The 395,506-nt window shown below is 67.6% G+C and carries 358 protein-coding genes, 1 tRNA gene and 2 riboswitches (1 of these 361 cut by a window edge); of the genes, 154 read left to right on the forward strand and 205 right to left on the reverse strand.

What is annotated here, in order from left to right; genetic code table 11:
- Positions 1-707, reverse strand: the 5' portion of a protein-coding gene (locus tag IB228_RS08990; protein ID WP_183640232.1) for an acetyl-CoA C-acetyltransferase. 574 nt of this gene lie to the left of the window's left edge; 707 of the gene's 1,281 nt are visible here — the first part of the coding sequence; its start codon is at positions 705-707; its stop codon lies beyond the left edge, outside the window.
- Positions 708-804: 97 nt separating this feature from the next.
- Between IB228_RS08990 and IB228_RS08995 the strand changes: the two genes are divergently transcribed.
- On the forward strand, positions 805-1,692 hold the full coding sequence (locus IB228_RS08995) for a hypothetical protein (protein WP_192198156.1): 888 nt from the start codon (positions 805-807) through the stop codon (positions 1,690-1,692).
- 47 nt (positions 1,693-1,739) lie between these two features.
- On the opposite strand, the gene IB228_RS09000 is transcribed toward IB228_RS08995, so the two are convergent.
- The 6 genes from IB228_RS09000 to glnA all read right to left on the reverse strand — a co-directional run bounded on the left by IB228_RS09000 (position 1,740) and on the right by glnA (position 8,485).
- Positions 1,740-2,300, reverse strand: coding sequence for a superoxide dismutase family protein (locus tag IB228_RS09000; protein WP_183640224.1), 561 nt, complete (start codon positions 2,298-2,300; stop codon positions 1,740-1,742).
- Positions 2,301-2,362: 62 nt separating this feature from the next.
- Positions 2,363-3,802 (reverse strand): nitrogen regulation protein NR(I), encoded by a 1,440-nt coding sequence (ntrC, locus tag IB228_RS09005; RefSeq protein ID WP_183640222.1) that lies wholly within the window; start codon positions 3,800-3,802, stop codon positions 2,363-2,365.
- Positions 3,792-4,844 (reverse strand): ATP-binding protein, encoded by a 1,053-nt coding sequence (locus IB228_RS09010; RefSeq protein ID WP_183640219.1) that lies wholly within the window; start codon positions 4,842-4,844, stop codon positions 3,792-3,794. The genes ntrC and IB228_RS09010 overlap by 11 nt, the downstream gene beginning before the upstream one ends.
- Before the next feature lie 62 nt (positions 4,845-4,906).
- On the reverse strand, positions 4,907-6,385 hold the full coding sequence (locus tag IB228_RS09015) for an ammonium transporter (RefSeq protein ID WP_192198157.1): 1,479 nt from the start codon (positions 6,383-6,385) through the stop codon (positions 4,907-4,909).
- A 15-nt stretch (positions 6,386-6,400) separates the two neighbouring features.
- The gene (locus IB228_RS09020) at positions 6,401-6,739 is read right to left on the reverse strand and encodes a P-II family nitrogen regulator (protein ID WP_055941078.1); all 339 of its coding nucleotides are present in this window, start codon (positions 6,737-6,739) and stop codon (positions 6,401-6,403) included.
- 336 nt (positions 6,740-7,075) lie between these two features.
- Positions 7,076-8,485, reverse strand: coding sequence for a type I glutamate--ammonia ligase (glnA, locus tag IB228_RS09025; protein WP_141454571.1), 1,410 nt, complete (start codon positions 8,483-8,485; stop codon positions 7,076-7,078).
- A 212-nt stretch (positions 8,486-8,697) separates the two neighbouring features.
- Here glnA and IB228_RS09030 point away from each other — a divergent pair, with 212 nt between their 5' ends.
- Complete coding sequence (locus tag IB228_RS09030; protein ID WP_183640214.1) at positions 8,698-9,492, forward strand: undecaprenyl-diphosphate phosphatase; 795 nt, start codon at positions 8,698-8,700, stop codon at positions 9,490-9,492.
- 140 nt (positions 9,493-9,632) lie between these two features.
- Positions 9,633-10,460 (forward strand): META and DUF4377 domain-containing protein, encoded by an 828-nt coding sequence (locus tag IB228_RS09035; RefSeq protein WP_192198158.1) that lies wholly within the window; start codon positions 9,633-9,635, stop codon positions 10,458-10,460.
- A 63-nt stretch (positions 10,461-10,523) separates the two neighbouring features.
- Here the strand turns inward: IB228_RS09035 and IB228_RS09040 are convergent, their stop codons facing one another.
- From IB228_RS09040 to IB228_RS09090, 11 genes are all read right to left on the reverse strand, one after another.
- Positions 10,524-11,048 (reverse strand): RDD family protein, encoded by a 525-nt coding sequence (locus IB228_RS09040; RefSeq protein ID WP_192198159.1) that lies wholly within the window; start codon positions 11,046-11,048, stop codon positions 10,524-10,526.
- Between the two features lie 12 nt (positions 11,049-11,060).
- The gene (locus IB228_RS09045; protein WP_183640206.1) at positions 11,061-11,672 is read right to left on the reverse strand and encodes a YbhB/YbcL family Raf kinase inhibitor-like protein; all 612 of its coding nucleotides are present in this window, start codon (positions 11,670-11,672) and stop codon (positions 11,061-11,063) included.
- 55 nt (positions 11,673-11,727) lie between these two features.
- A complete protein-coding gene (locus IB228_RS09050) occupies positions 11,728-12,720 on the reverse strand; it encodes an alpha/beta fold hydrolase (RefSeq protein ID WP_192198381.1) in 993 nt (330 codons plus the stop codon).
- Positions 12,721-12,816: 96 nt separating this feature from the next.
- The gene (locus IB228_RS09055) at positions 12,817-13,707 is read right to left on the reverse strand and encodes a hypothetical protein (protein WP_192198160.1); all 891 of its coding nucleotides are present in this window, start codon (positions 13,705-13,707) and stop codon (positions 12,817-12,819) included.
- Positions 13,704-15,923 carry a M1 family metallopeptidase gene (locus IB228_RS09060; protein WP_225562364.1) on the reverse strand — a complete coding sequence of 740 codons (2,220 nt, stop codon included), beginning with the start codon at positions 15,921-15,923 and terminating at the stop codon, positions 13,704-13,706. Before IB228_RS09060 ends, IB228_RS09055 begins: the two co-directional genes overlap by 4 nt.
- Positions 15,924-15,980: 57 nt before the next feature.
- Positions 15,981-16,772, reverse strand: coding sequence for a lysophospholipid acyltransferase family protein (locus IB228_RS09065; RefSeq protein WP_183640201.1), 792 nt, complete (start codon positions 16,770-16,772; stop codon positions 15,981-15,983).
- Positions 16,773-16,845: 73 nt separating this feature from the next.
- Positions 16,846-17,280, reverse strand: coding sequence for a hotdog fold thioesterase (locus IB228_RS09070; RefSeq protein ID WP_192198161.1), 435 nt, complete (start codon positions 17,278-17,280; stop codon positions 16,846-16,848).
- Between the two features lie 100 nt (positions 17,281-17,380).
- Positions 17,381-19,345: a phospholipase D family protein gene (locus IB228_RS09075; protein ID WP_225562381.1), complete on the reverse strand. Its 1,965-nt coding sequence runs from the start codon at positions 19,343-19,345 to the stop codon at positions 17,381-17,383.
- A 2-nt stretch (positions 19,346-19,347) separates the two neighbouring features.
- A complete protein-coding gene (locus tag IB228_RS09080) occupies positions 19,348-19,929 on the reverse strand; it encodes a YceI family protein (protein ID WP_183640196.1) in 582 nt (193 codons plus the stop codon).
- Complete coding sequence (locus IB228_RS09085) at positions 19,926-20,402, reverse strand: histidine phosphatase family protein (protein WP_141454659.1); 477 nt, start codon at positions 20,400-20,402, stop codon at positions 19,926-19,928. Before IB228_RS09085 ends, IB228_RS09080 begins: the two co-directional genes overlap by 4 nt.
- Before the next feature lie 21 nt (positions 20,403-20,423).
- Entirely contained in the window at positions 20,424-21,056 is a 633-nt protein-coding gene (locus tag IB228_RS09090; protein WP_183640194.1) for a ParA family protein, read from the reverse strand.
- 126 nt (positions 21,057-21,182) lie between these two features.
- Between IB228_RS09090 and IB228_RS09095 the strand changes: the two genes are divergently transcribed.
- Complete coding sequence (locus IB228_RS09095) at positions 21,183-22,661, forward strand: AAA family ATPase (RefSeq protein ID WP_192198162.1); 1,479 nt, start codon at positions 21,183-21,185, stop codon at positions 22,659-22,661.
- A 51-nt stretch (positions 22,662-22,712) separates the two neighbouring features.
- Here the strand turns inward: IB228_RS09095 and IB228_RS09100 are convergent, their stop codons facing one another.
- On the reverse strand, positions 22,713-23,903 hold the full coding sequence (locus tag IB228_RS09100) for an MFS transporter (protein ID WP_141454665.1): 1,191 nt from the start codon (positions 23,901-23,903) through the stop codon (positions 22,713-22,715).
- Positions 23,904-24,063: 160 nt separating this feature from the next.
- On the opposite strand from IB228_RS09100, the gene IB228_RS09105 reads away from it, so the two are divergent.
- Positions 24,064-24,726, forward strand: a complete 663-nt coding sequence (locus tag IB228_RS09105) for an alpha/beta fold hydrolase (protein ID WP_192198163.1) — start codon at positions 24,064-24,066, stop codon at positions 24,724-24,726.
- Positions 24,726-25,871 carry a cell division protein ZapE gene (gene zapE / locus IB228_RS09110; RefSeq protein WP_192198164.1) on the forward strand — a complete coding sequence of 382 codons (1,146 nt, stop codon included), beginning with the start codon at positions 24,726-24,728 and terminating at the stop codon, positions 25,869-25,871. The genes IB228_RS09105 and zapE overlap by 1 nt, the downstream gene beginning before the upstream one ends.
- 19 nt (positions 25,872-25,890) lie before the next feature.
- Here zapE and IB228_RS09115 read toward each other — a convergent pair whose 3' ends face one another.
- Positions 25,891-26,781, reverse strand: coding sequence for a BPSS1780 family membrane protein (locus tag IB228_RS09115; RefSeq protein WP_192198165.1), 891 nt, complete (start codon positions 26,779-26,781; stop codon positions 25,891-25,893).
- A 22-nt stretch (positions 26,782-26,803) separates the two neighbouring features.
- Positions 26,804-27,529, reverse strand: coding sequence for a glutamine amidotransferase (locus IB228_RS09120; protein WP_192198387.1), 726 nt, complete (start codon positions 27,527-27,529; stop codon positions 26,804-26,806).
- 84 nt (positions 27,530-27,613) lie between these two features.
- Between IB228_RS09120 and glyQ the strand changes: the two genes are divergently transcribed.
- The 7 genes from glyQ to IB228_RS09155 all read left to right on the forward strand — a co-directional run bounded on the left by glyQ (position 27,614) and on the right by IB228_RS09155 (position 40,598).
- Positions 27,614-28,528, forward strand: a complete 915-nt coding sequence (gene glyQ, locus IB228_RS09125; protein ID WP_192198166.1) for a glycine--tRNA ligase subunit alpha — start codon at positions 27,614-27,616, stop codon at positions 28,526-28,528.
- Positions 28,529-28,644: 116 nt separating this feature from the next.
- On the forward strand, positions 28,645-30,720 hold the full coding sequence (glyS, locus tag IB228_RS09130) for a glycine--tRNA ligase subunit beta (protein ID WP_192198167.1): 2,076 nt from the start codon (positions 28,645-28,647) through the stop codon (positions 30,718-30,720).
- Between the two features lie 220 nt (positions 30,721-30,940).
- Positions 30,941-32,725, forward strand: coding sequence for an autotransporter assembly complex family protein (locus tag IB228_RS09135; RefSeq protein WP_192198168.1), 1,785 nt, complete (start codon positions 30,941-30,943; stop codon positions 32,723-32,725).
- Positions 32,722-36,525, forward strand: a complete 3,804-nt coding sequence (locus IB228_RS09140) for a translocation/assembly module TamB domain-containing protein (protein ID WP_343227064.1) — start codon at positions 32,722-32,724, stop codon at positions 36,523-36,525. Before IB228_RS09135 ends, IB228_RS09140 begins: the two co-directional genes overlap by 4 nt.
- Positions 36,526-36,561: 36 nt before the next feature.
- Complete coding sequence (locus IB228_RS09145; RefSeq protein ID WP_192198169.1) at positions 36,562-37,266, forward strand: SIMPL domain-containing protein; 705 nt, start codon at positions 36,562-36,564, stop codon at positions 37,264-37,266.
- A 1-nt stretch (position 37,267) separates the two neighbouring features.
- A complete protein-coding gene (locus IB228_RS09150; RefSeq protein WP_192198170.1) occupies positions 37,268-38,353 on the forward strand; it encodes a winged helix DNA-binding domain-containing protein in 1,086 nt (361 codons plus the stop codon).
- An 82-nt stretch (positions 38,354-38,435) separates the two neighbouring features.
- Positions 38,436-40,598, forward strand: coding sequence for a S46 family peptidase (locus IB228_RS09155; protein ID WP_192198171.1), 2,163 nt, complete (start codon positions 38,436-38,438; stop codon positions 40,596-40,598).
- 67 nt (positions 40,599-40,665) lie between these two features.
- Here IB228_RS09155 and mnmG read toward each other — a convergent pair whose 3' ends face one another.
- Together mnmG and IB228_RS09165 are read right to left on the reverse strand one after the other, a co-directional pair.
- On the reverse strand, positions 40,666-42,555 hold the full coding sequence (gene mnmG / locus IB228_RS09160; protein ID WP_183640161.1) for a tRNA uridine-5-carboxymethylaminomethyl(34) synthesis enzyme MnmG: 1,890 nt from the start codon (positions 42,553-42,555) through the stop codon (positions 40,666-40,668).
- Between the two features lie 415 nt (positions 42,556-42,970).
- Positions 42,971-43,546, reverse strand: a complete 576-nt coding sequence (locus IB228_RS09165; RefSeq protein WP_181444180.1) for a hypothetical protein — start codon at positions 43,544-43,546, stop codon at positions 42,971-42,973.
- Positions 43,547-43,695: 149 nt separating this feature from the next.
- Here IB228_RS09165 and IB228_RS09170 point away from each other — a divergent pair, with 149 nt between their 5' ends.
- Genes IB228_RS09170 through IB228_RS09180 form a run of 3 tightly spaced genes read left to right on the forward strand, consistent with a single transcriptional unit; the run spans position 43,696 to position 45,759 of the window.
- Positions 43,696-44,655 carry a pyridoxal-phosphate dependent enzyme gene (locus IB228_RS09170; protein WP_183640158.1) on the forward strand — a complete coding sequence of 320 codons (960 nt, stop codon included), beginning with the start codon at positions 43,696-43,698 and terminating at the stop codon, positions 44,653-44,655.
- Entirely contained in the window at positions 44,640-45,272 is a 633-nt protein-coding gene (locus tag IB228_RS09175; protein WP_183641350.1) for a YdcF family protein, read from the forward strand. The genes IB228_RS09170 and IB228_RS09175 overlap by 16 nt, the downstream gene beginning before the upstream one ends.
- 58 nt (positions 45,273-45,330) lie before the next feature.
- Complete coding sequence (locus IB228_RS09180; RefSeq protein ID WP_183640155.1) at positions 45,331-45,759, forward strand: ketosteroid isomerase-related protein; 429 nt, start codon at positions 45,331-45,333, stop codon at positions 45,757-45,759.
- Positions 45,760-46,031: 272 nt separating this feature from the next.
- On the opposite strand, the gene bioC is transcribed toward IB228_RS09180, so the two are convergent.
- From bioC to bioB, 4 genes are all read right to left on the reverse strand, one after another.
- Entirely contained in the window at positions 46,032-46,916 is an 885-nt protein-coding gene (gene bioC / locus IB228_RS09185; RefSeq protein WP_183640153.1) for a malonyl-ACP O-methyltransferase BioC, read from the reverse strand.
- Positions 46,917-46,956: 40 nt separating this feature from the next.
- Complete coding sequence (gene bioH, locus IB228_RS09190; protein WP_192198172.1) at positions 46,957-47,742, reverse strand: pimeloyl-ACP methyl ester esterase BioH; 786 nt, start codon at positions 47,740-47,742, stop codon at positions 46,957-46,959.
- Between the two features lie 100 nt (positions 47,743-47,842).
- Positions 47,843-49,042, reverse strand: a complete 1,200-nt coding sequence (gene bioF / locus IB228_RS09195; RefSeq protein ID WP_183640147.1) for an 8-amino-7-oxononanoate synthase — start codon at positions 49,040-49,042, stop codon at positions 47,843-47,845.
- 134 nt (positions 49,043-49,176) lie between these two features.
- Complete coding sequence (gene bioB / locus IB228_RS09200) at positions 49,177-50,247, reverse strand: biotin synthase BioB (protein ID WP_192198173.1); 1,071 nt, start codon at positions 50,245-50,247, stop codon at positions 49,177-49,179.
- 69 nt (positions 50,248-50,316) lie between these two features.
- Here bioB and IB228_RS09205 point away from each other — a divergent pair, with 69 nt between their 5' ends.
- From IB228_RS09205 to IB228_RS09215, 3 genes are all read left to right on the forward strand, one after another.
- Positions 50,317-51,012 (forward strand): ComF family protein, encoded by a 696-nt coding sequence (locus tag IB228_RS09205; protein ID WP_183640142.1) that lies wholly within the window; start codon positions 50,317-50,319, stop codon positions 51,010-51,012.
- A 73-nt stretch (positions 51,013-51,085) separates the two neighbouring features.
- Positions 51,086-51,550 (forward strand): nuclear transport factor 2 family protein, encoded by a 465-nt coding sequence (locus IB228_RS09210; RefSeq protein ID WP_192198174.1) that lies wholly within the window; start codon positions 51,086-51,088, stop codon positions 51,548-51,550.
- Positions 51,551-51,656: 106 nt separating this feature from the next.
- A complete protein-coding gene (locus IB228_RS09215) occupies positions 51,657-52,208 on the forward strand; it encodes an HdeD family acid-resistance protein (RefSeq protein WP_192198175.1) in 552 nt (183 codons plus the stop codon).
- 49 nt (positions 52,209-52,257) lie between these two features.
- Here IB228_RS09215 and ubiA read toward each other — a convergent pair whose 3' ends face one another.
- Positions 52,258-53,160, reverse strand: a complete 903-nt coding sequence (gene ubiA, locus IB228_RS09220) for a 4-hydroxybenzoate octaprenyltransferase (RefSeq protein WP_192198176.1) — start codon at positions 53,158-53,160, stop codon at positions 52,258-52,260.
- Between the two features lie 185 nt (positions 53,161-53,345).
- Between ubiA and IB228_RS09225 the strand changes: the two genes are divergently transcribed.
- Together IB228_RS09225 and IB228_RS09230 are read left to right on the forward strand one after the other, a co-directional pair.
- Positions 53,346-53,422 (forward strand) — tRNA-Arg (locus IB228_RS09225).
- 192 nt (positions 53,423-53,614) lie between these two features.
- Positions 53,615-55,291, forward strand: coding sequence for a tetratricopeptide repeat protein (locus tag IB228_RS09230; RefSeq protein ID WP_192198177.1), 1,677 nt, complete (start codon positions 53,615-53,617; stop codon positions 55,289-55,291).
- A gap of 55 nt (positions 55,292-55,346) precedes the next feature.
- Here the strand turns inward: IB228_RS09230 and IB228_RS09235 are convergent, their stop codons facing one another.
- From IB228_RS09235 to smeD, 3 genes are read right to left on the reverse strand one after another with little or no spacing between them, the layout of a single operon-like run.
- On the reverse strand, positions 55,347-56,771 hold the full coding sequence (locus tag IB228_RS09235; RefSeq protein WP_192198178.1) for an efflux transporter outer membrane subunit: 1,425 nt from the start codon (positions 56,769-56,771) through the stop codon (positions 55,347-55,349).
- Complete coding sequence (gene smeE, locus IB228_RS09240; protein ID WP_192198179.1) at positions 56,764-59,928, reverse strand: multidrug efflux RND transporter permease subunit SmeE; 3,165 nt, start codon at positions 59,926-59,928, stop codon at positions 56,764-56,766. The genes IB228_RS09235 and smeE overlap by 8 nt, the downstream gene beginning before the upstream one ends.
- Before the next feature lie 12 nt (positions 59,929-59,940).
- A complete protein-coding gene (gene smeD / locus IB228_RS09245; protein ID WP_192198180.1) occupies positions 59,941-61,125 on the reverse strand; it encodes a multidrug efflux RND transporter periplasmic adaptor subunit SmeD in 1,185 nt (394 codons plus the stop codon).
- A gap of 225 nt (positions 61,126-61,350) precedes the next feature.
- Here smeD and IB228_RS09250 point away from each other — a divergent pair, with 225 nt between their 5' ends.
- Entirely contained in the window at positions 61,351-62,019 is a 669-nt protein-coding gene (locus IB228_RS09250; RefSeq protein WP_141454746.1) for a TetR family transcriptional regulator, read from the forward strand.
- 77 nt (positions 62,020-62,096) lie between these two features.
- Positions 62,097-62,891: a transporter gene (locus IB228_RS09255; protein WP_192198181.1), complete on the forward strand. Its 795-nt coding sequence runs from the start codon at positions 62,097-62,099 to the stop codon at positions 62,889-62,891.
- 119 nt (positions 62,892-63,010) lie between these two features.
- Here IB228_RS09255 and IB228_RS09260 read toward each other — a convergent pair whose 3' ends face one another.
- The 3 genes from IB228_RS09260 to IB228_RS09270 all read right to left on the reverse strand — a co-directional run bounded on the left by IB228_RS09260 (position 63,011) and on the right by IB228_RS09270 (position 70,850).
- Positions 63,011-64,366, reverse strand: a complete 1,356-nt coding sequence (locus tag IB228_RS09260; RefSeq protein WP_192198182.1) for a Gfo/Idh/MocA family oxidoreductase — start codon at positions 64,364-64,366, stop codon at positions 63,011-63,013.
- A 53-nt stretch (positions 64,367-64,419) separates the two neighbouring features.
- The gene (locus IB228_RS09265; protein ID WP_183640115.1) at positions 64,420-67,398 is read right to left on the reverse strand and encodes a TonB-dependent receptor; all 2,979 of its coding nucleotides are present in this window, start codon (positions 67,396-67,398) and stop codon (positions 64,420-64,422) included.
- Positions 67,399-67,544: 146 nt separating this feature from the next.
- Complete coding sequence (locus tag IB228_RS09270; RefSeq protein WP_192198391.1) at positions 67,545-70,850, reverse strand: TIM-barrel domain-containing protein; 3,306 nt, start codon at positions 70,848-70,850, stop codon at positions 67,545-67,547.
- Between the two features lie 381 nt (positions 70,851-71,231).
- Between IB228_RS09270 and IB228_RS09275 the strand changes: the two genes are divergently transcribed.
- From IB228_RS09275 to IB228_RS09300, 6 genes are all read left to right on the forward strand, one after another.
- Entirely contained in the window at positions 71,232-72,392 is a 1,161-nt protein-coding gene (locus IB228_RS09275; RefSeq protein WP_192198183.1) for an SIS domain-containing protein, read from the forward strand.
- Between the two features lie 13 nt (positions 72,393-72,405).
- Entirely contained in the window at positions 72,406-73,329 is a 924-nt protein-coding gene (locus IB228_RS09280; RefSeq protein WP_192198184.1) for an ROK family protein, read from the forward strand.
- A 20-nt stretch (positions 73,330-73,349) separates the two neighbouring features.
- Entirely contained in the window at positions 73,350-74,684 is a 1,335-nt protein-coding gene (locus IB228_RS09285) for a D-tagatose-bisphosphate aldolase, class II, non-catalytic subunit (RefSeq protein WP_192198185.1), read from the forward strand.
- Between the two features lie 37 nt (positions 74,685-74,721).
- Positions 74,722-75,501, forward strand: a complete 780-nt coding sequence (locus IB228_RS09290; protein ID WP_183640106.1) for a DeoR family transcriptional regulator — start codon at positions 74,722-74,724, stop codon at positions 75,499-75,501.
- On the forward strand, positions 75,498-76,613 hold the full coding sequence (gene nagA, locus IB228_RS09295; protein ID WP_183640104.1) for an N-acetylglucosamine-6-phosphate deacetylase: 1,116 nt from the start codon (positions 75,498-75,500) through the stop codon (positions 76,611-76,613). Before IB228_RS09290 ends, nagA begins: the two co-directional genes overlap by 4 nt.
- An 83-nt stretch (positions 76,614-76,696) precedes the next feature.
- A complete protein-coding gene (locus IB228_RS09300) occupies positions 76,697-78,532 on the forward strand; it encodes an MFS transporter (protein WP_192198186.1) in 1,836 nt (611 codons plus the stop codon).
- 218 nt (positions 78,533-78,750) lie between these two features.
- Here the strand turns inward: IB228_RS09300 and IB228_RS09305 are convergent, their stop codons facing one another.
- Entirely contained in the window at positions 78,751-81,309 is a 2,559-nt protein-coding gene (locus IB228_RS09305; protein ID WP_343227065.1) for a glycoside hydrolase family 3 N-terminal domain-containing protein, read from the reverse strand.
- Between the two features lie 106 nt (positions 81,310-81,415).
- On the reverse strand, positions 81,416-84,253 hold the full coding sequence (locus IB228_RS09310) for a TonB-dependent receptor (protein ID WP_192198187.1): 2,838 nt from the start codon (positions 84,251-84,253) through the stop codon (positions 81,416-81,418).
- A 204-nt stretch (positions 84,254-84,457) separates the two neighbouring features.
- Here IB228_RS09310 and IB228_RS09315 point away from each other — a divergent pair, with 204 nt between their 5' ends.
- Entirely contained in the window at positions 84,458-85,906 is a 1,449-nt protein-coding gene (locus IB228_RS09315; protein WP_225562365.1) for a glycoside hydrolase family 30 beta sandwich domain-containing protein, read from the forward strand.
- Positions 85,907-85,979: 73 nt separating this feature from the next.
- Positions 85,980-86,993, forward strand: coding sequence for a LacI family DNA-binding transcriptional regulator (locus tag IB228_RS09320; RefSeq protein ID WP_192198188.1), 1,014 nt, complete (start codon positions 85,980-85,982; stop codon positions 86,991-86,993).
- A 258-nt stretch (positions 86,994-87,251) separates the two neighbouring features.
- Here IB228_RS09320 and IB228_RS09325 read toward each other — a convergent pair whose 3' ends face one another.
- The 7 genes from IB228_RS09325 to IB228_RS09355 form a co-directional block, all read right to left on the reverse strand.
- Complete coding sequence (locus IB228_RS09325; RefSeq protein WP_183640096.1) at positions 87,252-88,826, reverse strand: sodium/sugar symporter; 1,575 nt, start codon at positions 88,824-88,826, stop codon at positions 87,252-87,254.
- Between the two features lie 414 nt (positions 88,827-89,240).
- Complete coding sequence (locus tag IB228_RS09330) at positions 89,241-89,624, reverse strand: hypothetical protein (protein WP_192198189.1); 384 nt, start codon at positions 89,622-89,624, stop codon at positions 89,241-89,243.
- Between the two features lie 43 nt (positions 89,625-89,667).
- On the reverse strand, positions 89,668-91,785 hold the full coding sequence (locus IB228_RS09335) for a prolyl oligopeptidase family serine peptidase (protein ID WP_192198190.1): 2,118 nt from the start codon (positions 91,783-91,785) through the stop codon (positions 89,668-89,670).
- A gap of 49 nt (positions 91,786-91,834) precedes the next feature.
- Positions 91,835-93,652, reverse strand: a complete 1,818-nt coding sequence (locus tag IB228_RS09340; protein WP_192198191.1) for a hypothetical protein — start codon at positions 93,650-93,652, stop codon at positions 91,835-91,837.
- 21 nt (positions 93,653-93,673) lie between these two features.
- Positions 93,674-94,603: an ATP-binding cassette domain-containing protein gene (locus IB228_RS09345; RefSeq protein ID WP_192198192.1), complete on the reverse strand. Its 930-nt coding sequence runs from the start codon at positions 94,601-94,603 to the stop codon at positions 93,674-93,676.
- Between the two features lie 53 nt (positions 94,604-94,656).
- Entirely contained in the window at positions 94,657-95,070 is a 414-nt protein-coding gene (locus tag IB228_RS09350) for a GntR family transcriptional regulator (RefSeq protein ID WP_183640086.1), read from the reverse strand.
- Positions 95,071-95,967: 897 nt separating this feature from the next.
- Entirely contained in the window at positions 95,968-96,717 is a 750-nt protein-coding gene (locus tag IB228_RS09355; RefSeq protein WP_183640084.1) for a GntR family transcriptional regulator, read from the reverse strand.
- Between the two features lie 136 nt (positions 96,718-96,853).
- Here IB228_RS09355 and zwf point away from each other — a divergent pair, with 136 nt between their 5' ends.
- The 9 genes from zwf to IB228_RS09400 all read left to right on the forward strand — a co-directional run bounded on the left by zwf (position 96,854) and on the right by IB228_RS09400 (position 110,964).
- The gene (gene zwf / locus IB228_RS09360; RefSeq protein WP_183640082.1) at positions 96,854-98,332 is read left to right on the forward strand and encodes a glucose-6-phosphate dehydrogenase; all 1,479 of its coding nucleotides are present in this window, start codon (positions 96,854-96,856) and stop codon (positions 98,330-98,332) included.
- Between the two features lie 4 nt (positions 98,333-98,336).
- Positions 98,337-99,062: a 6-phosphogluconolactonase gene (gene pgl / locus IB228_RS09365; protein ID WP_328805074.1), complete on the forward strand. Its 726-nt coding sequence runs from the start codon at positions 98,337-98,339 to the stop codon at positions 99,060-99,062.
- Positions 99,063-99,139: 77 nt separating this feature from the next.
- Entirely contained in the window at positions 99,140-99,907 is a 768-nt protein-coding gene (locus tag IB228_RS09370) for a PspA/IM30 family protein (protein WP_183640080.1), read from the forward strand.
- Positions 99,908-99,958: 51 nt separating this feature from the next.
- On the forward strand, positions 99,959-101,617 hold the full coding sequence (locus tag IB228_RS09375) for an ATP-binding protein (protein ID WP_192198193.1): 1,659 nt from the start codon (positions 99,959-99,961) through the stop codon (positions 101,615-101,617).
- Positions 101,614-102,471 carry a hypothetical protein gene (locus IB228_RS09380; protein ID WP_192198194.1) on the forward strand — a complete coding sequence of 286 codons (858 nt, stop codon included), beginning with the start codon at positions 101,614-101,616 and terminating at the stop codon, positions 102,469-102,471. Before IB228_RS09375 ends, IB228_RS09380 begins: the two co-directional genes overlap by 4 nt.
- Entirely contained in the window at positions 102,468-104,162 is a 1,695-nt protein-coding gene (locus IB228_RS09385) for an OmpA family protein (RefSeq protein ID WP_183640075.1), read from the forward strand. The genes IB228_RS09380 and IB228_RS09385 overlap by 4 nt, the downstream gene beginning before the upstream one ends.
- Positions 104,163-104,340: 178 nt before the next feature.
- Positions 104,341-104,859 (forward strand): c-type cytochrome, encoded by a 519-nt coding sequence (locus IB228_RS09390; RefSeq protein ID WP_183640072.1) that lies wholly within the window; start codon positions 104,341-104,343, stop codon positions 104,857-104,859.
- A 362-nt stretch (positions 104,860-105,221) separates the two neighbouring features.
- Positions 105,222-106,901 (forward strand): ExeM/NucH family extracellular endonuclease, encoded by a 1,680-nt coding sequence (locus IB228_RS09395; RefSeq protein ID WP_225562386.1) that lies wholly within the window; start codon positions 105,222-105,224, stop codon positions 106,899-106,901.
- A 355-nt stretch (positions 106,902-107,256) separates the two neighbouring features.
- Positions 107,257-110,964: an indolepyruvate ferredoxin oxidoreductase family protein gene (locus IB228_RS09400; RefSeq protein WP_192198196.1), complete on the forward strand. Its 3,708-nt coding sequence runs from the start codon at positions 107,257-107,259 to the stop codon at positions 110,962-110,964.
- Positions 110,965-111,016: 52 nt separating this feature from the next.
- On the opposite strand, the gene IB228_RS09405 is transcribed toward IB228_RS09400, so the two are convergent.
- Complete coding sequence (locus tag IB228_RS09405; RefSeq protein ID WP_183640066.1) at positions 111,017-111,835, reverse strand: hypothetical protein; 819 nt, start codon at positions 111,833-111,835, stop codon at positions 111,017-111,019.
- 403 nt (positions 111,836-112,238) lie between these two features.
- Between IB228_RS09405 and IB228_RS09410 the strand changes: the two genes are divergently transcribed.
- Entirely contained in the window at positions 112,239-112,961 is a 723-nt protein-coding gene (locus tag IB228_RS09410; protein WP_192198197.1) for an iron-containing redox enzyme family protein, read from the forward strand.
- Entirely contained in the window at positions 112,958-113,377 is a 420-nt protein-coding gene (locus IB228_RS09415; protein ID WP_183640062.1) for a VOC family protein, read from the forward strand. Before IB228_RS09410 ends, IB228_RS09415 begins: the two co-directional genes overlap by 4 nt.
- 110 nt (positions 113,378-113,487) lie before the next feature.
- Here the strand turns inward: IB228_RS09415 and IB228_RS09420 are convergent, their stop codons facing one another.
- The 5 genes from IB228_RS09420 to IB228_RS09440 all read right to left on the reverse strand — a co-directional run bounded on the left by IB228_RS09420 (position 113,488) and on the right by IB228_RS09440 (position 120,468).
- On the reverse strand, positions 113,488-115,302 hold the full coding sequence (locus IB228_RS09420) for a peptidase M61 (protein WP_225562366.1): 1,815 nt from the start codon (positions 115,300-115,302) through the stop codon (positions 113,488-113,490).
- A 181-nt stretch (positions 115,303-115,483) separates the two neighbouring features.
- The gene (locus IB228_RS09425) at positions 115,484-116,077 is read right to left on the reverse strand and encodes a DUF938 domain-containing protein (protein WP_192198199.1); all 594 of its coding nucleotides are present in this window, start codon (positions 116,075-116,077) and stop codon (positions 115,484-115,486) included.
- Between the two features lie 19 nt (positions 116,078-116,096).
- Positions 116,097-116,936, reverse strand: coding sequence for an NYN domain-containing protein (locus IB228_RS09430; RefSeq protein WP_183640056.1), 840 nt, complete (start codon positions 116,934-116,936; stop codon positions 116,097-116,099).
- A gap of 848 nt (positions 116,937-117,784) precedes the next feature.
- Complete coding sequence (locus tag IB228_RS09435) at positions 117,785-119,881, reverse strand: M13 family metallopeptidase (protein WP_192198200.1); 2,097 nt, start codon at positions 119,879-119,881, stop codon at positions 117,785-117,787.
- 107 nt (positions 119,882-119,988) lie between these two features.
- Complete coding sequence (locus tag IB228_RS09440; protein WP_141454834.1) at positions 119,989-120,468, reverse strand: winged helix-turn-helix transcriptional regulator; 480 nt, start codon at positions 120,466-120,468, stop codon at positions 119,989-119,991.
- 157 nt (positions 120,469-120,625) lie between these two features.
- On the opposite strand from IB228_RS09440, the gene IB228_RS09445 reads away from it, so the two are divergent.
- From IB228_RS09445 to IB228_RS09455, 3 genes are all read left to right on the forward strand, one after another.
- The gene (locus IB228_RS09445) at positions 120,626-121,933 is read left to right on the forward strand and encodes a D-amino acid dehydrogenase (RefSeq protein WP_183640052.1); all 1,308 of its coding nucleotides are present in this window, start codon (positions 120,626-120,628) and stop codon (positions 121,931-121,933) included.
- Positions 121,912-122,985, forward strand: a complete 1,074-nt coding sequence (gene alr, locus IB228_RS09450; protein ID WP_192198201.1) for an alanine racemase — start codon at positions 121,912-121,914, stop codon at positions 122,983-122,985. Before IB228_RS09445 ends, alr begins: the two co-directional genes overlap by 22 nt.
- A 461-nt stretch (positions 122,986-123,446) precedes the next feature.
- Positions 123,447-123,767 (forward strand): I78 family peptidase inhibitor, encoded by a 321-nt coding sequence (locus IB228_RS09455; RefSeq protein ID WP_183640048.1) that lies wholly within the window; start codon positions 123,447-123,449, stop codon positions 123,765-123,767.
- Here IB228_RS09455 and IB228_RS09460 read toward each other — a convergent pair whose 3' ends face one another.
- On the reverse strand, positions 123,768-124,874 hold the full coding sequence (locus IB228_RS09460; protein WP_192198202.1) for a DNA topoisomerase IB: 1,107 nt from the start codon (positions 124,872-124,874) through the stop codon (positions 123,768-123,770).
- An 89-nt stretch (positions 124,875-124,963) separates the two neighbouring features.
- Between IB228_RS09460 and IB228_RS09465 the strand changes: the two genes are divergently transcribed.
- The 7 genes from IB228_RS09465 to IB228_RS09495 all read left to right on the forward strand — a co-directional run bounded on the left by IB228_RS09465 (position 124,964) and on the right by IB228_RS09495 (position 135,373).
- A complete protein-coding gene (locus tag IB228_RS09465; RefSeq protein ID WP_183640044.1) occupies positions 124,964-125,341 on the forward strand; it encodes an I78 family peptidase inhibitor in 378 nt (125 codons plus the stop codon).
- A 341-nt stretch (positions 125,342-125,682) separates the two neighbouring features.
- Positions 125,683-126,003, forward strand: a complete 321-nt coding sequence (locus tag IB228_RS09470) for an I78 family peptidase inhibitor (RefSeq protein ID WP_183640042.1) — start codon at positions 125,683-125,685, stop codon at positions 126,001-126,003.
- Between the two features lie 194 nt (positions 126,004-126,197).
- Positions 126,198-130,655, forward strand: coding sequence for a glutamate synthase large subunit (gene gltB, locus IB228_RS09475; RefSeq protein ID WP_192198203.1), 4,458 nt, complete (start codon positions 126,198-126,200; stop codon positions 130,653-130,655).
- Positions 130,656-130,779: 124 nt separating this feature from the next.
- On the forward strand, positions 130,780-132,225 hold the full coding sequence (locus IB228_RS09480) for an FAD-dependent oxidoreductase (RefSeq protein ID WP_192198204.1): 1,446 nt from the start codon (positions 130,780-130,782) through the stop codon (positions 132,223-132,225).
- 129 nt (positions 132,226-132,354) lie between these two features.
- Entirely contained in the window at positions 132,355-133,230 is an 876-nt protein-coding gene (locus IB228_RS09485) for a methylglyoxal synthase (RefSeq protein WP_192198205.1), read from the forward strand.
- Positions 133,231-133,598: 368 nt separating this feature from the next.
- A complete protein-coding gene (locus tag IB228_RS09490; protein WP_192198206.1) occupies positions 133,599-134,780 on the forward strand; it encodes a benzoate/H(+) symporter BenE family transporter in 1,182 nt (393 codons plus the stop codon).
- 119 nt (positions 134,781-134,899) lie between these two features.
- Positions 134,900-135,373, forward strand: a complete 474-nt coding sequence (locus IB228_RS09495; RefSeq protein WP_192198207.1) for a PepSY domain-containing protein — start codon at positions 134,900-134,902, stop codon at positions 135,371-135,373.
- Between the two features lie 138 nt (positions 135,374-135,511).
- Here IB228_RS09495 and IB228_RS09500 read toward each other — a convergent pair whose 3' ends face one another.
- From IB228_RS09500 to folE, 8 genes are all read right to left on the reverse strand, one after another.
- Positions 135,512-135,748 (reverse strand): hypothetical protein, encoded by a 237-nt coding sequence (locus IB228_RS09500; protein ID WP_183640030.1) that lies wholly within the window; start codon positions 135,746-135,748, stop codon positions 135,512-135,514.
- Between the two features lie 94 nt (positions 135,749-135,842).
- Positions 135,843-137,084 (reverse strand): TCR/Tet family MFS transporter, encoded by a 1,242-nt coding sequence (locus IB228_RS09505; protein WP_343205554.1) that lies wholly within the window; start codon positions 137,082-137,084, stop codon positions 135,843-135,845.
- 49 nt (positions 137,085-137,133) lie between these two features.
- Positions 137,134-137,997, reverse strand: a complete 864-nt coding sequence (locus IB228_RS09510; RefSeq protein WP_192198208.1) for a D-hexose-6-phosphate mutarotase — start codon at positions 137,995-137,997, stop codon at positions 137,134-137,136.
- Positions 137,994-139,295 (reverse strand): lytic murein transglycosylase, encoded by a 1,302-nt coding sequence (locus tag IB228_RS09515; protein WP_192198209.1) that lies wholly within the window; start codon positions 139,293-139,295, stop codon positions 137,994-137,996. The genes IB228_RS09510 and IB228_RS09515 overlap by 4 nt, the downstream gene beginning before the upstream one ends.
- A gap of 104 nt (positions 139,296-139,399) precedes the next feature.
- Positions 139,400-139,819, reverse strand: a complete 420-nt coding sequence (locus IB228_RS09520; protein ID WP_183640021.1) for a YchJ family metal-binding protein — start codon at positions 139,817-139,819, stop codon at positions 139,400-139,402.
- A gap of 48 nt (positions 139,820-139,867) precedes the next feature.
- Positions 139,868-140,776, reverse strand: coding sequence for a hypothetical protein (locus tag IB228_RS09525; RefSeq protein ID WP_192198210.1), 909 nt, complete (start codon positions 140,774-140,776; stop codon positions 139,868-139,870).
- A gap of 199 nt (positions 140,777-140,975) precedes the next feature.
- Positions 140,976-141,542: a hypothetical protein gene (locus IB228_RS09530; RefSeq protein WP_192198211.1), complete on the reverse strand. Its 567-nt coding sequence runs from the start codon at positions 141,540-141,542 to the stop codon at positions 140,976-140,978.
- Positions 141,543-141,661: 119 nt separating this feature from the next.
- Positions 141,662-142,264 carry a GTP cyclohydrolase I FolE gene (folE, locus tag IB228_RS09535; protein WP_141454851.1) on the reverse strand — a complete coding sequence of 201 codons (603 nt, stop codon included), beginning with the start codon at positions 142,262-142,264 and terminating at the stop codon, positions 141,662-141,664.
- A 256-nt stretch (positions 142,265-142,520) separates the two neighbouring features.
- Here folE and IB228_RS09540 point away from each other — a divergent pair, with 256 nt between their 5' ends.
- On the forward strand, positions 142,521-144,080 hold the full coding sequence (locus IB228_RS09540; RefSeq protein WP_192198212.1) for a hypothetical protein: 1,560 nt from the start codon (positions 142,521-142,523) through the stop codon (positions 144,078-144,080).
- 45 nt (positions 144,081-144,125) lie between these two features.
- On the opposite strand, the gene IB228_RS09545 is transcribed toward IB228_RS09540, so the two are convergent.
- From IB228_RS09545 to IB228_RS09555, 3 genes are all read right to left on the reverse strand, one after another.
- Positions 144,126-145,466 (reverse strand): HAMP domain-containing sensor histidine kinase, encoded by a 1,341-nt coding sequence (locus IB228_RS09545; protein WP_192198213.1) that lies wholly within the window; start codon positions 145,464-145,466, stop codon positions 144,126-144,128.
- Positions 145,463-146,206: a response regulator gene (locus IB228_RS09550; protein ID WP_141454854.1), complete on the reverse strand. Its 744-nt coding sequence runs from the start codon at positions 146,204-146,206 to the stop codon at positions 145,463-145,465. The genes IB228_RS09545 and IB228_RS09550 overlap by 4 nt, the downstream gene beginning before the upstream one ends.
- Positions 146,207-146,328: 122 nt before the next feature.
- Complete coding sequence (locus IB228_RS09555) at positions 146,329-147,120, reverse strand: alpha/beta hydrolase (protein WP_183640010.1); 792 nt, start codon at positions 147,118-147,120, stop codon at positions 146,329-146,331.
- Between the two features lie 218 nt (positions 147,121-147,338).
- On the opposite strand from IB228_RS09555, the gene IB228_RS09560 reads away from it, so the two are divergent.
- The 7 genes from IB228_RS09560 (at position 147,339) to IB228_RS09590 (ending at position 152,913) form a co-directional block, all read left to right on the forward strand.
- Positions 147,339-148,079 carry an SDR family oxidoreductase gene (locus IB228_RS09560; RefSeq protein WP_192198214.1) on the forward strand — a complete coding sequence of 247 codons (741 nt, stop codon included), beginning with the start codon at positions 147,339-147,341 and terminating at the stop codon, positions 148,077-148,079.
- Between the two features lie 50 nt (positions 148,080-148,129).
- Positions 148,130-149,458, forward strand: a complete 1,329-nt coding sequence (locus IB228_RS09565; protein ID WP_192198215.1) for an epoxide hydrolase — start codon at positions 148,130-148,132, stop codon at positions 149,456-149,458.
- 27 nt (positions 149,459-149,485) lie between these two features.
- Complete coding sequence (locus IB228_RS09570) at positions 149,486-150,541, forward strand: alpha/beta hydrolase (RefSeq protein ID WP_192198216.1); 1,056 nt, start codon at positions 149,486-149,488, stop codon at positions 150,539-150,541.
- Entirely contained in the window at positions 150,538-151,050 is a 513-nt protein-coding gene (locus IB228_RS09575; protein ID WP_141454858.1) for a cytochrome P460 family protein, read from the forward strand. Before IB228_RS09570 ends, IB228_RS09575 begins: the two co-directional genes overlap by 4 nt.
- A gap of 59 nt (positions 151,051-151,109) precedes the next feature.
- Complete coding sequence (locus IB228_RS09580) at positions 151,110-151,526, forward strand: organic hydroperoxide resistance protein (protein ID WP_192198217.1); 417 nt, start codon at positions 151,110-151,112, stop codon at positions 151,524-151,526.
- Between the two features lie 131 nt (positions 151,527-151,657).
- Positions 151,658-152,362 carry a cytochrome c biogenesis CcdA family protein gene (locus IB228_RS09585; RefSeq protein WP_192198218.1) on the forward strand — a complete coding sequence of 235 codons (705 nt, stop codon included), beginning with the start codon at positions 151,658-151,660 and terminating at the stop codon, positions 152,360-152,362.
- A 2-nt stretch (positions 152,363-152,364) separates the two neighbouring features.
- A complete protein-coding gene (locus tag IB228_RS09590; RefSeq protein WP_192198219.1) occupies positions 152,365-152,913 on the forward strand; it encodes a thioredoxin family protein in 549 nt (182 codons plus the stop codon).
- Between the two features lie 432 nt (positions 152,914-153,345).
- Here the strand turns inward: IB228_RS09590 and IB228_RS09595 are convergent, their stop codons facing one another.
- The 7 genes from IB228_RS09595 to IB228_RS09625 all read right to left on the reverse strand — a co-directional run bounded on the left by IB228_RS09595 (position 153,346) and on the right by IB228_RS09625 (position 157,741).
- Positions 153,346-153,894, reverse strand: a complete 549-nt coding sequence (locus IB228_RS09595) for a YdeI/OmpD-associated family protein (RefSeq protein WP_192198220.1) — start codon at positions 153,892-153,894, stop codon at positions 153,346-153,348.
- Positions 153,895-153,921: 27 nt separating this feature from the next.
- A complete protein-coding gene (locus tag IB228_RS09600; protein WP_192198221.1) occupies positions 153,922-154,311 on the reverse strand; it encodes a hypothetical protein in 390 nt (129 codons plus the stop codon).
- A 19-nt stretch (positions 154,312-154,330) separates the two neighbouring features.
- Positions 154,331-154,807, reverse strand: a complete 477-nt coding sequence (locus IB228_RS09605; protein WP_192198222.1) for a VOC family protein — start codon at positions 154,805-154,807, stop codon at positions 154,331-154,333.
- A gap of 90 nt (positions 154,808-154,897) precedes the next feature.
- A complete protein-coding gene (locus IB228_RS09610) occupies positions 154,898-155,116 on the reverse strand; it encodes a hypothetical protein (RefSeq protein ID WP_183639987.1) in 219 nt (72 codons plus the stop codon).
- Positions 155,117-155,224: 108 nt separating this feature from the next.
- Positions 155,225-155,857, reverse strand: a complete 633-nt coding sequence (locus IB228_RS09615) for a hypothetical protein (RefSeq protein ID WP_192198223.1) — start codon at positions 155,855-155,857, stop codon at positions 155,225-155,227.
- Between the two features lie 63 nt (positions 155,858-155,920).
- Positions 155,921-156,811: a hypothetical protein gene (locus tag IB228_RS09620; protein WP_192198224.1), complete on the reverse strand. Its 891-nt coding sequence runs from the start codon at positions 156,809-156,811 to the stop codon at positions 155,921-155,923.
- A 102-nt stretch (positions 156,812-156,913) separates the two neighbouring features.
- A complete protein-coding gene (locus tag IB228_RS09625) occupies positions 156,914-157,741 on the reverse strand; it encodes an AraC family transcriptional regulator (RefSeq protein WP_192198225.1) in 828 nt (275 codons plus the stop codon).
- Between the two features lie 128 nt (positions 157,742-157,869).
- Between IB228_RS09625 and IB228_RS09630 the strand changes: the two genes are divergently transcribed.
- Positions 157,870-158,820, forward strand: a complete 951-nt coding sequence (locus IB228_RS09630) for an alpha/beta hydrolase (protein ID WP_192198226.1) — start codon at positions 157,870-157,872, stop codon at positions 158,818-158,820.
- Positions 158,821-158,927: 107 nt separating this feature from the next.
- Here the strand turns inward: IB228_RS09630 and IB228_RS19785 are convergent, their stop codons facing one another.
- The 5 genes from IB228_RS19785 to IB228_RS09655 form a co-directional block, all read right to left on the reverse strand.
- Complete coding sequence (locus IB228_RS19785) at positions 158,928-159,290, reverse strand: SymE family type I addiction module toxin (protein WP_225562367.1); 363 nt, start codon at positions 159,288-159,290, stop codon at positions 158,928-158,930.
- 424 nt (positions 159,291-159,714) lie between these two features.
- On the reverse strand, positions 159,715-160,905 hold the full coding sequence (locus tag IB228_RS09640) for a hypothetical protein (RefSeq protein ID WP_192198227.1): 1,191 nt from the start codon (positions 160,903-160,905) through the stop codon (positions 159,715-159,717).
- 4 nt (positions 160,906-160,909) lie between these two features.
- A complete protein-coding gene (locus IB228_RS09645; RefSeq protein WP_192198228.1) occupies positions 160,910-161,923 on the reverse strand; it encodes a nucleoid-associated protein in 1,014 nt (337 codons plus the stop codon).
- 183 nt (positions 161,924-162,106) lie between these two features.
- A complete protein-coding gene (locus IB228_RS09650) occupies positions 162,107-162,649 on the reverse strand; it encodes an NYN domain-containing protein (protein ID WP_192198229.1) in 543 nt (180 codons plus the stop codon).
- The gene (locus IB228_RS09655) at positions 162,646-162,912 is read right to left on the reverse strand and encodes a hypothetical protein (RefSeq protein WP_192198230.1); all 267 of its coding nucleotides are present in this window, start codon (positions 162,910-162,912) and stop codon (positions 162,646-162,648) included. Before IB228_RS09655 ends, IB228_RS09650 begins: the two co-directional genes overlap by 4 nt.
- 248 nt (positions 162,913-163,160) lie before the next feature.
- Between IB228_RS09655 and IB228_RS09660 the strand changes: the two genes are divergently transcribed.
- The 3 genes from IB228_RS09660 to IB228_RS09670 are packed head-to-tail and all read left to right on the forward strand — an operon-like array spanning position 163,161 to position 165,701.
- Positions 163,161-164,183 (forward strand): radical SAM protein, encoded by a 1,023-nt coding sequence (locus IB228_RS09660; protein ID WP_343227066.1) that lies wholly within the window; start codon positions 163,161-163,163, stop codon positions 164,181-164,183.
- On the forward strand, positions 164,180-165,199 hold the full coding sequence (locus IB228_RS09665) for a hypothetical protein (RefSeq protein WP_192198231.1): 1,020 nt from the start codon (positions 164,180-164,182) through the stop codon (positions 165,197-165,199). The genes IB228_RS09660 and IB228_RS09665 overlap by 4 nt, the downstream gene beginning before the upstream one ends.
- A 19-nt stretch (positions 165,200-165,218) precedes the next feature.
- Positions 165,219-165,701, forward strand: coding sequence for a PH domain-containing protein (locus tag IB228_RS09670; protein WP_192198232.1), 483 nt, complete (start codon positions 165,219-165,221; stop codon positions 165,699-165,701).
- 60 nt (positions 165,702-165,761) lie between these two features.
- On the opposite strand, the gene bla is transcribed toward IB228_RS09670, so the two are convergent.
- The 6 genes from bla to IB228_RS09700 form a co-directional block, all read right to left on the reverse strand.
- Positions 165,762-166,580 carry a subclass B3 metallo-beta-lactamase gene (gene bla / locus IB228_RS09675; protein ID WP_192198233.1) on the reverse strand — a complete coding sequence of 273 codons (819 nt, stop codon included), beginning with the start codon at positions 166,578-166,580 and terminating at the stop codon, positions 165,762-165,764.
- Positions 166,581-166,799: 219 nt separating this feature from the next.
- Positions 166,800-167,558, reverse strand: coding sequence for a DUF2225 domain-containing protein (locus IB228_RS09680; protein WP_192198234.1), 759 nt, complete (start codon positions 167,556-167,558; stop codon positions 166,800-166,802).
- Positions 167,559-167,724: 166 nt separating this feature from the next.
- A complete protein-coding gene (locus tag IB228_RS09685) occupies positions 167,725-168,492 on the reverse strand; it encodes a DUF4440 domain-containing protein (protein WP_192198235.1) in 768 nt (255 codons plus the stop codon).
- Between the two features lie 224 nt (positions 168,493-168,716).
- Positions 168,717-169,127, reverse strand: coding sequence for a hypothetical protein (locus tag IB228_RS09690; RefSeq protein ID WP_192198236.1), 411 nt, complete (start codon positions 169,125-169,127; stop codon positions 168,717-168,719).
- A 231-nt stretch (positions 169,128-169,358) separates the two neighbouring features.
- On the reverse strand, positions 169,359-169,925 hold the full coding sequence (locus IB228_RS09695; RefSeq protein ID WP_192198237.1) for a cytochrome b/b6 domain-containing protein: 567 nt from the start codon (positions 169,923-169,925) through the stop codon (positions 169,359-169,361).
- A complete protein-coding gene (locus IB228_RS09700; protein WP_183639959.1) occupies positions 169,922-170,557 on the reverse strand; it encodes a hypothetical protein in 636 nt (211 codons plus the stop codon). The genes IB228_RS09695 and IB228_RS09700 overlap by 4 nt, the downstream gene beginning before the upstream one ends.
- Before the next feature lie 162 nt (positions 170,558-170,719).
- Between IB228_RS09700 and IB228_RS09705 the strand changes: the two genes are divergently transcribed.
- The gene (locus IB228_RS09705; protein WP_192198238.1) at positions 170,720-171,271 is read left to right on the forward strand and encodes a sigma-70 family RNA polymerase sigma factor; all 552 of its coding nucleotides are present in this window, start codon (positions 170,720-170,722) and stop codon (positions 171,269-171,271) included.
- A complete protein-coding gene (locus IB228_RS09710) occupies positions 171,264-172,268 on the forward strand; it encodes a hypothetical protein (RefSeq protein ID WP_192198239.1) in 1,005 nt (334 codons plus the stop codon). The genes IB228_RS09705 and IB228_RS09710 overlap by 8 nt, the downstream gene beginning before the upstream one ends.
- On the opposite strand, the gene IB228_RS09715 is transcribed toward IB228_RS09710, so the two are convergent.
- Positions 172,243-172,707, reverse strand: a complete 465-nt coding sequence (locus tag IB228_RS09715; protein WP_192198240.1) for a hypothetical protein — start codon at positions 172,705-172,707, stop codon at positions 172,243-172,245. The two genes, IB228_RS09710 and IB228_RS09715, sit on opposite strands and share 26 nt — an antisense overlap.
- A complete protein-coding gene (locus IB228_RS09720; RefSeq protein ID WP_192198241.1) occupies positions 172,707-172,994 on the reverse strand; it encodes a hypothetical protein in 288 nt (95 codons plus the stop codon). The genes IB228_RS09715 and IB228_RS09720 overlap by 1 nt, the downstream gene beginning before the upstream one ends.
- A gap of 165 nt (positions 172,995-173,159) precedes the next feature.
- Here IB228_RS09720 and IB228_RS09725 point away from each other — a divergent pair, with 165 nt between their 5' ends.
- Complete coding sequence (locus tag IB228_RS09725) at positions 173,160-173,810, forward strand: glutathione S-transferase family protein (protein ID WP_192198242.1); 651 nt, start codon at positions 173,160-173,162, stop codon at positions 173,808-173,810.
- 104 nt (positions 173,811-173,914) lie between these two features.
- Here the strand turns inward: IB228_RS09725 and IB228_RS09730 are convergent, their stop codons facing one another.
- From IB228_RS09730 to IB228_RS09740, 3 genes are all read right to left on the reverse strand, one after another.
- Positions 173,915-174,151: a hypothetical protein gene (locus tag IB228_RS09730; RefSeq protein WP_183639947.1), complete on the reverse strand. Its 237-nt coding sequence runs from the start codon at positions 174,149-174,151 to the stop codon at positions 173,915-173,917.
- 169 nt (positions 174,152-174,320) lie between these two features.
- Positions 174,321-175,100: a type I methionyl aminopeptidase gene (map, locus tag IB228_RS09735; RefSeq protein WP_192198243.1), complete on the reverse strand. Its 780-nt coding sequence runs from the start codon at positions 175,098-175,100 to the stop codon at positions 174,321-174,323.
- A complete protein-coding gene (locus IB228_RS09740) occupies positions 175,097-175,309 on the reverse strand; it encodes a ParD-like family protein (RefSeq protein ID WP_141454886.1) in 213 nt (70 codons plus the stop codon). The genes map and IB228_RS09740 overlap by 4 nt, the downstream gene beginning before the upstream one ends.
- Positions 175,310-175,566: 257 nt before the next feature.
- On the opposite strand from IB228_RS09740, the gene IB228_RS09745 reads away from it, so the two are divergent.
- Positions 175,567-177,078, forward strand: coding sequence for a serine hydrolase domain-containing protein (locus IB228_RS09745; RefSeq protein WP_192198244.1), 1,512 nt, complete (start codon positions 175,567-175,569; stop codon positions 177,076-177,078).
- A gap of 16 nt (positions 177,079-177,094) precedes the next feature.
- Here the strand turns inward: IB228_RS09745 and IB228_RS09750 are convergent, their stop codons facing one another.
- The 4 genes from IB228_RS09750 to recC form a co-directional block, all read right to left on the reverse strand.
- Positions 177,095-177,445: a DUF2200 domain-containing protein gene (locus IB228_RS09750; RefSeq protein ID WP_192198245.1), complete on the reverse strand. Its 351-nt coding sequence runs from the start codon at positions 177,443-177,445 to the stop codon at positions 177,095-177,097.
- An 85-nt stretch (positions 177,446-177,530) separates the two neighbouring features.
- Positions 177,531-179,594, reverse strand: coding sequence for an exodeoxyribonuclease V subunit alpha (recD, locus tag IB228_RS09755; RefSeq protein WP_192198246.1), 2,064 nt, complete (start codon positions 179,592-179,594; stop codon positions 177,531-177,533).
- Positions 179,591-183,292 carry an exodeoxyribonuclease V subunit beta gene (gene recB / locus IB228_RS09760; protein ID WP_225562370.1) on the reverse strand — a complete coding sequence of 1,234 codons (3,702 nt, stop codon included), beginning with the start codon at positions 183,290-183,292 and terminating at the stop codon, positions 179,591-179,593. The genes recD and recB overlap by 4 nt, the downstream gene beginning before the upstream one ends.
- Positions 183,289-186,624, reverse strand: a complete 3,336-nt coding sequence (gene recC, locus IB228_RS09765) for an exodeoxyribonuclease V subunit gamma (RefSeq protein WP_192198247.1) — start codon at positions 186,622-186,624, stop codon at positions 183,289-183,291. Before recC ends, recB begins: the two co-directional genes overlap by 4 nt.
- Positions 186,625-186,835: 211 nt before the next feature.
- Between recC and IB228_RS09770 the strand changes: the two genes are divergently transcribed.
- The 6 genes from IB228_RS09770 to IB228_RS09795 all read left to right on the forward strand — a co-directional run bounded on the left by IB228_RS09770 (position 186,836) and on the right by IB228_RS09795 (position 191,158).
- Positions 186,836-187,627, forward strand: a complete 792-nt coding sequence (locus IB228_RS09770) for an ATP-binding cassette domain-containing protein (protein ID WP_183639934.1) — start codon at positions 186,836-186,838, stop codon at positions 187,625-187,627.
- Between the two features lie 220 nt (positions 187,628-187,847).
- Positions 187,848-188,600 (forward strand): MlaE family lipid ABC transporter permease subunit, encoded by a 753-nt coding sequence (locus IB228_RS09775; protein ID WP_183639932.1) that lies wholly within the window; start codon positions 187,848-187,850, stop codon positions 188,598-188,600.
- Between the two features lie 4 nt (positions 188,601-188,604).
- A complete protein-coding gene (mlaD, locus tag IB228_RS09780) occupies positions 188,605-189,138 on the forward strand; it encodes an outer membrane lipid asymmetry maintenance protein MlaD (protein ID WP_183639930.1) in 534 nt (177 codons plus the stop codon).
- An 8-nt stretch (positions 189,139-189,146) separates the two neighbouring features.
- Positions 189,147-189,806, forward strand: coding sequence for an ABC transporter substrate-binding protein (locus IB228_RS09785; RefSeq protein ID WP_192198248.1), 660 nt, complete (start codon positions 189,147-189,149; stop codon positions 189,804-189,806).
- Positions 189,781-190,089, forward strand: coding sequence for an STAS domain-containing protein (locus tag IB228_RS09790; RefSeq protein ID WP_192198249.1), 309 nt, complete (start codon positions 189,781-189,783; stop codon positions 190,087-190,089). Before IB228_RS09785 ends, IB228_RS09790 begins: the two co-directional genes overlap by 26 nt.
- 31 nt (positions 190,090-190,120) lie before the next feature.
- Positions 190,121-191,158 carry a VacJ family lipoprotein gene (locus tag IB228_RS09795; RefSeq protein WP_192198250.1) on the forward strand — a complete coding sequence of 346 codons (1,038 nt, stop codon included), beginning with the start codon at positions 190,121-190,123 and terminating at the stop codon, positions 191,156-191,158.
- Positions 191,159-191,355: 197 nt separating this feature from the next.
- On the opposite strand, the gene rmuC is transcribed toward IB228_RS09795, so the two are convergent.
- Complete coding sequence (gene rmuC / locus IB228_RS09800) at positions 191,356-192,705, reverse strand: DNA recombination protein RmuC (RefSeq protein ID WP_192198251.1); 1,350 nt, start codon at positions 192,703-192,705, stop codon at positions 191,356-191,358.
- Positions 192,706-192,818: 113 nt separating this feature from the next.
- Here rmuC and leuE point away from each other — a divergent pair, with 113 nt between their 5' ends.
- The 4 genes from leuE to fabV all read left to right on the forward strand — a co-directional run bounded on the left by leuE (position 192,819) and on the right by fabV (position 196,975).
- The gene (leuE, locus tag IB228_RS09805; protein WP_225562371.1) at positions 192,819-193,454 is read left to right on the forward strand and encodes a leucine efflux protein LeuE; all 636 of its coding nucleotides are present in this window, start codon (positions 192,819-192,821) and stop codon (positions 193,452-193,454) included.
- Between the two features lie 8 nt (positions 193,455-193,462).
- Complete coding sequence (locus IB228_RS09810) at positions 193,463-193,816, forward strand: DUF488 domain-containing protein (RefSeq protein WP_192198252.1); 354 nt, start codon at positions 193,463-193,465, stop codon at positions 193,814-193,816.
- 349 nt (positions 193,817-194,165) lie between these two features.
- Complete coding sequence (locus IB228_RS09815) at positions 194,166-195,587, forward strand: amino acid permease (protein WP_183639919.1); 1,422 nt, start codon at positions 194,166-194,168, stop codon at positions 195,585-195,587.
- Positions 195,588-195,757: 170 nt separating this feature from the next.
- Positions 195,758-196,975, forward strand: a complete 1,218-nt coding sequence (gene fabV / locus IB228_RS09820) for an enoyl-ACP reductase FabV (protein WP_183639917.1) — start codon at positions 195,758-195,760, stop codon at positions 196,973-196,975.
- A 346-nt stretch (positions 196,976-197,321) separates the two neighbouring features.
- On the opposite strand, the gene IB228_RS09825 is transcribed toward fabV, so the two are convergent.
- The gene (locus IB228_RS09825) at positions 197,322-198,491 is read right to left on the reverse strand and encodes a class I SAM-dependent rRNA methyltransferase (protein ID WP_192198253.1); all 1,170 of its coding nucleotides are present in this window, start codon (positions 198,489-198,491) and stop codon (positions 197,322-197,324) included.
- Between the two features lie 249 nt (positions 198,492-198,740).
- Between IB228_RS09825 and IB228_RS09830 the strand changes: the two genes are divergently transcribed.
- The 3 genes from IB228_RS09830 (at position 198,741) to IB228_RS09840 (ending at position 202,184) form a co-directional block, all read left to right on the forward strand.
- On the forward strand, positions 198,741-199,700 hold the full coding sequence (locus tag IB228_RS09830) for a TerC family protein (protein ID WP_192198254.1): 960 nt from the start codon (positions 198,741-198,743) through the stop codon (positions 199,698-199,700).
- Positions 199,701-199,793: 93 nt separating this feature from the next.
- Entirely contained in the window at positions 199,794-200,573 is a 780-nt protein-coding gene (locus IB228_RS09835) for a rhomboid family intramembrane serine protease (protein WP_192198255.1), read from the forward strand.
- A 459-nt stretch (positions 200,574-201,032) separates the two neighbouring features.
- Entirely contained in the window at positions 201,033-202,184 is a 1,152-nt protein-coding gene (locus tag IB228_RS09840; RefSeq protein ID WP_192198256.1) for a glycoside hydrolase family 18 protein, read from the forward strand.
- 398 nt (positions 202,185-202,582) lie between these two features.
- Here the strand turns inward: IB228_RS09840 and IB228_RS09845 are convergent, their stop codons facing one another.
- Entirely contained in the window at positions 202,583-204,859 is a 2,277-nt protein-coding gene (locus IB228_RS09845) for a TonB-dependent receptor (RefSeq protein ID WP_183639907.1), read from the reverse strand.
- A gap of 237 nt (positions 204,860-205,096) precedes the next feature.
- Here IB228_RS09845 and IB228_RS09850 point away from each other — a divergent pair, with 237 nt between their 5' ends.
- A complete protein-coding gene (locus IB228_RS09850; RefSeq protein ID WP_192198257.1) occupies positions 205,097-206,116 on the forward strand; it encodes a TIGR00266 family protein in 1,020 nt (339 codons plus the stop codon).
- A gap of 152 nt (positions 206,117-206,268) precedes the next feature.
- Positions 206,269-207,288: a patatin-like phospholipase family protein gene (locus IB228_RS09855; RefSeq protein WP_192198258.1), complete on the forward strand. Its 1,020-nt coding sequence runs from the start codon at positions 206,269-206,271 to the stop codon at positions 207,286-207,288.
- Positions 207,289-207,372: 84 nt separating this feature from the next.
- Here the strand turns inward: IB228_RS09855 and IB228_RS09860 are convergent, their stop codons facing one another.
- Positions 207,373-207,987, reverse strand: a complete 615-nt coding sequence (locus IB228_RS09860; protein WP_192198259.1) for an N-methyl-D-aspartate receptor NMDAR2C subunit — start codon at positions 207,985-207,987, stop codon at positions 207,373-207,375.
- A gap of 80 nt (positions 207,988-208,067) precedes the next feature.
- On the opposite strand from IB228_RS09860, the gene IB228_RS09865 reads away from it, so the two are divergent.
- The gene (locus tag IB228_RS09865; protein WP_183639899.1) at positions 208,068-208,403 is read left to right on the forward strand and encodes a hypothetical protein; all 336 of its coding nucleotides are present in this window, start codon (positions 208,068-208,070) and stop codon (positions 208,401-208,403) included.
- 22 nt (positions 208,404-208,425) lie between these two features.
- Here the strand turns inward: IB228_RS09865 and IB228_RS09870 are convergent, their stop codons facing one another.
- Together IB228_RS09870 and IB228_RS09875 are read right to left on the reverse strand one after the other, a co-directional pair.
- Entirely contained in the window at positions 208,426-208,821 is a 396-nt protein-coding gene (locus IB228_RS09870) for a DUF1801 domain-containing protein (RefSeq protein WP_192198260.1), read from the reverse strand.
- Positions 208,822-208,860: 39 nt separating this feature from the next.
- Complete coding sequence (locus IB228_RS09875; protein WP_328805077.1) at positions 208,861-209,256, reverse strand: helix-turn-helix domain-containing protein; 396 nt, start codon at positions 209,254-209,256, stop codon at positions 208,861-208,863.
- Between the two features lie 79 nt (positions 209,257-209,335).
- Between IB228_RS09875 and IB228_RS09880 the strand changes: the two genes are divergently transcribed.
- Entirely contained in the window at positions 209,336-209,653 is a 318-nt protein-coding gene (locus IB228_RS09880; protein WP_183639895.1) for an SMR family transporter, read from the forward strand.
- A 9-nt stretch (positions 209,654-209,662) separates the two neighbouring features.
- Here the strand turns inward: IB228_RS09880 and IB228_RS09885 are convergent, their stop codons facing one another.
- From IB228_RS09885 to IB228_RS09925, 9 genes are all read right to left on the reverse strand, one after another.
- Complete coding sequence (locus IB228_RS09885) at positions 209,663-210,322, reverse strand: glutathione S-transferase family protein (protein ID WP_192198261.1); 660 nt, start codon at positions 210,320-210,322, stop codon at positions 209,663-209,665.
- Entirely contained in the window at positions 210,319-210,705 is a 387-nt protein-coding gene (locus IB228_RS09890; RefSeq protein WP_183639891.1) for a VOC family protein, read from the reverse strand. Before IB228_RS09890 ends, IB228_RS09885 begins: the two co-directional genes overlap by 4 nt.
- Entirely contained in the window at positions 210,702-211,097 is a 396-nt protein-coding gene (locus IB228_RS09895; protein WP_225562372.1) for a putative quinol monooxygenase, read from the reverse strand. The genes IB228_RS09890 and IB228_RS09895 overlap by 4 nt, the downstream gene beginning before the upstream one ends.
- 1 nt (position 211,098) lies before the next feature.
- Entirely contained in the window at positions 211,099-211,509 is a 411-nt protein-coding gene (locus tag IB228_RS09900) for a GFA family protein (RefSeq protein WP_192198262.1), read from the reverse strand.
- 82 nt (positions 211,510-211,591) lie between these two features.
- Complete coding sequence (locus tag IB228_RS09905) at positions 211,592-211,798, reverse strand: hypothetical protein (RefSeq protein WP_192198263.1); 207 nt, start codon at positions 211,796-211,798, stop codon at positions 211,592-211,594.
- Positions 211,779-211,979: a VOC family protein gene (locus IB228_RS09910; protein ID WP_192198264.1), complete on the reverse strand. Its 201-nt coding sequence runs from the start codon at positions 211,977-211,979 to the stop codon at positions 211,779-211,781. The genes IB228_RS09905 and IB228_RS09910 overlap by 20 nt, the downstream gene beginning before the upstream one ends.
- Before the next feature lie 27 nt (positions 211,980-212,006).
- The gene (locus IB228_RS09915; protein WP_192198265.1) at positions 212,007-212,261 is read right to left on the reverse strand and encodes a DUF2164 domain-containing protein; all 255 of its coding nucleotides are present in this window, start codon (positions 212,259-212,261) and stop codon (positions 212,007-212,009) included.
- 162 nt (positions 212,262-212,423) lie between these two features.
- A complete protein-coding gene (locus IB228_RS09920) occupies positions 212,424-212,939 on the reverse strand; it encodes an N-acetyltransferase (RefSeq protein ID WP_225562373.1) in 516 nt (171 codons plus the stop codon).
- Between the two features lie 20 nt (positions 212,940-212,959).
- On the reverse strand, positions 212,960-213,439 hold the full coding sequence (locus tag IB228_RS09925; RefSeq protein ID WP_192198266.1) for an Lrp/AsnC family transcriptional regulator: 480 nt from the start codon (positions 213,437-213,439) through the stop codon (positions 212,960-212,962).
- Positions 213,440-213,570: 131 nt separating this feature from the next.
- Here IB228_RS09925 and phhA point away from each other — a divergent pair, with 131 nt between their 5' ends.
- Together phhA and IB228_RS09935 are read left to right on the forward strand one after the other, a co-directional pair.
- A complete protein-coding gene (gene phhA, locus IB228_RS09930) occupies positions 213,571-214,455 on the forward strand; it encodes a phenylalanine 4-monooxygenase (protein WP_192198267.1) in 885 nt (294 codons plus the stop codon).
- A gap of 177 nt (positions 214,456-214,632) precedes the next feature.
- On the forward strand, positions 214,633-216,744 hold the full coding sequence (locus IB228_RS09935) for a TonB-dependent receptor (protein WP_192198268.1): 2,112 nt from the start codon (positions 214,633-214,635) through the stop codon (positions 216,742-216,744).
- A 6-nt stretch (positions 216,745-216,750) separates the two neighbouring features.
- On the opposite strand, the gene IB228_RS09940 is transcribed toward IB228_RS09935, so the two are convergent.
- From IB228_RS09940 to IB228_RS09955, 4 genes are read right to left on the reverse strand one after another with little or no spacing between them, the layout of a single operon-like run.
- Entirely contained in the window at positions 216,751-217,446 is a 696-nt protein-coding gene (locus tag IB228_RS09940) for a YafY family protein (protein WP_183639877.1), read from the reverse strand.
- A 51-nt stretch (positions 217,447-217,497) separates the two neighbouring features.
- Positions 217,498-218,289, reverse strand: a complete 792-nt coding sequence (locus tag IB228_RS09945; protein ID WP_192198269.1) for an NIPSNAP family protein — start codon at positions 218,287-218,289, stop codon at positions 217,498-217,500.
- Positions 218,290-218,293: 4 nt separating this feature from the next.
- Complete coding sequence (locus tag IB228_RS09950; protein ID WP_192198270.1) at positions 218,294-218,641, reverse strand: NIPSNAP family protein; 348 nt, start codon at positions 218,639-218,641, stop codon at positions 218,294-218,296.
- On the reverse strand, positions 218,638-219,243 hold the full coding sequence (locus IB228_RS09955; RefSeq protein WP_203322049.1) for a hypothetical protein: 606 nt from the start codon (positions 219,241-219,243) through the stop codon (positions 218,638-218,640). The genes IB228_RS09950 and IB228_RS09955 overlap by 4 nt, the downstream gene beginning before the upstream one ends.
- Positions 219,244-219,386: 143 nt before the next feature.
- On the opposite strand from IB228_RS09955, the gene IB228_RS09960 reads away from it, so the two are divergent.
- Positions 219,387-220,493, forward strand: a complete 1,107-nt coding sequence (locus IB228_RS09960; protein WP_192198408.1) for a histidine kinase — start codon at positions 219,387-219,389, stop codon at positions 220,491-220,493.
- 1 nt (position 220,494) lies between these two features.
- The gene (locus IB228_RS09965; RefSeq protein WP_183641321.1) at positions 220,495-221,139 is read left to right on the forward strand and encodes a response regulator transcription factor; all 645 of its coding nucleotides are present in this window, start codon (positions 220,495-220,497) and stop codon (positions 221,137-221,139) included.
- A gap of 101 nt (positions 221,140-221,240) precedes the next feature.
- On the opposite strand, the gene IB228_RS09970 is transcribed toward IB228_RS09965, so the two are convergent.
- Positions 221,241-222,476, reverse strand: coding sequence for a DUF4010 domain-containing protein (locus tag IB228_RS09970; RefSeq protein ID WP_192198271.1), 1,236 nt, complete (start codon positions 222,474-222,476; stop codon positions 221,241-221,243).
- 85 nt (positions 222,477-222,561) lie between these two features.
- On the opposite strand from IB228_RS09970, the gene IB228_RS09975 reads away from it, so the two are divergent.
- Entirely contained in the window at positions 222,562-223,581 is a 1,020-nt protein-coding gene (locus IB228_RS09975) for a class 1 fructose-bisphosphatase (RefSeq protein WP_192198272.1), read from the forward strand.
- A 101-nt stretch (positions 223,582-223,682) separates the two neighbouring features.
- Here IB228_RS09975 and IB228_RS09980 read toward each other — a convergent pair whose 3' ends face one another.
- Positions 223,683-224,759, reverse strand: coding sequence for a PA0069 family radical SAM protein (locus IB228_RS09980; RefSeq protein WP_183639869.1), 1,077 nt, complete (start codon positions 224,757-224,759; stop codon positions 223,683-223,685).
- A gap of 71 nt (positions 224,760-224,830) precedes the next feature.
- Between IB228_RS09980 and cls (IB228_RS09985) the strand changes: the two genes are divergently transcribed.
- From cls (IB228_RS09985) to IB228_RS09995, 3 genes are all read left to right on the forward strand, one after another.
- On the forward strand, positions 224,831-226,285 hold the full coding sequence (gene cls, locus IB228_RS09985; protein ID WP_183639867.1) for a cardiolipin synthase: 1,455 nt from the start codon (positions 224,831-224,833) through the stop codon (positions 226,283-226,285).
- 63 nt (positions 226,286-226,348) lie between these two features.
- Positions 226,349-226,612, forward strand: coding sequence for a hypothetical protein (locus IB228_RS09990; RefSeq protein ID WP_183639865.1), 264 nt, complete (start codon positions 226,349-226,351; stop codon positions 226,610-226,612).
- Between the two features lie 31 nt (positions 226,613-226,643).
- Positions 226,644-227,417, forward strand: a complete 774-nt coding sequence (locus IB228_RS09995; RefSeq protein WP_192198273.1) for a pyridoxine 5'-phosphate synthase — start codon at positions 226,644-226,646, stop codon at positions 227,415-227,417.
- Between the two features lie 36 nt (positions 227,418-227,453).
- Here the strand turns inward: IB228_RS09995 and IB228_RS10000 are convergent, their stop codons facing one another.
- The 13 genes from IB228_RS10000 to dnaA all read right to left on the reverse strand — a co-directional run bounded on the left by IB228_RS10000 (position 227,454) and on the right by dnaA (position 240,697).
- On the reverse strand, positions 227,454-227,855 hold the full coding sequence (locus IB228_RS10000) for a biopolymer transporter ExbD (protein WP_192198274.1): 402 nt from the start codon (positions 227,853-227,855) through the stop codon (positions 227,454-227,456).
- A 272-nt stretch (positions 227,856-228,127) separates the two neighbouring features.
- Positions 228,128-228,538: a biopolymer transporter ExbD gene (locus tag IB228_RS10005; protein ID WP_183639859.1), complete on the reverse strand. Its 411-nt coding sequence runs from the start codon at positions 228,536-228,538 to the stop codon at positions 228,128-228,130.
- A 3-nt stretch (positions 228,539-228,541) separates the two neighbouring features.
- Positions 228,542-228,970 (reverse strand): biopolymer transporter ExbD, encoded by a 429-nt coding sequence (locus IB228_RS10010; protein ID WP_183639857.1) that lies wholly within the window; start codon positions 228,968-228,970, stop codon positions 228,542-228,544.
- A 54-nt stretch (positions 228,971-229,024) separates the two neighbouring features.
- Positions 229,025-229,786, reverse strand: coding sequence for a TonB-system energizer ExbB (gene exbB / locus IB228_RS10015; RefSeq protein ID WP_141454935.1), 762 nt, complete (start codon positions 229,784-229,786; stop codon positions 229,025-229,027).
- A gap of 82 nt (positions 229,787-229,868) precedes the next feature.
- Complete coding sequence (locus tag IB228_RS10020) at positions 229,869-230,543, reverse strand: energy transducer TonB (protein ID WP_183639854.1); 675 nt, start codon at positions 230,541-230,543, stop codon at positions 229,869-229,871.
- 163 nt (positions 230,544-230,706) lie between these two features.
- A complete protein-coding gene (locus IB228_RS10025) occupies positions 230,707-231,900 on the reverse strand; it encodes a tetratricopeptide repeat protein (protein ID WP_183639852.1) in 1,194 nt (397 codons plus the stop codon).
- 134 nt (positions 231,901-232,034) lie between these two features.
- Positions 232,035-232,841 carry a M48 family metallopeptidase gene (locus tag IB228_RS10030; protein WP_192198275.1) on the reverse strand — a complete coding sequence of 269 codons (807 nt, stop codon included), beginning with the start codon at positions 232,839-232,841 and terminating at the stop codon, positions 232,035-232,037.
- A gap of 76 nt (positions 232,842-232,917) precedes the next feature.
- A complete protein-coding gene (locus IB228_RS10035) occupies positions 232,918-233,727 on the reverse strand; it encodes a CPBP family intramembrane glutamic endopeptidase (RefSeq protein WP_192198276.1) in 810 nt (269 codons plus the stop codon).
- A 4-nt stretch (positions 233,728-233,731) separates the two neighbouring features.
- Entirely contained in the window at positions 233,732-236,170 is a 2,439-nt protein-coding gene (gyrB, locus tag IB228_RS10040) for a DNA topoisomerase (ATP-hydrolyzing) subunit B (protein ID WP_183639846.1), read from the reverse strand.
- A gap of 125 nt (positions 236,171-236,295) precedes the next feature.
- Positions 236,296-237,381 (reverse strand): DNA replication/repair protein RecF, encoded by a 1,086-nt coding sequence (gene recF / locus IB228_RS10045; protein WP_192198277.1) that lies wholly within the window; start codon positions 237,379-237,381, stop codon positions 236,296-236,298.
- 154 nt (positions 237,382-237,535) lie between these two features.
- Positions 237,536-237,907 carry a VOC family protein gene (locus IB228_RS10050; protein WP_192198278.1) on the reverse strand — a complete coding sequence of 124 codons (372 nt, stop codon included), beginning with the start codon at positions 237,905-237,907 and terminating at the stop codon, positions 237,536-237,538.
- A gap of 130 nt (positions 237,908-238,037) precedes the next feature.
- Positions 238,038-239,138, reverse strand: a complete 1,101-nt coding sequence (gene dnaN / locus IB228_RS10055; RefSeq protein ID WP_141454943.1) for a DNA polymerase III subunit beta — start codon at positions 239,136-239,138, stop codon at positions 238,038-238,040.
- Between the two features lie 230 nt (positions 239,139-239,368).
- The gene (gene dnaA, locus IB228_RS10060) at positions 239,369-240,697 is read right to left on the reverse strand and encodes a chromosomal replication initiator protein DnaA (RefSeq protein WP_192198279.1); all 1,329 of its coding nucleotides are present in this window, start codon (positions 240,695-240,697) and stop codon (positions 239,369-239,371) included.
- A 286-nt stretch (positions 240,698-240,983) separates the two neighbouring features.
- Here dnaA and rpmH point away from each other — a divergent pair, with 286 nt between their 5' ends.
- The 6 genes from rpmH to IB228_RS10090 all read left to right on the forward strand — a co-directional run bounded on the left by rpmH (position 240,984) and on the right by IB228_RS10090 (position 246,134).
- The gene (gene rpmH / locus IB228_RS10065; RefSeq protein ID WP_097123437.1) at positions 240,984-241,124 is read left to right on the forward strand and encodes a 50S ribosomal protein L34; all 141 of its coding nucleotides are present in this window, start codon (positions 240,984-240,986) and stop codon (positions 241,122-241,124) included.
- Between the two features lie 88 nt (positions 241,125-241,212).
- Positions 241,213-241,638 (forward strand): ribonuclease P protein component, encoded by a 426-nt coding sequence (rnpA, locus tag IB228_RS10070; RefSeq protein WP_183639838.1) that lies wholly within the window; start codon positions 241,213-241,215, stop codon positions 241,636-241,638.
- Between the two features lie 13 nt (positions 241,639-241,651).
- The gene (gene yidC / locus IB228_RS10075) at positions 241,652-243,370 is read left to right on the forward strand and encodes a membrane protein insertase YidC (RefSeq protein ID WP_192198280.1); all 1,719 of its coding nucleotides are present in this window, start codon (positions 241,652-241,654) and stop codon (positions 243,368-243,370) included.
- 98 nt (positions 243,371-243,468) lie between these two features.
- A complete protein-coding gene (locus tag IB228_RS10080; protein WP_192198281.1) occupies positions 243,469-243,678 on the forward strand; it encodes a hypothetical protein in 210 nt (69 codons plus the stop codon).
- Positions 243,675-245,024 (forward strand): tRNA uridine-5-carboxymethylaminomethyl(34) synthesis GTPase MnmE, encoded by a 1,350-nt coding sequence (gene mnmE, locus IB228_RS10085; protein ID WP_192198282.1) that lies wholly within the window; start codon positions 243,675-243,677, stop codon positions 245,022-245,024. Before IB228_RS10080 ends, mnmE begins: the two co-directional genes overlap by 4 nt.
- 90 nt (positions 245,025-245,114) lie before the next feature.
- Positions 245,115-246,134 (forward strand): energy transducer TonB, encoded by a 1,020-nt coding sequence (locus IB228_RS10090; RefSeq protein ID WP_183639830.1) that lies wholly within the window; start codon positions 245,115-245,117, stop codon positions 246,132-246,134.
- 70 nt (positions 246,135-246,204) lie between these two features.
- Here the strand turns inward: IB228_RS10090 and IB228_RS10095 are convergent, their stop codons facing one another.
- The 4 genes from IB228_RS10095 to IB228_RS10110 form a co-directional block, all read right to left on the reverse strand.
- On the reverse strand, positions 246,205-247,386 hold the full coding sequence (locus IB228_RS10095) for an ABC transporter permease (protein WP_192198283.1): 1,182 nt from the start codon (positions 247,384-247,386) through the stop codon (positions 246,205-246,207).
- Positions 247,383-248,129, reverse strand: coding sequence for an ATP-binding cassette domain-containing protein (locus IB228_RS10100; protein WP_141454960.1), 747 nt, complete (start codon positions 248,127-248,129; stop codon positions 247,383-247,385). Before IB228_RS10100 ends, IB228_RS10095 begins: the two co-directional genes overlap by 4 nt.
- A 52-nt stretch (positions 248,130-248,181) precedes the next feature.
- Positions 248,182-249,693, reverse strand: a complete 1,512-nt coding sequence (locus IB228_RS10105) for an alpha/beta hydrolase (protein ID WP_192198284.1) — start codon at positions 249,691-249,693, stop codon at positions 248,182-248,184.
- Between the two features lie 317 nt (positions 249,694-250,010).
- Entirely contained in the window at positions 250,011-250,820 is an 810-nt protein-coding gene (locus tag IB228_RS10110; protein ID WP_183641317.1) for a ferredoxin--NADP reductase, read from the reverse strand.
- 63 nt (positions 250,821-250,883) lie between these two features.
- On the opposite strand from IB228_RS10110, the gene IB228_RS10115 reads away from it, so the two are divergent.
- The 4 genes from IB228_RS10115 to IB228_RS10130 are packed head-to-tail and all read left to right on the forward strand — an operon-like array spanning position 250,884 to position 254,118.
- Positions 250,884-251,828 carry an ABC transporter ATP-binding protein gene (locus tag IB228_RS10115; protein WP_318289411.1) on the forward strand — a complete coding sequence of 315 codons (945 nt, stop codon included), beginning with the start codon at positions 250,884-250,886 and terminating at the stop codon, positions 251,826-251,828.
- Positions 251,825-252,595, forward strand: coding sequence for an ABC transporter permease (locus IB228_RS10120; protein WP_141454962.1), 771 nt, complete (start codon positions 251,825-251,827; stop codon positions 252,593-252,595). The genes IB228_RS10115 and IB228_RS10120 overlap by 4 nt, the downstream gene beginning before the upstream one ends.
- Positions 252,596-252,638: 43 nt before the next feature.
- Positions 252,639-253,580 (forward strand): 2-dehydropantoate 2-reductase, encoded by a 942-nt coding sequence (gene panE / locus IB228_RS10125; protein WP_192198285.1) that lies wholly within the window; start codon positions 252,639-252,641, stop codon positions 253,578-253,580.
- A gap of 40 nt (positions 253,581-253,620) precedes the next feature.
- Complete coding sequence (locus IB228_RS10130; protein ID WP_192198286.1) at positions 253,621-254,118, forward strand: carboxypeptidase-like regulatory domain-containing protein; 498 nt, start codon at positions 253,621-253,623, stop codon at positions 254,116-254,118.
- 27 nt (positions 254,119-254,145) lie between these two features.
- Here IB228_RS10130 and IB228_RS10135 read toward each other — a convergent pair whose 3' ends face one another.
- A complete protein-coding gene (locus tag IB228_RS10135; RefSeq protein WP_192198287.1) occupies positions 254,146-256,068 on the reverse strand; it encodes a winged helix-turn-helix domain-containing protein in 1,923 nt (640 codons plus the stop codon).
- Between the two features lie 188 nt (positions 256,069-256,256).
- Between IB228_RS10135 and IB228_RS10140 the strand changes: the two genes are divergently transcribed.
- The gene (locus IB228_RS10140) at positions 256,257-256,565 is read left to right on the forward strand and encodes a hypothetical protein (RefSeq protein ID WP_183639813.1); all 309 of its coding nucleotides are present in this window, start codon (positions 256,257-256,259) and stop codon (positions 256,563-256,565) included.
- Positions 256,566-256,572: 7 nt separating this feature from the next.
- On the opposite strand, the gene IB228_RS10145 is transcribed toward IB228_RS10140, so the two are convergent.
- The gene (locus IB228_RS10145) at positions 256,573-257,379 is read right to left on the reverse strand and encodes a TatD family hydrolase (RefSeq protein ID WP_183639811.1); all 807 of its coding nucleotides are present in this window, start codon (positions 257,377-257,379) and stop codon (positions 256,573-256,575) included.
- A gap of 86 nt (positions 257,380-257,465) precedes the next feature.
- Here IB228_RS10145 and hrpB point away from each other — a divergent pair, with 86 nt between their 5' ends.
- Together hrpB and IB228_RS10155 are read left to right on the forward strand one after the other, a co-directional pair.
- Complete coding sequence (gene hrpB, locus IB228_RS10150; protein WP_183641315.1) at positions 257,466-259,949, forward strand: ATP-dependent helicase HrpB; 2,484 nt, start codon at positions 257,466-257,468, stop codon at positions 259,947-259,949.
- Between the two features lie 206 nt (positions 259,950-260,155).
- Positions 260,156-260,518 (forward strand): hypothetical protein, encoded by a 363-nt coding sequence (locus IB228_RS10155; protein WP_225562375.1) that lies wholly within the window; start codon positions 260,156-260,158, stop codon positions 260,516-260,518.
- Positions 260,519-260,837: 319 nt separating this feature from the next.
- Here IB228_RS10155 and IB228_RS10160 read toward each other — a convergent pair whose 3' ends face one another.
- On the reverse strand, positions 260,838-261,380 hold the full coding sequence (locus IB228_RS10160) for a pseudouridine synthase (RefSeq protein ID WP_183639809.1): 543 nt from the start codon (positions 261,378-261,380) through the stop codon (positions 260,838-260,840).
- A 16-nt stretch (positions 261,381-261,396) separates the two neighbouring features.
- Positions 261,397-262,275, reverse strand: a complete 879-nt coding sequence (locus tag IB228_RS10165; protein WP_183641314.1) for a class I SAM-dependent methyltransferase — start codon at positions 262,273-262,275, stop codon at positions 261,397-261,399.
- A 151-nt stretch (positions 262,276-262,426) separates the two neighbouring features.
- On the opposite strand from IB228_RS10165, the gene IB228_RS10170 reads away from it, so the two are divergent.
- From IB228_RS10170 to IB228_RS10180, 3 genes are read left to right on the forward strand one after another with little or no spacing between them, the layout of a single operon-like run.
- Complete coding sequence (locus tag IB228_RS10170) at positions 262,427-262,867, forward strand: hypothetical protein (protein ID WP_183639807.1); 441 nt, start codon at positions 262,427-262,429, stop codon at positions 262,865-262,867.
- A 36-nt stretch (positions 262,868-262,903) separates the two neighbouring features.
- Positions 262,904-263,350 (forward strand): type II 3-dehydroquinate dehydratase, encoded by a 447-nt coding sequence (locus IB228_RS10175; protein ID WP_183639805.1) that lies wholly within the window; start codon positions 262,904-262,906, stop codon positions 263,348-263,350.
- On the forward strand, positions 263,337-263,561 hold the full coding sequence (locus IB228_RS10180) for a hypothetical protein (RefSeq protein WP_183639803.1): 225 nt from the start codon (positions 263,337-263,339) through the stop codon (positions 263,559-263,561). Before IB228_RS10175 ends, IB228_RS10180 begins: the two co-directional genes overlap by 14 nt.
- Here IB228_RS10180 and IB228_RS10185 read toward each other — a convergent pair.
- The 4 genes from IB228_RS10185 to IB228_RS10200 all read right to left on the reverse strand — a co-directional run bounded on the left by IB228_RS10185 (position 263,558) and on the right by IB228_RS10200 (position 270,089).
- Positions 263,558-266,281 (reverse strand): bifunctional acetate--CoA ligase family protein/GNAT family N-acetyltransferase, encoded by a 2,724-nt coding sequence (locus IB228_RS10185; protein ID WP_192198288.1) that lies wholly within the window; start codon positions 266,279-266,281, stop codon positions 263,558-263,560. The genes IB228_RS10180 and IB228_RS10185 overlap by 4 nt on opposite strands.
- A 148-nt stretch (positions 266,282-266,429) precedes the next feature.
- Positions 266,430-267,368 (reverse strand): hypothetical protein, encoded by a 939-nt coding sequence (locus IB228_RS10190; RefSeq protein WP_192198289.1) that lies wholly within the window; start codon positions 267,366-267,368, stop codon positions 266,430-266,432.
- A 142-nt stretch (positions 267,369-267,510) separates the two neighbouring features.
- Entirely contained in the window at positions 267,511-269,220 is a 1,710-nt protein-coding gene (gene aceK / locus IB228_RS10195; protein WP_192198290.1) for a bifunctional isocitrate dehydrogenase kinase/phosphatase, read from the reverse strand.
- Positions 269,217-270,089, reverse strand: coding sequence for a LysR substrate-binding domain-containing protein (locus IB228_RS10200; RefSeq protein WP_183639795.1), 873 nt, complete (start codon positions 270,087-270,089; stop codon positions 269,217-269,219). Before IB228_RS10200 ends, aceK begins: the two co-directional genes overlap by 4 nt.
- 123 nt (positions 270,090-270,212) lie before the next feature.
- On the opposite strand from IB228_RS10200, the gene IB228_RS10205 reads away from it, so the two are divergent.
- Complete coding sequence (locus IB228_RS10205) at positions 270,213-270,437, forward strand: hypothetical protein (protein ID WP_192198291.1); 225 nt, start codon at positions 270,213-270,215, stop codon at positions 270,435-270,437.
- 722 nt (positions 270,438-271,159) lie between these two features.
- On the opposite strand, the gene icd is transcribed toward IB228_RS10205, so the two are convergent.
- From icd to queF, 4 genes are all read right to left on the reverse strand, one after another.
- Positions 271,160-272,488 (reverse strand): isocitrate dehydrogenase (NADP(+)), encoded by a 1,329-nt coding sequence (gene icd / locus IB228_RS10210; protein WP_183639791.1) that lies wholly within the window; start codon positions 272,486-272,488, stop codon positions 271,160-271,162.
- Positions 272,489-272,736: 248 nt separating this feature from the next.
- Positions 272,737-273,225, reverse strand: coding sequence for a hypothetical protein (locus IB228_RS10215; protein WP_183639790.1), 489 nt, complete (start codon positions 273,223-273,225; stop codon positions 272,737-272,739).
- Between the two features lie 51 nt (positions 273,226-273,276).
- On the reverse strand, positions 273,277-273,582 hold the full coding sequence (locus tag IB228_RS10220; protein ID WP_183639788.1) for a LysM peptidoglycan-binding domain-containing protein: 306 nt from the start codon (positions 273,580-273,582) through the stop codon (positions 273,277-273,279).
- Positions 273,583-273,689: 107 nt separating this feature from the next.
- On the reverse strand, positions 273,690-274,505 hold the full coding sequence (queF, locus tag IB228_RS10225; RefSeq protein WP_183639786.1) for an NADPH-dependent 7-cyano-7-deazaguanine reductase QueF: 816 nt from the start codon (positions 274,503-274,505) through the stop codon (positions 273,690-273,692).
- Positions 274,506-274,557: 52 nt separating this feature from the next.
- Between queF and IB228_RS10230 the strand changes: the two genes are divergently transcribed.
- Positions 274,558-275,025 (forward strand): protease inhibitor I42 family protein, encoded by a 468-nt coding sequence (locus IB228_RS10230; RefSeq protein ID WP_183639783.1) that lies wholly within the window; start codon positions 274,558-274,560, stop codon positions 275,023-275,025.
- A gap of 21 nt (positions 275,026-275,046) precedes the next feature.
- Here the strand turns inward: IB228_RS10230 and IB228_RS10235 are convergent, their stop codons facing one another.
- Positions 275,047-276,390 (reverse strand): M20 family metallopeptidase, encoded by a 1,344-nt coding sequence (locus IB228_RS10235; RefSeq protein ID WP_183639781.1) that lies wholly within the window; start codon positions 276,388-276,390, stop codon positions 275,047-275,049.
- A 141-nt stretch (positions 276,391-276,531) separates the two neighbouring features.
- Here IB228_RS10235 and IB228_RS10240 point away from each other — a divergent pair, with 141 nt between their 5' ends.
- Positions 276,532-277,317 (forward strand): TSUP family transporter, encoded by a 786-nt coding sequence (locus IB228_RS10240; RefSeq protein WP_183639779.1) that lies wholly within the window; start codon positions 276,532-276,534, stop codon positions 277,315-277,317.
- Positions 277,318-277,389: 72 nt separating this feature from the next.
- Here the strand turns inward: IB228_RS10240 and IB228_RS10245 are convergent, their stop codons facing one another.
- Positions 277,390-278,385 (reverse strand): aldo/keto reductase, encoded by a 996-nt coding sequence (locus IB228_RS10245; protein WP_183639777.1) that lies wholly within the window; start codon positions 278,383-278,385, stop codon positions 277,390-277,392.
- Between the two features lie 134 nt (positions 278,386-278,519).
- Between IB228_RS10245 and IB228_RS10250 the strand changes: the two genes are divergently transcribed.
- Positions 278,520-279,419, forward strand: coding sequence for a LysR family transcriptional regulator (locus tag IB228_RS10250; RefSeq protein WP_183639776.1), 900 nt, complete (start codon positions 278,520-278,522; stop codon positions 279,417-279,419).
- 24 nt (positions 279,420-279,443) lie between these two features.
- Here IB228_RS10250 and purU read toward each other — a convergent pair whose 3' ends face one another.
- Positions 279,444-280,295, reverse strand: coding sequence for a formyltetrahydrofolate deformylase (gene purU / locus IB228_RS10255; RefSeq protein WP_183639773.1), 852 nt, complete (start codon positions 280,293-280,295; stop codon positions 279,444-279,446).
- 79 nt (positions 280,296-280,374) lie between these two features.
- Positions 280,375-280,902 carry a MarR family transcriptional regulator gene (locus IB228_RS10260; RefSeq protein ID WP_183639771.1) on the reverse strand — a complete coding sequence of 176 codons (528 nt, stop codon included), beginning with the start codon at positions 280,900-280,902 and terminating at the stop codon, positions 280,375-280,377.
- Between the two features lie 69 nt (positions 280,903-280,971).
- Here IB228_RS10260 and IB228_RS10265 point away from each other — a divergent pair, with 69 nt between their 5' ends.
- On the forward strand, positions 280,972-282,516 hold the full coding sequence (locus IB228_RS10265; RefSeq protein WP_183639769.1) for an alpha/beta hydrolase: 1,545 nt from the start codon (positions 280,972-280,974) through the stop codon (positions 282,514-282,516).
- A riboswitch (cobalamin riboswitch) is annotated at positions 282,513-282,755 on the forward strand. Its footprint overlaps the gene before it by 4 nt.
- Positions 282,756-282,962: 207 nt before the next feature.
- Positions 282,963-285,242, forward strand: coding sequence for a 5-methyltetrahydropteroyltriglutamate--homocysteine S-methyltransferase (gene metE / locus IB228_RS10270; protein WP_192198292.1), 2,280 nt, complete (start codon positions 282,963-282,965; stop codon positions 285,240-285,242).
- Positions 285,243-285,313: 71 nt separating this feature from the next.
- On the opposite strand, the gene IB228_RS10275 is transcribed toward metE, so the two are convergent.
- The 8 genes from IB228_RS10275 to IB228_RS10310 all read right to left on the reverse strand — a co-directional run bounded on the left by IB228_RS10275 (position 285,314) and on the right by IB228_RS10310 (position 293,623).
- Positions 285,314-285,730, reverse strand: coding sequence for an acyl-CoA thioesterase (locus IB228_RS10275; protein WP_183639765.1), 417 nt, complete (start codon positions 285,728-285,730; stop codon positions 285,314-285,316).
- A 162-nt stretch (positions 285,731-285,892) separates the two neighbouring features.
- A complete protein-coding gene (locus tag IB228_RS10280; protein WP_183639763.1) occupies positions 285,893-286,912 on the reverse strand; it encodes a ribonucleotide-diphosphate reductase subunit beta in 1,020 nt (339 codons plus the stop codon).
- Positions 286,913-287,518: 606 nt separating this feature from the next.
- The gene (locus IB228_RS10285; RefSeq protein WP_225562391.1) at positions 287,519-289,855 is read right to left on the reverse strand and encodes a ribonucleoside-diphosphate reductase subunit alpha; all 2,337 of its coding nucleotides are present in this window, start codon (positions 289,853-289,855) and stop codon (positions 287,519-287,521) included.
- A gap of 269 nt (positions 289,856-290,124) precedes the next feature.
- Positions 290,125-290,332, reverse strand: a riboswitch (cobalamin riboswitch).
- Positions 290,333-290,420: 88 nt separating this feature from the next.
- The gene (locus IB228_RS10290; protein ID WP_192198294.1) at positions 290,421-291,095 is read right to left on the reverse strand and encodes a hypothetical protein; all 675 of its coding nucleotides are present in this window, start codon (positions 291,093-291,095) and stop codon (positions 290,421-290,423) included.
- Positions 291,096-291,254: 159 nt separating this feature from the next.
- Positions 291,255-292,031, reverse strand: a complete 777-nt coding sequence (tatC, locus tag IB228_RS10295) for a twin-arginine translocase subunit TatC (protein WP_192198295.1) — start codon at positions 292,029-292,031, stop codon at positions 291,255-291,257.
- On the reverse strand, positions 292,012-292,404 hold the full coding sequence (gene tatB, locus IB228_RS10300) for a Sec-independent protein translocase protein TatB (RefSeq protein WP_192198296.1): 393 nt from the start codon (positions 292,402-292,404) through the stop codon (positions 292,012-292,014). The genes tatC and tatB overlap by 20 nt, the downstream gene beginning before the upstream one ends.
- Positions 292,405-292,425: 21 nt before the next feature.
- A complete protein-coding gene (gene tatA / locus IB228_RS10305) occupies positions 292,426-292,656 on the reverse strand; it encodes a Sec-independent protein translocase subunit TatA (RefSeq protein ID WP_141454997.1) in 231 nt (76 codons plus the stop codon).
- A 94-nt stretch (positions 292,657-292,750) separates the two neighbouring features.
- Positions 292,751-293,623, reverse strand: coding sequence for a lipid-binding SYLF domain-containing protein (locus tag IB228_RS10310; protein WP_183641312.1), 873 nt, complete (start codon positions 293,621-293,623; stop codon positions 292,751-292,753).
- Positions 293,624-293,824: 201 nt separating this feature from the next.
- Between IB228_RS10310 and hemH the strand changes: the two genes are divergently transcribed.
- Together hemH and IB228_RS10320 are read left to right on the forward strand one after the other, a co-directional pair.
- On the forward strand, positions 293,825-294,787 hold the full coding sequence (gene hemH / locus IB228_RS10315; RefSeq protein ID WP_183639754.1) for a ferrochelatase: 963 nt from the start codon (positions 293,825-293,827) through the stop codon (positions 294,785-294,787).
- Positions 294,784-295,635, forward strand: a complete 852-nt coding sequence (locus IB228_RS10320; RefSeq protein ID WP_183639752.1) for an alpha/beta hydrolase — start codon at positions 294,784-294,786, stop codon at positions 295,633-295,635. The genes hemH and IB228_RS10320 overlap by 4 nt, the downstream gene beginning before the upstream one ends.
- Before the next feature lie 375 nt (positions 295,636-296,010).
- On the opposite strand, the gene IB228_RS10325 is transcribed toward IB228_RS10320, so the two are convergent.
- The 4 genes from IB228_RS10325 to ttcA all read right to left on the reverse strand — a co-directional run bounded on the left by IB228_RS10325 (position 296,011) and on the right by ttcA (position 299,726).
- Entirely contained in the window at positions 296,011-296,520 is a 510-nt protein-coding gene (locus tag IB228_RS10325) for a hypothetical protein (RefSeq protein WP_183639750.1), read from the reverse strand.
- Between the two features lie 82 nt (positions 296,521-296,602).
- On the reverse strand, positions 296,603-297,388 hold the full coding sequence (locus IB228_RS10330) for a SprT family zinc-dependent metalloprotease (protein WP_192198297.1): 786 nt from the start codon (positions 297,386-297,388) through the stop codon (positions 296,603-296,605).
- Between the two features lie 444 nt (positions 297,389-297,832).
- A complete protein-coding gene (locus IB228_RS10335; protein ID WP_192198298.1) occupies positions 297,833-298,738 on the reverse strand; it encodes a recombination-associated protein RdgC in 906 nt (301 codons plus the stop codon).
- A 64-nt stretch (positions 298,739-298,802) separates the two neighbouring features.
- Positions 298,803-299,726: a tRNA 2-thiocytidine(32) synthetase TtcA gene (gene ttcA, locus IB228_RS10340; RefSeq protein ID WP_192198299.1), complete on the reverse strand. Its 924-nt coding sequence runs from the start codon at positions 299,724-299,726 to the stop codon at positions 298,803-298,805.
- A gap of 65 nt (positions 299,727-299,791) precedes the next feature.
- Here ttcA and IB228_RS10345 point away from each other — a divergent pair, with 65 nt between their 5' ends.
- On the forward strand, positions 299,792-300,001 hold the full coding sequence (locus IB228_RS10345) for a YdcH family protein (RefSeq protein WP_183639742.1): 210 nt from the start codon (positions 299,792-299,794) through the stop codon (positions 299,999-300,001).
- Positions 300,002-300,218: 217 nt separating this feature from the next.
- Positions 300,219-300,908 carry a hypothetical protein gene (locus IB228_RS10350; protein WP_192198300.1) on the forward strand — a complete coding sequence of 230 codons (690 nt, stop codon included), beginning with the start codon at positions 300,219-300,221 and terminating at the stop codon, positions 300,906-300,908.
- Between the two features lie 44 nt (positions 300,909-300,952).
- On the opposite strand, the gene plsB is transcribed toward IB228_RS10350, so the two are convergent.
- From plsB to IB228_RS10370, 4 genes are all read right to left on the reverse strand, one after another.
- Complete coding sequence (gene plsB, locus IB228_RS10355; protein WP_192198301.1) at positions 300,953-303,607, reverse strand: glycerol-3-phosphate 1-O-acyltransferase PlsB; 2,655 nt, start codon at positions 303,605-303,607, stop codon at positions 300,953-300,955.
- A 285-nt stretch (positions 303,608-303,892) separates the two neighbouring features.
- Entirely contained in the window at positions 303,893-304,828 is a 936-nt protein-coding gene (locus IB228_RS10360) for a hypothetical protein (protein WP_192198302.1), read from the reverse strand.
- Between the two features lie 399 nt (positions 304,829-305,227).
- Positions 305,228-305,947 carry an orotidine-5'-phosphate decarboxylase gene (pyrF, locus tag IB228_RS10365; RefSeq protein ID WP_192198303.1) on the reverse strand — a complete coding sequence of 240 codons (720 nt, stop codon included), beginning with the start codon at positions 305,945-305,947 and terminating at the stop codon, positions 305,228-305,230.
- Positions 305,944-306,852, reverse strand: coding sequence for a 5'-nucleotidase, lipoprotein e(P4) family (locus IB228_RS10370; RefSeq protein ID WP_183639731.1), 909 nt, complete (start codon positions 306,850-306,852; stop codon positions 305,944-305,946). Before IB228_RS10370 ends, pyrF begins: the two co-directional genes overlap by 4 nt.
- A 118-nt stretch (positions 306,853-306,970) precedes the next feature.
- Between IB228_RS10370 and IB228_RS10375 the strand changes: the two genes are divergently transcribed.
- The gene (locus tag IB228_RS10375) at positions 306,971-307,645 is read left to right on the forward strand and encodes a DUF480 domain-containing protein (RefSeq protein ID WP_192198304.1); all 675 of its coding nucleotides are present in this window, start codon (positions 306,971-306,973) and stop codon (positions 307,643-307,645) included.
- Between the two features lie 176 nt (positions 307,646-307,821).
- Here IB228_RS10375 and IB228_RS10380 read toward each other — a convergent pair whose 3' ends face one another.
- The 3 genes from IB228_RS10380 to IB228_RS10390 form a co-directional block, all read right to left on the reverse strand.
- Positions 307,822-308,415: a DinB family protein gene (locus IB228_RS10380; RefSeq protein ID WP_192198305.1), complete on the reverse strand. Its 594-nt coding sequence runs from the start codon at positions 308,413-308,415 to the stop codon at positions 307,822-307,824.
- Positions 308,412-308,789, reverse strand: a complete 378-nt coding sequence (locus tag IB228_RS10385) for a hypothetical protein (RefSeq protein ID WP_192198306.1) — start codon at positions 308,787-308,789, stop codon at positions 308,412-308,414. The genes IB228_RS10380 and IB228_RS10385 overlap by 4 nt, the downstream gene beginning before the upstream one ends.
- A 260-nt stretch (positions 308,790-309,049) precedes the next feature.
- On the reverse strand, positions 309,050-311,029 hold the full coding sequence (locus IB228_RS10390; RefSeq protein WP_183639724.1) for a UvrD-helicase domain-containing protein: 1,980 nt from the start codon (positions 311,027-311,029) through the stop codon (positions 309,050-309,052).
- A 289-nt stretch (positions 311,030-311,318) separates the two neighbouring features.
- Here IB228_RS10390 and IB228_RS10395 point away from each other — a divergent pair, with 289 nt between their 5' ends.
- The 8 genes from IB228_RS10395 (at position 311,319) to IB228_RS10430 (ending at position 319,869) form a co-directional block, all read left to right on the forward strand.
- A complete protein-coding gene (locus tag IB228_RS10395; protein WP_192198307.1) occupies positions 311,319-311,885 on the forward strand; it encodes a GspH/FimT family pseudopilin in 567 nt (188 codons plus the stop codon).
- A 282-nt stretch (positions 311,886-312,167) separates the two neighbouring features.
- Entirely contained in the window at positions 312,168-312,779 is a 612-nt protein-coding gene (locus IB228_RS10400; RefSeq protein WP_192198308.1) for a GspH/FimT family pseudopilin, read from the forward strand.
- Positions 312,780-312,840: 61 nt separating this feature from the next.
- Entirely contained in the window at positions 312,841-313,296 is a 456-nt protein-coding gene (gene pilV / locus IB228_RS10405; protein ID WP_192198309.1) for a type IV pilus modification protein PilV, read from the forward strand.
- Positions 313,293-314,303, forward strand: coding sequence for a hypothetical protein (locus IB228_RS10410; protein WP_192198310.1), 1,011 nt, complete (start codon positions 313,293-313,295; stop codon positions 314,301-314,303). The genes pilV and IB228_RS10410 overlap by 4 nt, the downstream gene beginning before the upstream one ends.
- Positions 314,300-314,890 carry a PilX N-terminal domain-containing pilus assembly protein gene (locus IB228_RS10415; RefSeq protein ID WP_192198311.1) on the forward strand — a complete coding sequence of 197 codons (591 nt, stop codon included), beginning with the start codon at positions 314,300-314,302 and terminating at the stop codon, positions 314,888-314,890. The genes IB228_RS10410 and IB228_RS10415 overlap by 4 nt, the downstream gene beginning before the upstream one ends.
- Positions 314,891-315,181: 291 nt before the next feature.
- A complete protein-coding gene (locus IB228_RS10420; protein ID WP_192198312.1) occupies positions 315,182-318,316 on the forward strand; it encodes a PilC/PilY family type IV pilus protein in 3,135 nt (1,044 codons plus the stop codon).
- Between the two features lie 104 nt (positions 318,317-318,420).
- Positions 318,421-319,215, forward strand: a complete 795-nt coding sequence (locus IB228_RS10425; RefSeq protein WP_183639715.1) for a sel1 repeat family protein — start codon at positions 318,421-318,423, stop codon at positions 319,213-319,215.
- A gap of 33 nt (positions 319,216-319,248) precedes the next feature.
- A complete protein-coding gene (locus IB228_RS10430; RefSeq protein ID WP_183639713.1) occupies positions 319,249-319,869 on the forward strand; it encodes a thymidine kinase in 621 nt (206 codons plus the stop codon).
- Positions 319,870-320,637: 768 nt separating this feature from the next.
- Here IB228_RS10430 and IB228_RS10435 read toward each other — a convergent pair.
- The 4 genes from IB228_RS10435 to IB228_RS10450 all read right to left on the reverse strand — a co-directional run bounded on the left by IB228_RS10435 (position 320,638) and on the right by IB228_RS10450 (position 325,816).
- The gene (locus tag IB228_RS10435; protein WP_192198313.1) at positions 320,638-323,439 is read right to left on the reverse strand and encodes a serine/threonine-protein kinase; all 2,802 of its coding nucleotides are present in this window, start codon (positions 323,437-323,439) and stop codon (positions 320,638-320,640) included.
- Positions 323,440-323,454: 15 nt separating this feature from the next.
- Entirely contained in the window at positions 323,455-324,021 is a 567-nt protein-coding gene (locus IB228_RS10440; protein WP_183639709.1) for an ECF-type sigma factor, read from the reverse strand.
- 72 nt (positions 324,022-324,093) lie between these two features.
- Complete coding sequence (gene mutM / locus IB228_RS10445) at positions 324,094-324,918, reverse strand: bifunctional DNA-formamidopyrimidine glycosylase/DNA-(apurinic or apyrimidinic site) lyase (protein ID WP_192198314.1); 825 nt, start codon at positions 324,916-324,918, stop codon at positions 324,094-324,096.
- Between the two features lie 76 nt (positions 324,919-324,994).
- Complete coding sequence (locus tag IB228_RS10450; RefSeq protein ID WP_183639694.1) at positions 324,995-325,816, reverse strand: ATP-binding cassette domain-containing protein; 822 nt, start codon at positions 325,814-325,816, stop codon at positions 324,995-324,997.
- Between the two features lie 66 nt (positions 325,817-325,882).
- On the opposite strand from IB228_RS10450, the gene IB228_RS10455 reads away from it, so the two are divergent.
- The 3 genes from IB228_RS10455 (at position 325,883) to IB228_RS10465 (ending at position 328,388) form a co-directional block, all read left to right on the forward strand.
- Positions 325,883-326,431 (forward strand): TlpA disulfide reductase family protein, encoded by a 549-nt coding sequence (locus tag IB228_RS10455; protein WP_192198315.1) that lies wholly within the window; start codon positions 325,883-325,885, stop codon positions 326,429-326,431.
- Between the two features lie 101 nt (positions 326,432-326,532).
- Positions 326,533-327,732 (forward strand): fatty acid desaturase, encoded by a 1,200-nt coding sequence (locus IB228_RS10460; RefSeq protein ID WP_192198316.1) that lies wholly within the window; start codon positions 326,533-326,535, stop codon positions 327,730-327,732.
- Between the two features lie 323 nt (positions 327,733-328,055).
- The gene (locus IB228_RS10465) at positions 328,056-328,388 is read left to right on the forward strand and encodes an EF-hand domain-containing protein (RefSeq protein ID WP_192198317.1); all 333 of its coding nucleotides are present in this window, start codon (positions 328,056-328,058) and stop codon (positions 328,386-328,388) included.
- Positions 328,389-328,419: 31 nt separating this feature from the next.
- Here IB228_RS10465 and IB228_RS10470 read toward each other — a convergent pair whose 3' ends face one another.
- The 6 genes from IB228_RS10470 to IB228_RS10495 form a co-directional block, all read right to left on the reverse strand.
- Positions 328,420-328,956 carry a protoglobin domain-containing protein gene (locus IB228_RS10470; protein ID WP_183639687.1) on the reverse strand — a complete coding sequence of 179 codons (537 nt, stop codon included), beginning with the start codon at positions 328,954-328,956 and terminating at the stop codon, positions 328,420-328,422.
- 12 nt (positions 328,957-328,968) lie between these two features.
- Positions 328,969-329,337 (reverse strand): roadblock/LC7 domain-containing protein, encoded by a 369-nt coding sequence (locus IB228_RS10475; RefSeq protein WP_183639685.1) that lies wholly within the window; start codon positions 329,335-329,337, stop codon positions 328,969-328,971.
- Between the two features lie 44 nt (positions 329,338-329,381).
- Positions 329,382-329,885, reverse strand: a complete 504-nt coding sequence (locus IB228_RS10480; RefSeq protein ID WP_192198318.1) for an ATP/GTP-binding protein — start codon at positions 329,883-329,885, stop codon at positions 329,382-329,384.
- Entirely contained in the window at positions 329,882-330,496 is a 615-nt protein-coding gene (locus IB228_RS10485) for a DUF4388 domain-containing protein (protein ID WP_192198319.1), read from the reverse strand. Before IB228_RS10485 ends, IB228_RS10480 begins: the two co-directional genes overlap by 4 nt.
- Before the next feature lie 216 nt (positions 330,497-330,712).
- Positions 330,713-332,374: an MFS transporter gene (locus tag IB228_RS10490; protein ID WP_192198321.1), complete on the reverse strand. Its 1,662-nt coding sequence runs from the start codon at positions 332,372-332,374 to the stop codon at positions 330,713-330,715.
- 10 nt (positions 332,375-332,384) lie between these two features.
- Positions 332,385-333,767, reverse strand: a complete 1,383-nt coding sequence (locus IB228_RS10495; protein ID WP_183639678.1) for a DcaP family trimeric outer membrane transporter — start codon at positions 333,765-333,767, stop codon at positions 332,385-332,387.
- Positions 333,768-334,101: 334 nt separating this feature from the next.
- On the opposite strand from IB228_RS10495, the gene acs reads away from it, so the two are divergent.
- A complete protein-coding gene (gene acs / locus IB228_RS10500) occupies positions 334,102-336,045 on the forward strand; it encodes an acetate--CoA ligase (protein ID WP_192198323.1) in 1,944 nt (647 codons plus the stop codon).
- A 191-nt stretch (positions 336,046-336,236) separates the two neighbouring features.
- On the opposite strand, the gene IB228_RS10505 is transcribed toward acs, so the two are convergent.
- On the reverse strand, positions 336,237-336,593 hold the full coding sequence (locus tag IB228_RS10505; RefSeq protein WP_183639676.1) for a DUF559 domain-containing protein: 357 nt from the start codon (positions 336,591-336,593) through the stop codon (positions 336,237-336,239).
- Between the two features lie 191 nt (positions 336,594-336,784).
- On the opposite strand from IB228_RS10505, the gene IB228_RS10510 reads away from it, so the two are divergent.
- Positions 336,785-337,450 (forward strand): response regulator transcription factor, encoded by a 666-nt coding sequence (locus IB228_RS10510; protein WP_183639675.1) that lies wholly within the window; start codon positions 336,785-336,787, stop codon positions 337,448-337,450.
- Positions 337,451-337,619: 169 nt separating this feature from the next.
- Here the strand turns inward: IB228_RS10510 and IB228_RS10515 are convergent, their stop codons facing one another.
- Positions 337,620-339,281 (reverse strand): phosphoethanolamine--lipid A transferase, encoded by a 1,662-nt coding sequence (locus IB228_RS10515; protein ID WP_192198324.1) that lies wholly within the window; start codon positions 339,279-339,281, stop codon positions 337,620-337,622.
- A complete protein-coding gene (locus IB228_RS10520) occupies positions 339,278-340,081 on the reverse strand; it encodes a phosphatase PAP2 family protein (RefSeq protein WP_225562376.1) in 804 nt (267 codons plus the stop codon). Before IB228_RS10520 ends, IB228_RS10515 begins: the two co-directional genes overlap by 4 nt.
- 272 nt (positions 340,082-340,353) lie before the next feature.
- Between IB228_RS10520 and IB228_RS10525 the strand changes: the two genes are divergently transcribed.
- The 3 genes from IB228_RS10525 to IB228_RS10535 all read left to right on the forward strand — a co-directional run bounded on the left by IB228_RS10525 (position 340,354) and on the right by IB228_RS10535 (position 343,067).
- The gene (locus tag IB228_RS10525; protein WP_183639673.1) at positions 340,354-341,049 is read left to right on the forward strand and encodes a response regulator transcription factor; all 696 of its coding nucleotides are present in this window, start codon (positions 340,354-340,356) and stop codon (positions 341,047-341,049) included.
- On the forward strand, positions 341,039-342,310 hold the full coding sequence (locus tag IB228_RS10530; protein ID WP_192198325.1) for a HAMP domain-containing sensor histidine kinase: 1,272 nt from the start codon (positions 341,039-341,041) through the stop codon (positions 342,308-342,310). The genes IB228_RS10525 and IB228_RS10530 overlap by 11 nt, the downstream gene beginning before the upstream one ends.
- Positions 342,311-342,584: 274 nt before the next feature.
- Positions 342,585-343,067 carry a type IV pilin protein gene (locus tag IB228_RS10535; protein WP_192198326.1) on the forward strand — a complete coding sequence of 161 codons (483 nt, stop codon included), beginning with the start codon at positions 342,585-342,587 and terminating at the stop codon, positions 343,065-343,067.
- Positions 343,068-343,099: 32 nt separating this feature from the next.
- Here the strand turns inward: IB228_RS10535 and IB228_RS10540 are convergent, their stop codons facing one another.
- The 15 genes from IB228_RS10540 to IB228_RS10610 form a co-directional block, all read right to left on the reverse strand.
- Positions 343,100-346,552, reverse strand: coding sequence for a PAS domain-containing hybrid sensor histidine kinase/response regulator (locus IB228_RS10540; protein WP_192198327.1), 3,453 nt, complete (start codon positions 346,550-346,552; stop codon positions 343,100-343,102).
- Positions 346,553-346,675: 123 nt separating this feature from the next.
- Positions 346,676-348,046: an FAD/NAD(P)-binding protein gene (locus IB228_RS10545; RefSeq protein ID WP_192198328.1), complete on the reverse strand. Its 1,371-nt coding sequence runs from the start codon at positions 348,044-348,046 to the stop codon at positions 346,676-346,678.
- Positions 348,047-348,179: 133 nt separating this feature from the next.
- Entirely contained in the window at positions 348,180-349,589 is a 1,410-nt protein-coding gene (cls, locus tag IB228_RS10550; protein WP_192198329.1) for a cardiolipin synthase, read from the reverse strand.
- A 310-nt stretch (positions 349,590-349,899) separates the two neighbouring features.
- A complete protein-coding gene (gene rpmG / locus IB228_RS10555) occupies positions 349,900-350,064 on the reverse strand; it encodes a 50S ribosomal protein L33 (protein ID WP_141455049.1) in 165 nt (54 codons plus the stop codon).
- A 13-nt stretch (positions 350,065-350,077) separates the two neighbouring features.
- A complete protein-coding gene (gene rpmB / locus IB228_RS10560; RefSeq protein WP_056881579.1) occupies positions 350,078-350,314 on the reverse strand; it encodes a 50S ribosomal protein L28 in 237 nt (78 codons plus the stop codon).
- 259 nt (positions 350,315-350,573) lie between these two features.
- Positions 350,574-353,765 carry a CusA/CzcA family heavy metal efflux RND transporter gene (locus IB228_RS10565; protein ID WP_192198330.1) on the reverse strand — a complete coding sequence of 1,064 codons (3,192 nt, stop codon included), beginning with the start codon at positions 353,763-353,765 and terminating at the stop codon, positions 350,574-350,576.
- 10 nt (positions 353,766-353,775) lie between these two features.
- Complete coding sequence (locus IB228_RS10570) at positions 353,776-355,050, reverse strand: efflux RND transporter periplasmic adaptor subunit (protein ID WP_192198331.1); 1,275 nt, start codon at positions 355,048-355,050, stop codon at positions 353,776-353,778.
- The gene (locus IB228_RS10575; RefSeq protein WP_192198333.1) at positions 355,047-356,318 is read right to left on the reverse strand and encodes a TolC family protein; all 1,272 of its coding nucleotides are present in this window, start codon (positions 356,316-356,318) and stop codon (positions 355,047-355,049) included. The genes IB228_RS10570 and IB228_RS10575 overlap by 4 nt, the downstream gene beginning before the upstream one ends.
- A gap of 55 nt (positions 356,319-356,373) precedes the next feature.
- Positions 356,374-356,766 carry a hypothetical protein gene (locus IB228_RS10580; protein WP_192198335.1) on the reverse strand — a complete coding sequence of 131 codons (393 nt, stop codon included), beginning with the start codon at positions 356,764-356,766 and terminating at the stop codon, positions 356,374-356,376.
- A 145-nt stretch (positions 356,767-356,911) separates the two neighbouring features.
- Positions 356,912-357,253: a lipid-A-disaccharide synthase N-terminal domain-containing protein gene (locus tag IB228_RS10585; RefSeq protein WP_141455054.1), complete on the reverse strand. Its 342-nt coding sequence runs from the start codon at positions 357,251-357,253 to the stop codon at positions 356,912-356,914.
- A 1-nt stretch (position 357,254) separates the two neighbouring features.
- Positions 357,255-357,980, reverse strand: a complete 726-nt coding sequence (locus IB228_RS10590; protein ID WP_183639663.1) for a glycosyltransferase family 2 protein — start codon at positions 357,978-357,980, stop codon at positions 357,255-357,257.
- 80 nt (positions 357,981-358,060) lie between these two features.
- A complete protein-coding gene (locus IB228_RS10595; RefSeq protein ID WP_192198337.1) occupies positions 358,061-358,960 on the reverse strand; it encodes a ParB/RepB/Spo0J family partition protein in 900 nt (299 codons plus the stop codon).
- Complete coding sequence (locus IB228_RS10600; RefSeq protein ID WP_183639662.1) at positions 358,960-359,757, reverse strand: AAA family ATPase; 798 nt, start codon at positions 359,755-359,757, stop codon at positions 358,960-358,962. The genes IB228_RS10595 and IB228_RS10600 overlap by 1 nt, the downstream gene beginning before the upstream one ends.
- A gap of 167 nt (positions 359,758-359,924) precedes the next feature.
- The gene (gene rsmG, locus IB228_RS10605; protein WP_192198339.1) at positions 359,925-360,572 is read right to left on the reverse strand and encodes a 16S rRNA (guanine(527)-N(7))-methyltransferase RsmG; all 648 of its coding nucleotides are present in this window, start codon (positions 360,570-360,572) and stop codon (positions 359,925-359,927) included.
- Between the two features lie 28 nt (positions 360,573-360,600).
- Positions 360,601-361,116 (reverse strand): 4'-phosphopantetheinyl transferase superfamily protein, encoded by a 516-nt coding sequence (locus IB228_RS10610; protein WP_225562393.1) that lies wholly within the window; start codon positions 361,114-361,116, stop codon positions 360,601-360,603.
- Between the two features lie 269 nt (positions 361,117-361,385).
- Here IB228_RS10610 and IB228_RS10615 point away from each other — a divergent pair, with 269 nt between their 5' ends.
- Complete coding sequence (locus IB228_RS10615; protein WP_183639660.1) at positions 361,386-361,643, forward strand: GlsB/YeaQ/YmgE family stress response membrane protein; 258 nt, start codon at positions 361,386-361,388, stop codon at positions 361,641-361,643.
- A 123-nt stretch (positions 361,644-361,766) separates the two neighbouring features.
- Here IB228_RS10615 and xth read toward each other — a convergent pair whose 3' ends face one another.
- From xth to IB228_RS10635, 4 genes are all read right to left on the reverse strand, one after another.
- A complete protein-coding gene (gene xth, locus IB228_RS10620) occupies positions 361,767-362,537 on the reverse strand; it encodes an exodeoxyribonuclease III (RefSeq protein WP_192198341.1) in 771 nt (256 codons plus the stop codon).
- A 109-nt stretch (positions 362,538-362,646) separates the two neighbouring features.
- Positions 362,647-364,203 carry an MFS transporter gene (locus IB228_RS10625; protein WP_192198343.1) on the reverse strand — a complete coding sequence of 519 codons (1,557 nt, stop codon included), beginning with the start codon at positions 364,201-364,203 and terminating at the stop codon, positions 362,647-362,649.
- A 213-nt stretch (positions 364,204-364,416) separates the two neighbouring features.
- Positions 364,417-365,400, reverse strand: coding sequence for a prolyl aminopeptidase (pip, locus tag IB228_RS10630; RefSeq protein WP_192198345.1), 984 nt, complete (start codon positions 365,398-365,400; stop codon positions 364,417-364,419).
- A gap of 3 nt (positions 365,401-365,403) precedes the next feature.
- Positions 365,404-366,276 (reverse strand): EamA family transporter, encoded by an 873-nt coding sequence (locus IB228_RS10635; protein WP_192198347.1) that lies wholly within the window; start codon positions 366,274-366,276, stop codon positions 365,404-365,406.
- A 116-nt stretch (positions 366,277-366,392) separates the two neighbouring features.
- Here IB228_RS10635 and IB228_RS10640 point away from each other — a divergent pair, with 116 nt between their 5' ends.
- Entirely contained in the window at positions 366,393-366,866 is a 474-nt protein-coding gene (locus IB228_RS10640) for an Lrp/AsnC family transcriptional regulator (RefSeq protein ID WP_183639655.1), read from the forward strand.
- A 268-nt stretch (positions 366,867-367,134) separates the two neighbouring features.
- On the opposite strand, the gene IB228_RS10645 is transcribed toward IB228_RS10640, so the two are convergent.
- Positions 367,135-368,544 (reverse strand): coniferyl aldehyde dehydrogenase, encoded by a 1,410-nt coding sequence (locus tag IB228_RS10645; RefSeq protein WP_183639654.1) that lies wholly within the window; start codon positions 368,542-368,544, stop codon positions 367,135-367,137.
- A 50-nt stretch (positions 368,545-368,594) separates the two neighbouring features.
- Here IB228_RS10645 and IB228_RS10650 point away from each other — a divergent pair, with 50 nt between their 5' ends.
- Positions 368,595-369,137: a gamma carbonic anhydrase family protein gene (locus IB228_RS10650; RefSeq protein ID WP_192198349.1), complete on the forward strand. Its 543-nt coding sequence runs from the start codon at positions 368,595-368,597 to the stop codon at positions 369,135-369,137.
- Positions 369,138-369,367: 230 nt separating this feature from the next.
- The gene (locus tag IB228_RS10655) at positions 369,368-370,210 is read left to right on the forward strand and encodes a DUF2167 domain-containing protein (protein ID WP_225562394.1); all 843 of its coding nucleotides are present in this window, start codon (positions 369,368-369,370) and stop codon (positions 370,208-370,210) included.
- A 16-nt stretch (positions 370,211-370,226) separates the two neighbouring features.
- Here the strand turns inward: IB228_RS10655 and IB228_RS10660 are convergent, their stop codons facing one another.
- The gene (locus IB228_RS10660; RefSeq protein WP_192198411.1) at positions 370,227-370,493 is read right to left on the reverse strand and encodes a YkgJ family cysteine cluster protein; all 267 of its coding nucleotides are present in this window, start codon (positions 370,491-370,493) and stop codon (positions 370,227-370,229) included.
- Positions 370,494-370,655: 162 nt separating this feature from the next.
- On the opposite strand from IB228_RS10660, the gene IB228_RS10665 reads away from it, so the two are divergent.
- The 6 genes from IB228_RS10665 to IB228_RS10690 are packed head-to-tail and all read left to right on the forward strand — an operon-like array spanning position 370,656 to position 377,360.
- Complete coding sequence (locus IB228_RS10665; protein ID WP_183639651.1) at positions 370,656-371,339, forward strand: RDD family protein; 684 nt, start codon at positions 370,656-370,658, stop codon at positions 371,337-371,339.
- A complete protein-coding gene (locus IB228_RS10670; protein WP_183639650.1) occupies positions 371,336-372,331 on the forward strand; it encodes a stage II sporulation protein M in 996 nt (331 codons plus the stop codon). Before IB228_RS10665 ends, IB228_RS10670 begins: the two co-directional genes overlap by 4 nt.
- A complete protein-coding gene (locus tag IB228_RS10675) occupies positions 372,321-373,901 on the forward strand; it encodes a DUF4129 domain-containing protein (protein WP_192198351.1) in 1,581 nt (526 codons plus the stop codon). Before IB228_RS10670 ends, IB228_RS10675 begins: the two co-directional genes overlap by 11 nt.
- Positions 373,898-375,076 carry a DUF4350 domain-containing protein gene (locus IB228_RS10680; protein ID WP_192198353.1) on the forward strand — a complete coding sequence of 393 codons (1,179 nt, stop codon included), beginning with the start codon at positions 373,898-373,900 and terminating at the stop codon, positions 375,074-375,076. The genes IB228_RS10675 and IB228_RS10680 overlap by 4 nt, the downstream gene beginning before the upstream one ends.
- Positions 375,077-375,105: 29 nt before the next feature.
- The gene (locus IB228_RS10685; RefSeq protein WP_225562395.1) at positions 375,106-376,065 is read left to right on the forward strand and encodes a MoxR family ATPase; all 960 of its coding nucleotides are present in this window, start codon (positions 375,106-375,108) and stop codon (positions 376,063-376,065) included.
- The gene (locus IB228_RS10690) at positions 376,062-377,360 is read left to right on the forward strand and encodes a DUF58 domain-containing protein (RefSeq protein WP_183639646.1); all 1,299 of its coding nucleotides are present in this window, start codon (positions 376,062-376,064) and stop codon (positions 377,358-377,360) included. The genes IB228_RS10685 and IB228_RS10690 overlap by 4 nt, the downstream gene beginning before the upstream one ends.
- 166 nt (positions 377,361-377,526) lie before the next feature.
- On the opposite strand, the gene IB228_RS10695 is transcribed toward IB228_RS10690, so the two are convergent.
- Together IB228_RS10695 and aroE are read right to left on the reverse strand one after the other, a co-directional pair.
- Entirely contained in the window at positions 377,527-377,874 is a 348-nt protein-coding gene (locus IB228_RS10695) for a hypothetical protein (RefSeq protein ID WP_183639645.1), read from the reverse strand.
- A gap of 21 nt (positions 377,875-377,895) precedes the next feature.
- Positions 377,896-378,744 (reverse strand): shikimate dehydrogenase, encoded by an 849-nt coding sequence (gene aroE, locus IB228_RS10700; protein WP_192198357.1) that lies wholly within the window; start codon positions 378,742-378,744, stop codon positions 377,896-377,898.
- A gap of 48 nt (positions 378,745-378,792) precedes the next feature.
- On the opposite strand from aroE, the gene IB228_RS10705 reads away from it, so the two are divergent.
- Positions 378,793-379,689 (forward strand): PD40 domain-containing protein, encoded by an 897-nt coding sequence (locus IB228_RS10705; RefSeq protein ID WP_192198359.1) that lies wholly within the window; start codon positions 378,793-378,795, stop codon positions 379,687-379,689.
- Between the two features lie 233 nt (positions 379,690-379,922).
- Here the strand turns inward: IB228_RS10705 and hemB are convergent, their stop codons facing one another.
- The 5 genes from hemB to IB228_RS10730 form a co-directional block, all read right to left on the reverse strand.
- Positions 379,923-380,912 carry a porphobilinogen synthase gene (gene hemB / locus IB228_RS10710; protein WP_192198361.1) on the reverse strand — a complete coding sequence of 330 codons (990 nt, stop codon included), beginning with the start codon at positions 380,910-380,912 and terminating at the stop codon, positions 379,923-379,925.
- Positions 380,913-381,045: 133 nt separating this feature from the next.
- Positions 381,046-382,662, reverse strand: a complete 1,617-nt coding sequence (locus IB228_RS10715; RefSeq protein ID WP_183639641.1) for a PA domain-containing protein — start codon at positions 382,660-382,662, stop codon at positions 381,046-381,048.
- A complete protein-coding gene (locus tag IB228_RS10720) occupies positions 382,655-383,110 on the reverse strand; it encodes a hypothetical protein (protein WP_183639640.1) in 456 nt (151 codons plus the stop codon). Before IB228_RS10720 ends, IB228_RS10715 begins: the two co-directional genes overlap by 8 nt.
- A gap of 179 nt (positions 383,111-383,289) precedes the next feature.
- Positions 383,290-383,538, reverse strand: coding sequence for a hypothetical protein (locus tag IB228_RS10725; protein ID WP_183639639.1), 249 nt, complete (start codon positions 383,536-383,538; stop codon positions 383,290-383,292).
- Positions 383,539-383,602: 64 nt separating this feature from the next.
- Positions 383,603-384,625, reverse strand: a complete 1,023-nt coding sequence (locus IB228_RS10730) for a pteridine-dependent deoxygenase (RefSeq protein WP_318288003.1) — start codon at positions 384,623-384,625, stop codon at positions 383,603-383,605.
- Positions 384,626-384,756: 131 nt separating this feature from the next.
- Here IB228_RS10730 and IB228_RS10735 point away from each other — a divergent pair, with 131 nt between their 5' ends.
- The 4 genes from IB228_RS10735 to IB228_RS10750 all read left to right on the forward strand — a co-directional run bounded on the left by IB228_RS10735 (position 384,757) and on the right by IB228_RS10750 (position 388,249).
- Entirely contained in the window at positions 384,757-385,218 is a 462-nt protein-coding gene (locus tag IB228_RS10735) for a hypothetical protein (protein ID WP_183639638.1), read from the forward strand.
- 7 nt (positions 385,219-385,225) lie between these two features.
- Positions 385,226-385,927: a penicillin-insensitive murein endopeptidase gene (locus IB228_RS10740; RefSeq protein ID WP_192198363.1), complete on the forward strand. Its 702-nt coding sequence runs from the start codon at positions 385,226-385,228 to the stop codon at positions 385,925-385,927.
- A 145-nt stretch (positions 385,928-386,072) separates the two neighbouring features.
- Positions 386,073-386,495 (forward strand): hypothetical protein, encoded by a 423-nt coding sequence (locus IB228_RS10745; RefSeq protein ID WP_183639637.1) that lies wholly within the window; start codon positions 386,073-386,075, stop codon positions 386,493-386,495.
- 53 nt (positions 386,496-386,548) lie between these two features.
- Complete coding sequence (locus IB228_RS10750; RefSeq protein WP_192198364.1) at positions 386,549-388,249, forward strand: hypothetical protein; 1,701 nt, start codon at positions 386,549-386,551, stop codon at positions 388,247-388,249.
- A 19-nt stretch (positions 388,250-388,268) separates the two neighbouring features.
- On the opposite strand, the gene IB228_RS10755 is transcribed toward IB228_RS10750, so the two are convergent.
- The 3 genes from IB228_RS10755 to IB228_RS10765 form a co-directional block, all read right to left on the reverse strand.
- Positions 388,269-388,712, reverse strand: a complete 444-nt coding sequence (locus IB228_RS10755) for a cytochrome c oxidase assembly factor Coa1 family protein (RefSeq protein WP_192198366.1) — start codon at positions 388,710-388,712, stop codon at positions 388,269-388,271.
- A gap of 4 nt (positions 388,713-388,716) precedes the next feature.
- On the reverse strand, positions 388,717-390,894 hold the full coding sequence (locus tag IB228_RS10760) for a S9 family peptidase (RefSeq protein ID WP_225562396.1): 2,178 nt from the start codon (positions 390,892-390,894) through the stop codon (positions 388,717-388,719).
- 74 nt (positions 390,895-390,968) lie between these two features.
- A complete protein-coding gene (locus IB228_RS10765) occupies positions 390,969-391,670 on the reverse strand; it encodes a glutathione binding-like protein (RefSeq protein ID WP_192198369.1) in 702 nt (233 codons plus the stop codon).
- A 110-nt stretch (positions 391,671-391,780) separates the two neighbouring features.
- Here IB228_RS10765 and IB228_RS10770 point away from each other — a divergent pair, with 110 nt between their 5' ends.
- From IB228_RS10770 to IB228_RS10780, 3 genes are all read left to right on the forward strand, one after another.
- On the forward strand, positions 391,781-392,428 hold the full coding sequence (locus tag IB228_RS10770; protein ID WP_183639632.1) for a TIGR00645 family protein: 648 nt from the start codon (positions 391,781-391,783) through the stop codon (positions 392,426-392,428).
- 45 nt (positions 392,429-392,473) lie between these two features.
- Positions 392,474-394,651, forward strand: coding sequence for a DNA helicase II (uvrD, locus tag IB228_RS10775; protein WP_192198371.1), 2,178 nt, complete (start codon positions 392,474-392,476; stop codon positions 394,649-394,651).
- A gap of 83 nt (positions 394,652-394,734) precedes the next feature.
- The gene (locus IB228_RS10780) at positions 394,735-395,181 is read left to right on the forward strand and encodes a universal stress protein (RefSeq protein ID WP_183639630.1); all 447 of its coding nucleotides are present in this window, start codon (positions 394,735-394,737) and stop codon (positions 395,179-395,181) included.
- Positions 395,182-395,506: the final 325 nt, after the last annotated feature.

Consider the following 395,506-nt stretch of genomic DNA (forward strand, 5'->3'; position numbering starts at 1 on the left):
GAGGTGTCCGGACGCAGGATGTTGTCGCGCTCCAGTCCGCGGAACGGCGCGATCAGATCACTGAAGAAACCGCGCTCGTAGGCCGCCGCCAGCTTCTTGTGCGAGGCCACCGCCAGTTCGTCCTGCGAATCGCGGGAAATGTTCCATTCCTTGGCCATGTCCTCGCAATGATCGCCCATGCTCTTGCCGGTGCGCGGCTCGGCCACGCCGGGGAACTCGGGCTTGAGCTCGCTGAACTTGAAGCCCTTCACCAGCGTCTTGATCTTGTCCTGCGTGGTCTTGGCGCGATTGGCGGCGAGGATGCGCGCGCGCAGCTTCCTGCCGTAGACGATCGGCACGTCGGAGGTTGTGTCCGAACCGCCGCCGATGCCCGATTCGATCTGTCCCAGCGAAATCTTGTTGGCGACGGTGATGATGCTGTCCAGGCTGGTACCGCAGGCGCGCTGCAGGGTGATGCCCGGCGTCAGCGGCGAAAGCCCGGAGGACAGTGTGGCTTCACGGCCCAGGTTCCAGTCGCTGGAATGCTTGATCACCGCGCCCATGGCGACTTCGCCGAGCTGCTGGCCATGCAGGCCGAAGCGTTCGACCAGCGCGCCGAGCGTACGCACCGACATGCCCAGGTTGCCCACATCCGCGTAGGCGGTGTTCTGCCGGCAGAACGGAATGCGGACGCCACCGAGGATGGCGACGGGACGGGCGGCTGGCATGGAGGACCTCATCACGGTGCGGTGGTTCGGAAGCCGCGGCGGCGGCAGGCATAATGCGAGAGTGTAATGCCCCCCTCCATCGCCGCCAAACCTTGATATGACCGCATCCGCAACGACCGCCGACGTGAAGGGATTCCTGGCGCTGGAACTCTCCGCCGGAAACGCCCCTGCGCAGGCCGCGCTGCGGCCTGCCGACGCCGCCATGCTGGTGGAGCGGATTGGCCGCGACCTGGCTGCGCTGGTGCCCGCCATCCGCGATCTGGATCTGACCCTGGCCGCGGCGCATTTCGACCCCGCCGAGGCGCTGCGCCCGGGCTGGCCGCTGCATCGTCGCCTGCAGGAGCTGCAGCAGCGCGTGCCCGGCCGCAACAGCGGTCCGCGGATGATCGCCTTCGGCGCGGATGAGCACGGGGAAGTCCCGCTGCCATTCGCCGCCGAGAACGATCTGGCGGGCGGGCCGCTGCGCGTGCTGCCGTTCCTGCTCAGCGGCGAGAACCATACGGTTTCCGAAGTTGCCGAACGGTTGGAAGCGATCCTGCTGGAGACCGGCATGGCCCAGGCCGATACCGCGCTGCTCGCGCAGCAGGCCTTCGGCGCGCAGATCGAACACGCGCGCTACCTGACCCTGCATGATCTCGCCGCCATGACCGCGATGCAGTATGGCCACGGCGGTCTCGATTCGCTCTGGCCGATCATCGAGACCGCGCTGCTCGCGCCGGAGCGGGAAGAATGGCTGGACGCATCGCCGGAGCCGCTGCTGCGCTACCTGGACGGCGAAGTACGCATCGCGCTGTTCGAGCCTTCCGCCTGGCGTGCGCGCTACGCGCCGCAGGAAGCCACCGAAGAACGGCTGGAGCGCGCCTACAACCATTTCCTCGCCCGCCAGCAGCAATTCGCCGCGGTACTGGAAGCGCACGGCATTCCGGTGCTGTTCGCGCACTGCGCCGGCTATGCGGATCCGCGCGACGCCCTGGGCCAACCCTGAGCCGGGCGATAGCGGGAACGACGCGTTGCGCCGTTCCCGCGTGACCGTCACTGGGTGACGGTGATGATCCCGCAGGCCACGCGCGCGCCGGCGTTGCCGGCGGGCTGGCTGGTGTAGTCGTCCGGCGAGCCGTGCACGATCAGCGCCCGCCCGGCGATGTCGTTGGGCGCGCCGCCGCCGAGAGTCACGCCGGTCAGGTGCACGTTGATGCGGGCCACGCCTTCAGCGTTGGCGGTGACATTGTCCATGTCGCCGGCATGATGCGCGCCACCGCCGGCCTTGCCGTGGGTGGTCGCGGTCGGATTGAAGTGCGGGCCGGCGCTGCTGGCATCCACCGCGCTGCAATCGCCTTTCTCGTGCACGTGGAATCCATGCGCGCTGTTGGCCGGCAGTCCGCCGACTTCGCCGGTCAGGTGCACGCCATCGGCCATCGGCACCAGCGTGATCTTGCCGCTGACCAGGCTTCCCGACGCCGAGGCGAGGTTCGCGATGCCCTGCTTGGCGGTGCTGGTGGCGGCCGGGGCGGCGGGCTGTTCCGCCGGCTTCGGGTTGCTGCCGCAGGCGGCAAGCGCGACGGCGGTGACGGTGGCGAGCAGTGCGGTACGCATGGCGATCTCCTGGAAGCGTGAGCACGCAAACGTAACCTCAGCTTCATTCAGGTGCAATGAATTCAGCGCCGCTTGCGTCCCGGGCCCAGCTTGCGCGTCACCGTGTTGCGCCCCACGCCCAGCCGCGACGCGGCCTCGGCGCGTCGGCCCTGGGTGAATTCAAGGGCCACTTCCAGCAGGGTCCGATCGAAGCGTTCGCGCGCCTCGGCGTGCAGGCCATCGGCGCCTTCGACCAGGCGCGCGCGGGCCCAGCCGGCCAAGGCTTCGTCCCATTCGCCCGCGGAGGTGGCCGGCGGATTGCGGATTCCACCACGCGGCAACACCGCTTCCAGATCGGCGCCGCTGATGACATCGCCCGGCGCGAGCGCCGCCAATCGCCAGCACACGTTTTCCAGTTCGCGGACGTTGCCGGGCCAGGCATACGACTGCAACTGCACCTGCGCCGCGTGCGAGAAGCGCTTGGGCGCGATGTCCAGCTTGCGGGTGGCGGCGGCCAGGAAGTTGTCGGCCAGCTGCGGCACGTCGGCCAGGCGTTCGCGCAATGGTGGCAACTGCAGGCGCACCACGTCGAGGCGGTGCAGCAGGTCGGCGCGGAAACGGCCTTCGGCGACCAGCGTTTCCAGATGCTGATGGGTCGCGGCGATCACCCGCACATCGACCCGGATGAGCTCACGCCCGCCCACGCGGAAGAATTCACCCTCGGCGAGCACGCGCAGCAAGCGGGTCTGCAGGGGCAGCGGCATGTCGCCGATTTCGTCCAGGAACAAGGTGCCGCCGTCGGCCTGCTCGAAGCGGCCGATGTGGCGTTTCTGCGCGCCGGTGAAGGCGCCGGCCTCGTGGCCGAACAATTCGCTCTCCAGCAGTTCAGCGGGAATCGCGGCGGTGTTGAGCGCGACGAACGGCTTGCGCGCACGCGGCGATTCCTGGTGCAGCGCGCGCGCGACCAGTTCCTTGCCGGTACCGGTTTCGCCATTGATCAGCACCGACAGCGGCGCCTGCGCCAGCCGCCCGATCGCGCGGAACAGCGCGCGCATCGCCGGTGTGTCGCCAATCAGGCGGGGCGGGCCCGGCACGGAACCGGCCGGTTCCATGGCCGCGGAGACATCCTGCTCGGCATCCGGGAGCGCGCGCGCAGCCAGGGCGACGGCATCGTCGAGATCGAAGGGCTTGGACAGGAACTCGTGCGCGCCGCCGCGGAACGCGCCGGCAGTGCTGGCGACGTCGGTGTAGGCCGACATCACGATGACCGGCAATTGCGGATGCGTGGCCTTGAGCTTGTCCAGCAGCACCAGCCCATCGTCGCCGGGCATGCGCACATCGGTGAACAGCAGGTCCGGCGCGCCACGCGCGCCCAATGCCTGCAACGCCGCGGCGGCGCTGTCGAAACCATCCACGTCGTAGCCCGCGTCGCGTAGCGCGGTGGCAAGGACGAAGCGCACCGAGCGGTCGTCGTCGACCACCCAGATGCGTTGCAGATGGGGCGTGGCGCTGTCAGTGGACATGGCGTTCCTCTTCCTCGTCGCTCCCCGGCGGCAACAGCAGGGTGAAAACGGTATGGCCGGGACGCGAACGGTAGGTCAGGGTGCCGCGATGTTCGCGCGCCACCTGCTGGGCCAGCGCCAGGCCCAGCCCGCTGCCTTCGGCGCGCCCGCTGACCAGCGGCAGGAACAGGTGTTCGGCCAGTTCCTCGGGCACGCCACGACCGTCATCGATGATTTCCACGCGCAGCGCCATCGTGTGCAGGTGATCGTGGATGCGCAGGCCATGTTCCACCCGCGTGCGCAGCACGACGCTGGCGGCGCCGGCCTGGATCGCGTTGCGCACCAGGTTCCAGACCGCCTGGGTCAGCCGGTCCGCATCGCCGGGCAGTTCCGGCAGGCTGGGGTCGTAGTCGCGTTGCAGGCGCACCGACCAGCCGCCCTCGGTTTCGGCCAGGCGCAACACGCGCTCCAGCACCGCATGGATGTTCAGCGGCGCATGCGGCCGCTGCGGCGCCGGCGACAGCAACTGATCCAGCAGGGTGTTGAGGCGACCGATTTCCGATTCGATCAGGTCGATCAGTTCGCGCTCGTCCTCATTGTCGGTGCGCTGCCCGGCCCGCCGCGCCAGCAGTTGCGCGGCGCCCTTCAGGCCGGCGAGCGGGTTGCGCAGTTCATGTGCCAGCCCCTTAAGCGCGGCGCCCAGGGCACTCGGCAGCACCTGGGTCGGATCCGGGGCCGGGAATTCGTCCACCGGGTGCGCCTCCAGCAGCCAGCCGCCGCCGTCCAGCCGCGACAGCCAGCCCTCGGCGAAGCGCGGCGCCTCGCCGCCCGGCATGCCCAGCGCCATGCGGTGCAGGCGGAGCACGTCATGATCGGTGTTTTCCAGGAAACGCGCCATCGCGTCACCCTCCATTTCCAGTGCCGCCAGTGGCTGTCCCTGCAGGCGCCGGGCGCTGACGCCCAGCCAGCGGGCGAACGCCGCGTTGACCCCGGCGATGTGGCCGCCGGCATCGGCCCAGGCCACCGGCGTGCTGAGCGCATCGGGAGCGGGTGCGGGAAACATGGGGAAAGTCACCGGGGCCGGCATTGCACCAGTTTAGTGCAAAGCCGGCCCGGTGGCGGGAATCAGGCCTCGTAGGCCGATTCGCCGTGGGACGTGATGTCCAGGCCCTCGCGCTCGGCTTCCTCGGCCACCCGCAGGCCGAACACCAGCTTGGCGATCAGGAACGAGACCACCGACACCACGCCAATCCAGACGATGGTGATGCCGACGCCCAACGCCTGGATGCCGACCTGGCTGGCGATGTCGTAACCCTCGCCCTTCACTCCGCCCAGCGAGGCGGCGCTGAACATGCCGGTGAGGATCGCGCCGACGATGCCGCCCAGGCCATGCACGCCAAACACGTCCAGGCTGTCGTCCGCGCCCAGCAGGCGCTTGAGGCCATTCACGCCCCACACGCAGATCACGCCGGCGGCCAGGCCGATGACGATCGCGCCGAACGGTCCGACCGTGCCGCACGCCGGGGTAATACCGACCAGGCCGGCGACCGCGCCGGACGCCACGCCCAGCGCCGAGGACTTGCCCTTGGTGAACTTCTCGGTCGCCGCCCAGCCCAGAATCGCCGCGGCGGTGGCTAGCAGGGTGTTGAGGAAGGCCAGCGCCGCGCCGGCATTGGCTTCCAGGTTGGAACCGGCGTTGAAGCCGAACCAGCCCACCCACAGCAGCGAGGCGCCGACGAAGGTGAAGGTCACATTGTGTGGCTTCAGCGCCTCACGCCCGAAGCCCACGCGACGGCCGACGAAGTAGGCACCGACCAGGCCGGCGATGCCCGCATTGATGTGCACCACGGTGCCGCCGGCGAAATCCAGCGCGCCCTTCTCGAACAGGAATCCGCCCGCGGCCCACACCATGTGCGCCAGCGGCAGGTAGCCGAAGGTGAACCACAGCACCGAGAACAGCACGACCGCGGCGAACTTGGCCCGTTCGGCAAACGCACCGACGATCAGCGCGCCGGTGATGCCGGCGAAGGTCGCCTGGAACGCGACGAACACGTACTCCGGCAGGCTCACGCCGGCACTGAAGGTCGCCGCCAGCGATTCCAGCGTCACGCCTTTCAGCAGCGCCTTGTCGAGATTGCCGATCCACGGTCCCTCGCCCGAGAACGCCAGGCTGTAACCGTAGAACACCCACAGGATTACCAGCAGCGAGAACACGGTGGCGACCTGGATCAGCACCGACAGCACGTTCTTCGAACGCACCATGCCGCCGTAGAACAGCGCCAGGCCCGGCACCACCATCAGCAGCACCAGCAGGGTGGAGGTGAGCATCCAGGCGACGTCGCCCTTTTCCACCACCGGGGCGGCTTCGGCGGCCGGAGCGGCTTCGGCGGACGCGGTGGCTGCGGGCGTGGTTTCGGCGACCGGCGCCACAACTTCGGTGGCGGCCGGTGCCGCGGTTTCCTGCGCCGATGCAGATGCCGGCGCGGGCGCCGGATCCTGGGCCGAAACGCCGGCCGCGAACCCCATCGTCATCACGCCGCATACGGCGGCCAGGCACAACGCTTGCGCACGGGCTTTCCACCCGTCGAACAGTCGAGTCTTCATGTGGGGCTCCGAGTGTTAGAGCGCGTCCGCGCCGACTTCGCCGGTGCGGATGCGGATGACCTGGTCGATGGTGGTCACGAAGATCTTGCCGTCGCCGATCTTGCCGGTGCCGGCAGCCTGCTGGATGGCCTCGATGACCGCTTCCAGGCGTTCGTCGGTGACGACGGTTTCGATCTTGATCTTGGGCAGGAAATCGACGACGTACTCGGCGCCGCGATACAGCTCGGTGTGGCCCTTCTGCCGGCCGAAGCCTTTCACTTCGGTGACGGTGATGCCGGACACGCCCGCCTGCGACAAGGACTCTCGGACCTCGTCGAGTTTGAACGGCCGGATGATGGCGGTGATCAGTTTCATGCGCATACCCCGATGGTGGATGGAACCGGCCGGCCGCAGCCGGCCGGTGGTTTCAGGACACCCGTGCGCGCAGCCCCCTGGCGGCGGACACGTTCTCGGTGCGGAACAACCCATGAGCCGCACAAACCGTCGCCGCGATGCATCGCGGTGACGGTAGGTGACGTGGGAGGGAGTGGCGGCTCATGGTTCTCTCCTGTGTTGCTCTGTGTTGCGTTCCCCTGTGTTGCCGGTGTTGCGATCTCCTTGAAGCGGTGCGGCTCCCCAGCTCCCCAGCCGGGTCGAGGTGCGGCGATGGCGACGGGTGGGAGGGGATTCCGTCGCCATCGCCGCGGTTGCTCAGTTGCCGTAGTACAGCTGGTATTCCAGCGGGTGCGTGGCCGCGCGGAACTTGGTCACTTCCTGCATCTTCAGCGCGATGTAGCCATCGATGAAGTCGTCGCTGAACACGCCGCCGGCCTTGAGGAAGTCGCGGTCCTTGTCCAGCGCTTCCAGCGCCTGGTCGAGGCTGGAGCAGACCTGCGGGATGTTCTTCTCTTCTTCCGGCGGCAGGTCGTACAGGTCCTTGTCGCTGGGCGCGCCCGGATCGATCTGGTTCCTGATGCCGTCCAGGCCGGCCATCATCAGCGCGGCGAAGGTCAGGTAGCCGGTCTGCAGCGGATCCGGGAAACGGATCTCGATGCGGCGCGCCTTCGGGTTGGACACCCACGGAATGCGGCAGGAAGCCGAACGGTTGCGGGCCGAATAAGCCAGCATCACCGGCGCCTCGAAGCCCGGCACCAGGCGCTTGTAGCTGTTGGTGCCCGAGTTGGTGAAGGCGTTGATCGCGCGGGCGTGCTTGAAGATGCCGCCGATGTACCACAGTGCCATCTGCGACAGGCCGCCGTAGCCGTCGCCGGAGAACAGGTTGGTGCCGCCCTTGGCCAGCGACTGGTGCACGTGCATGCCGCTGCCGTTGTCGCCGACGATCGGCTTGGGCATGAAGGTCGCGGTCTTGCCGTTGCGGAAGGCCACGTTCTTGATGATGTACTTCATCGTCAGCAGCTCGTCGGCCTTCTTGACCAGCGAGTTGAACTTGGTGCCGATTTCGCACTGGCCGGCGGTGGCGACTTCGTGGTGGTGCACTTCGACTTCGATGCCGACCTGCTCCAGGGTCTTGCACATTTCGGCGCGGATGTCGTGCAGGGTGTCGGCCGGGGCGACCGGGAAGTAGCCACCCTTCACGCCCGGACGATAGCCACTGTTGCCGCCCTCGTACTTGGTGCCGCTGTTCCAGGCCGCTTCCTCGGAATCGATCTTGAAGAAGGTGTGGCCCATTTCATTGGCGTAGCGCACGGAGTCGAAGATGAAGAATTCCGGTTCCGGGCCGAAGAACGCCTGGTCGGCGATGCCGCTGGACTTCAGGTAGGCCTCGGCGCGCTTGGCGACGCCGCGCGGGCAGCGCGAATAACCCTGCATGGTGGCCGGATCCAGCACGTCGCAGGTCAGCACGATGGTCGGATCGGCGGTGAACGGGTCCAGGAAGGCGGTGCTGGCGTCGGGCAGCAGCACCATGTCGGATTCGTTGATGCCCTTCCAGCCGGCGATCGAGCTGCCGTCGAACATCTTGCCGTCCTCGAACAGCGAGGGCTCCACGATGTTGACCGGGAAGGTGACGTGATGCTGCACGCCGCGGACGTCCGCGAAACGCAGGTCGACGAACTCGACCTTGTTGTCCTTGATCAGCTTTTCAACATTGTCCGCAGACATCTTGGAACCTCGGGTTGGTAGGAACGTGCCTTCTCTTCAGCAAACAGTGTGCCAACCCAAGGAATCCGATAAGCGATTGTTTTTAAAGGACTGAAATTCACCTCGCATTGGCGGAATGCACCTTTGTGGTGCCAACTTAGCAAGCAACGCACCAATATGTGACATCGGGAATCCTCTATCCTTGTCGCTTCCCGCCCACCTGTCCGCGTCCCATGACCGACCTGCTCGCCGCGCTCCTGCTCGGCATCATCGAAGGCATCACCGAATTCCTGCCCATCTCCAGCACCGGTCACCTGCTCATCGCCGAGCGCTGGCTCGGCCATCGCTCCGACTTCTTCAACATCGTCATCCAGGCCGGCGCCATCCTCGCCATAACCCTGGTGTTCCGCGATCGCCTGTGGGAACTGGCCCGCGGCTGGCGCGAACCGGCCAACCGCGACTACATCGCCAAGATCATCACCGCCTTCCTGGTCACCGCCCTGGTCGGCCTGCCGGTGCGGCTGGCCGGCTGGGAACTGCCCGAAACCCTGACCCCGATCGCCTGGGCGCTGATCATCGGCGGCGTGTGGATGCTGGTGGCCGAGCATTTCGCCGGCAAGCGCGGCGACCAGCCCAACATCACCTGGAAGGTGGCGGTGCTGGTGGGCCTGGCGCAGGTCGTGGCGGGCGTGTTTCCCGGCACCTCGCGTTCGGCCGCGGCCATTTTCATGGCGATGCTGGCCGGCACCAGCCGGCGTTCGTCGGCCACCGAGTTCGTGTTCCTGGTTGGCATCCCCACCATGTTCGCGGCCAGCAGCTACGCCTTCCTGGAACTGGTCAAGGACGGCGCCATCGGCAGCGAGAACTGGGGCGAGGTCGGCCTGGCCTTCGCCGCCGCCACGATGACCGGTTTCATCGTCGTCAAATGGTTGCTGGGCTATATCAAGTCCCACCGCTACACCGGCTTCGCTTTCTACCGCATCGTTTTCGGCGCGCTCCTGCTGCTGTTGATGCCCGCCGGAAGCTGAGCCATACCAGCGCCCTGCGGTGACCCGGGGATCGGCGCTTCCCCGAACGGTGCCTGAGCGGTACGGCCCGGCGTCGCGCCGGTTTCACCCCGTTCCAGGCGTCCACGCGTTTGCACTGGTCACCCTTCAAGGAGAACCCCATGAAACGACTCATCCTGCTCGCCCTGCCGATCGCCCTGGCCGCCTGCGCCAAGCCGACCCCGGATGCGGCGCCGCCGGCCGGCACCGAACCGCCCGCCGCGACCACTCCGGTCGCCGCCACGCCGGCCGCTCCCACCGGCGCCGCCGCGCTCGGTGCGTACCACTGGCGCCTGCAGGACGCCAAGGACGCGCAGGGCAAGCGCATCGATGCGCTGTTCGCCCGCGCCGATCACCCGCTCACCCTCGACTTCGCCGAGGGACGCCTGGGCGTCAGCAATACCTGCAACCGGATGGGCGGTGGCTACACCCTGGAAGGCGACAAGCTGACGGTGTCGCCGATGGTAGCGACCCAGATGGCCTGCGCCGACAGCAAGCTGATGGCGCTGGACGGTGAAGCCGGCAAGCGTCTGGAAGGCAGTTCCACCCTCGCGGTGCAGGGCGGCGACGAAGCCCACCTGACCCTGACCAACGCGGCCGGCGACGTGCTGACCTTCGCCGGCGAAGCCACCGCCGAAACCCGCTACGGCGGCCCGGGCGAACAGGCGTTCCTTGAAGTCGCGGCCGAAACCAAGCCGTGCAGCCACCCGCTGATCCCGAACAAGCAGTGCCTGCAGGTGCGCGAGATCCGCTACGACGACAAGGGCGTGAAATCGTCCGAAGGCGAATGGCAGAACTTCTACGAGGACATCGAGGGCTATACCCACGAAGCCGGCATCCGCAACGTGCTGCGGGTGAAGCGCTTCAAGCGCAACCCGGTGCCGGCCGACGCGTCCGACACCGCCTACGTGCTGGACATGGTGGTCGAGTCGGAGAACGTGAAGAAGTAAGCCGCGCGGCAAAGCGTGGAAGACAAAAGGCCGGATCCGTCGGGATCCGGCCTTTTTGTTGCCTCATTCGGCGACGGCCACCGGCGGCAATGGTGGCCGCGATCGGCGCATCACCACCCGCGTGCGCGGGAGCGAGTCGTGCCAGCCGCGCGGATTGGCGTCGTCACTGACCAGCAGCGAGAAGATCTCGAAGGGAATCAGCCGGCACAGGCTGCGCAGCAACGCGCGCAGGAACGCCACGCGCTGGCCATGTTCGTCGACCACCCGGGTGCCGGTGATCAGCTTGCCGACGGTGACGCCGAACAGGCCTTCCATCAGCGTGTAGTAGATCAGGACCAGTACACAACCAAACACATAATCCACCCACCAGGGTGCGGTCATCAACCACGCCATCCACGTGTCATCCACGAAAGTGGCATTGAGGATGCCCACGAGCATGGCCAGGCCCCAGATCATCACCTTGTCGATGAGCCAGTTGAAAAACCGCCGTACCTTCGCCGCCGGTTCACCCAGGGCCTCCGGGGAAATCACAACTTCGGTGGCAGCGATGGGCGCGCGATAGGGATCCTGCGTGTCGTGACCTTCCATGGCCCGCCTCCTTCAGCGCAGTCGCGGGTTGAGTGTGTAGGTTCCTTGCACCGCGGCCTCGGCCAGCGCATGCCCCTGCACCGCGCGTTGCACATCCGCGGCGGTGAAGCGATCCGGCAGGTCCAGCGAAGCCACGTCCAGCGCGTAAAGGCGGAAGAAATAGCGGTGCACGCGCGCATCGTTGAACGGCGGATACGGACCGTCGTAGCCCAGGTAGTCGCCACCCATCTGCGCGTCACCGGCGAACCAGCCGGTATAGTCGTTCAAGCCCTGGCGTGCTCCGGCAGGCCCTTGTGGCGACACCTTTCCATGCGCGGTGACGCCGTCGCTGCAACTGCCGGCGGCGATTTCGCGCACATCCGCCGGGATGTCGATCATTGTCCAGTGGACGAAATCGGCGCGCGGCTGGTCGTGCGGAATCTCCATGTCCTCGCGGCCCACCGTCTCGGCGACCGTCGGCGCGTCGGGATCGATGCACAGCAGCGCGAACGAGCGCGCGCCGGCCGGCACGTCATCCCAGGCCAGGTGCGGATTGCGGTTGCCGGCGAATCCATCCGGCTGGCCCATGGCGAATTCGGCGGGAATGGCTTGCCCGGGTTCGAAACTCCGGCTCCAGATGCGCATGCGCGGGACTCCTTGGATGACGTTGGATTCAGCCGCCATGGTAACCGCGCGGCACTCAGGCGTCGGCCAGCGCGGCTTCCAGCCGATCGGCGACCCAGCGCTCGGCGAACCCGTCGCAGGCGGCGTTTTCGATGAACCCGCAATGCCCGCCCCAAGGCGCGATTTCCAGATGCGCGGTGGCCGGCAGGTGCCAGTGCTCGAAGTCCTCGAACGGGATGACCGGATCGTCCTGCGCCATCAGGATGTCCGACGGCACCTGCAGGCCGGCCAGGCGTTCGCCGGCGATCGAGTAGCCATCGAAATAGGCTTCCAGGGTGCCGAAACCGGTGTGGCGCTCGGCCACCCAGCGCATCAGCCCGCGCATGTCCTGCGCCAGCACGGCGTCATCGTAGGCGTGGCGTTCCGGAAACAACTGGCGCTTGCGCAGCAGCGAGCTGCGCCACTTGCGACGGAAGTACCAGTCGTAGATCTGCAGCCCGTTCTCGATGTAGTCCATGGTCCGGTGCGGATCCAGCAACGGGCAGACCGCGGCCACGCGTCGCAGCGGCAGGCCGGCCTGCTGCGCGCGCAGGGCCACCCGCAGGGCGAAGTTCCCGCCCAGCGAATAGCCCGCCAGCACCATCGGCCGGGTCGGGAAGCGGGCCGCGACATCGCCGACCGCATGGACGACCTCGTCGATGCGGTTGGAATGGAACAGTTCCTCGTTGAGGTGATGGGTATCGCCGTGATCGCGGAAGTTCAGCCGGAACACGTCGAAACCGCGCAGCAGCAGTTCGGCCGCGGTCATCCGCATGTAGCTGGAGTCGGCGCTGCCTTCCCAGCCATGCAGGAGCACCGCCAGCGCGCGCGGCGCGCGTCCCGGCACTTGGCTGTGGAAACCCTGCAGGCGCACCCCGTCGCCGCCATCGACGATGACCTCGGCGTTCGTCGCGCCGACGCGCTGCAGCGCGTGCACGCCACGCCTGCGGCGGATCAGGCTGGAACCCAGCACCGATTGCAGGTGCGGATTGCGCAGCCAGCGGGGAGGTCGGTAGTCAGCAGCGGTCAACATCGACGGCAAGCCATGCCCGTGGGAGGGGATGGCGGCATTGTCGCTCCAAAACCGCCGCCGCGCGGCCCCCGCGCGGCGGCATGCAGCGTTCCGTCAGGCGGCCCGGCGCGCCGCATCGTCCTCGACCACGGCGGCCAGCGCGCGCAGGCGCGCCAGCCGGACCCAGGCCAGCGCCGCGACCACCAGCTGCGCGCAGAACACCGCCAGCACGAACGCGCCCCAGCCAATGCCGGCCACGCGGCTGCGCAGCCACGCCAGCGCCAGCGCCACCGCCAAGCCGATCACGCAGACCAGCAGGTACAGGCCCAGTACGGCGAAGGGGCGGCGCAGGAACAGCTTGAAGCTGCGCCACCATGCCCGGATCACCGAGCGGGTGTCGTCCAGCACCGCGATGCGCGCCCGGGTCAGTTCGATACCCGCGTGTGCGAGGATGAACACCAGCACCGCGCCGACCAGCGCCAACCGGTCGCCATTGCGGGCGCTGGAAGCCAGCACCGCTTCCTCGGCATGGGTGGCGGCGATGTCCATCCACCACGACCCCAGGCCGATCGCGATGCCCAGCGGCAGCAGCGACCAGATCATCAGGCGCAACTGGCGTCCATACTCGCGCATGCCTTCGCCGGCGAGCACGCCCAACCGTCCCGCGCGACCGTAGCGGATGCCGGCGAGCATCACCCCGGTCAGCCAGGGCGACAGCAGCAGGCTCAACACCAGGCTGACCAGCACGCCGAAGCCCACGCTGGTGTCCTTGTCGAAGACCCGGGTGAGATCCGCCAGTGCCAGCGCATCCAGACCGACCGCGTGACGGGCGGCGTCGATGGTGTGGCCGAGCGCGCCGTCCAGCGCGCGCCAGACCGGGAACGCCGCGATCAACGCGACCACGCCGAGCGCGATCATCCACAGCACCAGCACGCGCCACTGCAGGGCGCCGCCGAACGCGCCGAACAACTGGCGCCAGAAACCGAAACGGGAATGGGTGCTCATAGGCTCACCAGGAAGGTCTGCAGGGCTTGGAACAACGCCGCGAAATCGGCGCTCCAGCGGCGGGCGGCGCTGCCATCGCTTTCCAGCGTGCGGCTGTCGTCCAGCTTGTTGGCGTCGAGGTAATGCAGCTTCTGCGGATCCAGTTGCACCGACACCGCCTTGCTCGGCCCCTCCCACACGAACCGCTTCCAGGCCGCGTCGTCATCCCATTGCACCGTCTTGCGACTGCCGTCGGCGAAGGTGACCACCAGTGTCTGCGGCACCGCCGCGCCGTCGCGGCGCACCAGCACCGTGGTCCGCCACGGGAACGGCCCGCTGCCGGGCCTGGCCTTGGGATTGGCCTTGTCCCACGCCTCGCGCTGCCGGCTGATCCGCTTGTCGCGTTCGGCCTCGCTCACGTCCACGCGCTTGCCCTTTTCCATCTGGAACCCGGCCAGCGGCAACACCTCGGTGCTGGTGAAACGCTCGATGCGATCATCGACCTTGCGGGTGGCATACACCTGCTGGGCGAACACCCGCTCGACGACGTCGCGGCGGCCGGTCGAGACCGCCAGCGATTCGCGCAGATCCGCGATGCTGGGATGCCTGAACTTCCAGGTGGCGTAATAATCCTTGAACGCCTTTTCGATGGCCGGCGTGCCCAGTTGCGCTTCCAGGTCCCGCATCACCGTGGCCGTGCGCGAATACACCGCGCCATAGCTGCTGCTCGACAGCCGGCCCCAGGAATTGGCGCCGGTGCCGTCGGCCGGATCATCCAGCCGCGCGCCCAGCCGCTCCAGCTCGAACTCGCCCAGGTGCGGCCGCACGCCCAGCCGGCGCAGCCACTCGGGCGCGACGATGTAGCGGTTGCCGGCCTCGCGCAGCATGCGCTGGTCCCAGTATTCGTTGAGGCCTTCGTCCAGCATCGGCTCCTCGAATTCGTTGGAAGCGAGGATGCCGTAGAAATAGCCGTGGCCGAACTCGTGGATGGTGACGAAATCCAGCGCCAGCGCGTTCAGGCCCAGCGCCGGCACCTGTTCGAACGAATCGGCGGTGAAGAAGGTCGGGTACTCCATGCCACCGGCTTCAGTCGCGTTGTGGGCCGGAATCACCACCGTCACGGTGCGGTACGGATACGGCCCCAGCGTGCGCGAGAAATAGGTCAGCGAATCCTGCGTCGCCTTCAGCGCGGGCGCGGCGCTGGCCTTGAATTCCGGCGGATACAGCACGCGGATCTTGACCGGAGGGCTGCCCGGACCCGTCCAGTCGCCCAGCAGCGGTTCGGCATAGTTCTTGTCCGCCGTCCAGGCGAAGTCGTGCACATCATGCTGGACGTAGCGATGCCGGGTGCGTCCGTCGGCGGTCGTGGGCGTGCCCTGCAGCTCGCCGGTCGCGCCCACGCGATATTCGCTGGGCACGTCCAGGGTCACGTCGTAGCTGCCGAAGTCGGCGTAGAACTCGCTGTGCAGGTGGAACTCGTGCACGTTCCAGCGTGGCGCAGTGGCGCCCCGCTCGCCCGGCAGCTCCAGCACGCCGATCTTCGGGAACCACTGCGCGATCAGGTGGAAACTGCCGAAGTAGCCGGTGCGCGCGATCACGCGCGGCAACTGCGCGTCGAAATCGATGTCCAGCGTGGTGCTGCCGCCGGGCGCGACGGCCTGCGGCAGATCCAGCCGCACCACCGTCATGTCGGTGGACGGACCGTTGTCCGGCTGCACGAAGGTCTGCGGCACCGGGGCGCCGGCCTGCATGACCCGGGTCATGTCGATCCAGCCCCACTCGCCATCCTTCATCGGCACGTCGGAACGGAAATCGAAACCCAGGTTGCGCTTCTCGCTGAAGAAGGTGCTGCCCTCGTTGCGGAACGCATTGAGGTAGAGGTGCAGGTAAACCGAACGCACCGGTCGATCGCTGCGGTTGCGCCAGGTCAGCTGCTGCTTGCCCTTGAGCGTGTGCTTGTCGGGATCCAGGCTGACCTGGATCCTGTAGTCGACCACGCGATCGGAAAGCGTCGGTTCCTGCCCGGTGCGCGGCCCGCCCCAGGCCTGCGGCGAACTCGGCACGCTGACCGCCGCCGCATCGGCGGCGGCGAATGGAATGTCGTCCTCGGGAGCGCTGGCGGCGGCAAGCGGTGGAGACGCGGGCATTGCCCTGGGTGGTCCGTCCGCCATCGCGAGCGCGGTCATCGCCGCGCCGACAAGCACCAGACCCGTTGCCTTCCACCAACGTGCTGCCATGGTCTCCCCTTCGAGTTGTCGTGGGCGGGCCCCTCACCCGCGCCGAAGCGACCGAGCTTACCGCATCGCCGCGATGATGCGCTCGCGGGCAAGATCGGCGATGCGCCGGCGTCCTTCGACGTCGCTCACCCGAATCGGCTCGAGGAAACAGATCGCCGCTTCGCGCGACGGTTCGCCCAGCAGGCGCAGGAAATTGGCGAAGAAGCTCTCGCGGGGGGCGAACGCCACCACCGTCTGCGCGCTCGCGTGCGGGCCATAGCGCAACGCCACCGGCTGCACCGGCACCTCGGCTTCGACCGCGGCCAGGAAAATGCGCGCATGGAACGGACCGACTTCCTGCCCGTCGCGCGTGCGTCCCTCGGGAAACACGCCCACCGAACGCCCGGCGCGCAGTCGCAGCAGCATTTCGTGCAGCACGCCGCCGAGTGATTCCTGGCTGCCGCGCTGATGGAAGATGGTCTCGCCACGCTCGGCCAGCCAACCCACCACCGGCCAGCCGCGGATTTCGCGCTTGGCGACGAAACCCATCATCCGCTGGCTGTGCAGCATCTCGATGTCCACCCAACTGACGTGGTTGGCGACGAACAGGGTCGCGCCCGCCAGCGGCGCGCCTTCGCGGTGCAGGCGGAAACCGAAGATCCACATCAGCCCGGCCGACCAGGCGCGAACGACGCGATGCTCCAGCCGCTCGCCGCCCACGTCCAGGCCGGCCCAGAGCGGCACCATCGACAGCAGGGTCAGCGGCAGGAGGACCAGCAGGTGGATCAGCAGCAGCGGCACGCGGTACAGGTAGCGGAACGCACGCGCCACACCGCCGCGTCCCGCGGCAGGAGTGGGGGTCAGGCTCATCCGCCCACGATACCGGATGCCCGCGTTCAGCGAAACGGAGACGGCGCGCGGCGACGCCGGAACCGGGGCGAGGTCAGGCGCCCGGCCCGCCCGCCGGCACCACCGCCAGGGTGATGCGGGAGACGCAGACCAGCTTGCCGGCCTCGTTCTCGATGCGGATTTCCCACACCTGGGTGCTGCGGCCGACATGCAGCGCGCGCGCGGTGCCGGTCACCGTGCCCTCGCGTACGGCGCGCACGTGGTTGGCGTTGATCTCCAGCCCGACCACCATTTCCCGGCTGGTATCCACGGTGAGGTTGCCGGCCATGCTGCCCAGGGTCTCGGCCAGCGCGACCGAAGCGCCGCCATGCAGGATGCCGAACGGCTGGTGGGTGCGCGCATCCACCGGCATGGTGCCGCGCAGCCAGTCCTCGCCGGCCTCGGTCAGCACGATGCCCAGATGGCCGACCAGGCTGTTGCGGGCGTGGGCGTTGATGGCGTCGAGATCGACGGGCTGGCGAAAGGCCATGGGCGAAGTCCTGTTGATTGGGGGAGCGCGAGAAGGCCAGTTTAGGCCAGCGTCGCCGTCGTGGCCTTGCGCGGATGCGATCGCCGCTGGAAGGGCGCCGCTACAGGATCGGCACCAGGCCGGCGCCGAAGGCGGTCAGGATGCGCGTGTACAGCCACTTCGGACCGATGTTCACTTCCGGAAAATCGCCCACCGAGCGATAGCACTGGTGGAAGCGTGGATCTCCCGGCGGCAACGGTTCCGGGCAATCGGGCCCCGGCACGTATTCGTAGCTGGTGGCATAGCGCCAGGGCCACAGGTCGAACAGCGGCAAGGCTTCCGACACCTTGCCCAGGCTGTAGTCCAGCCCGGAGAACACCGGCGGCTTGACCTTGCGCGCCACCAGCCAGGAATTCTCCGGCTTCATGTCGCGGCGGATGCTGTCGGCAAGCGCCTGTGCGAACGCCTCGTCCTCGATGATCACCACGCTCTCGGTGTTGTAGGTCTCCGAGCGCGGATCGAAGTTGTGCGTGCCGATCACGCCGATGCGCCCGTCGATGACCATCGATTTGGCATGCAGGCCCATGCGCACGCCGGCGCGCTTGAGCGGCACCGGCCCGGTCGCCGCGCCGCTGCTGAGGAACGACGGCCGCGCCTCGGTGCGCTGCAGCTTGCGGGTGGTCTCGCCCGCCGATTCGCGCCGCTCCCCGGACGACGACGACGGTCCGATCGAGCCCGACGGTCCGCGCGGACGACTGCGCGAGGAAGGATCGGCGGGCGCCACCGGCGGCCCCTCCGGCATCAGCGTGGCGTAGTCGACCGGCGCGTCCTCGGGAAACGGCTTGTACTCGTGGATCTCGAAGCCGAACTCGCGCAGGTAGCGGCGCTTGTACTTGAACGACATCGAGTAGACGACCGGGTTGTCGGTCGCCGCCAGGCTGTTGGTGGACACGATCACCTTCGGCGGCGCCTGGCGCTTGCGCATGTCGCGGAAGATCTCCTGCGCCTGCTTGGACATCACCAGGTAGGGCGTCTGCAGCAGCACTTCCTGGCTGGCATTGCCGATCAGGGTTTCCAGCTCCGGTGCGGAAGGCGCCGCATCGCTGCCATGCTCGCGGCGATGCTTCTGCGGCAGATCGGCCACGTACTTGACCTCGCCGACCGGCAGCACCGATTCCACCAGCCGCTCCTGGATCACCGCCGGATCGGCGGCGTCCTGCGCCATCGCCGCCACCCGTTCCGGTCGCAGGAAGCGCGCCGGCGGCATCTCCGGCACGCCTCCGCGCAGCAGGGTCCGGCCAACGTCGTTCAGCCGCTCGGCCGGGATGCTCCTGCGCGCATCCCAGAACGCCTGGAAATTGACCGCCATGTCGCGTGCGGCCGGCCCGGCCACCAGCACGTCGCGATCGCGGAAGTTGTACTCCGCGTCCCAGTCGTAATAATCGTCCTGGTAGTTGCGCCCGCCGGTGATGCCGATTTCCCCGTCCACCAGCAGCAGCTTGGTGTGCATGCGCTGGTTGAAGCGGCGGAAGCAGCAGAGCACGCTGCCGGCGTAGTCGAAGTAGTTGAGCTTGGCCTTGCCGAAACTGGGGTTGTAGATGCGGATGGCGAAGTTCTGGTGCGCGCCGGCCAGGGCGCCGAGGATCTGCAGATCGGCAATCGCCGAGAGCTGATCGATCAGCAGCCGCACCTTGACCCCGCGCCGGGCCGCGGCCAGCAGTTCGTCGATGACCAGCCGCGCGCTGTCGTCCTTGTCGAAGATGTAGGTCTGCAAGTCGATGTTGCGGCGGGCGCTGCGGATCAGGTTGAGCCGCGCCAGCAGCGAGTCCTCGCCGCGATCCAGGATCAGCGCGTAGTGCCGCGGCGACTGCGGTGTGGACGCCGACAGCGCGCGCGGTCCCAGATCATGCAGCGGCGAAAGCAGCGCGCAGGCATCGGGCTGGCGGCAGTCCACGATCTCCGATCGCGCGGCGGCGGCGATTCCCGCCGCGCGATCGCGCTGGGCATCGCTCAGGCCGGCGCAGGCGGTGCACGCCAGCGACAGCAGAATCGCCGCGCAGCGCGCGGCGTCGCGTAGCAGGGACAGGTTCACTGCGGGGCCCCGTCCCTGACCCGGGCGCGCAGCACGAACACCACGCGGTCATTCACGGCCAGCTTCCAGTCGTCCATGTCGTAGTCGCTGCGACGCACCGCGCCAGTGGCGACCACGTCGCAGTCCACCGCCGGGCGCGCACAGGTGGCTGGTTCCACCGTCAGGCTGCGCGGGCGGCTGATGCCGCGGATGCTCAGGTCGCCTTCCAGCAGGCCGCCGTCGCGTAGCAGTTGCGGCACATAGGGCTTGGAGATGAAGGTCACCACGGGATAACGGTCGGCCTCGAAGAACTTCTCGCTGCGCGCCCACTGGGTATAGCGCGGGTAGCCGACAATCTCGACGTTGCGGGTATACATGCGCAGGTGGACCTGCTGGCGACCATCCGCCAGCACCCGCACCTGTCCTTCGTATTGCGGAAACAGTCCGTCCAGCCGCTGTCCCCAGCGCGTGCGCAGTTCGAAACCCAGCCGCGTGTGCGCCGGGTCGAAATTCTTGTCTCCGCCCGCCCAGACCGGCCAGGCGCACAACAGGCCGAGTCCACAGACACCCAGCCAACTCTTTCCGGACAGCAGCGTCATGGCCACCAGAACGAGGACAGGGTGGCGACACCGGGTTCGATGGTGGCGTCGACGGGCAGGCTCAGCACCACCACCGCCGAGGTGGGCATGCCGCGATAGTCGCCGGACTGGCCGCTGTGCATCAGCGCCGCCAGCCGCTCGAAGCCGGGGTTGTGCCCGACCAGCATCAGGCGCTCGACCTCGCGGTGGCCGTCGGCCACTTCGGCCAGCGTGCCGGCGGTCGCCTCGTAGATGGCGTCCTCAAGACGCTGCTCGACGTAGCCGATGGCCTCCAGCACCGCTTCGAGGGTTTCGCGTGCGCGGCGCGCGGGCGAGCACAGCACCCGGTCCGGCACCAGCCCGTGCTCGGCCAGCCAGCGACCGGCGGCCTCCGCCTCGGCCAGGCCTTGCGGGGACAACGGCCGATCGAAGTCGGACTGCCCGGCGATGGCGGGCTCGGCATGCGCGTGGCGCAGCAGGATCAGTTGACGCATCGGGCAGGGACTCCTTCCTGGTCAGGCTTTCTTGATCCACTTCAGCAGCGGATCCCAATCGGACTGATGATCGCGGACCTGTGCCGAACGGTAGTCGAACAGGCTGCGCCCCAGTCCCGCCAGCACCACATAGGCCTGGGTGTCGCGCAGCTGCGCCACCACCGGATAGGGCCAGGTGGACAGCATTTCGACCGCCTGCTGCGAGGCGTTGGTCCAGGGTTTGCTGCGGTTGACCACCAGTCCCACCGGCAGTTTGCGCTTGTGCACGCGCGGCACCTTGGCCAAGGTGTTGAGGAAGCCGACCGTGGCCTCGATGTCCATCGCCGACGGCAGCACCGGCACCACCACCGCGTCGGCCTTGTCCAGGAACGATTCCAGATCCGCCGCCATCGCGCCGGCGGCCGCGTCGATGACCACCCGGTCGGCGTCGTCGGGCACCGCGTCGCGCCATGCGCGCCGCCCGGTGCCGTCCACCGGCAGCACCGCGCTCTCCAGCTCCGCGCGGCGTTCGGCCCAGCGGGTCGAGGACCCCTGCGGGTCGGCGTCCACCAGCACCGTGCGCTTGCCGTCGAGGGCGAAGGTCGCCGCCAGGTTCGTGGCGATGGTGCTCTTGCCTGCGCCGCCCTTGGAGCTGGCGACCAGAATCGTCTTCATGCGCTCACCTCGTTGCCCGGGAAGCCGCAGGGTACACCGGCGGCCGGCGGGCGGGAATCGCCGGGCTTGTCCACGCGGCGTGAATCGCTTTGTTATCTTTCGTCCCCCGAGGGAACGACCGCTTTCATGAACGAACTCCAGGATTTGACCGCGCTGATCCGGGCCAACACCCCGCTGATCGTGATCGAGACCCAGGACGAAGCCCGCGCGGTCGACCTGTTCCGGCAGACCCTCTCCCAGGTCTGGCGGGCCCTGTACCGGTGGACGATCACCGAGGGCCTGCGCCGCATCGACATGGACCGCGAGGACGAGCCGGAAGGGCCGCCCGACGCCAGCGCCGCGTTGCAGGCCATGCGCCAGGCCAGCCAGCGCGGCGTCTACCTGCTGCTGGATTTCCATCCCTACCTGGGCTACGCCAGCAGCCAGCGCGCGCTGCGCGACCTGATCCAGCGCCGCCACTGCCTGCCGCACGTGATCGTGCTGATCGGCCACAAGGTCGAGCTGCCGCCGGAACTGGAATCGATGGCGGTGCGGTTCAGCCCGCGCCTGCCCGATGCCACCGCCCTGCAGAAGATGCTGGGCGAGGAAGCCGATGGATACGCCCGCGAGAACGGCGGCCGCCGGGTCGAGGTGGACGGCGACGCGGCCCGCCAGGTCCTGCGCAACCTGCAGGGACTGAGCCTGTCCGACGCCCACCGCATCGTCCGCCAGCTGATTCATGCCGACGGCGCCCTCAACGCCGACGACCTGCCGCAGCTGACCCGGCTCAAGTTCGAACTGCTCAACCGCAGCGGCCACCTGCACTACGAATACGACACCGCGCGCTTCGCCGACGTGGCCGGGGCACGCCGGCTCAAGCGCTGGATCGAGCAGCGCCGGGCCGCCTTCACCGGCAACGTCCCGCCCGGGCTGGATCCGCCGCGCGGCGTGCTGCTGCTGGGCGTGCAGGGCTGCGGCAAGTCGATGCTGGCCAAGGCCACCGCCGCCGGCTTCGGCGTGCCGCTGCTGCGGCTGGATTTCGGCACCCTGTACGACAAGTACCACGGCGAGACCGAGAAGAACCTGCGCGCCGCGCTCGCCTCGGCCGAGCAATTGGCGCCCTGCGTGCTGTGGATCGACGAGGTCGAGAAGGGCCTGGCCAGCGGCGGCGAGGACGGCGGCGTCTCGCGGCGGGTGCTGGGCTACCTGCTGACCTGGATGGCCGAACGCAAGGCGCCGGTGTTCCTGGTCGCCACCGCCAACCAGGTCCAGGATTTGCCGGCAGAACTGCTGCGCAAGGGCCGCTTCGACGAAATCTTCTTCGTCGACCTGCCCGACGCCGATACCCGCGTGGAGATCCTGCGCGTGCACCTGCAGCGCCGCCAGCTGCCGCTGGACGAGTTGCAATTGCCGGCGCTGGCGGCGGCAGCGAACGGCTTCTCCGGCGCCGAACTGGAGCAGGTCATCGTCTCCGCGCTGTATACGGCGCACGGCGACCAGCGCATGCTGGACACCGAACTGCTGATGGACGAGATCCGCAACACCCGCCCGCTGTCGGTGCTGATGGCCGAACAGGTCGGCGCGCTGCGCGAGTGGGCGCGCGAGCGGACCGTGCCGGCCGATTGACGCCTCGGACAGGCGACCGCCAGGCGCCCCGCGGCGCCCGGCGCCATCGCCTCACATGCCGCTGTCGCCGCACTCGCAGGCCGCCAGCGCCGGACGCAAGGCACGCTGTTCCAGCGCCGCGCTGAGCGCGGTCAGGCCCAGCCCCACCGCGGTCACCATCGCCGCGGCCACGCCCAGCCACGGATAGGCGGCGCCGTTCGCCAGCAGGCTGGCGCCAATCCAGGCGCCGCCGGCGTTGCCGAGGTTGAAGGCGCTCTGGTTGAGGGTGGATGCCAGCAACGGCGCGTCCTTCGCCTGTTGCACCGAGCGCGCCTGCAGGCCGGGACCGCCAATGAAGCCGATGAAGCCGATCAGGAACACCCCGGCGATCGCGAACGGCTTGAGGTGCATGGTCGCCGCGAACAGCAGGAAGAACACGCACAGCGTCGACAGGGCAATCATCAGCGCGCGCATCAGTTTCCAGTCGGCCAGGCGCCCGCCCAGCAGCGTGCCCAGGGTCGCGCCCAGGCCGAACAGCACCAGCACCGCGCCCACCGAATGGCTGGCGACGCCGGCTTCGTCGGTGAGGATCGGCACGATGTAGGTGAACACCGCGAACACGCCGCCGAAACCGAACACCGTCATGCCCAGCGCCAGCAGCACCTGCGGCTCGCGCAGCACCCGCAGTTCGCGGCCCAGCCGCGGTGGCGCCAGATCATGCAGCACGGGAACGTAGCGGGCGATGGCGATCAGGGCCGCCGCGCCCAGCGCCACCACCGCCCAGAAGGTGGCCCGCCAGCCCAGCGCCTGCCCCAGCCAGGTCCCCGCGGGCACGCCGAGGATGTTGGCGACGGTCAGGCCGGTGAACATCAGCGCGATGGCCTGCGCGCGCTTGCCCGGCGGGGCGATGTGGCCGGCCACCACCGCGCCGGCGCCGAAGAAGGAGCCATGCGCGAGCGCGGCGATCACCCGCGCCGCCATCAGGGTCGGATAGTTGGGCGCCAGCGCGCACAGCAGGTTGCCGAGCACGAACACGCCCATCAGCACCAGCAGCACCGCCTTGCGCGGCAGCCGCGCGGTCGCCATCGCCAGCAACGGTCCGCCGAACACCACGCCCAGCGCGTAGCCGGACACCAGCATGCCGGCGGAGGGAATCGAGACATCGAGGTCCTGCGCCATCTGCGGCAGCAGGCCCATCACCACGAATTCGGTGGTGCCGATGGCGAAGGCGCTCACGGCGAGCGCGACGAGGGGAAGGCGCATGCGGGCGGAAATCCCGGCAAAACCGGGCATCGCGGGCGGGAGGGACCAGTGATTGTGCGCCGCAACAATGACGGCCGCAAGACGGAATCATCGAACGCAGCGTCGCACGCGCGCCCGCATGCGGACCGGCGCGGACGGGGCGAAGCCTTATCATGTAGCCATGTCGACACCCGATTTCCCCCGCCAGACCGCCAATCTCGAACTGCCCGGCCCGGTCGGTCCGCTGGAGGTCGCCGTCGAGTGGCCGGACGACGACGTCACCGCGCTGCCGCTGACCGCGATCGTCTGCCACCCGCTGCCCACCGAGGGCGGCACCATGCACAACAAGGTGGTGGTGATGACCGCTCGCAGCCTGCGCGAGCTGGGCGCGGTGACGGTGCGTTTCAACTTCCGCGGCACCGGCGGCTCGGCCGGCAACTTCGACCATGGCGACGGCGAGTCCGAGGATCTGCAGGCGGTGGTCGAATGGGTGCGCGCGCATCGACCGGGGACGCGGCTGTGGCTGGCCGGTTTCAGCTTTGGCGCGTACGTCTCGCTGCGCAGCGCGGAAGCGCTCAAGGCCGACGCGCTGATTTCGATCGCGCCACCGGCGGGCCGCTGGGATTTCGCCGCCATCGAACCACCATCCTGTCCGTGGCTGGTGATCCAGGGCGAGCAGGACGAGATCGTCGAGCCGCAAGCGGTCTACGACTGGATCGACAAGCTCAGGAATCCGCCGGAGCTTATCCGCATGCCCGAAACCAGCCATTTCTTCCACCGCAAGCTGATGGACCTGCGCGGGGCGATCAAGCACGCGATGAAGGCCTGGCTGCCGGAGGCGTGATGGCGGACGGCGATACCCCGGTGCCCCCGACGCCGTCGCAGGCCTATGCGCGCGGCGTCGCCGAAGGCCGCTGGCGCGACGATCCGGCGCAGTACGACGCGTTGCGCGAACTGGATCGGATCCACCTGGCCCTGCTCGAAGATGCGCAGGATGGCTGGCTGGATCGCCTGTCCTCGTTCTGGAAGAAACCCGAGCCGGTGCGCGGCCTGTACCTGTGGGGCGGCGTCGGCCGCGGCAAGACCTTCCTGATCGACCTGTTCTACGATGGCCTGCCGCTGGAACCGTTCCATCCGGATTCGACGCGCGCGGAAGGCGGCAAGTACCGCACCCACTTCCACCGCTTCATGCGCGGCGTGCACGAACGCCTGCGCGAACACGCCGGACAGAGCGATCCGCTGGCGAAGATCGCGCAGGAATGGCGGGATCGCCTGCGCGTGCTGGTGCTGGACGAGTTCTTCGTCACCGACATCGGCGACGCGATGCTGCTGGGACGCCTGCTGGAACGCCTGATCGCCGAGGGCGTGACCCTGGTGACCAGTTCCAACACCGCACCCGCGAATCTCTACAAGGATGGCCTGCAGCGCGACAGCTTCCTGCCGGCGATCGCCCTCCTGCAGAAGTACTGCGTGGAAGTGCACGCCATCGGCGCGGAGGACTATCGCCTGCGCGCGCTGACCCGCTCGCCGGTCTACCGCGCCCCGCTGGACGCGCAGTCGGATGCCTGGCTGTGCGAACGCTGGAAGGAACTGAGCGCCGGCAGCGCGACCCGCGACGGCAACATCGTCATCGACGATCGCCGGATTCCGGTGCGCGGACGCGGCAAGGGCATCGTCTGGTTCGACTTCGCCGCGATCTGCGAAGGCCCGCGCGGCACCACCGACTACATCGAGGTGGCGCGCGAGTTCCACACCGTGCTGCTGGGCGGGATCCCGCGCTTTGATCGGCTCAACGAGGACGCCGCGCGCCGTTTCGTCAACCTGGTCGACGAACTCTACGACCGCCAGGTCAACCTGGTCTGCACCGCCGACGCCGTGCCGACCGATCTGTATACGGGCGAGCGCCTGCAGGGCGCATTCGAGCGCACCGCCTCGCGCCTGATCGAAATGCAGAGCGCCGAATACCTGGGAACCGGGCACCGCGCCTGATGGCGCGGTCTACCCGGAATCAGACTTCGATGTGCGTGGTGGCGGGGGCCGTGGAGGGTGCGGCCGAACCCGCCGTCATCATCATCTGCCGCCATGCCGTATACATGGCGCCAGCCAGCACCGGGGTCAGCACCGCCAGCAGTACCAGTTGCCACAGCAGCACCGCGATGACCGGACCGGTGATCAGTTGCAGGATCGCCACCAGCAGCAGCGATCCGAAGGTGATGGCGAAAATCGCGATGCCCGCCAGCAGGTAGAACACCAGCATCGCGGTCCAGTTGTGCAGGCAGGCGCGCAGGCTGTTGCGCATCGCGCCGATCGCGTCGGTGCCGGTGAACAGGATCTGCGGCGCGGCGATGAAGGTCATCCACTTGATGACCACGAAGGTGATGGCCACCAGCAGCAGCCACAGCAGCAGGCGGCCGGCCGGCAGATCCTTGACCAACGATGGATCCGGCTGCCCGCCCTCGGCGGCGACGGTCTGCATCTGCACCCACACCTCGCCCAGGTGCTTGAGCTGATCCGGGCCGATCATCGCCAGCAGCAGCAGGCCCAGCGCGAACGAGGCGATTACCTGCGGCAGCAGGGTGGCGAGCAGCGCGGGGCCGTGGCCGTCGCGGATCGGCTGCAGCAGATGGGCGGGCTGGGCCGGGCGGCCCTGGTCCACTTCCCGCGCCGCCCAGATCATCGCGCCGAAGAACAACGGACCGGCGAGGATCAACAGGAACTGCGCGGCGTACAGCAACACGGTCAGGCCGGTCGCGCCCGCCAGCGCCATCAGCACCGTGGAGCCCAGGCCCCACAGGATCGCGAGGGTGCCCAGCGCGACCGGCGCGCGGCGCAGCAGCGCGAATCCACCCAGCAGCCATTCCGCGCCGGCGCTGGCCGGCACCTTGTTGATCGTGCTCATCGGTAATCCGTGGAAGGGAAGCTCAGCGGGCGTGCAGCCCGCGCGCGTGCGCGACGAAGCGCCGCAATAGTTTGCGGGCTTGCGGCGCCGCCGTCACGCCGCGGGCGATGCTGCCGGGGCAGCGACCCTCGTTGCGCAGGTGTTCGGCGCGCGCGTGGACGTAGCCGCGCATGTGGTGGGTGGCGAATTCGGGGTGGAACTGCACGCCCCAGGCCCGGTCCCGCCAGCGAAAGGCATGGCATTGGTCCTGCTCGGAGCGAGCCAGCACGGTGGCGCCGTCCGGCGCCCGCAACACCGTCTGCACATGGGTCGCGTGGGCGGCGAAGCTGGCCGGCAGCCCGGCGAACAGCGGATCGGCGTCGGCGTGCGGATGCAGATCGATGGTCACCGTGCCGGACTCGCGCCCGGCCGGGTTGTAGGCGACCTCGCCGCCCAGCGCGTGCGCCAGCAACTGGTGGCCGTAGCAGATCCCCAGCACCGGCACGCCTTCGTGGGCGGCCTCGCGCAGCCAGTCGGCGCTGCGCTCGCTCCAGTCGGCGCGGTCGGTGACCATCGCCGCCGAGCCACTGACGATGACCCCGGCGAAACCCTCGCGGCGCGGCAGCGCATCGCCACGCTCGACGTTGCTCACCACCGCCTCGTCCGCCTCCAGTCCGGCCGCCACCCGGATCCAGTGCGGAAAGCCGCCATAGCGCCGCATCGACGGCACCGGCTGGCCGGTTTCGACGATGAGGAAAGGCGCTTTCAGGGGAACGTCCACGGCGGGCAAACGAAGGTGGGGCGGGGGTTCCCCCGTATACTAGCCCGCTTTTCCGCAGTGCACGATAAGCCGATGGCCGCCACTTCACCCCCCGCCGTCACCTTCCAGGGCCTCATCCAGACCCTGAACCAGTACTGGGCCGCGCAGGGCTGCGTGCTGATCCAGCCGCTGGACCTGGAGGTCGGCGCCGGCACCTTCCATCCCGCCACTTTCCTGCGCGCGCTCGGCCCGGAGCCGTGGAACGCCGCCTACGTGCAGCCCAGCCGCCGTCCCACCGACGGCCGCTACGGCGAGAACCCCAACCGCCTGCAGCGTTACTACCAGTACCAGGTGGTGATGAAGCCCAATCCGGACAACATCCAGGAGTTGTACCTGGAGTCGCTGAAGGCGCTGGGCATCGATCCGCGCGTGCACGATCTGCGCTTCGTCGAGGACAACTGGGAGTCGCCGACCCTCGGCGCCTGGGGTCTGGGCTGGGAAGTCTGGCTCAACGGCATGGAGGTCACCCAGTTCACCTACTTCCAGCAGGCCGGCGGCCTGGAATGCCGGCCGGTGCTGGGCGAGATCACCTACGGCCTGGAGCGGTTGTGCATGTACCTGCAGAACTGCGACAACGTGTACGACCTGGTGTGGACCGAGGGACCGCAGGGCATCGTCACCTACGGCGACGTCTACCACCAGAACGAAGTCGAGCAGAGCACCTACAACTTCGAGTACGCCGACGTCGCCGAGCTGTTCCACCGCTTCGACGCCTGCGAGGCCGAGGCGATGAAGCTGGTCGAGGCGGGCCTGCCGCTGCCAGCCTACGAACAGGTCTGCAAGGCCTCGCACAGCTTCAATCTGCTGGACGCGCGCCGCGCGATCTCGGTGACCGAACGCCAGCGTTACATCCTGCGCGTGCGCAAGCTGGCCCAGGCGGTCGCCGAGGCCTACCACGCGCAACGCGAGAAACTGGGCTTTCCCGGACTGAAAAACCGGACTCCATGACACACGTCCTTCCCCCGCCCGCGGGGGAAGGTGCCCGAAGGGCGGATGGGGGCAAGCCCGCACGCTCCACCACAATCCCCACGCGGGGAGCGGCACAGAAAACCAGGTTGCACAACATGAGCGAACAAAAATCCCTGCTGATCGAACTCGGTACCGAGGAACTACCGGTCAAGGCGCTGCCCGGACTGGCGCAGGCCTTCTTCGACGGCGTGCTCGGCGCGCTGGAAAAGCGCGGCATCGACTTCCAGCGCGGCGACGCCAAGCCGCTGTACACGCCGCGCCGCCTGGCCGTGCTGCTGCCGGGCGTGGCGGTGGAGCAGCCGGAACAGAAATCGGAAGTGCTGGGGCCGTATCTCAACATCGCGCTGGACGCCAACGGCGAACCCACCAAGGCGCTGCAGGGCTTCGCCGCCAAGGCCGGGCTCGACTGGACCCAACTGGAACGCATCACCGACGGCAAGGGCGAGCGCTTCGTCCATCGCGCGATCAACCCGGGCGTGAAGACCGCCGGCCTGCTGCCGGACATCGTGCGCGAAGCCATCGCCGCCATGCCCATCCCCAAGCCGATGCGCTGGGGCGATCACGACTACGCCTTCGCCCGCCCGGTGCACTGGCTGGTGCTGCTGCTCGGGGGCGACGTGGTCGACGCCGAAGTGCTGGGCGTGAAGGCCGACCGCATGAGCCGCGGCCACCGCTTCGAGCATGACAAGCCGGTCTGGATCGGCCAGCCGGGCGACTACGTGGACGCGCTGCGCGCGGCGCGGGTGCTGGTCGACGCCGGCGAGCGCCGCCAGCGCATCGTCGCCGAGGTGGAAGCGGCGGCGCACCAGGCCGGTGGCGTGGCCCGCGTCACCGACGACAACCTGGAACAGGTGGTCTGCCTGACCGAATGGCCGACCGCGGTGCTGTGCAGCTTCGAACCGGCGTTCCTGGCGGTGCCGCAGGAAGCGCTGATCGAAACCATGGAGATCAACCAGAAGTTCTTCCCGGTGCTCGGCGAGACCGGCAAGCTGACCGAACACTTCATCGGCATCGCCAACATCGAATCGCGCAATCCCGCCGAAGTCCGCAAGGGCTACGAACGCGTGATCCGTCCGCGCTTCTCCGATGCCAGGTTCTTCTTCGACGAGGATCTCAAGCAGGGCCTGGCGTCGATGGGCGAGGGCCTGAAGACGGTCACCTACCAGGCCAAGCTGGGCAGCGTGGCGGACAAGGCCGCGCGCGTGGCGGCGCTGGCCGAGGCGATTGCCCCGCAGGTGGGCGCCGATCCGGCCGAAGCGCGTCGCGCCGCCGGACTGTGCAAGAACGATCTGCAGTCGCGCATGGTCAACGAATTCCCGGAACTGCAGGGCATCGCCGGCCGCCACTATGCGCTGGCGGCGGGTGAACCGAAGGAGATCGCGCTGGCGATCGACGAGGCCTACCAGCCGCGCTTCGCCGGCGACGACATCGCGCTCTCGCCGCAGGGCAAGGTGCTGGCCATCGCCGAGCGCCTGGACACCCTGGCCGGCGGTTTCGCCGCGGGCCTGAAGCCGACCGGCAACAAGGATCCGTTCGCCCTGCGGCGCAATGCGCTGGGCCTGGCGCGCACGGTGATCGAATCCGGCTTCAATCTGGATCTGCCCAGACTGCTCACCCATGCCAACCAGGCATTGGCCGCGCGCGGCGTGCAGGCCGACACGTCCGAACTCTATGACTTCATCCTCGATCGCCTGCGCGGCTACTACGCCGACAAGGGCGTGCCGGCCGCGCACTTCAACGCGGTCGTCGAACTGAAGCCTGCCTCGCTGTACGACTTCGACACCCGCCTGGATGCGATCGGCACCTTCGCCAGCCTGCCGGAAGCCGAAGCGCTGGCCGCCGCCAACAAGCGCATCAACAACATCCTGAAGAAGGCCGACATCGCGATTCCGGCGATGGAGGATCGCGCGCTGTTGAAGGAGCCGGCGGAAAGCGCGCTGGCCGAAGCGGTGGAGGCCGCGCTGGGCGACACGGACGACGCCCTGCACCATCACGACTACGTCAGCGTGCTGAACCGGCTGGCGCGCCTGCGTCCGCAGGTGGACGCATTCTTCGACAACGTGATGGTCAATGCGGACGATCCGGCCATCCGCGCCAATCGCCTGGCCCTGCTCAAGCGCCTGGCCGATCGTTTCCGCGCGGTCGCCGCGATCGAACATCTCTCGGTCTGATCCGACGGCCTCCCCGCGCCCGCGGGGAGGCCTGGCATCGCCGCCATGCACGCGCGGCCCTCGATGCAACCGCCGGTGGCGAAGCTTCCCTGATCCACGGCCATCGCCCTTCGCGACGGGCTCCATCATTCAGCATCGGCCCGGACCATCGCATCGAGGTCCGAACGAGCCCCTCATGTTCCTTTAACCCGAAAATCCCTTCGCCGGTTATCCTGCCCGCATGCGACGAATCGTCCCCCTCGCCACCCTGATCGCCTTGCTTGCCGCCAGTGGCTCCGCCTGGGCCGCGGCCACCATCGACAAGGTCCGCATCGAAGGGGTCGAGGACGAGGCGATGGTCGAGAACATCAACGTCGCCCTGTCGCTGAACGACACGGTCGGCAAACGCCTGGGCGAATCGCGGCTGGAGTACCTGCTGAACGAAGCCGTGGCGCAGACGCGCGAGGCGCTGGAACCCTTCGGCTACTACTCGCCCGACATCCAGGTGCAGGCCAACCGTACCGGCGATGGAGAAAACGAACGGGTCGAGGTGGTCATCCGCGTATCCAAGGGCGAGCCGGTGCGGGTCCGGCGTTCGAGCCTGAGCATCGACGGCGAAGGCGGCGACGATCGCTACCTGAAGGAGGATCTGGCCGCGTTCGCGCCGCGCACGGGCGAGATTTTCGATCACACCACCTACGAAGCCAGCAAGCTCAAGATCGTGCGGCGCCTGGCCGATCGCGGCTATTTCGACGCCGACTTCACCCAGCGCCGGGTGGAAGTCACCCGCGCCGAGCATGCGGCCGACATCGATCTTGCCTGGGTCAGCGGCATCCGCTACGACATGGGCCCGACCACCTTCCACCAGAGCAAGTTCGAACCCGGACTGCTGGACAAGCTGGTGTACTGGGAGGAAGGCAGCTATTTCCACCAGGGCAAGCTGGATCGCCTGCGCGAGTCGCTGGTGGGGCTCGACTACTTCAGCAACATCGATATCCAGGCCAATCCGGACAAGGCGGAAAACGGCCGCGTGCCGATCGACGTCAACCTCAGCCTGGCCAAGCGCACCATCTACACCGCCGGCGTGAGCTATGGTTCGGAGAGCGGCGCCGGTATCCGCATGGGCGTGGATCGGCGCTACCTCAACTCGCGCGGACACAAGCTGTCCACCCAGCTGGACTACGCGCAGAACCGCAAGACCCTGCTCACCCAGTACCGCATTCCCGCCTTCAAGTGGCTCGACGGCTGGTACACCCTCGCGGTGCAGGCCAGCGACGAGCAGACCGACTACATCGATCTGCGCCACATCGAATTCATCGGCAGCCGCAGCGGCCAGATCAACGAGGACTGGACCGCCGTCGCCTCGATCCACGCGCTGCGCGAGCGCTGGGCGTATTACGAGGACGAGGACGGCAACGATCTTGAATCGCCGGAATACCGCTACGCCACCTTCACCTACCCCTCGCTGCAGGCCGACTACCTCAACGCGCCGGTGGGTTCCAACCGCCCCGACCGTCTGGCCGGCTCGGTCCTGCTGCGCGGCGGCGTGGAAGGCGCCGGCTCCGATGCCAGCTTCCTGCAGGCGCACATCCGCGCGCGCTGGTCGCGCGAGTTCGGCCGCAACAGCGCGCTGATTTTCCGTGGCGAGTATGGCCACACCTTCACCAGCAGCCTGGTCGGGATGCCGCCCTCGCTGCGCTTCTTCGCCGGTGGCGACCGCAGCATCCGCGGCTATGCCTGGCGCGAAGTCGGCCCGCGCATCGGCAAGTACGCGCTGGGCGCCAAGAACGTGGTCACCGCCAGCGCCGAGTACGAGTACTACCCCGGCGGCGGTCCGTGGGGCGGCGCGGTGTTCGTCGATACCGGCAGCGCCTTCGACGGCGGCATGCCGGACCTGAGCACCGGCATGGGCGTCGGCTTCCGCTGGCGTTCGCCGATCGGCCCGGTGCGGCTGGATCTGGCGCACGGCCTGAACGACCCGGATTCGCAATTCCAGATCTACCTCAACATCGGAACCGACCTGTGAGCCGGCCCGCCGACGACATCACCCCGGAAGAGCGCGAAGCCCGCATCGCCGAACTGCGGGCGCGACGCCGGGCGCGCATGCGCGTGCTCGCCATCCGCAGCGCGATCGGCACCGGCGTGCTGGTCCTGCTGCTGTGCTTCGGCCTGTACTGGTTGCTGCAGACCGTGGCCGGCCGCGATGTGCTGCTGGCGCAGGTGGTGGCGCGGCTGCCGGCCAACTCCTCGCTGACCTGGAAGAAGGTCGAAGGTCCGCTGGCCGGACCGCTGACCCTGCACGGTGTCGACTTCCGCTGGGACAAGATCCATTTCACCGCCGAGCGCGTGTACCTGGATCCGGATCTGCGTCCGCTGCTGGGCAAGCGCCTGCGGCTGGACGCGCTGGAGATCCGCAATGCGACCCTGGACGTGCCGGAAAGCGACGAACCGTTCGAACTGCCACGCTGGCCCGAATCGCTGCCGCAGATCCAGATGCCGCTGGCGATCCAGGCCGACACCCTGGTCATCGACGGGTTCAGGATTTCCCAGGCCGGCGAACCGGTGATCGACATCCGTCGCGGGCGTGGCGGCATCGATATCGGCAACGGCTACTTCACCGCCGAGAAGCTCGCGCTCGACACCGACCGCGGCCGCTTCAACGCGAACGGCAGCTATGCACCGGGCAAGGGCTACCGCACCGACCTGATCGCGACCGGCGTGTTCCCCGCACCGGCCGGCAAGGCCCCGGCTCGATTGGGCCTGGTCGCGCGCGGCGACATCAACAAGATGGAGATGGCACTCGCCGGCAACGCACCCGCGCCGGTGCGGGTGCTGCTCACCCTGCAGGGCGCCGAGAATCCGACCTGGCATTTCACCGGCAAGACCGATCTGCTGGACTTGGCAGCGCTGGCCGTCACCGAGGACAGCCTGCCGCTGGCCTTCGATCTGAAGGCCGACGGCGCCGGTGGCAAGGCGACCCTGCAAGGGCGCGTTGTCCAGGATCAGATCACGCTGGTGATCGATCCTTCCCAGGTCGCCATCGCCGACGAGGTACTGACGGTGGAACCGCTGGTCGTGCGCGCGTTCGAAGGCATCACCACCCTGCGCGGGCGCGCCGACTTCAAGGATCCGGCCAATCCGCAGTTCCGGTTCGCGGTCAACGCGCGCGGCCTGCGCTGGGGCGACAGCGCCGAGACCGCCATCGGCGCCAACGCCGATCTGGGCGTGGCCGGCCAACTGGAGAATTGGGCGGCGGTCGGCAAGGCCGGCTTCACCCGCGCCGGCGAGAAGGCGCAGGTCGAATTCGATGCGGCCGGCAACGGCGAGCGCGCCACGGTGAAGACGCTGCGCGCGAAGATGCCGACCGGCCAATTGGATGCCGATGGCGAAGTGGCGTGGACGCCGGTCCTGAAGTGGGACATGAAAGCGAAGCTGGCCGGCTTCGATCCCGGCTATTTCCTGGCCGACTGGGACGGCAACCTGTCCGGTGAATTCAGCAGCCAGGGCCAGGCGCGCGAGGCCGGCGGCTTCGACGCCACCCTGGATCTGCCCAAACTGGCGGGCCGGCTGCGTGGGCGGCCGCTGGATGCGCGTGGCAAGTTCGCGCTGCACGGCGAGGACGGCGAGGGCCAGTTGGCGATGACGCTCGGCGGCAGCCGCGTGCAGGCCAAGGGCAAGGTCGGCGATCGGCTCGCGGTGGATGCTTCGCTGTCGCCGCTGCACCTGGCCGATCTGCTGCCCACCGGCAGCGGCACCCTGCAGGGCACGGTCAAGCTGACCGGCGCGCGCACGGCGCCGGACATCGAGGCCGATCTGTCCGGCAACCAGCTGCGCTGGAACGACTGGAGCGCCGATACCGTCAGCCTGCGCGGACGTCTGCCCTGGCGCAGCGGCAACGGCGAACTGGCGGTGCGCGCGAACGCGGTGAACGTCGGCATGGTGCTGGACGAGCTGCGCCTGGATGCGCGCGGCGCGGTGGAGGACCTGCGGGTGGACGCCGATGCCCGCAATCCGATGGGCGCGATCGCCCTGACCGGCAGCACGCAGCGGCGCGGCGAAAACTGGCAGGGCGGACTGGATGCCTTGCGCATCGCACCGTCCAAGGGCAGCGCATGGCAGTTGCAGCAGCCGGCCCGGTTCGCCCAGCGCGGCGCCAACTGGACGCTGGGCAGTACCTGCCTGGTTTCGAACGACGGTGGCGCGCTGTGCGCCGAGGCCGACTGGCCGCGCCAGGGATTGAGCCTGCATTCGGATTCGCTGCCGCTCACGCTGGTGCATCCGTGGCTGCCGCAGAACAGCGGCCGCCCGCTGGTCCTGCGCGGCAACCTGGCCCTCGACGCCAGCCTGCGGCCACGCGGCAACGCCTGGGAAGGCAAGGTCCACCTGGCTTCGCTGGAAGGCGGCATGAAGCTGGGCAACAACGCGCGCGGCGAGCTGATCAGCTACGACAACTTCACCTTCGACGCCGACTTCAACCCGCAGCGCATCCAGGCGCGGCTGGGCAGCGGCTTCAAGGGCAACGGTTACGTCGACGCGACCGTCAACACCGGCTGGGACGAGTTCTCGCCGCTGCGTGGCGATCTGTATTTCCACAACTCGCGGCTGTTCTGGCTGGAACTGTTCTCGCCGGACCTGGTACGCCCGCGCGGCAAGCTGGCCGGCCACATCGGCCTGGCCGGCACCCGTGGCCGCCCGGCGCTCACCGGCGAAGCGGATTTGACCGAGTTCACCGGCGAACTGCCCGCGCTGGGCATCACCCTCACCGACGGCACCGCCCGCCTGGTCGCGCTGGCCGACGGCAGCGCGCGCATCGACGGCAGCGTGAAGTCCGGCGAAGGCGTGCTGCGGGTCGACGGCAGCCTGGGCTGGAACAACGACACCACGCCGCTGCAATTCAACGTGCGTGGCGACAACGTGCTGGTGTCCGACACCACCGATCTGCGCGCCATCGCCTCGCCCGATATCCAGGTCGGCTTCGCCGACAACACCATCCAGGTACGCGGTGACGTCACCGTGCCGTCGGCAAGCATCGACGTCGAAAAACTCGACGATGGCGTTTCCGCATCCGAGGACGTGGTGGTGCTGGATCCGGCGGATCCGGAACGCACGCCGAGTTCGCGGCTGGATCTGGACCTGGGCATCACCCTCGGCGACAAGGTCGCGCTGAAGGGCTACGGGCTGGAAGGCACGCTGGGCGGCAACATGCGGGTGCGCTCGCGCCTGGGCCGCGAGATGGTCGCGACGGGCCGGCTGGACGTGGACGGACGCTACGAGGCCTACGGACAGAAGCTGCAGATCACCCGCGGCGAGCTGACCTGGAGCAACAATGCGGTGAGTGATCCGCGCATCAACATCCGCGCCCAGCGCGAGGTGATCAGCGCGGGTGTCACCGCCGGTATCGACGTCACCGGCCGCGCCAGCCAACCGCGTGCGAAGGTGTGGTCGGATCCGGCCAGCTCCGAATCCGAGGCACTGTCTTACCTGGTGCTGGGTCGCTCGCTCAACAGCGCCAGCAGCGACGAAAGCCAGCGCATCAACGCCGCCTCCTCGGCGCTGTCGGCGGGCGCCGGCCTGCTGGCCTCGCAGCTGGGCGCCAAGATTGGCCTGGACGACGCCGGCGTGCTGGAATCGCGCACGCTGGGCGGTTCGGTGTTCGGCGTCGGCAAGTACCTTTCGCCGCGGCTGTATGTCAGCTACGGCGTTTCGATGGTCGGCTCGGGTTCCGCGGTGACACTGAAGTACCTGCTGCGCAAGGGCTTCGACATCGAAATCGAGTCCAGCACGATCGAGAGCCGCGGCTCGATCAACTGGCGCAAGGAAAAATAGAACGGGTTCATCCACTTCGCTGGAAAGGGAGATTTCATGCGTCAGGTTTTTCTTGCCCTGTTGTTCATCCTCGCCGCTCCCACCTTCGCCGGTACTCCGCTTCCCGACACACCGCACATCGTGGTGTCGGGCGCAGGCGAGGTCACCGCCAAACCCGACAGTGCTCGCCTGAGTTTCCAATTCGAATCCCGTGCCGCGCAGCCGCTCCCCGCCAAAAAGGCCGTGGACCAGGGGGTCAACCGGTTGCTTGAAGCGCTTTCCCGCTTCGGCATCGCGGACGGGGACATCGAGGCGGGAAGCCTGCAGGCTTCCGAGGATGTGGACTACACCGACTCCGGAAAGCGGGTTTCCAATGGTTACGAGGCCAGCCGGACCGTCACCGTGCTGCTGACGCGGATCGACCAGCTCAATGATCTGATTGACACGGGACTCGCTGCGGGTGCCACGAATTTCCGCAACCTTCAGTTCGAGTCCTCGCGTGCGGCCGAGTTTCGCGCCGAGGCCAAGCGCAAGGCCATCCAGAATGCGCATGCGCAGGCACGTGACACTTCCGTAGCGTTCGGTGCTGCACTCGGCCCCATCTACAGCATCGACAGTGTCACCTCGCAGGTGGAGTTCGGATACCGGGGTCGAATGCTGGACGCAGTCACCGTCACCGGAAGCAGCGCATCCGGGCGCTACGTCCAGCCCACCGTGGAATACCGCGAGAACGTCCGGGCGGTCTTCGAGCTCAAGCGCTGAGATGGAACACCTTCCCTCGGTAGCCGGATGGCGGCTTCACCGGCAAGGCATCAGCACGCCGCTGGGCGACGACCCAGCCGACACTGTCCGCCACCTGCTGGCGGTACAGGCACAGGACTACTACGGGTCACTGTGGGCAGTCGGCCTGCGGACGGCAGGTGCGCGCGAGGTCGATGTCGAACGCGCCATCGCCGAGCGCCGCATCGTGCGCACCTGGCCGATGCGCGGGACGCTGCACCTGGTGGCGCCGGAGGATGCACGCTGGATGCTATCGCTCATGGCGGTTCGTGCACTCGACCGCGACCGTGCGCGCCAGGAGCGCGAGTTCGGCCTGGATGCGCACACGACGGGCCGCTGTGCCGAGGTGGTCACGCGACTGCTCGAAGGCGGCAGGCAGCTGACCCGTGGCGCGCTCTACGAAGCATTGGCCGAACGGAAAGTCGACACCGAAGGGCAACGCGGCCTGCACATCCTGGGTCGACTCGCCCATGAGGGCCTGATCTGCCAGGGGCCACGCGAGGGCAAGCAGCCGACGTTCGTGCTGCTGGACGAATGGATTCCACGCACCGCGATCCTCGACCGCGATGCGGCGCTGGCGGAACTGGCGCGGCGCTACTTTGCCGGACACGGTCCGGCCACCGTGCACGATCTGGCCTGGTGGTCGGGCCTGACCGTGCGCGATGCACAGGCGGCGGTGGATGGCGCAAAATCGACCCTTTCGCACCATGATTACGACGGCGTCCGGCATTGGTTCACCGAATCGCCGTCGGCGCCCGCGCGAGCGGTCCCGGCGGTGCACCTGCTGCCGCCGTTCGACGAATACCTGGTCGGCTACAAGGACCGCAGCGCCGCGCTGGACGCCGCGCACAACCGGCAGGTGGTCGGCATCAACGGGCTGGTCAACCCCAGCCTGATCGTCGACGGCCGCGTCAACGCACTGTGGAAGCGCACGCTGGACCGGCAGGGCGCCACGCTCTCGCTGACGCCATTGCGGCCCCTGCGCAAGGCGGACCGGCCTGCGCTCGCGCGGGCCGCCAGACGCTACGGGGAGTTCATCGGCCAGCCGGTGGTGCTCGCCGCGGACTGAGGCGCCCATGCGGCGATCGCAATTGCCCCGCGCGGCGCGGGCCGCTATCGTCGCAGGCTGTCTTTTCCGAGGATTCCCGCCCATGAGCGCACGCACGCCCTTCACCGCCCTGGCCCTGGGCATCGCCCTGGCCCTGCCCGCGCAGGCCAACGAGGGCATGTGGATGCCCTCGCAGCTGCCGCAGCTGGCCGCGCCGCTGCGCCAGGCGGGTTTCGAGGGCGATCCGGCCGCGCTGGCCGACCTGACCCGGCCGCCGCTCAACGCGGTGGTCAAGGTCGGCGGCGCCACCGGCGCGTTCGTCTCTGCCGATGGCCTGGTGCTGACCAACCACCACGTCGCCTACGGCGTGATCCAGTACAACTCCAGGCCGGAGAAGAACCTGATCGATCAGGGCTACATCGCCGGCGATCGCGCCGCCGAGCTTCCGGCCAATCCCGACTACCGGGTGTTGGTGACCGTCGGTTTCGATCGCGTGACCGATGACGTGATGCGCGATGCCGCCGGCAAGACCGGTCGCGAGTACTACGACGCGGTGGATCGCGCCAACAAGCGCATCGTCAGCGAGTGCGAGCGCGAGGCGGGCATGCGCTGCAGCGTCGCCACCATGTACTACGGCGCCGATTTCTACCGTATCAAGCAGCTGGAACTGCGCGATATCCGCCTCGTGTACGCACCGCCACGCGCGATCGGCAACTACGGCGACGAGATCGACAACTTCATGTGGCCGCGCCATACCGGCGACTTCACCCTGCTGCGCGCCTACGTCGGCAAGGATGGCAAGCCGGCGGCGTACAGCCCGGACAACGTGCCCTACCGCGCACCCGCGCACCTGCAGGTCGCGCTCGATGGCCCGAAGGAAGGCGATTTCGCGATGCTCGCCGGCTATCCCGGCATCACCTACCGCCACCGCTTCGCCAGCGAATTCAAGGAGCGCATCGAATGGGGCCTGCCGGCCAACGTCGAAGTGCTGGACGCGCTGATCGGCATCGTCCAGCAGCGCGGCAAGGCGGATCCGGAAGCCGGCGTGAAGTACGCCAGCCAGCTGTCCGGCCTGAAGAACAGCAGCAAGCGCTTCAGCGGTGAACTGGAAGGCCTGCGCCGCAGCAACGCCATCCAGGTCCGCGCCGACGCCGAGAAGGCGATGTATGCGTGGCTGGCGAAGTCGGGCGGCGACGCCACGTCGACGCGCGCGCGCATCGATCAGGCGCAGGCGCTGCTCGACCAGGCCAGCGCCATGCGCGAGCGCGACATGCTGGTCGGCATGATCGACGGCCGCACCCAGCTGCTGCGCAGCGCGATTACCCTGCAGCGGCTGGCGCTGGAACGCGGCAAGGCCGACGCGGATCGCGAAGGCGGCTACCAGGATCGCGACCTCGCCCTCATCGAGGGCCAGTTGAAGCAGGTCCAGCGCCGCTACGACGCCGGCATGGAGCGCGCCTTCCTGACCGAGCTGGTCGGCCGCTACCAGAAGCTGCCCGATGCGCAGCGCCTGCCGGAATTCGACGCGGCCTTCGGTCGCGACGCCGCCAGCCTGGAAGCCACCCTCGCGCGTGTCTACGGCGGCACCGCGCTGGGTGAGGAAGCAACCCGCGTCGGCCTGCTGAAAGCGGAACCGGCCGCGATCACCGGCTCGACCGATCCGTTGCTGGCGCTCGCCGCGCAGTTGCAGCCGGCGCTGCTGCGCATCGAGAACGAGCGCAAGCAGCGCGACGGCGATCTGCTGCGCCTGCGCCCGGCCTACATGCAGGCGCTGACCGGCTGGTACCGCAGCCAGGGACGTTCGGTCTACCCGGACGCCAACAGCACCCTGCGGGTCAGCTACGGCAAGGTGGAATCGCTGCATCCGCGCGACAGCGTCACCTACTCGCCGGTGACCACCGTGGCCGGCATCGTCGAGAAGAACACCGACACGGTACCGTTCGATGCGCCCAAGCCACTGCTGGCGGCGATCGCCAAGGGCGACTTCGGCAGCACCGCCGATCCCGCGCTGAAGACCCAGACGGTCAACTTCCTGACCAACCTGGACACCACCGGCGGCAACTCGGGCTCTCCCGTGCTCAACGCGCGCGGCCAGCTGATCGGCCTGAACTTCGACAGCAACTGGGAGTCGGTCAGCGCCAGCTGGATGTTCGATCCGCGCTACAAGCGCGCCGTGCACGTGGACATGCGCTACATGCGCTGGTTGATGTCCAAGGTCTACGCGGCCCCGCACCTGCTGAAGGAAATGGGGCTGCCGGCGGAGTAAGCCGGCTTGTGGTGCCGCGCCGGCGAAAGCATCGGCGCGGCAGGCAGAAGCGCCTGCCCTGCCCGCGTCACGCCACCTGCGCGCGCCGCGCGCGGGTGAGATGCACCAGCAGCAGCGAGATCGCGGCGGGGGTCATGCCGGGGATGCGCTGGGCCTGGCCGACGGTCTGCGGCTGCACGCGCGCCAGTTTCTGCTGCACCTCGGCGGACAGGCCGTGCACGCCGGCGAAGTCGAAACCGGCCGGAATCGGGGTGGACTCGTTGCGCTGCTGGCGTTCGATTTCCTCGCGCTGGCGGTCCAGGTATCCGGCGTACTTGACGCCGATTTCCACTTGCTCGGCGACCTTGGCGTCGTCGACCGCCGGCCCCAGCGCGGGTACCCGCATCAGCTTGGCGTAGTCCAGTTCGGGACGCTTGATCAGATCCAGCGCGTTGGTCTCGCGGCTCACCGCCACGCCCAGCACCGCTTCCAGCTCGCGCCCCAGCGCGTTGTTCGGCGTGGCCCACAGCGCGCGCAGGCGCGCGGTCTCGCGCTCGACCGCTTCCTGCTTGGCGCTGAAGCGCGCCCAGCGCGCGTCGTCGACCAGGCCCAGTTCGCGGCCGACGCCGGTCAGCCGCTGGTCGGCGTTGTCCTCGCGCAGCTGCAGCCGGTATTCGGCGCGGCTGGTGAACATGCGGTAGGGCTCGTTAGTGCCGTGGGTGATCAGATCGTCGATCAGCACGCCGATATAGGCTTCGTCGCGGCGCGGCGACCACGCCTCCCGCTGCTGCACGAAACGGGCGGCATTGAGGCCGGCGATCAGGCCCTGCGCGGCGGCTTCCTCGTAACCGGTGGTGCCGTTGATCTGGCCGGCGAAGAACAGGCCGGCGACGGCCTTGGTCTCCAGCGAGGACTTCAGCCCGCGCGGGTCGAAGAAGTCGTATTCGATGGCATAACCGGCCCGGGTGATGTGGGCCTGCTCGAAGCCGCGGATGCTGCGCACCAGATCCAGCTGCACGTCGAACGGCAGCGAGGTGGAAATACCGTTGGGGTAGATCTCCACGACGTCCAGGCCCTCCGGCTCGACGAAGATCTGGTGGCTGGCCTTCTCGGCGAAACGCACCACCTTGTCTTCGATGGACGGGCAGTAGCGCGGACCGATGCCCTCGATCTGGCCGGTGTACAGCGGTGAGCGGTGCAGCGCGTTGCGGATGATCTCGTGGGTGCGCTCGCTGGTGTGGGTGATCCAGCACGACACCTGCGCGGGATGATCGGCGACGTCGCCGATGAAGGACATCACCGGCATCGGATCGTCACCCGGCTGTTCCTCCATCACCGCGTAGTCCAGCGTGCGGCCATCGATGCGCGGCGGCGTGCCGGTCTTCAGCCGATCGACGACGAAGCGGCCTTCGCGCAGCTTGTGCGCCAGCGCGGTGGCCGGCGGGTCGCCGGCGCGGCCGGCGGCGTACTGGGTCTCGCCGACGTGGATCTTGCCGGCCAGGAAGGTGCCGGCGGTCAGCACCACCGCGGGTGCATGGAAACGCAGCCCGGTCTGGGTGACCGCACCCCGCACGCTTTCGTTCTCGATGATCAAATCATCCACCGCCGCCTGGAACACGGTCAGATTGGGCTGGGCCTCCACCGCGCTGCGGATGGCGCGACGGTACAGCGCGCGGTCGGCCTGGCAGCGCGTCGCCCGCACCGCCGGACCCTTGGACGCGTTGAGGGTGCGCCACTGGATGCCGGCACGGTCGGCGGCCCATGCCATCACCCCGCCCAGCGCGTCGATTTCCTTGACCAGGTGACCCTTGCCGATGCCGCCGATGGCCGGATTGCAGCTCATCGCGCCGACGGTTTCGACGTTGTGGGTCAGCAACAGCGTGCGCGCGCCGGCGCGGGCCGCGGCAAGCGCGGCCTCGGTGCCGGCGTGCCCGCCGCCGATGATGATGACGTCGTAGCGGTAGAAATCGTGGTTCATGGTTCGTGTTCAGCCTGGGAGGCCGGCGTTCGCGGTGGAGTCGCCGGGCCGGGTGGTGCCGGATTGGCACGCTTCCTGCGAAATACCCGTGGCACCCGATGTGGCAAGCGACAGGGGCGTGGGCTGGGATTGGAACAGGGGCCAGCCATGCGCACAGCGGGGATGCCGGGGGCCGGTAGTCGGGGGACTGCCGGCCCTTTTTTGTGCGCGAAGGATACCGCGTCGGCCAATGAAAAACCCGGCCGGAGCCGGGTTTAAAGGGGCGCCGACGCCCGGCAGGGACCGGAACAGGGGGGATCCAGAACTCCCCACCGGACGTCGACATGGAACCTTTATCGCCTGTGACGTCAGAAAGCGACGCAACCGGTCAACTTCGGTTCCAACGGCCCGACGGCCGGCGGCCTGCCCCCCTGGATCAGTTCTCGATGACCCGGACCCGTCCGCCGCGGGGCTGGATTCGCGGCGCCCCGGCCGGACGCTCGTTGATGCTGCGCGGCATCGACTGCGGCCGCGACGGCGCGCCCGGCGAGACTCGGGGCGGAGCCCCTGGCGAGACCCTCGGCGGCATGCCGGGACTCACCCGTCGGGGCGGCTGGCCCGGGACCGCCGGCTGCTGGCCGTGCTCGCGCCAGGCGCCCCGGGTCGGATCGCGCCAGGGCGCCGGACGGTTGCCGCCCGGACCGCTGCCCGGCGGCGGCCGGTAGCCGCCGTGGTCATGGCCCGGACGCGGACGATGCACCGGCGGCGGGTAATAGGGGTAGTACGGACCGTAGTAGCCGTAATACGGCTGACGGCCGTAGTAGGAGGGCCGGTTGTAGTAACCGCCGTAATAGCCGCCGTACACCGGATAGCCGTAGGCGTCGTAATAACGGACCACCGGGCGGCCCTGGTAATAGCCTCCGGCCGCGCTGGCGCCGACATGGTCGTACGTCGCGCAACCGCTCAGTGCGGCCGCGGCGAGCGCAGCGATGATCAGCAGTCTTGGTTTCATGTGCGGCCCCTGGCTTTTCCAGCGACTGCCAGCATCGGGCCGGCGGATTGAATCCGTGCTTAACCCTGGCCATCGCGGGCCGGGGGCTTTACCTGCCGTTGCCCGTTCCCCCCATCCAGCCGGGCCGGGCGGTGCGTTAACCTGTTGCCATGCCGCACACCCTGCCCACGTTCGACGACATCCTGGCCGCCGCCGCGCGCATCGCGCCCCACGCCCACACCACGCCGGTCCTGCACTCGCGCGAACTCGACGAACTGGCCGGCTGCTCCCTGTTCTTCAAGGCCGAACCGTTGCAGCGCAGCGGCGCGTTCAAGTTCCGCGGCGCCTGCAATGCCGTGTGGTCGCTGCCCGAAGCCGACGCCCGGCGCGGTGTGGTCACCCATTCTTCCGGCAACCACGGCGGCGCCCTCGCGCTGGCCGCGCGCACCCGCGGCATCCCCTGCCACGTGGTCGTGCCCGAGGGCGCCGTGGCCGCCAAGCTGGCTTCCATCCAGCGCTATGGCGCGACCATCCATCGCTGCGCGCCCACCCAGGCCGCGCGCGAGGCGGCCTGCGCGCGGGTGCAGGCCGAAACCGGCGCACAGCTGATCCATCCGTTCACCCATCCGGCGGTGATTGCGGGGCAGGGCACCGCCATCCTGGAATTGCACAACAGCCACGGCGCGTTCGACGCGGTGATGACGCCGGTGGGCGGCGGCGGCCTGAGCACCGGCACCGCGATCGCCACCGCGCGGGTCGCACCGGATTGCCGGATCTATGCGGCCGAACCGACCGGCGCCGACGACACCGCGCGCTCGCTGGTGGCCGGTCGGCGCGTGGACGCTTTCACGCCGGACACCATCTGCGATGGCCTGCGCACCCTCGTCGGCGAACCCAATTTCGCCGCCCTGCGCCAGCACGGGGTGCAGGTGCTGGTGGCCGACGATGCGGAAACGATCTCGGCGATGCGCCTGCTCTGGCAGTGTCTCAAGCTGGTCGTCGAACCCTCCTCGGCGCTGGTCTTGGCGGCGCTGCTGAAACATCGCGGACGCTTCGCCGGGCAACGGGTCGGGCTGGTGTTGTCCGGCGGCAATGTCGATCTCGACGCCCTGCCCTGGGGGCCGGCGTGAGCATGGGCGGGGCGCGCCGCAAGCGGCGCAGGGGATTCTGGGGCTGGACGTGGCGCCTGCTGATGTTGCTGCTGCTGTGGCTGGCCGGCGTGGCCGGCTACATCAGCTGGGTGGGCCAGCGCGATCAGGCCGCCCCGGCCGACGCCATCATCGTGCTGGGCGCGGCCGCCTACGACGCCAAGCCTTCTCCGGTGTTCGAAGAGCGCATCCGCCACGGCATCGATCTGTACAAGCGGGGCATGGCCAGGACCCTGATCTTCACCGGCGGCTACGGCGGCTCCGGTGCGCGTTTTTCCGAATCGCAGGTCGGTCGCCGCTACGCCATCCGCCAGGGCGTGCCGGCCAGGGCCATCCTGATCGAATCGGTGTCCCGCAATACCCACGAGAACCTGCGCCAGGCCGCGGCGCTGATGCAGACCCATGATCTGCGCAGCGCGATCGTGGTCAGCGATCCGCTGCACATGGCGCGCGCTTTGCGCATCAGCCACGAACAGGGCATCGACGCGCTGGGATCGCCCACGCCGACCACCCGCTTCCGCAGCTTCACCACCCGCTGGCGTTTCCTGCTGGCCGAGGTGTACTTCTTCCACCGCGATCGGCTGCCGCAATCACGATGAGCGCCGTGGACGCATGCCGGGAGTATCATCCGGGTTTGCTCCGGACGAGGCCACGCCCATGAAGATCGACGGCAACCGCAGGCAGGATCGCGCCACCGAACTGGTGCTGACTTACTACGCGGCCTTCAACCGGGGCGACTGGGACGGCATGCTGGCGCTGCTTGCCGACGATGTCGTGCACGATCTCAACCAGGGCGCGCGCGAAACCGGACGCGAAGCCTTCGCGGCGTTCCTGGGCCGGATGAACGCCAGCTACCGCGAGAAGTTGCGCGACATCGTGGTACTTGCTTCGCTGGATGGCGATCGCGCGGCCGCCGAGTACGTGGTGCACGGCGAATACCTCAACACCGACGAAGGCCTGCCGCCGGCCAAGGGACAGGCCTACGTGCTGCCCGGCGGCGCGTTCTTCGATATCCGCGATGACCGGATTGCCCGGGTCACCAATTACTACAACCTGCAGGACTGGATAGCGCAGGTGAGCCGGTAGTACGCGGCTGGTTTCGGCGAGAGCGAACAGCAAATCCCCCTCGGTCCCCCTTCTGCGAAGGGGGAGGAACGGGGGGTGCGTCGGTTCGGACGCAATCTTGGAGAGCCCCCTTGATCAGCCATTCGGCTGTTGAAAGCGAAAAAGGGGGCGGGCGCCCGCTCCAGCGGGCGACGGGGATTTGCGCGGGATCAGGGAAGGCTCCGCATCTCCATGCCGTGCATGAGGCATCCGCCACGCGCCTCACCCGACACCGTGGGCGCAATCCGCCAGCGCTACTCCCCGCGACGGCGGATCGGAATCCGCGACACCGGCACGCTGGCGATTTCCTCGCCCTGCCCGCGGATCGGCGCTCCGGGTTCCGGTGCCCAAGCATGGGCGTAGATGACTTCCCAGGTGCTGGGCAACTTGCCGTCGGCGCCACGCAGCGGTTCGTACGCCGCGCTGGCGGCGGCGAAGCGGCGGCGGCCGGTCAGGGTGTGGCGGCGCGCACTCATCGCGTTGGTCGCGCCCATCGCGCGCAGTTCGCGCATCAACGCCGGCAGGTCCGCGTAGGTCAGGGTGAAGCGATCCCGATCCAGCACCGGATCGCGGAAGCCCGACATCATCAAGGCGTCACCGAACTGCGCGATCGGGGTGAAGCGGCTGACGTGCGGCGTGTCGTCGGCGTGGGCGAAGGCGTCGCGCAGTTCCTGCAACGTATCCGGACCGAACGTCGAGCACAACAGCAACCCGCCCGGCCTGAGCACGCGGCGGAATCCGGCGAACACCGCCGGCAGATCCTCCACCCATTGCAGGCACAGGTTGGAGAACAGCACGTCGACGCTGCCCTCGGCCAGCGGCAGCGCGCGCGCGTCGGCGCATACGCGCGCGAAAGGTTTCCACCAGCCCGCCTGCTTCTTCGCCTCGCGCAGCATCGGCAGCGCCAGGTCCAGTGCCACCACCTGCGCCTTCGGCCAGCGCTTGTGCATCGCCGCGGCGGCATGGCCCGGCCCACTGCCCACGTCGACCGCCAGCTTCGGCGCGCGCTCGCCCAGATAGTCCAGCGATTCCAGCAGGCGTTTCTCGACTTCGTGCTGGAGCACGGCGACGGCGTCGTAGCCGGCGGCCGAGCGCGAGAAGGCGCGACGGATGTGGCGGTGATCGAACTGGGAACTCATCTTCGGATTGTAATCGGGTGCGGGGAATGACCTGGACGGGTCATGTCCTGGAGCCGGCGGACGCGTGGCCGACGGCGGAGAGGAAGTCGATCAACTCGCGGGCGACCTGATCGGCATGGCCGAGGAAGGGCGCATGCCCGCCACCGGCGATGTCCACGTGCAGGCCCCACGGCGCCAGCGCCGCGGCGTCGCGCATGCCCGCCGCCGGCACCAGCCGGTCGCGGCGGCCGGAGATCCACAGGCTGGGCATCGCCAGGCCGGCGAGCGCGTCGCGCAGATCAACCTGTTCGAGCAACCGCAGGCCCTGCTGCAACGCTTCCGGCGCGGGCTCGCCGCGCGCGTACAAGGTCTGCTTGAGCGTGCGCAGTTCCTCGCGCGCATGTTCGGAACCGATCGTGTCCAGCGCCAGGAAGCGTTCCAGCGTGCCGCGATAGTCGCGCCGCAGTTCCTCGCCGAACTGGTGGAACACCGTGGACTCGACCGCGTGCGGCCAGTCCGCGTCACGCACGAAGCGCGGGGTCGCGGCGATCAGCGCCAGCCCCAGCACCTGCGGCGACGATACCGCCGCCTGCATCGCGAACAAGCCACCCAGCGACCAGCCCAGCCAGATCGCCGGCGGCGTGCGCGCGAGGATTTCCGTCGCGCATGCCTGCAGTTCCAGCGGCGTGGCCGACTCCCGGCTGTGGCCGTGGCCCGGCAGATCGACCAGATGCAGGGTGCAGCGATCCGCCAGGCGTTCGACCAGCGGCGCGAACACGCCGCCGTGCAGGGCCCAGCCATGAATCAGAACCAGCGAAGGGCCGTGGCCCACGACTTCGATATGCATGCGTTACGGAGCTGGAAGCCGCCGGCGCAACCGACGGGAAAAGACGGCGCCCATTGTCGCCGATTCGGGAACGGCGGCCGCGCGGGCGGCCACCGCGGGTTCAGGTGCCGACGTTGCGGATGCGGCGCACCGCTTCCCACGAACGCGCCAGCACATCGACCAGTTGGTCCACGTCCTGCGGCGCGTGCAGCGCCGACAGGGTGACACGCAAGCGCGCCTTGCCTTCCGGCACGGTCGGCGGCCGGATCGCCGGCACCCAGAAGCCGGCGCTTTCCAGCGCCGAGGACAGTGCCAGCGCATTGGCCTCGTTGCCGCACAGCACCGGCTGGATCGGCGTGTCCGAAGCCATCAGCTCCAGCCCGCGCCCCTGCGCGGCGGTGCGGAAACGGTCCACCAGGCCTTGCAGCTTCTCCCGGCGCCAGTGATCCCGGCGCGCATGCCGCACCGCCACCCGGGCGGCGGCGGCCAGCGCCGGCGGCAGCGCCGTGGTGTAGATGTACGGTCGCGCGGTTTCCGCGAGGTGCTGGATCAACGTTTCGCTGCCCACCACCACCGCGCCGTAGCCGCCCAGCGCCTTGCCCAGCGTCACCAGTTGCAGCGGCACCTCGTCCACGCCCATCCGCGCCTCGGCGACGCTGCCGCGCCCATCCGGGCCGCGCACGCCCACGCCGTGCGCGTCGTCCACGTACAGCAGGGCCTGCTGCATCCGCGCCACCAAACTCAATGCGCGCAGCGGTGCGACATCGCCATCCATGCTGAAGACGCCATCGGTAACCAGCATCGCCGCGCCTTCCGGCGCCTGCCGCAGCTGGCGCATCGCGCCTTCCGGATCCAGGTGCGGGTAGCGGCGCAGCTTGCAGCCCGCCAGGCGGGTCGCGTCGATCAGGCTGGCGTGGTTGAGCCGGTCCTGCACGCACACGTCACCATCCTCCAACAAGGCCTGCTGGACGGCGAGGTTGGCCAGGAAGCCGCTGCCGAACAGCAATCCGCGCGGATAGCCCAGCCAGTCGGCGACGTCCTGTTCCAGTGCCTCGTGGGCGAGGTGATGCCCGGTGATCAGATGGGAAGCACCGGCGCCCGCGCCTTCGCGGCCGGCCGCATCCTGCAGTGCGCTCTGCACCTCGAACTGCCGCGACAGGCCCAGATAGTCGTTGCCGGCGAATTCGGTCAGCCAGCGGCCATTGACCTCCACCCGCACGCCGTCGCGGCGGGTGACGGTACGGCGCACGCGCGAGCGTCCCTGCGCGGCGCGGAGCTTGCGCTGGTTCTGGACGCGTTCAAGCAGATCGGGACGGGTCATGGCGGACGGCAGCCTGGCATCGGAACGGCGAAGGGATTTCCTCAATTGCGCCGCACGGCCGGAAACACGACGCACGCCGACGACGCCGTTGCGGCGCCGTGCCTGTCTGCCAGATTCCCCCTGAGCACAACCGACTACGCCGCGTGGTCGCAGCAGGCGGCCGGCGCGGTGATGTCGGCGTGCACCGTAGCGCCGCCGGTAACATTACTTCTGTGACTGCCGTCAAAATTTTCCACCTGTACCGCCATCGGCCGCAGGCCCAGCCGGGCAAACAGGGCAAGGTCGCGCTCCGTATCGGGGTTGCCGGTGGTCAGCAGTTTCTCGCCGTAGAAGATCGAGTTGGCGCCAGCGCTGAAGCACAGCGCCTGCAACTCGTCGCTCATCGCCTCGCGACCCGCCGACAGCCGCACCATCGAACGCGGCATCACGATGCGCGCGACCGCGATCGTGCGCACGAACTCGAACGGGTCCAGTTCCGCCGTGCCGTGCAGCGGCGTACCCGCCACCTGCACCAGCCGGTTGATCGGCACCGAATCCGGATGCGCCGGCAGGTTGGCCAGCGCCTGCAGCAGGCCGGCGCGCTGGTCGCGCGATTCGCCCATGCCGACGATGCCGCCGCAGCAGGTCTTCATGCCGGCATCGCGCACGTGCGCCAGGGTGTCCAGGCGATCCTGGTATTCGCGCGTGCGGATGATGTCGCCGTAGAACTCCGGCGCGGTATCCAGGTTGTGGTTGTAGTAGTCCAGCCCGGCGTCCCTCAGCGCGCTGGCCTGCGGGCCGCTGAGCATGCCCAGGGTCGCGCAGGTCTCCAGTCCCAGCGCTTTCACCTCGCGGATCATCTCGGCGACCTTCGGGATGTCGCGATCCTTCGGCGAACGCCAGGCCGCGCCCATGCAGAACCGCGAGGCACCGGCGGCCTTGGCCTGGCGCGCCCTGGCCAGCACCTCATCGGTTTCCATCAGCTTCTGCGCGTTCACGCCGGTGTCGTAGCGCTGCGCCTGCGGACAGTAGGCGCAATCCTCCGGGCAACCGCCGGTCTTCACCGACAGCAGGGTCGAGACCTGCACCTCGGCCGGGTCGAAATGGGCGCGATGCACCGTCGCCGCCCGGAACAACAGTTCCGGGAAGGGCAGGTGGAACAGGGCCAGCAGCTCTTCGCGCTGCCAGTCATGGCGGAGTTCGGGCGTTTCAATGTGAGCGGACATCGCAGGCTCGCGGGGATAAAGTCGGTCAGTCTGGAAATCCCGCCCCACCCTGTCAACCGCAAGGACGCGATGAAAGTTGACAACTGGCTGACCTCGCTGGGCCATGCCCTGCTTCCTCCTCGCTGCCTCGTTTGCCGCGAAAATGGCGGCAACGGCGTTGATTTGTGCCCCATCTGCCTCGATTCCCTTCCATGGAACCAAACCGCCTGCGACCGTTGCGCGCTGCCGCTGCCGACACCCGGCCGGTGCGGCCAATGCCTGCGTCGGCCACCGCCGCTGGAAGCGACCCACGCGGTATTCCTGTACGCGGCTCCGCTCGACCGGCTGCTGCCCCGGCTGAAATTCCACCGCGATCTGGCGGCGGGGCGACTGCTGGCCGGGCTGATGGCCGCGTCGCTGGCCGCACAGCCCAGGCCGGACGCGCTGGTGCCGGTGCCACTGCACCGCGATCGCCTGCGCCAACGGGGCTATGACCAGGCGCTGGAGCTGGCCCGGCCGCTGGCGCGGCGGCTGGATCTGCCGCTGCTGCCCGGGGCGCTGCGGCGGGTTCGCAATACCGCGCCGCAGTCCGAATTGGATGTCCACGGGCGTTGCCGCAACCTGCGCGGGGCCTTCCAGGCGGCAGACGCCGCGAAGCTGCCGGACCACGTGGCCCTGGTCGATGACGTGATGACGACCGGACAGACCCTGCATGCCGCCGCCACCGCGCTGCGGCGAGCCGGGGTCGCGCGGGTCGATGCCTGGGTCTGCGCGCGCGTTCCGTGACCGGACTTCCGGCAGGTGCGCGGACGCACGCGGTGGCGCACATTCCGCGGGACATCCCCGGGAGTTTCCCTCCATGAAGGTTCGCCCGCTGTTGCTTGGCCTGTCGCTGTGCGTGACATCCACCGCCGCCTTCGCCGCCGATGACGACGCCACGTTGCGCGCATTGGCCCAGTCGGTGCTCGATGCCCAGATCCGTTTCGACGTTCCCGCGCTGGACAGGGTGCTGGCATCGGACTACGTCGAGGTCTCGCCGGTGGGCGATGTCGATACGCGCGACGAGGTACTGGGCTTCTATGCGCCGCAGGCCCGCGAACAGATGCTGGCCAAGGGCGTGGAGCCGGTGTCGGCGAGCCTGGGCGAACCACAGGTCCACGTCGACGGCGATCACGCGCGACTCATCGCCTTGAACACCGCGAAGCTGCGCATCCAGGGCGCCGAGCAGCAGAAGCAGTTGCGCACGGTATTCGAATTCCGCCGCGACGGCGGCCACTGGAAGCTCGCCAGCGCAACCTACGTGCCGTATCGCGCCAAGCCCTGATCCGGACCGGGCCGCCCACAGTTTCCCTGCGGGACGGAAGCCACGACTTGACGCCTTCCCGCACCGGGCGTATTCGTGGCCCGGCTTTCCCGGAAAGGAGAAGGAAATGGGCAGCAATCTGTTGGCGAATGCCGCACGTGGCTGGTGGGTGTTCCTGCTCTATGGCGTGCTGGCGCTGGTATTCGGCGTGGTCACCTTGTTGTGGCCCGGCCGCTCGGTGCTGGCATTGGTGCTGGCGTTCGGCGTGCTGTCGCTGGCCGATGGCATCGTCAGCCTGCTCAGCATTTTCCGCAAGGACATCGCATTGCCGAACTGGCTGCTGATTCTCTATGCATTGATATCCATCGGCTTCGGCGTGCTGGCCATCACCCAGCCGGCGCAGATGGCCGAAGCGATGCTGTGGCTGCTGTCCATCTGGCTGATCATCGCCGGCATCGCCCGCATCGTGTTCGCCATCCAGGTACGCAAGCTGATCAATGGCGAGTGGTTGCTGGCGCTCAGCGGCGTGCTGGCGATGCTGCTGGGCGTGCTTTTCCTGGCGCGGCCGGGCATCGGAATGATCACCATCGCGGTGTGGATCGCCGTGGGTGCGTTGATCTACGGCGTATTGCAGCTGATCGTCGCGTTCCGGCTCAAGCGCCTCCAATCCGTGGGCTGATCCCGCCCGCGCGCGCCGGAGGCGGTGACCCCACCTTCGGCGCGTCGCCCTAGCCGCTGCCTAGCGTGAAGTGCAGCGCGATGCCCGCGAACACCGCCGCGCCCACCCAATTGTTGTGCAGGAATGCGCGGAAACACGGCCCGCGCTCGCGGTGGCGCGCGATGAGGAATTCGTAGGCCACCAGCAGGACCGCCACGCCCAGCCCGGCCCAGTACCAGAGTCCCAGATCCGCCTGTCGGCCGACCAGCGCCAATGCCAGGAACACCAGCGCGTACAGCACGCCCTGGATGACCAGATCCAGATCGCCGAACAGGATCGCGGTGGATCTGGAACCCATGCGGATGTCGTCGTCGCGATCGACCATCGCGTACCAGGTGTCGTAGGCGGTCGACCACAGGATGTTCGCGCCATACAGCACCCAGCCAATCGGCGGCACTTCGCCCTGTACGGCCGCGAACGCCATCGGGATGCCCCAGCCGAACGCCATGCCCAGGTACACCTGCGGCAGATGCGTGTAGCGCTTGAGATAGGGATAGCTGGCCGCCAGGAACAGCCCGACGACGCTCATGCCGATGGTCAGCGCGTTCATCGTCAGCACCAGCGCGAATGCGGCGATCATCAGCGCCGCGAACACCATCAACGCCTCGCGACCGCTCACCGCGCCGGTCGCCAGCGGTCGCCCCTTGGTGCGCTCGACATGCGGATCCAGCCAGCGGTCGGCGTAGTCGTTGATCACGCAACCGGCCGAACGGGTGAGCCAGACGCCAGCGGTGAACACGAACAGGATCCACCACGGCGGCGTGCCGCCGGCCGCCAGCCACAGCGCCCACCAGGTCGGCCACAGCAGCAACAGCACGCCGATCGGCCGATCGCCGCGGGTCAGTTTCCAGTATTGGCCCAGACGCTCGCGCCAGCGCGGCGTCGGGGAAGCTTCAAAACGTTCGTAGCCCATCTTCGGCGCATGTCGGTGGAGGCGATGGCGCCCGCCTGCATCCTGGCCGGCGGGGCCATCGGCCGATCTTACCGCCCCGGCGACAGCGGGCAGTCGCACGCCGCCCATGCCATCCCCCGGATTTCACGCGCTCTGAGAACGCCCATTGGGCTGCGCGCCGGCTTCGGGTAAGCTATGCCGTCCGCGCGCCCGTAGCTCAGCCGGATAGAGTAGTGGCTTCCGAAGCCATTGGTCGGGGGTTCGAATCCCTCCGGGCGCGCCATTTTCTCCCAGCCCTCGGCGGCAGGGACGCCGACCGGACGCAAACGCCCAGCCTGTGGCAATGCCTGCGGACTCTGGCAGCACCCTTGGCGCAACCCATCTTCTCCTGGTTCCCTCGACCTGCCTGGCTGTCCTGTCCGCTTTCGGCTCACTGACGCCGTTGGTGACTTGTACACCGCCTGGGGAGACCGCGATGATCCGTCGTTCCTTGCTCCTGCCGCTGCTGGCGACGCTGTTGCTGGCCGGCTGCGATTCAAGCCGCGAGGCGGCCAGCGAGGCCGCGCCCGCGCCCCGCGCCTCCGCAGCCCTGCCCCTGTTCGACACCTTCGGCGATCTGCATCGCGACGTGGCCACCCGCGTGCCCGCGGCGCAACGCTACTTCGACCAGGGTCTGCGCATGGCCTACGGCTTCAACCATGAGGCGGCCGGACGCGCATTCGCCGAGGCGGCGCGGCTCGATCCGCAATGCGCGATGTGCGTGTGGGGCCAGGCGCTGGTGCTGGGGCCGAACATCAACCTGCCGATGGATCCCGAGCAGGCGAAGGACGCCACGGCCCTCACCGCGCGCGCCGCGCACCTCGCCGGTTCGGCACGCCCGGCCGATCGCGCGCTGATCCAGGCCCTGCAGGCACGTTACGCCGAACCGGCGCCGGAGGATCGCAAGCCGCTGGATCGCGCCTATGCCGACGCGATGGCGCGGGTGGTCGCGCAGTTTCCCGACGACGACGACGCGGCGACCCTGTACGCGGAAGCGCTGATGGATCTGTCGCCCTGGGCATACTGGAACACCGACGGCACACCCACGGAATTCACCCCGCGCCTGCTCGGCGAACTGGAACGGGTGCTGGCGCGCAATCCGCGCCATATCGGCGCGATGCACTACTACATCCATGCCGTCGAAGCCTCGCCCGCGCCGCGGCGTGCCGAACGCTACGCCGATGCGCTGGCCGCGCTGGCGCCCGGCTCGGGCCACCTGGTGCATATGCCCGCACACATCTACATCCGCGTCGGCCGCTACCACGATGCAACCCTGACCAATTTCGCCGCGACCACCGCGGACAAGGATTTCCTGGCGGTGTGCCGCGGCAGCAACGGCGTCTACCCGTTGGGCTATGTGCCGCACAACTGGCATTTCGCCACCATGACCACGGGCCTGACCGGATCCCGCACCTTGGCGCTGCAGGCGGCGGAACAGACTGCCAGTCGCGCGGATCGCGCCGCGATGGGACAGGCGCCGATGGAGTTCATGCAGCAGTTCGTGGCCACGCCCCTGCTCACGCGGGTCCGTTTTGGTGACTGGGATGCGATCCTGGCCGACGCCAGCACATCCCCGGAGCCGCCCTACCTGGCCGCCATCCGGCACTTCGCACGCGGCATGGCGCACCTGCGCAAGGGCGCGCCGGCCGATGCCGTGCGCGAGGCCGATGCCCTGCACGCGCTCGCTATCGATCCGGCAATGACGAAGGTGAGCTTCTTCGACATCAACCACGCCGATGGCGTGTTGCGGGTCGCTGACGCCCTGCTGCGCGGGGAGCTGCTGCGTGCACAGGGCAAGACGGCGGATGGCATCGCCGCGTTGCGCGAGGCTGTCGCCGCCGAGGACGCCCTGGCCTACAACGAACCTGCCGACTGGCCACTGCCGGCACGGCTCTATCTGGGCGCCGCACTGCTCGAAACCGGCGACGCCCAAGGTGCCGCGGAAGCCTTCGGCCAGGATCTGAAGACCTATCCCGATAATGGCTGGTCGCTGTTCGGCCTGGCACAGGCGCAGGCCAAACTCGGCCAGGCCGATGCCGCGCGCGAGACTTCGCGCCGGCAAGCCGCGGCCTGGCAGTGGGCGGATGCGCCGCTGACCGCGGCGCGCTACTGAACGCCTTCCGCGGGAGGATCAGGCTGGCGCTTGTCGGGCCGCTTTCGACTCACTGCTACGGTCGGATGTGCGCCAAGCCACCCTCGCGCCAGCCACCACCCAGCACCTTGTACAGCGCGACCTGATTGGATTGCTGGGCCAGCCGGGTGTTCACCAGCGTCTGGCGGGCACCGTAGGCGGCGCGGCGCGCGTCGAGCAGGGTGAGGAAGCTGTCCAGGCCGGCGTCGTAGCGGGCCTGCGACAGGCGTTCGGCCTGTTCGGTGGCGGACACCAGCGCACGCTGCGAGGCCAGTTGCCCGTCCAGGCTGTCGCTCAGCGCCAGCGCGTCGGCGACTTCGCGAAAACCGGACTGGATCGCCTTTTCGTACTGGGCCAGCGCGATGTCCTGATCGGCCGTGGCCATGCCCAGGTTCGCGCGCAGCCGCCCGCCCTGGAAGATCGGCAGGGTGATCCGGGGGATGAAACTCCACGCGCGGGTGCCGCCGTCGAACAGGCCGGACAATTCGGTCGAGGCCGAGCCGATGGCGCCGGTCAGCTGGATGGAAGGAAAGAACGCCGCACGCGCGGCGCCGACATTCGCGTTCGCCGACAGCAACACATGCTCGGCGGCCATCACGTCCGGGCGCCGCAGCAGCACGTCGCCCGGCAGGCCGGCCGGCAGCGGCCGCAGTGCGGCGATGTCGGCGAGATTGTCCTGCGGCAGCAGATCTTCCTCGACCGGGCCACCCGCCAGCAGCACCAGCGCGTTGCGATCCTGCGCGACCTGGCCGGTGAAGCGCGCCACGTCGGTGCGCGCGGTTTCGACCAGGGTGCGGGCCTGGCTCACGTCGAGCGCGGACGAACCGCCGCGCTGGTGGCGTGCCTCGATCAGGCGCAACGAGTCCTCATGCGCGGCCAGGGTGGCCTGGGCGATCCGCAGTTGTTCCCGATCCGCGCCCAGGGTCAGCCAGGCGTTGGCGACTTCCGCCACCAGCGTCAGCTGCGTCCCGCGCCGGTTCTCGGTCTCGGCGAAATACTTCTGCAGCGCGGCATCGCTCAGGTTGCGCACGCGGCCGAACAGATCCAGCTCGAACTCGGCCATGCCGAGATTGGCGCTGAACTGTTCGCTGACCGGGACGTCGCCGCCGCTGCGGGTCATCTGTCCCTGCACGTTGAACGAAGGCAGGCGGTCGGCGCGCTGGATGCGGTACTGCGCGCGGGCGCGCACCACGTTCAACGCGGCCACGCGCAGGTCGCGGTTGTTGTCCAGCGACTGGGTGATCAGCGTTTGCAGGCGCGGGTCCGGGAAGAACTCGCGCCAGCCGATGTCGGCGACATCGGCCACGGCCCGGGCCGGCGAGGCATCGCCGGCCGCGAGCGACGCCGGCCATTGCGACGGAATCGACGGGGTCACTTCGCTGCCGCGCGGCGCGAGCGTCGCGCAGCCGGACAGCACCAGGATCATCGCCAGCGCCAGGCCGGCGGTCGAATACTTATGCATGGGTTTCTCCCTGGATCTCCCCGTTTCCGACATTCGCGGCGGCCTTCTTGCGACTGAAGACGCGCTGCACCACCACGAAGAACAGCGGCACGAAGAACACGCCCAGCACGGTGCCCACGATCATGCCGCCGAGCACGCCGGTGCCGATCGCCCGCTGTGCGCCGGAGCCCGCGCCCGCCGCGATGGCCAGCGGCAGCACGCCAAGGCCGAACGCCAGCGAAGTCATGATGATCGGGCGCAGGCGATCGCGGACCGCGTTCATGGTGGCTTCGATGAGGCCGATGCCCCGCTCCAGATTCTCCTTGGCGAACTCCACGATCAGGATGGCGTTCTTGCTGGTCAGGCCCACCGTGGTCAGCATCGCCACCTGGAAGTAGACGTCGCGCTCCATGCCACGGAAGGTGTTGGCCAGCACCGCGCCGAGGATGCCCAGCGGCGCGACCAGCAACACCGCGGTCGGCACGCTCCAGCTCTCGTACATCGCGGCCAGGCACAGGAACACGATCATCAGCGACAGCGTGTACAGCAGTGGCGTCTGCGCGCCGGCCTGGCGCTCCTGGTACGACAGCGCGGTCCATTCGATGCCGAAGCCCGGTGGCAATTGCGCGGCCAGGCGTTCTATTTCGGCCATCGCGTCGCCCGAGGCCACGCCGGGCGCCGGTTCACCCTGGATTTCCATCGCCGACACGCCGTTGTAGCGTTCCAGGCGCGGCGAGCCGTAGTCCCAGTGCTTGGAGGCGAACGCGCTGAACGGCACCATCCGGCCCTCTGCATTCTTCACCGACCACAGATCGAAATCCTCCGGCACCATGCGGAACGGCTGGTCGGCCTGCACGAACACGCGCTTGACCCGGCCGCGGTCGACGAAGTCGTCGATGTACTGGCTGCCCCAGGCGGTCGCCAGGGTGCTGTTGATCTGCTCGATCGACAGGCCCTGCGCGCTGGCCTTGGCCACATCGATGTCGATGCGGAACTGCGGCGTGTCCTCCTGTCCGTTCGGACGCACGTTGGCCAGCTTGCCGCTTTCGGCGGCCATGCCGAGCAATTGGTTGCGCGCGGCCAGCAGGGCTTCGTGGCCCTGCCCGCCGTTGTCCTTCAGGAAGAAGGTGTAACCCGAGGCGGTGCCCAGTTCCGGAATCGCCGGCGGCGGGAACGCGAAGATGAAAGCGTCCTTGATCCCGCCGAGCGCGGCCATCGCACGGCCGGTCACCGGCATCACGCCCTCCTCGGCGCCGCGCTCGCCCCAATCCTTGAGCTTGACGAAGGCCATGCCCGCGTTCTGGCCCATGCCGGCGAAGCTGAAACCCTGCACCGAGAACACCGACTCCACCGCGCCCTTCTCGTTCTCCAGGAAGTGGTTCTCCAACGCCCGGATCGATTGCATCGTGCGCTCCTGGGTGGCGCCCACCGGCGCCTGCACCAGCGCCATCAGCACGCCCTGGTCCTCGTTGGGCAGGAACGCGCTGGGCAGGCGCACGAACAGCACGCCCATCAGCACGAACATGCCCAGCACGATGCCCATGAAGCGCCACGGCCGCGCCAGGATGCCACGCACGCCGCGCTGGTAGCTTTCGCTGGAACGATCGAAGCCGCGGTTGAATGCGTTGAAGAAGCGACCGGCCAGGCCGCGGTGGGCGACATGATGCTCGCCCTTCTTCAGCGGCTTGAGCAGGGTCGCGCACAGCGCCGGGGTCAGCACGATCGCGACCAGCACCGACAATGCCATCGCCGACACGATGGTGGCGGAGAACTGGCGGTAGATCACGCCGGTGGAGCCGCTCATGAACGCCATCGGCACGAACACCGCCGACAGCACCAGGCCGATGCCGACCAGCGCGCCGGTGATCTGGCCCATCGACTTGCGGGTGGCCTCCAGCGGCGACAGTCCCTCCTCGGACATGATGCGCTCGACGTTCTCCACCACCACGATGGCATCGTCGACCAGCAGGCCGATTGCCAGCACCATCGCGAACATCGTCAGCATGTTCACCGAGAAGCCCAGCGCGGCCAGCACGCCGAAGGTACCCAGCAGCACCACCGGTACGGCGATGGTGGGAATCAGGGTGGCGCGGAAGTTCTGCAGGAACAGGTACATCACCACGAACACCAGCACGATCGCTTCGAGCAGGGTCTTCACCACGCCCTTGATGGACACCCGCACGAACGGGGTGGTGTCGTACGGCGTCTCGGCCTTCAGGCCCGCCGGGAAGAACGGGGTGAGTTCGTCGAGGGTCTTCTGCACGCCGGCGGCGGTGTCCAGCGCGTTGGCGCCGGTGGCCAGGGTGATCGCCAGACCGCTGGCGGGCTGGCCGTTGTAGCGGGTGATGAAGTCGTAGGACTCGGCGCCCAGCTCGACCCGGGCCACGTCGCTCAGGCGCAGTTCCGATCCGTCCTGCGCGCTGCGCACGACGATGTCGCGGAACTGTTCGGGCGTCTGCAGGCGCGACTGCGCGTTGATGGTGGCGTTGAGCTGCTGGCCCTTCACCGCCGGCGCGCCGCCGAGCTGGCCGATGGCGACCTGCGCGTTCTGTGCCCGGATCGCGGCGACCACCTCCGGTACCGAGAGGTTGTAGGTGTGCAGCTTGTTCGGGTCCAGCCAGATGCGCATGGCGTACTTGCCGCCGAACACCTGGATGTTGCCGACGCCCGGCACGCGGCTGAGCTGGTCGACGACATTGGAGCCGACATAGTCGGCGATGTCGTTCTCGTCCATGCTGCCGTCTTCGGAGACGAAGGCCAGCACGTTGAGGAAGCCCGAGCTGGACTTGGCCACGTTGATGCCCTGCCGCTGCACTTCCTGCGGCAGCAGCGGCATCGCCAGCTGCAGCTTGTTCTGCACCTGCACCTGGGCGATGTCCGGGTTGGTCCCGCTCTCGAAGGTCAGGGTAATCGTCGCCATGCCGTTGGCGGAGCTGTTGGACGAGAAATAGATCAGCCCGTCCAGGCCCTTCATGTTCTGCTCGATGATCTGGGTCACCGAATCCTCGACCACCTTGGCCGAGGCGCCCGGATAGGTCGCGCTGATTTCCACCGCCGGCGGCGCGACGTTGGGATACATCGAGACCGGCAGCTTGAACAGGGCCAGGCCGCCGGCGAGCATGATGATGATGGCGATGACCCACGCGAAGATGGGTCGGTCGATGAAGAAGCGTGCCATGGGATTCTCCGCTTACCGCGCGCCGTGGGCGGCGGCCGGCACCGTGGACGTCGCGGTCCTCGCCGGCTTGGCATCCCGCTCGGTGGCGTGCACGGGCATGCCGGGGCCGATCTTCTGCAGGCCTTCGACGATGACCTTGTCGCCGGCCTTGAGGCCGTCCTCGACCAGCCACTTGTCGCCCAGCGCGCGGCTGACCTTGACCGGCCGCACTTCGACCTTGCCGTCCTTGCCGACCACCATCGCGGTGGTATCGCCCTTCGGGTCGCGGGCGATGCCCTGCATCGGCACCAGCAGCGCGTCGTTGCGCACGCCACCGCCGATCACCGCGCGCACATACATGCCGGGCATCAGCACGCCCTCGGGATTGTCGACCTTCACCCGCAGGCCGAAGCTGCCGGTGCCGGGATCGACGCTGACTTCGGAGAACTCCAGCGTGCCCTTGTGATCGAAGGTGCTGCCGTCTTCGAGCAGGATGCTCACCGGCAGTTGCTGGTTGTCCTGCAATCGCCCGGCCGCCAGTTCGCGGCGCAGTTGCAGCAATTCGGCCGAGGACTGGCTGAGGTCGACGTAGATCGGATCCAGTTGCTGCACCGTGGCCAGCGCTTCGGCCTGGCCGGCATTGACCAGCGCGCCCTGGGTGACCGTGGACTTGCCGATGCGGCCGCTGATGGGCGCGGTGATCCGCGCATAGCCCAGGGTCACGTTGGCCGCGTCCAGCGAGGCGCGGGCGGCACCGACATCGGCGTCGGCCTGCTGCTGCGCGGCGACGGCGTTCTCCAGATCCTGCTGGCTGACCGCGTCGATCTTCGCCAGCTCGCCGATGCGGCGCGCGCTCAGGCGGGCGGCGTGGGCGGTGGCCTCGGCGCGCGCCAGCTGCGCGCGGGCGGTGTTGGCCTGGGCGCGATAGCTGGCGTCGTCGAGCTGGTACAGCGCCTGCCCGGCCTTGACCACGCCGCCTTCGGTGAACAGCCGGCGGGCAACGATGCCGTTGACCTGCGGGCGGACTTCGGCGACCAGGAACGCCTGGGTGCGGCCGGGGAGTTCCCGGGTCAGGCCGACCTGTTCGGTCTTCAAGGTGGTCACGGTGACCTGGCCGGGGCCGCCCTGGGGCGCCTCCGGTTCACCACCGCCACAGGCGGACAGGGACAGGCCGATCGCCAGCGACAGGGCGAGGAAGGGGAGCGGGATTCGGGACATGGCGGTGGGGTCGAAGTAAGGATTCGGGCGCCAATTGGCGGCCAAAAGGCGCCTTATCGGCGCCAAGTGGCCGTCAAAAAGCGGGAAACGAGCACCGGGCCTGGCTACTCGCGGAGCGCGGCATCCGGCTGGGTCCAGTGCAGGGCGCGAAATATACATGCATGAATGTTTGTTTGCAAACCGGTACAATTCAGCCCGGTTTCACCCAGCGAATGCGCAAGGCAGATGGCCAGAAAAACCAAAGAAGAAGCGCAGGCGACGCGGGAAGGCATCCTCGACGCCGCCCAGGCCTGTTTCCACGAACACGGGGTCGCCGGCACCACCCTGGCGATGATCGGCGCCCGCGCGGGCTATACCCGCGGCGCGGTCTACTGGCATTTCAAGAACAAGACCGAGGTGCTCGAGGCGATGATCAACCGCGAGCGTGTCACCTTCATCCAGCGCCTGCGCCGCACCTACTCTCCCAAGCGCACCACGCCGGTGCTGGATCTGCGTTCGGCATTGCTGGTGTCCATCCAGGAACTGGCGGAGGACGAGCGCGCACGCAACATGATGGAGATCATGTTGCGCAATGACCTGTCGGCCGAAAGCCAGGCCATGCAGGACCTGCAGCACGAAAGCACGCTCGAGGAACTGGAGATCATCACCCTCGCCTTCCAGCGCGCCCGGGATCTGGGCCAACTCCGCGACGACGCGGATGCGGCCACGGCATCGCGCATCCTGCACGCCAGCCTGTCCGGCGTGCTCTACAGCGCGATGCTGGAACCGGAGCTGTTCGATCTGATGCGCGATGGCGCCGAAGTCATCGACATCGTCTTCGCCGCCTACGTCAAACCAGGCGAGTTCACGCCAGGCGCTCCTGCATCGCCGTTGCCCGATCACGACGACGAGTGATGGCGCGATCGCCGCGGCATTGATTCTCGTCGCCCGCCCCGGTTCAATGCCTGGACCGGAGATCGAGGGAGAGAAGGATGCGTGGTTTTCTTTTCGCCGCCGCATGGCTGGCGACCGCGCCTGTGCTGGCGTCGGAACCCCGTGACCTGTGTCCCGATCGTCCGGGCCTTGGCACGCCGGCCTGCACGGTGGAACGCGGCGACACGGTGTTCGAGATTGGCCTGGCCGACTGGACCCGCGACAGTTCACCCGGCCTGCGCAGCGAACAATTCCTGATCGGCGACGCGCTGTTGCGCTTCGGCCTGAACGACACGCTGGAGGCGCAGGTGGGCTGGACCGCCTACGGCCGTGTGCGCGAACGCGACACGTTGTCCGGCGCGACCACGCGGGCCTCGCGTTTCGGCGATGTCAGCCTCGCCCTGCGCCAGAACCTGCGCAATCCCGACGGCGGCGGCTTCTCGCTGGCGCTGATGCCCTACGTGAACCTGCCCAGCGGCCGCAAGCCGGTGGGCGCGGAAGACTGGAGCGCCGGCCTGCGGCTGCCAATGAGCATCGAACTGGGCGCGGTCTCGCTGGGTTTCACCCCGCAGATCGAGGCCGCCGTGGACGGCGACGGCGATGGCCGCCACCTGAGCTATGGATCCGTGGCCGGGCTGGGATTCGGGGTGAGCGATGCGGTGTCCGGATCGTTCGAAGTCTCGCTGATCCGGGATCGCGATCGCGCAGGCCACGTTACCGAGGCGCTGGCCGGGTTGTCGTTCGGCTGGCAGCACGGCGAAGACGCCCAATGGGACGCGGGCGTCAACGCCGGACTCAACGACGACAGTCCCGACGTACAGATCTACGTCGGTTACGCGCGGCGCTTCCGCTGATCGTAGAGCCGAGCTTGCTCGGCTGCGCGCGATCCATCTTTCCCGGGGAGCCGAGCGAGCTCGGCTCTACCTGTGTGCGATCCATCCTTCCCGGGGAGCCGAGCAAGCTCGGCTCTACATCAATACTTCGCGTCGAAGGCGAAGATCGGCTTGCGGGACTTCCACAGGCCCTGGGTGAAATCCGGGAATTCCAGGGTCTTGAAGCCTTCGGCGATGGACTGCTCCGACAACGGCGTGATCGCGCTCCAAGCAAGCGCGTCGTAGATGTCGATCGGCATCGGCGCCTCGGCCTTCACCGCCTCGACGAAGGCGTGGATGACGAAGTAGTCCATGCCGCCGTGGCCGGCACCTTCCGCATCCTGCGCGTACTTGCGCCACAACGGATGGTCGAACTCGTCCTGGTAGGCCTGGAACGGTTCCCACTTGTGCCCCGGACTGCGGCCCTCGATGTGGATGGACTGGTTGAGATCCATCCACAGGCCCCTGGTGCCCTGCACGCGGAACCCCAGCGAGTACGGACGCGGCAGCGAGGTGTCGTGCTGGAGGAGGATGGTCTCGCCGTTCTCGCAGGCCAGGGTGGTGGTGACCACGTCGCCGAGCTTGAATTTCGCCTGCGTGCTGGGATGGGTCGTGCCGCCGCTCTTGGCCACGGTGTACTCGTGCAGGCCACGCGCCTTGGTGGCGAAACTGTTGATGTGGGTGAAGCGGTTGCCGCGGTTGATGCCGGTGTACATGGCGCACGGGCCGATACCATGGCTGGGATACAGCTCGCCGTTGCGGCGGACCGAATGCTCGGTGCGCCAGCGTGCCTCCGACCAGCCCTTGGGACCGAATTCCACGCCGCTGCCATAGGGTTCGGCCGGATCACCGGAGTTGAATTTCACCGCGCGCAGATCGTGCTGGTAGCCGCCCTGCAGGTGGACCAGTTCGCCGAACAGGCCGGCCCGCACCATCTGCAGCGCCGCCATCACATCGCGGCGGTAGCACACGTTTTCCAGCAGCATGTACGGCGTGCCGGTGCGCTGCTGCGCGGCCAGCACGTCCCAGTGATCCTGCAGGGTGATGCCGGCGACGACTTCGCAGCCGACCGCCACCTTGGCTTCCATCGCCTCGATCGCCATCGGCGCGTGCCATTCCCACGGCGTGGCGATGATCACGCCGTCCAGGCCGCGCTGCTGGAGCAGGCGACGGTAGGCATGCGTGTCGCCGTCCTGTCCGTATGCCTTCGGCGCCGGCTTGCCCGCCTTGGCGGCCATGTCCAGCGCCTGCTTGAGCATGATCGGCTCGATGTCGCACAGCGCGGCCACTTCCACGTCCTCGCGGCGCAGCAGCTCCTTCAGCAGGACCTGGCCGCGCATGCCGGTGCCGATCATGCCCAGCCGGATCTTGCGCTTGCTGGCCCAGGCCGGCGTGCTCGGCAGCAGGGTGGCCGCGCCGAGCGCGGCTCCCGCGAGGATGAACTCTCTACGTTTCATTTGCAGTGGGACTCCCGGTGACAGGGCGCCGGCGGACCGGCGCGTTTGTTTCGTCAGAACTTGTAGCCTACGGTAAAGCTGTAGCTGCGGCCGAAGATGCTGGCGTAGTCGCTGGAATCACCCAGGAAGCTGTTCGGATCGTAGAACGGCATCCGGTTGAACAGGTTCTTGATGGTGAAGCCGGCATGCCAGTGGTCATCCGGACGCCAGGACAGGCCCAGGTTGGCGGTCCACCAGGCCGGCACGCCATTGCAGTTGTCCGGATCCACTGGCAGCGATCCGGCGGTGCAGGTTTCCGGCGAGTTGTCCTGCGCATCGACGCGGTCCCATGCCCACTTGGTCTTGCCGACGTAGTTGACGAAGAAGCTGGTGGTCACCTCGCCGTAGGTCCAGTCGGCATTCAAGGTGGCGCGAAGACGCGGGTTGCCGTAGTAGCCGATCGTGTTGCCGTAGTACCAGCGGGTTTCATCATCCAGGTAAGCCTCGTTGCGGCGCGCGATGGTCGCGGCCACGCCGACATTCAGCTCGCCCCACTGGCCCAGCGGGAAATGACCGCGCGCATCGACATCGAAACCATCGATCAGGGTGCGGCCCTGGTTCTTGTACTGGCCTACCACGCTGGCCACGTTGCCCACGCTGTAGGTGGGCAGCGTGCCCGGGCAGGTCACTCCGCTGGCCGGATCCGCGCACATCGCCGCCACCGCGGCTTCCGCGGCGCGGTCGCTGTCGGTGATCGGATTGCGGGTCATCGACACGATGTCGGTTTCCTTGCTGTAGTCCGGCGCGGCGATCTGGTTGCGGCGGTAGATGAACCAGTAGTCGGCCGACACCGACAGCCAGTCGAACGGCTCCAGCACCACGCCCAGTGTGGCTATCTTGGCTTTCTCCGGCTGCAGGTTCTGGTTCGGCTGGGTCATGCGCGCCACGGTGCGGCTGCAGTCGGCGTTGAGCAGCGAATTGCCGAGATCGACGTCGCCCGGGCGATTCGACTGCAACAGCAGGTTGGCGATCGCGTTGGTCTCGTCGCAGCGGATGTCGTCCTCGAATCCGCCCAGCTGGGCGAACACGCCGCCGGTGCCGGCTTCAGCCAGGCTCGGTGCGCGGAAGCCTTCCGAGTAGGTGCCGCGCAGCATCACCGTCGGCAGCGCCTGGTACTTCAGGCCGATCTTCGGCGCGATGTTGGCGTCGAAGTTCGGGTACTTGTCCACGCGCAGCGCCGCATCCAGTTCCAGCTTCTCGGTGAGCGGGGCCACGACTTCGGCGAACAGCGCGCTGGTGGTGCGCTTGCCGTCGAACCACGAACCGCCCTGCTGGGTGATCTTGCCGTTGGCCGCATCCGTATTGCCCGGCGTATAGAAGGTCTCGCGGCTGACGTTGAAGCCGAAGGCCGCGCGTACCTCGCCGGCGGGCAGGTTGAACAGCGGGCCTTCGACCTTGCCGTCCAGGGTGTGCAGGCGGGTCCAGGACTGGATGTCGAAGGTCGGATAGGCCTCGCGCAGCAGCTTCGCGTTGGCCTCGCTGATCTCGCCGAACCGGTAGGCGGGATTGTCCGAGATGATCACGCGGCCGGTGCCCGGATCGACGGTGAACGGACCGAAGGCCCGGGCGAAACCGTCCAGGTTGACGTTGACGGTCTGGTAGGTGACCGAATGGGTGCCGGCGGTGGCGAACGCGGTTTCCCAGTTCCAGTCGCCAAAGCTGCCGCGCAGGCCGGCCAGGCCTCGGTAGCTCTTGTCGGTATTGCGCTGGCCGAAGTGGTTCTTGCCCACGTCCTGCATCAGGTACTGCAGGCCGACCACGCCGCCCATCAGCGCGCGCAGTTCGGGACTGGCGTGGTTGTAGACGTTGTTCGGGCCCAGGTAGGGGTAGAAGAACTGGTTGACGTTGGTGCCGGTATTGCGGGCGAACCAGCTGGTCGGATTGCCGGTGGTGGTGCCGAATGCACGCGGCGTGCCGCCGTTGGCGCGCAGATCGATGTCGGTGTAGGTCGCCTCGGCGAAGGCCTCGGTGGTTTCGCCGATCAGGAAGTGGGCATTGACGTAGGCGGTGATGCGCTCGGACTTCGCGCCCGCGTCAATCTCGTTGTTCATCCAGGTCTGCCAGATGCAACGGGGACCGGCGGCCTCGACGACCACGTTCTGGCAGCCCGGCGCGGCTTCCTGCACGCGCCGGCCGGTAACCGGATCGAAGGCGAAGTAGCTGCCGGGATTGAACGTGCCCGGCGCACTGCCGGTACCCAGGCGGAAGTTGTTGATGTAGTTCGGATTGTTGACGTAGTACTGGCCGGGCTTCTTGTCGTACCAGTCGCTCAGCGGGATCGGGTCGCGGCGATACAGATTCAGCGAGGCGTAGACGTTGTAACGGTCCTCGTCCAGGTTGCCGAAACCGCCGGTGATGCTCGCCTGGTGTTCGCCGTAGCTGGTGATGCGCGAGGAGCTGTCGGTGGTCAGGTTGACCTCGAGGCCCTGGTAGGACTTCTTGGTGATGACGTTGATCACGCCGGCGATCGCATCGGTGCCGTACACGGCCGAGGCGCCGTCGGTCAGCACTTCCATCCGCTCGATCGCCGCGGCGGGAATCGCGTCGATGTTGACGAACTGGGTCTGGAAACCCGCCGGCGCGCCGTAGTACGACAGGCGGCGGCCATTGAGCAGCACCAGCGTGCCCTGCGCCCCCATGCCGCGCAGGTTCGCCTGCGATGCGCCGTCGGAACCGGTGAACAGCGACTTGAAGTCCTGCTGCGCCGGGCGCGCGGCCGGCAGGTTGTCCAGCACCTGCAACAGGGTGCGCGCACCCATGTTCTCGATGTCCTGGCGGCTGATGATCTGCACCGGCGAAGCGGTCTCGACGTCGGTGCGCTTGATGTTGGAACCGGTGACCTCGATGCGGGCCAGTTCGGTGGCCTTGCCGTCTTCCTTCGGCGTCTCGGCGGTCTGCGCCGCGACCGTGCCGGTCATGGCGAGCGCCGTGCCCAGCGCTAGGGCCAGTGGCGTGATGGATATACAGCGTTGGCGGCGGCTTGCGGACGACATCGGGTTCTCTCCTCGTTTCGGGGGTGCAGCGCGCGGCGCTGCTGTGGTGGATGGGCTTGCGTGAGGCAACAGCGGTCCCGGGCCACGGCCAACGGGCCGCAGTCACTAGGCGGGGGAGACGACGTGAAACTTTTTTGTGGAGCGGGTTATGGCGGGGAAATGGTGGCGGTATCGCCCTCCTGTCCCATCAGGACAGCATTGGCCCAGTTGCCGCAGACCTGCGCCGGCCGCGCACCCTGCGCGCCGAGGGTGCGCAGGCTCAGGCGGTGCAGGGCGCGGATGTCGAGTTCGGGTTTGACCACGCCCGGCGCGCGCACCATCCCGCTGTCGTACAGCAGGCGATCGTCGCCCCAGACCTGGAACTGCATGCCGCCGGCCTCGCGGCAGCTGTCGTCGATGCCGAGGTCGGCGCGCAGCAGGCGCCAGCCGCCTTTCAGTTCGATATCGATGCGGCTTTCCGCACCCACGCCCAGGCCGCGGCGGAAATGCAGACCGTTCATGCGCATCTCGGCCTGGCCGCCGAAGGCGCGATCCCGCGCGACGCCGGCCGGCGATTCGAGTTCGGACAGATAACGCTGCTGCGCCGGACGCTCGGCATCCTGGTGTTCGAGCACGCGGAAGGTGGACAGGGTGATCGGCCCGACCTCGCGCGGCTGCAAGGCATCGAATGCGCGCGCGGTGCCGGCCTGCGCCGCCGTCACCATCGGATCGCTGCCGGCGGCGCCGTCACCGTCGGGATTCTGCGTACTCAGCACGCGGAAACGCAGCAGGCGGCCGGCGCGCGGCGCGAAACTGATCGTCTGCGCGCCCTGTTCCAGCTTCAGGCGGCCACGCGCGATCGGCTCGCCCCATTCGCCGTTGCTGTCGGCCAGGTAGATTTCGTAGTCGCGCACCTGGCCGTGCTTCCAGTGCTGATCGGTACGCGGCGCCAGTTCGATGCCGTCGATCAGGCGGCGCTCGCCAAAACCGAGTGTCCACTCGTGCGCGCCGGTGCGCACGGCCTGGTTGCGCACGGTGCGGAACCAGGTAGCCGGATCGTCGTCGAAGGCGTTCTCAAGCGGATGCCCGGGTTCCTCGGCGGGACGATTGACCACCAGCAGGCTGTCGGCCGGCAACGCGCGGCCCAGTTCCGGCGCGGCTGGGAAGGCATCGTCGGCCGGCGCCGCGGCGACCGGGATGTCCAGCCGGAACGCCAGCGCGCGGCGGATGTCGGTGGGCGCGCTACGCACATGCACGGTGCCGCGACGCTCCTTCGCATCGAAGTACCAACCTTCGGCGCCGACGTCGAAGGCGGCGCGATCGGCCAGTGGCGGGAGCGCGCGGCCGTCCAGTTCCACCGCGTTCGGCTTCGTCCGGCTCAGCACGCGCAGCGCATAGCGGCGCTGCGGCAGCTGGCCGGCGTACTGGCCACGCACCGGATCGATTTCGACGCGCACCTCGCCGCTTCCCTGCGCGGGCGCGCGCATGCGGATGGCCTGTTCGCTGAACTCGCCCTTGGCGTAGCGGCGGGTGTTGCCGTCGTCCTCGTACAAGGTGTAGCTCGACTCGCCCTGCGGATACAGATCCAGGGTCAGTTCGTCCAGCGGCTTCTCGCCGTCGTACAGCATCTCCGGATACATCGGCAGGATCGCGCCGGCGCGCACGAACAGCGGCAGGGTCGCCAGTTCCACCTGGCGATCGATGCGTCGGCCGTTCGCGTCGGCTTGCAGTTGGCGGCCATCCCAGTAGTCGATCCAGCGGCCCCGCGGCAGATGGATGTCGCGGCGCCAGCCGCGGCTGGCGGCCTGGCTGCGATAGACCGGCGCGACCAGCAGTTCGCGGCCGAGCAGGAACTGGTACTTGTGCGCCTCGGTCCACGCTTGCGGATCGGCCGGGTAATCCCACATCAGGCCGCGCACGATCGGCGCGCCGGTGGTTTCCGCGTCGCGCGCCAGCCCGTACATGTACGGGGTGAGGCGCATCTTCAGCTTGAGGTAGTCGCGGTTGATGCTGCGGTACGGTTCGTCGAACCACCACGGATGCTTGCGCGCGCCCGACGACCAGCCGGACATGCCCATCAGCACCGGGGTGAAGCTCTTCCATTGCAGATCGCGGGTGTAGGTCTCGGCGCTGCCGCCGAAGATCGCATCCACATCGCCGGTGGCGTAGGCCATGCCCGACAGGCCGGAACCGATCAGGGTCGGGATGTGCCAGCGGATGTAGTCCCAGCTGGCGCTCTGGTCGCCGGTCCAGGCCACGGCGTAGCGCTGGATGCCGGCCCAGCCCATCACCGTCCACAGGAACGGGCGCGAGTCGGAGTTGTCGAGGATGCCGTTGTAGGCGGACTGGTTGGCGTCCATCGCGAACTGGTAGCCCTTGCCGGTCCAGGCGACGTCCAGCTTCTGCACGCGGCTGCCGGCCTTGCCGACTTCCCACGCAATCTTGTCGACGCCGTTCTCGGTCCACAGCCCGGTCCGGAAGCCGTAGCGCGCCAGGCCCTGCACGACCTTGGGCAGATCGGTGTAGCCGCAGCCGTAGCCATCGTTGGGCAGGATCCAGCCGCCGGGCATGTCGTGCTCGCGGTATTTGCGGGCGACGCTGTCGATCACGTCCGGCGTGGTACCGGTCGGGCCATCGCTCCAGCCTTCGGGCACGGTACCGGGTTTCTTCCTGTTGTCGCCGTCGTTGTAGCAATCGGCGTCGCCGTAGGAGAGCGCCCAGCGCGGCAGCAATCCGGGACGACCGGTCAGCGCGGTGTAGCGATCCAGCAGTTCGTGCAGGCCGGCGCCGACAAAGTAGTAGGCATCGAAACGGTCCTCGCGGTGCAGCAGGGTGGCCTGGTCCGGTTGGCGCAGATCGTAATTGCCGTCGCTCCAGGTATTGCGCAGCATGCCCCAGCCGCGCGAGCTCAACAGCATCGGCGCGGGACTCGGGCGATCGCCTTCCTCCCAGCCACCGGAGTAGGCGATTTCCAGTTCGCGACCCTTGAACTCGAAGCGGCCGTTCTGTTGCCCGCCGCCGTAGAAGTGTTCGCCTGCCTCGCTGGACAGCACCTGCACGCTCTGCTGCGCGTCCAGATCCAGCGGCTGCAACTCGCGCCACAGCGGCGTGACCTGATCGCCGGCCACGCGCCCAAGCGACAGGCGCAGCGGCTGGCGCTGGATACGCAGCACCAGCTCACCGGTGCGGATGCGCGCTTCCTGCGCGTCTTCCTCGAAAGCGAAATCGACCTTGCCCGCCGGTTGCGGCAACACGATCGGCGCGGCCTTGTCGCCGGCGGGCGTCAGCTTGCCCTGGCGGCCGGCCTGCACGCGCAGGGTGTCGGCACGCAGCAGGTCCACGCGTACCCGTGCGCCGCTGTCGGTGGTGATATCCCAGCCGGGCGTGCCATCACGCGCCGGTGCGGCCTGCAGGGTGCGCACGTTGCCGACGTTTTCGGCAAAGGCGGGCGCACTCGCGGCAAACGCCAGCAAGGCGAGGGCGACGAAGCGGTTGCAGCGATGCCAAACGTGGGTTTCCAACTTGCTCCCCAGGCCCGCGTGAGCGGGAGTACGAAACCATTGCGGCCGACTCTAGGGCAGCGTCTCGAAACATGTCAACAAATTGCAAAGAAAAAAGAAGGATATTTACTGGATATCGAAAGTTGTTGCGAAGCAATACTTTCAGAACCCGCTATTCATTTTCGCCACAACTCCTTCAGGACGCTTAACAGGACAATCTCCGATCGCACCCGTAGGGCTATTTCGATCCCGAAAGCAGAAAAATGCTAGTCACATCTAACTTTCCAATATCTTTCGATATTTGACATTTCGAAAGAAAACACAGATCGTGCGCATGCCCAACAGGAACGATGAATGGACGCTCCTCTGCTTTCCGACTTGTCCGCCTGGCAGACCCTCGGCGGACACCACACCGCCGAAGAAATCGCCCAGCAACCCGCGTTGTGGGATGCGCTGGCGGAAGCCCTGGCCGACCGGCAGGTCGCCATCGATGCGTTCCTCGGCGACTGGCTGCGCCAACCCGGTCATCGCGTGATCTTCACCGGCGCCGGCAGTTCCGGTTTCATCGCCGAAATGGTCGCCGACATCATCAACGCGCAGTGGCCCGCCGACGTGCGCGCACTGCATACGACCAATCTGCTGACCCATCCGGATCTGTACCTGGAACGCGAACGCCCCACCCTGCTGGTGTCGTTCGGTCGCAGCGGTTCCAGTCCGGAAAGCATCGCCGCCGTGGATCTGGTGCGCGAACGCGTGGCCCTGAGCCGTTTCCTCGACATCACCTGCAACAGCGAAGGCGAACTCGCGCGCCGCGGACGTGGCCGCGACGACACGCTGACCCTGCTGATGCCGCCGGCCAGCTGCGATCGCGCGTTCGCGATGACCAGCAGCCTGACCTGCATGCAACTGGCGGCGCTGGCGGTGTTCGATCGTGCTCCCTGGGAGCAACGCCTGGAACAACTGCACACGGTGGCCGCGCTGGGCCGGCGCGCGCTCGCCGACTGGGAACGCGCGGTCACCGCGCTGGCCGGTGACGGCGCCTTCTCGCGCGTGATCTACCTGGGCAGCGGCCCGCTGGAAGCACTCGCCCGCGAAGCGGCGCTGAAAGTACTGGAACTGACCGCGGGCCGCGTGCTGGCGCTGGCCAATACGCCGCTCGGTTTCCGCCACGGACCGAAATCGACGCTGGACGCCGACACGCTGGTGGTCATGATGCGCAGCGCGCAGCCGGTGGCCCGCCGCTACGAGCAGGATCTGCTGGACGAACTGCGTCGCGACGGCGTGGCCGGACGCGTGCTGTCGGTCGGTCCACGCGCGGAGGACGGCGCGGCGGACGATTTCCCGCTCGCGGTGCCGTCGCTGCCGGATCCCTGGCTGGCGCCGGTATGGCTGACCCTGGCGCAGCGCTACGCATTGCGCCGCTCGGCCGCGCTCGGCCTGACCCCCGACAATCCCTTCCCCGACGGCACGGTCAACCGTGTCGTGCAGGGCGTGGTCATCCACGCTCACGGCTGATCCGGAGCTGGCCATGCAGCACTATTACGGCATCGACATCGGCGGTACCAAGATCGAACTGGTTGCCTGCGATGCGCGCCTGCAGGTGTTGCACCGCCGCCGCATCGACACGCCCACGCGCGACTATCCGGCCTTCCTGCACGCCGTCGCCAGCCTGATTGGCGAAGTCGGGACGGAACTCGGCCAGCCGGCGCAGGCGATCGGCATCGGCCTGCCCGGCGTGGTCGATCGCGCCAGCGGCCGCCAGCTCAGCGCCAACGTGCCGGCGCTGAGCGGCCAGACCGTCGGCCGCGATCTGCAGGCGCGAATCGCGCAGCCGCTGCACTTCGGCAACGACCTGCAATGCTTCGCCCTGTCCGAGGCCCATGGCGGCGCGGCCGATGGCCAGCCCAGCATGTTCGGCGCCATCCTCGGCACCGGCGCGGGCGGCGGTTATTGCGTGCAAGGCCGGCTGATCGATGGCTACAACGGCATCGCCGGCGAATGGGGCCACTGGAGCGTCGCCGCGCATCTGCTGGCGAAACACGGCCTGCCGGTGATCGATTGCGCCTGCGGCCTGCGCGGCTGCGTGGAGCGCTACGTCTCCGGCGGCGGACTGGCGATGATCCATCGCCACCTCGGTGGCGACGGCGATGCCGCGACCATCATCGCGCGCGCGGGCCAGGGTGACGCGCTCGCCGCGCAGGCGCTCGACGTGCACCGGGATCTGCTCGGCCACGCGTTGGCCAGCCTGATCCTGGCCATCGACCCGCACGTCATCGTGCTGGGCGGCGGCCTGTCCAAGGACGAGCGCCTGTACCGCGAACTGCCGGCGGCGATCGCCGCCCATCTGTTCACCGGCGTGCGGGTGCCACCGATCCTGCCGCCGGTGTTCGGCGATGCCGGCGGCGCGCGCGGCGCGGCACTGCTGGCGCGCCAGCACCACCCGATTTCCTGATATTTCCCGGAGGCTGTTCCGTGTCCGCTGTCCAATCCCTGATTGCCGCGCATCGCAAAGGCGAAAACGTCGGCCTGTACAGCATCTGCTCCAGCAACGAGCAGGTATTGCTGGCGTCGATGCAGGTCGCGCGGCGGTACGACACGGTGCTGCTGGTCGAAGCCACCTCCAACCAGGTTGATCAGTTCGGCGGCTACACCGGCATGAATCCGGTGCAGTTCCGCGCCTATGTCGAAACGCTGGCACGCCAGCAGGGCTTTCCCGCCGATCGCCTGATCCTCGGCGGCGATCACCTGGGGCCCAACGCCTGGCAGAAGCTCCCGGCCGAACAGGCGATGGCGCACGCGCGCGATCTGATCGCCGCCTACGTTGCCGCCGGTTTCCACAAGATCCATCTGGACTGCAGCATGTCCTGCGCCGGCGATCCGCATCCGCTGCCGGACGAAATCGTCGCCGCGCGCTCGGCCGAGCTGGCCGTCATCGCCGAGCGCACCGCCGCCGACGCCGGGCTGCCGCCGCCGGTCTACGTGATCGGCACGGAAGTGCCGGTGCCCGGCGGCGAGGCTTCGCTGGAAGGCGGTCTGGCGGTCACCACGCCGGCCGCCGCCGCGCGCACGCTGGAAATCCACCGCCAGGCATTTTCCACGCCGGAACTGACCCCGGCCTGGGAACGGGTCATCGCGATGGTGGTGCAGCCGGGCGTGGATTTCGATCACAGCCAGGTGCATGGCTACGACCCGGTCGCCGCCACCGCATTGTCGGATTTCGTCCAGACCCAGCCGCGCATCGTGTTCGAGGCGCACTCCACCGACTACCAGACCGAAGCCGCGCTGCATGCGCTGGTGCGGGATCACTTCGCTATCCTCAAGGTCGGCCCGGCCGCCACCTTCGCCTATCGCGAGGCGTTGTTCGCGCTGGCGGCGATCGAGGACGAACTGCTGCCGGAAGCCGAACGCTCGCATCTGCCCGAGGTGCTGGATCGCTGCATGGTGGAGAAGCCGAAGCATTGGCAGAACCACTACAGCGGCGACCCGGCCGAACTGCGCCTGCTGCGCCGCTACGCGCTCAGCGATCGCTGCCGCTACTACTGGGGCGAGCCGGAGGTAAGGGCGGCGGTGGATCGCCTGGTTGCCAACCTGCGCCGGCACGCGCCGCCGATGATCCTGCTCAGCCAGTTCCTGCCCGAACAGCAGCGCGCCATCGAAGCCGGCACCCTCACCGCCGATCCACTGGCGCTGATCCAGCACCGGATTGCCCTGCGGCTGGGCGAGTACGCCCGTGCCTGCGCCCGCAACCAGACGGGTTCGCGGTCCGGAAACGAAACTTCCGCAGCCAGCGCGCTTTCGGAACGGTAAGCTTCCGGTTCCGCTTCCGAACGTCCACAGGTCCGTCATGCGCAATACCCGCCAACGCCGGCAACAGATCCTCCAGCTGCTGGTCCAGCACGGCAACGTGCAGGTCGCGGATCTGGTGGATCGCTTCGAGGTGTCGTCGGTGACCATCCGCGCCGACCTGACCCACATCGAATCGCAGGGCCTGGCCACCCGCAACCACGGCGGCGCCACCCTGGTGCGCACACCGCCGACCGAGCAGGACATCCACGAGAAGGACGCGCTCAACCATCCGCTGAAGGAGTCCATCGGCACGCACGCCGCGCGCCTGGTCAAGCCCGGCGACAACATCATCATCGACTCCGGCTCGACCACGATGACCCTGGCGCGGCACCTGCGCGATCATCGCGACGTCACCGTGATGACCAACGGCCTGAACATCGCCTGGGAACTGGCCAACGCGCCTGGCGTGGAACTGCTGCTGACCGGCGGATTGCTGCGCAAGCAGTCGCTGTCGCTGCACGGCAGCCAGGCCGAGGCCAGCCTCAACACCTACAGCTTCGATACCGTGTTCCTCGGCGTGGACGGCCTGGACCTGCAATTCGGCCTGACCACCCACCACGAGGCCGAAGCCAGCCTCAACCACCGCATGGTCGAGCGTGCGCGCCGCATCGTGGTGCTGACCGACGCCTCCAAGTTCGGCCGGGTCAGCCTGCATCGCATCGCCCGCCTGGATCAGATCCACACCATCATCACCGATGAAGGCATCAGCGCCGAGTACCGCGAAGGACTGCAGCGACTGGGCATCGAAGTGATCATCGCCGAGCCACCACCGCCATGACCGCGACACGCGCGTTGCAGGGCCGCATCCTCACCGCCGACGGCTGGATGCGCGGAACCATCGAGTTCGACCAGCGCGTGCGTGCGCTCCATCCCGCGCCGGATGCCGGCGAAGGCGACGGCGACGAGCCGCTGATCCTGCCCGGCTTCGTCGACCTGCACGTGCACGGCGGCGACGGCGTGGACATCATGCAGGGCGGCGACGCCGCGCGTACCGTGGCCCGCGCGCATGCGCGCCACGGCACCACCGCGCTGCTGGGCACCACCATGACCGCGCACGAGGACGACATCGTGCAGGCGCTGGAAGGCCTCGCGCCGGCCATCGCCAAGCGCGACGAAGGCATGGCGCGGGTGCTGGGCGTGCACCTGGAAGGCCCCTACATCAGCATCGAGCGGCTGGGCGCGCAGCCGCCGCTGGTGGTCGAGGCAACGCTCGACCAGGTCCGCCGCCTGCACACGCTGGCGCCCATCCGGGTACTGACCCTGGCGCCGGAAATCGGCGCGCACCAGGCGCTCATTCCGCAGCTCAACCAACTCGGCATCCGCGTGCAGCTGGGCCACAGCGCCGGCAGCTACGAGGATGGCGTGGCCGCGCTGCAAGCCGGCGCCGCCGGTTTCACCCATCTGTTCAACGGCATGACCGGCGTGGACCACTATCATCCGGGCATCGCCACCGCCGCGCTCGCGCATGCCGAGTACGCGGAACTGATTCCGGATCTGAAGCACGTGCATCCCGGGGCGATCCGCACCGCGCTGCGGGCGATTCCACGCCTGTACTGCGTCACCGACGCCACCGCCGCCACCGGCATGCCCGATGGCGAATACGCGCTGGGTTCGCAGCGCGTGTTCAAGTGCCTGGGTTGCGTACGGCTGGCGGCCGGTTCGCTGGCCGGCAGCGCGCTGACCATGGATCAGGCACTGCGCAACCTGGTCTCGCTGGGACTCGATGTCGCCGATGCCTCCAACCGCCTCTCGCGTTATCCGGCCGACTACCTGGGCCTGATCGATCGCGGCCGCGTGCAGGCCGGTGCGTGGGCGGATCTGGTGGTCCTGGATCCGCAACTTCAGGTGCGGCAGGTGTTCGTCGAAGGCGACGCGATTCCGCTGGGCTGATCCGCTTTCGTTCTCCGCACCGGTACGCCCGTGCCGGTGTTTCCAGCGCCTTGCGCGCATGAATCGACAGGACCGGCATCCGAATGAACGATCCCTCCGCCACCCTGGCCGCACCCGCACATGACGCCTCTCCGCGCTGGCAGGTGCGCTACCTGCTGTTCATCGCCGGCATGGGCGGCCTGCTCTATGGCATCGACATCGGCATCATCGCCGGCGCGTTGCCGTACCTGGAGGCCACGGCCACGATCAGCTGGCATCTCACCAGCCAGCAGCTCGGCTTCGTGGTGGCGGCGGTACTGCTGGGCAGCGTGCTTTCGTCGCTGTTCGCCGGCGCCATCGCGGATCTGATCGGCCGGCGCGGCGCGATGTTCCTGGCCGGCCTGCTGTTCACCCTCAGCATTCCGATCATGGCGCTGGCCTCCGGCTATACACCACTGCTGCTCGGCCGGTTGCTGCAAGGCGTGAGCGGCGGCCTGATCGGCGTGGTGGTGCCGCTGTACCTGGCCGAAGTGCTCGCGCCGGAACGGCGCGGGCGCGGCGCGGCGATGTTCCAGCTGCTGCTGACCATCGGACTGGTGCTGGCGGCGGTCATCGGCCTGTACCACGCGCACGCGGTGGATGCGGCGGAAGCCTCGGTAAGCGGACTGACCGCCGCCGAACAGCAACGCGTGCTGTTCGCCGCGAAGGATCACGCGTGGCGGACGATTTTCTGGAGCTGCCTGCTGCCTGGCCTGGTGTTCACCGCCGGCGTACTGCTGCTGATCGAATCACCGCGCTGGCTGGTACGGCGTGGACGGATCCAACGCGCACGCGACGCGCTGTGCCGGACCATTCCCGCCAGCGAGGTCGAGATGACACTGGCACGGATGCAGGCGCCGGAAGACGCCGGCGGCCCGCAGGCGCGCGACCGCCTGCTCAGCCGTCGCTATGTGTGGCCGTTCCTGCTGGCCTGCGCGGTGCTCGCCTTCACCCAGGCCACCGGCATCAACTCCGTGCTGGCCTACGCGGTCAACATCCTCAACCAGGCCGGTCTGCCCGGCGCGGTCGCCAACGGCGCCGACGTGGCGATCAAGGTACTCAACGCGGTGATGACGGTGGTGGCGCTGGTGCTGGTGGATCGCAAGGGACGCAAGTTCCTGCTGATGCTCGGCAGCGGCGGCATCGCGGTGGCGCTGCTGGCCGCCGCCTTGCTGTTCGTCCGCGCCGAAGGCGGCCAGCGCGATGTCTCGCCGGTGCTGCAATCGCAGATTGCCGGCGATGCACTGAAGCTGGAACTGGACGCCGCGCAATGGCGCCGCCTCGGCGTGAACGGCGCGACCGGACCGCAGCAGCTGACCATCGCCTACGCCTACGGAAGTTTCAGCAACGTGCGATCGCTGCGCAGCGATGCGCCCGGCGCGCCCGAGGTGGTCCTGCGTCGCGACCAGACCGTGCAGGCCGACAGCGTCATCGGCGCCTTCTTCCGCCGGCTGCACCTGAATCCGTTCCCGGATCCGGCCGAAGCGGCGCACGCGCCGCTGGTGATCGAGCGTGCCAGCCTCGGCGCGGTGCCGTCGCCGGCACACGGCTGGGCGGTCGCCGCCTGCATCCTGGTGTTCGTGGCCTTCTTCGCGGTCGGCCCCGGCGTGTGCGTGTGGCTGGCGCTGTCGGAACTCATGCCCACCCGCATCCGCTCCAACGGCATGAGCATCGCCCTGCTGATCAACCAGTTCGTCTCCACCACCATCGCGGCGATCTTCCTGCCCACCGTCGGCCACTACGGCTACGCCAGCATGTTCTTCTTCTGGGCTGCCTGCACCGTGCTGTACTTCCTGGTGGCGGCATTCCTGCTACCGGAGACCAAGGGGCGGACGCTGGAGCAGATCGAGGCGCATTTCCGGGGTGCCGGGAAGGTATCGCCGGGCGGTCGCGGACGCTGACGTATCACCATCCCAACCCCAAGGCCGTCATTCCAGCGAGAGCTGGAATCCACCTTCGCGCGGTGCTTCAGTCCTCAAGGGCCATTCACCATCGCGGCAAATGGATCCCGGCTTGACCGACCAGCGGATCGTCAAAGGCCGCCGGAATGACCACGGTCGGTGACGGAAACGAGGGGTCGGTTTAACGACCCCTCATCCTTCGGAACGATTCGTGGCAATTACTTGCCGCACTTCACCGCATCGGCATCCGCCGCCGCACCGGCCACCACCTTGATGTTGGTGAAGGCGGCCGAGAACGGGGCGTCGGCGTCGATGGCGAACGGCATGTCGATGCCGCCCAGGTTGGCGCCGCGATCGGCGAAGCAGGACAGCGGCACCTTCACGGTGTGCTTGTCGCCGGGCTTGTAGCCGGTCAGCTGCGGAGCCAGATCGATGCCGTCGCCACAACCCTGCGTGCAACCGAAGCGCAGCGTGACCTTGCCCTTCGGTGCCTGCGCGAGCTTGATGTCGAACAGCAGCGCGCCCTTGTCCTGCGCGATCGACGCCATGCTGGTGCCGCCCGGGCTGCGCGCATAGAAGCGCGCCGGTGCCAGCCAGGTGACTTCCTTGGCGTCCTGCTGGGTATTGACCTGCACCGTGCGCACGCGCAGCGCCGGCTTGTCCTGCGGCCACTCGATGGTCTGGTTGAGATCGGCACCGAGCGCGCGATCCTGGCCCGCCGCCGACAGGTGCAGCGCGTAGGGCGCGGCATCGGCGAGGTTGAACACCGCCACCGTGGTGGCTTCGCCGCAGGTCGCGGGCGCGGCCTCCGCCAGCTTGGCAACCTGGCCGGGCTTGGCGTACGACAGACCGTAACCGAGTCCGAATTGCGCGGGCTTCTTCGGATCCGGATGGTTCGACGGCGCCGGGCACGCATCACCCGGCCACGGGAAGGTCAGGCGGCCACGGAAGTCATGCGCCGGCTTGCCGTCCGCACCGGCGAACAGCACGTCGGCCACGCCCTTGCCTTCGGTGCCCGGCAGCCACGCGGCGACGAACGCGCTCGACAGGTTGATCAGATCGTTGACATACAGCGGACGCCCGGACAGGAACACTGTCACGACCGGCTTGCCGGTGGCGGCGGCGGACTTCAACACCGCCAGATCCTCGGGGCTGCGCTGGCTGTGGGCGACGGTCTGGTACGGCAGGATGTCGCCCATCATCTCGGCGTACGGCGTTTCGCCGATCACCGCAATGACGGTGTCGAAGCTGGCCGGATCCACGCCTTCGGCAGATTCGCGCACGGTCACGTTGCCTTCGCCGACCGCTTCTCGGATGCCGGCCAGCAGCGTGTCCGCGTTCGGGTAGTCTGCGTTGGTGTTGTCGGTGCCCTGCCAGGTCAGCGACCAGCCACCGGCCTGGTTCGGCACGCTGTCAGCGTTCTTGCCGACGACCAGCACGCGCTGGTTGCGCTTGAGCGGCAGCGCGGCGTTCTCGTTCTTCAGCAGCACCAGCGACTCGCGTACCGCCTGGCGGGCCAGTTCGCGGTGCTGCAGCGATTCCGGCTTGCCGGCATGCGGGCTGTCGGACGGCTTGCGCTCGAACAGGCCGGCACGCAGCTTGACCCGCAGGATGCGGGTGACGGCGTCGTCGATGCGGGCCAGCGGAATCTCGCCGCTCTCGACCTGCTGGAGGGTGTTGGCGATGAAAGCCTTCCAGTCGTCCGGCACCATGATCATGTCCATGCCGGCGTTGATCGAAGCGGCGCAGCTGGCGTTGCTGCAGCCCGGCACCTGGCCGATGCCGTTCCAGTCGGAGACGACGAAACCGTCGAAGCCCATCTTCTCCTTCAGCGCGCCGGTCAGCAGGTCCTTCGTTCCATGCATCTTGCCGTAGTCCTTGCCGGCGGCGACGTCATTCCAGCTGTTGTAGGACGCCATCACCGTCTGCACACCGGCTTCGATGGCGCCGTAGTAACCCTGGCCGTGGACGTTGATCATGTCGGCCAGCGGCACGGTCGAATTGCCCTGGTCCTTGCCGTTGTCGGTGGCACCGTCGCCGATGAAATGCTTGGCCGTGGCGACCACGTCGCCGTCGCCCTTGAGCGTGCCCTGCATGCCCTTGACGTAGGCCGCGCCGTATTCGCGGATCAGCGCCGGCTCGGAGGAGTAACTCTCGTAGGTGCGGCCCCAGCGCGCGTTCTGCGCGACCGCCACGGTCGGCGCGAATGCCCAGCCGATGCCGGTGGCACGGGTGGACTGCGCGGTGGCCGCGCCGATCTTCTCGATCAGCGCCGGGTCATGCGCCGCGCCCAGGCCGATGTTGTGCGGGAAGATGGTCGCGCCGAACACGTTGCTGTGACCATGCACGGCGTCGGTACCCCAGATGATCGGCACCGGGATCTTTGCATCCGTGCTCATCGAAGCCGCGTAGTAGGCATCGGCCAGCGCCAGCCAATCCTTCACGTCGGCATGCTTGTTCTTGCCCGGCCAGGAACCGCCGCCATTGAGCACCGAGCCGATGTAGTACTTGCGGACTTCCTCCGGCGTAATCGACTTGATCTCCGCCTGGGTCATCTGGCCGACCTTCTGGGCCAGAGTCATCGACGCCAGGATTTCCTTGATACGCGCTTCCAGGGCCGGATCCTGCGCCACGGCGCTGGTCAGGCGTGGCCAGTCGGTCAGCTTCGCCGGCTCGGCGGGTTTCTGATCGGCAGTGGCCGGCTCCTGCTTGGCGCAAGCCGCCAGTCCCATGGCCAGGCAGATCCCGCTCAGGAGTGCGATATCACGGATTCTCACGTCTTTACCTCCGGATGTTTCGAAGAAGAAAACGGCGGATCGCTCCGCCGTGCACAACATCGGCGGCCGGCAGCGCCCTTTCGGGACATCGCCGGCCGGATTTGCATCAGTTGAACTTGTAGCTCACGCCGAACATGAACTGGCGGCCGTACTCGTTGTACTCCAGCGGCTGGCTCGCACCGCCACCGAACTCCGAATCCTGCACAGTGCGGTAGGGCGAGTTGGTCAGGTTGTTGACCTGGAACAGGAACGACATGCCCGCCATGTTGCTGCCATCCGGGAACTCGTAGCTGAGCTGCAGATCGGTCTGGCGATCCGCGAGGATGGTCGTATAGGCCCGCGAGAAGAACAGGTTGTAGATCTCGCCGCGGAACTCCGAACGGTAACGTTCGCTGACGCGCGCCGAGAAACCGTTCTTTTCGTAGTACAGGGTCAGGTTGGCGACATCCCGCGACAGGCCGGGCAGGCGATTGAGTGCCGCGACGTTCGACGTGGTATTGCCCGGATTGATGTTGCTCTCCGTGTACGATGCACTGAACTGCGCGCCGAAACCGTCGAGCGCGGGAGCGAACATGCCAAAGTCCAGGGCTGTACTCAACTCGGCGCCACGCAGGTAACCGCCCTGATCGTTCACGGGCGTGGTAAATGTGCCGATGTTGGAAACGGGCGGAATCGGGTCCGGATTGGTATAGCCGGTGAAGTCGTATGCAACCTCGTTTGGGCGGATGTAGTTGTCGAGGTTCTTGTAGAACAGGGCCACTGCCACGTAGCTTGCGGGTCCGAAGTACTTCTCAAATGAGATATCCGCCGCCTTCGCGCGCCACGGTTCCAGATAGGGATTTCCACCACTTCCGCTCCAGCGTCCGGTGTTCTGACCCGTCTGGGCAACCGAAGCGTCGGCAGCAGCGCGCATGTCATCGATGCGGCCACGTGCCAGCGTCTTGGCTGCGCCAAAACGGATGAACCAACCGTCGCCGAAATCTGCAACAAGGTTCAAGCTCGGCAACAGGTCATCGTAGTCGGTACCCGCCGATACGGCGCCTAGATTGTTCGGCTGCGACACATTGAATCCACGGGACGACTGATCCGTCTTGATGTACTGAACACCCACGTTGCCGCGAAGGCGAACGCGATCGCCCAAATCAGTATCGATATCAAGCTTGGCATAGAACGTATTCACTTTCTCCAGCACGGAGAAATCCTTCTGGAAGTCGTTCTTGTCCATTCGCACGGCGATATCGTAGTAACGACTCAATGCTTCGTTCACGTCATATGCCAACACGTGTGGAATGCCCACGAATCCCAGGTTTGTCGGCGCCACCAGAACGTCATTGTCGACCGTGACCGGAGTGCGACCATTTTTCAGGGTGGCGTAGTACACCGTCGAGATCTTCTCCTTCTCGCGCCGACTGAAGTTGAAGCCCACATCCAAACCTGAGAAAGGTCCAGACTGGAAATCACGCCTTATCTCGAAGCGGGCCGCCTTGATGGTGTCTTCCAGATGGGGCGTCTCGATGCGACCTTCACGACCCCAGCCAGACGGGTCACTCAGGACGACCGTAGAAGGGTCCGCATAGCTGCGACCGAACGAGAAACGAGCGAACTCCGAGCTCAACGGAGAACTGTAGCTCAGCGTGTCCAGCACCGGACTGATCGTTCCATCCGCACCGACCGTCTGCAGGCCGGCATAGGTCTCGGCAATGCTCTGCTCGCGCTCGGTGGTGGAATAGCTCAGGTCGGCCTGTGCGGTCCAGTTCTCGGCGAAGTGCCAGATGTTCTTCCAGCCCGCCGAGAACATGTCGTCCTGGCGGCGGTTGTAGTCGTTGCGGATGACCGGCTCGATGTTGGTCAGATTGCCGCCGGTGACGATGTCCACGTTGCCCCGGCGAACCACGCTCGGATTCGAGATCGTGACGCCGTTTCCGGTCCACGGATCCTGGCTCCACATAATGCCGCGCATCGTCTCCTTCTGATCGAACTTGGAGTAGTACAGGTCGAGGATGCTGTGGAAGTTCTCGTTGGGCTTGAACTCGAACACGCCCATCAGGCCATCACGGATCTGGTCGCTGGAACGCGCCCAGGCTTCGGCGCCCATCAGCATTTCCGCGCCAGCGGGCTTGCCCGGAATGCCATCGGCCGGGAACCAGTCCGCCGATCCGCCCCACCACCACGCCTTGTAGTGCTTTTCCTGGAACGGCGAGTCCAGATGCGCATAACCCAGCGCGATGCCGATAGTGTTGTTGGCGAACTGGTCAATGTAGGAAGCGCTGAAACGATTGCCCAGGCTGTTGCTGACCCCGGAATTCAGCCGCCCGAACGAGTTCTTCTCGCCACGTGCGTTGACCACGATCCGGCGCTGGCCGTATTCGAGCGGACGGATGGTCTGCAGATCGACCGTGCCTGACAGGCCTTGGCCAATCAGTTTGGCGTCGGGCGTCTTGTACACGGTCACGGCGTTGATGAGCTCGGACGGATACTGATCGAACTCGACACCGCGGTTGTCGCCGGTGGTGACCTGTTCACGGCCGTTGAGCAATGTCGCCGCGAAGTCCGGGGCCAGGCCGCGGATGGCGATGACCTGGGCACGACCATTGACGCGCTGTGCCGCCAGGCCGGGCAGACGGGCGATCGATTCGGCGATGCTGACGTCGGGAAGCTTGCCGATGTCCTCGGCGGAAATCGCCTCGACGATCGAGTTGGACTCGTTCTTGGTGTCGATCGAGGTGGCGATACTGCCGCGGATGCCGGTGACCTGCACCTTGTCGAGGGTGCTGATGTCCGGATTCTGTTGCTGTTCCGACGTCTTCTCCTGCTGCGCATCCTGGGCATGGACCGCGAAGGTGGACACGAGCGCCAGCGCGCAGGCGGAGGCAAGCAGTTGCTTGCGGGGGACGAAGCGAAGTTGGGAGCCGGCGGCTCCCCGAGCGTGTGCCTGGTGTGTCATGCGGCCCTCTCCAGCCTGTATTGACAGCGCTGTCATACTGTCGCTCAATGCGACTTGTCAATATCGCGTTACGCGAGCTGGCGGCAACTGCCGTCGTTGTTGGCGCATGGCGCGGGATACGTGGCGGCATCGCTGCAGCGCAGCATTGGAAATGCGCGGAAACATGGCGTTTTTTTCGCCACCGCGAACCGAGGGAGAGTTCCATTGAAAACGACCATCCGCTGGCGCATGCCATTCACCTTGTCCGTTCTGTTCGCGGCGATGTTCGCCGGCGCGGCCGGTACCGCGCACGCAGGGCCACGGGCGCAGGTGTGGATCACCACCTCCGACCATCGGCAGGCGATGCAGGCGCAGGCGCCGGTGGAGTTCGGCGACGACTCCGATCGGCGGACCCACATCGAAGTGGATCCGGAGCAGCGCTTCCAGCGCATGGTCGGTTTCGGCGCCTCCATCACCGATTCCTCCGCCTGGTTGATCCAGCACCGCATGTCGCCGGCTCAACGCGATGCGCTGCTGCGCGAGCTGTTTGGCCGGGACAACGGCGGGCTCGGCCTGAGTTTCACCCGCCTGACCATTGGCGCCTCCGACTTCTCGCGCCACCACTACAGCCTGGACGATCCGCCGGGCAACCAGCCGGACCCGGAGCTCAAGCACTTCAGCATCGAACCGAATCGCGGCGACGTGGTGCCGGTGACCCGCGCCGCCCTGGCGATCAATCCGCAGTTGCAGGTGATGGCCTCGCCCTGGAGCGCGCCGGCGTGGATGAAATCCAACAACAGCCTGATCCAGGGCACGCTGCGGCCGGAGTACTACGATGCCTTCGCCCGCTACCTGCTCAAGTTCGTCGACGCCTACGCGGCCGAGGGCATCCCGATCTTCGCCCTCACCGTGCAGAACGAGCCGGATTTCGAACCCAAGGACTACCCCGGCATGCGCCTCAATGCGCCGGCGCGGGCGCGCTTCATCGGCGATCACCTGGGACCGTTGCTGGCGAAGCGCAGGAACGCTCCGCAGATCTTCGACTGGGACCACAACTGGGACAAGCCGCAGGAGCCGCTGGGCGTGCTGAACGATCCGGCCGCCGGCAAGTACGTGTCGGCGGTCGCCTGGCATTGCTACGGCGGTGCGGTGGACGCGCAGACCCCGGTCCATGAAGCCTTTCCCGACAAGGACGCCTACCTGACCGAATGCTCCGGCGGCGACTGGGAACCGATCATCAGCGGTGGCCTGACCCTGCAGGCGCGTGGACAGGTCATCGGCGCGACGCGCAACTGGGCCCGTGGCGTGCTGTTCTGGAACCTGGCGCTGGATCAGGATGGCGGCCCGCACGCCGGCGGCTGCGATACCTGCCGCGGCGTGGTCACCATCGACTCGCGCACCGGCGAGGTCAGTCGCACCGACGAGTACTACGCCCTGGCCCATGCCAGCCGCTTCGTGCGGCCGGGCGCTTCCAGGATCGCGTCCGACGGCGAGGGCGGCGATCTGGATCACGTGGCGTTCCGCAACGAGGACGATGGCTCGCTGGTGCTGGTGGTGACCAATTCCGCCAACCGTACCCGCCGCTTTTCGATTGGGCAGGGCGGTCAGACCCTGCGCTACGCCCTGCCGGCGCGCAGCCTGGCGACCTTCGTTTGGACGCCGGGGGCGCCGTGACGCAGCGCGCAAGGCCGACGCCGCGCGCTCTGGCAGAATGACGCCCTGGAAGAGGTGAAGGAACCCCAGCGCCATGCGCATTCGGATTGAGGACGTGGCCGCCGCCGCCGGTGTTTCGATGAAGACGGTATCGCGCGTGCTCAACCACGAGCCGAACGTGCGCGAGGAGACCCGGCGCCGGGTCGAGGATGTCGTCGCCCGGTTGCAGTACCGTCCCAACCCGTCGGCGCGCAGCCTGGCCGGCCAGCGGTCCTACGTGGTGGCGCTGGCCTACGACAACCCGTCGCGCAACTACCTGATGGAAATCCAGAGCGGTGTGCTGGAAGCCTGCCGTGCCCAGCACTACACCCTGGTGCTGGCGCCGGTGACCTTCGGCCAGCGCGGCTACACCGCCGACATAACCTCGCTGGTCGAACATTTCGGCCTGGACGGGGTGCTGCTGATCCCGCCACTGACCGACGACAAGGCGCTGCTGGCGCAGCTGGAGGAACACGAGATCCCGTTCGCCAGCATTTCCCCGCGCGTGCGCCGTGGCCGTATCGGAGTGACCGTGGACGAGCACGCCGCGGTCTGTGACCTGGTGGCCGAACTGGTCGCCCTCGGCCATCGCCGTATCGGCCACATCAAGGGTCACAAGGCGCATGGTGCCTGCGCCTGGCGTTTCGCCGGCTATCGCGACGCGCTGGAACGCGCCGGCATCGACTTCGATCCGGACCTGGTGGTGGAAGGCGAGTTCACCTACGAATCCGGCGTGCATGGCGCCAACCAGCTGCTGGATCTGAAGGATCCGCCGACCGCCATCTTCGCCGCCAACGACGACACCGCCGCCGGAGTGATCCGGGTCGCGGGCCTGCGCGGACTGAGCGTGCCACGCGATCTGTCGGTCTGCGGCTTCGACGACACGCCGATCTCGCGCCACATTTTTCCGGCCCTGACCACGGTCCGCCAGCCAACCCGCGACATGGGCCGGGTGGCGACCCTGGAACTGCTCAACAGCATCCGCGATCCCGATGCGGGCCGGATGGTGCCGATCCAGTACTCCCTGGAACTGCGCGAATCCATCGCCCCGCCCCGCCGCAAGCGATGACGTAGAGCGGAGCTTGCTCCGCTGCTCTTCGCGCCATCCCCCAGCCGAGCAAGCTCGGCTCTACGTAGAGCGGAGCTCGCTCCGCTGCGCTTCGCGCCATCCCCCAGCCGAGCAAGCTCGGCTCTACGTGTAGAGCGGAGCTCGCTCCGCTGCGCTTCGCACCATCCCCTAGCCGAGCAAGCTCGGCTCTACGTAGAGCGGAGCTCGCTCCGCTGCTTCTTCGCGCCATTCCAAGCCAGGCAAGCGCGCGCCCGCGGATCACCAGAAGATCGTGTACAGGGCGAACAGGATGATGATCACGCCCACCGCGCCGATGTTGAACACGCCCGGGGTGCGGTAGTCCACATCGTCGGTGCGGATGAAATCCTTGCCTTCGGCGCGCGCGGTGGCCAGCGACACCACCACCGCCAGCACCAGCGCGGCCAGGAACACGATGCCGACCCGGTCCATGAACGGCAACAGGTAGACGCCGGTCTTCTGCGCCCAGAAGAAAGCCGCCGACAGCAGCACCGAACCCAGCGCCGCGGCCAGCGCGCCGGCCTCGTTGGCGCGCTTCCAGAACAGGCCGAGCACGAAGATCACCACGATGCCCGGAGTGAAGAAACCGGTGAATTCCTGGATGAACTGGAAACCCTGGTCGAAGCTGCCCAGCAGCGGCTTGGCCGCCAGGATGCCCAGCAGCACGGCGACGGCGGCGGCGATGCGGCCGACCTTCACCTGGCGTGCCTCGCTCGGCTTGCTCTTGGACTTGGCGTAGAAGTCGAGGGTGAAGATGGTCGCCACCGAATTGATCTTGGACGCCAGCGACGCGACGATCGCCGCCACCAGCGCGGCGAACACCAGGCCGAGGATGCCGGTGGGCAGCAGGCGCATCATCGTCGGGTAGGCCTGATCAGGTTTCTCCAGTCCCGGCGCCAGCACCACCGCGGCGATGCCCGGCAGCACCACGATCACCGGCATCAGCAGCTTGAGGAAGGCGGCGAACAGCACGCCCTTCTGCGCCTCGGCGATGTCCTTGGCGGCCAGCGCGCGCTGGATGATGTACTGGTTGAAGCCCCAGTAGCTGACGTTCATGATCCACATGCCGCCGATCAGCACGCTGATGCCGGGCAGATCCTTGTAGAAGGGGTTGTCCTTGCCGAGGATCATCTCGAAGTGCTCGGGATGCTGCGACCACAGCTTCTGGAAGCCGGCGACGACGCCCGCGCCTTCGCCGATATGGCTCAGGGTCAGGCCGGCGACCAGCAGGCCACCCAGCACCAGCAGCGACACCTGCACGATGTCGGTCAGCGCCACGGCCTTCAGCCCGCCGTATAGCTGGTACACCAGCGCGAACACGCCCAGCAGGGTCAGCGCCAGCATCTGATCCATGCCGGTCACCTGGCTGACCGCGATCGAACCCAGCCACATGATCGAGGTCAGGTTGACGAACACGTACAGCAGCAGCCAGAACACTGCCATCAGGGTGCGGATGCGGGTGCCGTAACGCTGCTCCAGGAACTGCGGCATGGTGTAGATGCCGTTGCGCAGGAACACCGGCAGGAAGAACTTGCCGACGATCAGCAGGGTCAGTGCCGCCATCCATTCGTAGGAGGCGATGGCCAGGCCGATGGCGTAGCCGGAACCGGACATGCCGATGATCTGCTCGGCGGAAATGTTCGCGGCGATCAGCGACGCGCCAATCGCCCACCATGGCAGCGACTTGCTGGCCAGGAAGTAGTCCTTGGCGTCCTTCTGGTGGCCGCCCTTCTCGCGGGACACCCACTGGGCCAGGATGAAGATGCCGGCCAGATAGACCAGGACGATGCCGATATCGAGTGCGGACAGTTCCACTACGGGCTCCCGTGGTAATGGATGGCGCATCGTCGCGCATTGGGATCCGTGGAAACACGCGCGCTGTCGCACGATGCGCGGCCAGTCGCGGCTCCATGGGATCCACCCGGCGGACGACAGGCGGAATCGCGGCATCACACGCCGGCAAGCACAAGGTTTCCCGCCGCTGATGACAGCGCTGTCAGCTTACGCAACGGGATCGTGTTTGCATCGTGCGATGCACCAATCCGGTGATTGGTATTTCTTTGGTGGTGAGGCAGGCCGGTTTAGATCGGTACAAACCCACTCGCGATGAAAGCGGCACCCGCCGCGCCGCGGCCGGATGCGCGAGGTGCCCGGAAGGCTCGTTCGCTACCCGTGGGCCTTGGCGCAGGCCAACACGTGGTTGTAGTCGCTGGACATGCAGCGATAGAACTACCGGCGCTCGCCGGTCGCGCCTTCACAGTCGGCGAGCGTCAAGCCCTCCAGCTGCGTCCTCAACGGCGCCGCCATGCGATCGAAATCCGCACGGGCCAGGTAGCCACCATCGAGATTGCGCTGGCCGACTTCCAGCATGGTTTCCACGCCCGAGCGCGCGTTCTCCACCGCCCTGGTGCAGGACAGCTCATTGTCGGCGTCCCGCACCTGCAGGAGTTGCCGGGTGATCGCGTCGACATCCTCCCGCACCTGCGGCGGCAGCTCGCGCGTCGCCGTGGTTTGCTCGGGCGAATCCGGCATGGCGATGGCGGCGGCGCACGCCGTCAGCAGCCAGGCCCCGGCCGTCAGCACCGATGCACGGCGTTTCCCGTTCCCTTCCATGGCATCCCCGTCCCCTCGTTCGAGGGGCGCGAGTATAGCCGCGTCAGCGCGGCCGCAGTCGCTCGTCATCCAGGCGCAGGTTCTTGCGCAACGATTCGCGCAAGGCCGCATCCGGCGGCAACGGCGCGCGTCCGCCCAGGTGCCGGTGCAGCATGGTCTCGACGAGATAGAGATAGGCTTCGCGGGTGACCGGATTGACCAGCTGGTGGCGTCCCTCGGCATCGACGAACAAGGTGACGTCCTTGCCCATCGATTGCAGTTGCGCGGCGTAATGCAGCACGCTGCGGATCGGCACGCGTTCGTCGTCCGCGCCGGCCAGCAACAGCACGGGCCTGCGCAGCGAGGCGGCATTGGCGATCGGCGACTGCACGCGCAGGCGTTCCATCACGCCGGCATCGGCCGGATCCAGCGACAGCATCCGCATGGTCGCGGCCATCGGCACGCCGCGGGTCATCTGGTCGCACCCGCGCGCGTACCAGCGCAGCACCCAGCCGAAGTCCGCCGGCGGCACCGCGGCGATGCCGACCTTGAACAGATCCGGCTGGAAGGTCACGCCCTGCAGCGCCGAGTAGCCGCCAAAGGAGGCGCCGAGGATGCCGACGCGCTGGCCGTCGCCTATGCCCTGGGCAAGCAGGTGGCGCACGCCTTCCACGATGTCCTGCTGGACCCGGCCGTTGCCGAAGTCGCCATTGCCGGCGAACAGGTAACGGCGACCGTGTCCGGTGGATCCGCGGAAGTTCGGTTCGAACACCACGTAGCCACGATTGGCGAGCATCTGCGATTGCCCGCCGAACTCCGGCCGGAACAGGTTGAACGGACCGCCGTGGACGTTGGCCACCAGTGGCGCGCGCGCGGGATCCACGCCGGACGGCACCAGCACGAAGCCATGCACGCGCATGCCGTCGGACGCGCGCCAGCTGAAGGCGATCTTGCGCGCCATCGCCGACTCGGGAAGCCGTCGAACCGGCGTGCGGTCATGGCGGAAACCCAGATGCCCCAGCACTTCGCGCAGCAGGCCGTCGCGCGGGTCGAACAGGTACAGGCGTTCGCCCTTCAGCGAGGCGGCGCGCTCGTGCACCAGCCAGCGCGCGGCGGGACCACGCCCGACCTCGATGCGCAGGTCGCGGTGCGGAAGGCGTTGCTGGAGCAAGGCGAGGGATCGCGCCGCCTCCGCCTGCAGGCCATAGGCCATGGCGTCGGTGCTGCGATAGGACGCGAACAGGGGTTCGCGGGTCACCGGATCCAGGGTCACCTGCGCCAGATCGGCTTCATTGCGCGGGTCGGCATGCAGCGTGCGCAGTTTTCCCTGCGCATCCAGGCGCGCCAGTCGGCCGAGATCACCGTCGGCATCCGTGTTGAGCAGGAGATCGCGTCCCTGCTCCAGCGTGCCCAGCATGGAGCAGCGCTGCAATCGCTCGCAGCGCAGCACCGGCCGCGCGCGCCCCTGCTCCACGCGCAGGATGACGTGCGCCTCGCCTTCCACCCGGGCCATCCAGGCCAGCCTTCCCAGCGGATCCACTTCGAAATCGATGATTTCCCGCGCGTCCTCGTGCACCAGCGTCTGCTTGCCCTGCACATCCACGCGCTGGATCCGCCAGCGCCTGGGCTGGCGCGTGATCGCGGGGGGACTCTCCATCACGAAGGCCGCGGCGGGCGACGCGGGATCCACGGCGACAAAGCGGCGCTCGAAGGTCCCGCCCAGGCGATCGATCGCCCCGGAGCCGGACTGCCCCGCCACCGCCAGCGCGAACAGCTGGCGGGAGGACGCCAGGAACAGCCAGCGGCTGTCGCGCGACCACGACAGTTCGTCCGCGTCGGTGTGTGCGAGCACCCGCTTCGGCGTACCGCCCGCGGTTGGCAGCAGCCACACGCCCCGGTTGGCGCCCTCATCCTTGAGGAAGGCGACCTGTTTTCCATCCGGCGAAAGCCAGGCGCCGATCAGGATGGGACGGGCGATGAAATCGATCCGCGCGAACATCGGCGCGGCGGGCCGAGCGCGTTCGGCGGCGACGGCGGCGCGCAGCGCGGCGTCCTCGTCGGCACGGGCGGGCGCGCACAGGGTCGCGAGAATCATCAACCATGCGAACCGGCAACGTGGGCGGAACGGCGAGTCGGACGCGCGCGCGACCGGCGCCGCCAGCGGCAGCGATGACAAGCTCATCAGCATTCTCCTGTATCCGGCCGTCGAGACGGCCGGAGAACGATACGGTTCAGGCCAGCGCGGGTTGCGCCACCAGTTGCGGTTGCAGCACTTCGCGGCGCGGGTGGATCAGCCGCAGGCTCATCAACGCCGGCAGGCTGAGCACGCCGCAGGCGACGATCCAGGCAATCCGTGCGGGCATGGACAGATCGGTCTTCCGCGTCCACCACACCGCGCCCAGCAGCGACAGCAGCATGAGCACGCCGGCGATGACGGCCACCTGGCGGGGCACCGGCGGGCGCGCGGTGTCGTCGGTGATCTGGTAACCCGCGAACAGCCGGCGTGCGGCGCGCTGCAATTCATAGATCACCGGCGCGGGGAACCAGTTCTGGTAGCGCCACAGCGCGGGGAAGCCGCTCTTGAGATCCCTTCGCATGATCGGCATGGCCCTGCCCTGATCGTCGATTCGCGTCATCTGCTGGTAGGGCAGCGCACCCTCTGCGTTATGGGCACTGCGACTGAACAGGAACGACACCAGATAGCCGTCCAGCAGTTCGATCGCGTCGGCGCGATACAGGTCGCCGACCTTGCCCGGAATGGCCAGGCGCTGGCGCGGCGTGAGCATGCCGTCGCTGGCCGCGAGGTCGCGTCCGTCATAGAAGTACACGGCGCGGTCGCTGAGCAGGGCCAGATCATCACCCACCCGGTCATAGCCGGTGATCCGCTCCCCCGCCGGCAGCCGCAGGCGCGGCACCACCCGCTTCTGGTCGCTGTCGTACTGGTAAACGCGGGTGGTGCCGATCAGGCTGTTCTCCGGCCCGGGCATTACCGGCTCCGGGAACGGCGCGTCGCCCTCCACGCCGAGTTCGCCGACGCTGCGGTAGTCCACCAGGCTGTAGCCTTCCAGGCGCATGCGGTCGTGGCTGAACACCCAGCGGATGCGGTGCTGCTCGTCGTCGAATTCCATCGGCACGATATTGACCAGCTCGTTGCGCACCGGCGTCGCGCGCAGGCCCGGACCAAACGAGAAGACCTCCGAAATCTGCGCCTGTTCCCGCCACAACGGCGCCTGCGGGTCGCGGCTGCCGCGCAGGCCCATCACCATCAGGTCCTTGCCCTCGGCGTTCTCGGACTCCTTCTCGCCGCCAGCGGCCGGCACCGGCGCGTTGTTCGGATGGGAGCCCTGCGCGATCCACAGGAATTCGATACCAAAGCCCACCATCACCAGCGCCAGCCACATTGCCAGTTGCAACGGAACCGCGGTGAAGAAGGTGCGTGGCAGGGTGTGCGGCGCCGCGCCGAGATCCGGTTTGAATGCGACCCACACCATTCCCGCCAGCATCGCCAGGGTGATCAGCTGCACCGCGATCGCGCCCAGGCCGGTGGCCTGGCTGAACACCAGCCAGGACAACAGCGCGATTCCGCTGTATCCATAGCGGCGGTTGGCCAGCATCGCGTAGGCACCGGCGAGGTAGGCGCAGACCGCAATCAGCCACGCCGATACGCCGAGCAGCAGATGGCGATGATCGACCACCCGCGCGGTCATGAACTCCTGCCAGCCGGCCAGCAGCCACAGTGGCAGCACGATCGCCACCGCCAGTTGCAGCGCGCCCGCGCCTACCAGCACGGCCGCCAGCTTTCCATGCGGAATCGGCCGGTGCAGCAGGTTCATCCAGGTGTTCGGCTTGCGGTAGCCGCCCATCTGGTAGAGCCCGAGCAGCAGGCCGGTGACGGCGTAGACGCCGGCCAGCACTTCGTAGACCAGCCGTGGTTGCTGGGCCAGATCGACCACCCGGGTCATGAACCCGAGGATCACCAGTTGCAGCACCGCGTAGGCGATCGCCCAGATACGGAAGCGCTGCATTTCAGCCTTGAACATGTCCCACATGATCGTGTCCTCTCCGTGCGCTCAGTGCTGCCGTTGCGGTTGCGCCGGCGCGGCGTGGTTCTTGGTCAGGAAGCCGTTGACCGCGCGATCCAGGCTGACCGGCATGCTCTGGATCGAGCGCGCGCCGCTGGCGCGCAGGAACTCGGCGAAGTCCTCGTCCTGGTCCAGCACCAGGTAGTGGTGCAGGCCGTCCAGCCGCTGCAGTTGAAGCAGGCCGGGAACGGTCGCCGGATCCGGTCCCTTGAACGGGATGTCCGCCACCCAATGGGTGACCCGCGCGCAGAATTCCTCCGGCGCGGACATGTTCTTCAGCTGGCCGCGTTCCAGGATGATGAGGTTGTCGGCGATGCGCTCGATTTCCTCCATCTGGTGCGAGCAGTAGATCACCGTGCATTGCTCGGCCGCGTTGGAGTACATCAGCGATTCCAGGAACGCGCGCTTGGCGACCACGTCCAGGCCCAGCGTGGGTTCGTCCAGCACCAGCAGTTCCGGTCCCTGCGCCAGCGCCAGCGCCAGGTTCAGTCCGGCGCGCTCGCCGCGCGAGAGCTGGGCGACTTTTTGCTCCGGCAGCACGTGGTAATGGCCCAGCACCTCGTCGTAGGCGTGCTGGTTCCAGCGCGGGTACTGGTGCCGCTGCATCGCGGTCACCGCGGCGACCTTCATCCAGCCGGGCAGGGTGTGTTCCTCGTTGACGAAGCCGATGCGTGCACGGTCCTCCGGACGCAGCCGCTGGCTGTCGCGGCCGAGGATGCGCGCCTGCCCCACCGTCGGCGGCAGGAAGCCGAGCAGGACGCGGAACAGGGTGGATTTGCCGGCGCCGTTGGCGCCGACGATGGCGTGGATGCGCCCGCGCGGAATGCGCAGGTCGAGGTGGTCCAGCGCCAGCTTGCGCCCGTAGCGCTTGCTCAGCGCGACGGTTTCGATCACGTAGTCGGAAGCGGGAGTGCTCATGGTCGTCCCAGGGTCGGGTGACGGAACGCGGAAGGGGGACACGCGGATGCGCGTCAGGCGGATTTCTTTTTCGGCGCGATCACGCGCAGTTCCTCGTCCAGCCGCGCCAGCGCGCGATCGGGCGGGTAGTCGAGCGCGATCACTTCATGCACGAACGCCTGCACGGCGTCGTCCATGCGCCGCTCGCGTTCGGCGTCGCTCAGGCGCTGGCGCGGCGTGGCCACGAACAGGCCCAGGCCCTGGCGCGATTCCAGCCAGCCTTCACTGGTCAGTTCGGCGTAGGCCTTGGCGACGGTGTTGGGATTGATCATCAGCTGCTGGGCCAGTCCGCGCACGCTGGGCAACTGCGCACCCGGCTTGAGTTCGGCGGTGGCGATCTTCATCCGCACGCCATCGACGATCTGCTTGCTGATCGGACGCGCGTCGCCGGTGGCGATCTGGATCATCAGGGCCTGGGTACGGGCCATGGAACACCTCAATCAACTGTACTAGTACAAACAGTACAGTTGGCTTGCAAGCGGCGTCAAGCGTCCAGAGGTCATGGTCCGACGAAGGCCCGGATCCGGCGACGAAAGCCCCGTCCGCGCGGACGCGCATACCGGAACGGCGTAGGAGCGGCGTCCCGCCGCGAGCCTTTTGCGCGGTCACCCCGGCCATCGCCGTCACCATCGCGATCATCGCAGCCGAGCATCACGCGGGAGAGCTCGCGGCCGGAGGCCGCTCCTACCAGGGGTGGTGGGCATTCGCGCCGTGGGTGGCGCCTTGACGGCGTCAGCGCGTTCCAGTCACGTGGTCCAAAAGGAAGCGAGGTAGGAGCGGCGTCCCCGCCGCGAGCTTTTTGCGCGGTCACCACAGCCATCGCCGTCGCCATCGCCATCATCGGAACCGGGCATCGCGCGGGAGAGAGCTCGCGGCCGGAGGCCGCTCCTACCAGGGGTGGTGGGCATTCGCGCCGTGGGTGGCGCCTTGACGGCGTCAGCGCGTTCCAGTCACGTGGTCCAAAAGGAAGCGAGGTAGGAGCGGCGTCCCCGCCGCGAGCTTTTTGCGCGGTCACCACAGACATCGCCGTCACCATCGCCATCATCGGAACCGGGCATCGCGCGGGAGAGCTCGCGGCCGGAGGCCGCTCCTACCTGGGGTGTGGTAGGCATTCGCGCCACAGGTGACGCCTTGAGGGTGTCAGCGCGTTCCAGTCACGCGGTCAAAAAGCGAGGTAGGAGCGGCGTCCCCGCCGCGAGCCTTTTGCGCGGTCACCACAGACATCGCCGTCACCATCGCCATCATCGGAACCGGGCATCGCGCGGAGGAGCTCGCGGCCGAAGGCCGCTCCTACCCGGCGTGTTCGCGGCAGCGGGGGCCGGACGTTATTCGCTCTGCAGTTCGGCGACGAAGTCGTAGGCGTCGCCGCGGTAGTAGGAACGGGTGGATTCGACCACGCGGCCGTCTTCCAGGAAGGCGCGGCGTTCGACCAGCAGTCCCGGGGCGCCGACCGGCAGTTCCAGGTGGCGGGCGGCCTCGTCGTCCAGCGCGACCGCGCGCAGGCGCTGCAAGGCGCGGCGCGGTCGGTTGCCGTGCGCGTCGAGCGCCTCGTACAGCGAGGTGGTGACGGTTTCCGGATCCGGCAGCAGCGACAGCGGCACCAGGGTGCGTTCGATCGCGATCGGCGCGCCGTCGACGTGGCGCAGGCGGTACATGCGGACCACGCCGCTGCCCGGCGACAGGTTCAGCGCCATCGATTCTTCCGGTGTCACTTCGCCGACGCTGCGTTCGAGGAATTTCACCTGCGGATTGAGACCGCGCTCGCGCAAGTCGTCGGTGAAGCTGGTCAGGCGCGAGAACTGGCGCAGGATGCGCTCGGCCACGAAAGTGCCCGCGCCCTGTCGCTGCACCAGCAGGCCGGCTTCGATGAGTCCGGCCAGCGCCTTGCGGATCGTCACGCGGGACAGACCCAGCAGGTTGGCAAGATCGCGTTCGCTGGGCAGGGCTTGGCCCGAGCGCAGCACGCCGGCGTCCATCAGGTTCTGCAGGGCGCGGCGCAGGCGCAGGTAAGCCACGGCGCGGGTGGACTCGCCGGTCTGCAGGCGCTGGTATTCATCGAACAGGGCTTTTTGCATGGCCCTGAACATACCACTCACGTACCAATAAAGGCAATATCAGCCGACAAATGGTTACATTGGCCTGATTCATTGGTCAGCGTGGTAGCCCGGTGGTATTGTTCCTCCCCACCTGACAAGCGAACGAGATGACGACGTGACCGCCAAGACCCTGCCCGTCGACCCTTTCGATCTGGTGATCTTCGGAGGCACCGGCGACCTGGCCCTGCGCAAGCTGCTGCCCGGCCTGCTGCGCCGCTATGCCGACGGCCAGATCCGCGAGGACAGCCGGATCATCGGCGTGGCCCGCGACAAGCAGTCCGACGCCGACTACCGCGCCAAGGTGGGCGACGCCCTGCAGCGCGCGGCCGGCAACGACGAGGCGCTCAAGGCCAAGCTGCCCGCCTTCCTGGAGAAGCTCGGCTACCACGCGCTGGACGCGACCAAGGACGAGGGCTGGGAGGAGTTCGCCAGCGCGCTCAAGGCCCATGGCGACCGCATCCGGGTGTTCTACCTGTCGACCAGTCCCAGCCTGTTCGTGAACCTGTGCGACCGCCTGCGCGCGCACGGCCTCAACGGTGGCCAGTCGCGGGTGGTCATCGAGAAACCGATCGGCCATGACCTGGCCAGCGCGACGGTGATCAACGATGCGGTCGGCAGCGCGTTCGCGGAAAGCCAGATCTTCCGCATCGATCACTACCTGGGCAAGGAAACGGTGCAGAACCTGCTGGCGCTGCGCTTCGCCAACATCCTGTTCGAACCGCTGTGGAACGCCAACCACATCGATCACGTGCAGATCACCGTGGCCGAGACGGTCGGCCTGGAGAAGCGCGCGACCTACTACGACACCTCCGGCGCGCTGCGCGACATGGTCCAGAACCACCTGCTGCAGCTGCTGTGCATGGTGGCGATGGAACCGCCGGCGGCGCTGGAAGCCGACGCGGTGCGCGACGAGAAGCTGAAGGTGCTGCGCTCGCTGCGCCCGATCACCGCCGACGAGATCAGCCACATGACCGTGCGTGGCCAGTACCGCGCCGGCGCGGTCAACGGCATGGCGGTGCCGGGCTACCTGGACGAACTGGGCCGCGAGGACTCGCGCACCGAGACCTTCGTGGCGCTGAAGGCGGAAGTGGACAACTGGCGCTGGGCCGGCGTGCCTTTCTACCTGCGCACCGGCAAGCGCCTGCCCGAGCGCGTGTCGGAGATCGTGATTGCGTTCAAGCAGATTCCGCATTCGATCTTCGAGCACGGCGCCGGCCCGGTGATGGGAAACAAGCTGGTCCTGCGCCTGCAGCCGGACGAAGGCGTGAAGCTGTGGCTGATGATCAAGGATCCCGGTCCGGGCGGCCTGCGCCTGCAGCATGTGCCGCTGGACATGAGCTTCGCCGAGGCGTTCGGCGTGCACCAGCCGGAGGCCTACGAGCGCCTGCTGATGGACGTGGTGCGCGGCAACCCGACCCTATTCATGCGCCGCGACGAGGTCGAGGCGGCATGGAAATGGATCGACCCGATCCTGGGCGCGTGGGAAAACCAGCGCGAGACGCCCAAGCCCTACACCGCCGGTTCGTGGGGACCCAGCGCGGCGGTCGCGCTGGTCGAGCGCGACGGCCGGACCTGGCACGAGGACACGGTGTAAGCGCGTGACCCAGTCCCTCCTCCCCCCCGTCCCGACCGAACTGGTCACCTTCGCCGACAGCGAGGCGCTGGCCGGCGCCCTGGCCGCGGCCGTCGCCGCCGATCTGCGCGCGGGAATCGATGCCCGCGGCGGCGCGCTGCTGGCGCTGTCCGGCGGCACCACACCCAAGCGGTTCATGCAGCGACTGTCGGAACAATCGCTGGACTGGGACAAGGTCACCGTCACCCTGGTCGATGAGCGCTGGGTGGCGCCGGACAACGAACGCTCCAACGCCCGCCTGCTGCGCGAGCACCTGTTGCGGGGCGAGGCCGCGGCGGCGCATTTCCTGCCGCTGTTCCGCGACACCCCGGAGCCGGAGGACGCACTGGCCGAACTGGAACGGCGCTTTGCCAGCCTGCCGCCATCGTTCGACGCGATCGTGCTGGGCATGGGCAGCGACGGCCATACCGCCTCGTTCTTCCCCGGCGGCGATCACCTGGCCGCGGCGCTGGATCCGGCCTCGCCGGCACGCCTGCTGCCGATGCGCGCGCCCGGCGCCGGCGAAGCCCGCATCACCCTGACCCTGCCGGTGCTGCTGGCCGCGCGCCACCTGTACCTGCATATCGAAGGCGCGGAAAAGCGCGCCGTGCTGGATCGCGCCCTCGCGGGCGTCGGCGCCGACGGCCAACTGCCGATCCGCATCGTGCTGGCGCAGGCCGCCACGCCCGTGGTGACTTACCTGACGCCCTGACCCGCCGTCGCGGCGCGGTTGGAATGCCCGCACGCGCCGCGTACAGTAGCCCGCATCGAGAGGATTTCGGGGGCGCCATGCTGGCTCGGTTAGTGAACGTGTTCCGTGGTTTCTTTGCGCAGTTCGTCAAGGGGATGGAAAAGCGCAATCCGGAAGCCCTGCTGGAACTGGAACAGGAAAACCTGCGCAAGCAGATCGGCAGCTACAACCAGAGCCTGGCGACCCACGCCGGCCTGGCCGAGCGCTTGATCGGACAGGTGCGCAAGCTGGAGAACGAAGAACGCGAGCTGCGCGCGCGCACCACCGCCCACCTGCGCGCGGGCAACCGCGATGCCGCCGCCCAGCACGCCCTGCGCCTGCAGACGGTCAGCCGCGAGTTGCAGGAAAACCGCGACCAGATGGAGCAGGCCGAAGCCACCTACAAGAACCTGGTGAAGGCGCGCGACGTCGCCGTGGCCGCCGCGCGCGCCAAGATCGAGAGCCTGAAGGGCGCCATCAACGACATGCGCATGAAGCACGCGCTGGCGGAGATGAACGAGATGGCCGCCGGCATGGTCACCACGATCGGCGGTTCCGGCGACACCCTCGATCGCCTGCACGAGATGGTCGAGGAAGAGCGCAACAAGGCCGCCGGCCGCGCTCGGGTCGCGCGCGATGCGCTCGACATGAACCAGATCGAGGTCAAGGAAGCCGAGCAGAAGGCGCTGGCCGACCAGGCACTCGCGGATTTCGCCGCGGCCGAGGGCATTTCGCTGCAGGCCGAGCCGGCGGCGACGCCAGCCGCGCCCCGCAGCATGGGCGCCGCCGAGGCTGCCAAACCGGTGTCGGAAAACGACGCGGGCTGATCGCCCCGCCCTTGCCCGGAGGATGGCCGCCATGCAGGCGAAGGCGCACTGATGCCGCTCGATAGCAACGCCCCGGCCTGGGCGCACGAACTGGCGCTGGCCTATGAAAGCGGCGCGCACGGACAGTTCGTGCTGTACGGCAACGTCGGCGATCGCCTGCCGCTGTCGGGGCGACTGGTCAGCCTGACCCGCTGGCTGGAATCGCAGTTGCTCACCGGTTTCGACGTGGTGTTCCAGTACGATCCCGGCAACGGGCTCACCGTGCTGCGCGGCAGTGATCGCCTGCGCCAGTGGCTGGCCGGTCGCGATGACGCCGCCTGGCCGCGCGAGCCACGGGCGGCGGTCGAACGCGTTTCCCACTACCTGCGCTACCTCGCCAACCTGAAGGCGCTGGGACAAGGCGACGGCGAGCACGTGGCGGTGATCATGCGCGGCATCGATCAGGTGCTGCCGGGCGGGCGCGCCGGCGACTTCGAGATCGCCAGCCTGGCCAGCCTGGTGCGCGACTGGGCCAGCGAATCTCCGTTCACCGACCAGGCCTTCGCCAGTTTCCTGATCGCCGACAACCTCAACGACCTGCACCCGCAGATCGCTTTCCATCCGCGCGTCGCGCGCATCCGCGTGCCGCTGCCCGACGAGGCCATGCTGGGCCAGGCGCTGGCGCAACTGCGGCTGGATCACCCGGGCGCCTTCGCCGGGGCCGACGACGGCATGATCACCGGCGCCCTGACCGGCGTCAGCATCAGCGCCCTGCAAAGCCTGGTGAGGACCTGCGCCCACCAGGGCCGCGCGCTGGGACCGACCGACTGGTTGCGGGTCAAGAAGCAGCTGGTCGAGGGCGATGCCAGCGGCCTGGTCGAGTTCATCGACTCCCGTCGCACGCTCGACGACTACGAGGCACCGCCGGCGCTGAAGGAATGGTTGCGCCAGGACATCGCGCTGTGGCGCGCGGCCAACCTGCGCGCCCTGCCGATGGGTTACCTGTTCTGCGGTCCGGTCGGCACCGGCAAGACCTTCCTGGTCGAATGCCTGGCGGGCGAAGCCGGCGTGCCGGTGCTGAAGCTGAAGAACTTCCGCGATCGCTGGGTCGGCTCCAGCGAAGGCAACCTGGAAAAGGTCTTCCGCCTGATCCGCGCGCTTGGCCGCTGCATCGTGTTCATCGATGAAGCCGACCAGACACTGGGCAAGCGCGACTCGGGCAACGGCGACAGCGGCCTGTCCGGCCGGCTGTATTCGATGATCGCCCAGGAGATGTCCGACACCGACAACCGTGGCCGGGTGATGTGGGTGCTGGCTTCCTCGCGCCCGGACCTGATCGAAGTCGACCTGAAGCGGCCGGGCCGCATCGACGTCAAGATCCCGCTGCTGCCCACCACCACCGCCGCCGAAAGCGCGGCCCTGCTCGATGCCCTGCTGAAACGCTTCGGCATGGCGCCGGGCGCTGAGGCATTGCTGGCGCTGCCGTCCCCGTTGCCGCTGTTGCTGACTCCCGGCGCCGCCGAAGCCTTCGCGGTGAAGGCCTACCGGCAGGCCCAGACCACCGGCGTCGCCCCGCTGGAGGCGATCGCCGCGCTGCTGGCCGGCTACCAGCCGCCGGTGCCGCTGGAGGTGCTGGAGTTCCAGATGCGCATCGCCGTCGCCGAGGCCACCGATCTGCGTTTCGTGCCACCCTCGCTGCGTCCGCTGGCGGCCGGGAGCACAACGCCATGAATGCGTTCCGCTACGCATGGGCCGCCTTCAATGCGCGTCCGCTGGGCATGCCGGTTCCGCCCAACTGGATTGGCCTGGCGGCCTTCGCGCTGGCCGGCATCTTCCTGACGCCGGGTTTCTTCGTGCTCGGCGCGGGCGCGGAAATCGCCTATCTGTACTGGCTGTCGAACCATCGCCGCTTCCGCGCCACGGTGGATGCGCAGGCGTTGCCGCAGGAGTCGGAAGCGGATCGGCGCTACCGCGAACTGCGGGATCCGCTGCCCATCCCGCAACGCCGCCAGCAGGACGCGCTGGAGCACAAGGCGCGCGTGATCATCCAGATGCTCGACAAGTCGCCGGTGATGGCGGCGCATGCGGACAGCCTGGAACAGTTGGTGTGGCTGCACCTGCGCCTGCTGGCCGCGCGCACCGCGATTGCCGGCGTGGTGCACACCGCGCGCGAGGAAAGCGCGGTGCTGGGCAAGCAGGAAGCGACCATCGAGGCGCGGCTGGGCCGCGACGACCTGAGCGAGGAACTGCGGCGCAGCCTGCAGCAGCAGAAGACCGTGATCGACCAGCGCCAGGCCGCGCATGCCGATGCCGGTCGCCGGCTCGAGCATGTCGACTCCGAGTTGCAGCGCATCGGCCAGCAGGTGGCGCTGTTGCGCGAGCAGGCGCTGCTGGCCATCGACGAAGGCAGCATCGGCAGCTCGCTGGATGCGCTCAGCGCCTCCTTCGCCGAAGCCAATCGCTGGCTGGAAGGCCAGCGCGACCTGTTGGGCGTCCTCGACCTGAACGCGCAGCCCCGGTTGCCGTCGGCCGTGCTGCGCCCGCCCGTTCCCCGTACCGTGATCGAAGAAGGAGAGTCGTCGTGAGCCGATCCGTTTCCCCGCCGCGCCGCCAGGCCGGCAATGCCAGCGGCAAGCTGATCACCGCGGTGCTGGTGCTGGCGCTGCTCGCGTTCGGCGCATGGCTGGTGATGCGCGACATGGGCAAGGACGAGCCGGCGGGCGCGACGACCTCGCAGGCGGCTGCCGGCAACACCGACGGCAAGGCGCCGGTGCCGGTCGAACCGCAGGCCGGACTGCCCAACCTGGATGCGGCAGCGACCTACCAGCCCAAGGGCAACGTGGTCGACGTCGACATCAGCGAGTACGCCGGCTATGCCGGCCTGATCGCGGCCAACGGCGGACTGGAGCCCAATCCGGATTCGTTCTTCGCGCGCGAGTACGGCTTCCAGGTCCGGCTGAGCCTCAACGAGGAGGAAGGCTGGTCCAAGCTCAACAACGGGCGGGTCGCCGCCTCGGTGACCACCGCCGACACCCTGGCCGTGCTCGGCCGCCAGTTCGACGTGGTGGTGCCGGCGCAGATCGGCTTCTCGCGTGGCGCCGACCAGGTGGTGGTCGACACCGGCATCGCCAGCATCAACCAGCTCAAGGGCAAGGTGCTGGCGGCCTCGCAGTTCAACGAAAGCGAGTTCTTCATCCGCTATCTGGCCTCCGAGGCCGGCGTGCCGGTCAAGGTGCTGCGCGACCTCGACGGGCGCCCGGGACCGGGCGAACTGGGCCTGGTGTTCTACGAGGACGCATTCGTCGCCTGCGACGCCTACGAGCACGAACTCCAGGGCGGGTCACCGCGCCTGAACGGTTGCGTCGGCTGGTCGCCGCGCACCGACGAGGTCGTCGCCGCCTCCGGCGGCCGCGCCAAGACCCTGGTCAGCAACCGCAACCTGCTGATCATCGCCGACCTGCTGCTGCTCAATCGCGGCTTCGCCGCCGCCCATCCCGACTGGGCGCGCGGACTGGTGCACGGCCTGCTGGAAGGCAACCGCCTGGTCCGCGACGAGGCGGCCACGCAGATCCCGGTGATCGCCAAGGCCTTCAAGTGGAACGAGGCCGACACCCGCGCCGAGCTGTCCAAGGTGCATCTGTCCAACCTGCCGGAGAACCTGGCCTTCTTCGAAGGCACCATCGATTCGGCCGGCTCCTTCCAGGGCATCTTCCAGTCCTCGGTGCTGGTGTACGGCAATCTGATCAAGAACCCCGCCGACCCGGCCCGCTTCGTGGACACCGCCGCCCTGCAGGCACTGAAGAAGAAGGGCCTGTACGCCAACCAGAGCATCGCCATCGCGCCGATCCGCAGCGGCAACGCGCAGGTTTCGCTGGAGGGCGATGCCCTGCTGAGCAAGGACATCCGGTTCTTCTTCCAATCCAATTCGGCGGTGCTCGACAAGTCCGCGCCGGCCAATGCCGGCTACCTGGACACGATCAAGAACTTCCTCCAGGTCAGCCCCGGCTCGGTGGTGCTGCTGCGCGGCCACGTCGATGACGGCCGCCGCAACGAGTTCCAGAAACAGGGCGGACAGGAACTGGTCCGGAGCATGTCGCTGAAGGCGATGGAGTTGTCGCGCCAGCGCGCGCAGGCGGTCCGCGATGCCCTGCTGGAACGCCATCCCAAACTGGACGCCAACCGGATCGAACTGGTCGGCCGTGGCTGGGAGGAGCCGGCGGGCACCGACAGTGACCTGAACCGTCGCGTCGAGGTCCAGTGGTTCACCCTGGAATAGCCGGGACGGCGGACCGGGTCTCCTGGAATATGCCGGAAACCGCCACCCTGCTTATAATAGGCCCCCTGTCCGTGGCGTCCGCGCCCGGCACTTGCCGCGAAACCCGCCCTGGTGGCGGTTTCCGACCCCGTTTTTCGTAGCCAAGCACGGCCCGCCGCCGTGCTGCCAAAGGTGGAACGTGCGTAATTACGACCTCGAATTCCTCAAGCATTTCTCGATGGTGATCGGCTTCCTGGTCGTCGTCACCCTGGGCCTGATCATCGGTGCGCATTTCCTGCACTCCTCGATTCCGGCGGAAGTGAACCCGCAGGCCGCCAAGCGCACCGAGGGCCGCATCGCCCCGTCGGGCGCGGTGTACGCCGGCGCCACCGGTGCCGCGGCCCAGGCCGCCGCGCAAGCCGCCGCCGCCGCCGCCGCGGCTTCGCAGGTCGCCTACGGCGGCACCACCGACGGCCAGGTCATCTTCGACAACCTGTGCGGCGCCTGCCACAAGAACGGCACCGGCAACGCCCCGATGCTGACCGCCGCCGGCATGGGCGCGCGCGCCGCCAAGGGCAAGGACACCCTGTACAAGCACGCCATCGAAGGCTTCACCGGTCCGGACGGCGGCATCATGCCCCCGAAGGGCGGCAACCCGGCCCTGACCGAAGAGCAGATCCACGCCACGGTCGACTGGATGCTGGCGAACGTGAAGTAAGCCTCCGGCTTGCACGCGTCGCTGAAAACGCCGCCTTCGGGCGGCGTTTTTCGTTGGTGATCCGAACTCCGCGCCAAGAGCCAATTCCCGCTCGCCTCCGGCGCCCGCCCCCTTTTCAAAAGGGAGCTGACAACACCGCTCCCGATCGCCCCGATGTCTTGCCTCCCCCTTTGTTGCACTTCACGACCGCCGAGTGGCTGGTCAAAGGGGGATGACCCGCCATTTGGCGGTCGAGGAGCGTTGGCGCTTCCCCATCACCCGTCATCCCCGCTGGCTATCATGTCCGGCTCGACAATCCGCCAGACATCGCCATGCCCTTTCGCCGCGCCCTGCTCGCCACCGCCCTGCTGACCTGTGCCGCGATGGCCCGGGCCGGGGATGCCGACGTCATCGCCATCGGCCAGGTCCAGGGCGCCGGTACGGCCAGCCCGCTGGCGGGCCAGGCGGTCACGGTCGAAGGCGTGGTCACCGCCGATTTCCGCCAGGGGCTGGGCGGCTTCTTCCTGCAGGATGCCGGCGACGGCGATCCGGCGACCTCGGACGGCGTGTTCGTTCCGCTGGCCTTCGACGCCAACGCGGATGAGGACGAGACGCCGAAGGTCGGCCAGCGCTACCGGGTGCGGGGCGAGGTCACCGAGCTGGAACCGGGTCGGCAGGGCAGCCGCCTGACCGCGATCACCCCGGGTGACATCGAGCGCCTCGGAACTCCGGTGCCCGCGATCGCCCCGGTCGTGCTGACGGCCGCGCCCGCGGACTGGGAAGCCCTGGAAGGCATGCGCGTGCGCATCGCCGCCCCGCTCACCGTCAGCGGCACCGATCAGGTCGAGCGTTTCGGCGAGCTCACCGCCGCGTTCGAAGGCCGGCTGTGGCAGCCCAGCGAGGTGGCGGCGCCCGGCAGCGAGGCGTTCAAGCAGGTGCTGAAGGACAACGCCCGCCGCCGCCTGACCCTGGACGACGGCAGCGGCGAGCGGGATCCCAAGGCCATCGCCTGGCTCGGCGGGCAACCGATCCCGCGCGTGGGCACCGTCCTGGAGGGCGTCGAAGGCATCGTCGACGAGCGCCATGGCAGCCATCGCCTGCAACTGACCGGTCGCCTGGCACTGCCCGCCCCCGCCTACCCGCTCGCGCCCCGCGTGCCGGGCACGCTCAAGATCGCCGCGTTCAACCTGGAAAACCTGTTCAACGGCGACGGCCACGGCGGCGGCTTCCCGACCCCGCGCGGCGCCAAGACTCCCGAGCAATTGCAGGCACAGCTGGCCAAGCTGGTCGCCACCGTGCGCGCGCTCGATGCCGACGTGGCGGCACTGATGGAACTGGAGAACGACGGCTACGGCCCCGACTCCAGCCTCGCCCAGTTCGTCGCGGCCTTGAACGCGCAGGGCGGCGACTGGCGCTTCATCGACGCCGGCGAGGGCCCGGGGCCGGACACCATCCGGGTCGGCCTGATCTACCGCGCCTCCCGGGTCACACCGGTCGGCCAGCCCGCCACGCTGGCGGGCGGTCCCTTCGGCGACCGCAGCCGGGTGCCGCTGGCACAGGCGTTCCGGCGCGGGCAAGGGCCGGCGTTCGTGGTCGTGGCCAACCACTTCAAGTCCAAGGGCTGCTCGGAAGCCACCGGCGCCGATCAGGATCAGGGCGACACCCAGGGTTGCTGGAACGCGCTGCGGCTGGATTCGGCGCGCCGCCTGGACGCGTGGCTGAAGCAGGACCCGACCGGCCAGGGCGGCGCGATGACGGTCATCCTCGGCGACTTCAACGCCTATGCGATGGAGGACCCGGTGCGCTGGCTGCGCGAGGCCGGCTGGCGCGACGCCTTCGCCGTGGCCAGGGTGGAACGGCCCTACAGCTACGTCTACAACGGCCTGAGCGGCCGCCTGGATCACGCCCTGCTCACGCCCGCGCTGTCGGCGCGCCTGCGCGGCGCGGCCGAGTGGCATCTCAACGCCGATTCGGCGGACAGCGCCGGCTACCTCCACGGCGATGCCGGCCAGCCCTGGCGCAGTTCGGATCATGATCCGCTGCTGCTGGGGTTTGATCTTTGAGCGCTTGACCGCCAGGAGCAAACGTTTCTCGACAGCCGAATGGCGGGTTGGAAGAGGAACCAAGGGGGACCTGCTCTTCGCGCCAACAGCAAGCGCTTTTCAACAGCCGCATGGCTGGTCAATTCCCCGTCGCCTTCGGCGCCCGCCCCCTTTTGCGCTTTCAACAGCCGAATAGCTGATCAAGGGGGCAAATGACATCCGGACTCCGGGTACCGCTTTGCCTCCCTCTTTGCAAAAGGGGGACCGAGGGGGATTTGCCCTTCGACCAGGCCAACTACACCCCGCTGCTACAATTCGCGCCTTTCGCGTCCGGCCGCCTTGGCCGGATCACGCCAGCCGCTCCAGGGGCCAGCCCATGACCAGCACCGCCGAACTGACCTCGCCGTCGTCCGCCAACACCCCGCAGATCGGCGTGCTGGACAACGACTACACCCTCGAACACAAGTACACCCGCACCGACGGCCGCATCTACCTGAGCGGCGTGCAGGCGCTGGTCCGGCTGCCGCTGATGCAGCGCCTGCGCGATCAGGCCGCCGGATTGAACACCGCCGGCTTCATCAGCGGCTACCGCGGTTCGCCGCTGGGCGGTTTCGACCTGGAGCTGTGGCGCGCGCGCAAGCATCTGGAAGCGGCGGCGGTGAAGTTCACCCCCGGCCTCAACGAGGATCTCGGCGCGACCATGGTCTGGGGCACCCAGCAGACCAACCTGTTCCCCGGCGCCAAGGTCGATGGCGTGTACTCGATGTGGTACGGCAAGGGACCGGGCGTGGATCGTTGCGGCGACGTGTTCAAGCACGGCAATGCCGCCGGCACCTCCCGGCACGGTGGCGTGCTGGCGCTGGCCGCCGATGATCACGCCTGCCGCAGCTCGACCCTGCCGCATGGGTCGGAAGACGAATTCGTCAGCGCGATGATGCCGGTGCTCAACCCGGCCGGCGTGCAGGACATCCTCGACATGGGCCTGGTCGGCTGGGCGATGAGCCGCTACACCGGCCGCTGGGTCGGCTTCAAGACGATTGCCGAGACGGTGGAATCCTCGGCGTCGGTGGAAGTGAATCCGTTCGCGCGCACCATCCTGCTGCCGGAGGATTTCGACATGCCCGCCGGCGGTCTCAACATCCGCTGGCCGGACCCGCCGCTGGATCAGGAAATGCGCCTGCACCGCTACGCGGTCAAGGCCGCGCAGGCGTTTGCCCGCGCCAACGGCATCGATCGGATCGTGCTGGATTCGCCGCGCGCGCGATTGGGCATCGTCACCACCGGCAAGAGCTACCTGGACGTGCTGCAGGCGCTGGAGTACCTGGGCCTGGACGAGCGCGCCTGCGCCGACATCGGCATCCGCGTATACAAGGTCGGCATGACCTGGCCGCTGGAGCCGATCGGCATCGCCGAGTTCGCGCGCGGACTCGAAGACATCGTGGTCGTGGAAGAGAAGCGCGCCTTCATCGAGCGGCAGATGAAGGAGTACTTCTACAACTGGCCGGCCAGCGCGGGCCAGCGTCCATCCATCGTCGGCAAGTACGACGAGGCCGGCGAGTGGATCCTGCCGTCCACCGGCGAACTCACCCCGGCCACCATCGCCGGCGTGATCGGCCGGCGCATCCAGCGTTTCTTCACCAATGAATCCATCGAGCAGCGCCTGCGCTGGATGGAGGACAAGGAAGCCGAGCTCGCGTTGCCGCGCGCCAGCTTCCCGCGCGTGCCGCACTACTGCAGCGGCTGTCCGCACAACACTTCCACGGTGGTGCCGGAAGGCTCGCGCGCGCTCGGCGGCATCGGCTGCCACTACATGGTGACGTGGATGGATCGCGACACCGACACCTTCACCCACATGGGCGGCGAAGGCGTCACCTGGTCCGGGCAGGCGCCGTTCACCGAAACCGAGCACGTGTTCCAGAACCTCGGCGACGGCACGTTCTTCCATTCCGGTTCGCTGGCGGTGCGGCAGTCGGTCGCCACCGGCGTCAACATCACCTACAAGATCCTCTACAACGACGCGGTCGCGATGACCGGCGGCCAGCCGGTCGACGGCACCCTGAGCGTGCCGCAGATCGCCCACATGATGCGCGCCGAAGGCGTGGATACCATCGTCGTGGTCAGCGACGACGTGCGCAAATGGAGCCGCCGCGAGCTGTTCCCCACCGGTGTCGAGTTCCATGATCGCGGCCAGCTGGAAGAGGTGCAGAAGCAGCTGCGCAAGGTGAAGGGTGTTTCCATCCTCATCTACGACCAGGTCTGCGCCACCGAGAAGCGCCGCCGCCGCAAGCGCGGCAAGATGCCGGATCCGGCCAAGCGCACGATGGTCAACACGCTGGTCTGCGAAGGCTGCGGCGACTGCGGCGTGAAGAGCTTCTGCGTGTCGGTGTTGCCGAAGGAAACCGAATTCGGGCGCAAGCGTGAAATCGATCAGTCCAACTGCAACAAGGATTTCTCCTGCGTCAACGGGTTCTGCCCCAGCTTCGTCACCGTCCACGGCGGCAACCCGCGCAAGGGCAAGAAAGTCAGCGCGGCCGAGAAGCTGGAGAGCCTGCCCGCACCGGCCTTCAAGTCGGATCTGGCCCAGCCCTGGAACATCCTGATCACCGGCGTCGGCGGCACCGGCGTGGTGACCATCGGCGCGCTGCTGGGCATGGCCGGGCACCTGGAAGGCAAGGGCGCGAGCGTGCTGGATCAGACCGGCCTGGCCCAGAAGGGCGGCGCGGTGACCACCCACATCCGCATCGCGCGCACGCCGGAGGACATCCACGCCGTGCGTATCGCCGCCGGCGAAGCCGATCTGGTGCTGGGTTGCGACATGGTGGTGGTGAACGACTACTGGGTGCTGTCGAAGGTGCGCGGCGAGCGCTCGCAGGTGGTGCTCAATACCTACGAGGCGATGCCCGGCACCTTCACCACCCGTCCGGACATGCAGTTCCCGGCCACCGACATCATCACCGGCGTGAAGGTGGCGCTGGGCGGCCGCGATCCGATGCTGGTCGACGCCACCCAGCTGGCCACCGCGCTGATGGGCGACGCGATCGCCGCCAACCTGTTCATGCTCGGCTACGCCTGGCAGCAGGGCCTGGTGCCGATTTCGTTCGACGCGATCATGCGCGCGGTCGAACTCAACGGCGCGGCGATCGAAATGAACCGGCGCGCCTTCGCCTGGGGCCGCCTGGCCGTGGTCGATCCGCAGGCGGTACAAGAAGCCGCCGGCCTGATCCGCAATGCCCAGACCGAGTCCGAACGCACCCCGCGCAACCTGCGGATCCTGCCGCCGGGCGAATGGGAAAGCACCGAGTGGGGCGCCAACGCCGCGCCGCGCAACCCGGACAACGAGAGCGAACTGCGTGGCCTGCCGGAAGGCGGCGCCATCGGTGGCGAAGTCGCGTTCCTGCCGCTAGACGACCTGCGCCTGTCGCGCTCGCTGGACGAACTGATCGCGCGCCGCGTGGCCTTCCTGACCGAATACCAGGACGCCGCCTATGCCAGCCGCTACCGCGATCTGGTCACCCGCGTGCGCGCCGCCGAGAACGTGAAGGCGCCGGGTTCCACCGCGCTGACCGAGGCGGTCGCCCGCTACTTCTTCAAGCTGATGGCTTACAAGGACGAGTACGAAGTGGCGCGGCTATACACCAGCGGCGAGTTCCAGCGCCGCCTGCAGCAACAGTTCGAGGGCGACTATGAAGTGCACTTCCATCTGGCGCCGCCGCTGTTCGCCAAGAAGGACGCGCAGGGCCGCCTGATGAAGAAGGAATACGGCCCCTGGGTGTTCAAGGCCTTCGGACTGCTGGCGAAGCTGCGCTTCCTGCGCGGCGGTGCCTTCGACGTGTTCGGCCGCACCGCCGAGCGCCGCGGCGAGCGCCAGCTGATCAGCGATTACGAACGCACCCTGGATCAGCTGCTCGGTTCGCTGGATGCCGATCGCCTGGGCCTGGCAGTGGATATCGCCAGTATTCCCGAGCACATCCGCGGCTATGGCCACGTCAAGGAACGCCACCTGCACGAGGCCAAGGCGCGCGAGGCCGAACTGCTCGCGCAATGGAACAACCCCAGGGCGCTGCACGTCGTCCAGGTCGCCTGACCAAAAACCCCGCCTCGGCGGGGTTTTTTCTTTTCCGAACCGATGCGCGCGGTTACCGCCGGCGCACCGAGGCCAGCGCGGCGCGCAACGGTGGCTTCAGCGGCAACGCCAGCTTGCGATAGAAGAACGACAGCATCCGGCGCGAACGCGGCACCCGCCACGCCAGGCCTTCCTCGATCGTGTATACGCAAGGCGCGCAGGCACCGCAGGGCTTGCCGTTCACCGGCCGATGGCAGAACCAGGTCATGTCCATGAGCCGGTGCCAGCCGGCGGCTTCGGCTTCGCGCTCCATCGCCCGCTTGTCGATCTGGAATAGCGGGAAGCCGAAATGATGGAACAGGGTGTGTTCGGCGGTGCCCGCGTGGCGCGATTCGACGCGGTGGCTGCGATAGCCGCCGGCGGTCTCGAACGGCTGCACGAAGTCCGCCAGCAGCGCCTGCACCTTGTCGTCCACGTGCACGCTCAGCTCGATGCCCGCTGGCGCGTGCTGGCGGCAGAACAGCGCCAGCCATTCGTACTGGCTGCCGATGTAGACCCGCGATCGGACCTCGCGCAGCGCCTCGGTGATCACCGGGTCCCGCGCCAGTTCCGCCACCTGGAACACCCGCAGTGGCCGCAGCAACGCGCGGGTTTCCGGATGCGATTCGTGCAGCGCCGCGGTGATGCGCTGGATGCTGCGGCGTTCGGTGGCCGTCGACGCGCGCGAAGGATCCTCCAGGTAGTACGGCGTCACCGGCAGGCGATGCAGGAGCAGCAGCCGCAGCAGCTGGAAGGTCGAATCCCAGCCGCTGGTCCACAGCAGCGGAACACTCCTGACGGTGTCCGGCGTGGTGGCGGTGGTCGAATCATTGCGGAATATCGGTTCTTGCATGTGCGCGGGAACTCCATGCCGATCGCCTCGGCGGGTTGGGCAACGCATCCACGACCGCAAGCAAGGGACTCCCGGTGCAGCGCGCGCCGATGCTAGCGTGGCCGCGCACGCGCAAGGTGCAATTCTCTTCACTCCGCCGGCTGAACAGGCGATGGCGACGCGAGTCTTCATGCGCGCCTCATGTTTGTCACGCCTCGTGGCGATTCGGTCCACATCGATGAATGCGCATCCGTTGAACGTTCGTCGCGCGATCGGCACGGGCATGTCGCCAGCATGTGAAGGCACGCGGATCTTTGCGATGCGTGCACGTTCTGCTCACGTCTTCGCTACCCATCATCGTCCACCGGGGTCGACGGCAGAGATTGCCGCGCCCCGGCCATTTTCCTTCCCCCAGGAACGATTCATGCAAGCCCAATCGATGACCCGCGATCAGTTCTGGCAGTTCGCCGACAAGGCCAAGGAGGCGACCGAATCCCTCGCCGCGCAACGGATGCAGGTACTCGCCGATCTCTCCCCGGACGCGCTGCGCCAGGTGTGCATCCAGTACCGGTTCTTCACCATCGACTACATCAGCGATCTCGCCCTGCTGGTGGCGCGCCTGCCGTTCGGCGGACTGCGCAGCCTGCTCGGACAGATCCTCGCCGAGGAACTGGGCGAAGGCGATCCCGAGCGCGCCCATCCGGCCGTGTACGACCGCTTCCTCGCCACCATCGGCGTCGCGCCCGAGGAACTGGAACGACCGCTGATGGCCAACGAGCGCATCCTCAAGGGGCTGACCCGCGACATGGCCAACAACCCGATCGCCTTCGGCGTCGGCCTGCGCGGCATGGGCGGCGAATGCCTGTGCCAGACCTACCTGTCGGTGATGTTCGAGCACATGCGCCGCAATCCGTATCTGGTCGCCAACGCCGACCGCATCGACTGGGAGTTCTGGACCATCCATACCGGCGAAGAGGACATCATCCATGGCGAATTGACCCGCGCGGCCATCGACGAATACCTGCGCCACGATCCCGGCGTGCTGCCCGAACTGGCGCGCGGCTACGAGCGCAGCATTTCCGCCTGGAACCTGTTCTGGCAGAACATCCTCGACGCGTACACGCCACAACTGGAAGCCGCGTCATGAGCAACATCACCCAGTTCCATCTCGCCTTCCCGGTCCGCGACCTGGACGAGGCGCGCCATTTCTACGGCGACATCATCGGCTGCCCGCAGGGCCGCAGCGACATCTCCTACCAGGACTTCGATTTCTTCGGCCATCACCTGGTCGCGCACATCGGCGGCGACGGCCAGCCGTTGCACAACGGCCGCTTCGACGGCGAGGCGGTGCCGGTGCCGCATTTCGGCATGAACCTGGATCGGCCGGCCTGGGAAACGCTGGCGCGGCGGCTGAAGGACGCCCAGGTCGACTTCCACGAAGAACCGCACCTGCGCCTGAAGGGCAAGCCCGGCCAGCACGTCACCATGTTCCTGTTCGACCCCTCCGGCAACGCGCTGGAGTTCAAGTCCTTCGACGATCCGGAGCAGACGTTCATCCCGTGACCCTGTCCGCTTTGCGGCACTTTGTAGGAGCGACGTCAGTCGCGACCGTGCACCTACCAACGAGGCAAGTCTACGGTCGCGACTGACGTCGCTCCCACAAGGATGAGGCATCAGCGCGGCGCCAGGATTTTCGACAGCCGGTCCTCGGCACCGGGGATGCGTTGCAGGTGCGGGTAGCGCAGACCGTCGCGGTAGTCGATGCGGACGCTGCGGTACTGCTCGCCCTGGCGCACCAGCAGTTCGATCGGTTGCGGCGATGCCTTGGCGGCGATGATGGCGCGCTTGAGGCGCTCGCCGGTGTAGGCCAAGCCGTCCACCGCGATCACCGTCATGTCCTTCGCGAGTCCGGCGGTGAAGGCGGGCGAGTTCCAGATCGCCTCCTGGATTTCGCCGTCGGAGGCGACCTTCAAACCGATCGAGAAACGCAGGTCATCGTTGCCGCCCGCGCCCTCCGCGTCGGTGATGGCCGGATTCGGTTCATCGGTATAGGCCAGCCGCCAGCCGGCACGCTCCAGTCCATCGAGCGGCGAGGCGGCACCCTGCCCATCCAGCCGCTCGCGCAGGAAGCCGCGCCAGTCGCCGGGCTGCACTTCGTCGAGCACCCGCACCACGTCGTCGAAGCCGTATAACGAAATCGCCGCGTCGGCGCTGGCGCCGGCGTGGAAGCGGCGGGCGAAGTCGTCCAGGCTGCGGCGGCCGCGCGACCGTTCGCGCAGGCGCGCGTCCACCGCCAGCCACAGCAGCGAGCCTTCCGAATAGAAGTCGTAGCCGCGTTGCCAACTCGACCAGGCTTGCGGCGCATCGTTGTAGTCGACGATGCCCTGGTGCACGGTGTCCTGCAGGTCGCGCCAGTCGCGGCCCGGCTGGGTGGCCGCGGTCGCCAGCGTGTTCGCCAGCACCGCGCACGCCTGCTCGGGCGTCCACAATCCGGCACGCGCGGCCAGCACCACCGCCCAATACTGGGTCTGTCCCTCGTAAACCCACAGCAGCGAGTTGTCGATGGCGCTGTTGTAGTGCGGCGCCCAGGTGGTGTCCGGACGACGGAACTTGCCACTCCAGGCATGCACGTATTCGTGCGGCAGCAGATCGTTGTCGATGAAGGCCGCATCGCCGCGCAGGTAGTCGGCGTAGGTGCCGTTCTCGCTGGACTGGCGGTGCTCCAGGCCGATGCCACTGAAGCTGTCGGACAGCGCCAGCAGGAAATCGTAGTGCGCGAACGGACGCGGGCCGAACACCCGATCGGCCTGCGTCACCAGCGCGCGGTGCGCCTGCAGCATCGCCGGCGAGGCGTCCAGCTGCGCGGCGGTGTCGGCCATCGCGTTGAGGCGCACCGGCGTGGTGCCGGTATCCAGATCGAAGCGGCGGAAATGCTGGCCGGCGTAGACCGGCGAATCGATCAGGGTCAACAGATCGGTGGTGGCGTAACGCTGTTCGGCGCCATCGCGTGCCTCCACCGCGAGCGCGGTCGCCGACTCCCAACCCGCCGGCAGGCGCAGGGTCGGGGTGACGCGGATGCGGCGCGCATCATGGCCCGCCGGATATAGCAACACGCGATGCCATTGCAGCGACAGCATCCGTGGCGTCATCGCCACGCGGCCCTGCGACGAGGAGGTCGGCGACAGATACTGGAAGGCGACCTCGATCTCCGCCACGCCCGCCGGCACGTCCAGCTGGAACGCATACATGTCGCCAGGATCGCGGCGCCAGGCGATGCGCTGGCCGTTGCCGGTGATGACGAGCCCGGCGATCTGGTTGATCGGTCCGGTCGGCGCATGGTTGCCGGGAATCCACTTTGGATACCACAGGGTCAGCGGCCCCGCGGCGACCGGAATGCGTTCGCGCACGCGCTGGATGCGCCGGTCGATATCGCTGGCGTCGACGTCGAGTCGCAACGTGCCGGGATAGTCCTGCGTGGAGAGGGACATCGAAGCGGGTGCCGGTATCGAGGCCGGCTGCGCGGCAAGCGGACCGCCCAGGAAAAGACCGAACGAACACAACAACCCCAATGGCAACCTGGACATTCCGCGCGCGTTCCCCTGTGACGTTGCATTCATCCTAGCCGTTCGCCATGAACGCGGCGACCCGCCGTGACGCGTCCGGTCCTCGTCAGACCTTGCGCCAGACCAGGCAGCGGTTGTTCGCCGGCATGGCGACATTGTCGATCAGCAGGAACCCCTGGGCCTGAGCCAACGCATCGACGGACTCGAAGTCGCGGATGCCCGAAGCCGGATCGCGCGCTTTCAGCCATGCGTCGAACTCGCGGTTGCTCTCGCTGGTGTAGCGGCCTTCGTAGTTGAACGGACCGTAGACGATCAACGAGGCGCGCGCCCCCAGCACGCCGCCCAGTCCTGCGAAGAACGCCTGCACCGAGGCCCAGCCCATGATGTGCAGGGTGTTGGCGCTGAAAGCCGCGTCGAAACGTTGCGCCGGCCACTGGCCATCCACGTCCAGTTCCAGCGGCGGCGGCGTGTTCGGCAGATCCGTTTCGTCCAGCCACTGGCGGATGCCGGGCAGGTTGTCGGCGACGTCCGAGCACTGCCAGACCAGGCGCGGCAGTTTCATCGCGAAGTACACCGCGTGCTGGCCGGTGCCACTGCCGATTTCCAGGACCCGGCGGACTTCGGCGAAGTGATGGCGCAGCACCGCCAGGATTGGATCGCGGTTGCGATCGCAGGAAGGCGCATGGGGCTTGTCTTCCATCATCGCGCCGCTCCCGGGGTCAGTCGCGCCAGCGCACGTAGAAGCGCCGGCTGGCGCCGCCATCCCCGCCGCGCTCTTCCACTTCGAAGTGGCGGGGATGCTGCTTCAGCAGGTCGCTGAGTTTCTTCTGCCCGTACAGGCGCGGATCGAAGTCCGGGCGGATCTTGATCAGATAGCTGCCAACCGTGCCCAGGAACGCCCAGCCCTGATCGTCGGAGGCTTCCTCGATGGCCTGGCGGATCAGTCGCAGCGGCAGCGCTTCGCCGCGCGCCGGTTCCGGCGGCGGCGCGGCGGTCGGCTCGGCCTGGGTTGGTCCGTTCTTCGGCGCGCCGGCTTTCTTCGCCGCCTTCTTCGCCGGTTTGGCGGGCGGCGGTGGCGCGGCCGGTGTTTCGCTGCGCAACACCTCGGTGTAGACGAACTTGTCGCAGGCCTGGACGAAGGCGTCCGGCGTCTTGCGTTCGCCGAAGCCGTACACCATCAGGCCTTCCTCACGCAGGCGCTGGGCCAGACGGGTGAAATCGCTGTCGCTGGAGACCAGGCAGAAGCCATCGAAGCGCTGGGTGTAGAGCAGATCCATCGCATCGATGATCAGCGAGCTGTCGGTGGCGTTCTTGCCGCTGGTGTAGGCGAACTGCTGCACCGGCGCGATCGAATGCTTCAGCAGCGCCTGCTTCCACTGGGTCATGCGGGTGCTGGTGAAATCACCGTAGATGCGCTTGACGCTGGCCACGCCGTATTTGGCGATCTCGCCCAGCAGTCCTTCGATGACGGCGGGCTGGGCGTTGTCGGCATCGATCAGTACCGCCAGCCGGCGCTGTTCGTCATCGGGTTCCGGACGGGAGACCGGTCGGTTCTTCATGGCGCTCCTGCGTCGCTTCGCATGCCCGGCGGACTATGCCTGTCCGCGCACGCCATCGCAATCGGACCCGGCGGCGCGCGGTGAAAGAGGGACATGAAAAAGGGCGAATGTCGCCATGCTCTCTCAACGTGCAGAACAATTGCAGCGATTCGGCGGTTGCCCCTTCCCCCGCTGGCGGGGGAAGGCTGGGATGGGGGCACTTCCAGCAATCGCTGTCTGATCGACGATGGCGGTGTGCAGGCTTGGCGGCTAACGATCGCTGTCTGATCGACGATGGCGGTGTGCGGGCTTGACGGTTGATGCCAGGGCGCGTTTTTTCCCGGCTGGCCCCCTCCCCAACCCTCCCCCGCTAGCGGGGGAGGGAGCGGTCTGCCTCTCTGCTCTCTCAACGTGCGGACCAATTGCAGCGATTCGGCCGTGCCCCTTCCCCCGCAAGCGGGGGAAGGCTGGGATGGGGGCACTTCCAGCGATCGCTGTCTGATCGACGATAGCGGTGTGCAGGCTTGGCGGTTGATGCCGGGGCGCAGTTTTTTTCCGGCTGGCCCCCTCCCCAACCCTCCCCCGCAAGCGGGGGAGGGAGCGGTCTGCCTCTCTGCTCTCTCAACGTGCGGACCAATTGCGGCGATTCGGCGCTTGCCCCTTCCCCCGCTGGCGGGGGAAGGCTGGGATGGGGGCGCTTCCAACGATCGCTGTCTGATCGACGATGGCGGTGTATGGGCTTGACGGTTGATGCCGGGGCGTAGTTTTTTTCCGGCTGGCCCCCTCCCCAACCCTCCCCCGCTAGCGGGGGAGGGAGCGGTTTGCGCTTGCGGGGATTTCCAGCGAGGCGATGCGGTGCTGGCGCCGGTTTACCAGATCTTGACCCGGTCCTTCGGTTCCAGGAACAGCTTCTCGCCCGGCTTGGACGGGAACGCCGCATACCAGGCATCGACGTTGCGCACGGTCTGGGCGCGGTAGCGGCCCGGTGCGTGGCCATCACCGATCACCTGCGCGCGCAGCGCCGCGTCGCGGGTCTTGGTGCGCCAGGCCTGCGCGTAGGCGATGAAGAAGCGCTGGTCGCCGGTCAAGCCATCGATCACCGGCGCTTCCTTGCCGCCCAGCGACTTCTTGTAGGCGGTGTAGGCGATGGCCAGGCCGGACACGTCGGCGATGTTCTCGCCCAGGGTCTGCTCGCCGTTGATGTGCAGGCCCGGCAGCGGTTCATAGGCGTTGTACTGCGCGATCAGGCGATCACCGGCGGCCTTGAAATGCGCGGCGTCCTCAGGTGTCCACCAGTTGCGCAGACGGCCCTGGTCGTCGAAGTCGGCGCCGGTGTTGTCGAAGCCGTGGCTGATCTCGTGGCCGATCACCGCGCCGATGGCGCCGTAGTTGGCGGCCGGATCGGCCTTGGGGTCGAAGAACGGCGCTTCCAGGATCGCGGCCGGGAAGTTCATCGCGTTCTGCAGCGGCAGCTGCACGGCGTTGACCGTCTGCGGCGTCATCCACCACTCGGCGCGATCGGCCGGCTTGCCCAGCTTGGCGGTCTGGTGGCGGTACTCGAATTCCTCGGCGCGGCGCGCGTTGCCGAGTGGATCGTCGGCCTTCACTTCCAGCGAGGCGTAGTCGCGCCAGGTTTCCGGATAGCCCACGCCCACGCGCATGGTCGCGGCCTTGGCCTTGGCTTTTTCCTTGGTCGCCGGGGTCATCCATTCCAGCTTGTCCACGCCTTCGCTGAACGCGGCCAGGATGTTGTTGACCATCTCCTCGACCTGCGCCTTCGACGAGGCCGGGAAATACTGCTTCACGTAGATCTGGCCGATGGCGTCGCCCAGCGCGCCGTTGGTGGCGCCAATCGCGCGCTTCCAGCGATCCCGCTGCTTGGGCGTGCCCTGCAGGGTCTTGCCATGGAATTCGAAGCTGGCGTCGGCATAGGCCTTGGGCAACATGCCGGCACTGTGGTCGATGGCGTGGAAGCGCAGGTAGTCCTTCCAGGTCTGCAGCGGCTGGCTGGCGACCAGCGCGGACAGCTGGGTGATCGCCTTGGGCTGCCAGGCCACCAGCGTCTTCTGTCCACCCAGGCCGGCGCCATCGAAGAAGGCCGCCCAGTCGATGCCCGGCGCCTTGCTGGCGAACGCCGCGGTCTCCCACGGATTGTTCGCCTTGTGCACGTCCTGGCTGTCGACGATGTTGGCGTGCGCGTGGGCGATCTTCATTTCCAGATCAAAGATCGCCTTGGCCTTGGCGGCCGCGTCGGCGTCGCTCGCACCGGCCAGCTTCAGCATCTGGCCGATGTAGGCCTGGTACTTCCCGCGGTTGGCGGCCATATCCTTGTCGGCGGCCAGGTAGTACTCGCGATCCGGCATGCCCAGGCCGCCTTGCATCAGGTAGCCCACGTTCTGCGACGGATCTTCCAGGCCCTGGGCGACGAACAGGCCGAACAGGTTGTCGGTGGCGAAGTTGGTCGCGTTGAGCGGATCGGTGTCGGCGCGCACGGTGCTGCCGATGTAGCGCGACAGGTCGGCCGGCGTGGCGATGGCATCGATCTTGTCCAGCCATGGCTGCAGCGGCGCCAGGCCGCGCTGCTCGATGCCGGCCTCGTCCATGAAGGCGGCGTAGTAGTCGGCGATCTTGCGCTCGGGCGTGCCGGCGGCCGGGTTGGCCTTGGCCAGGCCCTGGACCAGATCGGCGTTGCGCTTCTCTGCTTTCTGGAAGACCTCCAGGAACACGCCGGTGCTGGAACGGTCGTCCGGAATCTGCGCGTTCTTGCGCCAGCCGCCGTTGGCGTATTCGTCGAAGTCGTCACCCGGCGCGACCGCCTTGTCCAGGCCGGCCAGATCGATGCCGACGACCGGCGCGGCGGCGGGCGCTTCGGCCTTGGGCGCCTCGGTGGCCGGTTCGGGGGTACGGTTACAGGCGCTGGCGCCGCACAGCGCGGCGGTCAGCAGGATCCAGCGGTGGGCGTGCATGGCGGACCTCGGAACGGGACAAAGGCGGCCACGATACTCCCGTCCGCCGCGCGGACGTCATGTGCCCATGGTCATCCCGGACCGTTCAGCCCGGCGCCGCCCGACACTCAGTCGGGCACCGGCAGGCTGAGGGTCTCCTTGACCTCTTCCATCACGATGTAGCTCTTGGACTCGCGCACGTGCGGCAGGGTCAGCAGGGTGCTGCCGAGCAGCTTGCGGTAGGACGCCATCTCCGAGATGCGCGCCTTGATCAGATAGTCGAAATCGCCCGAGACCAGGTGGCATTCCAGCACGTTGGGCAGGCGCAGGGCGGCGCGGCGGAACTCCTCGAAGATGTCGCCGGACTTGTAGGCCAGGCTGATCTCCACGAACACCAGCAGGTTGGCCTTGAGGTACTGCGGATCCAGCCGGGCGTAGTAGCCGGTGATCACCCCGTCGCGCTCCAGCCGGCGGACCCGCTCGGTGCAGGGCGTGGTGGACAGGCCGACCCGTTCGCCCAGTTCGGTGAAGGAGATCCGCCCCTCCTCCTGCAGCACGCGCAGGATGTTGCGGTCGATCTTGTCCAGTTCGCGGCGGCGCTGGGTCATGGGGGCTCCAAGGAAACCGGGCTTTTCGGTGGAATTCCCCAATGTTGCCACCAAATACGGAAAATAACCCTATACATCCGTCCCTATACTCGCCAAACTCCGGAAACCCGGCCTCCAGGCCAGGGAAATGTCCGGAATCACTGGCGGGAGCATCGGCATGCGGGTTCTGGTTCTGGGCAGCGGCGTCATCGGCATCAGCAGCGCGTGGTATCTGGCGCGCGCGGGTTTCGAGGTGACCGTCATCGATCGGCAGGCCGGCCCGGCCGGCGAAACCAGTTTCGCCAACGCCGGCCAGATCTCGCCGGGCTACGCGTCGCCGTGGGCCGCGCCGGGCGTGCCGCTCAAGGCGCTCAAATGGCTGTTCTCCAGGCATGCGCCGCTGGCGATCCGCCCGGGCCTGGACCCCAACCAGTACCTGTGGCTCGCGCAGATGCTGCGCAACTGCACCCAGGAGCGCTACGCCATCAACAAGGCGCGCATGGTGCGCCTGTCCGAATACAGCCGCGACTGCCTGGACGAGCTGCGCGCGGAAACCGGCATCGGCTACGAGGGCCGCCAGCTCGGCACCACCCAGTTGTTCCGCACCCAGGCCCAGCTCGATGGCGCGGCCAAGGACATCGCGGTGCTGGACGAATACGGCGTGCCCTACGAACTGCTGGATCGCGACGGCATCGCCCGGGTCGAACCGGCGCTGGCGAACGTGTCCGACAAGCTGGTCGGCGCGCTGCGTCTGCCCAACGACCAGACCGGCGACTGCCACCTGTTCACCCAGCGGCTGGCGGCGATGGCCGCGGCGGCCGGCGTGGAGTTCCGCTACGGCCAGACCATCGAGGCGCTGGAAACCGAAGGCGGCCGCATCCGCGGCGTGCGCATCGACGGCAAGCGGGAAACCGCCGACCGCTACGTGCTGGCGCTCGGCAGCTATTCGCCGCGACTGCTGGCGCCGCTGGGCATCCGCCTGCCGGTGTATCCGCTCAAGGGCTATTCGCTGACCTTGCCGATCGTCGACGCGGCGATGGCGCCGACGTCGACCATCCTCGACGAGACCTACAAGATCGCGATCACCCGCTTCGACGATCGCATCCGCGTCGGCGGCATGGCCGAGGTGGCCGGCTTCGATCTGTCGCTGTCGCCGAAGCGTCGTGCGACCCTGGAAATGGTGGTCGGCGACCTGTATCCGCGCGGCGGCGATCTGTCCCGCGCCAGCTTCTGGACCGGCCTGCGCCCGGCCACGCCGGACGGCACGCCGGTGGTGGGTGCGACCCAATACTCGAACCTGTTCCTCAACACCGGACATGGCACACTGGGCTGGACCATGGCGTGCGGCTCGGGCCGTTACCTGGCCGACCTGATGGCCTCGCGCATGCCGCAAATCAGCGGCGAAGGCCTCGACATTTCCCGCTACGGCGCGCGCCGCGGCGGCCACGACCCCCAGCCTGAACCATGCGCCCAGCCCGCGCGCTGATCGACCTGCAGTCGCTGCGCCACAACTACCGCATCGCCCGCGAACTCGCCGGCGGTCGTTCCCTCGCCGTGGTCAAGGCCGACGCCTACGGGCACGGCGCGGTCCGCTGCGCCCAGGCGCTGGAGGCCGAAGCCGCCGACGGTTTCGCGGTCGCCTGCCTGGAAGAGGCGCTGGCCCTGCGCGGCGCCGGCATCCGCTCGCCGATCCTGTTGCTGGAAGGTTTCTTCGAGGCCGACGAACTGGCGGTGATCGCCGCGCATGATCTGTGGTGCGTGATTCACGCCCACTGGCAGATCGAGGCACTCGCCAGCACCGCGCTGGAACAGCCGCTGCGGATCTGGCTGAAGCTGGATTCGGGCATGCACCGGGTCGGCCTGGCGCCGGAGGACTATCGCGCCGCCTGGCAGCGACTGGCCGCGTTGCCGCAGGTGGCCTCGGTGGTGGCGATGACCCACTTCGCCCGCGCCGACGAACTGGACAGCGAACGCACGCAGCAACAGGTGGAAGCCTTCGCCGCGACCCTGGACGATCTGCCCGGCGAACGCAGCCTGTGCAACTCGCCCGGCCTGCTCGGCTGGCCGGCGGCCGGCAGCGACTGGGGCCGAGCCGGCCTGATGCTGTACGGCGCCAATCCGTTCCCGTCCTCCCACCCGCAGGCCGATCGCCTGCGTCCGGTGATGACCGCCGAATCGAAGATCATCAGCGTGCGCGAACTCGCCGCCGGCGAACCGATCGGCTACGGCGGCGGCTTCGTCACCGAACGCCCGACCCGGGTCGGCGTGGTCGCCTTCGGCTACGCCGACGGCTATCCGCACTTCGCCCCCACCGGCACCCCGGTCGCCATCGACGGCCAGCGCAGCCGGCTGATCGGCCGCGTGTCGATGGACATGCTCACCGTCGATCTGACCGATGTACCGCAGGCGGGTCTGGGCAGCCGGGTCGAACTGTGGGGCGCGCAGGTGCCGGTCACCGAACTGGCCCGCCACGCCAACGGCAGCGCCTACTCGCTGCTGTGCGGACTGAAGCGCGCACCGCGGATCTATCGCGACTGACGACCTGCTTCCCACGCCCAGGACCAGGAAGGGAGACCGCGAGGGATTTGTTTCTGCTCCAAGCGCAAATCCCCCGTCGCCCGCTGCGCGGCCGCCCGCCCCCTTTTTCAAAGGGGGCTAATCCTTCTACCTTCTACTGAAAGACTCCGCGTTTCCTCCTTCTTGACCAGCCATGCGGCTGTTAAGCGCAAAAGGGGGATTGAGGGGGATTTGCTTCAGTTCCAACAGCGGACGCTCTCCAACAGCCGAATGGCTGATCAAGGTGTACTTCAGGAGACGCGTTTTTCCTCCCCCTTTGTAAAAAGGGGACCGAGGTTTTCCTCCCCCTTTGCAAAAGGGGGACCGAGGGGGATTTGCTCTTCGCTTTTGGAAGCCCGCCCAAGCCGCGACGGCCCACCCGGAAATACCGGTCGCGTTCGGCATACCATGCGCGCCATCCACCCGCCGATAAGGAAGCCGCCATGTCCCTACGTCCCTTGCTGGGTTCCGCCGCCATCACCGCCGCGTTGGCCCTGGCTGGCTGCAGCTCGACCCCGCCATCAGCCGACACCGGAGCCGCCACGCCCGCACCCGGCTCGGGCAAGTGCAACGCCGACGCCGTGCAGTGGGCCGTTGGCCAGGAAGGCAACCAGGCCAACATGGGCCGCGTCTGGCGCGAGAGCGGTGCGGGCCTGATGCGTCCCATCGGTCCGAACCAGGCGGTGACCATGGACTACCGCGAGGACCGGGTGAACGTGCACCTGGACAAGGACAACAAGATCAGCAAGGTCGCCTGCGGCTGATCATTTCCGCTTCGCCGCTTTCCGCTTCCCGCCCGACGCCGCACGCGCGGCGTCGCGGTGGGCCCGGCTGAGAAAACGCAGCGCGGCGCTTTCCCATTGCCGGGGCCCGCGCGCGTCTCCCGCGCAGCGCGCCACCCGGCCGTCGCGCCAGCCCTCGAACACGCACGGGTCGATATACGCCTTGCGGCATACCGCCACCGTGTTGCCCAGCATTCCGGCCACCGCCTCGGTGACCGTCTGCCGCACCCGCGCCAGCGCGCGCTCACCGCCGCGCGCCGGCAACGGAATCGCCGCCAGTTGCTGGAACGCGGCCAGGGTCCCGCCCCAGGTGCGGAAATCCTTGGCGGTGAACGCTTCGCCCATCGCCTCGCGCAGGTAGTCGTTGACCGCACCCGAATCCACCGGATGCAGCTGGCCATCGTCATCGCGGTACTGGAACAGCAATTGCCCGGGCAGTTGCCGGCAGCCACGCACCAGGCGGACCAGCCGTCGATCATCCACCGCGATGTCGTGCACCTGTCCGCCCTTGCCGGCGAAGCGAAGCCGCACCCGGCCCCCACGCACGAACTCGACATGGCGATTGCGCAGGGTGGTCAGGCCGAAGGAACCGTTGTCGCGCACGTAGCCGGCGTTGCCGATCCGCACCAGCGTCGCGCCCATCAGCGCCACCACGATCGCCAGCACCTTCCCGCGGGGATGGCCTGGCCGCGCCAGATCGGTACGAACCCGGCGACGCAGGCGCGGCAGGGCACGGCCGAAGGCAACGATCCGGGTGAACTTGCCATTGCCGCGCACTTCGCTCCATTGCGGGTGGTAGCGGTACTGCTTGCGCCGCCGCGCATCGCGCCCGGTGGCCTGCAGATGGCCGCGCGCATGCGGGCAGATCCACACCTCGGTATAGGCCGGCGGGACGGCCAGCGCGCGGATGCGTTCCAGCGTCGCCGCATCGCGGACACGCGCGCCCGCCGGGTCCAGATAAACGAAACCCTTGCCAGCACGCCGGCGGCGGATCCCCGGTTCAGCATCGCTGACATGAATCAGGCCGGCTTCGCGCGCCTGCGCGGCCGCGTCGGCGAGAGCATTCAAGACTTCGGGAGATCCGGGCATGCCCAATCCTGCCGACGAGTGCGGTTAACGACATGCGAATGTGAGCTGGGCGATGCTTGGCCCATCATCCGTTTGCCACTGGAGCCTGCATGTCCCGTTACGCGATTCCCGCCCTGTTGCTTTCCCTGACGCTCGCCGCCTGTTCGGCGCCGGCGCCCGACGAACAGACGGCCGCCACGGAACAGTCGCAGGCCGCCGCCGCCGCCGCCGCGCAACCGCCCGAACCCGGCAGCGATCCCACTGGCACCGCACCCGCGCCCGGCGGCAGCTGCGACGACACCCAGGCGCAGTGGATCATCGGCAAGGCCGCCACGCCCGCCGACACCGAGCAGGCCGGCAAGGACGCGAAGGCCAACGCCGTGCGCACGCTCAAGCCGGGCGAGGCCGCCACCATGGACTTCAATCCCAGTCGCCTGAACATCGACCTGGATGACAAGGGTGTGGTGACGGCGGTTCGTTGCGGCTGATCGGGCTTCGATAACCGGAAAAAAGCGCCCCCATCCCGGCCTTCCCCCGCGAGCGGGGGAAGGGGCGGTATCCGGTGTCGGGAAGCGACAGCCTCCGGTGTCGGGAAGGGGCAGCCTCCGGACGCGGCTTCCTCTCCCATCGTTCGGGCATTCCGCGGTTCGCGGGAAAAGAATCGGAACACGGACACGACTCCCTCCCCCGCCTGCGGGGGAGGGTTGGGGTGGGGGCAAAACCTGCCCCCATGACTTCCCGCGCGATCACGCGCATCCGGAAACACTTAAGATCCTCGCCATTCGCATCGACGCCACCGGCGTCGGCACGCACCGGGAAGGGATCCCGCATGGCCAGCAAGCTCCGCACCCTCGCATGGCTGTTCGCCGCCGCGCTCGCAGGCTGCGGTTCCACGCCTCCGCCGAAATCCGCGCCGCCCGCCGCCGCAGCCCGGGCCCCATTGCCGCCACGCTGTGATCCTTCCGCCGCGCAGCTCGTCATCGGCCTGCCGATCGATGCCGGCGTGATCGAGAAAGCGCGCGCGGCCGCTGGCGCCGACATGGCACGCGCCGTGCGCGTGGATCAGGTCGGCGTGCAGGATTTCCGCGCTGGCCGCCTCAACCTGTATCTCGACACGCAGCGACGCGTCGCGCGCGTCGGCTGCGGGTGAACAGGCGCGCGTGCCGCGCGCAGCAGACCAAAGAAAATCCACTGGAAAAGTTGCTTCTGCAACTATCGTCGTACTCGTCGGAACGCTGTTGCGGCACCGCAACATCTGTGCTTTAGTCGGGACTCCGGTGACATTTCGAAGTGCCGCTGCGTGGGCAGGGCACGGTGTCGCCGTCAGCAAGGTTTGAGGCAGAGATGGCCCCTCGCAGTCGCCACGGGCTCTACGACCCGAACGACGAACGCGACGCATGCGGTTTCGGCATGATCGCGCAGTTGGATGACCAGCCTTCGCGTGCGCTGGTCGACACCGCCATTGCCGCGCTTTCGCGGATGACCCATCGCGGCGGCGTCGCCGCCGACGGGCTTACCGGCGATGGCTGTGGCTTGCTGATCCGAAAACCCGATGCCTTCCTGCGCGCGCTGGCCCAGGAAGCCGGCATCACGATCGGCGCGCGCTTCGCCGCCGGGCTGGTGTTCCTGCCCCACGACGCCGCGCAGGCGGATCGATGTCGCGCCACCCTGGAAGCCGAACTGCGCCGCGTCGGCGTGACGCCGCGCGGCTGGCGCGTGCCGCCGACCGACGACAGTGTCTGCGGCGTGCTGGCCAAGGAAACCCTGCCGCGCATCGAACAGATCTTCGTCGACGCCGGCGACCAGCAGGATGATGATGCCTTCGGCCTGGCCCTGTTCCTCGCCCGCCGTCGCGGCGAACAGCAGCTGCGCAAGGACGTCTCCGACTTCTACGTGGTCACCCTGTCCCCGCACGCCATCGGCTACAAGGGCATGGTGCTGCCGGACAAGCTGCCGGTCTTCTATCCAGACCTGCAACGCAGCGACCTGGGCAGCAGCGCGGTGGTGTTCCACCAGCGCTTCTCCACCAACACCCTGCCGCGCTGGCCGCTGGCGCATCCGTTCCGGCTGCTGGCGCACAACGGCGAAATCAACACCATCGAAGGCAACCGCCGCTGGGCGCAGGCGCGCAGCAAGGTGTGGAAGACCCCGCGCTTCGACATCGCCGAATTCGATCCGGTCATTTCCATGCACGGCTCCGATTCGCAGAGCCTGGACAACATGCTGGAGCTGCTGATCGCCGGTGGCATGGATCTGCTGCAGGCGCTGCGCATCCTGGTGCCGCCGGCGACCCAGTCGCTGGAATTCAAGGACGCCGATCTGGCCGCGTTCTACGAGTTCTACGGCCTCAACACCGAGCCGTGGGACGGTCCCGCCGGCATCGTCGCCTGCGACGGCCGCTACGCCGCCTGCATGCTGGATCGCAACGGTCTGCGCCCGGCGCGCTGGATGCTGACCAGCGATCGCCATTTCCTGGTCGCCTCCGAAGCCGGCGTGTGGGAAGTGCCCGCCGAACGCGTCACCCGCAAGGGCAAGCTCGGCCCCGGCGAGATGATGGCCATCGACCTGAAGCGCGGCGACCTGCTCGACAGCGAGGCGGTGGATCGCATCAACCGCGGTCGCGCGCCATACAAGCAATGGCTGCACCACGGCGTAACCTACCTGCAGACCGAACTGATCGATCCGTCGCTCACCGACGCGCCGTTCGACGAGAAGACCCTGCGCGGCTTCCACAAGCTGTTCCAGCTCACCAGCGAGGAAGTGGAGCAGGTACTGCGCCCGCTCGCCGAGACCGAGCAGGAAGCCACCGGCTCGATGGGCGACGACACCCCGATGGCGGTGCTTAGCCGGCAGACCCGGCCGCTGTACGACTACTTCCGCCAGGGCTTCGCCCAGGTCACCAACCCGCCCATCGATCCTTTGCGCGAAGACTGCGTGATGTCGCTGGCGACCCAGCTCGGCAAGGAGACCAACATCTTCCACGCCGGCCCGGAGACGGTCAGCCACGTCATCCTCAATTCGCCGGTGCTCAGCCAGCGCAAGCTGCGCCAGCTGCTGAAGATGGATCCGTACGACCAGAAGCACCGCTACATCGACCTGTCCTACAGCGTCGAGGAAGGCCTGAAGGCGGCGATCGAGCGCATCTGCGCCGAGGTCGAGCAGGCCGCGCGCGAAGGCATGGTCATGGTGGTGCTGAGCGATCGCCGCCCGCAGCAGGGCCGGCCGATGGTGCATGCGCTGATGGCGACCGGTGCGGTCCATCACCACCTGTGCCGCGAAGGCCTGCGCTGCGACGTCAACCTGATCATCGAGACCGGCACCGCGCGCGACGCCCACCACATCGCCTGCCTGATCGGTTACGGCGCCACCGCGGTGTATCCGTACCTGGCCTACCAGACCCTGTTCGACCTGGGCCGGCGCGGCATCCTGCAACTGAAGAAGGGCGGCGAGCAGGCCCAGATCGGCCGCAGCTACCGCAAGGGCATCTACAAGGGCCTGTCCAAGATCATCTCCAAGATGGGCATCTGCACCATCAGCAGCTACCGCGGCGCGCAGCTGTTCGAGATCGTCGGCCTGGATCCGGACGTGGTCGAGCTGTGCTTCGCCGACACCCCCGCGCGCATCGGCGGCGTCGGTTTCGAACGCCTGGACACCGAGGCGCGCGAACTGGAAGCGCGCGGCTGGAACGATCGCGCGCAACCGGAAATCGGCGGCCTGCTCAAGTACGTCCACGGTGGCGAGTACCACATGTACAACCCGGACGTGGTGACGACGCTGCAACGCGCCACCCGCACCGGCGAGGCCGCCGACTGGCAGCAGTACGCCGACGCGGTGAACTCGCGTCCGCCCTCGGCGCTGCGCGACCTGCTGCGTCTCAAGCCCGCCGCCACCCCGACGCCGCTGTCGGAAGTGGCCGAAGCCGGCGATCTGCTGCGCCGTTTCGACACCGCCGCGATCAGCCTGGGCGCGCTGTCGCCGGAAGCGCACGAAGCGCTGGCGATCGCGATGAACCGCCTGGGCGGGCGCAGCAACTCCGGCGAGGGCGGCGAGGACCCGGCGCGCTACGGCACCGAGAAGCGCAGCAAGATCAAGCAGGTCGCCTCCGGCCGTTTCGGCGTCACCCCCGAGTACCTGGTCAATGCCGAGGTGCTGCAGATCAAGGTCGCCCAGGGCGCCAAGCCCGGCGAAGGCGGCCAGTTGCCCGGCCACAAGGTCAACGAACTGATCGCCCGCCTGCGCTACGCGCGCCCGGGCATCGGCCTGATCTCGCCGCCGCCGCACCACGACATCTACTCCATCGAGGATCTGGCCCAGCTGATTTACGACCTCAAGCAGGTCAATCCGCAGGCCCTGGTCTCGGTGAAGCTGGTCTCCCACGCCGGCGTGGGCACGATTGCCGCCGGCGTGGTCAAGGCCGGCGCGGATCTGATCACCATCTCCGGCCACGACGGTGGCACCGGCGCCAGCCCGATCAGTTCGATCCGCTACGCCGGCGTGCCGTGGGAACTGGGCGTGGCCGAGGCGCACCAGGCGCTGGTCACCAACCAGCTGCGCGAGCGCACCGTGCTGCAGACCGACGGCGGCCTGAAGACCGGCCTGGACGTGGTCAAGGCGGCGTTGCTGGGCGCGGACAGCTTCGGCTTCGGCACCGGCCCGATGATCGTGCTGGGCTGCAAGTACCTGCGCATCTGCCACCTCAACAACTGCGCCACCGGCGTGGCCACCCAGGACGAACGCCTGCGCTCGCAGTACTTCACCGGCTTGCCTGAGCGCGTGGAGAACTTCTTCCGCCTGCTCAGCGAGGAAGTGCGCCAGTGGCTGTCCTACCTGGGCGCGCGTTCGCTGGACGAGATCGTCGGCCGCACCGATCTGCTGGAGCAGATCGACGCCTCGCCGCGCGCCGGCGTGCGCATCGATCTGGCCCGCCTGCTGCAGGGCGCGCAGACCGGCAGCGAAAGCTGCGCGGCCCAGCGCCTGTACGAGTCGCCCGACAGCCTGGCCACCCAGCTCGACGGCCTGCTGGCCGAACCGATCCGGCGCAAGGCTGGCGGCGAGCACCGGTTCCTGATCCACAACACCGACCGTTCGATCGGCACCCGCCTGTCCGGCGCGATCGCCCGCATGCACGGCAACCAGGGCATGGCCGACGCGCCGCTCAACCTGCGCTTCCGCGGCACCGCCGGGCAGAGCTTCGGCGCTTTCAACGCCGGTGGCTTGCAGATGGAATTGGAAGGCGAAGCCAACGACTACGTCGGCAAGGGCATGGCCGGCGGCCGGCTGGTGGTGCGTCCGCCGCGCGGCGCGCGCTTCGAAGCCCGCAATACGCCGATCATCGGCAACACCTGCCTGTACGGCGCCACCGGCGGCGAACTGTTCGCCGCGGGCCGAGCCGGCGAGCGCTTCGCGGTGCGCAACTCCGGCGCGCTGGCGGTCATCGAGGGCGCAGGCGATCACTGCTGCGAATACATGACCGACGGCATCGTGATGGTGCTGGGCCGGGTGGGCCTGAACTTCGGCGCCGGCTTCACCGGCGGCCTGGCCTACGTGCTGGATCTGGATCGCGATTTCGTCGATCGCTACAACCACGAGCTGATCGATATCCACCGGATCTCGCCGGAAGGCTTCGAGAGCCACCGCCAGCACCTGCACAAGCTGATCCAGCGCCATCGCGAACTCACCGGCAGCATCTGGGCACAGCAGATCCTGGACGAGTTCCGCGACTACGTCGGCAAGTTCTGGTTGGTGAAGCCGAAAGCGGCCAGCCTGGAGTCGTTGACGGATTCGCTCAGGCGGGCCGCCTGAGCGACGGGATTCGGGAATCGGGATTCGGGATTTGCAGGAGCGCGATCCCCATCCACTTTCCGGGTCCCGGTTCACCTGGCTTTTGATTTCGCGAATCCCGAATCCCCATTCCCGAATCCCCACCATGAGCAAGAAAAGCGTCTTCCAGTTCCTCGAACTGCCCCGCACCATGCCGCAGCGCATTCCGCTGGAACTGCGCACGTCCGGCGACTGGGGCGAGCTGTACGGGAAATTCGACAAGCCCGAGGCGCAGTACCAGGCGGGGCGCTGCCTGGATTGCGGCAATCCGTATTGCAGTTGGAAATGCCCGGTGCACAACGCGATTCCGCAGTGGCTGCAACTGGTGCAGGAAAACCGCATCGAGGAAGCCGCCGCGCTCTGCCATTCGACCAACCCGCTGCCGGAAGTCTGCGGCCGCGTGTGCCCGCAGGATCGCCTGTGCGAAGGCGCCTGCACGCTGGAGGAATTCGGTGCGGTCACCATCGGCGCGGTCGAGAAGTTCATCACCGACACCGCGCTGGCCAACGGCTGGCGTCCGGACCTGAGCGACGTCAAGCCGACCGGCAAGCGGGTGGCGGTGATCGGCGCCGGTCCGGCCGGCATCGGCTGCGCGGATCGGCTGGCGCGCGCCGGCATCCACGCGGTGGTGTACGACCGCTATGAACAGATCGGCGGCCTGCTGCAGTTCGGCATTCCCACCTTCAAGCTGGAAAAGAGCGTCATCGCCCGCCGCCGCGAGGTGCTGGAAGGCATGGGCGTGGAGTTCCGCCTGGGCGTGGAAGTGGGCCGCGACGTGAGCCTGGAGGAACTGCTGGCCGATTACGACGCGGTGTTCCTCGGCACCGGCGCCTATCGCTACACCGATGGCGGGCTGGAAGGGCAGGATCTGGAAGGCGTGCTGCCGGCGCTGCCGTTCCTGGTGCAGAACGGCCGCATCGTCGGCGGCAATGATCCCTGGGGTCGACCGATCGCCGGCTGGGAAGACAAGCTGGCGCTGCCGGATCTGGCCGGCAAGCGCGTGGTGGTGCTGGGCGGCGGCGATACCGGCATGGACTGCGTGCGCAGCGCGATCCGGCTGGGCGCGGCCAAGGTCACCTGCGCCTACCGCCGCGACGAGGCCAACATGCCCGGCTCGGCGCGCGAAGTCGCCAACGCGCGCGAGGAAGGCGTGCGCTTCCTGTTCAACCGCCAGCCGCTGGCGATCCGCGGCGACGCCGACGGCAAGGTCGTCGGTGTGGAGGTCGTCGAAACGCGCCTGGGCGAGCCGGACGCGCGCGGCCGCCAGAGCGCGGTGCCGATCGAGGGCAGCGAATCGCTGCTGGAGGCCGACGTGGTGATCATCGCGTTCGGTTTCTCGCCCAGCGTGCCCGAATGGCTGGCCACGCAGGGCGTGGAAGGCACGCCGAACGGACGCATCGTCGCCGGTGGCGGCGATCGCCTGCCGTTCCAGACCACGAACCCGAAGCTGTTCGCCGGTGGCGACGCGGTGCGCGGCGCGGATCTGGTGGTGACCGCGGTCGCCGAAGGGCGCGACGCGGCGGCAAGCATCGCGGAGATGCTGGCGGAATAGGTCTTCACACCGACCCACCGCGTTCACTCGCGGGCGTTGTTGAATTGGTATGGCAATGGTGGGCCGGAGCCCACCTGTGCCGCGCACGCGGGATCGCTAGACTAGCGCTTTCCCTTCGACGCCCCGTCCATGCGCCTGGGTCTTGCCGCCAACCGCCTGCACCACCACAACGAAGACGCCGCATTGTTCCGCTGGCTGCGCGCCAGCGAGTCCGGCATCCGCGAACTGAAGCTGGGCCTGCACGCGGTCGGGCGCACCTACGACGCGATCGCCGCCGCCGGCATGCTGGCGAACTATCCACAACTGCGCCGCTATCCATATGGCCGCGAAGGCGGGCTGATGAAGCTGGTCGCGGAAGTGGTCGGGTTGGAAGGCGCCGAACGGAATCTGGATGGCGCGATCTACCTGATCGATCCGGTGGATCCTTCTTCCATCTTTCCCGAAGCGATCGCGCTCAAGCGGCAATGCGTGATCCACGGCAAGCCGTTCCTGTCGACCGTCGCCTCGGCGCGCGACTGGGTGGAGATGGAACGCATCCATGCCGGCTTCGCGCCGGACGCCGGTGCCGATCGTTTCCACGCACTGGAGGACCAGACCCTGGCGCTGATCGCACACGACGCGATGAAGCCGCAGATGCTGGCCTTCGCCGCCGAGCATTTCGATCAGCTCTCGCGCTTCGCCCACCGCGTCGCCACCGGCACCACCGGCCAACGCCTCAACGAACTGGCCTGGAGCCGCGGCTGGCCGCAGGACAAACCTTGGGCCGAGCGCTACCAGAGCGGCCCGATGGGCGGCGACGCGCAAATTGCCGATCGCGTGCTGGAGCATCGCTGCCAGCGGGTGATTTTCTTCGAGGATCCACACGTGGCGCGCCAGCACGAAGCCGACATCCAGTTGCTGGAGCGCGCGGTCACCACCGTCACCGACGAAGCGGTGTGCATGACCTCGCCGATGGTGGCCAGGCGCTGGCTGGCGGCGGTGGGGTTGCGCGCGACGAAACGCTGATCGCGCATCCCGGTTCGATCGCGCAGAGCGGAGCTTGCTCCGCTGCTGCGGGATCACGCTTCCTGCGAGCGCCCCCATCCCAGCCTTCCCCCGCAAGCGGGGGAAGGGGCCAAAGCGCTGCCATCCATCACTACTCGGACACAGCCCCCTCCCCCGCTCGCGGGGGAGGGTTGGGGTGGGGGCCAGGCGGATGAATGCCGAGCCATGACAACCCCCGGCGCAACCGCACTACCGCACTTCCCAACCCGCAAACTGAAACGAACCACAAACCCAGCATTCCCCCCATTTCCACCTGCCCAACCACTCCACACCTTCTTCCCCCCGCATCCCTGGGCGACAATGCCCCGGTTCCGTTGAGTGGCATCTCCATGTCCAACGCTTCCCCGCCGCGCCACCTGTTGCGCGATCTTTCCCTGTCCGCCGTCGCCGCCGGTTTCGTCACCGTGCTGGTGGGCTTCGCCAGTTCGGCCGTTATCGTCTTCCAGGCCGCGCAGTCGCTGGGTGCGTCGCCGGAGGAAATCAGTTCGTGGATGTGGGCCCTCGGCCTGGGCATGGGCCTGACCTGCATCGGCCTGTCGCTGCGCTACCGCATGCCGGTGGTGACCGCATGGTCCACGCCGGGCGCGGCGATGTTGATCAGCAGCGCGGCGGGATTGCCGCTGTCCGATGCCATCGGCGCGTTCCTGATCTCGGCGGGGCTGATCACCATCGCCGGTTTCTCCGGCCTGTTCGAGAAGACCATCAGCCGCATCCCGGTGCCGCTGGCCTCGGGCATGCTGGCCGGCGTGCTGCTGCGTTTCGGCCTGGACGCCTTCGTCGCCATGAAGACCCAGCTGGGCATGGCGCTGACCATGTTCGTGGTCTACCTGCTCGCGCGCCGGCTGCTGCCGCGCTACGCGGTGATCCTCACCCTGCTGGTCGGCATCGCCTTCGCCGCCGGGCTCGGCCAGCTGAAGACCGACGGGCTGAGCTGGGAACTGGCGAAGCCGATCTTCATCTTCCCGAGCTTCTCGCTGCCCGCGCTGTTCGGTATCGCGCTGCCGCTGTTCGTGGTGACGATGGCGTCTCAGAACGTGCCGGGCGTGGCGGTGATCCGCGCCTCCGGCTATGCGATTCCGATCTCGCCGGCAGTGGGTTGGACCGGCGTGGCGAACCTGCTGCTGGCACCGTTCGGCGCGTTCGCGCTGAACCTGGCCGCGATCACCGCCGCGATCTGCATGGGCCGCGAAGCCCACGAGGATCCGGATCGGCGCTACGTCGCGGCGATCGCGGCGGGCGTGTTCTACGTGCTGGTCGGCATCTTCGGCGCCACCGTGGCCGCGCTGTTCGCTGCGTTCCCGAAGGAACTGATCATGGCGATCGCCGGCATCGCCCTGCTGGGCACGATCGGCAACAGCCTGTCGGCGGCACTGCGCGAGGAATCGCATCGTGAACCCGCGTTGATCACCTTCCTGGTGACGGCTTCGGGCCTGACCATCGCGGGCATCGGATCGGCGTTCTGGGGTTTGATCGCCGGCGTCGTGACGCTGTTGATCTGGCGACGCGGATAGAACGCCGCGCTCACGCGGTTTTCATTTCGCCGAACGGTTCACGCCGTCTTTCCAGCGGGTTCATCCGCCGGTGAAGTCGACGGCGGCAGGATTGGGTTCCCTCCCGACAGGAGCGAACCATGCAGACGCTTTCCTTCATCCGCCCTTCCCGCAAGCTCTGGTTGTTGTCGCTGGCATTGGCCGCCACGCCGCTGCTGGCGCAGGCGCAAACCCAGCAGGCGCAGGATCCCGCCAAGGCCGCGATGACCGAACCGCAGGTACGGGCGCTGCTGACCGAGAAAGGCTATACCCGCATGGACGATCTCGATTTCGAGGACGGCATGTGGGAGACCGACGCCACCAGTGCGGACGGCAATCGCGTCGACGTGCGCGTGAATCCGGCCAACGGCGACATCAAGGCCGAGGCGCTGGTGTCCAACTTCAGCGAGAACGACATCAAGGCGAAACTGGCCACCGCCGGCTACTCCAAGGTGCATGACGTCGATTTCGACGACGGCATGTGGAAGGCCGAGGCCGAGCGCGCCGACGGCAATGACGTTGAGATCCATCTGGACGCCACCAGCGGCGCGATCGTCCACGTCGAAAACGACTGACGCGGCATCGCCGGCCTACGCCCCGAATGAAGTCTCTCTCCCGTCCGGGGCATGGTCGGCGGTGGAGGGAGGTGGCCTCCGGCCTGCGCGCCGGCAGGCCGCCTCCCGGCGCGGAATGCGCTCGCCGGACGACGCGCCTCAGTCGTCCTTTTTCTTCGCCCCGCTCAGATCCAGCGGCTGGCTGCTCTTCTCATCCTGCGACCAGCGCACGCCACTGGTGCGTTCGCAGTCCTTCGACACCGGATCATTCGGATTGTCCGGGCGGCCGGCGCACAGCGGATTCATGTCCACCGCCGCGTTGGTGTCGTAGTACTCGGGCTGGCTGGCGCAACCGGCCAGTACCACTGCAAAGACAAGCAATATCGTTCCACGCATGGGTCACCTCACCGTATGTCTCCGGCGCGAGCATCTCCCATCACGGGCACGGCGAACAGTGCCGGAGGTTGAGTCCCTCGGCGGGTCCGGATGATCAGGCGTGCGATACCGGCGCCGGCCGGGCGAAACGCCACCCCACCAGCAGGCCGATGAAAAGCAGCAGCGACGCCAGCATCCACGGTGCGCCCGGCAGATGCGCCGGCGCGTTCTTGCCGATGAACAGGGCGAAGGTGCTGGCGTACATCATCGGGCCCGCGATGCCGGCCAGGCTGACCAGGCTCATCAGCGCGCCCTGGATGCGGCCCTGCACTTCCGGACCGACTTGTCGCGTGATCAGCGCCTGGGTGGCCGGCCCGGCCAGTCCCCACAGCGCGCTGATCGGCAGGCCGACCAGGAACATCCAACCCGCTTCGGCCAGCCCATAGATGAAGAAACCGGCCACGCCGCAGGCCAGGCCGAACAATAGCGTGCGGCGCTCGCCCAACTTCGGCACGATCCGTCCGACCAGCCCCGCCTGCACGATCACGCTGAACACACCGACGATCGCCAGCACCCACGCCACCTGCCTTTCATTCCACTTGTACTGGTACTCGGCGAACAGCACGAAGATGCTCGGGTACACGTAGTGGGCGAGGTTGGCGATCAGCACCACCGCTGCCAGGCCAAACACCTGCGGGTAGCGCTTCAGCAGCACCAGCGAACCGATCGGATTGGCATGCGACCAGTCGAACCGGGGCGTGCGCCTTTCCTTCGGCAACGACTCCGGCAGCACGAACCAGCCATACAGGAAATTCAGCAGCGCCAGCCCGGCCGAGAACCAGAACGGCAGGCGCAGATCGATCGCCCCCAGCTGGCCACCGATGATTGGACCAATGATGAAGCCCACGCCGAACGCCGCACCGATCATGCCGAACGCCTGGGCGCGCTTCTCCGGCGGAGTGATGTCGGCGATATAGGCGTTGGCGGTGGTGAAGCTGGCCGAGAACACGCCCGAGAAGATGCGTGCGATCAGCAGCCACGGCAGCGACTGCGCCAGCGCCATCAGCAGGAAGTCCGCGCCCAGCCCGAGGCAGGACAGCAGGATCACCGGGCGGCGGCCGAAACGATCCGACAGCGCGCCCTGGATCGGCGAGGACACGAACTGGATGATCGCGAACAGGGTGCCGAAGATGCCGACCCACCAGGCCGCCTTGGCGAAGTCGCCACCGACGAACTCGCGCACCAGGCCGGGCAGCACGGGAATGATCACGCCGAACGACAGGATGTCGATCAGGACGGTGACGAAAATGAAGATCAGCGCGGCGCGGCGGCCGCTGACAGGCGGGGCATCGGTCACGGGATACGCACGGCGGAAAAAAGGTGCCGCAGTGTAGTGGATCTCCCGTCTACAAAGGTGAGACGGACAGGCGCTGCCCCAGTCGATGTTCCGCACCCGGCGCCAGACGGACGACATCGGCGCCGGCGTTGGCGGTTTCCACGCACAGGAATTCCCGCCAGCCCTGCGCCGGCAGGTCGGCGATGGCGGCGGTCCCGGCCTCGCCGGGATTCCAGATCACCAGCGACCGGCTGCCCCGGGTTTCCAGCGCGATGCGGCGCCGGCCAACCGGATCGGTCAGGGTGAAGCGCGCGCCGGCATCGGCGTAGATGCGGTCGCTGCGCCCGGGATCACGCGGTTCGTCCAGCCGCCAGTCGCCGGCCTGAGCGTGCTCGTTGCCATCAAACTTGTCGGCGTACCGCAGGCCATCCACGCCGGAAACGGACACCTGCCGCACATCGCCCACCGCGAAGTAGCTGTGCAGCGCCTGGGTGAAGGCGATATCCGCGTCACCGTCATGGGTGGTGATGAGCGTCTGCTCCAGCACGGCGCCGATGCGCAGCCGCTGGCGCAGGCGCAAGGGCGTGCGCGGATCCGGCGGCAACGCCAGATCCAGCACCACCGCGTCGTCCTCTTCCACCGCGTCGACGAACTGCCAGGCCGAGATGCGCGCATGGCCATGCTGCGGCGCGTCGGTGGGTTGCCCGTCGCGACCGAAGTAAGGCCAGCACACCGGCACGCCACCGCGGATCGCCTGCGGTGGCCGGCGCGTGGTCGGCGAGCACCACAGCACCTCGTCGAAGCCCGCCGGCTGCCAGGCCAGCAACTGTCCACCATGGACGCTGACCGCCGCGCGCACGGCGGACGTGTCGATCCGCCAGGCGGGAATGCCGTTGAAGTCGCCGAGGTGGATGGAAGCGGGCGTCGAGGTCATGGTGGACTCTTGGGCGGTGCGACCGGCGGGCCGGCGCGTTCGAGGGCGGTCAGGATTTTCTGCCCGGCGCGGCCATCGGCAGGCAGCAGACCGAGGGCCTGCTGTTCGGCCTGGATGGCGCGGCGGGTATTGGTGCCGATCATGCCATCGGCCGCGCCGATCGCGTGGCCGCGTGCCAGCAGCAACATCTGCAACTGCTTGCGCTGCACGCGCGACAGGCCGGGATCGTCGGTGGGCCACGAGGTCAGCAAGCCGGCGCCGCCGCGCAAGCGATCGGACAGCAGCGCAATCGCCAACGCATAGCTTTCGGCGGCGTTGTAGGCGTAGATCGCATCGTAGTTGCGGAACACCAGGAAGGCCGGACCCTGCGCGCCGGTCGGCAACAGCAATGCCGCAGGCGTATCCGCCGTGATCAACGCTCCGCCATCGGCGCGGGCGACGCCTCGCGCCAGCCAGTCCGACAGCGGCCGCCGCTTCGTGCGGCCCGCCAGCGAGGCATCGAAACCCGGCGGCAGCTTCACCTCGTAGCCCCACGGCTCGCCGCTGCGCCAGCCCGCGCGTTGCAGATAGGCCGCGGTGGAACCCAGCGCGTCTGGAATGCTGTCGACCAGATCGCGCCGGCCATCGCCATCCTGATCCACCGCGATGCGCGCATAGGTCGAGGGCATGAACTGGGTATGCCCGAACGCCCCCGCCCAGGAACCGGTCAGGTTCGGATCCCGCAGATCACCGGATTGCAACAGGCCGAGCAGCGACAGCAACTCGCCGCGGAAGAACGACTGCCGGCGGCCGAAGCAGGACAGGGTGGACAGCGAAACGAGCAGCGGGCGCTTGCCCGACACCCGGCCGTAGTCGCTCTCAACGCCCCATACCGCCACCACCGTCGCCGGATCCACGCCCGACTGCGTGCCCACCGTGGCGAGCAGATCGCGATGCAGATCGAGCTGGGCCCGGCCATCGGCCACGCGCTGGTCGTCGACCAGCCCGGCGAGATAGTCCCATAGTGGCGTGGTGAACTCCGGCTGCGCATCCAGCAGATCCAGCACGGACAGATCCGGCGCCAGATCGGCGGTCAGCCGATCAAAGCTGTCCGCCGTGATTCCGCGTGCCGCGGCCAACGGCCGGATCTTCGCCAGGCAAGCGTCGAATACCGGGTCCCGCCGCACCGGCACGGGAGGCGCGGCGGGCGGTGAAGGCGCGGACGTCGATTGCGCCGGCGGACCCACCGGTGGCGCGGGGGGTGGAAGCGGCGGCGGATCCTGCGGCGCCAGCAGCGCCCACAGCAGCAGCGGTTTCATCGGCGGGCCTCCCTGGCCAGTGGGGAACCCTACTCTGCCCTGCCCGTTGTCGATTGGCGACCACATGCCTGAACGGCGCGCTGTGCCGCACCCGACGCCCCGGCTCAGCGGTGATCGCCGTCCACGTAGAACCAGCGGCCATCCCTTTGCACGAAACGACTGAGCTCATGCAGACGCACCGCCGCGCCGCCACCCACGCGATAGCGCGCGACGAATTCGACTTCGGCGGTGCGTTCCCCGGCGGCGTTCTCGCCAGTCAGGCGATGCTGTTTCACCGTCAGGCCCAGCCATTGGGTGCGCACGCCGCCGGGCGCGTCCAGTCCGAGGTCCGGCGGGCACGTCGCCGGATCCCAGCTCGCGCGCAGGTAGGCTTCATCGCCGCGCACGAACGCGCTGTAACGCGAACGCATCAACGCTTCGGCGTCAGGCGCGGCTTCACCAGCATGGTATCGGCCGCAGCAGGCGGCATGGGCGGTGCCGGAGCCGCAGGGACAGGCATCGGGAACGGGTTTCATCCGCGCCATCATCGCAGCGGCGCGGCATCCATGCACGCGCCACCGGTGTCGCGCGCCCTACCTTGCCAGCGTCGGGTTCTGCGCAACCGCGCAGTCACGCAGACGGGCGGCATTGGCTTCGTCGCCCGCGTCGTCGAGAAGATTCGCCAGATCCATCTGCGCGGCCGGATCCCCCAGCCACGCCGCATGCCGGCGCAGGCCCTCGACCAATGCACTAGCGCCACCGGAGCCGCCGTCATACCCGGACGTCGCCACCAGCAGCGTGGCGAGCTTGTTGTAGCCGGCGGGAATCTTCTGTTTCAGCAGCCAAGCCACGACCACCTGGGCCGATTCGAAATCCTCGTCTGCCAGCATCGCGTCGAACAGGCCCGCGGCGGCGCGCCAGTTGCCGCCGCGGGCGGCCTGCGCATATGCGGCGACCGCACCGGGCTCGTCATCCAGCATCGCCTGGCGCGGCAACGCGTCCTGCGAGGGCGCGGTGGCCACGGCGGGCTTGAGCCGGCCACAGGAAAATGCATCCGGGCCGGCGCGCCCCGCGTCCGTCGCCAGCCAGCGCCGATGCTCGGCCAGCGAGCTTTCCACGATGCGCGGCACCTGCTTGAGGCCGACATGCTCGCTCGCCCAGGCGACGCGCGTCTCGCGGTTCTGCCGGCGCACCGCGTCCTGTCGTTCGAAGGTCTCGGCCTGTTCGCGCTGCCACGCCGAATCCTCGCGCGGGCGGATGGTCACGCAACCTTCGAACCGGGCCGCCGGCAACGGCCAGCAGTGCGCCGGCACCTTCACCGGAAAGCGGCCCCAGATCATCTCCAGCACGTAGTCCTCGTGACCCTCGCGCGGCGCCACCGTGACCCGCGCGGCCGTGTCGCTGAGGCCCTTGCGAATCACCGTGCCATCGGGCAGTTGCCACTGGTAGGGCTCATCGGCCAGGCGCGCTTCCAGTTGCAGGTAGGGCTCATCGGCGGCCATCGCGGCCCCTGTCCCTCCCAGCAGACCCAGTCCGCAGGCCAGAAGGCGCAAGATGCGAGCCGGCTTGGCATGACGCCATGGCATCGGCATTTCCTGAAAACAAAGCGCCATTGTGCGGGCGCCACGCCCGGTTCGAGTCGATGGACTCTTCAATGTCACGCGCCGCATCTGAAAATCACACCCGCAGGGACGAATACGCTCAACCGTCGTAGGAACGGCAACCCCAGCGGAACGCGTAGGCGGCAGCTTCGATGCCGCGCCCGATCACCAGGCGCGGTGCGGTCGCATCCACGCCGGAACGCAGCGGCATGACACGGCTGTATTGCACGTCCAGTTCGCCGAAACCGTCGATCGCCGCCCGCTCTGGTGCGTGCGGCGTGGCTTGCACATGACGGACGAAATCCTCCATGTCGCCGCGCGCCTGCGCGATCACCGCCACACCGCTGTCGCCGCGCACGACGATGGCGGGAATCTCGGTGCCGTCGATCTTCAACGGTTCGCGGAACCGGTACAGCAGGTCGATGATCTCGCCAGGCGCGCGGTCGGTGATTTCGACGCCAGACGCGCGCAAGCGTTCGGCCAATGCCGGATCACGCCCATCCGGGAAATCGGTGCGGCAATGCAGCGCGTCGGCGAACAGCGCCGTCACGTCCAGCGGTCCCGCCGGAGTCACCGGTCCGGATGACGTGGGAGAAGCGCAAGCCGCCAGCAACACCGGCAGCAGGCATGCCAGCAGGCGAAAACGAATGGATACGGGGTGGATCATGCGACAGCCCTCCGATGGCATTGCGTGGGGATCATGTCCGCGCGCCTCGCGGCAGGCCGGCCTCGCGAACCTGTCCGGGCCAGCCCGCGACACAGCCGCGCGCAACTGGCCGGCGGCACTCAGCGGCGGCCGCCGGTCTCGATGAAGCGCAGGAATTCGGCGCGGGTGCGCGCGTCCTCGCGGAACTCGCCCAGCATCTTGGAAGTGACCATGCTGACGCCGCGCTTGTGCACGCCGCGCGTGGTCATGCACTCGTGCGCGCCGTCGATCACCACGCCGACGCCGCGCGGTTGCAGCACGTCCTGGATGCACTGCGCGATCTGCGCGGTCAGCTTCTCCTGCACCTGGAAGCGACGCGCGTACACGTCCACCACCCGCGCCAGCTTGCTGATGCCGACCACCTTGCCGTTGGGCAGGTAACCCACGTGCGCCTTGCCGATGATCGGCGCCATGTGGTGCTCGCAATGGCTCTCGAACTCGATGTCGCGCAACACGATCATCTCGTCGTAACCGGCCACTTCCTCGAAGGTGCGCGCCAGATACTCGCGCGGATCCATCCGGTAGCCACTGAACCAGTCGCGATACGCCTTGGCCACCCGCTTGGGCGTGTCCAGCAGGCCCTCGCGCGCCGGATCCTCGCCGGCCCACTCCAGCAGCACGCGGACCGCGTCCTCGGCCTGCTCCTGGCTGACCTTGCCGGGCTTGTCGTCGGAATGGCTCATGGCATCGAAAACCTGCTTGCGGGGCACAGGATCCTACCGCATCGCGCAGTGGTTCGTTGACTGGCTCACCACGCCGCGCGGGACACAAGGGATCCGCATTTACCTGACAGCCGGGGACGACAGGCACCGTGTCCGCAGGCGTGCGCTGCCGGCTCGCCTGCCTTATGGTGCATGCAGGGCCTATCGGAACGCACCCCATGCGCCGGGGCCATTGTCTGCTGTCGGCTTCAACGCGTTGAACGGGAGGAATAGTCGAATGAGCATGGAGCGCTTGCGCACCTGGTTCTCGGGTCTTGGCGCGAACCCGATGGCCTCGCGCTTTGCGGAAACACAGGAATCAAGCCTGCGTAGCTGCGTCGCCTGGCTTTCCGCGAAACCTGGAGCCGGGTTGCGGGTGGATGAAGTGCGAAGCTATCTGCCGAGTCTGCCGCCGAACAGGCTTTTCGACGTTGATGAGCGCTTGCGTGGATACACATCTCCGCTCTACGGAGATTGGCCAAGCAACGGAGTCCGTCATCTTCTGAATTCCGGACTCGATCCGCTGCTCCGCCAATCCTTGCTCTTCTTGTCGGCAGGACATCCCGACGGCCGGGTACGCGAGGCGGCCCTCCGCGTTCTTCCCTCTTTTCCCGGCTATCTGACCTTGGCCGCCGCGCTGATCCGCTGCGCCGACTGGGTTGACGAGGTCCAGCGGGGGGCACAGGAGACCGTCGAGCGGTTGCTTCCGCTTTGCGACGACGAGGATGTCGTTGCCCTCTGGCCGATGGTGCTCAGGCTGCGGTCCCGCGAACGCGTCTCGCCACACTGGTTCCGGGAACATGTGGAAGGCTGGATGCTTCGCGAGCAGTCTCGGTCATCGCTGCGCAAGATGATCGGCAGCCGGTACGCGCCGATACGCGCCTGGGCCATCAAGTGCAGCCTGGAAGCGAAAATAGAGCTTGGCCTCGACCTTGTCGATCTGGCGATCCGTGATGTCGATCCTCGCATCGGCCTGCACGCGCTTCGCTATGTCAGGGAATCCGCAGGAGACGATGATGTCGGCATCCGGGCACGCGCTGCGTCTGGTCTGACAGCCTCGTCGCCGATCATCCGACGGGAATCGTTGCAATTGCTGTCCGAACTCGAGGGTGAGCTTTCTCGGGACAGCCTGCTTCCCTTGCTGCTGGATGGCTCGGCGGGCGTGCGGTCACGCGCGGGTTTCATTCTTCAAAATCGATTCTCCGAGGATCCGGTACAGCATTGGCGCGCGACGCTGGATGCCGATGCGCCCATGGCGGCAAATGCCTTGGCCGCCTTGGCGGATCATGCGCAGCCACAGGACGACGCACGAATGCGGCGCTGGCTTTCGGTACCCGGCGGCTTGACCCGCGCACACGCCTTGCGTGGCCTCGTAAAGGCGGGAGGCCAACCCAACGATGCGGAACTCGCAATGCTTCTCGAGATGGGTGGAAACCGCCTCTTGCGCCCATTACGCAGGCTCGTGAGCGCCGGACTTGTTTCGATGGATGTCAGTCGTGTCCTCACCATTGTGGGTATGTCCTCGGTTTCTTCCATGGCACCCGGAAACCTGCGCGAGCTCCTGAAGGAACTCAACCATTGGCAAGGGCTGTTGCTGCTCCTGCAATTCCCGACCGCGAGCGAAAAGAGCCAATCCTGGTGGAATGAAGCGATCTCGGATTGGGTCAAGACGAGCGACCGCCACGTGCCACTGGGTTCCCATTCACGCCAGACGCTGCTGACTCTGCTGGAAGCACGCCGCGGTCAGCTACGACCGGATTCGCAGGTCGCCATTCTGGCCGCCATCGAACGGCACTGAGGGTCGAGTCGGCGCGTTCCGACCCTGATCAGCCGACTCATCAGGTCATAGAGACACACCCAGCACCACCGTCGCCCGCAAACCACCCCCTTCCCGGTTTCCGAGTTGCACCTGGCCGCCCAGCGCGCGCGCGAGTTGCTGGGCGATGGCCAAGCCCAGGCCGGTGCCGCCGGTGGCGCGGCCGCGTGAGGGTTCGAGTCGCTGGAAGGGTTCCAGCACGAGGTCGAGCTTGTCCTCCGGAATGCCGGGGCCGCGATCGAGCACGTCGATGCATACGCGCCCCGCGTCATCCAACCGCAGTCGCGTCTCCGCGCCGCCGGCATACGCCAGCGCGTTGTCGATCAGGTTCTGCACCACGCGGCGCAGCACCTGCGGATGGGTTTTCAAAGACGCGCTGTCGCCTTCCAGGCGTTGCACGGGCTTGCCCATGTCCTGGTAGTCGCCCACCAGGCTGTCCAGGAACGCGCCCACGTCCAGCCGCACCGCGGGCCCGGTGGCGACATTGGCGCCGCGCGCGTAGTTGACGCCTTCGCGCACCAGCTGGCTGATCTGATCCACGTCCTCGAGCAGGCGGATCTGCGACTGACTTTCGTCCATCGCTTCCAGGCGCAGCCGCATGCGCGTGATCGGGGTCTGCAGATCATGGGAGATGGCGGCCAGGATCTGGGTGCGCTCGGACACGTGCGCGGCGACCCTCGATTGCAGGACGTTGAGCGCGCGAGCCGCCTTGGCCACTTCCGCCGGACCTTCCTGCGATACCGGTTCGGGCGGTCCGGCGGGATCCATGCCCTCGGCGGCGGCGGCCAGGCGGGCCAGCGGACGCGTCGCCAGGCGCACTGCGATCCAGGCGCAGCCCAGCAGCAGAAGCACCTGCGCCGCCAGCACCCACGGCAACCAGCGTGCGATCGGCATCAGCGACGGGGTGACTTCGATGGTCAGCGGCTGCCCGTCCGCCAGGGTCAGCTCCACCTCGTAGCGCTCGGGCGAACTCGACACCGCGCGCGGGCGCAGGGCATAGCGGTGCATCAGCACATCGTCGATGGCGGTGGTGACCTGTCGCGCGCGATCGTTGGCCAGCGGCGTGCCGGGCTGCGCCGGGCGCAGCAGGTAGCGGTAGGTGCGACGCTCCAGCCTGGGCACCCAGCGCGCGCGTTCGGCCGGCGACAGGCGTTCCAGCAGCGCCACGCTCAACGGAATGTCCTGCTCCAGGCTGGTCAGCATCATCGAGCGCGTCGCGGCGGCGCGCTCGTAGAACAGCAGGGCGAAGGACAGCGCATGCGCCAGCAGCAGGCCGGTGGCGAGTATCAGCAGCACCCGCGCGCCCAGCGTGCGCGGCAGCCAGCGCCCGGCGCGCGATGGCAAGGGTGATGGCGAGGGCGTATTCATGATTCCTCGCCAACCAGCACGACCGGCTGGCTGAAGACGTAGCCTTCGTTGCGCACGGTCTTGATGTAGGTCTGCTCGCGCGCGCCGTCGCCCAGGCGTTGGCGCAGGCGACTGACCAGCAGATCGATGGAGCGATCGAACAGTTCCGCATCGCGGCCCTGGGTGAGGTTGAGCAGCTGGTCGCGGCTGAGCACGCGCTGCGGATGATCGATGAAGACCCGCAGCAGCCGGAACTCGGCACCGCTGAGCGGGTAGGCGGTGTCGTCGGCGTCGAGCAGGTGGCGCGCGGTGGTATCCAGTCGCCACTGGCCGAAACCGATCAGGCGGCTGGCCTCGCTGACCTGGAGATTGGGCGGCAGCATCCGCGCGCGGCGGATCACCGCGTTGATGCGCGCCAGCAGCTCGCGCGAGGAGAACGGCTTGGTGACGTAGTCGTCAGCACCCATCTCCAGCCCGATGATGCGGTCGGTCTCGTCGTCGCGCGCGGTCAGCAGCACCACCGGCACCGTGCGGTGCTTGCCGGCGCGCAGGTTGCGGCACAGCGACAGGCCGTCCTCGCCGGGCATCATCACGTCCAGCACGATCAGGTCGATGTCGCTGGTGTCCAGGGTGGCGCGCATCTCGCGCCCGTCGGCGGCCAGGCTGACCCGCAGGCCGTTGCGGCGCAGGTAGTCCCCCACCATCTGGCGGATCTCGCGGTCGTCGTCGACCACCAGGACATGATCGGTGTGGGATGACATGCGTCTTCTGCTCCGGAAATCCGGCCGCGGGGGCCGGTGGTTCTATGTGGATGTCGAATGTTAGCGCCTGACCGTGTGCCCGTTCCTTCAAAGCGGGCACACGGTGGGCAGCGCGATGCGGTTCAGTGGCCGCCGGTGGCTTGCGCGGACGGCAGGCCGCTGGCTTCGAGGATGGCCTCGCTCACCGCGTCCGGCGCCGACAACGGCGACACGTGGCCGGCATCGGTCGCACGCAGATGGGCGCCGATGCGCTGCGCGGTGGCGGCCTGCAACTCCGGCGACAGCATGCGGTCGTTGCGCGAGAGCACGTACCAGCTCGGGTGCGATTTCCACGCGGCGGTCGTCACCGCCTCGCCCAGCGCGCTGGCCTTGAGCGGCAACTGGTGCGCTTCGACCTGGCGCAATTCTTCCGGCGCCACGTCCTGGGCGAAATCGCTGGCCAGCGTGGCCGGGGAGAGCGACAGCCAGCCGTCGCGTTCCTGCAACTGTTGCAGGCCAGGCGCGACCGGAAAACCTTCGCCCTGCTGGGCGGAAGTCTGGCCCGCATCCGGTGCGAACGCCGCCACGTAGACCAGGCCGGAGACCTTGGGATCGTCGCCGGCTTCGGTGATCACCGTGCCGCCCCAGGAATGGCCGACCAGCACCACCTTGCCCGGCGCGGCGGCGATCGCCTTGCGGGTGGCGGCCACGTCGTCGCCCAGCGAACTCAATGGATTGTCCACCGCGACCACCGGCACGCCGCGCTGGCGCAGGCGTTCGGCCACCTTGTCCCAGCTGGAGGCGTCGGCGAAGGCGCCGTGGACGAGGATGACGGTGGGCGCCTGCGCATCCGCGCGCGGCGCGGCGGTGGCGGGCAGGGCGGCGGACAGGGCCGCCAGCGACAGGCTCAGGGAAAGCGATAGCGAACGCAGCATGGGAACACTCCTCGGGTTGGGGTGCGCCATTGCACCGCCGCGCTGTATCCGCCGGGTGTCGGCCGCCGGCCGCTTTGTATCCGAATGTATCGACCGCCGGTTTTCCCCGGCTTGGCTGACAAATGCGGGCTTGCGGGGACACGTCGCCGATACGCCCGGGGCGTGCAATGACCCCATCGCCGACGGGGCCTCCGCCGGCTCCCCACGAGGACACGCACATGAGCCAAGACCTTTCGACTTCGAACAGGACCGCGCTGGTATTCGGCGGATCCCGCGGCATCGGCGCCGCGATCGCCCGCCGGCTGGCACGCGAGGGCCATGCGGTGGCGCTGACCTATGCCTCGCGCGCCGACAAGGCGGCCGAGGTGGTTGCCGGCATCCGGGCCGCCGGTGGCCAGGCCATCGCGATACAGGCCGACAGCGCCGACCCGCATGCGGTCACCGCGGCGGTGGCCGATGCCACCGCCCGCCTCGGCCCGCTGCAGGTCGCGGTGATCAATGCCGGCGTCTACCGCGGCAGTCCGCTGGATCGGTTTCCGCTGGAGATGCTGGACCAGATGCTGGCGATCAACATCCGTGGCGTGTTCCTGGCCATCCAGGCCGCTGCGGCACAAATGGTGGACGGCGGTCGCGTCATCACCATCGGCAGCAACACCGCCGTGCGCGGCGGTGTGGTCGGCAGCAGCGTGTACGCGATGAGCAAGGCCGCGGTGGCCACATTGGTGCGCGAACTGGCGCTGGATCTGGCACCGCGCCGGATCACCATCAACAACATCCAGCCCGGTCCGATCGACACCGACATCACCACCGGGATCGTTGACGTGCTGGCCGATCGCAATCCGCTCAAGCGGATCGGCCACCCCGACGAAGTCGCCGCGCTCGCCGCCTATCTGGCCGGCGACGAGGCCGGCTACATGACCGGCGCCAGCCTGACCCTCGACGGCGGCTTCTCGATCTAGTCCCGCCGATTTCCCCGTATCCGCACGCCCTTCCCCCTCAGGAGATTCCCATGTCGCTGTCCGATGCCCGCTTCCCCGTCGATCTCGAACGCCGTCGCCTGCTCGGCTCGGCCGCCGCCGCCGCGGCCGGCGCGGGACTGCTTGCCCTGCTGCCCTCGGCCGCCGTGCGCGCCGCCACGTCGCTGGGCGATGACCGCATCCGCCCGTTCCGGGCGCAGGTGTCCGAACAGGACCTGGCCGATCTGCGCCGGCGCGTGCGCGCCACCCGCTGGCCGGATCGCGAAACCGTCGCCGATACCTCGCAGGGCCTGCCGCTGGCGACGCTGCGCACGCTGGTCGATTACTGGGGCGGCGACTACGACTGGCGGCGGCTGGAAACGCGCATCAACCACCTGCCGCAGTTCATCACCCGCATCGACGGCGTGGATATCCACTTCATCCATGTGCGCTCGCGCCATGCCGATGCGCTGCCGGTGATCCTGACCCACGGCTGGCCGGGCTCCTTCCTCGAATTCCTCGGCGCCATCGATCCGCTCACCAACCCCACCGCGCACGGCGGACGCGCCGAAGACGCCTTCGACGTGGTCATCCCGTCGATCCCCGGCTACGGCTTCTCCTCGCGTCCGGACACCACCGGCTGGGGGCCGGAGCGGGTCGGCCGCGCATGGGACGAGCTGATGCGCCGCCTCGGCTACCACCACTATGTTTCGCAGGGCGGCGATCACGGTTCGGTGATCTCCGACGCGATGGGCCGGCAGCCGCCGCCGGGCTTGCGCGGCATCCACCTGACCATGCCGGCCACCGTGCCCGGCGATCTGATGGCGGCGATCAACGCCGGCGCCGCGCCGCCGGCCGGACTGGCCGCCGACGAGCGCGAGGCATTCCAGGCCTTGAGCGCGTTCTTCGGCCGCAACGCCGCCTACGGCGCGATGATGGTCACCCGGCCGCAGACGATCGGCTATGCGCTGAACGATTCGCCGGTCGGCCTGGCCGCGTGGATGTACGACAAGATCGCGCAGTGGACCGACAGCGACGGCCAGCCCGAACGCGTGCTCGGCCGCGACGCCATCCTCGACGACATCAGCCTGTACTGGCTGACCGGCACCGCGACCTCGGCCGGGCGCTTCTACTGGGAAAACAACAACAACAACTTCAGCGCCACCGCGCAGAAGACCGATCGCATCACCGTGCCGGTGGCGGTCTCGGTGTTCCCCGGCGAGATCTACCGCGCGCCGCGCAGCTGGACCGAGCGCGCCTATCCCTCGCTCTACTACTTCAACTCGCTCGACAAGGGCGGGCACTTCGCCGCCTGGGAACAGCCGCAGCTGTTCAGTGCCGAACTGCGCGCCGCGTTCCGGCCGCTGCGCAAGACCCTCTGACCCCTCCCTTCGCATCGAGGCATCGCCATGAACACCGTTTCCATCGCTCCGACTTCCTCCCTCCGCCGCCTGCCCCTGGTGTCCTGGCTGCTGGCCGCGTTGCTCGCGTCCGGCAACGCCGCCGCCGCGCCGGTCCAAGCACCGGCCAGCACCGCCACGCCCGCGTTGATCGCCGACAAGCAAATCGACGCCGGTGATCTCAGCATCGGCTACGCCGATCTGGGGCCGGCCAAGGGCGAGGTGGTGATCCTGCTGCACGGCTGGCCCTACGACATCAACAGCTATGCCCAGGTCGCGCCCCAACTCGCCGCGCGCGGCTACCGGGTGATCGTTCCGCACCTGCGCGGATACGGCAGCACCCGCTTCCGTTCCGCCGACACGCCGCGCAACGGCGAGCCGGCGGCGCTGGCCTCCGACGTCATCGCGCTGATGGACGCGCTGAAGATTCCGCGCGCCACCCTGGCCGGCTACGACTGGGGCGCGCGCTCGGCCGACATCGTCGCCGCGCTGTGGCCGGAGCGGGTCAACGCGCTGGTCGCGGTCAGCGGCTATCTGATCAGCAGCCAGGACGCGGGCCGCAAGCCGCTGCCGCCGCAGGCCGAGCTGCAATGGTGGTACCAGTACTACTTCGCCACCGATCGCGGCCGCGCCGGCTACACCCAGTACACGCACGACTTCGCCCGCCAGATCTGGCAGCTGGCCTCGCCGCGCTGGAAGTTCGACGACGCCACCTTCGCGCGCAGCGCCGCCGCGCTGGACAATCCGGATCACGTCGCCATCGTCGTGCACAACTACCGCTGGCGGCTGGGCCTGGCCGAGGGCGAACCGAAGTACGCGGCACTGGAGCAGCAACTGGCACAGGCCCCGGCGATCACCGTGCCGACCATCACCATCGAAGGCGACGCCAACGGCGCGCCGCACCCGCAGCCGCAGGCCTACGCCGGCAAATTCACCGGCAAGTACGAGCACCGCACCTTCGAAGGCGGCATCGGCCACAACCCGCCGCAGGAAGCGCCGGAGGCCTTCGTGCAGGCGGTCATCGACGCCACCCACCTGGCCCACGCGAAGGGAGGTGCGCGATGAGACGCTTGTTGATTGCCGCCGGCGTGTTCGGCGCCGCCGCGCTGACGCTCGGCCTGATCGGTATCGTGGAAGCACGCGACGGCAGCCGCTCGCCCGCCGCGCCGATCTATGGCGTGCAACTGCCGGACGGCTACCGCGACTGGCCGCTGGTGGCGCCCGCGCAGGAAGCCGCGCCGCTGGACGAACTGCGCGTGATCGTCGGCAACCCGATCGCCATGCGCGCCTACCGCGACAACATCCGCCCCTTCCCCGACGGCAGCGTGCTGGTCAAGCGGGCCTGGAAACATGAGCAATCGCCGGATTTCGAACCGGCCTCCATTCCCGGCGCCGCCACCACCGTGCAGGTGATGGTCAAGGATTCCAAGCGCTACGCGTCCACCGGCGGCTGGGGCTATGGGCGCTTCATCGACGGGCGTCCGGTCGATGAAGCCCAGCATCGCACCTGCCATGCCTGCCACGCCGCCCGCGTGAGCGATCGCGACTACGTGTTCACCCGCTACGCGCCGTGAGTCCACGGCGTTCCTCTCCCGCTCCAACCCACAACACCCACCCATCACAGGAGATTCCCATGAACGCACTCGACACCGTCCTCTACACCGGAAAGACCCGCGTCACCGGCGGCCGCGAAGGCCATGCCCGCAGCGACGACGGCCAGCTCGACACCGCACTGTCACCGCCCGGCAGCGGCCGACCCGGCACCAATCCCGAACAGCTGTTCGCCGCCGGCTGGTCGGCCTGCTTCGAAGGCGCGATGAAGATCGCCGCGCGCGCCCAGCGCATCGCCCTGCCGGCGGATCTGGCCATCGACGCCGAGGTGGATCTGGGCAAGGTCGGCGACGGCTACCAGTTGCAGGCACGTCTCAATATCTCGCTGCCTGGCGTGGATCCCGCGCAGGCGCAGGCGGTGGTCGATGAAGCGCACCACACCTGCCCGTACTCCAAGGCCACGCGCGGCAATATCGACGTGCAGATCCGGATCGTCTGATCCCGTTCGGTAACGAAACACGCGGCGCCCGGTCCCGGACACGTCCGGATACAAAACCGCCGGGCGCCGCACACAGCCCAGTGACATGCGCGCGTTGCAATGGCCTCCATCCCGCACGCGAGTCTCTTCCCATGATCGAATACGCATTGGCCATCGCCGCCGGCATGGCCACCATCCTGTCTCCCTGCATCCTGCCGGTGCTGCCGATCGTGCTGGCCACCAGCACCGGCGGCGATCGCGCCGGCCCGCTGTGGGTGATCGCCGGCTTCGTCGGTACCTTCGCCGCCGGCGGCATCCTGCTCGGCGCGCTGTCCGCCTCTTCCGGCGAACTGCAAGGCGTCATCCGCACCGTCTCCATCAGCGTGTTGCTGCTGGCCGGCCTGGCCTGCTTCTGGCCCGCGCCGTTCGATCGGCTGGTGATGCTGTTCCAGCAATGGCGCCAGCAACTCGTGCCGGCGGGCTGGAGCGGTCCGCGCATCGGCGGCCGTCCCGGCGCGCTGCTGGTGGGTGCGTCACTCGGCCTGGCGTGGACGCCCTGCGCCGGACCGGTACTCGCCTCGGTGCTGTCGCTCGCGGCGACCTCGCAGGCGCCGGGCAAGGCCAGCGCGCTGCTCGGCCTGTACGCGGCCGGCGCCGGCGTGCCGATGCTGCTCATCGCTTACGGCGGCCACTGGATCAACGACCGGTTGCCGTTTCTCAAACGCCATGCCGGTCGGTTGCGCCAGGGTTTCGGCGCGCTGGCCGTCGCCGTCGCCGTGCTGCAACTGACCCAGTACGACGTGTTCGTCTCGGCCTGGGCCACCCAGTGGCTTCCCCCCGTCTCGCAAGGACTCTGACCATGAACAAGATCGCTTCCCTCTCCACCCTGCTCGCCGCCTGCCTGTTCGCCGCTTCCTGCTCTCCCAGCGTGCAGGCCGATCCGGTGTCCCCCACCGCCAGTTCGCCCGCGCCGGTCGCACCGGAATTCCGCGGCATCGATCACTGGCTCAACGGCCCGCCGCAGACGCTGGCCGCCCTGCGCGGCAAGGTCGTGCTGGTCGAGTTCTGGACCTACTCGTGCATCAACTGCGTGCGGGTGATGCCGTACGTGAAGGACTGGCATGCCAAGTACCGCGACCAGGGCCTGGTGGTGGTCGGCGTGCACACGCCCGAATACGGCTACGAAAAGAAACTGTCCAACCTGCAAGCGGCGGTGAAACGCTTCGGCATCACCTACCCGGTGGCGCAGGACAACAACTACGAAACCTGGAACGCCTACGGCAACCAATACTGGCCCGCGCTGTACCTCATCGACGCCAACGGCCGCGTCGTCTACCAGCACTTCGGCGAAGGCGACTACGACACCACCGAAGCCAAAATCCGCAGCCTCCTGGCCACCCGCAAATAACCCGCCTCACCGGTACCCGGCCACCCGGGTACCGCCCCCCACCTTCCTTACTTCCTTCCCATGTAGGAGCGACGTAAGTCGCGACCGGAAATCCAAGCCCGTTCCAGACCACTACGGCCCCACGGAAAGCCGAACCCTGGAACCATCCGCAAGCTCCGCCATTTCCTTCGCAAGATGACCCGATGCAGCGATCAGTTCATCCAATGGAATGCGCTGATGCCCTCGAGGCCCCCGGGCGAATGTCCACCTCAAGGTAGGAGCGGCCTCTGGCCGCGAGCTCTCCCTCGCGATGTCCGGTTCCGAAGACCGCGACGGTGATGGTCGTGGCGATCGCGCAAAAGGCTCGCGGCGGGACGCCGCTCCTACCTGGTTTCTTTCTTGACTGCATTGCTCCGTGTGCATCGGGGTTTGTGGCGAGCCTTCACGCCAACCCTACTCCGCCGCATCCGGCGCACAGAACGCATTGCTGTAAATCCCCGACCGATCAAAGCAACAGGCCCGGCGCTTGCCCGATTCCAGCTGATCGCACGCGGTAGCAATGCGCTTCACCCGGGTTTCGGCTTTCTTGCCGGAGGTCATCCATTGGATCCAGTCGCGGCGCGCGACCGGAGTGAGGGTGGCCCACTGCGCCTTGGCGGCCGGATGCTCGGCCAGCGCCTTGCGGATATCGGGCGGCACCTTGGGTTCGGGTTCGACCGCCACCGGCGCCATTTCCAGCGCCACGGTATCGCCCACCGACACGCCGGCGGCCTCGCGCAGTTTCTTTTCCACCTTGAGCCAGTGGCTGCCCTGCCCATCCGGCTCCAGCGTGGCCTGGAAGGCATGCCCGTCGAGCCTGCCGTCCACGGTCACCTGGCTGCGCGTGGGCAGCTTCGCACTGGCCTCGGCCGGCAGAACCAGGAAAGTCCAGGCCGCGCCTTTCGGCTCCGCCGGCCGGGACAGCTTCGCCTTGAATTTGACGGTGTTGGTGGCTGTGCTCATGGAGGCGAACGATAGCATCGGCAGGGGTCATTCGCCTTCATTGGCCTGGCCCACTCCTTTCGAAGGAACAGGACTATCTGGAATCGAGATCCACAGCCCGGTCTGCGCACCCAAAAAAAGGGACGCCCCATCGAAAATCCATTCCACTGCTTCGTCCTCGCTGGCGTGTCGCCATCCCTTTTGAGGTGCGTGACGACCTCGCCGGACCAACAGCTCCGCCTCGGTTCGGCGGACATCCAATGTGGAGTCGTTGTCGTCCGGAACGGGCACATAAATGAGAGCATCAACAGGCAAGGCCCTGATCACCTGCCTAAGCGCACTTCGCATTGACTCACCGGTGATATGGAGGTTGTGAACCGTGCCAGCTCCCGAGGGCTGGACGGAGATAAGCTTCAGAGGTAACGAGGAAAAGTCCATCGGATCATTCCATCAGTATTTAGCTCGCCACCGCCTTCTCCAGCGCCGCGATGTCGATCTTCTTCATCTCCATCATCGCCTTGAACGCGCGCTCGGCCTGTTCGCCGCCACCACTGACCAGCTCGATCAGGCGCCGGGGGATGATCTGCCAGCACAGGCCGAAACGGTCCTTGCACCAGCCGCACATGATTTCCTGACCGCCGCCTTCGGTAATCGCCTTCCAGTAGCGATCGGTTTCCGCCTGATCCTCCGTCGACACCTGGAAGCTCATTGCATCGCTGAAGGTAAACGAGGCCCCGCCGTTCAACAGCAGGAAGGGCTTGCCGAGAATCGTCATCTCGATGGTCAGCACGCCGCCCTGCTTGCCGTCCGGATAGTCGCCGGGCGCGCGGTTGACCTTGTCGATGCGGCTATCGGCGAAGGTGTCCGCGTAGAACTGGGCCGCTTCCTCGGCATTGCCGTCGAAGCACAGGCAGGGCTGGATGCGCGGGATCATGGCGGGCCTCGTGAGTCGGGTTTGGGAGGGGAGCGTACTGCGGCGACATTTGGTTCAAGTGAATTTCAGTCGTTCAGAGCAGCCGAAAGATCAGGACTCGCCCCAGTCAGCAATCGCAAGCCACAACATGAGGGCGCTGCCGCCAGCCAGCAGTACAAGCGCGAGGCAGAATCCGATGGGTTCTTCGGCCCATCCAACCATTGCTCCTTTGGTGTACCTGCCGTACAGCGGCAATTCGCCGTCGGACAGCCCTGTAACGATCATGTACAGACCATAGACGCCCATTGACGCAACCACGATTCTCGCCATGCGCCATACCCATCTGCGCGGGCTTCTCTTTCGCTTTGTCCGGTGGATGAACATGTTCTCTGCCTAAAGATTCTTGCGTTTTGCCCGCTGCCGGTGTGATTCCCGTGTCTACTTGTTTGGCGCTGTCGCCGAGGAATGTTCACTGCCATTGCCACCGGTCAGTCTTTCCAGCCAACGCGCCCCTTCCTTTTTGGCAAGCGTAAACGTCTCCGCCTTGGACAAAAAGATAAATGCCAGGAAGACGAACAGCACCGAATTCACACCACAGATCCAGGCGAACAGGCTCTTCGGACCACCACTGACGGCGGCCACCAGAAATCCGACCGCTGATAAAGCCAGTAGAAAGTACCCAAGGGTATGCAGGAACGAAGTAACCGCCAGCCCCTTCGCGGTTGCATACCGGGACTTGGCCCAGACAACCGTTCTGCCAACCGGGTCGTACTGATACAGGGGCCAAAGCTGCGCGACCTGAAAGATACCGTCCGCGCAATGGTCCGACGCGCATATCCGGCGGATGACACCCGCCGGCAAATAGGTCCCGCACAAATGTCGAGTGGCAACTTCTAGCGCCATATCGTCCATCTGTTCCACGCCCTTCCATAGGCCGAGAAACTCGGTTCGCTGCTGGCTCTTGGTCCTGTGAAGTCCTGTCAGCATCGTGATCGCATAGCCCGCGACCGCAATCGACGCTATCGGCACAACCGCCGATGTCCCTATCGCCTTGAGGATTTCTTCCATCATCTATCTACCCTCCCTGACCCGACATTCTTCCTGAAAGATGGCGCATACCATCTTCCCCGCTTCTCAATACGGCGCCGCGATAGCTTCAAACTCCATTTCGTTGAAGTCACGCAACGTGCGTCTTTCCATCAGCCCTTTGTTCGTCAGACGCCCGGTTTCAAGCCGGCCACCGGTTGCCCAGACCAGACGGTCTCCGTCCAGGTCGGCCCATTCCCAATCCGGGCAAGCAATGGCCCCACTGGAAGGATGAACCAGCACATGCTCATCCCAATAGCAGCCCTTGCCGGGGCCTGCGTAGAGCTGCAGATGCGACATCTTCTTCAGGGTCCAGCCACGGGGGCAGGGCTTTTCAAAGGTGAACCATTCGTTCCGATGATCGGCGCGCTCCCGCCCCGCAAGCGTCCATCCATCCCGCATCAGCCGGTGGTAGTAAACGCCAGGGCATTCGCCACCATAGTCGATGGACGGGCGCCAACTGAGATCGCGGCGTATGTATCGGACGTCATGCATCACCTCGTGCCCGTAGCCGTCATTGAGCCAATAGAGGCCGTTACCGGTCCACAGTCCACCACCGTTCCAGCAATCGCCCTTGGGAAACATCGCCAAGGCTTTCAGATACGGCGCGCGCGAGATGGCAGTCCAGGAGCCCTTGGCCTCGCCGCTCCATTTGCCGTTCATCGCGAAATAGATCAGATGCTCGCCATCCGGTGAAAGATCGCAGCGTCGTTCGTAGATGCGACCTCTGAGCCATTGGCCCAGCCTGAAGTGGTCTTTGCGTCGGTCCCACAGCAGGACAGCCACGGACTTCGCCGGACCACGCCGGATGACGACACCCACCGGCGCATCACGCGCCAGCAGGACATGGATACGAGCCGGAAACTTGGCCATCCCTGATGATTCCTTGAGTCCCTGTTCTGCCTGATCGATCCGATGCGTCTTACCGACCCGCAGCATGCCACGTCCGAAGTCCCCTGCGGCCATCACCAACCGCGAAGCCGCATCACGCCGGCCAACGGCCAGACAGGACGAAGCTGAGCACTCCCGACACGCTTCCCATCACCCCAAAGCCTGCGCACGCTTCCAATCCCGCGGCGCCAGCCCCACGTGCGCCTTGAACGCGCGTGACAGCGCGGCTTCGCTGCCGTAGCCGACGTCGGCGGCCACGACTTTCAGGGGGCGGTCCTGGCGCAGGGCCTGTTGGGCCAGGCTGACCCGCCAGCCTTGCAGGTACTGGCCGGGCGTGATGCCCAGCGTTTCGCGGAAGGCGCCGGCGAAGACGCTGCGCGACATGCCGGCGGTCGCGGCCAGATCGTCCAGCGTCCATTCCCGGGCCGGCGATTCGTGCATGGCCACAAGCGCATGGCGCAGGCGCGGGTGCGACATGCCGGCCAGCATGCCGCCGCGCACTTCGCCGCGTTCCATCAACTGGCGCAGGATGAGGACCATCAGCGCCTCGAACAGGCGGTTGATCAAGGCATGGCGTCCGCACCGCTGCGCGAACGCCTCGTCGAACAGCAGATCCAGCACCGGCGACGCGCCATCAATCGTGTCGAGCGGCAGGCAGATGAATTCCGGCAGCGACGCCGCGATCGGATTGCTCGCGCCACCGTCGAAACGCACGTTGGCGCAGGTCATGTCCGCGCCGCGCACCGGATCGGTGGAGAAACGGTGCGACAGCGGCCGCGGGTACAGCAGCAGGCTGGGCACCTCCACGCAGTGCGAGGCATTGCCGTGGAAAACCTCCACCGCACCGTGCCGGATCAGGTGCAGCTGGCCCAGGCCGGCCTCGGCCTCCAGCAGGTTGACGCCGCACAGGGCCCCGGCCTGGAACACCTGGGCGGTGACGGAAAAGCGCTCCAGCAGGGCGGCGAGTCGGTCGGACATCAGGACGCTCGGTCAAGTTTAAAGGACGATACGTAGCTAATCGTATCGCCTTGGCGCGCAAAGTACACCTCGCCAACCGGCACGGCCTCACCGCCGACCACCCACCCCTTCAGCCAAGGATTCCACCCATGAACGCACTCACCCGCTCCGTCGCCGTCGCCCTGATCGCCTTTGCCGCCCAGTCCGGCGCCACCGCCCAGGCCGCCCAATCCCCGCAGACGCCCACCGCCCTGGGCGCCACCGTCAGCGGCAGCTACGTCACCACCCGCGACGGCGTGCAGCTGTACTACAAGGACTGGGGTCCGAAGGACGGCCCGGTCGTCACCTTCAGCCATGGCTGGCCGCTCAACTCGGACAGCTGGGAATCGCAGATGCTGTTCCTGGCCGCCAAGGGCTACCGCGTGGTCGCCCACGACCGCCGCGGCCACGGCCGCTCCAGCCAGCCGTGGGACGGCAACGACATGGACCACTACGCCGACGACCTGGCCGCGGTCATCGAAGCGCTGGACCTGAAAGACGTCACCCTGGTCGGCTTCTCCACCGGCGGCGGCGAAGTGGCCCGCTACATCGGCCGCCACGGCACCGCGCGGGTCAAGAAGGCCGTGCTCGTCAGCGCCGTGCCGCCGCTGATGCTCAAGACCGCCGACAATCCGGGCGGCCTGCCGATCGAAGTGTTCGACGGCCTCCGCAAGGGTTCGCTGGACAACCGCGCGCAGCTGTACACCGACATCGCCTCCGGCCCCTTCTTCAACTTCAACCGTCCGGGCCAGAAGCCGAACGCCGCGCTGATCCAGTCGTTCGTCGCCCAGGGCCTGCAAGCCGGCCACAAGAACACCTACGACTCCATCGCCGCGTTCTCCGCCACCGACTTCCGCGCCGACCTGAAGAAGTTCGACGTGCCCACCCTGGTGGTCCACGGCGATGACGACCAGATCGTCCCCATCGATAGCTCGGGCAAGGCCTCGGCCGCGCTGGTCAAGGGCGCACAGCTCATCGTCTACAAGGGCGCCCCGCACGGCCTGGCGGACACCCACAAGGATCGCCTCAACCAGGACCTGCTGGACTTCCTGAGCAAGTAAGCCAACCGCACGGCAACGGGCCCGGACAGTGATGTCCGGGCCCGTTGTCTTTGTGGGTGGTGATATCAGGTTCGGTCAGCGATGCCGCGCCGGTATGGCGTCAATCGTCAACCGCGCGTGCGCCGACTCACCAGCAACACGCCACGCCCGACCGTCACCTGCAAATCATCACCAACCGCAAAGCCGCATTGCTCCAGCCAGCGGCCAGACAGGCGCAGCTTCGGCACGGCGCGGCTGACGACCTGCTCGTCGTGGCGTTCGTCGTAGTACTGGAAACCCATCGTGCAGCGGTGCGGGATGCGGAAGCGGCTGCGCTGCGGGCGCGGAGGCTTAGCGGGCGGAAGCGGTTCGGGTGGCGCGGTTTCCGTGGTGGGCGGATCTTCCGCGATGGTCCAGACGCAGCGGGCGCGACGGGGTTTGCGGGGGGATTTGGGCGCGGCAGTGCGCGCCGGTGACTTGCGACGGGTCATGTGGGATTCCTTGTGTTGGCTGGAATCCGCCGCTCCGCTGTCAATCGAGGCGACGGACGGTGCGCGGTTGACAGACCGGCCACAAGGAACCGGCAGACCTTGCGGTCTCCGCACACCGCCCGCCATGTAACGGGCATGCTTCCATGCGCCGGAAACCGGGCGTAATAAAAGCGCCGGTCATCGGTCGATGGGCGCTGGTGCGCCTTGTGGTTTCGGGCTGTCAAACCCGGCTGCCGGACTTTAAGGCAGCGCGAAAATAGTGCAACAGCGGCGCGAAGGCGTCAAATCCTGTACTTCTAGCTAATGGCGCATTACCGCAAACAGCATAATCATCCACAGATACGGGCGCCTTCATTATGTTCTATAAACCGATCAAGTCACCTTAGCCTACAGTTCAGATCCGACCACTGTATTGGCGTGACAGTTAAATCACGGGCGCAACTACAATTGCTTTATATGCGCTCAAAGTTAAACATGTTGTGACCGCAAGCAGCGTCAACATGACACCAGGAATACCCCATAGATGCACTTGAATCCTAAACTTCAGGCCCCGCACCATAGGCGCAAGCTTGCGATATGTTGGAAATGATCGCTCCTTAAGAATTTTCACTTCAACATTAAATTCATCTCTAAGATGGAGAATGGAGAGCACATATGAAATCAAGATCATCAATGCGATTACTGCAAATATAAAAGAACCGACCAAAAGAGCCTTATTTGCCAAGGCCAACTCAACTTCATTTTTCATCTGACTTGCGAGCAGACCTTGACCCACTGGAATTGCTAGAAGTTTTCCCATCGCATCATTTCCAATTGCATTCAACTTAATGACATAATCAAGCTTCTTTCTTTCGAAATCGTCTCTTGTCTTGTCGAAATTAAACGCAGAAATATAGATGTCGAAGTCTGCAAGGAAAGACTCCCTGAAATTTCTCATCGACCGGATAAATGTTGAGAACCTTTCGTCTTGCTGAACTCCTGCAAGAAGGCGAACCAACGCACGGCGAGCAATGTCCTTTCGCGCTTCTCCGTGATGCTCTTTAAGCACTTCATTCTCGATCTCTTCGATCTCCGAATCCTCGACCACCTTGTCTAGATCCCAGTTCTGATAGGTCAGAGGCACCAAAAGCTTTCGACTTGTCAAGAAGACGGCGCTACTGCTTCCGGAAGCATCTTGACGAATGTCGTCCGCGATTTGCCTTATGAAATCTACAATCCTTATCGCACGCCGATATTGCTCAACAACTTTGTGAACAGGAACTTCACCACGAGAGTAATTTTCCTGGATGAGATAAAAATTACTCGGTTCTGTATAAAGAAACTTCCCGCCGTCATATTTCAACAACATACCTATGTTGTTGACAAAAACTTCAGAAGAGCGAGTCATCCCATGAACATATATGACTATCTCTTTGTTATCAGAAATCTTGTCAACAGGAATAATCAACTCAGATCCATCAGCCACAACAGTAGTACGCCACTGAGCCGCCTCAATAGCCTGTAATAATGGTGAAGTCTCAGCAGACTTACGAGCATGCAAAACCAAGTCTGTACCGGCTATTGTACTCGTCTCAGCGAGACGACAGAGTTGGACGATTGATTCGAAGCCGGCCATCTACTCATCCCTCCGTCAGTTCCCTCACTAAACGCTCTGGAGCATTTTCAATTATCACCCTTCCTTCGTTAATTCGCACATGTGAAGATCTAAACTCATACGTCATTTTTAAAGTTAATTCTTTACTTTTAAAATTAATATCCGACAGGCCTTTGATAGTTGTTGCATCTGGCGCAAACCCTGCAGAAGGAGGATCGGCATGGCCATTGAGAAAGATTAGAAAGGCATTCGGATCTTCGGGCCAAATTGCATTCGCGAGTCCCTCGAAGCTGTCCATCTTTGCGGCTTCGCCTTTGCGTACATTCTCAATAAAATCGAAAGCCCGGCGCCGGACATCGGGGATATCCTCCTCTTTGAGAGCGCTCATAGCCGCAAGGTTGCTTGCGAAGTCTTTAACTACAATCACGAGCTTTTTAGATTCTATTTTCGAATCTTGATCGACTCTGCACCCTACAAATTTCTGAAAATAGTCTGAAGGCCCGCTGTCCTGCTCTCGACGAAGCACAAACGTCAAATATCGCTCCGCACCAGCACTCCATGCTTTTATGTCAACCCGCGCGGCGACCTGTAATTTGTCGAGATTTAGGTACGGCGCCTTGATAACCTTATGAAGATCTTCTGAAAATATTGCGCCGGACTGCGGATTTAGTTTAGCAATCAGCAGCATATCCCGATCATTATGAGAGTATCGAATTACTAGCAGATAACCACCGCTTGCAAAAACAACGTCCTTTATTTGATCACATAGGCGATTCAAAGCTAACAAGGAAAAGTCTTTGAAATTTAAATCGCCTGAAATCAGCTCTTTCAACTGATTGCTCAAGGGATAATTTGCTGTATCTGTCTCAAACGATCCTGAATAACGTGAGCTTCTGTTGTTATAGCTATCCAACAGGGTAAGCATCAAGCTATCGAGCTCATCCGTTTGCTCCAGCTCCGCATCCGATTTAATGGACGTTGCGCCCAGTACTCCTCTGAATTTCTCAACCTTGTGTGCGATCGCGCTTACGATTTCCATTCTATTTCTTCCTTAATACCTGTTCCTGCTATTCCGTCTCCGACGTCCTAGTGCGACATGGACATCATCATCCTGATTCTATCGCTGTTAGTCTCGGATATTGAGACAGCGCCTGTACAAGCATAGTAATTTATTCCTTAAGCAAAATAAGACCAGCTACTTTTTCAAGTAGACTGTTTCAGATCAGAAGCGCAGGCCTTCTAGGTGAGAATCTAGGGAAACAAACTTGTTTGCGGCCTCTTTAAGTTCTCGCGCGGCATGGTTCCAGAAAACCACCTCTACGATGTATCCATCTTTTCTGAGTTCATTGATGGTAGGAACATAATCTGCGTCGCCAGCAACTAGCACGAAGACATCTTCACCTGGCTTCCCGCTCTTGTAAGCATCCTTAGTAACTAAAGTTGCAATTCCAGTATCTATTTTCTTTTCTTTATTATTGAAGTTTCTGTCCTCGAGATGGAGCTCAAAGCCGGCCTTTTCGGCAAAGCGCCATATAGAATCGTTAGGTGGCGGCCTAGATCCAAATAATGCAACCCTCTGTATCTTGGAAGTATCGCGACCAGCCAAGAAGTCGTGCAACTTGCCAAAACTGATGGTATATCCGTGATCAAGGGTTCCGTCCCTCATGGCGTCATAGATGCTAGGTGATAAGCCTGCATTTACAGCTGCAACACGACGCCCTTCTATGTAGAGATTAGAATTATCCACATATATAAAATCGCTCATGTATCCTCCTTTTTTAGACGCAACTGCTCGATCAGATAATTCGGCGCGTAGCGGTTTCGCACATTTCTAGGGACGTGTGCGAATATTGAGAGGAGAGAGTCGGACGTATCTGAGAACGCCCGCGCCAACGGCCCACCCTGACGGGCGAACCACATCGGTACACCGTGAGCGAGCGTGAGATAGCCCAGCGCACCGACCACCAGACCGGCTGGCCAAGGCAGGCCCGCCAGCACGTCGATGAGATTGCGTTTACCACGTCCCATGTGGCCTTCCCCAGTACCCCGGGGCGGACCATAGCGCGAATCAGGGCGCTATTGAAGTGGTCCACATGCCGCTTGTCGGGTCGCCCTGGATTGATCGCGATGCCGGGTCGTCATTGACCTATGGGATGGATCGAATTGCTGTGAGCGAAATCCGCAAGTGCTGCTGACAAACGGGGAAAAGCACTGAGTTCCATCGCTTGCTATTCCTACCGCTACCGATGGGGAAGGCATCCGGGGCGGGAACAAAGGTGGACAAGCTCATATCTCCGAAGAGCATGACGGTGTTGTGCACGTATCAGTGCACGGCCGCCTGTCAGCAATGTTGTTTCGAGTCCAGTCCATCCATCACTGGACGCCTGGACAGTCAGACCATCCAGGCCAGGATTCTAGAGGCTATCCAGGCCTTTCCTGATATCCGCGTTGTTGTTTTCAGTGGTGGAGAGGCGTTTCTCCTGAAAGAGCAGCTCACCGAGTGCATCGCCTTTGCCACCCGCCATGGCCTGGGAACACGCGTGGTCACCAATGGATTCTGGGCAAAGCGCATGGAACGGGCGGAAACGATAAGCCGTGCCGTGTCTGATGCCGGTCTGAGTGAGCTGAACATCAGCACGGGGCGGGACCATCAGGCGTTCGTCCCCGGGGAGACCGTCATCAACGCCGCGATTGCCGCCGTCGGAGCAGGTATCCGCACGCTGATTACCGTCGAGACCGATACCGCCGAAAGCGACTGCCACGCGGCTCTCATGTCTGATCCCCGCATCGGAGATCTTGTCAGAAGCGGGAAGCTGACCGTCATCTCCAACTTCTGGATGCCGTTCCACGCCGACGCGCCCGCAAGGGCGCAGGAACCCGATGTTCGGGGCTTGCGCAAGGGTTGCAAGCAGGTCTTCGACAACATCGTCATTACGCCGCACGACAATCTGTCCGCATGCTGTGGATTGACGTTGGAACACATTCCCGAATTACGCCTAGGCAAAAACACCGGCGACAACATCAGGGATGGCTATCTGTCCCAGTCGCAAGACTTCATGAAGTACTGGCTGAGTGTAGACGGGCCTTACACGATCATCGAGCGCGTTGCTGGCACCCGTGCGGAGGAATTCCTTCAGGGCGTTGTCCATCAGTGCCAGGCATGCGCCGTCCTCCATCGAACGCCATTCCTGAAAGAAGAGGCAGTCAAACAGTACCCCATGTTCGCCAAGGAGGTCATGACTCGCTTCATCCTGGATAGGACGCTTGACATGCAGAAGTCATCCAAAGCAGGAGCATGAAATTGAAAAGAAGGAAGTTCATCAAGGCAACACTCCTGACCATTCCAGCCGTTGGTGTTGCCCAGACCAGACTCTATGGAACTCCGGAGAGCGTTGCGCCACGTTCTATCGGACTCGCCTCCGACAGGCTTTTGCTACCCATATCCCGCTCCGGCCTACCTCCGCAGTTCTGGAAGGATATTCAGTCAGTCAGTGCGGCTGTGATTCGGGTCTTCGATTCAGAAGACGCCGCGAGCCGGTTCCATGCCAATCCCGTGGGTTACATGCAAGAGCATGGACTGGATACTTCGGACCGCGTAATGGCAAATGGATCGTTTCGCCTACTCACGAGTCTTTCCGATCCAGGAACGAAGGACTACATCCGCAGAAAGGACTACAGCGGATTCCTGGCCAAGCTGAGGCAGAACGGTGTTCTCAACGGCTTCCAGTCTGCCGATCTGACGCGAAGAATCGAGTCTGGAATCAATTCAAAACGCCAAGAAATCCAGGCAATGATGAATCGCAGATTCTTGGACACACCATCCCAACGTGAGGCACTCTTGTCTGCGCTCGGTGATGAAAGGCATTCGCTTTCCGAAGAGGATCTGTCGATCGCCAGCGAGCTTCTTTCCATGGATATGACGGGCCCTCTTGCTACCTTTGCCCTGGTCGTTGCAATTGCTGCCGTCCTGATCACCGTGTTGGCAGAGGTGATGGTATTTACGGTGATTACAGCCTGGGTCAGTGTTCACGGGCCGGAGCTGGGGATATCTCCGCCGGAGGTGGGTATATCTCCACCAATGGTCGCAATGCTTGACCCCCAGGTGGGCGAAGACATGGATCACATTGGCAAGATTTCCATCTTGTCTGGAGACAGGGAGATCCTTGTCCGTGGTATGCAGGAGGCGGTGATCGCCGAAATGACAGCGGTGGTGACCGCCATGCAGAACAGTGGACTTCTATCTCTGAGCCCCGAACAGTCTGAACGCATCATTGAGGCAATGAGCACCTATGCAATCAAAACCACCGGACTCTGAGGGCGCTGGAACGTCCCGTATGTTCAGCGTTAACACCTTCAATTGGAAATCCATCACCGCACTGGCCGTATTCGCCACGGCCGTTGCCGTGCTGATCGCCAACCAGAGCGACCGTGGCTTCTCTATCTACGTGCTCTCCATCGCGGGACTTATCTTCCTTGCCACCTTCTTCCAGCTCCATGTATCGAAGATATGCGTCTCGGATGATCATCTGATTGCGGGTGGTGGCCTCTACAAGATCCGGCTTCCCCTTGCACAGGTAGATGTGGGCGGATCTTCGATTCTCTCCCCTGCCGAGAAGAGGAGTCCCGGATGGAGACTCAATGGAATTGGCATCCCGGGTTACTGCCAGGGATGGTTTAGTGGTCCCAGAAGCAAGAAGGTCTTTGCGGTCCTGACAAGTCGAAAGAACATCGTCTATGTCCCTACGTCAGCCGGATTCGACCTGATGCTCACGCCTGATGACCCTGAGAGCTTCCTGCGTGCTCTTGGTAAGAACTAGGTAGCGGTATTCGAGGGGATTGACCCAGGATTCAACCCTAAACTGGGACCACTTTCACCCTCAAGGTCGCTTCCCGGCTTCCTGTTCCTTCAATGCGTCCTCGAACGCTGCCTTGAAATCCTTCACCAACGTGGAAAGCAGGCCGGGTTCAACAAACGCATCCGGGTCCCCCGCATCACGCCGGGCCGCCCGCTCCAGCACATCCGCCATCTCGGGATGGCTGGTCAGCACGATGTCCGCGCGCATGGCGGCGAGCTTGGCGAAGGTGGCGCGGTAGTCGTCGGCAATGCCGGGATACGCCTGATTGCCGACCAGGGTGTTGCCGGCCACGGTGATGCTGCACAGGAACAGCACCTGGCGCGGGGTGCCGCGGTCGTCCACGGTCATGCTCCAGCTGGTGCAGCCGCGGGTGTGGCCGGGGGTGAGGTGGGCGGTCAGGACGACGTCGCCCAGGCGGACCTGCTGGCCGTCGCTGATGACCTCGTCCACCGGGATGGGGTCGAAGGGCATGACACCGTAGTTGTTGTCGCCCTCGTTCCGGCCGTTCTCCAGTGCCCAGCGGTCGCCTTCGCTAGCGAGGAAACGCGCGCCGGTGTCGCGCTTTAGCTGCGCCATGGCGCCGACGTGGTCGGCATGGGTGTGGTCGCTGAGCAGCAGTTTGACCTCGCGCAGGGGCACACCCAGGCTTTCGATGTTGCGCTCGATCTGGCTGGCGTTCTCGGCCAGGGTGGCGTCGAGCAGGATGGCGCCTTCATCGGACTTGATGAGGTAGGCGGCCAGGCCCTGGGTGCCGACGTAGTAGACGTTGCTGGCGATATGGAAGGGTTTGGCCGGTTCCGACCATTCCGGCGGATCGTGCGCCAGGACCGGTTGCGCCATGGCGCCCGCCACAACCATCGCGAAAATCCGTACCACCGAACGAAACCCATGACCTGCGTTCATGCTCACTGCCAGTCCTCTGTCGGGAAGGACTGGGACATTGCCCCGGCGGGCTTCGGCGCACAAATGACCAAAACTTGTGCGACGCATGAGTTGTTCTAATGGAAGTGTCGGTACAGGCAGATATCGCCCGTGAGCGATTTCCCTGCACTTCGGATTTCAGTCACGTCCCTCTGCCGCGTCGCCGGAGGCGTTGCTCCCGGCCGACTTTCCGGGCGGGAGCGCCTGTTGTTCCTTGGCGATTTCTTGCAGGTATTGCTTGAACCCGGAAAGCTCGCCGTCAACTTCAAGCGCATTGAGCCGCTCCAGGTAACGCTTTGCGTCGTCGTTCCGGCCGATCCTTCGGTTGTACTCGCCGAGCAGGTACAGGTTTTTAAGGGTCTCACCGGGGTCAGCTGACGCCGCCAGGCTCTTCTCGAGCAGGGGGAGCGCCTTCCTCACATACGCAAGGCTAGTCTCGCTATCTTCCCGGGTTTCAAACGCCATCAAACGGAAGAAATGGCACCAGAAGTCGTCGTCCATTCCACGGGCGGCATAAACCTTCTCTGCCCACTTCAGGAGATCCTGCCGGGACTGTGGCGGAGCATTCCGATCGAAGTTGGCCTTGAGCCAGTCCTTCAGGACAGCTCGCTTGGCCGTATCCAGCTCCGCGAAGTCGTTTCCGAATGCGATGTAGCCGGACGCCGGGTTGAACCAGAGCCAGTTGCTGTCGGTGAATGGCCAGAAGACCTGGTCTGACTTCTCCGGCCAGCTGTAGACGTAGCTGCCGGACGACATGGGTTGGTGAACCTTTACGCGCTCGTTCGTGACCGGATCGCGTACCTCGCTCTTGGCCCAGGTGATCGCCCGGGCGGACATGGGCACGATACAGAGCAGGGCTGCGATCAGCAGCGCTTTGGCGCGAATCCAGTGGTGCATGGCGTCCCCTTTTGGCCTGTTCCCTAGGGCCACGCAGAGCAACGTCCCCAATGCTCCGCGCGTCGTGGGCAGACCTTAGCATGGGGCGGCGGGGTACCTGGCCGGGTATCCGGCAGCGGGCTGAATCGCTCGGACAACGCCTCCCGCCAAGCCGGTATGACCGTCTCTAATCAGATTCGACGCGTTCGGCCCGTTCACTGACCGCGCCGTTCTCGAACACCGCCAGCGTACGCACCCTGCCCGCCGCGTCGCTTTCGAATTCAAAGCGCAGATCGCGCTCCCGGGCGAAGAAGCGGGTCTTCGTCTCCGGATAGAGCGTGGCCACGAAGTCGCCGGCAGTGAGCTTGAGGTGATCGCCAGCGACGGAAACGAGGATGTCGCCAATCCGTGCAGAGCGGTAGCGGGCCGCGTACGTGGCGAGCGTCGAGGGGTCGAGTGCGAAGGTGACGGATGGCGGCGTGTAGGGGACCGGACCATGGCCGTAGCTCAGGACACGATGCATGCGCCATTGGCCGTCGGCGAACTTCCAGACGGTAGTGAATTCGGCCTGCCCGTCCAGGTACTCGGGCTTTCCCGCTTCCTGCGCGTAAAACCGGTGCTTGCCTGAGAGGATGGCATAGCCGTCCTTGAGGGGATGGAACACCAGGCTTTCATCCACGACTTCGCGCCGCACCCGCATCTGTGGATTGCCACACACACCCTTTCGCAGCGACTCAATCAAGGCCTCGCGTGAAACCGTCAGGCCGGTCTTGTCGTGGTAGAACTCGACATCGGCCGTGAGCAGGCGGCCCATCTCCTTCATGTCGCAGGCGTTGTAGGCCTTCCAGAATTGCGTGTCGGCGGCGCGGACCTGTGTGTCTTCGTTCTCCGCCGCGGGCGATGCCGCGATGGCCACGAGGAGTGACGCGGCCATCAGAAACCTGGTCTGCTTCATGTCCCATGCCTCCGCTTCAGCAGGCACGATTGGGAAGGATTACCGCTCCCGGCTCAAGCGCCGTAAGTCACGGCTCCCGACAAATGCCTGGCAAAAGCGGCGAAGCCAGGCATGCGGGTGGAACGGCACTGCCGCTGGGGATAGCGGGCTCGGCTTGGGCCTCGCGTGACCCTGCCGGTGCTGCTTCCTGCCAGTGGCAATAGGCGTCCTGTCGATGGAGGGATTCAACGAATCTGGTAAGTCCCCTGAATCACGACGGGGAAACCCTTCTTGGCGAATGACTCCGGCGGCGGCGGGGCTTTTATCTTCGTGATGCGCTCCGCGTAGCACCGGCTGTAGTTGCTCTGTTCCTTTTCCGCGACGGCGACATTGATGATGTTGCCCGTGGCATCGATGTCGAACACCGTGGTGAACTTCTCCGTTGTTCCTTTCTGCCCCTGGCTGGAGCAATCGCCATGGGCCTTTTCGAACGCCTCGTCTGTTTCCGGCATGAACTCCTGCATCAGATACTCGCGACCAACCGGCGATGAGCGCTCCACCTTGGTGGCGCGGGCAACACGCGCGTCGAAATCGTCACCGGCGTACGCCATTCCGGTGAACAGGAGCAGGGTCAGCATGCATGCGGGCTTGATCATCCGAACCTCGAAGTCGATGGATCCGGCGGAACGCCGGGAATGGGGTCACTCGGAACGTCCAACCGGCTCCGCCGCCTTCGGTGCGAAACGGCCGGTCCCGGTGTAGTACTCCAGCATGTACCTGGTTCCCTGTCCCTCCCGCCGCGCGGCAGTCGCCACCACGATAGCGAAGTCCTGGCAGAGGCGCCATTTGGCGCCGGGCGCCGTTGCGGGGCCCGGCCTGGAACGCTCTCAGGCCGACCTGACGCGGCCGAATCCCATGCGCCGGGCGATATAGCCATCCTTCCGCCGCCATTGGCGGAACACCGCCGCGGCCACGTGCAAGCTGACCAGCGCCGACAGGGTCCAGGCGCCGTAGACGTGCACGTACCAGGCGAGGGCGCGCCCGGTTTCGTCGTCGTCCGACGGAACGAAGAACGCGGGCAGCTGGAGTCCGCCGATCAGGGTGCGGTCCGCGCCCATCCATACCCAGATGACGTGGCCGCTGATCGGCAACGCGAGTACCAGCAGGTAGATCAGTGCGTGGACGCAGGGTCGGATTCGGCGATGCCAGCGTGGGGCATCGCTGTCGTCGGCGGTCACCGGCAAGCGCAGGCGCAGGCCGAGGCGCAGGATCATCAGGCACAGGATGAGGACACCCAGTTTGAAGTGAAACGGAAACAGCGCGTCGGAGATCACACGCGGCGTCCAGTGCTCGGCCGCGAATCCGAGCATCACCTGCGCCGGCAGCAACAGCGCGAGCAGCCAGTGCAGCAGCCGCAGCTCGAATGGATATCGCCCGGGCGTCCGAACTTTCACTGGGCGCAGGCCGGATAACCGGGAATGTTGCGGCCGAGCACGATGTCGCGGGTTGCCTGCCATCCGTCCGCGACACGCTCCGGCATCACGATGCCGGAACCGCCGCGCCCGTGGTCCATCTTGCGTGCGACGGCGGGGGTGAGGTGCGGGTCGTCGCGGAACAGCACGTCGTCGATGTAGTACAGGGCGCAGCCGGTCTCGATGACGTACAGGTGGATGTGCTGCGGCATCCGCGTGCCCGGATAGCTGCCGGGGCGGATGGTGAGGAAGGCGTACCGGCCGTCGGCATCGGTGGTGGCCCAGGCGCGCAGCCGCCCGTGGGCGCGGATGCCGGGATCCGTTTCCGATTTCTCGCCCGGATAAACGCCCTGCCGGTTGGTCTGGTGCGCGTACACGATCACGCCCGGGCGCGGCCGGCCGTGCGCATCGGTTGCGCGCCCGCTCAGGCGCAGGCGTTCGCCGGGTTCGGTTTGGGGCGCCAGTCGGGCTTCCGTCGGGGGAGCGGCCGGCAGGCCGATCAGGGGCACGTCGCAGTCTTCGCACGGCAGCCCGACCACCGGCGTGGTGCCGGCATCGGCCCGGCCACAGGCGGCCAGCAGGAGAAACAGGGCCGAGGCTCGCGCGGCGTCCACGGCAAGGCTCAAGATGGGGTGTAGCGGGTGGGGCATGGGTGCGCTCCGGGTGGGTTCGCCGATGAAGAGCGCGTTTCCCGTGGCGGTGTTAACCCCGTCCGTCGTGTTAACACTTTGGCCGCGGCCCTCCTCTACTTCCAGGTTCTCCGGATTCGCCAGGACATGAAGGTCGCGACACCGCCCCAGGACATCGCCCGGCAAGTACACGCGGCCCAGCGCGGGTCGCAGGCGGCATTTGCCTGGCTGTATCGCGGTTTCGCGCCGCTGGTGCACGCCATCCATCTGGGCATGACCTCGCGTGCGCGGGCGGAGGAGCTGACCCAGGAAACCTTCGCCATCGCCTTCGGCAAGCTGGATCAGCTGCGCGAGCCGGAACGCTTCGGCCCGTGGATCGCGATGATCGCGCGGCGCACCCGACCGGCGGCGGCCATCGAGGAACAGGAACTGGCGGATGCGGACGAACCGGCCTGGCCAGGATCCAGCCCCGAATCGATGGCGCAGGCGAGCGAGGCCTTGCGCGCAATCCGGCAGTTGCCCGAAGCCTATCGCGAGACCCTGATCCTGCGGTTGGTCGAAGGCTTGAGCGGACCGGAGATTGCGCAGCTCACTGGACTGACGCCTCAGTCGGTGCGGGTGAATCTTCATCGCGGCATGGGCCGGCTGCGCGACGCGCTGGGCATCGCGTCCCGGCAAGAGGAGATGACCGATGACTGAGAAACCTGATCCGCTGTGGGACCCGGATCTGCCCTGTGATCCGGATCTCGAACGCCTGGCATCGGCGCTGGGTGCGTATCGCCATGTGCCCAAGACCGATGTCATCTGGCCGAAGCCGCGTCCCTCGCGAGTGGGCGGGCGCAGGCGCCGTGTCGTCTTCGCCGTTGCCGCGACGCTGGCCGCATGCGCGATCGGCATCGCGACATGGCTGCCCTGGCGCCTGCAATGGAGCGATCAGCGGCAGTGGGCGGTCGAAACGGACGTGCGTACCTTGCCGCAGACGTGGGCGGTGGGCCAGACGTTGGCGACTGCCGCCAATCAGTCGGCGACGATCCGGGTCGCGCGCATCGGCCGGATGGAGATTCTTCCAGGCACGCGGGTCACGCTCTCGGACACACGCACCGGACACCATCGCCTCGACCTGCTGGAAGGCCGCGTGCGCGCGCGCATCTGGGCGCCACCCGGCTATTTCGGCATCGCGGCGGGCGCCAGCGAAACCGTCGATCTGGGTTGCGAGTTCGACATGATCCGCGACGCACGTGGCGAAGGAACCATCCACGTCACCAGCGGCTGGATCATGCATCGGGTGAACGGGCAGGAGACGCTGGTGCCGGCGGGCTCGACGCTCGACTTCAACGAACAGCGCAGTGGCATTCCGCTTGCGACTTCGGCGACGGTCGGGTTCCGGCGCGCGGTCGAGCGCCTGGACCTGGCGATGTCGGAGGGAAACCGCGCATCCGACATCGAGGCGGTCGTCGCCCAGACGGCCATCGCATCCGACCGCTTTACCCTGCTCACCCTGCTCACCCGCTATCCGGCACTCGCGTCCGGCCCTATCTACCCGAGACTCGCCACGATGTTCGATGGACCGGTTCCGGATCCCAATCACCGCAAAGCCTGGCGGCACGGCAGCGTGCACGCCATGAATCTATGGTGGGAACAGATTCCGCGCCCGCCCAAGGCGTGGTGGCTCAACTGGCGGGATGCGTTGGGGTGAGGAGATGCTCAGGGCTCATGAACCGGTGCGTCCAGTAGAACGCCAGCCCGGAGAATCCGCCCACCACCGAAGCGACAAGAAGGAAAGCAACTGCAACGCCGACCTCGCCGGCCGAGATGGGCCCAAAAAATGCTGATGCCAGAAAGATAAGCGGCAGCGGGCTGGCCGCAATGGCTCCCGCCACTAGCGCGGGGATGGCCCTGAACATGCGCTTGTGGACGAGGAACAATCCCACCGGAAGACCGACGATTACGACGTAGGGGAGGCAAACAACGAAAGCGAGAAAGACCATGACGCTGAAGTCGCCCTTGACAAGGGGCGCATGCGGCCCGGCGCCCCACGCCGTCGCGGCCAGCAGGCACGCTGCCATGGCCGAGCAGCTGAATGTGGCGACGGGCAGGGCGAGCGCTTCTCTCAGTGTCCTGATATCAGGATGCATCAGTAGGCACCCCCCTGTTCGATTCCCCCATCGGTGTCGGGGATCTTTCCGAAAGCGATTCGCTGGCCTTCCTCAGTCGGAAATGGCCAAACGTCGATGGCATCACCTGGCTTGGTTGCTGACGCCAGAAAGTCACGAAAAGTCTCAAAGTCGCTGAAAGCCAGCGGGGTCGGATGGCTCGCACCGAAAAGATGCCAATGGAGGACGACCGCGAATCCCGAAGATTCCAGATGCAATCTGACCGTCTCCAGATTCTGGGTGGACAGGATCGAATGCGGGTGGACCATGTGCGACCACCATCCAATGGAGGTTCCTGGGTCCCCCATACTACTTATGCCTTTCCTGGTTGGACAAATCACCGGTTCTGACGGCCTGTCGATTTCCCGCCAGGTCGTTCGTCTATCCAGAGAAGGCGGCGCGGCAGCGCCGTTCCCATCATCAGGAGACCCGCCATGAGCCCCACCATCACTGCCTTCGAAAGCTCGCCGGATCGCGGCAAGGGCCTGTCGCGCGACGTGCGCGTGCGCTGGGCGCTGGAGGAAACCGGTCAACCCTACGATGCGCGGCTGTTGTCCTTCGCCGCGCTGAAGCAACCCGGACACCTGGCGCTGCAGCCCTTCGGCCAGATTCCTACCTATGAGGAAGGCGACCTGACACTGTTCGACTCGGGCGCCATCGTGCTCCACATCGCGGAGCGCCACGCCGGCTTGTTTCCCGAAGACCCCAATGGCCGCGCGCGCGCAATCACCTGGATGTTCACCGCGGTCAGCACGATGGAGCCGCCCATCGTCGAGCACGGCATGATGAGGATCTTCGAGAGCGGCGAGCCCTGGTTCGAACCGCGCATTGCCATGATCGAGCAGCGGGTCCGGACCCGGCTGGCCCAGCTCTCCGCGCGCCTGGGCGACGCCGACTGGCTGGATGGTGCCTTCAGCGCCGGCGACCTGCTGATGATCTCGGTGCTGCAACGGCTGCGCAGTTCGAACCTGGTGGACGAGTATCCGAACCTCGCCGCCTATGTGGCGCGAGGGGAAGCGAGGCCAGCGTATCAGCGGGCGTTCGCGGCGCAGTTGGCGGTGTTCGAGGCTTCGCAGGCGGGATGAAGAACGGTATTGACCAATGGATGATTCAGAATATGAGATCGTCGTCTGGAGATGACCCTGGTCCCATGCCGGATGGACGGCGCAGGTTCCACTTTTCTGACCTGCTAGGTCCCCATGACGAAGAAGGTAAAGCCACTGCCGGTAACCCGGTCGGCATTCATTGGAACCTCCAAGATTTCCTCGAAGAAAACCCTTGCATCCTCTGACCTTGATTCTGGAGGAACATTGAAAATCTCTTCGTCACGAAGGAGGCCCAACGCAAGCATCTCGGCCTCGTCCGGATTGGAAGCCTCCACGAAACGTGTCGTATAGAAACCAATTGGTGACGATTCGCCCAGCATGGCGCCTGGAAAGTTCTCTCCGCAGATAGAGCATCTATAAAGCGGCATGGGACGCCTTGCCTTGCGGGTCTGATCCGGGGACAAAATCGTACAACGCGTCGGCGGAAAGCAGAATACGCAAGTGAGCTTACGGCCGGAAAGCGGTTCGCGCTCCCGGTATTGAACCAAATCAGCTCATCGCACACAGCGGAGCCTTCTCCCCCGAGCGTAAGGTCAGCACCCGCACGCCGGTCCGGGTCACCGCCACGGTGTGCTCGAACTGCGCTGACAACTTGCCGTCGCGGGTGTAGACCGGCCATTCATCCGGATGGGAGCGAATGGCTGCCCGGCCGGCGTTGAGCATGGGCTCGATGGTGAACACCATGCCCTCTTCCAGTTCCAGCCCGGTGCCCGGCGTGCCGTAGTGGAGCACCTGTGGGTCCTCGTGCATTTCGCGGCCGATGCCATGGCCGCAATATTCCTTCACGACGCTGTAGCCATGCGCGCGCGCGTAGTGGGCGATGGCGTGGCCGATGTCACCCAGGCGCGCGCCCGGACGCACCGCCGCGATGCCCTGCCACATGGCGCGGTAGGCGGTGGCCACCAGCCTTCGCGCCGGATAGGCGACCTCGCCCACCAAGTAGGTGGTGCTGGAATCGGCGATGTAGCCGTTCTTTTCCAGGGTGATATCCAGGTTGACAATCTGGCCGCCGCGCAGCACGTCGTCCTTCGACGGCATGCCATGGCAGACGACGTCGTCGATGGAGGCGTTGAGCACATACGGAAATCCGTACTGTCCCTTGCTGGCGGGCCGCGCTTTCAGTTCGCCGACGATCATGCGCTCGACGAAATCGTTGATGTCCAGCGTATTCCGCCCTTCCAGATCCATACGACCCAGCGCGTCGAACACCTTGGCCAGCAGCGATCCGGCTTCCGCCATCAACGCGATTTCGGCAGTGCTCTTGATCACGTGCGGCCCGGGCGCAGGGTTTGCGGTCGCACGCCGGCCGCGCGCAATTCGTTGGCGACGATGTCCTGGAAACTCAGTTCCGGATTCATTTCGCAGAGCATGCCGACCTTGATCCAGAAGTTGGCCTGCGCGTTGATGGAGCGGCTGGTCACGGTGCAGGCACGACGAATCTGGTCGTGGAGGTCGTCATCGATGTTGACTATGCCCATGGGTCTTTCCAGTGGTTGGACTATACGAAATATATATGTTTCGTATATTGTGGTCAACGACTGCCATTGCCTGTTCGAAGATGGATATCTGACTGATTGAAGTCCTCGGGGGCGTGACGCGGTCGCGACTAACGTCGCTCCTACAGGGCGCGATTGCGTGGTTGAGTTCGCTTCGGTGTGCGGGAAGGCGCAAGGCGGATTAAACCGCGCGTGTGGTTCACGCATCCCATTGGGCAATCCCGGCGAGGAAAAGGCACATGAGTCCAGCGCGCAAGCTCCGCCTGTTTTGCATATTGCTCGGTTCCGCCCTGTGGCTGTCCGCCCTGTTCGCGGCCAGCGCCGCGGAGCCGCCGGAACCGTATGCGGCGATCCAGGCGGACGTCGAGAAGGAAGTCGCGGCCGGCCGGCTCACCGGTATTTCGATGGCGGTGGTCAAGGACGGCCGGATTATCTGGGAGCAGGGCTTCGGCTGGGCCGATCGCGAAGCGCGCCGGCCGGCGACGGCGCACACGGCGTTCTCGGTGGCCTCGACCACCAAGCCGTTCACCACCCAGGCAGTGATGATGCTGGCGACCGAAGGCAAGCTGGATCTGGATCGCCCGGCCAATGACTATCTGGGCGTGGAAAAGATCGTCGACGCGAACGGGCCTTCGCGCGAGGCCACCGTGCGCCGGCTGGCGACGCATTCGTCGGGCTTGCCGACGTTCTTCTCGATGTATCCCGAGGGCGGCGTCGCCAGGCAACCGACCATGCCGGAACTGATCCGCGACTATGGCCACCTGATCGCGCCGGTCGGCGAGCGCTACGAGTATTCCAACGTGGCGATGGGCATCCTGGGCGAGATCGTCGCGCGCCAATCGGAACAGGAGCTCGGCGCCTTCCTGCGCGATCGCATCCTGCGGCCGCTGGGCATGAAGGACAGCTTCTTCGACACCGATCTGTCGCGCCGCGCGGAAATGGCCGTGCGCTACAACGACGACGGCAAGCCGCTACCGTTCTACCTGACCGGCACGCCGGGTTCCGGCGAGCTGTACGCCAGCGCGCACGATCTGGCGCGGTTCGCGATGCTGCACCTGGGCGGCGAAGGGCTGGACGCCTCCGCGAGGATTCTGGGCCAGGCGCAACTGGACGAGCTGCATCGTCCGGCCACGCAGGTCGCGCCGCACTTCCACTATGGGATGGGTTGGGAGATCTACGACGAGCCCGGACGGATCGGCGTGCTGCATCACGGCGGCGGCCAGGCGGGCGTCAAGGCGGAGTTCGTGCTGGTGCCGTCGGCCAACGCCGCGGTGATCGTGCTCAGCAACCGGCGCGGCGAGAAGAACTTTATCGACGACGTGCGCGACCGCCTGCTGAAAACGGTGGTGCCCGGCTGGACCCGTCTGCCCCGGCCGGCGAACGCGCCGCTGCTGCCCTTGCAGCCAGTGAAGGACTATCGCGGCACCTGGCGCGGGACGCTGCTGGCGCAGGGCCGGCGCGTGCCGATCACGATGGTCATTGCGGATGCCGGCAAGGCGACCCTGGCGGTCGGCGACGGCCCGGCCAATCCGATTGCCGATTTCGGCCTGATTGACGGGCTGGTGTCGGGCGAGGTCAAGGGCGATGTCGGCAGCCCGGATACCCGCCGCGAAGGGCTGAAGGATCTGGCATTGGCATTGAAGCTGCGCGGCAACCGGATCGACGGCGAAATCGTCGCCTGGCGCAAGACCTCCGAGAACATGAACATGTTCCCGTTCTGGACGGATCTGGAGCGTGTCGCGGACGAGTGATCGTGCGGGACATTCCCTATTTGCGCAGGATCTTCTCCATCGCCTTGCCCTTCGCCAGCTCGTCGACCAGCTTGTCCAGGTAGCGGATTTTCCGCATCAGCGGATCCTCGACCTCCTCCACCCGGACGCCGCACACCACGCCGGTGATCAACGAGACGTTGGGATTCAGTTGCGGCGCCTGCGCGAAGAAGGATTCGAGGCTGGTGTCGGATTCGATCTGCTTGCGCAGGCCGGCCTCGCTGTAGCCGGTGAGCCAGCGGATGACCTGGTCGAGCTCCTCACGCGAACGCCCTTTGGATTCCACTTTCTTGAGGTACAGCGGATACACGCTGGAGAATTTCATCGCGAAGAGCTTTTCAAGGCGCATCGGGATTTCCTCGGATGATGGGGTGTGGGTGCATGCGGACCGCATGGCTAAGGATGCCATCCGGGCAAGCCGGTGACAGCCTCGGTCAAGTCGAAGCCAACCGCCACCCCAACCCCGACCACCGGCTCGCGTGCCTCGCCAGTGCTTCGCGGATCACCGCTTCGCCACCGGCCACGTGCAGTTCGCGGCGGGCGCGGGTAAGGCCGGTGTAGACCAGCTCGCGCGAGAGCACGCGGTTGGTGCGGGCGGGGAGCAGCAGCCAGACGGTGTCGAATTCCGAGCCCTGGGCCTTGTGCACGGTCATGGCGAAAGCGGATTCGTGCGCGGGCAGGGCGGCGGGATGGAAGGCGCGTGGCTGGGCCGGGTCGTCGCCGGGGAACCAGGCGGCGAGCGCGCCCTGTTCGTCCCTCAGGCAGATGCCGATATCGCCATTGAACAGGCGGTGGCGGTAGCTGTTCTCGGTGACGATGAGCAGTTGGCCGTGGAAGTGGCCCTGCCCGGCGGCGCGGGGCAGGCCGGCGCCCTGGCTTTCCAGCAGCAGGCGTTCGATGCGCGCATTGAGCGTGCGCGCGCCCTGCGGGCCTTCGCGCACGGCGGTGAGGATGCGCAGGCGGCTGGAGAGTGCCAGCGCCTGTGCGGGCGTGGTCGCGGTCGCCAACGCTTGCCAGTGGGCGAGCAAGGCGTCCTGCTGGGTTTGCAGCGGGTCGGCGAGGTTTTCGTGGAAGCGGACGTTGGACAGTTCACCGGCGCGCAGCAGGGCGAGCGTGGTGTCGGCGTCGCCTGCGCGCACGGCGTCGGCGAGGGGAGCGAGTTGCAGCGACTCGCTCTGGCGCCAGCCACGCTGGAGATGGACGCGGATGCCGGAAAAGGTTTCCTGCGTGCCCGGGTGCGGGTCGCTGCCTTCGCCGGGACGATGGGCGATCCCGTCGATGGCGGCGGCGAGGATGGCGGACAGGACGTCGCCCGCCTCCACCGAGGGCAGCTGATCCGGATCGCCCAGCAGCACCAGCCGTGAGCCGTCGGGGATGGCGTCGACCAGCTTGGCCATCAGTGGCAGATCGACCATGGAGGCTTCGTCCACGACCACGACGTCGAACGGCAAGGGATGATCGGCGTCGTGGCGGAAGCGCGGCGAGTCGGGAATCGTGCCGAGCAGGCGATGCAGGGTGGTGCCGGTGGTGGGCAATGCGGAAAGCAGGTCGGCGTCGATGCCGGCGGCGGCCAGTGCCTGGATGGCATGGCGCACGCTTTCGGCCATGCGCTCGGCGGCGCGTCCGGTGGGCGCGGCCAGGGCGATGCGCGGCAGCGGGTGGCCGACATCGCGCGCCTGTGCCGCGAGCAGCACCAGCAGGCGCGCGGTGGTAGTGGTCTTGCCGGTGCCGGGGCCGCCAGTGACGAGCAGGAGGCTGTGATGGAGGGCGAGGGTGGCGGCCAGTGCCTGGTGATCGATGGTCGTGTTGCCCCCATCCGCCCTTCGGGCCCCTTCCCCCGCAGGCGCGGGAAGGGGTTTGTTGGGTTCAGCACCGAATTGCTCCTCCGCGAATAGAGGAAGTGTCTGATTCTTCTCTACCTTGAGCCCTTCCCCCGCGTGCGGGGGGTGAGGAGCATCCGTTTGCGCGTCACTGCCGCGCGGATGATCCGAACGCCCGGCGTGCTGCGCCGGGCCGGGCCGGGTTGGGATGGGGGCACCCGGAAACAGTCGAACAAACAACGCATCAAGCGCGGACACTTCTCCCGCACCAACTCGATGCGCCGCGATACGCCGCAGACCCTCCGCCAGTTGGCGTTCGTATTCGCGATAACGACGCAGGTAGAGCAGTCCCCGCTCCAGCACCAGCGGCGCATGCGGATCGGAAACAGCAACCGGATCATCCGGGGTGGCAACCCAGCGCGACGCCGCCAGTTGCGAAGCCCACGTGTCCGCTGCCGGCCAGGCGATATCGGCATCCGTCTCCAGCAGTGCCTGCGGCTGTGCGAGCAGCAGCCCGGCATGGCCCTTGGAGACGGCGAGCGAAGCGAGCGCGGTGGCGGCGAGGACGTCGTCGGGAGTGTCGCGATCGAGACGGCGCAGGCTCTGGGCGAGCGCGTGATCGAGGGTGCGCAGGTGGCCGGCTTGCCAGAGGTTGGCGAGGAGGTTGTGGGTGTTCATGCGCGATCACCTGCGCGGTTGCCCCCACCCCGGCCCTCCCCCGCGTGCGGGGGAGGGAGCGAATCGTGGTCGCGGGAAGAAACGCCGGCGAACAGGGTGTCCAGCGCATGGACAAGCTCGGGGGCGAAGCGTTGGGCGTGGACGCCGGGCGAGGGATCCCGGGTGAGATCCATGCCGCGGCAGAACAGGTAGCGCACGCCGCCGAAGTCGCGTGCATAGTCATAGGCGTCGCCCAGCCGGAAACGCAGCCAGCGATGCAGGGCCAGCGTGTAGATCAGCGCCTGCAGGTCGTACTCGCTGTGCGCCATCGCCTGCTGCATCGAGGCGGCGTCGTAACCGGGCAACTGGTTGGACTTGTAGTCCAGCACGTACCAGCGCCCGTCCTGGCAGTAGGTCAGATCGATCAGGCCGGTCATCAGGCCTTCCAGCCGCTGGCGCAGGCCGAACGCGTGCCGCTGGCGCAGCACGCCATGCTCGTGCAGCAACGCGAGCAGCGCGGCGACCGGCGTGGAAGTCATGGCGAAGTGGAATTCGATTTCCGCGCGGCGCATGTCCGGTGGCAGGTCGGCCAGGCGACCGCCTTCGGGCATCACCGTGCCCAGCGTATGGCCGATCAGCGGCACCAGCACGGCGAGGCCGTCGGCGACATCGGCTTCGGCGTAACCCCCCGCGCGCAGGGCGTCGGCGATGATCCGATCCTGTCCGGCGGGCGCATCGTCGCCGGGCCGCCAGTCGCGCCAGGCGGCGAAGTCGGCGTCCTCCAGCGCGGCGTGCATGACCACGCCGAAGTGGCTGCCGGCGAAACGCGGATCGGCGGTGAAGACGGAGGCGGTGGTTTCAATGCTGGCTTCGTCGACGTCGGCCACGCGGGTTTCGTCCTCGCCGCCGGGGTCGGCCTGGGTGGCGGCGGCCAGCGGGTCGGCGCCGGATTCGGCGTGGGCGAGCTGGGTGAAGCTGTAGACCCACCAGTCGGCGGCGATACGTCGGCGGGCGACGCGCGCGGGCGCCACGCCGGCGTCGTGTTCGGCGGGCAGGCGCGGCGGCGGCGGTTCGGCCGGGCCTTCGACGATGCGGACATCGGCGTGCCCGCGCAGCGATTCGGCGCCGGCCAGCAGCGGCGCGAGGCGACTCCTGGCGAAGTCGGTGATGTCGCCCGCCGCGATCCACAGCGCATGCTCGGCGCGGGTGAGGCCGACATAGAGCAGGCGTGCGTCCTCGGCTTGGCCATCGCCGGAAGCCGCGTCGCCGGCGGCCTTCCACGCCGGATCCTCCTTGTCGATGCGCCAGCGCAACACGCGGCGGCCGCCTTCGTGCAGCACGCGGTGGCGGCCACTGTCCGGACGGCGCGTGCCGATGCCGGTGAAGGGCAGATAGACCAGCGGGTACTCCAGGCCCTTGCTCTTGTGCAGGGTGACGATCTGCACGCGGAGCGCGTCCGATTCCAGTCGCAGCAGCTGGGTCTCGTCGTCGGGATCGGCGTTGGCGATGCGCGCCTGCAACCAGTCGAGCAGGCCGTGCAGGCCGAGCGTGTGCGCGGCGGCTTCCTGCAACTGTTCGCCCAACTGCAGGTAGTTGGTCATGCGGCGCTCGCCGTCGATCAGGCCAAGCAGGCGTTCGGCCTGTTCGGCGCACAGGTCGGACACCAGCGCGAACGGACCGCTGCGCTGCCAGCGCTCGCGCCAGTGCAGCAGGCGGGCCTGGTGGTGCCGCTGCGCGTCGCCTTCGGTTTCCAGCGCGGCAATCGCGTGGGCGTCCTCGCCCAGCAGCACGGTGGACAACGCAGCGCGCAGGCGGCCGCTGTCGGCCGGTTGCAGCAGCGCCAGCAGCAGGGTGCGCAGTTCACCGGCTTCGGTGGTCTCGAACAGGCTCTGCTTGCCGGCGGCGACGGCGGGCACGCCGGCGCGCGCGAGCGCCTGCTGCATACGGGTGGCGTCACGATGGTTGCGTACCAGCACGGCGATATCGCCTGGACGCACCGGACGGCCGTCGAGCAGCGCGCGGCCTTCGCGCGCGTCGTTCAATACGCGATGGATCTCGGCCACGCAGGCGGCGGTGGCGGCGTCGCGCGAGCCGTCGGCGCCGAGCGGCTGGCCATCCGCCTGACGCAGCAGGCGCAGGGTCAACGCGGGCGCCGGTTCGCCATCGCGCAGATAGTCGGCGTCACCGCGCTTGCCGCCGGCATTCACGGGTTCGAACTGGATGCCGGGATGGAGAAAGGCGTCCTGCCCCGCCTCCCGCGCGCCGTCGTACAGCGCCTGGACGGCGCGCAGCACGCCGGGGCGCGAGCGGAAGTTGTGATCCAGCCGCGGCGCCTCGTCGGCTTCGCCACGCGCGAGCAGGTAGGTGGCCACGTCGCCGCCACGGAAGCCGTAGATGGCCTGCTTGGGATCGCCAATCAGGAACAGCGCCGGTACGTCGCCGATCGCGCGCACCTCGTCCGAGTCGCCGAACACCCGTGCGAAGATCCGCCATTGGCGCTCGTCGGTGTCCTGGAATTCATCCACCAGCGCGACCCGGTACTGCGCGCGCAACCGCGCCACCAGCGCCTGCCGGTGCGGACCTTCCAGCGCTTCGGCGACGCCTTCGATCAGATCATCGTAGGTGCGCACGCGGCGCAACCGCTTGAGCGCGTCCAGGCGCTGCCGCGCCTCGGCGCGCAAGCGGTGCAGCAGGGCCGTGCGTTGCAGCAGCTGCACCCGCTGCCAGGCCGTATCGGCCTCGCACCAATCGCGCAAGGCGTCGAACAGCGGCGAAGCCGGCGCGCCGGCACCCTGTCCTTCCTTGCAGAAGCCGGCCAACGCGTCCGGCAACAGCTTCTGCACGTGGGTCTTGTCGGTGCGTGGCCAGTCGCCCAGCCGCGTGCCCGCCTGGAGTTCCTCGAACGCCTTGTCGAAGCTCGGCCGCCGCGCGCGCCGGCCATCGAACACCTTGTTGTCGAACGCCGCGGCGATCGCCGCGCGCGCATCGGCCTGATGGTTGGCGATGGCCTCGATCAGATTCGCGGCACGGGCCGCGCGCACGGCCTGTGTTTCAGCCTGCGCCCGCGGATCGGCATCGGGCGGCACCTGCGGATACAGCGGTAACGGTCCGCACAGCGCCGGCAAGTCCCCCGCCAGCGCGTCCGGTCCGTTCCACAGGCCCATCAGCGCGTCGGCATCCGCCGGATCGGCCGCGTGCATGCGCCACAGATCCGCGGCCACCTCGGCATACAGGTCGCGCGCGTTGCCGAGCAGTTCGAACGCATCGAAGCCCTGCCCGGTTTCCAGCGCGTGCTCGCGCAGCACGCGCGCGCAGAAACCGTGGATGGTGAAGATCGCGGCCAGATCGGTTTCCTCCGCCGCGATGCGCAGGCGGCGGGACAACTGGTCGGGAGTTTCCTCGCCGCGTTCGAGCTGGCGCTGGAGAATGCCGCGGGTCAGCGCGGCCTCGTGGCTGTCGTCGTTGCCGGCGAGCGTGCCGACGAGGCCGGCGGCCAGCGACAGGCGTTCGCGGATGCGCTTGCGCAGTTCCTGGGTGGCGGCCTCGGTGTAGGTCACCGCCAGCACCTGGCCCATGCGCAGGCGCTGTTCGACGATCAGGCGGGTGAACAGGGTGGCGAGCGTGTAGGTCTTGCCGGTGCCGGCGCTGGCTTCGATCAGCTGCACGCCATCGAGCGTGCGGGTCAGGTAGGCATTGGCCGCGGGCATGGTCGCAGTCATGCGGCGGCTCCTTCCGCGGCATCGTGGTCACGTGCATGGCCGCGCCGCACGAGGTCGTAGATCGCCAGGCTGGTGTCTTCCAGCTGGCGATAGTCGGTTTCGTTGGCGAACGGGTCCCGACCGCGCAGCGCGAGCCGGATCGCCTCGCCCTCCCCCTCGGCCCAGCCGCCGTTGCCGTCGCCGTGCCAGCGCTTCCAGGCGACACCGCGACGCTTCTCCGGATCGGCGTTCCAGATGTCCCAGCCGGTATAGGGCGCGAACCACAGCGGTTCGCGCAGGCCCCGGGCATGCAGGGAAAGCAGTTGCCGCAACGCATCGCGCGCCTGTGCCTCGTCCGGCGCGTCGATCACGTACAGGCCCGGACCATCGCCGCCGTCATGGAACTGCACCAGCGGCAGTCGCGCGCCGGCCGCGTTGGCGAGCAGCCAATCCAGGCCCCAGCGCAGCGCGGCGTTGCCGTTGATCGGGTCCGCGCGCATCCGCACCAGTCCGCGTGGATGCACGTCGGCGACGCGGCCGTGCAGCTGCACATCGTCGATGCGGACTTCATAGCGCTCGGAGGTGACGACGTCGTTCGCCAGCCAGTCGCGGCGCGCCTGCACGAACGGGCGGATTTCCGCGAGCAGGGTTTCGAACTGGCGTTCGCCCAGCGCGCCGGAAGGCAGCAGCGCGCGGGCGCGCAGGCGGGCGCGCAGGCCGGGCTCCTCGCCGGCGTCGAGCGCCTCGATCACCGCCTGTTGCAGGGCGGCGCGCTCCAGCCCGCGGCCGGGCAGCACCAGCGGTTCGACATCCTCGGCCTGTTCGATCGGCTCCGGCAGCCGCAGACCCAGCCGCTGGGCGAGGAACTGGCCGTGCGGATCGGCGAAGAAACGACGCAGCGTGTCCAGCGACAGATCGGTGGCGGGCACCTCCGGCGCCGGCAGCGCGTCGGCCAGCCACGGCGACAACGCGGCGCGCGCGCCACCCAGGCGATCCGCGGCCGGACGCCATTGCGCGCGATAACTGAAGCGGCGTGGTTCGTCGCCACCGAACGCCGCCGGCGCGAACGGCTGCAAGGGATGCTGCACCACCAGCGCTTTCCGCGCGGCCGGATCGGCGTGGTACGCCGCCGCCGCGTCCAGCAGTTCGCTGACCAGCACCGAAGGCTCGCGGGCGCTGCCGTCGCGCGGATCCGCGCCCTGGTAGCTGAGGTAGAACACATCCTGCGCGGCCGCGAACAGTTGCAGGAACAGATAGCGATCGTCCTCACGGGTGGAGCGGTCGCCATGCCGGCGGCGCTCGGTGCCCAGTTCGGCGGTGAGGCGGTTGAGGCCGGCGGCCGGATCCCGGTGCGGGAACTCGCCGTCGTTCATGCCGATCAGGCAGGTCACCCGGAATGGCAACAGCCGCATCGGCACCATCCGGCCCACGCTGATGCCGCCGGTGAGCAGCGGCGCGCGGGTGTCGGCTTCCGAGAGCAGTTCGGTGAAGTGCGCGCGCACCACTTCCGCCGGCACCTCGGCGTCGTGGCCGGCGGCCTCGGCGTCGCGGGCGAAGCGATCAATCAGCGTGCGCAGGCGATCCAGCGCGCGTTGCGCGCGCGGCGCAGCCGGGCGCTCCGGCAGCAGCGCGTCGAGCAGGCGCAACAGGCGTTCGCGCCACTGCGCGGGCGCCAGCGCCTGGCCCAGGTCGCGGCGCTGGCGGGCCAGTTCGCGCAACAGGCGGATCAGGGTGTCGAGCGCATCGAGCGCGCCGCCTTCGAGCTCCGTCCACGGCGCGACCCCGGCGATCTCGTCCGCGGCGCCGCTGGCGTGGCCCAGCAACAGCCGATCCAGCGCGAACTGCCAGGTGTAGGCGTCGTCGGCGGGCGCAGCGGACGCGGCGCGGTGCGCGGCGTCCAGACCCCAGCGCGCGCCGGCCGCGCGCAGCCAGCCATGCAGGCGCTCGATGGCGTCGGTGTCCAGCCCGGCGGCCTCGGCCACCGGCGCGCTGGCCAGAAGATCGAGGATCTCGTCCAGGCCGAAGCGCGAGATCGGCAGCGCCAGCAGGCGCAGGAAGACCTCGGCCAGCGGTTCGCTGGCCAGCGGACTGGTGTCGGCCAGCGCCCATGGCAGTGCATCGGCGTGGCCTTCGCCGCCAAACACCGCGTCCAGATACGGCACGTAGGGATCGATGTCCGGCGCCAGCACCGCGATCTCGCGCGGCTGCAGCGGCGGATCGAATCGTTTGTCGTCCAGCAGCGCGCGCAGTTGGTCATGCAGTACCTGCACTTCCCGCAGGCGGGTGTGGCAGGCGTGGATCTGCAGGCCGGGATCCTGGCGATCCACCTGCCCGCGCGGCGGACCGGATGGCGCGGGACGACGATGGAACAGATCCCGCTGCATGCGGTGCAGCAGGCTGTCGGACAGACCGCCCTCGGCCAGGGTGGGCGCGGGGTCCTGTTCGGGATCGGCATAGGCGGCGATTTCGCCGGCCGGATGCACCACTTCGTAACTGCCGAGCACGGCCATGAAATCGCGACCGGCCGCGCCCCAGGCCTGCAACAGCGGGTTCTCGCCGGCTTGCCCGGCAAAGGGATCGGCCACGCCCGCGCGCAGGCGTTCGCCCAGTGTCTGCAGATCGCCCCAATACGCCTGGGTGGGCGTGGGCAGATAGAAATGCAGGGTGCCGGCGCGCGCCTGGGTGGCGACCACGCGCAGCACGTCGGGCGAAATATTGAGGGTGGCGAAGGCGAACAGGCGCCCCGGCAAGCCGGCCGGCAGCGCCGAGTCGGGGCCGGCGAAGCGATCGAGATATTGCTGGATGCGGCGCGCGCGATGTTCGCGCCCGGCGGCGATGTGCCGCCACAGCAGCGCCTGCGGATCTTCCGGATCGGCGCCGGCTTCCCAGCGCAGCAGCCAGTCGCGGCGCCAGGCCTGGTACTTCTCGAACACGCCGGCCAGCTCGCCGGCCAGCGCCCATGGCTTCACCGGGTCGCCGCCGGCCAGATAGGCGCGCAGCGCCGCCAGCGCGGGCCGCGCCAGCAGCGCCGGATCGGTCAGCGCCGCGTACAGGCGCCAGCGCAGGCCGGCCGCGTCCAGATCCTCGCCTTCGCCGGGCACGTTGGCGGCCAGCGCGCGGGCGACGAACTCACCGGGAGTCAGGAATTCCAGGTTCGCCGCCACCCCGTGTTCGGCCGCCAGCGTGGCCTGCAGCCAGCGCCGCATCGCCACCTGCGGAATCAGCACCAGCTCCGGCGCCAGCAACGGCTGTCCGGGCATGGGCCGGCGCAGCTCGGCCGCCAACAGGCCCGCCAGCACGTCCAGGGAATTGGAGTGGTAGAGGCGGAAGTCGGGCATCGCGGCGTCGGGCATCCGGCTATCTTGCCGCAGCGGACCCGTGGCGCCGAGCCGGATCCGATCCGGCGGCCCGCGGGGCCCGCGCGATGGGATTGTCTTTCCCGCGGGAAACCGGCTCCGTCGGTCCAGGTTTCCGGCACAATACCTGTACCGGTCAGTTCGGTTTTGTTCAGCCGCCAGCCGCGAAGCTTCCTCGTTGCTTTTCCGTTAAGCGCCCGCCCCCGCCATGACATCCGCCGACACACCCGCCGTGCGCCTGTCCGATGTCCGCCTCGATCGCGGCGGACGCGCCATCCTGCGCGACATCGCGCTGACGGTGCCGCGCGGCAGCATCACCGCCGTGCTCGGTCCCAGCGGCAGCGGCAAGTCCACCCTGCTGGCGGCGCTGACCGGCGAACTGCCACCGGCCGCGGGCCAGGTGGAAGTATTCGGCCAGGCCGTGCCGCGCCGCAGCCACGCGCTGCTGGAGATGCGCAAGGGTATCGGCGTTCTGTTGCAAGGCAATGGCCTGCTCACCGATCTGACCGTGGCCGAGAACGTGGCGCTGCCGCTGCGCACCCACACCCGGCTGGCCGCGTCGCTGATCCGGCGCCTGGTCGAGTTCAAGTTGAACGCGGTCGGCCTGCGCGCCGCCGCCGATCTGTATCCGCGCGAACTGTCCGGCGGCATGGCGCGCCGGGTCGCGCTGGCGCGCGCCCTGGCGCTGGATCCGCCGCTGATGATCTACGACGAACCGCTGACCGGACTGGATCCGATCGCCAGCGGCGTGATCATGAGCCTGATCCAGCGCCTCAACGACACCCTGGGGCTGACCAGCATCATCGTCACCCACCACGTCCACGAAACCCTGCCGATCGCCGACCAGGCGCTGGTGATCGCCAACGGCGGCCTGGTGTTCACCGGTACGCCGGCCGAACTGGAGAACACCGGCGACCCGCTGGTGCGCCAGTTCCTGCGCGGCGAACCGGATGGCCCGATCGCGTTCGATGCGGTCAAGCGCGTGGGGGAAGCCGCTTGAAGCCGGGAAGCGGGAAGCGGGAAGCGGGAAGCGAAGCCGTGCACGGCCGCCTTGCCGCACTCATAAATAGCCCCCTCCCCCGCGACGCGGGGGAGGGTTGGGGTGGGGGCAGGGATGAAGACGTATTCGTCCAGGTTCCTGCATTTGCCCCCATCCGCCCTTCGGGCACCTTCCCCCGCCAGCGGGGGAAGGGACTGCGGCCTAAGGGAGGGATCCACTGATGCCGTTCATTGCCGCCACCCGTTCGCTTGGCCGCGCGGGGCTGTTCTCGCTGTCGGTGTTTCGGGCCTCGGCGCCGACCCGTGATTTCTTCGCCGAGCTGACCCGCGAGATCTACAAGATCGGCGGGCGCTCGTTGCCGATCATCGCGGTCGGCGGCGCGTTCGTGGGGCTGGTGCTGACCCTGCAGGGCTATCGCACCCTGACCACGTTCGGCGCCTCCGACGCGCTGTCGACGCTGCTGGGCCTGTCGCTGTACCGCGAACTGGGTCCGGTGCTGACCGCGCTGCTGTTCATCGGCCGCGCCGGCAGTTCGATTGCCGCCGAGCTGGGCCTGATGCGCGCCACCGATCAGATCAAGGCGCTCGAGCTGATGGCCATCGATCCGGTCGCCAAGGCGGTCGCGCCGCGCTTCTGGGCGGCGGTGCTGACAGTGCCGCTGCTGACCGGTTTCTTCTGCAGCCTGGCGATCAGCGCCAGCTACTTCGAAGCCGTGCACGTGCTGGGCCTGGACAACGGCACGTTCTGGTCCGCGTTGCAGAACAGCGTGGATTTCTGGGACGACTTCGGCGTGGCGCTGCTGAAGTCGGCGGTGTTCGGTGGCACCAGCGCGCTGGTCGCGGCCTACGTGGGCTACCACGCCGAACCGACCATCGAAGGCACCTCGGTGGCGACCACCCGCGCGGTGGTGAACGCCTCGCTGCTGGTGCTGATGTTCAATTTCGTCCTTTCCGCCCTGCTTTTCCGGAGTTGATGCCATGGCCGTCCGTGGACCCCGTCTCGAATTCGCCGTCGGCGCCTTCCTGCTGCTGGCCCTGGCCTCGCTGCTGGTGCTGGCGATCGCCTCCACCAACAAGCGCTTCGGCATCGGTGGCGGCAGCTACGAGCTGAAGGCGCGCTTCACCAACCTGGGCCAGCTGCGCAAGCAGGCGCCGGTCAAGATCGGCGGCGTGGTGGTCGGCCAGGTGGCCGACATTCAGCTGGATCCGGTCAAGTTCGAGTCCATCGTCACCCTGTCGCTGGATACCAAGTTCAAGGATCTGCCCGCCGATACCTCCGCCGGCATCTTCACCAGCGGCCTGCTGGGTGAGAACTACGTCGGCCTGTCGCCCGGCGGCGATCCGGAAGTACTGAAGCCCGGCGAGGAAATCGCCTTCACCCAACCGGCCGTGGATCTGTTGCAGCTGGCCGGCAAATACATGTTCAGCGGCGGCGGCAGCGCCGGCAGCAGCCCCCCCGGCGAAGAAGCCGCTCCGCCCGCACAACCGACGGAAGAACAAACCCAACCATGAAAACGATCATGAAACGTTCCCTCCTGCCGTTCGCCTTGGCCACCGCGCTGCTTGCAGGCGTTCCGGTGCTCGCCAGCGCGCAGACCGCCACCGCCCAGGCCGCGCCGAGTTCGGCCAGCCAGGTGGTGCTGACCAACAGCTCACGCATCATCGGCACGCTGGAAAAGCGCCGTGCCGAGTTCAAGGCCAACCCGGCCACCCTGCGCCAGTACGTGTCCGGCGAGTTCAACAACCTGTTCGACCGCGAGTACGCGGCCCGGCTGGTGCTGGGCATCCACGGACGCGGCGCCAGCGACGCCGACGTCAAGACTTTCGCCGACGCGCTCGGCGACAGCCTGATGACCCGTTACGGTTCGGCGCTGCTCGACTTCAATACCCAGCTGAAGGTGCGGGTGAAGTCCGAGTCCGCCCTGCCCGGCGGACGCGGCGTGAAGGTCACCAGCGAGATGCTGCGCCCGGACGGCGAGCCGATTCCGGTGGATTACCTGCTGCGCCAGGCGGGCGGCAAGTGGAAGGTGTTCGACGTGATGGTGGAGGGCGTCTCGTTCGTGCAGACGTTCAAGACCCAGTTCGACACCCCGCTGCGGCAGAAATCGATCAGCCAGGTCGCCGCCGACCTGCGTGCCGGCAAGTTGCAGACCAATGCCAGCGCCAGCGGCAAGAAGTGACGCCGGCGTCGCCCGCGAGGGCGACGCGCTGGTATTCCGCGGTGCGCTGGATCGCGCCGCGGCCGTCGCGCTGTGGCCGCAACTGGCCAAGGCCACCGGCGTGCAACGCATCGTCCTGACCAATGTCACTACCGTGGATAGCGCCGGCTTGGCATTGTTGGCCGAACTGGCCGCGCAGGTACGCGCGTCCGGCGGCGTGCTGGCCATCGAAGGCCAGCCTGCCGGCTTCACCGAACTGTGTGCCGCGTACCGCCTGACGCCGGGACTGGAGTTCCCGGCCTGACCCTCTCCCCCCGAGATTCCAAGGAAACGGGATGAACACCTTCCGACTCTGCACCGTGCTCCTGTTCGCCGCGCTGGCCACGGCCTGCGCGTCGGCGCCGAAGACGGCCTCCGCTCCGGATCCCGCCGCCGGCGCCACCGTGATCGACGGCGGCGCACCGGTGGCCGCCGCCGAAGCCGCGCCTTCGTCCTCGACTGAAATCGCACCGGATCCCGGCGCCACGGTTCCGCCGGTGGAAGTGCCGGCCACTGCCGCGACCACCGATGCCGGTGCGCCGGCCACCAGTGCCGAAGACGACTTCGCCGCCATCTACGGCGGTGCGGTGGCAGACCCCACCCTGCCCGCCGCGGTGTCGTCGCCGGCGGTGTACGACCCGTGGGAGAAGTTCAACCGCAAGGTGCACCGCTTCAACAACGCGGTGGATCGCGCGGTCGCGCGCCCGCTGGCCCGCGCCTATTCCAACGTGGTGCCGCGGCCGATGCGACTGGGCGTGAGCAATTTCTTCGACAACCTGACCCAGCCGCTGGCCGCCATCAACCACCTGTTGCAGGGCCGCCCCAAGTACGCCGGCCAGGCGCTGGGCCGGTTCCTGTTGAACTCCACGCTGGGCATCGGCGGCATTTTCGATCCGGCTTCCGACGCGAAGCTGCCCCGTCGCAGCGAGGATTTCGGCCAGACCCTGGGCGTCTGGGGCTGGAAGAAGTCGCGCTACGTAGAACTGCCTTTCTTCGGCCCGCGCACCGTGCGCGACGTGTTCGGCCTGGCTGGCGACATTCCGCTCAGTCCGGTGCGCTACATCGAGGACGACAAGACCCGCATCTTCCTGCAGGGCCTGAACCTGGTGGACACCCGCGCCCAGCTGCTGTCGCTGGACAGCCTGCGCGAAGGCGCGGTCGACGACTACACCCTGGTCCGCGATTCGTGGATGCAGCGCCGCGCCTACCAGATCGAGGGCACCCGCTCGCAGGATCAGGACCAGTCGCTGCCGGACTACCTCAACGACGAGGATCCGGATCCGACCGTTCCGGCCAACGCCATGCCGATGCCGCAGCTCACTCCGGGCGACTGAGGCCCGCCGCGACCGACGTTGGTCGCGAAGCGGATCTCCCGCAAAGAAAACCGGCGCAGTGCGCCGGTTTTTTGTTTTTCCAACCGGTTCCGGATGGCTTCCTGTGGGAGCGACGTCAGTCGCGAGTTTGGGGGTTCCGAACGTTGGAACAATCGCGACTGACGTCGCTCCCACAGGGATGGGCCCAGGGGTCGAGGCTATTCCGCCTCGTCGGCGCCGAGCAGCTTCTGGCTGTCCTCGCCGGGCAGGGCTTCGACGTTGCGCAGCTGGCGCTCGATGGCGCGGGTGCGCACGCCGGCGGCCTTGATGCTGTTCTGCACGGTATCGAGCTGGCTGTGCGCCTTCTCCAGTACCGTCGCGAACTTGCCGAACTCGGTCTTCACCGCGCCCAGCAGGTGGCGGACCTCGCTGGAGCGCTGTTCGATGGCCAGGGTGCGGAAGCCCATCTGCAGGCTGTTGAGCAGCGCGGCCAGGGTGGTCGGGCCGGCCACCACGATGCGGTGTTCGCGCTGCAGGGTATCGACCAGGCCGGGCCGGCGGATCGCTTCCGCATAGAGGCCCTCGGTGGCCAGGAACATCACCGCGAAGTCGGTGGTGTGCGGCGGCACCACGTACTTTTCATTGATTGACTTGGCCTGCACCTTGATCGCGCGTTCGAGTTGCGCGCCCGCGCCGCGCATCGCTTCGGTGTCGCCGCGTTCCTGCGCGTCCAGCAGGCGCTCGAAATCCTCGCGCGGGAACTTGGCGTCGATCGGCAGCCACACCGGCGCCTGATCCTCGCCGCGCCCGGGCAGACGGATGGCGAAGTCGACCGCTTCGCTGCTTTCGGGGCGAACCCGCACGCCGCGCGCGAACTGCTCGCCGGTGAGCACCTGTTCGAGCAGGTTTTCCAGCTGCACTTCGCCCCAGCCGCCGCGATCCTTGACGTTGTTCAGCACGCGCTTGAGGTCACCCACGCCGGTGGCCAACTGCTGCATTTCGCCCAGCCCGCGCTGCACCTGCTCCAGCCGCTCGGACACCAGCTTGAACGAGGCGCCCAGCCGCGCTTCCAGGGTGGTCTGCAGTTTTTCATCCACCGTCTGCCGCATCTGCTCCAGCTTGGCGGTGTTGTCGGCCTGCAGTTCCTTCAGTCGCGCTTCCAGGGTGGTGCGCATCTCGCCGATGCGCAGTTCGTTGCGCTGGGTCAGTTCGGCCAGCCGCTGGCCCAGGGTGTCGGCGAAACGCTGCTGCGATTCGGCCGCTTCCAGCCGGCCTTTGCGGGCATCCTCGTTCAGTGCCTCGCGCAGGACGTCCAATCGCTGGTCGGTGCGGGTGCTCAGATCGGCCAGGCTGCGACCGAAGCCCTCGATGCGGATTTCCTGCTGGCGCGACAACCCTTCCAGCTGCTCGCGCAGCTCGCCGCGCCCGTCGCGCTGTTCGTCGCGCAGCGCGCGCTCCAGTACGCCGCCCAGACGGTCCTCGGGTCGGCGCAGCAGCAACACGACCAACAACACGACGGCCGCGGCGGCGAGGATCAGGAGCAGGACGAGCAGGGTCTGGGTATCCATGGCGGACAGTGTAGCCGGGCGCGTCTCAGTCCTTGATACCAACGTCGCGGCAAACCGCCGGCGCACGCGCATGACAGGCCGGATTTTCGGGCGCAGAATCCGAGTTCCCCTGATTGAAACGAATCGCCATGCAGTGGATGGGCATCCAGGATCTCGGCACCTTCGTGGCGGCCGTGATCGTCTTCCTCGCCATTCCCGGTCCGGGCACGTTTTCGCTGCTGACGGCCACCGGCAAGGGCGGCCTGCGCGCCGGTTACGCGACCCTGGCCGGACTGGCGCTGGGCGATCAGATCCTGATGTGGCTGGCGGTGATCGGCGTGGCCGCGCTGCTGAAGGCCAATCCGGTGCTGTTCGGGCTGGTGAAGTACGCCGGCGCCGCCTATCTGATCTGGATTGGCGTGCAACTGCTGTGGCAGCGCGGCGAAGGCGCCGGTGGTCCGGTGCGGATGGAAGCCGGGCGCTATTTCCGCCAGGGCATCCTGGTCACCCTGCTGAATCCGAAGGCCATCATCTTCTACATGGCGTTCTTCCCGCTGTTCATCGATCCGGCCCACCACCAGGGCCTGGCGACCTTCGCCACGATGGCGGCGCTGATCGCGGTGATCACGCTGCTGTACTGCTCGCTGCTGATCCTGGCCGGCCACGCGATGAGCCAGCGGGTGCGCCAGCAGCCGCGCCTGCGACGCTGGCTGCAATCGCTGGCTGGCGTTTTCCTGGTTGGCTTTGGCGTGCGGCTGGGCACTGGTTGAGGAGACCCATGGACCTGCGGATCAAGCGTGCCTACGAACCCGCCGCACGGACGGACGGCAAGCGGATCCTGGTCGACCGGCTGTGGCCGCGCGGGGTGTCGAAGGAGAAGCTGGACGCGGAGTGGATGAAGGCGGTGGCGCCCAGCGCCGAATTGCGTACCTGGTACGGGCATGAGCCATCGCGCTGGGATGGGTTCCGGGAGCGTTACTTCGCCGAACTGGACGCCCAGCCCGAAGCATTGGCACCGCTGCGCGAGGCTTTGAAGCACGGCCGGGTGACCCTGGTCTACGGCGCGCGCGACCCCGAGCACAACCAGGCCGTGGCGCTGGCGGAGTATCTGAAGAAGCATCGCGGGCGGTAGGGTTCGGCGCCCCGGCCCGGGGCAGAAGCAAATCCCCTCGGTCCCCCTTCTTCGAAGGGGGAGGAGAAGCGGGTTCCCAGGTCTGGGCATCGTCTGGATGCCCCCTTTTAAAAAGGGGGCGGGCGGCCGCGTCAGCGGGTGACGGGGCTTGACCCGCATTCGGCGGTTGAGAAGCGCTTGCTTTTCGCGCCAGCATCCAGCGCTCTTCGGCAACCGTAAACCCGGACACCGGTGGTGCGCTGCCGATTGCCAGCCGGGCGACCGGCCTTTAGCCTGCACGCGCCTCGACTCATATTGCCGTCGAGCCTCACCCGGCCTGCCGGGTCCCTTCCGTATTCAAGGACACTCCATGCAGACCTGGCTCCGGCGCAAGTCCATCGATCGCGTCACCGTGCACGAGGAGGGCCGCCGGCTGGTGCCCACGCTGAGCTGGCCCCATCTGGTGGCGCTGGGCATCGGCGCGATCGTCGGGACCGGCATCTACACCCTGATCGGGGTGGGCGCGAACCTGGCCGGTCCCGCCGTGCTGCTGTCGTTCGTGGTCGCCGGCGTGGTCTGCGCCTGCGCGGCGCTGGCCTATGCCGAGATGGCGACGCTGATGCCCGCGGCCGGCAGTGCCTATACCTACAGCTACACCGTGCTGGGCGAATCCATCGCCTGGGTGGTCGGCTGGAGCCTGATCCTGGAGTACTCGCTGGTGGTCAGCACGGTCGCGGTGGGCTGGTCGGGTTACGCGGTCGGCTTCCTGAAAGGCATGGGCGTTGATTTGCCGACCATGCTGACCGTCGGTCCGCACGCAGGCGGCCTGATCAACCTGCCGGCGGTGCTGATCACCTTCGTGGTGGCCGGCCTGCTGATTGCCGGCACCCGCGAGAGCGCCACCCTCAACGCCATCCTGGTGGTGGTGAAGGTGATCGCGCTGGCGGTGTTCGTCGCCATCGCGCTGCCGCAGTTCGATGCGGCCCACCTGGAACCCTTCATGCCCTACGGCTTCGTCAAGTCGATGGGTGCGGACGGCGTCGAGCGCGGGGTGATGGCCGCGGCGGCGATCATCTTCTTCGCCTTCTACGGCTTCGATGCGATCTCCACCGCCGCGGAAGAAACCAAGAATCCCGGTCGGGATCTTTCGATCGGCATCGTCGGTTCGATGATCGGCTGCACCCTGATCTATATCGTGGTCGCCGCCGCCGCGGTCGGCGCGATGAGCTACACCGTGTTCGGCCAGAGCCCGGAGCCGCTGGCGCTGATCCTGCGCGAACTCGGCCAGGGCACCGCCGCCAAGGTCATCGCCGGCGCCGCCGTGGTCGCCCTGCCGACTGTGCTGCTGGCGTTCCTGTACGGCCAGAGCCGCATCTTCTTCGTGATGTCGCGTGACGGCCTGCTGCCGCGCGGGCTGTCCAAGGTCAACCCCCGCACCGGCACGCCGGTGGCGATCACCGTGTTCACCGCGATCCTGGTGGCCGCGCTGGCCGGCGTGGCGCGCCTGGACGAAATCGCTGCGCTGGCCAACGCCGGCACGCTGGCGGCGTTCATCGCGGTGGCGGTATGCCTGCTGGTGCTGCGCAAACGCGATCCCAACCGTCCGCGCGTGTTCCGCACGCCGGCCGCCTGGCTGGTCGGCCCGCTGGCGATCGGCGGCTGCCTGTATCTGTTCTGGAGCCTGCCGCGCACCACCCAGCTGTGGTTCCTGGCCTGGAACGCCATCGGCGTGGTGGTCTACCTGCTGTACAGCCGTCGCAGCAGCCTGTTGGCCAAGGGCAGCGACGCGTAAGCCTCGCCGCCGGCAACACGCCGGGAAGAAGCGGGCTCCGGCCCGCTTTTTTCATGCGCGATGGCGACTGTACGCAGGCGAACGGAATGCCACCGATACCGGCCTGCTTCATTCCGCGGGGCGCGGGCGGGTAAGATGCCGCGCAGACAAACACCGCCTGGTACCCGACGTTGATCATCCATCCCAAAGTCCGCGGCTTCATCTGCACCACCACCCATCCGCTCGGTTGCGAGCTCAACGTCCGTGACCAGATCGCCGCCACGCGCGCGCAGGGCGTGCGCACGGACGGTCCGAAGAAGGTATTGGTGATTGGTGCGTCCAGCGGCTACGGGCTGGCGGCGCGCATCTCGGCGGCGTTCGGTTTCGGCGCGGACACCCTGGGCGTGTTCTTCGAGAAGCCGGGCAGCGAGAAGAAGGCCGGCACCGCCGGCTGGTACAACGCCGCCGCGTTCGACAAGTTCGCCAAGGAAGCCGGGCTCTACAGCCGTTCCATCAATGGCGACGCGTTCTCCGACGAAGCCCGCGCCCAGGTCATCGAGCTGATCAAGAACGAAATGGGTGGCCAGGTGGACCTGGTGATCTACTCGCTGGCCTCGCCGGTGCGCAAGCTGCCCTCGACCGGCGAGCTGAAGCGCTCGGCGCTCAAGCCGATCGGCGCGGCCTACACCTCCACCGCCATCGACACCAACAAGGACGCCATCATCCAGGCGACCATCGAGCCGGCGACCGAGCAGGAGATCGAGGACACGATCACCGTGATGGGCGGTCAGGACTGGGAACTGTGGATCGACGCGCTGGCCAAGGCCGGCGTGCTGGCCGACGGCGCGCGCACGGTCGCCTTCAGCTATATCGGCACCGACATCACCTGGCCGATCTACTGGCATGGCGCGCTGGGCCGGGCCAAGGTCGATCTGGACCAGACCGCGCACCGCCTGGACAAGCGCCTGGAAGCGACCGGCGGCGGTGCCAATGTCGCGGTGCTGAAGTCGGTGGTGACCCAGGCCAGCTCGGCGATTCCGGTGATGCCGCTGTACATCAGCATCGTGTTCAAGGTGATGAAGGAACTGGGCCTGCACGAAGGCACCATCGAGCAGCTCGACCGCCTGTTCCGCGATCGCATGTACCGCGCGGACGGCCAGCCGGCGCAGACCGACGACGAGAACCGCCTGCGCCTGGACGACTGGGAACTGCGTCCGGAAGTGCAGGCCAAGGCCAAGGCGCTGTGGCCGCAGATCACCAGCGAGAACCTGTTCGCCCTGACCGACTACGCCAACTACAAGCACGAGTTCCTGAAGCTGTTCGGCTTCGAGCGCGATGACGTGGACTATGACGCCGACGTGGATCCGGACGTGAAGTTCGACTGCATCGAATTGTCGCCGGAAGGCTGAGGGATCAGGGAGCTTTCTTGCTTCTGCCTCCCCCTTCGGAGAAGGGGGATTGTGGGGGATTCACTGTTTGCGCGAAGAGCAAATCCCCCGTCGCCTTCGGCGCCCGCCCCCTTTTTCAAAGGGGCCAAGTGAAAGCCTTATCGTCAGGAACCCTCTTCTTCTTCCCCTTTGCAAAAGGGGGAATGAGGGGGATTTGCTTTCGCGCCAAGAGCAGGCGCTTCCCAACAGCCGAATGGCTGGTCAAGGGGGCTAAGAGAAACTCTATCGTCGGAGCCCGCTTTGACCTCCCCCTTTGAAAAAGGGGGAATGAGGGGGATTTGCTTTTGCAAGGTCCCCCGCCGACCGCTCAGTCCACCACCCGGCAGAACACCGCCTTCAGGTAGCGCGATTCCTGCACGTGCGCCATGAAGGGATGGTCGGCGCCAGCGCCGGACACCTTGAGGATCTGGATGGTGCGACCGGAGAAGTAGGCCGCGCGGCGCAGCATGTCGAGGAACTGTTCCTCGCTGACCAGGCCGGTGCAGGAAAAGGTCGCGAACAGGCCGCCCGGCTTGACCACGCCCAGTGCCAGCTTGTTCATGTCCAGGTATTTCTTCAGCGCCGCGATGACCTGTTCGCGATCGCGGGTCATCTTGGCCGGATCCAGGATCACCACGTCGTACTGATCGCCCCGGTTCGCCGCATCGCGCAGGTACGGGAAGATGTCGGCCTGCACGAACTTCGGCCGCACGTCGTTCAAGCGCGCGTTGCCCTTGGCGATCTCGATCACATCCTGGTCGATGTCCACGCCGACCACTTCGCTGGCGCCGCGCGCGGCCGCGTAGACGGCGAAACCGCCGGTGTTGCAGCACAGGTCCAGCACCCGCTTGCCGCCGCACTGGTGCGACAGCCATTCGCGGTTCTCGCGCTGGTCGGCGAAGAAGCCGGTCTTGTGCGCCCCGGCCGGATCGGCGCGGAACTTCACCCCGTACTCGCTGATGACGGCCGGCGGCACCGGATCGCTGCCGCGGAAATCGAAGCTCTCCTGTTTCTGGATGTGCTCCTCGGCGAAGCTGTAGAAGCGCGCGCCGGGGAACTGTTCCTGCAGGGCCTCGTAGATCCACTCGCGGTGGCGGAACATGCCGGCGCTGAAGAACTCGACCACCAGCAGGTCGCCGTAACGATCCACCACCAGGCCCGACAGGCCGTCGCCCTCGGCGTGGACCACCCGCCAGGCGTCGGTGGTCGCCTCCAGTTTGAGCACGTCACGCCGCAGCGACACCGCCTCGGCGATCTTGCGCGAGAACCAGCCGGCGTCGATCGGGACCTCCGGATGGGTCTCCAGGATGCGCACGGCGATGCGCGAATGGCCGTTGTAGAAGCCCCGGCCGATCCACTCGCCGTCCACCCCGACCACGTCGACGATGCTGCCCGGCTTGGGCTTCTGGACGGGCTTCTCCACCAGTTTCTGGAAAATCCACGGGTGGCTGGAGCGCCAAGCGTTCTTGAGGCGTACGACGGGGAGCGGGCTGTTCATGAACGCCATTTTACATTTCCCGTTGACCGGCCCGGCCCCTTGCCCTGAAAATCGCCGCCAGAAGGGGAGTAGCTCCCAACGTGCCGGCCGTCATTTCGAGCGTTCACGCTCCGGTCCCACGGCAGCCAGAGACCTGGCTGTGAGCGAGACCTTCGCCGCAACGGCGAAGATCTGCCCCGGAGTCCCCCCGATCCCGTGCATGCCTGTCGCCCTGCGGCCTGGACTTGACTCTTTCCGACGGGACTTTCGATGCAAACGATAGGCAATCCATGGTTGTGGGCCGGCTTCGCCGGCGTGGTGTTGATCGCGCTGCTGGTCGATCTGGTGCTGATGCGCCATGGCGGCGCGCACCGGGTGACGTTCAAGGAGGCGCTGTACTGGAGCCTGGGCTGGATCGGCCTGGCACTGCTGTTCAACGCCGGCCTGTGGTGGTACGTCAATGAAACCGCCGGCGTGGCGATGGCCAACAAGGTCGGCCTGGAATTCCTCACCGGTTACCTGGTGGAGAAATCGCTGGCTGTCGACAACATCTTCGTGTTCCTGATGCTGATGAGCTACTTCGCGGTGCCGGAGGAGCAGCGCCAGCGCGTGCTGGTGATCGGCATCCTCGGCGCGATCGTCCTGCGCAGCATCCTGATCTTCGCCGGCGCCGCGCTGTTGGCCCACTTCCACTGGCTGCTGTACGTGTTCGGCGCGTTCCTGCTGCTGACCGGCGTGAAGATGTGGTTCGCGGCAGGCAAGGAGCCGGATCTGGAGCGCAACCCGGTGCTGCGCTGGATGCGCGGGCACCTGCCGCTTTCGCCCGAGTACCACGGCGAGGCACTGAGCGTCGTCCGCGACGGCAAGCGCTGGTACACCCCGCTGTTCGTGGTGCTGGTGCTGATTGGCGTCACCGACGTGATCTTCGCGGTGGACAGCATCCCGGCGATCTTCGCGATCACCGCCGACCCGTTCATCGTGCTGACTTCCAACGTGTTCGCGGTACTGGGCCTGCGCGCGATGTTCTTCCTGCTGGCCGGCATGGCCGATCGCTTCCACCTGCTGCCCTACGGCCTGGCGGTGGTGCTGGCCTTCATCGGCACCAAGATGCTGCTGATCGACGTGTTCAAGATCCCGGTGCTGTGGTCGCTGGCCGGCGTGGCCGCGATCCTGGGCGTGACCATCGCCCTGAGCCTGGCGCGTCCGGCCAAGCCGGGCACGCACGCCTGACCGGCTGCCGGGACGGCCATCCCGTCCACGGGATGGTCTGTCCCCGGCCGCCGGCCCTTGCAAACGCGGGGGCCGGGCGCCATGCAGATTTCCATGGACCTGCATCATCCCGATCATCCGGCCTTCGATCCGGACACCCAGCGCCGGCATGACCGCCGGCGCCTGCTGTGGGCGCTGAACCTCAGCCTGGCCTTCGTGCTGCTGCTGGCGGTGGTGTTCTCGGCGCAGTCCAGCTTCGACTGGGCCCGGTTCGCCATCGCGCCGCTGCACGTGCAAGGCCTCATCGGCATCCTGACCGCGCCGCTGCTGCACGGTTCGGTCGAGCACATCGCCGCCAACGCCACCGCCCTGCTGATGCTCGGCACCCTCGCCGGCGCGGTGTACCCGCGCGCGACCGCCTGCGCCGTGCCGCTGGTGTGGCTGGGCGCGGGACTGGGGCCGTGGCTGCTGGGCGATCCGGGTTCGCATCACCTCGGCGCCAGCGGCCTGACCCATGGCCTGATGTTCATGATCTTCATGCTCGGCCTGCTGCGCCGGGACCGCGCCGCGATCGCGGCCGGCATGATCGCCTTCCTGTTCTACGGCGGCATGGTGCTGAGCATTTTGCCGCAGGAACCCGGCGTGTCCTGGCAGGCGCACATGGGCGGCGCCGTCGGCGGCTTCATCGCCGCGATCCTGTTCCGCCGCCTGGACCCGCCGCTGCCGCGCAAGCGCTACAGCTGGGAAGACGAGGAAGAATCGATCGCGCCAATCGACGACGAATTGGAACCCCCGGCGCCGCGCGAGGTGCCGGTGCTGTGGGTGCGCCCGCAGGACGACGGCGTGCGCGGGGTGGTCCTGCGCTTTCCGCCGCGAGAGCCGCCGGGGCAGTAGATCGTTTGCCTGTTGGGGCGATTCCATTGCGATCCGTTTTGTTGTTCGAGCGGGTCGGGAATCGCGACTGACGTCGCTCCCACATGATGGGACTCTCGGCATTGTTCCTTGTGGGAGCGACGTGAGTCGCGAGCTTTTGACTCCTCGGACGAGACGGGATTGTCGCGACTTACGTCGCTCCTACAAGGATGGATTCGTGGCACCGCTTTCTGTAGGAGCGACGTAAGTCGCGACAGCCTTTCGATGGAATGGCGAAACGCCGTCCATATCCAGGCCGCAGTCCAACCCCATGTCCTGCCGTCATCCGAACGGACATCCGGGGGCGCATGACAGTCATCGCATGACCTTCCCTTGCGAAGTAACGACGCCGCCCGGACATTCATCGCCATCGCGATTCGCGTCGCTTCCTCAATATGAAAGTAATCGTATAGTGACGGCCCCGCTTGGAGTCGCGATGAAATGAGCAGATTGATTCGGTCAGGGTGGTTGGCGCTGGCTTTCGCTTTCTCGGTCGGCGCCGTCGAAACACAGGCCGCGCAGGCGAAGGACGATTCGGGATATCGAGTGATCGGCTACGTCTCCGACGGCGAGAAGCTTCCGCCGATCAGCGCGCGCAAGCTGGACGTCATCAACTTCGCCTTTGCCCACGTCAATCCGCAACACGAGGTGTTCCTGCCCCGCGAAACCGCGGCGCGCTCGCTGGCGGGACTGACCGCGCTGCGCAAGGACAATCCGGATCTGAAGATCGTGCTGTCGGTCGGCGGCTGGGGCGCGGGAAATTTCTCCGAAGCGGCCGCCACCGAAGCGGCGCGTGCGCGCTTCGCCGACACCGCGGTGGAACTGGTGCGCCGGCATGATCTGGACGGCGTGGACATCGACTGGGAATACCCCGGCCATCCCGGGCCGGGCATCAGCTACAGCGCCGACGACAAGGCCAACTTCCCGCTGATGCTGGAGGCTGTACGCACGAAACTCGACGCGCTCGGCAAGACCCAGGGAGATCGGTATTACCTGCTGACCATCGCCGCGGCCGACGGTGACGCGGCGCGCGGCCTGGACATCCCGCGCATCTCGGCGATCCTGGACTGGATCAACCTGATGACCTACGACTTCTACGGCAGCCTCAAGCGCACCACCGGCCACCACGCCGGCCTGCGTCCGTCGCGCACGGCCGAGCCGGGCAGCCGCAACACGGTGCAGGCGGTGGAGGAGTTCCTCGCCGGCGGCACGCCGCCACGCAAGCTGCACGTCGGCCTGGCATTCTACGGCCGCACCTTCGACGAGGTGACCGACGGCAACAATGGCCTGGACCAGCCGTTCGCCAGCGGCGGCGGCTTCATTTCCTGGCGGGAGATCGCCCGTTCACGGCTGAACAAAGAAGGCTATGTCCGCCATTGGGACGACCAGGCACAGGCGGCGTGGCTGTGGAATCCGACGCTGCGCAAGATGATCAGCTACGAGGATCCGCAGGCGCTGAAAGCCAAGGTGGCCTACGTGCGCGAGAAGGGCCTGGGCGGCGTGATGTACTGGGAGCAGAGCAACGACCCGGACGAGCAGCTGCTGGATGTGACCCGCGAAGCCCTGTTCACCGACACGCCCGCGAAACGCTGAACCGCGGAAATGCCTTCTTGTGGGAGCGACGTGAGTCGCGATGGTGGTTTCCGGAGCCGATGCGCTGGAAGGCGTCGCGACTCACGTCGCTCCCACAGGGAAGGGTTGTGAGAATCGGATGCAATGCAACCCGAATCGCCCGTGTAGGAGCGACGTCAGTCGCGACTGCGGTTTCCGGAGCCGATACGCTGGAAGGCGTCGCGACTCACGTCGCTCCCACAGGGAAGGGTTGTGAGAATCGGATGCAATGCAACACCCGAATCGCCCTTGTAGGAGCGACGTAAGTCGCGACCGCGACTTCCGGAGCCGATGCGCTGGAAGGCGTCGCGACTCACGTCGCTCCTACAAAAAGCGATGGCATCCCGCTCCGCCGGTTGGACGGCGGAGCGGGCGTTTCCTCAGAACTTCATCGTGAACTCGGCGCCGACGGTGCGCGGTTCGTTGATGAATCCGGTCAGGTTGTTGAAGTCGATCGCGCCGACGATGCGGGTCTGGTCGGTGATGTTGCGGCCGAACAGTGCCACTTCGTAGTCACCGTAGTTCCAGCCGTAGCCGATGCGCAGGCCGCCTTCCAGCGAGGACTTGCCGGTGAATTCCACCGACTCGTACAGGAAGAAGTTCACTTCGCTGCGATAGGCCCAGTCGGTGTAGAAGTACAGCTCGGCGCCGTCGCCCATCGGCACGCTGTAGCGCGCGGTCAGGTTGTGCACCCACTTCGGCGCCTGCGGCAGCGGATTGCCGTTGATGCGGGCGAAGCCATTGACGATCGGATCGGTCACCGTGCAACCGCCGCCGCACGGGGCGACGCCAAGATCCGCATCCTTGATCTCGGTGTCGTTGTAGCTGCTGCCGAAGGTCACCAGCAGGTTGTCCAGCACGTAGGCTTCCAGATCCAGCTCGAAGCCCTGGCCGATGGTCTTGTCGGCATTGAGCAGGTTGGCCTGGTTGGTACCACCGCCGACCGCGATCAGCTGCTGGCCGTCGACGTTGTAGCGGAACACGTTGAAGCCCACGCGCGCGCGCTTGTCCCACAGGTCCGCCTTGACGCCGGCCTCGTAGGAAATCACTTCCTCCGAGTCGGCCTTGGTCACGGTGCCGAAGGCCACGCGGCCCTGGATCGACGGCGCGCGGAAGCCCTTGGCGACGCGGGCGTAGAAGTTCACGTTGTCGTTGAACGCATAGACCGCGCTGCCATCCCAGCTGACATCGTCCACGTCGGTGTGCTCGCGGAACGGACCGCCGACCGGCGAACCGCCGGGTACCGCCTGCAGCACGCTGGCGCTGAAGTCCTTCTTGTCCTGGGTGTAGCGCACGCCGCCGCGCAGCTTCAGCTTGTCGGTGGCCTGGTACTCACCGGAGGCGAACACCGCCCACGCCTTGTTTTCCTGCTCCTGGATCGCGTGGCCGCTCTGCGGATTGCCCGAGGCCAGCGAGTCGTAGTTGAAGCTGTCGATGCGGATGTCTTCCTTGAACCAGAACAGGCCGGCCTGCCAGTTGAACTTGCCGGCGTAGTCCGATTCCAGGCGGAACTCCTGGGTGAGCTGCTTGTGGTGCGGCAGGCCGTCGGCCGATTCGGACGGGAAGCGCGCGCCGATCAGCGGCTGGCCGGCGTCGATGCCGTCGGCCGGGTTGAAGTCGAAGGTGTACACGTAGCCGCCGTCGATGTCGCCGCGGTTGAGCGATTCGGCGGTCTCGTAACCGGTGATCGAATACAGGTTGTAATCGCCCAGATCCCAGCGCAGGCGGGCGCTGCCGCCCCAGGTGTCGAGCTCGGAGAAGTTCACGCCATCCGTGTACATCTTCTCCTTGTCGAAGCCCGGCACGAAGTCATTCGTGCCCGGCTTGATGATGTTCGCGCGGAACAGGCGGGCGGTGCCGTTGAGGTGGCGCTTGTGCAGGTTGAACAGGCCTTCGAACGCGTCGCCCTCGTACAGGAACTGCACGCGCGCGGCGGATTCGTCGTAGCCCTCGGCACCGCGATCCGGGCCGGCCGGGTTCTGGTTCGTCACCCAGTCTTCCTTGCGCTGGTACAGCGCCGACACGCGCGCGGACCAGCGCTCGCTCAGCGGACCGCCGATGGCGCCCTCGAAATTCCACATGTTGTCGCTGCCGTAGGACAGCTGGGCGTAGCCGTCCAGCTCGCGGGTCGGCTTGGCCGATTCGAACTTGACCACGCCGGCCGGGGTGTTGCGGCCGAACAGCGTGCCCTGCGGACCGCGCAGCACCTCGATGCGCTCCAGGTCGAAGATCGGGAAGCCCTTCAGCAGCGGGCTTTCCTGGACCACTTCGTCGTACACCAGCGAGACCGGCTGCGAGGCGTTGAGATCGAAGTCGGTGTTGCCCAGGCCGCGGATGTAGAAGCGCGGGAACGCGCGGCCGTAGGAGGATTCGATGTTGAGGCTGGGCACGCGCGCGGACAGGAAGCGGATGTCGTTGCCGCCGGAACCGAGCACGTCCAGCTTTTCGCTGCTGACGCTGGAGATGGAGACCGGGACGTCCTGGATGTTCTCGACCTTGCGCTGCGCGGTCACCTGCACGGTGTCCAGCGTGGACGCTTCGGTCTTGGGAGCGGTGGTGGCTGCTTCCTGGGCGAGCACACTGCCGAACGGCAGCAGCGCGGCGATGGCGAAGGCAAGGCGGTGCGGCCGCACGGCGGTGGAGCGGAGTCGGGACATGGCGATGGCTTTCCGGTGGGTGGTCGGGAGCGGCGGGCGCCGCCTAGCATGCGAATGTTGCATTACAGCAACAGGCGGGGCAATGGCCGGAAGTCCTGTTCATGCCGAAGGTAACGGCAATCCCGCCGCCCCGCGATGGCGGTCGCGTTCCGACCGTACCGGGCAGGACTTCCGGGTATGTCGCAGGCGGGGTCGCGCGGCTAGACTCGCGGCTCTTTCCACCCCCGGACACCCCTCATGAGCCAGTGGTATTTCCATAGCCCCAATGATCAGCAGCGGGTCGGTCCGCTGGACGACGAAGCCGCCCGCCGCCACGCCCAGCTCAACCCCGGCGCGCTGGCCTGGCGCGAGGGCATGCGCGAGTGGAAGGCGGTGCGCGAGGTGCCGGAACTGGGCGGCGCCGCCAGCACCCCGCCGCATGTGCCGCCGCTGCCGGGTTCCGGCGGACGCCGCGGTGCCGACGAGATCGATTTCCGCATCGTCGGCCACGACATGCAGTTCGTCGAGGTCGAGCTGGATCCGGGCGAGAGCGCGATCGCCGAAGCCGGCGCGCTGATGTTCAAGGACGGCACGGTGCAGATGGATACCGTGTTCGGCAACGGCTCGCACAGCGGCCAGGGCGGCGGCTTCATGGACAAGCTGCTGTCGGCCGGCAAGCGCGTGCTGACCGGCGAGAGCCTGTTCACCACCGTGTTCACCCATACCGGCACGGGCAAGGCCAAGGTCGCGTTCGCCGCGCCCTACCCCGGCACGGTGCTGGCGATGAAGCTGGACGAGCACGGCGGTCGCCTGATCTGCCAGAAGGACAGCTTCCTGGCCGGCGCGCGCGGCGTCAGCGTGGGCATCCACTTCCAGCGCAAGATCCTCACCGGCCTGTTCGGCGGCGAGGGCTTCATCATGCAGAAGCTGGAAGGCGACGGTTGGGTATTCGTGCATGCCGGCGGCACCGTGGTCGAGCGCGAGCTGCAGGCCGGCGAGCGCATCGACGTAGACACCGGCTGCGTGGTCGCCTACCACGCCAGCGTGAACATGGACGTGCGTCCGGTCAGCGGCATCAAGAGCATGTTCTTCGGCGGCGAAGGTGTGTTCCTGGCCACCCTGACCGGTCCGGGCAAGGTCTGGATGCAGTCGCTGCCGTTCTCGCGCCTGGCCGGCCGCATGCTGCAGGCCGCGCCGCAGGCCGGCGGACAGGCGCGCGGCGAAGGCTCGGTGCTGGGCGGGCTGGGCCGGATCCTGGACGGCGACAACAGCTTCTGAGCAGGCACCGGCGGCGGGAGCGCAACCACTCCCGTCGCCCCGGAGCCGGCTGGCTGCCAGGACGGCCTCGGGCAACCGGCGTCGCCGGTTGGAAGCCATTGAACCGCCGCGCGGTATCCTGCGCCGTCGATTTCCACTCCACCTGCACATTCATGAATCCGCTCCGCCCTCGCCTTTCCTGGCTGCTGCCACTGGTGCTGCTGGCCGCCTGCGGCGGCAATGCCCGGCCATCACCACCGCCCGCCGCGGTGACGCCGGTCGCGCCGGTACCGCCACCGCCGCCGGTGAAGGTCGGCATCGCCCTGGGCGGCGGCGCGGCCAAGGGTTTCGCCCACATCGGCGTGATCAAGATGCTCGAGGCCAATGGCATCCAGCCGGTGGTGGTTTCCGGCACCAGCGCCGGCAGCGTGGTCGGCGCGCTGTACGCCAGCGGCATGGATCCGTTCCAGATGCAGAAGCAGGCCTTCGCGCTGGATGAAACGAAAATCCGCGACGTGCGGCTGTTCTCCGGCGGGCTGGTGCAGGGCCAGGCCTTGCAGGACTACGTCAACGACCTGCTGGGCAAGCGTCCCATCGAGAAGCTGAAAAAGCCGTTCGCCGCCGTCGCCACGCAACTGGAAACCGGACAGCGCACCGTGTTCGTGCGCGGCAATGTGGGCCAGGCGGTGCGCGCCTCCAGCAGCATCCCCGGCGTGTTCGAGCCGGTGGTGATCGGCAAGTCGACCTACGTCGACGGTGGCGTGGTCAGTCCGGTGCCGGTGGATGCCGCGCGCCAACTGGGCGCGGACTTCGTGATCGCCGTGGACATTTCCACCAAGGCGCCCGGCACGCGGCCGGGCAGCATGCTCGGCATCGTCAACCAGTCGATCACGATCATGGGCCAGAAACTCGGCGAGCAGGAGCTGGCGCGCGCGGACATCGTCATCCGGCCACGGGTCAACGAGATTGGTCCTGCGGATTTCGAGCAGAAGAACAACGCGATCCTGGAAGGCGAGCGCGCGGCGATGGCGGTGATGCCGCAGATCCGCGAAAAGCTGCAACGCGTGCAGCGCGAGCGCCTGGCCGCGCACACGGCGAAGACCGCGCCGGTCGTTCCGCCCAAGCCCGCGGACTGCGACGACGAGGGATTCCGCCTCGGCAAGCTGTGGGGCGGCAAGAAGAAATGCGAGTAGAGCGGAGCTTGCTCCGCTGAGTGTTTCCGGACCGGCGCCAATGCCGGGCAAGCTCGGCATCTACATGATGCCGCGTACCCGCCGCTAAGCCACCGCGCGTGCCAGGTTTTCCCTTGCGCGGGTTTCCAGCCGGTCGTGGAAATATGGCGTCGTGTACAGCCGTGGCCGCTCCAGGAATCCCTGCAGGATGGCGCGCCGCTTGCGCCGGAACAGCCAGCCGGGCACGAAGGCGTATTCACGCCGGATCTGCGCTTCGTATTCTGCGAAGCGCGCCGTGTCCGCACCGAGGATGCCCAGATCGATATCCACCAGCAGCTGCGCGTCGGCATCGGCGGGAACCGCGTCGTGCCGGGTGGCCATGATCAGCGCATGCACGCGATCGGCGACCGCGCATTCCACCTCCGCGTCCAGCAGCGCCTCACGCGCCCAGTCCGCGCTGCGTGCCTCGTTGTCGGATCGCTTCACGTCGTAGATGGCGTCGTGGAACCACAAGGCCAGCGCGATCTCATCGGGATGTGGCGCCAGCGCGCGCGCCTGGTCGAAGGCCGCCAGGCATTCGCCGAGGTGTTGCAGCGTGTGGTAGTGGCGATGCGGTTCCTGGTAGCAGGCCAGCAGCCGCTCGCACCACGCCAGGCCATCACCGACCGCGCCGACGCCGCGCCATGCGCGCTGCCAGGACGATTGCAGATGCTGTTTCATCGTGCGAAGTCTACGCCTCTTGCCCACGCGTGATCCGCCCGCATCTCTGCCATCGAATCCCCCGCCGGAGTTCCCGCCCCATGTCCGTTTCCTCCCCTGCCGACCTGGCCGCCATCAACCACAAGATCGTCGCCGCGGGCGAAGTCCTGCCCGCGGTCACCCTGAAGGACGGCAGCCGCGTGCAGACCGGTACCGTGGCCACGCTGCTGCACAACATCACCCTGTACAACGCGGGCGAACGCGGCCGGGTGGAAACCGAACTGGCCGCCGCCATCCCGACCCTGTTCAAGGTCGGCCTGTTCGATCTGTTCCCGCCGGCCGAATGGATCGCCGGCGACAATCCCGGTCGGCGCCACGTGGGCGAACTGGCATTGGCGCACCGGGACGGCGCGCGCGTGGAAAGCGGCGACGCTTGACCGCGCTGGAGACGCCATCCGTCTAGAGCAGGCGGATCCATTGCCGCAGCACGGCTTCGAACGCGGCCTGGCGACGGCGCAGATCCGCCATGTCGGCGAAGACCACCCGCGCGCGATCCGGTCCCAGCCATTCCAGCAAGCCGTCGGGATCATCAATCGCAGGTTTTCGCTCCGGCGCCCGCGTCTTCGCGCCCAGATGCAGGATCGCGCCGATGCCCTGTTTCGCACGCAGGTGGGTGGTGGCGAAGTATTCGTCCAGGCGCCAGCTCGGCGCATTCCATTTGACGCCTTCGGCGATACGCGCGTCCACGCCGGTGATGATCCGGCGCAGCGCTTCCACTTCCGCCTTGCAGGGATGATCCAGCGCGGCCATGTAGGCATCGACGGCGTCCGTGGTGTCGGTGGTCTTGCGGTGCATGGCGGCGACGCTCCTGTCACCCGGGATCGGGCCCGCGGATTATTCCGGTTCCACCCGGCCCAGGTCATGCTGCGCCCGCGCTTCGGCCAGTGCGGCGTGGTGGCGCTCCGCCCAACGGTCCAGCCCGACCAGCGTGCGGTCCAGCGAACGCCCCAGGTCGGTCAGGCGATATTCCACGCTCGGCGGCACCGTGCCATGGTCGATGCGTTCGATCAGGCCGCTGCGCTCCAGTTCGCGCAGGTTCTGGGTCAGTACCTTCTGCGACACGCCGTCGATGCGCCGAAGCAACGCGTTGTTGCGCACCGCGCCGCGCGCCAGTTCGGTGAGGATCGGCAGTGCCCACTTGCCCGCGAGCAGGGTCATCACCGCCTGCGACGGGCAGGCGCCGCTTGCGGTTTCCGGCTGTTCCGGCAGGGCTGGCTGAGCGCTGTCCACAGGCACCTCGAAGTGCGTACTTGTACGGTAGCCAGTGTGTGGTCAGGCTGGGCGCCCTTCAAGTGAACCGGAGTCCGCGATGGCGTGGTGGCTGCTGATCCTTGCCGGCCTGATGGAAATCGTCATGGCCGGCGCGCTCAAATCCGCGCAGGGATGGACGCGTCCCCTGCCCGGCGTCATCGGCATCGTCGCGGCGCTGGTCAGCATCTTCCTGCTGACCCACGCCATCCGCGATCTGCCCACCGGCACCGCCTACGCGGTGTGGACCGGGATCGGCGCGATCGGCGTCGCCGCGCTGGGCATCTTCGCCTACGGCGACAGCCCGTCGCCGGCGCGGCTGGGCTGCATGGCGCTGATCCTGCTCGGCATCATCGGCCTGCGCTGGCTGGAAGCGTAGGACGCGCGCCTACGCTTCGTAGTCGTCCAGGTACACCGGCGGCAGCGCTTCGGCCTCATGCAGCCATTCGCGCACGGTGGGCCGGGACAACAGGCGTTCGCTCCAGTCGATGGCATGCGGCCAGGCGCTGGCGTCGACATCGTGCGCGAACAATCGCCACAGCACCGGCACGAACGCCAGATCCGCCAGTGACAGCGCGCCACACAGATAGGGCCCGCCGCTGTGCACCAGCGCCTGCTGGCAGGCGGCCAGGATGCGCCCGGCCTCGGCCTGTTCCTGCGTGGTCATGCGCCGCCGTTGCGGATAGAAAGCGCTTTCGAACGACAGCCGGCCACATAGTCCGGACAGGCCCGAATGCACCCAGGCGAGCAACGCTCGCGCCCGTGCGCGAGCGAGGATGTCGGCGGGCAGCAGTGGCGAAGCACCCAGTTCACTGGCGTATTCCATGATCGCGAGCGAGTCGTAGATGACGGTCTCGCCGTCCACCAGCACCGGCACGGCGGCCGGCGGCGAGAACACCGCGATGCGGGCGAGGTTCTCGAACCGCTCCGGCTTGCGGATGTCGACGATGCGTTCCTCGAACGCGATGTCCTGTTCGCGCAGCGCCAGCCACGCACGGAACGCCCAGCTGGAGGCGTTGCGGGTGCCACTGTAGAGGATGCGGCTCATGCGCCGAGGTCGCCGTAGGGTCCGGCCACGACCACGACATAACCATCCGGATCACGCAGCCAGATCTCGCGATGCTGCGCGTTCGGATTGACCTTCGGTCCTTCCAGCACCTCCGCACCGGCCTGTTCCACGCGCCGGATCGCGGCATCGAAGTCATCGGCCAGGAACCACAGCAGCACACCATTGCCGGGCGCAATATCCGGCTGGCCCAGATGCGGGTGCGCATGCGCTTCCCAGCGGTGCAGTTGCAGGATCATCTTGCCGTCGGCCATCAGCTGTTCGTACTCGTCGCCACCGTGACCGCTGTCCAGGCCAAGCGCGGCCTGGTACCAGCGCCGGCTGGCCGCAACATCCCGCACCGCGATCAGTGGCTGCGGTTTCATGCCGTCGCCTGTGCCAGACCATGGCCGCCGACGGGCGCGGTCTCGAAATGTTCGCCGAAGCCGGCGATCAGCGGCTTGGCGCGGGCGATCACCTGTTGCACCGCCGGCAACGACAGCGATGCCTTGTGGCTGGCGGCGCTGTCCCAGACCTCGGTGATCCAGATGCCATCGGCGTCGGCCGGGTCGCGCGCGACGATGTAGCTCAGGCAACCGGGCATGGCGCCGACTTCCTCCAGCATCAAGGCGATCAGCGCTTCGCGCTGGCCGCCCACCGCTTTCATCTTGCCAATCAATCCGTACATCGGGGTTTCTCCATGGATATGGGCCGGCAGTCGTGCGGATACGAGCATCAGTGCCGCGCCGGTCCCGGCCAACAGATCGCGGCGTTTCATTTCACGGCTCCGAAGGCTTTCGATCGGAGGGATGGTTCACGCCATCCTCGACCGGCACTTCGCCCAGTGCGAACGGGTTGACGCCATCCAGGCAACCGACGTTGTAGCCGTATTCGTTGGGATCGGAGCGGCGCTGGTGGTGCGTGTAGATGCCGCAGCGCGAACAGAAGTAGTGCCGCGCGACCTTCGTGTTGAACTGGTACAGGGTCAACACGTCCCCGCCCTGCACCACCCGCAGGCCGGACAGTGGCACCGAAGCGACGATGGCACCCTTGCGTCGGCACAGCGAGCAGTCGCAGCGGCGCGGTTTGACGATGCCGTCTGGCAGATCCAGCTCCAGCACCACCGCGCCGCAGTGGCAGCGCGCGCGATGCGTGGCCTGGATGGGTACGCCGCCGACTTCCCGGATCATGCCGTGCCTGCCTCTCGTTCCGACGCGCCGCGCCGCGGGGACGCCAGTTTATTACGATCGTGATGAGCGACGTGGTGGCGCATCAGGTATGGGTCAACATCAACCGATAGCCATCCGGATCGGCCAGCGGGAACTCGCCCCGCAGGCAATAGAACGGATGGCTCATCGGACCGACCGGCCACCCCTCGGCGCCCAGTCGCGCATGCACCACCGCGATATCGTCAAAGTACAGATAGAACAGGATTCCCTGCTTGCCCGCATCGACCGGCTCACTGGCCTTCGTCAGCATCAGCTGCCCTGCCCTCCAGCCAGGCCCACACCGGCGCGCCATCGTTGTCGGTTCCGTCGGGCACATGGGTGTTGCGCAGCTCGAAACCCAGCCGCGAATAGAACGCCAATGAACGCGCCATATCCGTGACCTGGAGCATCGCGACCAGGTTGCGGGGCGGAACTGGAGGTGGAGCGCTCATCTCGGAGTCCCTGCCGCGCGTGCGGCGTCAACGCTTGAAGTCGGTCGGACGCTCGAGCTGGTAGATGGCGTCCTGGATATCGTCCAGCTTCGCCACCAGCGCGGCCTGCGCGTCGTACAGGCCGCGATTGTAGTAATAGGCGCCGACCTCCCGGGAGAAGAAATCGAGCAGGAATTCGGCGTCGAACCGGCCGATGGCCTGTTTCAGCTCTTCACTGAAGTACAGCTGGATCCGATTGACGATCAACGCCTTTTCTTCCGGGGAAAACTGGATTTCGCTCATGGTGTCCGCATCACTCTTCGAGGCGCGCGACCCGCGCCGGCAACGGGAAAGGAGATCGCCTGCGGCATGCGTCAGGGCTGCACCGGCAGGATCGACTCACACCACCATCATCACGCAACCGGTCTCACGCAATGCGATCGGCATGCCCGCGCGGTTCCCGCGTCATGCCTTTGCATCGGCTTCCGGCGGCTCCAGCGCCCGGAACATCACGTACGCATCCACCCAGCCCAACCGCTCGTGGCGGAACGCGCCGGGCAGCGTCCCGACGATGTCGAAACCGAGCCGGCGATAGAGTTCCACCGCGCCCCCGTTGGTACTGACCACGTAGTTGAACTGGATGCCGCGGAACCCGGCGGCGCGTGCACGGGTCAGGCTGTGCTCGACCAGTCGCCTGCCCACGCCCCTGCCCTGCATGGCGGGCGCGACCGCGTAGGTGGCGCTGGCGACATGCGCACCCCGCCCGGCGTGGTTGGCCCCCAGCTTGTACATGCCGATCACTTCGCCGCCCTGCTCCGCCACCGAGGCGGCATGGGCGCCGAACCAGTGCTCGCGAAAGGTGTCGCGATCGAAACCCTCGTCGAACGGCAGTGCGTCGCCCGGCGCGATCACCGCGCGGAAAATCGTCCACATGGCGTCGAGGTCGCCGGTCGTGGCGGGCCGGATGTGCAACGTGTCCATTCAATCTCCCGGGAGCGTTCTCATGCCTTCGGCAGCGGCCAGCCACCGAAGGCTTTCACGGTGCGCAGCACGAAACTGGAATTCACGTCGGCGACGCCGCTGGCGTCGAGCAGCTTGTCCAGCAGGAAACGCGAGAAGTGTTCCAGATCCTGCACCACGACGTGCAGCAGGTAGTCCATGTCGCCGGTCAGGGCGTGGCAGGTGACCACTTCATCCCAATGCTGCACGTTGTCGGCGAACAGGGCGATGCCGCTCTGGCCATGCTTCTCCAGCTGCACGCGCACGAACGCCTGCAAGCCCAGGCCGACGCTCTGCGGTTCCACCCGCGCGGCGTAGCCGGTGATGACCCCGGCCGCTTCCAGCCGCTGGATCCGGCGCAGGCAGGCCGAGGCCGACAGGTTCACCTGGGTGGCGATGTCGGAATTGGGGGCCCGGCCCTGCTGCTGCAGCAGGGCCAGCAGGCGCAGGTCGGTCCGGTCCAGAACCAGGGAATCGGCCATTTGTTGCCTCGCAACATGTTTTTACGCAACAAGATTGCGCCAAAGACCCCTGCACACGCAACTTTGCAAGCCCATTGCGCGGTCCCGGCGCTAGCATGCGATCGCAGGACTTGCCCTGCCAGGAGCCCACCATGAACGAACCCCGCCGCGTCGAGCACCAGCAGACCGACAAGGGCTATGTGCCGGTCTACACGACCGCCGTGGTGGAGCAGCCGGCCGACTATCCGGCCGCCGACCACGACACCTGGGGCAAGCTGTACGAACGCCAGCGCCAGCTGCTGGTCGGGCGGGCCTGCAATGAATTCCTGCAGGCACAGGACGCGATGGGCATGACGCCGGACCGCATCCCGCGCTTTGACGAGCTCAACCGGGTGCTGAAGGCGACCACCGGCTGGACCCTGATCGGCGTCGAGGGCCTGCTGCCGGAACTGGATTTCTTCGATCATCTGGCCAATCGGCGTTTCCCGGTCACCTGGTGGATTCGCCGCCCCGATCAGATCGACTACATCGCCGAACCGGATCTGTTCCACGATCTGTTCGGCCACGTGCCGCTGCTGATGAATCCCGTCTTCGCCGACTACATGCAGGCGTACGGCAAGGGCGGGGTGAAAGCGCACGGCATCGATCCGGAGGCACTGGTCCACCTGACCCGGCTGTACTGGTACACGGTGGAATTCGGCCTGATCAACACGCCTGACGGCCTGCGCATCTACGGTGCCGGCATCGTCTCGTCGAAGGGCGAATCGCTGTACTCGCTGGAATCGCCGGCGCCCAACCGGATCGGTTTCGATCTGGAGCGGCTGATGCGCACCCGCTACCGCATCGATACCTACCAGAAGACCTACTTCGTCATCGACAGCTTCGAGCAGCTGATGAACGCCACCGCGCCGGACTTCACCCCGATCTACGCGCGCCTGGCCGACCAGGAGGCCATTCCGGCCGGCGACGTGCGCGAGGGCGACCGGGTGTTCACGCGTGGCACCGGCGAAGGCTGGCTGGCCGACGGCGACGTCTGAACCGGACTTCCGATTCCCCTGTAGGAGCGACGTCAGTCGCGACCGCACCATCAGGCCCGCCGTCTGTTTCCAACAGCGGGTTGGCTTCATGGTCTTCCAGGGATGCAGGTGGTCCGGAGACTCCGGTCGCGACTGACGTCGCTCCTACAGGGTACGGCGGGACTCTAGAATGCACGCATGACGCATCTACCTCGCGCCACGCTGGCGCTGGCCCTTCTCGTCGCCTTGCCGGCGGCCGCGCAGGACACCGCGCGCACCCTGGACCGTGTCACCGTGCAGGCCGCGCGCCTGGAGGGTGTCTCGGCGTTCGACACGCCTGCCTCGCTCGATCTGATCGATCTGCGCGAGGATGCCGCCACCGCCGGGGTAAACCTGTCCGAGCGCCTGGGCGGCGTGCCCGGACTGCTCGCGCGTGACCGGCAGAACTACGCGCAGGACACCCAGTTGTCGATCCGCGGTTTCGGCGCGCGCGCGACCTTCGGGGTACGCGGGGTGCGGCTGTATGCCGACGGCATTCCGGCCACGCTGCCGGACGGGCAAGGCCAGCTGTCGCATTTCAACCTGATGGGTGCCGAACGGGTGGAAGTGTTGCGTGGTCCGTTCTCGGCGCTGTACGGCAATTCCTCCGGCGGAGTGTTGCAGTTGTCCAGCGCGCGCGGCGAAGCGCCAGGCGAACTTCGGGTGCGGGGCTCGGTGGGCAGTCACGCGACCCGCACGCTGGGCGCGCAATGGTCAGGCGCGCAGGGCGGGGTGCACTACAACCTCGCGGCCAGCATTTTCGACACCGACGGCTACCGGGACCACAGCGCGGCGCGGCGCGAGTCGTTCAACGGCAAGCTGGGTTTCGATCTGGCGGGCGAGGGCACGCTGGATCTGGTGTTCAACCATTTCGATTCGCCGCGCGCGCAGGATCCGCTCGGCCTGACCCGGGCGCAGTGGCGCGCGGACCCGGCACAGGCGATCGCCGCCGCGCACCAGTTCAACACCCGCAAGTCGGTGCGCCAGGATCAGCTCGGGCTGGTGCTGGATCAACCGCTGGCCGCCGGTCATCGCCTGCGCGCGACGGCCTATGCCGGCAGCCGCGATGTCGAACAGTTCCTGCCGCTTCCCGTCGGTGCGCAGGGCAATCCGCTCAACAGCGGCGGCGTCATCGATCTGGGCAATGACCAGGCCGGCATCGACGCGCGCTGGTCGTGGCAGGGCGAACTGGCCGCACGGCCGTTCGAGGCCACCGTGGGCGTGAATGCGGACCGCCAGCGCCAGCACCGGCGCGGTTACGAGAATTTCATCGATGCGGAGTGGGGCGTGCGGGGCCGGCCGCGTCGCGACGAACGCAACCGGGTGGAGAACGTGGACCAGTATGCGCAGGCGTGGTGGCGCTTCGCCGATCGCTGGTCGCTGCTCGCCGGCGCGCGCCACAGCGCCGTGCGGTTCGCCTCGCGTGATCATTACGTCACCGCCACCAACCCCGATGACAGCGGTCGCGTGCGCTATGCCGAGACCACTCCGGTCGCGGGCGTGATGTTCGATGCCGGCGCCGACTGGCGCCTGTACCTGTCGAGCGGACGTGGTTTCGAGACCCCGACCTTCAACGAACTCGGCTATCGCGCCGATGGCGGTGCCGGGTTGGCGCTGGACCTGCGTCCGGCGATCAGCCGGCACTGGGAACTGGGTAGCAAATGGCGCTGGTCCGCCGGCGACCTGGCGTTCGCGCTGTTCCGCGCCGACACCGACGACGAGTTGTCGGTCGCCAGCAACCTGGGCGGGCGCAGCACCTATCGCAACGTGGGGCGTGCGCGACGGCAAGGCGCGGAGGCGAGCATGCGCGCGTCGTTCGGCGAACACTGGCAATGGCAGGCCGCCTGGACCTGGCTGGATGCCGAGTTCCGCGACGGCTTCCTGACGTGCGCACGCAGCGGTTGCGCCGTGCCGGACACGCCGGTGAAGGCGGGCGCGACGATTCCCGGTATCGCGCGCCAGCAGTTCTTCGGCCGGCTTGAATGGCGTTCGGAGACCTGGAGCGCGGCCGCCGAAGCCGTCGCCCAGGATCGGGTGAGCGTGAACGATATCGGCAGCGAGCAGGCCCCGGGCTACGCATTGCTGCACCTGGAAGCCGCGCGCCGCTGGCGATTCGGCGACGATACGCTGCGCGCGTTCCTGCGCGTGGACAACCCGCTGGACCAGCGTTACGCCGGATCGGTGATCGTCAACGAAGGCAACGGCCGTTACTACGAGCCCGGACCCGACCGTGGATTCCTGCTGGGCCTGGAGTGGCGCAGGATGCCCTGACGCCACTCAGGCATCCGAAGGCGGCGGGCCGACCCGGCGGAAGTACGCCTCCAGGCCATGCTCGGGATCGTCGGCGAAGATCTCGCCGGTCTCATCCAGTTGAAGGATGCGGTCGGGACGGAAGTTGCGGAAATCGCGGCGGAAACGGCACCAGGCCCCAAGCGTCCAGCTGCCGCCCCAGAACGCCAGGCACAGCGGCTCGATGTCGCGCCCGGTTTCCTCGCCGGAATGATCGGCGTAGCGGAACCGCAGCACGCGGCGCTGCTCGATGGCTTCGTGCAGGCGATCCAGCAGGCCGGTGGATTCGAAGCGGTCCTTCAGTTCCGGCGCGTAGATGCGGGTGCGCTGCGCACGCGCCTGCAGATCCGGCGGCAACACCGCCTGTATTTTCAGCAGCGCCGAGCGCGCGCCGACGGACAGGCGCTTGCCGCCGAACGCGCGGACGAAGCGCGTGCCGACCACCAGGGCTTCGAGTTCGTCGGCGTTGAACATCAGCGGAGGAATGTCCGCGCCCTTGCGCAGCAGATAACCGATGCCGGCCTCGCCTTCGATCGGCACGCCGGACAATTGCAGGTCGGCGACATCGCGATAGACCGTTCGCAGCGAGACCGCCAGGGTCTCGGCGAGGGTACGGGCGGGCAGGGCGGTGCGGCGTCCACGCAGGGCATGGATGATCAGGAACAGGCGGTCGGCGCGGCGCATGTCGGCATCATCCCTTGCCGGCGCCGGGGGACGCAAAGGGACGCGCGCATCTCACGCCTCCCCACCGGGACGCGGGTCGCACCCCATCCGCGAACGCGCGGTGGGCGCCAGCCGCAGCAACTCGGTGCGATGCGGCTGCGCGCCGATCCGCCAGGCGGCCTGGAGCTGGCGATCGCAGCGTTCGTGGGTGGCTTCGTCGGCGAACTGCAGGAGACAGGCGAACACGTGCTCGCCCTCGCGCACCGGCAGGGCGGCGTAGTCGTTCGGCGCGGCGCTGCTCACCAGCGTGCCAAGCACGCGCGCCTGCATGTCCTCCAGCCATGGCCGTTGTATCTGTTCGAAATGATCCCGCCACTCCTGGCTCACCGGCGCATCGAAATGGTGCAGGCAGATGACGACGCGGGCCTGCTCCGGCGCGGCCGCGTCCATCGGCGGCGGCGGCGTCGACACCCGCAACGCCGGGCCCGGATGCGCGGGCTGCAGCAGCAGCACGTTGTCCGAATCGATCATCGTCGCGTTGGCGGCATCGCGATTCGCGCGCCAGGCCTGTCCCTGGTAGAACCGCGCCAGTGCCTCCCGCCGCGTCGCCATGTCGGCGAATCCGCGCAACCAGACGAAGCGATCCGGATCGTCCAGATCGCGGAACTGGCCCAGCAGGTGCATCCCGGCCGCTTCCTGGGTTTCGATGAACTCGCGTTCGAACAGGGTGATCAGTTCGTCGCGCCGGCCCGGGTGCAGGGTGTACTGGCGCAGTTCGATCACGCCTGGAACCGCGGTGGCGACCGGCGGGACAGCGAGGGGACGGGAAGGGCGGGCCGTCGTGGGGGAGAGGGTATCCAGCATCACGTCACTCCTGGCGCAGGGCATCGACAACGGCGGTGTCCATCTCGATCACCACCGACAGGTATTCCTCGATCAGATCGAGCACGGCCTGGCGCGGTCCCTCGCGCCATTGATCGCTGCCGTAGAAGGCATCCTGCTCGCGCTGGCGCGCGTCCAGATCCGCGTAGGCACGGATCAACAGGTAGGACGTGCGGTCGTGCGGCGATGGGCCATGCCGGACCACGTCCATCGGCCAGCCGCGCAGCATCGGCATGACCGTGGCAGTGATCAGCCGGTGGAAGTCTTCGCGCGTACCGGGGCGCAGGCGATAGCTGCGGAACTCGACGGCCCGGGTGGAAACCGGCGCGCTCATGCGGCCTCCCGGCTCAGGTACATGTGCCAGTTGGTTTCCCAGTGGCCGCCACGATCCGGCGAGAACGCCTGCTCCCAGTGCGCGCTGTCCGGCTGGATCTCGTGCCAGCGGAACCGCACCCACACCTCGCGGCCCTTGTGGCGATCGCGGCCATGGAAGGTGCCGACGCCGTTCTCGAATCGGCCGATCACCGGCGGTTCGAGCAGGCCCTGGAGGTTGTTGGCCCAGTACAGGCTCCACTGCCGCTGGAGCGGGTCGTACAGGCGCAGGGTCATGCCGCGATAGCCACCCGACCAGTCGGTGACGAACTCGTCCATGTTGCCGACGCCGCCCAGCACCGGGCCGCACTGCTGGCGCGCCTCGAAGTGTTCCCATTCCTCGCACCCGGCCAACCGCTCCTTCAACCGCACGTTGCGCACCCGCCAGCGGCCGTGCAGGAAATCGAAGTCGTGGCGGCCTTCCGCGGGCAATGGGTGGCCGGGCGACGCCGGGTAGACAAGCTGGTCGCCGCTCACCAGGCTACGTCCCAGGCCGGCAACGTAGGCGTGGAAGGCGCGCGGCAGCAGGTCCTGGGCGCGCGCGGTCAGACTCCGGGGGCTCATGCGTATTTCCTCCTGAAAATGGCAGGGGTCCATCCTGATGCGGGGCTGCTGACAACGTGGTGTCAGCAGCCATCGACCTGCCGGAAGTCACGACTTGCGCGATGCCCGTGGCGTCCGCCAGCGGCGGCAGGCAGCATGTCCGCATGCGCGAACGCCTGAAGCTGCTGCTGCAACCCCTCAATCTGTCCGGCGTCCTGACCTGGGCGGCGGTGATGCTGGCGATGCGCGGTGAGACCGGCGGCCTCGACGGCCCGCGCCTGGGTACGCTGCTGGCGTTCCTGGCCGCCTTCCTGCTGCTGGATCAGCCCGGCGTCGGCCGGCGCCTGCGCGATGCGCTGTTGTGGCTGCAACTGCTGCTCGCCTTGCTCATGATCGAACTGGCGCCACGCACCGGAACCGCGCCGGTCCTGCTGGTGGTGGTCGCCGCGCAACTGGCGATGACCTGGCGCCCGCTGCATGCGCTGCTGGTGATGCTGGCGGCGAACCTGGTGTTCGGCCTGCTGATGGTCCGTGCCGGGCACGATGCGGCCTGGTTCATGGTCGCCATCTACGGCGGCTTCCAGGCCTTCGCCGCGCTGATCGGCCACTACGCGCGCAGCGCCGAGAACGCCCGCGATCGGCTGGCGCTGGTCAACGCCGATCTGCTCGCCACCCGCGCGTTGCTCGCCGACAGCGCGCGCGACGCCGAGCGCCTGCGGGTGGCGCGCGAGCTGCACGATGTCGCTGGGCACAAATTGACCGCGATGAAGCTCAACCTGCGCGCGCTGGCTTCCGATCCCGCGCTGGCCGGACGTCCGCAGGTGCGCTTGAGCGAGCAGCTGGCCAGCGAACTGCTGGAGGATATCCGCAACGTGGTCCAGGCGCTGCGCGATTCGCGCGGGCTGGATCTGGAAACCGCGCTGCGCGCATTGGCCGCGCCGTTGCCGCAGCTTCGCATGCAGCTGAACATCGGCGAGGACGCGGTGATCCGGGATCCGCAGCTGGCCGAGACCGTGCTGCGGATCGTGCAGGAAGCCATGACCAACGCGGCGCGCCATGCCGGCGCGGCGACGTTGTGGGTCGAACTGCGGCGCGAGGGTTCGCGGCTGTGGCTGCGGATCGCCGATGATGGCCAGGCCCCGGCGCTGCTGCGCGAAGGCAATGGGCTGGCCGGCATCCGCGAACGGGTCGCCGCGGTCGGCGGGGATCTGCGCATCGGCCGCGGCCTGGCCGGCAACCTGGAACTGACCGTGGAGTTTTCTCATGAGTGATATGTCCGGATCCGCGATCGTGCGGGTCGCGCTGGCCGACGATCAGGCCCTGGTCCGTGCCGGCCTGCGCGCGTTGCTGGACGGGCCGGACGAAATCCGGGTGGCGTTCGAGGCCGAGGGCGGCGCGGAATTGCTCGAGCGGCTCGCCGATAGCCCGGTGGACGTGATCCTCAGCGACATCCGCATGCCCGGCGTGGACGGCATCGACGCGCTGCTGCGACTGCGCGCGCGCGGTGACCGGACACCGGTGCTGCTGCTGACCACCTTCGATGACGGCGACCTGCTGCTGCGCGCGGCCGAAGCCGGCGCACAGGGATTCCTGCTCAAGGACGCGGCGCCGGAAGACCTGCGCGCCGCTATCCGCCGGGTCGCCGCCGGCGACACCCTGCTGCAGCCGGTCGCCACCGATCCGGTGCGCGCGCGCTACCGGTTCCACGACGAGAGTCCGTCCAGCGATCGTTTCAGCGAGCGCGAAGTCGCGATCCTGCGCCTGCTCGCCGGTGGCTACTCCAACAAGGAAATCGCGCGCACGCTGTTCCTCGCCGAAGGCACGGTGAAGAACTACGTCTCCAACATCCTCGACAAACTCGGCACCCGCGACCGCACCCGCGCCGTGCTCAAGGCGATCACCCTGCGGATCATCTGATCGGTCTCTCCTTGTGGGAGCGACGTGAGTCGCGACGATTCCGTGTCTGATTGGATGACGGTCGCGACTCACGTCGCTCCCACAAGTAAGGAATTCCCCGCTCAGGTCAACACCAGCACCGCCAACCCCGCCGCCAGCGCGGCCAGCAATCCAGCCGCGACACGCATGCCGTAGGCGGCGCCGCCACTGATCCAGGCGATCACCGATTTGGTCGCCAGGCTCGCGCCCAGCAGCGCCAGCATCAGCCAGCGCGCCTCGATGTCGCTCAGGCCGCCGCGGGCGAACTGGTTGGCCAGCGTCGCCACCGCCGCGTGCAATTCGGCGGTCGCCGAGATCACCGCCGCGGCCATCGCGCCACGCGGCCCGATCCATGCCGCCAGCGCGGCCGACACGAAGGTCAGCACGGCCACCACCAGCGCGAATCCCAGCGCCTGTCCGAACCGGAACATCCGGCTTTCCGCGGTCGGCGGCGCGGCGGGATCGTCGCGTCCCGCGCGCAGTCCCAGCAGGCCGCCGGCCAGCAACACCGCGCCGATCGCGGCCAGCTCGGGCCACAGGTCGATGACCAGCGGCGGCGACACCGCCCACAGGATCGGCACGCACAGACTCAACGACGCCAGGTTGGAGAGCAGTGCCGCGGCCACCGTCGATGACAGCAGCGCGGGGGTTTCCCGCGCCCGCTGGCCGAAACCGATCACCGCCGCGGTGGAGGACACATAGCCGGCGAAGAATCCCGCCGCGGCCAGGCCCCAGCGGTTGCCGATCAGGCGCAGCGCGACATGGCCGAGCGCGCTGACCGCCATCACCAGCACCACCAGCTTCCACAGGGTCGCCGGGTTGATGGCCTGGAACGGACCGATCGCCTCGTCCGGCAGGATCGGCAGGATCACCAGCGCCGAGGCCAGCAGCAGCAGGCCGTCGAACACCTCGCGTTCGCTCAGCACCTGGCGGGTCAACCGGTGCAGAGGCTCCTTGGCGTACAGCAGCAGTGCCGCGACCACCGCCAGTCCGGTCGCCAGCGGCGGCGACTGCATCGCCAGCGCACCCAGCAGGGCGGTCAGGAGCAGGGCAACCTCGCTGGTCAGGCCGGCATCGTGGTCGCGCGTGCCCAGGTACGCCAGGGCGGCCAGGACGACCACCCCGGCCAGCATCACCAGCAGCACCGGCAGGCCAAGCTGGGCGGCGACCGCCGCGCCCAGTGCGGTCAGGGCGTGGGTACGCAGGCCGGCGATGGCGCGCGCCTCGCCCCCGGCGCGCTCGCGGACCAGGCCGATCAGCAGGCCCAGGCCCAGCGCCGAAGACAGGGAAAGCCATACCGCCGGGGGGGTCGGAATCAAGGTGTGCCCTCGGATCCATGAAATTGGTCTTGCATTGGTCCGCAATGTCCGGACAATGCGCGGTTCTTCCGCCCGCCATCCTGCCATGCCCACGCCCACCGCCCATACCGTTTCCCTCAGCCGCTACCTGATCGAGGAACAGCGCGCCGGCCGCATCGACGCCGAACTGCGCCAGCTGATCGCGGTGGTCGCGCGGGCCTGCACCAGCATCTCCATCGCGGTCAGCAAGGGCGCGCTGGGCGGGGTGCTGGGCGACGCCGGCACCGGCAACGTCCAGGGCGAGGCGCAGAAGAAGCTGGACGTGCTGAGCAACGACATCCTGCTGGAGGCCAATGCCTGGGGCGGCCACCTGGCGGCCTGCGCCTCCGAGGAAATGGAGCACAGCCAGCCGATCCCGGACGCCTATCCGCGCGGCGGCTTCCTGCTGCTGTTCGATCCGCTGGACGGCAGTTCCAACATCGACGTCAACGTCTCGGTCGGCACCATCTTCTCGGTCCTGCGCAGCCCCGAGGGCGTGAGCCGGCCGGGCGACGAGCATTTCCTCCAGCCGGGACGCCGGCAGGTCGCCGCCGGCTACTGCATCTACGGGCCCAGCACGATGCTGGTGCTGACCACCGGCCACGGCACCCACGCCTTCACCCTGGACCGGGAACAGGGCGCGTTCGTCCTGACCCAGCGCGACATGCGCATCCCGGAGGACACCCGCGAGTTCGCCATCAACGTCTCCAACCAGCGTCACTGGGAGCCGGCGATGCAGGCTTACGTGACCGACCTCCTGGCCGGCAAGGAAGGCCCGCGCGGCAAGGATTTCAACATGCGCTGGATCGCCAGCATGGTCGCCGACGTGCATCGCATCCTGACCCGCGGCGGCATCTTCATCTATCCCTGGGATCGCAAGGAACCCGGCAAGCCGGGCAAGCTGCGCCTGATGTACGAGGCCAATCCGATGGGCATGCTGGTCGAGCAGGCGGGCGGCGCGGCCAGCACCGGGCGCGAATCCATCCTCGATCTGCAACCCGACCACCTGCACCAGCGCGTGCCGGTGTTCCTGGGCTCGCGCAACGAGGTGGAAGCGGCCGCGCGGTATCACCTCGAAGCCCGCTGATCCCGCACCTGACCTGTGGGAGCGACGTCAGTCGCGATACTTTCCGGGGACGGGATTGATACGGTCGCGACTCACGTCGCTCCCACAAATGCCTTGGCCACTCAGAACAGCTCCCCCTGCGGCGAGGGCGGCCGCGGTGGCACGAACTTGCGCACATCCAGTCCCTGGTGCCTGCGCCGATCGAAACCCAGTCGCCGATAGGCCAGGTCGAAGCGGCGCGCCAACAGCTCCGCATACACCCCGTCGCCGCTGAATCGCTTGCCGAAGCGGGCGTCGTAATCCTTGCCGCCGCGCAGTTGCTGGATGGTGCTCATCACGTGTTCGGCGCGCTGCGGCAGGTGGGTCTGCAACCAGTCACGGAACAGGGGCGATACCTCGTGCGGCAGGCGCAGCAGCACGTAGCCGGCGGAATCGGCGCCCGCATCCCGCGCCGCCTCCAGCACCGCTTCCAGCTCGGCATCGTTCACCCAGGGGATCACCGGCGCGAACATCACCCCGACCGGAATGCCGGCCTCGCTCAGCCGGCGCACGGCGCGCAGGCGCGAATGCGGCGCCGACGCCCGCGGTTCCAGTCGCGCGGACAGGTGGTTGTCCAGGGTGGTGATCGAGAAATACACCTGCACCAGGTGTTCGCGCGCCATCGGCGCCAACAGATCCAGATCGCGCTCGACCAGCGCATTCTTGGTGATCAGCGAGAACGGATGCCGGGTTTCGGCCAGCACCTCGATGATGCGCCGGGTCAGGCCCAGTTTCCGCTCGGTCGGCTGGTAGGCGTCGGTATTGATGCCCAGCGCGATCGGGCTGCACCGGTAGCCCGGCTTCGCCAACTCCTTGCGCAGCAGTTCCGACGCGTTGGTCTTGGCGAAGATCCGGGTCTCGAAGTCCAGGCCGGGCGACAGGTCCAGATAGGCGTGGCTCGGCCGGGCAAAGCAGTACGAGCAACCATGCTCGCAGCCCCGGTAGGGATTGAGCGATTGCTGGAACGGAATGTCCGGCGACTGGTTGCGGCTGATGATGCTGCGTGCGCGCTCCTCGGTCACCCGGGTCGCCGGCGAGGACGCGATCTCGTCCTCGCGGTCCCGCTCGTGCCAACCGTCGTCCTCGGCCTGCGCCGTGGTCACGGCGAACCGGCCGGGCAGGTGTCCCGTGGAACCGCGGCCTTTGATCATCTCGCCCATCCATGCAGGTTACGCCGCCGGCGTCTCAGCGGCGGCGACACCGCATGGGCAACACCGCATAGAATCTCGCCATGCTGGAAACCCTGCACGCCTGGTGGGATGCCTTCCTGTCCATCCCGCACCTGAACCGCTGGCTCACCGCCGCCTGGCTGCTCTACCTGATCCCGCTGTGCGGCTGGATCGTGCTGCAGAAGCGCGAGCCCGTCGCCACCCTCAGCTGGGTGCTGTCGCTGTCGCTGCTGCCCTACATCGGCTACCTGATCTACTTCCTGCTGGGGCCGCAGAAGATCAAGCGCCAGCAGCTGCGCCGGCACCAGTCACGCACGGGAATGGATACCTACGAGACGTTCTGCCCGGTCGATGAGGGCTGCACCGAACTGGCGATGCTGGCCCAGACCACCACCGGCCTGCCGCCGTCCACCGCCACCTCGGTGCAGTTGCTGGTGGACGGCTCGGCGACCTACGAAGCCATCCTGGACGCGGTCCGCCAGGCCACCAACCACATCCATCTGGAGTACTACATCTACAACCCGGATCGCTGCGGCCAGCGCCTGCTGGAAGCGTTGATCGCCAAGGCGCGGGAAGGGGTGAAGGTGCGGCTGCTGCTGGACGCGGTCGGCTCCTCGCAGGTGGGCCGGCGCTTCCTCCAGCCGCTGCACGAGGCCGGCGGCGAGAGCGCCTGGTTCCACCCGACCCGGTTCCGGCCATTCACCCGTCCCTGGGTCAACCTGCGCACCCACCGCAAGATCGTGGTGGTCGACGGCCGCATCGCCTTCACCGGCGGCATCAACATCACCGACGAGGAAGACGAATCGCTGCGGCCCGATGCCTACCGGGATCTGCACCTGCGGATGGAAGGCGACGTGGTGCGCAGCGTGCAGCAGGTGTTCGTCGAGGATTGGGTGTACGCCACCGGCCAGAAGCGCAAGGATTTCCAGGGCACGCGCCTGTGGCATGCGACCGACAACGGCATCGAGGGCGGCATCGCGGCGCAGACCCTGGTATCGGGACCGGATTCGTCCTGGGAGCCGATCCACCGCACCTACGTGTCCGCCATCCACGAAGCGAAGTCGCGGGTATGGCTGGTGACGCCCTATTTCGTCCCGGGCGAGGCGGCGCGGATGGCGTTGACCTCGGCGGCGCTGGGCGGACTGGACGTGCGCCTGCTGGTGCCGCGGATGAGCGACTCGCGGCTGGTCACCTACGCGGCGCGTTCCTATTTCGATGAACTGCTGGCCGCCGGCGTGAAGGTCTACGAATACGGGCCGCGCATGATGCACAGCAAGGCGCTGCTGTGCGACGACAACCTGGCCCTGATCGGCAGCGCCAACTTCGATCACCGCAGCTTCCGGCTGAATTTCGAGATCTCGATGCTGTTCCGCGACCGCGGCCTGGCCGGCCAGTTGGCGCAGTTGCTGGAGGGTGAATTCGCATCCTCGAGGCCGGTCAGCCCGGAACGTCGGCGGTCATTGTGGCGGCACCGCCTGCCGGAGGCGCTGGCGCGACTGACCTCCCCGCTGTTGTGATCCGCAACGCTTCACGCCATCGCCGGGCGTTGTAAACTCCCGCCATCCAGGGGAGGGACGGTCATGCACTGGCTCTATCTATTGTTCGCCGCCGGCGCGCTGGTGCTGTCCATGCGCACCACGTCCACCGCATTGATGGTGGTCGGCCTGATCGCGTCGCTGGGCCTGTTCGTCGCATGGATCGTCGGCTGGTACGCCGCACGGATGGGCGACAGCCAGCGCGACGAATCGCACATGATCGACCCCACCGAACTGCGTCGCCTGCGCGAACTGGCCGAGGCGCGCAAGCAGGGCACGGTGCCGCCGCCGGGACCACCCCCGCTGTGAGAGGCGAACCTTGTTCCGCAGGGAAGCCGGCATGAGCCTCCTGAGCGTCAACGTCAACAAGATCGCGGTGCTGCGCAATTCGCGCGGCGGCAGCGAGCCGGATGTCGTGCGCGCCGCCCGCGCCTGCCTGTATGCCGGCGCGCATGGCATCACCGTGCATCCGCGGCCCGACCAGCGCCACATCCGCGCCGATGATGTCCACGGACTGGCCGAGCTGACCCGCGAAAGCCAGGTGGAGCTCAACCTGGAAGGCAACCCGTTCGCGCCGCCGCGCGAGGGCTATCCGGGTTTCCTGGCCCTGTGCGAACAGGCGCGTCCGGCCCAGGCGACCCTGGTTCCCGACAGCGACGGCCAGATCACTTCCGACCACGGTTTCGATTTCGATCGTGACGGCGAGCGCCTGCGGCCGCTCGTCGCCGAGCTGAAATCCTACGGCTGCCGCGTGAGCGTGTTCGTCGACGCCGGTTGTTCTTCCCTGGAAAAGGCGGCCGCCATCGGCGCCGACCGCATCGAGATCTATACCGGACCGTTCGCCGAGGCGATGGCCGCCGGCGACGCGGAGGCGGAACTGGCGCACTGCATCCAGACGGCGCGCCAGGCGCGCTCGCTGGGCATGGGAGTCAATGCCGGCCACGATCTCAGCCAGGCCAACCTGCAGGAGTTCCTGGAAGCCGTGCCCGGCGTGCTCGAGGTTTCCATCGGCCACGCCCTGATCGGCGAGGCGCTGTACGCGGGCCTGCACCGCACGGTGCAGAACTACCTGGCCATCCTCGAATCGGTACGCGCGGCACAGGCGAAGCACTGAGGTTCGCCTGGCCGTTTCAGGGCAACCGCCCGCGAATCAGCGCTCCCCGCGCCAGGACACCTGCTCGATCCCGCTGGCACGGACTTCGGCCAGGGCGGTAACCACTTGCTGATAGTCCACATCGGGCGAAGCGCTCAAGGTCAGCACCGTCTTCGGGTCGCTGCGCAGCGCATCGTCCAGGCGCACGCGCAGATCCCGCGCCGAAAGCGGACGATCGTCCAGCCGCAACGTGCCATCGGCGGCGACATCCAGACTGAGGATGCTGGGTTTGTCGGGCGAGGGCGTATCCCTACCCTGTGGCAGGGACAGGTCCAGTGGCCGCGAGAGCAGCGGAGCCGTCACCATGAAGATGATCAGCAGGACCAGCATGACATCGACCAACGGGGTGACATTCATCTCCGCCAGGGCGGAGGGACGTGCGGTTGCGGAGAAAGCCATGGCGTACTCCTTTCGCGTCGGGTCGACTCCACGCTACGCCTGCCTGTTGCCTCCTGGCAAGAGGGTGGGAAAGCGCCGTGGAGCGACGTCAGTCGCGACCGGGAAGCTTGGTTGGTTGTGGAGCCAACCCCATGCGGGCGAAAGGACGCCGTGAGCAGATGCTGGATTCCGGTCGCGACTGACGTCGCTCCTACAAGGACTAGCTTCCGCGGAGAACGGCCAAAAAAAACGCCGCCCGAAGGCGGCGTTCAACAGGTTTGCGTCTATGCGTACTACTGCACGAAACCGATTTTCTGCATCTGAGCGTTCTTGGCCGCGGCCAGTACTTTCGCCATCACGTCGTACTGGGCGTCCGGGTTCGCGTCGATGCGCAGTTCCGGCTGGTTGGTCGGATCACGCTGGATCTCCTGCTCCATGCGCTGCTGCAGATCGCGCACGTTGACAGGCGAGTTGTTCCAGTAAACCGAGCCACCCGCATCGATGCGCAGATCGATCGGCGGCGGCGGTTCCTTCAACTGCGGCGGCGGGTTGATCACGCGCTGCGGCAGGGCCACGTCGATCGGGTAGGTCATGATCGGCGCGGTCACGATGAAGATGATCAACAGCACCAGCATCACGTCCACGAGGGGCGTGACGTTGATGTCGGCCATGGGGCCCTTGCTTCCACCACTACTGAATGCCATGGCTTACTGACCCTTCTCTTTGGTAGCGACGTAGCCGATATCCAGCATGCCCTGGCCCTGCGCGATCTTCGTCACCTCGGTGATCGTGCGCATCTTGGTGGTGCGATCACCACGCAGATTGAGCTTGGGCTGCGGCTGCAGCTGCGCCGTACTGGACAGACGCGACTCAAGGATTTCCTTGCCGATCTTCTCGTCGTTCCAATACAGCGAGCCATCCTCCTTCACCGAGATGGTGATCGGCGGAACCGGCGGAGCCTTCTTGTCCTCTTCGTTCTGCACGAGGTTGGCCTCGGGCAGTTCGATCTTCACCTTATGCGACATCAGCGGCGCGGTGATGATGAAGATGATCAGCAGCACCAACATCACGTCCACGAGGGGCGTGACGTTGATCTCGGCCATCGGGCCACTGCTATTACCACTACTGAAAGCCATTTTCGGGCTCCGTCAATGCTAGTCGATGTGCGTGGGACTGCTGTTGCCTGCGGCTTAGCGGACGCGCGAGCCGGTGGCGAAGAAGTCGTGCAGATCGTGGGCGAACGTATCGAACTTGGAGATGGTCGAGCTGTTCGTCTTGCTGAAGAAGTTGTAGGCGAACACGGCCGGGATGGCGACGAACAGACCGATGGCGGTCATGATCAGCGCTTCACCCACCGGGCCGGCAACGGCGTCGATCGAAGCCTGGCCGGTGGCGCCGATGCGGATCAGGGCGCCGTAGATGCCCCACACCGTACCCAGCAGACCCACGAACGGGGCGGTCGCACCGACGGTGGCGAGCAGGGTCATGCCGCTCTGGAGCTTGGCGCTCTCGCGGGTGACGGCCTGGCGCAGGGCGCGGTCGACGAACTCGGAACGGCTCAGGGCTTCACCCAGACCGGCGCTGGAACCTTCGGCACGCTGGTGGTGGGCGGCGGCCTGGGCGGCGTCCAGGGCGATCTTGGAGAACGGCTCGTTCTTCGGCTGTTCTTCCATCAGGCGGATGGCGTCCTGCGCGTTCGGGGTTTCCCAGAAGGTGCTGACGACGCGGTCGGCCTGGCCCTTCAGGCGCACGCTCTTGAGCGAGTTGATGACGGTCCAGTACCAGGACATGGCCGACATCGCGACCAGGATGAGCAGCACTGCCCAGGAGACGGCGTACTCGCCGGGCTTTTGCACCATTTCGGTGATCAGGTGCTCGAAGCCCATGTTGGTGAGGGCACTCGCGGCGTTGTTGCCCCCGGCTGCGGCGGCGATGATGGTTTCCTGCAGCATGACGCTTACCTTTATTTAAGAGTGTTGATTGAGGGTGTTGCGGGTGACGAAACGGATGGAGTAACTCGCGAGGGGCGGCCGATCAGCCGCCCATCTTGAAGTCGACCGGGACGCGGACGCGGCCGGCGGCCTTCTGGCCGTTGACGACGGACGGATTGAAGCGCCACTTGCGGGCGGCTTCCATCGCCGCGCGGTCCAGGTCGCGGTTGCGGCTGGACTTCTCGACGGAGACGTTGGTGACGTTGCCACTGGCGTCCACGTCGATGATCAGGATGACCGTGCCTTCGATACCGGCGCGGGCGGCCGACGGCGGGTAGCGCGGCGGGTTCATGTTCTTGGACGAGATGTCCACGCTGGCGCCGATGTCGGCGACCGGAGCCGGCGGCGCCGGGGGAGCCGGCGGCTGGTAGACGTCGGTCGGACGCGGCTCGGACACTTCGACCGGCGGCGCTTCCGGCGGCGGCGGCAGCGGAGTCTGCTTCGGCGGCGCCAGGTTCTTGACCGGCGGCGGCGGCGTGTCCTGCTTGGGCGGCGGCGGCGGCGGCGGCGGCGGGGGAGGCGGCGCGTCAACGATCACCACGGAGGTACGTTGCGTTTCTTCCTTTTCCGCCGGCGGAGCCACAGCCGGAATGAGGAGCAGCAGCAGCGCGGCCGCGTGCAACGCGATCACGAAGGCAATGCCGATGATCCGGGGCCAGTTGAGGCTCTTGTCCTCTTCCTCTTCCCGATACCTATTGATGACCAGTTGTTCAGCCATGCGCCAATGAACTCAAGGTTGGTGCGGGACGCCGCAACGTCCGCGTCGTATTGGTTTCCCCCCACCTGACTTTTGGCAGGGGGAACTCTCAGCTTATACCATTCCGTGGTGCCAAAACCATCGTTTTTTCGATGTTTCTGGCCGTCGGTTTATTGGTTTCCCGTTAGGGCAGGGCCAGGATTTTCTTGGCGTCCTCGGGCTTCTTCAGACCCTTGTCCAGTGCGGACTTGGCGGCCTGCTTGGCCTCCGGGATCCGGTTTTCCTGCCACAGCACGCGCGCCAGGTTCAGGTAGGTTTCGCCGTTGGGCGACTGCGGCGCGGCCTTCTTCCAGGCCTCGATGGCCTGCGGGATCTGCTCGGAGTAGTAGTAGGACTGGGCCAGCGCCAACTGGGTCTGGTAGTCGTCCTTCAGGACGCCTTTCTGCAGGCCTTCGTTGATGACGGCGATGACGTCCTTTTCGCGGCCGTCCATGTTCGCGTACATGCTGTACAGCTGGCGATACTCGCGATCGTCGGTGAGCTGGCCGGAAGCGCGCAGCTTCTCCAGCACGCCGGCGGCCTGGTCGGTCTTGTCGGCCTGCAGGTAGACCGAGGCCAGGTTCATCTGCGCCTTCTTGTCGGTCGGGCTCTTGGCGGCCAGCTGTTCGGCGAGCTTGACGGCGGCGTCGTTCTGGCCGGCTTCGGCATAGCTGGCCATCAGGATCTGCAGCCATTCGTTCTTCGGTTCCGGCGAGCCTTCCACGGCCTGCTTCAGGAACGGAATCGCGTCGGCGTAGCGCTCGGCGCGATACAGGATGTTGCCCTTGACCACCAGTTCCTCGGGCTTCTGCGACTTGGTCTCGGCGAAGAACTTGTCCATCGTCGCCAGCGCTTCGTTGAACTGGTCGTCCTGCATCTGCAGCTGGGCCAGGAAGAACATCGTCTGGTAGTGGTTGTTGTTGTCCAGGCCGTTGAACTCCAGGACCTTGTTCGCATAGTCCTTGGCCAGCTTGGCATCATCCTTGCCGTAGGCGGCCTGCGCACCGATCTGCGCGGCGACCGACTTGTCGTAGGCGTTGGCCTTGTCGCTGGCGATGATCTCGTTGACGAGCGTCATCGTCTCGTCTTCGTTGTTTTCCTTCTCGTAGGCCTTGAACAGCTTGTTGAGCTGGTTCTGCATCTTGGCCGACGCCTTTTCCTTCGGCTCCTGGCGGGTCGCTTCGGGATACCTGATCTCGACCTTTTCCTTCTTCTGCCGGCGCATCGAACTGCTGTCATCGCGGTTCATCTGGGCAACGGCATCGGCGGCAACCCCTGCGCCCAGCAGGCCGATGATGGCGAAGGAAAGCAGGGCGTGTCTGGACTTGCGATGCAGCATGGGGGTCACCTCAAAGCGGACGGCAGAAGTCTATCGGGGGCGGTCGGATCCTTCCGGGGCCGGAAAAGCTATCAGAAACTTCGGTGAAACAGGTAAGGTTTTTGTTGCTGCAGGGCAGCAATACCCTGGCGTTCTCAGCCGCAGCGGGGGATGTTTCCGGCCTTGCGGGCGGCTTCATAGGTGGGGACCAGCGCCGGGGCATCGCGCTGGAGTTCGCGGATGCGGTTGGTCGGGTCCGGGTGGGTGGAGAGCCACTGCGGCGGCCTTCCGCCGCCAGCGGCCATCATGTTTTCCCACAGATTGACCGCCTGGCGGGGGTCGAAGCCGGCCTGGGCCATCAGCCGCTGGCCGACCACGTCCGCCTCGCTTTCCTGGGTGCGGGAATTGGGCAGCAGGATCAGGCCCTGCGCGCCCAGGCTGCCGAACTGGCTGACCGCATCCATGCCGGTCTGGCCGTATTTGGCGCCGGCCAGCGCGCCAAGGATGCTCAGGCCCGTCTGCGTGCCCATCTGGCGCGTGATGCGCTCCTCGTGGTGGCGACTGATGACATGGCCGATTTCATGCCCCAGCACCGCGGCGAGCTGGTCCTGGTTCCTGGCGACTGTGAAGATGCCGGTGTTCACCCCGACCTTGCCGCCCGGCAGGGCGAAGGCATTGGGTTCCTTGTCGACGAATACCGCCGTTTCCCACGCAACCGAGCGCTGCGCGGGCGGCAGCTGGCGCACCAGCGCGTTGACCACGCAGGTGACATAGGCGTTCTGCTTCGCGTCGCGGTTGGCGGGTTCCTTGGCCTTGGTCTCGGCGAAGGCCTGGGCGCCCAGCTGATCCAGCTGCTGCTGCGAAATGCCGCCCACCACCTGGGTGCGGCCGGTGGGCGAGGTGGTGGTGGCGCAGGCGACCAGCAAAGTCGCGACGGTGGCGGCGAGCAACCAGGGTTTCATGGCAGTGCACTCCAGTGCGGAACCGCGTTTAGTGTCGGCAAGGCCGTCTTAACATTCCGTCAACCGGGCGCGGCGGTCAGCCACCGGCCAGCTGCATGGCCCCCAAGGCCAGGGCGTTGTTCAGCGCATGGGCGGCGATGGGCGCCCAGAGCGTGCCCGTGCGCCGATACAGCCAGGCGAAGGCCACGCCCATGCCGGCATAAACGACCAGCAGCAGTGTCGTGGCCGCCGCGCCGTTGCCGTTGAGTCCGGGCGCTTCGTGCGCGAGCGCGAAGGCGCAGCCACTGAGGATCATGCCCAGCACCGGATATCCGGCCTGCCACATGCCGCCGAACAGCACGCGCCGGAATAGCAGTTCCTCGTACAGCGGCGCCAGCAGCACCGCGAACGCCATCATGAAATAGGGATGGTGTTGGGAGAGGTCCTGGATCGGCGCCAGGTTGCTGGGATTCGGCGGCACCCCCATCCGTTCTCCCAGCCAGCTCGCCAGACTGCTGGACAGGAACGTCAGCACCGCCACGCCGACCACCGCGACCCAGGTGCCGGTCCGGCGCGCCGCCCATTGCGAATGCCGGCGTTCCTGCGCGCTGGCGGGACGTCGCCAGAAGTACAGCAGCAAGGCGGCGCTGCCCATCGAGAACAGCGCGATCAGGATCTGCACGACCGCGTCGGGCCTTTCGAGCGCGGCCGTGATTTCAGCTTGCTCGGCGCCCGCGGCAGCCAACTGGATGGCACGCGCGACGCCCCAGAGAACGCCGGCGCCCAGCATCAGCACGACGGTGATGACGAGCGCCAGCGCGGTGTCAGCGCAGAAGCCGGCAAGGGCCGAACGCAGCGGCCGCAATGGCGGCGGCGAAGACAGCCCTGTTTCCGGCGCGTCCGGCATCGGATCAGACGTCGAGGTTGGCGACCTTCAGCGCGTTGGCTTCGATGAAGTCGCGGCGCGGCTCCACCACGTCACCCATCAACGTGCTGAAGATCTGGTCGGCGGCCACCACGTCCTCGATACGCACCTGCAGCAGGCGACGGGTATCCGGATTGACCGTGGTGTCCCACAGCTGCTCGGGGTTCATTTCACCGAGGCCCTTGAAGCGCTGGATGCTGCGGCCCTTCTTCGCTTCCTCCAGCAGCCAGGCCTGCGCCTGGGCGAAACCTTCGATCGCCTGGGTCTTGTTGCCGCGCACGATGGTCGCGCCTTCGCGGACCAGGCCATGCAGCAGATCCGCCGCTTCGCGCAGCGCGCGCAGTTCGCCGGTTTCGAACACCGACAGCGGCAGCACCTGGGTCAGTTCCTCGCCCATGTGCCGGCGGGTGGACAGCAACGCGGCCGGACGCTGTTCGTTGGCCGACTGCAGGTGCAGCGAATAGCGCGGACTGCCCAGGCGGCCCCGGTTGAGCTTGGCTTCCAACGCGTCGAGATCGGCGCGCTGGTCCTGGTTGCGCTCGGCGAAAGCGGCATCCAGCGCCGGCGCGTCGATCAGCGCTTCGAGCAGCTGCGAATCGAAGCGGTGCGCATTGCGCGCAATCGCTTCGCGCGCGTTGGCGTAGGCGAGCAGCAGCTTCTCCAGCGCTTCGCCGGCGATCGGCGGTTCGCCGTCGGCCGGGATCAGCGAAGCGCCTTCCACCGCGCTGTTGGCGAGATAGACGTTCAGTGCCGCGTCGTCCTTCAGGTACAGCTCCTGCTTGCCCTGCTTGAGCTTGTACAGCGGCGGCAGGCCGATGTAGACGTGGCCGCGCTCGATCAGTTCCGGCATCTGCCGGTAGAAGAACGTCAGCAGCAGCGTGCGGATGTGGGATCCGTCCACGTCGGCGTCGGTCATGATGATGATGCGGTGGTAGCGCAGCTTGTCCGGGTTGTATTCGTCCTTGCCGATGCCGGTGCCCAGCGCGGTGATCAGCGTGCCCACTTCGGCCGAGGACAGCATCCGATCGAAGCGCGCGCGTTCCACGTTGAGGATCTTGCCGCGCAGCGGCAGCACCGCCTGGTTCTTGCGGTTGCGGCCCTGCTTGGCGGAGCCGCCTGCCGAGTCACCCTCGACGATGAACAGTTCCGACAGGGCCGGATCCTTCTCCTGGCAGTCGGCCAGCTTGCCGGGCAGGCCGGCGATGTCCAGCGCGCCCTTGCGGCGGGTCAGTTCGCGGGCCTTGCGGGCGGCTTCGCGGGCGCGGGCGGCGTCGACGACCTTTTCCGCGATGGCGCGGGCCTCGTTCGGGTGTTCCTGCAGGAACTCCTCCAAACGTGCACCGAACGCGGCCTCAACGGCCGGCTTCACGTCGGAACTGACCAGTTTCTCCTTGGTCTGCGAGGAGAAGCTGGGATCCGGCACCTTCACCGACAGCACCGCGATCATGCCTTCGCGCATGTCGTCGCCGGACAGGTTGACCTTGGCCTGCTTGGCGATGCCGTTCTGTTCGATGTAGTTGCTGAGGGTGCGGGTCAGCGCCGCGCGGAAACCCGCGAGGTGGGTGCCGCCGTCCTTCTGCGGGATGTTGTTGGTGAAGCAGAACATCGTTTCCTGGTAGGCGTCGGTCCACTGCAGGGCGACGTCCACGGTGATGCCGTTGGTTTCTCCGGTCACCGAGATGACGTTCGGGTGCAGCGGGGTCTTCAGCTGGGCCAGGTGCTCGACGAAGCTGCGGATGCCGCCTTCGTACTGGAACACGTCCTGGCGGCCTTCGCCGCGCTCGTCGATCAGGGTGATCTTCACGCCCGAATTGAGGAACGACAGTTCGCGCAGGCGGCGGGCCAGGATGTCGTAGTGGAACTCGACATCGGTGAAGATTTCCGCCGACGGCCAGAACCGGGTCAGGGTGCCGCGCTTGTTCGAGGCTTCCAGCTGCCTCAGCGGATACACCGGCTCACCGAGGTGGTATTCCTGCTCGTGGTGGAAGCCATCGCGCCAGATATCGAGGGTGAGCTTGTTCGACAGTGCGTTGACCACCGACACGCCGACGCCATGCAGGCCGCCGGAAACCTTGTAGCTGTTGTCGTCGAACTTACCGCCGGCGTGCAGCACGGTCATGATGACTTCGGCCGCCGAAACGCCTTCTTCCTTGTGGATGTCGACCGGAATGCCGCGGCCGTTGTCGGACACCGAAACCGAGCCGTCCTCGTGGATCTTCACGATCACGTCGTCGGCATGGCCCGCCAGGGCTTCGTCGATCGAGTTGTCGACGACTTCGAACACCATGTGGTGCAGGCCGGTACCGTCGTGCACGTCGCCGATGTACATGCCGGGCCGCTTGCGGACCGCTTCCAGGCCCCGAAGGACGGTGATTTTGCTGGAGTCGTAATTGCCGTTCGGTGCAGGAATCGTTTCGTCGGTCATTCGCTTCGTGGTCGGCTGCATAGCCGCTGGTGCCGGACCGGGGAACGCCGGGCAGGCACGCAGCTATAGGGATACGAAGCGAAATTATAGCACCCCGGCGGACCCGGCCCCGCCGCGCGGCGGCGTCAGGCAGGGGACAGCCGGCCGTGTTCCACGTGGAACCGGGTTGGGCTCACGCCTATTTCCTCCAATGCGGCTGGAGGTTCGGTGCCGGTGATGAATATCTGGGCACCACTGCCCAGCAGGCGTTCCAGCACGCGGCGTTGGTGTCCGCGGTCCAGTTCGGAAGCCAGGTCGTCCAGGGAGATCACCGGCCACTCGCCGCGCCGCGCCGCATAGTCCTCGGCCTGGGTGAGCAGGCAGGCCAGCGCGGTGAGCTTGGCCTGGCCGCGCGAAAGCGCTTCCCTGGCGGGGCAGGCGGCATAGTCCACCCGCCAGTCGGCGCGATGCGGCCCCACCGAGGTATGGCCGGCCGCGCGATCCCGGTCCCTGGCCAGCAGCAGGGCATCGGCCAGGGACAGTTCGTGTCGGCGCCAGCCGGGCTGGAACTCCAGGGTGGCCCGGCCCAGCCCGGGGACCAATTCGGCCGCCACCCGGCTCAGGCGAGGTTGCAGCTGCTCCAGATATCCGAGCCGCCGCTGGGTCAGCGGTTCACCGGATTCGGCCAGTTCATGGTCCCAGGCGTCCAGCTGGGCGCCGCCGATTCCGGATTTGAGCAGGGCATTGCGCTGCTTCAGGGCGCGGGCATAGCGGCGCCACAGTCCCAGGAAGTCCTGTTCCACGTGGAACAGGCCCCAATCGACGAAGCGCCGGCGGGGCTCCCCGCCCCCGGTGACCAGGGCATGGCTGCCAGGTTCGAAGCTCACCACGGCCAATGCCGCGCAAAGCTCGCCCAGCTGGCCGACCGTCTCGCCATCCAACCGGCCGGTCCAGGCCTGGCCGCTGTGGCGCAGGCCGGCGCGGCGCGGCCGGACGGCCGTGGCTTCCTCCCACTCAACGAAAATCTCGACCGCCTCGCTTCCCGTCCGTACCAACCCGTCCCGGACACGGCCGCGAAAGCTCCGGCCATAGGCCATCACGTGCAACGCCTCCAGCAGGCTGGTCTTGCCCGCACCGTTGTCCCCGGTCACCAGGTTCAGGCCCGGCCCCGGCTGCAGGCTGGCCTGCTCGAACCGACGCAGCCCTGCCACCGTCAATCGGGTCACATGCACAGGGGCACCGCTCCGGCCGGGCGGGGGCTGGAAACAGGGAACGAAAACCAGGAAGCCGCCGGTGTTGGCGGAAAGGTGCGGGAGGGCATGCAGGGATCTTACCGGGTCCGGCGCCCCCGATTCCGGGGCGGATGCGCAATGGGCGGCCATCGCATCAGGGCCAGACATGCGCGTTCCGGTTGAATCCACCTCGGTAGGGCTTGCCCACGCAGAAACGGTGCCCACTGGGCGCCTGCATGACCACCCATTCGGCCTGCCGGCTGACCAGGACCGCCCCCAACTGTTCCAGCCGACGGACTTCCAGCGGGATCGAATCCGTCTCCAGGTCCAGATGGACGCGGGGGGCATGGCGGACCTGCTGGAGAATGACCCGCACGTCGTCTGCCGGCGTCCGCAGCCGGATGAAACGGCCTTCCCAATCCCCCGGCAGAGCCAGGCCGAGCGTGGCACTCCAGAACTCCGCCGCAGCTGGGAGATCGTCTGTCCGGCAATCGATGACGAGATTGCCAAGCCTGCTCCGGTGCATGGTGGCCTCCGCTGGACTCTGGAATCGACACCGTAGCGCCCTGGGCTCCCAGGGAATGTCGACGGGACTCCACAACGAAAACGCCCGGCATCAAGCCGGGCGCTGTTCGTGTTCCACGTGAAACCAGATGTCAGAGGCGCAACGGCATGACCACGTGGCGGGACTTCTCGCTGCTGGCCTCACGCACCAGGGCGGAGGAGTTGGCGTCACGCAGCTGGATGACGACCTGCTCGTCGCGAAGGGCGCTGAGCGCATCCAGCAGATAGTTGACGTTGAAGCCGATGGCCAGTCCGTCCACCTTGGTGTCGGCTTCGATTTCTTCCTGGGCTTCTTCCTGTTCCGGGTTGTGCGCGCTGATCTTCAGCTGGCCGGGCGAAACTTCCACCCGTACGCCGCGGTACTTTTCGTTGGACAGGATCGCCGCGCGTTGCAGCGCCGCGCGCAGGACTTCGCGATCCAGCAGAACCTCGCGATCCGCGCCAATCGGAATCACCGCGGCATAGTCCGGAAAACGGCCATCGATCAGCTTGGACGTGAAGGTGACATCGTCCCGCTTGACCCGGATGTGGCTGCGACCGACTTCCAGTTCCAGCGCCCGATCACCGCCTTCCAGCAGGCGCTGCAGCTCGGTCACGCCCTTGCGCGGCACGATGATCTGGCGCTTGGACAGCGGCGAGCCTTCCAGTTGCGCTTCGCACAGGGCCAGGCGATGGCCGTCGGTGGCCACGCAGCGCAGGGTGCGGTCGGCCAGGTCGAACAGCAGGCCGTTGAGGTAATAGCGCACGTCCTGCTGCGCCATCGCGAACGCGGTGCGCTCGATCAGTTCCTTCAGGGTCGCCTCTGGCACGTCCACGCGCTCGGTCGCCTCGACTTCATCCACCGACGGGAAGTCGTTGGCGGGCAGGGTGGCAAGGGTGAAACGGCTGCGCCCGGCTTGCACGGTGACCTTGTCTGCCGATTGGCTGACGGTGACCTTGCTGCCATCGGGCAGGGCACGGACGATTTCAAACAACTTGCGCGCGGGGATCGTGGTTTCGCCGTCCTGCGCGTCCTCGACCGCGCTGCGCGCAATCATTTCCACTTCCAGATCGGTGCCGGTCAGCGACAGCTGCCCGTTCTGCACCTGCACCAGGAAGTTCGCCAGGACCGGCAGGGTCTGCCGCCGTTCGACCACATTGACCACCTGGGCCAACGGCTTGAGGAATGCTTCGCGCTGAAGGCTGAAACGCATGTCGGTGGGTGCCCCTTGTGCCTTGTGCTTCTAAAAAGAAGGAAAGATCTTAAAAACTGGTGGTGATGGTTTCGCCGATTTCAGTGGGGAACCATCACAAACATTTGAATCACAACGATTTTCCGACAGATCCAACCCCGTGGACAAGCCCCTCGGGAAGGGCACTGAAACCTGTGGATAAATTCTGGCGGAAATTCCAGCCACAGTTTGTCCACAAGGGAGCAGGCCGCTTACTCACTGAGTTTACGGATCAACTTATCCCAATCCTCGCGGAGTTTGCCATCGGTCTCCATCAGGCTCCGGATCTGGCGGCAGGCATGCAGCACGGTGGTGTGGTCGCGGCCGGCGAACGCGTCGCCGATTTCCGGCAGGCTGTGCTCGGTGAGTTCCTTGGCCAGCGCCATCGCGACCTGTCGCGGCCGCGCCAGCGAGCGCGTGCGGCGCTTGGACAGCAGATCCTTGATCTGCAGTCCGTAGTAGTCGGCGACCGTTTTCTGGATGTTGGGGATGCTGATCGCCTGCTGCTGCGCGCGCAGCAGATCGCGCAGGGTTTCCTGGGCGAATTCCGGCGTGATCGCGCGCCCGGTGAAGTTGGCGCGCGCGGCCAGGGTGTTGAGCGCACCTTCCAGATCGCGCACGTTGCTGCGCATCTTCTTGGCCAGCAGGAACGCGACCTCGTCGGGAATCTCGGCGCCGCGATCGCGCGCCTTGGCCAGCACGATCGCCGCGCGCGTCTCGAAATCCGGCGGTTCGATCGCCACCGACAGGCCCCAGGCCAGGCGCGATTTCAATCGTGGCTCGAGCCCTTCCACTTCGCGCGGATAGCGATCGCAGGTCAGGATGATCTGCTGGCGGCTGTCGAACAGCGCGTTGAAGGTGTGGAAGAACTCTTCCTGGGTGCGGTCCTTGCCGGCGAAGAACTGGATGTCGTCAATCAACAGCGCGTCGACCTGCTGGAAGCGGCGCTTGAACTGATCCATCGATTTCTCGATCAGCGCCTTGGTCATCGCGCTGAAGAACTGTTCCGAACGCAGGTAGAGCACGCGCGCGTTCGGGTTCTGCCGACGCATCTCGTTGCCGGCGGCGAACATCAGGTGGGTCTTGCCCAGGCCGGTGCCGCCGTACAGCAGCAACGGGTTGTGGGCGCGGTCACCCGGCTTCTGCGCCGCCTGCCAGGCCGCAGCGCGGCCCAGCTGGTTGCTGCGGCCTTCGACGAAATTGTCGAAGGTGTAATGGGTATCCAGGTTGCCGGCATAGGGCTCGGTCGAGGCCACGGCCGGCATTCCCTGGCCGGGGGCGGCCGGCCTGGCCGGTTCCGGCGCGCGGGCGCGCGAGCCGATCTCCAGCGAAACCTCGGCGTGGCCGGCGAAATAGTCCAGCAGCTCCCGGATCCGGTCCAGGTAACGCTCGCGCACCTGTTCCACGATGAAGGCGTTCGGCGCGTACAGGACCACCGCATCGCTGCGCTGTTCGGCCTGCAGCGGCTTCAACCAGGTGTGTACATCCTCTGCCGGAAATTCGGCTTCCAGGCGTTCAAGGCAGCGGGGCCAGGCATCCATCGCGTGAAACAACTCGTTCTTGATAAGGTGTGGAAAACACGGCGTCCGCGCCACGCGATTGCGTGGACGGGAGCCTGTAAAGAAGGGGTCGGCCAGACTACCACCGCCATCCGGCCGCGCCAATGGTTCCTGTGCATAAGATGTGGATGAATGGACCGGCGGCGATCCCTTCCGGCGCGGGGCCTTGCGCGGCCCATTTCGATCTTCTTCGCCGGTGTTGACCGTAACCGGCGGATACCTATAGAATTTCCGGTTCTTTCCATCCGCAAACCCGCACGAGGGCCCCATGGCCACCAAGCGCACTTACCAACCCAGCAATCTCAAGCGCAAGCGCGACCACGGTTTCCGTGCCCGCATGAAGACCGCCGACGGCCGCAAGATCCTGTCGCGTCGCCGCGCCAAGGGCCGCAAGCGCCTGACCGCCTGATGGCTTTGCCGCAATTCGCGGCCGAGACATCAATCATGCGATGCCCTTGCCAGGAGCCCGCACTGAACGGTGCGGGCTTCTTGCTGTCATGAGCGCAGCATTTCCACGCCACGCCCGGGTCCGCACGGGCGCGGAGTATGCGCGCGTGTTCGAGCAGTCACGCCGTACTTCGGATCCGTTGCTGAGCCTGCACTGGCTGGCCGGCGAGCAGCCGGCCCGGCTGGGCATGGCCGTTTCCCGCAAGGTTGATCGCCGCGCGGTGGGCCGCAACCGGATCAAGCGCCAGCTGCGCGAACAGTTCCGCAGCCTGCGTTCGCAGCTGCCCGGCGGCGACTATGTCGTGGTTGCGCGACCGCCGGCCGCCACCGCCAGCAATGCGCAGCTGCGCGCGACCTTCCTCCGCGTGCTGACCCGCGCCGGCGCATTGCCGCCGCCAGCGACGGTAGGCACAATGCCGGCGGCCTTGAATTCCCCCTCTTCTCCCTCCACGACACCGGAACCCGACGCCGGTTGAGATTGCCTGTCCGATGAACCAGACCCGTGTTTTCCTGATTTTCGCCTGGCTGATGGTGGCGATCCTGTTGTGGATGGAGTGGGGCAAGTTCAATGCGCCCGCCGTCGCTGCGCCCACCGTGGCGGCCACCGCCGCGACGCAGTCCGGCAGCACCGTGCCCGCCTCGGCGCCCGCTGCGCAACCCGGCAGTACGGTCCCGCAGGCGCCGGCTGCGGTCGAGGCCCCGGCCGCCGTTGCCGCCGCGCCGTCGGCCGGCCAGCGCGTCACCATCAGCAGCGACGTGCTGAAGCTGACCCTGGATGGCGGCAGCGTGCTGGAAGCCGAACTGCTGCAATACCCGCAGGAAAAGCGCCCCGGCAGCCCGGCGGTGAAGCTGTTCAACCAGGATCCGGCGCACTACTACGTCGCCGAGAGCGGCTGGGTGCCCGCCGGCGGAACGCGCGCCGCGCCGAATCACGAGAAGGGTTTCGTGCCGGAAGCCGGCACCGCCTTCGCGCTGGCGGCGGGTGGCAATGACATCTCCGCGCCCTTCATCTGGCGCGGTCCGGACGGCGTGACCATCCGCCGTGTCTACACGCTCAAGCGCGGCGAATACGCGCTGACCGTGCGCGACGAAGTGGTCAACGGTGGCAGCACGCCATGGCAGGGTGCGATCTATCGCCAGCTGACCCGGACCCCGCCGCTGGTCAAGCGCGGTATGACCAATCCGGAGTCCTTCAGCTTCAACGGCGCGACCTGGTATGACGGCGGCTACCAGCGTCGCAAGTTCGACGAGGACTACGTGGCCGATGGCCGCGTCGACTGGCGCGGCACCGGTGGCTGGATCGCGATGCTGCAGCACCACTTCTTCACCGCCTGGATTCCGCAGGCGGCCGATCACACCACCATCTCGCTGGACGAGCCCAAATACGCCACTGGCCCGCGTCCGCTGATCCGCGACATGGCCGATCCGCTGAACGTCGCGCCGGGCCAGACCGTGGCCATCAGCGCGCGGCTGTGGGTGGGCCCGAAGCTGGTCAACAAGATCAAGGCCGAGAACGTGCCGGGCCTGCACCGCGCGGTCGACTACAGCCAGTTCAAGATCTTCGACCTGATCGGCCAGGGCCTGTTCTGGATCCTGGCGCACCTGCATGCGCTGCTGGGCAACTGGGGCTGGTCGATCATCGGCCTGGTGGTGCTGGTGAAGCTGGCGCTGTATCCGCTGTCGGCGGCGCAGTACAAGAGCTTCGCCAAGATGCGCAAGTTCCAGCCGCGCATCCAGCAGCTGAAGGAACGCTACGGCGACGACAAGCAGAAGTTCCAGGTCGCCATGATGGAGCTGTACAAGAAGGAGAAGATCAACCCGATGGGCGGCTGCCTGCCGATCCTCGTGCAGATGCCGATCTTCCTGTCGCTGTACTGGGTGCTGGTGGAATCGGTGGAACTGCGCCAGGCGCCGTGGTTCGCCTGGATCCAGGACCTGACCGCGCAGGATCCGTACTTCATCCTGCCGATTCTCAACATGCTGGTGATGTGGTTGACCCAGAAGCTGACGCCGGCGCCGGGCATGGATCCGATGCAGCAGAAGATGATGCAGTTCATGCCGCTGGTGTTCGGCGTCATGATGGCCTTCTTCCCGTCCGGTCTGGTCCTGTACTGGGTCACCAACGGCGCGCTGGGCCTGCTCCAGCAGTGGTGGATGACCAAGCGGCACGGCGAACCGGCCACCGCGACGGCCACCGCCAAGAAGTAAGCCGCGCCGCTCCGAGAAAAACCCGCCGCAAGGCGGGTTTTTTCTTGCCGCGGTAACATGCGCGGCCACCTTCCTCCGTTCCCACGGATCCTGCCGTGATGCCATTCCGTCGTTTCCCCGTCCTGCTGCCGGTGCTGCTGGCCGGCTTCGCGCTGGTGGCGTGCGACAAGGATGACGTCACTTCGGCGGGCGGCATCGGAAATGCAAGGATCGCGCCCCGGGCGGAGGCGATCAGCGCGTATCCGGCTCTGCAACCGGCCGGCGCCTCCGCCTACGCGGCGCGCGAACAGCTGAGGCAACTGCAATGAATCCCGCGCCGGCTTCCGACACCATCGCCGCCGTCGCCACCGCGCCCGGTGCGGGCGGCGTGGGCATCGTGCGCCTGTCCGGCCCGCGCGCGCTGGCCATCGCGGCGGCGATGTGCGGACGCGCGCTGCATGCGCGGCGTGCCCACCACGTGCGTTTCGATGACGGCGAAGGCGGCATCCTGGACGACGGCATCGCGCTGGCGTTCCCGGGTCCGGCGAGTTTCACCGGCGAGGACGTGGCCGAACTGCAGGCGCACGGCAGTCCGGTGGTCCTGCAGGCACTGGTCGATCGCGCCTGCGCGCTCGGCGCCCGACGTGCCCGTCCCGGCGAGTTCAGCGAACGCGCCTTCCACAACGACAAGCTGGATCTTGCCCAGGCCGAAGCGGTGGCCGATCTGATCGCCGCGTCCGACACCCGCGCCGCGCGGGCCGCGCGGCGTTCGCTGGACGGTGTGTTCTCGCGCCGGGTGGACGCCATCGCCGCGAGCTTGCTGCGGCTGCGCGTGCATGTCGAGGCGGCGATCGATTTCGCCGACGAGTCGATTGAAACGCTCGGCGGCGGCGAGGTCCGGGCCGGGTTGCAGCAGGCGCAGGCCGAACTGCGGCAACTGCTGGCCGACGCCGAACGCGGACGCAAACTGCGCGACGGTCTGCATACGGTCATCGTCGGCCCGCCCAACGCCGGCAAGAGCTCGCTGCTGAATGCGCTGGCCGGCAGTGATCGCGCCATCGTCACCGATGTCGCCGGCACCACCCGCGACACCCTGCACGAAACCATCCGCCTGGATGGACTGGAATTGCATCTGGTCGACACCGCCGGCCTGCGCGAGGGCGGCGACGCAATCGAACGCGAAGGCATGCGCCGCGCCCGCGCCGAATTGCAGCGCGCGGACCTGGCCCTGATCGTGGTCGATGCCCGCGACGTGCAGGCTGGCGCGGCGGCGGTGGCCGACGTGGTCGCCGACGTGCCGCGCAGGTTGTGGATCCACAACAAGGTCGACCTGCTGCCGACGGTGCCGGAGGATCCCGATGCGGAGGTCATGACGGTTTCAGCCGCGACCGGCCAGGGTTTGCCGGCCCTGCATGCGCGCCTGCGGGAACTGGCCGGGCAGGGAGCGGGCGAGGGCAGCGAAGGGGAGTTCTCCGCCCGGGCCCGCCACGTCGATGCCCTGCGCCGCGCGTCCGGGCATGCTGAACAGGCAAATAGTGAACTGAATCACGAAATGCTGGAGCTGGCCGCCGAGGAACTGCGGTTGGCGCATGACGCGCTGGGGGAGATTACCGGCAAGATTTCCGCCGACGAGATGCTGGGATACATCTTCTCGACCTTCTGCATCGGCAAATAAGGTGACAAGATTGACAGACGGGGCGTGATCCCGTGTGCTGGGCACGCGGGATCCATTGATTCACTTTCGTGTTTCTGGGGGAAACAACCGATGCTGTCGAAGACGCACTACGCCAAGTCGCGCTTGGCGGTACCGCTATTGCTGGTACTGACCATCGCCGCATGCTCCAAGGACGAACCGGCCACGGCCCCTGCCACCGGACAGGCCGCCGCCGCGGGACAGGCCGCGCCGCCGCCGCCGGCGGTTTCAGCCGAAGTCCAGGCCATGAACGTGGACCAGCTCCGCGACGCCGCCACCAACGCGTTGCGCGAGAACCGCATCTACGCGCCCGGCGGCAACAACGCCATGGAGTACTACCTGGCCCTGCGCGACAAGCTGCCCAATGATCCGGGCGTAACGAGCGCCTTGACCGACCTGATGCCCTACACGCTGATCGCCGCGGAGCAGAGCATCGCGCGCGAGGAGTTCACCGAGGCGCAACGCCTGTCGGCGATCATCGAGAAGGCCGATCCCAAGGCGCCGGCACTGCCGCGCTTGAAGCAGAGCATCACCGCGGCGCAGGAAGCCGTCGCCCAGCGTGCGCAGGACAGCGAGGCCAAGACCAAGGCCGCGGAAGAGGCGAGGTTGAAGGACCAGCAGCGACTGGCGCAGCAGGCCGAACAGCAACGCGCGACCGAGGCCGCCGCCGCACAGCAGTTGGCCCAGCAGCAGGAAGCCGCCCGCCAGGAAGCCGAACGCCAGGCCGCGGCGCGGCGCGAGGCCGAACAGCGCGAGGCCGCCGCCCGCGCGGCGGCGCAGACACCGTCCGCACCCGCGTCGGCGCCAGCCAGCACCGCGGCGACTTCCAGCGGCAGCAACCAGTTGCGTCCGATCAGCACGCCGGCGCCGCGCTATCCGCCCGAAGCCCTGCGCGCCGGTACCGCCGGCGAGGTGCTGGTGGAATTCACGGTGGGCACCGATGGTTCGGTCACCTCCGCGCGGGTCGTGCGCGCCACTCCGGCCCGTGTATTCGATCGCGAAGCGGTCAACGCGGCCAAGCGCTGGAAGTTCCAGCCGGTCAGCGAGCCGGTTACCACCCGCCGCACCATCGGGTTCAATCCGGGCGGTTGAACCGGAACATCAGCCAGCAAAAAGGGGGCGGAATTTCCGCCCCCTTTTTTCATTCCGGCATCACGCCCCGTCAGCCCGAGATCGCCAACCGCTCCTGGTGGTAGCGGCGCACCGCGGCGAACCACAGCAACGCCGCCAGGGCGAACGCGCTGGCCAGGTAGATACCCCAGATCTGCGGGGTGATGGCCTCGTTGCGGATGACCTTGAGGATCAGCTGGTTCTGCGCGAGGAACGGCACCGCGAACTGCCACAGCTGGCTCTTCACCGGGCTGGCCATCAGCGCGAAGGTCGGCACCATCGGCAACAGCAGCAACCAGGTCATGTGGCTCTGCGCCTCCTTCATGCTCTTGGCGCTGGCGGCCAGCCAGGTCAGCAGCGACGTGCCGATGAACAGCATCGGCAGCAGCACCAGCAGCATCTGCGCCATCGCCGGGAACGACACGTTCAACTGGCGGCCGACACCGGAGGAAATCTGCGCGCTGAAACGGAACGCGAGCAAGGTCAGCACCAGCGTGCCCATGCCGATCACGCAGGCCGCGGCGATCTTGCCGCTGACCACCGCGCCGCGCGAAGCCGGCGTGGCGAGCAAGGGTTCCAGCGACTGCCGTTCGCGCTCGCCGGCGGTGGCGTCCAGGATCAGGTAGGCGCCGCCGATGAACGAGGTCAGGATCAGCAGGTAGGGCAGCAGCACCGACAGCAGCACGCCACGCTTGGCTTCCGGCGTGGCCAGATCCTGCGCGCCGATGTTCACCGGCTTGGCGACCGAGGCATCCAGCCCCCGCGCCATCAGCCGCAGCGCGCCCGCCTGCTGGCTGTAGATCGCCAGCGTGGTTTCCAGCCGTCGGCTGGGAATCTCGGCATCGCGACGGGTGCTGTCCTTGATGATTTCCACCAGCGCCGGCTTGCCGGCGCGCCAGTCCCGGGCGTAGTCGGGGCTGATGCGCAGGGCGACGTCGATGTCCTGGTTGCGGATCGCCGCGGCCAGATCCTTTGGCGGTTCCACCGCCTTCAGGCCGTAGCTGGCGAGGAAGGCCACCAGGTTGGGCGCGTTCTCCTTGCCGACCACGGGAATGTCGAGTTCCTTGTCGATCTGGGTGCGGGCGCGCTTCTCGGCCAGCGAACCCATGCCCAGCATCAGTGCCGGGTACAGCAGCGGGCCGAGGAACAGGGCCAGGGCGAGCGTGCGGCGGTCGCGCGACAGGTCCTTGAGCTCCTTGCGCATCACGGTGATGACGGTACCGAACAGGCTCATGCGTGCAGTCCCTCCTCGGACCCGATCACTTTGACGAAGGCGTCTTCCAGGTTGTCCTCGCCGACCTGCTGGCGCAGTTCGTCGGCGGTGCCGGCGGCGACCACGCGCCCCTTAGCGATGACCACGATGCGATCACACAGCGCGGCGACCTCCTGCATGATGTGGCTGGAGAAGATCACGCAGCGGCCCTCTTCGCGCAGCTGGCGCAGGAAGCCGCGCATGGCGCGCGTGGTCATCACGTCCAGGCCGTTGGTCGGTTCGTCGAGGATGACGTTCTTCGGGTCGTGCACCAGCGCCCGCGCAATCGCGGTCTTGGTGCGCTGGCCCTGCGAGAATCCTTCGGTCTGCCGATCCAGGATGTCGTCCATGTCCAGCGCCTGCGACAGCTTGCGGGTGCGCTCGGCGATGACCTCGCGCGACAGGCCGTGCAGTTCGCCGAAATAGGCGATGTTCTCGCGCGCGGTCAGGCGCTTGTAGACGCCGCGCGCATCCGGCAGCACGCCCAGCGCGCGGCGCACCGCGACCGGGTCGCGGGCGGCGTCGATGCCGTCGACCAGCACGCTGCCGCGATCCGGCGACATCAGCGTGTACAGCATGCGCATGGTGGTGGTCTTGCCGGCGCCGTTGGGGCCGAGCAGGCCGGTGATCTCGCCGTCGCGCGCCTGGAAGCTGACCGCGTCCACCGCATTGACCAGGCCAGTCTTGGTCTTGAAGCTCTTGTGCAGATCCTGTGCCACGATCATCGAATGTCTCCTGGAATCGCTGCTGCGGATGGGAAGGGAATGCGAAGGTCCATCACGGCTCCCATCCGTTGAAGCTGGTGAAGGCGGGCGTGCCGTCGATCGCATCCAGGCACTTGGCGTCCAGCGCCTTGGCATCCGTCGATTCGATGAACTGGCTGACCAGCTTGGGCATGCAGCCCTGGCCGATCACGTTGTGGCCCTGGCCGCGCAGGACCAGGTGGCGGCCGTTGGACAATCCCTTGAGCACGGCTTCGCCGTAGCTGGGCGGAGTGACCGGATCCTGCTCACCGGACATCAGCAGCGCCGGCACCTTCGACACCAGCGGCTGGTTGAAGCCAGCCGGGCGTTCGCCCTTCGGCCACACCGCGCAGGGACTGAAGAACAGCCGGGCCAGGTCGTCGCCCATCACCGTATCGGCGTCGGCCGGATCCGGCCGATAGCGATCGGCGTCCTCGGCGCAGATCACCGACAGCTGCATGCCGCGCGCCATCTGGCCGGACACCTGTCCGTCCATGAACTTGGCCAGCGACATCAGCGGGCCGTAGCGGCCCTGGTCGGCTTCGTCCAGCACCAGCGGCAGCAGCGAGGTGGTGGCCGGCATGTAGGAGAACGCGTGGGTCAGGCCGGTGACCGTCGAGGCGGACAGCTTGTCCCGCTTCTCCTGTCCGTTGGACGGATCCCGGTAGGTCACCTCCACCGGCGCGGCGGACAGGCGCTGCTTGAGCGCCAGCAGGCGGGTGCGCAGGTCGGTCGGATAGCGCGCGCGGCAGGCGGCATCGGCGGCGCAGGCCTTGGATTGCAGCGCCAGCGCGTCATCGAAACGGCGGGCGAACTCACCGCCGACCACCAGCGCGTTCGGCGCCACGCCGTCCAATACGATCGCGCGGGTGTGCTGCGGATAGGCGCCGGCGTACTGCTGGGCGACGCGGGTGCCGTAGGACACGCCGATCAGGTTGATCTGCGCGGCGCCGATCGCGGCGCGCACGGCGTCCAGGTCGCGGATGGCCTCGGTGGTGGTGTAGAAGCGCAAATCGGCGTGCTTGGACAGCGCGTCCACGCACTTGCGCGATATGGCCTGCAGGGCGGCCTCATCCAGCGAATCCATGTCGGCGACCGACGGCCCGTCCTCGGGGCCATCGCATTCCAGCGGATTGGAGCGGCCGGTGCCGCGCTGGTCCACCAGCACCACGTGGCGCTGCTTGCGGACCTCGCGCAGGGCCGCGTCGACCAGGACCGCATGCTCGGTCGCGGCCTGGCCGGGACCACCGGCCAGGAAGAACACCGGATCCTCGAGGGCCGCGCCTTCGTCGGTGGCCGGCAGCCAGGCGAGGTTGAGGGCGATCTTGCGGCCCTGCGGCGCCTGCCGGTTCTCCGGCACCTCGAAGGTCGCGCATTGCGCTTCGACGTTCCCGCCGGTCCCGGCCTCGGCCAGGGTGCAGGGCTGGAAAGTGACGCGGCCATAGTGGCGGCCGGTGGCCGCCTTGTCCGGCGCGCGGGCGTTGCTGCAGGCGGTGAGCGCGAGCAGGCCGGCGCAGGCCAGCAGGGTCTTGCGGTGGTGTCGCATGGGCGTTCGTCCTGGTTGCGATGCGTTTCAGGATGCCATGACGACGCCAACCGACGGATGTGACCAAAGTGCGGTGGCTTTTTTTCCGACCGCCTGCAGGCATCCCAAACCATCGGAATCACCGACCGGCGGTAGGAGCGGCGTCCCGCCGTGAGCCTATTCACACAGCGGCCGCCAATTCCCGGTGAAGAGCTCGGCGAAGAGTCCGGCGAAGAATCTGGCGAAGAATCTGGCGAAGAATCTGGCGAAGAATCTGGCGAAGAATCTGGCGAAGAATCCGGCGAAGAGCTCGCGGCGGGACGCCGCTCCTACCGGTTTTATTTGCTGCTGACGTATTTTTCGCGGCGGATCTGCGGAATCGGCAGGCCGGCGGCCTTCAGCGCCTCGAAGCAGGCATCGACCATGTCCGGATTGCCGCACAGGTAGGCGATGTCGGTATCCGCATTCGGGGCGAACTCGGCCAGATGCTGCTGCACATAGCCCTGGCGGACATCCGGGTGCGGATGTTCCGGCAGTTCGCGGGAGAAGCAGGGCACGAAACGGAACTGCGGATGCTGGTCGGCGAAGGCGCGGAAATCCTCGCCGTACAGCAGTTCGGCGGGTGTACGCGCGCCGAACAGCAGCACCACCTCGATGTCGCGGCCGGCGATCTGCTCGGCCAGCTGCGGCAGCATCGCCCGGTAGGGCGTGACGCCGGTGCCGGTGGCGATCAGCAGGTAGCGGCGGTTGCGGTCGTTGGGCATCAGGCAGAACCGGCCGTAGGGACCGCTGGCGTCGACGTGGCCACCTTCGGGCAGGCCCTCGAACAGGGCCGTGGCCGCGCCGCCGGGCACGTAGCTGACCGCGATCTCCACCGCCTCGCCCGGTCCCAGCCGGTGATCGTGGATGGTCGCCAGCGAATAGCTGCGCTTGGCAGGGGTCCCGTCGGCGTAGCTGAAATGCACCTGGATGAACTGGCCCGGGATGAAGTCCAGGGGCTGGCCGTCGTCACGGACGAAGACATAGTGGCCGACGCTGGGGGCCAGCATGCGGCGCCCGACGAGCTTCAACGGAAAATGGACGATGGCCAAGGTGCTGGGCGATGGAACGGTGTGGTGCCGGGACCGACCCGGCGGGGTGCCTATAATAAGCGTTCGTGTCCCCCCGGGCGCCCACGCTGGCGCCGCAAGGTCCCCTACGTGTCCCAACCCGTGGTTCCCGCGAACGCGCCCGCGCTCGCCATTTCCGATCTCCGCAAGGTCTACGACAACGGCGTGCAGGCGCTCAAGGGCATCTCGCTGCAGGTCGCGCCCGGCGATTTCTTCGCCCTGCTCGGCCCCAATGGCGCCGGCAAGTCGACCCTGATCGGCATCGTCAGCTCGCTGGTGAACAAGAGCGGCGGCGAAGTCGAGGTGTTCGGCGTCAACCTGTCGCGCCACCGCGACGACGCCCTGCGGCTGATCGGCCTGGTGCCGCAGGAATTGAACTTCAACATGTTCGAGAAGCCGATCGACATCCTGGTCAACTACGCCGGTTTCTACGGGGTGCCCCGCGCCGAGGCGCTGGTGCTGGCCGAAGAGGAACTCAAGCGCGCCCAGCTGTGGGACAAGGCGCAGATGATGAGCCGCACGCTGTCCGGTGGCATGAAGCGGCGGCTGATGATCGCCCGCGCGATGATGACCCGGCCGAAGCTGCTGATCCTCGACGAACCGACCGCCGGCGTGGACATCGAAATCCGGCGTGGCATGTGGAAGACCCTGAAGGACATCAACGCCGCCGGCACCACCATCATCCTGACCACCCATTACCTGGAGGAGGCCGAAAGCCTCTGCCGCAACCTGGCCATCATCGACCACGGCACCATCGTCGAGCAGGGCCCGATGCGCGAGCTGCTGGCCAAGCTGGACGTGGAAGGCTTCCTGCTGGACATCGACGGCGAGCTGCCGGCGCAGCTGCCGCTCATCGAAGGCGCGACGCTGGTGGCGACCGATCCGCATACGCTGGATCTGGACATGCCGCGGGCGATGGATCTCAACCGCATCTTCGCCGCGCTCAACGAAGCCGGCATCCGGGTGCGCTCGATGCGCACCAAGAGCAACCGGCTGGAGGAACTGTTCGTGCGCATGACCGGCAACGGCAAGGAGCAGGCGGCATGAGCAATCCCAACCTGATCGCCTTCGGCACCATCGTCCGCCGCGAAGTGGCGCGGATCCTGCGCATCTGGGGCCAGACCCTGGTGCCGCCGGCCATCACCATGACCCTGTACTTCCTGATCTTCGGCGGCCTGATCGGCTCGCAGATCCGGGACATGGGCGGCTACAGCTACATGGAGTTCATCGTGCCGGGCCTGGTGATGATGAGCGTCATCCAGAACAGCTACGGCAACATCTCCTCCAGCTTCTTCGGCGCCAAATTCGGACGCCACATCGAGGAGTTGCTGGTCAGCCCGATGCCGAACTGGGTGATCCTGTGGGGCTACGTGGCCGGCGCGGTGCTGCGTGGCCTGATGGTCGGCATCATCGTGCTGATCATCGCCACCTTCTTCACCCCCGTGCGCATGCCGCATCCGCTGGTCACCCTGAGCACGGTGCTGCTGGGCGCGACGATTTTCTCGCTGGCCGGTTTCATCAATGCGGTCTACGCCAAGAAGTTCGACGACGTGGCGATCGTGCCCACCTTCATCCTGACCCCGCTGACCTACCTGGGCGGCGTGTTCTATTCGGTGAAACTGCTGCCGTCCTGGGCCGAGGCGCTGACCCACGCCAACCCGATCTTCTACATGGTCAACGCGTTCCGCTACGGCCTGCTGGGCAGCAGCGACGTGCCGCTGTGGGTGGCCTACGCGCTGATGCTGGGATTCGTGCTGGCGCTCAGTTCGCTGGCGCTGTGGTTGCTCAAGCGCGGCGTCGGCCTGCGCAGTTGAACTTGCGCCGGCACGGTCCGGCGCGATGCAGGGAGTGGTGCGGATGCGAATCCTGATCCTGGGCGCCGGCGGCACCGGCGGTTATTTCGGCGGCCGGCTGGCGCAGTCCGGCGCCGACGTCACCTTCCTGGTCCGCGCGCCGCGCGCGGCGGATCTGGCGCGCGAGGGCCTGCGCATCCACAGTCCGCTCGGCGACGCCGCACTGCCGGTGGCGACGGTGACCGCCGAAGCCCTGCCGGCACTGATCGCGTCGCGTCCCTTCGATCTGGTCCTGCTCAGCTGCAAGGCCTACGACCTGGACAGTTCGATCGAAGCGATCGCACCCGCGGTCGAGGCCGGCGCCGACGTGCTGCCGGTGCTCAACGGCCTGCTGCACTACGCGCGGCTGGATGAGCGGTTCGGCCGCGATCACGTGATCGGCGGCCTGTGCTTCATCAGCGCCACCAAGGGACCGCAGGGCGAAATCCTGCATCTGGGCAAGCCCGCTTCGATCACCTTTGGAGAACGCGATGGCGCCGCGCCGCGCGCGCGCCTGTCGGCCTTCGCCGAGGCCTGCGCGCAGGCCGGCGTCGATCACCTGCTGGCGCCGGACATCGCCCGCGAACAGTGGATCAAGTACAGCTTCCTCACCGCGCTGGCCGCCGGCACCTGCCTGATGCGCGCGCCAATCGGGCGGATCGGGGCGGGCGAGGGCGGCGAGGCGTTCATGACCGCGCTGTACGCCGAGTGCATCGCGGTGGCCGCGGCATCCGGACAACCGATTCCGCAGGCTGCGCAGGACACCGCGCTGGCGACGCTGCGGCAATCGGGGTCGGACATCAAGGCCTCGATGCTGCGCGACCTGGAAGCCGGCCAGCGCGTGGAGGGCCTGCAGATCGTCGGCGACATGGTGCATCGCGCGCAGGGCTTCGGACTGCCGGCGTCCCTGCTGTCCACCGCCTGGTGCCATCTGCAGGCCTACGAGGCGTCGCTGCCGGCACGTTGATCGCGCGGAGCGGAGAATCGGCGCCATTCGGAATGCTCCGATGGCCGCCGGCAATCGCCGTTCGTACGGTGGGGACACCGCCATGAACCCTCCCGGAGTCCTTCAACGGATGCATACACGCCATCTGCGACGCCTTTTGCCGCTGTCCGCGAGCCTGCTGCTGTTGACTGGCTGTTTCCCGCATAGGCAGCAGATCGTCCCGGCAATCGAAGGGATGCTGGTGCGAGGGCAGGTTCCCGTTGCGGGTGCGCGGATCCACGTGTTGCCGAGCATGTTCAAGGCCGACTGCGGACCCTCCCGGCATACGGCAGTCACCGACGCGACGGGCCGGTTCACGATCCGCGGCGCCAGCGAGATCGGGATGATGTTGCCGATGGGCGATCGCATCAACACGTGGGGCGTCTGCATCGAGGACGACGGACGCTGGGTCGAAGGATTCAAGGAAGGCGACATCGGATGGCCGCCCCGCCGTATCGACATGCACTGCGATCTGGCGCGGGTGCGGGACGTTTGCGAATGGAAGGCGCGGGATCGCTAGAGAAGAGTCGCCTCCGCATCCACGGATTCACTGGCACCGGTAACGGCGTGCGTCGCGCCGGCATTGCGCCGGCAGGCCATGCTTGTCCCAGTACGCGGCGATGCCGCTGCGGTGCAGGTAGTCCTGGAACGCCGGATCCTCGCGCAGATACCCCAGGTCGCGGGTCCACAGCAGCAGATCCCAGGATGAATACGAACGCCTTCGCACCTGATCCAGCCCGTCGATCACGGCGGCGGTGTCGCGTTGCGGATCCAGCACGCTGAGGAAGTTCATCAACCCGGTGCGCTGTTCGAACTCCTTCATCGCGATGCGCGTCCGCGGCCAGGCGGAAGGATCCACCACGGCCCGGCTGGCCAGCAGGTAGGACTGGCGAAGCAGCGGGCCATACTGCCGGCTGCTGGTGTCCTCGGGTCCGCCGATGCCGGCGGCGATCACCGGCAAGGCCGCGTGATCGCCGCGCCACACCGCGTTGAACCAGCGGCCATAGCGCCCGAAGCGGCCGGCGCGCTGCAATTCGACCAGGGCCTCGCGGTGCCGGCCCAGGGTGTCGAGGATGCGGCCATGACCGAAATGCCAGCCCTGGTTGAGCGGATCGCGGCGGGCGCCGCGCCGCATCACCTGCTCGGCCTGGTCCAGGTAGCCCAGCGACGCCAGCGCCATGGCGTACTGGAACTGCGCGCGCATCTCGCTGGGCGCCAGGTCGGTGGCATGGCGGTACAGCGAGAGGCATAGCTCCCATTGGTTGCCGCGACAGGCGGCGCTGGCCTGCACCAGGTAGGGCTCGGGCAAGGCGGGATCCAGACGCTGCGCCAATGCGGCGTGGTGCGCGGCATCCTGGCGCAGCTCGATGGCCAGTTCCGGCCGCAGGTAGGCGCGCCCGTCCAGCGCCGCGGCGAGGGCGGCGTGCGAAGGCGCGTGCCGGGGTTGTTCGGCGACCAGTTGGCGCAGGCGCGTTTCGGCCAGCTCGACCCGCTCGGGCGGTACCGGTGGCGGCGCACGCAGCAAGGCCTGCACCGCCAGGTAGCGACGGTAGAAATCCGCGTCGCCGCCGCGCGTTGCCGCGGCCGGATGCGCCAGCCCCAGGTTGAGCGCGAGTGCGCCGGCGACGGCCTGGGCGATGTCGCGTTCAAGCGCCAGCACGTCGGCCACGTCGCGATCGTAGTCCTGGGTCCACAAGGTGCGTCCGGTCGCCGCATCCACCAGCCGCAGGTGCACCCGCAGGCGCTCCCCGGCTTGGCGGGCGCTGCCTTCGAGCGCATGGCTGACGCCGAGCCGGCGGACCAGCCGCGACAGGTCGGCGCCGTCGGCCGTGGCCAGGCGGGTCGAATCGCGTGCGATCACACGCAGCCCCCGGATGCGCGAGAGCGTGCTGATCAGCTCCTCGCTGAGGCCGAAGGCGATGTCGCGATCTCCTTCGCCCACCGCGACCAGCGGCATCACGATCAGGGTGCGCGGCTCGGCCCGGGCCGATGCCGGCGCCGCGTCGTAAGCACGCGGGAGGAATACCGCGGCGGCCAGCAGCAGCAGGCCCAGCAAGGCGGCGATGGCCCAGGCCGGCGCACGCGGAGGGCGTGGATGCGCCGTGGCGACCAAAGGATCGGTTGCGGGCGCGGAGGCCGCACCGGGCGGTGCCGGTTCCTCGTTGAAGCGGTAGCCGATGCCATGCAGGGTGTGCAGCCGGCGCGGATGATGGGCGTCCTCGCCCAGCGCCTGTCGCAGCAGGGTGATCACCCGGTTGAGCACGCCCGGGGTGACGTGGCGGTGGCCCCACACCGCGTCGAGGATCTCGTCGCGGCTGAACGCGCGGCCCGGTTCCGACGCCAGCAGCGCCAGCACGTCGAACGCCTTGGGCTCCAGCGGACGCACTTCGCCGTCGCGCAGCAACTGGCGTCCGGTCAGGTCGATGACCACGCCGTCGAGCACGATGCGGGCGGAAGCGGATGACGGCATGGCGATCGGCGCAGGAAGGTTCCGGCGGAACACGTACATCCTAGGGATACGCGGAAGCGCGGCCGTGCCGGCCTAAGCATTTCCCAAGCTTCCCAAGCCGTCCATCGGGGTTTCCCGCCAGCCTCCTCAAGACCCGGACGCGGCGGCGGCGCGAGGCTGGCGACCCGGCCATCGAAGGAACAAACCCCATGAACGCCATTCCCGCCACCGTGCTGTCCGCCCTGCTGCTGGCAGCGGCCCTGTCGCTGCCCGCCCATGCCGGCGCCGTGACGCCGCCGACCGACCTGCGGGTGGATTGCGCGCAACCACGCCTGCCGTCCCAGTACGAGACCGGTCGCTGGCTGGGCCAGGCCAACGCCGGCCAAGCCTATGCCTCGCGCCAGCGGCTGATGGCCGAGATCCAGCGCGCCTGCCGGAAGCCCGGCATCCGCACGGTCGTGTTGCAGTTGCCGCGTCCGGCCGATGCGCCGGAGCGTGGGTTGGCCGGACGACCCTAGGTACCTGCTAGGTACCCGGTTCGCGCGACGGCAGGCGGAAGAACGCGCGCGCGGTCGCGGTGGTCGCGGCGGCGGTGGCCTCCACCGATTCGCCGCGATCACGTGCCAGCTCGTCGACGATGTGGGCCAGGTACATCGGCTCGTTGCGGCGATGCGAGGGCTGCGGCCGGACGGTGCGGGGCAGCAGATAGGGCGAGTCGGTCTCGATCATCAGCCGTTCGGCGGGGATGTGCCGGACCAGTTCGCGCAGGTGCTGGCCGCGGCGTTCGTCGCACAACCAGCCGGTGATGCCGATGTGCCAGTCCTGGTCCAGGTAGTCGAACAATTCCTCGCGGTTGCCGGTGAAGCAGTGCACCACCGCCGGGCCCAGCCGGCCGTCGAAGTTCTTCATCATCGCCACGAAGTCCGCATGCGCGTCGCGCTGGTGCAGGAACAGTGGCTTGCCGTTCTCCGCCGCGATCTGCAGCTGGCGCTCGAACGCGCGCCGCTGCGCCGGCCGTGGCGAGAAATCACGGAAGTAGTCCAGCCCGCATTCGCCCACCGCGACCACTTCCGGATGCGCATGCAGCGCGCGCATCTCGGCGTCGCACTCGTCGGTGTACTCGACCGCGTGATGCGGATGCACGCCGGCGGTGGCGAACAGTTCACCCGGATGCGCCTGGGCCAGCGCGAGCGCCTGCGGCGAATGCTCGCGGCTGGCGCCGGTCACCACCATCTGCACCACGCCGTGCGCGCGGGCGCGTTGCATCACCGCGTCGAAATCGTGGCCGAAGCTTTCGTGGGTCAGGTTGGCGCCGATGTCGATCAGGTGCATGGAGCGGAAGTCGTGGAGCGGAGGGCGCGCCATTGTAGTCGGCCCGGCGCGCGGAGCCGGTATCCTAGCGGGCCATGCCGTCGCCCGTGCCGTCACCGGAATTCCCCATCACCCCGCTGCTGCCGGAGATCCGGCGGAGCCTGTCGGCGCATCCGCGGCTGGTGCTGGAAGCGCCGCCCGGCGCGGGCAAGACCACCCAGGTGCCGCTGGCGCTGCTCGACGAGCCGTGGGTGCAGGGGCGCCGCATCCTGATGCTGGAACCGCGCCGGGTGGCCGCGCGCGCGGCCGCCGGCTTCATGGCGAAGCAGCGCGGCGAGGCGGTCGGCGAAACCGTCGGCTATCGCATCCGCTTCGAGAACAAGGTGTCGGCGCGCACCCGCATCGAGGTCGTCACCGAGGGCATCCTGACCCGGATGATCCAGGACGATCCGATGCTCGAATCGGTCGCGGCGATCCTGTTCGACGAATTCCACGAACGCCATCTGTCGGCCGATCTCGGCCTGGCGCTGGCGCTCGATGTGCAGGCGCAGCTGCGCGAGGACCTGCGCATCGTGGCGATGTCGGCCACCCTGGATGGCGAACGCCTGGCGCGTTTCCTCGATGCCCCGCGCCTGGCCAGCGAAGGGCGGAGCTTCCCGGTGACGGTGGCGCATTTCCCCGCGCGCCGCGACGAACCCGCCGAGGTGCAGGCGCGCCGCGCGATCGAGCAGGCGCTGGCGTCGCATCCGGGCGACGTGCTGGTGTTCCTGCCCGGCCAGCGCGAAATCGCGCGGCTGCAATCGCTGCTCGATGGCTTGCCGCGCGATGTCGCGGTGTTGCCGCTGCACGGCGAGCTGCCCGTGGAGCGCCAGGCCGAAGTGCTGCAACCAGATCCGCACGGCCATCGCCGGGTGGTGCTGGCGACCAACGTGGCCGAATCCTCGGTGACCCTGCCGGGCGTGCGCGTGGTGATCGACGCCGGGCTGGCGCGCGAGCCGCGCTACGATCCCAACAGCGGTTTCGCGCGACTGGAAGTCGTTGCCATCTCGCAGGCTTCCGCCGACCAGCGCGCCGGTCGCGCCGGTCGCGTCGCCGAAGGATGGGCATACCGGTTGTGGCCGCAATCGCAGCGGCTGGAACCACAGCGCCGCCCGGAAATCGCCCAGGTCGAACTGGCCGCGCTGGCGCTGGAACTGGCGGCGTGGGGCAGCGACCAACTCCGCTTCGTGGATCCGCCGCCGGCCGGCGCCCTCGGCGCGGCGCGCGAGTTGTTGCAGCGGCTGGGCGCGCTCGGCGACAGCGGCGGCGTCACCGCGCTGGGCCAGCGGATGCTGGCGCTGGGCACGCATCCCAGGCTGGCGGCGATGCTGCTGTCGGCGCCGGCGGGTGCGACCCGCGCATTGGCCTGCGATCTGGCGGCGCTGATCGAAGCGCGGGATCCGCTGCGTGGCGGCGGTGATGCCCTGGCTGCGCGTTGGCGCGCGCTGGCGGCATTCCGCCAGGGCAGGGCGCCGGCGGACGCGCATCGTTCCGCGCTTGCCGCCATCGACGCGGCGTCCAAGCAGTGGCGGCGGCGCCTGCGCGAAGACGCGCCGCCGCCATCGACCGTCGAGACGCACCTGCTGGGTGATCGCCTGAGCCATGCCTATCCCGATCGCATCGGCTACCAGCATCCGCAGGACCCGCGCCGCTATGCGCTGGCGAACGGACGCATGGCGCGTCTGTTCGACGACAGCGCGCTGTTCGGCGAACCCTGGATTGTCGCCAGCGAACTGCGCTACGAAGCCAAGGACGCGTTGATCCAGCGCGGTGCGCCGGTTGACGAAGGCTTTCTGCGCGCGGAGTTTCCGGATCGCTTCGTCACCGAGGACGCGGTGCGCTGGGATGCCGGCAAGCGCGCGCTGAGCGCGCAGCGCGAAGCCCGCTTCGATCGCATCGTGCTGGAAGCGCGTTCAACCGGCCGTGTCGATCCCGCATTGGCGGCGCAAGCGCTCACCGACGCGGTGCGCGAACTGGGCATCGATGCCTTGCCATGGACCGAATCACTGGGCCAATGGCGCGAACGCGTGCGCTGCCTGCGCGAATGGATGCCCGAGCTTGGCCTGCCGGATTTGTCCGACGAGGCCCTGCTGGCGGATCTGGATCGCTGGCTGCGGCCCGCCTTCGCCGGCAAGAGCCGGCTGGATGCGCTCGGCGAGTCCGAACTGGCCGAGGCGCTCAAGTCGCCGCTGGACTGGTCGCTGCGCCAGCGTGTCGATGCGCTCGCCCCGACCCGCATCATCGTGCCGTCGGGCATGGAACGGCGCATCGAATACGCGCACGGGCAACCCCCGGTGCTGGCGGTGAAGCTGCAGGAACTGTTCGGCCTGGCCGAAACGCCGCGCATCGCCGACGGTCGCGTCCCGCTGACCCTGCACCTGCTTTCGCCGGGCGGCCGCCCCTTGCAGGTGACCCAGGACCTGCGCGGCTTCTGGGAACGCACCTACCCGGAAGTGAAGAAGGAAATGAAGGGCCGGTACCCCAAGCACCCCTGGCCCGACGACCCCTGGACTGCCCAAGCCACCCACCGCGCCAAGCCGCGCGGGACCTGAGATCGGGTTTCTTCCCTTGTGGGAGCGACGTCAGTCGCGATGGACGCCTGCGGGAAAGCCCCTTCGCGACTGACGTCGCTCCCACAGGGCCACAAGAACGGGGCCGCAGCCGTTCAGCCAACGGAAGGCGCGGGCGTGGTCCGCTAACGGGCCGTGAACATCCCCCGATGGACACTGGACCCGTCATCTCCCACAGGACAACGACGATGAGCAAGCTCACCATCATTACCGACCGCGCATTGGAGCTGGTCAGCCAGGCCGGCAGCAACCTCAAGCAGGCGATGCCGAAAAACGCCGACAAGCTGCTGCAGACCGGCGTGGTGCTGGGCGCGGCGAAGACTGGCGCCAAGACCGCGGGCAAGTTCATCCGCCGCAACCCGGTGGTGGCCGTCGCCGCGGCCGCCGGCATTGGCCTGCTGGCCTATGCGGCCTACCGCAAGCGCAAGCGCGACGCCGCCGACGCGCCGATCGAAGGCAAGTCGCGTCGCATCGAAGCGCGCAAGGTCAACGGCACCGGCCGCGCCGGCCGCCGCGCCGCCGCCTCCCGCTCCACCTCGCCCAACCCCTGACGTAGAGCGGAGCTTGCTCCGCTTCACATGGCATTTCCGTCCCGATGACCCAAGCCGGGCAAGCCCGGCTCTACACAAAGCTGTAGAGCGGAGCTTGCTCCGCTGCGCGCGATGTTTCCTTCCCGATGATCCCCAAGCCGAGCAAGCTCGGCTCTACACGGCATCGTAGAGCGGAGCTTGCTCCGCTGCGCGCGGTGTTTCCTTCCCGATGATCCCCAAGCCGAGCAAGCTCGGCTCTACACGGCATCGTAGAGCGGAGCTTGCTCCGCTGCGCGCGATGTTTCCTTCCCGATGACCACCAAGCCGGGCAAGCTCGGCTCTACGTGCGGATTTCCCGCCATTGGCCGGGAGCGAGGTCGCCCAGGGAGACTTCACCCATCGCCACGCGCACCAGTCGCAGGGTCGGCAAGCCGACGGCGGCGGTCATCCGCCGCACCTGCCGGTTGCGGCCTTCGGTGATGCGCACTTCCAGCCAGGCGTCCGGTACGGTCTTGCGGAAGCGCACCGGCGGATCGCGCGGCCACAGCGCCGGCGGCGGATCCAGCCGGCGCACCTCCGCCGGCCGGGTCGGTCCATCGCTCAACACCACCCCGCGCCGCAACGCGTCCAGCTGCGCCTCGTCCGGCGCGCCTTCCACCTGCACCCGGTAGGTCTTGGCCTGCTTGTGGCGGGGATCGGTTAGGCGATGCGCGAGTCCGCCGTCGTCGGTCAGCAGCAGCAGCCCTTCGCTGTCGTGGTCCAGGCGGCCGGCCGCGTATACCCGCGGCGGCAGGCCGAATTCCGCCAGCGTCCGCCGGGGCGGAACGCTGCGGTCGGTGAACTGGCACAGCACGTTGAAGGGTTTATTGAACGCGATCAGCACGGAACAACCGCTTGAATCAGGGCTTCACGAAGCGCAGCGTCATCCGGTCGCTTTCGCCGATGGCCTGGTACTTCGCCGCATCCTTGGCATCGTGGTTGTTGGTCGGCGGCAGCGTCCACACGCCATTGGGATGGTCCTTGGTGTCGCGCGGGTTGGCATTGACCTCGCTCTTGCCGTCCAGGCGGAAACCCGCCGCCTCGGCCAGCGCGATCACCTGCGCCTCGCCGACATAGCCGCTGTTGTCGTCCGCCGGCACGTCGCGCTTGGCGCGATGCTCGACCACGCCCAGCACGCCGCCGGACTTGAGCACGTCGAAGAAGCCCTTGAACATGCCTTCGGCCTGGCCCGCCGAGCGCCAGTTGTGGACGTTGCGGAAGGTCAGCACCAGATCCGCCGAGCCCGGCGCGCCGAACACCGGCGCCGACGGCGAATAGGCCGTCACCCGGACCTTGTCGTACTGGGCGGGGGAGGCGGCGAGCTTCTTTTCCAGTCCGTCCTTGCTGCGCTGCTGGTAATCGCGCCCGCGGCCTTCGGCCACCGCCATCGGATCCACCACCGCCGCCACGTACTGGCCGCGTTCGCGCAGGTACGGCGCCAGGATCTCGGAGTACCAGCCGCCACCGGGCGTGATCTCGACCACGGTCTGATCCGGTTTCAGCCCGAAGAACGTCAGGGTTTCCAGCGGATGGCGGGCATCGTCGCGGGCCACGTTGGCTGGCGCGCGCCAGTTGCCCTTGAGCATCGTGTCGATGCCGGAAGCGGCGTCGGCGGCGGTTGCCGCGGCATCCTGCGCCTGCGCGATCACGGGTGCGCCCAGGGCCAGCAGCACGGCGAGGCAAATCGAATGCGACTTCATCGGGTGTCCTCCGGGGGAAAAGTGCCGCGAGCCTACCATGCGGTCGCGCTGCGGCATGGCTGAATCCATGCCATCGGCGTCGGCGCGCTTATGTGGAATTTACGCAGGACGCCCGTGTCCGGAATGGCCCGTTTACGCCACCGCCGCCTAGGCTGACCGGACTGCGCGCAAGCGCGTCCGGAAGCCAGGCATGAACCTGCTGATCATCGAAGGCCCGCACGCATCATCGGCTGGCCACGCGCCGATGCTGGCGCCGCGGGCCGTGCGCGGCCTGCAATCCCAGGCACGCGCCCGCGGCCACACCGTGTTCCATTGCCATTGCCCCAGCGTGGACGCGCTGCTGACCGGACTGCGTGCCGGCACCAGCCTGGACGCGCGCATGCTGTTGCTGGATTCCGGTGACATCGCCGCCAACGACCCCGGCCTGCCGGCGCTGCGCGAGACCCTGGATCAGCTGTCGATGCCCTACATCGAGGTGCACGACGACAGCGCGCAGGTGCTGGAGACCTATCTGGATCTCCGGCACGCGCCGCTGGCGACGGTCGTGTTCAACCGCGACCGTCACGCCGGCCACACGCTGGCGCTGTCCATCGCCCTGCGCCGGCTGGCCATGCCGGCGAGCGGCGTCTGACCACTTTCCATTCCTCCCTCCCGACGGAGTTCTCCCATGTCGTTACTGCTCATCCGCGGCCCGGAGCGCCGCGCCCATCACAGCGAACCTCCGCCCCCGTTGCCGCCGCAGATCCTGCGCGGACTGGCCGAGCGCGCGGCCGTCGCCGGCAAGACCCTGGCGGTGCGCGTGTGCGCCAACGAAGCTGAGTACCTGCATGCACTGGACAGCGCGCGACGGGCGCACACCGAGCTGTTGCTGCTGGATCCCGGCAGCGCCGCCGGCAGCGCGCGCCTGCATGAGGCGGTGGACCACACCGGGATTCCCTACATCGAAGTGCACGACGACGCCTGCGACGCGCCCGAACCGCGCTTGCCACCCTCGCCGGCCTGCCTCGCGGTCGCCCAGGGCTACCGCGCGCAGAGCTATACGCTGGCGCTGGAAATGGCGCTGGAGCATCTGGGCTGCGCCGAATGCGAGTCCGAACGCCATGTCGGTACCTGAGCGGCTGGCGCCCGAAAGCGGCTACTTCGCCGACTACGAGGTCTACGCGATGGGCGAAGCGGTCGCCTGGGGCCAGATCACCCTGGGCTGCGCCGCCGACGCCGCCAACCGCGATCCCGCGGGGTTGATCCGGCGGCTGCGCCAGGCGGCCGCCGACCAGCATGGCGTGGATCCGGGCGAGGTGCGCCTGCGCCAGGTCTGCCGGCTCTAGCCGGCGCCGTCCTCGGTGCGTCCGTCGATGGGCAGTTCCACGTCCATCAGGGTCGGCTCGTCGGGATCGGCGCGGATGCGGAAGCCCAGCTGCTCGCACATCGCCAGCATGGTGCGGTTGTCGCGCAGCACCTGGCCTTCCACCACCGCCAGCCCCAGCCAGCGCGCGTATTCGATCATGATCCGCATCAGCCGCCAGCCGATGCCGTGGCCCTTGAGATCCGAGCGCACCAGGATGCCGTACTCGCCACGTTCGTAATTGGCGTCGGCGTGCAGGCGCACCGCGCCCAGCATCTGTCCGCTGGCCGGATCCAGCGCCACCAGCGCCATCGAGCGCGCGTAGTCGATCTGGGTCAGGCGGGCGATGAACTCGTGGCTGAAATGGCGCACCGACTGGAAGAAGCGCAGGCGCAGGTCCTCGTCGGTGACATGGGTGAAGAACTCGCGGAACATCGCGTCGTCCTCCGGCCGCACCGGCCGCACGAAGGCGTCGCTGCCGTCGGCCAGGGTGATCGTGCGCTCCCATTCCTTCGGATAGGGGAAGATCGCGAAGCGCGGGTGGCCGCGGCCCTTGTGCAGCTTGCGGCCCGGCGCCACCGCGATGCGCGCGTCCACCGCGATCACGCCGTCGCGATCGGCCAGCAGCGGATTGATGTCCAGCTGGCGGATTTCCGGGATGTCGGCGGCCAGCTGGGCCAGCTTGACCAGCACCAGCGCGATCGCGCGCTCGTCGGCGGCCGGCACGTCGCGATACGCCTTGAGCACCCGCGAGACCCGGGTGCGGCCGATCAGTTCATGCGCCAGGCGCAGATCCAGCGGCGGCAGCGCCAGCGCCTTGTCGTCGATCACGTCCACCGCGGTGCCGCCGCGCCCGAACACGATCACCGGGCCGAACACCTCGTCGTCGGCGATGCCGGCGATCAGCTCGCGTGCCTTCGGCCGCAACAGGGTCGGCTGCACCAGCACGCCGCCGATGCGCGCGTCCGGGCGCGCCGCGCGCGCGCGCTGGAGGATGCCGGCGGCCGCCTCGCGCACCGCGTCGGCGCTGACCAGGTTCAGGCGCACGCCGTCGACATCGGATTTGTGCGGGATGTCCGGCGAAAGAATCTTCACCGCCACCGCCAGGCCCTGCGCGAGCAGCGGCTCGGCCACCCGCGCCGCGTCGTCCGGATCGCGCGCGCGCTGCAACGGCGCGACCGGAATGCCGTAGGCCGCCAGCACGTGCGCGGTCGCCAGCGGATCCAGCCAGTGCTGGCCATCCCTCAATGCCTGCTCCACCAGCGCGCGCGCCGCATCGGTGTCGACCACGAAATCCTCGGGCAGGCTGGGCGGCGTCTCCATCAGCGCCGCCTGCGCTTCGCGGTAGCGGACCAGGTGCATGAAGCCGCCGACCGCGTCGGACTCGGTCGGGTAGTTGGGAATGCGCGCGGCATCGAGCACTTCGGCAGCGGCCGGATCGTGGCCCAGCCAGACCGCGAACACCGGCTTGTGCGGGCCGTGCGCGGGGCGCGCCCGCAGCAGGCGGGTCATCGCTTCGGCGGTCTCCACCGCCGAGGACAACACGGTGGGTACGTTGACCGCCAGCAGGGCGTCGTTCTCCGGATCGTCCAGCAGTGCGGCGATGGTGGCGGCGTAGCGTTCGGCGTCGATGTCGGTCAGCAGATCCACCGGATTGCTGCGCGACCAGCCCGCCGGCAGCATCGCGTCCAGGCGGTCGCGGGTGCCGTCGGACAGCGCGGCCAGGGTGCCGCCCAGTTCGTGCAGGCGGTCCACCGACAGCGCGCCCACGCCGCCGCCGTTGGTCAGGATCGCCAACCGTCGGCCCGGAAACGCGCGCAGGCGTCCCAGGGTTTCGGCGGCGGAAAACAGTTCGTCCAGCGAACGCACCTGCAACAGGCCGGCGCGTCGGAACGCGGCGTCATACACCGCGCGCGGATGCGCCAGGTGCTGCACGTGGGTGCTGTCGGCGGCCGCGCGGCCGCCCGCGGCGGAGGGCAGGCCCGATTTCACCACCACCACCGGCTTGGTGCGCGCCGCCGCGCGCGCGGCCGACATGAACTTGCGCGCGTCCTTGATCGCCTCGACGTAGAGCAGGATGGCGCGGGTGCGGTGATCGGTGGCGAAGTAGTCGAGCAGGTCGGCGAAATCCACGTCCAGCGCGTCACCCAGCGACACCACCGCGGAGAATCCGACCGAGCGGCCGACGCTCCATTCCACCAGTCCGCCGGAAATCGCGCCCGATTGCGAAATCAGCGCCAGATCGCCCGCGCTCGGCAGGCGGCCGGCGAGGCTGGCATTGAGGCGCACGTGTGGGGCGATCACGCCCAGGCAGTTCGGCCCCAGCACGCGCAGGCCCTTCTCGCGCGCGATGGCATCCAGTTGCGCCGCCGGTGAGTCCGGACCCGAACCCATCGCCGCGGTCAGCACCGCGACCGCGCCGGCGCCGCACTCGGCCGCCTCGCGGGCGATGCCCGGCACCGTGGCCGGCGGGGTGGCGATCACCACCAGATCCGGCTTCCACGGCAGGTCCCGCAGGCGCCGGGCGGTGGTCACGCCGTCGATGGTGGCCGGATGCAGGTTGACCAGGCCGATCGGTCCGCCGAAACCGGCTTCCAGCAGGTTGTTGATCACCGCGCGTCCGACCGAACGCGGCCGCGACCGGCTGCCGACCACCGCCACCGAGGTGGGCCGGAAGATGGATTGCAGGCGGTAGGTGCTCATCGCGGACCGGAAAGACGGGAGGCGCGACAAAGGTAACGCGCTGGCTGTCAGCGGGCCATGATCAGGTCGCTGGCGATCTTCGGAACTGGCGGGGACAATTGTCGCTTCGGGAAGCCCCGCCTCCCCGTGTCGATACCGTAACAAGGGGTCAGGGAGTGGCGAAGCACTCCGGTCCCCACTGGGTTTGGAGCAGCAGATGAAGCGTCTTGCAATGGCGGGTCATGTCCCGGGCATCCCGGAATGCCGACATCTGCTCGAGTTCGTCCGCCATCTCCTCCACCACCGGCAGCGCGTCGGGGGCGCGCCGGGTCATGCAGGCGCGATGCCGCGCGATCAGCACGTCGCAGATCGGGACGCCGGTGAGCGGTGGAACCTTCGCGACCTCGGTTTCCTCGTGCAGATCCGCGAACGGGACCATCGCCATCTGCAGCGCGTACAGGACGCTGATGAAATCGCGGTCAGGGTCGTACCAGGGACCATCGGCGGTCGCGGCGGATAGCGTGAAGGTGCCCTCGACCCGGCTGTTGCGAGGACCCTTCAGTGCGGCGATGTACGTATTGGCGAAGGCCTCCATCCGCTCCGGCGAGGGCTCGTTCATGGCGGCCTGGAACGCTTCGTGCGTGCGGGAGACATCCGGAACAAGACAGGTGTAGGCGAAGGTCGCGACCTTTCCCTCGGCAGGCTCGCCGGGACTGGTGATGGTGACGTCCCCGACCGTGCAGGCCACGCTGGTGAAAGTATCGTACAGAGGGGCGGATATCAGCTGCATGGACTGCATGATCTTCTTTTCCACCGGATCCTCGCCGCTTCCCGCGACCTCGGCCTGAGTCGGGAATCCGGGTACGCCGCCGGAGCGAACCAGTGCCGCCATCGCGGCGACGTCTTCCGGTTTGGGGACGATACCGGCGCCATACCGGGGTTCGATTGCGTCCTGGAGCGTTCTGGCGGCTTCCGTGTCGAAACGGAGGAAGGTGCGGATGTAGAGCTGGAAGGTTTCCGCTGGCGATGGCGGTACCGCGTCCTCGGCCGCAAGCGGCCATGCGGCGACCATCAGAATGGAAAGCAGGATTCGGGGAATGAGTCGCACGATGCCGTTACCGGTGAAGGAACCGGAGACGTTAGGCGGCCCGGACGGGATCTCCCATAGGACGTGTCCGAATGTCGAGCCGCACCGCCGCAGGGAAATGGACGCGATCGTGGAAGCCCGCGCGTAGCGGCTCAGGCGAAGCTCAGGCCAGTTTCAACGCGTCCGGATACGGCGGCGTGTCCGGATAGTCGCCGGCGGCCAGCCGCGCCTGCAGATCGCGCCACCAGCCGGCGCGGAACAGATCGCCATGCGCCGCGCGCAATGCGCTCGCCTGCGGCGCGGGCAGGCCGAGGAACTGCGGGAAGCGTTCCGGAAACACGTCGCCAGGACCAACGTAGAACCACGGCCCGTCGGCCATTTCCTCCTCATAACAGGTGGGTTGCGGCCAGTCGCGGAAGTGGCAGTCGGTGACCAGGCACAGCTCGTCGTAGTCGTAGAACACCGCGCGGCCGTGCCGCGACACGCCGAAATTCTTCAGCAGCATGTCGCCGGGGAAGATGTTGTTGCGCGCCATGTCCTTGATCGCCTGGCCGTAGTCGATGGCGGCGGCGAGCGCGGCCTCGGGCTTCTGCTCGCGCAGGTACAGGTTGAGCGGGCGCAACCGCCGTTGCACGTAGCACAGGTGGATGATCAGGTCGTCGCCGTCCTCGGTGATGCCGTGACCGCAGGTGGACCGCAGTTCCTCCAGCAGGGCAGGCGCGAAACGCGCGCGCGGGAAGCGCAGGAAACGGTAGGGCTGGGTGTCCAGCAGGCGACCGACGCGATCCAGGTGGAACACCAGGTTGTAGCGGTCCTCCACGTCCTTGCGGCTGACTTCCTTGGGATAGGCGAAACGGTCGCGGATGATCTTGAACACCAGCGGATAGCTGGGCAGGGTGAATACCGCCATCACCATGCCCGGCGTGCCCTCGGCCTGCACCAGCTGCTCGCCGGCCTGGGTGTCGAAGTGATGGAAGAAGGTGCGGAAGCGTTCGGTCTTGCCCTGCTTGGCCCGGCCCAGCACCGTGTAGATCTCGTCGATCGGCTTGCCCGGCAGCAGCGAGCGCAGGAACACCACCGCGTCGCCGACGGTGGACAGGTCCGCGTGGAAATAGCTGCGCGAGGTGCCGAACAGGTGCGCGACGTCGCCACGCCGGGTCAGCACCGCCTCGGCCTTCAGCTTGCCGCCGTCGTTGACCAGCGCGATCACGCAGGGCGAGAAGCGGTGTTCGCCGAACACCCGGCCGATCAGGTAGGCGCGGCGCTCGCGGTAGAACACCGTGTCCAGCAGTTCGATCCCGCGCACCGGGTTCTCGCCCCAGTGCGCCAGATCGTCCTGCAGGCGGATGGCAATCGAGGCCGCGCAGCGGGTGCGGTGTGCGTAGGGAATATCGAAGCGATAATCGCCCAGCACCCGCACGAAGGTGTCGGTGGGGCGCTGCTCGGACACCGCGTAGCTGTGCCGCGCGACCGGATGGGTGATGGCGTCGGTCGGTTCGACGTCCATCGCGATGAACTCGATCGACGGATCCACGCCGCGGGTCTTGAAGAAACGCCGGGTCAGGGTGTTGTAGAAGGTCTTGTACAGCTCGCGGTCGATCAGATCCGCGATCAGGCGGTCGTAGCCGTCGCGCACCGCCGACCACAGGGTACGGTCATGCGCGTGATCCAGCAGCGCCGCCTGCAGGCGCAGCGCGCATTCGGCGATGCATTCGTCGTACAGCTCGATGCGCTCGACCGCATCGGCGCGCGCGCCGGCCCAGTCCATGGTCTCGAACCGATGCCGCGCGCGCTGGGTGATCTCGGCGAAGCGCGCGTGATAGTCGGCGAACGCATCGTGGATGAGCGTGGCGATGACGGTCGGCTGGATCATGCGTCCACCCGCGCCTGGTCCAGCACCCATTTGCGCACGGTCTGGAAATCCGGATGCGCCAGGCTGCGCTCCGGATAGACCAGGTAGTGGGCGAAATCGGCCTGCAGGCATTTGCCGGTCAGCGGTACCAGCCGGCCCGCCTTGATCAGCGGTTCGGCGAGGGTGAGCCGCGCCAACGCCACCCCCATGCCCTGCGCGGCGGCCTGGTGCAGGGTCTCGGTGTCGTCGAACTGGGCCACGAACCGGCGCGGCACCTCGCCGCCGAACTCGGCGAACCATTCCTTCCAGCGATCGGAGGGATCGCCCAGCAGCGGCAGGCTGCCGATGCGCGTGAGCGCGGGCTTGCCGTGGCGCTTGAGGAAGGCCGGGCTGGCGACCGGTTGGATCCATTCGTGGAACAGCAGTTCCGAGCGGACGCCGGGCCAGCGCCCGCCGCCCAGCCGCAGCGCCACGTCGACCGGTTCGCGATCGAAATCCACCACGTGGGTGCTCGACTGCAGGTTCAGGCCGAGCTCCGGATTGGCGGCCAGGAAATCGGGCAGGCGCGGCACCAGCCAGGCGGTGGCCATCGACGGGATCAGGCTCAGGGTGATGACGTGGTCGTTGCGCGCCGACATCCGTTGCAGCGCGTGGCCGATCGCATCCAGCGGCGTGGCCACCGCGTCGAACAGGCGCTGGCCCTCCGGAGTCAGTTCGACCCCGCGCGGTCCACGCGCCAGCAGCTTGTGGCCTACCCGTTCCTCCAGCAATCGCATCCGATGGCTGAGCGCGCTCACCGTCAGGTGCATGGCCTCGGCCGCGCGGGTCAGGTTCTTCAACCGCGCGGCGGTGACGAAGGCGTCGATCTGGTCCAGCGGCAAACGGCTCATGCGGATTGGTCCATGTTGAACCCGGCTCAAGGCTGGCTTGCGGAGGTTTCGCTTTTTCTGCAATCAGGATGAGCCTAACTTGGTTCCTGTTCAAGCCGGACGTCCCGGCGGCAGGAGAATCCCATGCGTACCGAAACGAAACATTCGTGGTGGCGTGAACTGGGCGCCGTCAGCCAGGGCATGCTGTTCCTCGATGGTCACATCGCCAGTACCAAAGCGCTCCGCACGGGCGACGGCGAGCAGCGCCCGGCGCGGCGGCCGGTCCCGCCCGGACGCCACGAGCGTGCCCTGCGGGTACTGCACGCCCGTCGGCGACGCGAGATGACCGCGCTGTCGTTGTTCCGGTGAGCCCGCGGCGCCGGCTCGGGAGCGCACTTTTCCACCTCCCCTTTGATCAGCCAGTCGGCTGTTGAAAGCCAAAGGGGAACCAGGGCAGATTTGCCTTTGGCGCGAAGAGCAAATCCCCCGTCGCCTTCGGCGCCCGCCCCCTTTTTCAAAGGGGGCATACGAGCAACCCCGACGCTCGGAAACCGGCTTTGCCTCCCCCTTTGAAAAAGGGGGACCGAGGGGGATTTGCTTTTGGCGCGAAGAGCCAATCCCCCGTCGCCTTCGGCGCCCGCCCCTTTTTCAAAGGGGACATACGACCAACCCCGACGCTCGGAAACCGGCTTTGCCTCCCCCTTTGAAAAAGGGGGACCAAGGGGAATTTGCTTTTGGCGCGAAGAGCCAATCCCCGCCGCCTTCGGCGCCCGCCCCCTTTTTCAAAGGGGGCATACGAGCAACCCCGACGCTCGGAAACCGGCTTTGCCTCCCCCTTTGAAAAAGGGGGACCGAGGGGGATTTGCCTTTGGCGCGAAGAGCCAATCCCCCGTCGCCTTCGGCGCCCGCCCCCTTTTTCAAAGGGGCATACGAGCAACCCCGACGGTCGGAAACCGGCTTTGCCTCCCCCTTTGAAAAAGGGGGACCGAGGGGGATTTGCCTTTGGCGCGGAGTTGCGGGAATCGCCCCCCAAAAAGAAGACGCCCGGCGCGAGGCCGGGCGTCTGCGACATCAACCGCGGATCACCACCCTCACAGGTGCTTGATGATCTCGTCGGCGAACTCGCTGCACTTCACTTCGGTGGCGCCGTCCATCAGGCGGGCGAAGTCGTAGGTCACGCGCTTGCTGGCGATGGCCTTGTTGACGCCGTCGATGATCTTGTCGGCGGCTTCGGTCCAGCCCATGTAGCGCAGCATCATCTCGCCGGACAGGATCACCGAACCCGGGTTCACCTTGTCCAGATCGGCGTACTTGGGCGCGGTGCCGTGGGTCGCCTCGAACACCGCGTGGCCGGTCACGTAGTTGATGTTGGCGCCCGGCGCGATGCCGATGCCGCCGACCTGCGCGGCCAGCGCGTCGGACAGGTAGTCACCGTTGAGGTTGAGCGTGGCGGACACGTCGTACTCGCGCGGACGCAGCAGGATCTGCTGCAGGAACGCGTCGGCGATGGCGTCCTTGATGACGATGCCCGCGCCCGGCTTGCCTTCCGGAATCACGTGCCACGGACCGCCGTCCAGCTCCACCGCGCCGAAGTAGTCGCGCGCCACCTGGTAGCCCCAGTCACGGAAGCCACCTTCGGTGAACTTCATGATGTTGCCCTTGTGCACCAGCGTGACCGACTTGCGGCCGTTGTCGATGGCGTACTGGATGGCGCTGTGGACCAGGCGCTCGGTGCCCAGGCGGCTGACCGGCTTGATGCCCAGGCCGACGTCCACGCCCACCTCGCGGTGCGGGGCGCCGATGCCTTCCAGCGCCTGCTGCCACTCGTTGGCCTTTTCCTGGGTGCCGAAGCGGATCTTGCCGAACGCCTGCGGGAATTCCTTGGCCAGGAAGTCCAGCACCTTCTGCGACTCGGCGCTGCCGCCGGCCCATTCGATGCCGGCGTAGATGTCCTCGGTGTTCTCGCGGAAGATCACCATGTCGACGTCGCCCGGCTTCTTGACCGGCGAGGGCACGCCCTCGAACCAGCGCACCGGGCGCAGGCAGACGTACAGGTCCAGCATCTGGCGCAGCGCCACGTTGAGCGAGCGGATGCCGCCGCCGACCGGCGTGGTCAGCGGGCCCTTGATCGAGACCAGGTAGTCGCGGCAGGCCTGCACGGTCGAATCCGGCAGCCAGGTGCCGAACTGGTTGTTAGATTTCTCGCCGGCGAACACTTCCAGCCAATGGATCTTCTTGGCGCCGCCGTAGGCTTTTTCCACCGCCGCGTCGAGCACGCGGACGCTGGCGCGCCAGATGTCCGGACCGGTGCCGTCACCCTCGATGAAGGGAATGATCGGATGGTTGGGGACATTGAGCTTGCCGCCGGAGATGGTGATCTTCTCACCGCCGGGGGGCGGGGTGAGGACAGGTTCTGCCATGGAACTGCTCCCGGTTGAGATGGCACGCGGCGGACCGCGCGCGGGGGTGAACAAAAAGGGTCCAGCAAAGGTGTGGGGTACGACGGGTGAAGCGGACCCCCATTGTCGCGGTTTATGCAGTCATGGGCAAAACCCGGATCACCATGGCCCGGCGTATGGCCCGCGGCATGGTGGGAGGCCGCAAAAAAAAGCGGGCGCGATTCGCATCGCGCCCGAGCTTGCCCACCAGGGTGGGAGAGAGGGTGGGATTACTTGACTTCGATTTCCTGGGTCATGCCGACGGCCTGCCCGTCCAAGGTCACGTCGACCTTGTACTTGCCGGCGGGCCAGGGATTGGCATTGGTGAATTCGATGTTCGTGGTGCCAGCATCCTCGGCCTTGATGGCTTGAGTCTTCTGGCCGGCAACCTGCCCGTCCTGGTAGGTCAACTTGGCATCGATATTGGCATTGGCCGGCGTGTTCGCATCGGTCTTCACCGAAACGATGATCTTGTCCTTCGGGGTGAAGGTGGAAACGGCGGCCACCGACTTGTCGGCGGCTGCGGTGTTGCCCACGGTCACGCTGGTGGCGCTCACCGGAGCGGGAGCGGGTTCGGCCGGAGCGGGCGCGGGTGCCGGAGCCGGTTCGGTCGCGGCCGGCGGCGGGGCTACCGGTTCTTCCTTCTTCTTGCAGGCGGCCAAGGCCACGGTGCCGGCCAGCGCGATCATCAGGGCATAGGAAATGCGGTTCTGCTTCATGGTGTCAGTCCTTGTGTCAGCCGTTGAATGGTCGGTAGGGTGAGCGCGCGGTCAGGCGATGCTGTCCTTGGGAGGCAGCTTGATCACCTGGCCCGGGAAGATCCGATCCGGATCCTCGATGACGTCGCGATTGGCCTCGAAGATATGCTTCCAGGCGTTGGCATTGCCGTAGTGTTCCTTGGCGATCTTGGAGAGCGTGTCGCCCTTCTCGATCGTGTAGCTCTGTTCGCCGACCAGTTCCTCGGTGCTGTCCACGCGTGCGGTGACACCGGAGAAGTCAGCCTTCTCCACGAGTTGCTCGGTGGAATCCACCTTCGCGGTGACGCCCGAAAAATCCGCTTTCTTCTCGTTGCTCATACACAACCGTCCTTCCGTGCAGGATGTTGGGACGAGCTAGCCTTGCATGCGCCCTGTTAAGAAATCATGGCATTGGCGTGAAGACCGGCGTGGCCTTCAGCCAGCGGCTATTGACGCGGTTCACGTTGCGCCGGAAGCGCGGTTACGCCGGGGGTGGCGCGCCAGGGATTGATATCCAGGCCCCCGCGGCGGGTATAGCGCGCTTCCACCGACAGCCATTGCGGCGAGCAATGCGTCATCAAATCGCAATGAATGCGTTCGACGCATTGCTCGTGGAACTCGGCGTGATCACGGAAGCCGACCAGATAGCGCAGCAGCTCGGCGCGATCGATGCGCGGCCCCGCGTAGCGGATGACCACGGTGGCCCAGTCGGGCTGGCCGGTGACCGGGCAGTTGGACTTGAGCAGCGCCGACACCAGGGTTTCCTCCACCAGCACGGTGCCGTCGATCAGCAGTCCCTCCGGACGCGGCGGACCGTAGTGATCAATCTCCACGTCCAGGTCGTCCAGCGACTCGCCCTCGATCGTTTCGATCATCGGCGGCAACCCGAACGCCACCGTCACGTCGGCGCCGGCGCGCGCCGACAGATCCGTGCGGATGCATTCGAGCACCGCGGCATCGCTGTTGAAGCGGGTGGCGTTGAGCGAATTGAGGAACAGCTTGAGCGACTTGGATTCGATCAGGTTCGGCGAATCGCACGGCACGGTGAAGGTCGCGGTGGCGACCCGCGGCTTGCCGCGCGCGTCCAGCCAGCTCAGCTCGTAGGCGTGCCAGCGGTCGTGTCCGGAGAAGGGCAATGCATCTTCGGCGATGCCAATCTCGGCGCGCGCCTGGCGGCGTGGAATCGGGAACAGCAGGCTGGGATCGTAGTGATCCGGATAGGCGACCTCGCGCCCCAGCAGGGAATCTTCAGGCTTGCTCATGGTGTTAGTTTAGTCCCGTCCGCCTGTACGCCAGGCTGTCCTGGAGAACGCCATGGAAAGCAACGGAGCGCGTCGCGGCATCGTCGTCTCCACGTTGGCCGGCCTGCTGGCCGCCTGCGCACAGCCACCGGCGACTTCTCCGTCGCCTTCCGCGGGGGCCACACCGGCCATGCCGGCCGGCGAGACCAGCACCGAGGCGCGGGAACTGGCGGTGGGCGGCTTCCTCGACCTCGCCTTGCCGGCCAACGCCAGCACCGGCTATGGCTGGGAACTCATCGAGACCGGCGCGCCGGTATTGCGCCGGGTCGACCCGCCTCCCGTTGCCGAGGCCGCGCCCGCGTCGCCGCCGATGCCCGGCGCCGGCGGCGTGTCGCGCTGGCGCTTCGTCGCCGAACGCGCGGGCACCGCGCAGCTGCGGCTGGTCTATCGGCGTTCGTGGGAAAAGGAGGTGCCGCCGGCGCGCGAGGCGCGCTACCGGGTGACGGTCACGGCGGCCGTGGACGGAGCCGACGGGGACTGAACCCCGCCGGGAAAGGCAGGCCTAGCCGGCAGTGGCCGGGGCGGGTGCCGGCGCACCGTTCAGATAATCCAGGGTGACCTGCAGCAGCGCGCGGAAACCCACGTCCAGCGCGCCTTCGTCGAGCAGGAACTTCGGCGAATGGTTGCTCGGCGCGGTGGCCGGATCCACGTCCTTGCCGGTCGCGCCGACGAAGAAGAACATCGCTGGCGCCTTCTGCCCGTACAGCGAGAAGTCCTCCGAACCCATCTGCAGCGGCGGCTCGAACACGTTGTCCACGCCGGCCACCGCGCGCAGGCTCGGCAGCATGCGCGCGGTCAGGGCGGGATCGTTGATGGTCGCGGGATTGCCGTCGTGGCTTTCGATGTTCACTTCCGCGCGTGCGCCGTGCGCGGCGCCGACATGCTCGGACACGTTGGTCAGGTCGGCGAAGATCTTCTGCCGCATGCCCTCGTCGAAGGTGCGGATGGTGCCCAGCACCTCGACGTCGTCGGGAATGATGTTGTAGCGGATGCCGCCCTTGATCGCGCCGAAGGTCACCACCGCCGGCAACCGCGAGATGTCGGTGCGGCGGCTGACGATCGTCTGCGCGCTGCCGATCAGATCCGCCATCGCCACGATCGGATCGACACCGCCCCACGGCCGCGAGCCATGGGTCTGGCGGCCGATCATGCGGATGCTGAAGCGATCCGAGGCCGCCATCATCGGACCCTGGCGCACCGCGATGCGTCCCACCGGGATATTGGCGAACACGTGCAGGCCGAACACCGCGTCCGGCTTGAAGCCATCGAACAGGCCCTGCTTGAGCATCAGCGAGGCACCGCCTTCCTCGCCGCTGGGCGGGCCTTCCTCGGCCGGCTGGAACACCAGCAGCACCTCGCCCGGCAGATCCTTGCGCATCGCCACCAAGGCCTCGGCCACGCCCATCAGGATGCTGGTGTGCGCGTCGTGGCCGCAGGCGTGCATCACGCCCACGGTCTCGCCGCGGTAGGTCGATGTGGCCTTGGAGGCGAACGGCAGGCCGGTCTGTTCGGTCACCGGCAACGCGTCCATGTCCGCCCGCAGCGCCACGCGCGGGCCCGGCTTGCCGCCCTTGATCACCGCGGTGACGCCATGGAACGCGACGCCGGTCTTCGGTTGCAGGCCCAGCTTGCGCAGGTGCGCGGCCACCTGCGCGGCGGTGCGTTCCTCGCGGTTGGACAGTTCCGGATGCTGGTGGAAGTCGCGTCGCCAGGCGAGCACCTTGTCCTGCAAATCGCGCGCGGCCGCGGCCACCTCGGGACGTTGCGCGGTGTCGGAAGCCCACGCCTGGGCGGGGCACAGCAGGAATGCGGACAGCAGCGGAAGGATGGGCAGGGCGACGCGCATCATCGAACTCCGTATCGGGGACGGTCCGATGCTAGCCGTTTCCCGTCGCGCAGTGCGCATCGCGATTATCATTGTCACACGCGTCCCACAAGGTCCGAGCGGCCGGAGGAGCCGCCGCCGTCCCTTCCCCCAGAAACACCCATGCCCGAGATCGCCCTGCAGGTCCTGCTGCTGCTGTTCCTTGCCGGCCTGCTGGCCGGATTCATCGATTCCATCGCCGGTGGTGGCGGCATGATCACCATACCGGCGATGCTGCTGGCCGGCATTCCGCCGTTGCAGACGCTGGGCACCAACAAGCTGCAATCGCTGTTCGGATCCGCGTCGGCCAGCTGGAGCTACGCGCGCCATGGCCACGTGGACCTGCGCATGCAATGGCCGATGGCGCTGATGGCGGCGTTGGGCGCGGTGGGCGGCGCGTTGCTGGCGACGGTGGTGCCGGGGGACTGGCTGAAGATGGCGCTGCCGTTCCTGCTGATCGCCATCGCGGTGTATTTCGGCCTCAAGCCCAACATCGGCGACGTGGACAAGCATCGCCGCATGGGCGTGACCGCATTCGGTTTCGGCTTCGTTCCGGTGGTGGGTTTCTATGACGGCGTGTTCGGCCCGGGCACCGGCTCGTTCCTGATGCTGGGCTTCGTCAGCCTGGCCGGCTACGGCATCCTCAAGGCCACCGCGCACACCAAGTTCCTCAACTTCGGCTCCAACGTCGGCGGCTTCGCGGTGTTCCTCGCCACCGGCGCGGTGCTGTGGAAGGTCGGCCTGGCGATGGGCGCCGGGCAGTTCATCGGCGCGCAATTGGGTTCGCGTTTCGCGATGAAGCAGGGCGCGAAAATCATCAAGCCGCTGCTGGTGACCGTGTCCATCGCGCTGGCGATCCGCCTGCTGGCGGATCCGGCGCATCCGCTGCGCCAGTGGCTGGGCCTGTGACGGAACCTGCCACCACGCGCCCGGCGATGGCCGGGCGCGTGGCGGGATCCGCCGATCCTCAGCGGCTGCTCCTCAGCGGCTGACCATCGCCATGCCGGCGGCGGTGTAGCGATCGCCGGCCACCGCTTCCAGCGGGAACGCGGCTTCGATGCCGACCAGTTCCTCCGGTGCCAGCACCACGTCCAGCGCGTCCAGGTTCTCCTCCAGGTAACGCAGGCGCTTGGTGCCCGGAATCGGCACCAGGTCATCGCCCTGCGCCAGCACCCAGGCCAGTGCGAGCTGGCCGGCGGTCACGCCCTTGTCCGCGGCCAGCGCGTGCACCCGGTCCACCAGCGCCAGGTTGCGGGCGAAGTTCTCGCCCTGGAAGCGCGGCGAATGACGGCGGTAGTCGTCGGCGTCGAAATCCTCCAGCGAACGGATCGCGCCGGTCAGGAAGCCGCGTCCCAGCGGCGAATAGGGCACGAAGCCGATGCCCAGTTCGCGCACCGTATCCAGCACGTGGTTGCTCTCGGGCTCGCGCGACCACAGTGAGTACTCGGTCTGCACAGCGGTGATCGGATGCACCGCGTGGGCGCGGCGGATGGTGTCCGGCGCGGCCTCGGACAGGCCGAGGAAACGCACCTTGCCCTGTTCGACCAGGCGCGACATCGCGCCCACGGTGTCCTCGATCGGCACCTGCGGATCGACCCGGTGCTGGTAGTACAGATCGATGTGATCCACGCCGAGCCGCTCGAGGCTGCCCTCGCAGGCGGCCTGCACGTATTCGGGTCGGCCGTCGACGCCACGCGCGTGCGGGTCGGCCGGGTCCATGCGGATGCCGAACTTGGTGGCCAGGAACACCTGATCGCGACGATCGGCGATGGCCTTGCCGACCAGCACTTCGTTGGTGTGCGGGCCGTACATGTCGGCGGTGTCCAGCAGGGTCAGGCCACGCTCCAGCGCGCGGTGGATCACGGCGATGGATTCGCCTTCTTCGCCACGGCCGCCGTAGAAGGCGCTCATGCCCATGCAGCCCAGGCCCAGGGCGGAGACGGTCGGGCCATTGCGGCCCAGCATGCGGGTTTTCATCGGGAACTCCTTGCGGATGGGGGAGGGCACGCCGGCACGGCGATGCCGGGCAGACGCGACCCGGGCACGATAGAACTGGCGATTGCGTCGATAAAGACGCAATATCCGAATCCTGTTTGAAGCAAGGCTTCACAATGGCGTCCCATCCGCTGCCGGCCGTACTCGCCTTCGCGCGGGTGGCCCACCACGCCAGCTTCACCCGCGCCGCGCTGGAGCTGGAGGTCAGTCCCTCGGCGCTGTCGCAGACGGTGCGCGCGCTGGAACGCCAGCTCGGCGTGCGCCTGTTCAACCGCACCACCCGCCGGGTCGCGCTGACCGAACACGGCCAGCGCTTCCTGCAGCAGGTCGCGCCGGGCCTGCGCCAGATCGACGAGGCCTTCCGCGACATGGACTTCCTGCGTGACCGGCCCGCCGGGCATCTGCGCATCAACCTGCCCGGGGTGGTGGCCGAGCGCATGATCGCGCCGCACCTGCCCGGCTTCATGGCGCGCTGGCCCGAGGTGGAGGTGGAACTGTTCGTCGATCCGGCGCTGGCGGATCTGGTCGGTGGCGGCTTCGACGCCGGCATCCGCCTGGGCGAATCGCTGGCCCGGGAAATGATCGCGCTGCCGATCGGGCCGATGCAGCGGCAGGCGATCGTCGCCACCCCCGACTACTTCCGCCGCCATCCCGCGCCCGCCGAACCGGCGGACCTGGTGCACCACGCCTGCGTGCGCTACCGGCGCAGCAACGGCCGCATCATGGCGTGGGAGTTCACCCGCGAGGGTTGCGATTTCGAGGTGGAGGTGGGTGGCCGGTTGATCGTCAACGACAGTGATCTCGGCCTGGTGCTGGTGCGGCAGGGCCTGGGCATGGCGCAGGTGTTCGAGTCCCAGGTCGAAGCGGAACTGCGCAGCGGGGCGCTGGTACGGGTGCTGGAAGCCTGGCAGGCGCCGTTCGCCGGTTTCCACATCTACTACCCGGCGCGCGAACACCTGCCGCCCAAGTTGCGGGTGTTCATCGACTACCTGCGCGAAGTGCTGCCGCCGCCCTGAGCGCCGTTCCGGTTTCCGCGCGCATCAGCGGAACACCACCGTGCGATGCCCGTTGAGCAGGATGCGGTGCTCCACGTGCCGGCGCACCGCGCGCGCCAGCACCAGCGATTCGGTGTCGCTGCCCAGCCGGACCAGATCGCGCGGCGTCATCGCGTGATCCACCCGCGCGATGTCCTGCTCGATGATCGGTCCTTCATCGAGATCGCGGGTCACGTAGTGCGCGGTGGCGCCGATGATCTTGACCCCGCGCCGGTGCGCCTGGTGGTACGGATGCGCGCCCTTGAAGCTGGGCAGGAAGCTGTGGTGGATGTTGATCGCGCGCCCGGACAGCGCGTCGCACAGCTCCGGCGACAGGATCTGCATGTAGCGCGCCAGCACCACCAGATCCACCTGCCCGGATTCGACCAGATCCAGGATCCGCCGCTCCTGCGCGGGACGATTGCCCGCATCCACCGGCAGATGGTGGAACGGCACGCCATAGGAGGCGGCGAGCGGGCCGAAGTCCGCGTGGTTGGACGCCACCGCCGCGATCTCCACCGGCAACTGCCGGCTGTGCGCGCGGAACAGCAGATCGTTGAGGCAATGTCCCTGCTTGCTGACCAGTACCAGCAGGCGCGCCTTGCGGCGCGCATCGTGGATTCGCCATTCCATGCCGAACGCTTCGGCCAGCGTCTCGAAGCGCGCTTCCAGTGCCGGCAGGGTCGCCGCGGACGGCACGTCGAAATGCACGCGCAGGAAGAAGCGCCCGGATTCCTCGTCGCCGAACTGCTGCGCGTCGATGATGTTGCAGTCCGACTCGAACAGCAGCCCGGTGACCCGGTAGACGATGCCGGTGCGATCGGGACAGGACAGGGTCAGGATGTGATCGTGGCGCATGGAGCCGGGGCACGGGTGGGCGGGCCAGTGTAGGCCGCGCGCGGTGTCGCCGCACCGCGCGGACCCGGCGCGGTCCGCCTCAGTCCGCCGCCATGCCCTGGCCCAGCTTGCGCAGCAGTCCCGCCAGTGTCGCCTGTTCCCCGGCGTCCAGTCCGGCCACGGCCAGGCGCGCCTGTTCGAAACGCAGCGCGATGGCGCGCTCCGCCAGCTTGACGCCCTTGGCGGTCAGCACCGCGAACAGGGAACGGCCGTCGCGCGGATCCGCCTCGCGCCGAAGCAGGCCGCGCCGCTGCAGTCGGTTGAGGCAGGCGGTCATCGCGCCGGAGGTCAGCAGCACCGAACGGCGAAGGTCGGTCGGCGACAGCCGGTAGGGCGCGCCGGAGCGGCGCAGCGTCGCCAGCAGGTCCAGCTCCGTGTAGCTCAGTTCCAGCGCCTTCAGGCATTCGTCGGCCTGTGCCTCCAGCAGGCGGCCCAGATGCAGGACGCGGCCCGCCACCGCCATCGCGGAAGCATCCAGATCGGGCCGTTCGCGGCGCCAGTCCGCCAGCAGCTGGTCGATCAGGTCGGGAGCGGGGGAGGGCGGGATATCGGTCGGTGGGGTCGTCATGAAAAATATCTTGACATAAAGATATCTGTGGAGCGAGGCTACGCCCACCCCATCGTCGGGAATCCGCCCATGAAGCGCAGGCTCTGGTTGTCGGCTGTCGTGATGATGCTTGGTTCCATCGCTTCCGGCGCCTTCGCGCAGGCGCGCCGCGCCGGCGACATCGTGGTCACCGCGGCGACGGTCCGCGCCGCGGATGGTACGACGGTGCCCTACGAAATCGGCACGCTGTACGTACCGGAAAACCGCCGTGCCACCGGCGGCCGCCTGATCGGGGTGGGCTTCGCCCGCATCCGCGCACGTGTGCCCACCGGTGCGCCGCCCGTCTTCTGGCTGCCCGGTGGCCCGGGCCTGGCGGTGCTGGAGGCATTCGACGGCGATACCGAGACCGCGCGCAATCGGCTCGGATCCTGGCTGACCTATCGGGACACCGCGGATCTGGTCATCATCGAACAGCGCGGTTACAGCGAGCGCGGTGAAAAACTGACCGCGATGTCGCCGGCGTGGCCGCGCGACCGCGAATACACCGCGCGGGATGACATCGACGACGCGCTTCGTCGCGCCGCCTCGGCCATCGCCGCGCATCCGGACAAGGATCTGGCGGGCTACACCATCGACGCCTGCGCCGACGACGTCGACGATCTGCGTCGCGCGCTGGGCTACCCGCGCATCAGCCTGTTCGGCGGCAGCTTTGGATCGCAATGGAGCTTCGCGGTGATGCGCTCGCATCCGGACATCGTCGCGCGCGCCGTGCTGTCATCGGTGGAGCCGCTGGATTTCGGCTACGACATGCCATCGCCGCTGCTGGCGACGATGCAGCGCATCGCCTTCGATGCCGATCGGGATCCCGGCCTGGCGCCGTATCTGCCGACGGGCGGACTGATGGCCGCCATCGACGCGCTGCGCGAACGCTTCGCGCGGCAGCCGATCACGGTCGATCCGCAGGATGGCGGTGGATCGGTGGTGATCGGGTTGGCCGACCTGCAGGCTTCGCTGCTGGCCGAGGCCAGCGTGCCGCACACCTGGCCCGCGTTCGTGCTGTCGCTGTACCACGGCCGCTACACGGACTGGGCCCGCGAAGTGGCCAGGGGCCGGCAGGCGCAGGAATACAAGCTGATTGGACCGCTGATCGACACCAGCCTGGGCATCACGCCGTCTCACGAGTTCCGCCTGCGCCACGATCCGGCCAGCGCCTATCTCGGCGAGGGCGGCTTCGCGCCCTACCTGGCGGCCGCGTCGGCATGGCCGACACCGGATCTGGGCGACGACTACCGCCAGCTGCGGCCGATCGATACGCCGGTGCTGCTGGTGCACGGCGACTGGGATACCTCCACGCCCATCGACAACGCGCTGGCGCAACTGCCCTACCTGCGCAATGGTCACGCCATCGTGATCCATCGCGGTGGTCACGACGGCACGTTCTATCAGCTGCGCAACGAGCCGGCGGCCCGGGAAGCGGTCCACCGTTTCCTGCGCACGGGAGAGCTTCGCGATCTGCCGACGGAAGTGACCTTGTCTTCCCCGACCTTCACCGTGCCGGCTTTTGCCGCGCCCGCCAAGGTGGCGGGCCGTATCCCGCGAGGAAGGCCGCTTGACGCAGCGGTCGCATCGCCGTAACGTGCCCGGGCCAGGGTTTCCATCTCTTCATGCGAATGAAGAGATGGAATTAATAGGGAAGCCGGTGCGGGCCGAAAAGCCCCATTCCGGCGCTGCCCCGCAGCGGTATTTGGAAACGACCCCCGTCATCGGCACTGGCCCCCAAGGGCCGGGAAGCGGCGGACAGTAGGCCGGCCCCGATCCCCGGATCGGGCCGACGTCCATGAGCCCGAAGACCTGCCTTGGCCGGAAGACCCGAAGTCTTCCGCATGACCTGGAACTTCCGAGGGGAGGTGCCCGGAACTGCCGCGGACGCGTCGCGTCCGCGCGCAAGTCCGTGCGCCTCCCTTCGCCGTTCCGGTTCGCCCGAGGGGGCGAAGGTCGCTGGCGTTGTCCGCCATCGCCATCGGCGATGAAGGCGGCGCGGTCCTTCGTTCCTCATCCGACCACGAATGAGGACATGCATCATGACGACTGTTGGCAATCTCGGTTTCCCGCGCATCGGCGTGCGCCGGGAACTCAAGCGGGCACTGGAAGCCCATTGGTGCGGCGACGCCACCGGCGAAGAACTGCACGCCGCCGCACGCGCGCTTCGCCTCCGCCATTGGCGCCTGCAGGTCGACGCGGGCGTCGATGTCGTGCCGTGCAACGACTTTTCGCTGTACGACCACGTGCTCGACACCGCCTTCCTGTTCGACGCCATCCCCGAACCCTATCGCGCGCTGGCGGACGTGGATCCGCTGGCGGCCTATTTCGCCCTCGCGCGGGGGCGGCAACAGGACGGCGTGGACCTGCGCGCGCTGGAAATGACCAAGTGGTTCGACACCAACTACCACTACCTGGTGCCGGAACTGCATCGCGAGCAAACGTTCCGCCTGCGTGGCGACAAGCCGTTGAGCGAGTTCAACGAGGCCCATGCGGCCGGTTTCAATGCGCGGCCGGTGCTGCTGGGACCGGTGAGCTTCCTGCGCCTGTCCAAGGCAAGCGATGGCGGCGATCCGCTGGCGCTGCTCGAACGCCTGCTGCCACCCTACGCGGAACTGCTGTCGCGGCTGGCCGCCGCCGGCGCCGAATGGGTGCAGATCGATGAGCCTTGCCTGGTGCTGGACGCCGACCCGGCGTTGCAACAGGCCTACCGGCACGCCTACACCGCCCTGGCGCAAGCGACGCGCCCGAAGCTGCTGCTGACCACCTATTTCGGCGACCTGGGCGCGAACCTGCCGCTGGTGGCGGCCCTGCCGGTCGATGGCCTGCATGTGGACCTGATGCGCGGGCTGGATCAACTCGACGCCGTGCTGAAAGCCTTGCCGGAGGGACGGACGCTGTCGCTCGGGCTGATCGACGGCCGCAACATCTGGCGCGCCAACCTCGACAACGCGTTGGTGCTCGCGCGCTACGCGCAGGGCCATGTCGGTGCCGACCGGCTGTGGCTGGCGCCTTCCTGCTCCCTGCTGCACGTGCCGGTGGACGCGGAAGGCGAAACCGGGCTGGATGCCGAACTGCGTGGCTGGCTGGCGTTCGCGCGGCAGAAGCTGGAGGAACTGCGCCTGCTGGCGACCGCCCTGGACGATGCGCCCGCGGCCGGGCCGGCGCTGGCCATCGCCCGCGAGCGCCACGAAAGCCGTCGCCGTTCCGCGCGCGTGCACCGGAAAGAGGTGGCCGAGCGCCTGGCCGCGCTGACGCCCGCGGCCGCCCATCGTTCCTCGCCCTATCCCACGCGCCGTGCGCGCCAGCAGGCCGGCCTGCGCCTGCCACCCTATCCGACCACGACCATCGGTTCCTTTCCGCAGACGCCGGAAGTACGCCAGGCCCGTGCGCTCAACCGCGCCGGGAAACTGCCCGATGCGGAATACGACGCCTTCCTGGCGACCGAGATCGCGCGCTGCGTGCGCGTGCAGGAGGAACTCGGCATCGACGTGCTGGTGCACGGCGAGTTCGAGCGCAACGACATGGTCGAGTACTTCGGCGAGCAGCTCGACGGTTTCGCCTTCACCCGCAACGGCTGGGTACAGAGTTATGGCTCCCGCTGCGTGAAGCCGCCGATCATCTTCGGCGATGTGGTGCGGCCGGCGCCGATGACGGTGCGCTGGTCGCGGCACGCGCAATCACTCACATCCCGGCCGATGAAGGGCATGCTGACCGGACCGGTGACGGTGCTGCAGTGGTCCTTCGTCCGCGACGATCAGCCGCGCGCGCGGACCTGCCGGCAGATCGCGCTGGCGTTGCGCGACGAGGTCGGTGACCTGGAGGCCGCCGGCATCGGCGTGATCCAGATCGACGAACCGGCGCTGCGCGAGGGGCTGCCGCTGCGCAGGGTCGATTGGCCGCAGTATCTGGACTGGGCAGTGGAATGCTTCCGCATCACCGCCGCGGTGGCGGCCGATGAAACCCAGATCCACACCCACATGTGCTACTCCGAGTTCAACGACATCATCGAAGCCGTGGCGGCGATGGACGCCGACGTGATCTCCATCGAAACCTCGCGCTCGCGGATGGAACTGCTGGACGCATTCGTGAAGTTCCGCTACCCGAACCAGATCGGGCCAGGCGTGTACGACATCCATTCGCCGCGGGTTCCGGACAGTGGCGAGATGCATGCGCTGCTGGACAAGGCGCGGGAAGTACTGGCACCGGAGCAGATCTGGGTCAATCCGGACTGCGGGCTGAAGACGCGTGGCTGGCCGGAGACCCGCGTGGCGCTGGAGGCGATGGTGGAGGCGGCGAAGAGGATGCGGGCCGCGGCGTGATGCGGCCGGGCCGTGGCGCGCGCAGCCTCGTGCGCGCCACGGCATCCGCGGTCAGCGGAGGGGGACGGACCTCAACCCTGCACGACCGGTGGCGGCAGCGGCGGAGCCTGGGTGGGCCGGCCCAGCGGATCCAGCGCGATCATCACGAAGTGGCCGCGCGTGCACAGCTTGCGCTCGCCGCTCAGCAGATCCTCGGTGATGACTTCGACATCGACGTTCATCGAACTGCGCCCGACCTTGACGATGCGGGCGATGACCTCGACCAGATCGCCCTTGTGGATCGGCTGGTTGAAATCGACCTGTTCCGACCTTGCGGTGACCACGGTGGTGCGCGCGTAGCGCGAGGCGGCGATGAAGGCGGACATGTCCATCCACGCCAGCGCCTGGCCGCCGAACAGCGTGCCCAGGTGGTTGGTGTGGTCCGGGAAGACCATGTGCAGCAGGCGCGCCTCGGTCGGGCGCAGGTCGGACAGGGGATGTTCGGACATGGGGTTGCTCCGTGGTGCCAGTGCCTCCCGGCTGCATCCTAGCGCAGGAAACGGATTCCGGAATGAATCCCTGTGGGAGCGACGTCAGTCGCGAAAGCTCCTGATCCGGCCGAAGCGCATCGCGACTGACGTCGCTCCCACAAGGTGGTTTACAGGAAACGGTCAGAACGCGTGGTCGAAGCCGACTTCGCCCTGCACGCCGACCTGGTAGGCCGAGACGCGACGTTCGAAGAAGTTGGTAAGCTCCTGCACGTCCTGCAGTTCCATGAACGGCAGCGGGTTGCGCACGTTGTACTTCTTCTCCATGCCCAGCTTGACGAAGTGCTGGTCGGCGCAATGCTGCAGGTACTGGCGCATGTCGCGGGTGGAGATGCCGGCCACGCCGCCGGACAGCACGTCCTCGGCGAACTGCACCTCGCACTCGATGGCCTCGGCCAGCATGTCGTAGACCTGCTGGCGCATGGTGTCGTCGAACAGGTCCGGCTCCTCCTCGCGCACCGTGCGCACCGACTCGAACGCGAACTCCATGTGGCAGCTCTCGTCGCGGAACACCCAGTTGGTGCCCGAGGCCAGCCCCGGCAGCAGGCCGCGCGAGCGGAAGTAGTACACGTAGGCGAACGCGGCGAAGAAGAACAGGCCCTCGATGCAGGCGGCGAAGCAGATCTGGTTGAGCAGGAACTGCCGGCGCTGTTCGCGGGTTTCGATCCGGCGCAGGTCCTGGATCGAGTCGATCCACTTGAAGCAGAACTCGGCCTTCTTGCGGATGGAGGGGATGTTCTCCACCGCCGCGAACGCCTTCACCCGTTCGGCCGGATCCGGCAGGTAGTTGTCCAGCAGGGTCAGGTAGAACTGCACATGCAGCGCTTCCTCGTACAGCTGGCGCGACAGGTACATGCGCGCTTCCGGCGCGTTGAGGTGCTGGTAGAGGTTGAGCACCAGGTTGTTGGACACGATCGAATCGCCGGTGGCGAAGAACGCGACCAGCCGGTGGATCAGGTGGCGATCGGCCGGGGTCATCTTGTCGTGCAGATCGCTGATGTCGATCTGGAAATTGATCTCCTCCACCGTCCAGGTGTTCTTGATCGCGTCGCGGTACATCTCGTAGAACTGCGGATAGCGCATCGGGCGCAGGGTCAGTTCAAAGCCGGGGTCCAGCAGCATCTGGCGGGGTTGGGAGGACATGTCGCATTTTTCCTGTTTCAGCGCCTTCCCCCGCAAGCGGGGGAAGGCGGGATGGGGGCAAACGGAGCGGGATGCATCCGTTTGCGGATTTCCGCCCCTTCCCCCGCCGGCGGGGGAAGGTTGGGATGGAGGCAAACGGGCCGGACTGCATCCGTTCGCGGATTTCCGCCCCTTCCCCCGCAAGCGGGAAGGCCGGGATGGGGGCAAACGGAGCGGGATGCATCCGTTCGCGAATTTCCGCCCCTTCCCCCGCTGGCGGGGGAAGGTTGGGATGGGGGCGAACGGGTCGGACTGCATCCGTTCGCGAATTTCCGCCCCTTCCCCCGCAAGCGGGGGAAGGCTGGGATGGGGGCGAACGAAGTGGAGGCCTGTCCGTCTGCGAAAAAAACGTGATGAAGCGAAGTGACTCTTCGGTGGGCGTTCCGGCGGTTTGCGTTCAATGGCTTCGGCCTTGCCCCCACCCTGACCCTCCCCCGCGAGCGGGGGAGGGGACTGTCCAGCGGGTATTGGCGCATCCCTGCGCCCGGAACGTCCTGTTCCTTTCTTCCCTATGTGCATCCTGCGTGGGGATTTCGGAGGGTGATCTTTCGACCGCGCATGAATTCGCTACTGGCACGCCTCGCATGCTTCCGGGTTCTCCAACGAGCACGACACCGCTTCCACCGCCGTATAGGCCGGCTTCGGCGCCTCGCTGCCCACGCTGCTGACCGTGGTCTTGGCGATGCGGGTGGCCGGGCGCGAGCGCAGGTAGTAGGTGGTCTTGATGCCCTGCTTCCACGCATACATGTACATGGACGACAGCGCGCCGATGTTCGGGCTTTCCATGAACAGGTTGAGCGAGGCCGACTGATCGATGTAGGCGCCGCGCTCGGCGGCCATGTCGATCAGCGAGCGCATCGGCAGTTCCCAGGCGGTGCGGTAGATCTGGCGCAGCGGCTCGGGAATCTGCGCGATGCCCTGGATCGAACCCTCGGCCAGTTTGATCGCATCGCGCATCTCCGGCGTCCACAGGCCCAGCTGCTTCAGTTCGGCCACCAGATAGCGGTTGACCTGCAGGAAGTCGCCGGACAGGGTCTCGCGCTTGAACAGGTTGGAGATCTGCGGTTCCACGCATTCGTAGCAGCCGGCGATCGAGGCGATCGTCGCGGTCGGGGCGATGGCGATCAGCAGCGAGTTGCGCAGCCCGTGCTCGCGGATGCGCGCGCGCAGCGCGTCCCAGCGCGCGCCGTCCTGCGGCGCCACGTTCCAGGCGTCGAACTGCAGTTCACCGGAGGCCGCGCGGGTGTCGGCGAAGGACGGATGGCGGCCGCGTTCCTCGGCCAGCTCGCACGAGGTTTCCAGCGCGTGGAAATAGATGGTCTCGGCGATCTTCTGCGACAGCGCGCGCGCCTCGGTGCTGTCGAACGCCAGCCGCTTGCGGAAGAACACGTCCTGCAGGCCCATGCAGCCCAGTCCGACCGGACGCCAGCGCAGGTTGCCGCGGCGCGCCGATTCGATCGGGTAGAAGTTCAGATCGATCACCCGATCCAGCTGGCGCACCGCCAGCCGGACGGTTTCGGCCAGGCGTTCGAAATCGAAGTCGCCGTACTCGTCGAAATGGCGGGCGAGGTTGATCGAGCCCAGGTTGCAGACTGCGGTCTCCTCGGCCGAGGTGATCTCCAGGATCTCGGTGCACAGGTTGGACAGGTGGATGACGTTGTTCGCGCGCAGGGTCTGGTTGCTGGCGCGGTTGCACTTGTCCTTGAAGGTCATCCAGCCGTTGCCGGTCTCGGCCAGCGTGCGCATCATCCGCGCGTACAGCTTGCGCGCCGGCACCGCCTTGGCGGCCTTGCCCTGGGTCTCGGCCTGCAGGTAGGCCTGCTCGAACGCCTCGCCGTACAGATCCGTCAGCTCCGGCACCACGCGCGGATCGAACAGCGACCACTGCTGATCGGCCTCCACCCGCTTCATGAACAGATCCGGCACCCAGTTGGCCAGGTTGAGGTTGTGGGTGCGGCGCGATTCGTCGCCGGTGTTGTCGCGCAGTTCCAGGAAATCCTCGACGTCGGCGTGCCAGGTTTCCAGGTACACGCAGGCCGCGCCCTTGCGCTTGCCGCCCTGGTTGACCGCCGCGACCGAGGAGTCCAGCGTCTTCAGCCACGGCACGATGCCGTTGGAATGGCCGTTGGTCGACTTGATCAGCGAGCCGCGCGAACGCACCCGCGTGTAGCTGACGCCGATGCCGCCGCTGAACTTGGACAGCTGGGCGATATCGCCGTACTTCTGGTAGATCGATTCCAGCGAATCCTGCGGCGAGTCCAGCAGGAAGCACGAGGACAGCTGTTCGTGGGTGGTGCCGGAGTTGAACAGGGTCGGCGAGCTGGGCAGGTAGTCCAGGTTGCCCATCCGGCGGTACAGCGCCAGCGCTTCGGACACGTCCTCGCTGAGCGCGCAGGCGATGCGCAGGAAGAACTGCTGCGGGGTCTCGATGACCTTGCGGGTGTGCGGATGGCGCAGCAGGTAGCGGTCGTACAGGGTGCGCAGGCCGAAGTAATCGAAATGCAGATCCAGCGAGGCGTCCAGCGCGTCGTTTAGCTTGCGCGCGTTGGTCTGCACGAAGTTCAGCAGGCGATCGTTGATGAGTCCCACCTCGTGGCCGCGCGTCACCGACTGCGAGAACGCGTGGATTTCCTGCCCGGTCACTTCCTTGGCGATGTAGCTGGCCAGCAGGCGCGCGGCCAGCCGGCTGTATTCGGGTTCCTCGGCGGTCAGCAGCGCGGCGGTGCGGATGGACAGTTCGTCCAGTTCGCGCGTGCTGGCGCCGTCGTACAGGCCGGAGATGGTGCGGGTGGCCACGCGCATCGGATCGATGGCGTGCAGGCCCTCGCAGCTGCGCTGCACCGCGCGGACGATCTTGTTCAGATCCACCGGCTCGCGGCTGCCGTTGCGCTTGGTCACGCTCATCGCGGTGGCGGTGGGCGGCGAGGTCAACAGGAATGCGTCCTTCTGGGACGGGGAGACGTCGGTTTCGGCGACGGCGGTATCGGTCGGGGTCACGGGGCTTCCTCCATGCGTGATGCACGCGGCGACCTGTCCCTCGCAGGCAGCGGAAGGCCGGATGAAGCATCAGGGTGGGGAAGCGGCGTCGCAGGGACCGCGACCGTGGAAACGGATGGCCGGCCTGCTTCACCAGCCATCTCCCCCCGGAGATTCCGCGGCCGGCACCGCGCGGTGTGCAACGCGCGGCTGTCGGCAGGTCTTCGGACTCGTGGACGCGGAAGCCTTGCTTCCTCCTAGCCCGTCGCTTCCCAAGGCGAGGCGCCTCAGTGCCAATGACGGGTTCGTTTCCACCTACCGCTGCGGGGCAGCGCCGGCATTCGACCGGCTTCCCTTTTCATCCCCCGGCTTGCGGCCGGAGGAACCGACGGCCACAAGATAGTGGGGGCATATGGGAGCGTCAACACCAAATATGGTGCCGACGCTGTTGTGAAACCCGACACCTTGCAGTGGCGGGCGTTCCACGCGATGACTACTTCACGAAGCGGATCGCCGCCAGCGCTTCGTGCAGGCGCGCCTGCGCGACGGCCCCGTCGAACGGCGGCGTGCGCGGCGGGTCGTAGACCTCCGGACGGGTGCCGACCACCAGCAGGTCGATGGCGTAGCAGCGTTGCTGGCGCACCGCGCGGTAGGCGTCCACGGTCAGGTAGTGGCTCATCGCCGCGTCGCTGGCGCGGAAATGCCGGAACGGCTGGCCATCGATGCGGACTTCGTCGCGCGGCGTGGGCAGCGCCGAATCGGAAACCTCCAGGCAGCGGGCCACGCTGTCCGCGTCATCGCTGACGCCCACGCGAAGCTCCGCCGCCGTCACCTCGTTGGAGCCGTCCAGCACCAGCGCGGCCACCGCCTTGCCACGGCTGTCGGTCTGGGCGAACGCCTTCCAGTCATCGATAGCCAGATAGCTGCGGCGGAAGTCGCGGCGCAGGGTGAAACCCGGCCACGGCAGGATCGCCACGCCCAGCGCTTCGTCCACGAACTGCGCCTGCAAGGCGATGCGCGAGGCCTGCGCATCGGACACCGGCGGCGGAGCCGGTGCGGTCGCGACCGCTCGCGTGGCGGACGTGGCGTTGGCGGTATCGACGGGATGTTCCGATTGGCAGGCCGACAACAGGCTCAGCAGACAGACCGCACCCAGGCGTTGATTCATCGATCTTCCTTTCTCGTTCGCGTCAGCGCGGGCGAGTCTGGCAAAGCGAGGATGAACGTACCCAAGGCACCGCCGCGAACGGTTCAGGCTCGCGACTTCAGCAATGTGGAGAGCAATTAACGCCGGCCAATCACCCGGCGCGATCAGCGCGAATGCGGATCACGCATCGCGCGGCGTACGCGAATCGTCGCTGTCGGGTTTCGGCGCAACCCATTGCGCGGCCAGGATGCCGGCTTCGTACAGCAGGCACATCGGAATCGCCAGCATCAGCTGGGAGACCACGTCCGGCGGCGTGATCACCGCGGCCAGGATGAAGATGCCGACCACCGCGTAGCCACGCCCCTGGCGCAACTGCTGCGGCGTCACCCAGCCCATCACCGCCATGATCACCAGCGCCACCGGCAGCTCGAAGCTGACCCCGAAGGCCAGGAAGATCACCAGCACGAAATCGAGATACTTGCCCGGATCCGGCGCGATGGTGACGATGTCCGGAGTGAACATCATCAGTGCGTGGAAGACGCCCGGCAGCACCAGGAAGTAGGCGAACGCGCAGCCGGCGTAGAACAGCGTGATCGCCGAGACCAGCAGCGGCAGCGCCAGCCGCTTCTCGTGTTTGTAGAGACCCGGCGCGACGAAACCCCAGGCCTGGTACAGCAGCCACGGTGCGGTCGCGAACAGGGCGGCGAAGAACGCCAGCTTGATCGGCGCGAAGAAACCGGAGGTCGGATCGTTGGCGATCATCTGCGCGGCCTGGCTTTTCGGCAGCTGGCTCAGCATGGGCAGGGCCAGCTGGCTGTACAGCGTCTTCACGAACGGCAGCAGCGCCACCAGCACGATCACCACGCCCAGCAGCGCCCGCATCAACCGCGTGCGCAGCTCCAGCAGGTGGCCCATCAGGCTGCTTTCGGCCTGATCCTCAGGTGCGTCGTGGTTCATCGCTGGCGTCGTGGGGCGTGGTCGCGGCGTCGTCGGCCGGCGGGGCGGGTTCCGGTTCGGCGCCCAGGGCGGGGGCCGGCGTGCTTTCCACCGAGGCGCGCAGGTCCTCGAATTCGCGTTCGGTCTGCGCCGCGCCCTCGCGCACCTTGCGTTCGGTCTCGCGCAGCGCTTCTTCCGTGTCGCGCAGGCTGCGCTTGAGTTCCTCGGCCGCCAGCTCGCGCTCGAATTCGTCCTTCACCGAATGCCATTGCGCGCGCGCGCGGCGTACCCACAGGCCGGCGAAACGCGCCGCCTTGGGCAGCCGTTCCGGGCCCAGGACGACCAGCGCGACGATGGCAATGATCAGCAGTTCGCTGAAGCCGATATCGAACATGGCGGCAGGCCGGCCGCGCGGTCAGTTGGCGTCGCGGTCGCGCTCTTTCGACGCGCTGGATTCGGCGTTGCGGGACTGCGACTGATCGTCAAGCCGTTCGACCGGCTTGTCCTCGTCCTGCTGCATGCCCTTCTTGAAGCCCTTGACCGCTTCGCCCAGATCCTGGCCGACATTGCGCAAGCGCTTGGTGCCGAAGATCAGCAGAACGACCACCAGAACGATGATCCAATGCCAGATGCTGAAACCGCCCATGGTCTTCTCGTGCGTTGAGTAATGAAATTCAGGCGATCAGCATAGCGCAGGCACGCCCGGAGATCCCGGGCGCGGTGCGATGTTTTCGCTTTTCCTAGGGCGTACTGTTGAGCGGTTCAGTACGGACTTCACCCTCGGCCACCGGCTGGAAACCGGACTGGGCAGGTGGGGTGGTCGGCGCCTGGCCCAGCGGGGCGGTTTCGGCCGCCGGCGCGGTCGAAGCGGCCGCTGCCGGGGCCGCTGCGGTCACGGTCGCGGCCGGTGCGGGCGTCGACTTGCCGGCACGCGCGGCGCGCGCGGCCGCGGTCACTTCCTCCAGCTGATCCCGGAAGCCGACCACGGCGCCGGACGGATGGCCGGCGCGGCCTTCGAAAATGGCGCGCGGCGTGCTGCCGCCACCATAGACCGCGGTGTTGGCGTCGTCATCGATCTGCAACACGGCGCCATCCAGCGCCACGCCCGCGAACAGGCCGCGGGCGCGCGACCACGACCAGATCTCGGCCTTGAGCTGGCCATCGGTGGCGGCGGCGGCGTTGCGGCCCACCGGACCGGCGGCCACGCCGGCATCGGCGCCCAGGGTGATCTTGCCGTTGACGATGTTGTCCAGGTTGCGGTCGTTGCGGAACACCAGGACGATGTCCGAGGACTGCACGCCGGCCTGGAAGCCGATGCTGCCGCCGGTCAGCTTGACGAACACCGGCTGCGACCAGGTGCCGTCCGGATTCTTGACCGACATCAGGCCATGGCCGCGACGGCCGCCGAACACCAGGCCGGCCTTGAGGGTGTCGGGAATGACGACGATGGCGCGCCCTTCGTCCAGCAGCTTGTCGGGGATGCCTTCCTCGGGGATGCGGCGGATTTCGTCCAGCACGCGCACCGCGTTGGTGGCGCGCTCGTCCTCCTTGGGACCGGCGAGGGCCTGGCCGGCGAACAGGGCGGTGGCCAGCAGGGTCGCGGCCGGCAGCATCAGCAGGCGGGAATGGCGGCGTTTCATGGGCGCTCCGAAGGTGGATTCGCAGAAATTTACTGCAACCGCTTGAAAATAGGTAAATGCGAATGAATCGGCGCTGAGGATTCCGGCCTTCGGCCGCCGTCCATCGATTCGATCGAAGAAGGCCATTGATAAGGAGAAGCGGCTCGCAAGAGTGCGCTCTGCCACAATAGGCGGATGCCCGACGCACCCGATACCGCGCTGATCGCGGTCAATCTAGGCACGCCCGAGGCGCCCACGGCTCCCGCCGTCCGGCGCTATCTGGGCGAGTTCCTGCTCGATCCCCGCGTGGTCCAGCTCAGTCGCTGGATCTGGTACCCGCTGCTGTTCGGCCTGATCCTGCCGCTGCGCGGTCCGCGCGCGGCCCACAAGTACGCCCAGATCTGGTTGCCGGAAGGCTCGCCGCTGGCCGTGCATACCCGCCGCCTGGCCGAGGCGATCCAGCAACGCCTGCCGCATTGGCGGGTGGTCGATGCCATGCGCTACGGCCAGCCGGCCCTGCCGGAGCGGCTGCGCGAGCTGCGCCAGGCCGGGATTCGCCGGCTGATCGTGCTGCCGCTGTACCCGCAGTACTCCAGCACCACCACCGAATCGGTCAAGGACGTGCTGGCGCGCGAGGCCAAGGGCTTCGACCTGACCGTGATCGATGACTACTCGGTCGATGCCGGCTGGGTGGGCGCGGTCGCCGATTCGATCCGCGACTGGCGCACGCGCAACGGCGCCGGCGAGCACCTGCTGTTCTCGTTCCACGGCCTGCCGCAGCGCCTGGCGCGCGAGGGCGATCCCTACCCGCAGCGCTGCGAGGCCAGCAGCCGCGCCATTGCCGCCGCGCTGGGGCTGGGCGAGGGCGAATGGACCCTGACCTACCAGTCGCGCTTCGGCAAGGAGCGTTGGCTGGAACCGGCCACCGACGCCACCCTCGACGCGATGGCCGCGCGCGGCCTGCGCAAGGTCGACGTGGTCTGCCCCGGTTTCGCCGTGGACTGCCTGGAGACCCTGGAGGAAGTGGCGATCGGTTTCGTCCAGCGTTTCGCCGAACGCGGCGGCGAGCTGCGCTATATCCCCTGCCTCAACGCGTCGCCGGCGCACGCCGACGCGCTGGCGGCGCTGGCCCGCCAGGTGGCCGGGGAGCCGGCATGAGGCTGGAGGAGTTTTCCGCCGACATCGCGATGGGACGGATTGGCGGCCTGCGCGGCGGCGAGCCCGGTGGCACGCGGGTGCTGGCGCTGCACGGCTGGCTCGACAACGCGGCCAGCTTCGTGCCGCTGGCCGCGCATCTGTCCGGCGTCGAACTGGTCATTCCGGACCTGCCCGGGCATGGCCACAGCGTGCATATCGGTCCGGGTGCCGAGTACACCAGCGGGGTGGCGGTCAACGCGGTCCTGGATCTGGCCGACGCGCTGGGCTGGGACGAGTTCTGCCTGCTCGGCCACTCGATGGGCGCCGGCATCGCCAGCCTGCTGGCCGCTTCCTCGCCACGGCGGGTGCGCCGGCTGCTGGTGATCGAAGCCCTCGGCGGCCTGTCCGAGACCGTGGATCGCACCGCCGCGCGCTGGCAGGAGGCGATCGCCGCCGCGCGCGCGCTGCCGGGCAAGCGCCTGCGCGTGTTCACCGACACGGCCACGCCGATCCGCGCGCGCATGCAGGCCAACCAGTTGAGCGAGGCCAATGCGCGGCTGCTGGTGGAACGCGGCATCCGCGCGGTGGACGGCGGCCATGTCTGGAGCAGCGATCAGCGCTTGACCCTGCCGACCCCGCAGCGCCTGGACGAGGCGCAGATCGCCGCGCTGGTCGCCGACATCCGCTGCCCGACCCGGGTGATCTTCGCCGAGCCGGCGCAGCCCTACTTCCCCGAACCGCTGCGCAGCCAGCGCGCGGCGCTGTTGCCGAACGGCGAGTTGATCGTCATGGCCGGCACCCATCACCTGCACATGGAAGATCCGGCCGGCGTGGCGCGCGCGATCGGCGATTTCTTCACCGCCCCCTGAGCTTGGGGGTAGGAGCGCCGTCCCGGCGCGAGCTTTTCCGGGGCGTGTGGGAAGAGCTCGCGGCCGGAGGCCGCTCCTACCGGGGGGTTCTCAATGCGCAATCGGTCTGGAGCGGGGTAGGAGTGCCGTCCCGGCGCGAGCTTTTCCGGGGCATGTGGGAAGAGCTCGCGGCCGGAGGCCGCTCCTACCGGGGTGTCTCAATGCGCAATCGGTCTGGAGCGGGGTAGGAGCGCCGTCCCGGCGCGAGCTTTCCGAGGTGTGTGGCGAGGAAGCGGACGGCGGAAAAAAAAAGCGGCCCGAAGGCCGCTTTTTTTTTTTTCGGGATCCGCGTCTGCCCGAAACCTTCGGTCACGGGTGCGGCCGGCACGACGGTGATTACTGCGCGGCGGTTTCCGCGTCCATCACCTGCAGGCCGATCGAGACCGGCTCGCCCGCGCCTTCGCCGTTGAACGAGACCGTGGCCTTGCGGCCTTCCTTCTCGTAGGCCAGCAGGCCGTCGTTGGCGCTGCCCTGCATCGCCATGGTCTGCTTCCAGCCTTCCTTTTCCATCGCCGTGCGCGCGTCCGCGTACAGCTTGGCGACCTCGCCCGGCGCCTTCAGCGCGATCAGCTGGGTCTTGTTCACTTCCATCACGCTTTCCACCGCGTAGTTGGGCGGCAGGTAGACGTCCTTGGGGAAGGTCGCGGGCAGCTTGGCGTTGTCGCCGCCGCTGATCTTCATTTCCCCCTCTTCGGTCTTGATGGTGACCGTCTCACCGTCCTTGTCGAGATCGACCTTGTGGCCGGTCGCCTTTTCCAGCGCCGCCTCGGCCAGGGTTTCCTCGGCCGATTGCTTGCAGCCCGCCAGGGCCAGCGCCACGCAGCACACCAACAGCATTCCACGCATTTCGCATTTCTCCTTGTCATCGATGATCATCGGAACCGGCATCCACGCCGGTCCGTCACCGGATCGAACGATAGCGGAAACCTCAGCCGGCCAGCAGTGCGCGCAGGCCCGCCTTGAGGCGGCGGCCGTGCTCATGGAAGTAGGCGCGCTCGTCGCGCCAGGCCGGAAACCGCGCCTCCACTTCGCGCCAGAACGCGCGCGAATGATTGGCGTGGATGAGATGGCACAGCTCGTGGACCAGGACATACTCGAATGCCGACGGCCGCGCGACGACCAGCGACAGATCCAGGGTCATCGCACCGTCCGGGCTCAGCGAGCCCCACAGCGAGGACATCATCTTCAGCCGGATCGGCGAGGGCGTGCGCGGCAGCGCCGCCAGGTAGCGCGGCAGCCAGCGGTTGATGTCCGCACGCGCCTCGGTTTCGTAAAACGCGCGCAGGTGCCGGCGCAGTCCGGCGTCGCCCAGCCGGGCCGGCATCTGGATGCGGATGCGTCCGTCTTCGTGCCGGATGGCCGCGTAGCGCCCTTCCTGCCAGTCCACCGGCACATCCTCGCCGCGCACCGGCAGGGTGGCGGTGGTGAACGGCACCAGCGAGGGTAGTGCCTCGCCGCCGAGCTGGCGCGCCAGCTGCGCCTGCAGCCAGGCGCGGTGTTCGTGCAGGAAACGTTCGCCCGAGACCAGGCTGGCGCGCATCGGCAGGGTCAGTCGCGCGCCGCGTTCGTCCACGCTCAGCTTGAGCCGACGCGCGCGCGGGTCACGGACCCGCTGCACCTCGATCGTGCGGCCGTCTTCCAGCGCCAGCGGGACGACGTCGCGCTCGACGCTGCGGGGCGTCTTGGCGATCAGGCGTTGCAACCGGAAGGGCATGGACAAAAGCATCGCATGGAATACCCGGCTGCTGGCTGTCTGGGAGTGCGCAGGGGGAGCGATGTTGATTGTCCCCTTTGAAAAAAAGGGGGTGGAAGCCCGTGAAGCGGGTGACGGGGGGATTTGGCTTTTGGCGCCAAAAGCCAAATCCCCCTCAATCCCCCTTTTTCAAAGGGGGAGGCAAAGCGGAGGCTTTCGCGAAATCGAGGTGCTGAGTAAGCCCGCTTTGCAAACGGGGACGAACGCTTCAGTAGCCCCCTTTGCAAAAGGGGGCGGGCACCCGCGAAGCGGGTGACGGGGGATTTGGCTCTTGGCGCCAAAAGCTAAATCCCCCTCAATCCCCCTTTTGCAAAGGGGGAGGTAAATGCGGGGCTCTTACGAATCCCGAATCCCGAATCCCGGCCTTCAACGGCCGCATGGCCGATCATCCCGAATCCCGGCTCCTCAAGCCTCCGCCTTGCTCAGCTTCAGCGCATGCTCCAGCACGATGAACAGGCGCTTCACCTCGCCGGCCATCAAGGCGAAGCGGGCGTCCAGTTCGGCGCGCAAATCCTCGCGCTCGGAGTTTTCCAGCTGATCCACCACGCCGTCGAGGAACTTCAGCTTGCGGATGATCAGGTCCTCGCCGAGGACGAAGGAGACGTGATCGTCCAGCGTCAGCGCCAGCCGGGTGACCTGTTTGCCGGCTTCCAGGTGCTTGGCGATTTCGTCGCTCTGCAGTTCCTGGTGCTGGCACTTGACCACCGCGCCGCCGTCCATCGCGTCCTTGAGTTCGCACTCCTCGCCCAGGCTCAGGCCTTCGGGCAGCGGTTCGCCGGCGATCCAGCCGGTCATCACCGAACGCGGCGCCACTTCGGCATTGAGCGGCAGGGCCGGGAAGCTGCCCATCGCGCGGCGGATTTCCGACACCGTGTTCTCGCCGCTCTTGCGCGAGGAACTGTCCACGGCGACGAAGCCGTGCTCCAGATCCAGCAGCGCGTCGGTGCGCGAAGGCTTGACGAAGGCGCGCGGCAGCAGCTCCATCAGCAGGTCGTCCTTCAGCCGCTTGCGGGTGCGCCCGCTCGGCTTGCGGCCTTCCTTCTCCTCGATTTCCTCCAGCTTGCGCGCCAGCAGGTCGTTGACCACCGCGCCGGGCAGGATCTTGTCCTCGCCGCCCACGCTCAGCCAGATCGAATCCTGGATGCGGTGCGACAGCGCTTCCTCACCCCGCCCGAACGGCGAGATGAAGCCGCGCGAGGACAGCTCCAGCGGGCCGACCGGCTTGAGCCGGGCCTCGGGAAGCAGTTCATCGAGCTGGGAGAAATCGAGCGAGGGATTGAAGCGGAACAGCGTCAGGTTGCGGAAGAACATTCAGGGGCCGGGATTGGGGATTCGGGAGTGGGGATTCGGTCGGACGGAAGAGATGGGGATGGTGTTACGAATCCCCAATCTCCAATTCCGAATCCCGTGCCTCGCCCGCCAGCCACGCATGCGCGTCGGCTTGCTGCGCGCCTTCGCGGTGGCCGAGGGAAAGGAAGTCGAACAGTTTCGGATCGCTGAGCTGCGAGGGCCGGATGTCGCCGAGCGCGCGCGAGATCGTCTCGATGCGGCCGGGGGACTCGCGTTCCCAGGCATCCATCATCTTCTTGACCTGCTTGCGCTGCAGGTTTTCCTGGCTGCCGCACAGGTTGCACGGGATGATCGGAAATCCCTTCGCCTCGGCGTAGGTTTCGATGTCCGACTCACGCACGTAGGCCAGCGGCCGGATCACCACGTGCTTGCCGTCGTCCGACAGCAGCTTGGGCGGCATGCCGGACAGCTTGGCGTGGAAGAACAGGTTGAGGAAGAAGGTCGCCACCAGATCGTCGCGGTGGTGGCCCAGCGCGATCTTGGTGAAGCCCTGTTCCTCGGCGTACGAGTACAGCGCGCCGCGGCGCAGGCGCGAGCACAGCGAGCACATCGTCTTGCCTTCCGGCACCACCCGCGACACCACCGAATAGGTGTCCTGCTCCAGGATCCGGTAGGGCACCCCGATCGATTCGAGGTACTCCGGCAGGATGTGTTCGGGAAAGCCGGGCTGCTTTTGGTCCAGGTTGACGGCGACCAGCTCGAAATCGACCGGCGCCTTCTTCCGCAGCTGCAGCAGGATGTCCAGCATCGTATAGCTGTCCTTGCCTCCGGACAGGCACACCATGACCTTGTCGCCATCCTCGATCATCCCGTAGTCGGCGATCGCCTGGCCGACCTGGCGGCGCAGGCGCTTGGCCAGCTTGCCTTGTTCGCGGGCGTGGCGGCGGGGATCCGCGCCACGCGGCGCGGGATCGGCGAGGACCTGGGGCAGGGGATGGATGGCGTTCATGCGAACGGCCATTGTACCGGCCGCGTTGCGATGACGACGAAACCCCGGCGGTGTACGCTCGGTGCGTGGACAGCCAGAACCCCGCCGACATCGCCCAGCGCATCGCCGAGCTCCGGCGCGAGCACCGCGAGCTGGACGACGCGATCGCGCAGCGGGTGTCCACCAGCCTGGAAGACGACGAAATCGCCATCAAGCGCATGAAGAAGCGCAAGCTCTGGCTGAAGGACTGCATTGCCCGGCTGGAAAGCGCGCTGATCCCGGACGAGCCGGCCTGACCGGCCGTCGCCCGCCGCCCCCGGCGTCCCATCCGGCCCGAAGCTGACGCGTCGCGTCACCTCCCATCCGTTCGGCGGCGGCGCCGTGGTCAGCCGGAACGCCGCCCAGCCCCTTCCGCGCGGGGCATCCGGGGCTGGCCCGGAGTTGGCCCGATGCTTGCTTCATTTCTGTGAACAGTTGCCCATTTCGGGCGGGCAGGACGTGGCCGGGAGCCGCATGAATCAGGAAAAAGAACCCACCGGGAGCTTGTCCCCGCCGCGCGATCCGGGCGCGGGCATGGCCCCGCTGCGGGTCCGCCGCATCGCTCCCGGCGAAGCGCTGGGCGATGTCCAGCGCCTGCGCCGCGAGGTGTACTTCCTGGAACGGGGCCGGCCGGACGGGCGTGGCAAACGCATCGCCGACGGCCTGGACGGCTGCGGCACCACCGTCGTGGTCGAGGTCGGGCCGCAGGCGGTGGCGACCCTGCGCCTGCACGACTTCGGCTCGCCGGCGGTGCAGGTGGAATACGGCAGCCTGTTCCAGGTCGATCGCTTCGCCCGCGCCTGGCCGCCGCGGAGCATCGCGGTGGGCACCCGCTTCGCGGTGCAGGCCGACCAGCGCGCCAAACCGGTGGTGGATCGGCTGATGGAAGGCACCTACCGCTGGGCGCAGGACAACGGCATCCGCTTCTGGCTGGTGGCCTGCGAACCGTTCCTGATCGATGCGTTCGAGCACTACGGCTTCCGCGAATACCTGCCGCCGGTGATCCTGGCCGGCGGCGCGGAACTGCTGCGGATGGCGCTGGTGATCGATGATGCCCAGCACCTGGGCGAATGCGGATCGCCGCTGCGTCCGCTGGTGGAGGATCCGGCCTCCGGCGCCATGGCCAAGGCCTGGCTCACCCGCAGCTTCGGCCACGTCAACTGAAAACGTGCGTGGCGCCCGGGGGCGCCGCGATCACTTCTCCGCGCTTATTCCACCGGCGCGGGAGGCGGTTCCGGCGCGGCCGCTTCCGGGCTGACCCGCTCGATGGTGTGGCGCAGTTCGCGGCCCAGGATCACCTTGGCGTCCTTGGCCCACGCGTCCAGCCGCTCGTCGAACATCAGCTTGCTGTTCTCGTCCGGCCACACCAGCTTCATTTCGCGCATCTTCTGGATGAAGCTGCGGAACAGGGTCTTGTCGAAGAATTCCGGCGCGGCCGGCGCGTACAGCAGGCTCAGGCGCTGCGCGGCCTGCTGGCACAGGCTTTCCAGTTCGGCCGTGCCCAGCTTGCCCGGGCCGTTCTTCACCAGCACCGAGATGGCGATGTAGTAGCGCTCGAACGCCTGCTGCAGCGAGTGGCCGATCGCGCGCAGGCGGAACACCTCGTCGGTCTGGCCGGCGCTGCGCGCCAGGATGCCGCCGTCCTCCTCGTTGACCTGCTGCAGCAGGCCCTCGCGGATGAACACATCGACGGTGCGATCCATGCGCTCGACGAACTCGTCCTCGCTCCACGGCAGGAACAGCTCCTCCTGCAGGAACGGATACAGCCCGCGGCCCAGGCGCAGCACGCCGGCCCGGCTCATCCGCCGGTTGTTCTGGAAGCAGCAGGCGATCCACGACGAGGCGGTGAACAGGTGCAGCACGTTGTTGCGGTAGTAGCTCATCAGCACCGCGGTGTCGTCGCTGTCGAAGCTCAGCACGTCCCCCAGCGGATGCTTGATGCGGCGGAGCACGCCGATTTCCTCGCCGTGGGCGATGATCCGCTCCGGCGAATGCGGGGTCACCGTCACCCGGTCCGAATACGGCAGGTCCGCCAGCACCGACTTGGACAGTTCGATCTGCGCGATCAGATCCACTTCGCCCATCGCGTGCTTGGGCGTGGACAGCAGCGCCAGCGCCAGCAGGTTGATCGGATTCACGTCCGCGGCGCGGTTGATATTGATCTGGATGCGCTCGGCCAGGGTGTCGATGGTGTCGGACAGCCAGGCCGGCTTCTCGTCGTCGGAGACCGGCTTGCCGTCCCATTCCGGCGCGTGTTCGGCCAGCACGTCGCCCAGCGGAATCGGTTCGCCGAAGTTCACCACCACCTGGCCGTAGTTCTGCTTGAGCACCTTGGGGATGTTCCACAGCAGCACCCAGATGGATTCCTTTTCCTTCGGGCGACCGCTGAGTTCGTCCAGGTAGCTGTTGCCTTCCAGCAGCTTTTCGTAGCCGATGTAGACCGGCTGGAACAGCACCGGCTTGCGCGGCTGGCGCAGGAACGCGCGCACGGTCATCGAGATCATGCCGCCCTTGGGGGGTAGCAGCCGGCCGGTGCGCGAGCGCCCGCCCTCGATGAAGTACTCCAGCGAATAGCCGCCGGAGACCAGCTGCGCCACGTACTCGGTGAACACCGCCGAGTACAGCGGGTTGCCGCGGAAGCTGCGGCGCATGAAGAACGCGCCGCCCTTGCGCAGGATGGTCCCCACCACCGGCAGGTTGAGGTTGATGCCGGCGGCGATGTGCGGCGGCACGATGCCGCGTTCGTACAGCAGGTACGACAGCAGCAGGTAGTCCATGTGGCTGCGGTGGCAGGGCACGTAGACCACTTCGTGGCCGGGCGCGGCCTCCTTGAACTTGTCCAGGTGGTGGACCAGCACGCCGTCGTAGATCTGGTTCCACACGTGCGAGAGCAGGAAGCTGGCCGAGCGCACCACCGGGTTGGAATAGTCGGCGGCGATTTCCCAGGCGTAGGCGTGCGCCTTCTTCCAGGCGTCCTCGGGCTTGCTCTTGTCGCGCCGGGCCTGCTCGGTGATCGCTTCGCGCACCGGCTCGGCCGCCAGCACCTGGTCCACCAGCAGGCGCCGGGTCGACAGGTCGGGTCCGATGATGGCTTCGCGGATGCGGTGGAAGTGCGTGCGCAGTACCCGCGAGAGCTTGCGCACCGTGCGTTCCGGGTCCAGCCCCTCGGCCACGGTGTCGCGCAGCGAGACCGGCGCGGCGAAGCGGACGATGGTGCCGCGGCCGTTGAGCAGGATCGCCAGCAGGCGGCGGAAGCGGCCGACGATGGCCCAGTTTTCCGAGAACAGCACCGAGAACCAGCCGCTCTGCTTGTCCGGTGCCCGGCCGACGAAGATCGACACCGGCACCAGCTGCACATCCAGGTCCGGGTTCACGCGGTGGGCGTCGAGCAGCTTGGCCAGCGAGCCGGAATGGGTCTTGGCACTGATCTGGTCGGGAATCAGGGTGCTGGCGTTGCGCCGTGACAGCGCCACGTAGGCGCGCTTGCGACCCAGCGGGTCGCCGCCGACCGGCAGCGGTTCCAGCGGCGAGGGCAGGCCGGCGTCGCGGCAAGCCCGGTCCAGGATCAGCGCATTGGACAGGCCGTAGTCCTCCAGCACGTAGCAGATCGGGCGTCCGTCCACGACTTCCCGCGGCGACTCCGGATCGATGCGCAGGGACAGCCAGGGGTCGGCCAGGCGACCCAGCAGGCGGGCCCACAGCGGCCGCCGCGAGGCGCGCGCGGGCGGTGCCGGCACGGGCGGGCGCGCCGGGGGAGGGGATTCGGACGCCGGTTCGCGCGGCGCTTCCGGTTTCTTGTCCGGCGGCGTCGGGGCGGGGGCTTCCGGGAACGGCAGGGGGTTCTGTTCTGGCATCGGCGGCATTATGGCGCACGGGCCTGTCCGGCAGAAAAGCGCCTACCCGCACCCCGGGGGTAGGAGCGGCCTCCGGCCGTGAGCTTCTGTGCGCGGTCTCGCATGTGAGTGGTTCCCGGAGCCGGACGGATAGGGCTCGCGCCGGGACGGCGCTCCTGCCGGTGGGGCGTGCGTGCGTTGGGCCGGCAGGTCCCAAGGTAGGAGCGGCCTCCGGCCGCGAGCTTTTATGGATGCTCTCGCATGTGCGTGATTCCCAGGGACCGGGCCGAAGGGCTCGCGCCGGGGACGGCGCTCCTACCTGGCGGCGGTGGTCGGCGGTGCCGAGGTCGGGGGTTCGGGCTCGGCGGGCGGCTCGGCCGGTGGCGGGGGCGGCCGGGCACGTTCGGCCGCCCGCAGGTAATCGCTCAGGTACCAGCGACCGTCGCGGCGCTCCAGGCTGACCTGGCTGTCGATCTCGCGGTTGCCCAGCGGATAGTGGATGCGCACGGTGGCGCGGTCGCCCTTTTGCTCGACCAAGCCGGTGCGCAGGTCCGCCAGGGTGGTCTCCAGCGGCAGCCCGTAGCGCGTGAAGGTCGCCTTGGTCTCGGCGAGCACCGGTGCCAGCCGGCGCAGGCTGCCGTCCATGCCGGCGGCACGCAGGTCCGCTTCGCTGGACAGGCCGGCCTTGCGGGCGGCGGCGGCCATCCGGTTGATGGTGTTGCGGGCCAGCGCGGGGTCGGCCAGCGGTGCGTCCTGGGCCCAGGCGCTCAGCGCCTGGACCACCTGGGTGTAGTGGACGCGCTGGGTCGGCGAGTACTCGCCTTCCTTCTTCAGGTACTGCACGCCGAACAGGCCCAGCGAGCGCGCGGCATCGCGCAGATCGCGATCCTGGCGGGCAAACTGGCGGTTGAAGTCGCGCATCAGCGCCTGTTCCGAACCCGGCGCCGAGAACGTGGCCAGCATCGGCACCAGTTGCTGGCTCAGCGGCAACTCGGTCAGCGGCCAGCGGCTGCGGTCCTCGCGCCAGGCGGTTTCCAGGACGGCATGGTCCGCCGGCGGCACCGCGGCACGGGCAAAGCCGGCCAGGTCGTCGCGGCGCAGGTGGTCCACCAGCTCGCGCACGGTCGCGGCCGGTTCGCTGGTCGCGCCGGCGAGCTCCTCCGGTTCGCGCTTGCAGGCGACCAGCAGTGTCGCCAGCAACAGCGGTACCAGGACGGGCAGTACGCGGCGTGCGCGCGGAACGATAGGCATCGGCAGACTTCCCCAAGTCGGGCCGCATCTTGGCCGGTCCGGCGCGATCGGGGCAAGGGACGCCGGTCCCTGTTTCCTTCCTTGCCTAAAGCAAATCCCCCTCAATCCCCCTTTTGCAAAGGGGGAGGCAACCGCCGGTCCAGTGCCGCTGAAAGATGGCCGTATTGATAGCCCCCTTTGAAAAAGGGGGCGGGCGCCGAAGGCGACGGGGGATTTGCTTTAGCGCGCAATAAAAAAAGAGGCGGCGATCCCGGATGGGAACCGCCAGCCTCCTGAAGCCGGCCGAAGCCGGAGGACTATGTGTTGTGGCACATGTCCGGCCGAAGCCGGATGGCGCACAGCCTAGCGCCCGGCCAAACTTAAAGCAATACCTGAGTAAATGGCGTGTAACTTAATGATTTATATAAGTGATTCGGCGATCTCACGCTGAATCGCCTCCGCCGCCGCGCGCGGATCCGCGGCCTGGCGGACCGGCCGGCCCACCACGATGGCGTCCGCGCCCAGGCGGAAGGCCTCGGCCACGCCCACCGTGCGCTTCTGGTCATCGCCCACCGGGCCGCCTGGGCGGATGCCGGGGCAGACGATGTCGAAACCCGGGCCGGTGGCGGCGCGGATGACGCCGGCCTCCTGGCCCGAGGCGATCACGCCGTCGATGCCGGCGGCCTGCGCGGCCAGCGCACGTTGGACGACGATGTCGGCAGGTTCGCCGTCGATGCCCATCGCCTTGAGATCCTGGCCATCCATCGACGTCAGCACGGTGACCGCCAGCAGGCGCAGGTCGCCGCTGCGCGCGGCGGCGGCGGCCTCCATCATCCCGGCATGCCAGCCGTGGAGGGTGCAGTAGCTCACCGGCCAACGGGACAGGCCCTTGATGACGCCGGCGATGGTGGCGGGGATGTCGAAGAACTTCAGGTCGACGAAGATCTTCTTCTCGCGCCGCGCCAGTTCGTCCAGCACCCGGAAGTAGTCGCCCGACGCCAGCAGCTCCATGCCGATCTTGTAGAACTGCACCGCATCGCCCAGCCGATCCACCCAGGCCAGCGCTTCGTCGCCGGTGGGTTCGTCGAGCGCGACGATCAGCCGCTCGCGGGGACCGAGTTGCAGCGGCCGGCCGCTCATCGGGCCACGTCCAGCGCGGCGCGCTTGGCCTGGCTGCGGGCCTCGGCCGGCTGCGCCCAGTCGTTGTTGAACAGCGCCGGCTCCCAGGAACCGTAGGTCGGGTTGGGCAACATCCACCAGCGTTCGCCGAACCAGTCCTCGTATTCGTCGTACAGCTTCTGCCGGCCTTCGGGGGTGTTGACCTCGACCTGCACGAAGTCGCCGATCTGGTCGCCGAACTGCATCAGCACGCGGTACTTCTGCCCGGCCAGGCGGCGGCGGCAGTTCTTCTCCGAACCGTTCTGCTCGCAGCCTTCCACCACCGTGCCCAGGCCCAGGAACACGCTGTCGTCGGCGACCGGCAGGCCGACCGCGCGCAGGTTGGCCAGGGTGGCCTCCTTCAAATGCACCGCGCGGTTGGAGATGTACAGCACGGTCACGCCCTTGGCATTGGCGGCCTTGGCGAAATCGACCACGCCCGGCACCGGCTTGGCCTTCTTCTCGGCCACCCACTGGTCCCAGCTGACTTCGTCGTATTCCTTGCCGTCGCGGATCAGGCGCGCCTGGTAGGGCGAGTTGTCCAGGACCGTCTCGTCCACGTCCATCACCACCGCCGGCTTCAGGCCGGTGGCCGCGTTGCCGCGCTCGTCCGGCACCAGCGCGTCCCAGTGCTTTTCCTTCAGCGCCGCGTCCAGGTGGTCGGCGGCGGCGCGGTAGCTCTGCTCGGACAGCGCCTTGTATTCCACCGAGGTCTGCACCCAGGCCACCGCGTTGAGGTTGTCGTGGAAACCGGCCGCGGGCGTGGCGGCGGCTTCGGCCTTCGGCGCGTCGGCGGGCGCGGCCGGAGCCGGCGCGTCGGTGCGCTTGCACGCGGACAGGGTCAGGAGGGAGGCCAGGACACTGGCCGTCAGCAGGGCAGGACGCATCGCGGTTCCATCGAACAGGAGTGGCGCGATTTTAGCCGAGCCCGGTTTCAGCCGCTTTTCCGGGCATCCGGCCACCGGCGGCGCGGGATTGCCATGCGGGGGCGTTATCCTGATCGCCATGAGTACCGAATCCGATTCTTCCTCCGAGACCATGCCGTCCGCGCCGACCCTCGATGCCACCGAAGCCCGCCTGCTGGGCTGTCTGATCGAGAAGGAGGCCACCACGCCGGACGTCTATCCGCTGACCGTCAACGCCGCCCAGTCGGCATCCAACCAGAAGACCGCCCGCGACCCGGTGCTGAACCTGGAGCCGGGCGAAGTGAACCGCGGCCTGCGCGCGCTGGAACAGAAGGGCCTGGCGCGACAGGTGTTCTCTTCCCGCGCCGAGCGCTACGAACACCGCACCGGCCAGCATTTCAGCCTGCCGCAACAACAGGTCGCGCTGCTCGGCCTGCTCCTGCTGCGTGGCCCGCAGACCATCCACGAACTGCTCGCGCGCAGCGAGCGGCTGGCCAAGTTCGCCGACGCCGAGGATCTGCGGCACCACCTGGATCGCCTCGCCCAGCGCCAGCCCGCACTGGTGGTACAGATTCCGCGCGGCCCCGGCCAGCGCGAGGACCGCTACATGCACCTGCTGTCCGGCCCCGTGGATGTCGCCGCCATCGCCGCGCGGGCACCGGCGGCGTCGGCTTCCGGCGCTTCGGATCTGGAAGCGCGGGTGCAGGCGCTGGAAGCGGATGTCGCCGCGTTGCAGGAACAGATCGCGCAGCTGCTCACGCAGCCGGAAGCGTAAATCCCGCTCGGTCCCCCTTTTTCGCTTTCAACAGCCGCACGGCTGGTCAAGGGGGATGTAAAAGCAGCTCCGTGCTCAGAAAAACCCCTTGGCCCCCTTTGCAAAAAGGGAGCGGGCGCCGCAGGCGACGGGGGATTTGCTCTTCGCGCCGAAGCCAAATCCCCCTCAAGTGCTTCTCAACCGCCGCATGGCGGGTCATCCCCCTTTGCAAAAGGGGGAGGCAAAGCGGATTCAGACAGATCCGGCACCCGCACGAACAGATCCGTCACCCCCACATCCACCCCCATCTGCGCGAACAGCGTCGTGATCTGCCCGCGATGATGGGTCTGGTGGTTGAAGAAATGCAGCAGCGTGCCGTCCAGCGGGCGCCGGAACGCATCGCCACGCAGATTCAGGTATTCCAGCGGCACCGCCAGCGTCGCCGCGTCGAGCGTGTCCACCCAGGCGACGATGATCCCATCCAGCCATTCGCGCCGCGCGCGCAGCGCGGGCAGATCGACGCAGGGTCGCGCATCCAGCACGCGCGGGAGCTCCAGCGCATCCATCGGCGCCAGGATTTCCGATCCCGAAGCATGCTGGCGGAAGCGCTTCAGCCAGATCGTGTCGGCCACCACCAGATGGCTCAGCGTGCCGAAGATCGACCCGAAAAAGGCACCGCGATCCGCCGTGACCTCCGCCTCCGGCAAGTCACCGGCCAGCGCGTACAGCCGCTCGTTCATCCAGCGGTTGTAGCCGGCCAGCAGCCGGAACGCGCCAGCCAGTTCGCTCATTGTGGGCGCCGGCTGCTGCGCAACAGCAGCAGGCTGCCGATGACCGTGCCGATCAGGGACGCGCCCAGGCCGAGCATGGTCGCGATCCACAGCTCCCGCGGCCACGGCACCATCGCCGCATCGCCCACCAGCAGATGGCGCAGCACCACCGCCGTCGGCACCGCCAGCGCCGCCCACAGCCACACGCGCAGAAAACGCCCGGTCCCGAACGCACGCAGCAGCATCGCCACCACCGCCACGGCGGCCAGCCCGGGCGTATACAGCGCGACCGGCAGCACCGCCTGATCGACGGGCAATTGCCAGTACTTGAAGCCGATGCCGATCAGCGCGATGACAAAACCGATCGGCAACCAGACGGGACTGGATCGGGTCATGGAGACACCTGCGAAGAGCCTGCGCGCAGCCTAGCGAGACGGACGGGGCGGCGTCCACCTTGTGTCCTGCGATGCGTCAAAAGCAAATCCCCCTCAATCCCCCTTTTTCAAAGGGGGAGGAACAGCGGGTTTCCGACCGTTGAAGTCTCCTGGTAGCCCCCTTTGAAAAAGGGGGCGGGCGCCGAAGGCGACGGGGGATTTGCTCTTTCGCGCGAACCCAAAAACAACCGCCAAACAGCGGCTCAAGGACGCAAGCCCGCCTACCCGTCCAGCAACGCCTGAATCGCCGCCAGCCCCGCGCTCGCGCGCTCCTTCTTGCGCTCGGCATCCGCCACCGGGTCCGCGCCGTCGCGCTGCAACTCGGCGGCGGGAAGTTCATCCAGGAAGCGGCTCGGCATCAGCCGGATGCGTTCGCCGAAGCGGCGGGTCTCGCGGCTGTGGCTCAGCCACAGCGCCTGCTTGGCGCGGGTGATGCCCACGTACATCAGGCGGCGTTCCTCGGCCAGGTTGCCTTCTTCCACGCTGATCTCGTGCGGCAGGGTGCCGTCCTCGCAGCCGACGATGAAGACATAGCGGAACTCCAGGCCCTTGGCCGCGTGCAGGCTCATCAGCCGCACCTGGTTGCCGCCGTCGTCCTTGTCGTTGCGCGACAGCAGCGCCAGCTGCGCGGCCAGATCGCCGACGTTGCCGCCGCGCGGTCCGCCGTCGAACCAGTCCGCCAGCTCGTCCAGGTTGGCGCGCCGGCGTTCGAAGCCGGCCTGATCCTTGCTCTGCGCGCGCAGATCGGCCAGCAGGCCGGAGCGCTCGACCAGCCGCAGCAGCAGTTCCTTGGCCGACAGCGTCTTGGTGTGATCGCGCAGATCCCGGATCACGTCGTTGAACGCGCTCAGGCCGTTGGCCGCGCGCGCGGGCAATGCCTTGAGCACGGTCATCGACTCGGCCGCGCGCGACATCGGCATGCTCGCGTGCTGGGCCATCTCCGCCAGCTTGGCCAGCGAGGTGGTGCCCACTTCGCGCTTGGGCGACTGCACCGCGCGCAGGAACGCCGTGTCGTCATCCGGATTGGCGACCAGCCGCAGCCACGACAGCGCGTCCTTCACTTCCTGGCGCTCCAGGAACGCGGTGCCGCCGGTCAGGTGATAGGGCACGCGCAGCAATTGCAGCGCTTTTTCCAGCACGCGCGACTGGTGGTTGCCGCGGAACAGGATGCAGAAATCGCTCCACGGCGCCTCGCGGGCCGTGTGCAGGAACGAAATCTCGGCGGCCACCTTCTCCGCCTCGTGCTCGCTGTCGCGGCACTCCCACACCCGGATGCGATCGCCGTCGGGCTGGTCGCTCCACAGCTTCTTCAGGTGTTCGTGCGGATTGTTGGCGATCAGCGTGTTGGCCGCGCGCAGCACCCGGTTGGAGCAGCGGTAGTTCTGCTCCAGCTTGATGATTTCCAGCTTGGGATAGTCCTTGGCCATCTCCAGCAGGTTGTCCGGGTTGGCGCCGCGCCAGGCGTAGATGCTCTGGTCGTCGTCGCCCACGCAGGTGAAATCGCCGCGCGGGCCGGCCAGTTGCTTCAGCAGGCGGTACTGGGCGTCGTTGGTGTCCTGGCACTCGTCCACCAGCAGGTAGCCGATGCGCTCGCGCCAGGCCTTGGCGATCTCCTCGTTGCCTTCCAGGATCTGCACCGGCAGGCGGATCAGATCGTCGAAGTCCACCGCGTTGAAGGTCGACAGGCGCGCCTGGTAGCGCGCGTACAGGCTGGCCGCCTCCTGCTCGCGCGCGCTGCGCGCGGCGGCCATCGCCTCCTCGGGCGACAGGCCGGCGTTCTTGGCGCGCGAAATCAGGTTCTTGGCCGCGTCGATGGCGTCGGGCTTGGCGCCGGTCATCAGATCCTTGATCTGCGCGGCCGCGTCGTCGGCGTCGAAGATCGAGAAGCCGCGCTTCAGGCCGGCCGCCGCGTGCTCGATCTGCAGGAACTTCAACCCCAGCGCATGGAACGTGCACACGGTCAGGCCGTCGGTCACGTCGCTCTTGAGCCGCTTGCCCAGGCGCTCGCGCATTTCCTTGGCGGACTTGTTGGTGAAGGTGATCGCGGCGATGCGCTTGGCCGGCATCCGGCCCGAGGTGATCAGGTGCGCGATCTTCTCGATGATCACGCGCGTCTTGCCGCTGCCGGCGCCGGCGAGCACCAGCAGCGGTCCGTGCACGTGCTGGACCGCGGCGCGTTGGGGAGGGTTGAGGCCTTGCATGGGGGCGCTATTGTAGGGCCAAGGCCGCCCCGCATCGGGGTCCGGAACGGCTCGAAACAGAAAATTTTCACATTGACATCCGGCCCCGCATCGGCGGGGCAACGGCGGTCACGCCGCATCCGTTCCACGGTCGCCCACTAGACCGTCATCCCGGTTCGCGTGCTTTCGGACGATTCCGATGGGGTCGCACCGGATGCCGTGGTCTCCTCCCATTGTCACGTGACGCACTCTTGTTCGTATCCGGGGATCGCGCCGCGATGGCACGAATCGATACCCACGGAGTCAACGGATGCACCGGCCCACATGGCATGGCGCACGCAAGTGCGCGGAAGGCTTCAGCCTCGTCGAACTGATGGCGACGACCGCGTTGCTCGCCCTCCTGGGCGCGATGGCGATGCCGTCGCTTGAAAACCTGATCAACGGCAATCGCCTGGCGAACGCCAGCAACGAGATGCTCGCGTTCCTGAATGCGGCGCGCCTGGAAGCCGTCACCCATCACACGCGGGTCGACCTCTGCCGCAGTGCGGATGGCGAACGTTGTTCGGACGACGCGCCGTCCCCGGCCGGCTGGATAGCCTATCGACCGGAGGGCGACGGGATCGAGGTGGTGGCCGCCACCCGGATGGATGGCCGCATCGTCCTGCAACTCAATCAGGCCGCGGCGGGCTGGACGGGATACGACGCCGACGGCCGGATCCGCACCCGCCCGCAGTTCCTGTCTTCCGGCCGCATGCGCCTGTGCATTCCGACGACCCGCCCGCGCGACAACATCCGCGACGTGACGATCCGCGCCAGTGGCCGGGTCGAAGTGACCGCCTCCAGCGGCAACGGCGAATGCCCGTCACCGTCGGACTGACGGGACGAAGATCCAGCCAACGAAGCGCGGGCCCGCGCACGCCGCGTGGCGACGGCCAAGCGCCCGACGCACCCGCGTTCCGGTAACGCCGAAACTGCCGGCAACGCATCGTCCACCGCGTGACCATCGCCGCGTTTGCGTGCCTTTCGGAATTCTCCGATGGCCCTCCCACCGTGTTGACGATTCCATTCCCGGTCCGTGGGTGCCGGCCGGAAACGTCCAAGGCATGGCGCCTGATGCAGGGGGATCGTTCCCGTGAGGGGCTACACGGTGGAGAGCGCAATGGGTTTGAAGCGACGGAGTGGCGCGTGTCCCGATGCGGCGCGCAACGCGGCGGGCTTCACGCTGATCGAACTGGCGGTGACCATCGCGGTGCTGGCGATCCTGCTCGCGATCGCGTCCCCGTCCTTCGAAACCCTGATCAACCAGAACCGCTTGGGCGCGGCCAGCAACCAGGTGATCGCCACCCTGCAGACCGCGCGCGTCGAGGCCATCCGCCAGAACCGGAAGGTGATGATCTGCGATTCCGCAGACGGCGCCCAATGCCGATGCTGCGAGCGCAGATGGCGCGGCCTGCTGCTCGCCCAGCCCGAGGGGGAGAGCGGCAGCCGATCGCTGGCGTTCACGCAGTTCAATGCGCCCGTCGAGTTCATTCCCGGGGCGGCGTCCAACAGCAACTACTGGGAACACCGGATCGCCTACCGCGCGGATGGCCGGCCGGCGAACGGACCCTGGCCGTCGTTGTCCGGCCCGATCACGCTGCGGGTCTGCATTCCTACCTCCCGGCCCGCCAACAACATCCGCGACGTGGTGCTGCATCCCAGCGGACGCGTGGACGTGAGGGATGCCAACGGCGATGGCGCCTGCCCCTTCCCCGACACATCGCCGAGTTGAGGCGCGGATGAAAATAGGTCAACGCAGTGCCGCGCTCCGGTCGCCAACCACGCGCCGCCGGATGACAGGCGCCGGATTGCTCGAAGTGCTGGTCGCGGTGCTGGTGCTCGGCATCGGCCTGCTCGGCGTGGCCGCCACCCAGAGCGTGGCGCTGAAGGCCAACCAGGTATCGGCGATGCGCTCCCAGGCCATCATCGAAAGTTACGGCATGCTCGATGCGATCCGCGCGGCGATGCCCCCGGAAGCGCTGACTTCCTCTTCCGCACGCGCGACGTTCCTGGCCGCCTACCAGTTGCAGCGGACCTGCAACGCCAGTGCCGGCGCCGCCGGCACGCTGGCCGGCAACGATCTGCGCGAATGGGTGAGCGCGCTGCGGAACGATCTGGGGGAAGGCGCCTGCGGCACCGTGGCCTGCAATCCCCAGAGCGGCGAATGCGCGATCACGGTGGAGTGGGACGAATCGCGCCTGCCCGGCGGCCAGTCGGGCAACACCCTCACCATCAAGAGCCGCCCATGAGCGCCGGTGCGTTCCCGTCCCTGCCGCGCACGCGGGCCCGTCGGCGCCGGACCATCGCGATGCCGCCCGCGTCGATGGCGGGCCTGTCGCTGATCGAACTCATGATTGCCGTCGTGCTTGGCTTGCTGGTCGTGCTGGCCGCGATCGGCCTGTTCACCAGCAATCGCGCCGTCTACGACAGCACCGAGGCGCTGTCGCGCATCCAGGAAAACGCCCGTGCCGGATTCGAACTGATGGCGCGCGACCTCCGCGCCGCGGACGGCACCGTGTGCCGGACACCCGTCGACACAAGCACGGCGGCCGCGGCTGCCTCGCCGGAAAAGATGCCGCTGATCCGATGGGCGGGTGCAGCCAGCAAGCCCGCATGGGGCTTCGGCCTCTGGGGGGATGGCCTGCGGGGATGGAGCGGGCAACTGGGTGATGTCATCGAACTGCGCTCGGCTACGGCGGGTGCCGTGCCCATCGAGACGCACATATCCAACACATTGAGTCACGTCGGCCCGCCCCGGTTCAGGCAGGCGGATGAACTGCTGGCCTGCGACGGCAACACCGGTTACCTGCTGAGCGCATCCGGCGTGGAGGGAAGTGCCGTTTCCTATACGCCTGCAGCTTGCAATGCAGTGATCTCCGGCAACTGCGACGAAGAGCAACTTCCTCTCGATCCCGCGCTCCGCCCGGCCTTCCTGGCCCCGGTCGCCGCGATCCGCTGGGAAGTGGGCACCAACCCGCGGGGCGGCCGGGTGTTGTATCGCGTGACGCCGGCATCGGGATCCCACGTCGGCGACGACAGGGCGGAAGTCATCGACGGCGTGCGCACGCTGACGCTGCGCTACCTGCTGCCCGGCAAGACCGAATACGTCCCGGCCACCCAGGTCGGCGACTGGAAGGCGGTGCGCGCGGTGCGTGTCGCGCTGGAACTGGAAGCCTCGCCGGGCGGCGGCGCCGGCAACGAAAAAATCGGCCGCCGCATCGTGCATGTCGTCAGCCTGCGGAACCGCAATCCATGAGCGCCGCATCCAGTCCTTGTCTCCACGACCCACGCGCGCGCCAGCGGGGCAACACCCTGCTGGTCGTGCTGGTGCTGCTGCTGGTGATGACCCTGCTGGCGTTGGCCAGCCTGCGTATCGGCAACCTGGAAGAGCGCATGACCGCCAACCTGTTCGATCGCGGCCTGGCCTTCCAGGCCACCGAGGCGGCCTTGCGCGAAGGCGAAAGGTTGGCACGGTCGTCATCGACGCCGCCGGCCGCTGGCAGCGACTGCGTCAACGGCCTCTGCGGAAAACCGCAGAGCGTGCTGTCGGAGCAACAGATCACCGCCTTGTTCAAGAAATACGCACGCAGGGCCAGCCCGTTGGAAAAGAACACGCTGGCCGTACCCAATCCGGACAACGTCCGTTATCTGGTCGTGCATCGCGGCCGCGCCGAAGCCATCCACGGTTGCTCAAGCGTCCTGGGCGCCAGCGGCGGCATCAAGGACCCGCTGTGCCTGGTCGAGGCCTACCAGGTCGAGGCCCGCTACGAGGCAACCGACCGAGCAGCCGTGACGCTGCGATCAGTGGTGCATGTCCCCGCGCCTTCTTCCACTTCACCGTAGCCGGCTGCGATGAGACCAAGAACCCTTTGTTTGCGTTTCCGGTGCGACTCCCGCGTTTTCGCGGGAACCGCCGCCTTCCTGATCACGTTGCTGTGCGCGCCGGTACGGGCCGCGATCGACGATGTCCCGATTCCGGCCAATCCGCTGGTGTCAGGTTCGACGGTGGCGCCGAACGTCATGTTGCTCCTGAACAACTCGCTGCCGGCGACACGGCTTGTCGATTACAACCGCACATGGTTTGGCAAGAGCGTGATCAGAACACGTGACGACAAGCTTGGCAAATACCATGTCATGAGGAGCGAAAGCCTGGATGTCTCCTATAAATACAACCTGCTCCACTATGACCCGCGGGTGACCTACCGGCCCTGGGTGCGTCCGGATGGCAGCCGCTACCCGGACATGGATCCGGCGAACACCTACACGGATCTGGATCTGGCGGTGCCCGCGTACGACCGGACCCTCGGCAGGTTCGCCGAAAGCCCGCGCGGGTCGCTGTACGACTGGGACCCGCATGATCCGAACCAGTTGACGCCGAAGGAATACGGGCTGCTCGGGCGGCCGTTCTACGTGTTCGATCCCAAGGGCAACGACATCAGCGACCTGCTCCAGTACACCCTCTACCGGCTGGTCAATGCGAACAAGGCGTACCGCTGCACGACGGTGGAAATGGGCCATGACGGCGTCTGGAAGAAAACGACCTATTTCTGGATGGAACAGGGGAAGTGCGAGCTGGTATCGGACTTCTCCTGGACAACTGAGGACGGACGCACGATCCGGCGATCACTGGCCGAGGAATGGAGGAACTACGCCAACTGGTACGGCTATCACCGCACCCGGTTGAAGGTCGGCAAGGCCGCCGCGGGCGAGGCCTTCAGCCAGTTGCCGGAGCACTACCGCGTCGGCTACATGAACCTCGCCACCGGCATCAAGGGGATCGAACTGCCGATCCCGGTGAATTCGGATGGTGGACGTTTCCGCGACAAGTCCGGCGTGTCGTCCAACCGCAGCGCCTGGTTCAGCCGGTTGTATGGCGAGCGGGCTACGCAGACGATGACGGTGTTGCATACCGCGCTGCAGAACGTCGGCGACTATTTCTCCCGCAGCGATGCCGACGGGCCATGGGGTCCGGGCAACCCTTCGCAGCAGGCCGCCTGCCGGCAGAACCACGTGATCGTGGCGAGCAACGGTTTCTGGGAAACCCCTCCGCGGCACTATCGGCCGGTTGGCGACATCGACGGTACGCCCGGCGAGGAGATTCATGGACCCGACGGCCGCCGCTACCGGTATCAGCCCGGCCCTCCCTACTCCGACAAGTACACGAACACCCTGGCCGATCTGGTGATGCACTACTGGAAAAACGACCTGCGTCCGGATCTGCCCAACAACGTCCCCACGTCCGATGCCGATCCGGCATTCTGGCAGCACATGGTGGTGTCGGCCATTTCCATCGCCAATCAAGGCTACTTCACCACCGCCGATCTGCCCCTGCTCAGTGCCGGGCAGAAGTCCTGGCATGACCCGCATGAGTCCAAGGACCGGACACATCGGGTGGATGACCTGTTCCACGCAACCATCAATAGTCGCGGCCTGTTCGTCAGCGCCAAGTATCCCCAGGATCTGGTGAAAGGATTCACCGAAATCCTCGACGAGGTGGAGGAACGCAACAGCTCGGCCAGCAGTATCAGTTTCAACGGCACCGAGCTGAAGAAGGGAAGTCGCACCTATGTGGCGAACTTCACCTCGAGGTCGTGGACCGGTGATCTCAAGGCCTATCCGGTGACGGCGAGCGGCATTTCCGGGGAGCCGATCTGGAACGCGGCCGCGAAAATTCCATCGGTCTGGTACGAGCGCAAGGTATTCACTTCCGGGGACCCGGGCACGGGAGGCCGCCACGCCGCCAGGACCTTTCCGACGCCCGCGCAGGGCAGGGCCCTCACGGGACTGGTTGCTGCCTGGATCCGCGGCGATCGGAGCCAGGAGGGTAAAGGACTACGCGCCCGGACCAGCCTGCTGGGCGACATCGTGCACAGCTCGCCGCTGCACGTGAAAACGGCAAGTGCCGAAGCGGTCTTCGTCGGCGCCAACGACGGCATGCTGCATGCGTTCGATGCCGCCACCGGCAAGGAGATATTCGCCTACGTGCCCGGCCTGCTGGACATGGCATCGCTGAAATACCTCGCCCAGGCGGAGAAGTACCGGCATCGCTACTACGTCGACGGTCCGTTGGTGGCCGGACGCATCAACGGCGACGAGGTCACCGTGATCGGCACGCTGGGACGTGGCGGACGCGGGGTGTACGCGGTTTCGTTGAACCTGGCCAAACCCTCCAGCGCGCCCGCCGGATGGGAGTACACCGATGACGAGGACATGGGGATGGTGCTGGCGCGCCCGCAGATCCACCGCATCGCCGACCAGCAAACATCGAGCAGAACGGTGGCGCTGGTCGCCAATGGCATCAACAGTGCCAGTGGCCGGGCGGCCCTGTACGTGCTTGATGCGGAAACCGGCAAGCGGATAAACAAGATCGAGGCAGGCAATGAAACCGGCAATGGACTTTCCGCCTTGACCGTGCTGGATCGCGATGGCGACGGCCTGGTCGACACCGCGTATGCCGGCGATCTTCGTGGCAACGTGTGGCGGTTCAATCTGGCGGGTACCGCCGGTAGCTGGCGGGCCAGCCGGATCTTCACCGCCACCAATGCGGCCGGCCAGCGCCAGCCGATCACCGGCGGCGTCGGCGTCGCCCTGCACCCCGCCACCCATCAGCCGTGGGTGTTCTTCGGCACCGGGAGCTATCTCAGCGCAGAGGATGCCGCCGACGTGTCGACACAGAGCTGGTATGGCGTGGAGGATCGGAGTGGTGCGGTCAGCCGGGATCAACTACGTGCGAGGCGCATCGTTGCCAGCAGCACCATCGGCGGAAAACCCGTGCGCGCCTTCGCCAAGGCATCGGCGAACGACATGATCGGCAAGCGCGGCTGGGTGGTCGATCTTCAGACACCGGGCACCCACGCCGAGGGCGAACGCATGGTCGGCGAAGCGCAGCAGGTGATCGGCGGCCGTACCCTGATGGCGTCCAGCATGATCCCGGAAGGCGGCGGTTGCGGCGGCGCCGGGCGCGGTTATCTCAACGCAATCGACGTCTTCACCGGCGGCGCCACCTCGAATCCGTTCTTCGATATCAATGGTGATGGCCGCTTCGATGGAAAGGACAATCTCGGTGGCACACCGGCGGGGTCGATCGATCTGGGCCTGGGCATGGTCTCCGATCCGGGCATCCTGCTGGGCGATCTGGTGCAGGGGAGCAACCCATCGCTGGCCTGTGTCGGAGGCGCGTCCGGCACGCCCGGCTGCGTGTCCCTGAACCTGCAGGGCATGGGTTCGCACTACGGGCGGGTGTCCTGGATGGAGATCATCCGGGATTAGCGCCGCCATCCATCCGCGCGACCGTGCCATCAGTGGGAGAGACAGTCGCCGGCATTCCTTCTAGGATTTGGACCACCGGGGATTTACAGGAAATGATCAGGATGATGCGCAAACGACTTTGGCTGCTGGCCATGCTGCCGATATCCGCCGCCATGGCGGCGGACAAGAAGCCCGCGCCGCCGCCGGATCCGACGTCCGATCCGCTGATGATCACGGCCGGCTTCCTGACCCATCACCCGGACATGAAGTACCGCCTGCTGGGCATGGAGGCGTTCAAGGCCAAGAAGTATGAAGACGCGATGCGCTTCTTCCGCCGCGCCAGCTTCTATGCCGACAAGCCCTCGCAGGGCATGGTCGCGGAAATGCTGTGGAACGGGCAGGGCGCGCCGCAGGACAGGGTGCTGGCCTACGCCTGGATGGATCTGGCCGCCGAGCGCGGCTATGCCGGTTTCCTCGGCCTGCGCGAGCGCTACTGGAGCGCGCTGACCGAGGCCGAGCGCGAGCGCGCCGTCAGCGAGGGCCAGGCCATCTATGCCCGCTTCGGCGACGCCGCCGCCAAGCCGCGCTATGAAACCCAGCTGCGGCGCGGCCGCATGCAGATCACCGGCAGCCGCACCGGCTTCGCCGGCAACGTGCAGATCATCGTGCCCGGTCCCGGCGGCGAGCAGACCATCGACGGCAGCAAGTTCTACGACCCACGTTACTGGGACGCCAAGAAGTACTGGGCCTATACCGACCAGGTCTGGGCAAAACCGCGCATCGGCCGGGTCTCGGTGGGCGAGGTGGAGCAGGTCGATGAACTCCCGCCGGCCCCCAGCTCGCGCGTGCCGGAAACCACCCCGCAGATCGACGCCCCGGAACCGGACGTGCCCGAGGAGCCCGCACCCGTCAATCCCTGACGGGCCGGCCATGCGCGGCAGTAGAATCCGCGCATGGCCAAGCTCTACTTCTACTACTCGGCGATGAACGCCGGGAAGACCACCACGTTGCTGCAATCCGCCCACAACTACCGGGAGCGGGGCATGCGCGTGCTGATCCTGACCCCCCGCCTGGATGATCGCGCCGGCACCGGCGTGGTCGCCTCGCGGATCGGCCTGAAGGCCAGCGGCACCGCCTTCGTCCACGACACCGATCTGGAAAGGCTGATCCGCGCGGACCTCGCCGAACACGGCAAGCTCGACTGCGTGCTGGTGGACGAGGCGCAGTTCCTGACCAAGCCGCAGGTGTGGCAGCTCAGCGAAGTGGTGGATGCGCTGCGCATCCCGGTGCTGTGCTACGGCCTGCGCACCGACTTCCGCGGCGAACTGTTCGAAGGCAGCCAGTACCTGCTGGCCTGGGCCGACGAGATCGCCGAAATCAAGACCATCTGCCACACCGGCAAGAAGGCGATCATGACCGTGCGCGTGGACGAGGAAGGCCGCGCGGTGCAGGACGGCCCGCAGGTGGAAATCGGCGGCAACGACCGCTACGTCTCGGTCAGCCGCGCCGAGTTCAAGCGCATCGCGCGCGGCGAAAGCAGGATTGAGCCGATGCAGGCGCCGTTGCCCTTGTAGAGCCGAGCTTGCTCGGCTGCTTTGTCCTGGAGAAGCCTAAAAGCAAATCCCCCTCAATCCCCCTTTTGCAAAGGGGGAGGCAAAGCGGGTTCCGGGCGTTGAAGTCTCCTGATAGCCCCCTTTGAAAAAGGGGGCGGGCGCCGGAGGCGACGGGGGATTGGCTCTTGGCGCGAACAGCAAATCCCCCTCAATCCCCCTTTTACAAAGGGGGAGGAACAGCGGGTTTCCGGGCGCTGAAGCTTCCTGATAGCCCCCTTTGAAAAAGGGGGCGGGCGCCGGAGGCGACGGGGGATTTGCTCTTGGCGCGAACAGCAAATCCCCCTCAATCCCCCTTTTGCAAAGGGGGAAGCAAAGCGGGTTTCCGGGCGTCGGAGTTGCTTGTTAGCCCCCTTTGAAAAAGGGGGCAGGCGCCGGAGGCGACGGGGGATTTGCTCTTGGCGCGAACAGCAAATCCCCCTCAATCCCCCTTTTGCAAAGGGGGAGGAACAGCGGGTTTCCGGGCGCTGAAGCTTCCTGATAGCCCCCTTTGAAAAAGGGGGCGGGCGCCGGAGGCGACGGGGGATTTGCTCTTGGCGCGAACAGCAAATCCCCCTCAATCCCCCTTTTGCAAAGGGGGAGTAACAGCGGGTTTCCGGGCGTCGGAGTTGCTTGTTAGCCCCCTTTGGAAAAGGGGGCGGGCGCCGAAGGCGACGGGGGATTTGCTCTTGGCGCGAAAAAGAAAACCCCACTTCGCTCCCCTTCAACAGGAGCGAAGATCCATCCCCAACCTCAAATGCACCGCGCCCGAATCCGCGCAATCTCCCGCGGAATGACACCACCATCCGGCTGCGCGGTGCGCAGCTCGGCCAGCAGCGCGTCCAGATCCCGGCGGCCACGTTCGCGTTGATCGCGTTCGCAGCGCAGCTCGGCGGCGTAGCCGCGCGCGCTCCAGCGCAGTTTCGGGATCTCGCTGCCTTCGCCCTTGCGCACGGCCAGCGCGTCCATCCGGCGTAGCGCTTCGTTGACCTGTCCGGTGCGGCCCAGCTGGCGGGCCAGCGACAGCTCGGCGAACAGCGTGCGCGGATGGTCGGTGCCGTAGCCGATGCGGGTCAGTTTCTCGGCGCGATCGAAGTACTCGCTGGCCGCGGCCAGATCCCCGCGCGAGGCCAGCACCTCGCCGATCAGGCGATCGGTTTCGCCGACCAGCGCGTGGCTGGCGCCGAACAGTTCGGCGCGCAGTCCGCGCGCTTCCTGCAACGCGGCCAGCGCCTCGTCCTCGCGGCCGGCGCTGTGCAGCACCATGCCGTAGTTGTAGAGCCCGCCGGGCAGTTGCTGGCGGCTGTCCGGGCTGCGCCAGACCCGCACCGCGCGTTCGATGTCGGCGACGGCGGCATCGGTGTCGCCCAGTTCCCAGGCGATGATGCCCAGCGAGTTCCAGCTGGATCCGGTTTCGCGATGGGCCGGTCCCAGCGCATTGATCGTCTGCTCGTGCAGCTGGCGCATCTGCGCGTTGGCTTCGGTGAAATGGCCCAGATCCACCTGCACCGCGCCCATCTGCCGGCGCACCGCCAGGGTCGCCGGGTGGCGATCACCGTGGATGTCGCGGGCCAGCGCGAGTGCGCGCCGGTAGTGCATCAGCGCGGTCTGCGAGTCGCCGCGGATCCGGTACAGGCTGGCGAGACTGCGTTCGATGTCGACCGCCAGCGGATGGCGCTGGCCGTCGTACTGGCGCAGGTGCACGAGCGCGGCGTTGAAACCGCGGATCGCGCCATCGGCATTGCCCATGTCGCTTTCCAGTCCGGCCAGGTCGTACAGGCTCTCGGCGACGCCGGTCTGATCACGCAGGCCGCGACGGATCAGCTGCGAGCGCAGGAACAACTGGCGCGCGGTCTGGCGGTCGGCGACCGCGCGCCGGCAACGTCCGTCCTGCGACAGGAAATCGGCGGCCTGTTGCGGCAACTGGATCTGCAGGCGGCCGATGTCCGCTTCCAGCCGGATCATCGCGTCGATGCAGTCGCGCTGCCGCCCCAGCAGGGCCAGCACGCGGCCGCGCTGGGTGGTGCTTTCCAGGGTCAGCGCGGGCGCGTCGCTGCCTTGCAGCAGGCGCTGTTGCCGGTCCAGCAGGTCCAGCGCCTCGCGGTAGTCGCCCAGGCCGATGCGCAGGCGCGCGATCACGCCCAGCAGTTCGGCGTGCGCCAGCGGCTGCCGGGCCAGTTCGCGTTCGCCGCGACGCTCGCCCGCCACCAGCAGTTCGCGCGCGTCGTAGGTGTTGCCGCGCTGCGCGCTGCCGGCATTGTCGAACAGGCCGATCACGAAGTTCTGCATCGCCTGCGCGCGCGCGGCCTCGCGCACCGCCTGCTGGCTCTGCCACAGGCTGGCGCCGAGCGCGGCGACCAGGATCAGCGCGGTCACGCTGCCGGCGGCCAGCGCCCAGCGATGGCGGGAAATGTACTTGCGCGCGCGATAACCCAGGCTCTGCGGCCGCGCGTGCACCGGTCGCCCGTCCATGTGCCGGCGCAGATCCAGCGCCAGCGCTTCCACCGACGGATAGCGTTGTTCCGGCGACTTGGCCAGCGCCTTCAGCGCGATGTTGTCCAGATCGCCGGACAGCTGGCGGCCGTGGCGGCGCGCGTTCGGGCACTCGGTGCGCCCGCCGCCGGTGGTGCGCTGCGCGGCCACCGAGGGCTTGAGCGGTTCCACCGCCAGGATCGCTTCCTCCCATTCCGCGTCGCTCTGCCGGCGCAGCCGGTACGGCTTGGTGCCGGCCAGCAGTTCGTACAGCACCACGCCCAGCGAGTACACGTCGGTCATGGTGGTGACCGGTTCGCCGCGGATCTGCTCGGGCGCGGCGTAGTGCAGGGTAAAGGCGCGGACTTCGGTGCGCGGGTTCAGCGGCGCGGGCTCGCTTTCGTCCAGCAGCTTGGCGATGCCGAAGTCGAGCAGGCGCACATTGCGGTCCGGCGAGACCAGGATGTTGGAAGGCTTGAGATCGCGATGGACGATCAGGTTGGCGTGGGCGTGGCTGACCGCCTCGCAGACCTGCAGGAACAGGCGCAGGCGATCGTCGATGGACAGCGCGTTGACCTGGCAGTACTCGGTCAGCGGGATGCCTTCGACATACTCCAGCGCCAGGTAGGGCTGGCTGCCCTGGCTTACCCCGGCGTCGAGCAGGCGCGCGATGTTGGGATGCTCCAGCCGCGCCAGGATTTCGCGTTCGCGGGTGAAGCGCAGGCGCAGGTTGGGATCGGCCAGGCCCGGACGCAGCAGTTTCAGCGCGACCCGGCGCTGGTACAGGCCATCGGCGCGCGAGGCCAGCCAGACCATGCCCATGCCGCCTTCGCCCAGCAGGTCCTCCAGCCGGTAGGGGCCGATGAGCATGCCGGGCTGCAGCCCGCTCTGGGGCTTTTCCAGCAGCGGGGCTTCCATGAAGCCCTCGCTCTCATCCTCCAGCGCGAGCAGTTTCTCCAGCTCGATCGCCAGCTCCGGATCCTCGGCGCGAATCGCGTCCATCCGGTGCGCGCGGGCGTCCGGCGCCAGTTCCAGCAGGACATCCAGCAGGGGGGAAAGCTGTTTCCAGCGTTCGACGTCCACGATGGACCGCCGTGATCAGGGTTCCTGCATCGTCGACAGCAGGAACATCCGCGCCTTTTGCCAGTCGCGGCGGATGCTGCGTTCGGAGCGCTGCAGGAGCTCGGCGATTTCCAGTTCCGACAGACCGGCGAAGTAACGCAGTTCCACCACCTTGGCCAGGCGTTCGTCCGCCTGCGCCAGCTGGTCCAGCGCGGCGTTCAGCGCCAGCAGGTCCTCGTCGAGTTTCAGGTTGCCTTCGACTTCCTCGGGAATGTCCGCGACCCGCTTGAGGTCGCCGCCGCGCTTGCGCGCCAGCCGGCTGCGCGCGTAATCCACCACCACGCTGCGCATGGAGGAGGCGGCGTAGGCGAAGAAGTGCGCGCGGTCCTCGAACTTGGCGGTTCCGGTGGAACCGATCAGCTTGAGGTAGGACTCGTGGACCAGCGCGGTCGCGTCCAGGGTGTAGCCATGCTGGCCCGACAGCTGGCGGCGGGCCATGGTGTGCAGTTCCTGGTAGAGCGTGGCCAGCACCCGATCCAGCGCGGCGCGATCGCCGTTGCGGGCCGAATCCAGCCAGAGGGTGATGTCTGAAGCGTCCGCCATGTGCTTTCCCCACAAGTCAGGCGGCGAATATAGCCCCAATTGTGAATAAAGGCATTCGGGAGAAGGTCCCTGTCACTTCTGGCAGTGGCCGCACCAGACGGTCGTGCGCTGGCCGATGCTGGCTTCCTTCATCGGCCGCCGGCAGCGCGGGCAGGGCTCGCCGCCGCGCCCGTAGGCCGACAGTTCCTGCTCGAAGTAGCCGGGCGCCCCGTCCGGGCTGATGAAGTCGCGCAGGGTGGTCCCTCCGCGGGTAATGGCGTAACCGAGGATCCGCTTGACCGCGTCGGCCAGGGCCACGTAGCGCTCGCGCGAGACCCTGCCGGCGGCGCGCAGCGGCGAGATGCCGGCCAGGAACAGGCTCTCGGCCGCGTAGATGTTGCCCACCCCGACCACCACGCCCTGGTCCATCAGGAAGGTCTTCACCGGCGCCTTGCGGCCACGGCTGAGTTCGAACAGGTAGTCGCCGTCGAACGCGTCCGACAGCGGTTCCGGCCCCAGTCCCTGCAGGAGGGGATGGATCTCGCCGGCCGGCTGCCACAGCAGGCAACCGAAGCGCCGCGGGTCATTGAAGCGCAACACCCGCTGCTGCCCGCGCGGTCCCTCCACCGCGATGTCGACATGATCGTGCGCGCGCACCGGCGTATCCACCGGCAGCACCCGCAGGCTGCCGGACATGCCCAGGTGCAGCAACGCGCTGCCGCCGTCCACATCCATCAACAGGTACTTGGCCCGCCGCCGCACCTCGGCGATGCGCTGGCCGGGCAGCTCGCGCGCGATCTCCGGCGGAATCGGCCAGCGCAGATCCGGCCGGCGCAGCGTCACCTCGCGGATGCGCCGTCCTTCCAGATGCGGGGCCAGACCCCGGCGGGTGGTTTCGACTTCGGGCAGTTCGGGCATGGGGAAACCGGTGCGGCCGGGAAGGAGAGGCGATGACGATCAGATGGGGATGCGGAGCGTCACGGCAAGGTCCGCTTCAATCCAGCCCCAGCACGAACCGCCCACCCTCACGCCGCACCTGCAACGGTCCGCCGTAGGCGGCGGACAGGTTTTCCGAGGTGAGGATGTCATCGGGTGCGCCATCGGCCATCACGTCGCCGGCGCGCAGCAGGATCACGCGTTGGAATTCGGGGACGATTTCTTCCAGGTGATGGGTGACCAGCACCAGGGTGATGCCCTGGCGTGCGAGATCGCGCAGTAGTTCCAGGAAGTGGCGCTGGGCGATCAGGTCCAGGCCGGCGGTGGGTTCGTCCAGCAACAGCGCCTCGGGCTGGTGCACGAGCGCGCGGGCGATGAGCACGCGGCGCATTTCGCCGGTGGACAGTTCGGCGACTTCGCGGTCGGCCAGCGCGGTGGCCTCGACCGCCGCCAGCGCGCGGCGGGCCTGCGCGCGCATCTGCGCGTCCACCTCGCAATGCGGCGGGATCACGAAACTGGAGAAGAAGCCGGTGACGACCGCGTCCTCCACCCGCAGCTGCGGCATCTCCTGCAGGTTGCGGGTGAGGTCGCTGGTGACCACGCCCAGCCGGGTGCGCAGTTCGGCCACGTTCCAGCGGCGCAGGCCGAACACCTTGACCGGCGCGTCGCCTTCACGGGCGAGCGGATACAGCTCGCGGTTGATCAGCTTGATGAAGGTCGACTTGCCGCAGCCGTTGGGGCCGAGGATGACGGTGTGCTGGCCCAGCGGGATGCTCAGGGTCAGCTCGCGCAGCACGCGGACGGAGCCGCGGATGACGGTGGCGCGATCGAGTTCGAACAGGGGCGCCGGCGCGGGCGCGGCATCGGGGGCGAGGGACATCGGCGGGGCTGTCTGGGGGAGTGGAAGCGGGATAGACTCGGCGCCAGTCCAAGGAGGGAACCGACCATGCGCCGCATCCGCCTCGCCGTCCTGCTGCTCTGTCTTTCGGTGGCATTCCCCGCGTTCGCGCAGTCGCCCGCCATCGGCGATCCGGCACCGACCGTGCTCGGCAAGGGACGTGACGGAAAGATAGTCGATCTGGCCGAACACCGGGGCAAGGTGGTGATCGTGACCTTCTGGGCGTCCTGGTGCGGTTACTGCCTGAAGGAACTGCCGGTGCTGGACGCCCTGCAGAAGAAGGTCGACCCCCAGTGGCTGCAGGTCATCGCGGTGAACGTCGAGGACCCGCCCGCCACCTACCGGCAGATGATGCGGCAGATGCGCGATTACAGCCTGCTGCAGTCCCGCGACCCCAACGGTGACATCGCGCGCACCTACAGTGTGAAGGCCTACCCGAATCTGTGGGTGATCGACACCCAGGGTCGTATCGCCAGCCATCACGTCGGCTACGGCGAGGACTCGCTCGAGTCGATTGTGGGCGAGATCAAGCGGGTGCTGACCGAAGAAATGCACCGCCAGGAAGCGGCCGCGGCAGCGGCGAAATCCGCCAGCTGAACACCATTCGGCGGCGTCGGGTGAAATCGTCACGTGCAGGCCGCATGATGCGCTGACGGCACCGGACCCCACCGGCGCCGGTGCCTTCCGGAGCGCTTTCCATGTCCGACTCGTTGCTGCAGTTCCTGATCGGAGGCCTGACCGGCCTGGTCTGGTGGGAGCTGTTGATCGTGCTGCTGGTCTTCACCCAGCTGACCATCTTCTCGGTGACGCTGTACCTGCATCGCAGCCAGGCGCACCGGGGCGTGGATTTCCATCCGGTGCTGAACCACTTCTTCCGGTTCTGGACCTGGCTGACCACCTCGATGATCACCAAGGAGTGGGTCGCCATCCATCGCAAGCATCACGCCAAGGTGGAGACCGAAGAGGATCCGCACAGTCCGCAGACCAAGGGCATCGGCAACGTGTTCTGGCGCGGCGTGGAGCTGTACCGCGAAGCGCGCGGGCAGCGCGCCGACATCGAGCAGTACGGCAAGGGCGCGCCGGACGATTGGGTCGAGCGCCACGTGTACACCCCGCACGCGAATCTGGGGCCGACCTTCCTGCTGCTGGTGAACGCCGTCCTGTTTGGCCTGCCCGGCGTCGCGCTGTGGGCGATCCAGATGGCGTGGATTCCGTTCTGGGCGGCGGGCGTGATCAATGGCCTGGGCCACTGGTGGGGCTATCGCAATTTCGAATCCTCCGACACCTCGACCAACCTGACGCCATGGGGCGTGTGGGTGGGCGGCGAGGAGCTGCATAACAACCATCACGCCTTCCCCAGTTCGGCACGCTTCTCGATGCGCCGCTGGGAAGTGGATATCGGCTGGATCGTGATCAAGGGCATGGAGAAGGTCCGGCTGGCGAAAGTGTTGCGGGTGGCACCCACCCTGGACATTCGCCCGAACATCGCGGTGCCCGACGCAGACACGCTGAAGGCGCTGCTGTCGCACCGTTTCCAGGCCATGACCGACTACCAGCGCAACGTGCTCAAGCCGGCGCTGAAGGAAGAGGCCGCGCAGGCGGGCGCCAAGCTGCGCGCACTACTGCCGCGCAAGCTGCGTCGTGGCCTGGTCGACGACGGCCGCTGGCTCAAGCCGGACGCGCGCGAACAACTGCGCAACTGGGTCTCGCAGCGGCCGCGCATCAGCGCGCTGGTCGAACACCGCGCGCGCCTGTCGGCGCTGCTTGAAGCCCGCAGCCATGATGCGGCGGAGCGGTTGAAGGCGTTGCAGGCGTGGTGCCATGAGGCCGAGGCCAGCGGTATCCGGGCATTGCAGGAGTACTCCGCGCGGTTGAAGGGGTATGCGCTGGCGCATTGAGGTTTGCGGCGAAGAGCCAATCCCCCTCAATCCCCCTTTTTCAAAGGAGGAGGAAAAGCGGGTTTCCGAGCGCTGGAGTCTCTTGTTAGCCCCCTTTTCAAAAGGGGGCGGGCGCCGTAAGGCGACGGGGGATTAGCTTTTGGCGCCAAGAGCAAATCCCCCTCAGTCCCCCTTTTGCAAAGGGGGAGGAAAAGCGGGTTTCCGAGCGCTGGAGTCTCTTGGTAGCCCCCTTTTCAAAAGGGGGCGGGCGCCGGAGGCGACGGGGGATTTGCGCGGGGTGCGTGGACGAGCGCACACGCCAAATCCAGTCCTACAATGCGGGGATGACGCGTCTATTGCTCGCATTGCTGATATCGGCCCTGCCGCTGCTCGCGGTGGGGCAGGTCAACGGCACCAAGGACTATCTGCAGCGCATGGATACCGATGGCGACGGTCGGGTCAGCCAGGCCGAGTTCCTGGACTGGATGAGCTACGCCTTCGATGCGCGTGACCGCAATCGCGATGGCGTGCTGTCCGGCGACGAGCTGCCGGGCGGCAAGGGGGCCGCCATCACCCGCGCAACCCATCGCGAGCGATTGGCGGCCACCTTCCGCAAACAGGATCGCAGCGGCGACGGTTATCTGGATGCGCGGGAGCTCGCTGCTCCCCCGCAATAGGCCGCGGCCCGATCGATGAAACGCGGCGGCGTCAGCCGCCGGACAACAGCCGGCGAGCCAGGCGTTCGCTGCCGGTCAGCTCGGCCAGATGGTGCAGCTGGTTGTTCTCGTAGGCCTGGTTGAAGGTCGCCACGTCGATGGCCAGGACCTTGCGGAACGCCTGGATCGCCGCCTCGCCCTTGGCCGATGCGATGCGTTCGCCGTGGCGGGCGATCAGGTCCATCATCGCCAGCGGATAGCGGACCGGCAGTCCGATGCGCACGTGCACGTTGCCGATGCCCAGCCGCTTGAGTGCGTAGGCGTCGTCGTACTCACCGCAGAACACCTCCACGAACCAGTTGGCCAGGGTGGTGGCCAGGCGTTCCTTGTCGCCGATGAATTCCCGGGTCGGCTCATGCGACAGCAGGCGCTCGTAGAACTCGGCGACCAGGGTCGGGGCCGCTTCGCGGGCCATCGGCTCCAGCGCCTTCAGCAACGCGCATTCCTCCGCCGACAGGGTGAGCAATTCGCGCAGCTCGCGGACGATGGCTTCGTCCTTGACCGTCCAGCTCTTGCGTTCGTGATTCATGGCGTCTGCTCCTTACAGGATGGCGGTCAACTGGGTGATCACGTCGGCCACTTCCAGTTCGATCAGACCGACATTGGTGTCCGACGGCGCCACCAGCGCCAGGCAGGCCTTGCTGCCGACCATGTAGATGAAGATGCGGCCCTCCGCAGCCACCAGCTTGATACCGCGCAGCGTTCCGGTGGACAGGGTTTCGGTGATGCGCCGGCCCACGCCCAGGGCGGTGGCGGCCATCGCCGCGACCCGCGCCGAATCGACGCCGGGATCGGTAATCGACTGGCAGACGGGCATGCCGTCGAAGGTGCAAAGGAAGCTGCCCTTCATGCCCGGAATGGCGCGTGTCAGGGCGTCCAGCGTGGCTTGCATCTGTTCTTGCTTGCTCATGGTGTGTCCTCGTGAAAACAGGGAAGAAGGCCGCGTGCAGGCGATCAGACGCGCTGCAGCAGCTGGTGGATGGCATGGCGGGCGTGCGCGGCGTCGCGGGGATTGAGCGCAAGCACCTGCTGTTCGGGAACACCGAAGTAGGCGGCGACCTCGGCGGCGGTCCAGCCGTCGGCCGCCAGATCGGTCCGGGTCAGCCCGATGATGAATTCCACCGGCTGGCGGCTGATCACGAACTCCAGGATCCGCCGCGCCTGCGGGAATTCGTTGGGCGCGTCGCAGGGCACCAGCACGATCAGGCCCAGCGCGCCTTCGCTGAGGACGTCCCACATGTAGTCGAAGCGCGACTGCCCGGGCGTGCCGAACAGGTGCAGCACGTAGTCGCCCAGTGCGATCTGGCCGAAGTCCAGTGCGACCGTCGTGTGCGTCTTGCCGATCCGCTCGGTGCTGACTTCCTCCGTGCTGACCACTTCGGTCTGGGACACGGAACGGATGAAGGTGGTCTTGCCGGCGCCGACGGGGCCGGAGATAACGATCTTGAGTGGGGTCATCGGGTGAAGAAGCTGGCGATGCGCTGGCCCAGGGACTGGCGCTGCTTGCGTTGTTCCGGATCGAGCCGATCCACGTATGCCTGCATCGGCCAGACTTTCTTGACCTGACGCAGGCGTTGCAGGTTGCGGCGCGTGCCTTCGAGCGGGAATCCCAGTTGCCGCGAGATCCGTTCGGCGCTGGCGCCCTCGGTGAGCAACGGCACGGCCGCGCCGAGGAACTCGGCCAGATCCGGCGGCAGTTCCACTTGGCGACCCTTGATCACCAGGAACGTCGTCTTGGGATGCGGCAGGTCGCGTTCGTCCAGTGGCACCGCGCCGCGGCCTTCCAGCAGTTCGTCCATCCGCAGGAACGAACGCTTCGCCTCCACCGTGGCCAGCGGCTCGAAACGGAACTCGCCGTTCCCCTGCGCGAACATGCGCAGCAGCACTTGTCCTTCGCTGCGCGAGTCGATGGGGCGTTCCACGGTCATCCGGGTGATGTTGGTGCCGGCGATGTCCAGGCGGAGCACCTGGCCATCCCGTTGATCCACGGTGAGCACGCCGTGCTTGCCGACAACCACGGTCAGGATGTCGCGCAGCGAGAAGTCGCTCAGGTTTCCGTGGATGGCCATGGGATGCCTCGATCGCGGGAAAGGCCGGGTCGCCTGACCGATGGCCGGGCGAACGAAGGTTCTGGGGAGAGTCCGGGCAGGATAGGAAGGCGCCACCGCTTGCGAAATCGGAGGATTCCTAAAAGCGCATGCCGCCGCGCGCACAAAAAAACGCCGGCCACGAGGGCCGGCGTCGGGTTGGCCGGAATGCGTCCGGCCGGCGCGGAGGGAGCGCGCTTACTGGGTGATGTCGACGTCCTTGGTTTCGCGCAGGAACAGGATGCCGACAATCAGGGTCAGCACCGCCACGCCGATCGGATACCACAGGCCGTAGTACATGTTGCCGGTGCCGGCGACCAGGGCGAACGAGATGGCCGGCAGGAAGCCGCCGAACCAGCCGTTGCCGATGTGGTATGGCAGCGACATCGAGGTGTAGCGGATGCGGGTGGGGAACAGCTCCACCAGATAGGCCGCGATCGGGCCGTAGACCATGGTCACGTAGATCACCAGCACCCACAGCAGGAACAGCGTCATCGGGATGTTGATGCGTGCCGGGTCCGCCTTCTCCGGATAGCCGGCCGAGGTCAGCGCGGTCTTCAGGCGGGCGCCCAGGTCGGTGCCCTTGGCCTTGGCGTCATCCTTGGACAGCCCGGCCGCTTCGTACGACTCGACTTGATTGCCGCCGACCTCGACGTGGGCCACCGAGCCTGGAGCGGCCGCCTGCACGGTGTACGGCACACCCGCCTTGGTCAGCGCCGCGGTGGCGACGTCGCAGGAACTGGTGAACTTGCGCACGCCGGCCGGATCGAACTGGAAGCTGCAGGTGGCCGGGTCCGCCACCACCACCGCCGGCGAGCTCGCGCGGGCTTCCTCGATGCCCGGGTTGGCGAAGTGGGTCAGGCCCTTGAAGATCGGGAAGTAGGTGATCGCCGCCAGCAGGCAGCCGGCCAGGATGATCTTCTTGCGGCCGATGCGGTCGGACAACCAGCCGAAGAAGATGAAGAACGGCGTGGCCAGGGCCAGTGCGCCGGCGATCAGCAGGTTGGCGGTGGTGCCGTCGACCTTGAGCGCCTGGGTCAGGAAGAACAGCGAGTAGAACTGGCCGCCGTACCACACCACCGCCTGGCCGGCGGTCGCGCCCAGCAGCACCAGCAGCATCAGCTTGAGGTTGCCGCCCTTCAGGCTGTCGCGGAACGGGGTCTTGGAGCCCTTGCCCTCGGACTTCATCTGCTGGAACAGCGGCGATTCGCTCAACTGCATGCGGATCCACACCGACACACCCAGCAGCACGATCGAGACCAGGAACGGAATGCGCCAGCCCCAGGCTTCGAACGCCTCGGTGCCCAGCGACAGGCGGCAGCTGAGGATCACCAGCAGCGACAGGAACAGGCCCAGTGTGGCGGTGGTCTGGATGAAGCTGGTGTACAGGCCGCGCTTGCCGTTGGGGGCGTGCTCGGCCACGTAGGTCGCCGCGCCGCCGTACTCGCCGCCCAGTGCCAGGCCCTGCAACAGGCGCAGGCCGATCAGGATGATCGGGGCGGCCACGCCGATGCTGGCGTAGGTGGGCAGGATGCCGACGATGAAGGTGGACAGGCCCATGATCACGATGGTGACCAGGAACGTGTACTTGCGCCCGATGCGGTCGCCCAGGCTGCCGAAGAACGCCGCGCCGAACGGACGCACCGCGAAGCCGGCGGCGAAGGCCAGCAACGCGAAGATGAAGCCGGTGGTCTCGTTGACGCCGCTGAAGAACTGCTTGGCGATGATCGCCGCCAGTGAACCGTACAGATAGAAGTCGTACCACTCGAAGACGGTACCCAGGCTGGATGCGAAGATGACCTTCTTGTGGCCTTGGCTGAGTTCGCCGGACGGCGAATGCTTGAGCGTGGTTGCGTTCATTCCTCTCCCCTCAGAACGAGTATTTGACGTGGGTGTGCAGGCGCTTCAGGTCGCCCTCGCGGTCATCCTCGAGTGAACGCTGGCCGAAGATGAGTTCCGCGCCGATGTCCAGTTTCGGAAACGGCGAGTAGATGACGTTGGCGTGCATCGACTGGGTGCGCTCGGTGACGCCCCAGCCGGTGAGCGACACGTCGTTGTCGAAATGCGAGGCCGAGTACATCAGGTTGGTGCGGACCTTCGGGCTGAACACGTGGCGCCAGGCCACGAAGCCACCGTAGCCGTCCAGCGCGCTGATGTCGCCGTCGGCCTCGGTGACCACGTCGCTGCCGACGCCGAAGGCCAGGTAGCGGCCGATGCCCTGGCCGGCGTTGACGGCGTAGCGGATGTCGTCGTTCTTGCCCAGGTTGAACTTGCCCGAGACGCTGAGCGCGGCGCCGGTGTCGGTCTCGTCGGCCACCTTGAACTGGCGCAGCAGCGCGGCCACGGTGAAGTGGCCCCAGTCGCCCTTGGTCAGCCAGCGCGCGGTGAAGTCGGGCGCGGCATTGTCTCCGCTGTTGAAGCGCGCGCCGGTCAGGTAGGGCGTGACGGTGGTCTGCGGGTTCTCGATCGAGAACGACCACGGGCCCTTGGTGTAGCGCAACTGCGCCTGGCGCACGAAGATGGTGCCGTCGGTCGGGCCGACGAAATCGACCGCGTCCGGCAGCGCGCCGGCGTCCATGAAGTTGGACCAGGTCTGGCCGGCCAGCCAGTTGTTCCAGGTCACGTAGGCGTGGCGCAGGGTGACGGCATAGGTGTTGGTGGCGGTTTCGTTGCCGGCCAGCGCGTTGCTGCCGCCGCCGAAGAAGTCGGCCTCGATGAAACCCTTGAACTTGTCGCCGTTGTCGGTGACGTGGTCGGCGCTGAGCCAGAAGCGCGAGAACTGGGCATGGAAGTCGGCGTAGGGATCGCCGCCATCGGCGTTCGCGCCCGCCACCGGGATCGTGCTGGGCACGTAGAACAGGCGGCCGGAGGAACCGTCGGCGATGCGGCCGTCGCTGGTGTCGGTCACCATCGCGTCCATCTTGATGAAGCCGCCGTAGGAGAACGTGGTGCCCGGATTGGCGGCGGTCATGATGGTGGTGCCCTGGATCGGCTGCTTGCCGGCCGGCAGCGCCGGCTTGGCCGCCTGCGCGGCCTGGACCTGGGTCACCTGCTCCTGGGTGCTGCTGATCTGGGTCTGCTGTTGCTGCTGCGCCGACAGCAGCAGTTGCACCTGCCGCTCCAGTTCGGCCACGCGGGCCTCCAGCGCCTTTTCCTTCGCCGTCTGGGCGAACGCCAGGCCCGGCGCGATGCAGGCGACGAACAGCGCGGCGGCCAGCGGCCGCCTGGCCATCGTTGCGAAACGTGTGGTCATAACCCCTCCCGGTTTGGACGCATGCCGTGCTCGGCACGTGCCGGGCAGACTTGCGCCGTTGCCTCCGCCGCGCCTATTCGCCATTGGTCGAATGACGCGCGCCGGCCGCGAAAACCCCTTCAAAACGGCTTCCACGCGCGGGTGGGCATGCGGGTGCGCGGCTGGAATTACGACCAAGGTCTAACAGGGTTGCTGCGATGCCGCATGGCCGGATGCGGCAAACTCGGCGCGTCGCCCCTCCCGCGGAGCGTTGCCGGCGCTCGCGGTGTGATGGGCATTCTTGTCAGAATCGCATCCTCAGACTTTTCGTTCCGCTGTCCCCGGGAGGGCCCCCATGAGCGACATCTACCCCATCAAGCCGGACTTCGCCGCCAAGGCGCGCATCGACCGCGCCGCCTACCAGCGCGACTACCAGGCTTCCATCGACCATCCTGAAAAATTCTGGGGACAGGTCGCCGAGCGCCTGGACTGGTTCAAGAAGCCGACCCGGATCAAGGACGTCAGCTACCAGCTGGATGACTTCCACATCCGCTGGTTCGAGGACGGTGAGCTCAACGCCAGCGTCAACTGCCTGGATCGCCAGCTCGCCGCCCGCGGCGACAAGACCGCGCTGCTGTTCGAGCCGGACAGCCCGGACCAGCCGTCGCTGCGGGTCACCTACCGCGAACTGTACGAGCGCACCTGCAAGCTGGCCAACGCGCTGCGCGCGCTGGGGGTGAAGAAGGGCGACCGCGTCACCATCTACCTGCCGATGATTCCGGACGCGGCGGTGGCGATGCTGGCCTGCGCGCGCATCGGCGCGATCCACTCGGTGGTGTTCGGCGGCTTTGCCCCCAATTCCATCGCCGACCGTGTGGCCGACTGCGGCAGCAAGCTGATCATCACCGCCGACGAGGGTCTGCGCGGTGGCAAGAAGGTGCCGTTGAAGGCGAACGTGGACGCCGCGCTCAAGCTGCCCGGCACCAATTCGGTCGAGACCGTGCTGGTGGTGCGCCACACCGGCGGTGCGGTGGACATGCAGATGCCGCGCGACCGCTGGTTCGACGCGGTGGTCGACGAGCAGCCGGCCGAGTGCGAGCCCGAGCGGATGAACGCCGAGGACCCGCTGTTCATCCTCTACACCTCCGGTTCGACCGGCAAGCCCAAGGGCGTGCTGCACACCACCGGCGGCTACCTGCTGTACGCGGCCTACACCCACGAGGCGGTGTTCGACCTACGCGAGGACGACATCTACTGGTGCACCGCCGACGTGGGCTGGGTGACCGGCCACAGCTACATCGTCTACGGGCCGCTGGCCAACGGCGCCACCTCGGTGATGTTCGAGGGCGTGCCCAACTACCCGAGCGTGTCGCGCTTCTGGGAAGTCATCGACAAGCACCAGGTCACCATCTTCTACACCGCGCCCACCGCGATCCGCGCGCTGATGCGCGAGGGCGAGGCGCCGGTGAAGAAGACCTCGCGCAGCTCGCTGCGCCTGCTCGGCAGCGTCGGCGAGCCGATCAACCCGGAAGCCTGGCGCTGGTACTACGACGTGGTCGGCGACGGCCGCTGCCCGATCGTGGACACCTGGTGGCAGACCGAGACCGGCGGCATCATGATCAGCCCGCTGGCCGGCGCGATCGACCAGAAGCCGGGTTCGGCCACGCTGCCGTTCTTCGGCGTGCGCCCGGCGCTGGTGGACGCCAACGGTGAAATCCTCGACGGCGCCACCGAGGGGAACCTGGTCCTGCTGGATTCCTGGCCGGGCCAGATGCGCACGGTCTACGGCGACCACCAGCGCTTCATCGACACCTATTTCCGCACCTATCCGGGCACCTACTTCACCGGTGACGGTTGCCGCCGCGACGCCGACGGTTACTACTGGATCACCGGCCGCGTCGACGACGTGATCAACGTCAGCGGCCACCGCATCGGCACCGCCGAGGTGGAAAGCGCGCTGGTGCTGCATCCGAAGGTCGCCGAGGCGGCGGTGGTCGGCTTTCCGCACGACATCAAGGGCCAGGGCATCTATGCCTACGTGACCCTGAAGGCCGGCGAGGTGCCCAGCGAGGAACTGCAGAAGGAACTGGTGCTGTGGGTGCGCAAGGAAATCGGCCCCATCGCCGCGCCGGACCACCTGCAATGGGCGCCGGGCCTGCCGAAGACGCGCTCCGGCAAGATCATGCGCCGCATCCTGCGCAAGATCGCCGAGAACGCGCCGGACCAGCTGGGCGACACCTCGACCCTGGCCGATCCGGGCGTGGTCGATTCGCTGGTCGCGGAACGGAAGGTGAAGTGAGCATGGCGGGGGCCCGCAAATCCCCCCCGGGCCCCCTTTTTCAAAGGGGGGAGCGCGGTTGGCTTTCCCGAAGGGTCCTACCCAGTGGCGGTGCATGGACCTTTCCCATCGAAACGCGGACGCCTTCGTTCTCCGCTGACGCAGCCGGAGCATTCCCCCCTTTGAAAAAGGGGGGCAGGGGGGATTTTCCCTCAGCGTTCGCGGATCACCCGCAGAATCACTTCCAGCACGGCGGTCGTTTCCAGCAGCGCTTGCCGATCATCGAACCGGAGGACGCGCAGCCCCTGGCCCGCCAGGAATGCATCACGGCGTCGATCCCCTGCCAGGCCGTCGGCGGTGAAATGCTGGCTACCATCCAACTCGATCACCAGATCTGCGGCAGGGCCATAGAAATCGACGATATATCGCCCAAGCGGCTTCTGCCGGTAGAACTGCACGCCATCGAGCTGTTTCCTGCGCAGGTGGAACCACAGCCGCTGCTCGGCATCGGTCATGTCACGGCGCAGCCGGCGCGCATGGGGTTTGAGGTAGCGGTGGTAGGGAAGCATCCGGAGAGTGAATCCCCCCTGCCCCCCTTTTCCAAAGGGGGGAAAGGCGCGATTCCGCGTAAGGAAAGTCCGCTGCCACCAACAAACTGCACCGGATTACGCACACGGCAACCTCGCAGCACTACCACCGAAGGAATCCCCCCTTTGAAAAAGGGGGGTAGGGGGGATTTGCCCCACCCCGGGAGAACCCCATGACCACCCTGCTGATCGCCGACGACCATCCGCTGTTCCGCGAGGCGCTGCGCGCGGCGGTGCAGCGGGTGCTGCCGGGCGTGCGCCTGCACGAGGCCGACAGCGTGGACGCCCTGTATGCGCTGGTGGATGCGCACCCGGATGCGGATTTGCTGCTGATGGACTTGAACATGCCCGGCGCGCAAGGGTTCAGCGCGCTGGTGCATGTGCGCGCGCTGCATCCGCAGCTGCCGGTGGTGATCGTGTCCGCGCGCGAGGAGCCGACCGTCATGCGGCGCGCGCTGGATCATGGCGCGCTGGGCTTCATTCCCAAGTCGGCCGATTCGGACACCATCGGCGAGGCCATCGGCACGGTGCTGGACGGTGAGCGCTGGGCGCCGGTCGAAGCGATGAACGCGCCGGCCATCAGCCGTGACGAACACGAGATCGCACAACGCCTGCGCGACCTCACGCCGCAGCAGTTCCGGGTATTGCAGATGCTGGGCGTGGGCCGGCTCAACAAGCAGATCGCCTACGACCTGGGCGTGTCCGAAGCCACCATCAAGGCGCACGTCACCGCGATCCTGCGCAAGCTCGGCGTCACCAACCGCACCCAGGCGGTGCTGATGGCCGGTCGTCTTGCGGTGGATCCGGACGGCGTGGTGCCGCCGCCGGAAGAGGATTGACGACCGGCGACGGCGGACCGGCGATCGGATGGGCTGTCTTGATGCGGGACGTTCCGGGGCAGCGGAGCAAGCTCCGCTCTACTCCGCCCTTGTAGAGCCGAGCTTGCTCGGCTGCCTTTGCCGGGAAGCATCGGCCATTCGAGCAAACCGCAGCGGAGCAAGCTCCGCTCTACGGGCGGCAGGCGGCGAAGAGATCCCGATCGCGGTCGTATACGCCGGTGCGCACGTCCAGCAGGCCCAGCACGGACGGAAACAGGTTGTCGTGGCTGGCCGGTTGCGTGGATTCCCGGCGCAGGCAGGCGATGTCCAGGCCGCTGCCGGCCGCGAAACCCGGCGAGAACCACATCACCATCGGCACCCGGGTCTGCTCTTCCGGGGCGATCGCATAGGGCACGCCATGCAGGTAGAGGCCTTTCTCGCCCAGCGATTCGCCATGATCGGATAGGTAGATCATGGCGGTGTCGTAGCGGGGATTGCGGCCCAGCTGGCCGATCAGCTTCGCAAGCACATGATCGGTGTAGCCCAGTGCGTTGTCGTAGGCGTTGACGATGGATGGGCGATCGCATTCGCCCAGATCGACCGATTCGCACACCGGCGTGTAGCGGCGGAACGCGGAGGGATACCGCTCGAAGTAGTTGGGGCCATGGTTGCCCAATGGGTGCAGCACCACCACGCGATCGCCGCCACCGGCGGGTACGGCGGCGTCCAGGCCACGCAGCAGGATCTCGTCCAGGCAGCGTTTGCCGTTGCACAGGTCGAGATCCTTCGCATCATCCAGCGCCTGCATCGGCAGTCCCTGGCAGACGCCCTTGCAGCCGGACTGGTTGTCGCGCCACAGGGTGCGGATGCCGGCGTACTCCAGCACATGCAGCAGCGATTGGTGATCGCGGATCTTCTTCTGGTCGTAGTCGTGCCGACCGTAGGGTGAAAACATGCAGGGCAGGGAAACTTCGGTGCTGCTGCCGCAGGCGGTGACGGCGGGGAAGTTGATCACGCCCATGCGCGACAGTTCCGGCGTGGTCTGGCGCGAATAGCCGTTCAATCCCCAGTTCTGCGCGCGCGCGGTTTCGCCCACCACCAGCACCAGCAGCCGCGGCTTGCGGCCGGCCGTCTGCGGCAACTGGCGGGCGTCCTGGCCGATCGGCGTCCTGGCGGTACGGCTCCCCGGCGGCGCGGCCGTCAGCACCCGCGCCAACGAGACCAGATAGTTCGCCGGCGTCACCAGATAACGCACCTCGCGGCGGTTGCGGATCAGCGAGGACAGGTCCTGGTACGACAGCATCGCCGCGCCCCCGAAGGCCACCAGCAGCGCCGCCAGGAATCCGCCGCGCATGATCAGCGCGCGCCGCCACGGCCGTTCGCGCAGCCGCACCCGCCACAGCAGGGCGATCGGCAGGCTGGCGAACAGGATCGGCATCAGCAGGCGCCAGCTCAGCAGTTCGCTGGACTCCTTGCGATCGGTATGCAGGATGTTGCGCAGCATGTCCGAATCCAGGTACACGCCATAGCTGCCCATGTAGTAGGTGGCGATGGCGGTGACCAGGATCAGCCCGGCCAGCAGCGGACGCGCATAGCGGCGATGCACGACCAGTCCGAGCAACAGCGCGTGCACGGCGGTGATGATCACGAACAGCGCCGCGGCGAACTTCCACTGCACCGCCGGCGCGACGATCACGTTGCGCCAGAACTGGCCATTGCTGAAGAGGGTGAAGTAGAGGCTCACCGCCAGCAACAGGGTTTCGCTGGCGACCACCGGACGCTGGCGCAGCCACGCCGGCGCGGCGGAGCGGACATTGCGGCGCAGACCGGCTTCCAGCGGACTGGCGTTCATGGCTCGCTCCGCGACAACAGGCCGGGAGCCGGCGGCGCTGGCATGACGCGCCGCGCCGCCGGGGACCGTGCCGGCACCAGCAGGCAGGCATGCAGCAGCAGCGCGATCGTCCAGCAGATGGCCAGGGTCCACAGGTCGTGCGAGAGGAAATGGGCGCCGCGCAGCTGCTGGGCGAAGCCGAACAGCAGCCCGGCCGCCAGGCCGACGCCCAGACCCAGCCAGCGCAGGCGTGGCGCGGTGGCCAGGAAAAAGAAGTACAGCGCCACCCACGCATAACCGGCGCTGGCGTGGCCGGCGGGAAAGCACGACGCCGTCGGCAACCGCGCCGGCCGCGCGCTGAACAGATCGACGAACGGCCGGCTGCCGCCATAGCGGGCCAGATCCCACGGGCAGTCCATGTCCGTCCACAGCTTCAGCGTGCCGACCGCTGCGGTCGACAACGCGGTGGCCAGCAGCAAGAAGAACAGCGGCCGTCGCCATGCCTTCAGGCGCGGGAAGGAACCACTGGCGATCAGCAGCAGTGCCACGCCGTACCAGCCCAAGGTACTCAACCGCTTGCCCATCACATGGATCAGGTGCTGGGTGACGAAACCCTGCTGCAGCGACCAGCGATGGCCTTCCCAGGCGTACAGCCGATCCGCCAGCCACAGATCGCCGCGCAGCGGGATCAGGATCACCGTTGCCAGCGCGAACACCGCCAGCGGCCAGCCGGCGTGGTGGACGAGGAAGTCGCGATCGAAGGCCGGCGGCGGACGGATCTCGCCAAGCGGCATGGAGGGCTGTGGTGCGGCAAAGGACATCGGATACGTTCATTCCGGCCCCTGCGCCGGTATGAAGGCCATGCTGGTGACGCCGCTGTCGGAGAGTCGTCGGAACCCCGTTCGCGCGTCGTTAACGCGGCAGGCGGCGCAGGGCACGCTTCAGCCGCCGTTGCCATTGCGCGACCGCTTCACCCGTGTCTCCCCGCGCATGGGAGAATCGTCCCGTTCCGACCGGATTCCGACACCGGGAGGTGCAGCGTGGCGACCCGCCGGGATGCCCGTGCCGGTCAACGACGAGGACGGAAACCCCGATGCGGCTGCTCGTGATCGAAGACAACCGGAGCCTGGTGGCGAACCTGTTCGACTACTTCGAAGCGCGCGGCCATGCCCTGGATGCCGCGCCGGACGGGGTGACCGGCCTGCACCTGGCCACCACCCAGGCCTACGACGCGATCATCCTGGACTGGATGCTGCCGCGGATGGATGGTCGCGAGGTGCTGCGACGCCTGCGCGAAACGCATGCCGGCGACGCGCCGGTCATCATGCTCACCGCGCGCGACGAACTGCCCGACAAGATCGCCGGCTTCCGCGCCGGCGCCGACGACTACCTGACCAAGCCTTTCGAGCTGCCCGAACTGGAGGTGCGGCTGGAAGCGGTATTGGCACGCAGTGGCGGGCGCGGTCGCAACCGCCTGCTGCAGGTGGCGGATCTGAAACTGGACCTGTCCACCCTGGAAGCCAGTCGCGCGGGACAGCCGCTGCACCTGTATCCGGCCTGCCGCAAGCTGCTGGAAGTGCTGATGCAGGCCAGTCCCGGCGCGGTGACCCGGGATCGCCTGGAATACGCCCTGTGGGGCGACAGCCCGCCGGACGGCGACATGCTGCGTTCGCATGTGTACGAGTTGCGCCGCAGCGTCGATGGACCGTTCCCGGTGAAGCTGATCCAGACCTTGCCGCGGGTGGGCTACCGGCTGGCGGCACCGGAGGAGCAGCGCGATGGGGGCTAGGAACAACAGCCTGCGCCGGCGCATCCTCACCTGGCTGCTGGTCTACGTCTCGCTGCTCTCGGTCGCCATCTTCATCGGCGGCCTGATCGTCAACGAGGAGGCCGAGCGCATGGTCTGGAGTTCGCTGCTGCGCGCCGAACTCCATCACTACCAGGATCGCGTGCAGGCCGATCCCGGCTATCGCTGGACCGACACCGACGACATGACGCTCTACCGCTGGAACGACGTGCCGCCGCCGCCCAAAGTATTGCGCGCGCTGCCGCCCGGCCTGCACGACGACCTGTGGGTGGAGGGCAAGCTGCGGGTGGTGATGATCCAGGACCTGCCCGGTGGCCGGGTCGCGCTGGCGCTGGACATCACCGAGTTCGAGGGACTGGAGGAGACCATCAGCAGCGGAATCGTGGTCGGCATGTTCGCCTCGGTGATCCTGCTTGGCCTGCTGCTGGCCTGGGGGCTGGGCCGGGCGATCCGTCCGCTGGGCGTGATGGCCGACGATATCGCGCGCCTGCGGCCCGAACGCGGGCGCCAGCGCATCGGGCTTGAACCCAGCGCCAGCCGCGAACTGCGGGTGATTGCCGATGCCTTCAATGACTACCTGGATCGCAGCGAGCGCTTCGTCGAGCGCGAGCGGACCTTCATCAACAGCGCCAGCCACGAGCTGCGCACGCCCATCGCGGTAATCGGCGGCGCCGCCCGGCTCGCCTCGGACCAGGCAGGCGTGCCGCCGGCCGCGCGCGAACAGATGCAACGCATCGCGCGCAACGTCCGCCAGATCGAGCAGCTGATCTCGCTGCTGCTGATCCTGGCCAAGGACCCCGAGCGCCTGGCCGCGGTCAGCGATGCGGTGGCGTTGGACGAACTGCTGCCGGAAATCGTCGAAGACCATCGCCATCTCACCCACGGCAAGGATCTCGCGTTGCAGTTGGGTCCGGCGGCGGCGGTCCGGGTCACCGCGCCGGTGGCCATTGTCCAGGCCGCGATCGGCAACCTGTTGCGCAACGCCATCGAGAACAGCGATCGCGGCGTGATCGACATCCGCCTGGACGCCGATGCCACCGTGACGATCACCGATCCCGGACACGGCATGAGTCCGGAGGAGATCAGCCGCATCTATGCGCAGTTGGCGCGCGGGGAAGGACGCGACGGCGGCGGCATCGGGCTGGATCTGATCGCGCGCCTGTGCGAACACCTGGGTTGGCAGCTTGACATCGATTCGGCGCCGGAACGCGGCACGGTGGCCCGACTGCGTTTTCGCCGGTAGCGCCATCGCTCCAGGCCGTGCCGCCGAGGATCGCTTTCCGGTGAAATGAAAGCGATCGACATCGCGCGCGTTCGCCGCCCGGAGAGGGAAGCGAATCAGCTGCGCGCGAGGTATGCCTGTCATTCGCGTAACTTTGAACGCGAATGCCTTTTTCCAGCGCGCAGGGCTGGTTAGCATCGGTCGGGCATCATCGCGCCGCCATCGCGGACGGCGCATCGACTGGCGCGTGCTCGACGGGCCATCTCCTTGTCCACCGCATCCCGGAGGCACGCCCATGCGATCCGCCCACATCCGTGTCCTGCATCGATACGTTTTCCACCGACATGATCTCCATCGACGCCGGTACCCGGCGGCAGGATTCAGCCTGCTCGAACTGATGATCGTGGTGGCCATCATCGCCATCCTGGCAAGCATCGCTTTTGGCAGCTATCAACATCACGTCGTCAATACCCGTCGCGCCGCCGCCGCCGCATGCCTGCAGGAACGCACCCAGCGCCTGGAACGCTTCCATACCCTGCATCTTTCCTATCTGGATACGGCGGGCAAGCCTCCCGCCCTCGCGGAGTGCGGCGATGGCCTGGCCCGGCACTACCAGATCAGCCTGTCCGCTGTTTCGGCGCGTGCCTTCACATTGCAGGCGGTGCCGCAGGGAACGCAGGCCAGGGCCGACACCCGCTGCGGCAGGCTTGCGATCAACCAGCTGGGTGTCCGCACGGTCAGCGGGACCGCGAATGCGACACCGGGGGAATGCTGGTGACCACCGGCGGCGCGCGCGGGCAGCGGCGGTAGTCAGGCTTCCAGGCGCTGGCGGGCGTCGTGGTGCGCGGCGAGGAAGGCGCGCAGCGACGCCGGCTTGACCGGTTTGGTCAGCAACCGGTAACCGCGTTCGCGGGCGCGCTGTTTCAGCTCGTCGCGGCCGTCGGCGGTCAACAGGGCCCCGGCCATCGGCCCCGCGCTGGCGGCGCGCAGTGCATCCAGCGTATCCAGGCCGTCCAGCCGGTCGTGCAGGTGGTAGTCGACCAGCACCACCGTCGGTGCCGCGGCCATCCGTTCCAGCGCCTCGTCGACCGTGGTGGCTGTGATCACCTCGACCTGCCAGCGGCCCAGCAGCGCGCGCATGCCGTCGAGGATCTCGCGATCGTTGTCCACGCACAGCACCCGCAGGCCGGCGAGCGAATCGGCGGCGAGTCCACGCCGCGGCGTGGATGGACGCGCCGGCGCGCGGGTGGCGCGCGGAACGACGATCGAGAACATGCTGCCGTGATCGACCCGGCTGCGTGCGTCCAGGTGATGCCCGAGCAGGCGCGAGATGCGCTGGCAGATCGACAGGCCCAGGCCGAGTCCGCGCTCGCCCCAGTCGAACGGCTGCTGGTAGCGGTGGAACTCGTCGTAGATCTGCCGCATGTGGTTTTCCGGAATGCCCGGGCCGGTGTCCCAGACCTGCAGCGACACCTTGCCGTCGAGCATGCGCATGCCCAGCACGATCCGGCCCTGGCGGGTATAGCGCAGGGCGTTGGCCAGGAAGTTCTGCAGCACCCGGCGCAGCAGGCGCCGGTCGGTGCGCACCGACAACCCGCGCGGATGCACCCGCAGATCCAGCCCGCGGCCGGCGGCCACCGGCGCGTACTGGGCGGCCAGTTCGCGCAGCAGTTCGCCGGCGTCGAAGTCGCTGATCTCCACCCGCAGGCTGCCCGCGTCCAGCCGCGACACGTCGAGCAGGCCGTCGAGCAACTCTTCGGCGGCGCGCAGCGAGGCATCCACGCGTTCGGCCAGGTGCCGCTGCTCGCCGTCCTGTTCGCCGTCGCGCAGGGCCGAGGCGAACAGGCGCGCGGCGTTGAGCGGCTGCAATACGTCGTGGCTGATGGCGGCGAGGAAGCGGGTCTTGGACTGCTGGGCCGCTTCGGCCGCGCGGCTGCGTTCGGTGACGCGCTGCTCCAGGGTCTCGTTGGCTTCCCGCAGCGCCAACTCGGCGCGCTTGAAGTCGGTGATGTCGTTGTAGCTGGTGACGTAGCCGCCGCCGGGCAGGGCCTGGCCGCGCATCTCGATCACCTGGCCATCGCTGCGCACGCGCTCGAACACGTGCGGCGAGCCTGCCCGCATGTAGGCGATGCGCTTGCCGATCTGCGCGTCGACGTCGCCTTCGCCCAGCTCACCGCGCTCGGCGTTGTAGCGGATCAGGTCGGCGACCGGCCGGCCGACGTACAGCATGCCGTCGGGGTAGCCGAACATCTGCTGGTAGCGCCGGTTCCAGGCGACCAGCCGCATCTCGGGATCGACCACGCTGACGCCGGCGGCGATGTTTTCCAGGGTGGTGGAGAGGATCTCGCGGTTGAAGCGCAGTTCCTGGCCGGCCTCGTCCAGCACCGCGACCACTTCGCCCAGTTCCATGCCCGATCCGCGCAGCACGCTGGTCAGGACAATGCGCGCGGACGCCGCACCGATCGAGGCGGCCAGCAGACGCTCGGTGAATTGCACCCAGGCGCGGTCGGCAGAGGCGCCGGGCTGCATCTCGCGGCCCAATGCCTGGGCCTGTTCCTGGAACGCGCGGCGCGCATGGCGCTCGCCGACCACCCGTTCGGCCAGGGTCTGCAGGTCGCCCACCCGCACGCTGCCGGGCCATTCGCCGGCGACCAGCGCCGGGCGCTGCGCGTACGGATCCAGGAACGGCGCCGCGCGCAGGCGATCGTCCACGCCGGGCCGCCAGCGCGCGGAGATCACCATCATCGCGCCGGTGTTCACCAGCAGTGACCAGAACGTGCCGTGGGTGAGCGGATCCCAGCCACTCAAACCGAACAGCTGGTGCGGCCGCAGCCAGGCGATGCCGAACGGTCCGGTCGCGATCCATGACGCATCGAAGCCACCGGCCTGGGTCATGGTCGGCAGCAGCAGGGTGTAGATCCAGGTGCCGAAGCCCAGCAGCATGCCCACTTCCACGCCGCGCCGGCTGGCGCCGCGCCAGTACAGGCCGCCGATCAGGCCCGGCGCGAACTGGGCGACCGCCGCGAACGCCATCAGGCCATAGGACGCCAGCGTGCTGTCGTTGCCGCTGCTGCGGTAATAGATGTAGGCGGCGAGCGCCAGCAGCAGGATCGCGAACCGGCGGATCCACAGCACCCGCGAAGCGACGTCGGCTTCGGCGTGATGATCCGCCCAGCCGCGCCGCAGCAGCACCGGCATCACCAGGTCGTTACTGACCATGGTGGCCAGCGCGATGCTGGCGACGATGACCATGCCGGTGGCGGCGGAGAAACCGCCGACGTAGGCGATCAACGCCAGCGCCTTGCTGCCGTCTGCCAGCGGCAGCGCCAGGATGAAACTGTCATCGGCCACGCCGCTGCCGATGCCGAAGGACGCCACGCCGGCGGCGGCGATCGGCACCACCATCACCGAGATCAGTACCAGGTAGGTGCCGAACAGCCAGCGCGCCCGACGGATGTCGCCGACGTCGCTGCATTCGACCACCGCGACATGGAACTGGCGAGGCAGGCAGACGATCGCGAGGAACCCGAGCAGGGTCTGGGTGACGAATCCGACCGGTGGCGAATTCTCGAACAGCGTGCGTGCGGACTCGGCGACCGGGATGGAGCGGCCCTGCAGCCACAGGTAGGCGAACAGGCCGACCGCGATCATCGCCACCAGCTTGACCATCGACTCCAGCGCGATGGCCAGCATCATGCCGTGATGATGTTCGGTGGCGTCGACCTGGCGGGTGCCGAACAGGGCGGCGAACAGCGCCATCAGCAACGCCACGTACAGCGCGGGATCCGAGAAGAAGCCATGCGCGCTGCCGCCGGGCTGGCCGGTCAGCACGCCCAGGCTCATCGCCACCGCCTTGTACTGCAGCGCCAGGTAGGGAACGACGCCGATCAACGCGATCACCGTCACCAGCGCGGCCAGCCGGCGCGAGCGTCCATAGCGCGAGGAGATGAAGTCGGCGATCGACACCGTGTTCTCGCTGCGCGCGATCAGTGCCAGCCGTTCGATGATCCGCCAGCCGAACAGCAGCAGCAGCAGCGGACCCAGGTAGATCGGCAGGTAGCCGATGCCGTTGCGCACCGCGCTGCCGACCGCGCCGTAGAAGGTCCAGGACGAGCAGTAGACCGCCAGCGCCAGGCTGTACACCACCGGACGCAGCCACGGCCGATCCGGATACATCGGGCGACGATCACCCCACCATGCCACGCCGAACAGCAGCGCCGCGTAGCTGATGGACACCAGCAGCAGAATCCAGCTCGAAACCAATGCCGCCTCCCGGCGCCCGACATCGGAACCAGCGTAGCAGCGGATCTGGCTCCGCTCTACAGCGAGGGAGGAAATCCGCCGGGGATGCTGGCGGGTAAACGACGGCCGGCGAGCGCGCCCGCGTCAGCGTGCGAGCAACTGGCGGGCGACCGCTTCGGCCTGGCCCCGCAGTTCAGGAATGGCGGTGCTTTCCCACAGGTTGCCGATCCGCAGGCTGCCCAATACCCACAGGTCGGGCTGGACGCGGCCATCGGCGTCCAGCACCCGCCCGTCGTCGCCGGCGTCGATGCCGATGCCGTGCGGGCCGGTGCGCGCGTGGCCCTCGCCCAGCAGCTCGGTCAGCAGCGGATTGCGCATGGTCGGAACCCGCATCTCGACACCGGTGGCATTCACCACCCGATCCACTTCCAGCGCCAGCCCGGGCCTGCCACGCACGTTCGCGCCGACCTGCACGCAGCGGCCGACCTGCATCACCGTGTCCAGGCGGCCGCGGTGCATGCGCAGCTGCCCGCGATCGATCAGCGCCTGCAACTGCTCGTGCACGGAAATCGCCACCCGGTGCCGGTGCACGTCCCACAGCCGCACGACGTGGCGCAGGAAACGCCGCTGGTCGGATTCCGACAGGGAACGCCACAGCGCCTGTCCGTGCGGGCGCAGGCGTTCCATCACCGCCTGCCAGGGCAGGCCGGCGGCGGCGGCTTCACGCACGCGTTCGCGGACGAAGCGCAGGCGCGCGCGCAGGTCCAGCGGCAGCAACCGCGCCGGATCGAAATCGGCCACCGCATGCGGCGCATGCGGCTGCGGCAGCCAGCCATGCCGCGAAAGCACATGGATGGTGCCGCGATGTTCGGTGGCGACGAAGCTCAACACCGCGTCGACCATGCTCAATCCGGAACCGACGATGCACAGCCGGGCATCGCCGGGAACCGCGCGCACCGCGTCGAAATCCCAGGCCGACAGGCTGGCATCGGCGGACAGGCCGCCGGCGCCGCGCGCCGGCAGCGGGCGTGGGCGGTTGCCGACCGCCAGCACCACCGCATCGCAATCGGCCTGCGCGCCATCGGCGAGCCGCAGTCGCCAGCCCGCCTCGTTTCGATCCATCGCCATCACCGGCTGGACGATGTGCACCAGCGTGGCCGGGCTGGCCGCGATCGCGCGCTCCAGTCGATCGCGCAGGTATTCCCCGTAGCGATGACGCTCGACGAACGTGGGTGCCAACGCGGCGCGTTCCTGCGGATCGGCGCTGAGGAAATCGAGGAAATCGTCCGGCTGATCGCTGAAGCCGCTCATGCGTTGTGCCGGCACGTTGAGCAGGTGTTCCGGATAGGGCGTGGCATAGGCCACGCCACGGGCAAGCGTGGATTGCGGTTCGTACAGCGCGATGCGCAGCGGCGCGGTCGCCGCGCGCAGCAACTGGATGGCGGTCAGGACGCCGCCGGCGCCTCCCCCGATGATGGCGATGTCATGGGCGAGGCCCGCGGATACGCTGGTCATGGGCCGCATTGTAGTGGATCGATCCGGCGCGCCTCATGCTGGCTTGGCATCAGTGGCGCATGACCGGGCAACGCAAACTTTACAAATACGCGAAAACCGTTGCGCATCAGGCGCTTTCAACATCGACGTTTTGTTACATCAGCGAATCCGCCAGACGCGCGATGCCATCGCGGCTGCGCCGCCACGCCGGGCGCCGTGCCCAGTCCTCGCCGTGGACGCTGCGGGCATCGCGCAAGTATTCCGATTCGATTTCGCGCAGACGGGCGACAACCGCGCGGTCGTAGCACAGCAGGCCGATTTCCGCGTTGAGCGCAAACGAGCGGATGTCGAGGTTGATCGAACCGACCAGCGCGACTTCGTCGTCCACGCTCATGTGCTTGGCATGCAGGAAGTGCGGCTTATACAGCGCGATGCGCACGCCGCAGGCCAGCAGTTCCGCGTAGTAGGACTCCTGAGCCCACGCGGTCAGGCGCTGGTTGTTGCGATCGGACAGGATCAGTTGCACCTCCACGCCCGACAGCGCGGCGATGCGCAGCGCGCTGAGGGTGGCGTCGTCGGGCACGAAGTAGGGCGTGGCCAGCACGATGCGGCGCTTGGCCAGGTGGATCAGCGCGTTGACGGCATCGCGTGCGTTCTCGAAGGGATAGGCCGGCCCGCTCGGCAGCAGTTGCATCGCCACCTGGCCCGTGCCGGTGGCGCGAACGGGATCCACGTGCAGGCGCTCGCCGGTTTCCAGGTACCAGTCGCTGGCGAACACCGCGTCGAGCTGGGCGACGATCGGCCCGCTCACGTGGGCGACCAGTTCGCGATTGGGAAAGCCGGGAATGAACATCGGGTCGGCGAGGTTCTGCGAACCGATGAAACCGGTGGCGCCATCGATGACCGCGATCTTGCGGTGATTGCGCAGATCCATCCGGCCACTGCGGCGCCAGCGCAGGCCACCGGGAAGCAACTGATGGACCTGCACGCCGGCCTTGCGCAGGCGTCGCGCGTAGCGGCGCCATCCGCGCTTGGCGCCGACCGCGTCGAGCAGCAGCCTGCATTCCACCCCGCGCCCGGCCGCGCGTTCCAGCGCAGCGACCACCGCATCGCCGACCGCGTCGTCGAACATCAGGTAATACAGCAGGTGGATGCTCGCGTGCGCCCCGTCCATGGCCGCGATCAACGCGCGCAGGGAATCGTCATAGTCGTCCAGCAGTTCGACCGTGTTGCCGCGGATGGGCATGAACGCGCCCTGCCGTTCGACCAGCGGCGCCATCTCCGCGGCGATGCCGCCTTCGGGCTGCCAGCGCAGCGCGGCGAGCGGCTGCTGTTCCTCGCGGATCACCTGCGAGGCGCGCGCCTGGCGCTGGACGCGTTCGCGCGACAGCCACGGATGGCCCAGCAGCAGGTAGGCCGGCAGGCCCAGCAGCGGCACGAACCCGACCAGCAGCATCCAGCTGCGCGCCGCCGCCGGCGAAGTGCGGCTGGGAATCCACAGCAGCGCGGCCAGCCGGATCATCCAGTCGAGGATCAGCAGTACGGTTCCCAGCGACCAGTCCATGCGGCGCCTGTGAAGGATGCGATGGCTGATTCTGGCCGCAGTCGGTGCAAACGGGAAGGCGGCGGGGTGTTGCCGGCCAACCGCGCAAATCCCCCGTCGCCCGCTACGCGGGCGCCCGCCCCCTTTTTCAAAGGGGGCTAGCAATCATTGCCGAGTTCAGCTGCCAGAGAATTGCTGTTCCTCCCCCTTTGAAAAAGGGGGACCGAGGGGGATTCGCTCTTCGCTTCATTCCCGAAGCAAACAAAAAGCCCGCCTTGCGGCGGGCTTCGGATGACGCGGATGCGCTCGCCGGGGCGAGCGCATCACGACATCACTTGATCTTGCCTTCCTTGTAGATCACGTGCTTGCGCACGACCGGGTCGTACTTCTTCATTTCCATCTTGCCCGGGGTGTTCTTCTTGTTCTTGTCCGTCGTGTAGAAGTGGCCGGTGTTGGCCGAGGAGATCAGACGGATCTTGTCACGCTTGGTTGCCATGTTCGATTACTCCTCAGACCTTCTCGCCGCGGGCACGCAGCTCGGCCAGAACGGAGTCGATGCCGTTCTTGTCGATGGTGCGCAGGGCATGCGCGGAAACTTTCAGCTTGATCCAGCGATTTTCGCTGGCGACCCAGAAGCGGCGCTCGTGCAGGTTGGGCAGGAAGCGACGACGGGTCTTGTTGTTGGCGTGCGAGACGTTGTTACCGGTCTGCACACGCTTGCCGGTGACTTGGCATACGCGGGACATACGCACCTCGAAAAAAGTTTGATGCTTCCCTTGGCCAGGGAGGCGGCGGCCCGACGACACGGCCTGCGAACAGACCGGACGACACGCGATGCGGAGGAAAAACCTCGCCGTGGACCCAAGCCGGAATCGCGCTTCCGGCCGCAAATCCGGACAAGCCGGACACAGCGAGCCGCGCATTATGGAGGTCTTTCCCTTTCCATGCAAGCACTTAGGCCGGAAACGGGCCCGGGACGGTTCCCCACCCCCCGGGCCGTCCGGTTCAGCTCGCCGGCCGGGCCTCCGGAGCCGCCGCCGCGGCCTTCCGCCCGTGCAGCCAGCGGTACAGCACCGGCAGCACCAGCAGGGTCAGCAGGGTCGAGGAGACGATGCCGCCGATCACCACCGTGGCCAGCGGGCGCTGGACCTCGGAGCCGGCGCCGACGTTGAAGGCCATCGGCAGGAAGCCCAGCGAGGCCACCAGCGCGGTCATCAGCACCGGCCGCAGCCGGCCCAGGGCCCCGTCGACCACCGCTTCCTCCAGTGGATCCCCCTGCTCCCGCAGCTTGCGGATGAAGGCGATCATCACCAGCCCGTTCAGGACCGCCACCCCGGACAGGGCGATGAAGCCGACCCCGGCCGAGATCGACAGCGGGATCCCGCGCAGGGCCAGGGCGATGACGCCGCCGGTCAGGGCCAGCGGCACCCCGCTGAACACGATGGCGGCGTCGCGGGCCGAGCCGAACGCCCAGAACAGCAGGGCGAAGATCAGCGCCAGGGTCACCGGCACCACCACCGACAGGCGCTGACTGGCCGAAATCAGCTGCTCGAAGGTGCCGCCATAGTCGATCCAGTAGCCGGACGGCAGCTTCACCCCGGTCCCGACCCGCTGTTGCAGCTCGGATACGAAGCCGCCCAGATCGCGGCCGCGCACGTTGGCGGTCACCACCACCCGGCGTTTGCCGTTCTCGCGATTGACCTGGTTCGGCCCGAGGGTGGTTTCGATCTTCGCCACCTCGCGCAGCGGCACCGTCCGTGGCGTGCCCGACGCCAGCGCCATTTCCCGGCTGGATTCGTCGGCGTTGGCGTCCCCGCCCAGCGGGATCGGCAGATCCTGCAGCGCGGCCGGGTCCTGGCGCAGGTGCTCCGGCAGGCGGATGACGATGTCGAACCGGCGATCGCCCTCGAACAGCTGGCCGGCGACCTCGCCGCCGACCGCGGTCGCCACGGTGTCCTGGACCACGCCGGGATTGAGGCCGTAGCGGGCCAGCGCGCGCCGGTCCGGGGTGATGGTCAGCAGCGGCAGGCCGGTGGTCTGTTCCAGCTTGACGTCGGCCGCGCCGGGTACGCTCCGCGCCACCGCCTCGATGCGGCGGCCGACGTCCACTAGCGTGTCCAGATCGTCGCCGTAGAGCTTGATCGCCACGTCCGCGCGGACGCCGGAAATCAGTTCGTTCATGCGCATCTGGATCGGCTGGGTGAACTCGTAGTTGTTGCCGGGCAACTGCTTCACCGCCGTCTCGATCTCGGCGACCAGCTCGGCCTTGGACTTGCGCGGATCCGGCCACTGGTCGCGCGGCTTGAGGATCAGGAAGGTGTCGGCCACCGATGGCGGCATCGGGTCGGTCGCGACCTCCGCGGTGCCGAGCTTGCCGAACACGCGTTCCACTTCGGGAAACTGCTTGATGCGCGCTTCCAGCGTCGCCTGCATCCGCAACGCCTGCTCCAGGCTGGTGCCGGGGATGCGCATGGCGTGCATGGCGATGTCGCCCTCATCCAGGCTGGGGATGAATTCCGACCCCAGCCGCGTGGCCAGCAGGCCGCACACGGCCAGCAGCGCGACCGCGCCGCCGAGCACCCAAGCGCGCCGGCGCAGCGCCCAGTCCAGCGCGGGCGCGTACGCACGGCGCGCCCACAGCATCACCCGGGTTTCCTTTTCCTCCACGCGGCCACGCAGGAACAGCGCGATCGAAGCCGGCACGAAGGTCAGCGACAGCAGCATCGCGCCGGTCAGCGCCAGCACCACGGTGATCGCCATCGGGTGGAACATTTTTCCTTCCACGCCGGTGAGGGCGAAGATCGGCAGATACACGGCGGTGATGATGCCCAGGCCGAACAGGCTGGGGCGGATCACCTCGGCGGTGGCCGAGGCGGTGGTGTCCAGCCGTTCCTCGTCGCTCAATACCCGCCCCAGCCGGTGTTGCAATTCGCCGAACCGGCGCAGGCAGTTCTCGATGATGATCACCGCGCCGTCGACGATCAGGCCGAAGTCGAGCGCGCCCAGGCTCATCAGGTTGCCGGACACGCCGCCGCGGACCATGCCGGTGAGGGTGAACAGCATCGCCAGCGGAATCACCGCCGCGGTGATCAGCGCGGCGCGGAAATTGCCCAGCAGCAGGAACAGCACCACGATCACCAGCAGCGCGCCTTCGACCAGGTTCTTGGCCACGGTGCGGATGGTGCGATCCACCAGCACGGTGCGGTCGTAGACCGGGTTGGCCGACACCCCCGGCGGCAGGCTGCGGTTGGCTTCGGCCAGGCGCGCGGCGGCGGCCTGGGCGACGTCGCGGCTGTTGGCTCCGATCAGCATGAACACCGTGCCGAGCACGACTTCGTGGCCGTTCTGGGTGGCCGCGCCGTTGCGCAGTTCCGGGCCTTCGCCGACCGTGGCCACGTCGCGCACGCGGATCGGCACGCCCTCGCGGCGATCCAGCACGATGTCGCGGATGCCGTCCAGATCCGCGACCTGCCCCGGCGCGCGCACCAGGTACTGCTGGCCGTTGCGTTCGATGTAGCCGGCGCCGACGTTCTGGTTGTTGGCGGCCACCGCGTCGACCACGTCGCGCAGGGTGAAGCCCAGCGCGACCAGCCGCGCCGGATCCGGGGTGATGTGGATCTGGCGCGCATAGCCACCGATGGTGTTGACCTCGGTGACGCCGCGGGTATTGCGCAGCTGCGGCTTGATCACCCAGTCCTGCAGGGTGCGCAGATCGGTGGCCGTCCACTTGCCGCCATCGGGCTTGCGCGCGTCCGGCTTGGCATCGACGGTGTACATGAAGATCTCGCCCATGCCGGTGGTGACCGGACCCAGTTCCGGCTCCAGTCCCCCGGGCAACTGCGACTTGACCTGTTGCAGGCGTTCGGCGACCTGCTGGCGGGCGAAGTAGAGATCGACGCCGTCGTCGAACACCACCGTCACCTGCGACAGCCCGTAGCGCGAGATCGAGCGGGTGTGATCCATCCCGGGCAGGCCGGACAGCGCGGTCTCGATCGGGAAGGTCACGCGCTGTTCCGATTCCAGCGGCGAGCAGCCGGCGGCCTCGGTGTTGATCTGCACCTGCACGTTGGTGATGTCGGGGGTGGCGTCGATCGGCAACTGGCGGAAGCTCCACGTGCCCACGCCGATCAGCGCGAAGGTGAGCGCCAGCATCAGCCATCGGTGGGCGATGGCGAAGCGGATGATTCTCTCGAGCATGGCCGGGTCCTCAGTGGTCGTGGGAAGCGCCGGACTTCTCGATGTCCGCCTTCACCACGTAGCTCTGTTCGACCACGATCCGGTCGCCCGCCTTCAATCCGGACAGCACTTCCACCCGTTGCGCGTCGCGCTTGCCGAGCTTGAGCGGCCGTACCTCGTAGGTGTCGCCGACCCGCACGAACACCACGTCCCAGTCGCGGAACTTCTGCAGCGACGCCACCGGTACCACCAGCGCGGCGGGTTGCCGATCCACGGTGACGCGCGCGGTGATCGCCGAACCCGGCCGCCATTGACCGTCCGCGTTGGCGATGACCGCGCGCGCGACCGTGCTCTGGCTGGCGGTGGCGGTGCCGGGCAGCACGCGTTCCAGGGTGGTTTCGGCCTGCGCGCCGTCGCTGATGCGGGTGATGGTCACCGGCGAGCCGGCGCGGATGTGCTGGGCGTCGAAGCCGAACACGTGCAGATCCACCCACAGCGTGGACAGATCCGCGACCTCGAACAGCGTCGTGCCTTCGGCCGCGACCGATCCCACTTCGGCGTTGCGCGCCAGCACCACGCCGTTGATCGGCGTGCTGACGGTGTAGGTGGTCAGGCTGAGGTTGCTTTCAATCGACGCCAGCGCCTGTCCGGCGCGCACCCGGTCGCCGACGTTGGCGGCGAGCCGACGGATCGGGCCGGGAAAGCGCGCGGCGACCTTGGCCACGCGGCCTTCGACCGGGGTCAGCAGGCCCTGCACCTCATGTTCGTCGGCGATGATGCCGGGGCCCGCCGGGGCGACCCGGATGCCGGTCTGTTGCGCGATCGGCGCGGCGATCTCGGTGCGCCCCTCATAGCTGGGATAGGCCCAGCGCAGTGAACGCCCCTCGATGCCCGCCAGTACTTCCACGTCGAAGGAGTGCGGTTCGATCACCTCGGCCGTGCCGAGCAGGCTGCCGTCGGCCTGCGCCTGCAGGCGATGGGTCTCGGCAAGGCCGCCCAGGCGCTTGAGTCGGACTTCGACCGTGCCGGCGCTGGCCGGCAGCGGTTTGCCGTCGCGGTACAGCCAGGCCTGGAATTTTGGCGGCGTGCCGTCCTCGGCCATCGCCAGTTCCACCGCCAGGCCCTCCTTTTCCAGCAGGCGGCCGCCGTGCTGGCCGGTGGCCGCCTCGGTTTCGGCGTGCTCGCCGGAGGCGTGGCCGTGTTCGTCGCCAGCGGCTTCGCCATCGGCGCCGCCGCCGCAGGCGGCCAGGGCCAGGGTCAACAACAGCAGCGGCATCCACCGCAGGGCGGGAGTGCGGATATTCATGGGGAGGTTCCTTGTGCGGGGGCGGCGGCCACGAACGGCTGGCCGGTCAGGCGCTGGATTTCGATCAGCGCGCGCTGTGCGTCGAGGGCGGCGTCGAGCTGCTGCCGGCGCGCGCTGGTGCGCTCGGATTGCAGCTGTGCCCATTCCAGATAGCTGATGGCGCCGGCGCGATACGCGCGCTCGGCGGCGCGTTCGGCCTTGGCCAGCTTCGGCAGCACCGCCTCGTCCAGGCGCTTCGCTTCGAACTGCGCGGTGCGGTAGCGGCCATGCGCCTCGGCCAGGGTCGAGTACAGCGCCAGCCCCTCGGCTTCGCGTTCGATCTCCACCAGCGCCAGCTCCGCCTCGGCGGCACGGATGCCGGGTTCGGCGCGGCGCGCGCTGCCCAATGGAATCGCGACGCTGGCCATCAGGCCGGTGTCGCCGTTCTCCTGCAACCGGCGCACGCCGAACTGCCAGTCGACATTGGCGCTGCGTTCGCTGCGCGCCAGTTGCACGCGTGCTTCGCGGATGCGGCGCTCGTCGGCGAAGCGGGCCAGCTCGGGCGTGCTGTCCAGCAAGGCGGCCAGTTCGCCGAAGTCGGCGACCGCCGGCAGCGCCAGCGGATTGCCGGCCACGGTGTCGAAGCCGGGATCGCGTTCGCCCCACAGCGCGGCCAGATGCTGGCGCGCGGACATCAACAGGCGATCGGCACGATCGCGCTCCAGTTCCGCGCGGGTGAGCGCGGCCTGCGCGGTCAGCAGCACCGATTCCGGCGAAGCGCCCGCGGCCAGCCGCTGGCGCGCGGCCGCGACCGTGCGCGTGCGTTGCTCGATATCGTCCAACGCCACCACGCGCTGGCGCTGGGCGGCGGTGATGGCCAGGTAGCGGCGCGCGACTTCGGCCAGCAGATCCAGCCGGCGGGTCTCGCGCTGCACCGCCAGCGCGTCGATGCGGCTTTGCGCCAGCGTGCGGCGGGCGTCCCATTTGCCGCCGCGTTCGAGCACGCCGGCCAGGGTCAGGCTGATTTCGGCGCCGCCGAAACCGCTGACGTCACCGGTGCCGAGCGCGTTTTCGACCGACGCGCCGGCGGTGAGGCCCGGACGCAGCGCGGCGACTTCGGCTTCCGCGGCGAGGACGCGCTGCTGGCCGTCGACCAGGCGCAGATCGGGATGGGTACGGGCGACGCGCGCGAACGCGTCGTCCAGGGACAGGACAACAGACGGCTGTGCCCGCGCGGGTGCGACGGACACGGCCACGAAGGCGGCCAAAGCCGCCAGACGCAACCACATGGGAATTCTCCGAAAGGATCGAGGACGAATGAAACCCGGCCAGGCCGGGAGTGCCTCAGATCGCTATCGGCGGGCGCAACAGCTTGTCGCTGCGGTGGGTGGGAACCGGCGCGTCGTGCGGGAACGACACGGAATCCAGCGGCGCGAGCGGCTGCCAGATCGTGGCCGCCACCGGCATCGCAGGCGCGTGGCCACAGCAGTGCGTGGCATGCATCAGGGCATGCAGCAGGCCGCGGGTCTTGCCGGATTCGTCGTCCCCGCGCTCGTGCCCTTCGCCGTCCGGGACCGCGTCCGCATCCACGTGCGAATGCAGGCCGCCGCCGTGGCCGAGTTCGTGGACGCCGCCCACCGAGGCCATCACCGGCTGCGCGATCACGCCCAGCAGCAGCACGCACAGCGCCAGCAGGCGCATGAGGGTGGGGCGGCGGAAGCGGCGGAGCAGGGGCATGGCTGCACAGGCTAACGGCGGGGCATGGCGTTACACAATCGCAGGGGCGACGGGGATTTGGGCCGGCGCCAAGAGCGAATCCCCCTCGGTCCCCCTTCTTCGAAGGGGGAGGAACAGCGCGGTAGGGTTCGGCGACGCCTCGCCGTCAGTGGCTGGCCTTGTCGCGGTGCCAGCCGCGGTGCCGGATGTCCAGGTACAGGCTGTACAGCGCGGTGAAGGCCGGGAACAGGTTCTGCAGTACGCCGACCGAGTCCTGCTTGGCCGAAAACAGGAAGTAGCTCAGCGTCATCAGGCTGCCCAGCACGCTCATGTACCAGAACAGGCGCGGGATGACCGGCTTGCCGGCGCGCCGGGAGGCGATGAACTGGACCAGCCAGCGGCCGCCGAACATCAGTGCGCCGGTGTAGCCGATCAGCTTCCAGCCGGTGACATGCAGGCCGGTCCAGTAGAGCGCCTCGATCGGCTGGTTGAGCCAGTGCACTTCCACCTCAGAGCTCCCGGACCGCCGTGCGCTTGCCGCGCTTGATCAGCCAGGCCACGCCGCGCAGGTCGCTGATGCCGACCAGCGCGCGGTTGAGATTGTTGTACTTGGACACGCCGGCGGTGCGATGGCGGTGATTGACCGGCACACTGATCGTCTTCCAGCCGGCGCGCTGCATCAGCGCGGGCAGGTAGCGGTGCATGTGATCGAAGTAGGGCAGGTCGAGGAAGGCTTCGCGTTCGAACAGCTTGATGCCGCAGCCGGTATCCGGCGTCTCGTCGCGCAGCATGCGCGAGCGGATCGCGTTGGCCCACTTGCTGGCCCAGCGCTTGCTGCCGCTGTCCTGGCGGTTGACCCGCCAGCCGGCGTAGAGCCTGGTCTGCGCCTCGCCGCCATCGCGCGCGGCGATCAACTTGGGAATGTCGGCCGGATCGTTCTGGCCGTCGCCGTCCAGGGTGGCGATCCAGGCGCCGCGCGCGGCCTTGACGCCGGTGCGGATGGCGGTGCTCTGGCCGCTCTGCTGGACATGTTGCAGCACCCGCAGTTCCGGCACGCGCGCCTTCAGGGCCTGCAGCACGGCCAGGGTGTCGTCGCGGGAATGGTCATCGACGTAGACGATCTCGAAATCGATCCGGCCACGCAGCGCGGCGGTGATCTCGTCGATCAGGGGCGTGACGTTGTCGCGCTCGTTGAAGACCGGGACGACGACGGAGAGGGCGGGGCTGGATGTCATGGGCGCCTATTTTGCCGCCACCGGCTGAATCTGGTCTTGTTCGATGTGCCGGCGCGCCTCCGCTGGGGCGCGCCCGGGACTCAGCCGCGCGGGCCGCGCAGCTTCTCCAGCACGCCGTCGAGGGTGTCGAGATCGGTGTACTGGATGATCAGCTTGCCCTTGCCGCCGCGTCCGTGGGCGATGGTGACGCGGGTGCCGAGGCCTTCGGACAGCTCGGTTTCCAGGGCGGCGATGTCCGGCTGCGGCGCGGCCTTGCCGGGCTTGGCCTTGCGGCCGATCACCGGCACCTTGCCGGCGGCGAACTGCTGGGCGCGGTGTTCGACCTCGCGCACCGACCAGCCCTGGTCGGCGGCATCGGAGGCCAGCTTGCTGGCCAGTTCCGGCGACAGCGTCAGCAGCGCGCGGGCGTGGCCCATTTCCAGCCGGCGCGCTTCCAGCAGCGCGCGGATGGCCGGCGGCAGTTCCAGCAGGCGCAGCAGGTTGGACACCGCCGCGCGCGAACGGCCGACCGCTTCGGCGGCCTCGGCGTGGGTCAGCGAGAATTCGTTGATCAGGCGTTGCAGCGACTGCGCTTCTTCCAGCGGATTCAGATCCTCGCGCTGGATGTTCTCGATCAGCGCCATCGCGATGACGGTGCGATCGTCCAGCTCGCGCACCACCACCGGCACTTCGGCCAGGCCGGCTTCCTGCGAGGCGCGCCAGCGACGCTCGCCGGCGACGATCTCGAAGCGTCCGGGCGCCAGTTCGCGCACCACGATCGGCTGGATCACGCCCTGCGCCTTGATCGACTCGGCCAGCTCGCTGAGCTTGGCCGGATCCATCGCCATGCGCGGCTGGTACTTGCCGGGTTGCAGGTGAGCGACCGGCAGGGTGCGCAGGGCCTCGCCCGGCTGGGCTTCCGGTGGTGCGGTCTCGGCCGCCTTGGGGCCGAGCAGGGCTTCCAGCCCGCGGCCCAGGCCGCGTTTCTTCGACGCGCTCATCAGGCGTACTCCATCCTCTTTTCTTGCTTCTTGCGTTCACTCTGGCGGCGGATGATTTCCCCGGCCAGGCCCAGGTAGGCGACGCCGCCGCGCGAAGTGCGGTCGTAGCCGACGATGCTCTGGCCATGGCTGGGCGCCTCGGCCAGGCGGACGTTGCGCGGCACGATGGTGCGGAACACGCGATCGCCGAAATGCTGGGTCAGTTCCGCCGAGACGGCGTTGGCCAGGTTGTTGCGCACGTCGAACATGGTGCGCAGCACGCCCTCGATCTCCAGGCCGGGATTCAGTCGTGTCTTCAGCGCCTCGATGGTTTCCACCAGCGCGCTCAGGCCTTCCAGCGCGTAGTACTCGCACTGCATCGGCACCAGCACCGAGTCGGCCGCGGTCAGCGCGTTGAGGGTGAGCAGCGACAGCGCCGGCGGGCAGTCGATGATGATGAAGTCGTAGTCGGCGCGGATCGGTTCCAGCGCGGCCTTCAGGCGCAGCTCGCGGCCGTCGATCTCCATCAGCTGGATCTCGGCGGCGGTCAGGTCGATGTTGCCGGGAAGCAGGTCGAAGCCTTCCTGGGTGCTCACGATCGCCGTGCGCGCGTCAACTTCCTGCAGCAGCACGTCGCAGGTGGAATTCTCGAGTTCGCGCTTGTCCACGCCGCTGCCCATGGTGGCATTGCCCTGGGCGTCCAGATCCACCAGCAGCACGCGCTGCGGCGCACGCGCCAGCGCGGCGGCCAGATTGACGGCAGTGGTGGTCTTGCCGACGCCGCCTTTCTGGTTGGCGATCGCGATGATGCGGGCCATGCGGGTGGTCGCCTCGGGACACGGGGTGGATGGGGGATTATGCGGGGTCCGGACCGGTCCTGCGAATTCGCCTCGCCGATCCGGCCGCGCGGCGGCGCCCGGGAACGGTGCTCATGCCCTCGCGGCGTCCAACGATATCAATCGGTTATGGGGATCGAGGCGCGGGTTCAGGCGCCTGCCTTGCGCACCACGATCAGATGGCGCTCGCCGACCAGGCCGGGCACGCGCAACGGATGGATGGCCTCGACCTGCCAATCCGGTGGCAGCGCGGCGATTTCCTCGTCCGGCCGCACGCCCTTCATCGCCAGCAGGGTGCCGCCCGGTTTCAGCAGGTGTCCGCCGACGGCGATGATGCCGGCCAGCGTGTCCATGGCCCGCGCGGTCAGGTGGTCGTAGGCGGCGGGTTCGTCCAGCGCCTCGGCGCGCGATTCGGCCACCCGCGCGTTGCCCAGGCCCAGCTGGCGCACCGCCTCGCGCATGAAGCGGGCCTTCTTGCCGTTGCTTTCGACCAGCGTCACCCGCAGTCCGGGGTGGGTGATGGCCAGTGGAATTCCCGGCAGCCCCGGTCCGGTGCCCAGATCGGCCAGGCTGCCTTTGGCGACGTGCGCGTGCATGACCAGCGAATCCAGCAGGTGGCGGGTCACCATCTCGGCCGGGTCGCGGATCGCGGTCAGGTTGTAGGTGCGGTTCCAGCGGTGCAGCAGGGCCAGATAGTCCAGCAGCGGCGGCGCCAGGGCGGCGGCGTCCAGGCCGAGTTCGGTCAGGCCCTGGCGCAGTTGCGCGTCCAGGCCGGCGGGCAGCGTCGGGGCATTCATCGCGCGCATTATCGCCGAACGGCGGGACTCAGGCCCGCCAGGCCAGCGCGCCGCGGTAGCCGGGCAGCGGTTCCCATTCGTGCAATTGCCATTCGGCCGGGGAGCCCAGCGCGGGATCGCAGTCGATCAGCTGCAGGCCGTCTTCGCGTTCGCCGAACACCAGCTTCTCCAGGCCGAAGGAGACGCCATGGCCGTGTGCCTTCAGCAGCGCCTCCTTGGCGCACCACAGGCGCACGAACGCGCCGGCGCGCGCCGGGTCATCCTGCGCGCGCAGCCAGTCCAGCTCACTGGGATGGAAGAAGCGCTGCGCGATCTCCATCATCCGCGGCCGTTCGCGATGGCGTTCGACATCCACGCCCAAGTCGCGTGCCGGCCCGAGCGCGACCAGCAGCACCTCGCCGCTGTGGCTCCAGCTGATCGCCTGGTCGTCGAAGGGCGCCGCGAAATGGGGCTTGCCGCGTGCGTCGCGCCGGATCGGCAAGGCGTCGGCCGGCTGTGCCAGTGCTTCGGCCAGCACCTGCCGCGCGGTCGGTTCGCCGCGCATGCGGGGGGGATGCGCGCGCAGCCAGACCTGGAACCGCCCGAACCGCCAGGCGGGCGGCGTGGTCGCGGATGGGAAGATGGAGGGAATCTCGGTCATGGTCGGCCGGTGGTGCGGGGCAGCGTGCATCGCGGCGCGATCCGCGTTATCACCGCGCTGCAAGGATGCCATTCCCCCTATCCGGCTTAACAGTGGTTTCACGGCGGCAATCGCTTAATCGCACCGTCCCCGGTCTTCGGGGCCGGAGTCCACAACGGAAGGAGACAGGCAGAATGAATTTTCTCATCTATCTGATCGTCGGTGGTATCGCGGGCTGGCTGGCCAGCCTGGTGATGAGGCGTGATGGTTCGCAGGGCATCATTCTCAACATCGTGGTCGGCATCATCGGTGGTTTCCTGGGCGGATGGCTGCTGCCGGCGCTCGGGCTGGGCCTGGGAGGAGGCTGGATCGGATTCCTGGTCACCGCCTTCATCGGCGCAGTGGTGTTGCTGCTGATCGTCAACCTGTTCACCCGGGGACGCGCACGCTGACGCCACGATGATCCGGTTTCGCTGCGGCCGCGTGCGCTGATTCGAGACGCACCCAAGGTCCGTGGCATCACAAAGGCCCGGCGCACGCCGGGCCTTTGTTTATTTCCTTCAAACGAGTGCGGATCAGCCGGCCAGTTGCACCCAGGCCGGCGCGTGGTCGCTGGGGCGTTCCCAGGTGCGCGGCTCGCGATCGATGCCGGCGGCGGCGGCCTCCGCGCGCAACGCGTCCGAGACCAGGGTGAGATCGATGCGCAGGCCCAGGTTGCGGCGCAGCCCGCCCATCCGGTAGTCCCACCAGCTGTACACGCCGGCTTCGTCGTTGTGCATGCGGAAGGCGTCGTGCAGGCCGAGCGCGTACAGGCGGCGGAGCGCGTCGCGCTCGGCGACTGAGGTCAGGATGTGGGCGTCGCCCCAGACCTTGGGGTCGTAGACGTCGCGATCGTCCGGGGCGATGTTGAAATCGCCCAGCACGACCATCTTCGGATGCCGCTGCAGCTCCTCGGCAAGCCAGCCGTGCACCGCGTCGAGCCAGCGCAGCTTGTAGGCGTACTTGTCGGTGCCCACGTCCTGGCCGTTGACCACGTACAGGTTGACGATGCGCAGATCGCCCACGGTCGCGGCGATCACGCGCTTCTGTTCGTCCTCGAAACCGGGGACGCCGATCTGCACCTCGGTGGCCGGCACCCGCGACAGGATCGCCACGCCGTTGTAGGTCTTCTGTCCGGCGAAGATGCTGCGGTAGCCCAGCCCGGCCAGCACGGTGTCGGGGAAACGGTGATCCTCCAGCTTGGTTTCCTGGATGCCCACCACGTCCGGCGAGAACGCACCCAGCCATTGCTCCAGATGCGGCTGGCGGACATTGAGCGAATTGACGTTCCAGCTGGCGATCTTCATCCCGTGCATCCGTGGTCGTGGGCGCCCGCGGGCGCCAGAGAGACAGAGGCGTCAGTGTAAGTGATGTGTCCGCGACGGCGTGCGCGCGGCAGGCGCCACCTTGGATGCCTCATGCGCCGGAAGCCTCGTTGGCCACGCTCGCCACATGGCCTTCGCCCTCGCCATCGCGCATCAGGTGCGAGGCCATCCACGCCGCCAACAGCATCATCGTTCCGCCGAACACCGCCACCAGCCGCATGGCGTCGGTGAACGCGGCGCGCGCGGTCGTTTCGATGGCGATGGCCTGGCCGGCCGGCAGCGTTTCGGCGGTGGCGATCGCGCCGCCCAGCGTGGACAGGGCATGGCCGGCGGCGGCGTGGGCCAGATCCGCCGGCAATGCCGGCTCCAGCCAGAAGCGGTACAGCGCCATGCCGGCGCTGCCGAGCAGCGCGATGCCCAGCGCGCCGCTGAGTTCGGCGCTGGTTTCCGCCAATGCCGACGCCGCGCCGGCGCGTTCCGGCGGCGCGGTGGTGATGATCAGTTCATTGCCCACGGTGAACACCGGCGCCATGCCGATGCTCATCGCCAGCATGCCAGCGATCAGGATCCACAGCCCGTGCGGCGGCACCACCAGCGCGGTGATGCCGAAGCCGACCGCCGCCACCAGCAGGCCGCGCACCATCACCCGCCGCGCGCCCCAGTGGCGCGCCAGCTTCGGCGCCAGCAGCGATCCCACGGTGAAGCACAGCGACCACGGGACGGTGGCGAAACCGGCTTCCAGCGGCGACAGCCCCAGCACCAGTTGCAGGTACTGGGTCATGAAGATGTACACGCCCATCATCGACAGGCCGGCCAGCGCGTAGGCGACGATCGCCGCGCTGAAGGCGGGACGGCGGAACAGGGTGACATCCAGGAACGGATAGTCCAGGTGCCGCTGTCGGCGCACGAACAGCACGCCCAGTACCAGGCCGGCGGCCAGCACCAGCAGACCGCGCGTATCGGCGCCGTACTCGGCGATCCGCTTGAGGCCGTACACCACCGCCAGCACCGCGAACAGCGATTGCGCCATGCTCGCCGGATCCAGCCGGCCGGCGTCGGGATCGCGGTATTCGGGCAGCAGCTTCGGTCCCAGCAGCAACAGCAGCACCATCACCGGCACCGCGGCCAGGAACGCCGCGCCCCACCAGAACCATTCCAGCAACAGGCCGCCGACCAGCGGACCGATCGCGCCGCCGACCGAGAAACTGGCGATCCACACGCCGATCGCGAACTGGCGCTCGTGCTCGTCATGGAACATGTTGCGGATCAGCGACATCGTCGACGGCGCCAGGGTGGCGCCGGCCACGCCCAGCAGCGCGCGCATGGCGATCAGCATCTCCGCGCTGCGCGAGAAGGCGGCGATGATCGAGGCCGCGGCGAACGCGGCCGCACCGATCAGCAACAGCCGGCGGCGGCCGATGCGATCACCCAACGTTCCCATCGTGATCAGGAAGCCGGCCACCAGGAACCCGTAGATGTCGACGATCCACAGCAGTTGCGAAGTGGAAGGGTTGAGTTCGGCGCTGATCGCCGGCAAGGCCAGGTTGAGCACGGTCAGGTCCATCGCGTAGACCATGCAGGGCAGGGCGATGGCGGCCAGGCCAATCCATTCGCGGCGGGTGGCCTTGGGGGACGTCGGGGAGGTCATGGGCGGTCCTGTGCGGGGTGACCTGACTATGACGCGCGAGTGGTGCGGTTTTCGACAGCGGGAAAATGCATGGGGTCCGCTTTCTCCGCCGTCGCCTGAATGACGGCGGGAGGACGATATCGATGAACTGGCCTTGTCGTCATCCCGGCGGTCTCCAACGGCCGGCAGGTCGGTCAAGCCGGGACCTGTATATGGGTGCTGCACGCGGGTGAATCACGGCGGCGCGGCCCCGCTGGGCCGAAGGGATCGCGAGCCACGCTCGCGCTCCCAATGCCGTGGGAAGGCATGCGCCGCCGTCTCGGCCAGCAAGGCCGCTTGGATGCCGGGTTCGAAAGCGGAATGGCCCGCATCGGGCACGATGGTCAGACGCGCTCCGGGCCAGGCTCGGGCGATGGCCAGCGCGCCATCCACCGGGCACAGCATGTCGTAGCGTCCATGCACGATCGCTCCCGGCAGATCACCCAGTCGTTCCGCTGCCGCCATCAGCGCTTCCGGTTCCGTGAAAGCCCGGTTGATCGTGAAATGCGCTTCGATGCGTGCAAGCGCCAGGGTTTCCGGTCCGGGGAGGATTTCCTCCCCGGAAGGCAACAGGCGTTCGCAGGCCGCTTCCCAGCGGCAGAATGAAACGGCCGCCGGCATGTGCACGGCCGGATCGTCGTCGCACAGGCGTCGATGGTAGGCAGCCAGCAGGTCGCCTCGCTCCTCTTCGGGGACGAACTCTTCGAACCCGGCGAATGCCTCCGGCCAGAACCGGCGTAGCCCGCCATAGTCCCAGGCGATATCGTCCTCGCGATTCAGCCAGATGCCGCGCAGGATGAGGGCGACGCAACGATCGCGATGCTTGCCGGCATAACTGAGCGCCAGCGTGGAGCCCCAGGATCCGCCGAACAGCAACCACCGATCCATGCCCAGCCGCTGGCGCAGCCGCTCCATGTCGGCGACGAGGCTCCAGGTATCGTTGGCGTCCAGGCTGGCGTTCGGCCTGGACTTGCCGCATCCCCTCTGATCGAACTGGATGATGCGGTAGATATCCGGGTCGAAGAACCGCCGATGATAGGGAGAAGAGCCCGCGCCGGGGCCGCCATGCAGGATCAGCGCCGGCTGGCCCTCCGGGTTGCCGGACTGGCAGTAGTGGATTGCATGTCCGTCTCCGACATCAAGCAGGCCCTCCGCGAAGGGCTCCAGAGGTGGAAACATGGTTCAGTCCTTCGGTTGTTTGTGGAGGGCGACACCCAGCATCACCAAGGCGATGCCCAGCATGTCTTGACCGTTGGGGATTTGAGCCAGGACCAGCGCGCCAACCAGCGTAGCCACGGCGGGCAGCAGCGCCAGCATGAGGGCGAAGGTGGAACGCTTGAGCTTCGCCATTGCGAGCTGGTCGCAGACATAGGGGATGACCGAGGAGCAGACACCTACGCCGATCCCGGCCATGACGAGCAGAGGGTCGCTGAAGGCGGCGAGGGCTTGTTTGAAACCAATCGGCAGGACGACGATCAGGGCGATCGCCATGGCGGCGCCCAGCTGCTGGATGCCATTGCCGGCACCCGTCCGGGCCATCCGATGACCCAGCAGGATATAGGCGACGAACAGCGCACCGTTTAGAAAAGCCCAGAACAGGCCGACGGGATCACTCGACCAGGTGACATCGATTAGAGCGAAGACGCCAACGACAGCGAGCGCAAGGGCGGCAAGGTTCCGTTTCGTGCGCAAGCCATGGACGGCAATGCTGATGGTGCCGACAAACTCGATGGCGGCGACAAGGCTGATCGGCAGGCGGTCGAGAGCAAGATAGAAGGCGCAGTTCATCAGGGCCAGGCAAACGCCCATTGCCGCGATCAACCAGCGGCCGGACCTGTCCGCCCGACCGAGCGTTTGCCACGGTCGGGTGATCGGAGCGAAGACGAAAGCCGCCGTCGCGATCCGCAACCACGCTACCCCCAGCACACCCACGGCCGGAAAGAGAAGCACGGCAAAGGAGGGGCCGAGATAGTGGAACACGGCGCTGACGCCGAACCAGAGGTGGGGCGGCAAGGCATCAAGGGCGCGGCGCGCAGGCTGGGGTATCGCTTCCATATGATCATGATAGAAGGCGATATTCTCGTTTTACATGGACAAAATAAGGCTGAAAGCGCATTTTTATGACGCTTTGGATTGAAATATGACCGTTTTTCCTAAAAAAAGAAGAAGCCATGAGCCGACGCATTGTTCGACCCCTCGACACGCTTGATCGACGGTTGCTGGAACTGCTGTCGGAGAATGCGCGGCTATCGATGAAGGAACTCGCCGACAAGGTCGGTCTTTCTCCGCCCGCCGCGGCCGAGCGCGTCAGGAGACTCGAGGAGAGCGGCGTCATCGAGGGCTACACGATTCGATTGAATCCTGGCGCCGTGGGGCTGCCGCTGGCGGTGCACATGCGCCTGCGGCCGATGCCCGGCGAACTCTCGCGCGTTGCCACCCTTCTGCAGGAGACGCCGGAGGTCGTGGAAGCAGAGCGTGTGACGGGGGACGACTGCTTCGTCGCACGTGCTTTCGTGCGAGGGGTGGAGGAACTTGAGTCCCTGATCGACCGGTTTCTTCCTTATGCCGCGACCAATACGGCGATCATCCAATCCTCGCCGGTGAAGCGTCGCATGCCCCGGCTGCCGCTCGACGAGGGAGATTGACCAACCAATCTCCGCTCTCGGCAACCGCCTGGTTGCTGATCGGTGTCGCGGCAACCTTGCGCGATCTGCATGGTCGGACCCGGCCACCCTCGTTTCCTGCGGGGGGCCTGCCAATCGCGCCGTCGTCATCCCGGCGGCCTCCAACGACCGGTAGGTCGGTCAAGCTGGGACCCATTCTGCCGTCAATGAATTCCGGCGTTCGCCGGAACGAGAACCGGATTCCGGCCCGCTTCGGCATCGCCGACGCGGGGCCGGGAGCTCGCCGGCGCTATCGGACGATGAAGTCGATGAACCGCGCCACCTTCGCGTAGGGCGGCTTGAGCATGTCGCTGCCGGCGCGGCGGCTTTGCCAGAGGATCGGCAGAGCCTTGCTGAACGCGTCGAAGCCGGCTTTGCCGTGGTAGGCGCCCATGCCGCTGGGACCGATGCCGCCGAACGGCAGATCGTTGATGCCGAAATGCAGCACGGTGTCGTTGACGGTGACGCCGCCGGCCAGGGTGTTCTTCAGGATCTTCTCGATCCGGGAACGGTCGTTGCTGAAGGGATACAGCGCCAATGGGCGATCGTGCGCGTTGACGTAGGCGATGGCCTCGTCGAGCGAATCGACCGAACGGATCGGCAGGATCGGGCCGAAGATCTCATCCTGCATCACCTTGGCGTCATCGCCCGGATCCAGCACCAGGGTCGGTGGGAACAACCGCTCCCGGGCATCCTCGGCGCCGGCCAGCGGAATCACCGTCAGGCCACGTGTCTGCGCGTCGTCCAGATAGCCACGCAGCCGCGCGAACTGGCCGTCGTTGATGATGCGGGTGTAGTCGCCCGGATTCTGCAGATCGCCGTAGCGCGCCTTCACCTGTTTGCGCAGCGCTTCCACCAGCGCATCGCGGCGGTGCGCCGCGACCAGCACGTAGTCCGGGGCGATGCAGGTCTGGCCGCCGTTGAACCATTTGCCGGTCGCCAGCCGCGCCGCGGCCTGCTCCAGCGGATAGTCGTCGCAGACGATGGCCGGCGACTTGCCGCCCAGTTCCAGGGTCAGCGGGGTCAGCTGCGGCGCGGCGGCGGCCATCACCTTGCGGCCCACCGCGGTGGAACCGGTGAACACCAGATGGTCGAAGGGCAGGCCGGCGAAGGCCGAGGCGATCTCGGGACCGCCGCTGGCGACCGCCACCCGATCGGCGGGAAAGACCTCGGCCAGCAGTTCGCGCAGGAACGCGGTGGTGCGCGGGGTGTGTTCGGAGGGTTTCAGGTAGACGTGGTTGCCGGCGGCGATGGCGGTGGCCAGCGGGATCAGGGCCAGGTTGACCGGGTAGTTCCATGGCGCGATGACGCCCACCACGCCGACCGGTTCGGGCCGGATCTCCGCGCTGGCGGGCCAGAACCGCCAGCCCACCCCGACCCGGCGCGGCTGCATCCAGCGGCGCAGGTGCTTGAGCAGGTGATCGATCTCGTTGAGCACGGTCATCCCGTCGGCGATGCGGCTCTCGTGCAGCGAACGGTGGCCGAAATCGGCGGCGATGGTGCGGGCCATCTCGTCCAGCCGGCGCTTGAGCGCGTCGCGCAGGCGCTGCAGATCCGCCTGCCGTTGGGCCAGGTCGGGTCGTCGTGCCTGCCAGGCCACGCGCAGGCGGTCGAGGGTGGAGGGGAGTTCGGTCGCGGGCGTGTCGGCGGGAGTGTCCATGCACCGGAGTGTAGGCCCGGACGCGTGCGTATGGTCGCTACAATGGCGACATGACCGCTATCCGCCCCTATCTTGACCGTTTTCCCGCCCTCGGCCCGCGCGTCTACGTGGACCCGGCGGCGACCGTCATCGGTGACGTCGAACTGGCGGAGGACGTCTCGGTGTGGCCGGGCACGGTGATCCGGGGCGACGTCAACCACATCCGCATCGGTGCCCGCACCAACGTGCAGGACGGCACCATCATCCATGTCAGCCACCACAGCCCGTACAACCGGGCCGGCCATCCGACCCTGATCGGCGCCGATGTCACGGTGGGTCACGGCACCATCATCCACGCCTGCACCATCGAGGATCTGTGCCTGATCGGCATGGGCGCGTGCATCCTGGACGGCGCCACGGTGAAGAAATACGGCTTCGTCGGCGCCGGCGCGGTGGTCGGTCCCGGCAAGGTCATCGGCGAGGCCGAACTGTGGCTGGGCAATCCGGCACGTTTCGCCCGCCGGCTCAGCGACAAGGAAATCGAGAGCCTGCACTACTCGGCCGCCCACTACGTGCGCCTGAAGGACCAGTACCTGCAAGCCGCGAAGGACTGACGTCTTCCGGTTTCCACGGTCCGGCCGGAAACCGCCGGTTGCCGGGATTGCGTTCCGGCTTGCCTGGAACCCGCCGAATCCTTTGCCAATGGCCGGAGGCTTGCCTGCCGCCGGCGCTCCGGCAACACTGGCGCGGGACAGGGATCTGTCCATCAACGGGGAAGAAAATGCTGAAACCATGGTTCGGTGGCCTGCTGGCCGCCGTGGCACTGGCGTGGGGAACGCCGGCAATGGCGCAGGAAGACGGGGAAGACGCCGGCCCGAGCGCTGAACAGTTCGTCGCGGGATTGCAGTTCAAGGAGGGCGGCATCACCGTGCCAAAGGCACACGCGCGCTTCCAGCTGACGCCGGACTTCCGCTACCTGGAGCAGGCCGAGGCCCGCCGCGTGCTGGAGGATCTGTGGGGCAATCCGCCCGATGAATCGGTGCTGGGCCTGATCGTGCCGCGCAAGCCGGATCTGCTGGCCGACGACAGTTGGGCCGTCGTGGTCACCTACTCGGACGAGGGTTATGTCTCCGACGAGGACGCGGCCAAGATCGACTACGCCGAGATGCTGACCGAAATGAAGCAGTCCATGCGCGAGGAGAACGGCGCGCGCAAGGAGGCCGGTTACGGCACCGTGGATCTGGTCGGCTGGGCGGTGCCGCCGCGCTATGACGGTTCGGCCAAGAAGCTCTATTGGGCCAAGGAACTGTCCTTCAACGGCAGCGCCGAACATACGTTGAACTACGACATCCGCGTACTCGGGCGGCATGGCTATCTCAGCCTCAACGCGGTGGCCGACATGACTGAACTGGCGCAGGTACAGAAAGGCATGCAGGAACTGCTGCCGATGACCGAGTTCGACGCTGGCGCCCGCTACGCCGACTTCGACGCATCCACCGACAAGGTCGCCAGTTACGGCCTGGCGGCGCTGGTCGGTGGCGGACTCGCGGCGAAGGCCGGCCTGTTCGCCAAGATCGGCCTGGTGTTCGCCAAGTTCTGGAAGCTGCTGCTGATCGGTTTGGTCGCGGTCGGTGCGGGCATCCGGCGCGTGTTCGCCGGCAAGAAGGAAAAGCCGACTGTCAGTTGAGCTGCAGCGCCAGGCGTCAGGGCCGGGTGGCCTGCTCCAGCGCGTCCAGGTAGGCCATGGCCTCCTGGCGGCTGCGCCCGCACATTTCCGGTCCCGGCTTGAGGGTGGCGCAGAACCGGGGGCGTTCGGGCTGGCCGAACAGCCGGCAGCGCAGCGCCTCGTCCAGTTGCACGCAGGCCACGCCCGCCGGTTTGCCGGCGGGCATGCCGGGGATCGGCGAGGCGATGGACGGCGCGGTGCAGCAGGCGGCGCATCCGGCGCGGCAGGGAAACAGCGATGACATGGCGGCAGTGTAGCCTTGCGCGGACTGGGCAAGCGCCGCCGTGGCGGCTAAAGTCGCAACGGATGGAACAGGGGATCGGATCGCGCATGGCGCGCAGCACGCAGATATCGCCAGGACGGCGCACCGCCAGCACCCGCACGCGGGCCGGCATCGGGTGACGCATTGAAACTGGACACCTACCGTGAGGTGATCACGCCCGAGGGCGTCGCCCTGCATCTGCCGGCTTCCGGCCCGGTGCCGCGCGCGGTGGCCTGGTCGATCGATCTGGCGGTGCGGGTGGGCATCCTGTTCGTGGTCGGCACCGTGCTCGGCTTGATGGGCAAGATGGGCCAGGGCCTGTCGATGGTGCTGATGTTCATCGTCTACTGGATCTACCCGATCGCCCTGGAGGCGTTCTGGAACGGGCAGACCGTCGGCAAGCGCGCGATGGGCCTGCGGGTGGTGTCGGCCGACGGCGCGCCGCTGGGTTGGCTCGCGGCGATCACCCGCAACCTGCTGCGCACGGTCGACATGTTGCCGTTCGGCTACATGGCCGGGCTGATCAGCAGCCTGGCCGATCCGCATGGCCGCCGGCTTGGCGACATGGTGGCGAGGACCGTCGTGGTCCACGTGGATCATTCGCGCGACGCCGTGCCGGCACCGGCCGACGTGGTGGTGGCGGTGCCGCCCGGGCTGCAGCCCGACGAACAGGCCGCGATCGTCGCCTTCGGCGAACGCGCGCCATTGCTGACGCCGGCACGCCAGGCCGAGCTGGCCGACATCGTCGCGCCGTTGACCCAGGCGCAGGGACAGGCCGGCGTATTGCGCCTGTACGGCATGGCCAACTGGCTGGTGGGGCGTCGATGAGGCAGGAGCAGTTCGTCGCCCGCTACCAGCGCGAATGGCTGGCCTTCGAACACTGGCTGGATCTGCGTGGCGAGCCGCGCCAGGCGCGCGATGCGCGCAACCGCGCCGAACTGGCCGACGAGGACGTGCCGGCCCGCTATCGCCGCATCTGCGAGCAGCTGGCGCTGGCGCGCAAGCGCGGCTACAGCCCGCAGATCACCGATCGCCTGCAGCAGCTGATGCAGCGTGGTCACAACCTGCTGTACCGCACGCCGCCGCCGCGCTGGCGGCGCGCGCTGGTGTTCGTGCTGGCCGACTTCCCGCGGCTGGTGCGCAGCGAGGCGGCCTGCATGTGGGTTGCCGCGGCGCTGTTCGCGTTGCCGATGATCGTGCTGTTCGTGCTGCTGCAGTACCAGCCGGAGCTGATCCACGGGATCAAGGCGCCGGAGGAAATCGCCTCGATGGAGCGGATGTTCGATCCCAACGACCCGCGCCACCGGCTTGGCCGCGACTCGGGCAGCGACTGGTACATGTTCGGCGTGTACATCATGAACAACACCAGCATCGGCCTGCGCGTGTTCGCCAGCGGGCTGCTGGGCTGCCTGGGACCGATCTACGTGCTGATCTTCAACGGCGTGGACATCGGCGCCTCGTTCGGCCACCTCCAGCAGATCGGTTCGGCCGATCCGCTGTGGCGCTTCGTCGCCGGGCACGCGCCGTTCGAGCTGACCGCGATCGTCATCACCGGCGGCGCCGGCCTGCGGCTGGGCTACAACCTGCTCGCGCCCGGGCGGCGGCGGCGGGTGGACGCGCTGGTCGAGGCCGGCTGGAAGGGTGCGCGGATTTGCCTGGGCGCGGCGTTGATGTTCTTTGTCGCCGCCTTCATCGAAGCGTTCTGGTCCTCGATCCAGTCGATTCCCGCCCCGGTGAAATACGGCGTCTCGGCGACGCTGTGGACGCTGGTGCTGTTGTGGCTGTGGCGCGGCGGCCGGGGAACCCCCGATGAGGCTTGAACAGCTCACCGTCCAGCTGCGCGCGCGTTCGTCCTGGGAGGCGATGGAACTGGGCATGGCGCTGGTGCGCCGGCACGCGGCCGCGATCTGGAAGCCCTGGCTGCTGGTGACGCTGCCGGTGTTCGTGCTGCTCAACGCGGCCGGCTGGGCGCTCGACCTGATCGGCCTGGCCGGATTCCTGATGTGGTGGCTCAAGCCGGTGTTCGACCGCATTCCGATGTACGTCGCCTCGCGCGCGGTGTTCGGCGCGGTGCCCGGCGTACGCGAGACCGTGCGCGCGCAGGCGAACTGGGGCTGGAAGCCGATGCTGCACTACCTGACCTGGCGGCGCCTGAGCCCGGTGCGTTCACTGTACCTGCCGGTGGACCTGCTGGAAGGCGTGCAGGGCCAGCGCCTGCGCGAACGCCGTCGCGTGCTGGGGGGAGCGATCTACGGAAACGCCGCGCTGCTGACCCTGGTCTGCCTGCACTTCGAAGGCGCGCTGTTCCTGGGCGGCATCGCCGGCATCCTGATGTTCACGCCGCTGGAGCTGCTGCCGGAAACCCTGCGCACCACCTGGACGCTGATCGTCGAGCAGTCGCCGGCTTGGGTGAGGATCGGCCTCAACGCGCTGGCCTGGATGGCGATGTCGGTGGTGGAACCGTTCTTCGTCGGCGCCGGCTTCGGCCTGTACCTCAACCGCCGTACCCAGCTCGAGGCGTGGGACGTGGAGATCGTGTTCCGCAAGTTGCGCGGCCGGCTTGCCCGCGGCGCGTCGGCGCTGGTTGTCGCGCTGGTGCTGATGGGGGGCCTGGTGCCGGGAATGGCGCGGGCGCAGAGCGAGGACCCGGAGGTTCCAGCGGCCGAGGATTCCGACGCGCACGTGGTGTCCGATGGTGCCGATGACGCGCCGAAGCCGCCGACCCTGCCGGAAGTCTTCGGCGATCAGCGGGTTGACGATGGCGGTTTCCGTCGCGCCAGCACGCAGGCCTACCGGGATCCGTCGCTCAACCGCAGCGTGGTGCAGAAGCAGTGGGAGCGGATCGACAAGGCCGAGCCCGAGACACCCTCCCGGCGTCCGCAGATGGGTTGGCTACAGGGCGTGGCGGCGTTGTTCGCCTTCCTCGCCGAATGGGGCTTGCGGATCCTGCTCGGCCTGCTGGTGCTGATCCTGCTGGCGATCGCGCGCTACTGGTTGCCGTGGATGCGCGGGGCGGGCGGACGTGCGCCGGTGTTCGATGCCGACGTTGCCAGCGAACCGGTACGGATTCCCGAAGCGCTGCCCGATGACGTGGCGAGCGTCGCCCGTCGCCTGTGGCGCGAAGGGCGCGCGCGCGACGCGTTGGCGCTGCTGTACCGGGCCGGCGTGCAGGCGATGGGCCGCCGCGCGCAGGTGGAATTGCCGCCGGGCGCCACCGAGGCTGAATGCCTGCGGCTGTCGCGGCGGATGGCGCAGGTGGAGGATCGGCAGCTGTTCGCCCGCATCGTCCGGGTCTGGCAGTACGCGGCCTATGCGCAGCGGCTGCCGGAGGAGGCGGAGTTCGAATCCCTGCTGGGACAGATGCAGGCGCGCGGCGGGTGGCTGGCATGAAGCGACCCGGAAAGGTGGCCCTCATCGTCGCCCTGACCCTGCTGGGTGGTTTGCTGATCGCGGCCGGCGTGTACTGGTTCACGCGCAACTACCACCGGGTCGACCAGACCCTGTACCTGCCGCCCAACGGCGAGGCGGCGTACAACCCGCTCTACGCGCTGCGCAAGGCGCTGGAGGCCGATGGAGTAAAGGCGCAGTCGCGGCAGCGGCTCGCACTGGACGCGCATCCGCCGGGACCGCGCGATACCGTGCTGCTGTTCAACGAAGCCAGTGGCCTGGACGCGGTGCAGGCCGAACGGCTGCTGGACTGGGTGGAAGGCGGTGGCCACCTGCTGGTGCGCACGCCGCCCCAGCGAATCTGGGACGGCAGCCCGGATCCGCTGCTGTTGCAGTGGCTGGGCGTGGAGAGCACCGACGACAGCAGCTGCGCCGACCTGCAGGTGGAAGGCCAGCGCGCGCATGTCGAATTCTGCCGCGGCCGGCGTTTCCGCCTGCACGACGTGGAACCGGAACTGGCCTGGGGCGACCTGGATGCCGGCTACGTCTACGCCCGCCTGGCCCATGGCGACGGCCACGTCGACGTGCTGGCGGACTTCGATTTCCTGACCAACCAGGGCGGTGCCGGCAATCCGTTCGGGGACCCGCTGAAGGCGCCCCAGGGCGGCTTGCGCGATCCGCCGCACCAGGCGCTGGCGAGACAGGTGCTGGCGCCCAACTACGGCGCCGGCACCATGCACCTGGTCTACGCCGCGGACATGCCGTCGCTGCTGCGCACGATCCTGTTCCGCGGCTGGATGGTCTGGCTGCCGCTGCTGGTCGCGCTGCTGGCGTGGTTGTGGTCGCGGATGCAGCGCTTCGGCCCGCCGCTTCCGGCACCGCCGATGGATCGCCGTTCGCTGCTGGAACACGTGCGCGCCAGCGGCGATCACCTGTTCCGTTACGGACGCGGCGTGCTGCTCTACATCGCCGCCCGCCAGGCCTTCCTGAGCCGTTTGCGCCGCCGGGATCCGGTGGCCGCCGCGCTCGCCGGCGAGGCCCAGATCCAGGCGGTGGCCGAACGCCTGGACATCCCGGTCGAGACCGTGCGCAACGCCCTGCAGACGCCGTCCACGCAGGACAAGGCCGGCTTCCGAGACCGCATTTCCACCCTGATCCAGCTGAGAAACCGACTATGAACGATTCCACCGCCGCAATCGACGGCGCAATGACCGGCGAAATCCTGGCCGAACGCGCCGCCCAGGTGCGCGAGGAAGTGTCCAAGGCGTTCATCGGCCAGGCCGAAGTGCTGGACCAGATCCTGATCGCGCTGCTGGCCGGCGGCCACGTGCTGATCGAGGGCGTGCCCGGGCTGGGCAAGACCTTGCTGGTGCGCGCGCTGGCACAGGCGCTGGAACTGACCTACGCGCGCGTGCAGTTCACTCCCGACCTGATGCCCAGCGACGTCAGCGGACACGCCGTCTACGACCCCAAGACCGAGAGCTTCAAGATCCGGCGCGGCCCGGTGTTCACCCACCTGCTGCTGGCCGACGAAATCAACCGCGCGCCGGCCAAGACCCAGTCCGCGCTGCTGGAAGTGATGCAGGAAGGGCAGGTGACCATCGAGGGCAAGTCCTTCGAACTGGCGCCGCCGTTCATGACCCTCGCCACCCAGAACCCGGTCGAGCAGGAAGGCACCTATCCGCTGCCGGAAGCGCAGCTGGATCGTTTCCTGCTGAAGATCCTGATCGACTATCCGGCGCTGGACGACGAAAAGCGGATGGTCGACGCGATCACCACCGGCCGCACCGCCGGCGACTTCGATCTGTCGCAGGTGCGACGCGTGCTTGGTGCGGCCGACATCCTCGCCATGCAGCGAGGCACCGCCGCGGTGACGGTGGACGAGCAGGTGATCGATTACGCGGTGCGCATTGTCGCCGCCACCCGCAAATGGCCCGGCATTTCGCTGGGCGCCGGCCCGCGCGGCAGCATCGCGCTGGTGCGCGCCGCGCGCGCGCAGGCGGTGCTGCAGGGACGCGATTTCGTCACGCCCGACGACGTGCGCGACATCGCCACGCCCGCGCTGCGCCACCGCATCGCGCTGGCGCCGGAACTGCAGATCGAGGGCCAGTCGCCGGACGACGTGCTGCGCGCCCTGCTGGCCAAGGTGGAAGCACCGCGCAAATGAGACCCGCCTGGCCACTGATCGCCTGCCTGGTGCTGTGGGGCCTGTCCGGCCTGGCCGCGCTGTTCGCCGGCATGCCTCGGGTGGCCTGGCTGGGCGCGGGCGCGGCGGTGATCCTGCTGGCGGCGATCGACGCGCTGTGGCTGCGGCGCCGGCCATCGCCGGTGGTTGAGCGGGAGATGCCGGATGCGTGGCCACTGGGGATCGCGCGCGAGGTGTCGGTGCGCCTGGAAGCGGCGTCGCGGCAGCGCGTGGACGTGTTCGATCTGCATCCCGGCCACTGGACCATGCAGGGCCTGCCGCAGCGGTTGCGGCTGCGCCGTGGCCAGTCCACGTCCTTCCACTATCGATTGAGCCCGACCGAACGCGGCGACGCGGTTTTCGAAGGCACGCAGATCCGCCTGCACTCGCCGCTGCGCCTGTGGTGGCAATCGCGCCGGATTGGCGAGTCGCGCACCGTGCGCGTGTATCCGGACTTCGCGCCGCTGACCCGGTTCGCGTTGTTCAGTGCCGAACAGGCTTCGCGGCTGGTCGGCGCGCACCTGAAGCGCCGGCGCGGCGAGGGCACCGACTTCAACCAGATGCGCGAGTACCGGGTGGGCGACAGCCTGCGCCAGATCGACTGGAAGGCGACCGCGCGCGCGCGCAAGTTGATCTCGCGCGAATACCAGGACGAGAAGAACCAGCAACTGGTGATGCTGATGGACACCGGCCGCCGGATGATGGCGCGCGAAGGCGGCCTGTCGCATTTCGACCACGCGCTCAACGCCACCCTGGTGGTGTCCTACCTGGCGCTGCGCCAGGGCGACGCGGTCGGCCTGGGCGCCAGCGGTGGCGAGCGCCGCTGGGTCGCGCCGCAGCGCGGCATGGGCGCGATCGATACCCTGCTGCGGGCCAGCTATGACCTGCAGCCGCAGCCGGTCGCCACCGATTACCTGGCCGCGGCCACCGAGCTGTCGTTGCGCCAGCGGCGTCGTTCGCTGGTGATGCTGGTGACCAACGTGCGCGACGAGGACATCGAGGATCTGCTGGCCGCGGTGCGGCTGCTGCAGAAGCGCCATCTGGTGTGTGTGGCGAGCCTGCGCGAACGCGAACTGGACGAGGCGCTGGCCGCGCCGGTGAAGGATCTGCCCGGCGCCGTCCACGCCGGCGCGATTGCCCGTTACCTGGAGCAGCGCGCGATCGCGCACGACGCCCTGCGGCGACACCACGTGATGGTGCTGGACGTGACCTGCGCGGATCTGCCGGCGGCGCTGGTGGAGCGCTACCTGGCGGTCAAGCGCGACGGATTGCTGTAGCCCGTCGCTCCGCGCCCCATCGGACCACCAAAGCAGCGTCACCACACGACCGAACCAGTAGGAGCGCCGTCCCCGGCGCGAGCTTTTGCGCACGGATTACGGGACGTTCAAAAAGCTCGCGGCCGGAGGCCGCTCCTACCGTCGGGTTCCACCGAACCGTGTTCGCTCAGCGCGGAGCGCGCATCGCCTTGGCGGCACCCCAGGCCAGCAGCACCAGGCCGACCGACGATACCAGGCCGAACAGCATGGTCAGCGCCGAAATCACCATGAAGAGGCCCTGCATGCTCTCGTAGCCACCTTCCGGCATGTGGTGGATGTTCCAGGCCTGGAACACGCTCGCCAGCAGCCGCAGCACGGCCGAACCCAGCAGCAGGCCGGTTCCCCACAAGGCCAGCGTCCGGCCGGGCGCGGGCTGCGCCCACATCCACAACAGGGCCAGCGCGGCACCGCAGGCCAGCAGTTCCGGCAACTGGTAGCCGACCACGGTCAGAAGCTGGATCAGGAACGGTTCCATCGGCGTCTCCGTGATTCGGCTTCAGTCGGCTGTGACCAGCAGCGCGTCCTTGCCGCGCAGCGCGGCATACACGGCATCGCTGTCGGGGCGCGCGCCATGCCAGGCTTCGAAGGCCTCGGCAGCCTGTTCGACCAGCATGCCCAGACCATCGACCGCGTCGCGACAGCCGGCCGCCCTGGCCCAGGCCAGGAACGGGATGGCGGCTTCGCCGTAGTTCAGATCCACCGCGAGCGTGCGCGGCGTGGTGAGGGTGAACGGCAAATCGAAATCCTCGCCGCCGCCGCGCGCCGCCGAGGTGGCATTGACGATCAGGCCGAAGTCACCGATATCGCCCAGGTCCTGCCAATAGCGTGACAGCGCGCGCTCCGGCTCACCCATCGCATCGATCAGGGCATCGGCGCGCTCGGGCGTGCGGTTGACCACGATCAGTTCCGAGACGCCGGCATCCAGCAACGCCGGGGCGACCCCGCGCGCGGCTCCGCCGGCACCCAGCATCAGGGCGCGGCGACCGCGCAGGTCCAGTCCGTTGCGACCGGTCAGGTCGCGCACCAGGCCCGCGCCGTCGGTGTTGTCACCGTGCCACTGGCCGTCGTTCCAGCTCAGCGTGTTCACCGCGCCGGCGCGCCGCGCGCGCTCGCTGGTGCGCGCGCAGATCGCGAACGCGGCTTCCTTCAGCGGTAGGGTGACGTTGGCGCCCTTGCCGCCCTCGCCGGCGAACCGATCCAGCGCGCCGACGAATTCGTGCGGCGCCGCGTCGATGGCGGTGTAGGCCAGCGATACGCCGGTCTGGCGCGCGAACGCGGCATGGATGCGGGGCGAGAGCGAGTGGGAGACCGGATGGCCGAAAACGGCATAACGAACGGTGGACATGACTTGGTATATATCCCGTGGGTGAGGGAACCGGCACGGAGCGACACCATGAAACCAACACGGGCGGCTGCCGTCCTGATCGGCAGTCTACTCTCAGCCGCCGCGGCCGGGCAGTTGGCCGAGTTCGGCATCGAGGGCATGGGCGTGGTGTCCACGCCGGCCACCGAAGTGCGTGGCAGCGTGAGTCCGGACGGACAGCGGATCGTCTGGGGCAGCACCGACCGGAGCGGCGGCGCGGGCGGCTGGGACCTGTGGCAGGCGCACCTGCGTGACAAGCGCTGGACCGATCCGGAGCCGCTGCCGATCAATTCCGCCGCCAACGACTTCGACCCGCTGCTGAGCGCCGACGGCGGCTGGCTGTACTTCTTCTCCAACCGTCCCGGTGGCCACGGCGGAGACGATCTCTATCGCGCCGCGGTGAAGGCGGACGGCGGCTTCGGCGAACCGGAAAACCTGGGGCCGGGCGTCAACAGCGCCGGCAACGAATGGGCGCCCACGCCCAGCGCCGACGGCCGCCGGTTGCTGTTCGCCAGCAACGGGTTCGGTGGCGCCGGGCGCCATGACCTGTTCGTCGCGCGCTGGAACGGCAAGGCCTTCGTCGATCCGCAACCGGTGCCGGGGATCAACAGCGCGGTGGATGAATTCGACGCGGCCTGGCTCGATGGCGGCAAGGCGCTGGTGTTCGCGCGTTCGGACAAGGCCGGCGAGCAGCCGATCCAGTTGTTCGTCGCCGAATGCGATGGCCAGGCCTATTCCGGCATCGCCCCGTGGTCGCTGTCGTTCAATTCGGCCGAAGGCACCACGCTGGGACCGGTGGTGGATCCCTCACGGCCCAGCGAAATGCTGGTGAGCGGCGCCGCGCGCGCGCCGACGGCGGGCAAACTGGATATCTATCGCACGCTGGCGCCGACGCGGCGCGGCAAGGCGGGGTGTTTGCAGGGGTGAGTCATGAAAGCCCCCTCTGCAGCGGCTTCTCGACAGCCGGATGGCGGATCAAGGGAGAGGCAAAACGCAGTTTCCGAACAGGAAGGTTTTCCACTTAAGCCCCCTTTGAAAAAGGGGGCGGGCATCTGCGAACGCAGATGACGGGGGATTTGCTTTTGGCGCGAAAAGCAAATCCCCCTCAATCCCCCTTTTACAAAGGGGGAGGCAAAGGCGAACCTTTCCCGAATCCCGAATCAACCCCCACGCATCCAGCGCGCGGCATCCAGCGCGAAATACGTCAGGATGCCGTCGGCGCCGGCGCGCTTGAACGCGGTCAGTGCTTCCAGCGTGCAGGCGCGTTCGTCGAGCCAGCCGTTGGCGTAGGCGGCCTTCAGCATCGCGTACTCGCCGCTGACCTGGTAGGCGAAGGTCGGCACGCCGAATTCGTCCTTCACCCGCCGCACCACGTCCAGGTAGGGCATGCCCGGCTTGACCATGACCATGTCCGCGCCTTCCTCCAGATCCAGCGCCACTTCGTGCAGCGCCTCGTTGGTGTTGGCGGGATCCATCTGGTAGGTGAACTTGTTGCCCTTGCCCAGGTTGCCGGCGCTGCCGACCGCGTCGCGGAACGGGCCGTAGAACGCGGAGGCGTACTTGGCCGAGTAGGCCATGATGCGGGTGTGGATGTGGCCTTCCTCTTCCAGTGCGCCGCGGATGGCGCCGATGCGTCCGTCCATCATGTCGCTGGGGGCGACGATGTCCACGCCGGCGCGCGCATGCGACAGCGCCTGCTTGACCAGCGCCTCGACGGTGATGTCGTTCATCACGTAACCGCTGTCATCGATGATGCCGTCCTGGCCATGGGTGGTGAACGGATCCAGCGCCACGTCGGTCATCACGCCCAGTTCCGGGAAACGCTGCTTGATCGCGCGCACCGCGCGCTGGGCCAGCCCGTCATCGTCCCAGGCCGCCTCGGCGTCCAGCGACTTGGCTTCCGGCGCGGTCACCGGGAACAGCGCCAGCACGGGGAGGCGCAGTTCGGCGGCCTGCTCGGCGACCTTCAGCAGTTCGTCGATCGACAGGCGATCCACGCCCGGCATCGACGGCACAGCTTCGCGGCCCTTCAATTCGTGGACGAAGACCGGGTAGATCAGATCATTGGCGGTGAGCACGTGCTCGCGCATCAACCGGCGGGAGAAATCGTCGCGGCGCATGCGGCGCGGACGCGTATAGGGATAAGCCATCGCTCGCTCCTGGGGGATGCCGCGATCATACGCCCCCGGATTCCAGCCGGCCTGCGACCGATGCGCGCAGGCTGGCGCGGATATCGGAACGGCGCCTCGCGGCGCCGTTCCGGGCCTGTCTATCCGCTTGTTTTTACTTGATGATCTTGGCCGCGCAGGCCATCACCTTGCCGCCCTGGTTGCCGACCAGCAGGCCGCTGGCCAGCGAGCGCGTCTTGTACGCATCCATGCAGCCCTGGTAGACGTCCTTGCTGCCGCTGGTGCGCAGGCACAGGTTGCTCCAGGCCTGCACGTTCGCGCCCGGGATCAGGCCACCACTGCCGACCACGTCGACATTGGTGGTGCAGTTGCCGATGCGCGCATTGCCGGGATTGAGTTGCCAGCCGATGTCCTGGAACAGCGCCGGGGTCAGATCCAGGTTCACCTCGCCGCGCAGGGTGGAGGTGATGGCCGGTTCCATCAGCGCGTTGGGCACCAGCGCGGTGTCGTAGTGCGAGAACGACGATCCGCTTTCGTACGGATTCGGCGCGTACAGCCGTACCCGCCCGCTGTTGTCGGCGCCCTGCAGCAGTGAGGTATCCACGCCGAAACCGACGCTCGCCGGCAGGTTGGCGCGAATCAGCGCACCATCGGCCTGCGAGACGCCCAGGCTGGGAATGGTGATCGCGGGGTCACTGCCGCCCATCGCCGGCTGCCCGGCCACGTTGTTGGCGACCAGCATGCCGGTGGCACCGGCCGCCTGCACGTTGGCGGCCTTGATCACGAAGTTGCAGTTGCCGCGATCCACCAGTGCGATGTTGCCTGCCACGGCGGCGGCATTGCCGATCGGCTCGCAGCCGTCGGTGGTGCTGACGCCGCCGTCCAGCGCCGCGACCACGGTGCCGGCGAAGTTGGCGGTGGTCGGCACCGGTCCGAAGTTGGCGAAACCGACGTCGTAACTGCCGGCAATCACCGCCGGCGCGGTGACCTTCAGCACGCTGCGGTTGTCCAGCACCAGCGCGGCCTGGCCGTTGACGTTGCCGCCTGTCCACACCAGTCGCCCGGTGTTGCGCAGCGCGGTGGCGCGTTGCGTGGCGGTCAGTTGCGGAAAGGTCGCCGCCAGCGTGTTGTCGTAGGCGAAGGTCGAATAGATGTCCTGCCGCCCGCTGAGGAAGTTGCCGGCCGAGTTGGTGAAGCCCTGGAAGCCCAAGCCATGGCCGATCTCGTGCATGACCACATTGAGGAAATTGATCTTGCCGGCCGGCGTGTTGCCGTCCAGTCCGTAGTACCAGTCCTGGCCGGTCAGGCAGTTGGGATTGACGCCGATGTCGCCGTTGAAGCGCGAGTTGATGTCGATGAAGCCGGGATTGAGATCGCTGCCGGCCAGCGAGTCCGCCAGCGCCGAGGAGTACCAGGTGTTGGGCACCACGCCGGGCGCGAAGTCGGAGAACACGAAGGTGGTGCCGGCCGATCCCAGTGTTGCGCTGGTGGGCGTGCAGGCCAGCGGCTGGAAACTCGCGCCGACATAGATGGTGACGTCGCTCTGCAGGACCGAACCCCACAGATCCATCGCGAACTGGTAGGCGAGGGTGCGCTGTGCTCCCAGGGTGGTGCCGGGATTGAGTCCTTCCGGCGCCTTCGGGGTCGGATCGTCCAGGCCCAGTCCGGTGCCGGCGTCGCCGCTGACCAGGACCAGATCGGCGGCGGTGGCCGGCAAGGCGCAGACCAGCGCCGCCAGCAGGGTTGCACGCAACGGGATCATCCTATTCATCGCTGGCCTCCTTCGCCTGCTGCAGCTTCGACGCGTCATCGGCATGGCCCATGCGCAACTGGCCATCCGCGCCGCGGACGATCATCAGGTCGGTCATGCTGCTTTCCGGCACCGGCTGGACCAGGCCGCCGGCGGGCAGCCGGCGCTGGCCGGCCTGGGCCTCGGTCTCGGTGGCGGGCGCCACGAACCCCTTCTTGCCCGCGCCGAGCGGCTCGGCGCGACGCGCCTTGGCGGCGCCGCGGGACTGTTCGCTGAGTTGCCGGCGTTCTTCCTGCGTCAGTGGACGCAGCTTGCCGGTCTTCGGGTCGATGGCGACCTTGCTGTCGGCGGCGGTGGCTTCGGTCTGGGGAGGCGTCGCCGCGGGCGGCGAGGATTGGGGACTGGCCTGGGCGGTCAGGCAGGCGGCGAAACCCGCCAGCAGCCACCAGGACGGATGTGAGTGCTTCATGAGGCGCTCCATTGCAGGACACAGGGACGCCTGCGCCCACCGGATCGCGACGGCCCGGGTGCAAGGACGCAGGGGCGGACGACGCCGGGCAATGCAGCGGGGGGGAACCCGGCCGGCGCAGTCTGCGCCGCGCGGCCGGGGGGTTCAATCAACGGCGATTACGTTTTGGACGGCCCGGCTCAGACGATGCCGCCGCCCAGCATCAGGCGGCCGATGGCGACCACGATGACGATGCCGTTGAGGACCAGGCCGGTCTTGGCGCGGCCGCGGTTGCCGGCGGAGGTGAACAGGACGCCGATGGCGGCGATGATCGCGCCCACCGCGGCGAACGGAATCAGGAACCAGTTGCCCCATCCCAGCAGCGGGATCAGGGCGAGCACCATCCAGACCATCGCGACGATGCCCCACAGCAGACTGATCAGACCCATCGATGTCATCTCCGCGCCGGAAAGGGCCGGCGATGCCCCGAGTATGGGTGCGGCGCGGCGGCGATCAAGCCGCCAGGCCGTGCATGCCTTCGATTTCGACCCGCAGCTCGCGTCGGCACACGTCGCCCAGCAGCATCAGGTAGGGCACCTCGCCGCCCAGGCGCGCCGCCAGCTGCGCCGCGACCTCTTCGGCGTCTTCGGCATCGCGCACGTAGACCTTCAGCCGCGCCGAGGCATCCAGGTGGGCGGGCAACTGCGGACGCAGTGCGCGCGCCGCGCCGATCAGGCTGTCCAGGTTGGTCAGGGTTTCGTCCAGTTGCGCCTTCAGCGATTCGGCATGCTGCGAGGCGTGGCCGACGATGGCGGCGGTGCCGGACAGGAACAGCGGCAACGCCGGCGCCGAGGTCGGCAGCAGCGCGCGGGCGAAGCTCGGCGATTGCGGGCCGTACTCGCGCGGATAGCGGTAGGCGCTGACCTGGCGCGGATTCTCCAGCGGCGTGCCGGCCACGCGCGCGCTCAGCCAGTACACCTGCAGCACGCGGCGGCCGTCGCGGCTGCCGACGGCGGTGGCCGCCGGCAGGGTGCCGGTGTCGAACGGACCCAGCCCGCGCACGCGGCCGACGCAGAACTGGCGATAGCGCTCGTGATCGCCTTCGCCCAGGATGATCGCGTCCAGGTAATTCCAGATGCGCAGCAGGTGCGGGTAACCGCTGGCCTGCCAGAACCCGGTCAGGCGGCGATAGACGAGTTCACCGGCCAGCAGGATGCCGCCTTCGGGTTCTTCCATTTCCAGCACGCCGAACTGCAGTTCGCCGTCGCTGGCCCAGCTGATGCCGTCATCGGTGACGCCGGACAAGACCGTCGCCGGGGAGCGCCAGACTTCCAGGCAAGCGGTGCCGTGGAGCGGCTGCAGCGGGACGTGCAGGTAGCGCGGATCGGACACCTGCCCGCGGGTGGGCGCGGTGTCGCCGAAACCGAAGATCGCCAGGGTGTCCGGCCGGTCCAGCTCGCGGGCCAGCGCGGCGACGGGGACATGGTCGACCGCCAGCCGTGCGCTGCTGGGCCGGAAGTCGGGGACGACGCTCATCTTTCGGTACGGATACGCATGAACAGGCCGTCATGATACCGCGCGGCCCGGGGATCCCGGGGCACCGGCGCGGATATGCCATATTCAGTCCCTGCGGCGGATGATCCGGCGCAAACCACGGGAGTCGTGCCATGTCCGTCCGTCTTGCCGCCATGCTGGGGTTGGCCATCCTGCTGACCGGATGCGCCGGAACGTCCAAGGTGATGCTGGGAACGGCGCGCGCGCCGATCGACCCGGCCCAGGTCCAGGTCTACAGCACACCGCCTCCGGGTTCGGTGGAAATCGCCCAGCTGGAATCCACCAGCGCGGTCGGTTTCGGCACCCAGGGCCAGACCGACGCCGCGGTCGCCCGGCTCAAGCGCGAGGCCGCGGCGCTGGGCGCCAACGGCGTCGTGCTGATGGGCGTGGGTTCGAGCGGTTCGCCGGTCGGCATGTCGGTCGGTGCCGGCAGCTACGGACGCCACAGCGGTGGCGGCGTCGGTATCGGCATCCCGACCACCCAGAAGCGCGCCGCCGGCGTGGCGATCTACGTGCCGCCGGGGGCCGCGCCGCCACCGGCGACCGTTCCGCCGACCAGTCCGCCCGCGCGCTAGATCCCGCATGCGCCTGCCAGGAAGGCTGGCGTTGCTGGCCGGACTGGCCACGCTCGTCATCGCATCCGCCGGTTTCGCCACCGACAGCGTCTGTTTCGGCACGCCCGGCCATGGTCGCCTGGAGAAGGCGGCACGGATCCCCGTTTCCGGCGCCAACTTCCAGCCTTACAGCGGACTGGGCGTCCGCCTCGGCCGGACCCATGCGCATTCGCGCGTGGTCCGGGTGATCACCCACGCTTACGGTGCGCTGGAAAAATCGATGCCCGATCGCGTGTTCGTCTACGGCGAATCGGGTTGGGCGCAGGGCGGACCCTTTCGCCCGCACCGCACCCACCAGAACGGACTGGCGGTCGATTTCATGGTGCCGATACTCGACGAATCCGGCCGCTCGGTGCCGCTGCCTTCCCGCGTGGACAACAAGTTCGGCTACGGCATCGAGTTCGATCGCCAGGGCCGTCATGGCAATCTACGCATCGACTACGAAGCCATCGCCGAACACCTGCATGCGGTGCACGCCGCCGCCCGCCGCGAAGGCATCGCGATGGAGCGGGTCATCTTCGATCCGGCGCTGATCCCGGCCCTGTACCGCACCCGCCGCGGCGACTTCATCCGCCGGCAGGTGCGTTTCATGCCGGGGCAGGCCTGGGTCCGCCATGACGAGCATTACCACATCGATTTCGGGATTCCCTGCCGCCCGTTGGGCGAATGACGCATCACCCCGCATGGACGACGTGGACGCTCGGACGGTTCCGATTCCCGTGCTGTCACCCGAAGGCTACGCTCGCCTCTCCGCACGCTGTCCCGCCATGTCGTCCGGGCTGGCATCCTGCATCGCCCCCGGCCCAAGGATTCCGATGAGAAAACTTCTTCCAGCGCTCGCGTTGTGCATGGCGGGCAGCGCCCAGGGCGCGGTCAGCACCGACATCCGCTGTTTCACCTCCGAAGGCGCGCGTCCCGTCCGCTTCGAGCTCCGTCTCTATCACGACGCCGCGATCGCCTGGTCGGGCGGCGCGGTGCGCTACGCGGGTTCGCGCGACAGCCTGCCGCTGGTGCGCGAAAGCGAGGAAGTGGAGGAAATGGTGCCTGGCCGCCCGTATCAGTTCACCACCACCTGGCAGGAGATGCTGGAGGGCAAGGTCAATGGTCGCTACGAGATGGTCAGCCAGGGAGCACAGATCCACTCCATGGCCTACACGAACGCACGCACCGGCAAGCGGACGGAATTTTCCTGGGTACCCGGCATCGAGGTTTCCGGAGACGACGGTTGCCGGTGGTGAGGTGGTGGAAGATGCGTGCGAGGACGGAAGGCCAGTATGGCAAGGCACGGACGATGGTTCGCACGATGCCGGGATGGGTGTTCATGGCTTGCGTGTTCGCTGCTTCGGCGGGTGGGCGCGGCATGCAGGGCGCAGGCATGACGCCGGCGCCTGATCGCGGGTCCGGAGCGGGTCCTGTCGCGGAGATCGCGCGGGTGAAGCGCCTGGATGGCGTGCAGGCGGTGGCCGATACGCACGGCAGCCTGACCTTGGCATGGATCGAGGGTGCGACCGTGTACGCCGCTCGCCGCGATGCCGCGCGAGGAGCGTGGAGCGCTGCGGTTCGCATCGGTCCGGAACCCACGGCGCCCGGGCAGCGTTCCTTCAACCTGCAGGCGGCGGCGGACGCGGCGGGAACGGTGTTCGTGGCCTGGATGCAGGACACCTCGACGGGACGGCACGTCTTCGTCGCGCGGCATCTCGCGGGGCAGGCGGCATGGCAAGCGGTCCAGCGCGTGACCCCTGCGGACAAGGCGTTGCAGGTGGACGTGCACGAACTGGTTTTGCTGGTCGCGCCGGACGGAGATGCGACGGCGATCTGGTCGGAGATCGCGGACACGCAGGCGCGCGCGGTGCGGGCCTTGTCCAGCAGCGTCGCGCCCCAGCGGCGGCATGCGGTCATGGCCGCGCGTTTCGACGCCGCCCGCGAGCGCTGGAGCGAGGCGATCCCGGTGGACCCGCGCCGGACCGGAGGATACGGGTTTGGCGTCAGCACGCCGCCCGCCGCGGCCATGGACGGCGATGGCAACGTGACCGTGGCCTGGAACGATCAAGTGGTCGACCGTCCTTTCCTGCTGGCCGCGCGGATCCGCAACGAACTGAAGACGAGCCGGTTCGATGTGCGCAACGGGCGCTGGGAGACGCCGCGGGTGCTCGCGCGCTGCGCCAACGCGATCGCCTGCACGCCGTGGTTGCGGAGCGGCGCTGACGGCACGATCTGGGCCGCCTGGAGTGAAGTCACCGCACCGCCGATCGGCCGGGATGTCTTCGTCGCCCGCCGTGCTCCGCAGGACCGGCGATGGTCGCAACCGCTGCGGCTGACGGACTGCCGGCAGGACGGCTGCGGCGGTGAACTGAGCGATCTGGAAATCGCGCCGTCGGGCGGCGTCGCGCTCCGCTGGGAGCGAGGCGACCGCACGGCGGGCGCGCTGCTGCCCGAACCCGCGGGCACGTGGCATCCGCTGCCGCTCACGCCGTGGCCGGTACGCATCGGCTGGCTGGAGGACGATGCGCGGTTGTTCGTGATCGGCGGATCCGAATTCGACGCGGCGGGTGGATGGAATCCGGTCGGTGCGCTGGCGCACTACGCGGCGGTCGCCGATACGTCGGAGCCGTGGGAATGGCGTGCCGACGCGACGCCTCCGTTCACGCTGCCGGAGGGATTCGTCCAACTCGACCGTCGGCGGATGCGCACCTTCCGTGTCGACGATATCCGGGCGGTGGTGTCGATCGGGCGGTTGGCGCCGCCTCCTGCGCAGCGGCGCGTGCGCGACGATGGGCGCTTCCAGATTGTGCTGGACCGCTATGACCCGGCGGTCGGGCGCTGGCTGGCGCCGACGGTTCTGGACGAGGTCGGAATATCCGGGAATGCGCTGTTTGGAGGCGAGCCGGGCGGTGTGATCCCGCTGGCAACGACGCCGCGGGCCGCCGTCATCCTGTGGTGGCACAAGGACGTCGACGGCCTGGTGCTGAAAAGCGCGGACTACCGCTTCTGAGGTGCGCGCCGGTGCGGACTCAGCGCCCGAATTCCCCGGCGTCGTCGTCTTCATCCCGCAAATCGATCCGCTGGCCACCGTCCAGGGCCACCACCAGCGTCTCGTACTGCCATTCGCCTGCCCGCTTGTTCGCTTCCACGTACAGCGTGGCCGCGCCGCGACTGCCCTTGAGCGGGATGGCGAGGTTCGCCTCGCCGGACGCGGCGCTGCCGTCGATGTTGCCCTGGACGAAATAGCCCGGCGTGATCGGTTCGCCCAGCGCCGCCACCACGGCGGCGTCGGCGCGGGCGCGTGAAAGTCCGGTCTGGTAAGGCTCGGACGACTTCATCATGCCGAACACGAAACTCATGATCGCCAGGATGAAGGCAGCGATCAGGGCCATCCCCGTCACCACCAGCGTTGGTACGAACCACTTCCAGTTGCGGCTCCACCAGTTCGGCGGCGGGACGGGGATCTGGCTCATGTCGTCACTCCACGGGCTTCAGGCAGCGCTGGAAGAAATCCTCGGTGATCTTCAGCCGGTGCAGGTTGTCCTTGCCGCGCAGGCCGTGCTTGGCGCCCGGATAGGTCATCAGCTCGAACGGCACCGCGCGCTGCTGCAGGGCGCTCATCAGCTTGGTCGAATTGGTGAACAGCACGTTGTCGTCGGCCATGCCGTGGATCAGCAGCAGCCGGGACTTCAGGCCATCCACATGGGTGAACACCGAACCCTCGCGATAGCCGTCCACGTTCGACTTCGGCAGATCCATGTAGCGCTCGGTGTAGTGGGTGTCGTACAGGCTCCAGTCGGTGACCGGCGCGCCCGCCACGCCGCAGGCATAGGCGTCGGAGGCCTTGGCCAGCAGCATCAGGGTCATGTAGCCGCCGTTGGACCAGCCGTAAACGCCGATGCGCGAACCGTCGACCCACGGCTGCGACTTGAGGAAGTCCACGCCCTTGAGCTGATCGACGACCTCCACCGTGCCCTGCTTGCGGAACAGCGCGTTGCCGAACTTCGCGCCGCGCCGTGGCGTGCCGCGGTTGTCCAGCGAGAACACCACGTAGCCATGCTGCGCCATGTACTGGTCGAAGGTCGGCGCCCAGGTGCGGCTGACGGTCTGGCCGGCCGGGCCGCCATAGACGTAGACCACCACCGGATACTTCTTCTTCGGATCGAAGCCGGTCGGCTTGATCAGGCTGTAGTGCAGGGTCTGGCCGTCCTCGGCGTCCAGCGTGCCGTATTCGATCGGGCGATGCGCGTCCTTGTACCTGGCGTAGGGATGCTGCGGGTCGGCCAGATCGTTCTTCACCAGCGCGGTCAGCAGGGTGCCGTCGGCGCGGTGCAGTTCCACCTGCGGCGGCGTGGTCGGGTTGGACCAGCTGTCGATGTAGACCTCGGCGTTGTCGCTGAAGGCCACGCCGTGCATGCCCTCGGCGCGGGTGATGCGGACGGGCCTGGCATCACCGGCCAGGCTGACCGAATACAGCTGCCGCTCCAGCGGCGAAGCCTCGGTGGCGGTGAAATAGACCAGGCCCCTGGCCTCGTCCAGCGCCGAGACGTCCTCGACCGTCCAGTCGCCGGAGGTCAGCTGCGCCAGCTGCTTGCCGTCCTTGTCGTGCAGGTACAGGTGCTCGAAACCGCTCTTCTCGGAGGACCACAGGATGCGGCCGTCCTTGAGGAAGCGCAGGTTGTTGTGCAGCGGGATCCAGGTCTTGCTGGTCTCGGTGATCAGGGTGCGCTGCTTGCCGCTGTCCAGATCGGCTTCGATCAGCTCCAGCGTGCGCTGGTCGCGCGACTGCCGCTGGAACGTGGGGTGGCGCGCGTCGCGCCAGTTCACCCGCGCCAGGTAGATGTCCTTCTCCGCGCCCAGATCCAGCCATTTCGGCGCGCCGCCCTTGGGCGAGATCACGCCCAGCTGGATCAGCACGTTCGGATCGCCGGCGGCCGGGTAGCGCTGCTCGACGATGTCGGCGCGATCCGGATACACCTCGAAGCGTTTCTGCACCGGCACCGGGGTTTCATCGATGCGGGCGAAGGCAATCGCCGAATCATCCGGCGCCCACCAGTAGCCGGTATGGCGATCCATTTCCTCGTCGGCGACGAACTCGGCCACGCCGTTGCCGATGGTGTCCGAACCGTCGCGGGTCAGCTGGGTTTCCTTGCCGCTGGCCAGATCGATCACCCACAGGTTGCGTTCACGCACGAAGCTGACGAAGCCGCCCTTGGGCGACACCTTGGGATCGGTGGCGAAGCCGCCGCCGCGGGTCAGCTTGCGTACCGCCTCCGCGCCGGTCTTGCCCAGGTCGTACAGGTACAGCTCGCCGCCCAGCGGGAACAGCAGGCGCTGGCCATCCGGGGAGAACTGGTAGTCGACGATGCCCGACATCGCGGCGATGCGCTGGCGCTCGCGCCGCGCCTTTTCCTCGTCGCTCAGGGTCTCGGTGCCGGGCAGCACCACCTTGGAGTCCACCAGCATCCGGGTCTGCCCGCTGGCGATGTCGTATTCCCACAGATCCAGCTGGAAGCGGTTGTCCTGCTTGCCGCGCAGGAAGGTCACCCGCTTGCCGTCCGGCGAGGTCTTGGCCTTCATCAGCGAGGGACCGGACAGCGGAGCATCGCCGGCCAGGGCTTCCAGGGTGAGTTTTTCGGCGTGGGCAACGGGCATGGCGGCGATCTGGCAGGTGGACGCCAGGCAGGCGGCCAGGAAAAGTCCGGTCAACGGGCGGGCGAGCGCTTTCTTCATGACTTCACGGGTCCTTGGTTGAACAGGTGTTTGCGTTCTTCATCGGTGAGCGGCTGGCCGGCATTGGGATTGACCTGCGTGCGCAGCGCGTAGGCGCGCTGGGTGGCAGGGCGTGCGGCGATGCTTTCATGCCAGCGTCTCAGATTCGGGAACGCCTCGAAATCCGGTGGCAGCTTGTCGTAGGCGTGGATCCAGGGATAGCTGGCCATGTCGGCGATGCCGTATTCGTCGCCGGCCAGGTAGGCGCTCTCCGCCAGGCGCTTGTCCATCACGCCATGCAGGCGCGCCACTTCGCGGCCGTAGCGTTCGATGGCGTACGGAATCGGCTCCGGCGCATAGACGTTGAAATGGCCCATCTGTCCGGTCATCGGCCCCAGCCCGCCCATCTGCCAGAACAGCCATTCCAGCGCCGCGACGCGGCCGCGCGGCGTCGCCGGCAGGAAACGGCCGGTCTTCTCGGCCAGGTACAGCAGGATCGCGCCGGATTCGAACACGCTCTGCGGCGCGCCGCCGTCGGCCGGGGCGTGATCGACGATCGCCGGCATCTTGTTGTTGGGGGAAATGGCCAGGAATTCGGGCTTGAACTGATCCCCCGCGCCGATGTTGACCGGCCTGATCGTGTAGGGGAGCCCGGCTTCTTCCAGGAACAGGGTGATCTTGTGGCCGTTGGGGGTCGGCCAGTAGTACAGGTCGATCATCGCGGGGGACCCCGAAGCGTGAAAAGGCCGAGTGTAACGCCGCTCGCGGGTTGGCAGCAGGGGATCGGACCGGTAACCTGCGCCCTTTCCCAGCACTGCATCCGACCCCCATGTCGCAACCGACCAATGCGCGCCTTGGTTTCCTGCCGAACCTGATTTTCGCTTCCCGCTGGCTGCAGCTGCCGCTGTACCTGGGCCTGATCGCGGCCCAGGCGGTCTACGTGTTCCTGTTCCTGAAGGAGCTGTGGCACCTGATCCACGGCGCCAACACCCTGACCGAGCAAGGCATCATGCTGCTGGTGCTGGGCCTGATCGACGTGGTGATGATCTCCAACCTGCTGGTGATGGTGATCGTCGGCGGCTACGAGACCTTCGTGTCGCGGCTGCGCCTGCACAACCATCCCGACCAGCCGGAGTGGCTGAGCCACGTCAACGCCAGCGTGCTGAAAGTGAAGCTGGCGATGGCGATCATCGGCATCTCCTCCATCCACCTGCTCAAGACCTTCATCGGCGCCGGCGAGCTCGGCCTGCCGCTGTGCGGGTCGCAGGACCACGTCAGTGCGCTCTCCACCGCCGCGAGCGCGTTGAAGGCCGGCTACGACCTGGGCGCGGTGAAGTGCACCTCGGTCACCTCCATCGGCGTGATGTGGCAGACCATCATCCATGGCGCCTTCATCCTGTCGGCGATCGGCATCGCCTACACCGACAAGTTGATGAGTGCCGCTGCCCCCAAGCGCGAGCACGCCGCCGCCCACTGAGCGGCGCGACGGGGTTTCCACCGTGGCGTCCTGTAAAATGCCGCGGTGGATGTCTCTCACCTACTCGATGATCTGAACCCCGCGCAGCGCGAGGCCGTCTCCGCGCCGCCGGGCCATTACCTGGTCCTGGCCGGCGCCGGCTCCGGCAAGACCCGCGTGCTCACCCACCGCATCGCCTGGCTCAACGAAGTCGAGGGCGTGCCGACCCACGGCATCCTGGCGGTGACCTTCACCAACAAGGCGGCCGGCGAGATGCGCGCGCGCGCCGACCTGCAGCTGCGCAACGGCAGCCGCGGCATGTGGATCGGCACCTTCCACGGCCTGGCCCACCGCCTGCTGCGCCTGCACTGGCAGGAAGCGAAGCTGCCGGAAACCTTCCAGGTGCTGGACAGCGACGATCAGATCCGCCTGGTCAAGCGGGTGGTGCAGCAGCTGGAACTGGACGAGGCGCGCTTCCCGCCGCGCCAGATCGCCTGGTGGATCAACGCGCAGAAGGACGAGGGCCGGCGCGCCGAACACCTGCAACCGGGCGACGACATCTGGGCCGACACGCTGCGCCGGGCCTACGTGCTGTACCAGGAACGCTGCGACCGCGCCGGCCTGGTCGATTTCGCCGAACTGCTGCTGCGCGCGCACGAACTGCTGCGCGACAACCCGGCGCTGCTGGCGCATTACCGGCACCGCTTCCGCGAGCTGCTGATCGACGAGTTCCAGGACACCAATGCCATCCAGTACGCGTTCGTGCGGGTGCTGGCCGGCGACACCGGCCACGTGTTCGTGGTCGGCGACGACGACCAGGCCATCTACGGCTGGCGCGGCGCCAAGGTCGAGAACGTGCAGCGCTTCCTCAAGGACTTCCCGCAGGCGCGCACCATCCGGCTCGAGCAGAACTACCGCTCCAGCGCCAACATCCTCAATGCCGCCAACGCGGTGATCGCGCACAACCCCGGCCGCATCGGCAAGCAGCTGTGGACCGACAGCGGCGACGGCGAGCCGATCGATCTGTACGCGGCCTACAACGAAATCGACGAAGCCCGCTTCGTGGTCGAGCGCATCCGCCAGTGGGTACGCGATGGCGGCAGCCTCAACGACGCGGCCATCCTCTACCGCAGCAACGCGCAGTCGCGGGCATTCGAAGAGACCCTGCTGTCGGAACAGGTGCCGTACCGGGTATACGGCGGCATGCGCTTCTTCGAGCGCGCCGAGATCAAGGACACCCTGGCCTACCTGCGGTTGATGGCCAACCGTGACGACGATGCGGCCTTCGAGCGGGCGGTCAACACGCCGGCGCGCGGCATCGGCGATCGCACCATGGACGAAGTGCGCCGGCTGGCGCGCGCGGAATCGCTGTCGCTGTGGCAGGCTGCGCGGCAGCAGGTCGGCGGCACCGCGCTGGCGGCGCGGGCGCGCAACGCCCTGGCCGGTTTCCTGGCGCTGGTCGAAGCCTTGGCGGCGGAAACCGGCGAGTTGCCGTTGCAGGACCGCATCGATCACGCGCTGATGCGCTCGGGCCTGCGCGAACACTATGCCGCCGAGAGCCGCGGCCAACTGGATTCGCGCACCGACAACCTGGACGAACTGGTGTCGGTGGCCTCGCGTTTCGTCCGCGTCGACGACGAGGAGACCCAGGGCATGACCGATCTGGTCGCCTTCCTCGCCTACGCCGCACTGGAAGCCGGCGAGGGCCAGGCCCAGGCCGGCGAGGACGGCGTGCAGCTGATGACCCTGCATTCGGCCAAGGGCCTGGAGTTCCCGCTGGTGTTCCTGGCCGGACTGGAAGAGGGCCTGTTCCCTAGCAACAAGTCGCTGGACGAGAGCGGCCGTCTGGAGGAGGAGCGCCGCCTGGCTTACGTCGGCATCACCCGCGCGCGGCAGAAGCTGGTACTGAGCTTCGCCGAGGCGCGCCGCCTGCACGGCCAGGACATGTACGGCATTCCCTCGCGGTTCCTGCGCGAAATTCCCACCGCGCTGCTGAACGAGGTGCGTCCGCGCGTGCAGGTGTCCCGCCCGGCGGCCAGCTACGGCCCGCGCCGCGATCTGGGCCACGCCGCGGTGGAATCGCCCACGCTCAAGCTCGGCCAGAACGTCGTGCACGCGAAATTCGGGCGCGGTGTGGTAACTGACTACGAGGGCAGCGGCGCGCATGCGCGCGTGCAGGTCCACTTCGACGAGGAAGGCAGCAAATGGCTGGTGCTCGCCTATGCCAATTTGCAGGCGGTGTGACGCCCGCGGATTGATTCCGATCAAGGCATGGCGAGGCATTCCGGCGTGTAATGGTTCCACCCCACGACGACGGAGGTATCCCCATGTATCAGCGCATCCTGATAGCGACCGATGGTTCGGAGCTGGCGATGAAGGGCGTGGAGCAGGGGCTGGTGCTGGCCAGCCAGCTCAAGGCGCAGGTCGCCGTGGTGACCGTCAGCGAACCCATCGTCACCGGCTTTGACGATGCCCTTGGCTGGGGCGCGGCCAACCGCTTCTCCACCGACTACCAGAAAGCCCAGGACGAGGCCGCCCAGCGGATCTTCGACGGGGTCACCGAGCACGCGCGGGCGCGGGGCCTGGCAATCACGCCGGTGCATATCCGCGATCGCTACGCGGCCGAAGGCATCATCGAAGCGGCAACCGAACAGAAGGCGGATCTGATCGTGATGGCCTCGCATGGCCGGCGTGGTCTGGGACGCCTGCTGATCGGCAGCCAGACCCACGAAGTGCTGACCCACAGCCACGTGCCGGTGCTGGTGGTGCGCTGATCCGCAGCGCGCGCGGCCTGTGGCCGCGGGCTTTCCGCTGCCTCGCGACAGGGATGGGCCTTCTCTCCCCGGTCCCTGCGAAATGGAAGGCTCGCGGCCACAGGCCGCGCACATGGATTCCTTCCCCCGCTTGCGGGGGAAGGTGCCCGAAGGGCGGAAGGGGGCACGCGCCCGGGAGCCAAGCGGCTTTTCCCGTCGCAGCAAGGGCATCACGAACCGGTAAACCACCATCCGCGACCGAAACCGCGACTCACCAGCCGTAGATCTTCCAGTACACCGGCGATACCGGGCCTTCGCCCTTGCTCTTGTCCAGCCGGCCGTCGCC

It is taken from the genome of Pseudoxanthomonas sp. PXM04, assembly GCF_014851695.1.
In the GTDB taxonomy this organism is placed as follows: Bacteria; Pseudomonadota; Gammaproteobacteria; order Xanthomonadales; family Xanthomonadaceae; genus Pseudoxanthomonas_A; species Pseudoxanthomonas_A beigongshangi.

Coding starts and splice junctions, on each gene's coding strand:
- IB228_RS08995 (WP_192198156.1), top strand. CDS start 805: ATGACCGCATCCGCAACGACCGCCGACGTGAAGGGATTCCTGGCGCTG.
- IB228_RS09000 (WP_183640224.1), bottom strand. CDS start 2,300: ATGCGTACCGCACTGCTCGCCACCGTCACCGCCGTCGCGCTTGCCGCC.
- ntrC (WP_183640222.1), bottom strand. CDS start 3,802: ATGTCCACTGACAGCGCCACGCCCCATCTGCAACGCATCTGGGTGGTC.
- IB228_RS09010 (WP_183640219.1), bottom strand. CDS start 4,844: ATGTTTCCCGCACCCGCTCCCGATGCGCTCAGCACGCCGGTGGCCTGG.
- IB228_RS09015 (WP_192198157.1), bottom strand. CDS start 6,385: ATGAAGACTCGACTGTTCGACGGGTGGAAAGCCCGTGCGCAAGCGTTG.
- IB228_RS09020 (WP_055941078.1), bottom strand. CDS start 6,739: ATGAAACTGATCACCGCCATCATCCGGCCGTTCAAACTCGACGAGGTC.
- glnA (WP_141454571.1), bottom strand. CDS start 8,485: ATGTCTGCGGACAATGTTGAAAAGCTGATCAAGGACAACAAGGTCGAG.
- IB228_RS09030 (WP_183640214.1), top strand. CDS start 8,698: ATGACCGACCTGCTCGCCGCGCTCCTGCTCGGCATCATCGAAGGCATC.
- IB228_RS09035 (WP_192198158.1), top strand. CDS start 9,633: ATGAAACGACTCATCCTGCTCGCCCTGCCGATCGCCCTGGCCGCCTGC.
- IB228_RS09040 (WP_192198159.1), bottom strand. CDS start 11,048: ATGGAAGGTCACGACACGCAGGATCCCTATCGCGCGCCCATCGCTGCC.
- IB228_RS09045 (WP_183640206.1), bottom strand. CDS start 11,672: ATGCGCATCTGGAGCCGGAGTTTCGAACCCGGGCAAGCCATTCCCGCC.
- IB228_RS09055 (WP_192198160.1), bottom strand. CDS start 13,707: ATGAGCACCCATTCCCGTTTCGGTTTCTGGCGCCAGTTGTTCGGCGCG.
- IB228_RS09060 (WP_225562364.1), bottom strand. CDS start 15,923: ATGGCAGCACGTTGGTGGAAGGCAACGGGTCTGGTGCTTGTCGGCGCG.
- IB228_RS09065 (WP_183640201.1), bottom strand. CDS start 16,772: ATGAGCCTGACCCCCACTCCTGCCGCGGGACGCGGCGGTGTGGCGCGT.
- IB228_RS09070 (WP_192198161.1), bottom strand. CDS start 17,280: ATGGCCTTTCGCCAGCCCGTCGATCTCGACGCCATCAACGCCCACGCC.
- IB228_RS09080 (WP_183640196.1), bottom strand. CDS start 19,929: ATGACGCTGCTGTCCGGAAAGAGTTGGCTGGGTGTCTGTGGACTCGGC.
- IB228_RS09085 (WP_141454659.1), bottom strand. CDS start 20,402: ATGCGTCAACTGATCCTGCTGCGCCACGCGCATGCCGAGCCCGCCATC.
- IB228_RS09090 (WP_183640194.1), bottom strand. CDS start 21,056: ATGAAGACGATTCTGGTCGCCAGCTCCAAGGGCGGCGCAGGCAAGAGC.
- IB228_RS09095 (WP_192198162.1), top strand. CDS start 21,183: ATGAACGAACTCCAGGATTTGACCGCGCTGATCCGGGCCAACACCCCG.
- IB228_RS09100 (WP_141454665.1), bottom strand. CDS start 23,903: ATGCGCCTTCCCCTCGTCGCGCTCGCCGTGAGCGCCTTCGCCATCGGC.
- IB228_RS09105 (WP_192198163.1), top strand. CDS start 24,064: ATGTCGACACCCGATTTCCCCCGCCAGACCGCCAATCTCGAACTGCCC.
- zapE (WP_192198164.1), top strand. CDS start 24,726: ATGGCGGACGGCGATACCCCGGTGCCCCCGACGCCGTCGCAGGCCTAT.
- IB228_RS09115 (WP_192198165.1), bottom strand. CDS start 26,781: ATGAGCACGATCAACAAGGTGCCGGCCAGCGCCGGCGCGGAATGGCTG.
- glyQ (WP_192198166.1), top strand. CDS start 27,614: ATGGCCGCCACTTCACCCCCCGCCGTCACCTTCCAGGGCCTCATCCAG.
- glyS (WP_192198167.1), top strand. CDS start 28,645: ATGAGCGAACAAAAATCCCTGCTGATCGAACTCGGTACCGAGGAACTA.
- IB228_RS09135 (WP_192198168.1), top strand. CDS start 30,941: ATGCGACGAATCGTCCCCCTCGCCACCCTGATCGCCTTGCTTGCCGCC.
- IB228_RS09145 (WP_192198169.1), top strand. CDS start 36,562: ATGCGTCAGGTTTTTCTTGCCCTGTTGTTCATCCTCGCCGCTCCCACC.
- IB228_RS09150 (WP_192198170.1), top strand. CDS start 37,268: ATGGAACACCTTCCCTCGGTAGCCGGATGGCGGCTTCACCGGCAAGGC.
- IB228_RS09155 (WP_192198171.1), top strand. CDS start 38,436: ATGAGCGCACGCACGCCCTTCACCGCCCTGGCCCTGGGCATCGCCCTG.
- mnmG (WP_183640161.1), bottom strand. CDS start 42,555: ATGAACCACGATTTCTACCGCTACGACGTCATCATCATCGGCGGCGGG.
- IB228_RS09165 (WP_181444180.1), bottom strand. CDS start 43,546: ATGAAACCAAGACTGCTGATCATCGCTGCGCTCGCCGCGGCCGCACTG.
- IB228_RS09170 (WP_183640158.1), top strand. CDS start 43,696: ATGCCGCACACCCTGCCCACGTTCGACGACATCCTGGCCGCCGCCGCG.
- IB228_RS09180 (WP_183640155.1), top strand. CDS start 45,331: ATGAAGATCGACGGCAACCGCAGGCAGGATCGCGCCACCGAACTGGTG.
- bioC (WP_183640153.1), bottom strand. CDS start 46,916: ATGAGTTCCCAGTTCGATCACCGCCACATCCGTCGCGCCTTCTCGCGC.
- bioH (WP_192198172.1), bottom strand. CDS start 47,742: ATGCATATCGAAGTCGTGGGCCACGGCCCTTCGCTGGTTCTGATTCAT.
- bioF (WP_183640147.1), bottom strand. CDS start 49,042: ATGACCCGTCCCGATCTGCTTGAACGCGTCCAGAACCAGCGCAAGCTC.
- bioB (WP_192198173.1), bottom strand. CDS start 50,247: ATGTCCGCTCACATTGAAACGCCCGAACTCCGCCATGACTGGCAGCGC.
- IB228_RS09205 (WP_183640142.1), top strand. CDS start 50,317: ATGAAAGTTGACAACTGGCTGACCTCGCTGGGCCATGCCCTGCTTCCT.
- IB228_RS09210 (WP_192198174.1), top strand. CDS start 51,086: ATGAAGGTTCGCCCGCTGTTGCTTGGCCTGTCGCTGTGCGTGACATCC.
- IB228_RS09215 (WP_192198175.1), top strand. CDS start 51,657: ATGGGCAGCAATCTGTTGGCGAATGCCGCACGTGGCTGGTGGGTGTTC.
- ubiA (WP_192198176.1), bottom strand. CDS start 53,160: ATGGGCTACGAACGTTTTGAAGCTTCCCCGACGCCGCGCTGGCGCGAG.
- IB228_RS09230 (WP_192198177.1), top strand. CDS start 53,615: ATGATCCGTCGTTCCTTGCTCCTGCCGCTGCTGGCGACGCTGTTGCTG.
- IB228_RS09235 (WP_192198178.1), bottom strand. CDS start 56,771: ATGCATAAGTATTCGACCGCCGGCCTGGCGCTGGCGATGATCCTGGTG.
- smeE (WP_192198179.1), bottom strand. CDS start 59,928: ATGGCACGCTTCTTCATCGACCGACCCATCTTCGCGTGGGTCATCGCC.
- smeD (WP_192198180.1), bottom strand. CDS start 61,125: ATGTCCCGAATCCCGCTCCCCTTCCTCGCCCTGTCGCTGGCGATCGGC.
- IB228_RS09250 (WP_141454746.1), top strand. CDS start 61,351: ATGGCCAGAAAAACCAAAGAAGAAGCGCAGGCGACGCGGGAAGGCATC.
- IB228_RS09255 (WP_192198181.1), top strand. CDS start 62,097: ATGCGTGGTTTTCTTTTCGCCGCCGCATGGCTGGCGACCGCGCCTGTG.
- IB228_RS09260 (WP_192198182.1), bottom strand. CDS start 64,366: ATGAAACGTAGAGAGTTCATCCTCGCGGGAGCCGCGCTCGGCGCGGCC.
- IB228_RS09265 (WP_183640115.1), bottom strand. CDS start 67,398: ATGTCGTCCGCAAGCCGCCGCCAACGCTGTATATCCATCACGCCACTG.
- IB228_RS09275 (WP_192198183.1), top strand. CDS start 71,232: ATGGACGCTCCTCTGCTTTCCGACTTGTCCGCCTGGCAGACCCTCGGC.
- IB228_RS09280 (WP_192198184.1), top strand. CDS start 72,406: ATGCAGCACTATTACGGCATCGACATCGGCGGTACCAAGATCGAACTG.
- IB228_RS09290 (WP_183640106.1), top strand. CDS start 74,722: ATGCGCAATACCCGCCAACGCCGGCAACAGATCCTCCAGCTGCTGGTC.
- nagA (WP_183640104.1), top strand. CDS start 75,498: ATGACCGCGACACGCGCGTTGCAGGGCCGCATCCTCACCGCCGACGGC.
- IB228_RS09300 (WP_192198186.1), top strand. CDS start 76,697: ATGAACGATCCCTCCGCCACCCTGGCCGCACCCGCACATGACGCCTCT.
- IB228_RS09310 (WP_192198187.1), bottom strand. CDS start 84,253: ATGACACACCAGGCACACGCTCGGGGAGCCGCCGGCTCCCAACTTCGC.
- IB228_RS09320 (WP_192198188.1), top strand. CDS start 85,980: ATGCGCATTCGGATTGAGGACGTGGCCGCCGCCGCCGGTGTTTCGATG.
- IB228_RS09330 (WP_192198189.1), bottom strand. CDS start 89,624: ATGGAAGGGAACGGGAAACGCCGTGCATCGGTGCTGACGGCCGGGGCC.
- IB228_RS09335 (WP_192198190.1), bottom strand. CDS start 91,785: ATGAGCTTGTCATCGCTGCCGCTGGCGGCGCCGGTCGCGCGCGCGTCC.
- IB228_RS09340 (WP_192198191.1), bottom strand. CDS start 93,652: ATGTGGGACATGTTCAAGGCTGAAATGCAGCGCTTCCGTATCTGGGCG.
- IB228_RS09345 (WP_192198192.1), bottom strand. CDS start 94,603: ATGAGCACTCCCGCTTCCGACTACGTGATCGAAACCGTCGCGCTGAGC.
- IB228_RS09350 (WP_183640086.1), bottom strand. CDS start 95,070: ATGGCCCGTACCCAGGCCCTGATGATCCAGATCGCCACCGGCGACGCG.
- IB228_RS09355 (WP_183640084.1), bottom strand. CDS start 96,717: ATGCAAAAAGCCCTGTTCGATGAATACCAGCGCCTGCAGACCGGCGAG.
- IB228_RS09370 (WP_183640080.1), top strand. CDS start 99,140: ATGCTGGCTCGGTTAGTGAACGTGTTCCGTGGTTTCTTTGCGCAGTTC.
- IB228_RS09375 (WP_192198193.1), top strand. CDS start 99,959: ATGCCGCTCGATAGCAACGCCCCGGCCTGGGCGCACGAACTGGCGCTG.
- IB228_RS09380 (WP_192198194.1), top strand. CDS start 101,614: ATGAATGCGTTCCGCTACGCATGGGCCGCCTTCAATGCGCGTCCGCTG.
- IB228_RS09395 (WP_225562386.1), top strand. CDS start 105,222: ATGGCCCGGGCCGGGGATGCCGACGTCATCGCCATCGGCCAGGTCCAG.
- IB228_RS09400 (WP_192198196.1), top strand. CDS start 107,257: ATGACCAGCACCGCCGAACTGACCTCGCCGTCGTCCGCCAACACCCCG.
- IB228_RS09405 (WP_183640066.1), bottom strand. CDS start 111,835: ATGCAAGAACCGATATTCCGCAATGATTCGACCACCGCCACCACGCCG.
- IB228_RS09410 (WP_192198197.1), top strand. CDS start 112,239: ATGCAAGCCCAATCGATGACCCGCGATCAGTTCTGGCAGTTCGCCGAC.
- IB228_RS09415 (WP_183640062.1), top strand. CDS start 112,958: ATGAGCAACATCACCCAGTTCCATCTCGCCTTCCCGGTCCGCGACCTG.
- IB228_RS09420 (WP_225562366.1), bottom strand. CDS start 115,302: ATGTCCCTCTCCACGCAGGACTATCCCGGCACGTTGCGACTCGACGTC.
- IB228_RS09425 (WP_192198199.1), bottom strand. CDS start 116,077: ATGGAAGACAAGCCCCATGCGCCTTCCTGCGATCGCAACCGCGATCCA.
- IB228_RS09430 (WP_183640056.1), bottom strand. CDS start 116,936: ATGAAGAACCGACCGGTCTCCCGTCCGGAACCCGATGACGAACAGCGC.
- IB228_RS09435 (WP_192198200.1), bottom strand. CDS start 119,881: ATGCACGCCCACCGCTGGATCCTGCTGACCGCCGCGCTGTGCGGCGCC.
- IB228_RS09440 (WP_141454834.1), bottom strand. CDS start 120,468: ATGACCCAGCGCCGCCGCGAACTGGACAAGATCGACCGCAACATCCTG.
- IB228_RS09445 (WP_183640052.1), top strand. CDS start 120,626: ATGCGGGTTCTGGTTCTGGGCAGCGGCGTCATCGGCATCAGCAGCGCG.
- alr (WP_192198201.1), top strand. CDS start 121,912: ATGCGCCCAGCCCGCGCGCTGATCGACCTGCAGTCGCTGCGCCACAAC.
- IB228_RS09455 (WP_183640048.1), top strand. CDS start 123,447: ATGTCCCTACGTCCCTTGCTGGGTTCCGCCGCCATCACCGCCGCGTTG.
- IB228_RS09460 (WP_192198202.1), bottom strand. CDS start 124,874: ATGCCCGGATCTCCCGAAGTCTTGAATGCTCTCGCCGACGCGGCCGCG.
- IB228_RS09465 (WP_183640044.1), top strand. CDS start 124,964: ATGTCCCGTTACGCGATTCCCGCCCTGTTGCTTTCCCTGACGCTCGCC.
- IB228_RS09470 (WP_183640042.1), top strand. CDS start 125,683: ATGGCCAGCAAGCTCCGCACCCTCGCATGGCTGTTCGCCGCCGCGCTC.
- gltB (WP_192198203.1), top strand. CDS start 126,198: ATGGCCCCTCGCAGTCGCCACGGGCTCTACGACCCGAACGACGAACGC.
- IB228_RS09480 (WP_192198204.1), top strand. CDS start 130,780: ATGAGCAAGAAAAGCGTCTTCCAGTTCCTCGAACTGCCCCGCACCATG.
- IB228_RS09485 (WP_192198205.1), top strand. CDS start 132,355: ATGCGCCTGGGTCTTGCCGCCAACCGCCTGCACCACCACAACGAAGAC.
- IB228_RS09490 (WP_192198206.1), top strand. CDS start 133,599: ATGTCCAACGCTTCCCCGCCGCGCCACCTGTTGCGCGATCTTTCCCTG.
- IB228_RS09495 (WP_192198207.1), top strand. CDS start 134,900: ATGCAGACGCTTTCCTTCATCCGCCCTTCCCGCAAGCTCTGGTTGTTG.
- IB228_RS09500 (WP_183640030.1), bottom strand. CDS start 135,748: ATGCGTGGAACGATATTGCTTGTCTTTGCAGTGGTACTGGCCGGTTGC.
- IB228_RS09510 (WP_192198208.1), bottom strand. CDS start 137,997: ATGACCTCGACGCCCGCTTCCATCCACCTCGGCGACTTCAACGGCATT.
- IB228_RS09515 (WP_192198209.1), bottom strand. CDS start 139,295: ATGAAACCGCTGCTGCTGTGGGCGCTGCTGGCGCCGCAGGATCCGCCG.
- IB228_RS09520 (WP_183640021.1), bottom strand. CDS start 139,819: ATGGCGCGGATGAAACCCGTTCCCGATGCCTGTCCCTGCGGCTCCGGC.
- IB228_RS09525 (WP_192198210.1), bottom strand. CDS start 140,776: ATGGCCGCCGATGAGCCCTACCTGCAACTGGAAGCGCGCCTGGCCGAT.
- IB228_RS09530 (WP_192198211.1), bottom strand. CDS start 141,542: ATGATCCACCCCGTATCCATTCGTTTTCGCCTGCTGGCATGCCTGCTG.
- folE (WP_141454851.1), bottom strand. CDS start 142,264: ATGAGCCATTCCGACGACAAGCCCGGCAAGGTCAGCCAGGAGCAGGCC.
- IB228_RS09540 (WP_192198212.1), top strand. CDS start 142,521: ATGAGCATGGAGCGCTTGCGCACCTGGTTCTCGGGTCTTGGCGCGAAC.
- IB228_RS09545 (WP_192198213.1), bottom strand. CDS start 145,466: ATGAATACGCCCTCGCCATCACCCTTGCCATCGCGCGCCGGGCGCTGG.
- IB228_RS09550 (WP_141454854.1), bottom strand. CDS start 146,206: ATGTCATCCCACACCGATCATGTCCTGGTGGTCGACGACGACCGCGAG.
- IB228_RS09555 (WP_183640010.1), bottom strand. CDS start 147,120: ATGCTGCGTTCGCTATCGCTTTCCCTGAGCCTGTCGCTGGCGGCCCTG.
- IB228_RS09560 (WP_192198214.1), top strand. CDS start 147,339: ATGAGCCAAGACCTTTCGACTTCGAACAGGACCGCGCTGGTATTCGGC.
- IB228_RS09565 (WP_192198215.1), top strand. CDS start 148,130: ATGTCGCTGTCCGATGCCCGCTTCCCCGTCGATCTCGAACGCCGTCGC.
- IB228_RS09570 (WP_192198216.1), top strand. CDS start 149,486: ATGAACACCGTTTCCATCGCTCCGACTTCCTCCCTCCGCCGCCTGCCC.
- IB228_RS09575 (WP_141454858.1), top strand. CDS start 150,538: ATGAGACGCTTGTTGATTGCCGCCGGCGTGTTCGGCGCCGCCGCGCTG.
- IB228_RS09580 (WP_192198217.1), top strand. CDS start 151,110: ATGAACGCACTCGACACCGTCCTCTACACCGGAAAGACCCGCGTCACC.
- IB228_RS09585 (WP_192198218.1), top strand. CDS start 151,658: ATGATCGAATACGCATTGGCCATCGCCGCCGGCATGGCCACCATCCTG.
- IB228_RS09590 (WP_192198219.1), top strand. CDS start 152,365: ATGAACAAGATCGCTTCCCTCTCCACCCTGCTCGCCGCCTGCCTGTTC.
- IB228_RS09595 (WP_192198220.1), bottom strand. CDS start 153,894: ATGAGCACAGCCACCAACACCGTCAAATTCAAGGCGAAGCTGTCCCGG.
- IB228_RS09600 (WP_192198221.1), bottom strand. CDS start 154,311: ATGGACTTTTCCTCGTTACCTCTGAAGCTTATCTCCGTCCAGCCCTCG.
- IB228_RS09605 (WP_192198222.1), bottom strand. CDS start 154,807: ATGATCCCGCGCATCCAGCCCTGCCTGTGCTTCGACGGCAATGCCGAG.
- IB228_RS09610 (WP_183639987.1), bottom strand. CDS start 155,116: ATGGCGAGAATCGTGGTTGCGTCAATGGGCGTCTATGGTCTGTACATG.
- IB228_RS09615 (WP_192198223.1), bottom strand. CDS start 155,857: ATGATGGAAGAAATCCTCAAGGCGATAGGGACATCGGCGGTTGTGCCG.
- IB228_RS09620 (WP_192198224.1), bottom strand. CDS start 156,811: ATGCTGCGGGTCGGTAAGACGCATCGGATCGATCAGGCAGAACAGGGA.
- IB228_RS09625 (WP_192198225.1), bottom strand. CDS start 157,741: ATGTCCGACCGACTCGCCGCCCTGCTGGAGCGCTTTTCCGTCACCGCC.
- IB228_RS09630 (WP_192198226.1), top strand. CDS start 157,870: ATGAACGCACTCACCCGCTCCGTCGCCGTCGCCCTGATCGCCTTTGCC.
- IB228_RS19785 (WP_225562367.1), bottom strand. CDS start 159,290: ATGACCCGTCGCAAGTCACCGGCGCGCACTGCCGCGCCCAAATCCCCC.
- IB228_RS09640 (WP_192198227.1), bottom strand. CDS start 160,905: ATGGCCGGCTTCGAATCAATCGTCCAACTCTGTCGTCTCGCTGAGACG.
- IB228_RS09645 (WP_192198228.1), bottom strand. CDS start 161,923: ATGGAAATCGTAAGCGCGATCGCACACAAGGTTGAGAAATTCAGAGGA.
- IB228_RS09650 (WP_192198229.1), bottom strand. CDS start 162,649: ATGAGCGATTTTATATATGTGGATAATTCTAATCTCTACATAGAAGGG.
- IB228_RS09655 (WP_192198230.1), bottom strand. CDS start 162,912: ATGGGACGTGGTAAACGCAATCTCATCGACGTGCTGGCGGGCCTGCCT.
- IB228_RS09665 (WP_192198231.1), top strand. CDS start 164,180: ATGAAATTGAAAAGAAGGAAGTTCATCAAGGCAACACTCCTGACCATT.
- IB228_RS09670 (WP_192198232.1), top strand. CDS start 165,219: ATGTTCAGCGTTAACACCTTCAATTGGAAATCCATCACCGCACTGGCC.
- bla (WP_192198233.1), bottom strand. CDS start 166,580: ATGGCGCAACCGGTCCTGGCGCACGATCCGCCGGAATGGTCGGAACCG.
- IB228_RS09680 (WP_192198234.1), bottom strand. CDS start 167,558: ATGCACCACTGGATTCGCGCCAAAGCGCTGCTGATCGCAGCCCTGCTC.
- IB228_RS09685 (WP_192198235.1), bottom strand. CDS start 168,492: ATGAAGCAGACCAGGTTTCTGATGGCCGCGTCACTCCTCGTGGCCATC.
- IB228_RS09690 (WP_192198236.1), bottom strand. CDS start 169,127: ATGATCAAGCCCGCATGCATGCTGACCCTGCTCCTGTTCACCGGAATG.
- IB228_RS09705 (WP_192198238.1), top strand. CDS start 170,720: ATGAAGGTCGCGACACCGCCCCAGGACATCGCCCGGCAAGTACACGCG.
- IB228_RS09710 (WP_192198239.1), top strand. CDS start 171,264: ATGACTGAGAAACCTGATCCGCTGTGGGACCCGGATCTGCCCTGTGAT.
- IB228_RS09715 (WP_192198240.1), bottom strand. CDS start 172,707: ATGCATCCTGATATCAGGACACTGAGAGAAGCGCTCGCCCTGCCCGTC.
- IB228_RS09720 (WP_192198241.1), bottom strand. CDS start 172,994: ATGGTCCACCCGCATTCGATCCTGTCCACCCAGAATCTGGAGACGGTC.
- IB228_RS09725 (WP_192198242.1), top strand. CDS start 173,160: ATGAGCCCCACCATCACTGCCTTCGAAAGCTCGCCGGATCGCGGCAAG.
- IB228_RS09730 (WP_183639947.1), bottom strand. CDS start 174,151: ATGCTGGGCGAATCGTCACCAATTGGTTTCTATACGACACGTTTCGTG.
- IB228_RS09740 (WP_141454886.1), bottom strand. CDS start 175,309: ATGGGCATAGTCAACATCGATGACGACCTCCACGACCAGATTCGTCGT.
- IB228_RS09745 (WP_192198244.1), top strand. CDS start 175,567: ATGAGTCCAGCGCGCAAGCTCCGCCTGTTTTGCATATTGCTCGGTTCC.
- IB228_RS09750 (WP_192198245.1), bottom strand. CDS start 177,445: ATGCGCCTTGAAAAGCTCTTCGCGATGAAATTCTCCAGCGTGTATCCG.
- recD (WP_192198246.1), bottom strand. CDS start 179,594: ATGAACACCCACAACCTCCTCGCCAACCTCTGGCAAGCCGGCCACCTG.
- recB (WP_225562370.1), bottom strand. CDS start 183,292: ATGACTGCGACCATGCCCGCGGCCAATGCCTACCTGACCCGCACGCTC.
- recC (WP_192198247.1), bottom strand. CDS start 186,624: ATGCCCGACGCCGCGATGCCCGACTTCCGCCTCTACCACTCCAATTCC.
- IB228_RS09770 (WP_183639934.1), top strand. CDS start 186,836: ATGACATCCGCCGACACACCCGCCGTGCGCCTGTCCGATGTCCGCCTC.
- IB228_RS09775 (WP_183639932.1), top strand. CDS start 187,848: ATGCCGTTCATTGCCGCCACCCGTTCGCTTGGCCGCGCGGGGCTGTTC.
- mlaD (WP_183639930.1), top strand. CDS start 188,605: ATGGCCGTCCGTGGACCCCGTCTCGAATTCGCCGTCGGCGCCTTCCTG.
- IB228_RS09785 (WP_192198248.1), top strand. CDS start 189,147: ATGAAACGTTCCCTCCTGCCGTTCGCCTTGGCCACCGCGCTGCTTGCA.
- IB228_RS09790 (WP_192198249.1), top strand. CDS start 189,781: ATGCCAGCGCCAGCGGCAAGAAGTGACGCCGGCGTCGCCCGCGAGGGC.
- IB228_RS09795 (WP_192198250.1), top strand. CDS start 190,121: ATGAACACCTTCCGACTCTGCACCGTGCTCCTGTTCGCCGCGCTGGCC.
- rmuC (WP_192198251.1), bottom strand. CDS start 192,705: ATGGATACCCAGACCCTGCTCGTCCTGCTCCTGATCCTCGCCGCCGCG.
- IB228_RS09810 (WP_192198252.1), top strand. CDS start 193,463: ATGGACCTGCGGATCAAGCGTGCCTACGAACCCGCCGCACGGACGGAC.
- IB228_RS09815 (WP_183639919.1), top strand. CDS start 194,166: ATGCAGACCTGGCTCCGGCGCAAGTCCATCGATCGCGTCACCGTGCAC.
- IB228_RS09825 (WP_192198253.1), bottom strand. CDS start 198,491: ATGAACAGCCCGCTCCCCGTCGTACGCCTCAAGAACGCTTGGCGCTCC.
- IB228_RS09830 (WP_192198254.1), top strand. CDS start 198,741: ATGCAAACGATAGGCAATCCATGGTTGTGGGCCGGCTTCGCCGGCGTG.
- IB228_RS09835 (WP_192198255.1), top strand. CDS start 199,794: ATGGACCTGCATCATCCCGATCATCCGGCCTTCGATCCGGACACCCAG.
- IB228_RS09840 (WP_192198256.1), top strand. CDS start 201,033: ATGAGCAGATTGATTCGGTCAGGGTGGTTGGCGCTGGCTTTCGCTTTC.
- IB228_RS09845 (WP_183639907.1), bottom strand. CDS start 204,859: ATGTCCCGACTCCGCTCCACCGCCGTGCGGCCGCACCGCCTTGCCTTC.
- IB228_RS09850 (WP_192198257.1), top strand. CDS start 205,097: ATGAGCCAGTGGTATTTCCATAGCCCCAATGATCAGCAGCGGGTCGGT.
- IB228_RS09855 (WP_192198258.1), top strand. CDS start 206,269: ATGAATCCGCTCCGCCCTCGCCTTTCCTGGCTGCTGCCACTGGTGCTG.
- IB228_RS09860 (WP_192198259.1), bottom strand. CDS start 207,987: ATGAAACAGCATCTGCAATCGTCCTGGCAGCGCGCATGGCGCGGCGTC.
- IB228_RS09865 (WP_183639899.1), top strand. CDS start 208,068: ATGTCCGTTTCCTCCCCTGCCGACCTGGCCGCCATCAACCACAAGATC.
- IB228_RS09870 (WP_192198260.1), bottom strand. CDS start 208,821: ATGCACCGCAAGACCACCGACACCACGGACGCCGTCGATGCCTACATG.
- IB228_RS09880 (WP_183639895.1), top strand. CDS start 209,336: ATGGCGTGGTGGCTGCTGATCCTTGCCGGCCTGATGGAAATCGTCATG.
- IB228_RS09885 (WP_192198261.1), bottom strand. CDS start 210,322: ATGAGCCGCATCCTCTACAGTGGCACCCGCAACGCCTCCAGCTGGGCG.
- IB228_RS09890 (WP_183639891.1), bottom strand. CDS start 210,705: ATGAAACCGCAGCCACTGATCGCGGTGCGGGATGTTGCGGCCAGCCGG.
- IB228_RS09895 (WP_225562372.1), bottom strand. CDS start 211,097: ATGAAACGCCGCGATCTGTTGGCCGGGACCGGCGCGGCACTGATGCTC.
- IB228_RS09900 (WP_192198262.1), bottom strand. CDS start 211,509: ATGATCCGGGAAGTCGGCGGCGTACCCATCCAGGCCACGCATCGCGCG.
- IB228_RS09905 (WP_192198263.1), bottom strand. CDS start 211,798: ATGCTGACGAAGGCCAGTGAGCCGGTCGATGCGGGCAAGCAGGGAATC.
- IB228_RS09910 (WP_192198264.1), bottom strand. CDS start 211,979: ATGAGCGCTCCACCTCCAGTTCCGCCCCGCAACCTGGTCGCGATGCTC.
- IB228_RS09915 (WP_192198265.1), bottom strand. CDS start 212,261: ATGAGCGAAATCCAGTTTTCCCCGGAAGAAAAGGCGTTGATCGTCAAT.
- IB228_RS09920 (WP_225562373.1), bottom strand. CDS start 212,939: ATGGACACGTTGCACATCCGGCCCGCCACGACCGGCGACCTCGACGCC.
- IB228_RS09925 (WP_192198266.1), bottom strand. CDS start 213,439: ATGGCCGATTCCCTGGTTCTGGACCGGACCGACCTGCGCCTGCTGGCC.
- phhA (WP_192198267.1), top strand. CDS start 213,571: ATGAACGAACCCCGCCGCGTCGAGCACCAGCAGACCGACAAGGGCTAT.
- IB228_RS09935 (WP_192198268.1), top strand. CDS start 214,633: ATGACGCATCTACCTCGCGCCACGCTGGCGCTGGCCCTTCTCGTCGCC.
- IB228_RS09940 (WP_183639877.1), bottom strand. CDS start 217,446: ATGCGCCGCGCCGACCGCCTGTTCCTGATCATCCATGCCCTGCGTGGA.
- IB228_RS09945 (WP_192198269.1), bottom strand. CDS start 218,289: ATGCTGGATACCCTCTCCCCCACGACGGCCCGCCCTTCCCGTCCCCTC.
- IB228_RS09950 (WP_192198270.1), bottom strand. CDS start 218,641: ATGAGCGCGCCGGTTTCCACCCGGGCCGTCGAGTTCCGCAGCTATCGC.
- IB228_RS09955 (WP_203322049.1), bottom strand. CDS start 219,243: ATGAGCCCCCGGAGTCTGACCGCGCGCGCCCAGGACCTGCTGCCGCGC.
- IB228_RS09960 (WP_192198408.1), top strand. CDS start 219,387: ATGCGCGAACGCCTGAAGCTGCTGCTGCAACCCCTCAATCTGTCCGGC.
- IB228_RS09965 (WP_183641321.1), top strand. CDS start 220,495: ATGTCCGGATCCGCGATCGTGCGGGTCGCGCTGGCCGACGATCAGGCC.
- IB228_RS09975 (WP_192198272.1), top strand. CDS start 222,562: ATGCCCACGCCCACCGCCCATACCGTTTCCCTCAGCCGCTACCTGATC.
- IB228_RS09980 (WP_183639869.1), bottom strand. CDS start 224,759: ATGGGCGAGATGATCAAAGGCCGCGGTTCCACGGGACACCTGCCCGGC.
- cls (WP_183639867.1), top strand. CDS start 224,831: ATGCTGGAAACCCTGCACGCCTGGTGGGATGCCTTCCTGTCCATCCCG.
- IB228_RS09990 (WP_183639865.1), top strand. CDS start 226,349: ATGCACTGGCTCTATCTATTGTTCGCCGCCGGCGCGCTGGTGCTGTCC.
- IB228_RS09995 (WP_192198273.1), top strand. CDS start 226,644: ATGAGCCTCCTGAGCGTCAACGTCAACAAGATCGCGGTGCTGCGCAAT.
- IB228_RS10000 (WP_192198274.1), bottom strand. CDS start 227,855: ATGGCTTTCTCCGCAACCGCACGTCCCTCCGCCCTGGCGGAGATGAAT.
- IB228_RS10005 (WP_183639859.1), bottom strand. CDS start 228,538: ATGGCATTCAGTAGTGGTGGAAGCAAGGGCCCCATGGCCGACATCAAC.
- IB228_RS10010 (WP_183639857.1), bottom strand. CDS start 228,970: ATGGCTTTCAGTAGTGGTAATAGCAGTGGCCCGATGGCCGAGATCAAC.
- exbB (WP_141454935.1), bottom strand. CDS start 229,786: ATGCTGCAGGAAACCATCATCGCCGCCGCAGCCGGGGGCAACAACGCC.
- IB228_RS10020 (WP_183639854.1), bottom strand. CDS start 230,543: ATGGCTGAACAACTGGTCATCAATAGGTATCGGGAAGAGGAAGAGGAC.
- IB228_RS10025 (WP_183639852.1), bottom strand. CDS start 231,900: ATGCTGCATCGCAAGTCCAGACACGCCCTGCTTTCCTTCGCCATCATC.
- IB228_RS10030 (WP_192198275.1), bottom strand. CDS start 232,841: ATGAAACCCTGGTTGCTCGCCGCCACCGTCGCGACTTTGCTGGTCGCC.
- IB228_RS10035 (WP_192198276.1), bottom strand. CDS start 233,727: ATGCCGGACGCGCCGGAAACAGGGCTGTCTTCGCCGCCGCCATTGCGG.
- gyrB (WP_183639846.1), bottom strand. CDS start 236,170: ATGACCGACGAAACGATTCCTGCACCGAACGGCAATTACGACTCCAGC.
- IB228_RS10050 (WP_192198278.1), bottom strand. CDS start 237,907: ATGCACCGGAGCAGGCTTGGCAATCTCGTCATCGATTGCCGGACAGAC.
- dnaN (WP_141454943.1), bottom strand. CDS start 239,138: ATGCGTTTCAGCCTTCAGCGCGAAGCATTCCTCAAGCCGTTGGCCCAG.
- dnaA (WP_192198279.1), bottom strand. CDS start 240,697: ATGGATGCCTGGCCCCGCTGCCTTGAACGCCTGGAAGCCGAATTTCCG.
- rpmH (WP_097123437.1), top strand. CDS start 240,984: ATGGCCACCAAGCGCACTTACCAACCCAGCAATCTCAAGCGCAAGCGC.
- rnpA (WP_183639838.1), top strand. CDS start 241,213: ATGAGCGCAGCATTTCCACGCCACGCCCGGGTCCGCACGGGCGCGGAG.
- yidC (WP_192198280.1), top strand. CDS start 241,652: ATGAACCAGACCCGTGTTTTCCTGATTTTCGCCTGGCTGATGGTGGCG.
- IB228_RS10080 (WP_192198281.1), top strand. CDS start 243,469: ATGCCATTCCGTCGTTTCCCCGTCCTGCTGCCGGTGCTGCTGGCCGGC.
- mnmE (WP_192198282.1), top strand. CDS start 243,675: ATGAATCCCGCGCCGGCTTCCGACACCATCGCCGCCGTCGCCACCGCG.
- IB228_RS10090 (WP_183639830.1), top strand. CDS start 245,115: ATGCTGTCGAAGACGCACTACGCCAAGTCGCGCTTGGCGGTACCGCTA.
- IB228_RS10095 (WP_192198283.1), bottom strand. CDS start 247,386: ATGAGCCTGTTCGGTACCGTCATCACCGTGATGCGCAAGGAGCTCAAG.
- IB228_RS10100 (WP_141454960.1), bottom strand. CDS start 248,129: ATGATCGTGGCACAGGATCTGCACAAGAGCTTCAAGACCAAGACTGGC.
- IB228_RS10105 (WP_192198284.1), bottom strand. CDS start 249,693: ATGCGACACCACCGCAAGACCCTGCTGGCCTGCGCCGGCCTGCTCGCG.
- IB228_RS10120 (WP_141454962.1), top strand. CDS start 251,825: ATGAGCAATCCCAACCTGATCGCCTTCGGCACCATCGTCCGCCGCGAA.
- panE (WP_192198285.1), top strand. CDS start 252,639: ATGCGAATCCTGATCCTGGGCGCCGGCGGCACCGGCGGTTATTTCGGC.
- IB228_RS10130 (WP_192198286.1), top strand. CDS start 253,621: ATGGCCGCCGGCAATCGCCGTTCGTACGGTGGGGACACCGCCATGAAC.
- IB228_RS10135 (WP_192198287.1), bottom strand. CDS start 256,068: ATGCCGTCATCCGCTTCCGCCCGCATCGTGCTCGACGGCGTGGTCATC.
- IB228_RS10140 (WP_183639813.1), top strand. CDS start 256,257: ATGAACGCCATTCCCGCCACCGTGCTGTCCGCCCTGCTGCTGGCAGCG.
- IB228_RS10145 (WP_183639811.1), bottom strand. CDS start 257,379: ATGCACCTGATCGACATCGGCGCCAACCTGACCCACGAAAGCTTCGGC.
- IB228_RS10155 (WP_225562375.1), top strand. CDS start 260,156: ATGAGCAAGCTCACCATCATTACCGACCGCGCATTGGAGCTGGTCAGC.
- IB228_RS10165 (WP_183641314.1), bottom strand. CDS start 262,275: ATGGTAGGCTCGCGGCACTTTTCCCCCGGAGGACACCCGATGAAGTCG.
- IB228_RS10170 (WP_183639807.1), top strand. CDS start 262,427: ATGAACCTGCTGATCATCGAAGGCCCGCACGCATCATCGGCTGGCCAC.
- IB228_RS10175 (WP_183639805.1), top strand. CDS start 262,904: ATGTCGTTACTGCTCATCCGCGGCCCGGAGCGCCGCGCCCATCACAGC.
- IB228_RS10180 (WP_183639803.1), top strand. CDS start 263,337: ATGTCGGTACCTGAGCGGCTGGCGCCCGAAAGCGGCTACTTCGCCGAC.
- IB228_RS10185 (WP_192198288.1), bottom strand. CDS start 266,281: ATGAGCACCTACCGCCTGCAATCCATCTTCCGGCCCACCTCGGTGGCG.
- aceK (WP_192198290.1), bottom strand. CDS start 269,220: ATGATCCAGCCGACCGTCATCGCCACGCTCATCCACGATGCGTTCGCC.
- IB228_RS10200 (WP_183639795.1), bottom strand. CDS start 270,089: ATGAGCCGTTTGCCGCTGGACCAGATCGACGCCTTCGTCACCGCCGCG.
- IB228_RS10205 (WP_192198291.1), top strand. CDS start 270,213: ATGCGTACCGAAACGAAACATTCGTGGTGGCGTGAACTGGGCGCCGTC.
- icd (WP_183639791.1), bottom strand. CDS start 272,488: ATGGCAGAACCTGTCCTCACCCCGCCCCCCGGCGGTGAGAAGATCACC.
- IB228_RS10215 (WP_183639790.1), bottom strand. CDS start 273,225: ATGAAGCAGAACCGCATTTCCTATGCCCTGATGATCGCGCTGGCCGGC.
- IB228_RS10220 (WP_183639788.1), bottom strand. CDS start 273,582: ATGAGCAACGAGAAGAAAGCGGATTTTTCGGGCGTCACCGCGAAGGTG.
- queF (WP_183639786.1), bottom strand. CDS start 274,505: ATGAGCAAGCCTGAAGATTCCCTGCTGGGGCGCGAGGTCGCCTATCCG.
- IB228_RS10230 (WP_183639783.1), top strand. CDS start 274,558: ATGGAAAGCAACGGAGCGCGTCGCGGCATCGTCGTCTCCACGTTGGCC.
- IB228_RS10235 (WP_183639781.1), bottom strand. CDS start 276,390: ATGCGCGTCGCCCTGCCCATCCTTCCGCTGCTGTCCGCATTCCTGCTG.
- IB228_RS10240 (WP_183639779.1), top strand. CDS start 276,532: ATGCCCGAGATCGCCCTGCAGGTCCTGCTGCTGCTGTTCCTTGCCGGC.
- IB228_RS10245 (WP_183639777.1), bottom strand. CDS start 278,385: ATGAAAACCCGCATGCTGGGCCGCAATGGCCCGACCGTCTCCGCCCTG.
- IB228_RS10250 (WP_183639776.1), top strand. CDS start 278,520: ATGGCGTCCCATCCGCTGCCGGCCGTACTCGCCTTCGCGCGGGTGGCC.
- purU (WP_183639773.1), bottom strand. CDS start 280,295: ATGCGCCACGATCACATCCTGACCCTGTCCTGTCCCGATCGCACCGGC.
- IB228_RS10260 (WP_183639771.1), bottom strand. CDS start 280,902: ATGACGACCCCACCGACCGATATCCCGCCCTCCCCCGCTCCCGACCTG.
- IB228_RS10265 (WP_183639769.1), top strand. CDS start 280,972: ATGAAGCGCAGGCTCTGGTTGTCGGCTGTCGTGATGATGCTTGGTTCC.
- metE (WP_192198292.1), top strand. CDS start 282,963: ATGACGACTGTTGGCAATCTCGGTTTCCCGCGCATCGGCGTGCGCCGG.
- IB228_RS10275 (WP_183639765.1), bottom strand. CDS start 285,730: ATGTCCGAACATCCCCTGTCCGACCTGCGCCCGACCGAGGCGCGCCTG.
- IB228_RS10280 (WP_183639763.1), bottom strand. CDS start 286,912: ATGTCCTCCCAACCCCGCCAGATGCTGCTGGACCCCGGCTTTGAACTG.
- IB228_RS10285 (WP_225562391.1), bottom strand. CDS start 289,855: ATGAGCGTGACCAAGCGCAACGGCAGCCGCGAGCCGGTGGATCTGAAC.
- IB228_RS10290 (WP_192198294.1), bottom strand. CDS start 291,095: ATGAATCAACGCCTGGGTGCGGTCTGTCTGCTGAGCCTGTTGTCGGCC.
- tatC (WP_192198295.1), bottom strand. CDS start 292,031: ATGAACCACGACGCACCTGAGGATCAGGCCGAAAGCAGCCTGATGGGC.
- tatB (WP_192198296.1), bottom strand. CDS start 292,404: ATGTTCGATATCGGCTTCAGCGAACTGCTGATCATTGCCATCGTCGCG.
- tatA (WP_141454997.1), bottom strand. CDS start 292,656: ATGGGCGGTTTCAGCATCTGGCATTGGATCATCGTTCTGGTGGTCGTT.
- IB228_RS10310 (WP_183641312.1), bottom strand. CDS start 293,623: ATGCTGCCGGCCGCGACCCTGCTGGCCACCGCCCTGTTCGCCGGCCAG.
- hemH (WP_183639754.1), top strand. CDS start 293,825: ATGCCCGACGCACCCGATACCGCGCTGATCGCGGTCAATCTAGGCACG.
- IB228_RS10320 (WP_183639752.1), top strand. CDS start 294,784: ATGAGGCTGGAGGAGTTTTCCGCCGACATCGCGATGGGACGGATTGGC.
- IB228_RS10325 (WP_183639750.1), bottom strand. CDS start 296,520: ATGCGTGGAATGCTGTTGGTGTGCTGCGTGGCGCTGGCCCTGGCGGGC.
- IB228_RS10330 (WP_192198297.1), bottom strand. CDS start 297,388: ATGCCCTTCCGGTTGCAACGCCTGATCGCCAAGACGCCCCGCAGCGTC.
- IB228_RS10335 (WP_192198298.1), bottom strand. CDS start 298,738: ATGTTCTTCCGCAACCTGACGCTGTTCCGCTTCAATCCCTCGCTCGAT.
- ttcA (WP_192198299.1), bottom strand. CDS start 299,726: ATGAACGCCATCCATCCCCTGCCCCAGGTCCTCGCCGATCCCGCGCCG.
- IB228_RS10350 (WP_192198300.1), top strand. CDS start 300,219: ATGAATCAGGAAAAAGAACCCACCGGGAGCTTGTCCCCGCCGCGCGAT.
- plsB (WP_192198301.1), bottom strand. CDS start 303,607: ATGCCGCCGATGCCAGAACAGAACCCCCTGCCGTTCCCGGAAGCCCCC.
- IB228_RS10360 (WP_192198302.1), bottom strand. CDS start 304,828: ATGCCTATCGTTCCGCGCGCACGCCGCGTACTGCCCGTCCTGGTACCG.
- pyrF (WP_192198303.1), bottom strand. CDS start 305,947: ATGAGCGGCCGGCCGCTGCAACTCGGTCCCCGCGAGCGGCTGATCGTC.
- IB228_RS10370 (WP_183639731.1), bottom strand. CDS start 306,852: ATGCGTCCTGCCCTGCTGACGGCCAGTGTCCTGGCCTCCCTCCTGACC.
- IB228_RS10375 (WP_192198304.1), top strand. CDS start 306,971: ATGAGTACCGAATCCGATTCTTCCTCCGAGACCATGCCGTCCGCGCCG.
- IB228_RS10380 (WP_192198305.1), bottom strand. CDS start 308,415: ATGAGCGAACTGGCTGGCGCGTTCCGGCTGCTGGCCGGCTACAACCGC.
- IB228_RS10385 (WP_192198306.1), bottom strand. CDS start 308,789: ATGACCCGATCCAGTCCCGTCTGGTTGCCGATCGGTTTTGTCATCGCG.
- IB228_RS10390 (WP_183639724.1), bottom strand. CDS start 311,029: ATGCAAGGCCTCAACCCTCCCCAACGCGCCGCGGTCCAGCACGTGCAC.
- IB228_RS10395 (WP_192198307.1), top strand. CDS start 311,319: ATGCACCGGCCCACATGGCATGGCGCACGCAAGTGCGCGGAAGGCTTC.
- IB228_RS10400 (WP_192198308.1), top strand. CDS start 312,168: ATGGGTTTGAAGCGACGGAGTGGCGCGTGTCCCGATGCGGCGCGCAAC.
- pilV (WP_192198309.1), top strand. CDS start 312,841: ATGACAGGCGCCGGATTGCTCGAAGTGCTGGTCGCGGTGCTGGTGCTC.
- IB228_RS10410 (WP_192198310.1), top strand. CDS start 313,293: ATGAGCGCCGGTGCGTTCCCGTCCCTGCCGCGCACGCGGGCCCGTCGG.
- IB228_RS10415 (WP_192198311.1), top strand. CDS start 314,300: ATGAGCGCCGCATCCAGTCCTTGTCTCCACGACCCACGCGCGCGCCAG.
- IB228_RS10420 (WP_192198312.1), top strand. CDS start 315,182: ATGAGGAGCGAAAGCCTGGATGTCTCCTATAAATACAACCTGCTCCAC.
- IB228_RS10425 (WP_183639715.1), top strand. CDS start 318,421: ATGCGCAAACGACTTTGGCTGCTGGCCATGCTGCCGATATCCGCCGCC.
- IB228_RS10430 (WP_183639713.1), top strand. CDS start 319,249: ATGGCCAAGCTCTACTTCTACTACTCGGCGATGAACGCCGGGAAGACC.
- IB228_RS10440 (WP_183639709.1), bottom strand. CDS start 324,021: ATGGCGGACGCTTCAGACATCACCCTCTGGCTGGATTCGGCCCGCAAC.
- mutM (WP_192198314.1), bottom strand. CDS start 324,918: ATGCCCGAACTGCCCGAAGTCGAAACCACCCGCCGGGGTCTGGCCCCG.
- IB228_RS10450 (WP_183639694.1), bottom strand. CDS start 325,816: ATGTCCCTCGCCCCCGATGCCGCGCCCGCGCCGGCGCCCCTGTTCGAA.
- IB228_RS10455 (WP_192198315.1), top strand. CDS start 325,883: ATGCGCCGCATCCGCCTCGCCGTCCTGCTGCTCTGTCTTTCGGTGGCA.
- IB228_RS10460 (WP_192198316.1), top strand. CDS start 326,533: ATGTCCGACTCGTTGCTGCAGTTCCTGATCGGAGGCCTGACCGGCCTG.
- IB228_RS10465 (WP_192198317.1), top strand. CDS start 328,056: ATGACGCGTCTATTGCTCGCATTGCTGATATCGGCCCTGCCGCTGCTC.
- IB228_RS10470 (WP_183639687.1), bottom strand. CDS start 328,956: ATGAATCACGAACGCAAGAGCTGGACGGTCAAGGACGAAGCCATCGTC.
- IB228_RS10475 (WP_183639685.1), bottom strand. CDS start 329,337: ATGAGCAAGCAAGAACAGATGCAAGCCACGCTGGACGCCCTGACACGC.
- IB228_RS10480 (WP_192198318.1), bottom strand. CDS start 329,885: ATGACCCCACTCAAGATCGTTATCTCCGGCCCCGTCGGCGCCGGCAAG.
- IB228_RS10485 (WP_192198319.1), bottom strand. CDS start 330,496: ATGGCCATCCACGGAAACCTGAGCGACTTCTCGCTGCGCGACATCCTG.
- IB228_RS10490 (WP_192198321.1), bottom strand. CDS start 332,374: ATGAACGCAACCACGCTCAAGCATTCGCCGTCCGGCGAACTCAGCCAA.
- IB228_RS10495 (WP_183639678.1), bottom strand. CDS start 333,767: ATGACCACACGTTTCGCAACGATGGCCAGGCGGCCGCTGGCCGCCGCG.
- acs (WP_192198323.1), top strand. CDS start 334,102: ATGAGCGACATCTACCCCATCAAGCCGGACTTCGCCGCCAAGGCGCGC.
- IB228_RS10505 (WP_183639676.1), bottom strand. CDS start 336,593: ATGCTTCCCTACCACCGCTACCTCAAACCCCATGCGCGCCGGCTGCGC.
- IB228_RS10510 (WP_183639675.1), top strand. CDS start 336,785: ATGACCACCCTGCTGATCGCCGACGACCATCCGCTGTTCCGCGAGGCG.
- IB228_RS10515 (WP_192198324.1), bottom strand. CDS start 339,281: ATGAACGCCAGTCCGCTGGAAGCCGGTCTGCGCCGCAATGTCCGCTCC.
- IB228_RS10520 (WP_225562376.1), bottom strand. CDS start 340,081: ATGTCCTTTGCCGCACCACAGCCCTCCATGCCGCTTGGCGAGATCCGT.
- IB228_RS10525 (WP_183639673.1), top strand. CDS start 340,354: ATGCGGCTGCTCGTGATCGAAGACAACCGGAGCCTGGTGGCGAACCTG.
- IB228_RS10530 (WP_192198325.1), top strand. CDS start 341,039: ATGGGGGCTAGGAACAACAGCCTGCGCCGGCGCATCCTCACCTGGCTG.
- IB228_RS10535 (WP_192198326.1), top strand. CDS start 342,585: ATGCGATCCGCCCACATCCGTGTCCTGCATCGATACGTTTTCCACCGA.
- IB228_RS10545 (WP_192198328.1), bottom strand. CDS start 348,046: ATGACCAGCGTATCCGCGGGCCTCGCCCATGACATCGCCATCATCGGG.
- cls (WP_192198329.1), bottom strand. CDS start 349,589: ATGGACTGGTCGCTGGGAACCGTACTGCTGATCCTCGACTGGATGATC.
- rpmG (WP_141455049.1), bottom strand. CDS start 350,064: ATGGCAACCAAGCGTGACAAGATCCGTCTGATCTCCTCGGCCAACACC.
- rpmB (WP_056881579.1), bottom strand. CDS start 350,314: ATGTCCCGCGTATGCCAAGTCACCGGCAAGCGTGTGCAGACCGGTAAC.
- IB228_RS10565 (WP_192198330.1), bottom strand. CDS start 353,765: ATGCTCGAGAGAATCATCCGCTTCGCCATCGCCCACCGATGGCTGATG.
- IB228_RS10570 (WP_192198331.1), bottom strand. CDS start 355,050: ATGAATATCCGCACTCCCGCCCTGCGGTGGATGCCGCTGCTGTTGTTG.
- IB228_RS10575 (WP_192198333.1), bottom strand. CDS start 356,318: ATGTGGTTGCGTCTGGCGGCTTTGGCCGCCTTCGTGGCCGTGTCCGTC.
- IB228_RS10580 (WP_192198335.1), bottom strand. CDS start 356,766: ATGCCCCTGCTCCGCCGCTTCCGCCGCCCCACCCTCATGCGCCTGCTG.
- IB228_RS10590 (WP_183639663.1), bottom strand. CDS start 357,980: ATGACATCCAGCCCCGCCCTCTCCGTCGTCGTCCCGGTCTTCAACGAG.
- IB228_RS10595 (WP_192198337.1), bottom strand. CDS start 358,960: ATGAGCGCGTCGAAGAAACGCGGCCTGGGCCGCGGGCTGGAAGCCCTG.
- IB228_RS10600 (WP_183639662.1), bottom strand. CDS start 359,757: ATGGCCCGCATCATCGCGATCGCCAACCAGAAAGGCGGCGTCGGCAAG.
- rsmG (WP_192198339.1), bottom strand. CDS start 360,572: ATGAATGCCCCGACGCTGCCCGCCGGCCTGGACGCGCAACTGCGCCAG.
- IB228_RS10610 (WP_225562393.1), bottom strand. CDS start 361,116: ATGCGCGGCGAACCGACCGCGCGGCAGGTGCTGGCCGAAGCACTGGCA.
- IB228_RS10615 (WP_183639660.1), top strand. CDS start 361,386: ATGAATTTTCTCATCTATCTGATCGTCGGTGGTATCGCGGGCTGGCTG.
- xth (WP_192198341.1), bottom strand. CDS start 362,537: ATGAAGATCGCCAGCTGGAACGTCAATTCGCTCAATGTCCGCCAGCCG.
- IB228_RS10625 (WP_192198343.1), bottom strand. CDS start 364,203: ATGACCTCCCCGACGTCCCCCAAGGCCACCCGCCGCGAATGGATTGGC.
- pip (WP_192198345.1), bottom strand. CDS start 365,400: ATGTTTCCACCTCTGGAGCCCTTCGCGGAGGGCCTGCTTGATGTCGGA.
- IB228_RS10635 (WP_192198347.1), bottom strand. CDS start 366,276: ATGGAAGCGATACCCCAGCCTGCGCGCCGCGCCCTTGATGCCTTGCCG.
- IB228_RS10640 (WP_183639655.1), top strand. CDS start 366,393: ATGAGCCGACGCATTGTTCGACCCCTCGACACGCTTGATCGACGGTTG.
- IB228_RS10645 (WP_183639654.1), bottom strand. CDS start 368,544: ATGGACACTCCCGCCGACACGCCCGCGACCGAACTCCCCTCCACCCTC.
- IB228_RS10650 (WP_192198349.1), top strand. CDS start 368,595: ATGACCGCTATCCGCCCCTATCTTGACCGTTTTCCCGCCCTCGGCCCG.
- IB228_RS10655 (WP_225562394.1), top strand. CDS start 369,368: ATGGCGCAGGAAGACGGGGAAGACGCCGGCCCGAGCGCTGAACAGTTC.
- IB228_RS10660 (WP_192198411.1), bottom strand. CDS start 370,493: ATGTCATCGCTGTTTCCCTGCCGCGCCGGATGCGCCGCCTGCTGCACC.
- IB228_RS10670 (WP_183639650.1), top strand. CDS start 371,336: ATGAGGCAGGAGCAGTTCGTCGCCCGCTACCAGCGCGAATGGCTGGCC.
- IB228_RS10675 (WP_192198351.1), top strand. CDS start 372,321: ATGAGGCTTGAACAGCTCACCGTCCAGCTGCGCGCGCGTTCGTCCTGG.
- IB228_RS10680 (WP_192198353.1), top strand. CDS start 373,898: ATGAAGCGACCCGGAAAGGTGGCCCTCATCGTCGCCCTGACCCTGCTG.
- IB228_RS10685 (WP_225562395.1), top strand. CDS start 375,106: ATGACCGGCGAAATCCTGGCCGAACGCGCCGCCCAGGTGCGCGAGGAA.
- IB228_RS10690 (WP_183639646.1), top strand. CDS start 376,062: ATGAGACCCGCCTGGCCACTGATCGCCTGCCTGGTGCTGTGGGGCCTG.
- IB228_RS10695 (WP_183639645.1), bottom strand. CDS start 377,874: ATGGAACCGTTCCTGATCCAGCTTCTGACCGTGGTCGGCTACCAGTTG.
- aroE (WP_192198357.1), bottom strand. CDS start 378,744: ATGTCCACCGTTCGTTATGCCGTTTTCGGCCATCCGGTCTCCCACTCG.
- IB228_RS10705 (WP_192198359.1), top strand. CDS start 378,793: ATGAAACCAACACGGGCGGCTGCCGTCCTGATCGGCAGTCTACTCTCA.
- hemB (WP_192198361.1), bottom strand. CDS start 380,912: ATGGCTTATCCCTATACGCGTCCGCGCCGCATGCGCCGCGACGATTTC.
- IB228_RS10715 (WP_183639641.1), bottom strand. CDS start 382,662: ATGAATAGGATGATCCCGTTGCGTGCAACCCTGCTGGCGGCGCTGGTC.
- IB228_RS10720 (WP_183639640.1), bottom strand. CDS start 383,110: ATGAAGCACTCACATCCGTCCTGGTGGCTGCTGGCGGGTTTCGCCGCC.
- IB228_RS10725 (WP_183639639.1), bottom strand. CDS start 383,538: ATGGGTCTGATCAGTCTGCTGTGGGGCATCGTCGCGATGGTCTGGATG.
- IB228_RS10730 (WP_318288003.1), bottom strand. CDS start 384,625: ATGAGCGTCGTCCCCGACTTCCGGCCCAGCAGCGCACGGCTGGCGGTC.
- IB228_RS10735 (WP_183639638.1), top strand. CDS start 384,757: ATGTCCGTCCGTCTTGCCGCCATGCTGGGGTTGGCCATCCTGCTGACC.
- IB228_RS10740 (WP_192198363.1), top strand. CDS start 385,226: ATGCGCCTGCCAGGAAGGCTGGCGTTGCTGGCCGGACTGGCCACGCTC.
- IB228_RS10745 (WP_183639637.1), top strand. CDS start 386,073: ATGAGAAAACTTCTTCCAGCGCTCGCGTTGTGCATGGCGGGCAGCGCC.
- IB228_RS10750 (WP_192198364.1), top strand. CDS start 386,549: ATGGTTCGCACGATGCCGGGATGGGTGTTCATGGCTTGCGTGTTCGCT.
- IB228_RS10755 (WP_192198366.1), bottom strand. CDS start 388,712: ATGAGCCAGATCCCCGTCCCGCCGCCGAACTGGTGGAGCCGCAACTGG.
- IB228_RS10760 (WP_225562396.1), bottom strand. CDS start 390,894: ATGCCCGTTGCCCACGCCGAAAAACTCACCCTGGAAGCCCTGGCCGGC.
- IB228_RS10765 (WP_192198369.1), bottom strand. CDS start 391,670: ATGATCGACCTGTACTACTGGCCGACCCCCAACGGCCACAAGATCACC.
- IB228_RS10770 (WP_183639632.1), top strand. CDS start 391,781: ATGTCGCAACCGACCAATGCGCGCCTTGGTTTCCTGCCGAACCTGATT.
- IB228_RS10780 (WP_183639630.1), top strand. CDS start 394,735: ATGTATCAGCGCATCCTGATAGCGACCGATGGTTCGGAGCTGGCGATG.